Annotated in this window: 282 protein-coding genes, 8 tRNA genes, 2 pseudogenes and 1 riboswitch; of the genes and pseudogenes, 210 read left to right on the top strand and 82 right to left on the bottom strand. The window is 71.3% G+C overall.

The genetic code is table 11. The annotated features are described in order from the left end of the window. The first annotated feature begins 1,460 nt into the window (after window positions 1–1,460). The 13 genes from AC4F3Q_RS07870 to AC4F3Q_RS07810 all read left to right on the top strand — a co-directional run bounded on the left by AC4F3Q_RS07870 (window position 1,461) and on the right by AC4F3Q_RS07810 (window position 15,496). A complete protein-coding gene (locus tag AC4F3Q_RS07870; RefSeq protein ID WP_491039474.1) occupies window positions 1,461–2,369 on the top strand; it encodes a hypothetical protein in 909 nt (302 codons plus the stop codon). Beyond that, window positions 2,366–3,403, top strand: a complete 1,038-nt coding sequence (locus AC4F3Q_RS07865; RefSeq protein WP_491039473.1) for an HAD-IIA family hydrolase — start codon at window positions 2,366–2,368, stop codon at window positions 3,401–3,403. The genes AC4F3Q_RS07870 and AC4F3Q_RS07865 overlap by 4 nt, the downstream gene beginning before the upstream one ends. A 138-nt stretch (window positions 3,404–3,541) precedes the next feature. After that, window positions 3,542–3,694 carry a hypothetical protein gene (locus AC4F3Q_RS07860; protein WP_168447552.1) on the top strand — a complete coding sequence of 51 codons (153 nt, stop codon included), beginning with the start codon at window positions 3,542–3,544 and terminating at the stop codon, window positions 3,692–3,694. Window position 3,695: 1 nt separating this feature from the next. Further along, window positions 3,696–4,580: a TlyA family RNA methyltransferase gene (locus AC4F3Q_RS07855; RefSeq protein ID WP_491039472.1), complete on the top strand. Its 885-nt coding sequence runs from the start codon at window positions 3,696–3,698 to the stop codon at window positions 4,578–4,580. Beyond that, window positions 4,577–5,503, top strand: coding sequence for an NAD kinase (locus tag AC4F3Q_RS07850; RefSeq protein WP_491039471.1), 927 nt, complete (start codon window positions 4,577–4,579; stop codon window positions 5,501–5,503). The genes AC4F3Q_RS07855 and AC4F3Q_RS07850 overlap by 4 nt, the downstream gene beginning before the upstream one ends. 2 nt (window positions 5,504–5,505) lie before the next feature. After that, on the top strand, window positions 5,506–7,224 hold the full coding sequence (gene recN / locus AC4F3Q_RS07845) for a DNA repair protein RecN (RefSeq protein ID WP_491039470.1): 1,719 nt from the start codon (window positions 5,506–5,508) through the stop codon (window positions 7,222–7,224). 8 nt (window positions 7,225–7,232) lie between these two features. Then, window positions 7,233–8,417, top strand: a complete 1,185-nt coding sequence (gene steA / locus AC4F3Q_RS07840; RefSeq protein ID WP_491039469.1) for a putative cytokinetic ring protein SteA — start codon at window positions 7,233–7,235, stop codon at window positions 8,415–8,417. 52 nt (window positions 8,418–8,469) lie between these two features. After that, on the top strand, window positions 8,470–9,510 hold the full coding sequence (locus AC4F3Q_RS07835) for a copper transporter (protein ID WP_491039468.1): 1,041 nt from the start codon (window positions 8,470–8,472) through the stop codon (window positions 9,508–9,510). Beyond that, a complete protein-coding gene (locus AC4F3Q_RS07830) occupies window positions 9,507–10,364 on the top strand; it encodes a hypothetical protein (RefSeq protein WP_491039467.1) in 858 nt (285 codons plus the stop codon). Before AC4F3Q_RS07835 ends, AC4F3Q_RS07830 begins: the two co-directional genes overlap by 4 nt. Further along, window positions 10,346–12,019: a murein biosynthesis integral membrane protein MurJ gene (murJ, locus tag AC4F3Q_RS07825; protein WP_491039466.1), complete on the top strand. Its 1,674-nt coding sequence runs from the start codon at window positions 10,346–10,348 to the stop codon at window positions 12,017–12,019. The genes AC4F3Q_RS07830 and murJ overlap by 19 nt, the downstream gene beginning before the upstream one ends. Before the next feature lies 1 nt (window position 12,020). Continuing rightward, window positions 12,021–13,085 (top strand): glycosyltransferase, encoded by a 1,065-nt coding sequence (locus tag AC4F3Q_RS07820; RefSeq protein ID WP_491039465.1) that lies wholly within the window; start codon window positions 12,021–12,023, stop codon window positions 13,083–13,085. A gap of 90 nt (window positions 13,086–13,175) precedes the next feature. Continuing rightward, window positions 13,176–14,840, top strand: a complete 1,665-nt coding sequence (gene pyrG, locus AC4F3Q_RS07815; RefSeq protein WP_491039464.1) for a CTP synthase — start codon at window positions 13,176–13,178, stop codon at window positions 14,838–14,840. Next, the gene (locus tag AC4F3Q_RS07810; RefSeq protein WP_491039463.1) at window positions 14,837–15,496 is read left to right on the top strand and encodes an NUDIX domain-containing protein; all 660 of its coding nucleotides are present in this window, start codon (window positions 14,837–14,839) and stop codon (window positions 15,494–15,496) included. Before pyrG ends, AC4F3Q_RS07810 begins: the two co-directional genes overlap by 4 nt. A gap of 104 nt (window positions 15,497–15,600) precedes the next feature. On the opposite strand, the gene AC4F3Q_RS07805 is transcribed toward AC4F3Q_RS07810, so the two are convergent. The 3 genes from AC4F3Q_RS07805 to AC4F3Q_RS07795 form a co-directional block, all read right to left on the bottom strand. Beyond that, window positions 15,601–16,578 (bottom strand): COX15/CtaA family protein, encoded by a 978-nt coding sequence (locus AC4F3Q_RS07805; RefSeq protein ID WP_491039462.1) that lies wholly within the window; start codon window positions 16,576–16,578, stop codon window positions 15,601–15,603. Window positions 16,579–16,640: 62 nt separating this feature from the next. Further along, a complete protein-coding gene (locus AC4F3Q_RS07800; protein ID WP_491039461.1) occupies window positions 16,641–17,423 on the bottom strand; it encodes an ABC transporter permease in 783 nt (260 codons plus the stop codon). After that, a complete protein-coding gene (locus AC4F3Q_RS07795) occupies window positions 17,420–18,358 on the bottom strand; it encodes an ABC transporter ATP-binding protein (protein WP_491039460.1) in 939 nt (312 codons plus the stop codon). The genes AC4F3Q_RS07800 and AC4F3Q_RS07795 overlap by 4 nt, the downstream gene beginning before the upstream one ends. Window positions 18,359–18,470: 112 nt before the next feature. Between AC4F3Q_RS07795 and AC4F3Q_RS07790 the strand changes: the two genes are divergently transcribed. The 10 genes from AC4F3Q_RS07790 (at window position 18,471) to AC4F3Q_RS07745 (ending at window position 29,168) form a co-directional block, all read left to right on the top strand. Then, window positions 18,471–20,231 carry a CDP-glycerol glycerophosphotransferase family protein gene (locus tag AC4F3Q_RS07790; RefSeq protein ID WP_491039459.1) on the top strand — a complete coding sequence of 587 codons (1,761 nt, stop codon included), beginning with the start codon at window positions 18,471–18,473 and terminating at the stop codon, window positions 20,229–20,231. Between the two features lie 54 nt (window positions 20,232–20,285). Beyond that, window positions 20,286–22,049: a fibronectin type III domain-containing protein gene (locus tag AC4F3Q_RS07785; RefSeq protein ID WP_491039458.1), complete on the top strand. Its 1,764-nt coding sequence runs from the start codon at window positions 20,286–20,288 to the stop codon at window positions 22,047–22,049. 284 nt (window positions 22,050–22,333) lie between these two features. Then, the gene (locus tag AC4F3Q_RS07780; RefSeq protein WP_491039457.1) at window positions 22,334–23,092 is read left to right on the top strand and encodes a helix-turn-helix transcriptional regulator; all 759 of its coding nucleotides are present in this window, start codon (window positions 22,334–22,336) and stop codon (window positions 23,090–23,092) included. Beyond that, window positions 23,089–24,531: a Fe-S cluster assembly protein SufB gene (sufB, locus tag AC4F3Q_RS07775; RefSeq protein ID WP_168447538.1), complete on the top strand. Its 1,443-nt coding sequence runs from the start codon at window positions 23,089–23,091 to the stop codon at window positions 24,529–24,531. Before AC4F3Q_RS07780 ends, sufB begins: the two co-directional genes overlap by 4 nt. Next, entirely contained in the window at window positions 24,531–25,763 is a 1,233-nt protein-coding gene (gene sufD / locus AC4F3Q_RS07770; RefSeq protein WP_491039456.1) for a Fe-S cluster assembly protein SufD, read from the top strand. Before sufB ends, sufD begins: the two co-directional genes overlap by 1 nt. After that, window positions 25,760–26,095, top strand: coding sequence for a non-heme iron oxygenase ferredoxin subunit (locus AC4F3Q_RS07765; protein ID WP_168447536.1), 336 nt, complete (start codon window positions 25,760–25,762; stop codon window positions 26,093–26,095). The genes sufD and AC4F3Q_RS07765 overlap by 4 nt, the downstream gene beginning before the upstream one ends. A 20-nt stretch (window positions 26,096–26,115) precedes the next feature. Next, window positions 26,116–26,871 (top strand): Fe-S cluster assembly ATPase SufC, encoded by a 756-nt coding sequence (sufC, locus tag AC4F3Q_RS07760; protein ID WP_168447535.1) that lies wholly within the window; start codon window positions 26,116–26,118, stop codon window positions 26,869–26,871. A gap of 121 nt (window positions 26,872–26,992) precedes the next feature. Continuing rightward, a complete protein-coding gene (locus AC4F3Q_RS07755) occupies window positions 26,993–28,264 on the top strand; it encodes a SufS family cysteine desulfurase (protein WP_491039455.1) in 1,272 nt (423 codons plus the stop codon). An 11-nt stretch (window positions 28,265–28,275) separates the two neighbouring features. Next, window positions 28,276–28,848 carry a Fe-S cluster assembly sulfur transfer protein SufU gene (gene sufU, locus AC4F3Q_RS07750; RefSeq protein WP_434060850.1) on the top strand — a complete coding sequence of 191 codons (573 nt, stop codon included), beginning with the start codon at window positions 28,276–28,278 and terminating at the stop codon, window positions 28,846–28,848. Next, window positions 28,845–29,168 (top strand): metal-sulfur cluster assembly factor, encoded by a 324-nt coding sequence (locus AC4F3Q_RS07745; protein WP_168447533.1) that lies wholly within the window; start codon window positions 28,845–28,847, stop codon window positions 29,166–29,168. Before sufU ends, AC4F3Q_RS07745 begins: the two co-directional genes overlap by 4 nt. Window positions 29,169–29,234: 66 nt before the next feature. On the opposite strand, the gene AC4F3Q_RS07740 is transcribed toward AC4F3Q_RS07745, so the two are convergent. The 6 genes from AC4F3Q_RS07740 to AC4F3Q_RS07715 are packed head-to-tail and all read right to left on the bottom strand — an operon-like array spanning window position 29,235 to window position 36,796. Beyond that, window positions 29,235–31,346 carry a GmrSD restriction endonuclease domain-containing protein gene (locus AC4F3Q_RS07740; protein ID WP_491039454.1) on the bottom strand — a complete coding sequence of 704 codons (2,112 nt, stop codon included), beginning with the start codon at window positions 31,344–31,346 and terminating at the stop codon, window positions 29,235–29,237. 23 nt (window positions 31,347–31,369) lie between these two features. Beyond that, the gene (locus AC4F3Q_RS07735; RefSeq protein ID WP_491039453.1) at window positions 31,370–33,766 is read right to left on the bottom strand and encodes a DEAD/DEAH box helicase; all 2,397 of its coding nucleotides are present in this window, start codon (window positions 33,764–33,766) and stop codon (window positions 31,370–31,372) included. A gap of 10 nt (window positions 33,767–33,776) precedes the next feature. Continuing rightward, window positions 33,777–34,649, bottom strand: a complete 873-nt coding sequence (gene ypfJ, locus AC4F3Q_RS07730) for a KPN_02809 family neutral zinc metallopeptidase (RefSeq protein WP_491039452.1) — start codon at window positions 34,647–34,649, stop codon at window positions 33,777–33,779. Window positions 34,650–34,668: 19 nt separating this feature from the next. After that, a complete protein-coding gene (locus tag AC4F3Q_RS07725) occupies window positions 34,669–35,358 on the bottom strand; it encodes an energy-coupling factor transporter transmembrane component T family protein (protein ID WP_491039451.1) in 690 nt (229 codons plus the stop codon). Further along, window positions 35,355–36,131 (bottom strand): energy-coupling factor ABC transporter ATP-binding protein, encoded by a 777-nt coding sequence (locus AC4F3Q_RS07720; protein ID WP_491039450.1) that lies wholly within the window; start codon window positions 36,129–36,131, stop codon window positions 35,355–35,357. Before AC4F3Q_RS07720 ends, AC4F3Q_RS07725 begins: the two co-directional genes overlap by 4 nt. Next, window positions 36,128–36,796: a biotin transporter BioY gene (locus tag AC4F3Q_RS07715; RefSeq protein ID WP_491039449.1), complete on the bottom strand. Its 669-nt coding sequence runs from the start codon at window positions 36,794–36,796 to the stop codon at window positions 36,128–36,130. Before AC4F3Q_RS07715 ends, AC4F3Q_RS07720 begins: the two co-directional genes overlap by 4 nt. A 117-nt stretch (window positions 36,797–36,913) precedes the next feature. Here AC4F3Q_RS07715 and AC4F3Q_RS07710 point away from each other — a divergent pair, with 117 nt between their 5' ends. After that, complete coding sequence (locus tag AC4F3Q_RS07710; protein WP_168447527.1) at window positions 36,914–38,512, top strand: ABC-F family ATP-binding cassette domain-containing protein; 1,599 nt, start codon at window positions 36,914–36,916, stop codon at window positions 38,510–38,512. On the opposite strand, the gene AC4F3Q_RS07705 is transcribed toward AC4F3Q_RS07710, so the two are convergent. From AC4F3Q_RS07705 to AC4F3Q_RS07695, 3 genes are read right to left on the bottom strand one after another with little or no spacing between them, the layout of a single operon-like run. Further along, window positions 38,485–39,447, bottom strand: coding sequence for an SURF1 family cytochrome oxidase biogenesis protein (locus AC4F3Q_RS07705; protein WP_491039448.1), 963 nt, complete (start codon window positions 39,445–39,447; stop codon window positions 38,485–38,487). The two genes, AC4F3Q_RS07710 and AC4F3Q_RS07705, sit on opposite strands and share 28 nt — an antisense overlap. Beyond that, on the bottom strand, window positions 39,444–39,671 hold the full coding sequence (locus tag AC4F3Q_RS07700) for a hypothetical protein (protein ID WP_491039447.1): 228 nt from the start codon (window positions 39,669–39,671) through the stop codon (window positions 39,444–39,446). Before AC4F3Q_RS07700 ends, AC4F3Q_RS07705 begins: the two co-directional genes overlap by 4 nt. Next, window positions 39,668–40,066, bottom strand: coding sequence for a DUF3099 domain-containing protein (locus tag AC4F3Q_RS07695; RefSeq protein ID WP_491039446.1), 399 nt, complete (start codon window positions 40,064–40,066; stop codon window positions 39,668–39,670). The genes AC4F3Q_RS07700 and AC4F3Q_RS07695 overlap by 4 nt, the downstream gene beginning before the upstream one ends. 212 nt (window positions 40,067–40,278) lie before the next feature. On the opposite strand from AC4F3Q_RS07695, the gene fabG reads away from it, so the two are divergent. The 3 genes from fabG to AC4F3Q_RS07680 all read left to right on the top strand — a co-directional run bounded on the left by fabG (window position 40,279) and on the right by AC4F3Q_RS07680 (window position 42,337). Continuing rightward, window positions 40,279–40,965 carry a 3-oxoacyl-ACP reductase FabG gene (gene fabG, locus AC4F3Q_RS07690; RefSeq protein ID WP_491039445.1) on the top strand — a complete coding sequence of 229 codons (687 nt, stop codon included), beginning with the start codon at window positions 40,279–40,281 and terminating at the stop codon, window positions 40,963–40,965. Between the two features lie 70 nt (window positions 40,966–41,035). Next, a complete protein-coding gene (gene fabI, locus AC4F3Q_RS07685; RefSeq protein ID WP_168447523.1) occupies window positions 41,036–41,803 on the top strand; it encodes an enoyl-ACP reductase FabI in 768 nt (255 codons plus the stop codon). 12 nt (window positions 41,804–41,815) lie between these two features. After that, the gene (locus AC4F3Q_RS07680; protein ID WP_491039444.1) at window positions 41,816–42,337 is read left to right on the top strand and encodes a SixA phosphatase family protein; all 522 of its coding nucleotides are present in this window, start codon (window positions 41,816–41,818) and stop codon (window positions 42,335–42,337) included. A gap of 73 nt (window positions 42,338–42,410) precedes the next feature. Here AC4F3Q_RS07680 and serB read toward each other — a convergent pair whose 3' ends face one another. Together serB and AC4F3Q_RS07670 are read right to left on the bottom strand one after the other, a co-directional pair. Next, window positions 42,411–43,082 (bottom strand): phosphoserine phosphatase SerB, encoded by a 672-nt coding sequence (serB, locus tag AC4F3Q_RS07675; RefSeq protein ID WP_491039443.1) that lies wholly within the window; start codon window positions 43,080–43,082, stop codon window positions 42,411–42,413. A 58-nt stretch (window positions 43,083–43,140) separates the two neighbouring features. Next, a pseudogene (locus AC4F3Q_RS07670) lies at window positions 43,141–44,347 on the bottom strand (glucose-1-phosphate adenylyltransferase). Window positions 44,348–44,463: 116 nt separating this feature from the next. On the opposite strand from AC4F3Q_RS07670, the gene glgA reads away from it, so the two are divergent. Next, the gene (gene glgA / locus AC4F3Q_RS07665; RefSeq protein WP_491039442.1) at window positions 44,464–45,678 is read left to right on the top strand and encodes a glycogen synthase; all 1,215 of its coding nucleotides are present in this window, start codon (window positions 44,464–44,466) and stop codon (window positions 45,676–45,678) included. Window positions 45,679–45,715: 37 nt separating this feature from the next. On the opposite strand, the gene AC4F3Q_RS07660 is transcribed toward glgA, so the two are convergent. The 3 genes from AC4F3Q_RS07660 to AC4F3Q_RS07650 all read right to left on the bottom strand — a co-directional run bounded on the left by AC4F3Q_RS07660 (window position 45,716) and on the right by AC4F3Q_RS07650 (window position 48,726). After that, complete coding sequence (locus AC4F3Q_RS07660; RefSeq protein ID WP_491039441.1) at window positions 45,716–46,375, bottom strand: LuxR C-terminal-related transcriptional regulator; 660 nt, start codon at window positions 46,373–46,375, stop codon at window positions 45,716–45,718. Between the two features lie 28 nt (window positions 46,376–46,403). Beyond that, complete coding sequence (locus AC4F3Q_RS07655) at window positions 46,404–47,738, bottom strand: sensor histidine kinase (protein WP_491039440.1); 1,335 nt, start codon at window positions 47,736–47,738, stop codon at window positions 46,404–46,406. Window positions 47,739–47,871: 133 nt separating this feature from the next. After that, window positions 47,872–48,726 carry an Rv1486c family protein gene (locus AC4F3Q_RS07650; RefSeq protein WP_491039439.1) on the bottom strand — a complete coding sequence of 285 codons (855 nt, stop codon included), beginning with the start codon at window positions 48,724–48,726 and terminating at the stop codon, window positions 47,872–47,874. A gap of 49 nt (window positions 48,727–48,775) precedes the next feature. Between AC4F3Q_RS07650 and AC4F3Q_RS07645 the strand changes: the two genes are divergently transcribed. The 5 genes from AC4F3Q_RS07645 to AC4F3Q_RS07625 all read left to right on the top strand — a co-directional run bounded on the left by AC4F3Q_RS07645 (window position 48,776) and on the right by AC4F3Q_RS07625 (window position 53,642). Beyond that, window positions 48,776–49,561: an ABC transporter ATP-binding protein gene (locus tag AC4F3Q_RS07645; RefSeq protein ID WP_491039438.1), complete on the top strand. Its 786-nt coding sequence runs from the start codon at window positions 48,776–48,778 to the stop codon at window positions 49,559–49,561. Between the two features lie 133 nt (window positions 49,562–49,694). After that, window positions 49,695–50,138: an NfeD family protein gene (locus tag AC4F3Q_RS07640; RefSeq protein WP_491039437.1), complete on the top strand. Its 444-nt coding sequence runs from the start codon at window positions 49,695–49,697 to the stop codon at window positions 50,136–50,138. 44 nt (window positions 50,139–50,182) lie between these two features. Next, window positions 50,183–51,379 carry an SPFH domain-containing protein gene (locus AC4F3Q_RS07635; RefSeq protein ID WP_491039436.1) on the top strand — a complete coding sequence of 399 codons (1,197 nt, stop codon included), beginning with the start codon at window positions 50,183–50,185 and terminating at the stop codon, window positions 51,377–51,379. 115 nt (window positions 51,380–51,494) lie between these two features. After that, on the top strand, window positions 51,495–52,706 hold the full coding sequence (locus tag AC4F3Q_RS07630) for an MFS transporter (protein WP_491039435.1): 1,212 nt from the start codon (window positions 51,495–51,497) through the stop codon (window positions 52,704–52,706). A 39-nt stretch (window positions 52,707–52,745) separates the two neighbouring features. Further along, entirely contained in the window at window positions 52,746–53,642 is an 897-nt protein-coding gene (locus AC4F3Q_RS07625) for a TrmH family RNA methyltransferase (RefSeq protein ID WP_491039434.1), read from the top strand. Between the two features lie 3 nt (window positions 53,643–53,645). On the opposite strand, the gene yczR is transcribed toward AC4F3Q_RS07625, so the two are convergent. After that, window positions 53,646–55,079, bottom strand: coding sequence for a MocR-like transcription factor YczR (gene yczR / locus AC4F3Q_RS07620; RefSeq protein WP_491039433.1), 1,434 nt, complete (start codon window positions 55,077–55,079; stop codon window positions 53,646–53,648). Window positions 55,080–55,140: 61 nt separating this feature from the next. Between yczR and yczE the strand changes: the two genes are divergently transcribed. Together yczE and AC4F3Q_RS07610 are read left to right on the top strand one after the other, a co-directional pair. Further along, the gene (gene yczE / locus AC4F3Q_RS07615; protein ID WP_491039432.1) at window positions 55,141–55,830 is read left to right on the top strand and encodes a membrane protein YczE; all 690 of its coding nucleotides are present in this window, start codon (window positions 55,141–55,143) and stop codon (window positions 55,828–55,830) included. A 10-nt stretch (window positions 55,831–55,840) separates the two neighbouring features. Further along, window positions 55,841–56,956 (top strand): carboxylate-amine ligase, encoded by a 1,116-nt coding sequence (locus AC4F3Q_RS07610; protein ID WP_491039431.1) that lies wholly within the window; start codon window positions 55,841–55,843, stop codon window positions 56,954–56,956. A 49-nt stretch (window positions 56,957–57,005) separates the two neighbouring features. On the opposite strand, the gene AC4F3Q_RS07605 is transcribed toward AC4F3Q_RS07610, so the two are convergent. Next, on the bottom strand, window positions 57,006–57,593 hold the full coding sequence (locus AC4F3Q_RS07605) for a GNAT family N-acetyltransferase (RefSeq protein ID WP_491039430.1): 588 nt from the start codon (window positions 57,591–57,593) through the stop codon (window positions 57,006–57,008). Next, the gene (locus AC4F3Q_RS07600; RefSeq protein ID WP_491039429.1) at window positions 57,590–58,117 is read right to left on the bottom strand and encodes a YbhB/YbcL family Raf kinase inhibitor-like protein; all 528 of its coding nucleotides are present in this window, start codon (window positions 58,115–58,117) and stop codon (window positions 57,590–57,592) included. The genes AC4F3Q_RS07605 and AC4F3Q_RS07600 overlap by 4 nt, the downstream gene beginning before the upstream one ends. Window positions 58,118–58,248: 131 nt before the next feature. Between AC4F3Q_RS07600 and imuA' the strand changes: the two genes are divergently transcribed. From imuA' to AC4F3Q_RS07575, 5 genes are all read left to right on the top strand, one after another. Beyond that, entirely contained in the window at window positions 58,249–59,067 is an 819-nt protein-coding gene (gene imuA', locus AC4F3Q_RS07595; RefSeq protein ID WP_491039428.1) for a DnaE2-dependent mutagenesis accessory factor ImuA', read from the top strand. Beyond that, window positions 59,064–60,665, top strand: a complete 1,602-nt coding sequence (locus tag AC4F3Q_RS07590; protein ID WP_168447508.1) for a DNA polymerase Y family protein — start codon at window positions 59,064–59,066, stop codon at window positions 60,663–60,665. The genes imuA' and AC4F3Q_RS07590 overlap by 4 nt, the downstream gene beginning before the upstream one ends. Continuing rightward, entirely contained in the window at window positions 60,658–64,074 is a 3,417-nt protein-coding gene (locus AC4F3Q_RS07585; RefSeq protein ID WP_491039427.1) for an error-prone DNA polymerase, read from the top strand. Before AC4F3Q_RS07590 ends, AC4F3Q_RS07585 begins: the two co-directional genes overlap by 8 nt. Before the next feature lie 202 nt (window positions 64,075–64,276). After that, window positions 64,277–64,684 carry a spore germination protein GerW family protein gene (locus AC4F3Q_RS07580; protein WP_491039426.1) on the top strand — a complete coding sequence of 136 codons (408 nt, stop codon included), beginning with the start codon at window positions 64,277–64,279 and terminating at the stop codon, window positions 64,682–64,684. A 39-nt stretch (window positions 64,685–64,723) separates the two neighbouring features. After that, complete coding sequence (locus AC4F3Q_RS07575) at window positions 64,724–65,971, top strand: ADP-ribosylglycohydrolase family protein (protein ID WP_491039425.1); 1,248 nt, start codon at window positions 64,724–64,726, stop codon at window positions 65,969–65,971. 87 nt (window positions 65,972–66,058) lie between these two features. On the opposite strand, the gene AC4F3Q_RS07570 is transcribed toward AC4F3Q_RS07575, so the two are convergent. After that, window positions 66,059–66,146 (bottom strand) — tRNA-Leu (locus AC4F3Q_RS07570). A 241-nt stretch (window positions 66,147–66,387) separates the two neighbouring features. Here AC4F3Q_RS07570 and AC4F3Q_RS07565 point away from each other — a divergent pair. The 3 genes from AC4F3Q_RS07565 to AC4F3Q_RS07555 are packed head-to-tail and all read left to right on the top strand — an operon-like array spanning window position 66,388 to window position 71,647. Next, a complete protein-coding gene (locus AC4F3Q_RS07565; protein WP_491039424.1) occupies window positions 66,388–68,139 on the top strand; it encodes a SpoIIE family protein phosphatase in 1,752 nt (583 codons plus the stop codon). A 36-nt stretch (window positions 68,140–68,175) separates the two neighbouring features. Further along, window positions 68,176–70,260, top strand: a complete 2,085-nt coding sequence (locus AC4F3Q_RS07560) for a M3 family metallopeptidase (RefSeq protein WP_491039423.1) — start codon at window positions 68,176–68,178, stop codon at window positions 70,258–70,260. Between the two features lie 43 nt (window positions 70,261–70,303). Beyond that, a complete protein-coding gene (locus AC4F3Q_RS07555; RefSeq protein WP_491039422.1) occupies window positions 70,304–71,647 on the top strand; it encodes a M20/M25/M40 family metallo-hydrolase in 1,344 nt (447 codons plus the stop codon). A gap of 36 nt (window positions 71,648–71,683) precedes the next feature. Here AC4F3Q_RS07555 and AC4F3Q_RS07550 read toward each other — a convergent pair whose 3' ends face one another. Continuing rightward, window positions 71,684–71,920, bottom strand: a complete 237-nt coding sequence (locus AC4F3Q_RS07550; RefSeq protein WP_491039421.1) for a DUF5703 family protein — start codon at window positions 71,918–71,920, stop codon at window positions 71,684–71,686. 92 nt (window positions 71,921–72,012) lie between these two features. Here AC4F3Q_RS07550 and AC4F3Q_RS07545 point away from each other — a divergent pair, with 92 nt between their 5' ends. Beyond that, a complete protein-coding gene (locus tag AC4F3Q_RS07545) occupies window positions 72,013–72,357 on the top strand; it encodes a primosomal protein (RefSeq protein ID WP_491039420.1) in 345 nt (114 codons plus the stop codon). Window position 72,358: 1 nt separating this feature from the next. Here the strand turns inward: AC4F3Q_RS07545 and AC4F3Q_RS07540 are convergent, their stop codons facing one another. Further along, window positions 72,359–73,321 carry an aldo/keto reductase gene (locus tag AC4F3Q_RS07540; protein WP_491039419.1) on the bottom strand — a complete coding sequence of 321 codons (963 nt, stop codon included), beginning with the start codon at window positions 73,319–73,321 and terminating at the stop codon, window positions 72,359–72,361. Window positions 73,322–73,458: 137 nt separating this feature from the next. On the opposite strand from AC4F3Q_RS07540, the gene AC4F3Q_RS07535 reads away from it, so the two are divergent. Together AC4F3Q_RS07535 and mshC are read left to right on the top strand one after the other, a co-directional pair. Next, on the top strand, window positions 73,459–74,325 hold the full coding sequence (locus AC4F3Q_RS07535) for an undecaprenyl-diphosphate phosphatase (RefSeq protein WP_491039418.1): 867 nt from the start codon (window positions 73,459–73,461) through the stop codon (window positions 74,323–74,325). Window positions 74,326–74,376: 51 nt separating this feature from the next. Continuing rightward, on the top strand, window positions 74,377–75,657 hold the full coding sequence (mshC, locus tag AC4F3Q_RS07530) for a cysteine--1-D-myo-inosityl 2-amino-2-deoxy-alpha-D-glucopyranoside ligase (protein ID WP_491039417.1): 1,281 nt from the start codon (window positions 74,377–74,379) through the stop codon (window positions 75,655–75,657). A 45-nt stretch (window positions 75,658–75,702) separates the two neighbouring features. On the opposite strand, the gene AC4F3Q_RS07525 is transcribed toward mshC, so the two are convergent. Together AC4F3Q_RS07525 and AC4F3Q_RS07520 are read right to left on the bottom strand one after the other, a co-directional pair. After that, on the bottom strand, window positions 75,703–76,650 hold the full coding sequence (locus AC4F3Q_RS07525; protein ID WP_491039416.1) for an LLM class F420-dependent oxidoreductase: 948 nt from the start codon (window positions 76,648–76,650) through the stop codon (window positions 75,703–75,705). A 43-nt stretch (window positions 76,651–76,693) separates the two neighbouring features. Next, window positions 76,694–77,641: a PAC2 family protein gene (locus AC4F3Q_RS07520; RefSeq protein WP_491039479.1), complete on the bottom strand. Its 948-nt coding sequence runs from the start codon at window positions 77,639–77,641 to the stop codon at window positions 76,694–76,696. Between the two features lie 168 nt (window positions 77,642–77,809). On the opposite strand from AC4F3Q_RS07520, the gene AC4F3Q_RS07515 reads away from it, so the two are divergent. Then, window positions 77,810–78,544, top strand: coding sequence for an HAD family hydrolase (locus tag AC4F3Q_RS07515; protein ID WP_491039415.1), 735 nt, complete (start codon window positions 77,810–77,812; stop codon window positions 78,542–78,544). Window positions 78,545–78,554: 10 nt separating this feature from the next. Here AC4F3Q_RS07515 and AC4F3Q_RS07510 read toward each other — a convergent pair whose 3' ends face one another. Continuing rightward, the gene (locus AC4F3Q_RS07510) at window positions 78,555–79,457 is read right to left on the bottom strand and encodes a RecB family exonuclease (protein ID WP_491039414.1); all 903 of its coding nucleotides are present in this window, start codon (window positions 79,455–79,457) and stop codon (window positions 78,555–78,557) included. Window positions 79,458–79,509: 52 nt separating this feature from the next. On the opposite strand from AC4F3Q_RS07510, the gene AC4F3Q_RS07505 reads away from it, so the two are divergent. From AC4F3Q_RS07505 to hisF, 10 genes are all read left to right on the top strand, one after another. Then, window positions 79,510–80,724: a site-2 protease family protein gene (locus tag AC4F3Q_RS07505; protein ID WP_491039413.1), complete on the top strand. Its 1,215-nt coding sequence runs from the start codon at window positions 79,510–79,512 to the stop codon at window positions 80,722–80,724. Window positions 80,725–80,761: 37 nt separating this feature from the next. Next, window positions 80,762–81,880 carry a tRNA (adenine-N1)-methyltransferase gene (locus tag AC4F3Q_RS07500; protein WP_491039412.1) on the top strand — a complete coding sequence of 373 codons (1,119 nt, stop codon included), beginning with the start codon at window positions 80,762–80,764 and terminating at the stop codon, window positions 81,878–81,880. Between the two features lie 67 nt (window positions 81,881–81,947). Next, the gene (arc, locus tag AC4F3Q_RS07495) at window positions 81,948–83,606 is read left to right on the top strand and encodes a proteasome ATPase (protein WP_491039411.1); all 1,659 of its coding nucleotides are present in this window, start codon (window positions 81,948–81,950) and stop codon (window positions 83,604–83,606) included. Between the two features lie 39 nt (window positions 83,607–83,645). Next, window positions 83,646–85,256, top strand: a complete 1,611-nt coding sequence (gene dop / locus AC4F3Q_RS07490) for a depupylase/deamidase Dop (protein WP_491039478.1) — start codon at window positions 83,646–83,648, stop codon at window positions 85,254–85,256. 77 nt (window positions 85,257–85,333) lie between these two features. Then, window positions 85,334–85,525: a ubiquitin-like protein Pup gene (locus AC4F3Q_RS07485; protein ID WP_098457008.1), complete on the top strand. Its 192-nt coding sequence runs from the start codon at window positions 85,334–85,336 to the stop codon at window positions 85,523–85,525. Window positions 85,526–85,532: 7 nt separating this feature from the next. After that, window positions 85,533–86,360 carry a proteasome subunit beta gene (gene prcB / locus AC4F3Q_RS07480; RefSeq protein WP_491039410.1) on the top strand — a complete coding sequence of 276 codons (828 nt, stop codon included), beginning with the start codon at window positions 85,533–85,535 and terminating at the stop codon, window positions 86,358–86,360. Continuing rightward, window positions 86,357–87,049, top strand: coding sequence for a proteasome subunit alpha (gene prcA, locus AC4F3Q_RS07475; protein WP_491039409.1), 693 nt, complete (start codon window positions 86,357–86,359; stop codon window positions 87,047–87,049). The genes prcB and prcA overlap by 4 nt, the downstream gene beginning before the upstream one ends. Beyond that, the gene (pafA, locus tag AC4F3Q_RS07470) at window positions 87,046–88,422 is read left to right on the top strand and encodes a Pup--protein ligase (RefSeq protein ID WP_491039408.1); all 1,377 of its coding nucleotides are present in this window, start codon (window positions 87,046–87,048) and stop codon (window positions 88,420–88,422) included. Before prcA ends, pafA begins: the two co-directional genes overlap by 4 nt. Window positions 88,423–88,430: 8 nt before the next feature. Next, window positions 88,431–89,381: an FKBP-type peptidyl-prolyl cis-trans isomerase gene (locus AC4F3Q_RS07465; protein WP_491039407.1), complete on the top strand. Its 951-nt coding sequence runs from the start codon at window positions 88,431–88,433 to the stop codon at window positions 89,379–89,381. A gap of 13 nt (window positions 89,382–89,394) precedes the next feature. After that, window positions 89,395–90,165 carry an imidazole glycerol phosphate synthase subunit HisF gene (gene hisF / locus AC4F3Q_RS07460; RefSeq protein ID WP_491039406.1) on the top strand — a complete coding sequence of 257 codons (771 nt, stop codon included), beginning with the start codon at window positions 89,395–89,397 and terminating at the stop codon, window positions 90,163–90,165. A gap of 6 nt (window positions 90,166–90,171) precedes the next feature. On the opposite strand, the gene AC4F3Q_RS07455 is transcribed toward hisF, so the two are convergent. Continuing rightward, window positions 90,172–90,870, bottom strand: a complete 699-nt coding sequence (locus AC4F3Q_RS07455) for a TIGR03085 family metal-binding protein (RefSeq protein WP_491039405.1) — start codon at window positions 90,868–90,870, stop codon at window positions 90,172–90,174. Window positions 90,871–90,937: 67 nt separating this feature from the next. On the opposite strand from AC4F3Q_RS07455, the gene AC4F3Q_RS07450 reads away from it, so the two are divergent. From AC4F3Q_RS07450 to pyk, 15 genes are all read left to right on the top strand, one after another. Continuing rightward, window positions 90,938–92,782, top strand: a complete 1,845-nt coding sequence (locus AC4F3Q_RS07450) for an ABC transporter ATP-binding protein (protein ID WP_491039404.1) — start codon at window positions 90,938–90,940, stop codon at window positions 92,780–92,782. After that, on the top strand, window positions 92,779–94,632 hold the full coding sequence (locus AC4F3Q_RS07445) for an ABC transporter ATP-binding protein (protein ID WP_491039403.1): 1,854 nt from the start codon (window positions 92,779–92,781) through the stop codon (window positions 94,630–94,632). The genes AC4F3Q_RS07450 and AC4F3Q_RS07445 overlap by 4 nt, the downstream gene beginning before the upstream one ends. Window positions 94,633–94,657: 25 nt before the next feature. Further along, window positions 94,658–95,080: a phosphoribosyl-AMP cyclohydrolase gene (gene hisI, locus AC4F3Q_RS07440; protein ID WP_491039402.1), complete on the top strand. Its 423-nt coding sequence runs from the start codon at window positions 94,658–94,660 to the stop codon at window positions 95,078–95,080. Next, window positions 95,077–96,663: an anthranilate synthase component I gene (locus AC4F3Q_RS07435; RefSeq protein ID WP_491039401.1), complete on the top strand. Its 1,587-nt coding sequence runs from the start codon at window positions 95,077–95,079 to the stop codon at window positions 96,661–96,663. Before hisI ends, AC4F3Q_RS07435 begins: the two co-directional genes overlap by 4 nt. Beyond that, window positions 96,660–97,241: a Trp biosynthesis-associated membrane protein gene (locus AC4F3Q_RS07430; protein ID WP_491039400.1), complete on the top strand. Its 582-nt coding sequence runs from the start codon at window positions 96,660–96,662 to the stop codon at window positions 97,239–97,241. Before AC4F3Q_RS07435 ends, AC4F3Q_RS07430 begins: the two co-directional genes overlap by 4 nt. A 123-nt stretch (window positions 97,242–97,364) precedes the next feature. Next, window positions 97,365–97,622, top strand: a complete 258-nt coding sequence (locus AC4F3Q_RS07425; RefSeq protein ID WP_168447481.1) for an HGxxPAAW family protein — start codon at window positions 97,365–97,367, stop codon at window positions 97,620–97,622. A 1-nt stretch (window position 97,623) separates the two neighbouring features. After that, the gene (locus tag AC4F3Q_RS07420; RefSeq protein WP_491039399.1) at window positions 97,624–98,253 is read left to right on the top strand and encodes a DUF4190 domain-containing protein; all 630 of its coding nucleotides are present in this window, start codon (window positions 97,624–97,626) and stop codon (window positions 98,251–98,253) included. Next, entirely contained in the window at window positions 98,243–98,710 is a 468-nt protein-coding gene (locus AC4F3Q_RS07415; protein WP_491039398.1) for a DUF2752 domain-containing protein, read from the top strand. The genes AC4F3Q_RS07420 and AC4F3Q_RS07415 overlap by 11 nt, the downstream gene beginning before the upstream one ends. Before the next feature lie 130 nt (window positions 98,711–98,840). After that, window positions 98,841–99,668, top strand: a complete 828-nt coding sequence (gene trpC, locus AC4F3Q_RS07410) for an indole-3-glycerol phosphate synthase TrpC (protein ID WP_491039397.1) — start codon at window positions 98,841–98,843, stop codon at window positions 99,666–99,668. An 88-nt stretch (window positions 99,669–99,756) separates the two neighbouring features. After that, complete coding sequence (trpB, locus tag AC4F3Q_RS07405; RefSeq protein ID WP_491039396.1) at window positions 99,757–101,004, top strand: tryptophan synthase subunit beta; 1,248 nt, start codon at window positions 99,757–99,759, stop codon at window positions 101,002–101,004. Further along, complete coding sequence (gene trpA, locus AC4F3Q_RS07400) at window positions 101,001–101,843, top strand: tryptophan synthase subunit alpha (RefSeq protein WP_491039395.1); 843 nt, start codon at window positions 101,001–101,003, stop codon at window positions 101,841–101,843. The genes trpB and trpA overlap by 4 nt, the downstream gene beginning before the upstream one ends. After that, window positions 101,840–102,979, top strand: a complete 1,140-nt coding sequence (gene lgt, locus AC4F3Q_RS07395; protein WP_491039394.1) for a prolipoprotein diacylglyceryl transferase — start codon at window positions 101,840–101,842, stop codon at window positions 102,977–102,979. The genes trpA and lgt overlap by 4 nt, the downstream gene beginning before the upstream one ends. A 183-nt stretch (window positions 102,980–103,162) precedes the next feature. After that, window positions 103,163–107,737 (top strand): glutamate synthase large subunit, encoded by a 4,575-nt coding sequence (gltB, locus tag AC4F3Q_RS07390; RefSeq protein WP_491039393.1) that lies wholly within the window; start codon window positions 103,163–103,165, stop codon window positions 107,735–107,737. Beyond that, window positions 107,730–109,205, top strand: coding sequence for a glutamate synthase subunit beta (locus AC4F3Q_RS07385; RefSeq protein ID WP_491039392.1), 1,476 nt, complete (start codon window positions 107,730–107,732; stop codon window positions 109,203–109,205). Before gltB ends, AC4F3Q_RS07385 begins: the two co-directional genes overlap by 8 nt. A gap of 72 nt (window positions 109,206–109,277) precedes the next feature. Beyond that, window positions 109,278–110,711, top strand: a complete 1,434-nt coding sequence (pyk, locus tag AC4F3Q_RS07380; protein WP_168447472.1) for a pyruvate kinase — start codon at window positions 109,278–109,280, stop codon at window positions 110,709–110,711. A gap of 58 nt (window positions 110,712–110,769) precedes the next feature. Here the strand turns inward: pyk and AC4F3Q_RS07375 are convergent. Continuing rightward, window positions 110,770–110,843: transfer RNA gene (locus AC4F3Q_RS07375), tRNA-Leu, on the bottom strand. Window positions 110,844–110,982: 139 nt separating this feature from the next. On the opposite strand from AC4F3Q_RS07375, the gene AC4F3Q_RS07370 reads away from it, so the two are divergent. Together AC4F3Q_RS07370 and AC4F3Q_RS07365 are read left to right on the top strand one after the other, a co-directional pair. Further along, a complete protein-coding gene (locus AC4F3Q_RS07370; protein ID WP_098456990.1) occupies window positions 110,983–111,657 on the top strand; it encodes an ANTAR domain-containing response regulator in 675 nt (224 codons plus the stop codon). 117 nt (window positions 111,658–111,774) lie between these two features. After that, the gene (locus AC4F3Q_RS07365) at window positions 111,775–112,461 is read left to right on the top strand and encodes a GNAT family N-acetyltransferase (RefSeq protein ID WP_491039391.1); all 687 of its coding nucleotides are present in this window, start codon (window positions 111,775–111,777) and stop codon (window positions 112,459–112,461) included. Between the two features lie 110 nt (window positions 112,462–112,571). Here the strand turns inward: AC4F3Q_RS07365 and AC4F3Q_RS07360 are convergent, their stop codons facing one another. Beyond that, a complete protein-coding gene (locus tag AC4F3Q_RS07360; protein WP_491039390.1) occupies window positions 112,572–113,021 on the bottom strand; it encodes a PaaI family thioesterase in 450 nt (149 codons plus the stop codon). Here AC4F3Q_RS07360 and polA point away from each other — a divergent pair. Beyond that, window positions 113,020–115,728: a DNA polymerase I gene (gene polA / locus AC4F3Q_RS07355; RefSeq protein WP_491039389.1), complete on the top strand. Its 2,709-nt coding sequence runs from the start codon at window positions 113,020–113,022 to the stop codon at window positions 115,726–115,728. The two genes, AC4F3Q_RS07360 and polA, sit on opposite strands and share 2 nt — an antisense overlap. An 18-nt stretch (window positions 115,729–115,746) precedes the next feature. Here polA and AC4F3Q_RS07350 read toward each other — a convergent pair whose 3' ends face one another. Beyond that, the gene (locus AC4F3Q_RS07350; protein WP_491039388.1) at window positions 115,747–116,535 is read right to left on the bottom strand and encodes a class I SAM-dependent methyltransferase; all 789 of its coding nucleotides are present in this window, start codon (window positions 116,533–116,535) and stop codon (window positions 115,747–115,749) included. A gap of 186 nt (window positions 116,536–116,721) precedes the next feature. Here AC4F3Q_RS07350 and AC4F3Q_RS07345 point away from each other — a divergent pair, with 186 nt between their 5' ends. Both AC4F3Q_RS07345 and rpsA read left to right on the top strand, forming a co-directional pair. After that, window positions 116,722–117,747 (top strand): 6-phosphofructokinase, encoded by a 1,026-nt coding sequence (locus AC4F3Q_RS07345; RefSeq protein ID WP_168447466.1) that lies wholly within the window; start codon window positions 116,722–116,724, stop codon window positions 117,745–117,747. A 226-nt stretch (window positions 117,748–117,973) separates the two neighbouring features. Next, on the top strand, window positions 117,974–119,446 hold the full coding sequence (rpsA, locus tag AC4F3Q_RS07340; RefSeq protein ID WP_168447465.1) for a 30S ribosomal protein S1: 1,473 nt from the start codon (window positions 117,974–117,976) through the stop codon (window positions 119,444–119,446). Between the two features lie 215 nt (window positions 119,447–119,661). Here the strand turns inward: rpsA and AC4F3Q_RS07335 are convergent, their stop codons facing one another. Continuing rightward, window positions 119,662–121,563: an ABC transporter ATP-binding protein gene (locus tag AC4F3Q_RS07335; protein ID WP_491039387.1), complete on the bottom strand. Its 1,902-nt coding sequence runs from the start codon at window positions 121,561–121,563 to the stop codon at window positions 119,662–119,664. Between the two features lie 123 nt (window positions 121,564–121,686). On the opposite strand from AC4F3Q_RS07335, the gene coaE reads away from it, so the two are divergent. The 3 genes from coaE (at window position 121,687) to AC4F3Q_RS07320 (ending at window position 125,647) form a co-directional block, all read left to right on the top strand. Then, a complete protein-coding gene (gene coaE, locus AC4F3Q_RS07330; RefSeq protein WP_168447464.1) occupies window positions 121,687–122,304 on the top strand; it encodes a dephospho-CoA kinase in 618 nt (205 codons plus the stop codon). Between the two features lie 49 nt (window positions 122,305–122,353). Beyond that, window positions 122,354–124,447 carry an excinuclease ABC subunit UvrB gene (gene uvrB / locus AC4F3Q_RS07325; RefSeq protein ID WP_491039386.1) on the top strand — a complete coding sequence of 698 codons (2,094 nt, stop codon included), beginning with the start codon at window positions 122,354–122,356 and terminating at the stop codon, window positions 124,445–124,447. Between the two features lie 180 nt (window positions 124,448–124,627). Next, the gene (locus AC4F3Q_RS07320; protein WP_350308817.1) at window positions 124,628–125,647 is read left to right on the top strand and encodes a TerC family protein; all 1,020 of its coding nucleotides are present in this window, start codon (window positions 124,628–124,630) and stop codon (window positions 125,645–125,647) included. Between the two features lie 58 nt (window positions 125,648–125,705). On the opposite strand, the gene AC4F3Q_RS07315 is transcribed toward AC4F3Q_RS07320, so the two are convergent. From AC4F3Q_RS07315 to AC4F3Q_RS07305, 3 genes are all read right to left on the bottom strand, one after another. Next, complete coding sequence (locus tag AC4F3Q_RS07315) at window positions 125,706–125,984, bottom strand: YciI family protein (RefSeq protein ID WP_491039385.1); 279 nt, start codon at window positions 125,982–125,984, stop codon at window positions 125,706–125,708. Window positions 125,985–126,055: 71 nt separating this feature from the next. Then, entirely contained in the window at window positions 126,056–126,751 is a 696-nt protein-coding gene (locus AC4F3Q_RS07310) for an MBL fold metallo-hydrolase (protein WP_491039384.1), read from the bottom strand. 5 nt (window positions 126,752–126,756) lie between these two features. Continuing rightward, window positions 126,757–128,562, bottom strand: a complete 1,806-nt coding sequence (locus tag AC4F3Q_RS07305; protein WP_491039383.1) for a glycoside hydrolase family 15 protein — start codon at window positions 128,560–128,562, stop codon at window positions 126,757–126,759. 89 nt (window positions 128,563–128,651) lie between these two features. Here AC4F3Q_RS07305 and uvrA point away from each other — a divergent pair, with 89 nt between their 5' ends. The 10 genes from uvrA (at window position 128,652) to AC4F3Q_RS07255 (ending at window position 140,831) form a co-directional block, all read left to right on the top strand. Further along, window positions 128,652–131,603 (top strand): excinuclease ABC subunit UvrA, encoded by a 2,952-nt coding sequence (gene uvrA, locus AC4F3Q_RS07300; protein WP_491039382.1) that lies wholly within the window; start codon window positions 128,652–128,654, stop codon window positions 131,601–131,603. A gap of 110 nt (window positions 131,604–131,713) precedes the next feature. Further along, on the top strand, window positions 131,714–133,723 hold the full coding sequence (gene uvrC / locus AC4F3Q_RS07295; protein ID WP_491039381.1) for an excinuclease ABC subunit UvrC: 2,010 nt from the start codon (window positions 131,714–131,716) through the stop codon (window positions 133,721–133,723). Window positions 133,724–133,758: 35 nt separating this feature from the next. Then, window positions 133,759–134,697 carry an RNase adapter RapZ gene (gene rapZ, locus AC4F3Q_RS07290; RefSeq protein WP_168447457.1) on the top strand — a complete coding sequence of 313 codons (939 nt, stop codon included), beginning with the start codon at window positions 133,759–133,761 and terminating at the stop codon, window positions 134,695–134,697. Further along, a complete protein-coding gene (locus AC4F3Q_RS07285; protein ID WP_491039380.1) occupies window positions 134,678–135,670 on the top strand; it encodes a gluconeogenesis factor YvcK family protein in 993 nt (330 codons plus the stop codon). Before rapZ ends, AC4F3Q_RS07285 begins: the two co-directional genes overlap by 20 nt. Window positions 135,671–135,688: 18 nt before the next feature. Then, on the top strand, window positions 135,689–136,669 hold the full coding sequence (gene whiA / locus AC4F3Q_RS07280) for a DNA-binding protein WhiA (protein ID WP_491039379.1): 981 nt from the start codon (window positions 135,689–135,691) through the stop codon (window positions 136,667–136,669). A gap of 198 nt (window positions 136,670–136,867) precedes the next feature. Further along, complete coding sequence (gap, locus tag AC4F3Q_RS07275; RefSeq protein ID WP_168447455.1) at window positions 136,868–137,872, top strand: type I glyceraldehyde-3-phosphate dehydrogenase; 1,005 nt, start codon at window positions 136,868–136,870, stop codon at window positions 137,870–137,872. Between the two features lie 136 nt (window positions 137,873–138,008). Then, complete coding sequence (locus AC4F3Q_RS07270) at window positions 138,009–139,208, top strand: phosphoglycerate kinase (protein ID WP_168447454.1); 1,200 nt, start codon at window positions 138,009–138,011, stop codon at window positions 139,206–139,208. A 27-nt stretch (window positions 139,209–139,235) separates the two neighbouring features. Further along, window positions 139,236–140,015, top strand: a complete 780-nt coding sequence (gene tpiA / locus AC4F3Q_RS07265) for a triose-phosphate isomerase (RefSeq protein ID WP_168447453.1) — start codon at window positions 139,236–139,238, stop codon at window positions 140,013–140,015. Between the two features lie 186 nt (window positions 140,016–140,201). Beyond that, the gene (gene secG, locus AC4F3Q_RS07260; RefSeq protein ID WP_168447452.1) at window positions 140,202–140,444 is read left to right on the top strand and encodes a preprotein translocase subunit SecG; all 243 of its coding nucleotides are present in this window, start codon (window positions 140,202–140,204) and stop codon (window positions 140,442–140,444) included. A 39-nt stretch (window positions 140,445–140,483) separates the two neighbouring features. Next, a complete protein-coding gene (locus tag AC4F3Q_RS07255; RefSeq protein ID WP_168447451.1) occupies window positions 140,484–140,831 on the top strand; it encodes an RNA polymerase-binding protein RbpA in 348 nt (115 codons plus the stop codon). Between the two features lie 85 nt (window positions 140,832–140,916). Here the strand turns inward: AC4F3Q_RS07255 and pgl are convergent, their stop codons facing one another. The 5 genes from pgl to tkt all read right to left on the bottom strand — a co-directional run bounded on the left by pgl (window position 140,917) and on the right by tkt (window position 147,665). Beyond that, a complete protein-coding gene (pgl, locus tag AC4F3Q_RS07250; protein WP_491039378.1) occupies window positions 140,917–141,687 on the bottom strand; it encodes a 6-phosphogluconolactonase in 771 nt (256 codons plus the stop codon). Next, the gene (opcA, locus tag AC4F3Q_RS07245) at window positions 141,684–142,601 is read right to left on the bottom strand and encodes a glucose-6-phosphate dehydrogenase assembly protein OpcA (protein ID WP_491039377.1); all 918 of its coding nucleotides are present in this window, start codon (window positions 142,599–142,601) and stop codon (window positions 141,684–141,686) included. The genes pgl and opcA overlap by 4 nt, the downstream gene beginning before the upstream one ends. Before the next feature lie 58 nt (window positions 142,602–142,659). After that, a complete protein-coding gene (gene zwf / locus AC4F3Q_RS07240; protein ID WP_168447448.1) occupies window positions 142,660–144,216 on the bottom strand; it encodes a glucose-6-phosphate dehydrogenase in 1,557 nt (518 codons plus the stop codon). Beyond that, a complete protein-coding gene (tal, locus tag AC4F3Q_RS07235; RefSeq protein WP_491039376.1) occupies window positions 144,213–145,355 on the bottom strand; it encodes a transaldolase in 1,143 nt (380 codons plus the stop codon). Before tal ends, zwf begins: the two co-directional genes overlap by 4 nt. A gap of 153 nt (window positions 145,356–145,508) precedes the next feature. Continuing rightward, a complete protein-coding gene (gene tkt / locus AC4F3Q_RS07230; protein ID WP_491039375.1) occupies window positions 145,509–147,665 on the bottom strand; it encodes a transketolase in 2,157 nt (718 codons plus the stop codon). Window positions 147,666–148,075: 410 nt separating this feature from the next. Here tkt and AC4F3Q_RS07225 point away from each other — a divergent pair, with 410 nt between their 5' ends. The 10 genes from AC4F3Q_RS07225 (at window position 148,076) to AC4F3Q_RS07180 (ending at window position 157,668) form a co-directional block, all read left to right on the top strand. Further along, window positions 148,076–149,017 carry a heme o synthase gene (locus tag AC4F3Q_RS07225; RefSeq protein WP_491039374.1) on the top strand — a complete coding sequence of 314 codons (942 nt, stop codon included), beginning with the start codon at window positions 148,076–148,078 and terminating at the stop codon, window positions 149,015–149,017. A 54-nt stretch (window positions 149,018–149,071) separates the two neighbouring features. Next, window positions 149,072–150,064 carry a site-specific tyrosine recombinase XerD gene (locus tag AC4F3Q_RS07220; RefSeq protein WP_491039373.1) on the top strand — a complete coding sequence of 331 codons (993 nt, stop codon included), beginning with the start codon at window positions 149,072–149,074 and terminating at the stop codon, window positions 150,062–150,064. Window positions 150,065–150,100: 36 nt separating this feature from the next. Continuing rightward, a complete protein-coding gene (locus AC4F3Q_RS07215; protein WP_098456962.1) occupies window positions 150,101–150,976 on the top strand; it encodes a ParA family protein in 876 nt (291 codons plus the stop codon). Further along, on the top strand, window positions 150,945–151,856 hold the full coding sequence (locus AC4F3Q_RS07210) for a segregation and condensation protein A (RefSeq protein ID WP_491039372.1): 912 nt from the start codon (window positions 150,945–150,947) through the stop codon (window positions 151,854–151,856). Before AC4F3Q_RS07215 ends, AC4F3Q_RS07210 begins: the two co-directional genes overlap by 32 nt. Further along, a complete protein-coding gene (gene scpB / locus AC4F3Q_RS07205) occupies window positions 151,853–152,545 on the top strand; it encodes an SMC-Scp complex subunit ScpB (RefSeq protein WP_491039371.1) in 693 nt (230 codons plus the stop codon). Before AC4F3Q_RS07210 ends, scpB begins: the two co-directional genes overlap by 4 nt. Then, window positions 152,542–153,510 carry a pseudouridine synthase gene (locus AC4F3Q_RS07200; RefSeq protein ID WP_491039370.1) on the top strand — a complete coding sequence of 323 codons (969 nt, stop codon included), beginning with the start codon at window positions 152,542–152,544 and terminating at the stop codon, window positions 153,508–153,510. Before scpB ends, AC4F3Q_RS07200 begins: the two co-directional genes overlap by 4 nt. A gap of 25 nt (window positions 153,511–153,535) precedes the next feature. Further along, the gene (gene cmk / locus AC4F3Q_RS07195; protein ID WP_491039369.1) at window positions 153,536–154,303 is read left to right on the top strand and encodes a (d)CMP kinase; all 768 of its coding nucleotides are present in this window, start codon (window positions 153,536–153,538) and stop codon (window positions 154,301–154,303) included. After that, window positions 154,300–155,004 carry a lysophospholipid acyltransferase family protein gene (locus AC4F3Q_RS07190; RefSeq protein WP_491039368.1) on the top strand — a complete coding sequence of 235 codons (705 nt, stop codon included), beginning with the start codon at window positions 154,300–154,302 and terminating at the stop codon, window positions 155,002–155,004. The genes cmk and AC4F3Q_RS07190 overlap by 4 nt, the downstream gene beginning before the upstream one ends. A gap of 89 nt (window positions 155,005–155,093) precedes the next feature. Next, window positions 155,094–156,635 (top strand): ribosome biogenesis GTPase Der, encoded by a 1,542-nt coding sequence (gene der / locus AC4F3Q_RS07185; RefSeq protein WP_098456958.1) that lies wholly within the window; start codon window positions 155,094–155,096, stop codon window positions 156,633–156,635. A gap of 97 nt (window positions 156,636–156,732) precedes the next feature. Beyond that, the gene (locus AC4F3Q_RS07180; protein WP_491039367.1) at window positions 156,733–157,668 is read left to right on the top strand and encodes a cation diffusion facilitator family transporter; all 936 of its coding nucleotides are present in this window, start codon (window positions 156,733–156,735) and stop codon (window positions 157,666–157,668) included. Between the two features lie 19 nt (window positions 157,669–157,687). Here the strand turns inward: AC4F3Q_RS07180 and AC4F3Q_RS07175 are convergent, their stop codons facing one another. Together AC4F3Q_RS07175 and AC4F3Q_RS07170 are read right to left on the bottom strand one after the other, a co-directional pair. Then, window positions 157,688–158,512 carry a hypothetical protein gene (locus AC4F3Q_RS07175; protein ID WP_491039366.1) on the bottom strand — a complete coding sequence of 275 codons (825 nt, stop codon included), beginning with the start codon at window positions 158,510–158,512 and terminating at the stop codon, window positions 157,688–157,690. Next, entirely contained in the window at window positions 158,509–159,120 is a 612-nt protein-coding gene (locus tag AC4F3Q_RS07170) for an RNA polymerase sigma factor (RefSeq protein ID WP_491039365.1), read from the bottom strand. Before AC4F3Q_RS07170 ends, AC4F3Q_RS07175 begins: the two co-directional genes overlap by 4 nt. Window positions 159,121–159,200: 80 nt before the next feature. On the opposite strand from AC4F3Q_RS07170, the gene hrpB reads away from it, so the two are divergent. From hrpB to AC4F3Q_RS07125, 9 genes are all read left to right on the top strand, one after another. Next, on the top strand, window positions 159,201–161,771 hold the full coding sequence (hrpB, locus tag AC4F3Q_RS07165) for an ATP-dependent helicase HrpB (RefSeq protein ID WP_491039364.1): 2,571 nt from the start codon (window positions 159,201–159,203) through the stop codon (window positions 161,769–161,771). Window positions 161,772–161,875: 104 nt separating this feature from the next. Continuing rightward, window positions 161,876–163,891 (top strand): threonine--tRNA ligase, encoded by a 2,016-nt coding sequence (thrS, locus tag AC4F3Q_RS07160; protein ID WP_491039363.1) that lies wholly within the window; start codon window positions 161,876–161,878, stop codon window positions 163,889–163,891. A 13-nt stretch (window positions 163,892–163,904) separates the two neighbouring features. Next, the gene (locus tag AC4F3Q_RS07155) at window positions 163,905–164,483 is read left to right on the top strand and encodes an HIT family protein (protein WP_491039362.1); all 579 of its coding nucleotides are present in this window, start codon (window positions 163,905–163,907) and stop codon (window positions 164,481–164,483) included. Between the two features lie 78 nt (window positions 164,484–164,561). Next, on the top strand, window positions 164,562–165,212 hold the full coding sequence (pgsA, locus tag AC4F3Q_RS07150; protein ID WP_491039361.1) for a phosphatidylinositol phosphate synthase: 651 nt from the start codon (window positions 164,562–164,564) through the stop codon (window positions 165,210–165,212). Continuing rightward, window positions 165,209–166,201: a phosphatidylinositol mannoside acyltransferase gene (locus AC4F3Q_RS07145; RefSeq protein WP_491039360.1), complete on the top strand. Its 993-nt coding sequence runs from the start codon at window positions 165,209–165,211 to the stop codon at window positions 166,199–166,201. The genes pgsA and AC4F3Q_RS07145 overlap by 4 nt, the downstream gene beginning before the upstream one ends. Continuing rightward, window positions 166,198–167,424 (top strand): glycosyltransferase family 4 protein, encoded by a 1,227-nt coding sequence (locus tag AC4F3Q_RS07140; RefSeq protein WP_491039359.1) that lies wholly within the window; start codon window positions 166,198–166,200, stop codon window positions 167,422–167,424. Before AC4F3Q_RS07145 ends, AC4F3Q_RS07140 begins: the two co-directional genes overlap by 4 nt. Next, window positions 167,421–168,134 (top strand): hypothetical protein, encoded by a 714-nt coding sequence (locus tag AC4F3Q_RS07135; protein ID WP_491039358.1) that lies wholly within the window; start codon window positions 167,421–167,423, stop codon window positions 168,132–168,134. Before AC4F3Q_RS07140 ends, AC4F3Q_RS07135 begins: the two co-directional genes overlap by 4 nt. Before the next feature lie 68 nt (window positions 168,135–168,202). After that, window positions 168,203–169,108, top strand: coding sequence for a pyridoxal 5'-phosphate synthase lyase subunit PdxS (pdxS, locus tag AC4F3Q_RS07130; RefSeq protein WP_168447610.1), 906 nt, complete (start codon window positions 168,203–168,205; stop codon window positions 169,106–169,108). 20 nt (window positions 169,109–169,128) lie between these two features. After that, complete coding sequence (locus AC4F3Q_RS07125) at window positions 169,129–169,704, top strand: NUDIX hydrolase (RefSeq protein ID WP_491039357.1); 576 nt, start codon at window positions 169,129–169,131, stop codon at window positions 169,702–169,704. Window positions 169,705–169,722: 18 nt separating this feature from the next. On the opposite strand, the gene AC4F3Q_RS07120 is transcribed toward AC4F3Q_RS07125, so the two are convergent. Together AC4F3Q_RS07120 and AC4F3Q_RS07115 are read right to left on the bottom strand one after the other, a co-directional pair. Further along, window positions 169,723–171,138 (bottom strand): amino acid permease, encoded by a 1,416-nt coding sequence (locus tag AC4F3Q_RS07120; RefSeq protein ID WP_491039356.1) that lies wholly within the window; start codon window positions 171,136–171,138, stop codon window positions 169,723–169,725. A gap of 17 nt (window positions 171,139–171,155) precedes the next feature. Continuing rightward, entirely contained in the window at window positions 171,156–171,839 is a 684-nt protein-coding gene (locus AC4F3Q_RS07115; protein WP_491039355.1) for a hypothetical protein, read from the bottom strand. 72 nt (window positions 171,840–171,911) lie between these two features. Here AC4F3Q_RS07115 and pdxT point away from each other — a divergent pair, with 72 nt between their 5' ends. The 10 genes from pdxT (at window position 171,912) to AC4F3Q_RS07065 (ending at window position 182,353) form a co-directional block, all read left to right on the top strand. Continuing rightward, on the top strand, window positions 171,912–172,508 hold the full coding sequence (gene pdxT / locus AC4F3Q_RS07110) for a pyridoxal 5'-phosphate synthase glutaminase subunit PdxT (RefSeq protein ID WP_491039354.1): 597 nt from the start codon (window positions 171,912–171,914) through the stop codon (window positions 172,506–172,508). Between the two features lie 3 nt (window positions 172,509–172,511). Beyond that, window positions 172,512–173,267: a YebC/PmpR family DNA-binding transcriptional regulator gene (locus AC4F3Q_RS07105; protein ID WP_168447429.1), complete on the top strand. Its 756-nt coding sequence runs from the start codon at window positions 172,512–172,514 to the stop codon at window positions 173,265–173,267. A gap of 76 nt (window positions 173,268–173,343) precedes the next feature. After that, window positions 173,344–173,913, top strand: a complete 570-nt coding sequence (ruvC, locus tag AC4F3Q_RS07100; protein WP_491039353.1) for a crossover junction endodeoxyribonuclease RuvC — start codon at window positions 173,344–173,346, stop codon at window positions 173,911–173,913. Between the two features lie 85 nt (window positions 173,914–173,998). Beyond that, on the top strand, window positions 173,999–174,640 hold the full coding sequence (gene ruvA / locus AC4F3Q_RS07095) for a Holliday junction branch migration protein RuvA (RefSeq protein ID WP_491039352.1): 642 nt from the start codon (window positions 173,999–174,001) through the stop codon (window positions 174,638–174,640). Between the two features lie 58 nt (window positions 174,641–174,698). After that, window positions 174,699–175,706: a Holliday junction branch migration DNA helicase RuvB gene (gene ruvB, locus AC4F3Q_RS07090; protein ID WP_491039477.1), complete on the top strand. Its 1,008-nt coding sequence runs from the start codon at window positions 174,699–174,701 to the stop codon at window positions 175,704–175,706. 112 nt (window positions 175,707–175,818) lie between these two features. After that, window positions 175,819–176,199 (top strand): preprotein translocase subunit YajC, encoded by a 381-nt coding sequence (gene yajC, locus AC4F3Q_RS07085; protein WP_491039351.1) that lies wholly within the window; start codon window positions 175,819–175,821, stop codon window positions 176,197–176,199. A 194-nt stretch (window positions 176,200–176,393) separates the two neighbouring features. Next, the gene (secD, locus tag AC4F3Q_RS07080; protein WP_491039476.1) at window positions 176,394–178,268 is read left to right on the top strand and encodes a protein translocase subunit SecD; all 1,875 of its coding nucleotides are present in this window, start codon (window positions 176,394–176,396) and stop codon (window positions 178,266–178,268) included. Next, entirely contained in the window at window positions 178,268–179,353 is a 1,086-nt protein-coding gene (secF, locus tag AC4F3Q_RS07075; RefSeq protein WP_491039350.1) for a protein translocase subunit SecF, read from the top strand. The genes secD and secF overlap by 1 nt, the downstream gene beginning before the upstream one ends. Beyond that, window positions 179,350–179,895, top strand: coding sequence for an adenine phosphoribosyltransferase (locus AC4F3Q_RS07070; RefSeq protein WP_168447423.1), 546 nt, complete (start codon window positions 179,350–179,352; stop codon window positions 179,893–179,895). The genes secF and AC4F3Q_RS07070 overlap by 4 nt, the downstream gene beginning before the upstream one ends. A 133-nt stretch (window positions 179,896–180,028) precedes the next feature. Further along, on the top strand, window positions 180,029–182,353 hold the full coding sequence (locus AC4F3Q_RS07065; protein ID WP_491039349.1) for a RelA/SpoT family protein: 2,325 nt from the start codon (window positions 180,029–180,031) through the stop codon (window positions 182,351–182,353). A gap of 6 nt (window positions 182,354–182,359) precedes the next feature. Here the strand turns inward: AC4F3Q_RS07065 and AC4F3Q_RS07060 are convergent, their stop codons facing one another. Beyond that, a complete protein-coding gene (locus AC4F3Q_RS07060) occupies window positions 182,360–182,926 on the bottom strand; it encodes a hypothetical protein (RefSeq protein WP_491039348.1) in 567 nt (188 codons plus the stop codon). 65 nt (window positions 182,927–182,991) lie between these two features. Then, window positions 182,992–184,590, bottom strand: coding sequence for a DUF349 domain-containing protein (locus AC4F3Q_RS07055; RefSeq protein ID WP_491039347.1), 1,599 nt, complete (start codon window positions 184,588–184,590; stop codon window positions 182,992–182,994). 182 nt (window positions 184,591–184,772) lie between these two features. Between AC4F3Q_RS07055 and AC4F3Q_RS07050 the strand changes: the two genes are divergently transcribed. The 3 genes from AC4F3Q_RS07050 to aspS all read left to right on the top strand — a co-directional run bounded on the left by AC4F3Q_RS07050 (window position 184,773) and on the right by aspS (window position 188,875). Further along, entirely contained in the window at window positions 184,773–185,525 is a 753-nt protein-coding gene (locus tag AC4F3Q_RS07050) for an MBL fold metallo-hydrolase (RefSeq protein ID WP_491039346.1), read from the top strand. Between the two features lie 10 nt (window positions 185,526–185,535). Beyond that, entirely contained in the window at window positions 185,536–186,939 is a 1,404-nt protein-coding gene (hisS, locus tag AC4F3Q_RS07045; RefSeq protein WP_491039345.1) for a histidine--tRNA ligase, read from the top strand. Between the two features lie 157 nt (window positions 186,940–187,096). Continuing rightward, on the top strand, window positions 187,097–188,875 hold the full coding sequence (gene aspS, locus AC4F3Q_RS07040; RefSeq protein WP_491039344.1) for an aspartate--tRNA ligase: 1,779 nt from the start codon (window positions 187,097–187,099) through the stop codon (window positions 188,873–188,875). 61 nt (window positions 188,876–188,936) lie between these two features. Here the strand turns inward: aspS and AC4F3Q_RS07035 are convergent, their stop codons facing one another. Beyond that, complete coding sequence (locus AC4F3Q_RS07035) at window positions 188,937–189,377, bottom strand: hypothetical protein (protein WP_491039343.1); 441 nt, start codon at window positions 189,375–189,377, stop codon at window positions 188,937–188,939. A gap of 12 nt (window positions 189,378–189,389) precedes the next feature. After that, window positions 189,390–191,624 carry an MMPL family transporter gene (locus AC4F3Q_RS07030; protein WP_491039342.1) on the bottom strand — a complete coding sequence of 745 codons (2,235 nt, stop codon included), beginning with the start codon at window positions 191,622–191,624 and terminating at the stop codon, window positions 189,390–189,392. Between the two features lie 93 nt (window positions 191,625–191,717). Between AC4F3Q_RS07030 and AC4F3Q_RS07025 the strand changes: the two genes are divergently transcribed. The 21 genes from AC4F3Q_RS07025 (at window position 191,718) to aroC (ending at window position 215,033) form a co-directional block, all read left to right on the top strand. Beyond that, on the top strand, window positions 191,718–193,094 hold the full coding sequence (locus tag AC4F3Q_RS07025; RefSeq protein ID WP_491039341.1) for a replication-associated recombination protein A: 1,377 nt from the start codon (window positions 191,718–191,720) through the stop codon (window positions 193,092–193,094). A 154-nt stretch (window positions 193,095–193,248) separates the two neighbouring features. After that, the gene (gene rpsD / locus AC4F3Q_RS07020) at window positions 193,249–193,875 is read left to right on the top strand and encodes a 30S ribosomal protein S4 (RefSeq protein WP_168447414.1); all 627 of its coding nucleotides are present in this window, start codon (window positions 193,249–193,251) and stop codon (window positions 193,873–193,875) included. A gap of 154 nt (window positions 193,876–194,029) precedes the next feature. After that, window positions 194,030–194,467, top strand: coding sequence for a DUF948 domain-containing protein (locus tag AC4F3Q_RS07015; protein WP_168447413.1), 438 nt, complete (start codon window positions 194,030–194,032; stop codon window positions 194,465–194,467). Continuing rightward, complete coding sequence (locus AC4F3Q_RS07010) at window positions 194,464–194,874, top strand: hypothetical protein (RefSeq protein ID WP_491039340.1); 411 nt, start codon at window positions 194,464–194,466, stop codon at window positions 194,872–194,874. The genes AC4F3Q_RS07015 and AC4F3Q_RS07010 overlap by 4 nt, the downstream gene beginning before the upstream one ends. Window positions 194,875–194,943: 69 nt before the next feature. Next, the gene (alaS, locus tag AC4F3Q_RS07005) at window positions 194,944–197,634 is read left to right on the top strand and encodes an alanine--tRNA ligase (RefSeq protein ID WP_491039339.1); all 2,691 of its coding nucleotides are present in this window, start codon (window positions 194,944–194,946) and stop codon (window positions 197,632–197,634) included. A gap of 6 nt (window positions 197,635–197,640) precedes the next feature. Beyond that, window positions 197,641–198,135 carry a Holliday junction resolvase RuvX gene (gene ruvX / locus AC4F3Q_RS07000; protein WP_168447410.1) on the top strand — a complete coding sequence of 165 codons (495 nt, stop codon included), beginning with the start codon at window positions 197,641–197,643 and terminating at the stop codon, window positions 198,133–198,135. A gap of 43 nt (window positions 198,136–198,178) precedes the next feature. After that, on the top strand, window positions 198,179–199,378 hold the full coding sequence (gene mltG, locus AC4F3Q_RS06995; RefSeq protein ID WP_491039338.1) for an endolytic transglycosylase MltG: 1,200 nt from the start codon (window positions 198,179–198,181) through the stop codon (window positions 199,376–199,378). After that, window positions 199,375–200,235: a shikimate dehydrogenase gene (locus tag AC4F3Q_RS06990; protein ID WP_491039337.1), complete on the top strand. Its 861-nt coding sequence runs from the start codon at window positions 199,375–199,377 to the stop codon at window positions 200,233–200,235. Before mltG ends, AC4F3Q_RS06990 begins: the two co-directional genes overlap by 4 nt. A gap of 96 nt (window positions 200,236–200,331) precedes the next feature. After that, window positions 200,332–202,008, top strand: coding sequence for a GspE/PulE family protein (locus AC4F3Q_RS06985; RefSeq protein ID WP_491039336.1), 1,677 nt, complete (start codon window positions 200,332–200,334; stop codon window positions 202,006–202,008). A 106-nt stretch (window positions 202,009–202,114) separates the two neighbouring features. Further along, window positions 202,115–203,839 carry a type IV pilus twitching motility protein PilT gene (locus AC4F3Q_RS06980; RefSeq protein WP_491039335.1) on the top strand — a complete coding sequence of 575 codons (1,725 nt, stop codon included), beginning with the start codon at window positions 202,115–202,117 and terminating at the stop codon, window positions 203,837–203,839. Continuing rightward, window positions 203,839–205,065 (top strand): type II secretion system F family protein, encoded by a 1,227-nt coding sequence (locus AC4F3Q_RS06975; protein ID WP_491039334.1) that lies wholly within the window; start codon window positions 203,839–203,841, stop codon window positions 205,063–205,065. Before AC4F3Q_RS06980 ends, AC4F3Q_RS06975 begins: the two co-directional genes overlap by 1 nt. Beyond that, window positions 205,062–205,460 carry a type IV pilin protein gene (locus AC4F3Q_RS06970; RefSeq protein ID WP_491039333.1) on the top strand — a complete coding sequence of 133 codons (399 nt, stop codon included), beginning with the start codon at window positions 205,062–205,064 and terminating at the stop codon, window positions 205,458–205,460. Before AC4F3Q_RS06975 ends, AC4F3Q_RS06970 begins: the two co-directional genes overlap by 4 nt. Window positions 205,461–205,581: 121 nt before the next feature. Continuing rightward, window positions 205,582–206,004: a prepilin-type N-terminal cleavage/methylation domain-containing protein gene (locus tag AC4F3Q_RS06965; protein WP_491039332.1), complete on the top strand. Its 423-nt coding sequence runs from the start codon at window positions 205,582–205,584 to the stop codon at window positions 206,002–206,004. 108 nt (window positions 206,005–206,112) lie between these two features. Beyond that, window positions 206,113–207,981 carry an Ig-like domain-containing protein gene (locus tag AC4F3Q_RS06960; protein ID WP_491039331.1) on the top strand — a complete coding sequence of 623 codons (1,869 nt, stop codon included), beginning with the start codon at window positions 206,113–206,115 and terminating at the stop codon, window positions 207,979–207,981. After that, a complete protein-coding gene (locus AC4F3Q_RS06955) occupies window positions 207,981–208,637 on the top strand; it encodes a PulJ/GspJ family protein (protein WP_491039330.1) in 657 nt (218 codons plus the stop codon). Before AC4F3Q_RS06960 ends, AC4F3Q_RS06955 begins: the two co-directional genes overlap by 1 nt. 2 nt (window positions 208,638–208,639) lie before the next feature. Further along, window positions 208,640–210,166 (top strand): hypothetical protein, encoded by a 1,527-nt coding sequence (locus tag AC4F3Q_RS06950; protein ID WP_491039329.1) that lies wholly within the window; start codon window positions 208,640–208,642, stop codon window positions 210,164–210,166. Between the two features lie 11 nt (window positions 210,167–210,177). After that, a complete protein-coding gene (locus tag AC4F3Q_RS06945; protein ID WP_491039328.1) occupies window positions 210,178–210,978 on the top strand; it encodes a prepilin peptidase in 801 nt (266 codons plus the stop codon). A 163-nt stretch (window positions 210,979–211,141) separates the two neighbouring features. Continuing rightward, window positions 211,142–212,194, top strand: a complete 1,053-nt coding sequence (pilM, locus tag AC4F3Q_RS06940; protein ID WP_491039327.1) for a type IV pilus assembly protein PilM — start codon at window positions 211,142–211,144, stop codon at window positions 212,192–212,194. Next, complete coding sequence (locus AC4F3Q_RS06935) at window positions 212,191–212,925, top strand: PilN domain-containing protein (protein WP_491039326.1); 735 nt, start codon at window positions 212,191–212,193, stop codon at window positions 212,923–212,925. Before pilM ends, AC4F3Q_RS06935 begins: the two co-directional genes overlap by 4 nt. Then, on the top strand, window positions 212,925–213,695 hold the full coding sequence (locus tag AC4F3Q_RS06930) for a hypothetical protein (protein ID WP_491039325.1): 771 nt from the start codon (window positions 212,925–212,927) through the stop codon (window positions 213,693–213,695). Before AC4F3Q_RS06935 ends, AC4F3Q_RS06930 begins: the two co-directional genes overlap by 1 nt. A 120-nt stretch (window positions 213,696–213,815) precedes the next feature. Then, window positions 213,816–215,033 (top strand): chorismate synthase, encoded by a 1,218-nt coding sequence (gene aroC / locus AC4F3Q_RS06925; protein ID WP_491039324.1) that lies wholly within the window; start codon window positions 213,816–213,818, stop codon window positions 215,031–215,033. A 75-nt stretch (window positions 215,034–215,108) separates the two neighbouring features. On the opposite strand, the gene AC4F3Q_RS06920 is transcribed toward aroC, so the two are convergent. Then, window positions 215,109–218,645 carry a fibronectin type III domain-containing protein gene (locus AC4F3Q_RS06920; RefSeq protein ID WP_491039323.1) on the bottom strand — a complete coding sequence of 1,179 codons (3,537 nt, stop codon included), beginning with the start codon at window positions 218,643–218,645 and terminating at the stop codon, window positions 215,109–215,111. A gap of 176 nt (window positions 218,646–218,821) precedes the next feature. On the opposite strand from AC4F3Q_RS06920, the gene AC4F3Q_RS06915 reads away from it, so the two are divergent. From AC4F3Q_RS06915 to AC4F3Q_RS06890, 6 genes are all read left to right on the top strand, one after another. Further along, entirely contained in the window at window positions 218,822–219,373 is a 552-nt protein-coding gene (locus AC4F3Q_RS06915; RefSeq protein WP_491039322.1) for a shikimate kinase, read from the top strand. Beyond that, on the top strand, window positions 219,370–220,497 hold the full coding sequence (aroB, locus tag AC4F3Q_RS06910) for a 3-dehydroquinate synthase (RefSeq protein ID WP_491039321.1): 1,128 nt from the start codon (window positions 219,370–219,372) through the stop codon (window positions 220,495–220,497). The genes AC4F3Q_RS06915 and aroB overlap by 4 nt, the downstream gene beginning before the upstream one ends. A 19-nt stretch (window positions 220,498–220,516) precedes the next feature. Next, window positions 220,517–220,951 (top strand): type II 3-dehydroquinate dehydratase, encoded by a 435-nt coding sequence (locus AC4F3Q_RS06905; protein ID WP_168447394.1) that lies wholly within the window; start codon window positions 220,517–220,519, stop codon window positions 220,949–220,951. A gap of 147 nt (window positions 220,952–221,098) precedes the next feature. Next, entirely contained in the window at window positions 221,099–221,662 is a 564-nt protein-coding gene (gene efp / locus AC4F3Q_RS06900; protein WP_168447393.1) for an elongation factor P, read from the top strand. 1 nt (window position 221,663) lies between these two features. Then, the gene (gene nusB, locus AC4F3Q_RS06895; protein ID WP_491039320.1) at window positions 221,664–222,080 is read left to right on the top strand and encodes a transcription antitermination factor NusB; all 417 of its coding nucleotides are present in this window, start codon (window positions 221,664–221,666) and stop codon (window positions 222,078–222,080) included. Between the two features lie 138 nt (window positions 222,081–222,218). Then, window positions 222,219–223,976 (top strand): AMP-binding protein, encoded by a 1,758-nt coding sequence (locus tag AC4F3Q_RS06890; protein WP_491039319.1) that lies wholly within the window; start codon window positions 222,219–222,221, stop codon window positions 223,974–223,976. Between the two features lie 45 nt (window positions 223,977–224,021). Here the strand turns inward: AC4F3Q_RS06890 and nrdI are convergent, their stop codons facing one another. Then, entirely contained in the window at window positions 224,022–224,438 is a 417-nt protein-coding gene (gene nrdI, locus AC4F3Q_RS06885) for a class Ib ribonucleoside-diphosphate reductase assembly flavoprotein NrdI (protein ID WP_491039318.1), read from the bottom strand. 189 nt (window positions 224,439–224,627) lie between these two features. Here nrdI and pyrR point away from each other — a divergent pair, with 189 nt between their 5' ends. The 25 genes from pyrR (at window position 224,628) to AC4F3Q_RS06760 (ending at window position 252,963) form a co-directional block, all read left to right on the top strand. Beyond that, window positions 224,628–225,215, top strand: a complete 588-nt coding sequence (gene pyrR / locus AC4F3Q_RS06880; protein ID WP_286189414.1) for a bifunctional pyr operon transcriptional regulator/uracil phosphoribosyltransferase PyrR — start codon at window positions 224,628–224,630, stop codon at window positions 225,213–225,215. Further along, window positions 225,212–226,201, top strand: coding sequence for an aspartate carbamoyltransferase catalytic subunit (locus tag AC4F3Q_RS06875; RefSeq protein ID WP_491039317.1), 990 nt, complete (start codon window positions 225,212–225,214; stop codon window positions 226,199–226,201). Before pyrR ends, AC4F3Q_RS06875 begins: the two co-directional genes overlap by 4 nt. Continuing rightward, complete coding sequence (locus AC4F3Q_RS06870; RefSeq protein WP_491039316.1) at window positions 226,201–227,565, top strand: dihydroorotase; 1,365 nt, start codon at window positions 226,201–226,203, stop codon at window positions 227,563–227,565. The genes AC4F3Q_RS06875 and AC4F3Q_RS06870 overlap by 1 nt, the downstream gene beginning before the upstream one ends. Beyond that, a complete protein-coding gene (locus AC4F3Q_RS06865) occupies window positions 227,562–228,110 on the top strand; it encodes a PH-like domain-containing protein (protein ID WP_491039315.1) in 549 nt (182 codons plus the stop codon). The genes AC4F3Q_RS06870 and AC4F3Q_RS06865 overlap by 4 nt, the downstream gene beginning before the upstream one ends. Continuing rightward, window positions 228,107–229,360 carry a glutamine-hydrolyzing carbamoyl-phosphate synthase small subunit gene (gene carA / locus AC4F3Q_RS06860; RefSeq protein WP_491039314.1) on the top strand — a complete coding sequence of 418 codons (1,254 nt, stop codon included), beginning with the start codon at window positions 228,107–228,109 and terminating at the stop codon, window positions 229,358–229,360. Before AC4F3Q_RS06865 ends, carA begins: the two co-directional genes overlap by 4 nt. Window positions 229,361–229,363: 3 nt before the next feature. Then, window positions 229,364–232,708 carry a carbamoyl-phosphate synthase large subunit gene (gene carB / locus AC4F3Q_RS06855; protein WP_168447386.1) on the top strand — a complete coding sequence of 1,115 codons (3,345 nt, stop codon included), beginning with the start codon at window positions 229,364–229,366 and terminating at the stop codon, window positions 232,706–232,708. Further along, complete coding sequence (pyrF, locus tag AC4F3Q_RS06850; RefSeq protein WP_491039313.1) at window positions 232,705–233,580, top strand: orotidine-5'-phosphate decarboxylase; 876 nt, start codon at window positions 232,705–232,707, stop codon at window positions 233,578–233,580. Before carB ends, pyrF begins: the two co-directional genes overlap by 4 nt. Window positions 233,581–233,693: 113 nt before the next feature. Then, window positions 233,694–234,005 carry an integration host factor, actinobacterial type gene (gene mihF / locus AC4F3Q_RS06845; RefSeq protein WP_098456901.1) on the top strand — a complete coding sequence of 104 codons (312 nt, stop codon included), beginning with the start codon at window positions 233,694–233,696 and terminating at the stop codon, window positions 234,003–234,005. 10 nt (window positions 234,006–234,015) lie between these two features. Next, complete coding sequence (gene gmk, locus AC4F3Q_RS06840) at window positions 234,016–234,609, top strand: guanylate kinase (RefSeq protein WP_491039312.1); 594 nt, start codon at window positions 234,016–234,018, stop codon at window positions 234,607–234,609. A 120-nt stretch (window positions 234,610–234,729) separates the two neighbouring features. Continuing rightward, complete coding sequence (gene rpoZ / locus AC4F3Q_RS06835; protein ID WP_098456900.1) at window positions 234,730–235,002, top strand: DNA-directed RNA polymerase subunit omega; 273 nt, start codon at window positions 234,730–234,732, stop codon at window positions 235,000–235,002. 30 nt (window positions 235,003–235,032) lie between these two features. Continuing rightward, entirely contained in the window at window positions 235,033–236,253 is a 1,221-nt protein-coding gene (gene coaBC, locus AC4F3Q_RS06830; RefSeq protein ID WP_491039311.1) for a bifunctional phosphopantothenoylcysteine decarboxylase/phosphopantothenate--cysteine ligase CoaBC, read from the top strand. 55 nt (window positions 236,254–236,308) lie between these two features. Next, a complete protein-coding gene (gene metK, locus AC4F3Q_RS06825; RefSeq protein WP_491039310.1) occupies window positions 236,309–237,508 on the top strand; it encodes a methionine adenosyltransferase in 1,200 nt (399 codons plus the stop codon). An 8-nt stretch (window positions 237,509–237,516) separates the two neighbouring features. Then, window positions 237,517–239,724, top strand: a complete 2,208-nt coding sequence (locus AC4F3Q_RS06820) for a primosomal protein N' (RefSeq protein ID WP_491039309.1) — start codon at window positions 237,517–237,519, stop codon at window positions 239,722–239,724. A gap of 93 nt (window positions 239,725–239,817) precedes the next feature. Further along, entirely contained in the window at window positions 239,818–241,839 is a 2,022-nt protein-coding gene (locus AC4F3Q_RS06815) for an acyltransferase family protein (protein WP_491039308.1), read from the top strand. 496 nt (window positions 241,840–242,335) lie between these two features. After that, entirely contained in the window at window positions 242,336–244,111 is a 1,776-nt protein-coding gene (locus tag AC4F3Q_RS06810) for a hypothetical protein (RefSeq protein ID WP_491039307.1), read from the top strand. 179 nt (window positions 244,112–244,290) lie between these two features. Next, entirely contained in the window at window positions 244,291–245,223 is a 933-nt protein-coding gene (gene fmt, locus AC4F3Q_RS06805; protein WP_491039475.1) for a methionyl-tRNA formyltransferase, read from the top strand. Further along, entirely contained in the window at window positions 245,220–246,743 is a 1,524-nt protein-coding gene (locus AC4F3Q_RS06800; protein WP_491039306.1) for an RsmB/NOP family class I SAM-dependent RNA methyltransferase, read from the top strand. Before fmt ends, AC4F3Q_RS06800 begins: the two co-directional genes overlap by 4 nt. 43 nt (window positions 246,744–246,786) lie before the next feature. Then, entirely contained in the window at window positions 246,787–247,449 is a 663-nt protein-coding gene (gene rpe / locus AC4F3Q_RS06795) for a ribulose-phosphate 3-epimerase (protein ID WP_491039305.1), read from the top strand. A gap of 95 nt (window positions 247,450–247,544) precedes the next feature. Then, window positions 247,545–247,687, top strand: a riboswitch (FMN riboswitch). A gap of 89 nt (window positions 247,688–247,776) precedes the next feature. Further along, entirely contained in the window at window positions 247,777–248,904 is a 1,128-nt protein-coding gene (gene ribD / locus AC4F3Q_RS06790) for a bifunctional diaminohydroxyphosphoribosylaminopyrimidine deaminase/5-amino-6-(5-phosphoribosylamino)uracil reductase RibD (RefSeq protein ID WP_491039304.1), read from the top strand. Then, on the top strand, window positions 248,904–249,503 hold the full coding sequence (locus AC4F3Q_RS06785) for a riboflavin synthase (protein WP_491039303.1): 600 nt from the start codon (window positions 248,904–248,906) through the stop codon (window positions 249,501–249,503). Before ribD ends, AC4F3Q_RS06785 begins: the two co-directional genes overlap by 1 nt. Further along, window positions 249,500–250,810: a 3,4-dihydroxy-2-butanone-4-phosphate synthase gene (gene ribB / locus AC4F3Q_RS06780; protein ID WP_491039302.1), complete on the top strand. Its 1,311-nt coding sequence runs from the start codon at window positions 249,500–249,502 to the stop codon at window positions 250,808–250,810. Before AC4F3Q_RS06785 ends, ribB begins: the two co-directional genes overlap by 4 nt. Continuing rightward, complete coding sequence (gene ribH / locus AC4F3Q_RS06775; RefSeq protein ID WP_168447375.1) at window positions 250,807–251,274, top strand: 6,7-dimethyl-8-ribityllumazine synthase; 468 nt, start codon at window positions 250,807–250,809, stop codon at window positions 251,272–251,274. Before ribB ends, ribH begins: the two co-directional genes overlap by 4 nt. A gap of 55 nt (window positions 251,275–251,329) precedes the next feature. Further along, entirely contained in the window at window positions 251,330–251,593 is a 264-nt protein-coding gene (locus tag AC4F3Q_RS06770; RefSeq protein WP_491039301.1) for a phosphoribosyl-ATP diphosphatase, read from the top strand. Between the two features lie 66 nt (window positions 251,594–251,659). Further along, complete coding sequence (gene hisG, locus AC4F3Q_RS06765; RefSeq protein ID WP_168447373.1) at window positions 251,660–252,505, top strand: ATP phosphoribosyltransferase; 846 nt, start codon at window positions 251,660–251,662, stop codon at window positions 252,503–252,505. After that, a complete protein-coding gene (locus AC4F3Q_RS06760) occupies window positions 252,502–252,963 on the top strand; it encodes a PH domain-containing protein (RefSeq protein WP_491039300.1) in 462 nt (153 codons plus the stop codon). The genes hisG and AC4F3Q_RS06760 overlap by 4 nt, the downstream gene beginning before the upstream one ends. A 117-nt stretch (window positions 252,964–253,080) precedes the next feature. On the opposite strand, the gene AC4F3Q_RS06755 is transcribed toward AC4F3Q_RS06760, so the two are convergent. After that, window positions 253,081–255,066: a DEAD/DEAH box helicase gene (locus AC4F3Q_RS06755; protein ID WP_491039299.1), complete on the bottom strand. Its 1,986-nt coding sequence runs from the start codon at window positions 255,064–255,066 to the stop codon at window positions 253,081–253,083. Window positions 255,067–255,288: 222 nt separating this feature from the next. After that, window positions 255,289–255,897: a DUF4126 domain-containing protein gene (locus tag AC4F3Q_RS06750; RefSeq protein ID WP_491039298.1), complete on the bottom strand. Its 609-nt coding sequence runs from the start codon at window positions 255,895–255,897 to the stop codon at window positions 255,289–255,291. Between the two features lie 131 nt (window positions 255,898–256,028). Here AC4F3Q_RS06750 and AC4F3Q_RS06745 point away from each other — a divergent pair, with 131 nt between their 5' ends. The 7 genes from AC4F3Q_RS06745 (at window position 256,029) to AC4F3Q_RS06715 (ending at window position 260,541) form a co-directional block, all read left to right on the top strand. After that, on the top strand, window positions 256,029–256,940 hold the full coding sequence (locus AC4F3Q_RS06745) for a DUF881 domain-containing protein (protein ID WP_491039297.1): 912 nt from the start codon (window positions 256,029–256,031) through the stop codon (window positions 256,938–256,940). Window positions 256,941–256,962: 22 nt separating this feature from the next. Beyond that, window positions 256,963–257,295 carry a small basic family protein gene (locus AC4F3Q_RS06740; RefSeq protein ID WP_168447369.1) on the top strand — a complete coding sequence of 111 codons (333 nt, stop codon included), beginning with the start codon at window positions 256,963–256,965 and terminating at the stop codon, window positions 257,293–257,295. Beyond that, entirely contained in the window at window positions 257,292–258,173 is an 882-nt protein-coding gene (locus AC4F3Q_RS06735; RefSeq protein ID WP_491039296.1) for a DUF881 domain-containing protein, read from the top strand. The genes AC4F3Q_RS06740 and AC4F3Q_RS06735 overlap by 4 nt, the downstream gene beginning before the upstream one ends. A gap of 125 nt (window positions 258,174–258,298) precedes the next feature. Then, window positions 258,299–258,790, top strand: coding sequence for an FHA domain-containing protein (locus tag AC4F3Q_RS06730; RefSeq protein WP_491039295.1), 492 nt, complete (start codon window positions 258,299–258,301; stop codon window positions 258,788–258,790). Continuing rightward, window positions 258,787–259,560 carry a transcriptional regulator FtsR gene (ftsR, locus tag AC4F3Q_RS06725; protein ID WP_350308802.1) on the top strand — a complete coding sequence of 258 codons (774 nt, stop codon included), beginning with the start codon at window positions 258,787–258,789 and terminating at the stop codon, window positions 259,558–259,560. The genes AC4F3Q_RS06730 and ftsR overlap by 4 nt, the downstream gene beginning before the upstream one ends. Window positions 259,561–259,720: 160 nt before the next feature. Further along, the gene (locus AC4F3Q_RS06720) at window positions 259,721–260,332 is read left to right on the top strand and encodes a MerR family transcriptional regulator (RefSeq protein ID WP_434060852.1); all 612 of its coding nucleotides are present in this window, start codon (window positions 259,721–259,723) and stop codon (window positions 260,330–260,332) included. A 17-nt stretch (window positions 260,333–260,349) separates the two neighbouring features. Then, the gene (locus AC4F3Q_RS06715; protein WP_491039294.1) at window positions 260,350–260,541 is read left to right on the top strand and encodes a hypothetical protein; all 192 of its coding nucleotides are present in this window, start codon (window positions 260,350–260,352) and stop codon (window positions 260,539–260,541) included. An 89-nt stretch (window positions 260,542–260,630) separates the two neighbouring features. On the opposite strand, the gene AC4F3Q_RS06710 is transcribed toward AC4F3Q_RS06715, so the two are convergent. Continuing rightward, window positions 260,631–261,869, bottom strand: coding sequence for a phospholipase D-like domain-containing protein (locus tag AC4F3Q_RS06710; RefSeq protein ID WP_491039293.1), 1,239 nt, complete (start codon window positions 261,867–261,869; stop codon window positions 260,631–260,633). A gap of 198 nt (window positions 261,870–262,067) precedes the next feature. On the opposite strand from AC4F3Q_RS06710, the gene bsh reads away from it, so the two are divergent. Then, window positions 262,068–263,015: a choloylglycine hydrolase gene (bsh, locus tag AC4F3Q_RS06705; RefSeq protein ID WP_491039292.1), complete on the top strand. Its 948-nt coding sequence runs from the start codon at window positions 262,068–262,070 to the stop codon at window positions 263,013–263,015. Window positions 263,016–263,119: 104 nt separating this feature from the next. Next, window positions 263,120–263,596, top strand: coding sequence for a GNAT family N-acetyltransferase (locus AC4F3Q_RS06700; protein ID WP_491039291.1), 477 nt, complete (start codon window positions 263,120–263,122; stop codon window positions 263,594–263,596). 85 nt (window positions 263,597–263,681) lie between these two features. Here AC4F3Q_RS06700 and AC4F3Q_RS06695 read toward each other — a convergent pair whose 3' ends face one another. Further along, window positions 263,682–266,075, bottom strand: a complete 2,394-nt coding sequence (locus AC4F3Q_RS06695; protein WP_491039290.1) for an ATP-binding cassette domain-containing protein — start codon at window positions 266,073–266,075, stop codon at window positions 263,682–263,684. Between the two features lie 326 nt (window positions 266,076–266,401). On the opposite strand from AC4F3Q_RS06695, the gene AC4F3Q_RS06690 reads away from it, so the two are divergent. Next, the gene (locus tag AC4F3Q_RS06690; protein WP_168447363.1) at window positions 266,402–266,746 is read left to right on the top strand and encodes an RNA polymerase-binding protein RbpA; all 345 of its coding nucleotides are present in this window, start codon (window positions 266,402–266,404) and stop codon (window positions 266,744–266,746) included. 92 nt (window positions 266,747–266,838) lie between these two features. On the opposite strand, the gene AC4F3Q_RS06685 is transcribed toward AC4F3Q_RS06690, so the two are convergent. The 10 genes from AC4F3Q_RS06685 to AC4F3Q_RS06640 form a co-directional block, all read right to left on the bottom strand. After that, window positions 266,839–267,612 carry a polyprenol monophosphomannose synthase gene (locus AC4F3Q_RS06685; protein ID WP_491039289.1) on the bottom strand — a complete coding sequence of 258 codons (774 nt, stop codon included), beginning with the start codon at window positions 267,610–267,612 and terminating at the stop codon, window positions 266,839–266,841. Beyond that, a complete protein-coding gene (gene lnt, locus AC4F3Q_RS06680; protein WP_491039288.1) occupies window positions 267,609–269,162 on the bottom strand; it encodes an apolipoprotein N-acyltransferase in 1,554 nt (517 codons plus the stop codon). Before lnt ends, AC4F3Q_RS06685 begins: the two co-directional genes overlap by 4 nt. Window positions 269,163–269,239: 77 nt before the next feature. Beyond that, the gene (locus AC4F3Q_RS06675; protein ID WP_491039287.1) at window positions 269,240–270,901 is read right to left on the bottom strand and encodes an amidohydrolase; all 1,662 of its coding nucleotides are present in this window, start codon (window positions 270,899–270,901) and stop codon (window positions 269,240–269,242) included. Window positions 270,902–271,008: 107 nt separating this feature from the next. After that, complete coding sequence (locus AC4F3Q_RS06670) at window positions 271,009–273,891, bottom strand: DEAD/DEAH box helicase (protein WP_491039286.1); 2,883 nt, start codon at window positions 273,889–273,891, stop codon at window positions 271,009–271,011. Window positions 273,892–273,930: 39 nt separating this feature from the next. Beyond that, on the bottom strand, window positions 273,931–274,845 hold the full coding sequence (locus tag AC4F3Q_RS06665) for a diacylglycerol/lipid kinase family protein (protein WP_491039285.1): 915 nt from the start codon (window positions 274,843–274,845) through the stop codon (window positions 273,931–273,933). Continuing rightward, on the bottom strand, window positions 274,842–275,627 hold the full coding sequence (gene tatC, locus AC4F3Q_RS06660; RefSeq protein WP_491039284.1) for a twin-arginine translocase subunit TatC: 786 nt from the start codon (window positions 275,625–275,627) through the stop codon (window positions 274,842–274,844). The genes AC4F3Q_RS06665 and tatC overlap by 4 nt, the downstream gene beginning before the upstream one ends. Before the next feature lie 3 nt (window positions 275,628–275,630). Further along, on the bottom strand, window positions 275,631–275,990 hold the full coding sequence (locus AC4F3Q_RS06655; RefSeq protein WP_491039283.1) for a twin-arginine translocase TatA/TatE family subunit: 360 nt from the start codon (window positions 275,988–275,990) through the stop codon (window positions 275,631–275,633). A gap of 72 nt (window positions 275,991–276,062) precedes the next feature. Beyond that, a complete protein-coding gene (locus tag AC4F3Q_RS06650; protein ID WP_491039282.1) occupies window positions 276,063–276,389 on the bottom strand; it encodes a hypothetical protein in 327 nt (108 codons plus the stop codon). Window positions 276,390–276,425: 36 nt separating this feature from the next. Next, complete coding sequence (locus AC4F3Q_RS06645; protein ID WP_491039281.1) at window positions 276,426–277,391, bottom strand: helix-turn-helix transcriptional regulator; 966 nt, start codon at window positions 277,389–277,391, stop codon at window positions 276,426–276,428. Continuing rightward, a complete protein-coding gene (locus AC4F3Q_RS06640) occupies window positions 277,384–278,421 on the bottom strand; it encodes a helix-turn-helix transcriptional regulator (protein WP_491039280.1) in 1,038 nt (345 codons plus the stop codon). Before AC4F3Q_RS06640 ends, AC4F3Q_RS06645 begins: the two co-directional genes overlap by 8 nt. 33 nt (window positions 278,422–278,454) lie before the next feature. Between AC4F3Q_RS06640 and AC4F3Q_RS06635 the strand changes: the two genes are divergently transcribed. After that, window positions 278,455–279,570 (top strand): DUF3866 family protein, encoded by a 1,116-nt coding sequence (locus tag AC4F3Q_RS06635; protein WP_491039279.1) that lies wholly within the window; start codon window positions 278,455–278,457, stop codon window positions 279,568–279,570. A 102-nt stretch (window positions 279,571–279,672) separates the two neighbouring features. Next, complete coding sequence (locus tag AC4F3Q_RS06630) at window positions 279,673–280,293, top strand: Dps family protein (RefSeq protein ID WP_491039278.1); 621 nt, start codon at window positions 279,673–279,675, stop codon at window positions 280,291–280,293. 9 nt (window positions 280,294–280,302) lie between these two features. Here the strand turns inward: AC4F3Q_RS06630 and AC4F3Q_RS06625 are convergent, their stop codons facing one another. Further along, complete coding sequence (locus AC4F3Q_RS06625; RefSeq protein ID WP_491039277.1) at window positions 280,303–280,752, bottom strand: hypothetical protein; 450 nt, start codon at window positions 280,750–280,752, stop codon at window positions 280,303–280,305. Window positions 280,753–281,052: 300 nt separating this feature from the next. On the opposite strand from AC4F3Q_RS06625, the gene AC4F3Q_RS06620 reads away from it, so the two are divergent. The 5 genes from AC4F3Q_RS06620 (at window position 281,053) to AC4F3Q_RS06600 (ending at window position 286,304) form a co-directional block, all read left to right on the top strand. Further along, complete coding sequence (locus AC4F3Q_RS06620; RefSeq protein WP_491039276.1) at window positions 281,053–283,524, top strand: glycogen/starch/alpha-glucan phosphorylase; 2,472 nt, start codon at window positions 281,053–281,055, stop codon at window positions 283,522–283,524. Between the two features lie 239 nt (window positions 283,525–283,763). Beyond that, window positions 283,764–284,909 carry an LLM class flavin-dependent oxidoreductase gene (locus tag AC4F3Q_RS06615; protein ID WP_491039275.1) on the top strand — a complete coding sequence of 382 codons (1,146 nt, stop codon included), beginning with the start codon at window positions 283,764–283,766 and terminating at the stop codon, window positions 284,907–284,909. Continuing rightward, on the top strand, window positions 284,906–285,412 hold the full coding sequence (locus tag AC4F3Q_RS06610; protein ID WP_491039274.1) for a MarR family winged helix-turn-helix transcriptional regulator: 507 nt from the start codon (window positions 284,906–284,908) through the stop codon (window positions 285,410–285,412). Before AC4F3Q_RS06615 ends, AC4F3Q_RS06610 begins: the two co-directional genes overlap by 4 nt. Beyond that, the gene (locus AC4F3Q_RS06605; protein WP_491039273.1) at window positions 285,409–286,026 is read left to right on the top strand and encodes an FMN reductase; all 618 of its coding nucleotides are present in this window, start codon (window positions 285,409–285,411) and stop codon (window positions 286,024–286,026) included. Before AC4F3Q_RS06610 ends, AC4F3Q_RS06605 begins: the two co-directional genes overlap by 4 nt. Window positions 286,027–286,088: 62 nt before the next feature. After that, window positions 286,089–286,304: a hypothetical protein gene (locus tag AC4F3Q_RS06600; RefSeq protein WP_491039272.1), complete on the top strand. Its 216-nt coding sequence runs from the start codon at window positions 286,089–286,091 to the stop codon at window positions 286,302–286,304. A gap of 162 nt (window positions 286,305–286,466) precedes the next feature. Here AC4F3Q_RS06600 and AC4F3Q_RS06595 read toward each other — a convergent pair whose 3' ends face one another. Then, window positions 286,467–286,976: a gluconokinase gene (locus tag AC4F3Q_RS06595; protein WP_491039271.1), complete on the bottom strand. Its 510-nt coding sequence runs from the start codon at window positions 286,974–286,976 to the stop codon at window positions 286,467–286,469. Between the two features lie 107 nt (window positions 286,977–287,083). Next, window positions 287,084–289,792 (bottom strand): pyruvate, phosphate dikinase, encoded by a 2,709-nt coding sequence (gene ppdK / locus AC4F3Q_RS06590; RefSeq protein ID WP_491039270.1) that lies wholly within the window; start codon window positions 289,790–289,792, stop codon window positions 287,084–287,086. 246 nt (window positions 289,793–290,038) lie between these two features. On the opposite strand from ppdK, the pseudogene AC4F3Q_RS06585 reads away from it, so the two are divergent. Next, window positions 290,039–291,838: pseudogene (locus AC4F3Q_RS06585) on the top strand (heavy metal translocating P-type ATPase); the annotation flags it as partial. 37 nt (window positions 291,839–291,875) lie between these two features. Here AC4F3Q_RS06585 and AC4F3Q_RS06580 read toward each other — a convergent pair. Further along, window positions 291,876–293,234, bottom strand: coding sequence for an APC family permease (locus AC4F3Q_RS06580; RefSeq protein WP_491039269.1), 1,359 nt, complete (start codon window positions 293,232–293,234; stop codon window positions 291,876–291,878). A gap of 116 nt (window positions 293,235–293,350) precedes the next feature. Here AC4F3Q_RS06580 and AC4F3Q_RS06575 point away from each other — a divergent pair, with 116 nt between their 5' ends. The 3 genes from AC4F3Q_RS06575 to AC4F3Q_RS06565 all read left to right on the top strand — a co-directional run bounded on the left by AC4F3Q_RS06575 (window position 293,351) and on the right by AC4F3Q_RS06565 (window position 294,971). Continuing rightward, window positions 293,351–293,941 carry a DUF2238 domain-containing protein gene (locus tag AC4F3Q_RS06575; RefSeq protein ID WP_491039268.1) on the top strand — a complete coding sequence of 197 codons (591 nt, stop codon included), beginning with the start codon at window positions 293,351–293,353 and terminating at the stop codon, window positions 293,939–293,941. Continuing rightward, window positions 293,938–294,672: a glycosyltransferase family 2 protein gene (locus AC4F3Q_RS06570; RefSeq protein WP_491039267.1), complete on the top strand. Its 735-nt coding sequence runs from the start codon at window positions 293,938–293,940 to the stop codon at window positions 294,670–294,672. Before AC4F3Q_RS06575 ends, AC4F3Q_RS06570 begins: the two co-directional genes overlap by 4 nt. Before the next feature lie 113 nt (window positions 294,673–294,785). Next, a complete protein-coding gene (locus AC4F3Q_RS06565) occupies window positions 294,786–294,971 on the top strand; it encodes a hypothetical protein (protein WP_491039266.1) in 186 nt (61 codons plus the stop codon). A 61-nt stretch (window positions 294,972–295,032) separates the two neighbouring features. On the opposite strand, the gene AC4F3Q_RS06560 is transcribed toward AC4F3Q_RS06565, so the two are convergent. Next, a complete protein-coding gene (locus AC4F3Q_RS06560; RefSeq protein WP_491039265.1) occupies window positions 295,033–295,836 on the bottom strand; it encodes a TspO/MBR family protein in 804 nt (267 codons plus the stop codon). Window positions 295,837–295,964: 128 nt separating this feature from the next. Here AC4F3Q_RS06560 and AC4F3Q_RS06555 point away from each other — a divergent pair, with 128 nt between their 5' ends. Together AC4F3Q_RS06555 and AC4F3Q_RS06550 are read left to right on the top strand one after the other, a co-directional pair. Beyond that, window positions 295,965–296,549: a M15 family metallopeptidase gene (locus AC4F3Q_RS06555; RefSeq protein WP_491039264.1), complete on the top strand. Its 585-nt coding sequence runs from the start codon at window positions 295,965–295,967 to the stop codon at window positions 296,547–296,549. Window positions 296,550–296,621: 72 nt separating this feature from the next. Then, entirely contained in the window at window positions 296,622–297,029 is a 408-nt protein-coding gene (locus tag AC4F3Q_RS06550) for an HNH endonuclease (RefSeq protein WP_491039263.1), read from the top strand. A gap of 106 nt (window positions 297,030–297,135) precedes the next feature. Here AC4F3Q_RS06550 and AC4F3Q_RS06545 read toward each other — a convergent pair. Continuing rightward, window positions 297,136–297,209: transfer RNA gene (locus AC4F3Q_RS06545), tRNA-Pro, on the bottom strand. 430 nt (window positions 297,210–297,639) lie between these two features. Between AC4F3Q_RS06545 and AC4F3Q_RS06540 the strand changes: the two genes are divergently transcribed. The 7 genes from AC4F3Q_RS06540 to AC4F3Q_RS06510 all read left to right on the top strand — a co-directional run bounded on the left by AC4F3Q_RS06540 (window position 297,640) and on the right by AC4F3Q_RS06510 (window position 305,805). Continuing rightward, window positions 297,640–297,942: a WhiB family transcriptional regulator gene (locus AC4F3Q_RS06540; protein ID WP_491039262.1), complete on the top strand. Its 303-nt coding sequence runs from the start codon at window positions 297,640–297,642 to the stop codon at window positions 297,940–297,942. 113 nt (window positions 297,943–298,055) lie between these two features. Then, the gene (locus AC4F3Q_RS06535; RefSeq protein ID WP_491039261.1) at window positions 298,056–298,835 is read left to right on the top strand and encodes a DeoR/GlpR family DNA-binding transcription regulator; all 780 of its coding nucleotides are present in this window, start codon (window positions 298,056–298,058) and stop codon (window positions 298,833–298,835) included. Between the two features lie 25 nt (window positions 298,836–298,860). Continuing rightward, complete coding sequence (galT, locus tag AC4F3Q_RS06530; RefSeq protein WP_491039260.1) at window positions 298,861–300,072, top strand: galactose-1-phosphate uridylyltransferase; 1,212 nt, start codon at window positions 298,861–298,863, stop codon at window positions 300,070–300,072. Next, entirely contained in the window at window positions 300,069–301,265 is a 1,197-nt protein-coding gene (gene galK / locus AC4F3Q_RS06525; RefSeq protein ID WP_491039259.1) for a galactokinase, read from the top strand. The genes galT and galK overlap by 4 nt, the downstream gene beginning before the upstream one ends. Before the next feature lie 113 nt (window positions 301,266–301,378). Continuing rightward, a complete protein-coding gene (locus AC4F3Q_RS06520; protein WP_491039258.1) occupies window positions 301,379–303,562 on the top strand; it encodes an MMPL family transporter in 2,184 nt (727 codons plus the stop codon). Continuing rightward, window positions 303,559–304,059 carry a MarR family winged helix-turn-helix transcriptional regulator gene (locus AC4F3Q_RS06515; RefSeq protein WP_491039257.1) on the top strand — a complete coding sequence of 167 codons (501 nt, stop codon included), beginning with the start codon at window positions 303,559–303,561 and terminating at the stop codon, window positions 304,057–304,059. The genes AC4F3Q_RS06520 and AC4F3Q_RS06515 overlap by 4 nt, the downstream gene beginning before the upstream one ends. A 57-nt stretch (window positions 304,060–304,116) precedes the next feature. Then, the gene (locus AC4F3Q_RS06510) at window positions 304,117–305,805 is read left to right on the top strand and encodes a long-chain-fatty-acid--CoA ligase (protein ID WP_491039256.1); all 1,689 of its coding nucleotides are present in this window, start codon (window positions 304,117–304,119) and stop codon (window positions 305,803–305,805) included. Between the two features lie 74 nt (window positions 305,806–305,879). Here AC4F3Q_RS06510 and AC4F3Q_RS06505 read toward each other — a convergent pair whose 3' ends face one another. The 7 genes from AC4F3Q_RS06505 to AC4F3Q_RS06475 all read right to left on the bottom strand — a co-directional run bounded on the left by AC4F3Q_RS06505 (window position 305,880) and on the right by AC4F3Q_RS06475 (window position 316,490). After that, window positions 305,880–307,526: an ABC transporter ATP-binding protein gene (locus AC4F3Q_RS06505; RefSeq protein WP_491039255.1), complete on the bottom strand. Its 1,647-nt coding sequence runs from the start codon at window positions 307,524–307,526 to the stop codon at window positions 305,880–305,882. Beyond that, window positions 307,526–308,512 carry an ABC transporter permease gene (locus AC4F3Q_RS06500; protein ID WP_491039254.1) on the bottom strand — a complete coding sequence of 329 codons (987 nt, stop codon included), beginning with the start codon at window positions 308,510–308,512 and terminating at the stop codon, window positions 307,526–307,528. The genes AC4F3Q_RS06505 and AC4F3Q_RS06500 overlap by 1 nt, the downstream gene beginning before the upstream one ends. Before the next feature lies 1 nt (window position 308,513). Continuing rightward, window positions 308,514–309,599, bottom strand: a complete 1,086-nt coding sequence (locus AC4F3Q_RS06495; protein WP_350308794.1) for an ABC transporter permease — start codon at window positions 309,597–309,599, stop codon at window positions 308,514–308,516. A 64-nt stretch (window positions 309,600–309,663) separates the two neighbouring features. Next, window positions 309,664–311,307: an ABC transporter substrate-binding protein gene (locus AC4F3Q_RS06490; protein ID WP_491039253.1), complete on the bottom strand. Its 1,644-nt coding sequence runs from the start codon at window positions 311,305–311,307 to the stop codon at window positions 309,664–309,666. 199 nt (window positions 311,308–311,506) lie between these two features. Next, window positions 311,507–313,018 carry a leucyl aminopeptidase gene (locus tag AC4F3Q_RS06485; protein ID WP_491039252.1) on the bottom strand — a complete coding sequence of 504 codons (1,512 nt, stop codon included), beginning with the start codon at window positions 313,016–313,018 and terminating at the stop codon, window positions 311,507–311,509. Between the two features lie 13 nt (window positions 313,019–313,031). Further along, a complete protein-coding gene (locus AC4F3Q_RS06480) occupies window positions 313,032–314,831 on the bottom strand; it encodes an SLC13 family permease (protein ID WP_491039251.1) in 1,800 nt (599 codons plus the stop codon). Window positions 314,832–314,852: 21 nt separating this feature from the next. Then, window positions 314,853–316,490, bottom strand: a complete 1,638-nt coding sequence (locus AC4F3Q_RS06475; protein ID WP_491039250.1) for an AbgT family transporter — start codon at window positions 316,488–316,490, stop codon at window positions 314,853–314,855. 310 nt (window positions 316,491–316,800) lie between these two features. Here AC4F3Q_RS06475 and AC4F3Q_RS06470 point away from each other — a divergent pair, with 310 nt between their 5' ends. Together AC4F3Q_RS06470 and AC4F3Q_RS06465 are read left to right on the top strand one after the other, a co-directional pair. After that, window positions 316,801–318,069: a nucleotide sugar dehydrogenase gene (locus AC4F3Q_RS06470; RefSeq protein ID WP_491039249.1), complete on the top strand. Its 1,269-nt coding sequence runs from the start codon at window positions 316,801–316,803 to the stop codon at window positions 318,067–318,069. Window positions 318,070–318,145: 76 nt separating this feature from the next. Further along, the gene (locus AC4F3Q_RS06465) at window positions 318,146–318,709 is read left to right on the top strand and encodes a GNAT family N-acetyltransferase (RefSeq protein WP_491039248.1); all 564 of its coding nucleotides are present in this window, start codon (window positions 318,146–318,148) and stop codon (window positions 318,707–318,709) included. Here AC4F3Q_RS06465 and AC4F3Q_RS06460 read toward each other — a convergent pair. The 5 genes from AC4F3Q_RS06460 to AC4F3Q_RS06440 form a co-directional block, all read right to left on the bottom strand. Further along, window positions 318,706–319,128, bottom strand: a complete 423-nt coding sequence (locus AC4F3Q_RS06460; RefSeq protein ID WP_491039247.1) for a CoA-binding protein — start codon at window positions 319,126–319,128, stop codon at window positions 318,706–318,708. The genes AC4F3Q_RS06465 and AC4F3Q_RS06460 overlap by 4 nt on opposite strands. Before the next feature lie 43 nt (window positions 319,129–319,171). Next, window positions 319,172–319,600 carry a VOC family protein gene (locus tag AC4F3Q_RS06455; protein WP_491039246.1) on the bottom strand — a complete coding sequence of 143 codons (429 nt, stop codon included), beginning with the start codon at window positions 319,598–319,600 and terminating at the stop codon, window positions 319,172–319,174. Between the two features lie 135 nt (window positions 319,601–319,735). After that, window positions 319,736–319,807 (bottom strand) — tRNA-Val (locus AC4F3Q_RS06450). An 86-nt stretch (window positions 319,808–319,893) separates the two neighbouring features. After that, on the bottom strand, window positions 319,894–320,736 hold the full coding sequence (locus tag AC4F3Q_RS06445; protein WP_491039245.1) for an aminotransferase class IV: 843 nt from the start codon (window positions 320,734–320,736) through the stop codon (window positions 319,894–319,896). Window positions 320,737–320,791: 55 nt separating this feature from the next. Then, window positions 320,792–321,901 (bottom strand): chorismate-binding protein, encoded by a 1,110-nt coding sequence (locus AC4F3Q_RS06440; protein WP_491039244.1) that lies wholly within the window; start codon window positions 321,899–321,901, stop codon window positions 320,792–320,794. Between the two features lie 164 nt (window positions 321,902–322,065). Here AC4F3Q_RS06440 and AC4F3Q_RS06435 point away from each other — a divergent pair. From AC4F3Q_RS06435 to AC4F3Q_RS06425, 3 genes are all read left to right on the top strand, one after another. Beyond that, window positions 322,066–322,137, top strand: a tRNA-Gly gene (locus AC4F3Q_RS06435). A gap of 40 nt (window positions 322,138–322,177) precedes the next feature. Continuing rightward, window positions 322,178–322,248, top strand: a tRNA-Cys gene (locus tag AC4F3Q_RS06430). A 13-nt stretch (window positions 322,249–322,261) separates the two neighbouring features. After that, window positions 322,262–322,336 (top strand) — tRNA-Val (locus tag AC4F3Q_RS06425). 58 nt (window positions 322,337–322,394) lie between these two features. Here AC4F3Q_RS06425 and AC4F3Q_RS06420 read toward each other — a convergent pair. Then, window positions 322,395–323,450 (bottom strand): 2,3-butanediol dehydrogenase, encoded by a 1,056-nt coding sequence (locus AC4F3Q_RS06420; RefSeq protein WP_491039243.1) that lies wholly within the window; start codon window positions 323,448–323,450, stop codon window positions 322,395–322,397. 163 nt (window positions 323,451–323,613) lie between these two features. Between AC4F3Q_RS06420 and AC4F3Q_RS06415 the strand changes: the two genes are divergently transcribed. Continuing rightward, a tRNA-Gly gene (locus tag AC4F3Q_RS06415) sits at window positions 323,614–323,685 on the top strand. Window positions 323,686–323,689: the final 4 nt, after the last annotated feature.

The raw sequence follows: 323,689 nt of genomic DNA, 5'->3' as shown, positions 1-323,689 counted from the left end.
GGAGACGGGGTGGGAGAGTAGGACGCCGCCGGACAACCATTCACCAAAGGCCCACCCCGATCGGGGTGGGCCTTTGGTGTACCCGCAGTGGTCGTCGTCGCGACAGACGCCCCGCCGGAGCCGCCGTGGCCTGTGGGTATGGCCCAAGGCAGCTCGTCATGGCTTCGCAGGCGCCTCGCCGCACAGCACCAGGCGCTTCCGGCTGGTCGTTCGACGTTCGTCACACCTCGCTCCTCAGTGTTCTCTGCGACAATGGAGCGCAACTCAATCGTGGAAGGAACCGCATCAGCGTGAACGAGAACCCAGACAGGAATCGCCGCGACGACGGCGAGCAGCCCAGGCGGTCCTCGTCTGCACCTCGAGGCGGCCGCGACGACCGCGCCCGTGGCGGTGCCCGTGGAGGCGGCGAGTACGGACGTCGCGACTCGGGGACCCGCTACGGCGACGCACGACGTAGCGACGCCCAGTCCAGCGGCTCGCGGGCTGGTCGTGACGGTGTCCGCAGCGACCGTGATTCGCGTCCGTCATACGGTTCTCGTCCTTCGTTCGGCTCCGACCGTCGAGACGACCGCGGGCCGGCGCGCGACGACCGCGGACTTCGTGGTGGTGAGCATCGCCGGGACGGTGAGCGTCCGCAGCGTCAGGAGCGTGGCGCTTACGGTTCCCGCCCGTCCTTCGGCGGTTCCCGCGATGCTGACCGTCCGCAGCGCGACGAGCGCGGCTCCTACGGTTCCCGCCCGTCCTTCGGCGGCTCGCGCGACGGTGCGAGAGACTCTCGCCCCTCCCGCGGAGGCTACCGTGATTCGCGTTCGTCCTACGGGGCAGCGCGTGGCGACCGGGATGTGCGTCCCTCGTCCGGCGCGCCGCGCAGTGGCGACCGTGATTCGCGTCCGTCATACGATTCTCGTCCGTCTTTCGGCTCCGATCGCCGAGACGACCGCGGGCCGGCCCGCGACGACCGCGGATTCCGTGGTGGTCAGCCTCGCCGGGACGGTGAGCGTCAGGAGCGTGGCTCTTACGGCTCCCGCCCGTCCTTCGGCGGTTCCCGCGACGCTGACCGCCCGCAGCGCGACGAGCGCGGCTCCTACGGTTCGCGTCCCTCCTTCGGCGCAGACCGCCGGGACGATCGGCCCCAGGGCAACGAACGGCCCCGGCGCAACGAGCGTCCCCGTGGGGCGAGCGACGCGTCACGGCGTGACGAGCGGCCCGCCAGCGGCGAGCGTCGCCCCTCCAGCTACGACCGTCGCCCTGCCCACCGCGAAGGGCGCCCGCCAGCCGGTGACTACCGGCCGCGCGCGTCCGACCGCGCAGAGTCCCGCGGCTACGAGGGCGCCGGTACGCGTCGTCGCGAGGACCGCCCGGACACTCGTCAGCGGCCCGAGCGTCACGATCACGCAAACCGTCCGCCGCGCGATGACCGGCCGCGTGATGCAGCCGGCGACGCTCCCCGTCACGGCCCCGTGCTGCCCGACGACGTCTCGTTCAGCGAGCTCGACCGGGACGCCCGCGGTCGCCTGCGCACCCTGAGCAAGGACAACGCCGAGGACGTCGGTCGGCACCTTGTCATGGTCGCCCGCCTGATCGACGTGGACCCGGAGCTTGCCTACGAGCACGCCCAGGAGGCCGTCCGCCGTGGTGGACGTGTCGACATCGTCCGCGAGGCCGCAGGCCTCGCCGCCTACCGCACCGGCCGCTACGCCGAGGCGCTCCGCGAGCTGCGCACCGTGCGGCGGCTCAACGGCTCGTCCGAGCACCTGCCGGTCATGGCCGACTGCGAACGCGGGTTGGAGCGCCCTGAGCGCGCCATCGCCCTCGCGGCCTCGCCCGAGGCCGAGACGCTCGACGCGTCGGCCAAGGTTGAGCTCGCGATCGTCGTCAGCGGCGCGCGGGGAGACCTGGGCGAGCTGGACGCGGCCCTCGCGGTGCTCGACCAGATCGAGATTCCGCGCGGCGAGCGCCTCCTCGAGGCGCGCGTCGCCGTGGCACGGTCCCTCGTGCACGAGGCCGCAGGCCGCGAGAGCGATGCTGCAGCTGCTCTCGTCGGCTTCACCGACGACGAGATCCGCGCCGCGAGCGGCGAGGTCGACGAAGAGGACGACGTCGTCGTCTACGACCTCAGCGAGGAGCTCATCCCCGAGCCTCAGGCCGTTGAGCACCCGGTCGCGGAAGCAGATGCCGCGACCGAGACGGCCGCCGCCGACACGTCGGACGAGCCCGAGGGCTCCGGCGGCGACGCCGGCTCGGCTCCCGAGGGCACGGCGTCGCACGACGCCGAGACCGCCGGGCCGGCTGACGCCGCGACGGCCGAGGAGCAGGACGACGCGTCGGCGACTGACGCTGCTGCCGACCGCGCGGAGGGTGAGAAGTGACCGCAGCAGGCCTCATTGGGACCGACCTGCCGCTCGCCGAGGCCTACGACCTCGCGCTCGTCGACCTCGACGGCGTCGCCTACCGTGGCCCGCTGCCGATCGACCATGCCGCAGACGGACTCACGTCGGCGCGGGAACGCGGGCTCCGGCTCGTCTACGTGACGAACAACGCGTCGCGCGAGCCCGAGTCGGTCGCTGACCAGCTCACCACGCTCGGGATCCCGACCCAGCCCGACGAGGTCATGACTGCGGCCCAGGCCGCGGCCAAGGTGCTCGAGACGCGACTCGCCCCCGGGGCGAAGGTGCTCGTCATCGGTGGCGCCGGCCTGCGCACAGCCGTGACCACCTCGGGCTTCACGATCGTCGGCTCTGCCGACGACGAGCCTGACGCGGTCGTCCAGGGCTTCGCGCCCGAGCTCGGCTGGGCCGACCTCGCCGAGGCGGCCTACGCCGTCGGCCGCGGGTCCTGGTACGTCGCGAGCAACCTCGACCTCTCCCTGCCGACCGCCCGTGGCTACGCCCCGGGCAACGGCTCGCTCGTGGGGGCCGTCGTCAACGCGACCGGAGTGACGCCCGACAGCGCTGGCAAGCCTTCCCCGCGGATGTACGAGCTCGCGGTCGAGCGGGCAGGCGCCGAGCGCGTGCTCGTCGTCGGGGACCGTCTCGACACGGACCTCGCCGGCGCGCGGGCCGGGGGATATCCCGGCCTGCACGTCCTGACAGGCGTCAACACCGCTCGCGACGACGTGCTCGCCGAGCCGCACCTGCGCCCGCACCTCATCGGTGAGGACCTTCGTGCGCTGCTCGTGGCGCACCCCGAACCCCGCCTCGAGGCTGGCTGGTGGGTCAGCCGCGGCGCGGCAGCCCGCGTCAACGACGGACGGCTCGAGCTCGACGAGACGCAGCTCTCGACCGACGCAGACGCCGTCGACATCGTGCGCGCCGCGTGCGCCGCGGCGTGGGACAGCGCGGACTCGGGAGCCGGCCCCGTCGACCCCCGGTCCGTCCCGGAGTTCGCGGTCGGGGACCACTGAGCCGCCCGTCCCCAACCATCGACGCCGCAGCCCCGGACCCACACGTCCGGGGCTGCGGCGTCGTCATGCCAGGCAGCCGGGCTAACCTGGGTGAGGCCTTCTCGTGGGCCACCGCGCCGACGACCCGACAGGAGGACCATGCAGGACAGCCGCACCGGTGACGCCGAGGTCGACCGCATGCTCGAGCGCCTCGACGGTCTGACCGCACGACCCGTCGTCGAGCACGTCCAGGTCGTCGAGCAGGTGCACCGCGAGCTCGAGGCCCACCTCACCGGGCAGGACGAGGGCTGAGATGACCTCAGGCGCCCACCGCGTCGACGTCGCCCTCGTCGCGCGCGGGCTCGTCCGATCACGCACGCTGGCCGCGCACGCGGTGCGCGACGGCCGCGTCCTCGCTGACGGCGTCGCCGTCACCCGGGCCTCGCACCCCGTTGACGACAGCACGTCTCTCGTCCTGCTCCCCGGCGACGTCGACCGGTACGTCTCGCGCGCCGGTCACAAGCTCGCCGGAGCACTCGACGCGATCGACGCGCTCGCCGACCACGTCCTCCCGTGCCCGCGTCCCGTGATCGACGGAGCGGTCTGCCTCGACCTCGGCGCGTCGACCGGGGGGTTCACCCAGGTGCTGCTCGAGCGCGGTGCACGCCAGGTCGTCGCACTCGACGTCGGCCACGACCAGCTCGACCCGACCCTGCGGGCCGACCCGCGCGTCGTCGAGCGCGAGGGCGCGAACGCACGTGAGCTCACGCCGGACGAGCTTCCCGACGACGTGCAGGTCGTCGTCGGCGACCTGTCCTTCATCTCGCTGACGCTCATCCTCCCGGCACTCCGTGCCTCCGCGCCCGCAGCCGACCTGCTGCTCATGGTCAAACCGCAGTTCGAGGTGGGTCGCGAGAGGCTGGGTCGCGGCGGCGTCGTCCGCGACCCCGAGCTGCACGTCACCGCTGTGCTCGACGTCGTCGGGTGCGCGACCGGGCTCGGCGCGCCACCCGTCGCCGTCGCAGCGAGCTCGCTACCCGGGCCGAGCGGCAACCGCGAGTTCTTCTGCTGGTTGAGCCCGCACCGCAGCGCCGTCGACCCGGCGTGGACCGCCGCCGCCGTGCGTGCTGCGGTGGCAGACTCTGAGGGGCGCCACGCCTTCGTGGTCGGCGCGACGACCGACGGAGGTGACCAGTGACCAGGACCGCGATCGTGGTGACTCACGGGGGCCGGCCCGAAGCGCTCGTCGCCCTGCGGGAGGCGATGCACGAGCTCACGGCGGCAGGCTTCACGGTCGTCCTGCACGACCAGGACCTGCCGACCCCGCACGGCGACCTCGTCGGCGCTCGACGCCCCGAGACGGCCGACGCCGAGATCGTCGTCGTGCTCGGGGGAGACGGGACGATCCTGCGCGCCGCCGAGCTCACGCGCGGGACGTCGGCACCCATCCTCGGCGTCAACCTCGGCCACGTGGGATTCCTCGCCGAGAGCGAGCGTGACGATCTGCGGGACGCCGTCCAGCGCGTCGCCGCCCGGGACTACCAGGTCGAGGAACGCGGGGTCGTCGAGGTCGAGGTGCGCGCACCCGGCCACGAGCGTCCCGTCATCGGCTGGGCGCTCAACGAGGCGACCGTCGAGAAGGCCGACCGGCAGCGCATGCTCGAGGTCGCGATCGAGGTCGACGGGAGGCCGCTGTCCTCGTTCGGTTGTGACGGTGTCGTCATCTCGACCGCCACCGGATCGACTGCGCACGCGTTCTCCGCCGGAGGGCCCGTCGTGTGGCCCGACGTCGACGCGATGCTCCTCGTGCCGCTCGCCGCGCACGCCCTGTTCGCCCGCCCGCTCGTGGTCGGTCCGCGATCGACCTTCGCAGTCGAGATCGTGACCCGCTCCCAGTCAGGCGGCGTGCTCACCCTCGACGGACGCCGCCGGATCGACGTCGCGCCCGGTGCACGCATCGAGGTGCGGCGCGGCTCCGACCCCGTGCGTCTCGCGCGGCTGAGCCACGCGCCGTTCACCGACAGGCTCGTGCGCAAGTTCTCCCTGCCTGTCGTCGGCTGGCGGGGCGGCGCGCCGCGCACCGGCTCCCAGCCCGTCATCCCGCACCACCCGAAGGACTGACAGTGCTCGAAGAGATCGTGATCGAGAACCTCGGAGTGATCAGCCGGGCCCACATCCCGCTCGCCCCGGGGCTCACGGCGATCACCGGCGAGACGGGCGCCGGCAAGACCATGCTCCTGACCGGGCTCGACCTCCTGCTCGGTGGCAAGGCCGACTCCGAACGCGTGCGCACCGGTGCCGACCGGGCTCTCGCCGAGGGGCGCTTCGTCCTCGCCCCCGGCTCCGCCGTCGCTGAACGCGTCGAGGACGCTGGCGGCGCGCTCGACGACGACGGCTCCCTCGTCGTCCTGCGCACCATCACCTCGGGGCGGTCGCGCGCGCACCTCGGAGGCCGCAGCGTGCCGCAGAGCGTCCTCGCCGACCTCGCGGAAGAGCTGGTCACGGTGCACGGCCAGAGCGACCAGCTGCGCCTGCGGTCCCCGCGACGCCAGCGCGACGCGCTCGACACCTTCGCCGGGGCGGCTCACGCCCGCGCGCTCGACGACTACCACGCACTGTGGACCGAGCGGGGCGCCGTCGCCGAGGAGATCGACCGGCTCACCTCCCAGCGCGACGACCGTGCACGCGAAGCCGAGCTGCTCCGCCTCGGCCTCGCCGAGGTCGAGCGGGTCGACCCGCAGCCGCACGAGGACACCGAGCTCGATGCCGAGATCGCCCGGATGAGCAACGTCGAGGACCTCCGGGCACGGACGGCGGTCGCGCACGATGCCGTCACGGGCGACGAGTTCGCGTCCGGCGACGCGCCCTCCGCCGTCGCACTCGTCGAGCGTGCACGCCGAGAGCTCGAGGCCGCCGCCGCGCACGACCCGTCGCTCGCACGCCTCGCCGAACGCGCCGCCGAGATCGGCTTTCAGCTCGCCGAGCTCGCCGCGGACCTGTCCGGATACCTGCAGGACCTCGCCGTCGACCCTGGCCGGCTCGAAGAGGCCAACACCCGCCGCGCCCAGCTCGGCCAGCTCACCCGCAGCTACGGCAGCGACGTCGACGCCGTCCTCGAGTGGGCGTCCGCTGCAGGCCTGCGCCTGCTCGACCTCGAGGGTGGCGACGAGCGGCTCGCCGACCTCGCTGCCCGCCGGGACGAGATCGACGCGGCGCTCACCGAGCGGGCCGCGACGATCAGTGCGACCCGACGCGAGGTCGGGGCGCGGCTCGCCGATCTCGTCTCTGCCGAGCTCGACGGACTCGCCATGGCGGGTGCCCGGCTCGAGGTCGAGGTCCGCCCCGACGAGCCCGGACCGTGGGGCGCGGACGCCGTCGTCATGAGCCTGCGTCCGCACCCCGGCGCACCCGCGAGCCCGCTCGGCAAGGGCGTCTCCGGCGGCGAGCTGTCCCGCGTCATGCTCGCGATCGAGGTCGTGCTCGCCCAGGCCGCGCGCGAGGAACGCGGCGGGGGCGTCCCGACCTTCGTGTTCGACGAGGTGGACGCAGGGATCGGCGGCCGTGCCGCCCTCGAGGTGGGCCGCAGGCTCGCCGCGCTCGCCCGCTCCGCCCAGGTCGTCGTCGTCACGCACCTCGCCCAGGTCGCCGCGTACGCCGACCAGCACCTCGTCGTCACCAAGTCCACCGGCTCGGGCGGTGACGTCGTCACGCAGTCCGACGTCACCGTCGTCACGTCCGACGACCGTGTGACGGAGCTGGCCCGCATGCTCTCCGGGCAGGAAGAGTCCGACGCCGCGCGCACGCACGCCGCGGAGCTTCTCGCCGCCGCCGACATGGGATGATCTTCACGATGAAACTCACCTCCCGCAGACGACGGACCGACGTCGCGACCCCTGGGCTCCTCGCGCCCGTCCGCGTCGACCCTCGCACCAAGAACCTGACGAAGCGACTCCGCGCAGGCGAGATCGCGGTCATCGACCACCTCGACATCGACCGCGTCGCGGCCGAGGCGCTCGTCGCCGCGCAGCCCGCCGCGATCCTCAACGCCTCGAAGTCCATCTCGGGCCGCTACCCGAACCTCGGACCCGAGATCATCGTCGAGGCAGGCATCACGCTGATCGACGACCTCGGACCCGACATCATGGCGCTCACCGAGGGGCAGCGGGTCCAGGTCGACGGCGCCCAGGTCCTCCACGGCGGTCACCTCGTCGCCGAGGGCGAGCTGCAGACGGCCGACACCATCGAGGTGAGCCTCGCCGAGGCGCGCGAGGGGCTGTCCGCCCAGCTCGAGGCGTTCGCTGCGAACACGATGGACTACCTGCGCCGCGAGCGAGAGCTCCTCCTCGACGGCGTCGGGGTCCCGGAGATCTCCACCAAGCTCGAAGGGCGGCAGGCGCTCATCGTCGTCCGCGGCTACCACTACCGCGAGGATCTCGCGACGCTCCGTCCGTACATCCGCGAGTACCGCCCGGTCCTCATCGGTGTCGACGGCGGTGCCGACGCGATCCTCGACGAGGGCTGGCGCCCGGACATCATCGTCGGCGACATGGACTCCGTCTCGGACAAGGCCCTCACGAGCGGCGCGGAGATCGTCGTGCACGCGTACCGGGACGGCAAGGCGCCCGGACTCGAGCGCGTCGAGCGCCTCGGGGCGAAGCACGTCGTGTTCCCCGCGACCGGCACGAGCGAGGACATCGCGATGCTCCTCGCCGACGACAAGGGCGCCGACGTGATCGTGGCCGTCGGTACGCACGTCACCCTCGTCGAGTTCCTCGACAAGGGCCGTTCCGGCATGGCGTCGACCTTCCTCACCCGACTGCGCGTCGGCGGCAAGCTCGTCGACGCCAAGGGCGTCTCCCGCCTCTACCGCCAGCGGATCTCGAACGCGCAGCTGGCGATGCTCGTCGTCTCCGGCCTCGTCGCTCTCGTCGTCGCGCTCATGTCGACCGCCGCCGGGCAGACTCTCTTCGGGCTCACGGGAGCCTGGATGGACGACGTCTGGAGCTGGATCCTGGGGCTGTTCGCCTCACCCTGACCAGCCCGGCCCCACCCGCAACTCCGCTACCGACCGAGGATGAACCCCCGCCGTGATCGACTTCCGCTACCACCTCGTCTCCCTCATCTCGGTGTTCCTGGCGCTCGCCGTGGGCATCGTGCTGGGCGCAGGCCCGCTCAAGGAGGCGATCGGCGACCAGCTCACCGGCCAGGTCGAGTCCCTGCGTGCCGACAAGGAGAAGCTGCGCGCTGACCTCGACGAGGCAGCCGCCGACCTCTCGCAGCGCGACGCGTTCCTCGACGCGACCGCACCGAGCCTCGTCGCCGGGTCGATCGCCGGCCGTCGCGTCGCGATCGTCGAGCTCGACTCCGCGAGCGACGAGACCGTCGCCGCGCTCTCCGAGCGTGTCGCCGCCGGCGGCGGGAAGGTGACCGCGCGGGTGCAGCTCGCGGACACGTGGACGAGCGAGGGCCAGGCCAAGTTCCGCCAGTCGCTCGCCGCCAACCTCGCCCAGTACCTCCCTGAGTCCCCAGACGGCTCGGTCGACGCGGACCTTGCGACCGCGCTCGTGCTCTCGCTCGTCCAGATCGACTCGAGCAAGCCCGACGCGTACTCCCCGGACGCGAGCGTGCTCCAGGGACTCCTCGCCGCTGGCGACCTGGTCACCTACGCACAGCCGGACGCGGCCCCCGCGGACATGATCGTCCTGCTCACGAGCGCGGACGAGCCGAAGAGCGACGAGACGCCGAGCAGCGGCACCCAGGCCGAGACCACGCGCCTCATCCACCAGGAGCTCGCGGCCGCAGCGGTCTCCGGGTCCGAGGCCGCTGTCGTCGTCGCGACCGGCACGAGCACGGCGCTCCTCGACGCGATCGCCGAGGGCGAGACGCCGATCAGCACGGTCGCCGACGCCGCCACCACGACGGGCCAGATCACGACAGTCCTCACGCTCGCAGCCCAGGCCTCCGGGACGGTCGGGCACTACGGTCCGCAGTCCGGCGCGACCGCGGTCGCGCCCCCGGTCGTGCGGCTCGCCGAGGTCGACCGCACCGCACGCACCGCCGTCGCGCAGGAGGCCGACGGCGGAGCCGAGACCCAGGACGGCGACGCGGACACGGGCGACGGCGCATGACGCGCCTGCGCGGCTCTGTCGCGGGCGCGCTCTCAGGTGTCACGGCACGCAACCTCGTCCGCGCGGCACTCGACGAGCAGATGCCCGGCGGGACCGCGACGTGGCTGCGCACCAACTTCCGCGGCACGCGCGTCAGCCTCATGGGCGGCCCTGCCCTTGCGTCCGGCCTCGCGGCAGGTGCGCTGACGACCGGTGTGGTCTCGCGACGCGCCCGGGTGGGAACGGCAGGCGCTGTCGCTGCGCTCGCCGGGGGAGCCGCTGGGCTCAACGACGACCTGCACGAGGACACCGAGCAGCGGGACAAGGGCCTGCGCGGTCACCTCGGTGCGCTGCGTGAGGGCCGCGTCACGACAGGAGCGATGAAGATCGGCGTGATCGGCGCAGGCGCGCTCGCCGCCGCCGCGCTCGTCGGCCGGGACCGCCGCGGAGCGCAGGCGTCGTCGTCCGTCACCGCGCTCGGAGACCTCGTCCTCGACTCGATCCTCGTGGCAGGTTCAGCGAACCTCGTCAACCTCTTCGACCTCCGGCCCGGGCGCGCGCTCAAGGTGGGGCTGATCGGCGCGGCGACGGTTGCCCTGGCTGGCGCCCCGGCACAGGCGGCAGCCGTCGTCGCGCCCGTCGCGGCATCTCTCCCAGCCGACCTCGCCGAGCTCGACATGCTCGGTGACAGCGGTGCGAACGCGCTCGGAGGCGTCGTCGGTGTCGGGCTGACACAAGCGTCACGGCCCGCGCGGCTGGTCGCTGCCGCGACAGTCGTGGGTCTCACCCTCGCGTCCGAGAAGGTCAGCTTCTCCCGTGTCATCGAGCGCACCCCCGTGCTCTCCGCCCTCGACTCGTGGGGCAGACGGCCGTGAACCTGAGGTCGCGCTCGGGCCGGATCGCCACGGGCCTGGTCGGCGCGGCCGCGATGATCACGGCGATCACGCTCCTCTCGCGGATCCTTGGCTTCACCCGCTGGATGGTGCAGGCGGGCACCGTCGGCTACGGCGCCACGGGGACCGCGTACGCATCCGCGAACGCGCTGCCCAACGTCCTGTTCGAGGTCGCCGCCGGCGGCGCCCTCGCGGGCGCCGTCGTGCCGCTGCTCGCCGCGCCTCTCGCGCGAGGCGCACGCGCCGAGGTCGATCGCATCGCGTCGGCGGCGCTCACGTGGACTGCGACGATCCTCGTCCCGCTCGCGGTCTTCGTCGCGGTCCTCGCCGAGCCCCTCGTCACCGTCTTCCTCGGCGCCGGAGCACCGAGCGCGCAACTCGAGCTCACTGCGCACTTCCTGCGGGTGTTCGCGTGGCAGGTCCCGCTCTACGGCCTCGGCGTCGTGCTGACCGGGGTGCTCCAGGCGCAGAAGAGGTTCTTCTGGCCGGCGTTCGTCCCGGTCCTGTCGACGCTCGTCGTCATCGGCGCCTACATCGTGTTCGGCGCCACCGCCGACGGTGCCCAGGACGACCTCGCCGCGCTCCCGGCCCGAGCCGTCGCCTGGCTCGCATGGGGCACGACCGCTGGCGTCGTCGCCCTCTCCGTCCCGCTGCTCCTGCCCACCGCGCGCGGCGGTGTCAGGCTGCGCCCCACGTGGCGCTTCCCCGAGGGCGTCGCGAGGCGCGCGCGGAAGCTCGCCGCCGCCGGGGTCGTCGCAGTCCTCGCGCAGCAGCTCTCGCTCGTCGCCACGATCTGGCTCGCGAACAACCGGGGCGGCGACGGCACCTTCGCCGTCTACCAGTACACGCAGGCCGTGTACGTCCTGCCCCACGCCGTGCTCGTCGTCCCGCTCGTCACGAGCGCCTTCCCGCGCATCGCCGACGTCGTCCACCAGCCTGAGCGCCTCGGCCGCCTCGTGTCACTGACCACTCGCGCGGTCCTCGTGCTCGGCGCGGTGGGCGCGAGCGCCCTCGTCGCCGCAGCCCCGCAGGTCGCCATGGTGTTCTCGACCGTAGGGCACGGTGACGACCAGGTGATCGCCGCCATGGCGCCCGCCCTGAGCTGGATGGCACCAGGGCTCGTCGGGCTCGGCGTCATGCTGCACCTGACCCGCGTGCTCTATGCGCTCGAGAGGTCACGCGCCGCGGTCCTCGCGTCGTCGGTCGGCTGGGCCGTCGGCATCGTCACCTCGGCCGTCCTGGCGGTCTCCGCCACGTGGGGCGGGCGAGACGCCACGGCGACCCTCGTCGCCCTCGGCATCGGCGGGTCGGTCGGTATGGTCGTCGGTGCGATCGCCGCGATCGTCGTGCTGCGCCGCACCGCGGGAGCGGACGCATCGCGAGGAGTCGCGCGGACAGCGGGAGTCGTCGCGTGCGTGGGAGCCGCGGGTGCGGCCGCCGGGCGCGTCGTCGCCGACCTCGTCGTGGAGGCGTGGCCGGGCACCACCGGGACCGTCGTGGCAGGTGGCGTCGGCGGCCTGCTCGCCGTCGTCGTCGTCCTCGCCGGTGCGTGGGTCGTCGACCGCGGGTCGGTGCGCGAGATGCTCGGACGTCCGCACGCCGCGCGGGTCGCCGCCGCAGCGACGGAAGGGGAGTGACATGCGGATCTTGCAGGTGCTCGGGACGAGCGCGGGCGGGGTGATCCGGCACGTCTCCGCCGTCTCGGTCGCACTCGCGGCGCACGGGCACGACGTGCGCGTCGCAGGCCCCGCGTCCTCCCGCGGGCTGCTCCACGAGCGGCTCCCGCTCGCTGCCGTCGAGATCGGCCCACGGCCCGGGCCGGGCGACCTCGCTGCGGTCCGTGCGCTGCGCGAGACCATGGCGGGAGCGGACGTCGTCCACGCGCACGGGCTGCGCGCCGGTGCCTTCGCCGTGATGGCTGCGCGGACGAGACGCTCGCGACCGCGCGTCGTCGTCACCCTCCACAACCTGCCGGTCGGCGGTCGCGCGGTGCGGGCCGTCTCTGCGGTCCTCGAGCGGGTCGTCGCGCGCGGCGCCGATGTCGTCCTCGGTGTGAGCGGCGACCTCGTCGCCCGTGCCGGGACGCTGGGCGCGCGTGGCGCCGAACGGGCGCTCGTGCCCGCTCCTGCTGTGCGCCCGGTCAGCGACGACGACGTCGCTGCGGTGCGAGCGGAGCTCGACGTACCCGGCCGGCTCGTGCTCACCGTCGCGCGCCTCGCCCCTCAGAAGGGCCTCGACACGCTGCTCGACGCCGCCGAGCGTCTCGCGCGCGACGTCCCCGACGCCACGTGGTGCGTGGCCGGAGACGGACCGTTGCTCGGCGAGACCGAGGACGAGATCCGACGCCGGTCGTTGCCGGTGCGCATGCTCGGCGCCCGCTCGGACGTCGCGGCGCTCCTGCGCGCCGCCGACGTCGTCGTGAGCACCGCCGTGTGGGAGGGCCAGCCGATCGCTGTCCAGGAGGCGCTCGGTGCAGGTGCTGCGCTCGTCGTGACCGACGCAGGCGGCACGCGTGAGGTCACGGGGGAGCGGGGCGCAGTCGTCGTGCCCGTCGGCGACCCGACCGCGCTCGCGCGCGAGACGGCCGCCCTGCTCGTCGACGACACCAGACGTGCAGGTCAGGGCGACGATGCGGCCCGACGGTCCCGGGAGCTCCCCACGAGCGACGACGTCGTCGCACAGCTCCTGCGGGTCTACCGATAGCTCCGCACGGCGGAGAGTCCGGCAACTGTGATGCTGCCGACGCGGCGGGTCCGGGGGCGGGCGGCCAACTCACTGATAGAGTGGAATCCCGTGGTAGAGCATGCGAATCGACTCTCCGGGCGGTCGGAATCCACGACCCGGCACATCTTCGTGACCGGAGGCGTCGCCTCCTCACTCGGCAAGGGACTGACGGCCTCGAGCCTCGGTCGCCTTCTCCGTTCTCGCGGCCTCCGCGTGACGATGCAGAAGCTCGACCCCTATCTGAACGTCGACCCGGGAACGATGAACCCGTTCCAGCACGGCGAGGTCTTCGTCACCGAGGACGGTGCCGAGACGGACCTCGACATCGGCCACTACGAGCGCTTCCTCGACGTGCCGCTCTCGGCGAGCGCGAACGTGACGACCGGCCAGGTCTACTCGCACGTCATCGCCAAGGAGCGTCGCGGCGAGTACCTCGGCGACACCGTCCAGGTCATCCCGCACATCACCGACGAGATCAAGACGCGGATGCGCGCCCAGGCGAGCCCCGACGTCGACGTGATCATCACCGAGATCGGTGGCACCGTCGGCGACATCGAGTCCCAGCCCTTCCTCGAGGCGGCCCGCCAGGTCCGCCACGAGCTCGGCCGCGACGACTGCTTCTTCCTGCACGTCTCCCTCGTCCCGTACATCGGCCCGTCGGGTGAGCTCAAGACGAAGCCGACGCAGCACTCTGTCGCCGCACTGCGCAGCATCGGCATCCAGCCGGACGCGATCGTCCTGCGCGCCGACCGCGACATGCCCGAGTCGATCAAGCGCAAGATCGCCCTCATGTGCGACGTCGACAACGAGGCTGTCGTCACGTGCAAGGACGCGCCGAGCATCTACGACATCCCCAAGGTGCTGCACGCAGAAGGCCTCGACGCATACGTCGTGCGTCGCCTCGGCCTGCCGTTCCACGACGTCGACTGGGACGGCTGGAGCCAGCTCCTCGAGCGCGTGCACAACCCTGAGCGTCACGTCGAGGTCGCGCTCGTCGGCAAGTACATCGACCTGCCGGACGCCTACCTCTCCGTGACGGAGGCGCTGCGTGCCGGCGGCTTCGCCAACAACGCGAAGGTCGCGATCCGCTGGGTCGCTTCCGACGAGTGCCAGACGCCCGAGGGTGCCGACCAGGCGCTCGGCGGTGCGGACGCGATCCTCGTGCCCGGTGGCTTCGGCGTCCGCGGCATCGAGGGCAAGCTCGGTGCGCTGCGCTGGGCGCGAGAGAACCGGGTGCCGACGCTCGGCATCTGCCTCGGCCTGCAGTCGATGGTCATGGAGTATGCCCGGAACGTCGTCGGCCTCGAGGGCGCCTCGTCCTCGGAGTTCTCGGACGACACCGCGCACCCCGTCGTCGCGACGATGGAGGAGCAGCAGGCGTTCGTCGACGGCGCTGGCGACCTCGGTGGGACGATGCGCCTCGGCGCGTACGACGCCGTCCTGGCGCCCGGCTCGGTCATCGCGGGGGTCTACGGGAGCACGCACGTCTCGGAGCGTCACCGCCACCGCTACGAGGTCAACAACGCGTACCGGGCTCAGCTCGAGGAGGCTGGCCTGGTCTTCTCGGGAACGTCGCCCGACGGAACGCTCGTCGAGTTCGTCGAGCTTCCCGCGGACGTGCACCCGTACTACGTCTCGACGCAGGCCCACCCCGAGTTCAAGTCGCGCCCGACCAAGGCTCACCCGCTGTTCGCCGGCCTGATCGCCGCGGCCGTGGCCCAGCAGGACTCATGACAGACCCCATCTTCGACCGCGTCGCCCCACGCCCCGTCGTCGACCGCAGCGCGGTCCACGACGGGGTCGTGTGGGACGTCGTGAGCGAAGACGTCGACCTCGGCGAGGCCGGGGTCGTCACTCGCGAGTGGGTCGACCACCCTGGGGCCGTCGCGACGATCGCGATGGACGACGAGGGTCGCGTCCTGCTGCTGCGCCAGTACCGCCACCCGGTACGACGCGAGCTCTGGGAGCCGCCCGCCGGCCTCCTCGACATCACCGCAGAGGACGCGTGCGTCGCCGCGCAGCGTGAGCTCGCGGAGGAGGCGGACCTGCGTGCCACGACCTGGCACGTGCTGGCCGACTACTTCACGACGCCGGGCGGCAACAACGAGGCGCTGCGCGTCTTCCTCGCCCGGGACCTGAGCCCCGTGCCCGAGTCCGAGCGCCACGTCCGCGAGGACGAGGAGATGGACATGGTGCCGCACTGGCTGCCGTGGGAAGAGGCCGTCGAGTCGGTGCTCGCCGGTCGCCTGCACAACCCGTCGACCGTCGTCGGGGTCCTGGCTCTCGCCGCCGCGATGAACCAGGGTCTCGAGACGCTCAGGCCGGGCGACGCACCGTGGCCCGAGCGGCGCGACGGTGTCCCTCCTGGCCGGCGAGGCCGCGGAGCGTGACGACGCACGCATGAGGGTAGACGAGAGGGGCGGACCGATGGTCCGCCCCTCTCGTCGTACCTGGCGGGAGGTTCACCTCCCGGACGACGCCCTCGCCGTCCCGGTCACGAGCGGCGTTCGTCAGACCGGGTGCGGGTCGACAGGACGAGGTTCGCCGCAGCTGCTGTCGACAGGGCAGCACCCAGCATGTGCAGCAGCACGAGAGTGATCGGCAGGTCGGTGAGGTACTGCGTGTAGCCGATGACCGCCTGCAGCGCGATGACCGCGCCGACGAGGATCAGCGCGCGACGGGGGCGTTCCGTGTCGGCCGTGCTGCGGGACGCCCGCACGACGAGCGCGGCCAGCACGGCGACGGACGCGATGTAGACCCAGACGCTCACGCCGTGCAGCTTCGCGGCGTGTGCGGGGTCGAGCGCGAAGCGGTAACCGACCTCCTCGTCGCCCGAGTGCGGGCCTGCGCCCGTCGTGATGACGCCCAGGACGAGCATCGGGACGGCAAGGACGCCGGTGAGCGCGGCGACCGCGCGCGCCGGCGACGGGAGAACGGGGCGCGCGGGCCCGTCGCTCTCTCCGTGGCGCACGATCAGCCACGTCGACGCGGCGACGAGGCCGAGCGAGATGAACATGTGCGAGCCGACGACCGCGGGATGCAGGTCCACGAGGACGGTGATCCCGCCGACGACGGCCTGGACGACGACCCCGATGATCGGGACGAGGCCGAGCACCCGGTAGGAGAGGGCTCGATCGCGCTGGCGCCACACCGCGACTGCTGTCAGCCCCGCGACGACGCACAGCACGAACGTGAGCGTCCGGTTCCCGAACTCGATCGCCGAGTGGAACGCCGCCTCCGGGTGGTAGACCGGTGTGAAGCTCCCCGGCTCGCACTGCGGCCACGTCGAGCAGCCGAGACCGGAGCCGGTCAGACGGACGAGGCCACCGGTGACGATGATGCCGATCTGGGCCACGAGGTTCGCGACGAGGATCGCCCGGCGCCGGGTGTCGGTCCACCGCACGAACCTCTCGAGGGGACCGCGCGGCGGGGTCGTGGTCGTCTGGGCAGGGGCGGCGTCCGGGGTCGTCACGGTCCCTACGCTATTCCTCACGCGCTGGGCCGGACGAATCTGGCAGCGTGATGCTCGTCGCGTCAGCTCCAGCGGAACGTGCGGGAGGTCGCCCAGCCGAGCCCGAAGGTCCACACCACGAGCGCCGCGACGTCGCGCAGAGCGACTCCGCCGTCGAACGCACCGCGCATCGCCTCACCGAGCGCGCCGGAGGGCAAGAGACGGACGATGTCGCCGGCGACGCCCGGGAACGACGACGTCGGGACGAGCGCGCCGCCGACGAGCGTGAGGACCACGAGCAGGAGGTTGGCCAGCGCGAGCACAGCCTCGAACCGGAGCGTCCCCGCGATGAGCATCGCCAACGACGTGAACACCGCCGTCCCGAGAGCACCGACCAAGAGCGCCGCCAGGACGTCGGGCGCTCCGGGACGCCAGCCGAGCACGACGGCACCGCCGCCGACGACGAGTGCCTGGACGACCTGGAGCACGAGGACTGCGGCGACCTTGCCGCCGAGCAGCCCGAACCTCCCGAGCGGGGTCGTCGCCATGAGACGAAGCACGCCCCCACGCCGGTCGAACGACGTGGCGATCGCCTGCGACGTGAAGGCCGCAGCCATGACGGAGAGCGCGAGCACGCCCGGCGTGACCACGTCGATGCGCGCGCGCCCGCCCAGGTCGATGTCGACGACGTCCGTCCCGCCGAGGACCACGAGCGCGACGAGGGGGAGCAGCAGCGTCACCAGGACCTGCTCGCCGTTGCGGAAGATCGACGCGATCTCGAACGACGTCTGGGCGCGCAGCCGTGCGCGCGCGGGAGCAGCAGCGGGAGCGGGGGCCGGGACGGGCCCCGGGGTCGTCGCGCTCATCGCATGGTCCTTCCGGTGAGGTCGAGGAAGAAGTCCTCGAGCGTGCGGCGCCCGAGGTCGAACCTCGTGACGAGCAGGTTCTCGTCGGCGCACCAGGTGAGCACCGCAGCGAGAGCGCCGGGATCGAGCGGACCAGCGACGCGCAGGCGCGTCGCCTCGGTCGACTCGACCGTCCACGCGGCGTCACCACCCAGACGGTCGTGCAGGCGAGCGCTCGCGTCGTGGGGGAGCGGCGCGTCCGTCTCGAACGTCGCGACCTGGTCGCCCGAGCCCGTCGTCAGCTCGGCGGGCGTGCCCTGCGCGATGACCCGCCCGTGGTCGACGACGACGACGTCGTCCGCAAGCTCAGCCGCCTCGTCCATGAGGTGCGTCGTCAGGATGATCGACGTGCCGACGCCGCGCAGGGCGCGGACGAGGTCCCACACGGCGAGGCGGCTCTGCGGGTCCATGCCGGCGCTCGGCTCGTCCAGGAAGACGACTTCGGGACGCCCGACGAGCGCGCACGCGAGCGCGAGACGCTGCCGCTGGCCGCCAGAGAGACGACGCACGGTCGTCGTCGCGAAGGACCCCAGGCCGAGACGCTCCTCGAGGTCGGCGACGTCCCACGGGTTGCGGTGCATGCGGGCGACGTGGCGGAGGACCTCGCCCGAGCGCTTCTGCGCGGGCAGACCGGAGTCCTGGAGCATGACACCCACGCGAGGGCGCAGCTCCACCGCGTCCGCGCGGGGGTCGAGCCCGAGCACCCGGACGGTCCCGCCGTCCGGGACGCGCAGGCCCTCGCAGCACTCGATCGTCGTCGTCTTGCCGGCTCCGTTCGGGCCCAGGACGGCCGTGACGCTGCCTGCGGCCGCTGTGAGGCTCAACGAGTCGACGACGGTCACGCCGTCGTACTTCTTGACGAGGTCCGTGACCTGCACGGCCGGGGTGGTGGGCACGGTCACCGAGTCTAGGACGAACGTCGCGTGCCCCGCCGACCCGCGGCCCACGAGGGCGGCGCCGTCCCAGCCGGTGCCCGGCGCAGCGCGACGACATCGGTACGATCTGGGCATGACTTCGCAGCACACGGGCGGTCGCGCCCTCCTGGCGGCAGTGCGTCGACGCGCGGAGGCTCGAGACCTCCTGCGCGTCACGATCGCGGTCGTCGCCCTCGTCCTCGTGATGGTCGCCCCCGGCACGCCGTTCCGCGCAGTGGGAGCGGCGCTCGCGACGCTCGTGCTCGTGGAGATGCTCGCTCGGCCGTCCGGCCCGGCGCGACGGGCGCTCAACGCGAAGGGGGCCGATGTCCTGGCGCGCGACCTTCAGGCGCGCACGGTCGTCGTCGTCGCCCTCGCGGCAGCGGCTGCCCCGACCCCAGGCTCTGCCGCGGGGATCCTCGTCTGGACGTGGGCGGCCGTCCTCGTCGCTTCCGCCGCAGCCGAGCCGCCGCTCAAGGCGTTCGGCAGGATCGCGCCGCTGCGCGTCGCCAACATCCCCTCGATGGGACAGGCGCCGGCCCGCCTGCAGCCGGGTACGTGGGTGCTCGCCGTCGCGGCGAGCACCGTGGCGCTCGCGCTCGCCGCTGCCGCCGGGCTCGTGGACGCGCCGGTCGTCGCAGGTGCGCTCGCGGTGGCTGGCCTCGCCGGGCACGCGGTCCTCGCCGTGCTCACGCTCGCGCGGATCATCCCCGTCGCGCGGCAGCGCGCTGCGCTGCGCGCCTTCCTCGCGGACCTTGCCCCCAAGATCGCGATCATGCACACCGGCGGCGAGTCGAGCGCTTCCTACCAGATCCCGATGTGGGAGCCGCACGTCCGTGCTGCTGGGCTGCCCTACATCGTGGTCGCGCGCTCTGCGGCGACCGTCCGCAGCATCGCGAAGCTCACGCCTGCGCCCGTCATCTGCGCGAACGACTCGGACCGGGGACTGCTCGACGCCGTGATGGTGCGCAGCCTGACGCTCGGGGTGTTCCTGCGCAACGCGAAGGAGAACCGCCCCTACCTCGCCTACCGACACATGCGGCACGTCTTCCTCAACCACGGCGACTCGGACAAGCCCGCGAACTTCAACCCGATGCATCGCGAGTTCGACCGGGTCTTCGTCTGTGGCGAGAAGGGCGTCGAGAGGTACGCCGAGCACGGCGTCGAGATCCCGCGAGAGCGTTTCGTGCTGGTCGGACGGCCGCAGATCGCTGACATCGTCAGGACCGACCGCCACGTGTCCGAGGTGGCCGAGCAGCGGGTGCTGTACGCGCCGACCTGGTACGGCAAGCACACGTACGACCGCTACACGTCGCTCCCGGTCGGGACCGAGATCGTCGCCGCACTGCTGCGGCGCGGCGCGACGGTCACGTTCCGCCCGCACCCGGTGAGCGAGATCATCCCCTCCGACCGGGAGCAGTGCGAGGCGATCCGCGCGATGCTCGAGGCGGACTCGCGCGAGTCGGGCCGGGCCCACACGTTTGGTCGGGCTGCCGAGAAGGACCGGACCGTCGCGGACTGCATCAACGACGTCGACGCGCTCGTCTCCGACGTCTCGTCGGTCACCTCGGACTTCCTCCAGTCAGGAAAGCCGTTCGCGCTCGTCGCGATGACGTGCTCGGGCGCCGAGTTCGTCCGCGAGTTCTCGGTCGCCCGTGCCGCGTACGTCATCGAGCGAGACCTGAGCAACCTCGACACCGCGCTCGAGCAGCTGCTCGTCTCCGACCCGCTGCACGACGAGCGGGAACGTGTCCGCGTCCACACCCTGGGCGACTTCGACGGCAACGAGGCGCACGACGCGTTCGTCGCGGAGGTGAAGGCGCTGGTCGCGCTCGGGCCCCGTCCCCGGGCGTGAGTCGTCGGTCACGAAAGGCTTCATCCAGAGCCCCGCATGACCGATGGTGGGTGTGTGAAGAACACCTCGATCCTCTCCCGGTCCGCCCTGGCCGGTGCTGTCGCGCTCTCGGTCCTCGTCGGTGGAGCCGTCATCCCCGCAGCCTCCGCGACCACCGCGCAGTCCGCGCCTGTCGCGACCTCCGTCGTCGCGGCCAAGAAGGCCAAGACGCCCAAGCGCGTGACGGGTGTCAAGCTCGCCAAGGGCGGCAGCCGGAACCACAACGTGCGTGTCGGCTGGACCTGGCAGAAGGGCGTCAAGCGCTACGAGGTCCAGGTGGCGACCGACAAGGCCTTCAAGAAGGACAGGGTCAAGACGGTGCGCGCCAACACCAACAGCAAGCCTGCCGGTGGACGGCTCGAGGTGACGGTCGAGGGGCTCAAGAACGCGACGACCTACCGGGTCCGTGTGCGTGCCGTCGCCAAGAACGGCGCCAAGGGCGCGTGGTCCGCCCCGAAGAAGGTCAAGACCAAGGTGCACATCCCCGAGCGCGTCACGTCGCTCGTGGCGACGCCCGGCCCCAAGCCGGGCGAGGTCCGCCTCACGTGGAAGCACAAGACGACGTACACGACGCACTACCGTCTCGAGCTCGCCTCGACGGTGTTCAACGACCAGAAGTCGAACCTGCCGAAGAAGGGTCGCAAGCACGTGCGGCTCACGATCCCGGCGAAGGGCAAGTCGTACGTCATCCCCGCCTCCGTGACGGCGAAGCTCGGCCTGCACCCGGCGAGCGGCAACCACCTCTACTACCGCTTCCGTGCGCTCAACAAGGGCACGGCCGGCACCAAGATGCGGCTCTACCCGTCGCTCCACGCCGTGCAGCCCGCCCGCCAGGCGGGCACGACCGCCGGGATGGTCCCGCTCAAGGTCGGTTCGTACAACGTCGTGTCGGCGCGCGTCGGCGCCAACTCCCAGCCCAGCAAGCCCTGGTCGAAGCGCAAGGGCAAGGTCGCGTCCACGATCGTCGCGTCCGGCGCGAGCGTCGTCGGCCTTCAGGAGGTCTCGCCCAGCACCGAAGAGGTGAGCGCTGACGGCAAGACCCGGCAGACCGAGTCCCTCCTCGCGGCCGTCCGCAGCGCCGCGAAGACCGCCGGGAGCAGCGCGGACTACGCGATGGTCCGCGTGAGCCCTTACCTCGAGCCGGGCTCGACCTGGGGCAGCCAGGGCCAGCGGATCCTCTACGACAAGAAGCGCCTGACCCTCCTGAGCAACTGCCCGGAGAACACGGGAGCGCGCTTCTACTCGGGCAGCTGCACGGCGAACCTTGCGGCGAACGCGTCGGACTCGAACGAGGACAAGCGGAAGTTCGCCTATGCAAAGTTCCGTGACAACAAGTCGGGCGGCGAGTTCTGGTTCGTCTCGACGCACCTCGACCCGCGCCAGGGTGCCGAGTCCCTGCGTGGCCGTCAGGCGCAGTCGATCATCTCGACGATGAGCCGCCTCAACACCCAGAAGCTGCCCGTCCTGGTGACGGGTGACCTCAACTCGTACCAGAACAAGTCCGCGGGCAACGCCCCGCACGACGCGTTCGTCGGTGCCGGGTTCCGCGACTCGTTCACGGCGACGAAGAAGAAGAACGCGGAGTTCTCGACGCTCAACGACTGGTACACGACGGTCAAGAAGTACGACCAGGGCTTCGGGGTCCGTCTCGACTACATCCTCGGTCAGGGCGTCGGCGACTTCACGAACCACGTCAACGAGATGGCACGCACGGACAGTGCGCGAGGCTCGGACCACAACATGGTCCACGCGACGGCCTACCTGCCGGTCCGCTCCTGAGCTGACACGACGACGAAGGGCCCGAGGCATGCGCCTCGGGCCCTTCGTCGTCGTGTGGCGTGTCGCACACGCGGGCGAGCGTGGTGCGGCGGTCGTGCCCGTCGTGGCGCGACGCGGGGGACATGCCTGGGTGCGAGCAGGCAGTGACGTTGGTCCTACTGAGGTTCACCTTCCTTGCAGCGGCACATTTATGCAACGACAATGTTCGGTATATGCGCGCCGCTGGCGTGCTGGCGTCCCCGCTGCCGGAGGCGCCCCGACCGGACGCCCTCAGGAGGTGGCAGTTGACGCACGTCGATCCAGTCCACCCCGTCGCCGACCCGAGCACCCGGGACCGGGTGCTCGAGCTGATCATGTCCGACGGCCCCATCAGTGCGGCCGAGCTCGCCGAGCGCCTCGACCTCACGTCGGCAGCGATCCGCCGCCACCTGTCCGGGCTCGAGGGCGAGCAGCTCGTCGCCGTGCACGAGTCAGGTCACACCGGGCTGCGCGGCAGGCCCGCGCGCCGGTACGTCGCGACCGTCGCGGCGCAGGGTGCGCTCTCCGCCGGATACCCGGAGATCGCCCTCCAGGCGCTCGAGTACCTCGCCCGCGCGGTGGGGACGGACGGCGTCGAGGCCTTCGCTCAGGAGCGGCTCGACGAGACGGCCGCGCGCTACGCGCGGCACATGACCGCCGACGACGTCCAAGGTCGCGTCGACCAGCTCGCGGCAGCACTCCACGAGGACGGCTTCGCGCCCAGCGTGCGACCCGTCGCGGGAACCACGATGGTCCAGCTCTGCCAGGGCCACTGCCCCGTCGCGCACGTCGCAGCCCGGTTCCCGCAGCTGTGCGACGCCGAGACCCGCCTCTTCTCGCGGATGCTCGGCACGCACGTCCAGAGACTCGCGACGCTGGCCGGCGGCGGCCACGTCTGCACGACGAACATCCCGGTCGGGGCGTGGCAGCCTCACCCGCCACCGCCGTCGCCCGCCGAACAGCACGACCACCCGACCTCGACCCACCACCGGCCCCACAGCCGGTCTGCGGAAGGATCACCATGACCGCACCAACCGAGAACGTCGTCCAGGCGCCCTCGACCGACGACGAGATCATCGCCTCGATCGGCTCGTACGGCTACGGCTGGCACGACAGCGACGCTGCCGGCGCCACGGCGCGCCGCGGACTGGACGAGGACGTCGTGCGCAACATCTCGGCGCTCAAGAACGAGCCCGAGTGGATGCTCAAGACCCGCCTGAAGGCGCTGCGCCTGTTCGAGAAGAAGCCGATGCCGAACTGGGGCGCCGACCTGTCCGGCATCCACTTCGACGACATCAAGTACTTCGTCCGCTCGACCGAGAAGCAGGCCACCAGCTGGGAGGACCTGCCCGAGGACATCAAGAACACGTACGACCGCCTCGGCATCCCCGAGGCCGAGAAGCAGCGCCTCGTCGCCGGTGTCGCTGCCCAGTACGAGTCCGAGGTCGTGTACCACCAGATCCGCGAGGACCTCGAGGAGCAGGGCGTCATCTTCGTCGACACGGACACGGGCCTGCGCGAGTACCCCGAGATCTTCGAGCAGTACTTCGGGTCCGTCATCCCGTCGGGCGACAACAAGTTCGCGGCCCTCAACACCGCAGTGTGGTCGGGCGGCTCGTTCGTCTACGTCCCGCCGGGCGTCCACGTCGAGATCCCGCTGCAGGCCTACTTCCGCATCAACACGGAGAACATGGGCCAGTTCGAGCGGACGCTGATCATCGCCGACGAGGGCTCGTACGTGCACTACGTCGAGGGTTGCACCGCGCCGATCTACCAGTCGGACTCGCTGCACTCGGCCGTCGTCGAGATCATCGTCAAGAAGAACGCCCGCGTGCGGTACACGACGATCCAGAACTGGTCGAACAACGTGTACAACCTCGTCACGAAGCGCGCCACGGCCGCCGAGGGCGCGACGATGGAATGGGTCGACGGCAACATCGGCTCCAAGGTCACCATGAAGTACCCGGCGATCTACCTCATGGGCGAGCACGCCCGCGGCGAGACTCTCTCGATCGCGTTCGCCGGCGAGGGCCAGCACCAGGACGCGGGCGCCAAGATGGTGCACGCCGCGCCGCGCACGTCGTCGTCGATCGTGTCGAAGTCTGTCGCTCGCGGCGGCGGTCGCACCTCGTACCGCGGCCTCGTCCAGGTCCTCGAAGGGGCCGAGCACTCGGCGTCCAACGTCCTGTGCGACGCACTCCTCGTCGACCAGATCTCGCGCTCCGACACCTACCCGTACGTCGACGTCCGCGAGGACGACGTCTCGATGGGCCACGAGGCGACCGTCTCCCGCGTGAGCGAGGACCAGCTCTTCTACCTCATGTCCCGAGGCATGGCCGAGACCGAGGCCATGGCCATGATCGTGCGCGGGTTCGTCGAGCCCATCGCGCGTGAGCTGCCGATGGAGTACGCCCTCGAGCTCAACCGCCTCATCGAACTCCAGATGGAAGGGTCCGTCGGCTGATGACCACCGCAACTCCCGAGACGCTGAGCACCGACCACAGCCAGGCCGGCCTCGACGGCGCACACTCGCACGGCGCAGTCGTCCCGCAGGGCTCGCGCGCCGAGCGCGTCACCTCCTTCGACCTCGCGGCGATCCCCGTGCCCACGGGACGCGAGGAGGAGTGGCGGTTCTCGCCCGTCTCCCGCCTCGCGCCGCTCTTCGACCAGGAGATCGCCGGGCACGGCGTCCGCACGACCGTCGTCGCTCCTTCCGGCGTGTCCGTCGAGATCGTCGGGCGCGACGACGAGCGGCTCGGCCGTGCCGGCCGCCCGGGCGACCGCTCCGCCGTCGTCGCCTGGAATGCCGTCCAGGAAGCCACGGTCGTCACGATCCCCGCCGAGACGGTCACGACGGGCGCGACGTCCGTCCGCGTCGAGGGCATCGAGGGCAAGGGCGACGAGGCGACGGCGACGCACCTGCTCGTGCGCGCCGAGCACCACGCCGAGGCCGTCGTCGTCATCGACCACACGGGTGACGCACTGCTCACCGAGACCGTCGAGATCGAGGTCGGTGACGGCGCGCACCTCACCGTCGTCTCCGTCCAGGACTGGTCCGCCGGTGCCGTGCACGCGAGCTCTCACCGCGCGCGCCTCGGCCGCGACGCCAAGCTCAAGCACGTCGTCGTCACGTTCGGCGGCGACGTCGTCCGCATCACCCCCGACGCGGAGTTCGAGGCCGAGGGCGGCGAGGTCGAGATGCTCGGCCTCTACTTCGCGGACTCCGACCAGCACCAGGAGCACCGGCTCTTCGTCGACCACAGCGTGCCGAACTGCCGCTCCCGCGTGACCTACAAGGGCGCGCTCCAGGGTGAGGGCGCGCACGCGGTGTGGGTCGGCGACGTGCTGATCCAGGCGGCCGCGAGCGGCACCGACACGTACGAGCTCAACCGCAACCTCGTCCTGAGCGACGGCGCCCGCGCCGACTCCGTGCCGAACCTCGAGATCGAGACCGGCGAGATCGAGGGGGCTGGTCACGCGAGCGCGACCGGGCGCTTCGACGACGAGCAGCTGTTCTACCTGCAGGCCCGCGGCATCCCTGAGATCGACGCGCGCCGGCTCGTCGTGCGGGGCTTCTTCACCGAGCTCATCCAGGAGATCGGCGTGCCCGAGGTCGAGGAGCGTCTGGTGGCCTCGATCGAGGCCGAGCTCGAGAAGTCCATGTCCGTCCTGACCGGGGCGAGCGAGCAGGCATGACCGCTCAGGTCGCCTGCCTGGCCCAGGACGTCCCCGTCGAGGGGACGTTCCGGGTCGAGCTCGAGAACGACGAGGGGCGCCTCGTCGAGGTCGCCGTCGTCCGCGACTCCGACGGCGAGCTGCACGCCGTGTCCGACATCTGCTCGCACGGCGCCGTCTCGCTCTCCGAGGGCGAGGTCGAGGGCTGCCTCATCGAGTGCTGGCTCCACGGCTCCCGCTTCGACCTGCGGACCGGCCAGCCCGACTCGCCGCCCGCCGTGCGCCCCATCCCCGTGTACCCCCTGACCCTCGACGGTGACGACGTCCTCGTCGACGTCGACACCACCGTCTGAAACAGCTTCCGAGGAGAACTATGTCCACCCTGGAGATCCGCGACCTGCACGTCAGCGTCGAGACGAAGGAAGGCGCCAAGCAGATCCTGCGCGGCGTCGACCTGACGATCAACGCCGGTGAGGTCCACGCCATCATGGGCCCGAACGGCTCCGGCAAGTCCACCCTGGCGTACTCGCTCGCCGGGCACCCGAAGTACACGATCACGGGCGGCACCGTGACGCTCGACGGCGAGGACGTCCTCGCGATGAGCGTCGACGAGCGTGCCCGGGCGGGCATGTTCCTCGCCATGCAGTACCCGGTCGAGGTCCCCGGCGTCTCGGTGTCGAACTTCCTGCGCACCGCGAAGACGGCGATCGACGGTCAGGCTCCGGCGCTGCGCCACTGGGTCAAGGACATGAAGTCTGCGATGGCGAACCTGCGCATGGACGACTCGTTCGCCGAGCGGTCCGTCAACGAGGGCTTTTCCGGTGGCGAGAAGAAGCGCCACGAGATCCTTCAGATGGAGCTTCTCAAGCCGAAGGTCGCGATCCTCGACGAGACCGACTCGGGCCTCGACGTCGACGCCTTGCGTGTCGTGTCCGAGGGTGTCAACCGTGTCATCGCGAGCGGTGAGGTCGGCACGCTGCTGATCACGCACTACACGCGCATCCTGCGCTACATCAAGCCGGACTTCGTGCACGTCTTCGTCGACGGTCGCATCGCGGAGGAGGGTGGCCCCGAGCTCGCCGAGCGTCTCGAGAACGAGGGCTACGACCGCTTCCTGGCCAAGGCCTGACCGAAGCTGTACGCGTCGCCCGGCCCGGCCCGTCCGGACCGGCCCGGGCGACGCAGCACGACCCCACGCTGCACCGCCGTCCCGCACGGGACGGTGGACGACGACCAAGGCGGTGCCTGACATGCTGACCGAGACCGAGCTGGCGGCGGTGCGCGCGGACTTCCCGTTGCTCGCCCGGACGCTGCGCGACGGGCGACCGCTCGTGTACCTCGACTCGGGCGCCACGTCCCAGAAGCCCGACCCGGTGCTCGACGCCGAGCAGGACTTCTACCTGCAGCGCAACGCCGCCGTGCACCGCGGCGCGCACCAGCTCGCGGAGGAGGCCACCGAGGCGTTCGAGCAGGCACGCTCGAAGGTCGCCGCGCTGGTCGGCGCGGACGACGACGAGATCGTGTGGACCTCGGGCGCGACCGCCGCGATCAACCTCGTCGCGTACGCCTTCTCGAACGCGACCGCGGGCCGCGGGGGAGTCGAGGCGGCACGCTTCGTGCTCGCCCCGGGCGACGAGATCGTCGTGACCGAGGCGGAGCACCACGCGAACCTCGTGCCGTGGCAGGAGCTCGCCGCCCGCACGGGTGCGGTGCTGCGCTGGCTCGAGGTGGACGACGACGGTCGCGTCCGGGTGGACCAGGCCGACGACGTCATCGGGGATCGCACCCGCATCGTCGCGTTCACGCACGTGTCGAACGTGACGGGCGCGATCACGCCTGTGGCACCGCTCGTCGCGCGCGCACACGCCGTCGGCGCGGTCGTCGTCCTCGACGCGTGCCAGTCGGTCCCGTACATGCCGGTGGACCTGCATGCGCTCGGGGTCGACTTCGCCGCGTTCTCGGCGCACAAGATGCTCGGCCCGACCGGTGTCGGCGCGCTCTACGGTCGCCGCGAGCTGCTCGCCGCGATGCCGCCCGTCACGACGGGCGGGTCGATGGTCGAGGTCGTGACGATGACGGAGACGACGTACGCGCCGCCGCCGCAGCGCTTCGAGGCCGGCACGCAGCCGGTCGCCCAGGCGGTCGCGATGGGTGCCGCTGCCGACTACCTGCGCGAGCTCGGGATGGAGGGCGTGCTCGCCCACGAGCGCGCGCTCGCCGCAGAGCTGCTCGAGATCCGCCACATCCCCGGTGTGCGGGTGATCGGACCGACGGACGTGACCGACCGCCTCGCCGTCGTGTCGTTCGTCGTCGACGGCGTGCACGCGCACGACGTCGGCCAGGTGCTCGACGACGACGGCATCGCCGTGCGCGTCGGCCACCACTGCGCGCAGCCCCTGCACCGCCGCTTCGGTGTCGCCGCGACCGCGCGCGCGTCGGCGTCGGTCTACACGACCTCCGAGGAGGTCGCCGCCTTCCGGGAATCACTCGCGAGGGTCCGGACGTTCTTCGGACTGTCCTAGGAGGGTCAGACGTGTCAACGAACGCGATGGAACAGCTCTACCAGCAGGTCATCCTCGACCACGCGAAGACGCCCCACGGGCGCGGCCTCGTCGACGCCGCCCCGGGGCGCGCGTGCGGCGAGTCGCACCAGATCAACCCGACGTGCGGTGACGAGGTCACGCTCCGCGTGACCGTCGACGCTGCCGACGACGGCGCGCTCACGCTCGGCTCGGTCACCTGGGAGGGCCAGGGGTGCTCGATCTCCCAGGCGTCGCTCTCCGTGATGACCGAGCTCGTCGAGGGCGGCTCGGTCCAGCAGGCCGAGCAGCTCGGCGACCTCTTCCGCGACCTCATGGGGACGCGCGGCAAGGGGCTCGACGACGACACGGCGGAGGACCTCCTGGGTGATGCCTCGGCGTTCACGGGCGTCTCCCGCTACCCGGCGCGCATCAAGTGCGCCCTGCTCGGCTGGGCGGCGCTGCGCGACGCCCTCGTGCGCACCGACACGCTCGGCCGTGACGCCTCGGCGACGATCGCCGCGACGGCGTCGGCCCCGCACACCACCACCTCGAACCCTGCTCCCGACTCTCAGGAGATCTCATGACCACCCATCAGGCGCCGACCGCGGCGGACGTCGAGGAGGCGATGCGTGACGTCATCGACCCGGAGCTCGGCATCAACGTCGTCGACCTCGGGCTCGTGTACGGCATCACCGTCGACCAGAACAACACGGCCATCATCGACATGACGCTCACGTCTGCGGCTTGCCCGCTGACCGACGTCATCGAGGACCAGACCGGACAGGCCCTCGAGGGCATCACCGACGGCTACCGGGTCAACTGGATCTGGATGCCGCCGTGGGGCCCCGAGAAGATCACGGACGACGGCAAGGACCAGCTCCGCGCCCTGGGGTTCAACCTCTGATCTGGTTCAGACGTCCCGCTGTCGGCACCACCGGCAGCGGGACGTCTGCGTGTCAGCAGTGAGGAGCTACGAGACTTCGTCAGGCGGGACGGCATTCTGAAACTCCGACCGCACGTCGCGCAGGCGCCTGCCGTCGCCGACGGCCCAGAAGTACCAGCCGTTCGACGCCTTGCCGGCCAGGGAGAATGCTGCCGCCGACGGCGTGGCGAACAGACGTCCGTCCAGCTCGATGAGACCGTCGGGCGTCAGTCGCGCCTCGCGCCCCTTGTACGTGCGATGGGTCGCGACGAGCTTCTCACCCGCGTGGAGGAAGCCCGCGCGCAGCAGGTGCTTGAGCTCGATCCAGTCGCCCGCCTTGGTCTGTGGGTCCACGACCCTGCCGTGGTGACCCTCGGGGACCGGCCAGACCGTGAGCAGGACGTCGACGAGCTCCGCCGTCCTCGCGTCGATGAGGCTCTCGTCCCAGGGAAGGTCCGCTGTCCTGCTCACGACTCGCCCCGTGAGATTGATCGTGTTGTGCTCGAGGAGGGCTGCTCGTTTGCTCGTCCACGGCCCGTTCGAGACCTTAGAGTTCAGCGGTCCTGTCAGCAGGGTGAGGTTGCCCAGGCGGTGGACGTGGGCCTGCCGCTCGTCGGCCTCGTCGGGTGTCTCGACGGGCCAGGTCGTCCGCCACGACTGGGGGAGGAGATGCTCGATCGGGTAGTCCTTGCGCTCGACCTGCGGTTGGCCCGTGAGGCCTCGGTAGTAGTCCTCCGCGGCCTGGAGGAACATCCTGAGTCGTGCGCGAGGGTACCGACGATAGACGGCTTCGGCTGCCAAGGTCTGGCGTACCTCTTCGTCGCCCGGCCAGTAGGTGCTCGTGACGTTGAGCCGTGCCAGGTGCCGGGAGATGCGTGGCGCGAGCCCGCTGTCGCGGCCCGCAGCATTCGCGGCGATCAGGTCAGCGACGATCCGGCCAAGATCACTGCCCGAGAGGCGGAGGAGCTGACGTCGGTAGACCCAGCTCTCGGCATCACGGATGACGCTGTCGATGGTGGCCTGGTCCAGCCGCGCTTCAGGTTCGTGCAGCCAGACGAGGAGTGGCTTGAGCAGCTCGATCCCCGCCGTCCGCATCCGGTAGACGGCCATCTCTGTCGCGTTGAGGCTGCCGCCGGGGCGTGCGGCAGCCTCGGTCCACGACTCGTACATGGCGGCTTGCTGCTTGATAGCAGGCAGGATGCGGGACATCGGCTGGTGAGCCTCGAGCTCGACCCAGGACTTGAACCTGGTGAACGTCGACTGGGGGCTGATCTCCTCTCCGGTGCGCGAGGTCAGCCACTGGTTGAGGAACAGTGAGCTCCGCGAGACCAGGTTGCGGCCCACGCTGACTTCCCGCGTCCAGAACTTGGTCTCGAACGGCCAGTCTTCGTCGTAGGCCCGTTGCGTGTCGCTGCCCTCAGCCTCGAGTCTCTGGAAGACGAAGTTGCGGACGAGGTCCGCTGCCGTGAGCGGGGTGCCACGGGCATTGAGCGTCTCGAAGATCTCCTGCGAGTTCTCTGCTGCCCCGAGCTCGATGGAGATGAGCTGGAGACCGTCGAGCAGGACATCGGTGAGTTCGCGTGCCCTCGTCTCGAACTCGTCGTCCTCCGGAGCGCCGAGCCACTGCTCGACGACCGTAGTGAAGTACGCGTGGGCTGCGGCGATCTGTGAGTCGTGGTGCTTCAGCCCAGCGTGGTCCACCGGAGCCTCGGCGGTCATGACCTCGTCGAAGGCCGCCCGGTCGTTGTTGAGGTGCCGGAGCTTCAAGGGGATCTCGTCGTCCTCGACGAACTTTGACGCGTTGTGGGTCAGGTCTTCGAGCTGCTCCGCGAACCGGGTGAGTCCTCCCTCGGCGAGGAGCGCCGCGGTCGCGTCGGCCAGGAGCTGCACGGTGGTGAGCCGTTGCTGACCGTCGATGACGTTCCAGCTCGTGAGTCGTTTCGTCGTCGCGATGTGCGCCTGGAGCACCACGGCGCCCAAGAAATGGGTCACGGCAGCGTGAGGGTCTGCGAGTCGGATCTCTGTGACTCGCCGGACGTCTTTCCAGAGAGGTTCCCACTGCTCGCTCTCGCGCCACACGTACGGCCGTTGGAAGAGCGGGATGACGAAGTGCTGCGGAAGGTTGAAGAGCTGTAACGGCGTGCGCTTGAAGGTCTCCACGCGGCAATCGTGCCCTATCGCGGTCAGCCCGGTGCAGGGAGCTCGCCCGGCGGCGCGCTGTCGAGCTCGTCCCACCACGGGCCGTAGCCGAGCCGGGCCTGCTCGGCCGCGACGACCTCGCGGGCGAGGTCTCCGCGGGCGACGTCGACCGAGCCGACCGTCGACTGCGCGAGGGAGGATACGCGGACGTAGTCGTCGAAGATCTCGCGCTTGCGCTCGAGGATCTCGACGATGCGCTCGTCGACGCCGTCAGCGCCGAGCAGTCGGTGGACGCGCACGGGGCGCACCTGACCCATGCGGTGGGCGCGGGCGACCGCCTGGTCCTCGAGGCTCGGCGTGAGCTGCGGCTCGCACAGCACGACGACGCTCGCCACCTGGAGGTTGAGCCCCGCACCGCCGACGGAGATCTGCGCGACGAGCACGGCGGCGTCGTCGGCTGTGAACGCGTCGACGAGCTCGCCGCGGCGCGCGACCGGCACGTCCCCGGTGAGCGGCCCGTGGACGGTAGCACCACGCTCGGCGAGGGCTTGGGCGACGAGCTCGAGGGTCGCGCGGAAGTAGGAGAAGACGAGGACGGAGCGGCCTTCGTCGAGCGCCTCGTCGATGAGCTCGAGGAGGCGGTCGAGCTTGGCCGGGGGAGCGGCGGTGCCGTCCGGGGCGTGCCACGCCGCCTGGCGCATCGCCATGAGGTTGCCGCTCGCGACGGCTGCGCGGTAGTGCGTCTCCTCGGGTGCCCGGAGCTCGACCCAGTCGTCGGACGCGACCACGCCGGGGAGCTCGACGAGCACGTCCGACTGGTTGCGCCGCAGGTAGACGTGCGCGACCGCCCGGCGGAACGCCTCCGGTCCGACGAGCCCGAGGTGCTTCGGCACCGACTCGGAGAGGCCCGGATGGAGCAGGTCCACGAGCGCGAGGAAGTCCTCGAGGCGGTTGTCCATGGGCGTGCCCGACATGAGCAGGACGCGCGCGCACCGCTGCGCCCACGTGGCGACGAGCCTCGACCGCGCGGCCTTCGGGTTCTTCACCTGCTGCGCCTCGTCGACGACGAGCAGCCCGACGCGCCACGGGTCCGCGCCGGCCGCCGCGCCGTCGCCCGCCGTGCCGCCCGCTGTGCTGCCCGCCGCGCCGGCCGCTGTGCCGCCAGCCGCCGCGCCGTCGCTCGCGGAACCGGTGGTTGGTGCGTTGTCAGAGCGGGGAGCGACGCCGTCGAGCGGGACGTGCGTGAGCCCCTCGAACGTCGTGAGGCCGATACCACCGTCGCGTTCCCACGCCGCGAGCGCGGCGGCGCGACCCGACCCGTGGATGCGGTGCACGGCGAGAGCGGCACGTCCGCGCACCTCGTGCTCCCAGTTTGCGAGCAGCGACGCGGGGCACACGACGAGGAACCGCCGGTGCCCGTCGGCAGCGAGATGGGCGATCGCCGCGAGCGCCTGCACGGTCTTGCCGAGGCCCATCTCGTCGCCGAGCAGGACGCGCCCCTGCTCGAGCGTGAAGCGGGCCCCGAACTCCTGGTAGCCGCGCAACGAGACCTTCAGCAGCGTGGTGTCGAGCGGGTGCGCGTCGACGCGGGCGACGAGGTCGGCGGGCAGGAGGCCTCGCGTCGCCAGGGCGTCCGCGGCGTGCGGGACGATCCTCTGGAGTGTCGTGTGGTACTCCGCGGAGCGTCGGGCGTAGTCGTCTGCGAGCGCGATCCCTTGCGGGTCGCGGGCCGCGATCTCAGCCTCGGCGCGGGCGACGATGCCGGGGAGGTCGTGGGCGACGAGGAGCCGGTCCCAGTCGTGCAGCTGCGCGAGAGCGGCCTGGGTGCGGCGGCGGGTGCGGGGCAGCGTGAGGAGCATGCGCGCCGCGTGCCGCGCAGGTCCGGCGTCGCGCGTCGACTGCCCGGCGAATCGGAGGTAGTCGTCGAGCAGCTGTCGGTGGGGCGTGACGAGCGGGGACACCCGCTGGAACCTTCGGAGGAGTGCGAGGAGGTCGCGAGCCTCTCGGGGTTCGGGCAGGCCGGCCCGGTCGAGCGTGATGCGCAGGGGTCGCAGCGTGACGGCGGCCTTGGCGAGCTGGTCGACGGCGGCCACGACGCCCCGGGCGGTCGCCTCGCCGACGCCGGGGATCGCGTCGAGCGTCGCCGCGTCGACGCCGAGGAGGTCTGCCGCGGTCGTGTACCCCGCGGTCTGGACGGCCGTGAGCCGCAGGTTGCGGTCCGTCGTCTCGCCGAGTCGTCCCACGGGGACGTGGGAGAGCTCCTCGCGCGCCCGCCGCCGCTCGTCGGCGCTCACCCACGACGTGACCGCCACCGCGACACCGTCCAGGTGGTCGACGACGGCGCGCACCCGCGTGACGAGTGCCGTGTGGCGGTCGACCAGCGCGCGTGCCTCGGGTCCGGGACGGACAGGCGAGCGCAGGGCAGGAGCGGGAAGGGCCACGAAGGAAAGGCTAGAGCGCGTCCGCGGCGAACGTGTCGCACGCCGTCGTGCCACGCTCGTAGCCGTTCGTGAACCAGGTCCGGCGCTGCTCGGAGGAGCCGTGCGTCCACGTCTCGGGGCTCACCTGGCCGGCGCGCCCCTGGATGCGGTCGTCCCCGATCGCTGCGGCGGTGTCGAGGGCGTCGGCGATCTCGGCTGTCGTGGGGGCCTTGAGGAACGCGGTGCCGGAGTCGTCGCGCGTCTGGGATGCTCCGCCGACCCAGGCGCCCGCGTAGCAGTCGGCCTGGAGCTCGAGGCGCACGGAGTCGCTCGTGGGTCCGGTGCCGTCGCGGTCGATCGCGGACATGGTGCCGGTGAGGTTCGAGATGTGGTGGCCCCACTCGTGCGCGACGACGTACATCTGCGCGAGGTTGCCGCCCTGCGCGCCGAGGCTGCCGCGGAGCGCGTCGTAGAAGTCGGTGTCGAGGTAGATCAGCTGGTCTGCGGGGCAGTAGAACGGGCCGACGGCGGAGCTCGCCTGGCCGCAGGCCGTCTGGACCTGGCCCGAGAAGAGCGTGACGTTCGTCGGCTCGTAGCGGTTGTCTCCGACCGACGGGTACGCGCCCGTCCAGAACTCGTCGAGCGAGGTCGCGGCGCCGACGACGCGGCACTCGACGTCCTCGTTCGCGGACGCACCGGTCGCGCAGCGGGCGAGGTCGTCGTCGGTCGCGGTGCTCTGCGGCGTCGAGCTGCCGCCGAGGATGCCCGACAGGTCGATGCCGAACAGCTGACCGATGAGGAGGATCGCGACGACGCCGACACCTCCGCCGATCGCGATGCCCTTCGTGCCTCCCGCGCGGCGGACCCTGCTCGTGTCGAGACGCGCGTCGTCGTTGAACGTCATGATCTGACGGTAAGCGACCCTAGGCGTCGTCGCTCGTCCCACGGGCGGCGAGCGCCTCGCCCGTCCGGTGCGCCATCGCGACCGTGCGCACGACGGTCGGCACGAGGCGCGCCCGGGGGGAGCGCTCGAGGCCGCGCGCCATCGCGGCGTCGCGCGACTCCCGCTCGACCTGTGCGACGGCGGGGACAGCGCGGAGCATGAGCGCGACGGCGAGAGCGACGCTCTCGGGCCGGACGTGCCGCCCGACGACGGGGAGCCGGGCTGCGCGGTGTAGCGCTGCCGTGAGCATGTCGAGCAGCGCGTCCGCGCGGGTCGTCGCCGTGAGCAGGGCTGCGGCGAGGACGGTCGCGGCGAGGCCGAGCGACGTCGCGAGCGCGGGCGCGAGGCCTGCGCTCCACGCCTGCACCGCGGCGAGGACCACGAGCATGACCAGCACGGTGCGTGCCTGTCGGAGCAGGACGCTCACGCCGACGCGTGCGAGGCCCGTGACGAGGAGGACGGCCACGAGCGCGCCCGCGGACAGGGGAGCGGAGCGCACGACGGCGAGGACCGTCCCGAGGACCGCGAGCGCGGCGAGCTTCACGCCGGCGGGCGCGCGGTGGACGGCGGAGTTGCCCGGCACGTGCAGCCCGAGCACGCTCGCGCCAGCCGTGAGCCCGTGCGGGCGCGGGCGTGCCCCTCGTCGGCGGGTGCGGCGCGGCCAGCTCACTCGCGCCCCGGCGGGATCAGGCTGGACGCGAGCATGCGCTCGCGGTAGGCGGCGATCCCTGCCGCGGGGTCGCCGTCGTGGACCACGCGTCCGTCCTCGACGACGATCAGCCTGTCCGCCGTCGCTGCGGCCGCGAGGTCGTGCGTGACGTGCACGACCTGCTGCGGCAGGTCGGCGAGGAGCGCGTCGACGTGCGCCGTCCAGCGCAGGTCGAGGAGCGTCGTCGGCTCGTCGCACACGAGGATCTTCGGCTCGGTCGCGAGCACGCCCGCGAGCGCGAGGAGCTGCTTCTGGCCGCCGGAGAGGGCGTGCACGGAGACGTCGGCGCGGTCGGCGAGGCCGAAGCGCGCGAGCACGTCCCGTGCCCGCGCCGCACGCCGTACGGCGTCGCGCTCGTGGCGGCGGAGGGACAGCAGGACGTCCTCGAGGGGGGTCGGCATGACGAGCTGCGCGTCCGGGTCGCTGAACACGAAGCCGACGACGGACCGCACCCGGGCGCCGTCGCGCCGGGTGTCGAGGCCGTGCACGCGGACCGATCCGGCGGTCGGCAGCACGAGACCGTTGAGCAGGCGTGCGAGCGTCGACTTGCCGCTGCCGTTGGGCCCGACGACCGCGACGCGCCGTTCGGTCAGCCGCAGCGAGACCGGGTGCAGGATCGTGCGCACGCCGCCGGGGGACGACCGATCGACGACGCGGACCTCCGCCCCGTCGAGCTCGATGTCCTCGTCGGGTTCCACGGCCCCGTCGCGCTCGGTGAGGCCGCGACTGCTCATGCGGCCTCGTGCCCACGCCGCAGCGCCGGGAGCAGGTCGGGGAACGCGCGGTGCACCGCGGGGGCCGTGAGCGCGACGAGCGCGACCTTGGCGAGGTCGAACGGCACGAAGATGTTGTTGAACGCGACGGCCGCCTCGAACGACATGCCCGCCCGCCACGCCATCACCGGGACGCCGACGGCGTAGATCACGAGGGTGCCCACGATCCCGGCGAGGAGCGTCACCGCGACGAGCGCGACGCCCCGGCGGCGCATGGCCGCGACGATCGCGCCCGTGGCGAACGCCGCGAGGGGGAACGCGAGGAGGTAGCCGGCGGACGGACCGGCAAGGACGGCGAGCCCACCCTTCGCCCCTGCGAGCACGGGCAGCCCGACGAGCCCGACCACGAGGTGCAGGAGGACGGCAAGAGGTCCGAGCCGCGGACCGAGCACCGCCCCGGCGAGAAGCACCGCGAACGTCTGCAGTGTCACGGGGACGGGAACAGCGCCGAACGTCACTGCGAGCAGGGAGCAGACCGCCAAGAGCGCGGCGAACGTCGCGACGAGCGCGATCTCGGTCGGCGCCGACCGCGCCCGTGGTGCGAGCGGTGCGTCCGGGACCGGCGCGGCATCGCCGGGAGCGCTCGCCACGGTGGCGTCAGTGGGGTCGACGGTGCTGCCGGGCATGGGTGGGACCTCCGATGAGTCGGGTATCACGTCGTCGGGAAACGGTAGGCACCGGTAAACTCGGGGGCGTTTGTGCCGCCGACCAAGGCTGGCCACCACCGCATGGAGGAAACCTCAGTGATCACTGCCCAGGGCGTCGAGATCCGGGTCGGAGCCCGCCTCCTTCTCGAACCGACGACCTTCCGTGTGGCCGCAGGCGACAGGATCGGGCTCGTCGGTCGTAACGGTGCCGGCAAGACGACGCTGACGAAGACCCTCGCGGGCGAGACCCAGCCGACCGCCGGCACGATCTCCCGGTCGAGCGAGATCGGCTACCTCGCGCAGGACCCGCGGACGGCCGACCCGGAGCAGCTCGCGATGGACCGTGTGCTGTCCGCGCGCGGTCTCAGCGAGATCGTGCGCGGCATGCGTGAGGCCGAAGGGCAGATGGCCTCGGCGGTGCCGGAGACCGCTGCGGCGGCGATGGAGCGGTACCCGCGCCTCGAAGAGCGGTTCCTCGCGGCGGGCGGCTACGCCGCGGAGTCCGAGGCCGAGCGCATCACCGTGAATCTCGGCCTCGACGAGCGGGTGCTCTCGCAGCCGATCGGCACGCTCTCCGGCGGTCAGCGTCGCCGTGTCGAGCTCGCCCGGATCCTCTTCTCGGGCGTCGACACCCTCCTGCTCGACGAGCCTACGAACCACCTCGACCACGACTCGATCGTGTGGCTGCGCGAGTACCTGCGCACCTACTCGGGCGGTCTCGTCGTCATCTCCCACGACGTCGAGCTGCTGCGCGTCGTGTGCACGAAGGTCTTCTTCCTCGACGCGACCCGCTCGACGATCGACCAGTACAACCTCGGCTACGACGCCTACGTCAAGCAGCGTGAGACCGACGAGAAGCGTCGTCGTCGCGAGCGCGCCAACGCTGAGAAGAAGGCGGCGACGCTCACGGCGCAGGGCGAGAAGATGCGCGCCAAGGCGACGAAGGCTGTCGCGGCGCAGAACATGCTGCGTCGCGCCGAGAAGCTGCTCGAGGGACTCGAGGGCGAGCGCGTGAGCGACCGGGTCGCGAAGCTGCGCTTCCCGAAGCCCGCGCCGTGCGGCCGCACCCCGCTCACCGCGGAAGGCCTGACGAAGGCGTACGGGTCGCTCGAGGTGTTCACGGGTGTCGACCTGGCGATCGATCGTGGCTCACGCGTCGTCATCCTCGGTCTCAACGGCGCGGGCAAGACGACGATGCTGCGCATCCTCGCGGGGGTCGAGCAGCCGGACACGGGAGCCGTCGTCCCGGGGCACGGTCTGAAGATCGGCTACTACGCCCAGGAGCACGACACGCTCGACATGTCGATGACCGTCGTCGAGAACCTCCGCCACGCCGCGCCGGACCTCACAGACACCGAGGTGCGTTCGGTGCTCGGCTCGTTCCTCTTCTCGGGCGACGACGCCGACAAGCCGACGAAGGTGCTGTCCGGCGGGGAGAAGACGCGCCTCGCGCTCGCGACGCTCGTCGTGTCGTCGGCCAACGTCCTCCTCCTCGACGAGCCGACCAACAACCTCGACCCTGCGAGCCGCGAAGAGATCCTCGGCGCGCTCAGCACGTACGAGGGTGCGGTCGTCATGGTCACGCACGACGAAGGCGCGGTCGAGGCGCTCACGCCCGAGCGTGTCCTCCTGCTGCCCGACGGCGACGAGGACCTCTGGAACGACAGCTACGCCGAGCTCGTGTCGCTCGCCTGACGGTCGTGCGCGGCGTCGATCTCGGCGTCCTCGGCGTCCTCGTCGCTCACGCGACGAGGACGGCGCTCGGCCGCCCCGGAACGTCGCCCTGACACCCACGCGACGACCTCGGGCGCGGTGCCCTCGGGCAGCTCCGCCACGGTCGCGGAGAGGCCCGCCCGCTCGTCCGCCTCACGGCGCTCGCGGCGCAGCAGCACGAAGAACCCGCCGATCGCCCCGGCCGCGAACACGCACCACTGGAACGCGTACGACAGGTGCGACCCGAGCGACGTGTCGGGCGCCTGCAGCGGCCGCAGCGCCGTCTCGGGAGCAGGGGACTCGGAGACGAGGGCGAGGTAGCCGCCGACCGTCGCGACGTCGTCGGCAGAGAGCCCGCCCGCGGCGAGCACCTGCGCGTTGTCGATCGCCTGGACCTGGCCTGCGGGTGCGCCGCGCCCGCTCGGCGCCTCCTGGGCGCGCAGACGAGCCGTGAGCGTGACCGTCCCGGAGGGCGGGGCGGGCAGGGTGTCGGGCGCGGACGCGTCAGCGCCGATCGGGATGAAGCCGCGGTCGACGACGACCGTGACCGCCGGGTCCTGTGCCTGGAACGGGGTGAGCACGTGGAAGCCCGCCGTCGAGTCGACGGGACGGTTGCGCAGCAGGACCGTCGCGTCGTCGAGGTACGTCCCTGTGACGGTGACCGTGCGCCACACGAGCGGCGCGGCCACGGTCGCGCCCGGCTCGGGGAGGAGCTCGGCGAGCGGTACGGCGGGTGCGGTGTAGTTGGCCGTGACGATCGCGACGGCGTCCCGCTTCGACTCGTAGCGGTGCCACTGCCAGCGCCCGGCTGCGAGGCACAGGAGCGCCACGACGACGACGCCGACGAACAGGACCACCCACTCGCGCCGCGTCCGCGCGCGGGCGCGCTCAGGTGCAGCGGGCGCGGACGCTGTCACGGCTCGAGCTCCGCGACCGGGATCGTGCCCTTCCGAAAACCCCGCAGGTCGAGGAAGTTCTCGAGGTGGTCACGGTGGTCGTCGCACGCGAGCCACACCTTGCGCCGCTCGGGTGCGTGGATCTTCGGGTTGTTCCACAGCACGGCCCACACGGCGTCGGCGCGGCAGCCCTTGCCGCTGCACACGAGCTCGCGGTCGACGGGGTCGGGTTCGGGCGTGGTCAACGTGCGCTCCTGGGTCGGTGGCCGTCCGATGGGTCTTCCCCATCGTCCCAGGTCCGTCCCGCGCCCGGCGAACCAGGACCCCCAGGCTCAGGGGTGGGACGCGCCGGGAGCGCACGCGTGTCGATCAGCGTCGCCATGGTGCGGCGGTCGCGGCCTGCGTTGACGAAGAGGACGGCCGTGTACGGCAGGACGACGGCGCCCGCGACGAACACCCAGCGCAGCATCCCGGGCACGAAGATCGCGAGGAAGATGCACACGAGCCGGATCGCCATCTGGATCAGGTACGCGCGCATGCGCCGCCGCTGGTCCTCCTCGAGCGACAGGGGCGCGTCGGACACGCGCTGCACGGGGACGTCGTCGGAGCGTCGCCGCTGCCGTCCCGCGCCTCGAGTCATCACCTCAAGAGTCTAGGCGCGGCTCCGCGACGCTTCGGTTGCGCGCGATGTGATCTTTGTGGGAAGTCCACAAGAGGTGCGTGGCATCCGTGCGTGCGCCGTTCACAGGCCTCACGGCGTGCCCCGGGTAGCGTCGGGAGGACGCGGGCGCACCACGCCTGCCCCGAGCACGACGACCTGGAGGACATGTGACCGAGCCGCGCACCGTTCTGGTGACCGGAGCCAACCGCGGGATCGGCCGCGCGATCGCCGAGCGCTTCGTCGCGAACGGCGACCGCGTCGCGACGATCTACCGCAGCGGCGACCTGCCCGACGGCGTGCTCGGCGTGGTCGGCGACGTGACCGACACGGCGTCGGTCGACGCGGCGTTCGACAAGGTCGAGGCCGACCTCGGACCGGTCGAGGTCCTCGTCGCGAACGCGGGCGTCACGAAGGACCAGCTCCTCATGCGGATGACCGACGAGGAGTTCGAGACGGTCCTCGACGTCAACCTCACCGGCACGTTCCGCTGCGTGCGGCGCGCGTCGAAGGGCATGATCCGCATGCGCCGCGGGCGCATCGTCCTCATCTCCTCGGTCGTCGGCCTGTACGGCGGCCCGGGCCAGGTGAACTACTCGTCCTCGAAGGCCGCGCTCGTCGGCATGGCCCGTTCGATCACCCGCGAGCTCGGTGGGCGCGGCATCACCGCGAACGTCGTCGCCCCCGGCTTCATCGAGACCGCGATGACCGCCGAGCTCCCCGAGGAGCGGCAGAAGCAGTACCGCGCCACGATCCCCGCCGGGCGCTTCGCGTCGCCCGACGAGGTCGCTGGCGTCGTCCAGTTCCTCGCCTCGCCCGACGCCGCCTACGTCACCGGGGCTGTCATCCCCGTCGACGGCGGCCTCGGCATGGGCCACTGACACGCACGCACCAGCAACAGACCTCCCGCGGTCCGCGCACGCACGGACCGCGACGAAGAAAGGACCACGCATGGCTCTTCTCGACGGCAAGAAGCTCCTCGTCACCGGGGTGCTCACCGACCACTCGATCGCCTTCCACGTCGCCCGCCTGGCCCAGCAGGAGGGAGCCGAGGTCGTCCTGACGTCGTTCGGCCGCCAGCTGCGCCTCACGCAAGCGATCGCGAAGCGCCTGCCCGCCCCCGCGCCCGTCATCGAGCTCGACGTCACCGACGAGGGCGACCTCGAGGCGCTCGTCGGCCGCGTGTCCGAGCACGTCGACCGTCTCGACGGTGTCGTCCACTCGATCGGCTTCGCGCCGCAGTCCGTCATGGGCGGCAACTTCCTGTCGGGCCAGTGGGCCGACGTCGCGACCGCGCTCGAGGTGTCCGCGTTCTCGCTCAAGTCCCTCGCGGTCGCGGCGAAGCCGCTCATGTCGCAGGGCGGCTCGATCGTCGGCCTGACGTTCGACGCGAGCTTCGCGTGGCCCGTCTATGACTGGATGGGCGTCGCCAAGGCGGCGTTCGAGTCGACGTCGCGCTACCTCGCGCGGGACCTCGGACCGGAGGGCATCCGCGTCAACCTCGTCTCCGCGGGCCCGATCCGTACGACCGCGGCCAAGTCCATCCCGGGCTTCGAGAAGATGGAGGGCGGCTGGCCCGAGCGTGCCCCGCTCGGCTGGGACCAGACCGACCCCGAGCCCACGGCGCGTGCGGTCGCGGCGCTGCTGTCCGACTGGTTCCCTGCGACGACCGGCGAGATCGTGCACGTGGACGGGGGAGTCCACGCGATGGGCTTGTGAGACTCTAGGGCCATGCCCGGAACTGAACGCACCCTGGTCGTCCTGCGACACGCGAAGGCCGAGCCGGCCGACGGCGCCGCAGACGAGCTTCGTCCGTTGGCCCTCCAGGGCCGCAAGCAGGCGACCCGCCTCGGCAAGCACCTCGCCGAGGGAGGCCTCCTCCCCGAGGTCGTGCTCTGCTCGACAGCGTTGCGCACCCGCCAGACGTGGGAGCTCGCGAAGGCCGCTCTGAAGCAGGCCGAGCCGCAGGTCGAAATGCGTGACGAGCTCTATGCCGCGTCGCCGTCGGGCCTGCTCGCAGCAGTGCGAAGCATCGATGCGCGCGTGCGGACCGTGCTCCTCGTCGGGCACGAGCCGGCGGTGTCGGGGCTCGCGGGGGCGCTCGCAGCCCCCGGCTCCGACCAGGGCGCGCTCGCTCAGGTCCGGGCCGGCGTCCCGACTGCGGCGTTCAGCGTCCTGACGGCAGCCGTGCCGTGGGAGCAGTGGGGCAACGACGTCGCCCAGCTGACCGGAGTTTTCCGGCCCGAGGTCTGAGCACGACACACGACGCGGCCCACCCCTGACGGGGTGGGCCTCGTCGTGTCGGGGCGCGTCTGCGCCCCTCGCGTCAGCGAGCGGCGATCGCCGCGTCGATCACCGCGACCGCGGCGTCGAGCCGCGGCCCGGGGACGACGTACGGAGCGACCGCCTCGACGACGGGCTTCGCCTGGAAAGCGATCCCGATGCCCGCGGCGCCGATCATGTCGAGGTCGTTCGCGCCGTCACCGATCGCCACGGTGCGTGACATCGGGACGCCCTCCAGCTCGGCGAACTCGCGCAGCGTGCGCTCCTTGGCCGCGCGGTCGATCACGGGCCCGGTCGTCCGGCCGGTCAGCGCCCCCTCCCGCACCTCGAGGCGGTTCGCGCGGAAGCGTGTGATGCCGTGGCGAGCCGCGAGCGGCGCGACGACCTCCTCGAAGCCCCCCGACACGAGCCCCACGGCCCAGCCGCGGCTGCGCGCGACGTCGAGAAGCTCGACCGCGCCGGGCGTCAGACGGACCTCGGCGAGGACGTCGTCGAACACGGAGACGGGCAGGCCCGCGAGCGTGGCGACGCGGCGCTCGAGCGAGGCCGCAAAGTCCAGCTCGCCGCGCATGGCTGCCTCCGTGACAGCCGCGACCTCGTCCTTGCGGCCGGCGCGCTCGGCGAGCAGCTCGATCACCTCGGCGGTGATGAACGTCGAGTCGACGTCCATCACGAGGAGGTGGCGGTCGGTGCGGGCGGGCTCGGTCGCAGTCACAGGCTCACGATAGGGACCAGCCCGGCGCGCGCGCGTCGGTGCCCGCGACCCGGACGCTTCACGCGTCCCGGACGACCGTGCCCTTCGGGATGACCGTCAGCCCGCTCTCCGTGACCGTCAGGCCGCGAGCACGGTCCGCCTCGGGGTCGAAGCCGACGCGGACGTTCTCCGCGATCACACAGTTCTTGTCGATGATGCACCGGTTGATCTGCGCGTGCCGCTGCACCTCGACGTTGTCCATGAGGACCGAGTCCGCGACCGACGACCACGAGTGGAGGAACACGCCCGGGGAGAGCACCGAGCCGGCCGCCTCGCCGCCCGACACGATCACGCCCGGCGACACGAGCGAGTCGACCGCATGACCGACCCTCCCGCCGCTCGCGTGGACGAACTTCGCGGGCGGGAGGCCCACGTAACCCGTGTAGAGCGGCCACAGCGTGTTGTACAGGTTGAACACCGGCTGGACCGCCATGAGGTCCCGGTTCGCCTCGTAGTACGAGTCGAGCGTCCCGACGTCGCGCCAGTAGTCGCGGTCGCGGTCCGTCGATCCCGGCACGTCGTTGCGGATGAAGTCGTAGACGGCGGCAGTGCCCCGCTCGACGAACATCGCTCGCAGCGTCCTGCGTCACGGCCTCGACGAGCGCGTCCGCGTCGAAGACGTAGTTGCCCATCGAGGCGAGCACCTCGCCGGGGGAGTCGGGCAGGCCGACCGGGTCCGTCGGCTTCTCGAGGAAGGCGCGGATCTTCGTGGCGTCCGCGGGGTCGGTGTCGATGACCCCGAACTGGTCCGCGAGCGCGACCGGCTGCCGGATCCCCGCGACCGTCAGCTGGGCTCCGGACTCGATGTGCGCGTCGACCATCTGCTTGAAGTCCATGCGGTACACGTGGTCCGCACCGACGACGATCACGATGTCGGGCCGCTCGTCCGAGATGATGTTGAGGCACTGGTAGATCGCGTCGGCGCTGCCGAGGTACCAGTGCTTGCCGACCCGCTGCTGCGCGGGCACCGAGGCGACGAAGTTGCCCAAGAGGTGCGACATGCGCCAGGTCTTCGTGATGTGCCTGTCGAGCGAGTGCGACTTGTACTGCGTCAGCACGACGATCTGCAGGTAGTGGGAGTTCACGAGGTTCGACAGCGCGAAGTCGATCAGGCGGTAGATCCCGCCGAACGGGACTCCGGGCTTGGCCCGGTCTGCCGTCAGCGGCATCAGCCGCTTGCCTTCGCCACCTGCGAGGACGATTGCCAGGACCCGGGGAGCTGCCATGCCTCGACACTAGTGGCCGGTGTGGCCTTGCGCACAGGTGTGCGCGCCGTTTCTCGTGTCGTGTCGCAGCGAGCGGTCAGCGCGTCGGCGTGCGCGCACGCGCTACCGTGTCGCCTGTGAGAATCGACCTCCTGACCCGCGAGTTCCCTCCCTACGTCTACGGGGGAGCGGGGGTCCACGTCGCCGAGCTGTCCGGCGTCCTGCGCACGCACGCCGACGTGCGCGTGCGGTGCTTCGACGGCCCGCGCGACCAGACCGAGCACCCCGGCGTCACGGGGTACGTCGCACCTGACGAGCTCGCCGCCGCCAACCCCGCGCTGAGCACGTTCGGCGTCGACCTCGCGATGGCGGCCGACGTCGCCGGCGCCGACATCGTGCACTCGCACACCTGGTACGCGAACCTTGCCGGCCACCTCGCCGGCCTCCTGAACGGCATCCCGCACGTCGTGTCCGCGCACTCCCTCGAGCCGTTGCGCCCCTGGAAGGCCGAGCAGCTCGGCGGTGGCTACGCCCTGTCGAGCTGGGCCGAGCGCACCGCCTACGAAGGTGCGGCCGCGATCATCGCCGTGAGCGGCGGCATGCGCGAGGACATCCTGCGGGCGTACCCCGACGTCGACCCCGCGCGCGTCCACGTCGTGCACAACGGCATCGACCTCGCGCGGTGGAGGCGCCCTGAGGGTGCCGCGGCCCAGGTCGCGCAGGACGCCGTGCGGGGTCTCGGCATCGACCCGGGCCGTCCCGCGGTCGTGTTCGTCGGTCGGATCACCCGGCAGAAAGGCCTGCCGTACCTGCTCCGCGCGGTGGAGAGCCTCCCCGCTGACGTGCAGGTGATCCTCTGCGCGGGCTCGCCCGACACCCCGGAGATCGCGACCGAGGTCGGGGAGGCCGTGGCCCGCCTGTCAGCGAACCGCTCGGGTGTCGTGTGGATCGAGGAGATGCTGCCGCGCGACGTGCTGATCGCTGTCCTCGCGGCCTCGACCGTGTTCGTGTGTCCCTCGATCTACGAGCCCCTCGGGATCGTCAACCTCGAGGCGATGGCCGTGGGCCTGCCCGTCGTCGGCTCGGCGACGGGAGGCATCCCCGAGGTCATCGTCGACGGTGAGACCGGCCTCCTCGTCCCGATCGAGCAGGCGCAGGACGGGACGGGCGAGCCGGTCGACCCGGACCGGTTCGTCGCGGACCTCGCCGCCGCGCTCGCGGCCGTCGTCGCAGACCCTGAGCGGGCCGCTGCGATGGGCGCGGCGTCACGTCGTCGCGTCGAGGAGCACTTCGCGTGGGAGGCGATCGGCGAGCGGACGATGGACATCTACCGCTCGGTCCTCGCGGTCTGAGCGCTCACCGGTGGTCCCGCCACAGGGCGTGACGGCCTCACACCCCGAGGTACCGCAGCACCGCGAGCACCCGCCGGTTGTCGGCGGAGTCCTGCGGCAGGCCGAGCCGCTCGAAGATCGACGTCACGTTCTTCTCGACGGCACCCGCCGACAGGAAGAGCGACGAGGCGATCGCCGCGTTGGACCGGCCCTGCGCCATGAGGCCGAGGACCTCGCGCTCACGCGGGCTCAGCGCCGTCAGGCTCTGGTCGCGGCGCGACGCACCCATCAGCTGGCCGACGACCTCGGGGTCGAGAACCGTGCGGCCCTGCGCGACCTGCTCGAGCGCCGCCATGAACTCAGCCACGTCCGCCACCCGGTCCTTGAGCAGGTAGCCCACCCCTTGCGCGCCCGACGCGAGGAGGTCCGACGCGTAGCGCGTCTCCACGTGCTGCGAGAAGACGAGGACGCCGAGGCCCGGGTGCGCCGCACGCAGGGCGACGGCAGCGCGCAGTCCCTCGTCCGTGAACGTCGGCGGCATCCGCACGTCGGTGACGACGACGTCGGGCAGGTCGCCCGTGCGGGCCAGGTGGGCGACGTGCGCCTCGAGCGCTGCCGCGTCCCCGACGGCTTCGACGACGTCGTGCCCGCGACGGGCGAGGAGGGCGACGAGCCCGTCCCGCAGGATCGCAGAGTCCTCCGCGACGATCAGGCGCACGTGCCCTCCTTGCATGCAGGTCGATACGTCATCCGGCCTGGACAGGAACGGTGACGGTGACCACCGTAGGCCCTCCGTGCGGGCTGTCGATGGTCAGCGTGCCGTCGACGGAGCGGACACGCTCCGCGAGCCCCGCGAGCCCGGTGCCCGACCAGCCGGGTCCCGCAGCCGGCGGGACGACGACCGCGCCGCCGCGACCGTCGTCGCGCACCGTGACGTGCAGGGCCTCCGGGCGCTGCACGAGCTCGACGTCGACCCGCGTCGCGTCCGCGTGCTTGGTCGCGTTCGTGATGAGCTCCGCGACGCCGAAGTAGACGATCGTCTCCGCCGCAGGGGAGGCGTGCGTCGCGCCGTCGGCGCGGGTCGAGCGGAGCCGCACCGGGATCGCCGACCGTGCGGCGAGCGTCTCGAGAGCGACCTCCAGCCCCGCCTCGAGCGCGGGCGGCCGGATGGTCCGGGCGATCTCGCGCAGCTCCGCGAGCGTCTCCTTGGTCGACGCGTGCGCGGTCTCGAGCAGGTCCGACGCCTCGTCCGGCGCCGTGCCCAGGAGCTCCTTCGCCTCGCCGAGCTGCATCGCGACCGCGACGAGCCGCGCCTGGGTGCCGTCGTGCAGCTCGCGCTCGATGCGACGCAGGCGCGCGTCCGCGTCCTCGACCGTCCTGCTGCGCGACTCCTCGAGCGCCGCGACACGCAGCTCGGTCGCGGTCGGCGCGAGCATGGTCGCCGTGAGCCACCGCCACACGTCCGCGGCAGCCCGGTTGACCACGACCCAGACGAGCAGCGACACCACCCCGATCGCGACGAGGAGCAGCTGACGGCCCGGTGTGTCGAAGAACCAGCCGCCGTTGATCTGCGCCCCGCGGTGCATCTGCCCGTCCCACCCGACCTGGGTGGGCAACGACCATGACCAGGCCCAGTGGGTGACGCCGCCCACCCCGAGGGCCAGGAATGTCCAGGACACGGTGAAGCTCACGATCGCGACGGGCAGCGATACAGCGCCGAACAGCAGGGCGCGCCACCCGGGAGCGTCCGTGAGCATCGCCCACAGGCTGCCGCTCACGCTCGTGCGCCGCCGACGACGCGGCGGTGCCGCGACGTCCGACCCCAGCAACCCGCGTGCGAGGCTGCGGTACATCGCACCCCACCCGCGCCCGGCCACGACCATCGCCCCCGGGACGAACAAGCCCACGACGGTCACGAGCAGACCACCGATCAAGGACACGGTCGTCACGGTCCACGTGAAGGCGAACGGCGCGAGCAGCATCGCGACGTTGACGTACGCGAACTCGCGCCACGACTGCCGGTGCGCGAGAGCCCGCCACGCGGGAACGCGTTCGGGGCGGTTGACGGCGGGGGTGGTCATCGTGTCCTCCTGGCTCGGGTCCACCCATCGTCGTGCGCGTCCCACCTCGTCCGGCAGCCGGAGGACACCCGCTGTGGCGGGGGAAAACCCGACCGTCCGGCCAGTCGTGCGCGCGGCGCACGGCCACGCCGGGTCACAGGTGCGTGACGTCGACGTCGTCGGCCGGGAGGAACGTCGCCGCCGACAGCGCTCGGCGCGCCGCGCGCTCGACCTCGCGCAGCGCCGTCGTGCGCTGGTCCGCCTGCCACAGGTTCGTCGCCCCGCCGTCGTTCTGAGTCGCGAGGGCGACGATCGCGCGGAGGCGAGCCGCCATCGTGAGGACCGTGACGTTGCGCTGCGGCACGTCCTCGGGCAGGTCCCACGCAGGGACGAGCCCCGAGCGCAGGTGGTCGACCTCCCGCGCCGCATCCTCGCGCCAGCTGGCGACGTCGAGGTCGACGAGCGCGCCGGTCGCCTGGATGACCGCGTGCCTCATCGCGTTCTCGGCGTCTGCGAGCGTCCCCACCGCGTCGAAGAACCGGTGCGCCCACGGCCCCGTCTCCGTCACGTGCCACGTCACGCAGTGACCGCGCTCCCAGACCGACCCGAACTCGACGACGTCAGGCACTGCGACGGCGTGGTGCGTGCCGCACGTCAGCAGGACGCACTCGCCCGCCCCGACGGCCCGGTCGGGAACCATCGCGGGCAGGCCGTCCGTGTCGCCCGGGGGCGGCAGGAGCGCGACGGCGGCGCAGCCCTGCGCGATCCACCCCTCGACGGTCCTGCGGAAGGCTGAGCCGTCGGACGCGAGGAAGGCAGCTGGCCCCGACTCGGGCACGTCGTCCCCGGGGACGTAGAGGTCGTGCGGCTCGTCGTCGCCCCGCACGGCCGCAGCGACCCGTTCTGCGTGGTCGGAGGGGGCGCCCGGACCGCCGCGACGGGACGCCGCGGTGAGCCACAGCGCGAGCCGCACCGACCGTGGCAGCGCGACAGATGAGGTCCCGGTCACGTGTCAAACCTACCCCGGTCTGAAGCCTCAGCGGATAGGCTCGGTGACCATGACCGAGGTTCTCGCCCTGCACGACGTCACCGTCCGCCGCTCCACCACCACGATCCTCGACAAGGTCAGCTGGACCGTCCAGGACCAGGACCGATGGGTCGTCCTCGGTCGTAACGGAGCAGGCAAGACGACGCTGCTGTCGATCGCCGCCGGGCGCATGCACCCGACGTCCGGCACCGCGGACCTCCTCGGCGAGAGGCTCGGCCGCACCGACCTCCAGGAGCTGCGCCCGCGCATCGGCCTGTCGAGCGCCGCGCTCGCTGAGCACATCCTCGGTTCCGAGACGGTCCGCGACGTCGTCCTCACCGCGGCGTACGGCATGACGGGGCGGTGGCGCGAGCAGTACGAGGACTTCGACCTCGGCCGCGCCGACGACCTCCTGCGGCTCTTCGGGATGGGGGAGCTCGCCCACCGCACGTTCGGCACGCTGTCCGAGGGCGAGCGCAAGCGCGTCCAGATCGCCCGCGCCCTCATGACCGACCCTGAGCTGCTGCTCCTCGACGAGCCGGCCGCGGGCCTCGACCTGGGCGGCCGGGAAGAGCTCGTCGCCGCGCTCGCGGAGCTTGCGGGGGACCGACGGTCGCCCGTGATGGTGCTCGTCACGCACCACGTCGAGGAGATCCCGCCGAACTTCACGCACGCGCTGCTGCTGCGCGGCGGTCAGGCCTTCATGGCCGGCCCGCTCGCCCAGGTGCTCACGAGCGAGAACCTCTCGGAGGCGTTCGGCCTGCCGCTCGTCGTCGAGTCCCGCGAGGGCCGGTACACCGCCCGCGGCCTGCGCTGACGCACACCCCGCGCGGGCGTGCCACGCCCTCCCCAGCGGTGTCGCCCGAGGCGCCGTTACGGTAAAGTCTCAGTAAAGCACCGCTGTGCAGCCGCCGCGACGTCGCGGCGGTCCTGAGAGGGGGAGGGAGACCATGGACTGGTACTGGTGGCTCATCATCATGTTCGCGCTCGTCGCGATCGAGGCGCTGACGCTCGACCTCGTGCTGTTCATGTTCGCCGGCGGCACGCTCGCGGCGGGCATCGTGTCCGCCGCCGGGCTCGACCTGCCCTGGCAGGTCGTGGCGTTCGCGGTCGTCTCGACCGTCCTCCTCGTCGCGCTGCGCCCGTTCCTCCTGAAGAACCTCCGGGCCCGGGGAGAGCCGCTCGTCGAGACCAACGCGGCTGCCAACGTGGGCCGGGAGGCGGTCGTCGTCCAGGAGGTCACAGGAACCTCGGGTCTCGTCAAGCTCCGGGGCGAGGTCTGGAGCGCGCGCGTCGACGACGACGTCGTCATCCCCGTGGGTGCCGAGGTGCGCGTGAGCCGCATCGACGGTGCGACCGCCGTCGTGGAGCAGCAGCAGTCCGCAGGTGCCTGACCCTCCAACCTCTGCAAGCCCGGAACACCAGGAGCTGAACTTCTATGGGTGAAGACCTCTCATTCGTCTACGTCTTGCTGATCATCGTCGCGATCTTCGTGCTGATCGTCATCGGCAAGAGCGTGCGGATCGTGCCGCAGACGCAGGCGTGGCTCGTCGAGCGTCTCGGTCGCTACAACCGAACGTTCGAGGCAGGCCTGCACCTGCTCATCCCGTTCGTCGACCGCGTGCGCGCTCAGGTCGACCTGCGCGAGCAGGTCGTGTCGTTCCCCCCGCAGCCCGTGATCACGTCCGACAACCTGGTCGTGAGCATCGACACGGTCATCTACTTCCAGGTGACCGACCCCAAGTCGGCCGTCTACGAGATCGCCAACTACATCGTCGGTATCGAGCAGCTGACCGTCACGACGCTGCGCAACGTCATCGGTTCGATGGACCTCGAGCAGACGCTCACGAGCCGCGACCAGATCAACGGCCAGCTCCGCGGAGTCCTCGACGAGGCGACCGGTCGCTGGGGGATCCGCGTGAACCGCGTCGAGCTCAAGGCGATCGACCCGCCCGCGAGCGTCCAGGGCTCCATGGAGCAGCAGATGCGCGCCGAGCGTGACCGTCGTGCGGCGATCCTCCAGGCGGAGGGCATCAAGCAGTCGCAGATCCTCACGGCTGAGGGTGAGAAGCAGGCCGCGATCCTCCGCGCCGAAGGGTCGGCCCAGGCCAAGATCCTCGAGGCCGAGGGTGAGTCCCGCGCGATCCTCCAGGTCTTCGACGCGATCCACGAGGGCGACGCCGACCCGAAGCTGCTCGCATACCAGTACCTCCAGACGCTCCCGCAGATCGCGAACGGGTCGTCGAGCAAGATGTGGCTCGTCCCGACCGAGTTCACCTCTGCCCTCGGCGCTGTCGTCGCCGGGCTGGGCGGCGAGACGCCGAGGGCACCCGCCCCGGCTGCGAGCGAGCCGCGGCGCGCCCGCCCGCGCTTCCAGAGCGCCGGGCTGGTCGATCCGGCCGAGGCGCTCGCCGAGGCTCGCCGCCAGGTCCAGGAGGCCACCGCGGACGCGACGACCGCAGGCCAGCGGTCTGGTCGTCCGTTCGACCCGAGCACGGAGGCCGGGCAGCACCCCGGTGCGCCGGTGCCTCCGCCCGCCGCTCCGCCGGTCCAGCAGGCGCCGCCCGCACCGCCGGCTGCGCCGTACGCACCGCCCGCGACACCCACAGGTGAGCCTCCCGCTCCCCAGCAGTGAGCACCGACGCCACGAGGGCGCGCCGCTACCGTTGCGGCGCGCCCTCGTGGTGTCTGCACGTCGAGTCGTCGCGTCGCACGTACCGAATCGTTTCGATGCCTGTCATCATGGTGCGGTGAGCAGCCCCCAGACCATCGCCGCGCCGTTGCGCCGCGACCGGTACACGATCACCACGTACGGCACCTTCGCCGTCTGGGGGTGGTTCCTGTACTCCTTCAGCCCGTCTGTGCCGCTCCTCGCCGAGGACCTCGGCGTCTCGAAGGCCGCCGGCGGCCTGCACGGCACGGCGATGGCCCTCGGCGCGATCTCCGCCGCGCTCTTCACACCGCGCCTCGTCGCCGCGATCGGCCGGCGCAACGCCATCACGTCCGGGCTCCTCCTCGTCGCCGCCGGAGTCGCCGGGCTCGTCGCAGGCCCGGTGCTCGCCGCGACCCTCGGGAGCATGTTCGTCCTCGCCATCGGCGGCAACGTCGCCGTGTCCGCCTCGCAGGTCGGCATCTCCGACCACCACGGCCCCTCGGCCCCTGCCGCGATCACCGAGGCGAACGGCGTGGGGTCCGGCGTCGGGCTCTTCGCACCCCTCGCCGTCGGACTCGCGGTCGGGGTCGGCTGGGGATGGCGGGCCGCCGTCGTCACGACGGTCGTCCTCGCCGTCGCCGTCGCCTGGGCGACGTCGCGACTGCCCGACAGCGGCCGCCGCCCGACGGCCCCGACGCACGAGAAGGCGGACGCGGCCGAGATGCCCGTCGCGCCCACGCGCGCCCTCGGACCCGGTTCCGTCTGGTTCCTCGTGACCCTCGTCGCCGCGGTCGCCCTCGAGAACGCGACGACCTACTGGTCGACGTCTCTCGTCCTCGAGCGCACCGGCGCCGACGAGAGCATCGCGACCGCGACCACCGCAGGGCTCATCGCCGGCATGACCGCGATGCGCTTCGTCGTCGGCCCCCTCACGCGGCGCTGGCACAGCGCCCACCTCCTCGCCGTGAGCTTCGGGATCTCGGTGGTCGGCTGGGCCGTGCTGTGGACCGCGACGTCCCCGACCGTCGCGCTCGTCGGCCTTGCCGTCGCCGGCTTCGGGTACGGCGCGCAGTACCCGCTCTCGGTCGCGCTCGTGCTCGGCATCGCCCGCGAGGCTGCCGACCGGGCGCAGGCCGTCGCGACGTTCACCGGGGGAGCCGCAGTCGGCCTCGCACCGTTCATCCTCGGGGCCGCCGCCGACGCCGTCGGCATGCACACCGCGTTCCTCGCGGTGCCCGTCCTCGCGGTCCTCGGCGGCGCGGGCGCGATCCTCGGGTGGCGCCGCGCCCACGCCCACGCCCTCCTGTGACCCGACCGCCCCACGCGCACGCTCCTGAGAGAATGTCGTGTGCCCACGAACGTCGCCCCGCCTGACCTGTCCGACCTCAACCTCGTCGAGATCACCGATCCCACGGCGGACGAGCTCACCGACTACGTCAGGCTGACCGACGTCGTGCTGCGGTCCAAGCACGAGCCCGCCAAGGGGCTGTACATCGCCGAGAGCTCGACCGTGATCCGCCGCGCGATCGCCGCGGGGCACCGGCCCCGGTCGTTCTTCATGGAGCACAAGTGGCTCCCCGGGATGGCCGACGTCCTGCGACAGTTCCCCGACGTCCCCGTCCACGTCGCCGACGCAGCCGTGCTCGAGTCCGTCACCGGGTTCCACCTGCACCGCGGTGCCCTCGCAGCGATGCACCGGCCCCTGCTCGCGAGCGTCAGCGACCTGCTCGCGTCCGCGCGCGGCGGGCTCGGTGCGCGCCGCGTCGTCGTGCTCGAGGACATCGTGGACCACACGAACGTCGGCGCCGCGATGCGCGCGTGCGCGGCGATGGGCGTCGACGCGGTGATCATGACGCCGTCGTGCGCCGACCCGCTCTACCGGCGCGCCGTGCGCGTCTCGATGGGCACCGTCTTCCAGGTGCCGTGGACCCGCTTCGACGCGTGGCCGGCAGCGCCGCGCGGCGCGGAGACGGCGGACGGCGTCGACCTGCTGCGAGAGCTCGGGTTCACCGTGGCAGCGCTCGCCCTCGAGGACGACTCCGTCAGCCTCGACGCGCTCGAGTCGGACACCCCGCAGAGGCTCGCGCTCGTGTTCGGTACCGAGGGGGACGGGCTCAAGTCGCGCACGATCGCGGCGTGCGACGTGACCGTCAAGATCCCCATGGCGGGCGGCGTCGACTCGCTCAACGTCGCGTCCGCCGTCGCTGTCGCGACGTGGGCGACGAGGGTCCGCGCCGACGTCTGACGATCAGACCGGGACGCTCGCGTCGCGGAGCTCGGCACCGGGCCGCTCCGGCGCGGACGTGACCGCGTCCCACGCGCGCACGAGGATGTCGACCGCCTCGTCGAGCACCTCCGGCGCGGCGGTGATCGGGATGCGCAGGTGCCGCTCGAACTCGCCCCCGGTGCCGAAGCGCGGCCCGGCCGAGATCGCGAGGCCGCGAGCGCGGGCCGCAAGCGCGAGGCGCGAGCTGTAGGCCTCGCCGAGGCCGACCCACAGGGCGAGACCGCCGTGGACGTGCGGGACGTCCCAGGTGGGGAGCCGCTCCGCGAGCCGGGCGGTCAGGTGGTCGCGCGACGCGCGCAGCTGGGCGCGTCGCGTCTCCGCGACGTCGGCGAGGTACGGCAGAGCGTGCAGGAGGACGAGCTGCTCGAGGATCGGCGTGCCGAGGTCGTGGACGTGGCGTGCGGCGACGAGGCGCGTGATCGTGTCGGTGTCCGCGCGCACCCAGCCGAGCCTGAGCCCGCCCCAGAGCGTCTTGCCGACCGAGCCGATCGTCACGACCTGCGTGCCCGGGGTGGCGTGCCGTGCGAACGGCGTCCATGGTGTGGGGCGGTCGATGTCGAGCTCGGCGGTCGTCTCGTCGACGACGACGATCGTGCCGCTGCGTGCGGCGGCGTGGCAGACGGCGGTCCGCAGGTCGTGCGGCATGATCGCGCCGGTCGGGTTGTGGTGGTCGGGCATGAGGTGGGCCACCGCTGGCCCAGACGCGATCGCGCGCAGCAGTCCGTCGGCGTCCCAGCCTGTCCGCGCGTCGACCGGCACGGCCAGCGGCCGGGCGCCCGCGGCGACGAGAGCGTCGAGCGCGTGCGGGTAGGTGGGCATCTCGATGACGGCGCGGTCGCCAGGGCGTACGTGGGTGCGTGCGACGAGGCCGATCGCGTGCTGGGCGCCGAGCGTCACCATGACCTGCTCGGGCGTGGTCGGCAGGCCGAGCGCGGTGTACCGGTCGGCGAGGGCTGCGCGGAGCGCGGGGAGGCCGACGGGGTCGTAGTCGTGGCGCAGGAGGTGCCGGGGGAGGTCGGCGGCTGCGGCGGTCGCTGCGGCCGCGATCTGCGAGGCGGCGGGCATGGTCGCCTTGGTGAGGTCGAGCGCGGGGGCGTCCGGCCCGGGCGTGCCGGGCCGGGAACCGGGGGCGTGGAGGAGGGAGCCGGACCCGCGGCGGCTGGTGAGGAAGCCGTCGGTGCGCAGGGCGGCGTAGGCCTGGGAGACGGTGGTGCGGCTCACGTCGAGCGCCTGGGCGAGGTCGCGCTCGGACGGCAGGCGGGTGTCAGGCGGGATGCGGCCGTCGATCGAGAGGAGGCGGAGCCGGTCGGCGAGGGCGCGGTAGAGCGGGGCGTCGTCCGGCAGGCCCTGGAGGAGCGGGACGAGGGCGTGGGCGCTCAGGGTGCGGTCGCTCATGGAGCCACCGTACGCGAATTGGCTCCTTGTGGGGAGGCCACTTTCAGGGTGGGATCGACCCATGAAGATCGATCAGGCAGAGATCGCCGCCCCGGCCTCGCGCGAGTCGTCCACGGCGCCCCCCGGCCCGCTGGCTCCGCGCAGCGGTTACCTCGCCCCCCGCCTCGCCCAGCTCGTCGCCGGGCTCACGGCGTTCGGATTCTCGATCGCGATGGTCGTGCACGCAGGTCTCGGGGTCTCCCCGTGGGACGTCCTCTCCCAGGGCCTCGCCCTCGCAACGGGGTGGACCTTCGGGCTCGTCACCTGCGCCGTCGGCGCCGTCGTGCTGCTCACCTGGTGGCCCCTGCGCACCAGGCCGGGGATCGGGACCGTGCTCAACGTCATCATCGTGGGGCTCGCCGCGGACCTCGGTCTCGCCGTCCTCGCGCGGCTGCCCGAGCCGTTGCCGCTCGCAGCCCGCGTCGCGCTCCTGGGCGGCGGCGTCGTGCTGCTGGCTCTCGCGAGCGGCGCCTACCTCGCAGCCCGGCTCGGCCCGGGCCCCCGCGACGGCCTCATGACCGGGCTCCACGACCGGTTCGGCTGGCCGATCGCCGTCGCGCGCGCCGTCGTCGAGCTCTCCGTGCTCGGGCTCGGCTGGGCGCTCGGCGGCGACGTCGGGCTCGGCACGCTCGCGTTCGCGCTGCTCGTGGGGCCGCTGTGCGGCCTGACGATCCCGTGGTTCGCCGGTCGCGCACCGTGGCTGCGCGTGTGAAACTCACCAGATGCGAGACGATCTGCGGACAGTCGGTGTCGAGGAAGAGTTCCTCCTGGTGGGTGACGACGGGACCCCCGTCGCGGTCGCCACGGAGGCGCTCGAGAAGGCGCCCGCCGACGTCGTCACGCCGGCAGGCGACGTGCCCGGCGGAGGCCTCGAGCACGAGTTCATGCAGGAGCAGATCGAGACGGGGACCCGGCCGTGCCGCGACCTCGAGGACCTGGCCCGCGAGGTCCGTGCCGGCCGCGCCCGCGTCCAGCACGCGGCCGCCGCTGTCGGCGCGCACGCCGTCGCCCTCGCGACGAGCCCGGTCGACGTCGCGCCCACGACGGTCTCGAAGCTCCGGTACATGCGCGCCGCGAGCACGTTCGGCCTCACGGCGGCGGAGCAGCTGACCAGCGGTTGCCACGTGCACGTCTCCGTCGCGGACGACGACGAGGGGGTCGCGGTCCTCGACCGGATCGGCCCGTGGCTCTCGCCTCTCCTCGCGCTCAGCGCCAACTCGCCGTTCTGGCAGGGCAAGGCCAGCGGGTACGAGAGCTTCCGGTCGCAGGTGTGGTCGCGCTGGCCCACGGCTGGCCCGTCGCGCGAGTTCGGCAGCGCCCGGGCGTACCGCGACGCCGTCGCCTCGCTCGTCGCGACGGGGACGGTGCTCGACGACGCGATGATCTACTTCGACGCACGCCTCTCCCAGCGCTACCCGACCGTCGAGATCCGCGTCGCGGACGTCTGCCTCGACCCGCGGACGCCAGTGATCCTCGCGGCGCTCTCGCGCGCGCTCGTCGAGACCGCGGCGCGCGCCGCAGCCGCGGGAGAGCCCGCCCCGGGGGTGCCGACCGAGCTGTTGCGCACCGCGTCGTGGCGCGCGGGAAGGTCCGGGCTCACGGGCGACCTGCTCTCGCCGACGGACATGCGTCCACGCCCGGCGCACGACGTCGTCGGGCAGCTCGTCGCGCACGTGCGCGACGCTCTCGTCGACGCAGGCGACCTCGACCTCGTCACCGACCTGCTCGGCGAGCTGTGGTCGACGGGCAACGGCGCGCAGCGGCAGCGCGCGTGGCTCGCCGAGACGGGCGACCACGCCGAGGTCGTCGCCAGGGCGCGCGCCGTCACCCTCGAGTGAGACGGGCCACGGTCGCGTCCGTCAGTGGGTGGACGTCAGCGCGTGGACGTCAGGACACGACCGTGCGGCACATGACGAAGTCGTCGTGCGTCTGGGTGCCGACCACCATGTGCTTCGTGCCCACCACCGCGAAACCGTTCTTCGCGTAGAACCGCTGGGCGCGCTCGTTCTGCTGGTTGACCCCGAGCCACACCGAACGGACGCCGCGGGCCGCCGCCTCCGCGACGACGGCCTCGACGAGAGCCGCCGCCGCCCCCGTCCCGTGCGCGTCCGGGTGCGCGTAGCACTTGCTCAGCAGCACGGTCGGGGTCGCGACCGGGACGTCTGTCGGGGGAGGCGGCTCGGCCCACACGAGCAGCGCGTACGCGATGAGCGGCAGGCGTTCGGCGTCGTGCCGGCCGTCGAAGCCCTGCTCGGCGCCGGGCTCCGCGACGAGGAGCGTCGTCAGCGGGGACAGCAGGTGCTCGGCGAAGTGGTCCGCCGTCAGGTTGTTGCTGCAGAAGTCCTCGACGTCGCGCGGGTCGATCCCGGGCGGGCACGCGAGCGGGAACGTCAGCTGCGCGAGCTCCGCAAGAGCGTCGGCGTCCGCGAGCACCGCGCGCCGGACCCGGGCGACCGGGACCTGCAGGTCGGTCATCGTGCGAACGTCGGGGTGAGCACGGCGCGCGCGATCGTGTGGAACAGCGCCGTGAACGCGACCTTCGTCGGGCTGTCCTCAGGGTCGAGGCCCAACGTGTCCACGTCGAGCGCGTGCACCGCGAACGCGTACCGGTGCGGGCGGTCGCCGGCGGGCGGCGCAGCGCCCTCGTAGCCGAACGTGCCGCCGTCGGCGCGGACGTGGAAGGCGGCGCCCGAGAGCATCAGGTCGCTCTCGCCGTCGCCCTGCTCGAGCGAGGTCGTGGTCGCCGGGAGGTCGACGACGGTCCAGTGCCAGTAGCCCGCAGGGGTCGGGGCGTCCGGGTCGAAGCACGAGACGACGAACGACTGGGTCTGCGCCGGGAAGCCGCTCCACTCGAGGTGGGGCGACGTGTTCCCGCCGTCAGCGGTGTGCAGCAGGGGCAGCGTGCCGCTGTCGACCATGTCCTCGCTCGTCACGGAGAAGGACGGGACGGGCGGCAGCGAGGCGTACGGGTCGGGTGCAACGGGTCGCGTGAGGTCCATGCCCCCATCATGAGCCCTCGTCGGGCCCGGCGAGGTGCGACAGGCCTCGCCGGTTCAGCGGTGTCAGCCGTGCCGCGTATAATCGAACATGTGTTCGACAGTGTGGCGATGGTCCGGGAAGGTGGTGCGCGATGAGCGCGCAGGCGATGGCGGTACCGGACCTCGGGCGCGCGGAGCGGGCGCTCGCGGCGCTGCGCCAGGCAGAGCATCGCACAGGGGCGCGACGCGTCGAGATGCCGGACCGTGCGGCCGCCCTGCTCGGCGTCCGCACGCGTGAGCGTCCCGCGCTGCCCGTCCCGCACGAGCTCTCCGACCTGCTCCCGCACGGGCTGACCCGGGGCAGCGTCACCGAGGTCACCGGCTCGCTCGCGCTCGTCCTCGCGCTGCTCGCCGAGGCGTGCGGCCGCGTCGACGAGCTGGGTGAGGAGCCGTGGGCCGCCGTCGTCGGGCATCCCCGGGTGGGGCTGCTCGCGGCGGCGCACCTCGGCGTCCCCCTCGACAGGCTCGTCCTCGTCCCCGAGCCGGGCGACGGCGCCGCTGCGGCGGTGGCTGCGCTCGTCGACGGCATGGATGTCGTCGTGCTCGGCGACCTCCCGCTCCTCGACGCCGACCGGCGGCGCCTGACGGCGCGCGCTCGTGAGCGCGGCACCGTCCTGCTCAGCACCGCGCCGTGGCGCGGGGCGGGCGCGGTGCTCCGCGCGACCGGGGTCCGGTGGCGTGGGCTCGGTCAGGGGACAGGCCGGCTCGTCGCCCGCGAGCTCACGGTCGAGCGCGCGGACCGTGTCCGTGCACGTATCGACGTCGTGCTGCCGTTCGGGGAGCAGCCCGGCGTGACCCCTCGCGCCACGCCTCGCGACGCTGCGCCGCACGTCCCGGCGACTGCACCGCAGACCTCACCGGCCGCCGTCGCGGTCGCGGTCGCGCAGCCTGCGCTGAGGCTCGTCGGATGAGCACCCGCACCACGGCCGTGTGGGTGCCCGACTGGCCGGTCGTCGCCGCCGCGACCGCGGCGGACGTCCCCGCGCACCTGCCCGTCGCGGTGCAGGACGCCCGCGCGGTCGTCGCGGTGGGTGCTGTCGCCCGGCGCTCAGGCGTCCGCCGCGGAATGCGTCGGCGTCAGGCGCAGGAGGCATGCCCCGGGCTCGTCCTCCTGCCCGTCGACGAGCTGCGGGACGCCCGTTTCTTCGAGCCCGTCGCGGTCGCCGTCGAGCGTGTCGTCGCGGGCCTCGAGGTCGCACGCCCCGGGCTGCTCCTCATGCCCGCGAGCGGGGCGGCCCAGTTCCACGGTTCGGAGGAGGAGCTTGCCGCCGCGATCGTCACGCACGTCGCGGACGCGACCGGGCACGAGTGCCAGGTCGGCGTCGCCGACGGCATCCTCGCGGCGGTCCTCGCCGCACGCGAGAGCCGGGTCGTCCCGGCAGGGGAGAGCCGTGCCTACCTCGCTCCGCGGTCCTTGGGCGACGTCGTGCACGTCGCGATGAGCCGCGACCGCGTCACCCAGGTCCGCGACCTCGTCGACCTGTGGAACAGGCTCGGGCTGCGCCGCGCGAAGGACCTCACCGCGCTCGACCTCGCCGACGTCGCCTCCCGTTTCGGGGAACCCGGCGTGTGGGCGCACCGCCTCCTCGACGGGGACGACCTCCGCCCGCCCGCGCGCCGCAGGCCTGAGGACGACGTCGAGGCGTCGTGCGAGCTCGACCCGCCGGCGCACCGCGTCGACACCGCAGCCTTCGCCGCGCGCCGGCTCGCCGAGCAGCTGTACGCCGACCTGGTCGACCGCTCGGCGTCCTGCACCCGGCTGCGCATCTCCGCCCGGACCGAGGACGGGCGCGAGCACGTGCGGACGTGGCGGACCGACGCCGCCGCGCTCGGCGGCCTCACCGTCGGCCGTCTCACCGACCGCGTCCGCTGGCAGCTCGAGGGCTGGCTCGCCGAGGGGGGACGCACCGAGTCGGCTGACGGCGGACTCGTCCGGCTCGTGCTGACCGCCGAGGACCTCGTCGACGTGGGCACCCAGCAGGGCGGCCTGTGGGGTGGCGCCGAAGGCGCGCACCTGCGGGCAGCCCGAGCGCTCGAGCGCGTCCAAGGGCTCCTCGGCGCGCGGTCGGTGCTGTCCGTGCGTCTCCAGGGCGGACGCGGCCCGCGCGACCAGGTGCACCTGGTGCCCTGGGGCGAGGAGGACCCGGTCCGCCGCGACACCACCGCGCCCTGGCCGGGACGGCTACCGGACCCGCCCCCGAGCGAGGTGCTCCCCGAGAAGGCCCCGGTGCGGCTCCTCGGCCCCGCGCGGGAACCGGTGCTCGTCGACCGCCGGCTCATGATGAGCGCCGCCCCGACCATGCTCGCCCCGCCGCCGGGCGAGGACGGCACGGCGGCCGCCGTGCGCGCCTGGGCAGGCCCCTGGCCGCTCGCGCAGCGCTGGTGGCGCGAGGACGCAGAACGCAGCGTCTACCTGCAGGTCCTCGTCGAGGAGCCCGCCGGGACGAGCCGCGCCCTCCTCCTGTCCAGCTCGCGCGGGAGCTGGTACGTCGAGGCGAGCTATGACTGACCACGTCCCTTACGCCGAGCTGCACGCCCACTCGGCGTTCAGCTTCCTCGACGGCGCGAGCCAGCCCGAGGAGCTCGTCGCCGAGGCGGTCCGGCTCGGCCTCGACGCGCTCGCACTGACCGACCACGACGGGCTGTACGGCGTCGTCCGCTTCGCCGAGGCTGCTCGCCGCGCCGACCTGGCCACCGTGTTCGGTGCCGAGCTGCACCTGCCCACCCCCGAGGACCTCCTGCGCGGCAGCGACGAGCCCGAGGAACCGACCGGGACCCCGGACCCGCGCGCGACCCACCTGCTCGTGCTGGCCCGCGGCCCCCGCGGGTACCGCTCGCTGTCCGCCGCGATCGCCGACGCGCACCTCGCGGGCGGGCGCAAGGGCGTGCCCCGCTTCGACCTCGAGGACCTCGCCGCACGCGCCGACGGCGACTGGCTCGTGCTCACCGGCTGCCGCAAGGGATCGGTGCGCCAGGCGCTGCGCGGCGACGGGTGCCCCCGGCCGGCCCACTCGCCAGCCCGCCTCCCGGGCGGCAGGCGTCGCCCCGTCCCGTGCCCGGTGCACGGCACCGAGCCCTGCACCGCCGCCCGGACCCGGGACGCGCGCCGCGAGCTCGACCGGCTCGTCGACCTCTTCGGCCCGGGCAACGTGGCGGTCGAGATCACCGACGGCGGCGACCCGTACGACGGCGAGCGCAACACGGCCCTCGCAGATCTCGCCGCAGCCGCCGGTCTGCCGCTCGTCGCGACGGGCAACGTCCACCACGCCCGGCCGCAGGACGGCGAGCTCGCCGCAGCCCTCGCCGCGGTCCGGGCCCGCCGGTCGCTCGACGACATGGACGGGTGGCTCCCCGGGGCGGCGACCGCCCACCTCAGGTCAGGTGCCGAGATGCTCGTCCGGCACCGAGCGCACCCCGAGGCGGTCGCCACGGCTGCGCAGCTCGCCGCAGAGTGCGCGTTCGACCTGCACCTCGTCGCCCCCAGCCTGCCGCCGTATCCCGTGCCCGAGGGGCACGACGAAGCGTCCTGGCTGCGCGAGCTGGTGCAGGTCGGTGCACGTGAGCGGTACGGGCCGCCCGAGGACGAGAACGTCGCGGGGGCGTGGGCGCAGATCCACCACGAGCTCGACATCATCGAGACGCTCGGGTTCCCCGGCTACTTCCTCATCGTCTATGACATCGTCGAGTTCTGCCGTCGCCACGGCATCCTCGCGCAGGGCCGCGGGTCGGCCGCGAACTCGGCCGTCTGCTACGCCCTCGGTATCACCGCCGTCGACGCCGTGCGCCACGGCCTGCTCTTCGAGCGCTTCCTCGCACCGGAGCGTGACGGCCCGCCCGACATCGACGTCGACATCGAGTCCGCGCGCCGCGAGGAGGTCATCCAGCACGTCTACGAGAGGTTCGACCGCCGTCACGCCGCCCAGGTCGCCAACGTGATCTCCTACCGCCCCAAGTCCGCGGTGCGCGACGCTGCCCGCGCGCTGGGGTACGACGTCGGCCAGCAGGACGCCTGGAGCAAGGGGATCGAACGATGGGGCTCCCTGCGGGGCACCGAGCCGGACAGCCCGTGGTGGACCGTCTCCCGTGCGGGAGCGGTCGCCGCGCAGCCCGTCGCACAGCCCCGGCTGAGCGAGGACGGCCGCGACGTCGTGCCCGAGCACAGGCCGCCGTCCCTCCAGGAAGAGGGCAAGGTCCCCGAGCCCGTCATCGACCTCGCGGAGAAGATGCTGCGCCTGCCCCGGCACCTCGGCATCCACTCGGGCGGCATGGTCCTGTGCGACCGGCCCGTCGTCGAGGTGTGCCCGGTGGAGTGGGCCCGCATGCCCGGACGGACCGTGCTGCAGTGGGACAAGGACGACTGCGCCGACGCAGGCCTCGTGAAGTTCGACCTCCTCGGGCTCGGCATGCTCACCGCGCTGCGCATCGCGTTCGAGCACGTCCACGAGCACGAGGGTGTCGAGCTCACGCTGCACGGCCTGCCCCCCGAGGACCCAGGCGTGTACGAGCTGCTGTGCGCCGCCGACACGATCGGCGTGTTCCAGGTCGAGTCGCGCGCCCAGATGGCGACCCTGCCGCGCCTGCGGCCGCGCACCTTCTACGACATCGTGATCGAGGTCGCGCTCATCCGCCCCGGACCGATCCAGGGCCAGTCCGTGCACCCGTACATCGAGCGTGCCCGCGGCAGGCAGCCGGTCACCTACCTCCACCCGCGCCTCGAGAAGTCCCTCGCCAAGACGCTCGGCGTCCCGCTCTTCCAGGAGCAGCTCATGCAGATGGCGATCGACGTCGCGGACTTCACCCCCGCCGAGGCCGACCAGCTGCGGCGTGCGATGGGGTCCAAGCGCTCGACCGAGCGCATGGAGGCGCTCCACGCCCGCCTCATCGACGGGATGGCGGCGAACGGCGTCGAGAACGACGTCGCGGAGCAGATCTTCGACAAGCTCAAGGGCTTCGCGGACTTCGGCTTCCCCGAGTCGCACGCCTACTCGTTCGCCTACCTCGTGTACGCGAGCGCGTGGCTCAAGGTGCACCACCCCGCCGCCTTCTACGCGGGCCTGCTCGCTGCGCAGCCCATGGGCTTCTACTCGCCGCAGACGCTCGTCGCCGACGCCCGCCGCCACGGTGTGACGGTCCTGCGGCCCGACGTCCAGCTCTCCGGCGTGCAGCCCGTCCTCGAACCGCTGCCCGGAGGCGACGTTGCAGCCAGGCCGCGCCGCGACCTCGCGGTGCGGCTCGGGCTCGGGGGCATCCGCGGCGTCCGGGACACCGTGGCCGAGCGGATCCTCGCCGCACGTGCCGACGGTCCGTTCGTCAGCCTGCGCGACCTCGCCCGCCGTGTGGACCTGACCGTCGCCCACCTCGAGGCGCTCGCGACCGCAGGAGCCCTCGACTGCTTCACCGGCGCCCGGCGTCCCGCCCTGTGGGCCGCCGCCGCGCTCGCCCAGGAAGGCCCCGACACGCTCCCAGGCGTGAGCGTCGGCGTCGAGGCGCCCACCCTGCCCGGGATGGACGACGTCGAGACGTCCGTCGCGGACGTCTGGGCGACCGGCATCTCGCCCGAGTCCTACCCGACGCAGTTCGTGCGCGACGGCCTCGACGCGGCAGGGGTGCTCACCGTCGCGAAGGCGACCGTCCACGAGGCCGAACGGCGGGTCGCCGTCGCTGGTGTCGTCACCCACCGCCAACGCCCCGGAACCGCACGTGGCGTCACCTTCATCTCGCTCGAGGACGAGACCGGCCTCCTCAACGTGGTGTGCAGCCCCGGGCTGTGGTCACGTTTCCGGCAGGTCGCCCGGACGAGCGCCGCTCTCGTGGTGCGCGGCCGGCTCGAGCGTGCCGACGGCGCGACCAACCTCGTCGCCGAGCACCTCGCGCCGCTCTCCCTCCAGGTACCGACCAGGTCGCGCGACTTCCAGTGAACCGGCGTGCCGAGGCCCGCGTGCGGGGCGACGATGAGAGAGGTCCTGCACGGATCACGGAGCCGGGACGACCGAGGGGTCGTCCCGGCCTCGTGCTGTCCGTCCCCGCTCCTCTCTGCGCAGCGGGGACGGACGCTCGTCGACCTGCGGGCTCGGTTGCGTCAGGATGAAGGGGTCGACATACACCCTGGAGGGCGATCTCGTGAACATCACCGACCATGCGAGCCTCGCGGTCGAGGCCGCGCGCGACGCCCTCACCGTCCGCCGGGCGTTCGGAGAGCCCTACGAGGTGGACGGCGCGACGGTGATCCCGGTCGCGAGGGTGGTCGGCGGTGGGGGCCACGGCTTCGGCACGGGGTCGACACCCGACCTCGTGCGCGCGGCGCAGGTGTCGGACGACGGCGCCACGGCCAGCTCGAGCGTTGCGGAGGCGTCAGGGGGCGGCGGAGGGTTCGGCGTGCGCGTCCGCCCCGTCGGTGCGTACGTCGTCTCGGGTGGCACGGTCACCTGGCGACCCGCGCTCGACCTCAATCGCGTGATCCTCGGCGGTCAGCTGGTCGGTGTCGTCGTCGCGCTCGCGGCGATCAGCGCCCTGCGTCGCAGCCGGTGACGACCATGGGAGCGTCGCAGAAGTGAGCGCGGGAGCGGCGTGCTGAGGGAGCTGCGGCTCGGTCTCGTCTCTCGGCTGAGCCGTGGCCGGCGGCGCGACGAGGCAGCGGACCAGGACGTGCCTGCCACGTCGCAGGACGGCGCCCCGGTGGCCGGGGTCGACGACGGCCTCGTCGACCTCGCGCCGGGCGAGGCTGTCGACGACGACGGCCCGGTCGACCTCGCCCCACCGCCTCCCGTCCCGGCGCTGACGGGCGCGCAGGTGCGCCGCGCGGTGGGCGCGGTCGTCGCGGCGTCGGCCGGTGACGCGCTCGGGGCCGGATACGTCGGGCGGGGCCCTCTCGCGCCGACGGTCCCCGTCGTGATGCTCGCGGTGGCCGGTCAGGACCCGGGGGAGTGGACCGGGGCGACGGAGCTCGCGATCCCCGTGCTCGAGGTGCTCGCGCGCGGCGGTGACCTTCTCGACGCCCGGGAGCAGGACGCCGTCGTCCGGTCGTGGCTCGACGTGCTCCGCCGCGGCCAGCAGCTCGACCCCGCGACGACGGCGGTGCTGCGGCTCGTGTCCGACCAGCTCGACCGGTCGCCGGGGCTGCCTGCCGCGCAGTGCGCGCGCCGCAACGCCCGTCGGCGCCACGAGCGTGAGCGTGGTCCTGTGACGAGCAGCTGCTTGGTGGTGGCCGCCGTCGCGGCGCTCGGCTTCCTCGAGCCCGAGGGTGCGCCGCGTCTCACGCGGGCGGTCAAGGTGCTCGTCACGACTCTCCACGGGGGGCCTGAGGCGCTCGCGCCGGCGCTCCTGTGGGCCCACGCGACACGTGCGGCGATCCTCGACGGCCCGGGGTCGCTCGACGAGGGTCTCGCCTCGGTCCCCGGGCACCTGCGCCGCCGGTGGGAGGACCACGTGGCAGAGGCGGCAGCGGCTGCTCCGACGTTGTTCGAGAATGACGGGCTGGCTGTCGAGGCGGTCCAGGTGGCCTGGGCGGCGCTCGTGTCGACGGCGAACGGCCGGGGTGGCACGCATCTTGAGCGTGCGCTCGTCGCGGCGGTCCAGGCGGGTGGCGACACGGCGACGACGGGCTGGGTCACGGGTGTCATCGCTGGTGCTCACTACGGTGTGACGGCGGTCCCGGGCGCCTGGGTCGACCATCTGCACGGACGGCTCGGGCGGGACGGTGCTGATCTGGCGCGGCTCGCGGAGCGCGCCGTGCTGGCGACCTACGAGCGTGCGGTGTCGCGGCTCGCGGGCGTTGACTCGGATGGCGCGGGGGACGAGGCGGCCGGGCGACCGTGACGTAGGGCACGTGGCGAGGACGTCGGTCCGGCGGAGCAGTCGGCAGAGACGACGAAGGCCCAGGATCCGTGGATCCTGGGCCTTCTGTGGTGTCCGGAGGGGGACTTGAACCCCCACGCCCGATAAAGGGCACTAGCACCTCAAGCTAGCGCGTCTGCCATTCCGCCACCCGGACGAGTGGAACCTTCTGGGCTTTGGCCCGTCTGGCTGCGGGAAGAAACATAGCACGGCTCGAGCCTGAAGTTCACATCGGCGTGATCGCTGCCACGGCGACCGGCCAGGACGGGCTGCGCGCACCGGCGGAGGGACGGCTCTCGGGTCGCGAGGGATGCGCTCTCGGGACACGTCCAGCGATCGACCAGGTCCCGCGGCGAGGCATTGTCGAGGTGCGGCGGTGCATCGTGGAGAATAGGCAAATGATCACCGACCCGCGGAGCCACCGCGAGACGACCGGGCCGGCGGCCCCGAACGGCCTCGCGGACGAGGAGCTCGACCGGATCGCAGCGATCGCTGCGTCCGTGTCCGGCGCTGATGCGGGCGTCGTCGCGCTCGAGAGCCCGACCGGGTACGCGCTGCCCGGCGCGTACGGTCTGCGGGAGTCTCTCGACTTCGCGCGGGAGGTCGCGGACGAGGCGCCCTTGACGGACGCGATCGTGCGGAACGCCGCCCCCCAGGTCGTCAACGACGCGGAGGCCGACGAAGACCTCGCGCGGCGCGGCTGGGCACAGTTCTGGGGCTTCCGGTCGTACGCGGGCGTGCCGGTGCGTGACGTGCACGGCCACGTGGTCGGTGCGCTCAGCATCATGTCGCGCGAGCCGCGGGACTTCGACAACACGACGGTCGCGCGGCTCACGGAGCTCGCGGCGGTCTGCTCCGCGCGCGTCGTCGCCCGGGAGATCCTCGAGCGGCTCAGCACTGCGGAGCGCAGCGCGAGCACGGTCGACCGGATCAACCGCGTGCTCCTGACGTTCAGCGAGGGGCTCGGTGCGACGGCGACGACGCAGGACGTCGCCCGCGTCGTGACCGAGCTCGCGCACGCCCAGCTCGACGTCGCCTACAGCGCCGTGATCGTGCAGGTCGACGGCCGCTTCGACGCTGTCGAGGGCTCGCACCTTCCTGAGGACCTCCCGATGGAGTACTCCGAGCTGCAGGCGTCGGCGGACCATCCCGGGCCGCACTCGGTCGCGGACGGGCAGGCACGCTTCTATCCGACGCGGTCCGACGTCGTCGCGGAGTACCCGCACCTCTCCGGGCACACGTCCGCGTACGTCGACGGGGAGGTCTACCTGCCGTTCCGTGTCGAGCGTGCCGACGACGCGCCTCTCGACGGCTGGCTCTGGCTCGGCTGGTCGGACGAGCACGTCACGACGCCGCAGACGCAGCGGATGAAGCGGGCCGTGACGACCTACGTGGCGCGCGCGCTCGAGCGTGCCGAGCTGCTCGCGGCTCGCGCTGCGGTCGCGTACACGCTCCAGTCGGCGCTCCTGACGAAGCTCCCAGAGGTACCGGGGCTCGAGCTCGCGGCGCGCTACCTCCCTGCGAGCCGCGGGGAGCAGGTGGGTGGTGACTGGTACGACGCGATCCACGTCCACGGCGCGACGACGCTGATCATCGGCGACGTCGTCGGGCACAACATCGCCGCGGCCGCGCAGATGGGCAACCTTCGCTCGATGCTGCGCGGCTTCGTCGCCGACTCCCTCGAGGCGCCATCGCGACTGTTGAGCCGTCTCGACGACGCGAACCTGCGCCTGTCGACGCGCACGATGGCGACGGCCGCCGTCGCGCAGGTCATCCCGCCGTTCGTGGAGGGCGGGCCGGCGCGCGTGGTGTGGTCGAGCGCTGGGCACCTGTCGCCCGTCGTCGTCGACGTCGCGGGCGGCGTCAAGGTGCTGCGGGGACGTTCTGACCTCATGCTCGGCGTCGCACCGGGGGCGAACCGCGCGGACCATGAGCACGTCCTGGAGCACGGCGACACGATGCTCCTGTTCACGGACGGGCTCGTCGAGCGGCGCGGCAGGCCGATGGCGAGCTCGCTGACGCAGCTCGCAGAGATCCTCGCTGACCTGGCGCAAGCACCGCTCGAGCGCCTCGTCGCTGACATGGTCGAGCGGATGGGCGCGGCGAGCGAGCGAGACGACGTCGCGGTCCTGGCGGTGCGGCTCGTCTGAGCGCTTGCCGCACGCGCGCGGTGTCAGACTGTCCCGGTGACAGCGCCGACCCTCGACCCGCACAATCCTCTCGCGAGAGCCTCGGCACTGCCGTACGGCCTGCCGGACTTCGCGAGCATCCGCGTGGAGCACATCGGACCTGCGATCCGCGCCGGTATCGCGCAGGAGGTGGCTGAGGTCGAGGCGATCGCGTCGGACGCGTCGCCCGCGACGGTCGAGAACGTGCTCGACGCGCTCGAGCTCACCGGCGACCTTCTCGACCGGGCCCTGACCGTGATGTCGGCGCTGCTGGACGCAGACCCGACCCCGGAGCTCGAGGACCTTGAGGACGAGCTCACGGCGGAGCTGTCGGCGCACGACGACGCGATGGCCATGCACGCCGGCGTCCGCGCGCGCCTGGTCGAGCTGGCCGAGCGCCTACAGCGCGGGGAGGTCGCTTGCGACGAGCCGGGACGCCGCCTCCTCGACGACCGGCTGCGCGACGTCCGGCGGTCGGGTGCGGACCTGCCGTCGGAGCAGCGTGAGGAGCTGCTGCGCATCAACGTGCGGCTCGCCGAGCTCGAGTCCGCGTTCTCCCGGACGGTGGTCGCGGCGTCGACGGCGGCGGGTGTGCACGTCCGCGACGTCGGGCGACTCGTCGGCCTGACCGAGGACGAAATCGCGTCGGCGCGCGCCGCTGCCGAGGACGCCGACCAGGACGGGTGGCTACTCGCGCTCGGCTCACCGACCCAGCAGGAGGTCCAGGCGAGGCTCGCGGACCGCGGTCTGCGCGAGGAGGTGCACCGCGCCGCCACGACGCGAGGCGCGGCTGGGGAGCACGACTCGCGAGCGCTCGTCGTCGATATCGTGCGTCTGCGCGCGCAGCGGGCAGCGCTGCTCGGGTTCCGCGACCACGCGACGTACGTCACGCAGGTGACGACGGCGGGCACGCCGGACCGTGTCCGCGAGGTGCTCGCGCCGCTCGTCCCCGGCGCGGTCGCGAACGCTGCCGCCGAGCTCGCGGACATGCAGGCCGTCCTCGACGTCGAGCTCGGCGACGCGGCAGGCCCGCTCGAGCCGTGGGACGTGACGTGGGCGGGCGAGCGTCTGCGCCGCGAGCGTCACGCGATCGACGACGCCGCGCTGCGTCCCTACCTCGAGCTCGACCGGGTCCTCGAGCACGGGGTGTTCGCCGCAGCGACGGCGTCGTACGGGATCACGTTCCACGCACGCCCGGACCTGCACGGCTACCACCACGAGGTGCGCGTCTGGGAGGTGCGTGCGCAGGACGGGACCGGCCTCGGGCTCTTCCTGGGCGACTTCCTCGCACGTCCGGCGAAGCAGGGCGGCGCGTGGTCGACCGCGCTCGTCGACCAGTCGCACCTGACGGGGACGCGTCCGGTCGTCCTCAACGTGCTCAGCGTCGCACGGCCAGCGCCGGGGCAGCCGACCTTGATGACGTGGGACGACGTCGTCACGGCGTTCCACGAGACCGGTCACGCGCTGCACGTGCTGCTCTCCGACGTCCGCCGACCTTCGCAGTCAGGCACGGAGGTGCCGCAGGACGTCGTCGAGGTGCCCTCGCAGGTCAACGAGACGTGGGCGTGGGAGCCCGCGCTGCTGCGCAGGTACGCGGTGCACCACGCGACGGGCGAGCCGTTGCCCGACGAGACGATCGAGAGGCTGCGGGGCTCGCAGCGCCACGGTCAGGGCGTCGCGACGACCGAGATGCTCGCCGCGACGTTCCTCGACCTCGCGTGGCACTCGATGACCGAGAGCGAGCTGGCCGGAGCGCTCCCGGACGGGGCGGACGGTGTCGAGCGCTTCGAGCAGGCTGCGCTCGCGGCCGCGGGCCTCGACGTGCCGTGCGTGCCTCCCCGCTACCGTTCGACGTACTTCGCGCACGTGTTCGGGGGTGGCTACGACGCGGCCTACTACGCGTACCTCTGGTCGGAGGTCCTCGCCGCGGACCTCATCGAGTGGTTCCACGAGAGCGGCGGCCTGAGCCGGGAGGCGGGGGAGAGGTTCCGGCGCGAGCTGCTCGCCGTCGGCGGGTCCGTCGACCCGATGGTCGCGTTCGAGCGGCTCCGCGGACGACCAGCCTCGCCCGCGGCGCTGCTGGCACGGCGCGGGCTCGCGTGACACGGACGCTCGGGCGGTGCTCGCTCCCGGTAGCGTGTGACGCATGACCTCCGAGCACGTCGCCCCCGCCGCGCCCCCTGTCCCGCAGGCCGAGGACGAGGTCGTGACGATCTGCCGCGAGCTGCTGCGGATCGACACGTCCAACTACGGGGACGGCTCCGGCCCGGGTGAGCGCACGGCAGCCGAGTACGTCCAGGGCCTGCTCGAGGAGGTCGGGCTCGAGACGACGTTCTTCGAGTCCGCACCGCGCCGTGCGAGCGTCGTCGCGCGCCTCGAGGGGACCGACCCGAGCCTGCCGGCCCTCGTGCTGCACGGCCACACCGACGTCGTGCCGGCGCACGCTCCCGACTGGACGGTCGACCCGTTCTCGGGCGAGGAGATCGACGGCATGCTGTGGGGCCGCGGCGCGGTCGACATGAAGGACATGGACGCGATGATCCTCGCGGTCGTGCGGCAGATGGTGCGCGAGGGGCGCAAGCCCGCGCGCGACGTCGTGCTCGCGTTCTTCGCGGACGAGGAGGCGGGCGGACCGTTCGGCGCCGGCTGGGCGGTCGAGCACCGTCCCGAGTTGTTCGCCGGTGCGACCGAGGCGATCAGCGAGGTCGGCGGGTTCTCGGTCGAGCTCGGCGGACGACGCGCGTACCTGCTGCAGACCGCCGAGAAGGGGCTCGGCTGGCTCCGGCTCGTCGCGGACGGCCGCGCGGGTCACGGTTCTCAGGTCAACCCGGACAACGCCGTCGCGCACCTCGCGAGTGCGGTCTCCCGCATCGCGGCCCACCCGTGGCCGCTCACGCTCACGCCGACGGTCCAGGCGCTCCTGCGCGGCGTCGCGGACCTCACGGGCCTGCGCTACGACGCCGAGGACCCGCGTGCGGTCGACACGCTCGTCGAGGCGCTCGGGTCGGCAGGCCGTTTCGTCGGGGCCACCCTGCGCAACACGGCCACGCCGACCCAGCTCGACGCCGGCTACAAGGCCAACGTGGTGCCGGGCACGGCGACCGGCGTCCTCGACACGCGCTTCCTCCCGGCCGAGCGGGACTCGATGCGTGCCGTCCTCGATGAGCTCGCCGGACCGCACGTGCGCATCGAGACGATCCACGAGGACATCGGTCTGGAGGCGCCTCTCACCGGCGCGCTCGTCGACCGCATGGTCGACGCGGTCCTCGTGGAGGACCCGGGCGCGGTCGTGCTGCCCTACATGCTCTCTGGTGGCACGGACAACAAGTCGCTCGCGCGCCTCGGCATCACGGGTTACGGCTTCGCTCCGCTGCAGCTGCCGCCGGAGCTGGACTTCGCCGGCATGTTCCACGGCGTCGACGAGCGTGTGCCCGTCAGTGCGCTGCGCTTCGGCGTGCGCGTCCTCGACCGGCTCCTCACGCAGGGCTGACGCGCGGTCCCAGGTCCGGCTCTGCCCGTGCGGGCGTCAGTCGAACGCCCTCAGGGTGTTCCGGGCGCGGATGATCCGGCGGCGGAGCATGACGCGGCGTTCCCCGCCGACGTAGAGGCTCGACGTCGCGAGCTCCCAGCGGCCGTACTCGGCCTCTTCCGTGAGCATGCGTGCCGCGTCGTGGCGTGAGACGTCGCGGGCGATCGACACGGTGCGGTACTCGTACTCCCCGTGGCGGGGGACCGGGGTGCGGCGGTCGGAGCGAGCGGTCATGGGCGGTTCCTCCCGGTTGACGGATCGGTCGGACGGCGGCGGGACGACCCGCCGACTGCCATTGTGCACGCGAGAGGGTTACCGTTGCTGCCATGACCGTCGAACCGCGTGCCGCACTGGATCGTCTCGTCGCCGCCTTCGAGGCGCACCTGGGCGCGATCGTCGGCCGACGCGGAGAGGACGACCCCGCGGTCGACGAGGCGTACTACGTCCTCGCGGACGCTTTCGACGTGTATGACGAGGCCATCGCCTCGACGTACGGCGAGGCGCTCCCGTTCTACGTCGCGGAGGACGACGAGGACGACGACGAGGACGACCTGGACGACGACGACATCGACGAGGACGACCTGGACGACGCCGGGAGCGACCTCGACGACGACGAGCTCGAGGGCCTGAGCGAGGACGAGGTCGAGGAGCTCGCGAACCGCGACCGTTGAGTCAGCGCCGCTCGGGATAGCCGGTCGCGGGGGCGCTGACCTCGTCGAGAGCGGCGCTCACCTCAGGGGGCAGCTCGAGGTCGAGGGCGGCGAGCGACGTCCGCAGCTGGCCGGGCGTGCGTGCGCCGACGAGCGCGCTCGAGACGCTGGGGCGCCCGCGCAGCCACGTGAGCGACACCTCGAGGATCGAACGGCCGAGCCCGGCGGCGGCGATCGCCACGGCCTCGACGATCCCGCTCGACTCCTGGTCGAGGTACGGCTGCACGAACCCTGAGAGGTGCGTCGACGCGGCACGGGAGTCTGCCGGGATCGTGCGGCGGTACTTGCCGCTCAGCACGCCGCGGCCGAGCGGCGACCACGCCACGAGGCCGGACCCGAGCGCGAGCGCTGCGGGGACCACCTCACGCTCGACCCCGCGCTCGAGCAGCGAGTACTCCATCTCCACCGCGGCCAGCTCGAGGCCTGCCTGCTCGAGGAGCGTCGCAGCGCGCGCCTGCTGCCACGCGGGATGGTTGGACAGCCCGACGTACCGCGCGCGACCAGAGTCGACGGCGCGCTGCAGCGCGGAGAGGGTCTCGTCGAGCGGGGTGCGCGGGTCGGGGTTCTGGACGAGGAACAGGTCGACGTGATCGGTGCCGAGTCGCTGCAGCGACGCGTCGAGCGAGCCGAGCACGGCTCCGCGGGACGCGTCGAGGACGTTGCCGCGCGACGTCGACCGGACGCCAGCCTTCGTGCAGAGGACGACGTCCTCGCGGCGAACCTCGGCGAGGAGGCTGCCGACGACCTCCTCGCTCGTCCCGTCGGCGTACGACGCCGACGTGTCGATGAGCGTCCCGCCCGCGTCGAGGAAGTCACGGAACTGCTCCGCGGCGTCGATCTCGTCGGTGTCCCGTCCCCATGTCATCGTCCCGAGCCCGAGCTCGGAGACGCGCATCCCGGTCGTGCCCAGCTGCCGCAGCTCCATGCGGGCAGGTTACCGGTCGCGTCCCGTCCGGGCGGTGCAGGCGCGGCGGCGTCGGCACGCGGTCGTCACACGTTCCGCACGTGACGCCCTCGCGTCGCCGGGCCGCGCGCCAGCCGTGGCCCGTAGAGTGTCGGCTTGTGAATGTCTGGGAAGCGATCGTCCTCGGCCTCGTCCAGGGCCTCACCGAGTTCCTGCCCATCTCGTCGTCGGCGCACCTGCGCATCGTGGGCGAGCTGATCGGGTCCTCGGACCCGGGAGCCGCGTTCACCGCGATCACGCAGATCGGTACCGAGACCGCGGTGGTCCTGTACTTCCGCAAGGACATCGCGCGGATCTGCGCCGCGTGGTGGCGGGCGCTGACGGGCGCGCACGGCACGGGGTGGCGGGCCCGCCTCGGCGAGGGTGACGCGGACGCGCGGATGGCGTGGTGGATCGCGCTCGGCTCGGTGCCGATCGTCGTCGGCGGGCTCTTCCTCGAGGACGCGATCGACGCGACGTTCCGCAACCTCTACCTGACGGCCCTGACCCTCGCGGTCTTCGGCATCCTGCTCGGTGTTGCTGACCGCTTCGCGCGCCAGGAGCGGACGCTCGACACGATCGGCCCGCGGCACGCGATCCTGTTCGGTCTCGCGCAGGCGATGGCGCTCGTCCCGGGCGTGTCCCGGTCCGGCGGGACGATCACGATGGGGCGCCTGCTCGGCTACACGCGTGAGGCTGCGGCCCGCTACTCGTTCCTCCTGGCGATCCCGGCCGTGCTCGGGTCGGGTCTCTACAAGCTCGTCGGCTCGTTCGACGAGCTCGGGACGGCGGGCACGCCGGGCCTGCTGCCGATCCTGGTCGCGACCGTGATCGCGTTCGTCGTCGGCTACGGCGTCATCATCTGGTTCCTCAAGCTCGTCTCGACTCGCTCGTACCTGCCGTTCGTCATCTACCGGCTGGTGCTCGCCGTGGTCGTCGTGATCCTCCTCGGCGCGGGCGCCGTGACGGCGACGGGCGGCGTCTAGGCGCCTCCTGGCGGGTCCAGGGCTGCGGTGTCCTGCCGCTAGGCTGGGTCGGTGCACGCTTGGCCCAGACCGCAGATCCCTGTCCTTCCCGACGCTGACGGCGTGATGCCGTCGCTCGTCGACTCGTCGAGCGGCGAGCGCGTCCAGCCCGTCCCGGGCGACCGTGCCGGCCTCTATGTCTGCGGCATCACGCCGTACGACGCGACGCACATCGGCCACGCCGCGACCTACGTCTCGTTCGACCTGCTGGTGCGTGCGTGGCTCGACGCGGGCCGCACGGTGACGTACGTGTCGAACGTGACCGACGTCGACGACCCTCTCCTGGAGCGTGCGAACGCGACGGGGGTCGACTGGCGCGACCTCGCGCGCGAGCAGATCGCACTGTTCGCCGCCGACATGACGGCGCTCGGCGTCGTGCCCCCGGACGTGTACCTCGGCGCGGTCGAGACCATCCCGGAGGTCGCCGCCGCGGTCGAGAAGCTGGTCGCCGGGGGCGCGGCGTACCGGGTGCCGAACGAGCCGGGTGCGGGCGGCAGCCAGCCGGAGCTGGGAGACGTCTACGCCGACCTGAGCGTCGACCCGGGCTTCGGTGATGTCGCCCGGCTCGACCGCGACACCATGACCGCCCTCTTCCGCGAGCGCGGCGGTGATCCGGCGCGCGTCGGCAAGCGTGACCCGCTCGACCCGCTGCTGTGGCGGCGAGAGCGTCCGGGCGAGCCCGCGTGGGACGGTGCGAGCCTCGGCACGGGTCGTCCGGGCTGGCACGTCGAGTGCGCGGTCATCGCGCGCGAGGGCCTCGGCGGCGAGTTCCACGTGCAGGGTGGCGGCGCCGACCTGCTCTTCCCGCACCACGAGATGAGCACGTCGCACCTGCGGCTGCTCGCGGACGGCGAGCGTGCGACGTCGCACCTGCACGTCGGTCTCGTGTCCTACCAGGGCGAGAAGATGAGCAAGTCGCGCGGCAACCTCGTGCTCGTGTCGCGCCTGCTCGAGCAGGGCGTCGACCCGATGGCGATCCGGCTCGCGCTGCTCGACCACCACTACCGATCTGAGTGGGAGTGGTTCGACGCCGACCTCGCGCGCGCACAGGTGCGTCTCGCCCGGTGGCGGGAGGCCGTGTCGGGCAACGGCGGCCCCGAGGCCGCGACGACCCTCGCTGCGATGCGTGCGGCGCTGCGCGACGATCTCGACGCCCCGGCGGCCCTGCGGGCGGTCGACGCGTGGGCGGAGCGTGCGGTCACCGAGTCGAGCCGTGACGACGTCGCGGTCCACGAGGGCGCACCCGGCGTCATCGCTCGCGCGGTCAACGCGCTCCTCGGCGTCCGGATCTGACAGACGCGTGGGGCCGGGCGGGCCCGGCCCCACGCGTCTGTCGCCTCAGCCGACCTGCGGGATGATCTGCGAGGCCACGAGCTCGATGTGGTCGAGATCGTGCAGGTCGAGGACCTGGAGGTAGAGGCGCTCGACGCCCGACTCGCGCAGCGCGCCGATCGTCTCGACGGCCTCGCTCACGGTGCCGGCGACACCGTTCTGGCGCAGCTCGTCGGGCTCGCGGCCGATCGCTGCGGCACGCGCCCTGACCTGAGCGTCGTCGGTGCCGACACAGAGGACGAGTGCGGCGGAGCGGCACAGCGTCGACGCGTCACGGCCGGCGGCCTCGCATGCCGCGTTCACGACGTCGAACCGCTCACGGATCGTGTCCTTCGCAGGGAACGCCTGGTTGTACTCGGTCGCGAACCGCGCGGCGAGCGCCGGCGTCTTGGCCGGCCCACCGCCGCCGATGATGATCGGCACGCCTGCACGGTCGGCGTGCAGCGGGTCGCGCTGGACAGGCTTGGGCAGGGCGGGGGAGTCCTCGAGCGTGTAGACCTCACCCGAGTGCGAGTACGTCTCGTCGAGCGGAGTGCCCCACAGCCCGGTGAGGATCTCGAGCTGCTCGGTGAGCATCCCGAAGCGCTTGGCCGGGAACGGCAGGCCGTAGGCGGCGTGCTCGCGCGCGAACCAGCCTGCGCCGAGGCCGAGCTCGACACGACCGCCTGACATCTGGTCGACCTGCGCGACCTGGATCGCGAGGACGCCCGGGTGGCGGAACGTGGCGGACGTCACGAGCGTGCCGAGGCGGATCGTGCTCGTCTCGCGGGCGAGGCCTGCAAGCGTCGTCCATGAGTCGGTGGGGCCGGGAAGGCCAGAGCCGTCCCCCATCCGCAGGTAGTGGTCAGAGCGGAAGAAGGCGTCAAAGCCCAGGTCCTCGGCGGCGCGAGCCACCGCGAGCTGGTCGTCATAGGAGGCGCCCTGCTGGGGCTCGGTGAAGATGCGGAAATCCATGCCCCAAGCCTCGCACGAGCGGGAGAGGTCGGCTTCGGGCGTGTCAGTCGGTCGGCGGCGACGATTCCCCGGAGCTGGTCTCGGGCTCGTCGTCCTCGGAGGTTGCGGGGCCGGGGAGGGGGCCGCGGGCTGTGCCGGCGTGGCCGCCGCCGTCCTTCGCGCCAGGACGTGCGCGACGCGGGTCACCGGGCTGGTCGCCGCGCTCACGGCGCCGAAGGTACCGCTCGAACTCCCGCGCGATCGCCTCTCCGGTGGCCTCGGGCAGCTCGACGGTGTCCTTGGCCTGCTCGAGCTGCGCGACGTACTGGGCGATCTCCTCGTCCTCCTCGGCGAGCTCGTCGACGCCGTGCTCCCAGGCGCGTGCGTCGTCGAGCAGGTCACCGAGGGGGACATGCACGCCGAGAAGGTCCTCGAGCTTGACGACGAGCGCGAGCGTCGCCTTGGGTGACGGCGGGTGCGCGACGTAGTGCGGCACGGCTGCCCACAGGGACAGGGCCCGCAGGCCGCCCTCCTGGGCGGAGTGCTGGAGCACGCCCACGATCCCGGTGGGCCCTTCGTACGCGCTCTGCTCGACGTCCAGGAGCGCCTGGACCGCAGGATCCTCGGAGGTCGCCGAGACGGGGATCGGACGGGTGTGCGGCACGTCGGCGAGCAGGCCGCCGACGGTGATGACCGTGCGCACGCCCAGCGAGGTAGCGATGCCGAGCAGCTCCTTGCAGTACGTGCGCCAGCGCATCGACGGCTCGATGCCGTGCACGAGCACGAAGCGGCGCCCGTCGAGCTCGGCGACGCTGACCGTCGTCGTCGGCCAGGTCAGCACGCGGCGGCCGTCGTCGTCCGTCGCCACCACGGGCCGGTTGACCTGGAAGTCGTGGTACTCCTCGGGGTCGAGCTCGTCGACCTTCTGGGCGCCGAGGACCTCAGCGAGGTGCAGGACGGCGGAGGTCGCGGCGCTGCCCGCGTCGTTCCAGCCTTCGAACGCCGCGATCATCACGGCACCCTGGTCGGAGCCGGCCGCGTTGTCGCTGGCGGGCGAGCCCTCGATCTCGGGCAGCAGGCTTCCGAGGTCGTCGGGGAGTTCCGGGAGGATCGGTTCGTCCATCTCTCCAGCCTAGGGGTTGCGGGCGGTCAGGCTCGCGGGATGAGGCACGATGGAGGCATGCCTTCTTCTCTTCCGCAGCAGACGTCTGCCCTCGTCGACCCCGCGACGGGGCGAGCGCTGCCCGCCGCGGTCCTGTGGGACATGGACGGGACGCTGATCGACACCGAGCCGTACTGGATCGCCGCGGAGATGGCGCTCGTCGCGGAGTCCGGCGACACGTGGACCCACGAGGATGCGCTCTCGCTCGTCGGCTCCGACCTGCTGGTGGCGGCGGGTGTGCTCCAGGAACGCGGTGGTGTGCGGCTCGGGCGCGCGGAGATCGTCGAGCGTCTCGTCGGGTCGGTGAGCGACGCCATGGCCCGTGAGATGCCCTGGCGGCCAGGCGCGCGCAAGGTGCTCGAGCGGTTGCGCGTCGCGGGTGTGCCGTGCGCTCTCGTGACGATGTCCTACCAGGTGCTCGCCGCGCGGCTCGTCGCGGCGGTGCCGGAGGGGACGTTTGCCGCGGTCGTCACGGGGGACCAGGTGAGCCGCGGCAAGCCGGACCCCGAGCCGTACCGCGTCGCGGCGGAGCGGCTGGGCGTGGACGCCTCGTCGTGCGTCGCGTTCGAGGACTCGCCGCCCGGGCTCGCGTCTGCGGCCGCTTCGGGTGCCCGGGTCGTGGGCGTGCAGTCGGTCGTGCCCCTGCCGCAGCGTCCGGGGCTGAGCCGGGTGCCGACGCTCGAGCCGGTCGACCTGACGATGATCGCGGCTGTGGCGGCGGGGGACGTGCTGGACCTGCTCGCCGAGGCCTGACGAGGGGCGTTCAGGCGAGCCCGAGGTTGAGGCGGATCGCGCCCTCGGGGATCTCTGGCGCCTGGCCACCGAACGCCGGGCACAGGGAGCGGTGCGCGCACCAGTCGCACAGCCGCGACCTGCTCGGCGCGAAGTCCTCCGCCTCTGCGTCGCGCACGATCGACGACCAGACGGAGCGGATGCGCGTCTCGGCGCGCTCGAGGTCCTCGATCGACGGCACGGACCTGAGGACCTGGCCGTCGCCGAGGTACATGAGCTGGAGCATCGCCGGCACCGTCTGTCGTGTGCGCCACACGACGAGCCCGTAGAAGCGCATCTGGAACGCCGCAGACGCGCCGTACTGGGGTCGGGGCGCCTTGCCCGTCTTGTAGTCGACGATGCGCACCGCGCCGTCGGGAGCGACGTCGACCCGGTCGACGATGCCGCGCAGGCGCGGCCCGTCCTCGAGCTCGACCTCGACGAGGAGCTCACGGGCTCGCGGCTCGAGCCGGTTCGGGTCCTCGAGCGTGAAGTAGGTGTCGAGCAGGGGACCTGCCGTGCCGAGCCAGCGCTCAGCCTCGTCGGCGTCGGCGAACATCGTCGAGTACTCGGGTCGCTCGTGCAGGAGCTTCTCCCAGGCGCCGGGCACGAGCGCGTGCGCGGCCGCGGACGTCCGCTCGCCGGCGGGAGCGTCGAAGAGGTCCTCCAGGACCGCGTGCACGAGGGTTCCCCGCGCGGCGGCCTGGCTCGGCGGCTCGGGGAGCCGGTCGACCGTCCGGAACCGGAACAGGAGAGGGCACTGCACATAGTCGTTCGTACGCGACGGCGAGAGCGCCGGCGCCCGGCGGGTGCGTCCCGGCTCGTCGGCGGCCGCCGCGGCGCCCAGGCCGACGGCGGGATCGACAGGGGTGGCAGCCAGGATCTGTTCGGTCACCCGTCCAGGGTAGGCGGCGGGACCGACACGGCCGTCGCCCTAGGCTGTCCCTGTGGACCATGCTGACGCACGCACGCCCGCCCAGGGCCGGAGGTGGCGCGCGGGGCGCCGGCACCCTCAGGGGGTCGTCGTCGCGAACATCTCGGGAGCTCCGGTCGTCGTGGCCCCGAGCTGGGTCGTCGGTGCGGTCGTCGTCGCGTTCCTGTACGCGCCCACCGCGCGCAGGAGCCTCGCGCTCCTGCCGAGCCTCGCCTCGGACGCGGGGTCGCTCTCGAGGCTCGTGATCGTCGTCTGCGCGGCGATGGTCGTCGTCCTCTTCGGCTCGGTCCTGCTCCACGAGCTCGCCCACGCCTGGACCGCGCGACGCAGCGGGCACCGCGTCGACGCGGTGGTGCTTTCCGTGTGGGGAGGCCACACCACGTTCGAGGCGCGCGACTCGACGCCCCGCAGCCACCTCCTCGTCGCCGCCTCGGGGCCGGTGACGAACCTCGTCCTGGCCGGTGCGCTCTGGCTCGGGTACCTCGCGCTCGACGGGCCCGTCTCGGGTGTCCCGCACCTGGTGACGCTGCTCCTGCTGTACTCGGGCGCGTGGGCGAACCTCCTCGTCGGGGCGTTCAACCTGCTGCCCTCCCTGCCGCTCGACGGCGGCATGATCCTCGAGGCCGCCGTGTGGTGGGTGACCGGGCGCCGTCATGCAGGCACGCGCGTCGCCGCGTTCCTGGGGCGTGCGCTCGCGATCGGCGTGGTCCTCCAGCTCGTCGTGCGCCCGCTGCTCTCGGATCGCGACGGCCTCGACCCGATGCTCGCCATCCTCGCGGTCATCATCGCCATGACGCTGTGGCGTGGAGCCGACGCGGGTGTCGCGTCGGCCCGCCGTGCCGACCGGGTGACGCGTCTGCGTGCGTCCGACTTCGTGCGGTCTGCGGTCGCCACGTCCGTCTCGGCGACGGTCGCGTCCGCGATCGAGCTGCTCGAGCGGACGGACACCGACGGCGTCGTGCTCGTCGACCCAGCGGGGCGCGCGGTCGCGCACGCGACGGCGGAGGAGCTGCGCGCCGTGCCGGCGGGTCTCCGCGACCTCCAGGCGTCGTCCGCCGCGACGACGCTCGCACCTGCCCCGACGATCGACGTCACGCTCGAGGGCGCCGACCTGTTCGCCGCCGTGCGAGCCGCGAGCGTCGCTCCCGTCATGGTCGCGACGCGAGACCGCGTCGTCGTCGGCACCGTCCGCGTGCCCGACGTGGTCGCCGCGCTCGAGCGCCGCTGAGACCGGGCGGGCGAGCCGGGCCGCGCACGACCTAGACTTGCCCCTCGTGACCCAGAGCCAGCCCGCTGCGCCGAGCAGCCCCACGCCCGCCACCGACGCGTCGACCGACGCCGCCACGCGAGCCGACGCGCCGCCCGCCGTCGAGGCGCTCGTGCGACCGACGTCCGAGGGCGGCCGCCCCGAGGCGACAGGTGCCGCGGTGCGCCGCGGCCCGTTCCGCGCCGGCGAGCGCGTCCAGCTCACGGACCCCAAGGGCAAGCTGCACACGATCGCGCTCCAGGAGAACGCGACCTTCCACACGCACCGCGGCTACTTCCGCCACGACGACATCATCGGCCAGCCTGAGGGCTGCGTCGTGCGGACCACCTCGGGGATCGAGTACCTCGCGCTGCGCCCGCTGCTGAGCGACTACACGCTCTCCATGCCGCGCGGCGCCGCCGTCGTGTACCCGAAGGATGCGGGCCAGATCGTCGCGATGGCAGACATCTTCCCGGGGGCTCGCGTGATCGAGGCAGGCGTCGGCTCGGGTGCGCTCACGCTGTCCCTCCTGCGTGCTGTCGGTGACTCCGGCTCCGTCCACTCGATCGAGCGGCGCGAGGACTTCGCCGCGATCGCGCGCGGCAACGTCGAGGCGTTCTTCGGCCGCCCGCACCCGGCGTGGTCGCTGAGCCGTGGCGACCTCGCGGACGTGCTGCCGCTCGTGGCGGAGCCCGGCACGGTCGACCGCATCGTGCTCGACATGCTCGCGCCCTGGGAGAACCTCGACGTGACGGCGGCCGCGCTCGCGCCCGGCGGTGTCCTCGTCTGCTACGTCGCGACGACGACCCAGCTCTCGCGCCTCGCCGAGGACCTGCGGGACCACGGCGGCTTCGCCGAGCCTGAGGCGTGGGAGACGATGGTGCGCAGCTGGCACCTCGAAGGTCTCGCCGTCCGCCCGAACCACCGCATGGTCGGTCACACCGGCTTCCTCCTGACGGCGCGTCGCATGGCCGACGGCGTCGAGGCGCCTGTGCGGCGTCGTCGCCCGTCGAAGGGCAACTACCCGACGACGAGCGAGGAGTGGACGCCGGAGGACCTCGGCGAGCGCACCGTCTCGGACAAGAAGGTGCGTCGTGTCCGCCGGGATGTGGGACAGGCCGCGAACCCCGAGGCGTAGGCGCGTAGGGTCGAGGTGACGAAGGTCGAGCGCGGCCGTCCGGCCGCGCCGTGACGAGGAGGCGACCATGAGCCACGACACGAGCCACGGACCGTCGGACCCGCACGGCGCGAACGCCGACGACCCGCGTCTGACGATGCTCGCCGCGCGCAACGAGCGTCTCGTCGAGGCGCTCACGGCCGCACGCAACCAGATCGTCACGCTGCGTGACCAGCTCGACGACCTCGCGCGTCCGCCGGGCGGCTACGCGACGTTCCTGGCGGCGCGCGACGACTCGACGGTCGACGTCCTGTACTCGGGCCGCAAGATGCACCTCGCGGTCAGCCCGGCTGTCGCCGTGGCGACGCTGCGGCCCGGCCAGGAGCTGCGCCTCAACGAGGCGATGGTCGTGATCGAGGCGGGGGGCTACGAGCCTGTCGGGGAGACCGTCACGGTCAAGGAGCAGCTCGACGAGCAGCGCGTGCTCGTCGTCGGGCGCTCCGACGACGAGCGGGTCGTGCGGCTCGCTGGTTCGCTCGACGGAGCCCACGTGCGCGTCGGCGACCTGCTCGTCGCGGACTCGCGCAGCGGCTTCGTCTTCGAGGTCGTCCCGCGCAGCGAGGTGTCCGAGCTCGTGCTCGAGGAGGTCCCCGACATCGCGTACGAGGACATCGGTGGGCTCGGCCCGCAGATCGAGCAGATCCGTGACGCGATCGAGCTGCCGTTCGACCATGCGGACCTGTTCCGGGAGCACGGGCTGCGACCGCCGAAGGGCGTGCTGCTTTACGGCCCGCCCGGGTGCGGCAAGACGCTCATCGCGAAGGCGGTCGCGAGCTCGCTCGCCCGCATGGTCGCGGCCCGCGACGGCTCGAACAGGGAGATGCGCAGCTTCTTCCTCAACATCAAGGGCCCCGAGCTGCTCAACAAGTATGTCGGTGAGACCGAGCGGCACATCCGCTCGATCTTCGCGCGCGCCCGGGAGAAGGCGTCGGACGGGACGCCGGTCGTCGTGTTCTTCGACGAGATGGAGTCCCTGTTCCGCACGCGCGGCACGGGTCTGTCGTCCGACGTCGAGACGACGATCGTGCCGCAGCTCCTCGCGGAGATCGACGGCGTCGAGCGACTCGACAACGTCATCGTCATCGGCGCGTCGAACCGCGAGGACATGATCGACCCCGCGATCCTGCGGCCCGGCCGCCTCGACGTGAAGATCAAGATCGAGCGGCCCGACGCCGAGGGCGCGCGCGAGATCTTCGCGAAGTACCTGACGCCCGACCTACCTGTGCACGCCGACGACCTCGCCGAGCACGGCGGTGCCGCTGCCGCCGCTGTCGAGGCGATGATCCAGCGCACGGTCGAGCGCATGTACTCCGAGGACGACTCGAACCGCTTCCTCGAGGTCACGTACGCGAGCGGTGACAAGGAGGTGCTGTTCTTCAAGGACTTCGCCTCGGGCGCGATGATCCAGAACATCGTCGACCGTGCGAAGAAGCACGCGATCAAGGACCTGCTGTCCACGGGCGCGCGCGGCCTGCGCGTCGACCACCTGCTGCGGGCGTGCTCCGAGGAGTTCAAGGAGAACGAGGACCTGCCCAACACCACCAACCCGGACGACTGGGCGCGCATCTCCGGCAAGAAGGGCGAGCGCATCGTCTTCATCCGGACGATCGTCCAGGACGCCAAGCAGGGCGGCAGCGCGTCGAGCCGCACGATCGACACCGTCGGCTCGACGGGCCAGTACCTGTAGCGACGCGGCTAGGCTGGCGCCGTGACTGTGCGGCGTGTGATGGGCATCGAGACCGAGTACGGCGTCGTGACGCCGGGCAACCCGAGGGCGAACGCGATGCTCATGTCGTCGCAGGTCGTCAACGCCTACCGGGCGCTGTCGGCGCAGCGCAGGCCGGCCCGGTGGGACTACGGCGACGAGGACCCGCTCTCGGACGCGCGCGGCTACCGCCTCAACCGTGCCGCCGCGCACCCGTCCCTGCTCACGGACGACCCGTCGCGGCCGGCGCCGAGCGGCCCGTCGTACCCGGACGCGGACGCGGGTGACGCGGCCGTGCAGTCGGTCCAGCAGGTCGAGCGTCCGGTCGTCCCGGAGTACGACGACCCGAGCGCGGCGAACGTGATCCTCACGAACGGTGCTCGGCTCTACGTCGACCACGCGCACCCCGAGTACTCGTCGCCCGAGGTCATGTCGCCCCGTGACGCCGTCGTGTGGGACGTGGCCGGCGAGCGGGTCGTGCGCGCTGCGGCGCGCGAGCTCGCGCAGGTCGGCATCGACGTCGTGCTCTACAAGAACAACGTCGACGGCAAGGGCGCGAGCTACGGCACTCACGAGAACTACCTCGTCGACCGCGCCGTGCCGTTCTCGACGATCACGGACCTGCTCACGAGCTTCCTCGTGACGCGCCAGGTGTTCTGCGGCTCGGGCCGCGTCGGGCTCGGGCCGACGGGACAGGAGGCAGGCTTCCAGCTCTCCCAGCGCGCGGACTACATGGAGGCGGAGGTGGGGCTGGAGACGACCCTGCGTCGCCCGATCGTCAACACGCGTGACGAGCCGCACGCCGACCGCGCCCGCTGGCGCCGCCTGCACCTGATCATCGGTGACGCGAACCTGCTCGAGACGGCGACGTACCTCAAGCTCGGGACGACGAGCCTCGTGCTGTTCGTCCTGGAGAACCTCGACCGGGTGCCCGGCGCTGCGGCGCGGCTCGACGCGCTGCGGCTCGCCGACCCGGTGCCCGACGTCGCGACCGTGAGCAGGGACCTGACCCTCACCGTCCCGCTCCTGCTCGCCTCGGGCGAGCGTCGCACGGCACTCGAGATCCAGACGGAGCTGCTCGCGGTCGCCCGTGACGCGTGCGGCGCGCTCGGCTCGAGCGACGCCGAGACGCTCGACGTCCTCGACCGCTGGGAGGACGTGCTCGCGCGGCTGCGCCGCTCGACGTCGGAGTGCGCACGCGACGTCGAGTGGGTCGCGAAGCTGCGCCTCCTCGAGCGCATGCGCGAGCGTGAGGGCCTCGCGTGGGACCACCCGCGGCTCGCGGCTCTCGACCTGCAGTGGAGCGACGTGCGGCCCGAGCGTGGCGTCTATCAGCGCCTCCTCGCGGCGGGTGCGGTCGACCGGGTGGCCGACGACGCCTCGGTCGAGCGCGCGGTCGTGCACGCTCCGCTCGACACGCGTGCGTACTTCCGCGGGGGCGTCATGGAGCACTTCGCGGACGCGGTGAACGCGGCGAGCTGGGACGCGGTCGTCCTCGACGTGCCGGGAGCCGCAGCGCTCCAGCGCGTGTCGATGCTGGACCCGCACCGCGGCACCGCGGAGCACGTCGGTCCGCTGTTCGCCGCGCACGCCCACGACGTCGCAGGATTTCTCGCGGCGCTGACGTCCTGACCGCGGCGCGGGCACGCCTCACCGTCGCGTCCCCGATGGGGTTAGATGGAGTGAAGCACCTGCACGAAGGAGGAGTCATGGCCGGTCAGGAACGTGTCAACCAGTCCCACGACGACGCAGCCCCGGAGAACGAGCCGGCCCCGCCCGCAGCGCCCGCGGCGCAGTCGCGCGACGCGGAGGTCGACGCCCTCCTCGACGAGATCGACGACGTCCTCGAGACGAACGCCGAGTCCTTCGTCCGCGGCTTCGTCCAGAAGGGCGGCGAGTGATCTGCCGATGAGCGCTGACGCACCAGGAGGGCTGCCCGCGTCCTTCATGCGACCGGGTTCGTCGTCGTTCGTCGACTTCCTCGCCGACCACGCCCCGCACCTGCTTCCTGGCGCGCGCCCGGGCGGCGTCCCGCAGGACGTCGGCGTGCCGCACGCGACGACGATCGTCGCGCTGCGCTTCGACGGCGGGGTCGTCATGGCGGGGGACCGCCGTGCCACCGCGGGCTCGCACATCGCGAGCCGCGACATCGAGAAGGTCTTCCCCGCAGACGAGCTGTCTGCTGTCGGCATCGCCGGGACGGCAGGTCTCGCCGTCGAGCTCGTCCGGCTGTTCCAGCTCGAGCTCGAGCACTACGAGAAGATCGAGGGCACGCTCTTGTCGCTCGACGGCAAGGCGAACCGGCTCGCGACCATGATCCGCGGCAACCTGGGTCTCGCGATGCAGGGACTCGTCGTCGTCCCGCTCTTCGCGGGCTACGACGCTGACCGTGGGGTGGGCCGGATCTTCTCGTACGACGTGACGGGCGGGCGCTACGAGGAGCAGGACTTCCACGCCGTCGGCTCGGGCGCGATGTTCGCGCGCGGATCGCTCAAGAAGGAGTGGCGTCGCGGCCTCGGCCGCGACGCGGCCGTCCGCGCTGCCGTCGGGGCGCTCTTCGACGCGGCGGACGACGACTCGGCGACCGGCGGTCCTGACTCGCTGCGCGACATCTGGCCGGTCGTCGCGGTCGTCACCGCGGGCGGCTACGAGCGCGTCGTCGACACGGAGCTCGAGGCGGCGACCTCCGCGATCGTCGCGGACCGCCGCTCCCGACGGACGGAGGTGCAGCCATGACGATGCCGTTCTACGTGTCGCCCGAGCAGCTCATGAAGGACCGGGCGGACTTCGCGCGCAAGGGCATCGCTCGCGGCCGCAGCGTCGTCGTCCTCGGGTACGACGACGGGATCGCGTTCGCGACGGAGAACCCTTCGCGTGCGCTGCACAAGATCTCGGAGATCTACGACCGCATCGCGTTCGCCGCGGTCGGCAAGTACAACGAGTTCGAGAACCTGCGCGTCGCAGGCGTGCGCTACGCGGACCTGCGCGGCTACTCGTACGACCGTGGCGACGTGCAGGCGCGTGGGCTCGCGAACGCCTACGCGCAGACGCTCGGCACGGTCTTCACGACCGAGTCGAAGCCGCTCGAGGTCGAGATCGTCGTCGCCGAGGTGGGGGACTCGCCCGCGACCGACCAGATCTACCGGTTGTCCTACGACGGTTCGGTGACCGACGAGCACGACCACGTCGTCATGGGTGGTGACGCCGAGGAGCTCGCCGAGGCCGTCGCCGCGGCGTGGCGTCCAGCGATGACGCTCGCCGAGGTGACGCGTCTCGCCGCGTCCGTCCTCGCCAAGGGCGACGACCGCGACCAGGTCGCCGCGACGCAGCTCGAGGTCGCCGTGCTCGACCGGCGGCGACCGCGCCGCGCGTTCCGTCGCGTGCTGGCCGCCGAGCTCGCCGCGCTCATCGAGGGGGACGCATGACGACCGACGTCACCAGCACCCGCCGGATCTTCGGCCTCGAGACCGAGTACGGGGTCACGTGCGCGACGACGGGCGACGACCGGCTGACGGCCGACGAGGTCGCCCGGCACCTCTTCCGCAAGGTCGTGGCGTGGGGACGTTCGTCGAACGTGTTCCTGACGAACGGATCTCGCCTCTACCTCGACGTCGGGTCGCACCCCGAGTACGCGACCGCGGAGTGCGACGACCTGCGCCAGCTCGTGACGTACGACCGCGGCGGCGAGCGCATCCTCGAAGGGCTCGTGGAGGACGCCCAGCAGCGGCTGACCGAGGAGGGTGGCTCCGGGACGATCCATCTCTTCAAGAACAACACCGACTCGGCCGGCAACTCCTACGGGTGCCACGAGAACTACCTCGTGCGTCGCAAGGGCGACTTCGCGAAGCTCTCGGACCTGCTCGTGCCGTTCCTCATCACGCGGCAGGTGCTCACGGGTGCCGGGAAGATCCACCAGACCCCGCAGGGCGCGCGGTTCTGCTTGTCCCAGCGTGCCGAGCACATCTGGGAAGCGGTCTCGAGCGCGACGACCAGGTCGCGCCCGATCATCAACACGCGCGACGAGCCGCACGCCGACGCCGAGCTGTTCCGGCGGTTGCACGTGATCGTCGGTGACTCGTCGATGTCCGAGACGACGACGATGCTCAAGGTCGGTGCGACCGACCTCGTGCTGCGCCTGATCGAGTCGGGGGCCCGCCTGCGGGACCTCGCCCTGGACAACCCGATCCGGTCGATCCGCGAGATCAGCGCCGACGTGTCCGGCCGCGCCCCGGTCGAGCTGGCGAGCGGTCGCGTCGTCACGGCGATCGACCTGCAGGAGGAGTACCTCGAGAAGGTCGTCACGCACCTGGACACGCACGGGGCGTCCGAGACCGACAGGAAGGTCGTCGATCTGTGGAGCCGCGGCCTCGCCGCGCTGCAGGACGGCGATATGACGCCGGTCGAGCGTGAGCTCGACTGGGTCATCAAGCACAAGCTGATCGAGCGCTACCGGGCGAAGCACGGGCTGGGCCTCGGCGACCCGCGGGTCGCCCGGCTCGACCTCGCCTATCACGACATCTCTCGCTCCGAGGGGATCTACAACCTCCTCGCCGAGCGCGGCCTCGTCGAGCGCGTGACGACCGACGCCGAGATCCTCGAGTCGACGTCGATCCCGCCGCAGACGACGCGGGCCAAGCTGCGGGGCGACTTCGTCAAGGCCGCCCAGAGCGCGCGGCGCGATTACACCGTCGACTGGGTCCACCTCAAGCTCAACGACCAGGCGCAGCGGACCGTCCTGTGCAAGGACCCCTTCGCGAACGTCGACGAGCGCGTCGAGCGCCTCATCGAGGCGATGTGAGGAGATCTGTGACTGCTCCGCGGGCCCTGCGCCGCGTCTGCTCCGGTGTCGCCGTCGCGGCGCTCGCCGTCGCGTCCCTCGTCGCGTGCACGTCGCCCGACGAACCGGACCGGACGGTGACCGTCTCGGGGTCGTTCGGCGGTGTGCCGCAGCTCGAGTTCGCGAAGCCGCTCACCGTGACCGAGCCGTACATCGAGGTCGTCTGGGAGGGGGACGGACCGGAGGCGGTCGAGGGGTCGACGGTCCTGCTGAACCTCTTCGGCCAGGACGGCCGGGACGGCACGCAGATCGTCGACACGTACGACGAGCTGCCCCGGGTCCACGAGGTGACGGTCGACTCGCTCGGCGGCCGCCTGCACAGCGCGCTCCTGGGCCAGGAGGCCGGTGCTCGCGTGCTCGTCGTCGAGGAGGTCGACGACACCCCTGTCGTGCTGGTCGCAGACCTCATCGCGGGCCGTGCGGTCGGCGACGAGGTCGACGTACCCGAAGGTCTGCCGTCGGTCGCGCTCGACGACTCCGGAGCCCCGACCGTCACGCTCCCCGACTCGGGCCCGCCCGAGTCGCTGGTCGTGCAGCCGCTCGTGCGTGGCGTCGGCAACCAGGTCAAGGCAGGGCAGACCGTCATCGTGCAGTACACGGCGGTCGCGTGGTCGTCGGGCGAGGTCATCGACTCGTCGTGGCCGGCGGGAAGGGCTCCGTTCACGACGATCGTCGGCGACTCCCGGCCAGTCGCCGCGTGGGACGAGGGGCTCATCGAGCAGACCGTCGGCAGCCAGGTGCTCGTCGTCGCGCCGCCGGCGTGGGCATACGGCGGGACCGACTCGGCATGGGCCGAGGAGACGGTCGTGTTCGTCGTCGACATCCTCTACGCCGGTACGCTTGCGGCGCCCGAGGACACCGGGACGCAAGAGAGCGACGAGGGGACGGGCGGCGACGAGCCGCCCGCCGAGGACGAGTGAGGGAACAGCTTCGATGAGCGTGTCGATCAGGGTCATCCCGTGCCTGGACGTGGACCAGGGCCGCGTCGTGAAGGGCGTGAACTTCGAGAACCTGCGCGACGCGGGCGACCCTGTCGAGCTGGCCCGACGCTACGACGCCGAGGGCGCCGACGAGATCACGTTCCTCGACGTCTCCGCGTCGTCGGGGAACCGCGAGACGACGTACGACGTCGTGCGCCGCACGGCTGAGCAGGTGTTCGTCCCGCTCACCGTCGGCGGCGGTGTGCGCAGCACCGAGGATGTCGACAAGCTGCTCCGTGCAGGCGCCGACAAGGTCGGCGTCAACACCGCGGCGATCGCCCGCCCTGAGCTCATCAGCGAGATCGCGGCACGTTTCGGCTCCCAGGTCCTCGTGATCTCGGTCGACGCGCGCCGCTGCCAGGAGGGTACGCAGACCGCGTCGGGCTACGAGGTCACGACGCACGGTGGCCGCCGCGGCACGGGCATCGACGCGGTCGAGTGGGCCGCCCGCGCGGCGGAGCTCGGCGCGGGGGAGATCCTCCTGAACTCGATGGACGCCGACGGCACGACGGCTGGATTCGATCTGGACATGCTGCGCGACGTGCGCCGGACGGTCTCGGTGCCGCTCATCGCGAGCGGCGGCGCGGGGGAGCCCGCGCACTTCACCCAGGCCGCTCGGGCGGGTGCGGACGCGGTGCTCGCGGCGAGCGTCTTCCACTTCGGCACCCTGACGATCGGTCAGGTCAAGGACGACATGCGTGCGGCGGGGATCCCGGTCCGCTGACCGGGGTCAGGGGAGCGGGCAGCGTGCGGCGATCGCCGCGACGTCGTCCGCATCGCCCTCGACGGTGAGGCGGGTGCGCGCGCCCCGGCGGAACGCGTGCAGCACGAGGTCACCGAGGTCGCCGCGCACGACGACGGTGCCGTTCCCCTCGCGCGGGCGGTGCACGACGGCGCGAGGACCGTCGTCCCGGACGTAGACGAGGCCGACGGGTACGCGCAGGAGCATCATCGGCGCCGCACGGCGCAGCGCCTGCCAGATCGTGTCGGCCTCGTCGGGGGAGAGGCTGCGGGACGGCGGGAGCGGGCCTGGCGTCGGCGCGTCGGGCGCCGCGAGCGAACCGTCCTCGGCGAGCGCTCCCGCGCGCCGGACGTCCTCGCCGTGCACGAAGAACTCGAGCAGGTTGACCGAGTCGCCCGCGAAGCCCCACGGGCTCCACGCGGCCGGCGCCTGGGCGAACTCGTCGAGAGTCGCGGCGTACTCCTCGGGGTCGAGGCACCTTTCGACTGCCGCGTCGAACGCCTCGGAGCCGACCCGGCCGACAGGTCCGGGGACCGTCCTGAGGTGGCTGAGCGCCGCGGACTCGCGGTGCAGGAGGTGGACCGCGAGGTGGCGGGACCGCCACCCCTCGCACAGCGTGGGCGCGTCCGGGCCGACGGAGAGCAGGAGTGCGGCCAGGGTCTCGCGTTCGTGCTGGTGCCAGGTCATGCATTCATCGTGGCACGGCTCGTGACACGATGACGTGAGCCGGGTCGTCGTCGAGGGGAGTGTCTGCATGCGTCGTCCGCACGCCCTGCCGGGCTCCCGGGCACGGCAGTCGATCGTGCTCATGGCGCGCGGCATCCGCGACGAGTGGCGCACCTATGTCCTCGCGATCGGTGTCTCTGCGGTCGGCGGCGCGATGACGGTGGGCGTGTCGGTCGTGCTCGGTCGGGCGACCGACGAGGTCGTCGTCCCCGCCCTGTCCGGTGCGGACGTCACGTCGGGCGACGTGTGGCGCGCGGGCGGCGCGATCGCCGCCGCAGCGCTCGTCCTCGCGCTGACCGTCGCGGGGCGCCGCATCTTCGCAGGCATCGGTTTTGCGAAGCTCGGCGCGAACCATCGACGCGCCGTCACGCACCGCTTCCTCGAGCTCCCCGTGTCCTGGCACCGGTCGCAGCCGACCGGGCAGCTTCTCGCGCACGCGAGCTCGGACGCCGAGGCGGCGACGGGGGTGTTCAACCCGCTTCCGTTCGCGCTCGGCGTCGCGGTCATGCTCGTGGTCGCGACGGTCCAGCTCTTCGCCGTCGACGCCTGGCTCGCCGTGGCTGCCCTGAGCGTGCTGCCTCTCGTCCTCGCGGTCAACGTCGTGTTCCAACGACGCATGACGCCGGCGGTCACGGTGTCGCAGCAGCTGCGCGGCGAGATCTCTGACGCCGCGCACGAGAGCTTCGAGGCGGGGCTCCTCGTCAAGGCGCTCGGGACCGCGGGACGCGAGGAGCGCCGGTTCGACGCCGTCGCGCAGGAGCTGCGCGCCGCCAACGTGCGCGCCGGGCGGGTGCGTGCGTACTTCGACCCGGTGATCGAGCTGCTCCCGTCGCTCGGGACCCTGCTCGTCCTCGGCGTGGGGGCGTGGCGGGCGAGCGCGGGCGCGGTAGGCACGGGGGAGATCGTCGCGGCGGCGTACCTGCTGACGATGCTCGCGGTGCCCGTCCGGGCGTTCGGCTGGGTGCTCGGCGAGCTGCCGCGCGCGCTCGTCGCGTACGACCGCATCAGCCGCGTGATCGACGCCGACGGGGACCTCGTCCCCGGACGTGGCGACCTGCCGCCCCGCGACGGTCACGGCGTCGCCGTCGACGTGGACGACGTGGGCGTCGTCGTCGCTGCGAGCCACGGGCCGGTGCCGATCCTCGAGGAGGTGAGCCTCCACGTCGCGCCGGGCACGGTCGTCGCCGTCGTCGGGCCGACGGGCGCAGGGAAGACGACGCTCGTGTCGCTCCTCGCGCGGCTGTCCGACCCGACGTCGGGCGCGGTGCGCATCGACGGTGTCGACGTGCGGGACCTGAGCGTCGAGGAGCTGTCGTCCGCGGTGGCGCTCGTCGGGCAGTCCACGTTCGTCTTCGAGGACACCGTCCGCGGGAACGTCACGCTGCAGGACGACGGCGACCCGGACGCACCGTCGGACGACGCCGTCTGGGCGGCGCTCGACCAGGCGCACGTCGGCGACGTCGTCCGTGCGCTGCCCGGGGGCCTCGAGGCCCCGCTCGGCGAGCGTGGCGCGAGCCTGTCCGGTGGCCAGCGGCAGCGTCTCGCGATCGCCCGGGCGCTCGTGCGCAGGCCGCGCCTCCTCGTGCTCGACGACGCGACGTCGGCGGTCGACCCGCGTGTCGAGGGCGACATCCTCGGCTCGCTGCGTGACTCAGGCTCGCACGCCGACCGCCCGACGGTCGTCATGGTCGCCTACCGGATGTCGAGCGTCGCCCTCGCGGACTCGGTCGTGCACGTCGAGGGTGGCCGCGTCGTCGACACAGGCACGCACGCCGAGCTCATGCGTCGCGACGTCGGGTACGCAGCGCTCGCGACCGCGTACGAGGACGAGGCCGCGCGCCGCGCGGACGAGCGTGAGGAGGGGGACGCGTGAGGGCCGGGGTGCGCAGTGCGGAGCAGGGACCTACGACAGACGCGACCGGGCGCATCGCCGCCGCGAGCTCCCTCGGCGTCTGGGCGACGCTGCGTGCGGGTGTGCGCGTCTCGCCCGAGCTCGTCGACGGGATCGCTCTGACGCTCGTGCTCGCGGTGGTCGCGGCTGCGGGCCGTGTGGTCGTGCCGGTCGCGGTGCAGCAGGCGATCGACACGGGGTTCGGTGGTGCGGGCGGAGTCGACGTCGGGCGGGTCGTCGTCCTCGTGCTCCTCGCAGGGGGCCTCCTCGTGATCGCGGGCGCGTGCTCGACCGTCGTCAACGTCCGCCTGTTCCGCAGCACCGAGGCGGGTCTGGCGACGCTGCGCGTCCGCGCGTTCCGGCACGTCCACGACCTCTCGGTCCTCACGCAGAACACCGAGCGTCGCGGAGCACTCGTGTCGCGCGTGACGAGCGACGTCGACACGATCTCGACGTTCGTGCAGTGGGGTGGCGTCATGCTGCTCGTCTCGACCCTCCAGGTGACCGCGGCGACGGTCCTCATGGCCCTGTACTCGTGGCCGCTCGCGATCGTCGTGTGGCTCGCGTTCCTCCCGCTCGCGCTCGTGCTCGGGCCTGCGCAGCGGCGTGTCGGGGCCGCGTACGCGGTCGTGCGCGAGCGCATGGGAGCGATGCTGGGCGCCATCTCGGAGTCTGTGGTCGGTGCCGAGACGATCCGCGCGTACGGTGCGTCGGACCGCACCCGGCGCCGGGTCGACGCCGCGGTGGCGGGCCACCAGGAGGCTGCGGTCCGTGCGCAGGTGCGTGTCGCGACCGTGTTCGCGAGCGGGACGCTCGTGGCGAACCTCGTCCTGGCTGTCGTCGTGGTCGTGGGGACCTTCCTGGGGCTCGCCGGTGAGGTCACGATCGGCAAGCTCCTGGCGTTCCTCTTCCTCGTGCAGCTCTTCACGGGCCCGGTGCAGATGGCGACCGAGGTGCTCAACGAGATGCAGAACGCTGTCGCCGGCTGGCGCCGCGTGCTGGCCGTGCTGGAGACGCCGCTCGACGTCGTCGACCCGACCGACGGGGTCGAGAGCCCGCGCGGCCCGGCGAGCGTCGAGCTGCGCGGCGTGTCCTACTCGTACCCGAGCGGGCCGCCGGTCCTGCGTGACGTCGATCTCGTGGTGCCTGCGCGGACCCGCGTCGCGATCGTCGGGCGGACAGGCTCGGGCAAGACGACGCTCGCGCGGCTCGTGGTGCGTCTCATGGACCCGACCGAGGGTCAGGTCCTGCTCGACGGCGTCGACCTGCGTCGCCTCACGCTCGCGTCGCTGCGCGAGCGGGTCGTCATGGTCCCGCAGGAGGGCTTCCTGTTCGACGGCACGCTCGCCCAGAACATCGCGTACGGGCTGCGCTCCGGGAGCGCCGCGGAGGGTGACGAGCTCACGCCGCAGTCGCGCTCCGCCGTCGCGGCCGCGGTCGAGGAGCTCGGGCTCACCGAGTGGGTGCGGACGCGGCCACAAGGGCTCGACTCGCCCGTCGGGCAGCGCGGCGAGTCCTTGTCGGCGGGGGAGCGCCAGCTCGTCGCGCTCGCGCGGGCCCACCTGGCTGGTGCCGACCTGCTCGTCCTCGACGAGGCGACGTCGGCTGTCGACCCGGTCGCGGAGGTGCGTATCGCGCGGGCGCTCGAGTCGCTGACCGAGGGCCGCTCGACGATCACGATCGCGCACCGCCTGTCGACCGCGGAGTCGAGCGACCTGGTGGTCGTCGTCGACGACGGGCGTGTCGTCGAGGTCGGTCGGCACGACGAGCTCGTCGCTGCGGACGGCGTGTACGCGGGCATGCACGCCGCCTGGATCGCTCAGACGCGCTGACCGTCGACCGTGCGATGATCGGCCGGTGAACGACTCGACCCCTGCCCCCACGCCCGTCCTCGACCCGGCGGTCGCCGCGCGGCTCAAGCGCGACCAGGCCGGCCTCGTGGCCGCTGTCGTGCAGCAGCACGACACCCGCGAGGTGCTCATGCTGGGCTGGATGGACGACGAGGCGCTGCGCCGCACGCTGACCGAGGGGCGCGTGACGTTCTTCAGCCGCTCGCGCGACGAGTACTGGCGCAAGGGCGACACGTCGGGGCACGCGCAGTACGTGCGGTCCGTCGAGATCGACTGCGACGGTGACGCGCTGCTCGTCCAGGTGGAGCAGATCGGTGCGGCGTGCCACACGGGCGAGCGCACGTGCTTCGCCGCGGGCGGCGACCTGGGCGCGGTGGTCGGAGAGGTCCCCGGCGGTGCCGGGGGTTCGAGCGAGGAGGAGACGCGATGACGGCGGCTGACGAGCGCACGGTGACCGGACCGGGCGAGTCCCTGCCCTGGGGCACGACGTGGCCGTCCGCGGACGACTTCTCGTGGCTCGCGGCACAGCACCGTCGTGTCATCCCCGTCGTGCGCAGGCTCCTGGTCGACGACGTCACGCCGGTCGGGCTGTATCGCACGCTCGCGGGCGGTCGCCCGGGGACGTTCATCATGGAGTCCGCGCCGCTCGACGGCGGCTGGTCCCGCTGGTCGTTCGTCGGCGTGCGTTCGCGCGCGACCCTGTCGGTGCTCGACGGCGCGGCGCGCTGGTCCGGCGACGTGCCTGCGGGCGTGCCGACGGACGGTGACGTGCTCGACGTCCTCGCGCGGACGCTCGAGGTGCTCGCGACGCCGTCGTTCGACGGTCTGCCGCCGTTCACGGGCGGCCTCGCGGGTGCTCTCGGCTGGGACGTGGTGCGGCACTGGGAGCCGACGCTGCCGTCGACCGCGCCTGACGAGCTCGGCGTCCCTGAGGTCACGCTGTGCCTCGCGTCCGACATCGCGGCGGTCGACCACCTGACCGGCTCGGTGTGGCTCATCGCGAACGCGATCAACTTCGACGCGACGGACGAGCGGGTCGACGAGGCGTACGCGGACGCGGTCTCACGTCTCGATGCGATGCAGCGCACGCTCGTCGAAGGGCGGGGTGCGGACGTCGCGAGCGTCGCGGTCACGCTCGGAGACGCACCCGAGCCTGTGCTCGAGTTCCGCTCGGAGCGCGCCGACTACGAGGCCGCGATCGTCGCGGGCAAGGAGGCGATCCGCGACGGTGAGGTCTTCCAGGTGGTGCTCTCGCAGCGTCTCGACCTCGACTGCCCGGCGGCGCCGCTCGACGTCTACCGGGCGCTGCGCACGATCAACCCGAGCCCGTACATGTACTACTTCCAGCTGCAGGATGCCGCCGGGGGCGACTTCGCGGTCGTCGGGTCGAGCCCTGAGACCCTCGTCAAGGTCGAGGACCGACGCGTCGTGACGTTCCCGATCGCGGGCTCGCGCCCGCGAGGGGCGACGCCGGAGGAGGACGTGGCGCTCGCCGAGGACCTCCTCGGTGACCCGAAGGAGCGCGCGGAGCACCTCATGCTCGTCGACCTGTCTCGCAACGACCTGGTCAAGGTGTGCTCGCCCACGTCGGTCGAGGTCATCGAGTTCATGGCCGTGCGCAGGTTCAGCCACATCACGCACCTGTGCTCGACTGTCGTCGGGCAGCTGCGGCCCGGTGCGTCCGCGGTCGACACGCTCAGGGCGACCTTCCCGGCAGGCACGCTGTCCGGGGCCCCCAAGCCGCGGGCGATCGCGCTGATCGACGAGCTCGAGCCTGCGTCTCGCGGGATCTACGGAGGTTGCGTCGGGTACTTCGACTTCGCGGGCGACATGGACATGGCCATCGCGATCCGTACCGCGCTCCTGCGCGGTGGGCGAGCGAGCGTCCAGGCGGGCGCGGGGATCGTCGCCGACTCGGTCCCCGCGACGGAGTACGAGGAGTCGAGGTCGAAGGCGGCCGCGGCGGTGCGCGCGATCCAGCTCGCCGCGCGGCTGGCGGGCGCGGGCGCATGATCGTGCGGGGGCTGTCCCGCCGGGCGGCCGTGCTCGCGAGCGTCCTGCTCGGCGGCGCGCTGCTCGGCACGGGGCTCCTGGGCTGGGTGCGCGCGGAGGGCACGAGCGCGCTCGACGGCAGGGTGCCGATCGAGGTCGTCGGCTCCGGCGCCGCTCCGGCTGTGACGGCTGCGGGTCTCGCGGTGCTCGCGGCGGGAGTCGCGGCGCTGCTCGTCGGCACGGGTGGGAGGTTTGTCGTGGCGGCGGCGCTGGGCGCGGCGGCGGTCGTCGTCGTCGCGACGTCCCTCGGTGTCGTCAGCGACCCCGCGAGCGTCGCGTCCTCCGAGGCGGCACGCCTCACGGGGGTGCCTGTCCTGTCGGCCGAGGCGACGACGACGTCGGCTCCGTGGATCGCGGCGGCGCTCGGCGTCGCCGCGTTCCTCGTGGCGGTCGCCGTGCTGCCCGGAGGTCGAGGGTGGCAGCGACGTTCCGACCGGCACGAGCGCCCGTCGTCTCCCCGGCCTGGCGAGGGCCCTCCTGCGGACGACGACGTCGCTGCGCTGTGGGACGAGCAGTCGCGCGAGCGTGACGCCGGGTAGTGGGCGTGCCACCCTCCTGACTAGGACCTTCGGCTAGGCTCTGAGTGCTGGGCGCACCGTGAGGCGCGGCCGCGACCGTACGAGCGGCCCGTGGGGGCCGCGTCTGGCGAAAGGGCATGCACGATGGCTGAACCGATCGAACCGACGCGGGAGACGATGTACCTCCCGCCGGCCGCTCCCCATCACAACCACGGGCACACGACGGCAGCCTGGACCACGACGATCGTCGTCCTCCTCGGTGTCCTCGTCGCTGCCGGTGCTGTTGTCGCGTCGCTCCCGTGGCTCTTCTGGGTCGGGATCGGTATCGCGGCGCTCGGTGTCGTGAGCGGCAAGGTGCTCGCGGTCCTGGGCTACGGGCAGCCTGACCTGGCAGGGCGCTGACGTGTCCGACAACCGACCGTCCTCGGACGACCCTTACGCGACCCCGTCGAGCAGCTCGCCGTCGGGCGGCGCCCCGACTCCGGGGTCCGCACCGAGCAGCTCGAACGTCTCGCCCTACGGCGGGTACGTGCCACCTGCGGACCAGGGAGCCGCACCCGGCCAGCCGCCGTACGGCGCGCCGCAGCAGCCCTACGGGCAGCAGGCTCCTTACGGCAGCCAGCAGGCTCCCTACGGCGCGCAGCAGCCTCAGCACGGTGCACAGCAGCCCTACGGACAGCCGTACCCCGGCCAGCCGTACCCCGCCTACGGCGCCATGCCTGACCGCTCGGGCAACCAGCTCGGCGTCTGGTCGCTCGTGCTCGCGATCGCGACCTTCTTCACGGGGTGCTTCCCGGCGGCGATCGTCGGGATCGTGCTCGGGGCGAAGGGCCGCCGTGCAGCGAACGAAGGGCGCGCCGACAACGGAGGGCTCGCCACGACTGGCTGGATCCTCAACATCGTCCTCACCGTGCTGACGGTCCTCGGCATCGTCCTGTTCTTCGTGTTCGTCGCCGCGCTCGGCGGCTGGGACGCCTTCATGGATGGCTGGAACACCGGCTGGGAGACCGAGATCACGAGGAATGCTGTCTGACATCGCTGCTGCGCCGGGAGCATCCGCTCCCGGCGCGACCGCGCGTCCGCAGGCGGCGGGGCGGTTGCGCCGGGTCGCCACGCCCGTCGGCATCGCCGGCGCCGCGATCGTCGGCACGACGCTCCTGGCGACGCGGTCCCCGCACGTCCCCGGCTCCTACGGGATGTGTCCCCTCCTCGCGCTGACGGGGCTGCAGTGCGCGGCGTGCGGTGCGCTCCGAGCGACCCACGACCTCGCGCACGGCGATATCGCGGGCGCCTGGGCGCTCAACCCGTTATGGGTCGTGGCTGTCCCCCTGCTCGTCGCGCTCTGGGTCGCGTGGGCGCGCAGGGCGTGGCGCGGTGAGGTTGCGGGACGGGTCCTGGGATCGACACCCCTCCCGCTCGTGACCGGCGCCGTGCTGATCGTCTACTCGGTCCTGCGCAACCTCGTCCCCGCGCTCGCCGCAGCGTCGTGAGCTGCGGCGGGTCGCCGCACGTCGTGCGTGTGCTTCCCGCCTGTCGGACGGTGGTCAAGGGCCCTTCGGGACCCGCCTACGATGGGACGGTCATCACACGAGGGACAGACGTCGGGGAGGGGTGGACCAGATGCCCGCACAGGAGCGGACCGTGCTGGAGGACATCGTCGCGGGGGTCTGCGAGGACCTGGCGGTGCGGCAGTCGCTGACCAGCCTCGACGACCTGAAGGAGCGCGCCGCGCGCATGCCCGGCGCGATCGACTGCGTGCCGCGGCTCCGCCTCGAGGACGCCGTGTCCGTCATCAGCGAGGTCAAGCGGTCGAGCCCGTCCAAGGGTGAGCTCGCGTCGATCGCCGACCCTGCCGCGCTCGCGTCCGAGTACGAGGCTGGCGGCGCGTCGGCCATCTCGGTGCTCACGGAGCAGCGGCGCTTCAAGGGCTCGCTCGAGGACCTCGCCGCGGTCCGCGCGCGCGTCGACGTCCCGGTCCTGCGCAAGGACTTCGTCGTGACGCCGTACCAGGTGTGGGAGGCCAGGGCGTACGGCGCCGACATGGTGCTCCTGATCGTCGCGGCTCTCGAGCAGACGGTCCTGGAGTCGCTCGTCGAGCGTGTGCACTCGCTCGGGATGACCGCACTGGTCGAGGTCCACACGGTCGACGAGGTCGCCCGTGCAGTTGACGCCGGAGCCCGGGTGATCGGTGTCAACGCCCGCAACCTCAAGACGCTCGACGTCGACCGGACGACGTTCGCGCGGCTCGCACCCGCCGTCCCTGACGGGATCGTCCGCGTGGCGGAGTCCGGCGTCCGCGGACCGCACGACGTGATGGACTACGCGAGGTCCGGCGCGGACGCCGTCCTGGTGGGCGAGGCTCTCGTGACGGACGCGTCACCCCGGGCCTCGGTCGCGGCGCTCGTCGCGGCCGGTGCGCACCCGTCGCTGCGAGCGGTCCGGCACTAGCACCGGTCGCTGACTGCACCTGAACCACCCGCGACAGCGGGGTCGAACGCCCGGCGCGCGCCCGCGCCACGCACGTGAGGAGAACGCCGTGGAGAAGTCCCTGCAGAGCCTGCCTGGCCCCTATTTCGGGGAGTTCGGCGGCCGCTGGGTCCCCGAGGCGTTGATCGCTGCGCTCGACGAGCTCGACCTGGCGTACACGCAGGCGAAGGCGGACCCTGCGTTCGCCGCGGAGCTCACCGAGCTGCACCGCTCGTACTCCGGTCGCCCGAGCATCATCACCGAGGTGCCGCGCTTCGCGGAGCACGCAGGTGGGCAGCGCGTGATCCTCAAGCGCGAGGACCTCAACCACACGGGATCGCACAAGATCAACAACGTGCTCGGTCAGGCGCTCCTGACGAAGCGGATCGGCAAGAAGCGCGTGATCGCCGAGACCGGTGCAGGCCAGCACGGTGTCGCGACCGCGACGGCGGCGGCGCTGTTCGACCTCGAGTGCGTCGTCTACATGGGCGAGGAGGACACGCGGCGGCAGGCGCTCAACGTCGCCCGCATGCGTCTGCTCGGAGCCGAGGTCATCCCGGTCGCGAGCGGGTCGGCGACGCTCAAGGACGCGATCAACGAGGCGCTGCGCGACTGGGTGACCAACGTCGAGTCCACGAACTACATCTTCGGTACCGCTGCTGGACCGCACCCGTTCCCCGCGATGGTCCGCGACTTCCAGCGCATCATCTCGGTCGAGGCCCGCCAGCAGGTCCTCGACCTCGCCGGGCGCCTGCCCGACGTCGTGACCGCGTGCGTCGGCGGCGGGTCGAACGCGATCGGCATGTTCGACGCGTTCCTCGACGACGAGTCCGTGCGTCTCGTGGGCTTCGAGGCGGGGGGAGACGGCGTCGAGACCGGACGTCACGCGTCGTCCATCACGGGCGGCGCCCCGGGCGTGCTGCACGGCGCGCGATCGTTCTTGCTCCAGGACGAGGACGGTCAGACGCGGGAGAGCCACTCGATCTCCGCGGGCCTGGACTACCCGGGCGTCGGACCGGAGCACTCGTACCTCGCATCGATCGGCCGCGCGGAGTACCAGCCGGTCACGGACGCCGAGGCGATGGAGGCGCTGCGCCTCCTCTCGCGCACGGAGGGGATCATCCCGGCGATCGAGTCGGCGCACGCCCTCGCGGGCACGATGCGCATCGGCCGCGAGCTCGCGGCCGCGGGCACGACCGACGCCATCCTTCTCGTGAGCCTGTCCGGCCGCGGCGACAAGGATGTCGGTACCGCCGCGCGCTGGTTCGACCTGCTCGACGCTGACGCCGACCTGACTGCCGAGGGAGGGGACGCATGAGCGCCACCGCAGACCGCATCGACCAGGTCCGCGCCGAGGGGCGCGCGGCGCTCGTCGCTTATCTGCCCGTGGGCTTCCCCACGGTCGCCGAGTCGGTCCGCGCCGTGCACACCCTCGTGGACAACGGCGTCGACATCCTCGAGCTCGGGCTGCCCTACTCGGACCCCGTGATGGACGGCGAGACGATCCAGCACGCGGTCACGCAGGCCCTGCTGGCCGGCGCCCGCGTCCGGGACCTCTTCCCGGTCGTGGAGGCGGCGGCGTCTCGCGGCGTCCCGGTCTTGTCGATGACGTACTTCAACCCGGTCTTGCGCTACGGCGTCGACGCGTTCGCCCGCGATCTCGCCGCCGCGGGCGGGGCGGGGCTCATCACTCCCGACCTGATCCCCGACGAGGCCGGCGAGTGGATCGCCGCCGCGGACGCGCACGACCTCGACAAGGTGTTCCTCGTCGCGCCGAGCTCGACCGACGAGCGCCTCGCCCTCACGGCAGCCGCCTCGCGCGGTTTTGTGTACGCGGCGTCGACGATGGGCGTGACGGGCGAGCGCGCGACGCTCGGCTCGCACGCGGAAGAGCTCGTCGAGCGGACGCGCGCCGCAGGTGCAGAGCGCGTCTGCGTCGGCCTCGGCGTGTCGCGCCCCGACCAGGCGGCGCAGGTCGCCCGGTACGCTGATGGCGTGATCGTCGGTTCCGCTTTTGTGCGCCCGCTCCTCGGTGACGGCTCGTTCGACGAGCGTCTCGAGGCTATGGGTGCTGTCGCGCGCGGGCTGGCCGAGGGTGTCCGTACGGCCCGGTCCCTGGGTGCGGGCCACGGTGCGCCGCCCGGGAGCCAGGTGTGAGCATCGCCCTCGCGTCCGTCGTCGCGTCGATCCCGAGCCCGTCACAGTCGGTGTGGCACCTCGGGCCCTTCCCGCTGCGCGCGTACGCCCTGGCGATCATCGTCGGCATCTTCGTCGCCGTCGCCCTCACCAACAGGCGCTGGGTCGAGCGTGGCGGCCACCCCGACGAGGTCCTGACGATCGTCTACTGGGCGGTGCCGTTCGGCATCGTCGGTGGGCGGCTCTATCACGTCATCTCCTCCCCGGACGCGTACTTCGGTGCTGGGGGAGACCCGGTGTCGGCGCTGTACATCTGGCAGGGCGGGCTCGGCATCTGGGGCGCGATCGCACTCGGTGCGGTCGGCGCATGGATCGGCGCGCGCCGTGAGCGCGTCAGCTTCTCGTCGTTCGCGGACGCCGTCGCGCCCGGGCTCCTCGTCGCGCAAGCGATCGGTCGGCTGGGCAACTGGTTCAACCAAGAGCTCTTCGGGTCGCCGACGACGCTGCCGTGGGGGCTCGAGATCGACCCCGCGGTCGCCGCGCGCGTCGGTGACTTCCCGGCCGGCACCCTGTTCCACCCGACGTTCCTGTACGAGCTCCTGTGGAACCTCGCCGCTGCCGCGCTCCTGATCGTCGTGGACCGCCGCATGAAGCTCGGGCACGGCCGCGCGTTCTGGGGCTACGTGACGCTCTACACGCTCGGACGTGTGTGGATCGAGGCGCTCCGTATCGACGATGCGCAGCTCGTCCTCGGGCTGCGCCTGAACGTCTGGACCTCGATCGCGCTCTTCGTCGTGGCTCTCGCCGCGTTCGTCCTGCTCGGGCGTACCCGCCCGGGCCGCCCTGCGACCGTCTACCTCGATCCCGACGACCCTCGCCGCGACGGTGCGGCGCAGGCCTCGGTGGACGAAGACGGTTCAGACACCCCCACGGGCCCGGGGGCCCCCACGGATCTCACGGCCGACCTGGCCGTGCCCGGCGTCGAGAACGACGACGATGACGACGACGCCGCACGAGGCGTCGCACCCGGCGAGGCGGAGGACGTCATCCCGACCTCAGCCCCGACCGGACGCAGTGACGCCGACGCGGCGCACGACACGAGCGCGCGTCGAGCGCAGCGCGAGGACAATGCGGGGGCCGACACAGGTCTTCCGTGACCTGCGTCATCAGCGACGCCCTGCACCGACCCAGCGCCCAGCGCGCGGAGCCGGCGCTCTCGCACCGTCAAGGACGAGTAACATTGGCCCGCCAAGGGCCGAGGGCGTCCCATTCTTCCCCCGAATGAGACACGACCAGGTCACCCCCACCTCCTGACCTGGTCAACAGTGAGGACGGTGTACATGAACAGGTCGCTTACCCGAGGCCCGCAAGGCATCTGGGGCGCACCTCCCGCCGCCCAGGGGCTCTACGACCCGGCGGCGGAGCACGACGCGTGCGGTGTCGCCTTCGTGGCGACCCTGCGGGGCACGCCCGGACGGGACATCGTCGACGCAGGCCTGACGGCGCTGCTCAACCTCGACCACCGCGGTGCGGTCGGTGCGGAGGAGAACAGCGGCGACGGTGCGGGGATCCTCACGCAGATTCCCGACGCCTTCCTGCGCGACGTCATCCACGTCGAGCTTCCCGCGGCCGGGCGCTACGCCGTCGGCATCGCGTTCCTCCCGAAGGACGCTGCCGAGGCCGACGCGGCCGCCGCCGCGATCGAGAGCATCGCCGCCGAGGAGCGTCTGGACGTCCTCGCGTGGCGCGACGTGCCTGTCACAGCCGACCTCGTCGGGCCTACGGCGCGCGCTTCGATGCCGTCGTTCCGCCAGATCGTCGTCGCTGCTCCCGGCCGCGACGTCGCGGGGATCGACCTCGACCGCCTCACCTACCGGCTGCGCAAGCGCGCGGAGAACGAGCTCGGCGTCTTCTTCGCCTCGCTCTCGTCCCGCACGCTCACGTACAAGGGGATGCTGACGACGGCGCAGCTCGAGCCGTTCTTCCCGGACCTCTCCGACCCGCGCTACGCGAGCGAGCTCGCGCTCGTGCACTCGCGCTTCTCGACGAACACGTTCCCCTCGTGGCCGCTCGCGCAGCCGTTCCGTCTCGTGGCGCACAACGGCGAGATCAACACGGTCCGCGGTAACCGCAACTGGATGGCGGCGCGCCAGGGCACGCTCGAGAGCGACCTCCTGGGTGACCTTGCCCCGTTGATGCCGGTGTGCTCGCCCGGGTCGAGCGACTCGGCGAGCTTCGACGAGGTGCTCGAGCTCCTGCACCTCGGCGGTCGCTCGCTCCCGCACGCCGTGATGATGATGATCCCCGAGGCGTGGGAGAACAGCGAGGACATGGACCCGGATCGTCGGGCCTTCTACGACTATCACGCGAACCTCATCGAGGCGTGGGACGGTCCGGCGAACCTCAACTTCACGGACGGCACGCTCATCGGTGCGGTCCTCGACCGGAACGGCCTGCGCCCGGGCCGTTTCTGGGTGACCGAGGACGGGCTCGTCGTGCTCGCCTCCGAGGCGGGCGTGCTCGACATCGACCCGTCGACGGTGGTCCGCAAGGGTCGGCTCGAGCCGGGCAAGATGTTCCTCGTCGACACGGGGGCGGGCCGGATCATCGAGGACGAGGAGATCAAGGCCCAGCTTGCTGCTGCGCACCCGTACGCGCAGTGGGTCAAGGAGAACGAGGTCTACCTCGACCAGCTCCCGGACCGCGAGCACGTCGCCCACAGCCCGGCCTCCGTGCTGCGTCGCCAGCGCGCGTTCGGCTTCACGCAGGAAGAGGTCAGGGTCATCCTCGCCCCGATGGGCGAGAGCGGCGCCGAGCCCCTCGGCGCGATGGGCTCCGACACTCCCGTCGCCGTGCTGTCGAAGCGGCCGCGCCTCCTGTTCGACTACTTCACCCAGATGTTCGCGCAGGTGACGAACCCGCCGCTCGACGCGATCCGTGAGGAGCTCGTGACGTCGATCGCGGGTGCGATCGGCCCCGAGCCCAACCTGCTCGCGGAGATCCCGGAGCACGCGCGCAAGCTCATCCTGCCGTTCCCCGTGATCGACAACGACCAGCTCGCGAAGATCGTCCGCATCGACCGTGACCCGAAGCTCGCTGGCGTCTTCAAGGCGGAGCGTGTGCGCGGTCTCTACCGCGTCGACGGTGGCGGACCTGCTCTCGAGGAGCGCCTCGAGGAGATCTTCGACCAGATCGACGACGCGATCGCGGAGGGTGCGAACTTCATCGTGCTGTCCGACCGGGACGGCAACGCGCACATGGCGGCGATCCCGTCGCTGCTGCTGACGTCCGCGGTCCACCACCACCTGCTGCGACGCCGCACGCGTACGCAGGTCTCGCTCGTGGTCGAGGCCGGCGACGTCCGCGAGGTGCACCACGTCGCGCTCCTGATCGGTTTCGGTGCGGCAGCGGTCAACCCGTACCTCGCGATGGAGACGGTCGAGCGGCTCGCCGAGGACGGCTTCATCGACGTCACGCCGCAGAAGGCCGTCGCGAACGTCATCAAGGCGCTCGGCAAGGGTGTCCTGAAGGTCATGAGCAAGATGGGCATCTCGACCATCTCGTCCTACCGTGGCGCGCAGACGTTCGAGGCCGTGGGCCTCGCTCACGAGCTCGTCGACCGGTACTTCACCGGCACGACGTCGCGGCTCGGCGGCATCGGCATCGACACCGTCGCGGCCGAGGTCGCGCAGCGGCACCAGGACGCCTACCCGGCGTCGGGCAACCCGCTCGCGCACGAGAACCTCGCGACCGGTGGCGAGTACCAGTGGCGCCGCGACGGTGAGGAGCACCTCTTCGACCCGGAGACGGTCTTCCGCCTGCAGCACTCGACGCGCACGCGCCAGTTCGACGTCTTCCGCGAGTACACGCGTCGCGTCGACGACCAGGCGGAGCGTCTCATGACGCTGCGCGGCCTGCTGACCTTCGCGCCGGACCGCGAACCCGTCCCGCTGGACGAGGTCGAGCCGGTCAGCGAGATCGTCAAGCGGTTCAACACGGGCGCCATGTCCTACGGATCGATCTCGCAGGAGACGCACGAGACGCTCGCGATCGCGATGAACGCGCTCGGCGGCCGGTCCAACACGGGCGAGGGCGGCGAGGACCCGGAGCGTCTGCACGACCCGCGCCGACGCAGCAAGGTCAAGCAGATCGCGTCCGGACGTTTTGGCGTGACGTCGGAGTACCTGACGTTCGCCGACGACATCCAGATCAAGCTCGCCCAGGGCGCCAAGCCCGGCGAGGGCGGTCAGCTGCCCGGTCACAAGGTGTACCCGTGGGTCGCGAAGACGCGTCACTCGACGCCCGGCGTCGGGCTCATCTCGCCGCCTCCGCACCACGACATCTACTCGATCGAGGACCTTGCGCAGCTGATCCACGACGCGAAGAATGCCAACCCCTCGGCTCGCATCCACGTCAAGCTCGTGTCGGAGTTCGGCGTCGGCACCGTGGCGACGGGTGTCTCGAAGGCGCACGCCGACGTCGTGCTCATCTCGGGCCACGACGGAGGGACGGGCGCGAGCCCGCTGACGTCGCTCAAGCATGCGGGCACGCCGTGGGAGATCGGGCTCGCGGAGACGCAGCAGACTCTCGTGCTCAACAACCTGCGCGACAGGATCGTCGTCCAGGTCGACGGGCAGCTCAAGACGGGGCGCGACGTCGTCGTGGCGGCGCTCCTCGGCGCGGAGGAGTTCGGGTTCGCGACCGCCCCGATGGTCGTCTCTGGCTGCGTCATGATGCGGGTCTGCCACCTCGACACGTGTCCCGTGGGTGTCGCCACCCAGAACCCCGAGCTGCGCGCGCGGTTCACCGGGAAGCCTGAGTTCGTCATCAACTTCTTCGAGTTCATCGCGCAGGAGGTGCGCGAGCACCTTGCGGCGCTCGGCTTCCGCTCGATCGAGGAGGCTGTCGGGCAGGTCCAGGCCCTCGACACGCGCAAGGCAGTCAACCACTGGAAGGCAGCCGGTCTCGACCTCGGCCCCGTGCTCGAGGTGCCGAGGCCCGTCGAGGGGGCGTCCTTGCGCTGCACGACGACGCAGGACCACGGGCTCGACCGTGCGCTCGACAACGTCCTGATCGAGAAGGCGCGCGGCGCGCTCGAGGACGCGATCCCCGTCAAGATCGAGGTGTCGGTCCGCAACGTCAACCGCACGATCGGCACGATGCTCGGGCACGAGGTCACCAAGCGCTACAAGGGCGCCGGCCTGCCGGACGACACGATCGACGTCACGCTCACGGGCTCGGCCGGGCAGTCGCTCGGTGCGTTCATCCCGCGCGGCGTGACCTTGCGCCTGTTCGGCGACGCGAACGACTACGTGGGCAAGGGGCTCTCGGGCGGCCGCATCGTCGTCCGGCCCGACCGGACGGCCGTGCTCGGCGGCAGCGCGAACGTCATCGCGGGCAACGTGATCGGCTATGGCGCGACGTCGGGGGAGATCTTCCTGCGCGGGCTCGTCGGCGAGCGCTTCGGTGTGCGCAACTCGGGTGCGACCCTCGTCACCGAGGGTGTGGGCGACCACGCGTGCGAGTACATGACGGGCGGCACCGTGCTGGTCCTCGGGCCCACGGGACGCAACGTCGGCGCGGGCATGTCGGGCGGCACCGCCTACGTGCTCGACCTCCGGCGCAGCTCGATCAACCGTGCGGCGCTCGCCTCTGACGAGCTGCAGCTCTCTGCTCTCGACGACGAGGACGCCGCTCTCGTCGAGCAGCTCCTGCGCAAGCACCTCGACGAGACCGGCTCCCCGGTCGCCGCTGAGCTCCTCGCGGACCTCCCGGCCGCACGAGCGCGGTTCACGCGCATCCTTCCGACCGAGTTCGCCCGGGTGCGCAGCGCCCTGGCGCAGGCCGAGTCCGTCGGGCTCGACCCGGGCGCCCCTGGCGTCTGGGACCACATCCTGGAGGTGGCCCGTGGCTGACCCACGCGGATTCCTGAAGGTGCGGGAGCGTCAGCTCCCGGCCGACCGCGCTGTACCCGTCCGTCTGATGGACTGGCGCGAGGTGCACGAGTACCGGGCGATGAACCCGGAGGACCAGCAGATGCTCAAGAGGCAGGCGGGTCGCTGCATGGACTGCGGCATCCCGTTCTGCCACACGGGCTGTCCCCTCGGCAACCTGATCCCGGAGTGGAACGACCTCGTGCGTCGCGGCCAGTACCGCGACGCGGCCGAGCGTCTGCACGCCACGAACAACTTCCCGGAGTTCACCGGGCGCATCTGCCCGGCTCCGTGCGAGTCTGCGTGCGTCCTGGGCATCAACCAGCCCGCGGTGACGATCAAGAGCGTCGAGGTCTCGATCATCGACGAGGCGTTCGCGCGCGGTCTCGTGGAGCCCGTCGTGCCCCAGCGTCTGACCGGCCACACGGTCGCCGTCGTCGGCTCCGGGCCTGCTGGCCTCGCGGCTGCCCAGCAGCTCACGCGTGCTGGCCACACGGTCGTCGTGCTCGAGCGAGACGACGCGATCGGCGGCCTGCTGCGGTACGGAGTGCCCGACTTCAAGCTCGAGAAGCGGCACATCGACCGCCGCGTCGAGCAGATGCGCGCTGAGGGGACTCGTTTCCGCACGGGCGTCGAGGTCGGCGTCGACATGACGTGGGCCGAGCTGCGCACCCGGTACGACGCGGTGGTCGTCGCGACCGGCGCGACGGTCCCGCGCGAGCTGCCGATCCCCGGCCGCGAGCTCGAGGGTGTGCACTTCGCGATGGAGTACCTGGTCCAGGGCAACCGCCTCGCTGCCGGCGGGACGGTCGAGGACCCGATCAGCGCGAAGGACAAGCACGTCGTCATCATCGGTGGTGGCGACACGGGTTCGGACTGCCTCGGAACGGCCCTGCGTCAGCGTGCCGCGTCGGTCACGACCCTCGCGATCGGCAAGCAGCCGCCGACCGAGCGTCCGGCGAACCAGCCCTGGCCCACGACCCCGACGCTCTTCGAGGTGTCCAGCTCTCACGAGGAGGGCGGCGAGCGCACCTTCCTGGCGTCGACCGTCGAGTTCCGCGGTGACGACGAGGGGCGCGTGACGCACCTCGTGCTCGCGACGACCGAGTACCTCCCGGACGGCCGGCGCGTGCCGACCCCCGGGACCGAGCGGATCGTTCCTGCCGACCTCGTCCTGATCTCGATGGGCTTCACAGGGCCGGAGACGGCTGCGCTCACCGAGCAGACGGGGGCGGACCTGACCGGGCGCGGCGTGGTCGCTCGCGACGACTCCTACGCGACGTCGATCCCCGGTGTGTTCGTCGCCGGGGACGCGGGCCGCGGCCAGTCGCTCATCGTCTGGGCGATCGCCGAGGGCCGGTCCGTCGCTGCGTCGGTCGACGCCTTCCTGCAGGGCGCCACGGAGCTGCCTGCCCCGATCCCGGCGAGCGCCGTCGCGCTCAGGCCGTAGTGGCTTGCGGCGTCGCCGCGGCCTGACCATCGTCCTACCATTCGTCCTTCGCAAGTGAACTAGGCTGGAGCCATGCGCAGAGCAAAAATCGTTTGCACCATCGGACCCGCGACCGCCTCGGCCGAGCAGATTCAGAATCTGGTCGACGCAGGCATGGATGTCGCCCGGATCAACCGGAGCCACGGAGCTCCCGACGAGCACGAGCTCGTCTTCCACAACGTGCGTGCCGCCGCTGCTACGGCGAACCGGCCCGTCGCCATCCTGGTCGACCTCCAGGGCCCCAAGATCCGCCTCGGCAAGTTCGAGAAGGACGAGAAGTACTGGCTCGACGAGGGTGACATCTTCACCATCACGACCGACGACGTCGTGGGTACCAAGGAGCTGTGCGGCACGACCCACAAGGGTCTGCCGAACGACGCCCGCGTGGGCGACCCGATCCTGATCGACGACGGCCGTGTCCTCGTCCGCATCATCGAGGTCGACGGCCCGCGCGTCGTCACCCGTGTCGAGGTTGCTGGTCCCGTCTCCAACAACAAGGGCCTCAACCTCCCCGGCGTGGCCGTCTCGGTCCCCGCGATGTCCGACAAGGACGAGACCGACCTGCGCTGGGCGATCCGCCTGGGCGCCGACATCATCGCCCTCTCGTTCGTCCGTTCGGCCGCCGACTACAACGACGTCCGCCGGATCATGGAGGAGGAGGGCCGCATCCTCCCCGTCATCGCCAAGGTCGAGAAGCCCCAGGCTGTCGAGAACCTCGCCGAGATCGTGGACGCGTTCGACGGCATCATGGTGGCGCGTGGCGACCTGGGTGTCGAGCTCCCGCTCGAGCAGGTCCCGCTCGTCCAGAAGCGCGCGGTCGAGCTCGCTCGCCGCAACGCGAAGCCCGTCATCGTGGCGACGCAGGTTCTCGAGTCGATGATCTCGGCGCCGCGTCCGACGCGCGCCGAGGCCTCCGACTGCGCGAACGCCGTCCTCGACGGTGCCGACGCGGTCATGCTGTCGGGTGAGACGTCCGTCGGTGACTACCCGATCGAGGCCGTCCGCACCATGGCCCGCATCATCGAGAGCACCGAGGAGCTCGGTCGCGAGCGCATCGCGCCGCTCGGCTCCACGCCGGGCACCCGCGGTGGCGCCATCACGCGTGCCGCTGCCGAGATCGGCGAGACGCTCGGGGTCAAGTACCTCGCGACATTCACGCAGTCCGGTGACTCTGCTCGCCGCATGTCACGTCTGCGCTCGCCCATCCCGCTGGTCGCCTTCACGCCGGACCCCTCGGTCCGCAACGTGCTCGCGCTGAGCTGGGGCGTCCACGCTGAGCTCGTCGACTCCGTCAAGGACACCGACGGCATGGTCAACCTCGTCGACCAGACCCTGCGCAGCAAGGGCCTGGGCGAGGTCGGCGACTACGTCGTCGTCGTGGCAGGCGCGCCTGTCGGGGTCGTCGGCTCGACCAACTCGATCACCGTTCACAAGATCGGCGACGAGGCCAACGGCCGCATCGCCTGACCGGATGACGAGAGATGCCCCCCGACCGCTCGGTCGGGGGGCATCTCTCGTGCTGCGGTGCCCCGGGTGGGATTCGAACCCACACTGGATCGGGTTTGAGCCGAACGCCTCTGCCGGTTGGGCTACCGGGGCCGCGCCCACTATGGAACCACACGTGCGCGTCGAAGTCCGCATCACCGCAGCGCGACGGCTCGCACGCCGTACGAGCATGTCCTCACGATCACGCACCGGGATGCGTGGTCCTACCAGCACGAGCAACTAGGATGACCCTGTGACCGACAACGACGAGACCACCCGTGAACCCCTCCAGCTCGACCTGCCGCCCCTGACGGCCCCCGAGCAGGAGGCGCCTGCCGCTACCCCGTCCAAGGTGCGCCGCGCCGTGGTCGCCGAGGACGAGGCGCTGATCCGCATGGACGTCGTCGAGACGCTCCGCGAGGCCGGCTACGAGGTCGTCGGAGAGGCTGGTGATGGTGAGACTGCCGTCGCGCTCGCCATCGAGCACAAGCCCGATGTCGTGGTCATGGATGTGAAGATGCCAGAGCTGGACGGCATCTCCGCCGCCGAGCGGATCGGCAAGGCTCACGTCGCGCCCGTCGTGCTGCTGACGGCGTTCTCCCAGACCGAGCTGGTGGAGCGCGCTCGTGACGCTGGCGCGATGGCGTACGTCGTCAAGCCGTTCAGCCCCGCGGACCTGCTGCCCGCGGTGGAGATCGCGATCTCCCGCTACGCCCAGATCACCGCGCTGTCGGCCGAGGTCGCAGACCTCACGGAGCGCTTCGAGACGCGCAAGCGCGTCGACCGCGCCAAGGGCCTCCTGATGAGCAAGATGGGCCTGTCGGAGCCTGAGTCGTTCCGTTGGATCCAGAAGACCTCGATGGACCGTCGCCTCACGATGCGCGAGGTTGCGGACGCCGTCATCGACCAGGTGGGTGGCAAGGACTGAGGCCCGCCGGAGGGAGTTGTGACCTCTCCGTTATCTGGGTACCTTGGGTCTCGCTCCCAGCGCCTGAGGTGAGGGGAGCAGATCCTCATCTGCAGGGGCTGCTGAAGGAGGTGTTCCGTGGTGCGAGCCGTGATCGACGTACGCCACGCCGGTGCGACAGATCTCCTCGACGTCGCGCTGCTGTGCTCGGCGGCGCGCGAGGAGACAGCGACGCCGTCGCAGATCTGCAGCGCTGACGTCGAGAAGCTGCGCAAGCACCTCGGCGTGCTCCTGTCCGTCCCTGGCGGCCGCATCCTGCTGGCTACGCACGACTCGAACCCCGTGGGCTTCTTGCTCGCGCGTGTCATCGAGGCGAACGTGTACAACGACGCGCCGGTCCTCTACATCGAGGCCGTCTACGTCGACGGGACGTTCCGCAGGCGTGGCGTCGGTCACGCCCTGCTGAGCGCTGCTGCGGAGATCGCGGTCGCCGCTGGGGCCGAGGAGGTCTACTCGGTGCCGGTCCCGGGATCGCGTGGCGTGCAGCGTTTCTTGGCGCGCATGGGGTTCGCGCCTGCCGCGGCGCACCGTGTCGTCCAGACGTCGGCGCTCTTGCGCAAGCTGGGGCCCGAGGGCTCGCTGCGCCGGCCTCCGCGCGCGCTCGAGGACCTCATCGCGCGTCGGCGCAAAGCGCGCATCGAGACGCAGTCCGGCCCTGTCGACCTGCGAGAGCTGCGTGCCCGCCTCGTCGAGGAGTCGAGCCCTGCCCGGTCCGCGCGCGGTCGCCGCGTCGCAGGCACGGGGGGCATCCCGCACGCGGGCTGACCGCCCGCGGGTCATCGGCACGTGGGGTCAGCGGCACGCCTGGTCCCCACGGTGCGCCTGGCCGCGATGTCCCGGGCTGACAGACGCTCTGGCCTCGCCCGCACCGCGCCTCAGCGCTCGGCGATGACCATGCACGTCAGCCGAGCAGTGCACAGACGTCGTCCGTCGCCGTCGGTCACGACGATCTCGTAGGACGCGAGCGTACGCCCGAGGTGGAGCGCGGTCGCGACCGCGGTGACCGTGCCTTCCCTCGCGCTGCGGTGGTGCGAGACGCTCAGCTCGAGCCCGACCGCCGAGCGACCCTGGCCGGCATGTACGAGCGCCCCGTACGAGCCGACGGTCTCCGCGAGCGCCGCCGTCGCCCCGCCGTGGAGGAGGCCCGCCGGCTGCGTGTTTCCCTCGACAGGCATCGTCGCGACGACGCGCTCCGCGCTCAGCTCCGTGACCTCGATGCGCATCCTCTCGATGAGGGTGCCGGCCTCGAGGTCCTTGAGCGCGGCGAGAATCCCGGCAGGTGCGCTGGGGGAGGACGTGGCGTCGAGCGGCGGCGTGTCAGTCATGGAAGATAGGTTGTCAGGTGTGAGTGACGACGCGCGACCCCGCCTTCTCCTGATCGACGGCCACTCGATGGCCTTCCGGGCGTACTTCGCCCTTCCTGTCGACAAGTTCTCGACGTCGACCGGGCAGCACACGAACGCCGTGCACGGCTTCGTGTCGATGCTCGCGAACCTCATCAAGAACGAGCAGCCGACGCACGTCGCGGTCGCGTTCGACGCGGGCTCGACGACGTTTCGCACGGAGCGGTTCCCTGACTACAAGGGGGGCCGGGAGTCGACGCCGGAGCCGTTCAAGGGGCAGGTGCCGCTCATCCGCGAGGTGCTCGACGCGATGCGCATCACCCACTTCGAGCGCGACATGATCGAGGCCGACGACATCCTCGCGACCTGGTCGAGCCAGGCGGGCGCACAGGGCTGGCAGGTGCTCGTCTGCTCGGGCGACCGAGACTCGCTGCAGTTCGTGACGCAGGACGTCACCGTGCTGTACCCGGTCAAGGGCGTCTCCGAGCTCGCGCGCATGACCCCCGAGGCCGTCGAGGCCAAGTACGGGGTGACTCCCGAGCGCTACCCCGACCTCGCCGCGCTCGTCGGCGAGTCCGCCGACAACATCCCGGGTGTGCCCAAGGTCGGGCCCAAGACCGCAGCCAAGTGGATCGCACAGTACGGCGACCTCGACGGGGTGCTCGCGCACGCCGAGGAGATCAGCGGGGTCGCCGGCCAGAACCTCCGGGACCACCTCGACCAGGTCCGGCTGAACCGGGAGATCAACCACCTCCTCACCGACCTCGACCTCCCTTACGGCCCCGAGGACCTCATGGTCCGGCCGTGGGACCGAGAGGCTCTCCACCAGATCTTCGACACGCTCCAGTTCCGCACGCTGCGCGACCGCCTTCTCGCGATGATGCCAGCCGAGGACCGCGAGTCCGAGGCCGCAGACGCGTCGGTCGTCGAGATCGACGTCCTCGTGCCCGGGTCGTTCGGGAGCTGGATCGCGGCGCGCCGTGGTCAGCCGCTCGGCCTCGAGGTCCGCGGGCAGTTCGCCCCCGGCGCCGGCGACGCCGACATGGTGGCGCTCGGTGACGCGGAGGGCCACGCGATCGTGCTCGACCTCACGCAGCTCGACCCTGCCGACGACAAGGCCCTCGCCGCGTGGCTCGCCGACCCGGACGCTCCGATCGTCGTGCACGGTGGGAAGGCGCGCGCTCACGCGCTGCGCGGCCGCGGATACTCCCTGCAGGGCGTCACGATCGACACGGAGCTCGCCGCATACCTGTGTCACCCCGACCAGCGCAGCTACGACCTCGAGGACCTCGCTGTGCGCAGCCTGCACCGCGAGATCGGCACCGACGGGTCCGCCAGCGGTCAGGGCGCCCTGGAGCTCGACCTCGAGGGTGAGTCGGGCGCTGCCGCGGACCTCGCCGAACGCGCCGCCGTCCTGCCTCCGCTCGCAGCCGCGCTCGAGAGCGACCTCAAGGACCGGGGGGCGTACGAGCTGCTGACCAGCCTCGAGCTGCCGCTCGCCGGTGTCCTCGAGGGGATGGAAGCGCGCGGTGTCGCCGTCGACGTCGAGATGCTCCGTGAGCTCGAGCGCGAGTTCGGCCAGCAGGTCCAGGCGGCTGCGCAGGACGCGTACCAGGTCATCGGCCGCGAGGTGAACCTGGGCTCGCCGAAGCAGCTCCAGGAGGTCCTGTTCGATCAGCTGGACATGCCGCGCACCAAGAAGATCAAGACCGGCTACACGACCGACGCAGCGTCCCTCGCGGACCTGTTCGCCAAGACGCAGCACCCGTTCCTCGAGCACCTCCTCGTGCACCGTGACGTCACGAAGCTGCGCCAGACGGTCGACACGCTCCTGCGGTACGTCGCGAGTGACGGCCGGATCCACACGACCTTCCAGCAGACCGTCGCCGCGACCGGCCGGCTCAGCTCGGCGGACCCGAACCTCCAGAACATCCCGATCCGCACTGCGGCGGGGCGCCGGATCCGGCAGGCGTTCCGGGTCGGTCAGGGCTACGAGACGCTGCTGACGGCGGACTACAGCCAGATCGAGATGCGGATCATGGCGCACCTGTCGGGCGACGAAGGCCTGATCGACGCGTTCCGCTCGGGCGAGGACCTGCACAGCTACGTCGCGTCACGCGTGTTCGGTGTCGCGACGACCGACGTCACGGCGGCGCAGCGATCGAAGATCAAGGCGATGAGCTACGGCCTCGCGTACGGGCTCTCGGCGTTCGGCCTCTCGAAGCAGCTCAACATCGCGGTGGGCGAGGCCCAGGCGCTCATGGACGACTACTTCACGCGCTTCGGCGGTGTGCGGACGTACCTCCACGAGGTCGTCGAGGAGGCACGGGCGACGGGATTCACCGAGACGATCCGTGGCCGCCGTCGGTACCTCCCGGACCTCACGAGCGACAACAGGCAGCGTCGCGAGATCGCCGAGCGGGTCGCGCTCAACTCGCCGATCCAGGGCTCGGCGGCGGACATCATCAAGGATGCGATGCTCGGCGTGCAGCGCGAGCTCGACGCGCAGGGTCTCGGGTCGCGCATGCTCTTGCAGGTGCACGACGAGCTCGTGCTCGAGGTCGCTCCGGGCGAGCTCGCGAGGGTCGAGGAGCTGCTGCGCACCCAGATGGCAGGAGCAGCGGACCTGTCCGTCCCGCTCGAGGTGTCTGTCGGGCGAGGGCAGACCTGGCACGACGCCGGGCACTGAGCCCGGCGGGGGCCACGGTCAGCGGCGCTCGCACACGAAGATCGCCGTCCCGGGGATCAGGCGCCCTCGCAGCGCGCTCCACCCGCCCCACGTCCTGTCGTGACCCTCGGGCCACTCAGGCTCCACCACGTCGAGCAGGGTGAGCCCGGCGCCCACGACGTCGCGCACGTGGTCGCCGATCGTCCGGTGGAACTCCGCGTAGGCGAGGCGGCCCGCCTCGTCGCGCTCGGCGTAGGGCGTCCGGTCGAAGTAGGAACGGTCTGCCGTCAGGCCTCGCACGGACGGGTCGTCGGGGAACGCCCACCGGATCGGGTGCGTCACCGAGAACACCCACCGCCCCGACGGGCGCAGCACACGTGCGACCTCCCTGTGGACGCGCTCGGAGTCCGCGACGAACGGGATCGCGCCGTAGGCCGTGAAGACGGTGTCGAACGACGCGTCTGCGAAGGGGAGGTGGCGGGCGTCCGCCTGCGCCCGGTTCAGGCGTGCGGCGCTGCCGGACGAGCGCGCCGTCAGCATGCCCGCGCTGATGTCCGTCGCGACGACGTCCGCCCCCTGGTCGGCGAGCCACCGCGAGCACTGGGCCGCTCCCGCGCCGAGCTCGAGGACGCGGGCGCCCGAGACGTCCCCGAGGAGGTGGGCGTCGGCCTCGCGCAGACCCTCGGGACACCAGCAGAAGTCGTCGTCGCCCAAGAAGTCGCCGTGCTCTGCGAGGTACTCGGCGGCGTTCTCGTCCCACCACGAGCGGCCCGCGCGGTGGGGTGCGTCGTCAGGGATGGGGGCGTATCCGGCGCGTCGAAGGTCCACGGACCCATTGTGCCGGGCGGCGCGCCGTGCCTCGAGGTGCAGGACCGCCCGCCGGGCGGGACCAACGGCTGAGACCGGAGCGTGGACGGTCGGTAGGCTCGTCGAGGTTTGTCGGTCAGGATGCAGGCGGAGACGTCTGTCACACACCGGTGGACCGACGACAACTGACGACGAGGGAGTGTAGGCATGCGAATCGGTCTTCTCACCGGCGGTGGGGACTGCCCGGGGCTCAACGCGGCGATCCGTGCGGTCGTCAAGCAGGGCCTGGGGGAGTACGGCCATTCGATCATCGGCTTCCGCAACGGCTGGAAGGGCGTCGTCGACGGCGACGTCCTGCCCCTCGAGCGGCAGCACATCCGTAACGTCCTGCCTGTCGGCGGGACCCTTCTCGGCACCGCGCGGTTCCACCCGCGCGAGGAGGACGGCTCGATGGAGGCCGTGCTCGCGACGCTCGAGGCGGAGCGCATCGAGGCTCTCATCTGCATCGGTGGTGACGGCACGCTCCACGCTGCGAGCCGCGTCGCCGACGCGGGCGTCAAGATCGTCGCCATCCCGAAGACGATCGACAACGACGTCGCTGGCACGGACCTGTCGATCGGGTACAACACCGCGGTGACCATCGCGGCGGAGGCGATCGACCGCATCCACACGACGGCCGAGTCCCACAACCGCGTCATGGTCATCGAGGTCATGGGGCGTCACGCGGGCTGGATCGCGGTCAATGCCGGCATCGCCGGTGGTGCGGAGATCGTCCTCGCCCCTGAAGAGCCGTTCGACATGGACAAGATCATCAAGTTCCTCAAGCACCGCCACAAGGCGCACGCGAGCTTCTCGATCGTCGTCGTCGCGGAGGGCGCGCACGCGGTCCCCGGGAGCTCGATGGAGTACGAGGTCCAGCTCGGCAAGTACGGCGAGATCGTCGCCGGTGCCATCGGCGAGCGCGTCGCGGCCGAGATCCAGGCGCGCACGGGGTTCGACACACGCCTCACGGTCCTCGGGCACGTCCAGCGCGGCGGCAGCCCGACGACGACGGACCGCATCCTCGGCTCACGCTTCGGGGTGGCTGCGGTCGACGCGATCACCCGTGGCGAGTCGAACGTCATGACCGCGCTCCGCGGCGAGGAGATCGTCCTCGTGCCGCTGCCCGAGGTCGCCGGCAAGGTCAAGGCGGTCCCCGCTGACCTGCTGCGCACGGCTCGCGCGCTGGCCTGACGCGTCGCACGACCGTCCAGATCTCCCGGGCGGGACCCACGGTCCCGGCCGGGAGATCTTCTTTGCCCCCGCTCTGCGCATCGGATAGGGTGAACGCGGTGTGTCGTGGCGTCAGGACCGAACAGGTCGTGACCGATCGGCGCCCGGCGGTGCGGCCCAGCCCGCGTCCTGCCTGCAAGCCTTCCTGTTCGAACTACTTCCTGTCCGCATCGGAGCAACTGACTCAATGACCATCTCTACCCCCTCGAAGTCCACGCCGCAGGTCGCGATCAACGACATCGGCACCGAAGAGGACTTCCTCGCCGCCATCGACGCCACCATCAAGTACTTCAACGACGGTGACATCGTCGAGGGCACCATCGTCAAGGTCGACCGTGACGAGGTTCTTCTCGACATCGGCTACAAGACCGAGGGCGTCATCCCCTCCCGCGAGCTCTCCATCAAGCACGACGTCGACCCCGGTGAGGTCGTCAAGGTGGGCGACGCGGTCGAGGCCCTGGTTCTCCAGAAGGAGGACAAGGAAGGTCGCCTGATCCTGTCGAAGAAGCGCGCCCAGTACGAGCGCGCCTGGGGCACGATCGAGAAGGTCAAGGAGGAGGACGGCGTCGTCACCGGCACCGTCATCGAGGTCGTCAAGGGTGGCCTCATCCTCGACATCGGTCTGCGTGGCTTCCTGCCCGCGTCCCTCGTGGAGATGCGTCGCGTCCGCGACCTCCAGCCGTACGTCGGCAAGGAGATCGAGGCCAAGATCATCGAGCTCGACAAGAACCGCAACAACGTCGTCCTGTCGCGCCGTGCCTGGCTCGAGCAGACGCAGTCCGAGGTTCGTTCCACCTTCCTGCAGACCCTGCAGAAGGGCCAGGTCCGCCCCGGTGTCGTCTCCTCGATCGTCAACTTCGGTGCGTTCGTGGACCTCGGCGGTGTCGACGGTCTCGTCCACGTCTCCGAGCTGTCCTGGAAGCACATCGATCACCCGTCCGAGGTCGTCGAGGTCGGCCAGGAGGTCACCGTCGAGGTTCTCGACGTCGACTTCGACCGCGAGCGTGTCTCCCTGTCGCTGAAGGCGACGCAGGAGGACCCGTGGCAGGCCTTCGCCCGCACGCACGCCATCGGCCAGGTCGTGCCGGGCAAGGTCACGAAGCTCGTCCCGTTCGGCGCGTTCGTGCGCGTCGAGGACGGCATCGAGGGCCTCGTGCACATCTCCGAGCTCGCTGTCCGTCACGTCGACCTGCCTGAGCAGGTTGTCAACGTGGGCGACGACGTCTTCGTCAAGGTCATCGACATCGACCTCGAGCGTCGCCGTATCTCGCTGTCGCTGAAGCAGGCCAACGAGGGTGTGGACCCGGAGTCCGAGGACTTCGACCCCGCGCTCTACGGCATGGCTGCGGACTACGACGAGGCCGGGAACTACAAGTACCCGGACGGCTTCGACCCGGAGACGAACGAGTGGCTCGAGGGCTACGAGTCGCAGCGTGAGGAGTGGGAGGCGCAGTACGCCAAGGCCCACGCTCGCTGGGAGGCGCACCGCAAGCAGGTCGCCGAGGCTCTCAAGGCGGACTCCGACGCGGCTACCTCGGGCGAGTCCGGTGGCTCGGCTCCGTCCACCTACTCCTCGACCCCGGTCCAGGAGGAGGTCGCGGGCACGCTGGCGTCCGACGAGGCTCTCGCCGCTCTGCGCGAGAAGCTCACGGGCAACTGATCCCGGCGCCGTCAGGCGCAACGGTCCGAAGGCCGGTCACCGCACGCGGTGGCCGGCCTTCGGCGTACCTGAGCCCTGGCTCTGACCTGGGACGAGAGCCGCGGTCGCCCGCCCTCGGTCGGGGTGACGATCGCCGCGGCTGCACGTGCCGAGCGCGGGTGGTCGGGTCTCGGCAGCACGCACCTGGAAGGCGCGGCGGTTCCGGGCGGCTGCGGCTAGTCCTCGGAGAACTGGCGGCGGTAGAGCTCCGCGTAGAGCCCGCCCTCGGCGAGCAGCTCTTCGTGCGTGCCCTGCGCGACGACGCGCCCGGCTTCGAGGACGACGATCAGGTCGGCGTCCCGCACGGTCGACAGTCGGTGGGCGATGACGATGGACGTGCGGCCGACGAGCGCGGCGTCGAGGGCCGCCTGCACCGCAGCCTCCGACTCGGAGTCGAGGTGCGCCGTCGCCTCGTCGAGCACGACGACGGGCGGCGCCTTGAGCAGCAGGCGCGCGATCGCGAGCCGTTGACGCTCGCCGCCCGAGAGACGGTAGCCGCGGTCGCCCACGACGGTGTCGAGGCCGTCGGGCAGGCTCTCGACGAGGTCGAGGATCCGGGCTGCCCGCAGCGCCTCGACGATCTGCTCGTCGGTCGCGTCAGGCCGTCCGTAGCGTAGGTTGCCTGCGACCGTGTCGTGGAAGAGGTGCGCGTCCTGCGGGACGGACCCGACGACGTCGTGCACCGACTGCTGCGTGACTCCCCGCAGGTCCTGGCCCGCGATGCGCACGGCCCCGGACGTGGGGTCGTAGAAGCGCGCGAGAAGGTGCCCGATCGTCGTCTTGCCTGCACCCGACGGGCCGACGAGCGCGACCGTCGCCCCGGCGGGCACCGACAACGAGACGTCGACGAGCGTGTCCCCGGGCTCGCTGTCGTCGAGCGTCGCGACCGACTCGAGAGAGGCGAGAGACACCTCGCGCGCCGCGGGGTAGCTGAACGTCACGTGATCGAGCTCGACGCTCGCGCCGCGGCGCGCGACGTGCTCGGCGAGGTCTGTCGCGTCGTCGGCGTCGCGTACCGTCGGCTCGAGGTCGAGGACCTCGAAGACGCGCTCAAAGCTCACGAGCGCGGTCATGACGTCGACCTGGACGTTGGAGATCGCGGTGAGAGGGCCGTAGAGGCGGCCGAGGTAGGCGGTCAGCGCGACGACGACGCCGACGCTCAGCTCGCCCCGGATCGACGCGAGCCCGCCGAGGGCGTACACGACCGCGACCGCGACGGCCGCGACCGTCGTGAGCGTGACGCGGAAGACCGTCGCGTACATCGCTTGGCGCACCCCGATGTCCCGCACGCGAGCCGCAGCCGCCGCGTACGTGCGTGATTCCTCGTCGGGACGCCCGTAGGACTTGGCGAGCTGGGCACCCGCCACGTTGAAGCGCTCGTTCATGATCTGCGCGGTGTCCGCGTTGATCGCATAGCTCTCCCGGGTGATCCGGGCGAGGCGCGGTCCGATCCAGCGCGCGGGGAGGACGAACGCTGGCAGGAGCGTGAGTGCGACGAGGGTGAGCTGCCAGGACATCGAGAGCATCGCGGCGAGGACGAAGACGATCGTCAGAGCGTTCGAGAAGACGTTGGACAGCGTCGACGTGAACGCCTGCTGCGCGCCGAGCACGTCGCCGTTGAGCCGCTGGACGAGCGAGCCGGTCCTCGTGCGGGAGAAGAACGCGAGCGGCATCCGCTGCACGTGGTCGAAGACGGCAGAGCGCAGGTCGAGGATGAGACCCTCGCCGACGCGGGCCGAGCACCAGCGCTGGCCGAGCGCGAGCGCGCCCTGGGCGAGCGCGAGCACCGCGACGGCTCCCGCGAGGCCGAGAACGAGTCCTCGACGCCCTGAGGCGATCCCGTCGTCGATGATCGCGCGGAACAGCATGGGGACGGCGGCGCCGATCGCTGCGTCGACCGCGATGAGGAGGAGGAACACCGTCAGGGTGCGGCGGTACGGCGTCGCGAACGACAGGACGCGGCGGGTCGTGCCACGGCTGAGCCGGTGGCCCCGCACGCTTGGGTCCTGCCGGAAGGAGCGGAGCCCGGCAGGCCCGCCTCCGGCTCCGGCCATGCTCGCCATGCCTGACATCGTCATGCGTCCTCCTGGTCCGTGCACGGCGGGGCGCGTGCGCTCCGCACCCAGGGCACCGAGCCTAGACCGGCTGGTCGGCGACCGGTCCGATTGCCGCCGCCCCGGTACGGGGGCAGGATGAGGCACATGCTTCGCATCGGGCTCACGGGCGGGATCGCCGCAGGAAAGTCGACCGTCGCCGCGATGCTGCGCGAGCGCGGCGCGGTCGTCATCGACCACGACGAGATCGCACGCGAGGTGGTCGCGCCCGGGACGCTCGGGCTCGACCGTGTCGTGGAGCGTTTCGGCGAAGGGGTGCTCGCACCGGACGGGTCGCTCGACCGTGCAGCGCTGGGGCACATCGTCTTCAACGACCTGCAGGCCCGCGCCGACCTGGGGGCGCTGCTCCACCCGGAGATCGCCCGTGTCTCCGCGGAACGTGAGGCCATGGCGGTCGCGGCCGACGGCGACGCGCTCGTCGTGCACGACATCCCGCTGCTCGTGGAGACGGGGCAGGCGGAGGCTCATCACATCGTGGTGGTCGTGCACGCTCCGGCCGACCTGAGGATCCGCCGCCTCGTGGAGGAGCGAGGGAGCTCGCTGCCCGACGCGCGGCGTCGCATCGCCGCGCAGGCGACCGACGAGGAGCGTGCCGCGGCGGCCGACGTCCTGATCGACGGCGCTGGCTCGGTCGACGACCTGCGTGCGCAGGTCGACGAGCTGTGGGCCCGCCTGCAGGCCGAGCTGGCCGAGGAGCGGGGCTGACCCACGTCGCCGGTGCGCCCGTGTCAGAGGGGCGGCCTATCGTGGACGCATGCGTCCAGTCACCGATCTCCAGAGAACCGTCGCACCGTTCGAGGTCATCTCGGAGTACACGCCCTCCGGTGATCAGCCCGCCGCGATCGCGGACCTGACGGCGCGCCTGCGCGCGGGGGAGAAGGACATCGTCCTCCTCGGCGCGACCGGGACGGGGAAGAGCGCGACGACCGCCTGGCTCATCGAGCAGGTGCAGCGCCCGACCCTCGTCATGGCGCCGAACAAGACTCTCGCCGCCCAGCTCGCGACCGAGTTTCGCGAGCTCTTGCCCAACAACGCGGTCGAGTACTTCGTCTCGTACTACGACTACTACCAGCCCGAGGCGTACATCGCGCAGACGGACACCTTCATCGAGAAGGACTCGTCGATCAACGACGAGGTCGAGCGTCTGCGTCACTCGGCGACGAGCAGCCTGCTCACGCGCCGCGACGTCGTGGTCGTGTCGTCGGTCTCCTGCATCTACGGCCTCGGCACGCCGCAGGAGTACGTCGACCGCATGCAGCGGCTCGACGTCGGCCAGATGATCAACCGTGACGACCTGCTCCGGCAGTTCGTGGGGATGCAGTACACGCGCAACGACATGGCGTTCACGCGTGGCACGTTCCGGGTCCGCGGCGACACGGTCGAGATCATCCCGGTCTACGAGGAGCTCGCGATCCGCATCGAGTTCTTCGGTGACGAGATCGAGGCGATCCACACGCTGCACCCGCTCACGGGCGAGGTCGTGCGGTCAGAGCCGAGCATCCACATCTTCCCGGCGACGCACTACGTCGCCGGGCCCGAGCGCATGGAGCGTGCGATCGCCTCGATCGAGGCGGAGCTCGCGGAGCGGCTCGCCCAGCTCGAGGGGCAGAACAAGCTCCTCGAGGCCCAGCGGTTGCGCATGCGCACGACGTACGACATCGAGATGATGCGGCAGATCGGGTCGTGCTCAGGGATCGAGAACTACTCGCGGCACATCGACGGACGCGAGGCGGGGTCCGCGCCGAACACCCTCCTCGACTACTTCCCCGACGACTTCCTCCTCGTGATCGACGAGTCGCACGTGACCGTCCCGCAGATCGGCGCGATGTACGAGGGAGACATGTCGCGGAAGCGGAACCTCGTCGACTACGGCTTCCGGCTCCCGAGCGCGATGGACAACCGGCCGCTGCGGTGGGAGGAGTTCGTGGAGCGCATCGGGCAGACGGTCTACCTCTCGGCGACTCCGGGCGACTACGAGCTCGGCCTGTCCGACGGCGTCGTCGAGCAGATCATCCGCCCGACGGGCCTCATCGACCCGGAGGTGGTCGTCAAGCCGACCAAGGGCCAGATCGACGACCTGCTCGAAGAGATCCGGCAGCGCGTCGAGAAGGACGAACGCGTCCTCGTGACGACGCTGACCAAGAAGATGGCCGAGGACCTCACGGACTACTTCCTCGACAAGGGCGTACGCGTGAGGTACCTCCACTCCGACGTCGACACCCTCGCCCGGGTCGAGCTGCTCCGAGACCTCCGGCTCGGCGTGTACGACGTCCTCGTCGGCATCAACCTCCTCCGGGAGGGGCTCGACCTCCCTGAGGTGTCGCTCGTCGCGATCCTCGACGCCGACAAGGAGGGCTTCCTCCGGTCGGGCAAGTCCCTCATCCAGACGATCGGGCGCGCTGCGCGCAACGTGTCCGGCCAGGTCCACATGTACGCCGACAAGATCACCCCGGCGATGGCGCTCGCGATCGAGGAGACCGAGCGTCGGCGCGCGAAGCAGATCGCCTACAACACCGAGCACGGGATCGACCCGACCCCGCTGCGGAAGAAGATCGCGGACGTCACAGACATGCTCGCTCGGGAGGACCTCGACACGCAGGAGCTCCTCGCTGGCGGCTACCGCAAGCCCACGCGCGGCGGCAAGGCGCCGGTACCGACCGGCACGGCTGCGCCAGCCGACCGGCCCGCGGTGGCGGCCGCTTCTGACCTGGCAGGTCTCATCCAGGAGCTCACCGACCAGATGCACGCCGCTGCCGCCGAGCTGCAGTTCGAGCTTGCCGCGCGCCTGCGCGACGAGATCGGCGGACTGAAGAAGGAGCTGCGCCAGATGAGAAGCGCCACTGCCTGACCCGCACTCATGGACTACAGTGGGCGAGTTGTTGGAGGGGAGTATCCCTGACACGGTGGCGTCGTCACCACGGTGGGCTCGGTAGCCTGCCCGGTGCCATCGGTCCGAGCACGCCGCGCGAAGCGCGGTCCGGGCGGGAGAGACCTCCGGTACACCGCTACGCGTACCGGAGGATCATCGGTGCTTGATATCCACTTGTCTGTCTGGCTGATCTCGGCTGCGGCCATCCTCGGCCTCGTCATCTTCGACTTCTACGCCCACGTGCGGACGCCGCACGAGCCGACGTTCCGTGAGTCGGCGATCTGGTCGTCGGTCTACATCGCGCTCGCTGTCGCGTTCGGCATCGTCTTCCTCATCGTGATCGGGCCGGAGCACGGCGGCGAGTTCTTCGCCGGGTACATCACCGAGAAGAGCCTCTCGGTCGACAACCTGTTCGTCTTCCTGATGATCATGACGTCCTTCAGGGTGCCTCGCGCCTACCAGCAGAAGGTTCTTCTCGTCGGTGTCGTGATCGCGCTCGTGCTGCGCACCGTGTTCATCATCCTCGGCGCCGCAGCGCTCAACGCGTTCTCGTGGGTCTTCTACCTGTTCGGTGCGATCCTGCTGTGGACCGCCTGGAAGCAGGTCAAGCCGGAAGAAGAGTCGGAGCACTCCGTCCCCGGCGGCAAGGCCGTCGCACTCCTCAAGCGCTTCGTCCCGACCACGGACGACTACAACGAGGACCGCCTGACCGTGAAGATCGACGGCAAGCGGTTCATCACCCCCATGCTCGTCGTCATGGTCGCGATCGGCTTCACCGACATACTCTTCGCCCTCGACTCGATCCCGGCCATCTACGGGCTCACGCAGGAGCCGTACATCGTGTTCATGGCGAACGCGCTCGCGCTGCTCGGCCTGCGCCAGCTCTACTTCCTCATCGGCGGGCTGCTCGACAGGCTCGTCTACCTCGCCCAGGGTCTCGGCATCATCCTCGCGTTCATCGGCGTGAAGCTCGTGTTCCACGCGATGCACGTCAACGAGCTGCCGTTCATCAACGGCGGTGAGCACATCACGTGGGCGCCGGAGATCTCGACCACGACGTCGCTCACCGTGATCATCGGCACCCTCGTCGTCGTGACGTTCGCGAGCCTGTGGAAGTCCAAGCGTGACCGGAGGCTCGCCGAGGCTGCTGAGGCCGCCGAGGCTGCCGGTCAGGTCTGATCGGCGGCGGTGCCTGACGCGCGCCCGGCCACCCTCGCGGTGGCCGGGCGCGCGTGGTTCACGAGGCCCAGGGGCCGATGACCGGGTCCCACTCGCGCACGGCCGTCGACTCGATCACACCGGCCGCGGCGAACGGGTCGCCTGCGAGCAGCGCGTCGAGGGAGCCCAGGGACGAGGCCGAGAACAGCAGGAGCGCACCGCCCTCCGCGAACGGGCCTGACGCGAGCAGGTCCCCGGACTCGAGGCGTGAGCGCAGGTATGCGCGATGCTCCGGCCGGACGCGGTCCCTCGTCTCGGTGTCGTTGGTGTACGTGTACTCGACGGCGTAGACAGTCATGAGGCCATCCAAGCAGGAGCGTGCAGCGCACCGCACGGGACCACCGCCCCTGCGCGCGTCGGGGCTGCCCGTCACCAGCCGCGCGCCGCCCACTGCGCAAGGTGCGGACGCTCGTGCCCGAGGGTCGTGTCGTCCCCGTGCCCGGGGCGCACGACGGTGTCGTCGGCGAGCCGGTCGAACAGTCGCGACCGCACGTCACCGAGGAGCGAGCGGAAGTCCTCCGGGGACGTCGTCTTGCCGATCCCGCCGGGGAACAGCGAGTCGCCGGTGAACACCTGCACCGGGAGGCCAGGGGCAGCGAGCACGAACGCCGTCGACCCCGGCGTGTGGCCCCGCAGCTCGACGGCCTCGAGCGTGAGCGCACCGACCGCGATCGTGTCGAGGTGTCGTAGCCGCCGCGCGACCGCGACGTCGCAAGCGCGAGCCACCTCGTCAGCGTCTGCGTCGCCCACGGCGACAGGAGCTCCCGTGACGGCGTGCATGTCCCACAGCGCCCCGACGTGGTCGTGGTGCCGGTGCGTCACGAGGATCGCGTCGAGACGCGCGGACGCGCTTCCCGCTCGGACGAGGGCGAGAAGGGCGTCCGAGTCGGCCGCGGGATCGATCAGCGCCTGCGCGCCGGTCGTCGTGCAGGTGATCAGGTAGGCGTTGTTGTCCATCGGGCCGACGGCGAGCTTGCGCACGGCGCCGCCGAGGAACGTGCGGACGTGGGCGGCCCCTCCGACGACGACGTGCGCGCGGTCGGGTGGCGTGTCGGCCTGGCTCATGTCGCTCAGCATGCGCGTCCTTCGTGAGCCGCGTCCAGGGCTTGGGCCGCGCCGACGAGCGCAAGGTGGGAGAGGGCCTGCGGAGTGTTGCCGAGCTGCGCGCGGGCGACGGGGTCGTACTCCTCGGCGAGGAGCCCGACGTCGTTGCACGCCTCGAGCGCGCGCTGGAAGAGCGCCTCGGCCTCGTCGGTCTCACCGATCGCGCACAGGGCTTCGACGAGCCAGAAGGTGCACGCGACGAAGGTCGCCTCGCTGCCGGAGAGGCCGTCGTCGGTCCGTTCCGTCGCATAGCGGCGCACGAACCCGGATGCTGTGGAGAGGTCGCGCTGGACCCGTCGGACCGTGCCCACGGCACGGGGATCGTCCGGGGGAAGGAACCCGACACGCAGGATCGACAGCAGGCTCGCATCGACGTGGTCGGCGCCGTAGTGCTGGACGAACGACCCGAGGTCGTCAGACCAGCCGTGGGTGAGCACCTCGGTCCGGACCTCGGCGCGGCAGCGGCGCCACAGCGCGACGTCGTCCTCGTGCCCTGTCATGTCCTGCCCGTGCTCCTCGACGGCGCGCACGGCACGGTCGAACGCGGCCCACGTCATCACCTTCGACTGCACGAAGTGCTGGACGGGGCCGCGCACCTCCCAGATGCCGTGGTCAGGCTGGCGCCAGCGGTGGACCAGGTCGTTGACGAGCGCGCGCTCGACGGCCCACGACGTCGCGCTGCGCGGGAGGCCGGCGTGCGCTGCGACGTCGAGGGCGCAGAGGACCTCGCCCAGTGCGTCGTGCTGAACCTGCCCGACGGCGCCGTTGCCGGTGCGGACCGGGCTGGACGCCTCCCACCCGGGCAGGTGGTCGCGGGTCCGCTCGAGCAGCTTGTCGCTGCGTGACCCGTCGAGCGCATACATGATCTGCAGGTCCGCCGGGCGGCCCGCGAGCGCGCGGACGAGCCAGTCGCGCCAGGTGCTCGCTTCGTCGACCGCGCCGGCGCGCGCGAGCGCGGTCACGGCGAGCGCGGCGTCGCGGAGCCAGCAGAACCGGTAGTCCCAGTTGCGCTCGCCCCCAGGGAGCTCTGGGAGAGACGTGGTCGCGGCCGCCGCGATCCCGCCGGTGAGCGAGTGGGTCAGCAGGCGAAGGACGAGGAGGGACCGCATGACCGGCCCGCGGTGGCGGTCTGCGACGACGAGCCGCGACGACCATCGCTCCCAGTCGACGCACGTCGCTTCCGCGCTGCGTCCGGGCAGCGCAGCCGGGACGGGCTCCCACGACGGGGTCCAGGTGCAGGTGGCGCTGAACGTCTCCCCGGCGCGCAGCGTGAAGACGTCGGCGTGGCGGTGGCCGGGGGCGTGGGGCTGGTGCGGGAGGCGGTCGGCGCGGAGGGTGAGGGAGTCGGGGCCCGCGACGATGCGCAGCACCGACCCGTCAGACGTGACCCAGGGCTCGACCGCGCCGTAGTCGAACCGGACGACGAGCTCGTGCACGACGGTCACCTCTCCCTCGAGCACCTCGATTCTGCGGGAGAGGTCGGCGTGGCCGTCTCGCGTGGGCATCCAGTCCAGGGCGCGCGCACGCCCGGTGGGGGTCCGGTACTCCGTCTCGAGAACGAACGAGTCACCGACGTAGCGCCGTGAGACCTGGGTCGCCCCGCGGACGCCGAGAGCCCACCGCCCGTTCTCGAGGGTCCCGAGGAGGGCGGCGAAGCACGCTGGTGAGTCGAGGTCCGGCAGGCAGAGCCAGTCGACGGAACCTTCGCGGCTCACGAGTGCGACGGTCCGGCCGTCGCCGAGGGCTGCGTAGTCCGCGATAGGTGTCGACACGGGCTCATGGTCTCGCTTCTCCAGGCGCCGCGCATCTGAGGCGTCGAACACATGTGCGAAGTGTGCCGTCTTGCCCCTAGGATGGACCGGTGAACGAACGACTTGTGGTGCAAGGTGCCCGGGAGCACAACCTGCGCAGCGTCGACCTCGATCTGCCGAGGGACAAGCTCATCGTCTTCACCGGCCTCTCGGGGTCGGGAAAGTCCTCGCTCGCTTTCGACACGATCTTCGCCGAGGGGCAGCGGCGCTACGTCGAGTCGCTGTCGGCCTACGCGCGGCAGTTCCTGGGGCAGATGGACAAGCCCGACGTCGACTTCATCGAGGGCCTGTCGCCGGCGGTCTCCATCGATCAGAAGTCGACCAACCGCAACCCGCGGTCGACCGTCGGCACGATCACCGAGGTCTACGACTACCTTCGTCTCCTGTTCGCGCGTGCTGGCACGCAGCACTGTCCCGTGTGCGGCGAGCGGGTCGCGTCGCAGACGCCGCAGCAGATCGTCGACCGCCTGCTCGCACTGCCCGAGGGGACGCGCTACCAGGTCCTCGCCCCCGTCGTCCGCGGCCGCAAGGGCGAGTACGCCGAGCTCTTCGCCGAGCTTCAGGGCAAGGGGTTTGCCCGTGCGCGCGTCGACGGTGAGATCGTGCAGCTGTCGTCGCCGCCCACGCTCGAGAAGAAGCTCAAGCACACGATCGAGGTGGTCGTCGACCGCCTGGTCGCTCGCGAGGGCGTGCGACAGCGCCTGACGGACTCCGTCGAGACCGCGCTCGGGCTCGCCGGTGGGCTGCTCGTCGTCGACATGGTGGACCTCGACGTGGACGACCCGGATCGTGAGCGGCGCTTCTCCGAGCATCGCGCGTGCCCGAACGACCACGTCCTCACGCTCGAGGAGGTCGAGCCACGGACGTTCTCCTTCAACGCGCCGTACGGTGCGTGCCCCGAGTGCACGGGTATCGGCGTCCGGCTCGAGGTGGATCCGGACCTCATCGTGCCCGACGACGAGAAGTCCCTCCGCGAGGGCGCGGTCGCGCCGTGGTCGCAGACGTCGTCGGAGTACTACGAGCGTGTGCTCACGGCGCTCGCCTCCGACATGGGGTTCTCGATGGACGCCCCGTGGAGGGCCCTGCCGGAGCGAGCGCGCGATGCGGTGCTTCACGGGCAGAACCACGAGGTGCACGTGAAGTACCGCAACCGCTGGGGGCGCGAGCGGCAGTACTCGACCGGCTTCGAGGGTGTGATCGCCTTCATCGAGCGGCGCCACTCCGAGACCGAGTCGGACTGGTCCAAGGAGAAGTACGAGTCCTACATGCGTGAGGTGCCGTGCCCCGAGTGCCACGGCACTCGCCTCAAGCCCGAGGTGCTCGCGGTCAAGGTCGGGGGTCGGTCGATCGCCGAGGTCTGCGAGATGCCGCTGCGTGAGGCGCGCGGCTTCCTGGAGGCCCTCGAGCTGGGGGTCCGCGAGCGTCAGATCGCGGTCCAGGTGCTCAAGGAGATCGACGCGCGCCTCGGGTTCCTGCTCGATGTCGGCCTCGACTACCTCACCCTGTCGCGCGCCGCCGGGACGCTCTCAGGTGGGGAGGCGCAGCGCATCCGCCTCGCGACGCAGATCGGGTCGGGGCTCGTGGGGGTGCTGTACGTCCTCGACGAGCCGAGCATCGGCCTGCACCAGCGGGACAACCGCCGCCTCATCGAGACGCTCACGCGCCTGCGCGACCTCGGCAACACGCTCATCGTCGTCGAGCACGACGAAGACACGATCCGTGCAGCCGACTGGATCGTCGACATCGGCCCGGGAGCGGGGGAGCATGGTGGGCGGGTCGTCCACACGGGGGACTATGCCGGCCTGCTCGAGGCGCCCGAGTCGGTCACGGGCGCATACCTCGCCGGTCGTCGGGTGATCCCGATGCCGCACCACCGGCGCCGTGTGGACAAGTCCCGGCAGATCAAGGTCATCGGCGCGCGGGAGAACAACCTCCAGGACGTGGACGTGTCCTTCCCGCTCGGGGTGTTCACGGCGGTCACCGGCGTGTCGGGCTCCGGCAAGTCGACGCTCGTCAACTCGATCCTCTACACGGTCCTCGCGAACGAGCTCAACAACGCTCGGCAGGTGCCGGGTCACCACAGGCGTGTCGAGGGTCTCGAGGAGCTCGACAAGGTCGTGCACGTCGACCAGGGGCCGATCGGCCGCACACCGCGGTCCAACCCCGCGACGTACACGGGCGTGTGGGACCACGTCCGCAAGCTCTTCGCCCAGACGACCGAGGCGAAGGTTCGCGGCTACACGCCCGGCCGCTTCTCGTTCAACGTCAAGGGTGGACGCTGCGAGGCGTGCTCCGGCGACGGCACGATCAAGATCGAGATGAACTTCCTGCCGGACGTGTACGTGCCGTGCGAGGTGTGCCAGGGTGCGCGGTACAACCGCGAGACCCTCGAGGTGCATTACAAGGGCAAGACGGTGGCCGACGTCCTCAACATGCCGATCGAGGAGGCCGCGGACTTCTTCGCGGCCGTCCCTGCCATCGCTCGGCACCTGCGGACCCTCGTCGACGTCGGTCTCGGGTACGTGCGGCTCGGCCAGCCTGCCCCGACGCTCTCCGGAGGGGAGGCGCAGCGTGTCAAGCTCGCGAGCGAGCTGCAGAAGCGGTCGTCGGGCCGCACGGTCTACGTGCTCGACGAGCCGACGACGGGCCTCCACTTCGAGGACATCCGCCGGCTTCTCGCGGTCCTTCAGTCGCTCGTCGACAAGGGCAACACGGTCCTCGTGATCGAGCACAACCTCGACGTCATCAAGAACGCGGACTGGGTCATCGACATGGGCCCTGAGGGCGGGTCCGGCGGCGGGACGGTCGTCGCGCAGGGAGCGCCCGAGACGGTCGCGAAGGTCGAGGCGAGCCACACGGGCCGCTTCCTCGCCGAGGTGCTCGGCGAGGGCGTGCCGCTCGCCCCTGCACCGAAGAAGGCGGCGGCTGCCGCGACCACGAGCACAGGCAGGGCGGCGACGAAGTCCTCGACGACCGCGCGGAAGCGTGCCGGTGCTCGTTGACGTGGCGGTCCGTCGCGCGGGCGGTGCCTCCGGCACGGCGGCCCGGGGGTGCGCTGGGGTGACCGGCGCCCCCACCCGCGGTGTCCGGGGGCGCGGTTACCCTCGTCATCATGGCTGACCCGAGGACGTACCGACCCAAGCCGGGCGAGGTCCCGACGGACCCGGGGGTCTATCGGTTCCGCGACGAGCACGGTCGCGTCATCTACGTCGGCAAGGCGCGCAACCTGCGGTCGCGACTCGCGAACTACTTCCAGGACCTCAGCGCGTTGCACCCGCGCACGGCGACGATGGTCACGACGGCCGCGAGCGTGCAGTGGACGGTGGTGCGCACCGAGGTCGAGGCGCTCGCGCTCGAGTACTCCTGGATCAAGGAGTTCGACCCGCGGTTCAACGTCAAGTACCGCGACGACAAGTCCTACCCGTACCTCGCGGTCACGATGGGTGAGGACGTCCCCAGGGCGCTCGTCATGCGCGGTGCCAAGCGTCCGGGTACCCGATACTTCGGACCGTTCGGGCACGCGTGGGCCATCCGTGAGACGCTCGACCTCCTCCTGCGGGTCTTTCCCGTGCGGACCTGCTCGGCCGGGGTCTACCGGCGTGCGGCCCAGTCGGGCCGACCGTGCCTGCTCGGGTACATCGACAAGTGCTCCGCACCGTGCGTCGGGCGGATCGACGTCGACGAGCATCGTGCTCTCGCGGAAGATCTCTGCACGTTCATGAGCGGGGACGCGTCGCGGTTCATCCGTGCGCTCACCGCGCAGATGAACGAGGCAGCACAGGACATGCAGTACGAGCAGGCCGCGCGCTACCGCGACGCGATCCAGGCGCTCGAGCGGGCGCTCGAGAAGAACGCGGTCGTTCTCGCCGACGGCACGGACGCTGACATCTTCGGGCTCGTCGGTGACGAGCTCGAGGCGGCCGTCCAGGTCTTCCACGTCCGCGGCGGACGTATCCGCGGTCAGCGCGGCTGGGTCGTCGAGCGGGTCGAGGACGTGACCGACGCCGGGCTCGTCACGCACCTTCTCCAGCAGGTCTACGGTGACGTCGACACCACGGACGCGGACGCCCGTCGCAGCGTGCCCCGAGAGGTGCTCGTCCCTGAGCTCCCGGAGGACCTCGACCAGGTGCGGGCCTGGCTCTCGGGGATCCGCGGTGCTGCGGTCGACATCCGCGTACCGCAGCGCGGCGAGAAGCGCGAGCTTGCCGACACCGTGCGGAAGAACGCGGAGCAGGCCCTCGCGCTGCACCGCTCGCGCCGGTCGGGTGACCTCACGACGCGCAGCCGCGCGCTCCAGGAGATCCAGGAGGCTCTCGACCTGCAGTCGGCTCCGCTGCGCATCGAGTGCTACGACATCTCGAACACCCAGGGCACGTTCCAGACGGCGTCGATGGTCGTCTTCGAGGACGGCCTCGCTCGCAAGCCGGAGTATCGCCGGTTCACGATCCGCGGGCCCGAGGGCAAGGGAGCAGCAGACGACACCGCCGCGATGTACGAGGTGATCACGCGGCGTTTCAAGCGGTACCTCACCGACCGTTCGGAGTCCTCCGACCTCGAGCTCGACCTCACCGACGACGACCGCAGGGAGCTCGCCGACCACGGGTCCGGGGAGGTGGGCGCGCTCGTCGACGAGCAGACCGGGCGCCCGAAGCGGTTCGCCTACCCGCCCAACCTCGTCGTCGTCGACGGCGGGCAGCCGCAGGTCGCCGCGGCGGCCCGAGCACTCGCCGACCTCGGCATCGACGACGTCGCGCTGTGCGGTCTCGCGAAGCGCCTCGAGGAGGTGTGGCTCCCGGGCGAGGACTACCCGGTCATCCTCGAGCGCAGCTCGGAAGGCCTCTACCTGCTGCAGCGCGTGCGGGACGAGGCGCACCGCTTCGCGCTCGCGCACCACCGCAAGCGTCGCGGGGCTGCGATGACGGCCTCCGAGCTGGACGGCGTGCCCGGCCTCGGTCCGGCGCGCAAGGCCAAGCTGCTCAAGCACTTCGGCTCGCTCAAGCGGCTGCGTGCCGCGTCGGTCGAGGAGATCGCCTCGGTCCCCGGCATGGGGGAGAAGCTCGCGCGCGGTGTGCTCGAGGCTCTCGCACCGCCGTCCGCGTCCGCACCCGCGGACGGCGCCTGACCGGAGCGGCCGCCGCGGACTGGCATGCTGGGACCATGAGCGAGGACAAGAACCCACTCACCGTCCCCCAGGGGATCCCTGCGCTCGAGGCCGCTGCCTCGGCGCCCGAGCCCGAGCGGTCCCAGGTGGTGATCATCACCGGGATGTCAGGCGCGGGGCGCTCCCGCGCCGCCGCGGAGCTCGAGGACCTGGGCTGGTTCGTCATCGACAACTTGCCGCCTCAGATGCTCACCCCGCTCATCGAGATGTCGGTGCACTCGGGGCAGACCCTCACGCGGTTCGCGGCAGTCGTCGACGTCCGCGGCAGGCAGTTCTTCGACCAGCTCCAGGACGTCATGGAGCAGATGAAGCAGCGTGAGGTCGACTACCGCGTCATGTTCCTCGACGCCGCCGACGACGTGCTGGTCCGGCGCTACGAGTCCGTGCGCCGCCCGCACCCGCTCCAGGGCGACGGGCGCCTGCTCGACGGCATCGTGTCCGAGCGCGCGCTCCTGCGCACCATCCGTGCGCAGGCCGACGTCGTCATCGACACGAGCGACCTCAACGTGCACGACCTCGGGCGTGAGGTGCGGGCTGCGATCGCGAGCGAGGACGAGCACCCGCTGCGCATCCACGTCGTCTCGTTCGGCTTCAAGTACGGGTTGCCCATGGACGCTGACCTTGTCGTCGACATGCGTTTCCTCCCCAACCCGTACTGGGTGACCGAGCTGCGGCACCTGTCGGGTCGGGACGAGCCCGTGCGTGACTACGTCCTGGCCCTGCCGGGTGCCCAGCAGTTCATCGACCGTTACGTCGAGGCGCTCGAGCCGGTGCTCAAGGGCTACCTCGAGGAGGAGAAGCGGTTCGTCACCCTCGCCGTCGGCTGCACGGGAGGGAAGCACCGGTCGGTCGCCGTGTCGGAGGAGATCGGCAGGCGCCTGCGGCAGGCGGGCCACCGTGTCGTGGTGACTGCGCGTGACCTCGGCAAGGAGTGAGCGGGGGCGCGCTTCCGACGCGCGCTCCGGGCCCGAGGTCGTCGCGCTGGGCGGCGGGCACGGGCTCTCCGCGAGCCTCTCGGCGCTCCGTCTGATGACCGAACGCCTCACGGCGGTCGTGACGGTCGCGGACGACGGCGGTTCGTCGGGACGGCTGAGGACCGAGCTCGGTGTGCTGCCCCCAGGCGACCTCCGCATGGCGCTCTCAGCGCTGTGCGACGAGTCCGCGTGGGGCCTGACCTGGCGCGACCTGCTGCAGCACCGGTTCAGCAGCGACGGCGACCTCGACAACCACGCGGTGGGGAACCTGCTCATCGTCGCTCTCTGGGAGATCCTCGGGGACACCGTCGACGGCCTCGACTGGGTCGGCCGGCTCCTGGGCGCGCACGGTCGTGTGCTGCCGATGGCTGCCGTGCCTCTCGAGATCGAGGCAGACGTGACGGTCGGGGGAGAGCAGCGCACCATCCGTGGGCAGAGCACGGTGGCGACGTGCGCCGCGCACATCGATCGCGTACGGCTCGTGCCGGAGCGCCCCCCTGCGTGCGAGGAGGCTGTCGCGGCCGTCCGTGCCGCTGACTGGATCATCCTCGGGCCGGGGTCCTGGTACACCTCGGTCATGCCGCACCTGCTCGTGCCCGAGCTCGCGCGGGCGCTCCAGGAGACGGCCGCGCGCCGCTGCGTCACGCTCAACCTCGACCCCGAGGGCGAGACGTCGGGGCTCTCGGCGACCGACCATCTCGCGGCGCTCCACGAGCACCACCCAGAGCTGCGCGTGGACGCGGTCCTCGCCGACCCGAGTGCGGTGGACGACGTCGAGGGTCTCACCCGTGCCGCATCAGCGATGGGAGCGCGCACGATGATGCGCCAGGTCAGACGGGGTGACGGGACGGCTCGGCACGACCGCCTCCGGCTCGCGGCCGCGTACCGCGACGTGTTCGACGACTTCCTCGGCGACGTCGGGACCCGCGCGTGAAGATGGCAGGATGACCCCATGGCACTGACGGCAGAGGTGAAGGACGAGCTCGCGCGGCTCAAGGTGGACAAGATCAGCTGCCGCAAGGCGGAGGTCTCTGCGCTGCTGCGGTTCGCGGGCGGTCTGCACATCGTGTCGGGTCGCATCGTCATCGAGGCCGAGGTGGACACCGGCGTCGTCGCGCGGCGGCTGAAGCAGGCGATCACCGAGGTGTACGGCCACTCGAGCGACGTCATGGTGATCCAGCCAGGCGGCCTGCGCCGCGGTAGCCGGTACGTCGTGCGTGTGGCACGCGAGGGCGAGTCGCTCGCCCGTCAGACGGGCCTCCTCGACAGTCGTGGTCGGCCTGTGCGCGGTCTGCCGCCGCAGATCGTGTCCGGCGGCGTCGACGAGTCGGCGGCGGCGTGGCGCGGTGCCTTCCTCGCGCACGGATCGCTCACGGAGCCAGGCCGGTCGTCGGCCCTCGAGATCACGTGTCCCGGCCCCGAGGCGGCGCTCGCGCTCGTCGGTGCGGCGCGGCGGCTCGGTGTGCCGACGAAGGCGCGTGAGGTCCGTGGCGTGGACCGCGTGGTGGTGCGCGACGGCGAGGCCATCTCGACGATGCTCACGACCCTCGGCGCGGTCGAGACCGCGAAGGTGTGGGACGAGCGCCGGGCGCGCCGCGAGGTGCGCGGCACGGCAAACCGTCTCGCGAACTTCGACGACGCGAACCTGCGCCGGTCGGCTCGCGCGGCGGTGGCCGCGGGGGCTCGCGTCGAGCGCGCGTTCGAGATCCTCGGTGAGGACCTGCCGGAGCACCTGCGGGAGGCGGGGGAGCTGAGGCTCGCGCACAAGCAGGCGTCGCTCGAGGAGCTCGGGCAGCTCGCAGACCCGCCCCTGACCAAGGACGCGGTCGCGGGTCGTATCCGACGGCTGCTCGCGACGGCGGACAAGCGCGCGCAGGAGCTGGGCATCCCCGATACCGAGGCCGGGCTCGCGTCCGACCTCCTGGACCTGTGAGCGCGCACCAGCGCGCGTTCGCTCGGACGTTCGTCCCATCGGCCCACCGCCGGACGGTATAGGCTAGGGACGTTCGGTGATGCGGGCCACAACCCCTTCGGGCTGTGACTCGTGTCTCATCCGCGTACATCGACGTACGTACAGTTCGTCAACAACCGTGTGCGTCGGTGCTAGCCGACGCGCCCCGAGGAGGGCATAGTGACCATCCGCGTCGGAATCAACGGCTTCGGCCGCATCGGACGTAACTTCTTCCGCGCCATCATCGCGTCGGGAGCTGACATCGAGATCGTCGGTGTCAACGACCTGACGGACAACAAGACCCTGGCGCACCTGCTCAAGTACGACACGGTTCTCGGCCGTTTCCCGCTGAGCGTCGCGTACGACGACGACAACATCATCGTCGACGGCAAGAACATCCGCGCCCTTGCTGAGCGCGACCCCGCGAACCTCCCCTGGGGCGAGCTGGGTGCTGACATCGTCATCGAGTCGACCGGCTTCTTCACCGACGCGACCAAGGCCCAGGCCCACATCGCGGCCGGCGCCAAGAAGGTCATCATCTCCGCCCCCGCCTCGAACGAGGACGCGACCTTCGTCGTGGGTGTCAACCACACGCAGTACGACCCGGCGAAGCACAACGTCATCTCCAACGCGTCGTGCACCACGAACTGCCTCGCGCCCGTCGCCAAGGCTCTCAACGACTCGGTCGGCATCGTCCGTGGCCTCATGACCACGATCCACGCCTACACGGGTGACCAGAACCTCCAGGACGGCCCGCACAAGGACCTGCGTCGTGCCCGCGCGGCCGCGCAGAACATCGTCCCGACCTCGACCGGTGCTGCGAAGGCTGTCGCCCTCGTCCTGCCCGAGCTCAAGGGCAAGCTCGACGGCTTCGCCATGCGCGTGCCGACGATCACGGGCTCCGCGACCGACCTCACGTTCGAGGCTTCGCGCGACGTCACCATCGAGGAGGTCAACGCTGCGGTCAAGGCCGCCGCTGAGGGCCCGCTCAAGGGTGTTCTCGAGTACGTCGAGGACGACATCGTCTCCTCCGACATCGTGACGAACCCGCACCAGAGCATCTTCGACTCGAAGCTCACCAAGGTGATCGGCAACCAGGTCAAGATCGTGGCCTGGTACGACAACGAGTGGGGCTACTCCAACTCGCTCGTCGCCCTCACGAGCTACGTGGGCGAGCGTCTCTGACGCAGCCCTGCTGACTCGCTGATCGCATGACGTCCGCGTGCGCGCCCACGGCTCGTCCGGGGTGCGCACGCGGACGTCTTTGCGTCGCGGCACGCTGAACCTCCCACCCGAACCTCACGCACTACGGAGTGCCCCTGTGAAGACCATCGCTGACCTGGGCGACCTGCGCGGCAAGCGCGTCCTCGTTCGTTCCGACTTCAACGTCCCGCTCGACGGCACGACCATCACGGATGACGGGCGCATCCGCGCCGCGCTCCCGACGCTCAAGCGTCTGGTCGACGCCGGCGCCAAGGTCGTCGTGACCGCCCACCTCGGCCGCCCGAAGGGCGCGCCTGAGGCCAAGTACTCGCTCGCCCCCGTCGCGGCCCGCCTGGGCGAGCTGCTCGGCGCCCCGGTGACCCTCGCCGAGGACACCGTCGGCGACAGCGCGAAGGCGACCGTCGCGGCCCTCGGCGAGGGCGAGGTCGCCCTCCTCGAGAACATCCGCTTCGACGCCCGCGAGACCTCGAAGGTCGACGAGGAGCGCGCGTCGCTCGCCGCCGACCTCGCTGAGCTCGCCGACGCGTACGTGTCCGACGGCTTCGGCGTCGTCCACCGCAAGCAGGCGTCGGTCTACGACATCGCCAAGGTCCTCCCGGCCGCCGTCGGCGAGCTCGTCCTCAAGGAGGTCGACTCCCTGAAGAAGGCGACCGAGGACCCGGCCCGCCCGTACGTGGTCGTGCTCGGTGGATCCAAGGTCTCCGACAAGCTCGGCGTCATCGCCAACCTCCTCGAGAAGGCGGACCGCCTGCTCATCGGTGGCGGCATGGTGTTCACGTTCCTCGCGGCCCAGGGTCACCAGGTCGGCAAGTCCCTCCTCGAGGAGGACCAGATCGAGACGGTGAAGGGCTACCTCGCCAAGGCGGCCGAGCGCGGCGTCGAGATCGTCCTGCCGACGGACATCGTCGCGGCTGACGGCTTCGCCGCCGACGCGCCGCACGACGTCGTGGCCGCCGACGCCATCCCGGCCGAGCGCATGGGCCTGGACATCGGTCCGGAGTCGCAGAAGCTGTTCGCCTCGAAGCTGGCCGACGCGAAGACGATCGTCTGGAACGGCCCCATGGGCGTGTTCGAGTTCGCCGCGTTCGCCGGTGGCACCCGCGCCGTCGCGCAGGGCATGATCGACGCGACGGCCGACGGCGCGTTCTCGATCGTCGGTGGTGGCGACTCGGCCGCTGCCGTGCGCATCCTCGGCTTCGACGAGGCGGGCTTCAGCCACATCTCGACCGGTGGTGGCGCCAGCCTCGAGTTCCTCGAGGGCAAGACGCTCCCCGGCATCGCCGTCCTCGACGCCTGACCTACCTGACGAACGGAAGACACTGACGTGGCAAACCGCACCCCGCTGATCGCGGGCAACTGGAAGATGAACAAGGACCACCTCGAGGCGGTCCACCTGGTGCAGAAGCTCGACTGGGCGCTCAAGGACGCCAAGCACGACTTCTCCGCCGTCGAGGTCACCGTGCTCGTGCCCTTCACGGACCTGCGGTCCGTGCAGACGCTCGTCGACGCTGACGGCTCGCAGCTCTCGTACGGTGCCCAGGACCTCTCGGCACAGGTGTCGGGGGCGTACACCGGTGAGATCTCGCCCGTGTTCCTCGAGAAGCTCGGCGTCAAGTACGTGGCCGTCGGCCACTCCGAGCGTCGCCAGTACCACGGCGAGGACGACGCGCTCGTCAACGCCAAGACGAAGAACGCTCTCGCGCACGGTCTCGTGCCGATCGTCTGCGTCGGTGAGGGCCTCGACATCCGCAAGGCTGGCGAGCAGGTCTCGTACACGCTCGCGCAGGTCGACGGCGCGTTCGAGGGCATCTCTGCCGAGGACGCCGCCAAGGTCGTCGTCGCCTACGAGCCCGTGTGGGCCATCGGCACGGGCGAGGTTGCGACCCCGGCCGACGCTCAGGAGGTCAACGGCGCGATCCGTGCCCGTCTCGCGGAGCTGTACTCGGCCGAGGTGGCGGACGCCGTTCGCGTCCTCTACGGCGGTTCGGTGAAGTCCTCGTCGATCGCCGAGCTCATGGCTGAGCCCGACGTCGACGGTGCCCTGGTCGGCGGCGCGAGCCTCGACCCGGAGGAGTTCGCGAAGATCGCCCGGTTCCAGGCGTAGTCCGCCTGACCGGAACAGGTCGACGTCTGTCCTGGGCCGACGTCCCGCTCCGGCGGGGCGTTGGCCCAGGGCGGTCGGCGTGACCTATCCTTGACCCGGCGGCCACGGTGCCGTGCGCGGATCCAGGGGAACCGCAGAGCCCGGACACCAGTCCAGGCCGAACAGCGACGAAGAGGGACACGTCTAGTGGACGCGATCGGAATCATCCTGCAGGTCATCCTTGTCATCACGAGCCTGGTGATGGTCCTTCTCGTGCTTCTGCACAAGGGCAAGGGCGGCGGCATGTCCGACATGTTCGGTGGCGGTGTCGCCAGCTCGGTCGGCTCGTCCGGCGTCGCAGAGAAGAACTTGAACCGCCTGACGGTGTCGTTCGTCATCGTCTGGGTGCTGACGATCGTGCTGCTGGGCCTCCTCGCCAAGGTCGGCTGACCGGAGCCCTCCGGCGAGCACTGAGACAGGGGAGAGACAGTGGCTGGAGCAAGTGCCATCAGGGGATCGCGCGTCGGCGCGGGACCCATGGGGGAGTCTGAGCGCGGCGACGTGGCCGCGCGCGTCTACGTGTCGTACTGGTGCGCCAACGGCCACGAGACTCGTCCCAGCTTTTCCGACGAGACGGCCATCGAGGTCCCGACCGAGTGGGACTGCCCGCGCTGCGGGTTCCCGGCAGGCCAGGATCGGCTGAACCCGCCGTCGCCGTCGCGGAACGAGCCGTACAAGACGCACCTCGCCTACGTGAAGGAGCGTCGGTCCGACGAAGACGGTGAGGCGCTCCTCGACGAGGCCCTCGCAGCGCTGCGCAAACGACGCGGCAGCTGAGCAGGGACCGCGACGCGCACGACGAACGGCTGAGGCCGCCACCCCCACGGGGTGGCGGCCTCAGCCGTCTCTGCTGCCTGAGCTGTCAGCCGTGGTCGCCGGCGCCCGCCTCGGCCGCTGCGGCGGCGTCCACGAGCCAGAGCGTGAGGTCCTGGCCTGTCGCACCCGCGACGGGGGAGTCGGTGACGGATGCGCCGCTGAGCCCGGCGTGCACGCCCGCGGCCTTCTCTGCGCCGGCGGCGACGATCCACACCTCACGTGCGCTCCGGATCGCGTCGAACGTCAGCGAGACCCGCAGCGGCGGGGGCTTGGGCGAGTCGACGATCCCGGTCGTCGCGACGCCGACGACCTCGAGCTCCGGCCGCCCGGGGAAGAGCGACGCCACGTGGTGGTCGGGCCCCATGCCGAGCATGAGCACGTCGAACCGCGGGGTCGATTCGCCCGGGGTGGCGAAGCGGGCGAGCTCGCTCGCGTACTCTCGCGCCGCGTCGTCCTGCGTGAAGCCGGGGTCGTCGGGACGAGCCGCGGGGATCGCGTGGACGTTCTCGTGCGGGAGGGTCGGGAGGTGGTCGAGCAAAGCCTCGCGTGCCTGCTGGACGTTGCGATCCGGGTGCCCCGCAGGGACGAACCGGTCGTCGCCCCACCAGAGGTGCACCGTGCCCCAGTCGACGGCGTCCCGCACGGGGTGCGCGGCGATGTCGGCAAGGACCTTGATGCCGACGGTGCCGCCTGTCAGGACGACGTGGACGGGGGCGTGCACGGACTGCAGGTCGAGGAGGCGCGTCAGCAGTCGCGACGCCGTCGCCTGCGCGAGGACGTCCGCGTCCGGGTGGACGACGACGCGGCGGGCGCTCATGCGCCGATCCTCGTGAGCCCGCGCGTGAGGACCTCGCCGTACATCTCGTCCGGGTCGAGGCGACGCAGCTCCTCCGCGATGCACTCGTGCAGCTGGCGGACCGGCAGCGCGATGCGGTGGTCCGGCTGGCCGGACTGCGCGAGGGTCGCGACCTTGCCGCTCGGGCGCGACAGCGAGATCTGGCCGGAAGCGCGCTCGAGCGTGATGCGCGTGACGGCCTGTGCGCCGGGTGTCCGGCGGATCTCGACCTCGGTGTCGAGCGCATGGCCGAGCCAGGCCCCGAGCAGGTCGACCGACGAGTGGTCCGGCACACCCTCGACGACGACCTTCTCGACCGGCTCGAACGGCGGCTGGTCGAGCGTCGCGGCGATGAGCCCGCGCCAGATCGTCGTTCGTGTCCACGCGAGATCGGTGTCGCCAGGCGTGTACGCCGCGGCAAGGCGGCGCAGGGTGCCGCACGGGTCGGAGCTCGAGTACGAGTCGGTGATCCTGCGGCTCGCCATCGACCCGACGATGTCCTTCGCCGGGTGCGCAGGTGCCTCGTGCGGCCACCAGGCGACGATCGGGGCGTCCGGAAGCAGGAGCGGCATGATGAGCGTGTCGGCGTGCTCCATGGTCGACGCGGGGCCCTTGAGCACCACGACCTCGCTCGCGCCCGCGTCACCGCCGAGGCGGATCTGCGCGTCGAGAGAGTTGTCCGACGCGTTCGTCGTCGAGGCGAGCACGATGATGCGGCACGGATGCTCCCGTGACGCGTCGTTCGCGGCGTCGATCGCCTCGTCGGCGTCCTGCTCGTCCGTGATGATCAGGAGCGTGAGCACGCGGCCGAGAGCGACCGCGCCACCCTCCTGGCGCAGCTTGATGAGCTTCTTCGCGACCGTGCTCGTGGTCGTCTGGGGAAGGTCGATGATCACTGGTGCTCCTGGGTCGTGACGTGCGGTGCGAGCGCGCGGGTCGGTGGCAGGACGCTGCTCACGGTCGCCGCCAGGAGCGGCCGTCGCGTGCGAGCATCTCGTCGGCGCTCGCCGGGCCCCACGTGCCGGACCGGTAGGCGTCGGGCTTCCCGGCCGCCGCCCACGCGTCGAGGATCGGGTCGAGGATCTTCCACGAGAGCTCGACCTCCTCGTGGCGGGGGAACAGGGGAGGCTCGCCGAGCAGGACAGAGAGGATCAGACGCTCGTACGCCTCCGGGGAGGACTGCGTGAAGGCGTGCCCGTAGCCGAAGTCCATCGTGACGTCGCGGACCTCCATCGCCGTCCCGGGGACCTTGGCGCCGAACCGGATCGTCACACCCTCGTCCGGCTGCACGCGGATGACGATGGCGTTCTTGCCGAGCTCGGAGGTCTCGGTCGAGTCGAACGGCAGGTGCGGGGCGGACTTGAAGACGACGGCGATCTCTGTGACGCGGCGTCCGAGACGCTTTCCGGCGCGCAGGTAGAACGGGACACCCGCCCAGCGGCGGTTGTCGATGTCGACGCGGATCGCCGCGAACGTCTCCGTCGTCGACTCGGGATCGGTGCCGTCCTCGTCGAGGTAGCCCTTGACCTCGGCGCCGGCCTGCCAGCCGGCGGTGTACTGGCCGCGTGCCGTGTGCCGCTCGAGGTCCTCGGGGAGGGTGACCGCGTTGAGGACCTTGATCTTCTCGGCGATGAGGTCCTCGGCGGCGAACGACGCAGGCTCCTCCATGGCCGTGAGGGCGAGGAGCTGCAGGAGGTGGTTCTGGATGACGTCGCGCGCCGCGCCGATGCCGTCGTAGTACCCGGCTCGGCCGCCGATGCCGATGTCCTCGGCCATCGTGATCTGGACGTGGTCGACGTAGTGGTTGTTCCAGATCGGCTCGTACATCTGGTTCGCGAACCGCAGCGCGAGCAGGTTGAGGACCGTCTCCTTGCCGAGGTAGTGGTCGATGCGGAAGACCGACTCCGGCTCGAACACCTCGGACACGACGTCGTTGAGCTCGCGAGCCGTCTCGAGGTTGTGACCGAACGGCTTCTCGACGACGACGCGACGCCACGGCGTCTCGGCCCCGTCGCCCTCCTCCGTGCGGGACAGTCCTGAGCGGGAGAGCTGGCGGCACACGACGGGGAACGCGCTCGGTGGCACGGACAGGTAGAAGGCGTGGTTGCCGCGGGTGCCCCGCTCGATGTCGAGCTCGTGGACGGTCTGGGCGAGGCGCTCGAACGCCTCGTCGTCGTCGAACGAGCCCTGGACGAACCGGATGCCCTCCGCGAGCTGGGCCCACGTCTCCTCGCGGAACGGGGTGCGAGCATGCTCCTTGACGGCGTCGTGCACGACCTTGGCGAAGTCCTGGTCGTCCCAGTCGCGGCGTGCGAAACCGGTCAGGGCGAAGCCCGGCGGCAGGAGGCCGCGGTTGGACAGGTCGTAGACCGCCGGCATGAGCTTCTTGCGGGCGAGGTCGCCCGTGACCCCGAAGATGACGAGGCTGCACGGCCCCGCGATGCGCGGCAGGCGCAGGTCCCGGGCGTCACGCAGCGGGTTGGTCTCGGCGTTCACCACGGCAGGGCTCACTGGCCGTCCTCCTGGGATTCGGTCCTGGCGGTCGTCAGAGCCTGCTCGACCGAGGTCAGCAGGTCTGTCCAGCTCGCCAGGAACGTGTCGACGCCCTCGCGCTCGAGTCGCTCGGTGACCTCGTCCAGATCGATACCGATCCGTGCGAGCGTCGCGACGCGCTCCGCCGCGCGGGGCAGGGCTGACGTGATGGTATCCACGCCGTCGGTCGTGGTGCGACCGCGTTCCACGACGGCGTCAAGGGTCTTCCGGGGCATCGTGTTGATCGTGTCCGGGGCGACCAGCTCGTCGACGTAGAGGGTGTCCGGGTAGGCGGGATTCTTGACGCCGGTCGAGGCCCACAGGGGCCGCTGGACGTGCGCGCCGTGCGCGGCGAGGGTGCGCCAGCGCGAGGTCGACACCGTCTCGAGGTGCTGCTGGTAGGCGAGCTGCGCGTTCGCGACGGCGATCGTCCCGAGCAGGCCGGCCGCCTCCGCGTGCTCGGACTGTGCGAGGAGGCGGTCGACAGCAGTGTCGACGCGGGACACGAAGAACGAGGCGACCGAGCGGATCGTCCCCAGGTCGGTGCCGTCGTCCCAAGCGCGTTCGAGACCGGTCAGGTATGCGTCGATCACCTCGCGGTAGCGCGAGAGGGAGAAGATCAGCGTCACGTTGACGCTGATGCCGGCGGCGATCGTCGTCTCGATCGCGGGCAGGCCGGCGGGCGTCGCGGGGATCTTGACGAGGATGTTGGGCCGGTCGACGGCCGCCCAGAGCGCTGCGGCCTGCTCGACGGTCGCGTCCGTGTCGTGGGCGAGGCGAGGGTCGACCTCGATCGAGACGCGTCCGTCCCGACCGCCGGTGGCGTCGAACACGGGGCGGAGCACGTCGGCCGCCTCGCGCACGTCCTCGGTCGTCAGCGCGTGGACGGTCCTCGCGGCGTCGTCACCTGCAGCCGCGTGCGCGCGCAGCGCGTCCTCGTACCCGACGCCGGCGCTGATCGCCGCGGCGAAGATGCTCGGGTTCGTCGTGACGCCGACGACGCCGGTCTCGGTGACGAGGCGAGCGAGCCCGCCCGCGCGCACGAGAGGTCGGGAGAGGTCGTCGAGCCAGACGGCGACCCCGGAGCGGGAGAGGTAGGTGAGGGGGGAGACGGTCATCGTGAGCTCCTTGCGGTACGGCACGTACCCGGTGCCGTGGGACGGCCGAGCCAGCGACCGCGCTGGTGGCGCCGCGGACGGCGCGCGCCTCCGATGACCGGAGACGGCTGTGGGCGCCGCAGAACGCGGCGCCCACAGCGTCGTCGGCTCAGGTCAGGCGTGGGCAGCCTGGACCGACGCGAGAGACTCCTTCGCGTGCTTGACCACGTTCTCGGCGGTGAAGCCGAACTCCTCGAAGAGCTTCTCCGCGGCGGCCGATGCGCCGTAGTGCTCGAGGCTGACCGCACGGCCGTGCTCGCCGAGGTAGCGGTACCAGGAGAGCGCGATGCCCGCCTCGACCGAGACGCGGGCGCGCACGGACGACGGGATGACCGACTCGCGGTACGCCGCGTCCTGCTCCTCGAACCACTCGAGGCAGGGGAGGGACACGACGCGCGTCGGGACGCCCTCGGCCTCGAGAGCCTCGCGGGCCGCGACAGCGATCTGGACCTCGGAGCCCGTGGCGAGGAGCAGCACCTCAGGGGCGCCGTTCGAGGCGTCCAGGAGCGTGTAGGCGCCGCGCGCGACGCCCTCGGCCGAGGCGTAGCCCTGCTCCCCGCGCGGGAAGGTGGGGACGTTCTGGCGCGTGAGGATGAGGCCGACGGGGCCCCGGTCGCGCTCGAGTATCGCCCTCCAGGCCTGGGCGGTCTCGTTGGCGTCCGCGGGACGGACGATCGAGAGGCCCGGGATGGCACGCGTCGCGGCGAGGTGCTCGACCGGCTGGTGGGTCGGACCGTCCTCGCCGAGGCCGATCGAGTCGTGGGTCCACACGTAGGTCGCGGGGGTCTCCATGAGCGCCGCGAGGCGCACCGCGCCGCGCATGTAGTCGCTGAACTGGAAGAACGTGCCACCGTAGGGGCGCGTGAGCCCGTGCAGCGCGATGCCCGAGAGGATCGCCCCCATGCCGTGCTCGCGGATGCCGAAGTGCAGCGTGCGGCCGTACTGGTCGCCAGCGAACTCGTGGCTCGAGCGGTGCGCGGGGATGAACGACGGCTGCCCGTTCATCGTCGTGTTGTTCGAGCCGGCGAGGTCGGCGGAGCCGCCCCAGAGCTCGGGCAGCGTGTCAGCGAGAGCCGTGAGGATCTTGCCGGACGCGGCGCGCGTCGCGACGGACGAGCCGGTCTCGAAGACGGGGAGCGCGGACTCCCAGCTTGCGGGCAGCTCCCGGGCTACGAGGCGGTCGAGCAGCGCTGCGCGCTCCGGGTTGGCGGCGCGCCACTCGGCGACCTTCGCGTCCCACTCGGCGTGCAGCGCCTTGCCACGCTCCTGCAGCTCGCGCGTGTGCGCGATGACGGCGGGCTCGACGTCGAACGACGTGTCCGTCGGGAAGCCCAGGAGCTCCTTGAGCGCGGCGATCTCCGTGCCGCCGAGCTTCGAGCCGTGGGACGCGTGGTCGTTCTGCTTCGTGGGGGACGGCCACGCGATGATCGTGCGGAGGCGGATGAACGACGGCTTCGTCGTCTCGGCGACGGCGGCGGCGATCGCAGCGTCGAGCGCCTCGATGTCCTCCGTGTAACCGTTCTCGCCCTTGATCCAGTCGACGGTCTGGACGTGCCAGCCGTACGCCTCGTAGCGGGCCGCGACGTCCTCGGTGAAGGCGATAGACGTGTCGCCCTCGATCGAGATGCGGTTGTCGTCCCAGATCACCACGAGGTTGCCGAGCTCCTGGGTGCCGGCGACCGAGCTGGCCTCGGAGGTCACACCCTCCTGGAGGTCGCCGTCGGACGCGAGCACGAAGACGCGGTGGTCGAACGGGCTCTCCCCGGGGGCCGCGTCGGGGTCGAGGAGGCCGCGCTCACGGCGCTGCGCCATGGCCATGCCGACGGCGGACGCGAGGCCCTGGCCGAGCGGGCCGGTCGTGATCTCGACGCCCTTGGTGTGGTGCACCTCGGGGTGACCGGGGGTGAGGCTGCCCCACGTGCGCAGAGCCTCGATGTCCTCGATCTCGAGGCCGAACCCGCCGAGGTAGAGCTGGACGTACTGGGTGAGGCTGCTGTGGCCGCAGGACAGCACGAACCGGTCGCGGCCGACCCAGGTGGTGTCCGTCGGGTCGTGGCGGAGCCAGTTCTGGTACAGCAGATAAGCCACCGGTGCGAGGGAGATAGCAGTCCCGGGGTGCCCGTTGCCGACCTTCTCAACCGCGTCGGCGGCGAGGACGCGTGCCGTGTCGACGGCGCGGCGGTCGAGGTCGTTCCAAGGCAGGGGACGTGCGGGGGTGAACGTGTTCACCGAACCTCTTTTCCGCCCCGGTGACTCGTCGTGCCGGGGCATCGTGGGATGCGACAGAACTCAGGTGTCGGCGTCGAGGTCTCTCCGGTCCGCTGCGTCGCGCGCGGAGACGGGGTCCTGGAGGCGCGCATCGCGCCCAGGGAGTGAATGTGAACGCTCACTCTCGGGCGGCAGGACGCAGGCCCCGCTCCGGACCGACGTGACAAGCCTAACGTTCGGGCCGTCGGTGGGGGTGCATGACCACCACGTGAACCTCGGCGTGGACGCGTCCTGCCTCGCCGGACGTGTGGCACAGGCAACTGGTGGGGCACCTGCCGCGCCGTCGACGAAGCACTAGCATGGGGTGACCTGCGCCGTGCGGGACCTAAGACCGGGCCTCACCGGGCCAGGCGACGCACGCGCCCGCTCCGGCTGGCGTCAGCGCACCGACGAGGAACGGATACCTGACGAGCGTGCACCACTCGACGGCTTCACGGCCCAGCGACCTCGCTGGTCGCGCGCAGAGCGCCGGCTGGCGCGCCACCGTCGGCGCGTACGTCTCCCTGACGAAGCCCCGCATCATCGAGCTGCTCCTCGTGACCACGGTGCCGACGATGTTCCTCGCGCAGGGCGGTCTCCCGCCGCTGATGCTCATCGTCCACACGCTGTGCGGAGGTGCTCTCGCAGCCGCGAGCGCCAACGTCTTCAACTGCTACATCGATCGCGACATCGACGAGCTCATGGTCCGCACGCGCAAGCGGCCGATGGTGACGGGTGCGATCTCCGGGCCTGCAGCGCTCGTGTTCGGGTCCGCGCTCGGCGTCGCGGCACTCGTGTGGCTCGGCCTCGGCGCGAACTGGCTCTCGAGCCTGCTCGCGGGCGCCGCGATCCTGCTCTACGTGGTCTTCTACACGCTGATCCTCAAGCGCCGCACGTCGCAGAACATCGTCTGGGGCGGCGTCGCGGGCTGCATGCCGGTCCTCATCGGCTGGTCCGCCGTCGCCGGCCGCCTCGACTGGGCGCCGCTCGCACTGTTCGGCGTCGTGTTCTTCTGGACGCCGCCGCACTACTGGCCGCTGTCGATGAAGTTCCGCAAGGACTACGCGAACGCCGGGGTCCCGATGCTCCCGGTCGTCGCGTCCGACCGCCGCGTCGCAGGCGAGATGATCGCCTACACCGTCGCGATGATCGCGTGCTCCCTCGTGCTGGTCCCGCTCAGCACGCTCGGCTGGGTCTACGCGCTCAGCGCGGCCGCCCTCGGCGCCTGGTTCCTCGCCGACTGCATCACCCTGCTGCGGCGCACGGTCGACCCGTCGCGAGGCAAGCCCAAGGCGATGCGCGTCTTCCACGCGTCGATCACGTACCTGACGCTGCTGAGCCTCGCCGTCGTCGTCGACGTGCTGCTCCCGTTCTGACGCGCCGCGGCGCGTACCTGCGCGTCAGGTCGGGATCGGCGTAGCCTGGCGCGCATGACCGACGCCGACGCCCCCGTGACCGGCGGCGACGCACCCGTCGAGGTGCCGTCAGGTCTCGACCGGACCGTGCGCCAGTACCTTGCGCACCTGCGCGTCGAGCGGGGCCTGTCCCCGAACACGCTCGACGCCTACCGGCGCGACCTCGAACGCCACGTCGCCTTCCTCGCCTCCCGCGGAGTCCAGACGCCCGACAGCGTGACCCCCGAGGACCTCGAGGCGTACGTGGCCGCGGTGCGCACCGGGGACGACGGCGGCACGACGCTCTCGGCGTCGTCGACCGCCCGCTCGATCGCGGCCGTGCGAGGCTGGCTGCGGTTCTGCGAGCTCGAGGGGACGGTGCGCGTCAACCCGGCCACCGCGCTGCGCCCACCCGCGCAGCCGCGACGCCTGCCGAAGGCGATCAGCGTCGAGGACGTCACGCGCATCATCGAGGCGGCCGGCACCGGCGACGGGCCCGTGCCGCTCCGCGACCGCGCTCTCCTCGAGCTCGTCTACTCGACCGGTGCGCGCATCTCGGAGGCGGTCGGTCTCACCGTCGACGACCTCGACCTGACGCGGGGAGCAGCGAGCGTCCGCCTGTTCGGCAAGGGCCGCAAGGAGCGCATCGTCCCGCTCGGCTCGTACGCGTGCGACGCGATCGAGGCCTACCTCGTGCGAGCGCGGCCAGCGCTCGCCAGCGCGGGCAGGGGAGTCCCCACAGTGTTCCTCAACACGCGCGGCAACCCGCTCTCCCGGCAGAGCGCGTGGGCGGTGCTGCGCAGCGCGTCCGAGCGTTCAGGCATCGAGTCGCCCGAACGGGTGTCGCCCCACACGCTGCGGCACTCGTTCGCGACGCACCTGCTCCAGGGCGGTGCGGACGTGCGAGTCGTCCAGGAGCTCCTGGGGCACGCCTCGGTGACGACCACGCAGATCTACACGCTCGTGACGCCGGACGCCCTGCGTGAGATGTATGTCGCGGCACACCCGCGCGCGCTCGGGCGCAGATGAGCGGGCCGCCGGGGTGCGCTGCGATACCGTAGGCACGTGAACAGCCAGGCCCAGAACCCCGTCCTCTCGGCAACCCTGGACGCCGTGGGTCGGCCTCTGCCCGTCTTCCGGGCGCCCGCCCCGCTCGCGAGCCACGGCCCGGCGCGCATCATCGCGATGTGCAACCAGAAGGGCGGCGTCGGCAAGACGACGACGACGATCAACCTCGCGGCCGCTCTCGCCGAGTACGGCCGCCGCGTGCTCATAGTCGACTTCGACCCGCAGGGCGCCGCGTCCGTGGGCCTGGGCATCAACGCGCACGAGCTCGACCAGACGATCTACAACCTGCTCATGGAGCGCGGGGCGGACATCCGGTCGATCATCCGGCAGACCGCTGTCGAGAACCTCGACCTGCTGCCCGCGAACATCGACCTGTCCGCCGCGGAGGTCCAGCTCGTCGGCGAGGTCGCCCGTGAGAACGTCCTCGCGCGTGTGCTGCGTCCGGTCCTCGACGACTACGACGTCGTGCTGATCGACTGCCAGCCGTCGCTCGGCCTGCTCACCGTCAACGCCCTGACCGCCGCGCACGGCGTCGTCATCCCGCTCGAGTGCGAGTTCTTCGCGCTGCGCGGCGTCGCGCTGCTCATCGAGACGATCGACAAGGTGCGCGACCGACTCAACCCGCGCCTCGAGGTCGACGGCATCGTCGCGACGATGTACGACCCGCGCACGCTGCACTCCCGCGAGGTCGTCCAGCGCGTCCACGAGGCGTTCGGCGACCGGCTCATGCACACGGTCATCGGCCGCACGGTGAAGTTCCCGGACGCGTCGGTCGCGGCAGAGCCGATCACGACGTACGCGCCTCACCACTCGGGTGCGGCGGCGTACCGCCAGCTCGCGCGTGAGCTCGTCGCCCGTGGCGACGCCGCCTGACGCGACCGGAGCGGCCGCGTCCCAGCCCGCACCGGCCGGCACCTTCGAGGTGCACCTCGAGAACTTCTCGGGGCCGTTCGACCTGCTGCTGTCGCTCATCGCGAAGCACCGGCTCGACATCACCGAGGTGGCGCTCGCGCGCGTGACGGACGAGTTCATCGCCTACATCCGCGCAGCCGAGAGCGCGTCGCACGACGGCGTGACGAGCTCGTGGGACCTGAGCACCGCGTCGGAGTTCCTCGTCGTCGCGGCGACGCTGCTCGATCTCAAGGCCGCCCGGCTGCTGCCCACCGGGGACGTCGAGGACGAGGAGGACCTCGAGCTGCTCGAGGCTCGCGACCTGCTCTTCGCGCGACTCTTGCAGTACCGGGCGTACAAGGACGTGTCGCGGACGATCGCGGAGCGTCTCGCCGACGAGGGCCGCCGGTTCCCGCGGTCCGTCTCGCTCGAGCCGCAGCACGCGAGCCTGCTGCCCGAGCTCGTGTGGACGCTCGGACCTGAGGGGCTCGCGGCGGTCGCTGCGAAGGCGCTGCGCCCGCAGGCGCCGCCGCCCGGCGTCGATCTGTCGCACCTGCACGCGCCGGCGGTCAGCGTGCGCGAGCAGGCAGCGATCGTCGTCGCGCACCTCAGGCGCCGCGGTACGACGTCGTTCCGCGCCCTCGTCGCGGACGCAGCCGACACCCTGGTCGTCGTCGTGCGGTTCCTCGCGCTGCTCGAGCTGTTCCGCGACGGGAGCATCGCGTTCGACCAGGCGAGCCCGCTCGGCGACCTGACGGTCCGCTGGGTCGCGGGGGACCGGGCGGCAGACGTGTCGTCGATCGACGAGTTCGAGGGGGCGCCCGTGCCGGTCGTCGCCGGAGCACAGGAGGACGGGTCATGAGCGAGACCGACGTCGGAGGGGCAGAGGTGCTGGAGGGGGAGGTGCCACGCGTGCCCGGCACGGACGGTCAGGTCGACGTGCGCGACCTCCCGGGTGGCCTGCGGGGCGCGCTCGAGGCGGTGCTGATGATCGTCGACGAGCCTGTCTCCGTCGAGCGGCTCGCCCAGGTGACGGGTGTCCCGGTCGTCGAGGTCGCCGTGACGCTCGACACGATGGTCGCGTCCTACCGCGACGAGCAGCGCGGCTTCGAGCTGCGTCAGGTCGGCGGAGGGTGGCGCATCTACTCTGCGCCGGCGTTCGCTGACGTCGTGGCGCAGGTCGTCCTCGAGGGGCAGACCGCCCGCCTCACGCAGGCGGCGCTCGAGACGCTCGCCGTCGTCGCCTACCGTCAGCCGGTCACGCGGGGACAGGTCTCGGCGGTGCGCGGTGTGAACGTCGACGGCGTCATGCGTACCCTGGTAGCACGAGGCCTGGTCGCGGAGGTCGGGACAGAGCCCAGCGGGGCCCATCTCTACGGCACGACCGCCTCGTTCCTCGAGCGCATGGGATTCACCTCGCTCGACCAGCTTCCGCCGCTCGCGCCCTACCTGCCGGACATCGACGGTCTTGACGACCTCGGCCCGCAGACCCGCGTGACGACGGTCCCCGGTGAGCCCAGCTCGCCGACCAGCATGAAGGAGCAGCAGTGAGCAGCAGCGGGAACGGCCGTGGCGGTCGTCAGAACGGTGCAGGACGGTCTCGCGGCCAGGGCGGTGGCCAGGGCGGCGGCCAGCCTTCGCGAGGCGGCACGGGTGGCCGACCGCAGGCCGGTCGCGGCGCAGCCCGCGGCCCCGCACGTGGTGCGCGCAACGAGCCTCCTCGCGGAGCGCGCCCCGAGGCCGCCCGCCGGGAGCCGCGCGAGGCGAAGCCCGACGTCGACGTGCACACCGCGGACGGCGTCCGCCTGCAGAAGGTGCTCGCCCAGGCGGGCCTCGGCTCGCGCCGCGCGTGCGAGCAGCTGATCGAGCAGGGCCGCGTCGAGGTCGATGGTCAGATCGTCCTCGAGCTCGGCGTGCGCATCGACCCGAACGTGCAGTCCGTGCACGTCGACGGCCTGCGCATCCAGCTCGACGACTCGAAGATCACGATCATCTTCAACAAGCCGCTCGGTGTCGTCTCCTCGATGGACGACCCGGAGGGGCGCCCCTGCCTCGCGGACTTCTTCAAGAACCGCTCCGAGCGTCTCTTCCACGTCGGTCGTCTCGACCAGGACAGCGAGGGCCTGCTGATCCTCACGAACGACGGCGAGCTCGCCAACCGTCTGACGCACCCCAAGTACGGGATCGCGAAGACGTACCTCGTCGAGGTCGAGGGTCGCGTCACGCCGCGTGTCGGTGACGCGCTCATCCACGGTGTCGACCTCGACGACGGCCTCGCTCGCCTCGACCGCTACCGGGTCGTCGACTCGACGCCGCAGGCGAGCCTCGTCGAGGTGATCCTGCACGAGGGGCGCAACCGCATCGTGCGCCGCATGTTCGACGCGGTGGGCCACAAGGTCACGCGCCTCGTGCGCGTCCAGATGGGCCCGATCCGTCTGAACGACCTGCCGCCCGGTCGGCACCGCGTGCTCGGCAAGACCGAGCTCGGCACGCTGATGTCAGCCGTCGGCCTCTGACGCGCACGTCCCCGGACCACCACTGATGGAGAGCACGAGCATGCAGCACGAGGAGCGCCACCCCGTCGTCATCGCGGTCGACGGACCGTCCGGGTCAGGCAAGTCGAGCGTGTCGAAGGCGGTCGCCCGCCGTCTCGGCCTCGCGTACCTCGACACGGGCGCGACGTACCGGGCGGCGACCTGGTGGTGCCTGCACCTCGGTCTCGACCTCGCTGACCGCGACGCGGTCGCCGAGGCCGTCCGCACGATGCCGCTCGAGATGGGCGTCGACCCGTCGGTCGAGTCGGTGCTCATCGACGGGCACGACGTCCGTGAGGACATCCGCACGACCCGCATCTCGGAGAAGGTCAGTGCGGTCGCGACGAACCTCGAGGTCCGCGCCGAGCTCGGCCGCCTGCAGCGTGCGCTGATCGACGCGCAGAAGGCGCTCGGCGGGTTCTCGAGCGGCCGCGGCGTCGTCGCGGAGGGCCGTGACATCACGACCGTCGTCGCGCCCGACGCCGACGCGCGCGTCCTGCTCACCGCGAGCGAGGAGGCGCGCCTCGCGCGCCGCGCGCTCGAGCTGCACGGTGATGCTGGCACGGAGGCCGTCGAGGCGACCAAGGACCAGGTGCTGCGGCGCGACCGTGACGACTCGACCGTCGTCGAGTTCCAGGTCGCGGCTGACGGCGTGGTGACGGTCGACTCGTCCGACCTCGACTTCGAGCAGACGATCCAGGCGGTGCTCGACGTCGTCGCGCAGGTCGCGGGGGTCCGCGAGGCCGCGCCGGCAGACACGTCGACCGTCCTGTGAGCACGGCGGCCTCCCTGCCTGCGGCGCGCCGGGCCACGCCGGTCGGCTGGCTGTTGTCGCGGGTCGTGTGGCGTACCCGTGTCGTGGGCGCCGAGAACATGCCGGCCGAGGGTCCGGTGATCGTCGCGGCCAACCACACGGGTGTCATCGACGGTCCCATCGTGTTCGGCGTGAGCCCGCGGCCCGTGCACATGATGATCAAGGAGTCGATGTTCCGAGGGCCGATCGGTTCGTTCCTGCGGTGGTCGGGTCAGATCCCGGTCGACCGGGAGAACGGTCGCCCCGCCCTCGCTGCAGCGCTGTCGGTGCTCAAGCGTGGTGACGTCGTCGGGATCTTCCCGGAGGGGCGCCGCGGGCGCGGCGACCTGTCGGAGGTGCGCGGGGGCGTGGCGTGGCTCGCGCTCGCGTCCGGGGCTCCCGTCGTTCCCGCTGCCGTCCTCGGGACGCGGCGGACGGGCGAGGGGGCAGGTCGGCTGCCCGGCTTCCGGCGTCGTCTGTTCGTCCTGATCGGTGAGCCCGTCACGATGGAGCGTGCGCCGGGCACGACCGGGAAGCAGGCACAGGAGCAGTATGCGCAGCTCGTCGCGAACGCGCTGAAGGCCACGGTCGAGGCCGCGGTCGAGCTCTCGGGCATCGCGCTCCCGCTGGACGACCCGGGTGCTGTCGCACCCGGACGCGGGACGGCCGTCCAGGCGGACTGACGTCCTGCGTGAGCGTCACCCGGGGTGGTGTGACCGAGCAGGTCGCGGCGATGGTCGCCCCGGGCGCGCAAGCCTGGGATGATAGGGCCATGACTTCGCCCGACGAGACCCGGCCCGACGCTGCCCTCACGCACCAGGACACCGACGAGACCGCGGCTGTCGCCGACCAGGTGCCCGCGTACTCCGAGGATGCCGAGGCCGACGCCGCGCGCGAGGAGATGCTCCGCAGCGGCCTCGCCGACTACGAGCTCGGTGAGGACGACCTGGCTCTCCTCGACCTCGACGAGGACGACCTGGACGACCTCCACGGGCCCGCTGCGCTTCCCGTCCTCGCGGTCGTCGGTCGCCCGAACGTCGGCAAGTCGACCCTGGTCAACCGCATCATCGGCCGGCGCGAGGCCGTCGTCGAGGACAAGCCGGGCGTGACCCGCGACCGCGTGTCGTACCAGGCCGAGTGGTCGGGCCGGCAGTTCACGCTCGTCGACACTGGCGGCTGGGAGACCGACGTCATGGGCATCGACGCCTCGGTCGCCAAGCAGGCCGAGATCGCGATCGACCTCGCCGACGCCGTGCTCTTCGTCGTCGACGCGACCGTCGGCCCGACGGCGACCGACGAGCACGTCGTGCGTCTCCTGCGCCGAGCGAAGAAGCCCGTCGTGCTGTGCGCCAACAAGGTCGACGGCCCGCGCTCCGAGGCGGACGCGACCGAGCTGTGGAGCCTCGGCCTCGGCGAGCCGCACCCCGTGTCCGCGCTGCACGGCCGTGGCACGGGCGACCTGCTCGACGCCGCGATGAAGGCGCTGCCGACCGAGACGGCTCATGGCGTCGCCCGTGCGGACGGCCCCCGACGGGTCGCGCTCGTCGGTCGCCCGAACGTCGGCAAGTCCTCCCTGCTGAACAAGGTCGCGGGCTCGAACCGGGTCGTCGTCGACGAGCTCGCGGGAACGACGCGCGACCCGGTCGACGAGCTCATCGAGCTCAAGGGCGTGCCGTGGTGGTTCGTCGACACCGCCGGTATCCGGCGCCGCGTGCACCAGACGTCCGGTGCCGACTTCTACGCGTCGCTGCGTACCCAGGCCGCGATCGAGAAGGCTGAGGTCGCCGTCGTGCTCGTCGACGCCTCCGTGCCGATGACCGAGCAGGACACGCGCGTCATCCAGCAGGTCGTCGACGCGGGCCGCGCCCTCGTCATCGCGTACAACAAGTGGGACCTCATGGACGAGGACCGCCGCAAGTACCTCGAGCGTGAGATCGAGAAGGACCTCGTCCAGATCCAGTGGGCGCCGCGCGTGAACCTCTCGGCGAAGACCGGCTGGCACGCGGAGAAGCTCGTGCCGGCGCTCGAGCACTCCCTCGAGAACTGGGAGCGGCGCATCCCGACCGGCCGTCTCAACGCGTTCCTCGGCGAGCTCGTGGCCGCGCACCCGCACCCGCTGCGCGGCGGCAAGCAGCCGCGCATCCTGTTCGCGACCCAGGTCTCGACGCGCCCGCCGCGCTTCGTGATCTTCGCGTCCGGCTTCATCGAGGCGGGCTACCGTCGCTTCGTCGAGCGACGCCTGCGCGAGACCTTCGACTTCGAGGGCACGCCGATCGAGATCTCGGTGCGCGTGCGCGAGAAGCGCAAGCGCTGACCCGACGAACTGCCGCCACGAATGTGCGCGATCTGCTGCTCTGGGCAGCAGATCGCGCACATTCTCGCTTCCGGGGGCGGGTGGCTAGGATCGCTGGATGAGCAGGGGCGGGCACACGGGGCACGATCACGGGGCAGGGCTCGATCCCGCTGACCAGCGGGGCCGCCTGACCGTCGCGTTCGCCGTCACGGCGGTGATCCTGCTCGCGCAGGCCGTCGGCGCGGTGCTCACGGGGAGCCTCGCGCTCCTCGTCGACACGGCGCACATGCTCACCGACACCGCCGGGCTCGGCATGGCCCTCGGCGCCGCCGCACTCTCGGCCAGGCCCGCGACGTCTCGCCGGACGTGGGGCTGGCGCCGGATCGAGGTCGTCGCTGCCGCCGCGCAGGCGACGCTCCTGCTCGTCGTCGGCGTGTACGTGCTCGTCGAGGGCGTGCAGCGGTTCTTCGACCCGCCCGAGGTGCCGTCGACCGAGCTGCTCGTCTTCGGCGTCATCGGCTTGGTCGGCAACCTGGTGTCGATCGCGGTGCTCGCCGGTGGGCGACGGTCGAGCTTCAACATGCGGGCCGCGTTCCTCGAGGTGCTCAACGACGCCCTCGGGTCCGTCGCGGTGATCGTTGCTGCGATCCTCATCCGGACCACGGGATGGCTGCAGGCCGACGCGGTCGCCGGCCTCGTCATCGGCGCGCTCATCCTGCCGCGCGCGCTGCGGCTCCTGCGGGAGACGGGCGACGTGCTCCTCGAGTCCGCGCCGCCCGGCCTGGACCTCGATGACGTCCGCGCGCACATGCTCGAGGTCGAGCACGTGCTCGACGTGCACGACCTGCACGCCTCCCTCGTCGCGACCGGCCTGCCGGTGATCTCCGCGCACGTGGTGGTGGAGGACTCGTGCTTCGCGGACGGGCACGCGCCGCGCATCCTCGATGCGCTCCAGGAGTGCGTCGCGTCCCACTTCGACGTCGCCGTCGACCACTCGACGTTCCAGCTTGAGCCAGCGGGCCACGTGGACCACGAGCACCACCCGTACTGCTGACCGTCGCCGACGGGAGGTCTCACCGCTGGTTGTCGAGCGAGCCCCCGACGGTCCCGTCCTGGAGGTACCAGGTCAGGGAGTAACGGACGTGCTGCGAGTCCTGCGGCCACCAGGCCCCGAACCAGCCGCCCGCGACGCTCGCGACCACCGTGCGCGGCTCGCGGCCCGGCCGGTCCACCGAGAGCACCACGCGAGCGACCTCGTCCCCGGCATACCCGCCGGCCGACGCCCACGTCGGGTCCCAGCTGCTGAAGACCGGTGTCACCTCGTCGGCAGCAGGTCGCCCCCAGGTGCCCTCCACCCCGGCGGTTCCTCCCTCGACCGCAAGCCCGGCGTCGCCCGTGCGGCGGACGAGGCACGCAGACATGACCGACTCGGTTCCGGAGCCGCTGGCGAACATGGCGTAGACCCAGTCGCCACGCCGCTCGAGGAGCACGGGGTCAGCAAGCGCACCCTGGTCCTGGGCGCGGGCGGCGCAGTAGGCGATCTCGGCGGCCACCGATGCCGGGTCGACGGGCTCCGCCGACGACGTCCAGGTCGCGAAGGCGGGCGAGTCCCCGCCGCGCGGCAGGCCGAGGACCATGGCGACGCCGAGGACGACGCAGGCCGCAGCGAGGAACGTGATGCGTGCACGGCGTCGCTGACGCGCGCGGTCGAGCGGCAGGGTGCGCGCTTCCTGCTCCTTCCGCGCGTCATGCTCGTGCGGCGCGACGGGGGCAGGGTTGTGGTCGCCTGCGATCGCTGCGAGCACGGCCGCGTGCGCGGCATCGAGACGGCGTGGGTCGAGGGGCGCGGGCCCGGGCGCGAGCGCCGAGAGACGCGAGTCGACGGACGGGGTGCTCATGAGGACCTCCTGGTGCTGCTCGGGCCCGCGGGTCCGCCGCGCACCTCAGGGACGCGGGGACGGGAGCCGGGGGCTGGCGACGACGCGGCCGACGGCGCGGGGCCATCCACGAGCGCCTCGAGCCGCCGTCGGGCCCGGTGCAGCCGGACGTGGAACGTCGCCGTCGACACGCCGAGCACAGCGGCCGCCTGACCGGCGGAGAGCCCGTCCCATGCGACGAGGAGCAGCGCCTCGCGCTGCTCCTCGCTCAGGGCTGCGAGCCCGCGCAGCATCGTGTCCCGGTCGAGGGCGACGTCGTCGGCGCCCGACGTCGTCGTCCGTGCGACGGCTGCGAGCCGCGCGAGCTCGACGTCGAGCGCGCGCACGCGACGCTCGGACCTCCGCGCGTTCGCGATCGTGTTGCGCGCGACGACGATCAGCCACGGCATCGGCTCGCCGGGCACGTGCTCCAGGCGCCGCCACGCGACGAGGAACGTCTCGGAGACCACCTCCTGGGCCGTGTCAGGGTCGACGTGCCGCATCGCGTACGCCTGGACCCGGGGCGCGCACGTAGCCCACAGGTGGGCGAAGCGTTCGCCCGGCGTCGGCCCGGTCGGGGGAGTGCTCATACCGAGAAGTGTCCGGCTTCGCGCAGTCCTTACCGAGGACCTCGTCGGAAGGTCGCGCGTGATCCGGCGAGAATAGGCGGATGGAGCCTGCACCCGACGCGATCGCGCGCCTTCTGGCGGACCCGGGCGGCCTGCCAGCGGCCGCGGTGCTGCCCGCGCTCCGCGAGGCGCTGCGCGCACGCGGGGTCGCCGTGGTCCAGGCGCCGCCGGGTACGGGCAAGACGACGCTCGTCCCGCCCGCGGTCGCGTACGAGGTCGGCGGCCGGGTGGTCGTGACGCAGCCGCGTCGGGTCGCAGCACGTGCGGCCGCCCGTCGGCTCGCGTGGCTCCTCGGGGAAGAGGTGGGGCAGACTGTCGGCTACTCCGTCCGTGGTGACTCCCGGACGTCGAGGGCGACGCGCGTCGAGGTCGTGACGACCGGGGTGATGCTGCGGCGCCTGCAGCGCGACCCCGAGCTGGCGGGCGTGTCCGCCGTCGTGCTCGACGAGGTCCACGAGCGCCACCTGGACTCTGACCTGGTCCTTGCGATGCTCGTGGACGTGCGCGCCGCGCTGCGCCCGGACCTTGCCGTCGTCGCGATGTCCGCGACCGTCGAGGCAGGCCGCACAGCCGCGCTGCTCGGGGACGACGCCGCACCCGCAGCGGTCGTGTCGGCGCAGGCCGCGCTGCACCCGGTCGACGTCGTGTGGCGTCCGCTCCCGGCCCGCGCGAGGAGGATGGACGACCGCGGGGTGACGCCCGCGTTCCTCGACCACGTCGCCGTGACCGTCGTCCAGGCCGCGGCGGAGCGCGAAGGTGACGTGCTCGTGTTCGTGCCGGGCGTGCGCGAGATCGACCAGGTCGTGCGACGCCTCGCGAGCGCGGGGCTCGACGCCGCCGTCCTGCCGCTGCACGGCCGCCTGCTGGCCGAGCGGCAGGACGCCGCGCTCATGCCGGGCGGCCGCCGCCGCGTGGTCGTGTCGACCGCTGTCGCCGAGTCGTCGCTGACCGTCCCGGGCGTGCGTGTCGTCGTCGACGCGGGGCTCTCGCGCGAGCCGCGCACCGACCTGCGGCGCGGGCTCGCCGGGCTCGTCACCGTCTCGGTGAGCCGCTCCTCCGCCGAGCAGCGCGCGGGCCGCGCCGGCCGCGAGGCGCACGGCGCGGTGTACCGCTGCTGGTCGCACGAGGACCATGCCCGTCTGCCGGAGCACCCGACGCCTGAGATCCTCACGGCGGACCTCACGTCGTTCCTCCTCGAGACGGCGTGCTGGGGGAGCGAGCTCACGTCGCTCGCGCTGCTCGACCCGCCACCCGAGGCGGCCGCAGCCGTGGCCCGCGAGACGTTGATGATGCTCGGCGCGCTCGACGACGCCGGGCGCGTCACCGAGCGTGGGCGGCGCGTCGCGTCGGTCCCGACGGACCCGCGGCTCGCGCGCGCCCTGCTCGACGCGAGCGACGTCGTCGGGTCCAGGCGTGCGGCCGAGGTGGTCGCGCTGCTCGACCAGGACGTCCGCCGTGGCGACGCCGACCTGGTCGCCGCGCTGCGCGACGTCCGCCGAGGCGGACCTGGCGCGCACGAGTGGCGCGCTTCTGTGCGGCGGCTCGAGGAGCACGGCCGGGCAGCGCGGGGGAGAGGTGAGGGCAGCGGGTCCGAGCGCCTGACCGACGACCTCGCGACCGGCCTCGTCGTCGCGCTCGCGCACCCCGAGCGCGTCGCCCGGCGTCGCCGGACCGGCGGGACGTACCTCATGGTCGGCGGCACGGGCGCGGCGCTGCCCGACGGCGCGGGTCTCGCCGCGTACGAGTGGCTCGCCGTCGCAGACGCGGACCGCGCCCCCGGGCGCCGCGACGCGTACGTGCGCGGTGCCGCACCGCTCGACGAGGACCTCGCGCTCGCCGCAGCCGGGGCCGCACTCGCGGAAGACGCGTCCGTCGTGTGGAAGGACGGGCGCGTCGTCGCGCGCCGCACGACGTCCCTCGGCGCGATCGAGCTGACGAGCGAGGCCTGGACGCCGTCCCCCGAGCAGGTCGCCGGCGTCGTGCGGGATGCGATCGCACAAGACGGCCTCGACGTCCTGCCGTGGAGCGTCGCCGCGCGCTCGCTGCGTGCGCGGCTCGCGGTGCTGCACGGCGCTCTCGGCGCGCCGTGGCCCGACGTCGCCGACGCGGCGCTCCTCGACTCGCTCGACGCGTGGCTCGGACCGTCGCTCGCACGTGTCCGCACGGCCGGCGACCTGCAGCGCGTCGACGTGCTCGGCGGGCTGCGCACCCTCCTGCCGTGGCCGCAGGCCGGACGGCTCGACGAGCTCGCGCCTGAGCGGATCGAGCTGCCCTCGGGTTCGACGGCGAGCGTCGACTACTCCGTGGTCGACGTCGCGAGCGGCGACGCCGCGTCGCAGCAGCCCGTTCTTGCCGTCAAGGTCCAGGAGGTCTTCGGCTGGAGCGAGACGCCGCGCCTCGCCGACGGCCGGGTCCCGCTCCTGCTGCACCTGCTCTCGCCGGCGCGTCGGCCCGTCGCCGTCACCGCGGACCTGCGGTCCTTCTGGGACGGCCCCTACCGCGGGGTGCGTGCCGACATGCGCGGCCGCTACCCGAAGCACGACTGGCCCGAGGACCCGTGGACCGCCGTGCCGTCGACCGGCGTGCGCCGCACCCGACCTTCAGGTCGGTAGCATCTAGGGGTGCGCGTCTCGCGACGCACGCACGCACACCGGTGAGCGATCACCGCCGATCCAGCACCGCGCCCCGCAGCGCGCCCGCACCCGAGGAGAACCCTGTGTCCGAGTCACCGCTCGAGAACGTCACCCTGACCGTCGACGGCGTCGAGACCACGGTGACCACGGGCACGACGGGCGCGGACCTGTTCGCCGACCGCCGCGAGGTCGTCGTCGTCCGCGTCGACGGTGAGCTCAAGGACCTCGACACGGTCCTCGTGGGCGGCACGGCCGTCGAGGCCGTGACGATCGACTCCGAGGACGGCCTCGCCGTGCTGCGGCACTCCGCCGCCCACGTCATGGCCCAGGCCGTCCAGCAGGTCAACCCGGACGCGAAGCTCGGCATCGGCCCGCCCATCAAGGACGGCTTCTACTACGACTTCGACGTCACCGAGCCGTTCACCCCCGACGACCTCAAGGCCCTCGAGAAGGCCATGATGCGGATCGTCAAGGAAGGCCAGACCTTCCGGCGCGTCGAGGTCACGGACGCCGAGGCGCTCGAGCAGTGCGCCTCCGAGCCGTACAAGATCGAGCTCATCGGGCTGAAGTCCTCGAGCGCCGACGCCGCCGAGGGGGCCTCGGTCGAGGTCGGCGAGGGCGGCCTGTCCATCTACCAGAACCTCCGCCGGGGCGGCGAGGTCGCCTGGCAGGACCTGTGCCGCGGCCCGCACCTGCCGTCGACCAAGCTCATCGGCAACGGCTTCAAGCTCATGCGCTCGGCCGCCGCCTACTGGCGCGGCTCGGAGAAGAACCCCCAGCTGCAGCGCATCTACGGCACCGCGTGGCCGTCGAAGGACGAGCTCACCGCCTACCTCGACCGCCTCGCCGAGGCCGAGCGTCGCGACCACCGCCGCCTCGGCGCGGAGATGGACCTGTTCTCGTTCCCCGACGCGATCGGCTCCGGCCTGCCGGTGTTCCACCCCAAGGGCGGCATCATCCGCACCGAGATGGAGAACTACTCGCGCCGCCGCCACATCGAGGCGGGGTACTCGTTCGTCAACACGCCCCACATCACCAAGGGGCACCTGTACGAGATCTCGGGTCACCTCGACTGGTATCGCGACGGCATGTTCCCCGCGATGCACGTCGACGAGGAGGTCGACGACGACGGCGCCGTGACGAAGCCGGGCCAGGACTACTACCTCAAGCCCATGAACTGCCCGATGCACAACCTGATCTTCGACGCGCGCGGACGCTCCTACCGCGAGCTGCCCCTGCGACTGTTCGAGTTCGGGACGGTGTACCGCTACGAAAAGTCCGGGGTCGTGCACGGTCTGACGCGCGTGCGCGGCCTCACGCAGGACGACGCCCACATCTACTGCACCAAGGAGCAGATGAAGGACGAGCTGGCGAGCACGCTCACGTTCGTGCTCGACCTGCTCGCGGACTACGGCCTCGACGACTTCTACCTCGAGCTGTCGACCAAGAACCCCGAGAAGTTCGTCGGCGACGACGCGATCTGGGAGGAGGCGACCCGCACGCTCGAGGAGGTCGCGACCGAGTCAGGTCTCGAGCTCGTTCCCGACCCGGGCGGCGCGGCGTTCTACGGCCCGAAGATCTCCGTCCAGGCGCGCGACGCGATCGGTCGCACGTGGCAGATGTCGACGATCCAGCTCGACTTCAACCTGCCCGAGCGCTTCGACCTCGAGTACGCGGCCGCGGACGGCACGCGCCAGCGGCCCGTCATGATCCACCGTGCGCTGTTCGGCTCGATCGAGCGCTTCTTCGGCGTGCTCCTCGAGCACTACGCGGGCGCCTTCCCGGCGTGGCTCGCGCCCGTCCAGGTGCTCGCCGTCCCCGTCGCCGAGCCGTTCAACGAATACCTCGCGGAGGTCGTCGCCCAGCTGCGCGCGCAGGGCATCCGCGCAGAGATCGACGACTCGAGCGACCGCTTCGCCAAGAAGATCCGCACCGCATCCACCCAGAAGATCCCGTTCGTGCTCATCGCCGGCGGCGAGGACGTCGAGGCGGGCGCTGTGTCGTTCCGCTTCCGCGACGGGAGCCAGGAGAACGGCATCCCGGTCGCCGACGCGATCGAGCGCATCGTCGCCGCGGTGCGCGACCGGGCGCAGGTCTGAGCACGTCGTGGACATGACGGACGCGACGGCGGCGTCGGGCGCTCAGGCGTCCGACGCCGCGAGCGACCTCCCCGGCGCTCCCGACGGCTTCGGCCGGCTGTGGACGCCGCACCGGATGGTGTACATCCAGGGCGAGGGCAAGCCTGCCGACTCGACGTCGGGCAGCTGCCCGTTCTGCCTCGCCCCGGGGCGTTCGGACGAGGACGGGCTGATCGTCGCGCGCGGCGAGTCCGCGTTCGTCGTCATGAACCTCTTCCCGTACAACGGTGGCCACCTCCTCGTGTGCCCCTACCGTCACGTCAGCGACTACACGGAGCTCGACGACGCCGAGACGGCCGAGGTCGCGGCCCTCACGAAGAGGGCCATGACCGTGCTCCGGCAGGCCTCTGGCGCCCAAGGATTCAACCTGGGCATGAACCAGGGCGAGGTCGCCGGCGCGGGCATCGCCGCGCACCTGCACCAGCACGTCGTGCCGCGCTGGTCGGGCGACATGAACTTCCTGCCGGTCGTCGGCAGGACCAAGGCCCTGCCCGAGCTGCTCGCCGACACGCGCGCGCGCCTCGCCGCGCAGTGGGCGCGCGAGGCAGACTGACCCACGGCGACGCCGCGCGTCGCCGCGTCCCGGACGGGACGACACCAGGGGCGTGTAGCCCCGAGAGGAAGGACCACCGTGCTCGACCACCTGCGATCCGGAGTGACCAAGGTGCTGGGACCGCTCGCGCGGTTGCTCCTGCGGATCGGCGTGACGCCGGACATGGTGACGATCGCGGGCACGCTCGGCGTCGTCGTCGCCGCGCTGTGGCTCTTCCCGACGGGCCACCTCGTCGCCGGGACGTGGACGATCGCCGTCATCGTCTTCACCGATGCTCTCGACGGGATCATGGCCCGTGAGTCCGGGCGGGCCGGCCCCTGGGGTGCGTTCCTCGACTCGACGCTCGACCGGATCGCTGACGCGGCGATCTTCGCAGGGCTCCTCCTGTTCTTCCTCGGCCAGGACGACCGTGCCGGTGTCGTCGTCGCCCTCGCGTGCCTCGCGCTCGGTGCGGTCGTGCCGTACGCCCGCGCGCGCGCCGAGGGCCTCGGCATGACGGCCGCGGTCGGCATCGCCGAACGTGCCGACCGCATCGCGCTCGCGCTCGTCGCAACCCTCGTCGTCGGATACGGCGCGCCGCGCGTCGTCCTCGTCGTCGCGCTCGCGGCGCTCGCCGTCGCCGCAGCCGTGACGATCGTGCAGCGCATGGCGCACGTCCACGGTCAGGTGCGTGCAGGCGCGGGCAGTCTCCCCGGCGCTCCCACGAGCGGCTCCGAGGCGGGCCGGTGAAGGTCTTCGACGCAGGTCGGGCGTTCCAGCTCGCATGGGACGTCCTCGGTCACCTGCCAGGGGCTCTCGTGCGTGGCGCGTTCGACGTCGCGGGCGTCGTGGTCTGGGCGCTGCGCGGGTCAGGTGTGCGCCGGCTGGAGGCCAACTATGCGCGCGTGCGCCCGGAGGCGTCCCCCCGAGAGGTACGACGCCTCGCTAGGGCCGGCATGCGCGCCTACATGCGCTACTACGCCGAGGTGTTCACCCTCCGGTCCATGACGCCTGAGCAGCTCGTGGCCCGCGTGCGGCTCGTCGGCGAGGAGCACGTGTTCACCCCGCGCGCGGAGGGGCGCTCTGTCGTCGCGGCGCTCACGCACATGGGCAACTGGGACCTCGCGGGCGCGTACTCGGGATCGCACATCATGCCCGTCGTCACCGTCGCGGAGCGCCTCGAGCCGCCTCGTCTCTACGAGGAGTTCCTCGAGTTCCGCGAGAGCCTCGGCATGACGATCCACACGCTCGGCGACGACGGCGTGTTCACCCGCCTGCTGCGCGCGACGAAGGCCGGCGGGTCGCTCGTGCCGCTGCTCGCCGACCGCGACCTGACGGCCCGCGGCCTCGAGGTGGACATGTTCGGCCGGCGCGCGCGCGTCGCCGCGGGACCTGCCGCCCTCGCGGTCGCGACGGGTGCGCCGCTCCTGCCGATCTCGATGTGGCACGAGCGGCTCACGGGGGAGCGGCGTCGCCGCGCGGGCACCCCGTGGGGCCTGGTGATCCGGTTCCACCCTGCCGTCGAGGTGGCCCCGGACCTGCCGCGTCGCGACCAGACGCTCGCGATGACCCAGGGCTGGGTCGACGCCGTCTCGGAGGCGATCGCCGAACGACCCGAGCAGTGGCACATGCTGCAGCGCGTCTTCGTCGAGGACCTGGACCCCGAGCGCTACGCGCGCACGACCGCGGCGGCTGCCGCCATCGACGGCACACCCGCTGACACGCAGGAGGAACGATGATCGAGAGTCCCGTGGCAGACGTGCCTGGCCGCAAGCTGCGGATCGGGATCGTGTGCCCGTACTCGTTCGAAGCGCCGGGCGGTGTGCAGTTCCACATCCGCGACCTCGCCGAGGCGCTCATCGCCCAGGGGCACGAGGTGGGCGTCCTGGTCGCTGCCGACGAGGACACGCCGCTCGCGCCCTACATGACGTCGGCCGGAGGTGCGATCCCGCTGCGCTACAACGGCTCCGTCGCCCGCATGACCTTCGGGCCCGTCGCAGCCGCGAAGGTGCGCCGCTGGTTGGTCCAGGGTGACTTTGACATCCTGCACCTCCACGAGCCGGTGACCCCCTCGCTCAGCATGCTCGCCCTGTGGATCGCGACCGGGCCCATCGTCGCGACGTTCCACACGTCGATGCCCCGCTCACGTGCCCTTCAGGTCGCCTACCCGTTCGTGCGGCCGGGACTCGAGAAGATCGACGCCCGCATCGCCGTCTCGGAGGACGCCCGCCGGACGTCGACCGAGCACCTCGGCGGTGACGCCGTCGTCATCCCTAACGGCGTGTACGTCGAGCCGTTCGCGAACGCCCAGCCGGACCCGCGCTGGACCGGGACGCCCGAACGCCCGACGATCGCCTTCCTCGGCCGCCTCGACGAGCCCCGCAAGGGTCTGCCCGTCCTCACGTCCGCGATCCCTGCTGTTCTCGAGCAGATCCCCGGCGCGCGGTTCCTCGTCGCCGGGCGTGGCGACCAGGGCAAGGCCGACGCGATCGCCGCGCTCGGCGAGCACGCGAGCGCGGTCGAGTTCCTCGGCGGGATCTCCGACGAGGAGAAGGCCGCCCTGCTCTCCTCCGTCGACGCCTACGTGGCGCCGCAGACCGGCGGCGAGAGCTTCGGCATCGTCCTCGTCGAGGCGATGAGCGCAGGCACGTGCGTCGTCGCGAGCGACCTCGGCGCCTTCCGCCGCGTCCTCGAGGAGGGCGAGGCGGGCATCCTGTTCCGCAACGGTGACGGCGACCATCTCGCGACGGTGCTCGTCGACGTCCTGCGCGACCCTGCGCGCCGCAGAGAGGTCGTCGCGGTCGCGTCCGAGGCGGTCCGACGCTACGACTGGTCCGTCGTCACCCGCGAGGTGCTCACGGTCTACGAGATGGTGCTCGCCGCGTCCGAGGCGACCGTCCGCGTCACCGAGGACCCGCGTTCACGCCGGGCCGCACGCCTCACGAAGGAGGTCACCTCATGACCTGGTCCGAGGTCGTCGTCATCCTCGTCGCCGTGCTCGCGGTGGGCGTCGTCGTCGCCTGGCAGGCCGCGACGCGGCTCGACCGGCTGCACCGCAAGGTCGTCGCGTCACGCATCGCGCTCGACGCGCAGCTTGTGCGCCGTGCCGGTGCCGCGCACGCTCTCGCGACGTCGGGCGCGATCGATCCTGTGAGCGCGCTCGTCCTCACGGACGCAGTCATCGCGACGGATGCCGCACAGGGGGAGCGCGAGCTCCTCGTCGCTGTCCCCGACCTCGCCTCGCTCGTCGACGAGAACCCTTCCAGCGGGCTCGGCAACCAGGCGGAGCTCGTGCACGGCGCCGCACCACCCCGCGTGATCGGCCAGGCCCTCGCGGAGGGCCTCGGCGAGGTGCGGACGCACGCTGAGTCGAACCTTTCGGCTGCGCTGCGCGCCGTCCTGGCGGACGCCGAGGAGGTCGCTGAGCTTCGCTCGACGGTCGACGGCGGCGAGATCCTCGCCGACCTCGCAGCCGCCTGGTACCGCGTCCAGCTCGCGAGACGGTTCCACAACGAGGCGGTCGCCCAGGCGCAGCGCATGCGAGCGAAGCGGGGCGTCCGCGTGCTGCACCTCGCAGGACGCGCGCCGATGCCGCAGATGGTCGAGTTCGACGACGTCTGGCCGGCGGAGCTCCCGCGGCCGGGCCGCGGTGTGGTCGCGGCCGGACGGTAGTATGACGCGCTGGCCCACCCGGGCCGGATTCAGGTCGATATGTGATGAGGTGTGCTGTGCCCAGCGAAATGGTTGCTGACTCGGGTGCTTCGCCGTCGGTCGGTTCTGCGCGCGTCAAGCGCGGCATGGCCGAGATGCTCAAGGGCGGCGTCATCATGGACGTGGTCACGGCGGAGCAGGCGAAGATCGCCGAGGACGCCGGCGCGGTCGCCGTCATGGCCCTCGAGCGCGTCCCCGCGGACATCCGCGCGCAGGGTGGCGTGTCCCGCATGAGCGACCCCGACATGATCGACTCGATCATCTCGTCGGTGTCGATCCCCGTCATGGCGAAGGCGCGCATCGGGCACTTCGTCGAGGCTCAGGTGCTGCAGTCCCTCGGCGTCGACTACATCGACGAGTCTGAGGTGCTCACCCCCGCCGACTACGCGAACCACATCGACAAGTGGCAGTTCACGGCGCCGTTCGTGTGTGGGGCGACCAACCTGGGCGAGGCGCTCCGGCGCATCACCGAGGGCGCCGCGATGATCCGCTCGAAGGGCGAGGCAGGCACGGGCGACGTCTCCAACGCGACGACGCACATGCGGACCATCCGCGCAGAGATCAAGCGTCTGTCGAGCCTTCCCGAGGACGAGCTGTTCGTCGCGGCGAAGGAGCTCGCTGCCCCGTACGAGCTCGTCAAGGAGGTCGCGGAGGCAGGCGCGCTGCCCGTCGTCCTGTTCACCGCGGGCGGCATCGCGACCCCGGCCGACGCCGCGATGATGATGCAGCTCGGCGCCCAGGGCGTCTTCGTCGGCTCGGGCATCTTCAAGTCCGGCAACCCGGCGCAGCGCGCGGCGGCCATCGTCAAGGCCACGACGTTCTACGACGACCCGGACGTCATCGCGCAGGTCTCGCGTGGTCTCGGTGAGGCCATGGTCGGGATCAACGTCGACGACATCCCCGTCCCGCACCGCCTCGCCGAGCGCGGCTGGTGACCTCGGAACCTGATGTCACCGTGGCCGCCGTCGACAACGACGGCGGCCACGACGACGGCGCGACGTCGCTCGGGGCCGACTGGACCGTCGGCCCCGACGGCGTGCGCTCCCGGTCTGCCGCGCGCGTCCTCGTGATCGACGACGAAGGGCGCGCGCTCCTCGTCCGCGGCCACGACCTCGACCAGCCCGAGAGGTCCTGGTGGTTCACGGTCGGCGGCGGTATCGACGAGGGCGAGACGCCCCGCGAAGCAGCTGCGCGTGAGCTCTGGGAAGAGACCGGCATGCAGGTCGCCCCCGGCGACCTCGTCGGACCGGTGATCGAGCGCGACGCGCTCTTCCACTTCCTGCGCGAGAGCTGCCGGCAGCAGGAGGTCTTCTTCCTCGTGCGGGTGCCAGGCCGGGGTGTCGACCCGTCGGACGCGGGCTGGACCGACACCGAGCGTGAGCTGCTCGACGAGCTGCGCTGGATCACGACCGCAGAGCTGCGGGCTCAGGAGGTCGAGGTGTTCCCCGAGTCCCTCGCCGACCTGGTCGACGAGCTCGCCGCAGGTTGGGACGGCGTCGTGCGGAGCCTCGGGATCCAGAGCGAAGGCTGACACCCCGCCTCTCAGCGCTCAATCGGTGAGCGTGACGCCCTCTCCTCGCCGGCGGCTCTTCAGCTGGAACGCGACGAGGAGCAGCGCGACCCACACGGGCCCGACGACGACCGCGGTGCGGTAGTCGGGGGACAGTGCCATGAGCACGACCACCCCGGCGAGGAACGCGAGGACGCCCCACGTCGTGACCGCCCCGCCGGGCAGCGGGAACGCGAGCCGCGCGGACGCGTCTGCACCGATGCGGCGCCGGAACTTGCGCTGCGTGATCACGATCATCGACCAGTTGATGACGCCCGCGATCGTCGCGATCGCCATGAGGTAGCGGAACGCGAAGTCGGGCCAGATCGTCACGACGACCACCGCCACACCCGTCACTGCCGACGAGACGAGCACGCCGTACACCGGGACCCCGTTGCGGCCCACCCGTCCGAGGAACCCGGGAGCGCTGCCCTGGTGCGCGAGCGTGTGCAGCATCCGGCCGTTCGAGTAGAGGGCCGAGCTGTAGACCGACATCACGGCCGTCAGCACGACCAGGTTGAGGACGTGCGCTGCGCCCTTGACGCCGACGCTGTCGAAGATCTGGACGAACGGGCTCGTCGTGCCATCGATCGTGGCCCACGGCACGACGGCCATGATCACTGCGAGGGCGAGCACGTAGAAGAGCAGGATCCGCCAGATCACCTGGTTGATCGCGCGCGGGATCGTCCGCCCCGGGTCGGACGCCTCGCCCGCGGTGATACCGACGAGCTCGGCGCCGCCGAACGAGAACATGACGACGACGAGCGCCATCACGGTCCCGGTGACGCCGTGGGGGAAGAACCCGCCGTCGTCGACCAGGTGGCGGAGGCTCGGGTCGGGCAGGGCCGGGTTGTCATTGATCGCGAGGACGACCACGACGACGCCGAGGACGATCATCCCGATCACCGCGACGACCTTGATCAGCGCGAACCAGAACTCGAACTCACCGAACGCCCGGACGCCGACGAGGTTGATCGCGGTGATCGTCACGAGGAAGAACGCGGCGGAGACGCCGTTCGGCACGTCGGGCAGCCAGTACGCGACGAACTTGCCGACCACAGCGAGCTCGACCATCGCGACAGCGACGTAGTTGAACCAGTAGTTCCAGCCGGAGACGAACCCGGCACGGGGGCTCCAGTGCTTGTACGCGTAGTACGAGAACGCGCCGGTGCGCGGCTCGTCGACGGACATCTCGCCGAGCGCCCGCACCACGGCGAAGATGACGAGCCCGCCGACGGCGTAGGCCAGCAGGATCGATGGCCCGGCGAGCGAGATCGACTCAGCCGAGCCGTAGAACAGTCCGGTGCCGATCGCCCCGCCCAGGGCGATCATCTGGATGTGCCGGTTCTTGAGCTCGCGCCGGAAGGTGTGCTGGTCGACGTCCTCGCGCGCGGACGGGTCCTGCGTCGCGCTCACGCCGTCGTCCGAGCCCTTCACAGGCCCGGAGCCGGTGCAGACGGCCCGTGCGGTGGGGCGTCGCGACGCCGGTCGTCGTTCGCGGTGACGGCCCACCAGACCGCGCCGCCGACGCCGAGCGCGATGCCGACGACGCCCAGGGCGATGCCGACGAAGATGAGCCCGATCCCCGTGAGGAGGCGCGTGACGAAGGTGGGCACGGGGACTGCCTCGGTCACGAGCAGGTGGCCGATCGAGGCCGACGTCTCCGCGGCCTCGAGCGAGATGACGTAGGTGCCCGCCACGGTCGGCGTGAAGTCCGCGACCGAGACTGCACGGACTCCTCCCCGCTGGGTCGTCGCGGTCACGCCCGTGGTCGTCCGCTGGGGCGTCCCTTCGGCGGACCGGACCTCGACCTTCCAGCTCGGGCCTTGGCCCCGGTCGACGCTCGTCGCCCAGATCGTCACGGGCTCGTCTGGGGCGAGCGTGATCGAGAGCTCGCCGGGAGCCTCCGCCGAGGCGATCACGTCACGGCCCGGCTCGCCCCGGCCGTCGAGGATCCCCATCGGCAGCGTGCGGGCGAACGAGACGATCCCGAGGACGAGGGCGACGACCCCGAGCGCGGCGAGCACGATGCCGACGGCGACGAGGGTGCGTGGTCCGCGACGTCGGCGTGCGGGGTGCCCGACGCCCGGGACGGCCGAGGGAGCTGCGGGGGTCATCCAGCGAACCTAGCAGCGCCAGGCGCGGTCGCGTGCAGGACCGTCAGGGCAGCGGCCGTATCATCGGTCGTCGTGACGACAGTCGGCGTCCTGGCGCTCCAGGGAGATGTCCGTGAGCACCGCGACGCGCTCGAGGCGGTCGGGGTCACGACCGTCGGGGTGCGCCGCCTGCGCGAGCTCGAGGCGCTCGACGGCCTCGTGATCCCGGGCGGCGAGTCGACCACGATCGACAAGCTGCTCGGCATCTTCGAGCTCCGTGAGCCGCTGCGCGCCCTGCTGCGCGACGGTCTGCCGGCCTACGGCTCGTGCGCCGGCATGATCCTCCTGGCGGACCGGGTGCTCGGCGGTACCGCGGACCAGCGGACGCTCGGCGGGATCGACATGACCGTGCGGCGCAACGCGTTTGGACGCCAGGTCGACTCGTTCGACACGGAGCTCGAGCTCGCAGGGATCGACGGCCTGGTCCCCGCCTCGTTCATCCGCGCGCCGTGGGTCGAGGAGGTCGGGTCCGACGCGCAGGTGCTCGCCACCGTCACGAGCGGGCCGGGCGCCGGTAGGATTGTCGCGGTACGCCAGGGCGCGCTGCTCGCGACGTCTTTCCACCCGGAGATCACCGGGGACACGCGTGTCCATGAATATTTCGTCTCGATCGTTCGCAAGGAGCGTTAAGGCATGTCCGGTCACTCCAAATGGGCAACCACCAAGCACAAGAAGGCTGCCATCGACGCGAAGCGCGGCAAGCTCTTCGCGAAGCTGATCAAGAACATCGAGGTGGCCGCCCGCACGGGCGGCGGTGACATCAACGGCAACCCGACGCTCTTCGACGCCGTCCAGAAGGCCAAGAAGTCGTCCGTACCGAACGACAACATCGAGCGCGCTCTCAAGCGCGGCTCGGGAGCCGAGGCCGGCGGCGCCGACTACCAGACGATCATGTACGAGGGCTACGCTCCCGGCGGGATCGCGGTCCTGGTCGAGTGCCTCACCGACAACCGGAACCGCGCTGCCGCCGAGGTCCGCATCGCGTTCACGCGCAACGGCGGACAGATGGCCGACCCGGGATCCGTCTCGTACCTCTTCAACCGCAAGGGCGTCGTCATGGTCCCGAAGGCGGGCACCGACGAGGACTCGGTCATGGAGGCCGTCCTGGAGGCAGGCGGCGAAGAGGTCAACGACTTCGGTGACTCGTTCGAGGTGCTCTGCGAGGCCACGGACCTGGTCCCGGTCCGCACCGCGCTCCAGGACGCCGGCATCGAGTACGACTCGGCCGACGCCGTGTTCTACCCGTCGATGCAGATCGAGGTCGACGCCGACCGCGCCCGTCAGGTGCTGCGTCTCATCGACGCCCTCGAGGACTCGGACGATGTCCAGAACGTCTACTCGAACTTCGACGCGTCCGACGAGGTCCTCGCGGAGCTCGAGCAGGACTGACCCAGGTGCTGCCGCGCCCTGAGTGGTGCGGCAGCGCTGGCGCTCGGTGCGCCAGACAGCAGGAGAGGCGGCGGGCGTGCGAGTTCTCGGCGTCGACCCTGGCTTGACCCGCTGCGGGATCGGTGTGGTCGACTCCCTCCCGGGCCGGCGCGCGGCCCTGGTCGCGGTCGGTGTCGTGCGCTCCGACCCGGCTGCCACGGTCGACCTGCGGCTGCGCTCGATCGCCGACCAGATCGACGAGTGGCTCGACGCGCACGTCCCGGACGTCCTCGCGGTCGAGCGGGTCTTCGCGCAGCACAACGTCTCGACCGTCATGGGCACCGCGCAGGCTGCGGGTCTCGCGATGGTCGCCGCCGCGCGACGCGGCATCCCCGTCGCGATGCACACGCCGTCCGAGGTGAAGGCTGCGGTGACGGGCAGCGGTCGCGCCGACAAGGCGCAGGTCCAGCACATGGTCGCGCGGATCCTGAGCCTCGCCGAGATTCCGCGACCTGCCGACGCGGCGGACGCGCTCGCCCTGGCGATCTGCCACCTCTGGCGCCCCTCGGGCGCGCTGCAGGGCGGTGAGACGCTCGCCCACACGCCCGCGCAGCGTGCGTGGGCCGCCGCGGAGACTGCGGCGCGGCGTGGCCGCCCGCCCCGCTAGGGCTTGCTAGCCTCTCCTTCGTACAAGTGTTTGATCGACGGTCCCGGGGCTCCGGTGCGGACCGGATCGCGAAGGGACGTTGCCCATGATCGCTTCGGTGCGTGGACCGGTGCTCGAGATTCGTCTCGAGCACGTCGTCGTCGAGGTTGGTGGGGTCGGGCTCGCGGTGCAGGTCACACCGAGCACCGCCGGTCAGCTGCGCGTGGGGGAGGAGGCCCGGCTCGCGACCACGTTCGTCGTCCGTGAGGAGTCGCTGACGCTGTACGGCTTCCTCGACGCGGACGAGCGCGGCGTCTTCGAGACGATCCAGACCGTGAGCGGCATCGGGCCTCGTACCGCGCTCGCCATGCTCGCCGTGCTGTCTCCGGACGAGCTGCGCACCGCCGTCGCACGCGAAGACCTCAAGGCGCTCATGACCGTTCCGGGCATCGGGCGCAAGGGGGCGCAGCGGATCGTCCTCGAGCTCGCCGACCGGCTCGGGGCGCCGCACGGGGGCGTCGCCTCGCTGCCGACGGCCCGCCCCGCGGGGATCGTCGACCAGCGCGCACAGGTCGTCGAGGCGCTCGAAGGGCTCGGCTGGACCGGGCGGGCCGCGGAAGAGGCCGTCGAGGCCGTCGTCGCTGCTCGGGTGGCCGAGCGGGGAGATGACGCGACCGTCGTCGCTGCAGCCGACGTGAGCGACGTGCTGAGGGCTGCGCTCCGCGAGCTGGGCGGTCGACGTGCCTGAGGCCTTGGCGTGGGACGAGCAGTACGGCGCGCCGCCCGAGACGCTTGGGGAGCGGCTCGTGAGCGGTGGGTCCGACGCTGTCGAGCGCGCCGCTGAGGCAGCGCTCCGCCCGCGCAGGCTCGACGAGTTCGTCGGCCAGCAGGTCGTGCGCAACCAGCTCTCGCTCGTCCTCGACGCGGCGCTCGCGCGAGGCACGAGCCCCGACCACGTCCTTCTCTCGGGGCCGCCCGGACTCGGCAAGACGACGCTCGCGATGATCATCGCTGCCGAGCTGGGGACGTCGCTTCGCGTTACGTCAGGGCCCGCGATCGCCCACGCGGGAGACCTCGCCGCCGTGCTGTCCTCGCTCGAGGAGGGCGAGGTGCTCTTCATCGACGAGATCCACCGGCTCGCCCGCCCCGCCGAAGAGCTCCTGTACGTGGCGATGGAGGACTTTCGCGTCGACGTCGTCGTCGGCAAGGGCGCCGGAGCGAGCGCGATCCCGCTGAGCCTGCCGCCGTTCGTGACCGTCGGCGCGACGACGCGCGCCGGGCTCCTGCCAGCCCCGCTGCGCGACCGCTTCGGCTTCACGGGTCACCTCGACTTCTACTCGGACGACGAGCTCGAACGCGTGCTCCTGCGCAGCGCAGGCCTCCTGGACGTCCCGCTCACCGGTGAGGCCGCCGCCGAGATCGCGTCCCGGTCGCGTGGCACGCCACGCATCGCCAACCGCCTCTTGCGCCGGGTGCGCGACTGGGCGCAGGTCCGCGGCGACGGCAGGCTCGACCTCGCGGCCGCGCAGGCGGCGCTCGAGGTGTACGAGGTCGACCCGGTCGGCCTCGACCGGCTCGACAGGTCCGTGCTGACCGCGCTGTGCACACGCTTCGGTGGAGGCCCGGTCGGGCTCACGACGCTCGCCGTCGCCGTCGGAGAGGAGCCCGAGACGGTCGAGACCGTCGCCGAGCCCTTCCTCGTGCGCGAGGGCTACATGGGGCGCACGCCCCGGGGGCGCGTCGCGACCCGCGCCGCCTGGGAGCACCTCGGGCTCACTCCGCCTGACGGCGCGACCGGCACTCTCTGGAGCTGAGCGGCCACGTCGCGCGCTGCGGGGAACTCTGCTGCCAGCCCGCGCGTTGGGAGAGGGGCACCCTCTCGGCCTAGACTCCCGAGGGCCAAACGACGAACGGAGACCCACGACCATGGGTGAGGGAAACTACTCGACGTACATCCTCCTCGGAGGGCTCGTCCTGCTGATGTTCTGGATGACGTCGCGGACGAAGAAGCGTCAGCGTGCCGCGGAGGAGTTCCGCGACAACCTGAGCGTCGGTCAGGAGGTCATGACGGGCTCGGGTCTGTTCGGGACGATCGTGGCCGTCGACGACGAGCGCGTGACGCTGCGCAGCGGTAACGGTGCCGACGCGTCGACGAGCGAGTGGCTGCGCCAGGCGATCGCCAAGGTTGTCGAGCCCGTCCAGACCTTCGACGAGGACGGCCGCGCCGATGCGTCCGACGAGCCCGTCGGTGACACAGACGGGCCCACGGAGAGGGACATCCGCGGCACGGCCGCTTCCGACGAGTAGGCTGCACGACGCGCGCGCAGCGCGACGACGCTCCGGGTGCGGCCGACGGCCGTCCCCGCACACGAGAAGAGACGAACCTGGTGGCGAGTACGAAATCCCAGCGCCCAGTGCGGACGCTGACGACCCTGGCGGTCTTGATCATCCTCGCGATCGGCGGCCTCGCCGCCGGCGTGCGCTGGTCCGACGCGGCCTGGATGCCGAAGCTGGCCCTCGACCTCGAGGGTGGCACGCAGATCATCCTGACGCCGAAGACGACCGACGGTTCGGAGATCTCCGACCAGGACATCTCCGAGGCGATCAACATCATCCGCCAGCGCGTGGACGCGAGCGGCGTCGCCGAGGCGGAGATCACGAGCCAGGGTGGTCAGAACATCGTCGTGGCGCTGCCGGGCACGCCTGACCAGTCGACGCTCGACCTCGTGCGGCGCTCGGCGCAGATGAACTTCCGTCCCGTCCTCGCCTACGACTCCGCGTTGTCGGGTCTTGTCCAGGACGAGCCCACCACGGGCACCGACGGCGCGACCGACGCGCCGACCGACGGCGCGACCGACCAGCCGACCAACGACGCCACCGAGGCTCCGAGCGGCGAGACCACCGAGCAGCCGGCAGAGGGTGAGGGCAGCACTGAGGGCGAGAGCAGGGTCCGCGCCGAGACCGCGACCCCGTCCGCCGAGGCGACTCCCACGGGCGACGCCACGCCGACCGGAGACGCGACCACCGAGCCTGAGGCGCCGGTCGCCGACCCGAACAACCCGAGCGACCTCGCTCAGGTCACGGACGCCGTCATGAAGCAGTTCGAGGAGCTCGACTGCGTCGACCCCGCGAACCGCGCGGGCGGCAGCTCGGGTGCGGAGAACGAGGTCCTCGTGACGTGCGCCTCCGACGGCCTGTTCAAGTACATCCTCGGCCCCGTCGAGATCCCGGGCCGCATGATCGACTCGGCATCCTCGGGACTGCGTCAGCTGGCCAACGGCGCCGTGTCGAACGAGTGGGCCGTGAACATGGAGTTCACGAAGGAGGGCGCGGACCGCTTCCGCGCCACGACCGCCCGGCTCGCGCAGCAGTACCAGGCGAGCATGCTCGGCCAGGAGGTCGCCCCGAACCTGTTCGCGATGGTCCTCGACGGGCTCGTCATCTCCGCGCCCAGCGTCGAGAGCGAGATTCCTGACGGCCGCGCCGAGGTCACCGGCAGCTTCACGCAGAAGTCGGCCGCCGACCTGGCCAACCAGCTCAACTTCGGTGCTCTGCCCCTCGACTTCGTCGTGCAGAGCGAGTCGGAGATCTCCGCGACGCTCGGCTCCGAACAGCTCGAGAAGGGCCTCATCGCCGGCCTCATCGGTCTTCTCCTGGTCGTCGCGTACTCGCTCGTCCAGTACCGGACGCTCGGGCTCGTGACGGTCGCCTCGCTCGTCCTCGCGACGATCCTTACCTACGTCGTCATCGCGCTGCTGTCGTGGACGCAGGGCTATCGCCTGTCCCTGCCTGGTGTCACGGGTCTCGTGGTGGCGATCGGCATCACCGCCGACTCGTTCATCGTGTACTTCGAGCGGATCCGCGACGAGCTCCGCGACGGGCGGGCGCTCACGGGTGCGGTAGACAAGGGCTGGTCGCGCGCGAAGCGCACCATCCTGGCGTCCGACGCCGTGAACTTCCTCGCGGCCATCGTCCTGTACTTCCTCGCCGTTGGCGGTGTCCGCGGCTTCGCGTTCACGCTCGGTCTGACGACCGTCATCGACCTGATCGTGGTGTTCTTCTTCACGCACCCGCTCATGACGCTCCTGGCCAGGACCAAGTTCTTCGCGTCCGGCCACCCCGCGTCGGGTCTCGACCCGCGCCAGCTGGGCGTGGACCGCCCGCGCTACGCGGGCCGCGGGCGCGTCACCGGTCTTTCCGGGGGCGCGACCAAGGAGAGCGAGCCTGCCCTCGTCGGCGCTGCCGCGAGCGACGAGGACGGCCGCCGCCTGACCCTCGCCGAGCGCAAGGCGGCTGCGGCTCGTGCTGCAGCCGACGCCGAGGCCCCGACCGCAACGACCGACGCCGACGCTGGCGACGACGAGGAGACCCGCTGATGGCTACCGGATTTTCCCAGTGGGGCAACGACCTGCACACGGGCCGCCGCTCGTACGACATCGTCGGCAAGCGTCGTCGGTGGTACGTCGCGTCGAGCATCCTCATCCTGCTGAGCATCGTCGCGATGCTCGTGCGCCCCTTCAACCTGGGCATCGAGTTCAAGGGTGGTGCGGAGTTCGTCGTGGCGAACATCGCGGAGCTCGACCAGAGCCGTGCGCTCGACGTCGTCGCAGACGCGGGCATCACCGAGGCCGCTCGTATCTCGACCGTCGGTACGAGCTCGATGCGCGTGCAGACCGTCCCGATCGAGGACGAGGTCACGCTCGCGGCGCTCAAGGACGGTCTCGCGCAGGCTTACGACGTCACGGCTGCCGACGTCACGGTCTCTCAGGTCGGTCCGACCTGGGGCCAGGACGTCCTGCGGAAGGCTCTCCAGGGTCTCGGCGTGTTCCTCGTGCTCGTCGCGATCGTCATGACGATCTACTTCCGCAACTGGCGCATGGCCGCCGCGGCGCTCGTCGCCCTCCTCCACGACCTCGTCGTGACGGTCGGCGTGTACGCCGCGATCGGCTGGGAGGTCACTCCGGCGACGATGATCGGCTTCCTGACGATCCTCGGCTACTCGATCTACGACACGGTCGTGGTCTTCGACAAGGTCCGCGAGAACACGGACGGTATCCTCTCCCAGCGCCGCGCGACGTACGCAGAGCGCGCCAACCTCGCGGTCAACCAGACCCTCGTGCGCTCGATCAACACGTCGGTCGTCGCGCTCCTGCCCGTGTCGTCGATCCTCTTCATCGGGGCGTTCGTCCTCGGCGCGGGGACGCTCCGCGACATCGCCCTCGCGCTCTTCGTGGGCATGGCCGTCGGCGCGTACTCGTCGATCTACCTCGCGACGCCGCTCGAGGTCACGTTCCGTGAGCGTGAGGACGCGATCAAGAAGCACAGCGCCGCAGTCCTCGCTGGCCGTGCGGCAGACGGCGAGAAGGGTGAGGCCGGCTCGTCCTACGCGCACACCGGGCAGCTCGCGGCAGGCCACCACCTCGGCAACGCCGCCCTCCCGAAGAAGCGGAAGCGCAAGTGACCGACAGCTCGAACCTCGCTTCGGACCGGGAGCTCGTCCGTTCCCTGATCCGCGACGTGCCCGACTTCCCGAGCCCCGGTGTCGTCTTCCGCGACGTCGCCGGGGTGCTCGGGGACGGTGCCGGCTTCCAGGCTGCGATCCGCGGCCTCGCGACGGTCGCGTCGCAGCTCGGGGAGTTCGATCTCGTCGCCGGCATGGAAGCCCGCGGCTTCATGTTCGGCGCTCCGCTCGCCACGCTCCTCGGTGTCGGGTTCGTCCCGGTGCGTAAGGCTGGCAAGCTGCCGCCTCCCGTCCTCGGGGCGACGTACGAGCTCGAGTACGGCTCGGCCACGCTCGAGGTGCGCGACGGGACCATCCCCGACGGCGCCAAGGTGCTCGTCCTCGACGACATCCTCGCGACGGGAGGTACCGCCGCCGCGGGCGTGGACCTGCTCCACCGCGCGGGCGCAGACGTCGTGGGGCTCGTGTTCCTGCTCGAGATCGAGGCGCTCGCCGGACGTGACCGGCTCGTCGGCCACGAGGTCCATGCGCTCCTGACCTGACCCTGGTCCGGTGCCGGCCTGGCAGGTGCGCGAACCACCGACCTGCGGACGTAGACTGGTGGACCAGCGACAACACGGCGTGCGACCTGACCAGGGCGGACGAGCGTAGCCGAGGGCGTGAAGGAGGACCACGATGAGCGAGGACACCAGGACACCGCTCCCGCCCTCCGCGCCCACGAACGGGTCAGGCGGGTCGGGTTCTGCTCCGCCAGGGCGCCGCCGGCTCGTGCTCTTCGGGTCGCGCCCAGGCACGTCGCCCGCGCTCGAGCCTGTGCTCCAAGCGGTTCGTGCGAACCACCCGCGCGCCGACCTCAGCCTGATCGAGCGCGCCTACGTCACGGCAGAGCGGGCCCACCGCGGCCAGAAGCGCCGTTCGGGCGACCCGTACATCACGCACCCGGTCGCCGTCGCGACGATCCTCGCGGAGCTCGGCATGACCGAGTCGACGATCGCAGCGGCGCTGCTCCACGACACGGTCGAGGACACGGACTACTCGCTCCAGCAGCTGACCGAGGACTACGGCGACGAGATCGCCATGATGGTCGACGGCGTCACGAAGCTCGACAAGGTCAAGTTCGGCGACGCGGCTCAGGCGGAGACCGTCCGCAAGATGGTCGTCGCGATGTCCCGTGACATCCGCGTGCTCGTCATCAAGCTCGCCGACCGCCTGCACAACGCACGCACGTGGCGATTCGTACCCGCGGCGTCCGCCGCCCGCAAGGCCCGCGAGACGCTCGAGATCTACGCCCCGCTCGCGCACCGGCTCGGCATGAACACGATCAAGTGGGAGCTCGAGGACCTGTCCTTCCAGGCCCTGTACCCCAAGGTGTACGACGAGATCGTGCACCTCGTGGCGGAACGCGCCCCAGCGCGCGAGGAGTACCTGGCGATCGTCCGCGACCAGATCATCTCCGACCTCCGGGCCGCAAAGATCAAGTGCACGGTCACCGGTCGTCCGAAGCACTACTACTCGGTGTACCAGAAGATGATCGTCCGCGGCCACGACTTCGCGGACATCTACGACCTGGTCGGCACCCGTGTGCTCGTGGACTCGGTACGTGACTGCTACGCGGCGCTCGGTGCTCTGCACGCGCGATGGAACCCGGTCCCGGGCCGGTTCAAGGACTACATCGCGATGCCGAAGTTCAACATGTACCAGTCCCTGCACACGACCGTGATCGGCCCCGGGGGCAAGCCCGTCGAGATCCAGATCCGTACCCACGAGATGCACAGGCGTGCGGAGTACGGCGTCGCGGCGCACTGGAAGTACAAGGAAGCATCCAAGGGAAGCCCCGTCGTGGCGGGGGACAAGACCGCGAACGAGATGCAGTGGCTGCGCCAGCTCGTCGACTGGCAGCGTGAGACGGCGGACCCGTCGGAGTTCCTCGACTCGCTGCGCTTCGAGATGAGCGGCAAGGAGGTGTACGTCTTCACCCCTAAGGGTGAGGTGATCGCCTTGCCAGCAGGCTCCACCCCGGTCGACTTCGCCTACGCGGTCCATACCGAGGTCGGGCACCGCACCATGGGCGCCCGCGTCAACGGACGGCTCGTGTCGCTCGACTCCGAGCTGGAGAACGGCGACGTCGTCGACGTCCTGACGTCGAAGTCTGAGAACGCCGGCCCGAGCCGCGACTGGATGGCCTTCGTCAAGAGCCCCCGGGCGAAGAACAAGATCCGCCAGTGGTTCTCGAAGGAGCGCCGCGAGGAAGCTGTCGAGCACGGCAAGGACGCGATCGCGAAGGCCATGCGCAAGCAGGGCCTGCCGATCCAGCGGCTCCTCTCGCACGAAGGGCTCGTCGCGCTCGCCCACGAGATGCGCTACGCGGACGTGTCCGCGCTGTACGCCGCTGTCGGTGAGGGCCAGGTGTCTGCGAACACGGTCGTGCACCGGCTGGTCCAGTCGATGGGCGGCGAGGGTGGCACGACGGAGGACCTCGCCGAGGTCGCCCGACCGGGGGTGGGGACGTCGCGCCGCCCGCGCACGGGAGACCCGGGCATCGTCGTCAAGGGTGTCGAGGACGTGTGGGTCAAGCTCGCGAAGTGCTGCACGCCGGTGCCGGGTGACGCGATCATCGGCTTCATCACGCGCGGCCAGGGCGTCTCCGTCCACCGCACGGACTGTGCCAACGTGGCGGCGCTCCAGTCGCAGCCCGAGCGCTTCGTCGACGTCTCGTGGACGGCTGGGTCGAACACGCTGTTCCTCGTGCAGATCCAGGTCGAGGCGCTCGACCGGTCGCGGCTGCTCTCTGACGTGACGCGCGTGCTGTCGGACAACCACGTGAACATCCTGTCGGCGACCGTATCGACGTCGTCCGACCGTGTCGCGGTCTCGCGTTTTGTGTTCGAGATGGCGGAGCCTGCGCACCTCGCGACCGTCCTCAAGGCGGTGCGCAAGGTCGACGGCGTCTTCGACGTCTACCGCATCACCGGCACCAAGAACGACTCGCTCCCCGTCTGATCCCGGTCAGGGGAGCGCCCTGACGACGTCGAGCGCTCGCCCGTAAGCGGTGTCGCCTGTCCTGCGGTTCAGCGCGTCGAGGACAGCACGGGCGGTCGTGACGCCTCCCGCGACGAGCTCGTGGATCAGCCGCACCGCTTGGTCGGGGGGCGCGAAGAGGGCAAGATCGGCAGCCGTGCGCGCTGGTGTGGTGGTCGCCGCAGCCCCGAGCCGGACGATCTCGTCCTCCCCGAGCACGGCCTGGTGGCTCGCGGTTCGCGGTCCCGGCAACGGCCGGTGGCAGTTCGGCGGATAGAGGACGGTCACGCGCTCGGGTGGTGAGCCCCCGAGGTAGACCCAGGCGGCGCTCGACCGACCGACGACGGTGCGCGGGGGCACGACCGGGGCGAGGGCCAGGACCCGCACCCGCGGGGTGACGGTCACGCCCCGGGCGACCGCGCGACGGCCGTGCACCCGTTCGAGCAGCCCTTCCTGGACCAGCGTGTCGAACGGGACCCTGCCACCGACGTCAGCCGGTGTCACGATCGGGCCGAGGTCGGTCTGAGGCGAGGCGAAGTATGGGGCGGACAGCACCCCGCCAGCATGACTCGGGCGCCCCGGTGAAGACCACCGGGGCGCCCGACCTGTGGATCGTCGCGTCAGCCGCGTGCGTCGTTCGCGGCGCGCTCGACCTGCTCGAGCCACGTGCGCTTCGCGGCGATCTCCTCGGTCAACGAGGCCACCGCGCGTGCGTCACCCTTCGCCTGGGCGGCAGCGAGACGCTCCTCGGCCTGGGTGATGGCCTGTGCGAGCTGTGCGGCCGCCCCCTCGGCGCGGGCGCGAGTCTCGGGGTTCGTGCGCTTCCACTGCTGCTCGTCAGCCTCGCGGACGGCCGTCTCGACCGCGCGCATGCGCGCCTCGACACGCTGGACGTCACCGCGGGGGACACGACCGGCCGCCTCCCAACGCTCCTGGATGTCACGCAGAGCCGCCTTCGTCTTCCCGAGGTTCGTCACGGGGAGGAGCGCCTCGGCCTCGGCGAGGAGCGCCTCCTTCACCTCGAGGTTCGCCCCGTACTCGGCATCGATCGCCGCGTTGTCGGCGTCACGGGCAGCGAAGAAGCGGTCCTGCGCCCCGCGGAACCGGGCCCACAGCGCGTCGTCGTCCTTACGGTTGGCCCGTCCTGCAGCCTTCCAGCGCGCCATCAGGTCGCGGTACGCCGCGGCGGTCGCGCCCCAGTCGGTGCTCGTGGCGAGCGCCTCGGCCTCGGCGACAAGCCGCTCCTTCTCGTCCTTCGCCGCGCTGTTGCGCGTCTCGAGCTCGGCGAAGAAGTGGCGTCGTTCGCGGTCGAAAGCGGTGCGCGCATGGCTGAACCGCTTCCACAACGACTCCTCGGTCGGGCGGTCGATGCGCGGTCCGGAACGCTGCGCCTCCTTCCACTGGTCGAGGAGGGTGCGCAGCTTGTCACCGGCAGGGCGCCACTGGATCCGGGCGGGGTCGGTCGACGCGATGGCCTCGGCAGCCTCGACGATCGCGGTGCGTGCGGCGACGGCCGCCGCCTTGGCGGCGGCCCGCTCGGCCTCGAGCGCGGTGCGCCGCTCGGCGGCGGCGCCACGGACGGCCTCGACACGGGCTCTCAGCCCGTCCAGGTCGCCGACGGCGGACGGCTCGGTCATCTCCTCGTCGAGCTTCGCCAGCGTCTGGTCGATCTCCTTGACAGCGAGCTCGGCGCTGCCGAGGCGCGCCTCGAAGATCGTGACCTTGGCCTGGAGATCGAGGAAGCGGCGGACGTAGAGGGCGAGGGCCTCGTCCTTCGTCGCGCCCGGGAACTGGCCCACGAGCCGCTCGCCGCTGGCTTCGCGGACGTAGACGTTGCCCTCGTCGTCGACTCGGCCGAAGGTCGCAGCCTCGGCTGCCGCTGCCGCGTCAGCAGGCGCAGGCGCGAGCGCGACGGCAGGGCGCGCGACGGGGGCAGGACGGTTCTGCGCGAGCGCGGCGGGGGACGGGACGGGGCGCGGCGTCGGGCGAGCAGGCACGGGGGTGGCGGGGGGCGCGGGGGCGGTCTCAGGAGTCGCGCCCTGCGCGTCCCCTTCCGCATCCGTGACGGTCGCAGGCGCCGCGTCCTCGGTGGCGACGGCCGCTGCGTCCTCAGGTGCTGCGACCTCCGCTGCGGCCTGGGTGGGGGTGGTGACCTCAGGGGAGGTGCCGGGCGTCTCCGCGGTGTTGTCGCCGTCGACGGCGGGGGTGGACTCGGACACAGGGCATCACTCCTCGTGTGGTGACCCGCCCTCGCGGACGGAATCAGCGACTGTCCCCGCGGGCGGGGACGTGACGTGCCGGCGCGCAGTCGCGTGCTGGTCCTCCACAGTCTAGGGATCTCAGCGCGCCGCGTCGCCCCTGTTCTCGTGGAGCGGCGCGCCGTGAGGCCTAGCATGGCCTGATGCACGTCGAGACGATCGTCGCTCCCGTCTTCGGGACCAACAGCTATCTCGTGTCCGCGACCGGCTCCGGGCCGTGCGTGATCGTCGACGCGGGCGGCGGGGTCGTGCCCGCCCTCACGGAGCGCGTGCGGCGCGCAGGCCTCGAGCCGGTCGCGCTCCTCGCGACGCACGGGCACGTCGACCACACCTGGTCAGCGGCCGAGCTGTGCGAGCGCTACGACGTCCCGATGCTCATCCATGCCGACGACGCGTTCCGCCTGGCCGACCCGTTCGGCACGATCGAGGACCGCGGGCCCGGCTCGGCGAGCGGCCCGCTCGCCCAGGCGCTGGCGGCCGGTGGCTGCGACCCGGCCTCGTACCGCGCCCCCGCACGGGTGCAGCCGTACATCGGCCCACGCACGGAGCTCGATCTCCCTGACGTGCCCGCACTGACCGCCTGGCACGCACCTGGGCACACGCAGGGGGCGACGGTGTACGTCGCCGTCGAGACCCCGGACGCCGCATCGCTGCTCCCCGACCGCGGCGACGTCTACGTCGAGGGTGCGGACGCGACAGCGTTCACCGGAGACGTTCTCTTCGCCGGAACGATCGGCCGGACCGACCTGCCCGGGGGAGACATGGCGACGATGCGCCGGTCGCTCGCCGGACTGCTCGACGGGCTCCCGCCGCGGGCGCTGCTCCTCCCGGGTCACGGGCCCGCGAGCAGGCTCGACGCCGAGACCGTTCGTAACCCGTACCTCTCGCGCCGGTAGGATCCGGAGCATGGCACGCCCCACACCCCTGTCCGGATTCCCCGAGTGGCGCCCTGCTGGGCGCATCGTCGAGAGCTACGTCCTCGACGTCCTGCGCAGGACGTTCGAGCTCCACGGTTTCGCGGGGATCGAGACGCGCGCGGTCGAGCCGCTCGACCAGCTGCTGCGCAAGGGTGAGACCTCCAAGGAGGTCTACGTGCTGCGTCGGCTCCAGGAGGAGGGCCCGGACGAGCGTCGTGGTGACGAGAAGCAGCTCGGTCTGCACTTCGACCTGACGGTGCCGTTCGCGAGGTACGTCCTCGAGAACGCGGGCCACCTGAGCTTCCCGTTCAAGCGCTACCAGATCCAGAAGGTGTGGCGCGGAGAGCGCCCCCAGGACGGCCGCTTCCGTGAGTTCGTCCAGGCGGACATCGATGTCGTCGGTGCGGGGTCGCTCCCGTACCACTACGAGGTCGAGCTGCCGCTCGTCATGGCGGAGGCGCTCGGTGCGCTCCGCGAGATCGGCGTGCCGCCCGTGCGGATCCTGGTGAACAACCGCAAGGTCGCCGAGGGGTTCTACCGGGGACTCGGGCTGAACGACGTCGAGGGTGTGCTCCGGTCGATCGACAAGCTCGACAAGATCGGTCCGGACGCGGTCGCGGACCTCCTCGTCGCCGAGACCGGCGCGACGCCCGAGCAGGCGCGTGCGTGCCTGGCACTCGCGGCGATCAACGGCCCTGACGCGTCGGTCGTCGACGAGGTCCGCGCTCTCGCGTCGAGCCACGGCGTCGTCAGCGAGCTTCTCGACGAGGGCCTCGTCGAGCTCGGTGCCCTCGTCTCGGCCGCGGCCGAGCGGGCGCCCGGCGTCGTCGTCGCAGACCTCAAGATCGCGCGCGGCCTCGACTACTACACGGGCTCCGTGTACGAGACGGTGCTCGTCGGCCACGAGCAGCTCGGTTCGATCTGCTCGGGCGGTCGCTACGACACCCTCGCGTCGGACGGCGCGACCACATACCCGGGCGTCGGCCTGTCGATCGGCGTCTCGCGTCTCCTGTCGCGCCTCCTGGGCGCAGGTCTCGTCGAGTCCTCACGGTCCGTCCCGACGGCGGTCGTCGTCGCGGTCAACCACGAGGAGGAGCGCGCGGCGTCGGACGCGATCGCGTCCGCGCTGCGCTCACGCGGCATCCCGTGCGAGGTCGCGCCCACGGCGGCGAAGTACGGCAAGCAGATCAAGTACGCCGATCGCCGTGGTGTCCCGTTCGTGTGGTTCCCGGCGACGCCGGAGCACACGCGCGCGGACGGCACGGTCGTGCCGGCGCAGGGCGACCAGGTCAAGGACATCCGCTCGGGCGAGCAGGTCGACGCTGCTCCCGCTACCTGGACACCGCCCGCCGAGGACCTGTGGCCGGTCGTCCGGGCCGCCGCGCAGGCCTGACGCCGGTTCGGCCGGGTCCCGGCTGCAACCGCCTAGACTTGTCGACGGCGCCTCCGGTGCCGTCCGCACGCCGCCGAGCGGCGTGCACGCATGCATCGGCATGCACGGTCCGCCCCGTCTCGGCGGCCCGTCCCAACGCAGTTCGGAAGGACACCCCGTGCTCCGCACACACAACGCCGGCTCCCTGAGGGCCGAGCACTCCGGTCAGACCGTCACTCTCACGGGTTGGGTCGACCGCCGCCGCGACCACGGCGGCGTCGCCTTCATCGACCTGCGCGACGCCTCGGGCATCGCTCAGGTCGTCATCCGTGACGAGGCCGTCGCGCACCCCCTGCGCTCGGAGTTCGTCCTCCAGGTGACCGGCACGGTCTCCCTGCGTCCTGACGGCAACGAGAACGCCAACCTCGCGACCGGTGCGATCGAGGTCCTGGCAGACGACGTCGTCGTCCTCAACGAGTCGGCCCCGCTGCCGTTCCAGGTCTCGACGGCGCTCGACGGAACCGAGACGATCGGGGAGGAGGCGCGTCTCAAGCACCGCTACCTCGACCTGCGTCGTCCCGCGCCGGCGCACGCCCTGCGGCTGCGCGCCAAGGCGAACGCTGCCGCGCGGCGTGCCCTCGATGCACAGGACTTCGTCGAGATCGAGACGCCGACCCTGACGCGCTCGACGCCGGAGGGTGCGCGCGACTTCCTCGTGCCGGCGCGTCTCGCGCCCGGCTCCTGGTACGCCCTGCCGCAGTCCCCGCAGCTGTTCAAGCAGCTGCTCATGGTCGCGGGCATGGAGCGGTACTACCAGATCGCGCGCTGCTACCGCGACGAAGACTTCCGTGCGGACCGTCAGCCGGAGTTCACGCAGCTCGACGTCGAGATGAGCTTCGTCGAGCAGGACGACGTGATCGCCGTCGGCGAGCAGATCCTCGCAGAGCTCTGGAAGCTCATCGACTACGAGATCCCGATGCCGATCCCGCGCATGACGTTCAAGGACGCCATGGAGCGCTACGGGTCGGACAAGCCCGACCTGCGCTTCGGCCTCGAGCTGGTGGACCTCACGGACTACTTCGCCGACACTCCGTTCCGGGTGTTCCAGGCGCCGTACGTGGGTGCCGTCGTGTTCCCGGGCGGTGGCGCGACGCCGCGTCGCGGTTTCGACGCGTGGCAGGAGTGGGCGAAGCAGCGCGGCGCGAAGGGTCTCGCGTACGTGACCTTCGCGGAGGACGGCACCCTGGGCGGTCCTGTCGCGAAGAACCTCTCCGACGCGGAGCGTGACGGTCTCGCGGCGGCGACGGGCGCCTCGGCGGGGGACGCGGTGTTCTTCGCCGCAGGCCGGGCGACCGACGCTCGCGCTCTCCTGGGGGCGGCACGCCTCGAGGTCGGCAAGAAGGCCGGGCTGATCGACGAGTCGCAGTGGTCGTTCCTGTGGGTCGTCGACGCGCCGCTGTTCAAGCCCACGGGTGAGGACGACGACGTCGCGGTCGGCGACGGCGCCTGGACGGCCGTGCACCACGCGTTCACGTCCCCGACGCCGGAGTGGATCGACACGTTCGAGGAGAACCCGGGCGAGGCGCTCGCGTACGCCTACGACATCGTCTGCAACGGCAACGAGATCGGTGGTGGCTCGATCCGTATCCACCGTCGTGACGTGCAGGAGCGCGTGTTCAAGGTCATGGGCATCGGCGAGGAGGAAGCCCGCGAGAAGTTCGGCTTCCTGCTCGATGCCTTCGCGTTCGGCGCGCCGCCGCACGGTGGCATCGCGTTCGGCTGGGACCGCATCCTCACGCTGCTCACGGGCTCGGAGTCGATCCGTGACGTCATCGCGTTCCCCAAGTCGGGAGGCGGCTTCGACCCGCTGACGCAGGCGCCTGCGCCCATCACGGCGCAGCAGCGCAAGGAGGCTGGCGTGGACGCGAAGCCGAAGGCCGAGGCCGCGGCCGAGTGACCTAGGGCTGTGCGCGACGACGCCCTCCGCAGGGATCTGCGGAGGGCGTCGTCGTCTGCCGTCACCAGCGCTGCGGTGCCTCGTAGCCGGGCCTGAGAGTCCGAGGCTGTCGTTCCACGTCGTCGATCGGCACCTGGCGGTAGGGCGGGACCGGCCGCCGGCGCGAGTGCCGGACGAGGAGCGCGACGAGGGCTGCCGCGAGCACGACCGAGACGATGAAGGCCAAGAAGGAACCGGCTGCCCACGGTCGCAGGTCTGCTTCGACGGTCGCGAGGATGTGGGCGCGCTTCTTGAGGCGCAGGACCCACAGGGCGACCTGGGACGCGACGAAGAGCACGACGACGAGCAGGTAGCCGCGCGAGAGGCTGCGGTGGGCAGCGAGCTCGCGCGCATATCGGGCAGCGTCGATCCTGGCGCGCTCGGCCTGTGCCCGACGTGTCTCACGGAGGGCGTGCTCGGCGTCGGTGATCGGCGGGACGCCGTCCGGGTGCGGCTGGGACATCGTCGTCTCAGCTCAGTGGATGATGCCGAAGCGCTCGTGGACGCGTCGTAGCGCAGGCGGGCACCACCAGTTGTGCCGTCCCAGGAGCGTCATCGTCGCGGGGACGAGGAGCATGCGGACGAGCGTCGCGTCCAGGGCGACGGCGAACGCGAGAGCGAAGCCCACCTGCTTGATGACGAGCAGGTCTCCGAACACGAACCCGGCGAACACGACGACGATGATCGCGGCGGCGGACGTGATGATGCGGCCCGACCGTTGCAGGCCGACACGGACTGCCTCGTCCCCGTCCATCCCGGAGTCGACGAGCTCCTTGATGCGTGCGATGAGGAACACCTCGTAGTCCATCGCGAGGCCGAACGCGAAGGCGATGACGATCGCGAAGACGTAGGTCTCGATGCCACCGGTGCTCGCGAACCCCAGCAGCGACTCCAGGTGCCCGTCCTGGAACACCCACACGAGGACGCCGAGCGCGGCGGCGAGCGACAGGGCGTTGGTCAGGAGCGCCTTGAGCGGGACGACGACGGACCCGGTCATGAGGAAGAGCAGGACGAACGTCGCGAGGACGACGACAGCCCCCGCAGCCCAGGCGCGGGCGCTGAGCGCCGAGACGAAGTCGACCTGCTGGGCGGCGGGGCCTGTGACCCAGACCGTCAGGTCGGTGTCGAGGGCGCGGATCTCGCCGACCGCGGTGGTCGCCTCGCGTCCCGACGAGTCGTCACCGACGATGTCGACCGCGATGACGGAGTAGGGGCCGAGCCCGGTCGGCTCTGAAGCTCTGGTGACCGAGTCGACCGCGCCGATCAGCGGCACGAGGCTGGCCGCGGCTTCGGTCGTCGCGTCGACCACCACGACGAGGTCGGTCCCGGTGGATGCGGGGTACTCCTCCTGGAGGACGGTGACGAACTCCCGCTGCGGGTTCGACGTCGGTAGGAGCTCGATGTCAGAGCTGCGCAGCTGCAGGTGCGCGAGCGGCAGCGCGAGGAGGACGAGGACGCCGAGGCTCGCGACAAGGGTCCACCAGGGGCGTCGCTGGACGCGTGCCGCGAGGCGGTAGAACGTACCTTCGTCCGACTCGACGTCTGCCGTGCGAGCCAGGACCCGCGCCATTCCGGGGATCCGAGCCAGGTTGCCGGCGCGCTCCATCCGGCGGCCCGCGAGGACGAGCACCGCCGGGACGAGCGTCAGGGCTGTGGCGACGGCGATGAGCACGATCGCGAGCCCGGCGGCGCCGATCGCACGGAGCACGTCAGGGCGGAAGACCATGAGGCCCGCGATCGAGACGGCGACCGTCACCGCGGAGAACGCGACCGTGCGGCCGGCGGTCGTCATGGTGCGGGTCAGGGCGACCGCGACGACGCCGTCGCCGCGGCGGCGGCGCATCGCGCCCGACTCGCCGGCCGACGCGGCGCGCGCGAGCTCCTCGCGGAAGCGTGAGACGACGAGCAGGCCGTAGTCGATCGAGAGGCCGATGCTCAGGAGGCTGATCACGTTGACGACGGCGGCGTCGACGTCGAGGAGGAACGTGAGCAGGTGGAGCACACCGAGCCCCGCGCCGATCGACGCGATCGCGCCGACCATCGGCATGGCGGCCGCGAGGAAGCCGCCGAACACGAGCACCATGATGACGAGCGCGACCGGGAGCGCGACGAGCTCTCCCGTCTTCAGGTCCTCCTGGACCTGGTCGGTCACGGCGTCGAGGATCAGGCGGTTCGCCCCGACGAGCGTGCGCACGTCCGGGCCTGCGGTCGCGAGCGTTGCCCGGGCGTCGTCGAACGCTGCGGCCACGGCGCCGGCCGCGGCGGCCTGCTCGTCCTCGTCGAGGTCGGTCGCGAGCTCGGCGACGACGATGAACCCGTCTCCGGCGGAGCTGAGGAGGGGAGCGGCGGCAGGCGACGTGACGCCTCCCGGGAGCTGGAATGGATCGATGACGGACGCGACGCCGTCGATCGCGGAGGCCTCGGCGACGATCGTCGCCATGATGCCCGGGAGCGCCTCAGAGGTCGGGTCGACGCCGGACACGATCATCGTGACCGTCTCGCCGGCCGTGCCGTGCTCGGCGAGGATCTCGGCGCCGCGCTCGCTCTCCGATCCGGGGACGGCGGGGTTTCCCGACGCGAGACGGTCGAAGAGGGACGCGCCACCGACCCCGGTGAGGGCGACGAGGAGGCCCACGACGGTGACCACCGCCCAGACGACGATGGTTCGACGGGGGTGGCGGCTCACGCGGCGGGCAAGGGTCTCGAACACTGCCCCAATATCCCACCCGGACGTGCGTGGACGCCATGCGGCGGCCGGGCGCCGAGTCCTCGGTGGTCTTCCTGGGTGCGTAGGCTCGTGGGCATGGATCTGTTCGACACGGCGGGGGCGACTGCCGACGGTGTCCCGGCGGCCGGGCCGGGTGCTCCGCTCGCGGTGCGGATGCGGCCTCGGGCGCTCGACGAGGTGGCGGGGCAGTCGCACCTCCTCGTGCCTGGCTCGCCGCTCCGGCGACTGGTCGCTCCTGGAGGCGAGTCGTCGCGTCGCGCCGGTCCGGCGTCGGTCATCTTGTGGGGGCCACCCGGCACGGGGAAGACGACGCTCGCGTACCTGATCGCCGGCGCGTCTGGCCGCCGGTTCGTCGAGCTCTCGGCTGTGACGGCGGGCGTCAAGGACGTGCGTGCGGTGGTCGAGGACTCACGGCGTCGTCTCGTGACGGGCGGTGAGGAGACCGTCCTGTTCATCGACGAGGTGCACCGGTTCTCCAAGACGCAGCAGGACGCTCTGCTACCGAGCGTCGAGAACCGTTGGGTGACGCTCGTCGCGGCGACGACGGAGAACCCGAGCTTCTCGGTCAACTCTCCGCTGCTGTCGCGGTCGCTCCTCCTGACGCTGAAGCCGCTCGCGACCGAGGACGTCGCCGCCCTCGTGGACCGGGCTGTCGCGGACCCGCGCGGCCTCGACGGCACGGTAGGGCTCGCAGACGAGGCGCGCGAGCACCTGCTGCGGCTCGCAGGGGGTGACGCTCGCAAGGCGCTCACGATCCTCGAGGCTGCTGCGGGAGCGGCGCTCGACGACGCGGCGGGCTCGGTCCCCGCGGAGGTGGACCTCGCCACGGTCGAGCGGGCGATCGACGTGGCCGCCGTGCGGTACGACCGCGCGGGCGACCAGCACTACGACGTCGTCTCTGCGTTCATCAAGTCCGTGCGAGGCTCGGACGTCGATGCGGCGCTGCACTACCTCGCGCGGATGATCGCCGCGGGGGAGGACCCGCGCTTCATCGCCCGCCGGATCATCATCTCGGCGTCCGAGGACGTCGGGATGGCAGACCCGAGCGCACTGCAGACAGCGGTCGCCGCGGCCCAGGCCGTCCAGATGATCGGGATGCCCGAGGGAGCGCTCGTCCTCGCCGAGGCCGTCGTGCACCTCGCCACGGCGCCCAAGTCGAACGCCGCGTACACCGCGATCGGCGCGGCCCTCGCGGACGTGCGGGCTGGCAAGGCCGGGCCGGTGCCGGCCCACCTCCGGGACGCGCACTACCGCGGCGCGGAAGGCCTCGGTCATGGCGTCGGCTACGTCTACTCGCACGACGAGCCGCACGCGGTCGCGGCGCAGCGCTACCTGCCCGAGTCGCTCGAGGGCAGGCGGTACTACGAGCCCTCCGACCGCGGGTACGAGCGGCAGGTCAGCGACCGGCTCGAGAAGATCCGCACGATCCTCGCGCAGGATCGGGTACGATAGACAGGTTGCCCGCTGTGGCACACCTGGGACCTCGGCCCCGTTCGCTCGCCCACCGCCCTCCACGGGCGGTCGCAGCGCTCCGGCTGGTCCCACGCCCGCACCTCCTCGAGGAGCGGGTGTGACGTCAGAAGATCGAACGACAGGATGGAAAACCGTGTCCTCTGTGACCCGCTCGCGCCGCCAGGTGCGACTGAGCCGTGCCCTCGGCATCGCGCTCACCCCGAAGGCCGTCAAGCACTTCGAGAAGCGTCCCTACCCGCCCGGCGAGCACGGCCGCGCCCGTCGCCGCACCGAGTCGGACTACGCGGTCCGTCTTCGCGAGAAGCAGCGTCTGCGCGCCCAGTACGGCCTCCGCGAGAAGCAGATGGCCCGTGCGTTCGAGGAGGCCCGCAAGGACGCCGGTCTGACCGGTGAGGCTCTTGTCGAGATCCTCGAGACCCGTCTCGACGCGCTCGTGCTCCGTGCCGGCTTCGCCCGCACGATCCTGCAGTCCCGCCAGGCTGTCGTGCACCGCCACATCCTCGTCGACGGCAAGATCGTCGACCGCCCCTCGTTCAAGGTGAAGCCGGGCCAGACGGTCCAGGTCAAGCCGAAGAGCCAGGCCACCACGCCGTTCCAGGTCGCCGCTGCCGGCGCCCACCGCGACGTGCTCCCCGCCGTCCCGGGTTACCTGGACGTCCAGCTCGAGAAGCTCTCGTTCACGCTCGTGCGTCGCCCCAAGCGCGTCGAGGTCCCCGTGACGTGCGAGGTCCAGCTCGTCGTCGAGCACTACTCGCGCTGATCGCTGCGCTCCTGGAACGCCCTGTCCGCTGCTCGCAGCGGGCGGGGCGTTCCGTCTCTCCGGAGCGTTCCTGCGTGCGGCAGCGCTGCACGCTTTCCCCGGGCCGCGCAGGTAGAGTTCTTCACGGCCACCGTCACCCAACCGAGGAGCAGCCATGATCGGAGACATCGCCGGTCTCATCGCAGCCGTGGCGTTCGTCGCGCTGGTCGGGCTGCTCGCCGTCCCGCTGCTCAAGCTCGGGCGAGTCTTCGACGAGGCGCGCGAGTCGATCAAGGACCTCACCGAGCACTCGGTGCCGATCCTGGACGAGGCCGTCGAGACGGTCGCGGGGACGAACGCGCAGCTCGCGAAGGTCGACACGATCACGACGTCGGCCGCGCAGGTCTCCGAGAACGTGTCGGCGCTCGCCGCGCTCTACTCCTCCGTGCTGGGCGGGCCGCTCATCAAGGTCGCCTCGGCCGCGTACGGGCTTCAGAAGGCCTCGAGCCGAGCCTGGTCGCGCATGCGCGGCGTCGACCCGGACGACACGCCCGCACCCGAGCCGACCCTGCGCCCCGAAGGTGGAACCACCCGACGCAAGGGCGCCCGATGAGGCGCCTCGTCTGGGTGGCCGTCGGCATCGGTGGCACGCTCTATGCGGTGCGCAAGGCCCAGCAGCTCCGTGCCCGCTACAGCCCTCCTGCCGTCGTCGGCCGTGCCGTCGACGACCTGGGGGAGCGCACCAGCACGTTCGTCGAGCGAGCGCGCGTGAGCGTCGCGTCGTTCGGTGACGACCTGCGCGCGGCAGCCGCGGAGCGCGAGCGCCAGCTCGGCGCGGCCCTCCTCTCGTCCGGCCAGGACGCACCCCAGCGCGGCGCAGGACGCAGCCGGCACGACCGGGACCAGGCCCGGACCGCTGCACGCTGGGGCGCGGAGCCCGCACCCGGGCGCCCGGTCCCCGGCCAGGACCCGCGGGTCGACGACGACGACGTCGACGGCGACCTGCCCTACTCGTTCTAGATCCTTCCCCCGCCCGGCGAGCGACCTTGGTCGCCGGGCCCGCACCACCACACGAATCCAGAGGTCAAGATGCGTACCGCCGAGATCCGCCAGCGTTGGCTCGACTACTTCTCCGAGCGCGGCCACCACGTGGCACCGAGCACCTCGCTGATCTCGCCCGACCCCTCGCTCCTCTTCACGGTCGCGGGCATGGTCCCGTTCATCCCGTACATCATCGGCACGGAGCAGTCGCCGCACCCGCGCATAGCGAGCGTCCAGAAGTGCATCCGCACGAACGACATCGAGAACGTCGGCAAGACGACGCGCCACGGCACCTTCTTCCAGATGAACGGCAACTTCTCGTTCGGCGACTACTTCAAGGAAGGCGCGATCGACTTCGCCTGGGAGCTCCTCACCGGCGCCCAGACGGACGGCGGCTACGGCTTCGACGGTGACAAGCTCTGGGTGACCCTGTGGGACCAGGACACCGAGTCGTTGGACGTGCTGACCCGCAAGATCGGCATGGACCCGGCACACATCGTGCGTCTCCCGCGCGAGGAGAACTTCTGGGACACGGGCCAGCCCGGCCCGGCCGGTCCGTGCGCCGAGTTCCACGTCGACCGCGGCCCCCAGTACGGTCCTGACGCTGTCGGTGGGAACGTCGACCCGGGCGGCGACCGTTACCTCGAGGTCTGGAACCTCGTCTTCGACCAGTACCTGCGCGGCGAGGGCAAGGGCAAGGACTACCCGCTCATCCGCGAGCTCGACCAGAAGGCGATCGACACGGGTGCCGGCCTCGAGCGCCTCGCGTTCCTCATGCAGGGCAAGCAGAACCTCTACGAGATCGACGAGGTGTACCCGGTCATTGCGGCAACCGAGTCGATCACCGGCAAGCGTTACGGTGCCGACGACGCCGACGACGTTCGCATGCGCGTGATCGCGGACCATGTCCGCTCGTCGCTCATGCTCATCTCGGACGGTGTGCGCCCCTCCAACGAGGGCCGCGGGTACGTCCTGCGCCGCGTCGTGCGGCGCGCGGTCCGCTCGCTGCGCCTGCTCGGCGTCCAGGAGACGGCTCTGCCGGAGCTGCTCCCGGTGTCGATGGAGGCGATGAAGGCTTCCTACCCGACGCTCGAGACCGAGTTCGACCGCATCAGCCAGGTCGCGTACGGCGAGGAGGATGCGTTCCTGCGGACCCTCGCGTCGGGCACGACGATCCTCGACACGGCTGTCGCCCGTGCGAAGTCGTCCGCCGGGGGAGGCGCTCCAGTCCTCGGCGGTGAGCAGGCGTTCGCGCTGCACGACACGTACGGCTTCCCGATCGACCTGACGCTCGAGATGGCGTCCGAGCAAGGAGTCCAGGTCGACGAGTCCGCGTTCCGCTCGCTCATGGCCGAGCAGAAGGCTCGGGCGCGCGCCGACGCGGTCGCGAAGAAGACCGGTCACACGGACACCGCGGCCTACGAGTCGGTGCGCACCTCGCTCGACGCGCCCGTCGAGTTCCTCGGCTACACGGACCTCGCGTCGCGCTCGACGGTCGTCGGCCTGCTGGTCGACGGCGTCCCGACGCCGAGCGTGACGGCCCCGGCCGACGTCGAGATCATCCTCGACCGCACCCCGTTCTACGCCGAGGCGGGCGGCCAGCTCGCCGACCACGGCGAGATCATGCTCGACGGCGGAGCCCGCATCGAGGTCGACGACGTCCAGGCGCCGATCAAGGGGCTGAACGTGCACCGTGGTCGCCTCGTCGACGGCTCCGTGACGCTCGGCGAGTCCGGACAGGCGACGATCGACGCCGCGCGCCGCACGGCGATCACGCGCGCGCACTCCGGGACGCACCTCATCCACAAGGCGCTCCAGGAGACCCTCGGCAAGGACGCGACGCAGGCAGGTTCCGAGAACGCGCCGAGCCGCATCCGCTTCGACTTCCGTCGCGGCCAGGCGGTCCCTGCGAGCGCGCTCGCCGAGATCGAGGAGCGGGTCAACACGCGCCTCCAGGACAACCTCGAGGTGACCGAGCAGATCATGTCGCTCGACGAGGCTCGCGCGCTCGGTGCGATGGCCCTGTTCGGCGAGAAGTACGGCGACCGGGTCCGTGTCGTCTCGATCGGTGACGACTGGTCGCGCGAGCTGTGCGCGGGCACGCACGTCAGGCAGTCGGGCGAGCTCGGTCTCGTGACGCTTCTGGGTGAGTCCTCGATCGGCTCGGGTGTGCGCCGTGTCGACGCGCTCGTCGGGGCGGGCGCCTACGGCTTCCAGGCCAAGGAGCGCGCGATCGTCGGGCAGATCTCCGGGATGCTCAATGCGCGCGGTGACGAGCTGCCCGAGCGGATCTCCTCCCTCATGTCGCGCCTCAAGGAGGCTGAGAAGGAAGTCGGTGCGCTGCGTCAGAGCCAGCTCCTCGCCCGCGCGGCTGCGCTCGTCGACACGGCGGTGGACGCCGCTGGCGTGCGCGTCGTGACGGCGGACGCCGGCGAGGTCGCGGGCGCTGACGACCTGCGCGTGCTCGCGCTCGACGTGCGCTCGCGCCTCGGCGACTCGTCCCCGGCGACGGTCGCCGTCCTCGGCGTCGCGAACGGTCGTCCGCTCGTCGTCGTCGCGACGAACGCGGGCGCACGTGACGCTGGCGTGCGCGCCGGCGCCCTCGTCAAGGTCGCTACCGCCGTCCTCGGCGGCGGCGGCGGCGGCAAGGACGACGTCGCGCAGGGTGGCGGCACGAAGGTCGAGGCGGGCGCCGAGGCGCTCTCCGCGATCGTCTCCGCCGTCGGGTCGCGCGGCTGATCGTCGGTGGCCGGTCTCGTCCGGGGCGCCCGGATCGGCGTCGACGTCGGCTCCGTCCGGGTCGGTCTCGCCTCGAGCGACCCGGACGGTCTCATCGCGACCCCCGTCGAGACGGTTCCTCGCGCTGCGGTTCCGAAGGAGCCGGGAGCGATCTCGGCAGATGTCGCGCAGATCGCGCGTGAGGTCGCTGAACGCGGTGCACAGGTGGTGTACGTTGGCTTGCCACGGCACCTCAAGGGTACGGAGGGTGCAGCCTCGGAAGCGGCCCGCGACTATGCCGCGACGCTGGCCCGCACCGTCGCTCCTGTCGAGGTCCGGCTGGTGGACGAGCGCATGACCTCGGTCACGGCTCACCAGGCGCTGCACGCGTCCGGTCGCGCGGGACGCAAGCATCGTGCGGTCGTCGACCAGGTGGCCGCTGTGATCATCCTGCAGTCAGCGCTCGACGCCGAGCGTGCGTCGGGGCAGCGCACGGGAGAGCTCGTGGAGCGCGACGGATGACAGACTCGAGACGAACGACGACGACAAAGGAGGCGCACACGCTGTGAGCGACCTGTTCTCCAGCCCGGAGCAGCCGAACGTCCAGCGACGCGCGGCGGCCCCTGCCGCCGCTCCCTCGACGCGTGCCCAGAGCCGGAACAACCCCGTGACGCGGCGTCGCCGTCGTGCGCGGCGCATCCGCACCGCGATCATCGTCGTCGTGACGCTCGCCCTCGTGGGCGGCGCAGGGTTCTTCGTCGTCAAGACCGTCCCGGGATTCTTCGCGAAGGAGTCCGTCTCGGAGGACTACGCCGGCCCGGGCGACGGTCAGGTGCAGGTCCAGATCGCGAAGGGCGCCTCGGGTGCGGCGATCGGTGCGGCACTCGCGGAGGCCGGTGTCATCAAGACTCAGGCTGCGTTCACCCAGGCGATCAAGGACTACACCGCCGCGAACGGCTCCGAGCCCAACCTGCAGTACGGGACGTACAACCTCATGAAGGAGATGAACGCCGCTGGCGCTCTCTCCGCGATGCTCGACAAGAGCAACCTCGTGCAGGACGGCGTGACCGTGCGCGAAGGGCTCACGATCGCTGCGACCATCGAGCGGCTCGCGAGCGTGACCGCGATCCCCGCAGCCGACTTCGAGAAGGCGCTCGAGAACCCCGAGGCGCTCGGCCTGCCCGCCGAGGCTGACGGCAACGTCGAGGGGTGGCTCGCTCCGGCGCGGTACCCGTTCACCAACGACTCGACGGCCGAGCAGATCCTGTCGACGATGATCGCCAAGCAGGTCTCCGACCTCAACGAGCTGGGCGTCTCGCTCAAGGAAGCCAACACGGTGCTGACGAAGGCGTCGCTCGTCGAGGCCGAGGCGCCGGCCGACGGTCGGGGCAAGGTCGCGCGTGTGATCGAGAACCGCCTGGACACCGACGAGGCGCTGCGGTTCGACTCCACGATCCACTACATCGCGGGGGAGCGGACGTCGAACGCGACGACGACAGCGGAACAGCGTCAGATCGACAGCCCGTACAACACGTACATGTACACCGGACTCCCGCCGGCTCCGATCAACAGCCCGGGACGTGCGTCGATCGAGGCCGTGCTCAACCCTGAGGAAGGGCCCTGGCTCTTCTTCGTCACGACCAACCCGACGACTCACGAGACCTGCTACTCGATCACGTTCGCCGAGCACACGAAGTGCGTCGCGCAGTACCAGGAGTGGCTGCGGGACAACCCGGCGACGACGGACCCCGAGGGCGAGGAGTGAGCCGGGCAGCAGTGCTCGGCCACCCCGTCGGGCACTCGCTGTCACCCGTGCTGCACCGCGCCGCGTACTTGGCGCTCGGGCTCGCGTGGACCTACGACGCGATCGACGTCGACGAGCACGAGCTCGAGGGGTTCGTCGCGTCCTGCGGCCCTGAGTGGGCCGGGCTGAGCCTCACGATGCCCCTGAAGCAGACGGTGCTCAGCCTGCTCGACCACGTCGAGCCTCTCGCCGAGGTCGTGGGGGCGGTCAACACCGTCCTGTTCCAGCCGGGAGGTTCGCGCGCGACCCTGGTCGGCGCGAACACGGACGTCTACGGGATCGTCGCGGCGCTGCGCGAGGCCGGGTTCGTCCCCGGCAGCGGAGCAGTCCGCGGGGTGGTGCTCGGCGCGGGGGCGACCGCGTCGTCCGCGCTCGCCGCGCTCGGCGAGCTCGGCATCACCACACCTGCGGTGTTCGCCCGTTCGCTCTCGCGCACCGGCGGCCTGCGGCGAGCAGCGCACAGGATGGGCGTCGAGCCGACGTTCCACCAGATCGATGCGGTGCTGCCCGCACTCCTGGCCGCCGACGTCGTCGTCTCGACGCTCCCTGCGCACGCTGCCGACCCTGTCGCCGCCCAGCTGGACCAGGCTGCGCCGTCACGGCTCGGCGTGCTTCTCGACGTCGTGTACGACCCGCGACCGAGCGCGCTCAGGGCGGCGTGGGCGCCCGTGGGAGGAGACGCCGGTGGCGAGCGGATGCTCCTCCACCAGGCTGCTGAGCAGGTCCGCCTCATGACCGGTCGCGCCGCCCCGCTCGACGCGATGGCCGCCGCGCTCGACGCAGCCCTCGATGCTCCGCGCCCCGTCAACACTGTGTGAGAAGTGTGCATGTGCGCCTGAGGGCTCAGGTCCCGGCTCCAGAACGCCGATAGTGCTTCGACAGGATGTGCACGAGGTCGTGAGCGAGGCAACAACATGAAGCAGCTCGGAGAGGTCCTTCTCGAGGAAGGCCTGGTCAACGAGACACAGCTGATGACGGCGCTCGACGAGCAGATCGTCCGAGGATCCTCTCTCGGCCGTGTCCTGGTCGAGCTCGGGTACCTCAGCGAGGACCAGCTCGTCCGTGCGCTCGCCGCCCAGGTGGGCATGGAGTTCGTCGACCTCGACGACCACGCCGTGGACCGTTCCGCCGTCGCGCTCCTGCCGACCGCGATGTGCCGGCGGTACACGATCTTGCCCGTGGAGATCCGCGACGGTCGGCTCGTCCTCGCGATGGCCGACCCGGGCAACGTCATGGCGCTCGACGACGCGCAGTCGGTCGCACGCATGCCCGTCATCCCCGCTGTGGCGGCGCACGACAACCTCGTGCGTGGTATCGATCGCTACTGCCGCGCCGACGGTGAGATCAACGAGCTCGCGGACGCGATGGAGGAGGCGACCTCGAACGAGGTCGAGATGGACCTCTCGAACCTCGGCTCGGCCACCGAGGACGACGCGCCGATCGTCAAGTACGTCAACCTGCTGGTGACGCAGGCGATCACCGACCGCGCGTCCGACATCCACATCGAGCCGACCGAGGCTGACCTTCGAGTCCGCTACCGGATCGACGGTGTGCTTCACGAGATGCAGCGGTCGCCCAAGCAGATCCAGAACGGTGTCATCTCGCGCGTCAAGATCCTGTCGGACATCGACATCGCAGAGCGGCGCAAGCCTCAGGACGGCCGCATGTCCGTCCAGCACAACGGCCGCAAGATCGACCTCCGTGTCGCGACCCTGCCGACCGTGTGGGGCGAGAAGATCGTCATGCGAATCCTCGACAACTCGACGGCGAGCCTCGACCTGCGCGACCTGTCGTTCGGCGAGGAGAACTACGAGGTCTACTCCGAGGCGTACCGCAAGCCGTACGGCATGATCCTCGTGACGGGGCCGACCGGCTCGGGCAAGTCGACGACGCTGTATGCGACCCTCAACGCGGTGTCACGTCCGGAGATCAACGTCATCACGGTCGAGGACCCGGTCGAGTACCGCCTCCCGGGCATCAACCAGGTCCAGGTCAACCCCAAGGCGGGACTGACCTTCGCGGGCGCGCTCCGCTCGATCCTCCGCTCCGACCCCGACGTGGTGCTCCTCGGTGAGATCCGTGACCACGAGACCGCACAGATCGCGATCGAGGCGGCTCTCACGGGTCACCTGGTGCTGTCGACCTTGCACACGAACGACGCGCCGTCGGCGATCACCCGCCTCGTGGAGATGGGCATCGAGCCGTTCCTCGTCGGATCGGCTCTCGACTGCGTCGTCGCGCAGCGACTTGCACGGCGGCTGTGCAAGAAGTGCAAGGAGCCGTACGAGCCGAGCGACGAGGAGCTGCTCGCGGCACGCTTCCCGTGGGTCCCGGGCGAGCCGAAGCCGATCCTGCAGCGTCCCGTCGGCTGCTCGACGTGCTCTCGCACCGGTTACCGCGGACGTCTCGCGCTGCACGAGGTCATGCGGGTGACGGAGGCCATCGAGCGGCACGCCGTCGCCGGTTCCTCGGCTGCGGACATCGGCCGCACCGCGACGGACGAGGGGATGGCCACGTTGCGCATGGACGGGTGGCGCAAGGTCATCGCTGGTGACACCACGATCGAGGAGCTGCTGCGCATCGTCGCGTGAGCCGTCGGCGCAGCGGTGCGCCGAGAGCCGCTCAAGGTCGGCCCGGTGCGCGCCGATAAGAGAAAGTCGCACTACTTGCGTGCGGACGACGGCGAAAGGCTGAGAAGTGACCGAGGGCACCACGAACCACTACGGGATCCCGAACCCGGGCGACGACTTCCCCGCGGACTCGATCTCGTCGGTGAACGCGTTCCGCCGTGAGAGTGCAGCCCATGCGCTCCCTGCGGCGGGTCTCGCAGCCGCGCCGACGTACCCGCCCGCTCCCGGATCCGGCGCGCCCGCTGCTCGGGTCGGCGAGCCGGCCGCTGGCGGCAGCTTCTCGCCTCAGCCCGGCACCTTCGTGCCCGGAGGGGCGCAGGCAACCCTGGGTGGGCCCCGCGACGCGTATCTTGCCGGTGCGGCCTACCCGCCGGCGCCGTCCGCGCCTGCGAGCCAGCCTCTCGCCCCGGCGCAGTCGGTCGCGACGCGCGTCCCGAGCTATGTGGCTCCTGCGGTTCCGGCTCAGGCGACGGCCGTGCAGGCGCCCGTCTCCCCGGCGCCGACGTCCTCCGCGCCGGCCAGCGCCCCCGCGGCTCGCCCGGTGTCGCCGACCCGCCCGAGCGCGGAGGCCGGCTCACGTCGCGCGGGGGCCGAGGGCTACGTCGGGTCGACCGCCGGACGACTGGGCATGGACCGCGCTCACGAGAACGACGTGCAGATCGAGCCGCTCCTGCGCACGATGCACGCCGCTGGCGCTTCTGATCTGCACCTGACGGCTGGCGCGTACCCGATGATGCGCCGCCACGGCGCCCTCCAGCCGATGGAGGAGTTCGGTCTCCTCGACGGCGCGATGCTCCAGCGCGTCCTGTACTCGGTGCTGAACATGCGTCAGCGCGAACGGTTCGAGGCCGAGCTCGAGCTCGACTTCTCGTACCAGGTGCCCGACCTTGCGCGCTTCCGCGTGAACTTCTACCGGCAGCGCGAACAGATGGGAGCGGCGTTCCGCACGATCCCGTTCGAGATCAAGCCGCTCGAGGCGCTCGGCGTCCCTGCCGTCGTCGCGAACTTCGCTGGACTGCCCCGAGGCCTCGTCCTCGTCACGGGTCCGACCGGCTCGGGCAAGTCGACGACGCTGGCCTCGATCATCGACCTCGCGAACCGGACGCGGCCTGACCACATCATGACGGTCGAGGACCCGATCGAGTTCCTGCACACCCACAAGCGCGCGATCATCAACCAGCGTGAGGTCGGTGCCGACACGCAGAGCTTCGCGAACGCGCTCAAGCACGTCCTGCGCCAGGACCCTGACATCATCCTCGTCGGGGAGATGCGTGACCTCGAGACGATCTCGGTGGCGCTCACCGCAGCCGAGACGGGGCACCTCGTGTTCGCGACCCTGCACACGCAGGACGCGGCGCAGACGATCGACCGCATCATCGACGTGTTCCCCCCCGAGCAGCAGGGGCAGGTGCGCACCCAGCTCGCCGGCGCGCTCCAGGGCGTCGTGTCCCAGACTCTGTGTCGGCGCTCGGACGGTCCGGGGCGTGTCGTCGCGACCGAGGTCATGCTCGCCACCCCCGCGATCCGCAACCTCATCCGCGAGGGCAAGACGCACCAGATCTACTCCTCGATGCAGGCGGGCTCGCAGCAGGGGATGCACACGATGGACCAGCACCTCGCCGAGCTCACACGCAGCGGCCGCATCTCGTACGAGACCGGCCTCGAGAAGTGTCACAACCTCGAGGACTACAACAAGCTGACCGGGCGCGCTTCCGCGTCCGGTGCGGGTGCCGGCCTCGCGAACGCCAACATGGGCGGCGCCGACTTCCAGAGCAAGAACAGGACCGTGTGATGGCTGAGGCCAAGACTTACGACTATGTGATCCGCGACCGCCAGGGCAAGCTGGTCAAGGGTCGGATCGAGGCGGCCAGCGAGAACGCGGTCGCGACCAAGCTCAAGTCGATGGGTGTCGCGCCGCTCTCGATCAACGAGGTGCGCAACACCGGTCTCCAGCGGGAGATCTCGATCCCCGGGTTCGGTGACGGCGTCAAGCTCAAGGACCTGGCGATCATGGCGCGCCAGCTCGCGACCATGATCAACGCCGGCCTGTCGCTGCTGCGCTCGGTGTCGATCCTCGCGGAGCAGACGGAGAACAAGAACCTCGCACGCGTGCTCGCGGAGGTGCGCAGCGACATCGAGACGGGCGTGTCCTTCTCCGCGTCCCTCGGCAAGCACCCGATGATCTTCCCGCCGCTCATGCTCAACATGGTGCGCGCGGGAGAGGTCGGCGGCTTCCTCGACCAGGTGTTGCTCTCGGTCGCGAAGAACTTCGAGGACGAGGTCAAGCTGCGCAGCAAGATCAAGTCCGCGATGACGTACCCCGTCGTCGTGTTCGTGATCGCCATCCTCGCCACGGCGGGGATGCTCCTGTTCATCGTGCCGATCTTCGCCGACATGTTCTCGTCGATGGGCGGGGACCTGCCGCTGCCGACCAAGATCCTCATGGCGATGTCGAACGGGCTGAAGGTCGGTCTGCTGCCGGGGCTCCTCGCGATCGGGGTGGGCGTCTGGTGGTGGGGTCGGCACAAGAACGACCGGTCCGTGCGTGAGGCGCTCGATCCGTGGAAGCTCAAGATCCCGGTCTTCGGGACTCTCTTCCAGAAGATCGCCGTCGCTCGCTTCACCCGGAACCTCGGTGCGATGCTGCACGCGGGTGTTCCCATCCTCCAGGCGCTCGAGATCGTGGGGGAGACGTCGGGCAACGTCGTCGTGGAGCACGCGGTGAGCTCGATCCAGGAGTCCGTGCGGCAGGGCCAGTCGTTGACCGGGCCGCTCTCGGAGCACACGGTGTTCCCACCCATGGTGGTGCAGATGATGGCGGTCGGTGAGGACACCGGTGCGCTCGACACGATGCTCGAGAAGATCGCAGAGTTCTACGACCAGGAGGTCGAGGCCACGACCGAGGCGCTCACGAGCCTCATCGAGCCGCTCATGATCGTCGTGCTCGGCTCGATCATCGGTGGCATGGTCATCGCGATGTACATGCCGATCTTCGGCGTGTTCGACCTGATCCAGTGATCCGGCCGGCCCGGGACGAGGGGTTCAGCCTCGTCGAGCTGCTCGTGGTCATCATGATCATCGGTGTGCTGTCGGCGATCGGGATCGGTCTGTTCCTGGGGCAGCGCGCCAGGGCGGTCGACGCGAGCATCAAGAGCGACCTGCGGACCGTCGCGACGGTGGTGACGGGCCTGCTCACCAGCGGGGCGCCCGTCGAGGCCGGGTCGTTCGGCCCTGACGTCCGGGTCACGCCCGGCAACGGGGTCGCGGTGCACCTCGACGGCAACAGCTTCTGCCTGGTGGGAAGGTCCCTGTCGGGCACGCCGGCGACGCAGGACTGGGTGTTCGACGGCGCGGGTCTGCGGGACTCCGACGTCCAGTCGTGCCCGGGGCCCATGCTCGTCGAGATCACGTGAGCGTTATGCATTTGTGACCTAGATCGCTCAAGCGGGGGTCCGGGTGTACCGATACCAGTTCTGCACATCGCGTGAGCGGTGGCGCAACTCACTTTCACTTGAACACGAAAAGAGGCCGGGCATGATCGCTCGCGTGCAGAAGTCCATGCAGGAGAAGGACAAGGGTTTCACCCTGATCGAGCTCCTCGTCGTCATCATCATCATCGGCATCCTCTCGGCGATCGCCATCCCGGTCTTCCTGAACCAGCGCAAGAAGGCCGTCGACGCGGGCATCAAGTCCGACATCCGCACGATCGCCAACGAGATGGAGACGTTCTACGTCGACAACCAGACGTACGTGGGCGCGGTCACCGTTGCTGGCGACACCGTCACGCTCAACGGTGTGACCGGCGCGGGCAACACGATCACCCTGTCTGACGCCGACACGGTGATCACCGTGGCGCCCGAGGCCGAGCGCTTCGAGATCACTGGTGTGAACGCCGACAAGGGCACCAACACCACGTTCGAGTACATCAGCGACCAGGGCGGTCTGCAGACCCCGTGATCCACCTCGCCGCCCAGCCCGAGCGCTGAGCGGCACCCGCCTGGGGACCAAGCCTTCCGGTTTGGTCCCCAGTGCGGCGTCTCGACCGAACGACGACGGAGAGAAGCGATGCGGCGTAACCCGAGGACGACCACGGATGAGGGCTTCTCCCTCATCGAGGTGATCGTCGCGCTCTTCATCGTCGGCATGGTCGCGTCAGCGGTGCTGATGTTCTTCATGCGCGGCTCGAGCACCGCCTCGCACCTCCAGCGCACCCAGGCCGCCGCCTCCGTCGCGACCCAGGCCATGGAGAAGGTCCGGTCCGTCTACCCGCGCCCCGGCGCGGCCGCGGACCCGACCCCGCTCGTGATCGGCCGGACGCAGGCTGAGGTCAACGCGGCGTTCTCGACGGTCGCCGCGCTCGACCCGGACCTCGTCGCCGAGACGAACCAGCTGTGGGACCCCGCCGCGTCCGCGAGCCCGACCGTCACCCTTCCCGTCACGCGCCAGGTCCGCGTCTCGGAGATGACGTACGACGTCACCACCCTCATCGGCAGCTGCTACCGCGCCAAGAGCGCCTCGGCATCTGACACGACCTGCGTGCGGGTCAACCCTGGCGCCGGATCGACACTCGTGTACCGCGCGATCGTCGTCGCCACCTGGGACCCGGGTGTCGCCAAGTGCGGCGGCGACGGATGCCTCTACACGATGACCTCGCTGATCGACCCCACGAGCGACGCAGTGTGGAACGTGTCGACCGCCCCCGTCGCGAACGACGACTCGATCGACGCCGTGGCCGGTGGCCCAGGCCTCCCGGTCGAGATCCTCAAGAACGACGTCATCGTGTCGAAGCGGTCCAACCCGACGACCATCACCGTGGCGCCCACCCAGGGGACCGCGTCGGTGATCACGTCGGGTACGAACATGGGTGCGATCACCTACACGCCACCTGCCAACTACTCAGGCGTCGTCAAGTTCAAGTACAAGCTGCGTGACGCGCAGGGGCGCAACTCGAACGAGGCGACCGTGACGGTCCTGGTCTACCCGGTCGCGTTCGACGACTCCGGCGCCCGGGTCGCCGCCGGTTCTACCGCCTCGATCGCTGTTCTCGGCAACGACCGTGGTACTGCGTCGCGGACAGAGGTCGTCACGCAGTCTCCCCACGGCGTCGCGACGGTCAACCCGGACGGCACGATCCGGTTCGCCGCATCGGCCTCCGCTCCGCTGGGTGACACGACGTTCACGTATCGCATCGTGACGACCGTGCCGCTCGACGACGGGGCCCTGGACCTCGCGAGCGACAACCCGGCACTGGTTCCCGGACGTACGGGCACGGTGACCGTCCGCATCGGTAGCGCCGTCGCCGCGAGCGACGCCGAGCTCACGATCGACGGCCAGGGCTCGACGACGACGGCTGTGACGCTCGACGTCCAGACCGCCGCTGGCGGGTCCGCGAGCAACAAGGTGAGGATCCTCTCGGGCCCCACCCGCGTCGATGCGACCGGTACGGGAACCCCGACGCTCACCGGCGACGGCACGACGACGATCCGCTTCCGCCCGGTTGCCAACACCGTCGGCCTCTACACCTTCACGTTCCAGCTCGAGAACGGGGCGGGCGACCGCTCCGAGACCCAGACGGCGACGGTTCGCGTCCTGCCTGTGGCGAAGGACTACTCGCACTCCGGCACGGTCCGTGGCGTGACGACCGCCAACGTCTCACCGTTGTCCGGGAACATCCCGAACGCGGCGAGCTCGCGGGTGACCTACGCGCTCGCGTCGCAGCCCACCTGCACGCGCACCTCGGGCAGTGGCAGCGCCGCGGCCAGCGTCTCGCTCTCGCACGCCACGAACGGGACCTTCGCGTTCCGGACGACGTCGATCTCCAGCACCTGGCGGGGCACCTGCCGCTTCACCTACACGGTGACGTATTCAGGGGGTGGCCTCACGTGGACGAGCGATCCGGCTACCGTGACCCTGAGCGACGTGAGGGGCAGCTGATGGACGAGCAGACAGAACGGCGGGGCCCGCTCTCCGGCGAAGGTGGAGTGACGTTGACCGAGCTCATCGTCGCGCTCGGTGTCTTCACCGCGGTGATCGCCGTGTTCATGGCCGGCGTCGTGACGATGACGAAGAACACCGCGCGCGCGGTCTCGGTCAGCGACACCGGGTCCGTGGTGCGAACCGTCTTCCAGCGGATGGACAAAGAGGTGCGCTACGCGTCGGCGATCAACCGGCCAGGCAAGGGGCCTTCTGGCGCCTACTACGTCGAGTACCTCATCCAGGTCGTCGAGGGCGGGCAGCCTGAACGGTGCATCCAGTGGCGGGTCTCGGCGGACGGTGAGCTCCAGCGCCGTGAGGCGCCGGGGCCAAGCGGTGGAGGTGCGCGGGCCTGGTACACGTTCAGCGACGACGTCCACAACGACCTGAACATCCCGGCGCAGCTGCCCTTCCGGTTCTCACCCGCCGACAACGTCTACGCGAACCAGCGGCTCAAGGTCAGCCTCGACGTGCGCCCCAGCGCGGCGCAGGCGGGGTCCGGGCTCGAGACCGAGTTCGTCGCACGAAACACGTCGAGCGCCTCGACGACCAACGCCGACCTCGACAACGACGGTCGCAGCGACATCATGATCTGCACCGGGATGGGACGAGAGTGACCATGACTCTGCTGAGAGCGCGCAAGGCGCAGGACGACGGCTACGCGATGCCGACTGCGATCCTCCTGATCATGGTGTGCACCGCGGTCAGCGTCCTGATGCTCGGTGTCATCACCGCGCAGATCAAGCCGACGCTGTTCGCCGCCAAGAACAGCCGAACGATCTCCGCCGCTGAGGCTGGCGTCGACGCGAGCCTCACGGTGCTGCGGTCCGCGCGCATGATCGACCCGATCTCGGGCGCTGAGCTCGGCGACCCGCGCAAGCTCCCGTGCACCGTGACCGGTCCGGTCGACGGCAGCACGAACTACACCTACCGCGCCACCATCAGGTACTACGACCTCGACCCGTCCGGCCAGACATCCGCGTGGCGTGCGACGAACGCGAAGGCCTGCACGCCTGGCAACGGCCTGGCGGCCGCTCCGATGTTCGCCGTCATCTCGTCCGAGGGTCTCGGCGACGGCATCCCAGGGCTCGCGACCGCGGCCGGGGACCGGACCCTCGAGACGATCTACACCTTCCAGCTGACGAACGACAACGTCGAGGGTGGCGCGATCTACGCGTACGGGCTCGGGTTCTGCCTCGAGGCGAGCGGGACGACCGCGGGATCGACCGTCAGGTACGTCCCGGCCGAGGAGTGCCGCTCCGACGACCCGCTGCGCATGTGGTCGTGGCGCAACGACTACTCGATCCACCTGTCGATCACGGACACGAGCGGATACGTGCCCCTGTGCATCCAGGGACGGCCGTCGTCCGGCTCGGTGGCGGCCACGCTCGAGCGGTGCAACGGTGACACGCGCCAGCTCTTCTCCTGGGAGGGTGGCGCCGTCTGGAAGGTCCAGAACTCGACGAAGACGGGCAACTCGAACTTCTGCCTGGGAACCGGTGCCAACACGACTGCCGTCGCAGACGGCGTCGCTCTCCGGGTCGGCTCGTGCGGCTCGAACACCGCGTGGTCGTCGTTCGACCCCGACTCCCGTGTGGGAGCCGGCGCCGCGTCGAAGGCGACGAACCAGATCGTCAACTACCTCGAGTTCGGTCGGTGCACCGACGTCACCGACGAGAGCACCGGCCGGGAGTTCATGATCGTCTACCCGTGCAAGCAGGACCCCTCGGGTCGCGGCCTCCTCTACTGGAACCACGAGTGGTACTACAACGAGCCCGCGGACCTGCGTGGTTCGACGGGGGCACAGCAGGTCCGCGTCTACCAGAACAAGAACCGTGGTGCCTCGACCACGTACTGCATGAAGACGCCGTCCCCCTCGGCCAGCCCTGCCTACGTCACGCTCGTGCTGTGCAGCTCTGGCGGCGCGGACCTGAACTGGTCCCGCACGGCCGACGCAGGCACCTGGAAGGATAGCTGGACGTTCAAGGACCGCTACGGGCGGTGCCTCGGGCTCGGTGACAAGTACAACCTGGCATGGTCCAAGATGATCGTCGCGCCCTGCAACGGTGAGTCCGAGCAGAAGTGGAACGCCCCGCCGCTCGAGCAGTCCGCGACCCTCGGGGACTACCGGGAGATCCACGGGTGAGCTTGGTCTCCTTGGACCTGTCTGACGGGTACCTCGCCGGGCTGGCACTGACCATCTCGGCCGTCCTCGGCCTCGCGATCGGCTCGTTCCTCAACGTCGTCGTCTGGCGCGTGCCGCGTGACGAGTCCGTGCTGCACCCGCCGAGCGCCTGTCCTGCATGCCACGGTCGGATCCGTCGGCGCGACAACGTCCCGGTCGTGTCCTGGCTCTTGCTGCGGGGACGCTGCCGCGACTGTGGCACGGCGATCTCGCGCCGGTACCCGCTCGTCGAGGCCGGGACGGCCGTGGTGTTCGTGGCGGTCACCCTGCATCTCGGCGTCAGCTGGGCATTGCCCGCGTATCTCTACGTCGGTGCGATCTCGGTCGCCTTGACGCTCATCGACCTCGATGTGCACCGCCTGCCCGACAAGATCGTGCTGCCGTCGTACGGCGTCGTGGTCGCGCTCCTCGTCCTAGCGTCGTGGGGCGAGCAGGACTGGTCGGCGCTGTGGCGGGCGCTCGTGTGCGGTGCCATCCTCTTCGTCTTCTACTTCTTGGTCATCATCGTGTACCCCGCGGGGATGGGAGCTGGCGACGTCAAGCTCTCTGGTGTGCTAGGGCTGGCGCTCGGCTGGCTCGGGTGGGGACCGTTTGTCGTAGGGTCGTTCGGCGCGTTCCTGCTCGGCGGCGTGTACGCGATCTTGCTCATCGTGACGCGCCGAGCCGGGCGAAAGTCCGGGATCCCGTTCGGTCCCTGGATGATCGGCGGCGCGGCACTCGGCGTCGTGGCCGGCGCACAGGTCTGGGACGCCTACCTCGGACTGATGCTCTAGCTGTGGGCTCGTGACCTCGAGCCGCCGACACGCCTCGGTGATCGCGCTCAAGATCCGAGCCCGGACTGCCGATTCACGTAGAGGTGCGATCCCTGGCGCGTTCATGGCGAACCAGGCGCCCTCAGACGCAACAACATCAATACCCTCGCCCTTGGGAGGACGTGTGGCTAAGAAGCGAGCGATCGGGCTCGACATCGGCACGAGCGCAGTACGCGCAGCCGAGATCGAGTTCGGGTCGGGTCGGTCCGGAGCGACTCTCGTCAAGTATGACGAGATGCCGCTGCCGGTCAACGTCATCCGCGACGGTGAGGTCGCCGACCAGCAGATCGTCGCCTCGGCGCTCAAGGAGCTCTGGGCGAAGGGCAAGTTCGGCTCGAAGGACGTGATCGTCGGGGTCGGGAACCAGCGCGTTGCCGTTCGTGAGCTGTCGCTGCCGTGGCTGCCCATGACCCAGCTCCGCCAGTCGCTGCCCTACCAGGTGCAGGACATGCTCCCCATGGCGACGGACGACGCACTTCTCGACTTCTATCCGACAGACGAGGTCGACAGCACGAACGGGCGCACGCTCGACGGGCTCCTCGTGGCGGCGGCGAAGGACACCGTCGCCGCGAACCTGCTGGCCGTCGAGGCAGCCGGCCTTCGCCCCGTGATGGTCGACCTGAACGCGTTCGCGCTCCTGCGCGGCATGACCCGCGGGCGGCTCGGCTCGCAGACGGTCGCGCTCGTCGACATCGGCGCTCGTATCACGAACGTCGTCGTCGTCGAGGACGGTGTTCCCCGCTTCGTCCGCGCGCTGCCCTCGGGAGGCCAGGACGTGACCGACGCCGTCGCGCGGACCCTCGGGGCCTCGAACCAGGACGCCGAGATGCTCAAGCGCGACATCGGTGTCGGGATCGCTGTGCCCCCCGAGTACCGCGAGACCGCTGAGTCGGTGCTCCACATCACCCACAACCTGCTCGAGTCGGTACGTGGTTCCTTCTCCTACTTCACGTCCCAGCGCAACCGTCACATCGACGTCATCGCGCTGACCGGTGGAGGCGCAAAGCTCCCTGGCCTCGGGCAGCTTCTTGCGAGCTCCACGCGGCTCAACGTCCAGCTCGGCGATCCTCTCGAGGCGCTCGAGGTGTCGAAGGCGATCGGCGGCCGCGAGCGTTTCGTCGGGCACGAGTCGATGATGGCGCTGTCGCTCGGCCTCGCGATGGGGGTGGCCGCATGAGTGTCTTCGAGAAGGGCAAGATGAAGTCTGCTCAGCCGAGCCAGTCCTCGGGCAAGGTCAAGACCGGCAAGGGCGCGCTCGGAGCACCGCTTCTCCCGCAGGTGGACCTCCTGCCCGCAGAGATCCGTGCTGGTCGTGGTTTCGCCAGGGTCAAGCGCGTGCTCGCGGGCGTGGTCGTGCTTGCCATGCTCGGTGCGGGTGGCATGTACCTGTTCGTCCAGGACCGCAACACTCGCGCGGACGACCATCTCGCGAGCGCGCAGGACACGGCGACGAGTCTCGCTCGCGAGAAGGCCGAGTACGCCGAGGTGACGGCGGTGCTCGCCGCGATCGACCAGGCGCGGACGGCGCGCGCGCTCGGTATGGCGACCGAGGTCTCCTGGAAGCCGTACCTGGACGCGATCGGGGCCGTGCTGCCTGACGACGTCACGATCACGATGTTCGAGGTGGTCAACGGTTCCCCGCTGAGTCCGGTCGTGAGCGGCGCTGATCCGCTCAACGCACAGGGTGTGGGGTCGGTGGTCTTCGTGGCGCACTCGCCGAGCCTGCCGAAAGCGTCCGAGTGGCTTGACGGTCTCGAGTCGATCCCTGGCTTCTCCGACGCGACGCTCCAGGAGTCGCGGGTCGCCGCGGTCGATGCAGAGCCGTACTACGAGGTCACGTCCACCGTCCAGGTGGGGATCGGGGCGCTTGCCGGCAGAACGTTCGGCGTCGAGGGAGGAAGCAACTGATGGGCACAGTGAAGCAGAGCAGCTGGATCGTCGGCACGATCCTGCTGAGCGCCGTCATCCTCCTCGGCACCTGGTTCCTGCTCGCCAAGCCCGTCTATGACACGGGTACGGAGACCGAGGCTCAGGCCGTCGTGCAGGACGAGAAGAACGACATCGAGCGCAAGAAGATCGCGCTGCTGAAGAAGCAGTTCGAAGAGATCGACGTCTATCGTGCAGAGCTGGCCGGTCTACGGGCGCAGATCCCCGCGAGCCTCGAGCACGCTCAGCTCCAGCGGGAGCTTGCGGACATCGCGGACGAGCATGACGTGGTCATCGCCTCGCTCAGCATCTCAGCATCCACCGAGGTGCCGCTCGGAGGCGGCTCCGATGCCGCGGCCGACCCGGGCACCGACGAGCCAGGGGCGGGCGGTTCTGCGGCTACGGCCGCTACGGCCGCACCGGTACCGGGTGTGACCGGCTTGTATGCGGTGCCGGTGACTCTGGAGCTGCAGGGCACGTACGCGGATGTCATGGCGTTCGTCGCAGAGGTCCAGGCCACCGACCAGCGCCTCCTGCTCGTCCTCGGTCTCACGGGGAACGCGATGGAGAAGACCGAAGAGGCCGGCGGCCTGCCCGCCCGCAAGGCAGGCGACCTCTCGCTCGTGGTCTCGGGTCAGGCGTACGTCCTGCAGGACAAGTACGGCACTCTCGAGTTTGCGGCACCCGAGGACGTCCCGACCGAGCTCCCGAAGCCGCAGTCGGGGACGAACCCGTTGACGGTGATCAAGTAGTCGTACGGACGTCCGAGGGCGTCGCCGCAGTGACCCTGCGGCGGCGCCCTCTGCCGTCGGCGCCGGTCCGCACTGCGGTCAGGGCCCCTCGTGCGGACGGCGACGTGGAAGGATCGGCACATGCTTCGTTGGTTGACGTCCGGAGAGTCGCACGGCCCCGCCCTGGTGGGGATGATCGAGGGCCTGCCCGCAGGCGTGGAGGTGCGTACCGCGGACATCCAGGACGCGCTCGCCCGTCGACGCCTCGGCTACGGTCGGGGTGCTCGCATGAAGTTCGAGCAGGACGAGGTCCGCGTGCTCGCCGGTCTGCGTCACGGAGTGACACAGGGTGGCCCGCTGACCATCGAGATCGGCAACACCGAGTGGCCCAAGTGGGTCGACGTCATGGCCGCAGACCCGGTGGACGCTGGTGCGCTGCAGGTCGACGCGGGGACCGGTGACGCGCGGGAGATCGCACGCAACCGTCCGTTGACGCGGCCGCGGCCCGGGCACGCGGACCTCGTCGGCATGCGCAAGTACGGCTTCGACGACGCTCGGCCCGTGCTCGAGCGGGCGTCCGCGCGGGAGACTGCGGCGCGGGTCGCGCTCGGGGTGGTCGCAGCGCGCTTCCTCGAGCAGACCGTGGGCGTCAGGCTCGTCTCCCACGTGACGGCGATCGGCCCGGTCGCGGTGCCCGACGACGCAGCGCTCCCGTCGCCGCAGGATGTCGCTGCCCTGGACGCCGACCCGGTGCGCTGCTTCCACGAAGCGACGAGCGCCGCGATGGTCGCGGAGATCGACGCGTGCCACAAGGACGGGGACACCCTCGGTGGCGTCGTGGAGGTGCTCGGCTACGGTGTCCCGTCAGGGTTGGGCACGTACGTCCACTCGGACCGCCGCCTCGACTCGCGGCTCGCTGCGGCCGTCATGGGCATCCAGGCGTTCAAGGGCGTCGAGATCGGAGACGGTTTTCGTTCGGCTGCGCGGCGCGGCTCTCAGGCGCACGACGAGATCGTCGTCGGCTCCGGCGGCCGGCTCGAGCGCCTGTCGAACCGCGCCGGGGGAGTCGAGGGCGGGATGTCCAACGGCGAGGTCTTGCGCGTCCGAGGCGCGATGAAGCCGATCTCGACGGTCCCGCGTGCGTTGCGGACGGTCGACGTCGCGACCGGCGAGGAGGCCAGGGCGCAGCACCAGCGCTCGGACGTCTGCGCGGTACCTCCGGCCGCCGTGGTCGCCGAGGCGATGGTCGCGCTCGTGCTTGCGGAGGTCGTGGTGGAGAAGTTCGGCGGCGACTCGGTCACCGAGACCCGGCGCAACGCCCAGGGCTACCTCGACGCGATCCCTGAACAGCTGCGCTGAGACCCAAGGGTCGCACGAGACCTGACGGCGAAGGGGCGGGACCGCGTGCGCGGTCCCGCCCCTTCGTGTCTGGGTCTACTTGACGACGACCCGTGCTGAGCTGCTCTTCGCGCCCGAGCCGAGCGCGTTCTTCGCGTACACGCGGAAGTGGTAGGTCTTCTTGGACTTTGCCTTCTTCCAGGTGTAGCTCTTTGCGGTCGTCGACTTCAGCGTCTTCCAGCTCTTGCCGTTGGTCGAGTACTGGACGACGTAGCCGGTGACCTTCGAGCCGTTGGCGGAGGCCGCCTTCCACGTGATCTTGACGGTCTTCTTCTTGGTCGACGACGCCTTGACGCCCGACGGGGCGAGCGGCTTGCCTGCTGGCGTGACGATGGCCGACGCGGACGCCGGGCTGTTGCCGGCCCGCGACGTCGCGAGGACTCGCACCTCGGTCTTGAGGCTGTTCGTGAGGTTCGAGACCGTGACCGACCTTGCGGCCGCCGCCGCCCGGGTGGAGCGCCAGGCGGACCAGGCACCCGAGGAGTACGTCCGCGTCTGCACGAGGTAGCCCGTGATACCGCTCGTGCCGGCGGACGTGGGAGCGGTCCACACGACCTTCGCGGACCGGTCGCCGCGCGTGGCCTTGACCAGACGTGGGGCAGACGGTCCCGAGTCGGCCGTCTTCGCGGTCACGGAGCGGCTCCATGCGCTCTGGCCCTGTGCGTTGGCGGCAGCGACCTGGGCGACGTATGTCGTGCCGGGCCGCAGACCTGAGAGCTTCTTCGACGTGCCCGACCCGACGACGACGGTCGTCCATGCGGGATCGAGACCGTCAGCGCGGGCCACGCCGTAGCGCAGCACGTAACCCGGCGCGAGCGAGCTGCCGCGCGCGACGCCCGCAAGGGCGGTCCAGGATGCAGTGACCGACGCCGGACCGCTCGCGAGACGCAGGCCTGACGGTGTGCCGGGAGCAGTCGTCACCGTCAACGTGGCGTCAGGGGAGACCGCGACGACGGGACGAGTGGTGCTCGACACCGTGAAGTACTTCTCCGGCACGGCACGAACATCCCATGAGTAGGCCTTGCCGTACGCCAACGACTTGGTCGGTGTCCACGAGGTCGCCGCAGTCTCGGCGACCTCCACGGTCGAGCTCGAACCAGCCTCGCGCAGCCTCACGAGGTAGCGGGACGCCCCCGTTACCGGGGTCCATGTCAGGCGCACCGTCGATGCCGGGGAGCTGGTGGCTCCACTGGTCGTCACCTTGCCGACCGGTGCGACATACGTTCGGAGGCTCGACGCCTCGGAGCGGTTCTTGTCCTTGTCGAGCGACGTGACCGACCAGCTGTAGGTGACGCCCGGGGTCTGATCCGTCACGACGATCGACGTCTGCTCGGTCGGGATCTTCTTCGCGGTGCCGCCCTGCGGCGTGACCGAGACCTCGTAGGAGGCGGCGCTGACAGTGGGTTCCCAGGTGAGGACGGTTCCGGTCGCCCCGGGAAGGACGGTCTCCGACATTGCCGTCACCGTCTGGTAGCCGATCGTGAATCCCGTCCGGGCCGAGTACGGGCCCGGCTGGCCGGCGCCGTCGAGGATGGCGTAGCGGAACTCGTACGCACCGGCAGGGAGGGAGGTGAGTCCGACGTTGGATGCCGAGTAGGCGATCTGCTTGGCTGCGAGCGTCGAGGGCTGGTCGACGTTGAGCGTCGCGAACGTGTCCGAGCTGCCCTTCTGGTGGATGAGGACCCGATAGCCCCGACTGGCGCCCCCGAGCGCGGACTTCGGCGTTGGGGTCATCCGCAAGAGCTTCTGCCCGCCGACGTCAGCGACCGTTCCGGCGGCTGGGGACTCGCCGGTGCGCTTCCACGAGACGGAACCCGTGGCAGGGCCGACGAGCCGCGCCCACGCGCTCCGGTCGACCAGTCCGCTGGTCATGGGCGTGATCACGGCGAAGTAGGCGTCGCTCGACGCCGTCGTCGTGTTCCGGGCGAAGATGCCGTTGGGCGTGAAGACGGGGGTCGGTGTCCAGTAGGTGCCGATCTGCGACGACTTCGTGCTGTCCGTGTACAGCTCGACCATGTAGCCGGCCCGGGACGGTCCGGCCCCGCCGTCGGGCGTATAGGTGAGCGGGGACCAGGACAAGGTCGGGCTGACTGCATCGGTCGAGACGAGACCGATCTGATCCGGCACGACATCGTTCAAGGTCGGTCGTCCACCCTCGCTCACGACGAAGAAGTGCTCGTCAGACTTGGCCGAGGGGACGACCGCGGCGTTGTCCGCATCCGTCGTCTGGTATGCCGCGGCGCTGTCTGCCGCGACGTTGACGGCGGTCACCGTCACCGAGTAGAGCTTGCCCGGCATGATGGCGCGCCTGGCGTCTGTGCTCCAGAGGCACGGTCCGCCGGAGTAGTGAGCGGCAGTCTGGTTACCGGTCGACACGTAGTCGGCGAGGATCGTGGCAGTCGTGCTCGCGGTCTTGCAGGTGACTGGATCGCCACCGCCGAGCTGGGTCACGACCACCTCGTAGAACGACGCGCGCGGCACCGGCTCCCAGGTGATCGCGAACGTGTCGTGGGGGATCGACACGGGCGCGGCCAGGTCGGTGCTGCCGACGGTCAGCACGGGCCTGGTCGTCTCGCTCCCTGGGGCCGGCACGGAATCAGCGCTGGCGCCCATGATCTTGCGGAGCTGGCGGGTCGCCGAGTGCTTGCTGGCAGCGTTGCCCTGCGCATCGAAGGCGCGTACCCGCCAGAAGTATGTGGTGCTGGGGAGGGGGCGCGTGAGGGAGAAGGCGGTCCCTGACACCTCGCTCGTCAGGCTGACCTTCGTGAACTCGTCATCCAAGGAGAGCTCGAGCAGGTACTTCGACGCGCCGGGGACCTGGGACCAGGCAAGCTCGACGTCGTTGAGCACCGCACCGTCGGCCGGCTTGATGAGGGTCGGTGTGGAAGCGGCGTCCGTCCACCGGGTGGTGAAGGTCCTCGTCGTCGACGTGGGCCCCGCAAACGTCGCCAGGGACGCGCCAGACGACCTGAAGCTCGCCCTGACGTTCCACTGCCACGTGCCCGCGCCCAGGGGCTCGGCCGGCGCGTGAGACGTGGTCGTCAGGCCTCTGACCTCGATCGGTGAGCCGTTGCTGGTCCAGTAGGTGAGCGTGTAGTCCTGTGCACCGGGAACTGGCTGCCACGTGAACGTGACTGGTGCCGGATAGTCGACGATCGCGTCGGCGGCCGGGGCGGTCTGCACGGGGTTGGGCGCAGCTGCACGGCTGAAGCGGTGGACCTGGGCGTCCGAGCCCGAAGCGCCCACGCCGTTCGGCACGACCCGCCAGAAGAGCTCGCGTTCGTCGGTCGAGCCCCACAGGCCGGTCGTCGGAACCCATCTGAGCGCGGACGTCGTCGCGAAGTCGACGATGTTCGCGCTGCTGAACGAGCTGTCGTCCGCGATCTCGACCTTGTAGGACGTGGCGCCAGGAATCGCCTTCCACGCGAGCACGACGTCGCCGGTGCTGTTTGTGGCTGTCGCGGCGGTGTCGATCGTGACGGAAGGTGTCGAGGCGGCGCTCGGTGCTGCGACGAGCAGCCCGAGCACGAGAAAGGCGGTCGTCGCCCCGGCGACGATCCGTGGTGCACGCATGGGTTCCCCTAGGGTCAAAGTGACGGTACGCACGTGTCGCAAGGTCATCGGCGCGATTTCTCTCATCCTTGAGCCGTGGGCGCCGATGGATACCGCGCAAGGGTGCGAGGAGCGCCAGACCGGATCACTCTGTGGTCACGAGTCCGGGCATGCAGAGCCGTAGCTATCCTTGGGGCGTGCATGAACGCATCCGCCCTCGCGTCGTCCTCGCCGGTCCGCCCGGCTCCGGCAAGTCCACCGTCGCTGCGGAGATCGGTGCCGTGACGGGCTGGAGCGTCCGCGACACGGATGCCGATGTCGAGGTGCTGGCGGGCAAGTCGGTGAGCGACATCTTCGTCGAGGACGGTGAGGACACGTTCCGCGCTCTCGAGCGTCGCGCGGTCGCGACTGCGCTCGCCGAGCACGAGGGTGTCCTCGCGCTCGGGGGAGGCGCGGTCCTCGCCGAGGACACGCAGGCGTTGCTCGCGCAGTACGTGGCCGACGGCGGGACGGTCGTCTTCCTCGACGTGTCGCTCGCTCACGCCGCGCCGCGCGTCGGCTTCAACACCGCCCGTCCGCTGCTCGTCGGCAACCCGCGTGCGCAGTGGCAGGCGCTCATGTCCGCGCGCCGCCCGGTGTACGAGAAGGTCGGGTCGCTGCACGTGCTGACCGACGACCTCGCGCCGGCGGACGTCGCGGCGCAGATCCTCGCCGCGCTCGACGCGGCCCAGCCCGGAGGTACCCGATGAGTGCAGCGCCCGTCCGCGTGACCGTGCACGGGGAGTCCCCGTACGACGTCGTGATCGGCCGGCACCTCCTCGGTGAGCTGCCGGCCATGCTGGGGGACTCCGTCCGCAAGGTGCTCGTGCTGCACCCGGCAGCTCTCGCGACGACGGCTGACGCGATCCGCGAGGACCTCGTCGAGCAGGGCTACGAGGCGATCCAGGCCGAGGTGCCGGACGCCGAGGAGTCGAAGACCGCCCAGGTGGCGGCGTTCTGCTGGCAGGTGCTCGGCCAGGCCGACTTCACCCGTTCGGACGCGATCGTCGCGGTCGGCGGGGGTGCGACGACCGACCTGGGCGGCTTCGTCGCGGCGACCTGGCTGCGCGGGATCAAGGTCGTGCACGTCCCGACGACGATCCTCGCGATGGTCGACGCCGCCGTCGGCGGCAAGACGGGCATCAACACCGCTGAGGGCAAGAACCTCGTCGGCGCGTTCTACCCGCCCGCAGGCGTCCTGTGCGACATCGACGCGCTCGAGACGCTTCCCCGCTGGGACTTCGTCGCGGGCCTCGGGGAGATCGTCAAGTGCGGTCTCGTCGCGGACGCGCGCGTGCTCGAGCTGATCGAGTCGAACGCGGCACCTCTGTCTCAGGGCGCGACGTCGGTCGACGAGCCGGTCCTCGTCGAGCTGATCCAGCGCGCGGTGCAGTGGAAGGCCGACGTCGTGGGGGAGGACCTCAAGGAGTCCGGCCTGCGGGAGATCCTCAACTACGGCCACACGTTCGGCCACGCGATCGAGCACGTCGAGCGTTACCAGTGGCGCCACGGCGCGGCTGTGTCGGTCGGCATGGTCTTCGCCGCCGAGCTCGCGCGGCTCGCCGGGAAGCTCTCCGACGACGACGTCGCACGGCACCGCAGCGTGCTTTCGTCGCTCGGCCTGCCGCTCACGTACCGCGGCGACCGCTGGGACGCGCTGCTCGGCGCGATGCGCCGCGACAAGAAGTCCCGCGGCGACCTGCTGCGCTTCGTCGTCCTGGACTCGCTCGGCCACCCCACCCGCCTCGAGGGTCCGGACCCCACGCTCCTCGCGGCGGCGTACGCCGAGGTCAGCGAGGACGCCCCCGCGGGTGGCCGGCCGGTGTCGTTGTGATGTGCGCTAGGTTCGCGTCATGACGCGCGTGCTCCTGCTCAATGGTCCCAACCTCGGTCGTCTCGGCGTGCGTGAGCCTGAGGTGTACGGGCACCTCACGCTCGGTGACCTCGTGGAGGCGGGGGAGCGCTGGGGTGCTGAGCTCGGGCTCGACGTCGAGGTGAGGCAGACGGACGACGAGTCCGAGATGGTCGGCTGGCTCCACGAGGCGGTCGACACCCGCAGCGACGTCGTCCTCAACCCGGCGGCGTTCACGCACTACTCGTACGCGCTGCGGGACGCTGCCGCGCAGGTGACCGACGTCGGGCTGCGTCTCGTCGAGGTGCACATCTCCAACCCGTACGCGCGCGAGGCGTTCCGGCACCTGAGCGTCGTCGGTCCCGTCGCGACGGGGACGATCGCCGGCTTCGGGTTCGAGAGCTACCACCTCGCGCTCCAGGCGCTCGCCGGCTGACCCGGGGCGTCCCGGCGCCACCGCTATACTTGAGCGGCTGCTCGCGAAGTCTCGCGCAGCCGCTGTCCGCCGTGAGCCCCGGTGCACGCGGTCAGGACCGGCCTTCTCCAGGCCCTGATCCTTGTCAACGCAACAGGAAGATGAACCGTGGCGACCACGAACGACATCAAGAACGGCACCGTGCTCCGCATCGATGGCCAGCTGTGGACCATCATCGAGTTCCAGCACGTCAAGCCCGGCAAGGGTGGCGCCTTCGTCCGCACCAAGATGAAGAACGTCGTCTCCGGCAAGACCGTCGACAAGACGTTCAACGCGGGCCTGAAGATCGAGACCGCCAACGTCGACAAGCGCGACATGCAGTACCTGTACAAGGACGGCGACGACTTCATCTTCATGGACACGTCCTCGTACGACCAGATTCCGGTCTCGGCCGCGGTCGTCGGCGACGCTGTCGACTTCATGCTCGAGAACCAGAACGTGCTCGTCGCGTCCAACGACGGCACCCCCCTCTACATCGAGCTCCCGGCCTCGGTCGTCCTCGAGATCACGTACACCGAGCCGGGCCTGCAGGGCGACCGCTCCACGGGCGGCACCAAGCCGGCCACGCTCGAGACCGGCGCGGAGATCCAGGTCCCGCTGTTCCTCGAGACCGGGACGCGCGTGAAGGTCGACACCCGTGACCGCTCGTACCTGGGTCGAGTGACCGACTGACGTGGGAGCCCGTACCAAGGCGCGCAAGCGCGCGCTCGACGTCATCTTCGAGGCGGAGCAGCGAGACCTCGACCTGCTCGACATGCTCGCGGAGCGTGTCGCACACCCCGGGGTCGAGTCCGCGCTGCCGCAGTACGCGGTCGAGCTCGTCGAGGGGTACGACGCGCACGCGCGTCACATCGACGAGATCCTCGAGACGTACTCGAACGGCTGGACGCTCGAGCGCATGCCCTCGGTCGACCGGGCGGTCCTCCGCCTCGCGACCTGGGAGCTGCTGTTCAACGACGACGTGCCTGACGCGGTTGCGATCGACGAGGCCGTCGAGCTTGTCTCGGGCCTGTCGACCGACGAGTCGCCGTCTTTCGTGAACGGCCTGCTCGCACGCATCCTCGAGCTCAAGCCGACGATCCTCGGCTGACCTGCTCATCAAGAGCCCGTACCCCGTCTCCGGGGTGCGGGCTCTTGCACGTCTCGGGGTCGGCACGCTGCGAGGATCTCCCCGAACCATCCACCTTCGGCCGAGTAACCTACGCTTCCGTAAGTTAGACTGAGACCCATGACACGGCCTTCGGAGGAGCGTCCCTGGACGCGGTCCTACTCTCCCGGCGTCAGCGCCGACATCACGGTTGCCGACGAGCCTCTCACCGCAGCTCTCGAGCGCGGCGCACGCACCTATCCCGACCGTGTCGCCCTCGACTTCATGGGCCGTCAGACGACGTACCGCGAGCTCGGCGAGCAGGTCGCCCACGCTGCGGGCGTCCTGACGAAGCTCGGCGTACGCCCGGGGGACCGGGTCGCGATCGGCCTGCCCAACTGTGCGACCCACGTGGTCGTGTTCTACGCCGTGCTGCGCATCGGCGGCGTCGTCGTCGAGTGCAACCCGACCTACAGCGCCGAGGAACTCGCGCACCAGGTCGCCGACGCAGGCGCGACCGTCGCCGTGTGCTGGGAGCCCACCGCGGCTCGCCTCGCGGAGCGCCAGGGCGAGACAGACGTCCACACGATCGTCGGCGTCGACCTCTCACGCGACCTGCCCGGCGCCAAGCGCCTCGCACTCAGCCTCCCGATCGCGAAGGCCCGAGCCCTGCGCGAGGCGCTGCGCGCCCCCATCCCCGCGAGCGTCGTGCGCTGGGAGCGCCTGCTCAAGAAGGCGACGCGCCTTCCCGCGAGCTACCCGGCCCCGGGCTCGGGCGACCTCGCGCTCCTGCAGTACACGGGCGGCACGACCGGCACGCCCAAGGCCGCGATGCTCACCCACGCCAACCTCGTCGCGAACGCGACGCAGGGTCAGGAGTGGACCCAGATGGGCTTCGCCGACGGCCCGCAGAGCGGTGTGAGCGACGACGTCGTGTACGGCGTGCTGCCGTTCTTCCACGCGTTCGGCCTCACCCTGTGCCTGTCGTTCACGATCCGTATCGGCGCGACGCTCGTCCTCTTCCCGAAGTTCGACGTCGCCTCCGTCCTCGCGACGCAGAAGCGCATCCCGGGAACCTTCATCCCCGCCGTCCCACCCATGCTCGACCGCCTCGCGAAGGCGGCGGTCGAGCAGGGTGTCGACCTCGGCACGTTCCGCTATGCCATCTGCGGCGCGATGCCCCTGCCCGGCGAGGTCGCCAAGGCGTGGGAAGACGTGACCGGAGGGTACGCGATCGAGGGCTACGGCATGACCGAGACGTCGCCCGTCGCGCTCGGCAGCCCGTGCTCCGAGAACCGCCAGCCCGGGACTCTCGGGCTGCCGTTCCCTTCTACCGACATCCGCATCGCCGACCAGGAGGACCCGTTCCGCCTCGTCGAGCCGGGGGAGCGCGGGGAGCTGCTCATCGCCGGCCCCCAGGTCTTCGGCGGCTACTGGAACCGCCCGGACGAGAGTGCGGACACGCTCGTCGAGATCGGCGGGAAGCGCTGGATCCGCACGGGTGACGTCGTCGTCATGCAGGAGGACGGGTTCGTCCGCCTCGTCGACCGCATCAAGGAGATGATCATCACCGGCGGCTTCAAGGTGTATCCCTCGCAGGTCGAGGAGCACCTCCGCGCGATGCCCGGCGTCGAGGACGTCGCGATCATCGGCATGCCCGGCGGAGACCTCGGTGAGCGCGTCGTCGCGGCCATCGTGCTCGCCAAGGACGCCGCGACCCACGCGCAGGTCGACCTCGAGTCCGTGCGCGCCTGGTGCGAGGCAAGGCTCGCGCGCTACGCGCTGCCCAAGCAGCTCGAGCTGGTCAAGGAGCTGCCCCGGTCGCAGATCGGCAAGGTGTTGCGTCGTGTCGTGCGCGAGGATCTCTTGCACCGCGGGGGCGACAGCCAGAACCGCTGATCACCGGAGGGGTGGCGCGCTCGTGCCAGCCGCAGCCGGATGGCGTCAGGCGTGCCCCGCCGCGATCGCTGCGTCGAGGTCCGCGAGGATGCGCTGTGCGTCCTCGACGTCCCACTGCGTTCCCTGCAGCTCGAACTCGAAGAGGACGGGCCGCCCCGACAGTCGCGCGATCTGGCGGCACGCCGCCTGATAGTGCTCTCCGAAGTTGCGGTTCCCCGACCCCATCACCCCGACGAGGCGGCGTCGAGTCTCCGGGTGGGCGAGGAATCGCCGGACAGGCTCCGGGATCGTGTCGTTGTCGATGTTCCCGGTCTTGTACGACGGCGTGAGCAGCACCCACGGTCCCGTCGGCACGCTCGTGCGCACCTCTCGCCGGGACAAGTCGTGGACCGGCCGTCCGAGACGCTCGGCGAACAGCCGCACCATGCCGGACGAGCTCGAGTAGTAGTACACGTCGATCACCTCTCGATCCTCCCTCGCCCCGTCCGCCGCGCGAGGACCTAGGTCCCGGCTCGGCACACTTCGATCCCTCTCGACTCGCGACCGAACGGTGGACACGTCCGCCTGTCCGCCCGGAACCCGGCGTACAGTTCAGGACTGTCAGACATTCCTTTAAGAGCCGTCCTGTGAGGCGGAGAAGGAGGTCGCCAGATGTCCTCTGGCATGCCTATGCCCGGCGGCGGGACCACGGTCCTCGGCGCCCCAGAGATCGCCCGCGCGCTGACGCGCATCGCCCACGAGATCCTCGAACGGAACAAGGGCGGCGACGATCTCGTCCTCCTGGGGATCCCCACCCGCGGACTTCCGCTCGCCCGTCGGCTCGCCCAGCGCCTCGCCGACGTCGAGCCGACGCTCGACGTCGACACGCTCGTCGGTGAGCTCGACATCACGATGTACCGCGACGACCTGCATCGGCACCCCACGCGCACGATCGGCTCGACGACCCTGCCGAGCGGCGGGATCGACGACAAGATCGTCGTGCTCGTCGACGACGTCCTCTTCTCGGGCCGGACCATCCGCGCTGCGCTCGACGCGATCAAAGACCTCGGACGACCCCGAGCCGTCCAGCTCGCAGCCCTCGTCGACCGCGGCCACCGCGAGCTGCCGATCCGACCCGACTACGTCGGCAAGAACCTCCCGACGTCAACCACCGAGCGCGTCCAGGTCCGTCTCGCCGAGGTCGACGGGGACGACGCGGTGACGATCTCCCAGGCAGGCTCGCCGGAGGTGGCGCTGTGAAGCACCTCCTGTCTGCCGCCGACCTCGACCGCGCCGCCGCGGTGCACGTCCTCGACACCGCCGCAGAGATGGCCGCGACCCAGGCCCGGGAGATCAAGAAGCTCCCGACGCTGCGCGGGCGGACCGTCGTCAACCTGTTCTTCGAGGACTCGACCCGCACGCGCATCTCCTTCGAGACCGCAGCGAAGCGGCTGTCGGCCGACGTCATCAACTTCTCGGCCAAGGGTTCGAGCGTCTCCAAGGGCGAGTCCCTCAAGGACACCGCGCTCACGCTCCAGGCGATGGGTGCGGACGGCATCGTCGTGCGCCACCACGCCTCAGGTGCACCGCACCTGCTCGCCACCGCCGGCTGGGTCGACGCGAGCGTCGTCAACGCGGGCGACGGAACGCACCAGCACCCGACCCAGGCGCTCCTCGACGCGTTCACGATCCGCCGCCACCTCGCCGGGCGCGGCGCGGCAGGTGCGGGCGCCTCGCTCGACGCACGGTCCGGCGTCGGGCTCGACCTGACGGGACTGCACGTCGCAGTCGTCGGGGACGTCCTGCACTCGCGTGTCGCACGGTCCAACGTCCAGCTCCTCACGACCCTCGGAGCCCGCGTGACCCTCGTCGCACCCCCGACCCTCGTCCCCGTCGGCGTCGAGACCTGGCCGTGCGCGGTGTCGTACGACCTCGACGCGACGCTCGCCGACAGCCCCGACGCCGTCATGATGCTCCGCGTCCAGCGCGAGCGCATGAGCGCCGCAGGCGGGGGGTTCTTCCCGAGCCCTCTCGAGTACTCGCGCCTGTTCGGGCTCGACGCCCGCAGGCTCGCGACGCTCTCCGACCACGCGATCGTCATGCACCCCGGCCCCATGAACCGAGGCCTCGAGATCTCCGCGGAGGCCGCCGACTCGGCGCGCTCCGTCATCGTCGAGCAGGTCGCGAACGGCGTCGCGGTCCGCATGGCCGTCCTCTACCTCACGCTCGCCACGAAGGAGTCCTGATGACCGCCCCCCACCCCGAGACGTCCGTCCACGTCGTCGGTGCCCAGGTCCTCGGCGGCGAGCCCCGCGACGTCCTCGTCCTCGACGGGACGATCACCGAGGTCGCCGCGGCCGGCTCACTGACCGCACCTGACGGTGTCCGCACCGTCGACGCGCAGGGCCTCGTCCTCCTGCCCGGCCTCGTCGACCTGCACACGCACCTGCGCGAGCCCGGGCGAGAGGACGCCGAGACCGTCCTCACCGGCACGCGCGCCGCCGCTCTCGGCGGCTTCACCGCCGTCCACGCGATGGCGAACACGACCCCGGTCGCCGACACGGCGGGCGTCGTCGAGCAGGTGTGGCGGCTCGGCCGCGACGCCGGCTGGGTGGATGTCCACCCTGTCGGCGCGGTGTCGGTCGGTCTCGCAGGCGAGCAGCTCGCCGAGCTCGGCGCGATGGCCTCCTCCGCAGCGCAGGTCCGCGTCTTCTCCGACGACGGCAAGTGCGTCCACGACCCCGTCCTCATGCGTCGAGCGCTCGAGTACGTCAAGGCGTTCGACGGCGTCGTCGCGCAGCACGCGCAGGAGCCCCGGCTCACCGAGGGCGCCCAGATGCACGAGGGGGTCGTCTCCGCCGAGATCGGGCTCCGCGGCTGGCCCGCTGTCGCCGAGGAAGCGATCATCGCGCGCGACATCCTGCTCGCCGAGCACGTCGGCTCCCGCCTGCACGTGTGCCACCTGTCGACCGCCGGCTCCGTCGAGCTCGTGCGCTGGGCGAAGGCGCGCGGCCTGCGCGTGACCGCCGAGGTCACGCCGCACCACCTGATGCTCACGGACGAGCGCGCCCGCGGCTACGACCCCCTGTTCAAGGTGAACCCGCCGCTGCGCACCGAGGCTGACGTCGAGGCCGTCCGCGAGGGCCTCGCGGACGGGACGATCGACATCGTCGCGACCGACCACGCCCCGCACGCCCGCGAGGACAAGGACTGCGAGTGGGACGCCGCAGCGTTCGGCATGACCGGCCTCGAGACGGCGCTCAGCGTCGTGCAGGCCACGATGGTCGACACCGGCCGCATGACGTGGTCCGACGTCGCCCGCGTCATGTCCACGAATCCCGCCCACATCGGACGCATCGACGACGGTGACCTGCCGCAAGGACGGCCGATCGCCGTGGGGGAGCCCGGCAACCTCGTGGTCGTCGACCCCGCCGCACGCACGGTCGTCGACCCGCGCCAGCAGGGCACGACGAGCGACAACAGCCCCTTCCGCGGGGCCGAGCTCCCCGGCCGTGTCGTCGCGACGTTCCTCCGCGGCCGGGCGACCGTGCTCGACGGTCAGGCAGTCGCTCCGGCCGGTTCTCCCGCACCGCGGGAGGTCACCCGATGAGGATCCCCGTCCCCGTCTCCGTCGCAGCGCTCGCCGCGCTCACGGTTCTCGTGCTGTGGCTCATGGCCCGCAGCTGGCGACGCCGCGGTGACCGCACGGCCGCCGTCGTCCCTGCCCTTCCCGCCGTGCCCACGACGGTGGGCGACGAGATCCTCGCGCCCGTCGACATCCTCTACGTCGCGACGACCGTCGCGCGCAGCTGGCTCGAGCGGATCGGCGCGCACGGCCTCGGCGTGCGCAGCCGGGGGACCGCGCAGGTCGGCTCCGAGGGCCTCCTCGTGCTGCGCGACGGCGCGACCGACCTCTTCGTCCCCGCCTCGCGGGTACGGGGAACCGTCCGATCCTCGGGCATGGTCGGCAAGTTCGTCGGTGACCAGTCCATCGTGGTGGTCACGTGGCAGCCCGGCGACGCCCCCGACGTCCTCGTCGACACCGGTCTCCGCCCCGTGCACGAGCTCGACCGTGACCGCCTCCAGGCTGCGATCAGCTCGCTGAGTAGCACCCCCACCGCAGACTCGACCATCGAGCCGAAGGAGCAGAAGTGACCCAGGTCCTCGACGCCGCCCCCCTCGCCGCCGACGCAGCCGTGCTCGTCCTCGAGGACGGTCGAACGTTCGTCGGCCGCGCCTACGGCGCGGTCGGGACGGCCCTCGGCGAGATCGTCTTCAACACCGGCATGACCGGTTACCAGGAGACGCTCACCGACCCCTCCTACCACCGGCAGATCGTCGTCATGACGGCGCCCCACATCGGCAACACGGGCGTCAACACCGAAGACCCCGAGTCGACGCGCATCTGGGTCGCCGGCTTCGTCGTGCGCGACGCCGCCCGCAGGTCGTCCAACTGGCGCGCGGAGAACGACCTCGCCGACGAGCTCGCCCAGCAGGGCATCGTCTCGATCAGCGACATCGACACGCGGGCGCTGACGCGACACCTGCGCGAGCGCGGCGTCATGCGCGGCGGCATCTTCTCCGGTGCCGCGCTGCTCGACGGCCGGCACCCACGTCGCGTCGAGGACCTCGTCGCCGAGGTCCAGGCCGCGCCGTCGATGCAGGGTGCAGACCTCGCCGCCGAGGTCTCGACAGACGTCGCGTACGTCGTCGAGCCGTCGGGGGCGTTCGCAGGCCGTGAGCCTCTCAAGACCGTCGTCGCCCTCGACCTCGGCATCAAGTCGATGACGCCGCAGCGCCTCGCCGAGCGTGGCATGCGCGTCCACGTCATCCCCGCAGCGTCGACGATCGACGACGTCCTCGCACTCGATCCGGACGGCGTGTTCTTCTCCAACGGCCCTGGCGACCCGTCGGCGGCCGAGCACCCCGTCGCGCTCCTGCGCGAGGTCCTCGACCGCGGCCTGCCATACTTCGGCATCTGCTTCGGCAACCAGCTCCTCGGCCGCGCGCTCGGCTTCGGCACGTACAAGCTCCGTTACGGCCACCGCGGCATCAACCAGCCGGTCATGGACCTGAGCACGCGCAAGGTGGAGATCACCTCGCAGAACCACGGGTTCGCCGTGGACGCGCCGCTCCACGAGGTCGCCACGGCCCCGCACGACGACGGGCGTTACGGCCGGGTCGTCGTCTCCCACGTCGGGCTGAACGACGACGTCGTCGAGGGGCTCGAGTGCCTCGACATCCCGGCGTTCTCCGTCCAGTACCACCCTGAGGCTGCCGCAGGCCCCCACGACGCCGCGTACCTCTTCGACCGCTTCCTCGACCTGATGACCTCCGGCGCCCGGAGTGCGAGCGGCCTCTCGGCCGCGACCGCCGGCAAGACCGCCGCTGACAAGGAGAACTGAGACGTGCCTCGCAGAACCGACATCAACTCCGTCCTCGTCATCGGGTCGGGCCCCATCGTCATCGGCCAGGCGTGCGAGTTCGACTACTCGGGCACGCAGGCCTGCCGTGTGCTCAAGGAGGAGGGCCTGCGGGTCATCCTCGTGAACTCGAACCCGGCGACGATCATGACCGACCCCGAGTTCGCAGACGCGACGTACGTCGAGCCCATCACGACCGAGGTCCTCACGACGATCATCGCGAAGGAGCGTCCCGACGCGGTGCTCGCGACGCTCGGCGGCCAGACGGCTCTCAACGCCGCGATCGAGCTCGACAAGGCAGGCGTTCTCGACAAGTACGACGTCGAGCTCATCGGTGCGAACATCGCCGCGATCGAGAAGGGCGAGGACCGCCAGCAGTTCAAGGAGGTCGTCGAGAAGTGCGGTGGCGAGAGCGCCCGCTCGGAGATCATCCACACGATCGACGAGGCGATCGCCGCCGCGGAGTCCCTCGGGTACCCGATGGTCGTGCGTCCCTCCTTCACGATGGGCGGCCTCGGCTCCGGGATCGCGTACGACGAGGCGGACCTCCGCCGCATCGTCGGCCAGGGTCTGCACTACTCGCCGACGACCGAGGTTCTCCTCGAGGAGTCGATCCTCGGCTGGAAGGAGTACGAGCTCGAGCTCATGCGCGACAAGGCCGACAACGTCGTCGTCATCTGCTCGATCGAGAACGTCGACCCGGTCGGCGTGCACACGGGCGACTCGATCACCGTCGCGCCCGCCCTGACCCTCACCGACCGCGAGTTCCAGAAGCTCCGGGACATCGGCATCGCGGTCATCCGCGAGGTCGGCGTCGACACGGGCGGCTGCAACATCCAGTACGCCGTGCACCCGGACACGGGCCGCGTCGTCGTCATCGAGATGAACCCGCGCGTGTCGCGCTCGTCGGCTCTCGCGTCGAAGGCGACCGGCTTCCCGATCGCGAAGATCGCCGCGAAGCTCGCCGTCGGCTACACGCTCGACGAGATCACGAACGACATCACGGGCTCGACGCCCGCGTCGTTCGAGCCGACGCTCGACTACGTGGTCGTCAAGGTGCCGCGCTTCGCGTTCGAGAAGTTCCCGGCTGCTGACGACACGCTCACGACGACCATGAAGTCCGTCGGCGAGGCCATGGCGCTCGGCCGCAACTTCACCGAGGCGCTCGGCAAGGCGCTGCGGTCGATCGACAAGGCCGGCACGGTCTTCCACTGGGACGGCGAGCCTGCCTCGGGCGCCGCGCTCGACGAGCTCCTCGTGACGATCCAGCGGCCCACCGAGCAGCGCCTCGTCCAGGTGCAGCAGGCCCTGCGCGCCGGCGCGACGATCGAGCAGGTGTTCGACGCGACGAAGATCGACCCCTGGTACCTCGACCAGATCCAGCTCGTCAACGAGATCGCCGCCGAGGTCGCCGCCGCGCCCGCGCTCACGCACGACGTGCTCGCGCGCGCCAAGCGTCACGGCCTGTCCGACCTCCAGGTCGCGAAGCTCCGCGGCATCGGCGGCAGCGCGGGGGAGGCTGTCGTCCGCGAGGTGCGCCGCGCCCTCGGCGTCCGGCCCGTCTTCAAGACCGTCGACACCTGCGCCGCCGAGTTCGCGGCGTCGACGCCGTACCACTACTCGTCGTACGACGTGGAGTCCGAGGTCGCCCCGCGTGAGCGCGAGGCCGTCATCATCCTCGGCTCCGGTCCGAACCGCATCGGTCAGGGCATCGAGTTCGACTACTCGTGCGTCCACGCGACGCTCGCGCTCGCCGACCGCTACGAGACGGTCATGGTCAACTGCAACCCGGAGACGGTCTCGACCGACTACGACACGTCCGACCGCCTCTACTTCGAGCCCCTCACGTTCGAGGACGTCCTCGAGGTCTACGAGGCCGAGCTCGCAGCAGGTCCGGTCAAGGGCATCATCGTTCAGCTCGGCGGGCAGACCCCGCTGAGCCTCGCGCAGCGTCTCGCCGACGCAGGCCTGCCGATCCTCGGCACGTCTCCCGAGGCGATCGACGCCGCCGAGGACCGCTCGGTCTTCGGCCGCGTGCTCGAGGAGGCCGGCCTGCCCGCCCCCGCGTTCGGCACCGCCACGAGCCTCGTCCAGGCGAAGGAGATCGCCGCGAGCATCGGCTACCCGGTCCTCGTCCGACCGTCGTACGTGCTCGGTGGGCGTGGCATGGAGATCGTCTACTCCGACGAGCACCTCACCGGCTACGTCGAGCGTGCGCTCGGCGAGGCGGCGCTCGCCGGCGGCCGGCTCGCCCCGATCCTCATCGACCGGTTCCTCGACGACGCGATGGAGATCGACGTCGACGCTCTCTACGACGGCACCGAGCTGTACCTCGGCGGTGTCATGGAGCACATCGAAGAGGCCGGGATCCACTCGGGCGACTCGGCGTGCGTGCTGCCGCCCGTGTCGCTCAGCCAGTCGGAGCTCGACCGCATCCGCCGCTCGACCGAGGCGATCGCCAAGGGCGTCGGCGTGCGCGGGCTGCTCAACGTCCAGTACGCGCTCGTCTCCGACGTGCTCTACGTCCTCGAGGCGAACCCGCGCGCGTCGCGCACCGTGCCGTTCGTGTCCAAGGCGACCGGCGTCTCGCTCGCGAAGGCCGCCGCACGCCTGATGGTCGGCGAGTCGATCGCCGACCTGCGCGCCGCAGGCGTGCTGCCCGCCGAGGGCGACGCGGCGGTCATCGACCTCGACCAGCCGATCGCGGTCAAGGAAGCCGTCCTGCCGTTCAAGCGCTTCCGCACCGCCGACGGCGCGGTCGTCGACACCGTGCTCGGCCCCGAGATGCGGTCGACCGGCGAGGTGATGGGCCTGTCCGCCCAGTTCCCGACCGCCTTCGCCAAGTCGCAGGCAGCGGCCTTCGGCGGGCTGCCCACCTCGGGCAACGTGTTCGTCTCGGTCGCCGACCGCGACAAGCGTGACCTCGTGTTCCCGATCAAGCGGCTCGTCGAGTCGGGCTTCACGATCCTCGCGACGGCGGGCACCGCGGCGGTGCTCAGCCGCAACGGTGTGCCGTCCACGGTCGTGCGCAAGCACTCGGAGGGCGCAGGCCCTGCGGGAGAGCCCACGATCGTCGATCTCATCACGCGCGGCGAGGTCGACATGGTGATCAACACCCCGTCGGGCCAGGGGGCCCGTGCTGACGGCTACGAGATCCGTGCTGCGACGACGGCTGCGGACAAGGCGATCGTCACGACGATCCAGCAGCTCTCCGCTGCCGTCCAGGCGATCGAGGCGGTCCTGTCCGGGCCGTTCGAGGTGCAGTCGCTCCAGGAGCACATGACGGCCCTCGCCCAGTCGAGCCTGCCGACGCCCGGGGCGATCGCGTGACGGCCGTCTCCCTCGTGTCGCCGGAGGCGCCCTTCGGGGCGCGTCTGGCGGCCGCGATGGACGAGCACGGCCCGCTGTGCGTGGGCGTGGACCCGCACGCGAGCCTCCTGAAGCAGTGGGGCCTGCCCGACGACGTCACCGGGCTGCGTGAGTTCTCGCTCCGCGTGCTCGAGGCGGTCGCGGGCAGCGCCGCCGCGCTCAAGCCTCAGGCGGCGTTCTTCGAGAGGCACGGCTCCCGGGGCGTCGCCGTGCTCGAGGAGCTTGTCGCATCGGCGCGCGACGCGGGGATCCTCACGATCGTCGACGCCAAGCGCGGTGACATCGGCTCGACGATGGCGGCGTACGCCGAGACCTTCCTGCGCGACGGATCGCCGCTCGCGGGCGACGCCCTGACGGTGTCTCCGTTCCTCGGGTTCGGTTCGCTCGCGCCCGCGGTCGACCTCGCTGCGAGCACGGGCCGCGGGCTGTTCGTCCTGTGCCTCACGTCGAACCCTGAAGGAGCGTCCGTCCAGCACGCGACGGCGCCCGACGGGACGACGGTCGCCGCGTCGGTCGCGGCGGCCGCAGCCGAGCTCAACGCGGGTGCCGTCCCGCTCGGCTCGGTCGGTCTCGTCGTCGGCGCGACGGTGGGGGAGGCCGTCACCACGACGTCGACCGACCTCGCGGCGGTCAACGGGCCGCTGCTCGCGCCCGGGGTCGGAGCGCAGGGCGCAGGGGCGGCCGAGCTGAGGCACGTCTTCGGCGACGCACGAGGTGCCGTCCTCGCCTCGTCGTCCCGCGGCGTCCTTGCCGCCGGCCCCGACATCCCGCGCTTGCGGGCGGCTGCCGTGGCGGCGTCGGAGCAGGCCAGGGAGGCGCTCCGCGGCGCCTGATGCGCTCGTGCGCAGGTGAAGGCACCTCCCGGCGCGTTGCGACATCCGCCTACCGAAGTTAGGTTCGTCACAAGGTTGTGCAGGTCTTGCCCCAGTTCAGGAAGGTGATACCCGTGGCGCTCCCACCGTTGACCCCCGAGCAGCGCGCAGCTGCACTTGAGAAGGCCGCCGAGGCCCGCAAGGCGCGTGCCGAGATCAAGAACCGCCTGAAGTATTCTCAAGGCTCGCTCTCCTCCGTGATCGAGGCAGGGAAGACCGACGACGTCATCGGCAAGATGAAGGTCGTCGCCCTGCTCGAGTCGCTCCCGGGGGTGGGCAAGGTCAAGGCGCAGGCGATCATGACCGAGGTCGGGATCGCGCAGTCGCGTCGTATCCGCGGACTCGGGCCTCACCAGGCCGAGGCGCTCATCGAGAGGTTCGGCTGACATTTCCACCGTGGACGCACAACTGCATGCAGCACCCGCCCGGCTCACCGTCCTCGCGGGCCCGACCGCGGTAGGGAAGGGCACCGTCTCCGCAGACCTGCGCGAGCGGTACCCCGAGGTGTGGCTCTCGGTGTCCGCGACGACGAGGTCGCCGCGCCCGGGCGAGGTCGACGGCGTCCACTATCACTTCCTCTCGACCGAGGAGTTCGACCGCCTCGACACCGAGGGAGAGCTCCTCGAGTCTGCGATCGTGCACGGCCAGAACCGCTACGGCACCCCTCGCGGTGCTGTCGAGGCGCGTCTCGCGGCGGGGGAGCCGGCACTGCTCGAGATCGACCTCCAGGGTGCCCGGCAGGTCCGCGAGAGCATGCCCGACGCGCGGTTCGTCTTCCTCGCGCCGCCCAGCTGGGAGGAGCTCGAGCGGCGTCTCGTCGGCCGTGGCACTGAGGGTCCCGAGGAGCGCGAGCGTCGCCTCGCGACCGCGCGCATCGAGCTCGCCGCCGAGTCCGAGTTCGACCACGTGATCATCAACGACGACGTGCATCGTGCTACCGACGAGCTCGTGAGCGTCATCGGCCTCACGCCACGACCCGTCGCTCACTAGGGTGGCGCTCGACCCCTGACCGGCAGCCGCCTGATAGCATGATTTGCTGGTCGTACCTGCCCTGCCCGGCCCAGCCGGCGGTGGTCCGCGACAACCTCGGAACGAAGCTCGGAGATCATCTTGTCTGGAACCGTTGCCCAGCCCACGGGCATCACCGACCCGCCCATCGACAACCTGCTCGAGCGCGCCAACTCGAAGTACGCCCTCGTGGTGTACTCGGCCAAGCGGGCCCGCCAGATCAACGCGTACTACTCGCAGCTGTCCGAGGGCCTGCTCGAGTTCGTCGGGCCGCTCGTCGAGACCCGCAACCAGGAGAAGCCGCTCTCGATCGCGATGCGCGAGATCAACGCCGGTCTCCTCACCGTCCGCGACACCGAGGAGACCGAGGGCTGAGCCCTCGGTGAACCTGCCCGGCGAGCCGTCGTGAGGATCCTGCTCGGCGTCAGCGCTGGCATCGCCGCGTACAAGTCTGTGCACCTGCTTCGCCTCCTCAAGGAGGCGGGGCACAGCGTCCGCGTGATCCCGACCGCGACGAGCCTCGAGTTCGTCGGTCGTGCGACGTGGGAGGCGTTGTCGGGGGAGCCCGTCACGGACCGCGTCTTCGAGGACGTGCCCGACGTCGCTCACGTGCGGATCGGTCAGGGTGCCGACCTCATGATCGTCGCGCCCGCGACGGCCGACGTCATGGCCCGGGCAGCAGCCGGTCGCGCTGACGACCTGCTCACCGCGACCCTCCTGACGGTCCGGTGCCCGGTGCTCTTCGCGCCCGCGATGCACACCGAGATGTGGCACCACCCGGCCACCCGCGCCAACGTCGCGACGTTGCGCGACCGTGGAGTCACCGTCCTCGACCCCGCGGTCGGCCGCCTCACAGGCGCCGACTCGGGGCCTGGGCGGCTGCCGGAGCCCGAGGAGATCGCGACAGCAGCACTCGCCCTCGTGAGCGACGCCTGCAGCGCAGGCGTCCCGCAGGACCTCGCAGGTAGACGTGTCGTGATCAGCGCAGGCGGGACACAGGAGCCCCTCGACCCCGTCAGGTTCCTCGGCAACCGGTCGAGCGGCCGGCAGGGTGTGGCACTCGCCGAGGCGGCGCGCGCCCGCGGCGCCGACGTGCACCTCGTCGCTGCCAACCTCCTCGTCCCCGCGCCCGACGACGTCACCGTGACCCACGTGGGCAGCGCGCTCGAGCTCCGCGACGCGGTGCGTACGGCTGCCGCCCAGGCCGACGTCGTCGTCATGGCGGCCGCGGTCGCCGACTTCCGTCCGCAGGATGTCCCGGACAGCAAGATCAAGAAGGTCACGGGCTCCGCCCCACCCACGATCACGCTCGTCGAGAACCCCGACATCCTCGCCGAGCTCGCGCACGACCGGCTCCGCGCGGACCAGGTCGTCGTCGGCTTCGCCGCGGAGACCGGGGACGCTGAGAACACCGTCCTCGCGCTCGGCCAGGCCAAGGCCCGCCGCAAGGGAGCCGACCTGCTCGTCGTCAATGACGTGTCGGGCGGCAAGACGTTCGGTGCGTCCGACAGCGCTGTCCACGTCCTCGACGCGGGCGGCGAGGTGCTCGCCGAGGCGACCGGCACGAAGCGCGCCGTCGCCGACGTCATCCTCGACGCCGTCGTACCGCTCCTCGTGCGCCGCTGACCTCTCATCGTGGACGCGTCCCTGTGATGTCTGCCCCGGCGTCTAGGCTGATCCCATGACCGATCAGCTACGCCTCTTCACCTCGGAGTCCGTCACCGAGGGACACCCGGACAAGGTCTGCGACCAGATCTCCGACGCCATCCTCGACGCGATCATCGAGCAGGACCCGCAGGCGCGGGTCGCTGTCGAGACGATGGTGACGACCGGGCTCGTGCACGTCGCTGGCGAGGTGTCGACCTCGGCCTACGTCGAGATCCCCCAGATCGTGCGATCGGTCGTCAAGCACATCGGCTACACGTCGTCGTCGATCGGCTTCGACGGCGACTCGTGCGGTGTCTCGGTGTCGATCGGGCAGCAGTCGCCGGACATCGCCCAAGGCGTCGACAAGGCGCTCGAGATGCGCTCGGACGCGGGCGACCACGACCCCCTCGACCAGCAGGGCGCTGGTGACCAGGGCCTGATGTTCGGTTATGCCTCCTCCGACACGCCGCAGCTGATGCCGGTCCCGATCTGGCTCGCGCACCGCCTGGCGGAGCGCCTCGCTGCGGTCCGGCGCTCCGGCGAGATCGCCGGGCTGCGCCCTGACGGCAAGACGCAGGTGACGATCGGCTACGACGGCGACCGCGCAGTGCGCCTCGACACGGTCGTCCTCTCGACGCAGCATGCGCCCGAGGTCCGCCAGGACGAGCTCCGCGAGGCGGTCGACCTCCAGATCGTGCGCCCGGTCCTCGAGAGCGCGAGCCTCGACCTCGACGTCGCGGGCTACGACCTGCTCGTCAACCCCACGGGCGTCTTCGAGATCGGCGGCCCGCAGGGCGACGCCGGCCTCACCGGCCGCAAGATCATCGTCGACACGTACGGCGGCATGGCACGCCACGGCGGCGGGGCGTTCTCCGGCAAGGACCCGTCGAAGGTCGACCGCTCGGCTGCGTACGCGACGCGCTGGGTTGCGAAGAATGTCGTCGCGGCGGGTCTCGCCGCACGCTGCGAGGTCCAGGTCGCCTACGCGATCGGTCGCGCGCACCCCGTGGGCGTCTACGTCGAGACCTTCGGCACGGAGACCGTGCCGCTGGACCGCCTGAGCCGTGCCATCAAGGAGGTCTTCGACCTGCGCCCGGGCGCGATCGTCCGCGATCTCGACCTGCTGCACCCGATCTACCGCACGACCGCGGCGTACGGACACTTCGGGCGAGAGCTCCCCGAGTTCACGTGGGAGCGTACGGATCGCGTCGCGGACCTGCAGTCCGCCGTCTGACGGTCGCAGTGCCCACCGAGCGTCCCAGCACCGGTGAGGATGAGGTCCCAGGTGCCGGTGGGCCCGAGCAGCTGACCCTCCCCGGCCTCGCGCCGCCCCGCAAGCGTGCCCGGAGGGCCGGGATCGGCGGCGACGCCCTCGTGCCGGCCGAGAACCTCCCGGTCGCCCAGGTCGTCGTCGATGTGCCCGCTGCCCACCTCGACCGCACCTTCGACTACCTGGTGCCAGCAACCATGGATGCTGGCGCCCAGCCGGGAGTCCGCGTGAAGGTCAGATTCGGCGCGCAAGACCTGGACGGGTTCGTCGTCAGCCGCAGCGACACGAGCGGGCACGACGGCCGGCTGACCCCGCTCCGGCGCGTCGTGTCGACCGAGCAGGTGCTCTCGCCCGAGGTCCTCGCCCTGTGCCGGGCCGTGGCCAACCACTACGCGGGGTCGCTCGCCGACGTCCTCCGGCTGGCCGTGCCTCCCAGGCACGCGCGCACCGAGGCGGAGCCACACCTCGCCACGGACGTCTCACTCCCTCCGGCGCGTGACCTCTCGGCGACCGCGCGCACGCCGTGGGCGGCCTACGCAGGCGGCGAGGCGTTCCTCCGTCACCTCGCCGAGGGGGGTGCCCCGCGTGCCGTCTGGACGGCTCTGCCAGGACGATGGTCCGCGGACGGTGCCGACCCGTCGGTGGCGCGCGAAGGGTGGGAGGAGCTGCTCGTCGAGGCCGTCCTGGTCGCACGGCACGCAGGTCGGGGGGCGCTCGTCGTCCTGCCGGACAAGCGGGACGTGGACCGGTTGTCACGCGCGCTCGACGCTGCGGGCCTCGTCCAGGACGCCCCAGGGCATGCACGAGGGCAATACGTGCGCCTGCTCGCAGACGACGGTGCCGCGCAGCGTTACCGCTCGTTCCTCGCCCTCAGCCGGGGCGAGGTGTCGGTCGCGATCGGCACCCGAGCGGCCGCGTTCGCGCCCGTGCGCGACCTCGGTCTCGCGGTCTGCTGGGACGACCTCGACCAGAGCCACGCCGAGGCGAGGGCCCCGTACCCGCACACGCGCGAGGTCCTCGCGCTGCGCAGCGAGCTCACGGGGTGCGCGCTCCTCGTCGGCTCGACGAGCCGGTCGGTCGAGGCACAAGCGCTCCTCAGCTCGGGCTGGGCGCGTGAGATCGCCGCGCCGCGCGAGGTCGTGCGGTCGAGAGCGCCCAGGGTCCGGGCCATGACGAGCGCCGAGCTCGCAGCCGAAGGGCCAGGAGCAGCGGCTCGCATCCCGTCCGCAGCATGGCGCTTCGTCCGTGACGGGCTCGCGCGCGGGCCGGTGCTCGTCCAGGTCCCGCGCCGCGGCTACATCCCGGTCGTCGCGTGCCAGCAGTGCCGGGAACCCGCCCGGTGCGCACAGTGCCACGGTCCGCTCGGGCTGCCCGCTGACGGGGGCGCCCCTCAGTGCACCTGGTGTGGACGTCTCGCAGCGGCGTGGCGGTGCAGCGAGTGCGACGGGATCGCGCTGCGCTCGGTCCAGGTCGGTTCGCAGCGCACGGCCGAGGAGCTCGGGCGTGCGTTCCCCGGAGTGACGGTCAAGGTCTCAGGAGCGGGCACCGCGTCAGGCGTGATCGACCTCGTGACGTCCGCGCCTGCGCTCGTCGTGTCGACACCCGGCGCCGAGCCCGTCGCTGCGGGCGGCTACGCTGCCTGCCTGCTGCTCGATGCCGCAGTCCTCACGTTCGGCACGGGGCTGCGCGTGCGCCAGGACGCGCTGCACCGGTGGATCTCCGCAGCGAGCCTCACGCGTGAACCCGCCGCTGGCGGACGGGTCATGAGCGTGGGCGACGGCGATCCCGTCGTCAGCGGCGCTCTCGTGCGGTGGGACCCCGCAGGCCTCGCATCGCGAGACCTCGACGAGCGCACCGACCTCGGCCTGCCACCCGCGCTGCGGGTCGGGGCACTGACCGGCACCCGTCCCGCGGTCGAGGCGATGCTCGCCCGACTCAGCCTGCCCGACGGCGGCGGCGTGCTCGGGCCCATGACGGTCTCTGGCGCCGGCGGTCAAGGCACGTCCACGTCGCCAGCGCTCCTCGGCGACGACGGCGAGCTCGTCCGAGCGATCGTCCGCGTACCGCGAGGTCAGGGCCGGGCCCTCGCTCTCGCCCTCAAGGAAGCGGTCGCGGTGCGCGGCGCCCGCCGCGAGACAGGGCACGTGCACGTCCAGATGGACGTCGCCGAACTGGTGTGACCGAACGCCGTGCGGCGGTCACCGGTTCGACGCCGTGACCGTGCGAGACTGGAGGGCGCACGCAGGGGCAAGCTCGGAGGCACGACCAACGCTGTGACGACACCACGCACCATGGAGATCGAGGCGACCGCCGAAACGGAGGTCGCAGCGGTACGCGACGCGAGAATCCCGGAGCCCCACCGGCGCTGGATCCCGGGTCTCGACGGGCTCCGCGCGATCGCGATCCTCCTCGTGCTGGCGTTCCACCTGGCCCCCGCTGCTGTGCCGGGCGGGTTCGTCGGCGTCGACGTCTTCTTCGTGATCTCAGGCTTCCTCATCACCACGGGCATCCTCCGCGAGCACGCCAGCACCGGCCGCCTCGCGCTCGGCACGTTCTGGGCGAAGCGGGCGCGGCGGCTCCTCCCTGCGTTGGCGCTGGTCCTCGTCGTCTGCGCGTCGATCGCCCTCGCCGTCGGCGGGGACGTCCGTGTCGATCTCGACCGGCAGGCGTTCGGCGCCATGACCTTCTCGAGCAACTGGGTCTCGATCGCCGGAGAGGACACGTACTTCGCGGCGCTCAGCCCGCAGCTGTTCGCAAACCTCTGGTCGCTCGCGGTCGAGGAGCAGTTCTACCTGCTGTGGCCCTTCGTCGCGCTTCTCGTGCTCCGGTTCCGCCGGAGGTCGCGTCGCGTCGGGGTTCTCCTGGGGCTGGGTGCGGCGAGCGCGTCGGCCGCGGCGATGGCGGTGCTCTGGTCGCCCGACACGGACCCGACGCGGGTCTACTACGGCACGGACACCCACCTGTTCGGGCTCATGCTCGGCGTGGCTCTCGCGTTCTGGTTCGCACGGCCGTCGACCGAGCGCCGCGGGTGGCCGGGACGTCTGCCACGGTCCACCGTGATGGCGGCGGTCGGGCTTGCTGTCATCGCCCTGCTCACGGTCGCACTGCCGTGGGAGTCGGTGTGGACCTACCGCGGGGGGCTGCTGCTCGCGTCGCTCGGCTCGGCGGCCGTCATCGCGGCGCTCCTGCGTGGCGGTACCGTGCACCGCTGGCTCGAGGCGCCGGTCCTCGTGTGGGTCGGTCGGCGCAGCTACGGCCTCTATCTGTGGCACTGGCCGGTCTTCGTCCTGCTCACGCAGATCTTCGCGAAGCAGTACGTGGAGGGGACGGGTGTCTACCTCGTCTGGGTGCTGACGATCGTCGTGACGTTCGTCGCCGCCGGGCTCTCGTACCGGTGGGTCGAGGTCCCGGTGCAGCGGCTCGGCTTCGCCGGCGCGGCGTCGGCGCTCGCCACCTGGGCGACGACGCCGGTGCGCGACATCCCCACAGGCGGGACCGGTGGTGTCGCGTCAGGGTCTCGACTGCGCGTGCGCGGAGCCGTGGCGGCGGTCCTCACGAGCGTGGCTGTCGTCGGCGCGGGTGTCGCGATCGCGACGGCCCCCGCAGTCTCGGCGATCGAGGAGCAGATCGAGAAGGGCATCGGTGTCGCGTCCGACTCCGGGCTGGCGGTCGTCCCGCCGCCTCCGGCCAGCGTCCCTGGTGAGCCCGCCACGCCCTCGCCGACGGACGTCCCTGGGACGGGTGCAGCCGCTGACCCGACGAGCAGCCCGAGCGCTCCGACGGCGCCGTCGGTCGAGCCGACGGCGCCCGCGCCGCTCACGGGCGCCGATGTGACGATCATCGGCGACTCTGTGACGCTCGCCAGCGCCGAGTCGATCTCGACGCTCTTGCCGGACGCTGCGATCGACGCGGAGGTCTCGCGATCGATGCTCGCCGCACCCGGCATCTTGGCGAACCTGGAGAAGAAGGGCCGTCTGCGCGACGTCGTCGTCCTGTCGCTCGCGACGAACACGACCCTCAAGAAGGACCAGGTCGCTGACGTCATGGCGGCGGTGGGTCCGCAGCGCCAGGTGATCTTCGTCAACGCGTACGGCGCGCGCTCGTGGATCAAGGGGACGAACAAGGAGCTCGCGCGTGCTGAACGCGACTACCCGAACGTCGTCGTCGCGGACTGGAGCGCCGCGATATCCCGGCACGGCGAGGGGCTTGCCGCGGACGGCGTGCACCCGAACCGGGACGGGGCGAAGATCTACGCCCGTGTCGTGATGGACACGTACACGCACCTTCCGCGCTGAACCCCTGACCAAGGTCCCATCTCGGCCGGAGCCGTGCCTGCGGGCGTCGTCGAGGCGGGATCGGGGAGCCGAGCAGCGTCGGGGTGGTCGAGCCGCTGTGCAGGTCAGAGCCTTGTGGCGCGAGCTGGCGGGGTGAGCGCGCCACGCCGTCGGTGTGATTCAGTTCACAGAACGACGGGTTCTTGGTAGGCTCTTTGCAGAGGTACCTAGTACTTCAAGTATCACTTAACCTCCGGCCCGGCTGATCTGGCCAGGGGGGGGAGACCTGCCGACCCGCGGTGACCACCGCCCGACCCACGGACGTTCAACGACGAACGCGCCGAAGCCACTCCACCCAGCGCTGCGCGACCCAGCCACGGCGAAGCCCCAGCGCGCCCTCAAGAGACCCGTGTCAGCCTCCGGCTGCTGAGAAACGCGCGCCAACGACGGCCGCGGACAGGAACGCCCCATGACATCGCCCCGCTCAGCCGCACCCAGATCGTCCTTGGCGACCACGATGCACGTGATCGGTCACGTGCTTCTCGCACTCACCGCGATCGCACTGATCACCTTCCTGCTCGTCTTCCACGGGAAGGTCCGCGACGGCTCTATCAAGCTCTCCGACGGCTCCGGCCAGGTCGACGAAGGAGCGGCCACCCTCGCGGCCGGCGCCAGCACCGCCGCCGAGGGCGCCACGACGCTCGCGACCGGCGCCTCCGACCTCAAGACCGGCGCCGGGACCCTGGACGAGGGCGCCACCCGCCTCGCCGAGGGAGCAGGCTCGCTCGCCGAGGGCACCGGCAAGCTCGTCGACGGATCGACGACGCTCGCCGAAGGCCTCGGCACCGCCGACGCCGGCGCTGCCCAGCTCGCGCAGGGCGCGACGAAGGCCTCGTCGGGGGCGGCCAGCCTCGCCGCGGGGTCCGCCGACCTCAACGCCGGCGCCGCCAAGCTGCACGCCGGCACCGGGACGCTCTCCCAGGGATCCAAGACGCTCTCGAACGGGGCCGCCGCAGCCGCCGACGGCGCCGCAGCTGTCAACAAGGGTGCGCGGAGCCTCAAGGCCGGTGCGGAGAAGCTCGCCGACGGCAGCGACAAGCTCAACAGCTCGGCCGGTACCCTCGCCGACGGCATCAAGTCGGCCGACGGCGGCGCGGGCAAGGTCTCGGACGGCGCGGTCGCGCTGCGCGACGGCGCGCAGGGTGCGCTCGCTGCGTTCGCGGGCGACGAAGGCCTCGTCGCGGGTGCTTCGCAGCTCGCGACCGGGCTCGCGGCGGCCCCCTCGGGGGCGCGTGGACTCGCGGCCGGTGCTGCCGAGCTCGACTCGGGCCTGGCAGGGTCAGGTCCGGCCTTCGCGGCGATCGAGGGCATCCTCGCCGACGGCGAGGTCACCCCCGCCGAGTTCGGTACGCTCGACGCGATGGTCGCGGCGCTCGAGGGCGGCGTCGGCGACGCTCGGGCCGGAGCCCAGCAGATCAGCGCTCAGGCGACCGGTTTCGCCACGAAACTCGACGGCGCCCTCGCTGGCGCCAAGCGCCTCGAGGGCGGCACCGTAAAGTTCCGGGACGAGGCGCTCAAGCCGCTCGTCGGCGGCAGCAAGGAGCTGGCGGCCGGTGCCGCAGAGCTCAAGGCCGGGACGGCGAAGCTCGCCGCGGCGACCGGTCCGCTCACGAACGGTACCGGCCAGATCGCCGACGGGAGCAGCGCCCTGGCGAAGGGCGCCAAGGACCTGCTCGCGGGCACCGACGCGCTCGCAGCGGGCACGGGCAAGCTGAAGACCGGCGCATCGAGCCTGCTCTCTGGCGCACGCGACCTCCGCAGCGGTGCGGGCACCCTCGCGGCCGGCACGGGCACCCTCAAGGACGGCGCGTCGACGCTCGCGGCCGGCAACCAGGCGCTCGCGACCGGCGCGACCTCCCTGCAGTCGGGCACCGCGCGCCTCGCCACGGGCGCCGTCACCCTGCGTGACGGCCTCGTCGCGGCGGACGCCGGGGCTGGCGACCTGGCCGAGGGGAGCGACAAGCTCGCCGAGGGCGCCGATCGCCTCGCCGAGGGCAGCACCACGCTGGCCGACGGCGCCGCCCAGCTCTCCGAGGGCAGTGCGACGCTCTCCGCCGGCGCTGCTGACCTCAGCTCCGGCACGACCCAGGTCGCTGACGGCAACGCGAAGCTGCGTGCCGACGTCGAGGAGAGCCCGACGACGTCGCTCGCCCTCGGCGGTGGCGTGCTGACCGCGCTCGCGATCGGCGCCGCAGCGACCGGGCTCGCCCGTCGCAACCGCCTGGAGGACTGACCGACGACCGGGCTCGCCCGTCGCAACCGCCTGGAGGACTGACCGACGACCGGACGTGGGGGGGGGGGGGGGGGGGGGGGGGCCGGGGCCCCCCCCCCCCCCCCCCCCCCCCCCCCCCCCCCCCCCCCCCCGCGCCCGGGCCCGGTCTCAGGCGCGCCCGACGCCTAGGATGGGTGACCATGCGCCTCCTGTTCGCCGGCACGCCTGACGTCGCCGTCCCCACGCTCGACGCCCTCGTGGCCTCGCCGCACGACGTCGTCGCGGTCCTCACCCGGGCGGACGCCCCTGCGGGGCGTGGCCGGAAGCTCGTGCCGAGCCCGGTCCGGGTGCGCGCCGAGGAGCTCGGCATCGAGGTCATCACCGGCCGTCCGCGCGACCCCGAGGTGCTGGCGCGGCTGCGTGAGCTCGACCTGGACTGCGCCGCGGTCGTCGCGTACGGCGAGCTGCTCCGGCCCGAGGCGCTCCAGATCCCGCGCATCGGTTGGGTGAACCTGCACTTCTCGATCCTTCCGGCGTGGCGTGGCGCAGCCCCCGTGCAGCGTGCGCTCATGGCTGGCGACGAGGTGACGGGCGCGACGACCTTCCTCATCGACGAGGGGCTCGACACCGGTCCGGTGCTCGGCACGCTGACCGAGACGATCCGACCTCGCGACACGTCGGGAGAGCTCCTCGAGCGTCTCGCGACCGCGGGCGCGCCGCTGATGGTCGCGACGATGGACGGCCTCGCCGGCAACCAGCTCGGCCCGGTCGCGCAGCCGGTCGACGGCGTCTCTCACGCCGCCAAGCTCACTACTGCCGACGCTCAGGTCGACTGGACGGTGCCTGCGCTCGCCGTCGACCGTCGCATCCGTGCGTGCACACCCGCGCCGGGAGCATGGACGACCCTCCCGGGCGGCGAGCGCCTCGGGCTCGGTCCGGTCCGACCGGTCGCCGACACGACGGACCTCGCCCCGGGCGAGGTCCAGGTCTCGAAGCGCGACGTGCTCGTCGGCACTGCGACGGCTGCCGTCCGCCTGGGCGACGTGGTCCCGGTCGGCAAGAAGAAGATGGCTGCGGCGGACTGGGCGCGCGGCGCCCGGCTCGAGGCCGGCACCGTCCTGGGGGCACTGTGAGCTCCACCGAGCGTGCCGACGGCAGCGGACGCAGGCGCAACTCCCGAGGCCACGAGCGCGGCGCCGTCCGCCGTCCCGACCAGAAGGGCGCGCTCGCGCCGTCGCAACGCCGCCGGGGCTCCGACCCGGCTCGTGAGGTCGCCTACGAGGTGATCCGAGAGGTCGCCGAGCAGGACGCGTACGCCAACCTGGTGCTGCCCCCTGCCTTGCGGCGCGCGCGCCTCAAGGGCCGTGACGCGGCATTCGCGACCGAGCTCACGTACGGCACGCTGCGCCTGCGCGGGCGCTACGACGCCGTCCTCGCCAGGTGCCTCACGAGGCCCCTCGACCAGGTCGACCCGCCGGTGCTCGACGTGCTGCGCCTCGGCGTGCACCAGGTGCTCGGCATGCGCGTGCCCGCGCACGCGGCCGTCTCGGAGACCGTGGGGCTCGCACGTGCCCACGTCGGTGCGGGAAGCGCCCAGCTCGTCAACGCCGTCCTGCGCAAGGTCGCCGCCACCCCCGCTGAGGAGTGGTGGCAGACCCTCGCGGCGGGGGAGACCGACGACGTGGCGCGCGCCGCCCTCCTCGGCTCCCACCCCGTCTGGGTCGCGCGCGCCCTGCGCGACTCCCTCGCAGGCAACGGCCGCGACCCGGCGGAGCTCGTGGAACTGCTCGACGCCGACAACGACTCTCCGCGCGTGACGCTCGTCGCCCGCCCGGGCCTGCTCGACGTCGCGGAGCTGCGCGCCGAGGCGGTCGAGGCGCTCGGCGAGCACGACGGCGCGCTCGTCTACGGCAGCTTCGCGGCGACCGCGGCGGTCCTCCCGGGCGCCGACCCGTCGAGCATCCCGGCGGTCCGCGCCGGCGCGGCGGGGGTGCAGGACGAGGGTTCCCAGCTGGTCACGCTCGCGTTCGCCGCAGTGCCCGTCGACGGCTCGGACGAGCGCTGGCTCGACATGTGCGCGGGGCCGGGCGGCAAGGCTGCGCTCCTGGCTGCGCTCGCCGGGGAGCAGGGCGCGCGTCTCGTCGCGAACGAGGTCGCGCCGCACCGCGCACGTCTCGTCGAGAACGCTCTCGCCGCGGTCCCGGCGGACGCCGTCGAGGACGTCGTCGTCGGCGACGGTCGGCGCTTCGGCGAGGAGCAGCCCGGCGCGTTCGACCGCGTGCTGCTGGACGCGCCGTGCACCGGGCTCGGGGCGCTGCGCCGCCGGCCCGAGGCGCGGTGGCGGCGAGAGCCTTCGGACGTGCCCGCCCTCGCGGCGCTGCAGCGTGAGCTCCTCCGGTCGGCGCTCGACACGGTCCGCGTCGGGGGAGTGGTCGGGTACGTGACCTGCTCGCCGCACCTCGCGGAGACGCGCGTCGTCGTCGACGACGTCCTGCGGGAGCGCGACGACGTCGAGCGGCTCGACGCCGCGGCTGCGGTGCGGGAGGTGAGCGTCTCGCTGATCGACGTCGGTGACCGGGAGGACGTGCAGCTGTGGCCGCACGTGCACGGCACCGACGCGATGCACCTCACCCTGCTGCGACGCACCCGCTGAGAGCGTGCCCGGGCTGCGACCTGCACGCGGATAGGCTGACGCCATGGGCATCGCGATCAACCCGAGCATCCTCTCCGCCGACTTCACGAACCTGGAGCGTGACCTCCAGGCGATCGCGACGGCGGACGCCGCGCACGTCGACGTCATGGACAACCACTTCGTGCCGAACCTGACGATCGGGCTGCCCGTCGTCGAGCGCATCGTGCAGGTCAGCCCGGTGCCTGTCGACGTGCACCTCATGATCGAGGACCCGGACCGCTGGGCGCCCGGTTTCGCCGAGGCAGGCGCCGCCTCGGTCACGTTCCACGCGGAGGCCGCGACCGCGCCTGTCAGGCTCGCTCGCGAGCTGCGGCGCCTCGGTTCGCGCGCTGCTCTCGCGCTGCGACCTGCGACCCCCATCGAGCCGTACCTCGACCTTCTGCCGGAGTTCGACATGGTGCTGGTCATGACGGTCGAGCCCGGCTTCGGTGGCCAGTCCTTAATCGAGGGCACGCTCCCGAAGATCCGCCGCCTCCGTGAGGCGATCCGCTCGTCCGAGCTGTCGCTGCAGCTGCAGATCGACGGCGGCGTGTCGCGCACGACGATCGAGCGCGCCGCCGAGGCCGGCGCGGACGTGTTCGTCGCAGGATCAGCCGTGTACGGCGCCGACGACATCCCTGGCGAGATCGAGACGCTGCGTCGGATGGCCGCCGCGCACCAGCACTGACCGTCGGGCGCACCGCGGATACCCGGGGTCCGCGCACCGAGACGTGCGCCACGATCCTGCTCAGGACGCGCCGGATGTGGGATGGTGGGGTCGAGCACGTGCTCCGGGGTCGGTGAAAATCCGAGCCGGCGGTGATAGTCCGCGAACCTGATCGTCCGCTCCACCCGGTGCGGAGGTGACGGCCGACCTGGTGGAACTCCAGGACCGACGGTCAAAGTCCGGATGAGAGGCGTACGTGTCGCAGGTCTCGGCGACCCTCGTGGTCGTGCGCGCCTGCGCGGATCGTCGTCGCCGATCCTCGCCCCGGAGCTGACCTTCGGGAGCAGCATGAGCACCCTGGAACCCGGCGCGGTGACGGTTCCGTCCGTGGCGACGCTCGACGACGCCGTGGCGCTCTCCCTGAGCCTTGCGACGCTCGGTCCCGCGCACGGCCCCAACCCTCGCGTGGGATGCGTCCTGCTCGCTCCTCCCCAGGCTGGCGCTCCCGCGCGCGCTCCGCGGCGTGTCCTTGGCACGGGCTACCACCGCGGCGCCGGGACGGCGCACGCCGAGGTCGACGCGATCGACGCCGCACGACGCCGCGGGAACGACGTCCGCGGTGCGACCGCCGTCGTCACGCTCGAGCCGTGCAACCACACCGGCCGCACCGGACCGTGCGCCGAGGCGCTGCTCGCCGCCGGCGTCGCCGAGGTCCGCCACCTCGTCCCGGACCCCAACCCCTCCGCTGCCGGGGGGGCGGAGCGCCTCCGGTCGGCTGGCGTCCACGTCCCGGGACCGCTCGAGGACGGCGCTGGACCGGGTCATGACCTGCTCCGCGTCTGGCTCCACGCGGTGACGACCGGCCGACCGTTCGTCACCCTCAAGACCGCGACCAGCCTCGACGGCCGCGTCGCTGCGATCGACGGGACGAGCCGATGGATCACCTCCGCGGAGAGCCGCGCGCACGCCCACCGCGTCCGCCGCACCGTAGACGCGATCGCCGTCGGCACGGCGACCGTCCTTGCGGACGACCCGACGCTCACGGCGCGCACCCCGGGCGACGGGACGCCGGGCGACGCCGACCACCAGCCGGTGCGTGTCGTCGTCGGGCGGCGCGACGTGCCGCCGCACGCGCGGTTGCGCACCGTGCCGGGCGGGCAGCTCGTGCACGTGCGGACCCACGACGTGCGCGAGGTCCTCACGGAGCTCGCGTGCCGCGACGTCCGGCACCTGCTCGTCGAGGGCGGGCCCACGCTCGCCGCGGCCTTCCTGCGCGCGGGACTCGTCGACGAGGTGCACGCCTACGTCGCTCCCGTCCTCCTCGGCGCCGGGCCGCCCGCGCTCGCCGGCCTCGGTGTCACGACGATCGACGAGGCCCTGCGCCTCGAGACCCTCAGCACCACAGCCCTCGGGCCCGACGTCCTCGTCGTGGCCCGCCCTCAGCCAGTCCGTACCACGCACCACCAGGAGGCCTGATGTTCACCGGAATCGTCGAGGAGGTCGGCGAGGTCGTCGCCGTCGAGGACCTCGGCACCGACTCGCGGCTCGTCCTGCGCGGGCCCGTCGTGGTCCCCGGGACCGTCCACGGCGCGTCGATCGCGGTCGACGGCGTGTGCCTGACCGTGACCGCGGCCGACGAGGCAGCAGGGACGTTCGCCGCGGACGTCATGCCGGAGACCTTGCGCCTGACGACGCTCGGCGACATGCGGCCCGGCTCCCGCGTCAACCTCGAGCGCGCCGCGCGCGCGGACAGCCGCCTCGACGGTCACATCGTCCAGGGGCACGTCGACGGCGTCGGGCACCTCGTGTCGCGCACGCCCGGGCCGCGCTGGGACGACCTTGTCTTCGCGGCACCTGCCGAGCTGCTGCGGTATGTCGCGACGAAGGGCTCGATCGCCGTCAACGGGACGTCGCTCACCGTCACCCACGTCTCAGACGAGGGCTTCGGCGTCTCGCTGATCCCCACGACGCTCGAGGCGACCAACCTCGGGCGGCTCGAGCCGGGTGACCGCGTCAATCTCGAGGTCGACGTGATCGCCAAGTACGTCGAGCGTCTGCTGGGGGCGCGGTCATGAGGCTCGCCACCGTGGAGGAGGCGCTCGCCGAGCTCGCGGCGGGACGTCCCGTGCTCGTCGCCGACTCGCCCGAGCGTGAGAACGAGGCGGACGTCGTGCTCGCGGCGTCGACCGCGACGGCCGAGTGGGTCGCGTGGACCATCCGGCACTCGTCTGGCTACCTGTGCGCGCCCATGCCTGCCGGCCGCGCCGACGCGCTCGACCTGCCGCTCATGGTTCCCCACAGCCAGGACCCGCGGCGCACGGCGTACACGGTCACGGTCGACGCCGCGACGGGCGTGACGACCGGCATCTCGGCCGCCGACAGGACGCGCACGCTGCGCGTCCTCGCGGCGCCCGGCTCGGGTGCCGAGGACCTCATCCGGCCGGGTCACGTGCTCCCGCTGCGCGCGGTCCCGGGTGGTGTCCTGCATCGCGCGGGACACACCGAGGCTGCCGTCGACCTCGTCCGCCTCGCGGGGCTCGGCGAGGTCGGGGCGATCGCGGAGCTCGTCAACGACGACGGCACGATGATGCGCCTGCCCGACGCCGCGGCCCTCGCCGAGCGGGACGGCCTCGTGCTGATCACGATCGCCGACCTCATCGCGTGGCGCTCCGTGAACGACCCGGTGGAGGCCGTCGCCGAGACGGACGCGCCGAGCAGCCCGCGCGTCGCACAGACGGCCGTGGCCGCGCTGCCGACCGCGCACGGGGAGTTCCGGGTTCTCGGCTTCCGCGACCTGCGTACGGGGGCGGAGCACGTCGCGCTGGTCCCGGCCGCCGCTCCGAGCGCTCCCGGGGACCGACCGGTCGTGCGCGTGCACTCCGAGTGCCTCACGGGCGACGCGTTCGGCTCGTTGCGCTGCGACTGCGGGCCGCAGCTCCACGCCGCGATGCGCACGGTCGCCGAACGCGGGGGAGCGGTCGTCTACCTGCGGGGTCACGAAGGGAGGGGGATCGGCCTGCTCGCGAAGATCGGCGCGTACGAGCTCCAGGACGCCGGGCTCGACACGGTCCAGGCGAACCTCGAGCTCGGGTGGCCCGCGGACCGCCGCGAGTACGGTGCCGCGGCAGCGATCCTCGCCGAGCTCGGGCTCACGGAGATCGACCTGCTCACGAACAACCCGGCCAAGGTCGTCGGGCTGCGCTCGGACGGGATCACCGTGACCAGCACGATCCGGCTCGAGGTGGGCCACGGCCCGCACAACCACGACTACCTGGTCACCAAGAAGGTCCACATGGGCCACGTGCTCGACACCGTCCAGGTGCCGACCACGACCACGACAGCGGCGCCGGGCGCCGCCGACCACGAGGAGGACGCTCGATGAGCGGAGCAGGAGCACCCACGGTCCGGACCGACGGCGCAGGCCTGCGCGCGGCGCTCGTCGCCGCCAGCTGGCACACCCAGGTCATGGACGGTCTCATCGCGGGCGCACGCCGCGCCTTCGCGGAGTGCAACGTGACCGACGTCGTCGAGGTGCGCGTCCCAGGCTCCATGGAGCTTCCGGTCGCCGCCGCGACCGCCGCCTACCAGGGCTACGACGTCGTCGTCGCGCTCGGCGTCGTCATCCGCGGCGGCACGCCGCACTTCGACTACGTGTGCCAGGGCGTCACCCAGGGACTGACCGACGTCTCGGTGCGCAGCCGGGTACCCGTGGGCTTCGGTGTCCTCACGACCGACGACGAGGCGCAGGCCCTCGACCGTGCTGGCCTTCCCGGATCGAGCGAGGACAAGGGCGCCGAAGCGGTCGAGGCTGCCGTCGCGACAGCCGTCGCGCTGCGCGCGCTGTGACCGGCTGGCGGGACGCGCCACGAGGCGCGTCCCGCCTTCGATAGGCTTGACCCTCGTGAAGACCTTTGAGGACCTGTACGCAGAGCTGACCCGCAAGGCGATCGAGCGACCCGAGGGCTCGGGCACGGTCGCAGAGCTGGACGCCGGGGTCCATGCGATCGGCAAGAAGATCGTCGAGGAGGCCGCAGAGGTCTGGATGGCGGCCGAGTACCAGAGCAAGGCTGAGCTCGCCGAGGAGATCTCGCAGCTGATGTACCACGCCCAGGTGCTGATGGTGGCCAAGGGGCTCACGCTCGAGGACGTGTACTCCTACCTCTAGGCGGCCCCGCGTCCCCGCCTCGTTCACGCGCCCGCGCTGCGGGCTCCACCCGAAGGAACTGCCCCCGTGCTCCGTATCGCCGTCCCCAACAAGGGATCCCTGTCCGAGCCCGCCACCGACATGCTCCGCGAGGCGGGCTACCGCCAGCGGCGCGACTCCCGCGAGCTCGTGCTCGCCGACCCCGAGAACGACGTCGAGTTCTTCTTCCTGCGCCCGCGCGACGTCGCGGTCTACGTGGGTTCCGGGACCGTCGACGTCGGCATCACGGGCCGTGACCTCCTGCTCGACTCGGGCGCTCAGGCCGACGAGCACCTCGCTCTCGGTTTCGCGGGCTCGACGTTCCGCTTCGCCGCGCCCGCGGGCACCGCGTCCTCCCTGGAGGACATCGCGGGCAAGCGCATCGCGACGTCGTACAACGTCCTCGTCGCGAGCTACCTCGCGGAGAAGGGCATCGAGCCTGCGGGCATCGTGCACCTCGACGGCGCGGTCGAGAGCTCGGTCAAGCTCGGCGTCGCCGACCTGATCGCCGACGTCGTCGAGACGGGCACGACGTTGCGCGCAGCCGGCCTCGAGGTCTTCGGAGAGCCGATCCTGCGCTCCGAGGCGGTGCTCATCAAGCGTCACGGCGTGGATGCCGCCGGTGTCGACACGCTCACCCGCCGCCTCCAGGGTGTCCTGACCGCGCGCGAGTACGTCCTCATGGACTACGACATCCCGCTCACGCTCGTCGACGCCGCGGTCGCGATCACGCCAGGCCTCGAGTCGCCGACCGTCTCCCCGCTGCACGACCGCGAGTGGGCGGCCGTCCGTGCGATGGTCCCGCGCAAGCAGACGAACCGTGTCATGGACGACCTCTACGACACGGGTGCGCGCGCGATCATCGTCACGTCGATCCACGCGTCGCGCCTGTGACGAGCGAGCCCGCGGCGACGTCGCCCTACGCCCCCTTCCGGCCGCGCCTGACGCGGCTCTTCGGGAGGGTGACCGCCGTGGTGCTCGTGATCGGTGGCGTCGTGCTCCTGTACACGTCGCCGGGCGCCGAGGGCCCCTGGTACGACCCCTTGAACACGATGGCGATGGCGCTGCTGGTCGTGCTGTGCGTGCTCCTCGTCCTGCGGCACTCGACGGTGTTCGCGCTCGTGGACCCGCAGGGGATCCGCGTGCGCAACCTCGTACGGTCGACGACCCTGCGGTGGGACCAGATCGAGGGTGTGCGGTTCGGCTCGGGCGAGCCGTGGGTCACGCTCGACCTGGTCGACGGCCACACGCTCGCCGTCATGGCGATCCAGTCGGCGGACGGCGCGTTCGCCCACCACGAGTCCCAGCGTCTTGCGTCGCTCGTGATCGCCGGAGGCGGGGGAGCCCGCTGATCGCTGCGGCGGTCGCGTCCGTCGCTGCACCCTGATCACGCCGTACGGGCAGACGACAGAGGCCGGGGGCCAGGCACACCGTGCCTGGCCCCCGGCCTCTGTGCAGTGCTGGCGGGGTCAGCCGCGCGTGCGCGGCTTGCGCGGCCCGTCGAAGCTACGGTCGTCGCGACGCGCCGAGTCGCGGTAGCCACCCTCGCGGCGACCGGCCGGGGCTGCGTCGCGACGGTTGCTCCAGCCCGAGTCGCGACCGGAGTCGCGGCGGGCGCTCGGCGCACCGTCGTGGCTGCGCTCGTGCGAACGCTCGGGCCGCGGGCCACGAGCGCTCGGACCCTGGTCGATCGTGATGCGCAGCATGCGACCACCGACGCGGGCCCGCGAGATGCGGTCGATCGCGCCGGCATCGAGGGGGGCGATGATGTCGACGAGGGAGAAGGTCGGGAAGATGTCGATCTTGCCGAGGTCCTTGCCCTCGAGGCCACCCTCGTTCGTCAGCGCGCCGACGATGCCACCGGGCTGGACGCCGTGGTTGAAGCCGACGGCGAGGCGGTAGCGCGTGCCCTGCGCGTCGCGGGGGCCGTTCTCGCGGCGCGGGCGACGGTCGCCGTCGCGCTGGTCGCGGCGGCCGCCTTCGTCGTCGAAACGACCCGGGCGACGGGCGCCGCGCTCGGCGAGACGCTTCGCCTCGGCGCGCTCCTCCTCGGCTGCGACCTGCTCCGCGTGGGCACGGGGGCCGTCGTCGCCGACGTGGAGGGCGAGCATGACGGCAGCGAGCTCGGCGCCGTCGACGTCACCCTCGTTGTTCGCCAGGAACTCGTCGACGAGACCGCGGTAGAGCTCGAGACGACCAGACTCGCGGCGCTCCGCGATCTGGCCGAGGAGCGTGCGGGCGCCGTGGGCGGAGACGTCGGCGGGCGTCGGCACCTCGGTCAGCGTGAGCTGCGTGCGGATGGTGCGCTCGATGAACTTCAGGCGGTTGCGCTCGGCGGGCGTCACGAAGCTGATCGCCTTGCCGGTGCGGCCGGCGCGACCCGTGCGCCCGATGCGGTGCACGTACGCCTCGGGCTCGCCCGGGAGGTCGAAGTTGACGACGAGGCCGATGCGGTCGACGTCGAGGCCGCGGGCGGCGACGTCCGTCGCGACGAGCACGTCGAGCGCGCCCGAGCGGAGGCGCTCGACGATCTTCTCGCGCTCCTTCTGCGCGACGTCGCCCGAGATGGTCGCGGCCGAGATGCCACGCTCGACGAGGGCTGAGCCGACCTCCTCGGCAGCACCGCGGGTGCGGCAGAAGACGATCGCGGCGTCGGCGTCGGACGTGGCAAGGATGCGCGTGAGGGCGCCCGTCTTGTGGCGGAAGGGCACGACGGCGTAGGTCTGCTCGACGGAGGTGACCGTCGAGGACTGGCGCGCGACCGTGATCTCGACGGGCGACGTGAGGTGCTCGGTCGCGACGCGGCGGATCTGCGGGGGCATCGTCGCGGAGAAGAGCGCGACCTGACGCTGCTCAGGGGCCTGGGCGAAGACCTTGTCGACGTCCTCCGCGAAGCCCATCCGCAGCATCTCGTCGGCCTCGTCGAGGACGAGGAAGCGGACGTCGGCCATCTTGAGCGCGCCCCGCTCCATGTGGTCGATCACGCGGCCGGGCGTGCCGACGACGATCTGGGCGCCACGCTCGAGCGAGCGCTGCTGCGGGATGTAGGGGGCGCCGCCGTACACCGAGACGACCTCGATGTGCGGGAGGTGCGACGCGAACGAGCGGATGGCGTCGGCGACCTGCATCGCGAGCTCGCGCGTCGGAGCGAGGACGAGGGCCTGCGTGGCGCGCAGCGTCGGGTCAATGCTCGCGAGCATCGGGATGCCGAACGCGGCGGTCTTGCCGGTTCCGGTCTGGGCGACACCGGTGATGTCGCGGCCCGCGAGGAGGGCGGGGATCGCCTGCACCTGGATCGCGGAGGGGGTCGTGAAGCCCAGGTCGCGGACGGCGGCCATGAGCGGCTCGGGAAGGCCGAGCTCGTCGAAGCGGGGGGTGTCGGTGACAGCCGTCTCGAGGGCGGCGTCGGAGGTGCTGAGGGCGCGCGAGGGCGCGCTGATGTCAGAAGACGTCATGCGTGGGGAGACCCAGTTTCTTGAGGTTGTTCGGAGCCGGTGCACGGGACTTCTTGACCCGTACGGTCGCAATCCCGAAAACCCCAGCCCGACGGGCCACAAGAATCGATCTCTGTCTCGAGATCACACGCGGGACGCGCGACACACTCCAAGGTGACTGGTCGAGCATACCGTCCGGAGGCGCGCTTGTCCGGGACGAGCCCCGGTGAGGTGCACCACGTGCTAGGCGGGCGCTGCTGCCGAGCGCCTCCGCGTGCGCTCGTCCCTCCGGCGCCGGAGCCTGCGCACGAGGAGCACGACGACGGTGACGGCACCGACAGCGGCGAGCACCGGGACGACGACGGCCGCGATGGTGAGCGCGAACGAGCCCGCGTCCTCGGCGACCGACAGGACAGGCGCGGCAAGGCCGCCGGTGACCGTGTTCGCGACGGGCCGCACCGACGCCTTGAGCAGGTGCACGACGAGCGCGACGCCGACCCCGACGAGGACCGGTACCCACGTGTTGTCGGCGAAGAACGCCGACGGGTCGTCGATACGTACGGTCTGCGACGTCGTGCCCGCCGCGAAGACCATGCCTCCCGAGGCGGGCCGGACCACGGTCTGCAGGACGTCGTTGATCGAGTCGACGACCGGCACCTTGTCGGCGACGGTCTCGACCACGAGGAGCACTGCCACGACGGCGAGCAGGCGCTCGTCCGTGAGCCAGGCCCACGCCTCCGGGAGCGTCACGAGACCGGTGAACCGGGCGAGCAGCCCGACGCCGAGCAACGGCAGGTAGGCGTTGAGCCCTGCGGCGGCTGCGAGGCTCGTGCCGGTGAGGACCTCGATCATGCGCGAACCTCCCTGTCGGGCGTGTGCGTGACGTCGCCACGCCCCCATAGGATGGCAGGCGTCGCGGCGCGTGACGAGCGCTGCGCCGCCCGGCGCGGACGGAGCCCCGGGGCGACGACGGGGGAGGGTGCGTGTCCACGAGCACGAACGTCTCCCGGCCGCGCCCTGACGCGTCGATGGTGCTCCTCGACGAGGTGATGCGGCGCCCCCTCGACCCTGGGTACGCCGAGGCCGCCGCGCGCCGCGCCGCCGGGACCGCGCCCCACCGCGGGCCCGTCCGGCTGACCCTCCTGCTCGCCGCGGCCGTCCTCCTCGGCGGCGGCACGGCCGCCGCTGCCGAGACGCTGCGCGCGCCCGTCGACGGCGTGCTCTCGTCGACGGCGATCCTCGAGGACCAGATCGTCGAGCGTCGTGCGGCGGTCGACGACCTCGTCGCGACCATCCAGGAGACCACCGACGAGATCGAGTCCTTGCAGAGCGACGCGCTCGGCGACCAGTACCCGCTCCTCCTCGACGCCGCCCAGCGCGACGGTGCGGCAGCCGGGACGACGGCAGTCACGGGGCCGGGCCTCGTGATCAAGCTCAACGATGCCGTCCCGCTCCTCGGCGAGACCGACGAGGCCGCTCGCGTCCAGGACTACGACGTCAAGGTCGTCGTCAACGCGCTGTGGGCCTCAGGGGCGGAGGCGGTCGCCGTGAACGGCCAGCGGCTGACGAGCACGAGCGCGATCCGCAGCGCGGGGGAGGCGATCCTCGTCGACCTCGTCGGGCTCTCCCACCCGTACACGATCGAGGCCATCGGGGACCCGGACACGCTTCCCGCCTACTTCGCGCGCTCCCTCGGCCAGGAGCACATGATCGCGCTGGGCTCGCGGTATGGAATCACGTCGTCCGTGTCGCAGGACTCATCGATCATCCTGCGCGCGGGTCGCGCGCCCGACCTCCTCAGCGCGAGCCGAGGAACCTCCGCCGGAGGCGAGGGCGAAGACACGCGCACCGACGAGACACGCACCACCACGAGCATCGGGGGAGTACCCCGGTGAGCCCGACGAAGGAGCCCAACCCGTGATCGCTGTCATCGGCCTGCTGATCGGTGCCCTGCTGGGAGTGTTCTTCCAGCCTGACGTACCGGTCGCGCTGCAGCCGTATCTCCCGATCGCCGTCGTCGCAGCGCTCGACGCCATCTTCGGCGGTCTGCGCGCGCTGCTCGACGGCATCTTCGACGACAAGGTCTTCGTGGTCTCCTTCCTGTCGAACGTCGTCGTCGCTGCGCTCATCGTGTTCCTCGGCGACCAGCTCGGGGTCGGTACGCAGCTGTCGACGGGCGTCGTCGTCGTGCTCGGCATCCGGATCTTCTCGAACGCGGCCGCGATCCGCCGCCACCTGTTCAAGGCATGACGGCGTCCGAGCACCCCGGCGAGGGGCCCGCACCCGAGGAGACGGCCGTCCCGGCTCAGCCGAAGGCTCCGGACGTGGCGGCGGCCGCGCCTGCTCCAGCAGGCACCGGGCAGCCCGTCCCCGGGCACGGCCGCCACGAGGCCGCTCCTGCGCCGCCACCGTCCGCCTGGCGGACCCTCGGCAAGGCGCTGCGTCCACGCCTCACCATGTCGCAGCTGGTCGCCGCCCTCCTGTGCGGGCTCCTCGGCTTCGCGCTCGCTGTCCAGCTGACGGCCGACGAGCGGAGCTCGCTCGCCGGGCTGCGACAGAACGAGCTGGTGCGCATCCTCGACGAGGTCACACGTCGAGGGGAGGACCTCGAGCAGCAGGCGCAGACGCTCCGCGGGCAGCTCGCCGAGCTGCGCAGCAGCACGGACGACCGCGCGGCCGCGGTCGATCTGGCCCTCGCCCGGGCCGAGGTCCAGGGCATCCTGTCGGGACGGCTTCCCGCCGAAGGACCGGGCGTCGTCGTGCGCATCGATGAGGGCGACACGGCGCTCCCGGGGACCACGATGCTCTCCGTGCTCCAGGAGCTGCGGAACGCCGGCGCGGAAGTGATCGAGCTCAATGACGTCCGGATCGTCGCGTCGTCTGCGTTCACCGACACCCCTCAGGGCCTCCTGCTCGACGGGACGCTGCTCTCGACGCCGTACGTGTGGCACGTGATCGGTTCCGCCGACACGCTGACGCCAGCGCTCGAGATCCCGGGCGGTGCGATGGCCTCCGTCCGGAATGCGGGCGGCAAGGGAACCGTCACAGCGCAGAAGGAGATACGGATCGACGCGGTTCGCGAGCCCTCCGCACAACGGTTCGCGACGCCCGTGGCTCCCGCTCAGTGAGGATCCCCGCGCAGGTCGCGACAACATCGCTATGGCTCTGCGGCGGATCATGCATAAAGTGGAGGTGCAGGTCGACCGATGTGTGAGTGGTCGCGCAGGTGCGCGACCAAGGCCGAGGAGGGTGCATGACTGACGGTACGCACGAACAGGTTCCCGGCGGCTCGGTCGAGCCCCCGTCGGGGATCGAGGCGACCGTCGTCTTCGGCGCCGTCCCTCGAGACACGGCCCCGTCGACGCCACCGGCCGACGCGACCGCCACGCTCGGCACCGAGGACCAGGCCGCGATCGCCGCCCTCCCGGCCGACTGCGCGCTCCTGATCGTCCAGCGCGGGCCCGGGGCGGGAGCCAGGTTCCTCCTCGACTCGGACCGTATCCTGGTCGGCCGCTCCGAGCGCTCGGACATCTTCCTCGACGACGTCACGGTCTCGCGCAAGCACGCGAACTTCGTGCGGGCGGGAGGCGAGTTCTCGGTGCGCGACTCGGGCTCGCTGAACGGCACGTACGTCAACCGTGAGCGGGTGGACGCCGCAGTCCTCCGGTCGGGTGACGAGGTGCAGGTCGGCAAGTTCCGCATGGTCTTCTTCCCGAGCCGCCGCGCTGCGGGAAGCGGCCAGTGAGCCCGGCGTCCCCGCAGGCCTCGTCCGCGGAGGAAGGCGCTGGCGCGCGCCTCCCGCAGCTCGTCGAGACGTGGCCCGCTGGTGTGTCGACGCGGGCGTCGATGCGCATCTCCGACGTCCTCGCGGCGCTGCGGCCGGAGTTCCCGGCTCTGACGAGCTCCAAGCTCCGTTTCCTCGAGGACCAGGGGCTCGTCGAGCCTGTACGCACCCCGGCCGGATACCGGCAGTACTCGCCTGCGCACGTCGAGCGGCTGCGCTTCGTCCTCGGGCAGCAGCGGGACCACTATCTGCCGCTCAAGGTGATCAAGGATCGTCTCGCGGAGATGGATGCCGGGCTCTACGAGCCTGCGCCCGTGGTTCCGCACCTGGCGACGGCCGACGGTGAGCGCGCAGACCTGCGTCCTGCTGACAGGCTGACGGCTGCGACGCTCGCGGCCGAGGCGGGCGTCGAGGTGCGGGTCGTCGAGGAGCTGCTGGAGGCGGGGATCATCCGAGCCGACGCTCGCGGCCGGTTCGACTCGTGGGCGCAGCAGATCGTCGTTCACGCCGCGGCGCTGCACCAGCACGGGATCGGGGCCCGCCACCTGCGTGCGCTCCGATCGTCCGCGGACCGGCAGCTCGCGCTCGCTGAGCAGGTGGTCGCTCCTGTGCGGTCGCAGGGCACGCCTGCGGCGCGCGCGAGGGCGGACGCGACGGCGGTCGAGCTGGGGGAGTCATTCATCCAGCTCCACGCGGCTCTCGTGCGGCAGGCGCTGTCCCACCAGGACTAGCCATCTCGAGCGGGGACCTGCACCGCTGACGGCAAACTCTCAACCTCAACTTGAACGTGAGACACGTCTCGCGACACGCCGAAACGACTGGACGGCACGGTCGTTGACGCTGTCAGGGGTGGCCCGTAGCGTAGCCATCAGAGACAGGGCCATGACGGCCGTGCAGGTCAAACAGGAGGCTGGCGTGAGCACCACGAGCGAGACCGGCGAGCAGCCGGCGGCGCGGGCGGCAGCCGCCTCACAGGGACTGCTGTTCGGCGATGATCTCACGGAGCAGGACTCGGCGACCGGTTACCGCGGGCCTACGGCGTGCCGCGCCGCGGGGATCACGTACCGGCAGCTCGACTACTGGGCGCGGACTGGGCTGGTCGAGCCGACCGTTCGCCCCGCGAACGGCTCCGGGACGCACCGTCTCTACAGCTTCCGCGACATCCTCGTGCTCAAGGTGGTCAAGCGGCTCCTGGACACGGGGGTCTCGCTCCAGCAGATCCGCACTGCGGTCTCGCACCTGCGTGAGCGTGGTGTCGACGACCTCGCCCAGATCACGCTCATGAGCGACGGGGCGAGCGTGTACGAGTGCACGAGCGCTGACGAGGTGATCGACCTGGTCCAGGGTGGCCAGGGAGTGTTCGGCATCGCTGTCGGCCGTGTGTGGCGCGAGGTCGAGGGGTCTCTCGCCGAGCTGCCGACCGAACGTCTGGGCGACGAGGAGTCGGCTAGCACCCCGACGGACGAGCTCGCTGCTCGCCGTCGTGCCCGCACCGCTGGATGATCTAGCCGGAGGCCATCATGGCCGAGAACACCGATCCTGCTGACGTCGCTGCAGCCGAGCTGGCTGCGCACCCGGAGTTCGCCGAGGTGCCGGTGATCGAGGCCGACGAGACCGTCCCGCCGCGGCCCGAGGAGGAGATCGCAGACGTGGTGCGGTCTGTTCCCGATCACCGCGAGGCGTTCAAGCACCGCGGGGCGCACGGCGACTGAACGCTCCGAGCCAAGACCTTCCTCTTCGCACGTCTAGTTTCGAGCGGCGGCGGTCCGGGCGAGTGGGGCCGACCCGGGCGGCACCCGTGTCACATGAGGGGACGCAGGGGAGCGAGCACTCTCTCGCTGATGCGCGCGATGCGCCCGCGGTTCTCCCATTCCTCGGCCGTGAGCTCGCGGCAGTTGCTGAGGTCGGTCTCGAAGACCTGTTCCATCTGCTTGGCGAGCCCTTCGTCGTAGATCTCCATGTTGATCTCGTAGTTGCCCGAGAGGCTCAGACGGTCGATGTTCGCTGTGCCGATCGTGGTCCACACGCCATCGATCGTCGCGGTCTTCGCGTGCACCATCGCATCCTGGAAGAGCCAGATCGTCACTCCGCCGGCGAGAAGGCTCGAGTACAGGCCTCGCGACAGCCAGTCCGTCACGACATGGTTCGAGTTGTCCGGGACGATCACCCGGACGTCGACACCGCGCCGGGCCGCTGCGAGCAGGGCGTCGAGAATCTCGTGGTCGGGGATGAAGTAGGCCTGCGTGATGTAGATGTGGCTCTGCGCCCGGTCGATCGCCTGCAGGTAGATCCCGCGGATCGGGAACAGGAGGTGACCTGGCGCGTTGCGAGCCGGCCGGATGTGCGGCTCCCAGTGGTCAGAGCCCGGGTCGGGCAGGACCGGGAGGTGGGGGCGGCGTGTGCTGTTCCAGAAGTCGACGAAGGCGTTGCGCAGGTCCCACACCGCGGGTCCTTCGAGGCCGAGGTGCGTGTCGCGCCAGTCGGTCGCGTACAGCGAGCCGATGTTGTACCCGCCGACGAAGCCGATCTCGTCGTCGACCACGAGGATCTTGCGGTGGTCGCGACCGGAGTGGCGCACGTTGAGCGTCAAGAGACCCGGCCGGAACGCGGGGTAGCGAAGGACGTGGATGCGCTCGGGGAACCGGAGGAACTCACGCGGGACGACGAGGTTCGCGAAGCCGTCGAAGATCACGTAGACGCTGACGCCGCGGTCCGCGGCCTCGATGAGCGCCTCCTTGAACTCAGCGCCGATCGCGTCGCCCTTCCAGATGTAGGACTCGAGCATGATCGTGTGCTGGGCGCCGCGGATCGCAGCGAGCATCGACGCGTAGAGATCCTCGCCGTACGTGAAGAGGCGCGTACGCGTCCCGGCAACCTCGCCGTCGAGCGGCGGTAGGTGCGGGAAGCTCACCTCAGCCGCGTCGCGGCGGTACTTCTTGATCGCGTCGGTCACGATGAGCGACGCAGCGACGGCGAACGGCGCAGCGACGGTCAGCGCGCCAGCGCGAACCACAGCGCGGGGGAGTCGGGGTCTCGGCACGCTGCCAACCTATATCCGCATCACTGCGGCAGCGAACCAGATCCGGGTGCCCGGGGCGGCGATACGTGCCACCGCGCCCGGGGTGCGCGGCGCGGATGGCAGCGGGACTCTGGAGCTGGGGCAAAGGGCGCAGTTCCACATGCGCAGCACCCTGCCGAAGCCCGGTACCGTCCGGGCCCGACCGAAGGAGCGGCCAGCATGTGCACCAGCATCAGGTTCTCGGACAGCGATGGGCACGCGTATCTCGCGCGCAACCTCGACTGGACGAACGGATATGGGGAGGGCGTCGTCATCACGCCCACCGGGTTTGTCCCTCGCTCACCGTTCGGTGCCATCCACGACGTCGAGCACGCGGTCATCGGCATGGCGATAGTTGAGGAGGATGTCCCGCTGTACTACGACTGCGGCAACGACGCGGGGCTTGCCGTCGCGGGCCTGAACTTCCCCGGCTACGCGCAGTACGCACCTGTCCCGAAGGAGGGCGCGACGAACGTCGCAGCATTCGAGTTCCCGCTCTGGTTGACATCGCGGTTCACGACCGTCGACGAGGTCCAGGCGGCGCTGAGGAGCGTCGTCATCGTCGACCGTCCCATCAATGAGAGATTCCCGAGCGCGATGCTGCACTGGATCGTCGCGGACGACGACCGCTCGATCGTCGTGGAGCAGACGACGCACGGGATGCAGGTGTTCGACGACGACGTCGACGTGCTCACCAACCAACCAGGGTTCGCCTGGCACCACGAGAATCTCCGCAACTATCTGAACGTGACCCCTGGCTTCCCGGCCGAGCAAGCGCTCGGGGGAGCGCGCCTGTCACCCTTCGGGTCAGGCTCCCAGATGCGCGGACTGCCCGGTGACTACTACTCGCCCTCACGCTTCGTGCGTGCTGCCTACGTCAACGCGCACTACCCGCAGAAGACCACGGAGGAGGAGAACGTCAGCCGCGCCTTCCACACGCTCCAGCAGGTCGCCATGGTCGAGGGAGCTGCAGCGATGGAGTCGGGTGAGTTCGAGAAGACGATCTACACGGGCCTGTTCTCGTCCCGCACGTCGACGTATTACTGGAACACGTACGACGATCCTGCGATCCGAAGCGCATCGCTCGGGGACCATGCGTCGACGGGGACCGATCTGGTGATGCTCTGAAGAGGAGGGGGGCCGCCGCACAACCCGGGCGGGTGAGGGTGAAGTGACATAATGTACCTTATCGGCAAGCGGGGAAGTGGGAGGCCGGGACGAGGATCCCGCCCATGCGCAGCATCGAGGTCGTCGAACCTGGTTCTCCTATCGCCGCCCAGATCGTGCGCTCCTACATGCATGACGTCGCATCTCGTTACTACGGGCGCCCGGCAACGCTCGCCGAGGTCGACCAGGCGCTCCTGGACGAGCCTCACGACGACCTGACCGGCCCGACCGGAGTCTTCCTCCTGGCGTTCCAGGACGACGCGCCCGTCGCGTGCGCCGGCGCGCGGTTCATCGGCGACATTGCCGAGTTGACGAAGGTCTTCACGACCCCGGCTGCACGCGGTTCAGGCCTGGCGCGCCAGCCGATCGCGAGACTCGAACAGATGTTCGCAGGGCGCGGCATCGTCACTGTCCGCCTGGACACGCACAGCCGTCTCGTCGAAGCTTGCGCGATGTACGAGAGGCTCGGGTACCGCCGGGTCGAGCCGTTCAACGACGAGCCCTACTCGGACCGCTGGTACGCCAAGCCCGTCCCTCGCTGAGCGCCCGTCGCACGCACGCCGGGCCGGCGCGGCCCAGGCATCCCGGTGTCGCCAGAGCGTCAGGACCAGCGCCGCTCGACGAGACTCACACCCGGACATACTCCGCGAGATGCTGACCGGTGAGCGTCGACCGGTCCGCGACGAGCTCTGCTGGCGTTCCCTCGAACACGACCCGTCCACCTTCGTGTCCTGCACCTGGCCCCAGATCGATGATCCAGTCCGCGTGCGCCATGACCGCCTGGTGGTGCTCGATGACGATGACGGACTTCCCCGCGTCGACGAGCCGGTCGAGAAGTCCGAGAAGATGCTCGACGTCGGCGAGGTGCAGACCGGTCGTCGGCTCGTCGAGGACGTAGATGCCGGCCGCCTCCCCCATGTGCGTCGCGAGCTTGAGCCGCTGGCGCTCACCACCGGACAGCGTCGTGAGCGGTTGCCCCAGGCTGACATAACCGAGGCCCACGTCGACGAGTCGCTCAAGGATCTTGTGCGCCGCCGGGACGCGTGCCTCACCCTCGGCGAAGAACGCCACCGCCTTCTCGACGGGCAGCGCGAGCACCTCCGAGATGTCGAGCCCGCCGAGTCGGTACTCGAGCACCGCCGGCTGGAACCTCTTGCCCTCGCACGCGTCGCACGTGCTCGAGACGCCCGCCATCATGCCGAGGTCCGTGTAGATCACGCCCGCACCGTTGCAGGCCGGGCAGGCACCCTCGGAGTTGGCGCTGAACAGTGCAGGCTTGACGCCGTTCGCCTTGGCGAACGCCTTACGGATCGGCTCGAGCAGCCCGGTGTAGGTCGCGGGGTTGCTGCGGCGCGAGCCCTTGATCGCGCCCTGGTCCACCGTCACGACTCCCGCGTCCCGTGGCATCGAGCCGTGCACGAGCGAGCTCTTCCCCGACCCGGCCACACCGGTGACGACCGTGAGCACCCCGAGCGGGACGTCGACGTCGACGTCCGCCAGGTTGTTGGCCGTGGCACCGCGGATCGCGAGGTGGTCCCTCGGGGTCCGTACGGTGTCCTTCAGGCGCGCCCGGTCGTCGAGGTGCTGCCCGGTGAGGGTGCCGCTCCCCCGCAGTCCTTCGACCGTGCCCTCGAAGCAGATCTTCCCGCCCGCGGTGCCCGCGCCTGGACCGAGATCGACGACGTGGTCCGCGATCACGATGACCTCGGGCTTGTGCTCGACGACCAGCACCGTGTTCCCCTTGTCCCGCAGCCGCATCAGGAGGCGGTTCATCCGCGCGATGTCATGCGGGTGCAGACCGATGCTCGGCTCGTCGAACACGTAGGTGACATCCGTCAGCGCGGAGCCGAGGTGCCGGATGAGCTTGGTCCGCTGAGCCTCGCCGCCCGACAACGACCCGGACGGCCGGTCGAGCGACAGGTACCCGAGGCCGATCTCGACGAAGTGCTCGAGCGTGCTGTGCAGCGCCACGAGCAGCGGCCGGGCGGCAGGCTCGTCGAGCGCCGCGACCCACTGGGCGAGGTCGCTGATCTGCATCGCACAGAGGTCGGCGATGTTCTTGCCGGAGATCCGGGACGACCGTGCCTCCGCGCTGACGCGCGTCCCCTCGCACTCGGGGCACACGGTGAACGTCACCGCACGGTCCACGAAGGCACGGACGTGCGGCTGCATCGCCTCACGGTCCTTGGAGAGGAACGACTTCTGGATCTTCGGGACAAGCCCCTCGAAGGTGACGTTGATCCCGTCGACCTTGATCTTGGTCGGTTCCTTGTAGAGCAGGTCGTGCAGCTCGCGCTTCGTGAAGTCACGGATCGGCTTGTCCGGGTCGAAGAACCCGGAACCCCGGTAGATGCGCCCGTACCAGCCGTCCATCGTGTAGCCCGGGATCGTGAGGGCGCCGTCGCTGAGCGAGAGGTTCTCGTCGTACAGGGCCGTCAGGTCGAAGTCGTTGACCTTCCCCATGCCCTCGCACCGCGGGCACATGCCGCCGAGCTGGTTGAACGTCGCCTTCTCGGCCATCGTGCGGCCGCCTCGCTCGACGGTGATCGCGCCGCTCGCGTGCACCGACGGCACGTTGAACGAGTAAGCGTTCGGCGGGCCGATGTGCGGGTCCCCCAGACGGCTGAAGAGGATGCGCAGCAGCGCGTTGACGTCCGTGACCGTGCCGACGGTCGAGCGCGGGTTGGCCCCCAGCCGTTCCTGGTCGACGATGATCGCGGTCGTGAGGCCCTCGAGGACGTCGACCTCCGGCCGGCCCACGGTGGGCATGAACCCTTGCAGGAACGCGCTGTAGGTCTCGTTGATCATGCGCTGCGACTCCGCAGCGATCGTCGAGAAGACGAGCGAGCTCTTCCCGGACCCGGACACACCGGTGAAGACCGTCAGGCGCCGCTTCGGGATCTCGAGACTGACGTCCTTGAGGTTGTTCTCCCGTGCGCCGCGCACGCGGATCACGTCGTGCGCGTCGGCGGCGTGAGCGACCGCTGCACCCGGCTGAGACTTGTTCACCGTGTCTCCCATGTTCGATCGGTCCGCGCGACGACGAGGCCGCACCAATCCCATCATGCCTGGCGCGTCCGACACCTGTGTGGTCAGGCCCACGCGCCGCGGGAGCCCGGGACGCGTGCAGGACCACCTCTCCCCCGTGTAACCTTCCGGGTGGCGCCATGCCATTTGCACGGCAGGATGGTTCTCAAACAGGCCGCTCGCACCGCGAGCCGGCAGGTGCAGTTCACCAGACCTTCACCGCCGACCTCCCGATCGACGGAACAAAGCAGCGCCCGACGAACGTTCTACCTGCAGACCCTGCACACGCAACGGCTGCACACAGCCCTCTGGAGGACACCATGGCCGACCGGTCACTGCGCGGAATGAGCATCGGCTCCAAGAGCATGGAGACTGACGAGGGAGTCGACTTCGCGCCTCGGTTCCAGGCGCACTACGACTGCCCCAACGGGCACACGATCATCCTCCCCTTCTCGACCGAGGCCGAGGTCCCGGTGGAGTGGGAGTGCCGGTGCGGCGAGCTCGCCCTGCTGCGCGACGCCGACCGCCCCGAGCCCAAGGCGACCAAGCCCGTCCGCACGCACTGGGACATGCTGCTCGAGCGCCGCACGATCAAGGAGCTCGAGGAGCTTCTCGACGAGCGTCTCGACCTCCTGCGGGCAGGAAAGCTGCGCCGCAGCGCCTGACGGACACACACGACGAGGGTCGGTTCCCACAAGGAACCGACCCTCGTCGCCATCTCTGCACCCGTCACGCGCACCCGTCGAGGTCGTGCTGATCAGCGCCGGGAGAATGCCCGTGCCACCTGACGCCCGCGGCGCTGCAGACCCCACAGAGTCACCTTGCCGAGCGCCTCGACGATGATCGCCCGGCTCATCTTCGACACGCCCGCCTCACGCTCGACGAAGGTGATCGGGACCTCGCCCACCGCTCCCCCGGCGTCGATCACGCGCATGGTCATGTCCACCTGGAAGCAGTACCCGTGCGACGCGACCGAGCCCAGCTCGAGCCGGCCCAGCATGGGGGCGCGGAACGCCCGGAAGCCGCCCGTCGCGTCACCGACGCCGAGGCCGAGCATCACCCGCGTGTACACGTTGGCGCCGCGCGAGAGGATCTCGCGGTGCAAGGGCCAGTTGACGACCTTCCCGCCTGGCACCCAGCGAGCCCCGATCACCAGGTCGACGCGCGGCTCACCCTCGAGCCGCGCGAGCAGCGCCGGCAGCTCCTCCGGCCGGTGGGAGCCGTCCGCATCCATCTCGCACACGACGTCGTAACCACGCTCGAGCGCCCAGCGGAACCCGGCGATGTACGCGGAGCCGAGTCCCTGCTTTCCGGAGCGGTGCATGACGTGGACGGCCGGGTCCTGCGCGGCGATCCGCTCCGCGAGGTCACCGGTCCCGTCCGGGCTGCCGTCGTCGACCACGAGGACGTCCGCGTCGGGGACGGCGCGACGCAACCGCTCGAGCGTCCCGGGAAGAGTGAGCGACTCGTCGTAGGTCGGCACCACGACCACCGTGCCCCGACCCGCGGCCCCCTGACCACCGTCCGTCATGACTTCCTCCTGCCCTTGCGCGCGCTCACCGCGACGATCATCCCCGCCACCGTAGTGGCTGAGGCCACGGCGACGACGATCCACGCGGGCACGGCACCCGCGCGTGTCGCGGGTGTCAGCGTGCTGCGCAGCGGCACAGACGCGACGAGCTGAGCAGGCTCGAACAACCCCGTGCGCTGGTGCACGCGCCCGGTCGCGTCGATCACGCCGCTCACGCCGACCGTCGAGATCTGGATCGTCGACCGCCCGGACTCGATCGCGCGCATCCGCGACATCGCGAGCTGCTGCGTGGACTCGGCGCTGTAGCCGAAGTTCGAGTTGTTCGTCTGGACGAGGAGCACCTCCGCGCCGCCCGCGACGGCGTCACGGACGACGTCGTCGTACGCGACCTCGAAGCAGATCACGGAGCCGAGGACGACCGTCCGCCCGAGGCGCGGCGACTCGAGCGGCAACGTGCCGATCTCCTTGCCCGGGAGCATGTCCGTCGTGACGAGGTCCGTCATGTCCGAGAACCGGCTGAAGAAGGAGCGCATCGGGATGTACTCGCCGAACGGGGCGGGGCGCTGCTTGGCGTAGAGGTCGACGATGCCCACGCCCGGCTGCCACAGCAGGCTCTGGTTGTAGCGGCCGTTCTCGACGTACTGCTGCGACCCCACGAGCAGCGGTGCCGCGACGTCACGGGCGGCCTGGTCGATGACGTCCCACGCCTGCTGGTCCTTGCGGGGGTCGACGTCGGACGCGTTCTCCGGCCAGACGACGAGGTCGAGCTCTCCGGGCTCGACCGAGTCGAGCAGCGCACGGGTGCCGTCCGCGTGGAAGCCGAGCACCTGGTAGCGCGTCGCGAACGCGCGCAGCCCGGGCTCCGCCACGTTGCCCTGGACTGCGCCCACGGAGAGGCGCCCGCCCTCCGGCTGCGTCGTGAGAGGCACGAACAGCCCGCCCGCGACGAGCACGAACGCGACGATGACGGCACCGCCCGCACGCCCGAGGCGCAGCCGCACCAGGCTCAGGACGGCGAGAGCGACGAGGGCTCCGACGAGAGCGACGAGGAACGACACGAGGACGGTCCCGCCGAGCCAGGCGTACCGTCCGAGCGGCGAGTCGGCCTGGGAGAACGCGAGGCGGCCCCACGGGAAGCCGCCGAACGGCCACGAGCTGCGCAGCACCTCGCCTGCGGTCAGCGCGAACGCGAAGGCGAACGCGCTGAGGGCCCCACGTCTCGCGATCACGGGGATCCGTGCCGCCCAGGCGAAGGCGGCGCACGAGACGCCGACGAGCAGGCCCTCGGCGGTCGCGAGCGCGAACCAGGGCAGGTCGCCTGCCGCGAAGCCTGCCCACGACAGGTGCGGGACGAAGAACGCGACGCCCCACACGCTCCCGATCACGAACGCCGCGCGCGCCCGGTGGCCGCGCAGCGCGATGAACAGCAGGCCGACGGCGACGTACGCAAGCGGCCAGACGCCGCGGTCCGGGAAGGCCACGTCGAGGCCTAACCCTCCGACGACCGCCAGCGGGAGGGCGAGCAGCAGCGGCGTCGGGCGAGGTAGCACGAGCGAAGCCTACGCGATCAGCCTGTGCCGACCGCGCTGCTCAGCGCCGTGCCCGTGGATGCGGGAGCGGCTCCGGGTCAGCCGAGCGTGTCGTAGATGACGACGCCGTCGCGCAGCGTCTGCAGGCATGTCGGAGCAGGCTCGTCAGGACCCAGCGACGGCAGGAGCGGCGTCCCCGAGCGGGCGTCGGTGCTCCACGCCGCGATCGTCGTGTGCGGCCCCTGGACGCCGAGGTGCTCGGCACGCCACAGCGCGAGGTGGGCGGGAGCCCCGACCCGGATCTCACCTGCCCCCGTGTGGTCGAGCCCTGCGAGCCGCCAACCGCCACGCGTGTGCGCACGGAACGCTGCACGGGCCGAGATCCGCTGGTCGGCGGCGTTGAGGAAGAGTGACGCGGAGACGGCGCCCCACGGGTCGAAGGGTGTCACGGGCGTGTCCGAGCCGAGTGCGAGCGGCACCCCTGCACCCGCAAGGTCGGCGAGCGGGTTCATCGCCTCGGCGCGCAGCTTCCCGAGCCGCTTCTCGTAGAGGCCGCCCGGGCCGCCCCAGACGGCGTCGAACGCCGGCTGGACGGAGAGGCGGACACCCATGAGGACGATCGCCGCGAGGGCGCTCGCATCGATCATCTCGGCGTGCTCGAGCCGGTGACCGGCGCCGCGGATCGCCGCGAGCCCCTCGAGGTCCGCGGCAGCCTGGAACCCGAGCACGACCTCGCTCATGGCGCGGTTGCCGATGACGTGGAAGCCCGCCTGGACCCCGGCGCGTGTCGCGGCGAGGACGTGGTTGCACACCTGCTCAGCCGTGAGCTCGAGCACGCCCGTGCGCAGCGGGTCGGCGGGGTCCTTGAGGTCGACGTACGGGCTCGTGAGCGCCGCCGTGTGCGAGCCGACCGAACCGTCGACGGGCATGTCGCCGCCCACCCCGGTCAGCCCGGGAACGGCGGTGAGGAGCTCGTGCACGTCGTCGGTCGTCTCGCACAGCTCGCCGCGGTAGCCGACGACGAGCGGCAGCCCGGAGTCTGCCGTGCGCGTGCGTGCGATGAGGTCGGCGAGGCCTGCGCGCGTGTCCGTCGACGGGAGCGAGTGCTCATGGACGGACACGATGCCGCGGCTCGCGGCCAGCTGGAGCGCACGATCGGTCAGCTCGCGGTGGCGGGCGTCGGCGTCGGCGCGCAGCTCGGCCATGACGGACTCGTGGGCGTCGCCCGTGAGCCAGCCCTCGTCGTCCCACCCTGCGCGGCGGTCGAGACCGAGGCGCTCGCACACTGCCGTCGACGCGAGGCTCGAGTGCAGGTCGGGACGCACGAGCACGACAGGCGCACCCTCCGCTGCGCCGTCGAGGGCGCTGCGCGTCGCGCGGACCGCGTCAGGCCACGCCGAGGTGTCGCACCCCCACCCGACGAGCGGCCCACGCGACTGCGCCTCCCCGCGACGCAGGTCGCGCACCCGGTTCGCGACGGCGGCGAAAGCCGACGTGGCGGTCGTGACGTCCGCCTCGAGCGACAGATCGAGCCCTTCGAGGGCCATGCCGGTCGAGAGCAGATGAACGTGCGCGTCGACGAACGCCGGCGTCACGAGGGCGCCGTCGAGGTCGACGACCGCCTCGGCGCGCGACACGAACGAGCTCGCGGAGTCCTCGGCGCCGAGCCATGCCACGACACCGTCCTCGACGAGGAGGGCTTCGGCGAACGGGTCCGCGGGCGAGTGGATCACGCCGTTGCGGTAGAGGATGGAGGCCACGAACGTTCACGATAAGCCACGGCAGACGTCCACGGAGCGGTCTCGCCCGCCCCGTGACGCGCCTCACCCGCCGTGTCTGCCCCTACGGCCCTGCCGGCAGGCTCGTGTCACACGGACGTGTACGCGACGACGCCGCGCCGCAGCAGCCCGACCGCCTCGTGCGCGGCGAGCGCCGTCTCCTGGTCGGGGGCGGCGACCGAGATCTGGTCGAGGACGTCGATCACCTGCTTGCACCAGCGGACGAAGTCGCCGGCAGCAAGCTCTGTGCCCCGCAGGACGGACTCGAGCGAGCGTCCCTGAGCCCAGCGGTAGACCGGCGCGACGAGGGTCGTGTCGACGACCGGCGTGGGCTCGACCCGGTGCGCGACCTCGACGTCCTCGAGCCGAGACCACTCGCGCACCGTGCCCTCGACGGCCCGCCCCAGGCGGCCCTCCGGACCGCCCGGGAGGTGCGGCTCCTCACCGCCGTCGTCCCGGCGCGCCTCGTACACGACCGTCGAGACGACCGCCGCGAGCCCTGCTGCGTCGAGCCCCGACCACACGCCCGACCGCAGGCACTGCGCGAGGAGGAGGTCGTTCTCCGCGTACAGGCGCTTGAGCGCCTTGCCGTGGCCCGTGACCGTCGTGCGCATGCGCGCCTCGGCGTCGTCGTGGTCGACGTCGTCGGTGTCGCGCGCAGGCCGCACCCGCAGGTATCCCAGGTCGACGAGCACGTCGCAGACCCGGTCGAACTCGCGTGCGATCGTGCCCGTGCGCCCTTCGATCCGGCGCAGGAGCGCGCGGTGCTCCTTGTCGAGCCGCGTCCACCGCTCCGCCCAGCGCGCGTGCCCCTCCCTGTCCGGGCACGCGTGGCACGGGTGCTGGCGCAGCTCACGGCGCAGGTGCTCGAGCTCGCGGTCGTCGGCCGCGCTGGCCCGGCCCTTCCCGCGAGGCCGCGACGGCACGTCCTCAGCCTCGGCGAGGGCGGCGCGCATGCGTGCGACGACGTCGCGACGCTCCCGCGGGACGCGCGTGTTGAGCTGCTTCGGCAGCCGCACGCGCGTGACCTGCTCGACGGCCTCCGTGAGCTCCGTGACGCTCAGGCGAGACACCTTGCCGTCCTCGGTGAGAACCGTGGGCCGGGGCCCTTCGAAGGCCTCGGTCGTCCCGGCGTCGAGCACGACGGCGTAGCCCGCACGCCGCCCCGACGGCACCGTGACGACATCGCCCCGGCGCAGAGCGCCGAGGGACGCCGCGACCAGAGCACGGCGTCGTCCCTGGTCACGCTTGCGCAGCTCACCCTCGCGGCTGGCGATCGCCGATCGCAGCCGCGAGTACTCGCGGAAGTCGCCGAGGTCGCACGTCATCGCCTCCGCATACCCTGCGAGGGCCTCCGCGTGCGATCGCGCCTGCTTCGCCAGGCCGACGACCCCGCGGTCCGCCTGGAACTGCGCGAAGCTCGTCTCGAGGATCTCGCGTGCGCGCTCGCGGCCCACGCGGTCGACGAGGTTGACGGCCATGTTGTACGTCGGGCGGAAGCTCGACCGCAGCGGGTAGAGCCGCCGTGACGCGAGTCCGGCGAGCGCGACCGGGTCGAGCTGCGGGTGGTCGACGACGACCGCGTGCCCCTCGACGTCGATCCCGCGCCGCCCGGCGCGTCCGGTGAGCTGGGTGTACTCCCCCGGCGTCAGGTCGGCATGGGCGCGCCCGTCCCACTTGACGAGCTTCTCGAGGACGACCGACCGTGCGGGCATGTTGATGCCGAGCGCGAGCGTCTCGGTCGCGAACACGACCTTGACGAGCCCGCGGGAGAACAGGTGCTCGACCGTCTCCTTGAAGATCGGGAGCATCCCGGCGTGGTGCGCCGCGAGCCCGCGCGCGAGCCCCTCGACCCACGTGACGTAGCCGAGGACAGCGAGGTCGGAGGGCGCGAGCGTGGCGCACCGCTCCTCGGCGATCTGCCGGATGCGCGCTTCTTCCTCGGGGGACGTGAGCGAGATGCCCGAGGCGAGGCACTGCGCGAGCGCCCCCTCGCAACCGGCTCGGGAGAAGATGAAGTAGATCGCCGGGAGCAGGCGCTTCTCGTGCAGGGCGTCGACGACGGAGAAGCGCGAGAGCGGGCGTCGCGACGGACCCCGCTCGAAGCGCCCTCCCCTGTCTCGCGCGTCGCGGGGGCCGCGCGCACCGCGGTTGCGGCCGTGCCGCGCGAACGGCTCCTGGCCGCGCCGCAGCGCGATGCTCAGGTCGGGGTTGATCGGCGGGTTCACACCGGGGTCGGTGGGGTCGACGTGGCCGGCGTACAGGTCGAGGAGCTGGGCGCTGCGCTCGTCGGCGCGGGTCGCGACGTGCTGCCACAGCGGCACGGGCCTGCGTTCCTCGACGACGACGGCGGTATCGCCCCGCACCATCTCGAGCCAGTCGCCGAACTCCTCGGCGTTCGACACGGTCGCGCTGAGCGACACGAGCTGGACCGGCTCGGGCAGGTGGATGATCACCTCTTCCCACACGGGCCCACGGAAGCGGTCGGCGAGGTAGTGGACCTCGTCCATGACGACGAACCCGAGGTCGTCGATCGCAGAGGACCCGGCGTACAGCATGTTGCGCAGCACCTCGGTCGTCATGACGACGACGTCCGCCCCGCCGTTGACGGACGTGTCACCCGTGAGGAGACCGACGCGATCGGCGCCGTGGCGCGCGACGAGGTCGTGGTACTTCTGGTTGCTCAGCGCCTTGATCGGCGTCGTGTAGAAGGTCTTGAGCCCGCGCGCGAGGCCCAGGTGGACGGCGAACTCGCCGACGACGGTCTTGCCCGCACCGGTGGGCGCGGCGACGAGGACGCCCCGCCCCTTCTCGAGCTCGCGGCAGGCGTGCACCTGGAACTCGTCGAGGTCGAACTCGAAGGACTCGCGGAAGCGGGCGAGCTCGGTGCGCTCGTCGACCTGACGCTGACGGGCCGCGGCGTAGCGTTCCGCGGGAGACATGGGCTGGTCCACCCCGGAGGCTGTGCTCATGGCGTCCACGGTAGTCGAGCGAGCGGCGCCCCCGCCGTCTCAGACGAGCAGCCGCACCGCCCGGGCGTGCACCTCGACGTGCAGCGGCAGCGGACCGATCGACTCGCCGTCGGCCATCGCGACGGGCGGGGCGAGACCTGCGTCGGTGGGCTCGACGAGGACCGACGTCGCCCGCACGACGTCGACGCTCGGGTGGCTGAGGTGGGTCCCGGGGTACAGGCGCGGCAGGATGCGCATCGCGCCCCACCGGGTGAACGGCCCAGCGAGCACGACGTCGAGCTGGCCGTCGTCGATCTCCGCGTCCGGCGCGATCCGCAGGCCGCCGCCGAAAGCTGGACCGTTGGCGACCGAGACGAGCGTGCCGGCCGACTCCCAGACCCGTTCCCCCATGGTCACGCGGTACCCGAACGGCTTGAAGGCGCCGAGCTCGCCGACGAGCGCACGCAGGTACTTCAGGTGCCCGCGCGGGAACGACAGGCGGTTGGCGCGGTCGTTCACCGCCGCGTCGAGCCCTGCGGACAGGACGCCGGCGAACCAGCGCCCGTCGAGATGCCCGGGAACGTTGACGTGGGCCGCGTCGACGGCGCGGTACCGGGAGCGCCCGAGCGCGTCCAGCAGGACGTCGACCGACGCGTCGACCTTGTGCCGCGGGAGGCCGGTCGCCCGCGCGAAGTCGTTGCCCGAGCCGACCGCGACGATGCCGAGCGGCACTGTCGTCGCCGCGACGGCGTTGAAGCCGAGGTGGACCATCCCGTCGCCGCCGACCACGACTAGCGCGTCGAGACCGTCGATCACGCCCTGCCGGGCGTGGTGCATCGCGTCGAGCAGCGACGCCCCGGACAGGTCCACGACCGAGTGCCCCGCTGCGGTCAGCCGCTCGCGCGTGCGCGCACCCGCGGTGGCTCCGCGACCCTTGCCCGACGTGGGGTTGACGACGAGCCCGATCCGGCTCACAGGCCGTCCTCCTGCTCCTGCGCGGCACGGCGGCGGTCACGCCGCCGGTCGTTGAGGGCAGACACGCCGACCGCCGCGAAGTACAGCACGATGATCGGCAGCGTCATCGCGAGCATCGTCACGACGTCGGGCGTGGGCGTCATGACAGCCGAGAACACGCACGCGAGGACGATCGCCCACCGCCACCCGCGCAGGTACGTGCGCGCGCGCACGATCCCGACCATGTTGAACGCGACCATGAACACCGGCAGGAGGAACACGAGCCCGAACGCGAGGATGATCTGCGCGACGAAGGACAGGTACGCCTGCGCGTCCTGGATGTTGAGGGCCTGGTCGGGGACGAACTCGACGAGGAGCACGACAGCACGCGGCAGGACCCACCAGGCGAGGCACGCGCCCGCGAGGAAGAGCGGGACGGCCGAGCCGAGGAACCCGAGCGTGTAGAGCTTCTCGCGGCGGGTGAGCCCGGGGACGACGAACGCCCACACCTGGTAGAGCCACCACGGGCTCGACACGATCAGGCCGAGCCAGACGGCGATCTTGACCTGCATGTCGATCGCGCTCGCGACGCCGGCGAAGTTGAGCGCGACCGTGCGGCCCTTCTCGGCGGCGACGTCGAGGATCGGCTGCTGGAGCAGCTCGAAGACAGGTTCGTAGAGGAACCAGCCGACGACGGTCCCGACGAGGATCCCCAGCCCTGCGAGGAAGAGGCGGTTGCGCGCCTCGACCAGGTGCTCGCGCAGCGACATCCGTCCGTCACGAGCACGCTGCTGCGTGCGCACGGCTCAGTCCTTCGCGGGGGTGTCCCCGGAGTCTGGGTCGGCCGTCGGCACGGGAGCCGCGGGCTGCTGCGGTGCCGCCGGGGCGGCTTCAGCCGCTGGCACCGCAGGGGCCGCAGGGGCCGCGGGAGCAGCCTGTGGAGCGGCGGATGCCGGGGCGACGGGCGCCGGTGCCGTCGGCGCCGGGGCCGAGGCCGAGGCCGGGGACGGGGCGTCCTCCTCCCGGAGCTCCTTGACCTCCTTCTTGACGATCTTCAGAGCGCGCCCCATGTTGCGGGCGAGGTCCGGGAGCTTCGAGGAGCCGAACAGCATCACGATGATGAGGATGAGGACCGGGATGACCCAGGGGTGCGAGCGAAGGCCCATGACGGCGTTCTCCAGACTGTTCGACGGACGGGGCAATCCTAGACCGCGCGCGCGGCGCGGACGTGCGCGGTCTCAGCGCCAGACGCTGCGCCAGCGCTCCCACACCTCGGGACGCGGCCGCCTGCGCCACGCCTTGCGGGCGAGCCGCTCCTGGCGCAGCCGGTCGACCCGCGTGCGCAGCTCGGCGCGCGGCGCGGTCACCGTCGGCGAGGTCGACGGAGACTGCGCGAGGCGCTCCTCGGTGCGCTCTGCGGCACGCTCCCAGACCTGGCCGAGCCGCCCGGCCGACGCGCTCACCTCGGTGGCGGCGCGCCGGAAGCGGCGCCACGCATCACGCCACACGAAGAACGCGGCGAGAGCGGCACCGAGCACGAGGGCCGTCCAGATCCAGAACCACACGGGAGCCACGCTACCTCTCAGCAGCCTGGCGCCAGGTCACGTGTAGCAGGCGAGGGCGTCGCGCGCTGCGGCCGCGACGTCGTCGGCGACCCAGGCGGGCTCGATCGAGCGCACATGGCGGGCGTTCTGCAGGAGGAGCTGTCGCAGCCACGCAGGCTCGGCGACGACGAGGTCGACGGCGAAGTCGCCGTCGACCAGGTCGGTGACCGCCTCGACGGGGATCTGCTCGGCGATCCAGCGCGCCGGGCTCGCGAGCACGAGCCGGACGTGGTGGGTCGGCCCTGCGACGTCCGCGGGCCGGAACGTCGCGTCCTTGATGCCCACGTGCTGCTCGGCGGGCTCGTCGAGGACGGTCGCCTCGAGGATGCGATCGGTGCGGAAGGACCGTTCGTCGTCCGCCCGCGTGCACCACGCGACGAGGTACGAGTGCTCGTCCTCGACCTGCAGGCGGATCGGGTCGACGACGCGCTCGGTGACGACGTCGGCGACGCTCGCGTACCGGATCAGGAGGCGGCGGCCCGACGTGAGGGCTGCGCCGAGCGCGGCCGTCACGGCGGGCGAGCCGCGCTCGGCGAGGCGGACGTCGAGAGCCGCCGCAGCCTCGCCCGTCGCTGCGGTGAGCACGGCGAGCGTCCCCTCGACCTCCTCCCCCAGGCGTGGGTCGATCGTGTCGTCGAGCGTCTCCTTCATCGCGCGCAGCGCGGCGATGAGCGCGACAGCCTCGCGCGTGCCGAGGCGCAGCGGGGTCGTCATCCCCTGCGGCTGCACGAGCGCGACGGTCCCGGCCTCGTAGTCGAGGTCGAAGTCGATCAGGTCGTCCGTCCAGTGCCCCGGCGTCCCGGACACCCACAGCAGGTCGAGGTCCTTGACGACCTGCTCGACCGTGACGCCGAAGTGTGCGGCGAGGTCGGCGATCGCGACGCGCGGCCGCTCCCCGCCCGCGTCGAGGTAGGTGATGATCCCGAGGAGGCGGACGAGCCGCTCGCTCGTGCGCTCAGCCATGGTGGTCCTCCGTCGCGTGCCGGGCCTTGTCGGGGAGGTCTGCTGCGGCGTCGAGCATCGCGACGACGGCCGCACGCACCTGCGGGGGCGCGAGGACGACGACGGCGTCGCCGTAGCCGACGATCTCACCGGCGAGGGCGTCCGGGTCGTCCGCGTCGACGGCGAGGATCTCACGACCGACGAGACGGTCGGGAAGCTCGGCGGGAGCGCCGAGCTCGACTGCCTCGGCCGGGGTCACGACGCGGGCGTGGGCCCGCAGCGCGGCGGCGCGCTCGGGCACGACCGCGACGACCGCCGGCACGGCCGCGCGGCTCGTCCCGAGCAGGTCGTCGACGTCGAGGTCCGCGGGGACGGGGAACGCGTCCTCCGGCCCGACGGCGCGCACGCGGCCCGCGATCCGGCTGAGGCGGAACGCGCGCGCTGCGTCGCGGCTGCGGTCGCGGCCGATCACGTACCAGCCGCCTCCGCGCGCGACCACGCGCCACGGCTCGACCGTGCGCCGGGTCAGCTCTCCCGTGCTCGCCGCCCGGTAGTCGAAGGTGACCGCCCGGCGTGACGTCGTCGCGTCGAGAAGAGGGCCGTAGGCGTCGCCGGCCTCGCGGACGCGGGGCGCGAGAGCCGCGACCGCGGCACCCTCCGCGTCCGGTGCCGGTCCCCCGGCGGCGCGCAGCTTCGTGAGCGCGCGCGCCGTGTCGTCGCGGAGCATGCGGTCCTGCCAGAGCTCGGCGGCGACACCGAGGACGGCGAGCTGCGCGGGTGACAGCTCGAGCGGCTCGAGCGCGTAGGCGTCCATGTCGATCCGGTAGCCCGTCTCGGTCGCGTGGGCGCCCTCGACGGTGACGATCGGGACGCCGAGCTCTCGGAGCAGGTCCTTGTCACGCTCGAAGGTCCGCTCGAACGCGGCGTCCGACGTGCCGGCGTAGCCGACGACCGAGGCTCGGATCTGCTCGCGGGTCATCCGGCGGCCGGCGTTCACCAGGGCGATCACCAGGTTCAGCAGCCGCTCGGCGGCAGGGGTCGTCTCGCTCACCGGCACCACGCTAGCGGGCGGTACCGTGTCTGCGTGATCAACTGGCGCGATGGGGTCGTGGTGTCGCTCGGCCGCGAGTGGGCCGGTGCGCTCGAGACGACCGTGCGCACGTCCGACGGCGCGGAGGTGCGTGCGCTCGCGTACCCCGGACTCGTCGGTCGCCCGGCCGAGGGCGACCGGGTCCTCCTCAACACGACGGCGCTCGAGCGCGGCCTCGGGACCGGCGGCTACGCCCTCGTGGCTGCGCTCCCTGACGCTCTCCCTGTCGCGGAGCCGCCCGGGCCGGGCCACCTCGTCAAGGCGCGCTACACCCCGCTCCAGACCATGGTGCTCGGTGTGGACGAGCAGGAGTCCGACCATCACGAGACGTTCCGCGAGGCCGACTCGCTCGACGGCATGCCCGTCGTCGTCGCCGACCTGCACTCGGCGCTGCCCGCGATCGTCGCGGGCATCCGCGAGGAGGCGCCCGACGCGCGGGTCGCGTACGTCATGACCGACGGCGGAGCGCTCCCTGCGTGGTTCTCCCGGACCGTCGCGCAGATGCGTGACGAGGGCCTGATCGTCTCGTGCCTGACCGTCGGCCAGGCGTTCGGGGGCGACCTCGAGGCCGTCACCGTCCACTCTGGCCTCCTGGCGGCGCGTCACGTCGTCGGTGCCGACGTGACGGTCGTCGCGCAAGGTCCCGGCAACCTCGGGACGGGCACCCGCTGGGGGTTCTCCGGCGTCGCGGCAGGCGAAGCCGTCAACGCTGCTGCGACGCTCGGCGGGCGGCCTGTCGGCTCGCTGCGCGTGTCGGCGAGCGACGCGCGGCCGCGCCACGTCGGCGTCTCGCACCACTCGACCACGGCCTACGGCCGCGTCGCGCTCGCCGCGGCTGACGTCGTCGTGCCCGTGCTCGACGAGGGCATCGACGTGCCGGTCTCCCTCGGCGGGCCGACGGGGCTCAACGCCCTCGTCGAGGAGCAGGTCGCGGAGCTCGCGCCGCGGCACCGGCTCGTGCGCCGCGCGGCGGGCGCGCCGCTCCTCTCGGCGCTGCGCCGCTCCCCCGTCCGGATGTCCTCCATGGGCCGCGACCTCGCGACGGACCCGACTCCGTTCCTCGCCGCCGCTGCTGCGGGTGAGCACGCGGCTGCGCTCCTGCGGGACTGAGGCTCGCGTCCTGCCAGCGTGCGGGAGCCGTCGAGCCGTCGGATGCTGGAACGGCAAGGCCGTCCGTGCGGAGGGCGGCCACGACGACGAAGGAGCATCACGGTGGCATCCTCGAAGGGCAGCGCGAAGAAGAGCACGAAGAGCACCGAGGCGAACGCAGGCCTCCCCGCCTACACGGTCCCGTCGCTCACCCTCGACGAAGGGGCGCAGACCGCCCAGATCCTCCAGGCGCGGCTGCACGCGCTGATCGACCTCGCGCTCACGCTCAAGCACATCCACTGGAACGTCATCGGCCCGCACTTCATCGCGGTCCACGAGATGATCGACCCGCAGGTCGACGCGGTGCAGGCGATGGTCGACGAGACCGCGGAGCGCATCGCGACTCTCGGTAGCGTGCCGGTCGGCACGCCGGGTGCGATCGTCGCGAGCCGCACGTGGGACGACTACTCGATCGGGCGGGCGAGCACGATCGCCCACCTCGGGGCTCTCGACGAGGTGTATCGCGGTTTCATCACGGACCACCGCGAGGCGGCGACCGCGACGGAGGAGCTCGACGACGTGACGAACGACATGCTGATCGGGCAGCTAGGGTCGCTCGAGCAGTTCCACTGGTTCGTCAGGGCGCACCTGGAGTCGACGTCGGGCGAGCTGTCGACCTCGGACGCGCGCACCGAGAAGGGTGCGGCGCGCAGCGCGGAGGCCGACGCCAAGGGTCGCGCCTGACCCCTGCGATCACCAGCTCCAGCCCCGGGCGCCCAGCTCCAGCTCACGCCGGAACCGGGCGTCCGGGTCGCCGAGCGTCTGCGTGCTAATCGCCGAGATCTCGTCCGGCAGGTCTTGCGCGGACAGCGCGCGCTGGAGCGTCGACACCTCGACGGCGGCGCCCGCGTCGCGGGAGCTCTCGGCCCCCGCCAGCTGGCAGGCCTCCCGCAAGAGTGCGTCGTAGGCCCAGAGGGCGGCGCGCAGGTGGTGCGCCCGGGCGAACATCGTGGGGTCCGCGTCGACCCGGCGGATCCGCTCGGCCGCGACGGCGAGCTGGTGCTCGAGTTCGAGGACCAGGAACGGGTCGACCTGGGCGAGCTTCTCCTCCTCGTGGGAGACCGAGGCTGTCCTGACGGCCCACAGGACGCAGCCGACAACGAGCATGGCGAGCACGCACCAGACCAGGAGCACGGCGACCACCGCCTCAGATCCGCACCGTCGGGGACGTCTCCAGCGTAGGCACCAGGCGACTCAGACGGAAGGGCGCGACCCTGACGAGGACCTCTGCAACGATCCTGCAACTTTCAGCACACGTTACAACGGAAGACGGTGGGACGCGGCCCCGGCCTGCACGTCGGGTACTCCCATGTTGTCGCAGGTCAGCGGGGTCAAGGTGGTCCTGAGGGGCAGCATTCCGGATCGCTTGCAGGAGATGTACGCGTACATGTCCTGAGCCGAAGGTCATGGCAAAAGGGGGCTCTCACCGGTAGCGTGCTGCAGGTGACTGAAACCACCGAGAGGTCCACCTCTACCCCCGCAACCGTTGATTCGTTCAAGGACGAGTTCCTCCGGCAGTTGCGCTACGAGCAGGGCGTCGAACTGGGCACCGCCAGCCGTGACGACCTGTTCCAGGCACTCGCCAAGACCGTCCGCAACTACATGGTCGACAACTGGCTGACCACGGTCGAGACGCAGAAGGCCGCTGGCTCCAAGGTCGTCGCCTACCTGTCCGCCGAGTACCTCATGGGCCCGCAGCTGGACAACGCGCTCCTGTCGACCGGCCTGACCGACGTCGCGGACGCTGCCCTCGACTCCCTCGGCCTCTCCCTGGACGACGTCCGCGCGACCGAGGTCGAGCCTGGTCTCGGCAACGGTGGCCTGGGCCGCCTCGCCGCATGCTTCATCGACTCGCTCGCGACGAAGAACATCCCGACCATCGGCTACGGCATCCGCTACGAGTACGGCATCTTCCGCCAGACGTTCGTCGACGGCCGCCAGGTCGAGCAGCCCGACTCGTGGCTCACGAACGGCACCCCCTGGGAGATCCCCCACACCGAGCAGGCCGTCGAGGTCCGCTTCGGTGGCCACACCGAGCAGGCCATCGACCAGACCGGTCGCTCCGTGACCCGCTGGATCCCGGGCGAGACCGTCCTCGCGGTCCCCTACAACTACATGGTGCCGGGCTACGGCACGGCCAACGTCAACACGCTGCGCCTCTGGAGCGCGAAGGCGACGAACGCGTTCGACCTGCACATCTTCAACTCGGGCGACTACGAGGCTGCCGTCCGTGCGCAGACCGTCGCGGAGAACATCTCGAAGGTGCTCTACCCCGAGGACTCCACGCCTCAGGGCAAGGAGCTGCGCCTCAAGCAGCAGTACTTCTTCGTCGCGGCGTCGATCGCCGACTTCCTGCGGACGCTGCCCGAGGGCTTCGACCTCAAGAAGCTTCCCGAGCGCATCGTGTTCCAGCTCAACGACACGCACCCCGTCATCGGCGTGCCCGAGCTCATGCGCATCCTCGTCGACGAGCGGGGCCTGTCGTGGGAGGACGCGTGGGACATCACCCGCCGCTCCTTCAACTACACGTGCCACACGCTGCTGCCCGAGGCTCTCGAGGTGTGGTCCGTCGACCTCCTCGGCCGACTGCTGCCGCGCCACCTCGAGATCATCTACCGGATCAACGAGCAGTTCCTCGCCGGCATCCGCGCCACCTACCCGGGCGACGAGCTCCGGGTGCGCCGCATGTCGATCATCCAGGAGCGGCCGGAGCGCGCCGTGCGCATGGCCTTCCTCGCGACGGTCGGCTCGACCAAGGTCAACGGTGTGGCTTCGCTGCACTCCGACCTGCTGCGCGACAAGGTCCTCGACGACTTCTCGGCGTACTGGCCCGAGAAGTTCACGAACGTCACGAACGGCATCACGCCGCGTCGCTTCGTCCAGCTCTCGAACCCGACCCTCGCGACCCTGATCGACGAGACCATCGGCACTGGCTGGCTGAACGACCTCGAGCGCCTCAAGGAGCTCGAGCCGTACGCCGAGGACGCCTCGTTCCGCAAGGCCTTCCGTGAGGTCAAGCAGGGCAACAAGGACCGTTTCGTGTCGCTGCTCGCGCAGCGTGACGGCATCGAGCTCGCGTCTGACGCCCTGTTCGACGTCATGGTCAAGCGTCTGCACGAGTACAAGCGCCAGATGCTCAAGCTCCTGCACGTCGTCACGATCTACGACCGCGTGCTCAAGGGCGAGATCAAGGCTGCTGACCTGACGCCGCGCGTCGTGGTCTTCGGCGCCAAGGCCGCTCCCGGGTACAAGATGGCGAAGGAGATCATCTTCCTCATCAACTCGGTCGCGAACGTCGTCAACAACGCTCCGGAGCTCGAGGGCCGTCTCCGTGTCGCGTTCCCCGCGAACTACAACGTCACGCTCGCCGAGAAGCTGATCCCTGCTGCTGACCTGTCCGAGCAGATCTCGCTCGCAGGCAAGGAGGCGTCGGGCACGGGCAACATGAAGTTCGCCCTGAACGGCGCGCTCACGATCGGTACTCTCGACGGCGCGAACGTCGAGATCCACGACCTGGTCGGCGGGGAGAACTTCTTCCTCTTCGGCATGACCGAGCCCGAGGTGCAGAGCCTGTCGGACGCCGGGTACCACCCGACGTCGTTCTACGAGGGCAACGCCTCCCTGCGGGGCGCGATCGACCTGATCTCGTCGGGCATCTTCTCGGGCGGCGACCGTACCGCGTTCGAGTTCGTCATCTCCGACCTGCTCTACAAGGACCGCTTCATGGTGCTCGCGGACTACCAGACGTACATCGAGGCGCAGGACCGCGTCGAGGCCGCGTACGCCGACCAGGAGTCCTGGTCGCGCATGGCGATCCTCAACGTGGCCCGCACCGGGTTCTTCTCGTCCGACCGGTCGATCCAGGACTACCTCGACCGCATCTGGCACGCGCCTGCGGTGCCGATCCGCAAGTGATCTGACCTCGACCTGCTGGAGCGCCGCCTGTGCGGCGTGAGGCGTGCAGCGCCGGACCCCATCCCGGCACTGCTCATGCGACCCCGTCCCCGGTTCTCCGGGGGCGGGGTCGCGCTGTACGCGACGTGTCGCGGATCACGGAGCCTCGTCGGGAATTTTCATGCGTCTGCATTGATTGAAGGGTAAAGTAGATGCCAGACGGTTCCCGCGGCGACGCGGCCACACGACAGGAGCGCACGATGCAGTTCGGAATCTTCACGGTCGGCGACGTCACGACAGACCCCACGACCGGCCGCACCCCCACCGAGAACGAGCGCATCAAGGCCACGGTCGCGATCGCCAAGAAGGCCGAGGAGGTAGGACTCGACGTCTTCGCGACGGGCGAGCACCACAACCCGCCCTTCGTCGCCCCGCCGAACCCGACGGTGCTCCTCGCGCACATCGCCGCACAGACCGAGCGCATCGTCCTGTCGACCTCGACGACGCTCATCACGACGAACGACCCGGTGCGCCTCGCCGAGGACTACGCATACCTCCAGCACCTCGCGGACGGCCGCATCGACCTCATGATGGGACGCGGCAACACCGGCCCCGTCTACCCGTGGTTCGGCAAGGACATCCGCCAGGGCGTCGAGCTCGCAGTCGAGAACTATGCGCTGCTCCACAAGCTGTGGCGCGAGGACGTCGTCGACTGGCAGGGCCGCTTCCGCACACCGCTGCAGGGCTTCACCTCTGTGCCGCGACCGCTCGACGGCGTCCCCCCGTTCGTCTGGCACGGCTCGATCCGCACCCCGGAGATCGCCGAGCAGGCCGCCTACTACGGCGACGGTTTCTTCCACAACAACATCTTCTGGCCCATCACCCACACGAAGCAGATGGTCGCGCTGTACCGGCGCCGGTTCGAGCACTACGGCCACGGCTCCGCCGACCAGGCCATCGTGGGTCTCGGCGGCCAGGTCTTCATGCGCAAGAACTCCCAGGACGCGAAGCGTGAGTTCCGGCCCTACTTCGACAACGCGCCCGTCTACGGGCACGGACCGTCGATGGAGGACTTCACCGAGCAGACACCCCTCACGGTCGGCAGCCCGCAGGAGGTCATCGACCGCTACGCGACGATGCGCGACCACGTGGGCGACTACCAGCGCCAGCTCTTCCTCATCGACCACGCCGGCCTGCCGCTCAAGACCGTCCTCGAGCAGATCGACATGCTCGGCGAGGAGGTCGTGCCGGTGCTGCGCAAGGAGCTCGACTCGAAGCGCCCGGCGCACGTCCCGGACGCACCCACGCACGCCGCACGGGTCGCTGCAGCCGGCGGCTCGCACGACTCGACCGTCTACGCACCCGCTGACGACGTCACGGGCGCCTCCCCCGCGGCCGCCCGATGAGCACCCCGACCCACCTCGCCGGCTCCGCCGCCGCGAACGCCTGGGAGGCTCTCTTCCGCGCCCAGGTCGCCGTGCTGCGCGAGCTCAGCGCCGACAACATCTGGCGTGAGGTGTCGATCAAGGAGTACGACGTGCTCTTCACGCTCTCGCGCGCCGAGGGACGCGGCATGCGCCTCAAGGACCTCAACACCGAGGTCCTCATGCCCCAGCCGTCCCTCTCGAGGCTCGTCGAGCGCCTCGAGGCTCGTGGCCTCGTGACCCGCAGGACCGTGCCGGACGACCTGCGCGGCACCTGGGTCGAGCTGACCGACGCCGGCGCCGACGCCCAGCGCTCGACCGGCCGCCGTCACGTCGAGTCGATCGAGCGCCTCGTCGGCTCGGCCCTGAGCCCGGACGAGCTCGACGCTCTCGAGATGCTGTGCACGCGCCTGCGTGCGCATGCTGTGTCGAGCAGCGCGGACTCCCCCATCACCACCGCGTCCCACCTGGAGGATCGCTCATGAACACCCGCAGGATCGTCGCCGTGTCGGCCGGCCTCTCTCAGCCGTCGTCGACCCGCATGCTCGCCGACAGGCTGTCCGCCGCGACCGCCGACGCGCTGCGCGAGCACGGACAGGACGCCACCGTCGAGGTCGTCGAGCTGCGCGACCTGGCTCACGACATCACCGACATGATGCTCACCGGGTTCCCGAGCGTCCGGCTGTCGACCGTGATCGACGCCGTCAAGGGCGCCGACGCGCTCGTCGCCGTGACTCCCGTGTTCACCGCGTCGTACTCGGGGTTGTTCAAGTCGTTCTTCGACGTCCTCGACTCGAAGTCGCTCGTCGGCAAGCCGACGCTGCTCGGCGCGACCGCCGGCACCCCGCGGCACTCCCTCGTGCTCGAGCACGCGCTGCGGCCGATGTTCGCCTACCTGCGCGCCGACGTCGTGCCGACCGCGGTCTTCGCGGCGACGGACGACTGGGGCGACAGCGACGCCGAGGGGGCCGCGCTCCCCGGCCGGGTCCGCCGCGCTGCGGGTGAGCTTGCCACGCGCGTCGCCGGATACTCCCCGGGGCCTGACCTGACCGACCCGTTCGCGACCCTCGTGCCGTTCGACCAGCACCTCTCGCGATAGTCTCGGACGAGGCGCGCCGCGCGAGACGCGCAGCGTGCAGAGCACTGCGGAGGGGAATCCTGATGGACCAGCACGACCACGACGCGACCGACCGAGCCGACGCTCCGGTCCCGACCGCGTTCAGCGCACTGTTCTTCCTCGTGACGATGGCGATCTTCGTCGCCGGGTTCTGGGGCATGGCCGAGGGCTACAGCCAGGAGAGCGCGCTGTTCTTCAGCGCGGGTCTGCTCGCGTCCTGCCTCGCTGTCGCGATCGCGGTCCACGCGAAGCAGGACTGACGCACAGGTCGTCGGCGCAGAAGCCGACGGTCGACGACGCACCCGGCACCGACAGGGGCCGTACCGCCACGCGGTACGGCCCCTGTCGCGTCTGCTGGGTGGGTGGGCGCCGGGCCAGGCCGTGCACCTTCGCGCGATGACCCGCCGCACGGACCGGACGAGTCAGAGAGAGCCGAGGCGTGCGCGGACCTCGTCGAGGATCTCGGGTACCGCCTGGTCGACGTCGACCACGAACCCTCGCTCGTCGTCCTCGAGCAGCTCGAGCGTCGCGAGCTGGGAGTCGAGCAGGGTCGCGGGCATGAAGTGATCGCTGCGGCCCTCGAGGCGCGCGCCCAGGACGTCACGGGTGCCGTGCAGGTGCACCATGACGGCGCCGGGCGCCTGCGCGACGATCGCGTCGCGGTAGGCGCGCCGCAGCGCCGAGCACGCGACGACGACGCCCCCCTCGCTCGTCGCCAGCACACGCCCGACCTCGGCGAGCCACGGCCAGCGGTCCTCGTCCGTGAGTGCCGTCCCGCCCGCCATCTTCTCGATGTTCTCGACCGGGTGCAGCGAGTCCCCGTCGACGAACGGGACCCCCAGCTCGTGCGCGACGAGCGCCCCGATCGTCGACTTGCCCGACCCGCTGACGCCCATGACGACGACGGCGGGAGCATTCGTGGACGAGGTCATGGTGCTCCTTCGCGTGGGTGCGGGCGGGCGTCTGACGACGCGAGGGCGCCCTGCACTGCAAGTGTCGGTGCAGGGCGCCCTCCTCGGCAAACGGTTGCCGCGCCTTGTCAGGCCGTCGCGTCACCTCCGGCCTCGACCGCGGCCCGCCCGGCCTCGAGCCGGGCGATCGGCACGCGGAAGGGCGAGCAGGACACGTAGTCCAGCCCGACCTGCTGGAAGAAGTGGATCGACTCCGGGTCGCCACCGTGCTCGCCGCACACACCGACGTGCAACGACGGTCGCGTCGCCCGACCACCCTCGACACCGACCCGCACGAGCGCCCCGACACCCGCGGCGTCGAGCGTCTCGAACGGCGAGATCGTCAGGACGCCGTTGTCGAGGTAGTCCGTGAAGAACGCCCCCTCCACGTCGTCCCGCGAGAAGCCCCACGTCGTCTGCGTCAGGTCGTTCGTACCGAACGAGAAGAAGTCGGCCTCCTCGGCGATGCGGTGCGCCGTCAGCGCTGCGCGCGGCAGCTCGATCATGCAGCCGATCGGCAGGTCGAGCCGGACGCCGGCCACTTCGCCGACCTCGCGGAGGATCCCCTCCGCCTCCTCCCGCACGATCTGCAGCTCACGCACGGACCCGACGAGCGGGACCATGATCTCCGGCCGTGGATCGAGCCCACGACCGCGCAGCTCGACGGTCGCCTCCGCGATCGCGCGGATCTGCAGGCCGAAGAGCCCAGGCACCTTGAGGCCGAGCCGCACGCCGCGCAGGCCGAGCATAGGGTTCTGCTCGTGCATGCGCCGGACCGCGGCGAGCAGCTTCACCTGGTGCTCGTCGACCTTGCCGTCCCGCTCGGCGAGAGCGACCGCGACGGACAGCTCCGTGAGGTCCGGGAGGAACTCGTGGAGCGGCGGGTCGATCAGCCGGATCGTCGTCGGCAGCCCGTCCATCGCCTCGAGCAGCCCGACGAAGTCCTCGCGCTGCAGCGGCAGGAGCTCGGCGAGCGCGGCCTCGCGCTGGGCGTCGTCCTCCGCGAGGACCACGTGCTCGATGTACGTACGCCGATCACCCAGGAACTGGTGCTCGGTGCGGCACAGGCCGATGCCTTGCGCCCCACGCGCTCGCGCACGGGTCGCGTCGAGCGCCGTGTCGGCGTTCGCCCGCACCTCCATCGTCCTGGTCGCGTCGGCGTGCTCGAGGACACGGTGGACAGCGAGCACGAGCTCCTTGGTCGGCTCGTCCGGCGCTGCGGAGAGCCCCGCCTCGAGACCGTCGGAGATGTACCGCATGACGGGCGAGTCCGTGACGGGGACCTCGCCGAGGAACACCTCACCCGTGGACCCGTCGATCGCGATGACGTCGCCGGGCCGCAACGTGTGCCCAGCGACCCGGACCTCCTGCGCCGCGACGTCGACATCGAGCTCCTCGGCCCCGACGACCGCGCACTTGCCCATGCCGCGCGCCACGACAGCCGCGTGCGACGTCTTGCCGCCGCGGGCCGTGAGGACACCGTCGGCTGCGATCATGCCCTCGAGGTCGTCCGGGTTGGTCTCCCGCCGCACGAGGATCACGTGCGCACCGGAGGCCGCCCGCGTGATCGCCTGCTCGTTGTCCATCACGATCTCGCCGACCGCCGCGCCCGGCGACGCTGCCATGGCCTTCGTCAGGAGCGTCGTGTCACCGCTGCGGTCGAACTGCGGGAACATCAGCTGCGAGAGCTGCTCGCCGCTCGTCCGTGCGATCGCCTCGTCCATCGTGATGAGGTGCTCGTCGACGAGCTGGGTCGCGATCCGGAACGCCGCCGCCGCGGTGCGCTTGCCGACCCGCGTCTGCAGGAGCCACAGCTTGCCGCGCTCGATCGTGAACTCGATGTCGCACAGGTCTCGGTAGTGCGTCTCCAGCCGGCGCATCGCCTGAAGCAGCTCGCGATAGCTGTCGGCGTCGATCTCCTCGAGCGCCGCGAGCGGGAGCGTGTTGCGGATGCCCGCCACGACGTCCTCGCCCTGCGCGTTCGACAGGTAGTCGCCGTACACACCGGCCTGGCCCGTGGAGGGGTCACGCGTGAAGCACACGCCCGTGCCCGAGTGGCTGCCGAGGTTGCCGAACACCATCGTCACGACGTTGACCGCGGTGCCGAGGTCGTCAGCGATGCGCTCACGGCGGCGGTACAGACGCGCCCGCTCGGTGTTCCACGACCCGAAGACGGCCTCGATCGCGAGGTCGAGCTGCTCGCGCGGGTGCTGCGGGAACTCCTTGCCCGTCTGCTCGAGCACGATGTGCTTGAACGTCGTGACGAGGTCGCGCAGGTCCTCAGCGCTCAGGTCGACGTCGGTCGCGGCGCCGACCTCGGCCTTCTTCGCGTCGAGCGCGGCGGCGAAGAGCTCCCCGTCGAGGTCGAGGACGGTCTTGCCGAACATCTGGATGAGGCGGCGGTACGAGTCCCAGGCGAAGCGCTCGTCACCGGTGAACTCCGCGAGGCCCTTCACCGACGCGTCGTTGAGACCGACGTTGAGGACCGTCTCCATCATGCCGGGCATCGAGAACTTCGCGCCCGAGCGGACCGAGACCAGCAGGGGCTCGTGGAAGTCGCCGAGCTGGCGGCCGAGCGTGTCCTCGATCTCACGGATCGCCATGGTCACCTCGACGCGCAGCTCAGGAGGGACGACGCCTTCCCTCATGAACTCTCGGCACGCCTGCGTGGTGATCGTGAACCCGGGCGGGACGGGAAGGCCGATCTTGACCATCTCGGCGAGGTTTGCCCCCTTGCCGCCCAAGAGGTCCTTCTGGTCCTTGTCCCCCTCGCTGAACCTGTACACGTACTTGGCCATGTAGGACCTCCTCGGTACGGGAACGCTCCATCGCGCTCCTTGAAGGGCACCGCTCGCGGCGCATCGTCGGTGACGCGTCTGCGGTGTCGTTCCTCTCCATCATTGCTTACCGGCGCCGCCTTGCGCCGTCCTGGTACCAAGGTCCCGGAGGCCCGGAATCATGCGCCAATCGACGGCGCGCCACGAGCGCGTAGGACAGGCTCACCATGCTGGCGGAGAGCCCTTCCGAGGGCATATGAGTGGAGCATGGCTTTCATCGTGCGCGCCGGACGCAGGTATCCGTGGGTCGTCGCGACCCTCGTCGTGGGGGTGCTCGGCGGTGTCCTGTCGATGCTCTCGCACGGGCGAGCGACCACGCTCCTCCTCGGGGGGTTCGCGATCCTCGTCGCCGCCCGCTCGGCGTGGTCCATGGTGCGTGAGCTCCGCGAGGGGACCTTCGGCGTCGACATCCTCGCCGTGACCGCCATCGGTGCGTCGGTCGCGGTCGGCGAGCTGTGGGCTGCGCTCGTCATCGTCCTGATGCTCACCGGCGGTGAGGCGCTCGAGGACTACGCCGCGTTCCGAGCGCGCGCAGACCTCTCGGCACTCCTCGAGCGCGCGCCCCAGGTCGCGCACCGGACCCGCGAGGACGGCACGCTCGAAGACGTGCCCGTCGACGAGATCGCCGAGGGCGAGCAGGTGGTCGTCCGCCCCGGAGAGGTCGTCCCTGTCGACGGGACGCTCGAGTCCGCCGCTGGCGAGCTCGACGAGTCGTCCCTCACCGGCGAGAGCCTCCCGGTCGAGCGCGTCGCAGGAGACGTCGTCCTGTCGGGTGGTGTCAACGGCTCCGTCCCGCTCACGCTGCGCGTGCTCCGCCCGGCACGGGAGAGCCAGTACCAGCAGATCGTCGCGCTCGTCGCCGAGGCGTCCGCGAGCAGGGCCCCGATGGTGCGCCTCGCCGACCGCTACGCGATCCCGTTCACAGCGCTGTCCCTCGCCATCGCGGGCGTGGCCTGGTGGTGGTCGGGAGACGCGGTGCGCTTCGCGGAGGTCCTCGTCGTCGCGACGCCGTGCCCCCTGATCATCGCCGCTCCAGTGGCCTTCATGGCCGGGATGAGCAGGGCCGCCCGCAAGGGCGTGATCGTCAAGAGCAGCGCGACGCTCGAACAGCTGTACCGGGCCAAGGCGGTCGCGTTCGACAAGACCGGCACGCTCACGCGCGGCGCACCACGGCTGAGCGACGTCCGCGCGGCGGAGGGCACCGGCGCCGACGAGATGCTGCGCCTGGCGGCGTCCGCCGAGCAGCTCTCGTCGCACGTCCTCGCCTCGGCGATGATCGACGGCGCTGTCGAGCGCGGGCTCGCGCTGTCGAGCGCGAGCGCGGGCCACGAGGCGACAGCCAACGGCGTGACGGCGACGGTCGACGGACGCGAGGTCGTCGTCGGCAAGCGGACCTTCGTCGCGGCAGCGACGGGCCACGACGTCCCCGCCCCCGAGCTGGGGGCTGGCGAGCTCGCGGTCCACGTCGGGATCGACGGCGTGTACGCCGGCGCTCTCGTCCTGAGCGACGAGATCCGCCCGACGTCACGGGACACGGTCGCCGCGCTGCGCCGCGCGGGCGTCAACCACGTCGTCATGCTCACGGGTGACGGCGCGCAGACCGCCGCTCACGTCGCCGCCGAGATCGGCATCGACGACGTCCGATCCGACTGCCTGCCTGCCGACAAGGTCGACGCGGTGGTCGGGCTCACCGACCGGCCCGTCGTCATGGTCGGTGACGGCGTCAACGACGCCCCGGTGCTCGCCGCCGCCGATGTCGGCATCGCGATGGGCGCGCGCGGCTCGACGGCAGCGAGCGAGTCCGCGGACGTCGTGATCCTCCAGGACGAGGTCGCGCTCGTCGCGACCGCGCTCACGGTCGGTCGTGACACCGTGCGCGTCGCGCTCCAGAGCATCGGCGTCGGCATCGCGCTGAGCGTGGCCCTCATGGTCGTCGCGGCGTTCGGAGCGCTCCCGGCGGTCGTCGGAGCATGGTTCCAGGAGGGTGTGGACGCCGTCGCGATCCTCTGGGCGTTGCGGGCCGCCGGCGGTGCGCGCGATCGCGCTACGCGGCCTCGACCGCAACCTCGGGGCGCGGCTTCCGGCTCGCCCGACGCGTCGCCAGGTGCAGAGCTGCTCCGATCGCGAGAAGGATCCCCGCTCGAAGCCACGTCCCCGCACTCTGCTGGGTGAGCAGCAGCACGCAGCTGAGCGCGCCCAGCACGGGCACGATCGTCGCGACCCGGAAGTGGTCCTTGTCGACGTGGTCCTTGCGAAGGACGAGCACGGCGACGTTCGTCGAGATGAACACGATGAGCAGCAGCAGCACGACAGTCTCGGCGAGGGTCTGCAGCCCGCCAGTGAAGACGAGCGCGATCGCGACGAGCGTCGTCACGACGATCGCGACCGCTGGAGTCTTGCGGCCCGGCAGCACACGAGCGAGGACCGGCGGCAGGAGCTGCTGCGACGCCATCCCGTAGGTGAGGCGGCTCGACATGATCATGGTCAGCAAGGCGCCGTTGGCCACGGCGACCAGCGCGATGAGCGAGAAGACCGTGTCGGGGACGACGTCGGCAACGTGCACCACCTCGAGCAACGGGCCGGTCGACCCGGCGAGCGCGTCCGGGGACACGGCCGCGACCGCGGCGACACCGACCGCGACGTACACGACGCCTGCGGTGAGCAGCGACGCGAAGAGCGCTCGCGGGTAGACCCGGCGGACGTCCTTGACCTCCTCGGCCATGTTGGCCGACGTCTCGAAGCCGACGAACGAGTAGAACGCGAGCAGGGACGCTCCGAGCACGGCGAGCGCCGGGTTGACCCCCTCCTTGAAGTCCATGACGCGACCGATCTCGCCGTCACCTCGGCCGAGGACGACGACCGCGAGCACGACGACGAGCACCAGACCGGACAGCTCCACGACGGTCATGACGACGTTCGCGCGCAACGACTCCTTGATGCCGCGCACGTTGAGCAGCGCAACAAGGACGAGGAACACGACCGCGACGAGGTTGGTCGGCAGGTCCACGAACGTCGTGAAGTACTCCCCCGCGAAGGCGATCGAGAGCCCGGCGGCGCTCGTGACGCCAGCGGCGAGCATGCTGAAGCCGACGAGGAAGGACACTGCGGGCCGCTTGAACGCGCGCTCGGCAAAGACGGCAGCGCCGCCAGCGCGGGGGTACTTCGTGACGAGCTCGGCGTAGGAGCCCGCGGTGAGCAGCGCGAGCCCGAGCGCGACGAGGAGCGGGAGCCACACGGCGCCGCCGACCTCCCCGGCCATGATGCCGACGAGCGCGTACACGCCCGCCCCGAGCACGTCACCGAGGATGAAGACGTAGAGCAGCTTCCCGCTGACGGTCCGGGAGAGCGCGGTGGCGCCTTGGTGGGGTGCGGGCCCCTGGCCTGCGTCGGGGTGCTTGGTCATCTCGTCACCTTGACAGGCGTCGCGGAGTCTCGCAGATCGAGGAAGCGTGCCGGCGCTCGCGCTGCGAGCCGTGCCGGTCCGGGTGAGACTGCGGAGACCGCCAACCCGGAGGTCTCGTGCCCGTACCCACGCTCCGCAGCCACCTCGTGGCGGATCTCGTCCCTGGCGACCTGCTCCGCGCCGTCGCTGCACTGTCCTTGATCACGCTCGCCCTGCTCGGCGAGCCGATCAGCGCGGCCCTGTTCCTGCTCGTCCTGGGCGGGACAGTCGTCCCCCGTGCCGTGGGCGCGTCCCCGGTGCTCGACGTCGTCACCGGGACGTCGCTCGTCGTCGCCGGCTGGGCGTCGCACCTCGACTGGTACTCGGCGGTGCCCTGGCTGGACCTGGCACTGCACGCCGTGTGTACCGGCATGCTCGCCGCTGTCGCGGAGCTCGTCCTCCGGCGCTGGGTCCGCGGCCGCAGCGCTTCGCGCGACGACGACGCCACTGACGGCCTTGCCCGGGCGCGCACCCGTGTCGAGACACTGCTGCTCGTGGGTGGGATGGGCTCCGTCCTCGCGATCCTCTGGGAGGTCGGCGAATGGGCCGGGCACACGTTCCTCGACGAGAGCATCGGCGTCGGCTACACCGACACGGTCTCGGACCTAGTCGCAGGCCTCGCGGGCTCTCTCGCCGCTGGCGTCCTCGTCTCGCGGAGCGCTCGATGATGCCGCGCCCGCAGGTCTCCGTCGTCATCCCGGTGCGCGACGACGAGCTCGAGCTCGACCGTTGCCTTGCCCTCCTCGCGCAGCAGACGGTTGCACCCGCCGAAGTGGTCGTGGTCGACAACGGGTCGAGCGACAGGTCAGCCGAGGTGGCTCACCGCTGGGGTGCCGTCGTCGTGCACGAGCCGCGCGTCGGGATCCCGGCGGCCGCTGCAGCAGGCTATGACGCCGCGAGAGGCGACGTGATCGCGCGCCTCGACGCCGACTCGCGACCAGGGCCGCGCTGGGTCGAGACGGTCGTGTCGCACATGGCGGAAGATCCTGCGCTCGCCTCGCTCACCGGAGCGGGAACGTTCCACGACCTCCCGCGAGGCGCGGGCGGGGTCGCCTCGCTCGGGTACCTCGGTGCGTACTACGTGCTCGGGCACCTTGCGCTCGGGCACCCGCCCCTGTGGGGCTCGTGCATGGCCCTGCGCGCGACGGCGTGGCGCGAGGTGCGTGACGACGTCGAACGGGTGGATCCCGAGGTGCACGACGACCTTGACCTCGCCTTCCGCCTTGGTCCGGGCCGGGCGACGCGGTTCGACCGGTCCTGGCAGGTCGGGGTCAGCGCGCGGTCGCTGCGCGGGAGCGCGCAACGACGTCGGCGCATGGTGCGCGCGATCCGGACGCTCCGGGTCAACTGGACCGTGCAGCCCCCGTGGAGCCGGTGGGCTGAACGCCTGGCCCGGTGACCGGGCTCGTGCACCGGCGCTGGTCGACGGTCACCCGGTAGCCCAGCCGGGCCCCGCCTTATGAGCGCACCTCCGTCCGTGACAGGGCACGGCGTCCGAGGGACCATGGAGGCATGACGACCCAGGACCTCGCGCCCCTGGCGCCCGACGACCCGCGGGAGATCATCACGGTGGGCGTGCTCATGGCGAACGGTCGCCTGGCGCCCCGCTCGTTCGCGTCCCGCGCAGATGCCGAGGCGTGGGCGCACCCCGACGAGCAGGTCGTCGAGTACAACCTCCTGTGCGAGTGCGACCGCTGAGGGTCGATCGCCCAGGACTGACCGCGCGGGCTTGATCTGACATGACGGCCGCGCCGACGCTTCAGACGGCCCGGCCGCGAGCCTCGGTCTTGCGGGCCCGTGCCGCGACGGTCGCGGCGACGACGAGCACGGCGGCGGCAGCTGCCGCGACCGCGGTCACGGTCGACTCCGGCTCGGTCGCGGCGCGGCCGACGGCGATCCACCCGAGGCCCCATGCCATCGCGGCGGCGACCCCGAGGCGTCCGCCGAGCCGGTACGCGAGGAACGCCCCGATGGCGGTGGCAGCCGCCAGCACGACGACAGCGAGCAGCTCGGCAGTCCCCGGCGCGGGCTCCATGCCCGAGTCTGCGAGCGTCGCGGCGATGTTGGCGACCGTCGCTACCGTCACCCAGCCGAGGTACAGCCCGAACGTCCCGTCGACGACGACCCGCTCGACCGTCCCGCCCTCAGGGCGGAGCGCGGTGAGCCGCTCCATGATGAGGCCGAGCGTCAGCGCGAGGACGACGATGACGAGGACGCTCCCCCACAGCCAGCCGGCCTGGGTCACGAGCAGCCAGCCGCCGTTGAGCAGCATCGACACCGCTGCGAGCCAGCCGATCGACCGGCCGCGCGCCGACGCGGCGTTGCGCGGGACCCACTGCCAGACGACGTAGGCGGCGAGGCCGAGATAGATCACCGACCAGATCGAGAACGCGGTGCTCGCTGGAGCCAGGAGGGTCGCGGTCGCCGACAGGCTGCCGCCGGAGGACTCCGCGACCCGCTCCCCGAGCACACCGATACCGAACAAGGTGCCGACGAGCATGGCTGCGGCACTGAGCGTCGTGGCGACCTGCCGGACGCGGTCGTTCGTCGTGACCTGGGACATCGTCTCTCCTCCGTGTCGGGTGCGTCCTACTCTGCCAACGCTCGTGCCCGTCCGCCGGGCGAGAGCCTCACATCGTGCGCGTGCCAGCCGATGGGACACAGCGACCACAGGAGAAGGGCGGGCGGCACATGGACGGGATCACAGCGATCTCCCACCGGATGATCGAGATCCAGTCGATGCTCGGCACGCTCAACCCGCCTCAGGCGTCCACGGTGGCCGCCCAGGGCTCTGCGGCGTCGTTCGACGCCGCGCTCGGCAAGGCTGTGAACGACGTCGCGACGCCTCAGGCGTCTTCTGCTCCGGAGGGGTCCTGGGCCAGCGCAGGGGTCCCGGCTGACCTGGCGCAGTACGGCAACGGCAAGGTCCCGGCTGAGGCGCTCACGCAGATCTCCGGCAGCAACCACCGCCTCTGGGCGCCTGCGGCAGGTGCGTTCGAGCAGCTTCGCGCTGCGGCTGCGAAGGACGGTGTGACCATCGGCATCACCGACTCGTACCGGTCGTACGAGGCTCAGGTCGACGTCGCGCAGCGCAAGGGCCTGTACAAGAACGGCGGCCTCGCCGCGGACCCCGGGACGAGCCCGCACGGGTGGGGTGTCGCTCTCGACCTCAAGCTCGACTCGCAGGCGCAGGCGTGGATGCGCACCAACGCGAGCCAGTTCGGGTTCGTCGAGGACACGCCTCGCGAGCCGTGGCACTGGGTGTTCAAGAAGTAGCAGGACCCACCGCACCCAGACCGGCGTCGTGGCGCGTCTCCGAGGGCGCCTGACGCTCCGTAGACTCACCTCATGCCCGTGAGCCAGACGCGCCGTGCGCGCGCCGCACGCCGTCGCTCACGTCGGGTGGCAGCCGCCGACAACGACCTCACCCCCGCGCAGTGGGAGACGCTCGTCGATACGTGGGCTGCGTGTGCCTACTGCGGTGACACCGCGGGGCCGTTCCAGAAGGACTGCGTCCTTCCCATCTCTCGCGGGGGCCGCTACACGGTCGAGAACGTCGTGCCCGCATGCCGTTCGTGCAACGCGAGCAAGTGCAACAGCGAGGTCACCGGTTGGCTGCGGCGGAAGCGGCTGGACGAGCGGGCGTTCCTGCTCCGACACGTCGCCATGCTCGCTGCACTCCGCGAGAGCGTCGAGGTGGCAGAGACCGGGGGCGATCCGGAACATGGCCTGGGAGAGCGGGCCTCTACCGGCTGACGGTGCCCTCGCGAGCCGTGCGGATACGCGAGAGGGGCGGTTCTCGGAGTAACCGAGAACCGCCCCTCTCCGGCAGTTCTCCCGCGGAGCTCCGCGGGATCTTCTGTCGGGATGACAGGATTTGAACCTGCGACCCCTTGACCCCCAGTCAAGTGCGCTACCAAGCTGCGCCACATCCCGTCGGACGCCGAGGCGTCCTGACCAGCCCCGAAGGGCCGACAGAAATACTACCCCACGTTCGGCGGCGCCCCTGCCACGCGGAGGGCCGCCACGTACCCGGGCGCGCCTGGTCGCGGACACCCAGTGCCGGACTCGGGACAAACCTGACAACACAGACGGCGCGCCCCTCTTCGAATCTGCTCACCTTGTCGTCACGCCGAGCCGGCTCCGAATCGCGCCAGGGGGTTGACAGCCGCTCGCGAGGCCCAGACCTGCGCAAACGCAAGAATGGCGCCACGCTGAAACGATTTGACGAGGTGCTTGCACAACTTCTGAAGCGGTTGTACTGTAATGACACGAGCACAAGGGACCTTCGACCTGGAGGGTGTCGCTCGCAACGGCAACAGGGTCGGCCTCGGGGATCGGGGCCGTGACGAGAAGGGGATTCACCATGGCTGAGCTGTCTCGCCTCCCGGGGCCTGTGATGGACCTCTGGGAATGGCAGTTCGAGGGCGCGTGCCGCGACCTGGACGACACGATGTTCTTCCACCCCGAGGGTGAGCGCGGCGCGGCACGACGGCGTCGCATCGAGGCAGCCAAGGCTGTCTGCAACTCGTGCCCCGTGATGATGCAGTGCCGCGAGCAGGCGCTCGCGATCCGTGAGCCCTACGGCGTGTGGGGCGGCCTCAGCGAGGAGGAGCGCGAGGCGATCATCGCCCAGCGCCGCACGGCTCGCCTCACCGTCGCAGGCTGATCCGTTCCAGGACCGCCGTCGACCGCTCAGCGGTCGGCGGCGGTCCTGTCGTGCGTGCCCCGAGCACACCCCAGGGTGTTGGTTTCTGATAGGTCATGTGCGAACATGTTCATATGCTCGTCGACCAGCGACACTCCCTCATCCTCGACCGCATCGCCGCGAACGGGGCGGTCCGCGTCGCTGACCTGAGCGCGGAGCTCGGTGTCTCCGACATGACCGTGCGCCGCGACATTGCCGACCTGGCAGCACGTGGCCTCGTCCGCAAGGTCCACGGGGGCGCCGTCGACACACGCCCGTCAGCGCACGAGCCGGGCTTCGCCTCCAAGCAGTCGCTCGCCACCACACAGAAGCTCGCGATCGCCGACGCCGCGATGGACCTCGTCCCCGCAGGCGCCTCGATCGCCCTGTCCGCCGGCACCACCACGTGGGCGCTCGCCACGCGCCTCGCGCAGCGCGCCGACCTGCGACCGCTCGCCGTCGTCACCAACTCCCTGCCCGTCGCTGACGCGCTGCATGCCGCGGATGACGTCGGCGACGTCGTGCTCACGGGCGGCAGCCGCACCCCGTCCGACGCGCTCGTCGGACCGCTCACCGTCGCAGCGCTCGAGACGCTCCACGTCGACCTGCTCTTCCTCGGCACCCACGGCATCGACGCCGACGCAGGACTGACCACCCCGAACCTGCTCGAAGCCGAGACCAACCGCGCCCTGGCCCGCAGCGCACGCCGCACCGTCGTCGTCGCCGACTCGAGCAAGTGGGGCACCCTCGGCATGGCGCGCTTCCTCACCCTCGCCGACGTCGACGTCCTCGTCACCGACGAAGGCCTGCCCGACGACGCACGCACACTCCTCGCGGACGCCGGCGTCCGCGTGATCCTCGCCCCCGCCACCTGACCCACCCCGTCCACCGGAGGAACCGATGACCACCGTCCGACGCACGTCGACCCACCTCGCCGACGGCCGCGAGCTCATCTACTACGACGACTCGGAACCGTACGTGTCAGGCGGCGCGACCCGCCGCCTCGACGACCCACGGCCCCTGACGCCCCGGTTCGTCCCCGACATGGTCGGCCCCGAGATGCGCCGCGACCCCCTCACCGGCGAGTGGATCCCCATGGCGACGCACCGCCAGAACCGCACGTTCCTGCCGCCGGCCGACGCCAACCCGCTCGCCCCCGCCAAGCCGGGCGCGGCCTACTCCGACGGCGAGATCCCCGACACGGACTACGACGTCGTCGTCTTCGAGAACCGCTTCCCGTCGCTCGTCCGCGTCCCCGACCAGCCTGACGACGTCACGCACGTCGACGGCGAGGAGATCTGGCAGGTCCGTCCGGCCGCAGGGCGCTGCGAGGTCATCTGCTTCTCCCCCGACCCGACCCAGTCCCTGCGGGACGTCACGGTGCGGCGCATGCGGACGATCATCGAAGCGTGGGCCGACCGCACGGCCGCGCTCTCGTCGCTCCCGGGCGTCGAGCAGGTCTTCTGCTTCGAGAACCGCGGCGAGGCGATCGGCGTGACGCTGCACCACCCGCACGGCCAGATCTACGCCTACCCCTACCTGACCCCGCGCACCGCGACCATGGTCGAGCGTGCACGCGAGCACCGCGCCGTGACGGGCCGCAACCTGCTCGCCGACGTCCTGGAGGCCGAGAAGCGCTCGGGGCGGCGGATCGTCGCGGAGACCGAGCACTGGCTCGCGTACGTCCCGGCGGCCGCACGCTGGCCCGTCGAGGTGCACGTCGCGCCGAAGGACACGAGCCGGCCGATCCCCGACCTGGCTGCGCTCACCGACGCGGAGCGGGACGACCTCGCGCCGCTCTACCTCGAGATCCTCGCGCGGTGCGACCGCTTCTTCCCCGCACCGGACGGCTCGCCAGCCAAGCTCCCGTACATCGCCGGCTGGCACCAGGCGCCCGTCGGCGAGGGGCGTGACGACCTTCGGCTGCACCTCGAGCTCGTCTCGATCCAGCGCGGACCGGGCCGCCTGAAGTTCCTCGCAGGCTCGGAGTCCGGCATGGGCGCATGGATCTCGGACACCGTCCCCGAGAAGATCGCCGACCGATTCCGCGAGGTCGCCTCGCCGACGTGGACGGACACGACCGGTGCGGGCGCGACGGGTGGTGACCGGTGACCGGGATCGTCTGGAACCGCGCCTGGGACCGTGAGGAGGGCGAGTCGCGGGTGCGGTCGCTCTTCGCCCGCACGTTCGGTGCGGGTCAGCTGCCCGACGGCGTGTGGTCCGCGCCGGGACGCATCAACCTCATCGGCGAGCACACCGACTACAACGGGGGCTCCTGCCTGCCGTTCGCACTTCCCCACCGGACGTACGTGGCCCTGCGCCGCCGTGAGGACGATCTCGTCCAGCTCTCGTCGGGTCAGGAGGACGGGCTCTGGACGGCGCGCCTGTCCGAGGTCGGCCCGGTAGGCACGTCCGGGGAGGTCTCCGGGTGGGGCGCGTACGTCGTCGGCGTGGCGTGGGCGCTGCGCGAGGCTGGGCACGACGTGCCCGGTTTCGACGCGGTCGTCGACTCGTGCGTGCCGTACGGCGCGGGCCTGTCGAGCTCCGCAGCGCTCGAGGCGGCGTTCGCCGTCGCGCTCGGTGACGCGTCCGACGACGCGGCGCGTGCAGCGCTCACCGCAGCGTGCGTGCGTGCGGAGAACGAGGTCGCGGGAGCGCCCACGGGCGGGATGGACCAGTCCGCGGCGCTCCGCAGCACCGCGGGGCACGCGCTCCTGCTCGACTGCACGACGTGGGCGGCGCGGCAGGTACCGTTCGCGCCAGGGGCGCACGAGCCGGCCGGCGAGGTGCTCGTCATCGACACGAGGGCGCCGCACCAGCTCGTCGACGGACAGTACGCTGCCCGGCGCGCGGCATGCGAGGAGGCGGCACGCACGCTCGGTGTGGCGACGCTCTCCGAGGTCACGAGCCTGCCGGACGCGCTCGCGCAGCTGTCTGACGACACGGCGCGCCGCCGGGTGCGGCACGTCGTCACGGAGATCGCCCGCGTGGACGAGGTCGTGGGCCTGCTGTCCTCGGGTGGGGACCTGCCTGCGGTCGGTCGCGTCCTCGTGGCGGGCCACGAGTCCCTCCGTCATGACTACGAGGTCACGGTCCCCGAGCTCGACGTCGCGGTCGAGGCTGCCGTCGACGCGGGAGCGTTCGGTGCGCGGATGGTGGGCGGCGGCTTCGGGGGTTCCGTGATCGCGCTCGTGCCGGCGGGTTCTGCGTCCGACGTCGCGGCGAACGTCGCTGCGGTGTTCGCGGCGCGCGGCTTCGCTGCTCCGGCGTTCCTGCTGGCAGAGCCGTCCGACGCCGCTTCCTGACGACCAGGCACGCCCGGCCCGTTCTTCGGGCCGGGCGTGCCTGGCGTTTCTGGCTCCGGGTGCTAATATTGCTAGCCTATCTAGCAATCTGGTCCCCGACCCCGGAGCGCCTCGTGCCCAAGTCGTCCCCCGCACCCCACGCCGGCCGCACCTCCAGCGGCACCCGGCGCTGGCTGCGCACCTTCCTCCCCGCCGTCCTCGTCCTCGTCTGGCTCGGGCTCGCCGCCGTCGGCGGACCGCTGTTCGGCCGGGTCGACGAGGTCTCGTCGAACGACGCGACAGCGTTCCTCCCCACGAGCGCAGACGCCACCCAGGTGCAGAAGGTGCTCGGGGACTTCCAGGGCACCGACGCGATCCCAGCGATCGTCGTCCTCGCCTCCGAGCAGCCGCTCACCGAGCAGCAGCTCGGCGAGATCGGCACCCTCGTCGGGACCCTCGCGTCTCTGCCCGAGGTCACGACCGAACCGAGCCCCCCGATCCCCTCCGAGGACGGCAAGGCCGTCCAGGTGTTCGTCCCGCTCGACGCCGAGGGCGAGATCGCCGAGAACGTCGAGACGCTGCGCACCGCGCTCGTCGACGGCGCACCCGAAGGCGTCACCGCGCAGGTCACCGGACCCGCAGGGTTCACCGCCGACCTCACCGAGGCGTTCGCCGGCATCGACGGCATCCTGCTGCTCGCGGCGCTCGGCACGGTCCTGGTCATCCTGATCGTCGTCTACCGGTCACCGATCCTGCCCTTTGTCGTCCTCTTCACCTCGCTGTTCGCCCTCTGCGCGGCCCTCATGACCGTCTGGTTCCTCGCGAGAGAAGGCATCGTCCTGCTCAGCGGACAGACGCAGGGCATCCTCTTCATCCTCGTCATCGGCGCCGCGACCGACTACGGCCTGCTCTACGTCGCCCGGTTCCGCGAGGAGCTGCGCAACTACCCGAGCACGTGGGACGCGACGAAGGCCGCGGTCAAGGGCTCGGCAGAACCGATCCTCGCCTCGGGCGGCACCGTCATCACGGGCCTCCTCTGCCTCCTGCTCTCCGACCTGCAGTCCAACCGTTCGCTCGGCCCGATCGCATCGATCGGCATCGTGTTCGCGCTGCTCGCGGCATTCACCCTCCTGCCCGCGATGCTCCAGCTCATCGGCCGCGCCGCATTCTGGCCGCGCCGGCCGGTACTGCTCCCCGAAGGGGCGAGCGCCGACGAGGACGCGCACCTGCCCACCCGCGGCGTCTGGCGCGCGATCCCCCGCGCCGTCTCGCGTCGCCCCCGCACGCTGTGGGTCGCCACGACCCTCGTCCTCGTCCTCGCGTGCACAGCGCTCCCCCAGCTCAAGGCATCCGGCGTCCCGTCGAGCGACCTCGTCCTCGGCTCGTCCCAGGCCCGCGACGGTCAGAAGACCCTCGGAGAACACTTCCCCGGCGGCTCCGGCACCCCCGCCTACGTGCTGACCCCCGAAGCGGACCTGCAGCAGGTCGCCGACACGCTCCTCGCGACCGACGGCGTGGCCTCCGTCGCCGTCACGGCTGCAGACTCCCCGAGCGGGTCCGCACCCGTCACCGCGGAAGGGATCACCGCGTTCGGCCCGCCGGGCACGCCCGCGCCGGCCCCGACCGTCTCCGACGGCAGGGTCCTGCTCCAGGCGACCCTCACCGACGCGTCCGACTCCGACGCCGCAGCCGAGACGGTCCGCGCGCTGCGCGATGCCGTCGGACCCGACGTCCTCATCGGCGGCGTCACCGCCACCTCCGTCGACTCCAACGACGCGTCCGTCCACGACCGCAACCTGATCATCCCGGTCATCCTCGTGGTGATCCTGCTGATCCTCATGCTGCTGCTGCGCTCGATCCTCGCGCCCGTGCTGCTCATCGCGACCGTCGTGCTCTCGTTCGGGTCCGCCCTCGGCATCTCCGCGCTCGTCTTCAACCACGTGCTCGACCTGCCCGGCGCCGACCCGGCCGTCCCGCTGTTCGCGTTCGTGTTCCTCGTCGCGCTCGGCATCGACTACAACATCTTCCTCATGACCCGCGTCCGCGAGGAGACCATCAAGCACGGCACGCACGCCGGCATCACCCGAGGCCTCGCGATCACGGGCGGCGTCATCACGTCCGCAGGCCTCGTCCTCGCGGCGACCTTCGCGGCGCTCGCGGTCATCCCGATCCTGTTCCTTCTCCAGCTCGCGTTCATCGTCGCGTTCGGCGTCCTGCTCGACACGATCGTCGTCCGCACGATCCTCGTGCCGGCGCTCGCGCACGACATCGGCCGCACGATCTGGTGGCCCTCGAAGCTCGCCAAGGCAGCCCGGTGACCGACGAGCCCACGTCTGCCTACTGGTTCGCCGAGGCCGGCATCCGCGAGCTGCTCGAGGCGGTGCGCCGGTTCCGGCGAGCCGACCAGCAGATGCGGCGCCGCGCCTCGGCTGCCATGGGCATGAACGTCACGGACATGCAGGCGCTCCAGGAAGTCATCTCGGCCGAACGGCGCGGAGTGCTCGTGACCGCCAACCTGCTCGCGACGAACCTGGGGATCTCGACGGCGTCGACCACCAAGCTCCTCGACCGGCTCACCGCATCCGGACACCTCGAACGTCGGCCTCACCCCCACGACCGCCGCGCGGTCGTCGTCGTCGCGACCGAGCACGCACACTGCGAGGTTCGGGAACGTCTGACCAACATGCACGACGTCATGGCGCAGATCGCCGCAGCCGTCCCGCCCGAGTCCCGCGGCGACGTCGCGGAGTTCCTCACCGCGCTCGCCGCGCACCTCGACGACGTCGAAGGGCCGACGCCGCTGCGCCCCGTCTAGGCGAGGCGCGGCACCACGTTTTCCCCGGACCAGCACCGCGGGTGGACAATAGGCACCATGTCGAACGTCGAAGAGATGCCCTGGGTGAAGAACTACCAGCCGGGCGTGCCCGCGCAGATCCAGCTCCCGACCGAGTCGCTCGTCTCGATGTTCGAGCACTCCGTCGCCGAGGCCGGCAAGCACCCCGCGACCGAGTTCTTCGGCCGGCGCACGACGTACGCAGAGCTCGGGGACCAGGTCGCCCGCGCCGCCGAAGGCCTGCGGAAGCTCGGCGTGCGCAAGGGCGACCGGGTCGCGCTCATCCTCCCGAACTGCCCCCAGCACGTCGTCGCGTTCTACGCGGTGCTGCGCCTCGGCGCTGTCGTCGTCGAGCACAACCCGCTCTACACGTCCCGCGAGCTGCGTCACCAGTTCGAGAGCCACCAGGCGCGCGTCGTGATCGCCTGGGACAAGGCCGTCGCAGCGCTCCGCGAGTTCCCGAGCGACATCACGATCGACCACATCGTCTCCGTCAACCTCCTCGAGGCGTTCCCCGCGGTCAAGCGCGCAGCGCTGCGCGTGCCGCTCACGAAGCTGCGCGCGACACGCGCCTCGCTCACCGCGCCAGCGCCGGGCACCGTCCCGTGGAGCCGGCTGCTCCAGAACGACCGCATCGCGACGTCGCACCCACGCCCCGGCGTCGACGACCTCGCGGCGATCCAGTACACGTCAGGCACGACCGGGCAGCCCAAGGGTGCGATGCTCACCCACTACAACCTCTACTCCAACGCCCTCCAGGGCGAGGCGTGGATGCACGGCGCCGAGTACCGCAAGGAGATCTTCTACGCGATCCTGCCGATGTTCCACGCGTTCGGCATGACGCTCTACCTGACGTACGGCGTGCGCAAGCAGGCGCTCCTCGTGCTGTTCCCCAAGTTCGACCCGGACATGATCCTCGACGCGATGAAGAAGTCGCCCGCGACCGTCTACTGCGCCGTCCCGCCGATCTACGAGCGCACCGCCCTCGCGGCGAAGGAGCGCGGGATCTCGCTCAAGTCGTGTAAGTACTGCATCTCCGGTGCGATGAACCTCCCCGACCACGTCGTCGAGCTGTGGGAGTCCATGTCCGGCGGCTTGCTCGTCGAGGGCTACGGCATGACGGAGTCCTCCCCCGTCGCCCTCGGCAACCCGTTCCACCCCACGCGTCGCCCCGGCACGATCGGCGTGCCGTTCCCGTCCACGCTCATGAAGGTCGTCGATCAGGACGACCCGACCCGCGAGGTGCCGCAGGGCGAGCCAGGTGAGCTGCTCCTCAAGGGCCCCCAGGTCTTCCAGGGCTACTGGAACAACCCGGACGAGACCGCGAAGACGCTCACCGAGGACGGCTGGCTCCGTTCCGGCGACATCGTCACGGTCGACGCCGACGGCTTCACGACGATCGTCGACCGCGCCAAGGAGCTCATCATCACGGGCGGCTTCAACGTCTCCCCGAGCGAGGTCGAGGCCGTCCTGCGGCTCCACCCCGACGTCTCCGACGCCGCGGTGATCGGCAAGCCGCTCGAGCGCGGTGGCGAGATGGTCATCGCCGCGGTCGAGCTCGAGCCGGGCAGCACGCTCGACGAGGAGGCGCTGCGTCAGCACTGCCGCGCCCACCTCGCGGCGTACAAGGTGCCGCGCCGCGTCGTAGCGATCGAGGACACGCCGCGTTCCCTGCTCGGCAAGGTCCTGCGCAAGCAGGTGCGCGACCAGGTGCTCCCGCTCGTCTGAGAGCGCCCGGTCCTCCGACGACGCGAGGGGCGGTGCAGCAACGCTGCACCGCCCCTCCTCGCTTCCCCGGCACGTCAGCCCGTGAGCCTCGCCAGGGCGATGCGCCGCTTCGCCTGCTCGTCCGGGTCCGGGACCGGGACGGACGTCAGCAGCCGCTGCGTGTACGGGTGCTGCGGCGACGCGAGGACGTCGACGCTCGGTCCCTCCTCGACGAGCTCGCCGCGGTAGAGCACGCCGACCCGGTCCGCGACCATCCCGACGACGGCGAGGTCGTGGCTGATGAAGAGCGTCGCGAACCCGAGACGTTCCTGCAGCTCGAGGAAGACCTCGAGCACGCGCGCCTGCACGGACACGTCGAGCGCCGACGTCGGCTCGTCCGCGATCAGCAGGTCCGGGTCGAGCGCGAGCGCACGTGCGAGGCTCGCGCGCTGCCGCTGACCTCCCGAGAGCTCGTGCGGGAAGCGCTTCGCGAACTCCTGGGGCAGGTGCACGGCGTCGAGCAGCTCCGCGACCCGCGGACGCGCGGCACGCCAGTCCCGGGCCTTGCCGTGGATCACGAGCGGCTCAGCGAGCCCCTCGGCGATGGTCATCTTCGGGTTGAAGCTCGTCGCCGGGTCCTGGAACACGAAGCCGATGCGCTGTCGCAGCGGCCGGAACTCGCGCTCCTTGTAGCCCACCATCTCGTGCCCGAGGACCGAGAGAGAGCCTCCCGACGCGTGCGTCAGTCCGGCGATCGCCCGGCCGATCGTCGTCTTGCCCGAGCCGGACTCCCCGACGAGGCCGAGCACCTCCCCAGGCCGGATCTCGAAGTCGACGCCCTTGACCGCGCGGAACGCCGGGCGCCCGAGCCGCCCGGGGTACGCGATCTCGAGAGCCTTCGCCTGGACGACCGGCGCAGCAGACAGGTCCACGGGAGTCGAGCGGTCGCGGGTCTGCGTGCCGAGGACGGGCACGGCCGCGAGGAGCGACCGCGTGTACTCGTGCTGCGGGTTCGCGAAGATCGACCGCACGTCCGCCTGCTCGACGATCTTGCCCTGGTTCATGACCGCGACGCGGTCGGCGAGGTCGGCGACGACGCCCATGTTGTGGGTGATGAGGACGATCGCCCGGCCGAACTCGTCACGCACGCGGCGCAGGAGGTCGAGGATCTCCGCCTGGACCGTGACGTCGAGCGCGGTCGTGGGCTCGTCCGCGACGATCACCTTGGGCTCGAGCGCGAGGGCCATCGCGATGACGATGCGCTGCTTCTGCCCGCCCGAGAACTGGTGCGGGTAGTGGTCGACCCGCTCCTCGGGGTCGGGGATGCCGACCTTGCCGAGGATCTCGATCGCTCGCGCGCGAGCCTCCTGCTTGGAGACCTCGCCGTGCGCGCGCAGCCCCTCGGCGATCTGCCAGCCGACTGTGAAGACAGGGTTCAGCGCGGTCGACGGCTCCTGGAACACCATGGCGACGTCGCGGCCACGAGCGGCGCGCATCTGCGCCGGAGACAGGGTCACGACGTCCTGGCCTGCGAGGACGACAGCCCCTGACACGGTCGTGTTCTCGGGCAGGAGGCGCAGGATCGTCTTCGCCGAGACGCTCTTGCCGGACCCGGACTCACCGACGATCGCGAGCACCTCGCCCGCGTTCACCTGGAAGCTCACGCCGTCGACGGCGCGCACCTCGCCCGCGTCCGTGGTGAAGTCGACGCGCAGGTCCTTGATGTCGACGACGGTCTCCATCACTCGACTCCCTTCGTCTCGGGCGCCGTCGCCGCGGCCGCGCGGCGCGGTGCCCTGCGGATGCGCAGGCGGGGGTCGGCGAGGTCGTTGAGGCTCTCACCGACGAGCGTGACGCCCATGACCAGCAGGACGATCGCGACGCCCGGGAACACCCCGGTCCACCAGATGCCGCTCGCGACGTCGGCAACAGCACGGTTGAGGTCGTAGCCCCACTCGGCCGCCTTGGTCGGGTTGATGCCGAAGCCCAGGAAGCCGAGACCTGCGAGGGTGAGGATCGCCTCGGACGCGTTGAGCGTGACGATGAGCGGGAGCGACCGCGTCGCGTTGCGCAGGACGTGCTTGCCGAGGATCCGCGACGTCGGTGCGCCCAGGACCCGCGCGGACTCGACGAACGGCTCGGCCTTGAGGCGGACCGTCTCGGCGCGCACCACGCGGAAGTACTGCGGCACGAACACGACGGTGATCGAGATCGCCGCAGCGATGATGCCGCCCCAGAAGCTCGACTGCCCGCCGGAGATGATGATCGACACGACGATCGCCAGGAGCAGGGACGGGAACGCGTAGACGGCGTCGGCGACCATGACGAGGACCCGGTCGAGCCACCCGCCGAGGTATCCGGACACGAGGCCGAGCGCGACACCGAGGAAGATCGACGCGATCACCGCGAGGACGACGGTCAGGAGCGCGGTCTGGGTGCCCCACACGACGCGCGAGAAGACGTCGTACCCGCCGACGGTCGTGCCCCAGACGAACTCGTCCGACGGCGCGGCCTGACGCGGGAACGAACCGTCGGCGTCCGAGAGCTGGCTGAAGCCGTACGGGGCGATCTGCGGCGCGAGCAGGGCCACGATCACGAAAGCCGCGGAGATCAGGAGACCTGCGACGAGCATCCCGCGCTGCAGGCCGGTGCTGTGGAACAGGTGCCAGACGATCGGCAGCCGCCGCCAGCGGGGCTCGTGGGTCACGCCCACAGGCTGCGTAGCCATGTCAGTACCTCACTCTCGGGTCGATGAGCGCGGCGACGACGTCGACGACGAAGTTGGTCACCGCGACGATCACCGCGAGCAGCGCGACGATCCCCTGGACCGCGACGTAGTCGCGGGCGGCCAGGTACTGCGCGAGCTGGAAGCCCAGGCCACGCCACTCGAACGTGGTCTCCGTGAGGATCGCGCCACCGAGCATGAGCGCGATCTGCATGCCCATCACGGTGATGATCGGGATGAGGGCAGGCTTGTACGCGTGCTTGCGCAGGAGCCGGCCCTCGGACACGCCGCGCGAGCGTGCCGCGTCGACGTAGTCCATCGAGAGCGTCCCGATGAGGTTCGTGCGGACGAGCCGCAGGAACACGCCCGCGGTGAGGAGGCCGAGCGCGACGGCAGGAAGGACGGCGTGCGAGAGGACGTCGGAGATGAGGTCCCACCGGCCGGTGCGCAGGGCGTCGATGATGTTGATGCCGGTCGACCCGTCGATTCGGTCGAGGATCAGCTGGGTCTGCGGCGTCGACCGGCGGCCGAGCGGCAGCCACCCGAGCTGGACCGAGAACACGAGCTTGAGCAGGATGCCCGCGAAGAAGACGGGTGTCGCGTACGCGAGGATCGCCAGCACCCGCAGCGTCGCGTCCGACCATCGGTCGCGGCGGTAGGCAGCGATGCGGCCGAGCGGGATGCCGATGACGAGCGCGATCACGAGCGCGAACGTCACGAGCTCGAACGTCGCGGCGCCGTACGTCAGCAGGATCTCGCTGATCTCCCGGTTGTCCGTGACGGTGCGACCGAAGTCCCCCGTGAAGATCTCCTTGAGGTACTCGACGTACTGCACGAGCACGGGACGGTCGTAGCCTGCGGCGGCGAGCCGCTCGGCAAGCTGCGCCTCGGTGAGGCGGCCGCCGACGGACGCCGTGATGGGGTCCCCGACGACCCGCATCAGGAAGAACACGAGGCTGACGAGGATGAGCACGGTCGGGAAGATCAGCAGGAAGCGGACCAGGATGTAGCGTCCCAGCCCTCCGCCCGGTGCTGCTGAAGTGGGTTTGGCCGCAGCGGCGGCTGCGGGCTCGTCCGTGAGCGCGGTCACGTTCTCTCCTTGGTACGCGGACGGGACGCCGCGTGCGGCGTCCCGTCCGGTGTGGTGCGGGTGGTCAGCGACCGAGCGGCGCGTAGCGGAACTTGAAGGACGCGTCGAGCGTCACGCCCGTGACGTCCTTGCCCGCGACGGCCACCTGCGAGCCCTGGAGGAACGGCAGGGTCGAGAGGTCCTCCGCGACGATGCGCTGCGCCTCCTCGATGAGCGCGACGCGCTTGGCCTCGTCAGGCTCGCTCGCCTGGCCGAGGATCGCCTTCGTGGCGTCGTCGTTCTCGTAGTGGTTGCCGAGGAAGTTCTCCGGGAGGAAGAACGGCGACAGGTAGTTGTCGGCGTCCGAGTAGTCCGGGAACCAGCCGAGCTGGTAGGCCGGGTAGACGTCCTCACGACGCTCGGTCGAGTAGACGTCCCAGAGCGTCGACTGGAGCGTGATGTCGAACAGGCCCGTCGCCTCGAGCTGCGCCTCGACCATCGCGTACTCCTCGTCGGAGGAGTTGCCGTAGTGGTCCGGGCTGTACTGGAGGTTGAGCTTGACCGGGGTCGCGACGCCCGCGTCGGAGAGCGCCTTGGCGGCCTTGTCCGCGTCCGGGCCGCCGTTGCCGTCGCCGTACAGCTCCTTGAGCGGCTCGGCAGCGCCGGTCAGGCCCTCGGGGACGTACGAGAAGAGCGGCGCGAAGGAGCCCTGGTAGATCTCCTCGCTCAGCTTGTCGCGGTCGAGCAGGTGCGCGACCGCCTGGCGGACGGCGAGCGCCTTCGCCGGGTCGGCGTCGGCCGTGTCGGTGCCGAACGGCTGGGTCGCGAAGTTGAAGACGATGTAGCGGATCTCGCCGCCCGGGCCCTCGTGGACCTTGACCTTGTCGTCCTTCGCGAGGTCGGCGAGGTCCGTCGGGGACAGGCTGCGGAACGCGACGTCGACGTCACCCTGCTGCACCGCGAGCTTGAGCGAGGTCTCCTCGGTGAAGTACTGCGCCGTGACGACCTTGGTGACGGCCGGCTCGAGCAGGCCCTTGTAGCCGTCGAACGCCTCGTAGCGGATGAGCTCGTTCTCGGTGTAGTCCGTGATGAGGTACTGCCCGGCGAAGGCCTTCTCGGAGACGATCTTGTCCGCCGGGGTGATCTCGGTCGCGGAGAAGACCTCCTCGTCGACGATCGGGCCGACGGGCGAGGACAGGATCTGGGGGAACGTCTGGTCGTTCTCGCTCTTGAGCTTGAAGACGACGGTGAGGTCGTCCGGGGCCTCGAGGGAGTCGAGGTTGTACAGGAGCGACGACGGGCCGTTCGGGTCCGCTATCGCGAGCTGGCGGTCGAAGCTGAACTTGACGTCCGACGCCGTCAGGGCGTGGCCGTTCGCGAACGTCAGGCCCTCCTTGAGCTTGACGGTGTACTCGCTCGGGGCGGTGAACTCGGCGCTCTGCGCGATGTCGGGGGCGACGTCGGGGCTGCCGTACGGCGAGTTCAGCAAGAACGGGAACACCTGGTTCTGCACGGCGAACGAGCCGTTGTCGTACGAGCCGGCGGGGTCGAGCGACGTGATCACGTCGGTGGTGCCGACCGAGATCGCCTCGGCGCCGCCGTCGGTGCCTCCCGTGCCCGTCGTCGGGCCGTCTGACTCGCTCGTGTCCGCGCACGCGGTCAGCACGAGACCGAGCGCGGCGATCGCGCCCACAGCGCGTACGGCGTGGCGTCCAGTTCCTGCAGCCATTGCTCACATCCTCACTGCATCGCGCCGGAGCGGGGGGCACCGACGCTTGGTTGACGGGTCATGGACCAAACCCTGACGCTGTTCTTACCACGGGACGTATGACCTATGCCGGGCATGACCGCTTGCGATACGCATTCGAAACAAAACGTGACCAGGCGGAAACAGTCTGCTGACGACCGTCCGCCGTCGGAACGACCCGTCACGCGGGCGGACGGAACGCAGACGCAACCTCCGCGAGCAAGCGCGCCCCGTAGCCCGTCGCGCCCTTGACGCGCCACGCCGAGTCCGCGTCGACGCGCATCGGCCCCGCGATGTCGAGGTGCGCCCACGGCGTGTCCTCGACCCACTCAGCGAGGAACAGCGCGGCGACGATCGCGCCGGCCGACTCCCCGCCGAGGTTCTTGATGTCGGCGATCTCAGAGTCCAGCCACGGTCGATAGGCGCGCTCGAGCGGTAGCTCCCACACCTGCTCGTCCGTACGGGCGGCCGCCGCACGCACCTGGGCGACCAGGTCCGGCGACGTACCGATGAGCCCGGCCGTCCGCGGCCCGAGGGCTGCGAGGCACGCGCCCGTGAGCGTCGCGATGTCCACGATCGCGTCGACACCGTCCTCGTTCGCCAGGGTGAGGGCGTCCGCCATGACGAGCCTGCCCTCAGCATCGGTGTTGACCACCTCGATCGTCCGTCCGGACCGCGTCGTCAGCACGTCCCCGAGCTTCGTCGCCGAGCCGGAGGGCATGTTGTCCGTGCACGCGAGGTATGCGCTCACCGCGACCTGGGTGCCCAGCTCACGGAGCACCGACATGGCCGCCAGCACCGCGCCTGCGCCGGTCATGTCCATCTTCATCGCCGCGTGCATCGCGTTCGAGGGCTTGAGGCTGATACCACCAGAGTCGTACGTGATGCCCTTGCCGACGAGCCCGAGGTGCGGGACGTCCTCTCCGGGACCCTCAGGCCGGTAGCGCAGCACGATCATCCGCGGCTCCGACACCGATCCGGCGTTCACGCCGAGCAGTCCGCCACAGCGCATCTCCACGAGCGCTGCACGGTCGTGCACCACGATCTCGAGCCCGGACCCCGCAGCGACCTGACGCGCGACGTGCGCGAGGGCCGACGCGTCGAGATGCCCTCCAGGCGCGTTCGCGAGATCGCGCGAGAGCGCACCCGCGCGGGCGAGGACGAGGCCTCGCGCCGCGCCACGCTCCACCTCCGCCGTGGCGTCGCCGCCGGCTGCGCCGACGACGAGCACGATCTCGACGAGGGCCGTCGCGGCAGACGACCTCAGCTCGTCGAACGAGTACCGGCCGAGGACGACACCTTCGACGAGCGCGGCACCGAGATCGTGAGCGTCAGCCCGCACGGCGTCGGGCAGCGTCGACACGTCCAGCACGACGACAGGGTCCGCACGCACTGCACGGGCAGCCTCTCCGGCCGCGTCACGCACGGCCGCGACGTCGACCGCGGCAGGCTCGCCGAGCCCCACGAGCACGACGTCGGGGCCCTGCGCCACCGGGAGGTTGACGACGGTCGACGCCTTCCCGGTGAAGCCGAGCCGCTCGACCTGCTCGCGCGTGAACGGCGTGCGGGTCGGCGGGGCGCCGTCCGTCGCCAGGAACGCGACGACCGCGGTCGCGTCAGGCGGTGGTTCCGCGACGACGGTCAGCGCCACCGCGCGCACAGCGTCGGGAGAAGGGGTCAGGTTGACGGACATGGGGACTCCTCGGCTAGAGCGGCCAGAACACGGGGACGAGAAGGAGGGTGATCGCGAGCCACGCGAGCATCGTGACGAGGCCGAGGCGCCAGTAGTCGCCGAACCTGTAGCCGGCCGGTTCCATCACCATCATGTTGGCGGGCGTGGCGATCGGGGTGAGGAACGACGCCGCCCCGGCGACGGCCATGAGCATCAGCACGGGCTGTGCCGGCACGTTCGCCGTCTGCGCGGCGACGAGCGCGATCGGCACCATGATGAGCGTCGTCGCGGTGTTCGACACAACCTGACCGAGCGCCGCGGTCACGAGGAAGAGGACCACGAGCAGCACGTACGGCTGCCGTCCGCCCGCCGCCACGATCACGTCCGCGACGATGTCGGCGGCCCCGCTCGCGCGGATCGCCTCGGACATCGGGATGAGCGCACCGATCAGCACGACCGTCTGCCACGAGACCGCCCGGTAGGCCTGGTCCGACGTCAGGACCCGCAGCCCCACCATCGCGGCCGCACCGGCGAGCCCCGCGACGGCGGGCGCGACGACGCCGCTCGCGAGGAGCGCGACCGTCGCCGCGAGCACGGCGAGCGCCCTCCCGGCCCGGGAGCCCAGCGGGACGACCTGACGCCGCACCGCGTCCGGCTGGTCGACGAGCAACAGCTCCCGGTCGTGGCTGAGCGCCTCGACCGCGGGCCACCCGCCGTGGACGAGCAGGGCGTCTCCCTGCTCGAGCGCCGTCTGGCGAAGCCCGCGGTCCTGACCGAGACGGCGCACGGCGAGGATCGTGAGCCCGCTCGCGCGCCGCATGCCGGGGAACACGGAGAGCCCCCGCAGGGGCGACCGGGGCGGCACGACGACCTCGGCGACGCCCTGGTCGCGCGAGAGCAGCGGGCCGCCGTCGGGCGCCGAGAGGGCCACCATCTCGAGGTCCAGGGCGCTCGTCGCCGCGAACCGTTCAGCGTCCGTGCGTGCCCCGGCGACGACGATCGAGTCCCCCACCTGGAGCGCCTGGCGCTCGGTGACGCCGAGACCTGCGACGTCGTGCGCCCCGACGAGCTCGAGGCCGTCCGGCGTCACGACGCCCGCGAACGCGCTCCCGACGACGCTCGATCCTGGCCGCACGCCGAGCCGGAACACCCCGCCGCTGAGCCCGTAGTGCTGCGTGACGGTCGACCGGTAGGTCGAGAAGTCTGGCGGGAGCAGGGCGGACGTGCGCTCGGGGAGCAGGCGAGGGCCGAGCCACACCCCGATCGCCGCCGTCACGGCGACGAGCGGCACGCCGACGAGCGCGAACTCGAAGTAGCCGAAGCCTGGCCCTCCCGCACCGCGTGACGCGTCCGAGACGATCACGTTGACGACCGAGCCCGAGAGCGTGAGCATCGCTCCCGCGTTCGCGGCGAAGGCAAGCGGGAGGAGCAGGCGGGACGGCAGCACGTCGACGCGCCGCGCGACCACGACGGCGACCGGGAGCATCGCGGCGGTCGCACCGTTCGGTGTGATGACCGCCGCGAGGGCAGCGCACACCCCCAGGAGCGCGAGGACGATGCGCGCCCGACCGACGCCGTCGGCGCGTGTGAGCCTCTCGCCGGCCCACGCCGTGACGCCGGTCTCCTCGAGGCCGGCGCTGATGACGAAGAGGGTCGCGAGGAACACGACGACCGGGTCGCCGAAGCCCGCGACCACGCGCTCCGGATCGACCTGACCGGTCACGAGGAGCGCGAAGGCGGTGAGCACCGCGACGAGGCCGACAGGCCATCGGTTCCAGACGAACAGCACGATCGAGCCCGCCAGCACGAGCAGGGTGATCGTCGCGTCCGTCACGTCAGCCCTCGCCTGCGTCTCTCAGAGGTAGATCGAGCCGCCGGGGCCGAGCGGGATCCCGAGCAGGTACCAGGCCACGAGGAGCACGGTCCACACGAGGAGCAGGATCACGGAGTACGGCAGCATGAGGGAGATGATCGAGCCCACGCCGACCTTGCGCCGATAGCGCTCGGCGAAGATCACGATGAGGGCGAAGTACGGCATCAGGGGTGTGACGACGTTGATCGGCGAGTCCCCGACCCGGTAGGCGGCGACCGCGAGGTCGGGTGAGATGCCGAGCTGGACGAACAGCGGGACGAAGATCGGCGCGAAGATCGCCCACTTCGGCACGACGCCGCCGATGAAGATGTCGATCACCGCTGTCATCGCCACGAGGCCGACGATGAGCCAGACGGTCGGCAGGTTCGCCTCCTCGAGCGCGTCCGCCATGTTGACCGCTGCGATGGTGCCGAGCTGCGAGTACGTGAAGTAGGCGATGAACTGGCTGATCACGAGGAGCAGGAAGAAGAGGCCGGCGAGCCCCGCGACGGTCTTGGTCATGGGGTTGATGACGTCCATCGAGCCTCTGATGGTCCCCGCCCCGATGCCGTAGCAGAGCCCCATCACGAAGAAGTACAGCAGGATCAGGAAGATGATCGATCCCATGAGGGGCGAGCTCTCGACGAGGCTGCCCGTCTCGGGGTTGCGCAGCGGCCCCCAGGCCGGAAGCGCGAGCAGCAGCACGAGAGCGGTCACGCCGAGCAGGCCGAAGCCCGCGAACCGCAGGCCACGCTGCTCGACGGCGGTGAGGTCGCCGTCCGCGGGCGCAGCAGCGCCTGCTGCGTCGTCGTCCTCAGGCGCCTCCGACTCGTCATAGCGGCCGAGCCGGGGCTCGACGACGAGCTCGGTCAGGGCGGTCACGACGACGGCGATGACGATCGTCGACACGATGCCGAAGAAGAGGTTCCCCGTGATGGAGACATGCTGCGCCGGGTCGGCGATCGACTCGTTCGTGATCTCGGCGAGCATGCCGTCGACGGGGGTGATGAGCACGTTCACCCCGAACCCGCCGCCGACACCGGCGAAGGCTGCAGCGAGGCCTGCGAGGGGGTGCCGCCCGAGCGAGCGGAACACCGCCGCGGAGAGGGGGATCAGGACGAGGTAGCCCGCGTCGGTCGCGATCGAGGAGATCACGCCGAGCAGCACGATGATGAAGGTGACGAACCGCTTCGGCGTCACCTTGACGAGGCGCTTGATGAACGCGCTGATGAGGCCGGCCTCCTCGGCCAGTCCCACGCCGAGCATCGCGACCATGATCACGCCGACGACGCCGAAGCTGTTGAAGTTGTCGACGGGCGACGTGAAGATGAACCGGATCCCCTCGGCCGTCAGGAGGCTGCGCGCCTCGACCGTCACCTCCTCGACCTGCGCCTCACCCTCGGGAGCCTCGACCTCGTTCTCACCGACGAGCTGCTCCGCGCTCGGGTCGACCTGCTCGGTGACGTATGCCTGCTCGAACGTCACGGACGTCCCGGTCGCATAGAACACGTGAGACATGACGACGAGCAGCACGATCAGCCCGAGGAAGATCACGACGGGGTGCGGCACCTTGTTGCCGACGCGCTCGATGGCATCGAGGGCCCGCTCGAGCGGGCTGCGCCGCGCGACGTCCTGAGTCATGTGGTGCCTTCCGCCTCGCGGCACAGCCGCTCGTGGCACGTGCGGGGTCCGGCGAGCCGGACGTGGCGCCGCGGGGCCGGACCCACACGGTGCGGACGACGGACATTCAGGACATGGCGCCCAGGTCCCACCCTGGCACCGTGTCGCACGAGCGTCAACGGCGCTCGGAGCTCACCCGCGACCGCCCCAGGCTCACCCACACGTCTCGCACCACGTTCACCCCCGACCACCCGTCGCCCGCGTCACGGACGGCAGTAGCGTCGATAACGGCCGACCGCGGGAGTCGGACCGAGCCTGAGGGGGAAGCACAGTGGACGCCAGCAACCAGAAGATCGTGATCATCGGGCAGGGCTACGTCGGCCTCCCGGTCGCCATGCGTGCGGTCGAGGTGGGCTACGACGTCGTCGGTCTGGATCTCGACGAGCCACGCGTCAAGCGCCTCGCGGAAGGCAGCTCCTACGTCGGCGACATCGCCGACGAGATGCTCCGGACGGCGCTCGACAGCGGCCGCTTCCTCCCCACGAGCGACTACGCCGCGGCTGAGGGCTTCGACGTCGCCGTCATCACTGTCCCGACGCCCCTCAAGGAGACGCTCCCCGACCTCAGCTTCATCGAGCAGTCGGGTCAGAGCCTCGCCCCGTACGTCACTCCCGGCTCCGTCGTCGTGCTCGAGTCGACGACATACCCCGGCACGACCGAGGAGATGCTCGTGCCGATCCTCGAGGCCGGCAGCGGGCTGCGCGCGGGGACCGACTTCCACGTCGGCTACTCCCCCGAGCGCATCGACCCGGGCAACAAGAAGTACGGCTTCGTCGAGACGCCCAAGGTCGTCTCGGGGATCGACCCTGTGTCGCTCGCCCGCGTCGACGCGTTCTACTCCTCGCTCATCGAGCGCACCGTGCCGGTCTCCGGCACGAAGGAGGCGGAGCTGACGAAGCTCCTGGAGAACACGTTCCGCCACGTCAACATCGCGCTCGTCAACGAGCTCGCCGTCTTCGCGCACCAGCTCGACATCAACATCTGGGAGTCGATCGACGCCGCGTCCTCCAAGCCCTTCGGGTTCATGGCCTTCACGCCGGGCCCTGGCGTCGGCGGTCACTGCCTCCCGGTCGACCCGAGCTACCTGTCGTGGCAGGTCCGCCGCACCCTCGGGCAGAACTTCCGCTTCATCGAGCTCGCGAACGACGTGAACGAGCACATGCCGAACCACGTCGTCACGCGGCTCGCGACGCTCCTCAACGACGAGCGCAAGGCCGTCCGCGGTTCGAAGGTGCTGCTGCTCGGACTCGCGTACAAGCGGGACACCAACGACATCCGCGAGTCGCCCTCGCTCAAGATCGTCGAGCTGCTCACGGCGCTCGGTGCCGACATCCTCGCGGTCGACGACCTCATCGACGACTCGCGCTGGCCCGCAGGCGTGACACGGGTGGCGCTGACCGACGAGACCCTCGCCGGCGTCGACGCCGCACTCGTCGTCACCGCGCACTCGGACCAGCCGTACCACCTGCTCGTCGACAACGACATCCCGACGCTCGACACGCAGCGCGTCCTGCGCGGGCCGAAGGTCTCGGTGCTCTGAGCGTCTGCGCGCCGACACAGCACGCACCTGGCTGAATCACGTGGACCGCAGCGAGAAGCGGTGAGACCGTCGTCGAGTGACGATCACACCAGCCCTCGACGTGGACGCGCCCGTCTGGCACTCCCCGGACCTCTCCCCTGCGGTGTCGCTGCACCGGCTCGACCTCGCGACGATCGACGCGCTCGCGCGCGGCGACCTCACAGCGGCACGCGGCTCGTCCGGGTTGGCCCTCGACCCGCACCTGGCGGCACCAGGGTCCCGAGGTGTCTGGCAGATCCGCAGCGCCCAGCTGGACGAGCACCCCGAGCACGGCCCCTGGATCACGCGCGTCCTCAGTCTGGGTGACGAGGTCGTCGGCAAGGCCGGCTTCCACGGCCCGCCTGAGCCGGGCACCGGCATGGTCGAGATCGGCTACTCGGTCGCACCGGAGCGTCGTCGGCAGGGCCTCGCCCGTGCGGCGTTCCGGCTCATGCGCGCCGTCGCCGCGCACACCGCGGACGCCCACGTCCTCCGGGCGACGGTCTCGCCCGACAACGCCGCCTCGCGCACCCTCGTGCTCTCCGAGGGCCTCATCGAGGTCGGCGAGCAGTGGGACGAGGAGGACGGCCTCGAGATCGTGTACGAGGCCCGGCTCGACTAGCCCGCGTCCAGCCCCAGCCGAGGCCCCTCGATCGCCGGGCACGTGTCCATGACGACGTCGAGCCCGGCCGCGCGCGCCCGCGCGGCGGCAGCCTCGTCGATCACGTCGAGCTGCAGCCAGACGGCTCGCGCGCCGATCGCGATCGCCTCGTCTACGACCGCTCCGGCGAGCTCGGACCGCACGAAGACGTCGACGACGTCGACCTTCCCGGGCACGTCGGCGAGCGACGCGTAACCGGTCTCGCCGTGCACCACGGAAGCCTGGGGGTGCACCGGGACGATCGCCATACCGATGCCCTGCAGGTACCGGGCAACCCCGTACGCGGCGCGCTCGCGGTTCTCGGACAGGCCGACGACGGCCCAGCGGCCCTCGCTCGTGAGCAGCCGCCGGATGACCTCAGGATCGTTGGCTCGAGTCATAGGACTACCGAACCACACGTGCGCGGCCGCGCGGGACGACCGGTCAGGACGGCTCCGTCTGCTGCGGGCCCTGCTCAGCCGCGACCGGGTCCATCCAGAACACCGAGAACAGGTTCCCGTCGGGGTCCTCGAAGTCGCGCCCGTACATGAAGCCCATCTCTTGCGGGCCCCTGTGCGCGGCCCCGCCGGCCGCGACCGCAGTCGCGATCATCTCGTCGACGGCCTCCCGGGAGTCCATGCTCAGGGCGATCTCCGCCTGGACCGCCGTCGCGGGATCGACGATCGGCTTGTCGGTGAAGGTCGCGAAGAAGTCGCGGGTGAGCACCATGAGGTAGATCGCGTCGTCGATCCGCACGCACGCCGCGTTCTCGTCGGTGAAGTTTGGTTCGATGCGCCAGCCGATGCCTTCGAAGAAGGCCTTCGACCGGTCGAGGTCGCTCGTCGGGATGTTGACGAAGATGTTCGTGGCCATGCGTGCTCCTCAGGGTGGCGATGGCTGACCGGAAGTGTCGGATATCACGATCGTCCCCCCGTACCGTCTCGTCGGCACCTCGACGCCACCAACGACGAAGGCCCCCGAGCGTGAGCTCGGGGGCCTTCGTGCGGGTGGGCGATACTGGGTTCGAACCAGTGACCTCTTCGGTGTGAACGAAGCGCGCTACCACTGCGCCAATCGCCCGTGCGTGGTGCGGGGACCACACTAGCGCGTGATGGTCAGAGACGAAAATCGGTCCCGGCCTGCCCACCCGCACGCGCGGGCTGCGCTCACGGGTCGAGGTCCTCCGTCTGCTTACGGGCGAACAACTCCTGCGCGGCGAGGCAGAGCTCGCCCGCTGCGACGTCCTGACCGTCGAGCGCGGTGAGCGGCGAGACGTTGCGCGTCGAGGACGTGAGCGCGGCGTGCGCCCGCCCCTGCACGACGTCGTCGAGCACCTCGAACGGGAGGGTCGCCTCCCGCATCGGAAGCCCCGCGGCATCGCCCCACTCGAGCAGGAGCTCGCGCGTGATGCCAGCGAGGCAGCCGGAGTCGAGCGGGGGTGTGAGCAGCTCGCCGTCCCGCTCGACGACGATGTTCGACCCGGTCCCCTCGCACAGCTCTCCGCGCGTGTTCGCGAGCAGCGCCTCGTCGGCGCCGTACTCGGTCGCGGCGGCGAGCGCGACGACGTTCTCCGCGTACGACGTCGTCTTGAGGCCTGCGACGGCGGAGCGCTCGTTGCGCACCCAGCTGACGCGAGCGGCGCGCGACGCACGGGCGACCGTCGCCGGACCGGCAGCGACGAGGACGGTCTGGGCGAGGCCGTCGCGCCCGGAACCGAGCGGCCCGGGACCGCCTGTCACGGTGACCCGAAGACGTCCCGTCTCGGGGGGCGCGACCGCGAGGACTGCGCTCACACCGTCGCGGATCTTGTCCTCGTCGGGCGGGAGGAGGCCGAGGCCGGTCGCGCTGCGCGCGAGCCGCGCCAGGTGCCGGGTGAGGGCGAACGCCCTGCCGTCGAGGACGAGCATCGTCTCGAAGACACCGTCGCCGACGGTGATGCCGTGGTCGAGCGCTCCGACGAGCGGCTCCTCGGCGTCGCGCAGCCGTCCCTCGAACCAGACGATCGTCATCGGTCTCCCCCTCGGGTCTCGTGCCTGCGTCGGCGCAGGCGGTCTGTCGATCTTGTCAGGACGAGGCGAGCGCGACCAGCCTGCGCGCCTTGAGCTGCGTCTCGTCCCACTCTCCGTCGGGATCGCTCCCCCACGTGATGCCGGCTCCCGTGCCGAAGCGCAGGACGCCGTCGCGCCACCAGAAGGTGCGGATCCCGACGGCGAGCTCTGCGGTGCCACGGTCGGCGTCGACCCAGCCGATCGCGCCGCAGTAGGGGCCGCGCGGCTCGTCCTCGAGCGTGTCGATGATCCGCAGCGCGGAGGACTTGGGCGCGCCTGACACGGACGCGGGCGGGAAGGTCGCGTCGAGGACCTGCGCCCAGCCGACGTCGTCGCGCAGCTCGCCCGTCACGGTCGAGACGAGATGGACGAGGCCCGGGTGCTGCTCGACGGCGAGGAGCGACTCGACGCTCACCGTCCCCGGCTGGCAGACGTGCTGCAGGTCGTTGCGCACGAGGTCCGTGATCATGATGTTCTCGGCCTCGTCCTTGGGGAGCAGCCCACCCACGTCGGCGGCTGTCCCCTTGATCGGCGCGGACGTCAGGGTCGTGCCGTCGCGGCGCAGGAACAGCTCGGGCGAGGCGGACACGACCCACACGGGCTCGACGCCGGACCCTGCGGGCACGTGGACGTAGCCACCGAACGGTGCCGGGTTGCCTGTCGCGAACCTCGTCGCCAGCGCGGCGGCGTCGGGCTCCTGTCCGCCTGCGGTGGGCAGCGGTGCAGAGAGCACCCGGCAGAGGTTGACCTGGTAGACGTCCCCCTCCCGCACGTGCTCGCGCACACGGGCGACGTCGTCGCGGTAGCGCTCGGCGCCCACCGAGCTTCGCCAGGTGTCCGCGGCAGGCCCGCGCCACGCGGTGCCCACGGGCGCCGGGTCCGAGGCGGCACGGTAGTCCGCAGCGCGGTCGCCGGTGCGCTCGGCGAACCGCCACGCGCGGCCGCGCCCGTCGAACTCGAGGACGACGAACCACAGGCCCTCGTCGTCGAGCCGGGCGCGCCCTTCGACCGTCGCGAGGTCGATGCAGTCGATCACGCCGTGCGCGCTCGTTCCGCCGAGCGACGCGCTGCCGCGGACGACGAGCCGCTCTGGCTCGTCGGGAGGGGCGGGACGGGCTGCGTTCACGGGGTCAACCTACCTGGGTGGCGTGCGACGCCGCGCGAGCTCCGGGACGCCTCAGGCGACGGAGGACGGAAGATCACACGGGTGTCAGTTGGACGTTTCAGGGAACGTTCGACTAGTGTTTGTCAGGCGCCGCGGGCCGGGAGATCCGACCTACTGGTGTGCATGCGGACGTGGCTCAGTGGTAGAGCATCACCTTGCCAAGGTGAGGGTCGCGGGTTCGAATCCCGTCGTCCGCTCGGAGACGCGGCACCGGTCTACCGGTCGCCCGACTCGAACGGTGGAGTGGCCGAGAGGCGAGGCAGCGGCCTGCAAAGCCGTACACACGGGTTCGAATCCCGTCTCCACCTCGCAGCACAGCACGGGCGATTGGCGCAGCGGTAGCGCGCTTCCCTGACACGGAAGAGGTCACTGGTTCGATCCCAGTATCGCCCACCACACGAAGGCCGCCCCACGGGGCGGCCTTCGGCGTCTCCGCGACGCACCGGTCAGCGGGTCACGGATGGACGAGGATCTTCACCGCCGTGTCGTTGCGGTTGATGAGCGTGTCGAGCCCCTCGTCCACGAGGTCCGCGAGGTCGATCCTGGCGGTGATGAAGGGGGCGAGGTCGATCTTGCCCTCCTGGACGAGCCTGATGACCTCCGTGTGATCGTTGACGTAGGCGATCGTGCCTCGCAGGTCGATCTCCTTGAGCACGATCTTCATCATGTCGATCGTGGCCGGCTTGCCCCAGATCGAGACGTTGACGACGACTCCCCCAGGCTTGACGGCATCGACGAGCGCGTCGAGGACCGCGTTGACCGACGAGCACTCGAAAGCGACGTCGACCCCGCGCCCGTCGGTCAGCTCGAGGACGCGGGCCTGAAGGTCCTCAGCGGTCGGGTCGATGACGTGGTCCGCCACGCCCGTGTCGATCGCCTTGGCCTTGCGCGCCTCGCTCAGCTCCGACATCAGGACGGTCACACCCTGCGCCTTGAGCACGGCCGCCGTCAGCAGACCGATCGGTCCGGCACCGCCGATGAGCGCGACGTCACCCGCCTTCGCGCCTGACCGGACGTACGCGTGGTGCCCCACGGACAGCGGCTCGATGAGGGCCGCCTGGTCGAGCGGCACGTCCCCCACGGGGTGCACCCAGCGCCGGTCGACGACGACCTTCTCGCTGAGCCCGCCGCCCCCTCCGGACAGCCCGATGAAGCCCATCGAGCGGCAGAGGTGGTACTTGTCGGCGCGACACATGTCGCACTCGCCGCACGTGAAGTACGGCTCGACGACGACGCACTCCCCGACGGTCAGGTCTGCGACGCCCTCACCGAGCGCCGAGACCGTCCCGGAGAACTCGTGCCCCATCGCCACCGGCAGCTCTTCGCCCGACAAGGGGTGGGGATGGCCGGGTGGCGGGATGAAGATCGGACCCTCGAGGTACTCGTGGAGGTCGCTGCCGCAGATGCCGCACCAAGCGACCTCGATCTCGACTGCCCCTGGCCTCAGGACCGGCTCCGGGATCTCGTCGATCGTGATGTTCTTCCGACCGTGAAAACGTGCTGCCCTCATCGTTGATCGCCTCCACACGAACGTGAGACACGCCTACTTTGAACACTACGCCGACCCCCGGGGCGCGCAAGGGCGGGAAGCGCGCCGGTTTGGGCAATCGTCGGATCGTCGTCTAGTGTGTACACGCACCGATCACCTCCGGCCCGCCGGACGAGATCGCGTTGCGGACGTGGCTCAGTGGTAGAGCATCACCTTGCCAAGGTGAGGGTCGCGGGTTCGAATCCCGTCGTCCGCTCGGA

It is taken from the genome of Flavimobilis sp. BM9 (assembly GCF_058313055.1).
This window is presented reverse-complemented; position numbering and strand designations above follow the sequence as displayed.

What these genes read in the sequence shown, in the direction of transcription:
- AC4F3Q_RS06690 (WP_168447363.1), top strand. Translation starts at nt 266,402, where the DNA reads ATGGCCGACCGGTCACTGCGCGGAATGAGCATCGGCTCCAAGAGCATG.
- rpsA (WP_168447465.1), top strand. Translation starts at nt 117,974, where the DNA reads ATGACCATCTCTACCCCCTCGAAGTCCACGCCGCAGGTCGCGATCAAC.
- AC4F3Q_RS07605 (WP_491039430.1), bottom strand. Translation starts at nt 57,593, where the DNA reads ATGACCGACCTGCAGGTCCCGGTCGCCCGGGTCCGGCGCGCGGTGCTC.
- trpA (WP_491039395.1), top strand. Translation starts at nt 101,001, where the DNA reads ATGAGCGCCACCGCAGACCGCATCGACCAGGTCCGCGCCGAGGGGCGC.
- pyrR (WP_286189414.1), top strand. Translation starts at nt 224,628, where the DNA reads ATGTCCTCTGGCATGCCTATGCCCGGCGGCGGGACCACGGTCCTCGGC.
- AC4F3Q_RS07755 (WP_491039455.1), top strand. Translation starts at nt 26,993, where the DNA reads ATGCTGACCGAGACCGAGCTGGCGGCGGTGCGCGCGGACTTCCCGTTG.
- AC4F3Q_RS07695 (WP_491039446.1), bottom strand. Translation starts at nt 40,066, where the DNA reads ATGACTCGAGGCGCGGGACGGCAGCGGCGACGCTCCGACGACGTCCCC.
- AC4F3Q_RS07140 (WP_491039359.1), top strand. Translation starts at nt 166,198, where the DNA reads ATGATCGAGAGTCCCGTGGCAGACGTGCCTGGCCGCAAGCTGCGGATC.
- AC4F3Q_RS07035 (WP_491039343.1), bottom strand. Translation starts at nt 189,377, where the DNA reads ATGTCCCAGCCGCACCCGGACGGCGTCCCGCCGATCACCGACGCCGAG.
- dop (WP_491039478.1), top strand. Translation starts at nt 83,646, where the DNA reads ATGGGCATCGAGACCGAGTACGGCGTCGTGACGCCGGGCAACCCGAGG.
- AC4F3Q_RS06485 (WP_491039252.1), bottom strand. Translation starts at nt 313,018, where the DNA reads ATGTCCGTCAACCTGACCCCTTCTCCCGACGCTGTGCGCGCGGTGGCG.
- cmk (WP_491039369.1), top strand. Translation starts at nt 153,536, where the DNA reads ATGGAGAGCACGAGCATGCAGCACGAGGAGCGCCACCCCGTCGTCATC.
- AC4F3Q_RS07050 (WP_491039346.1), top strand. Translation starts at nt 184,773, where the DNA reads ATGCACGTCGAGACGATCGTCGCTCCCGTCTTCGGGACCAACAGCTAT.
- AC4F3Q_RS07545 (WP_491039420.1), top strand. Translation starts at nt 72,013, where the DNA reads ATGACCGTCGAACCGCGTGCCGCACTGGATCGTCTCGTCGCCGCCTTC.
- AC4F3Q_RS06670 (WP_491039286.1), bottom strand. Translation starts at nt 273,891, where the DNA reads ATGAGCACAGCCTCCGGGGTGGACCAGCCCATGTCTCCCGCGGAACGC.
- AC4F3Q_RS07810 (WP_491039463.1), top strand. Translation starts at nt 14,837, where the DNA reads ATGACAGACCCCATCTTCGACCGCGTCGCCCCACGCCCCGTCGTCGAC.
- fabI (WP_168447523.1), top strand. Translation starts at nt 41,036, where the DNA reads ATGGCTCTTCTCGACGGCAAGAAGCTCCTCGTCACCGGGGTGCTCACC.
- secF (WP_491039350.1), top strand. Translation starts at nt 178,268, where the DNA reads ATGGCTACCGGATTTTCCCAGTGGGGCAACGACCTGCACACGGGCCGC.
- AC4F3Q_RS07860 (WP_168447552.1), top strand. Translation starts at nt 3,542, where the DNA reads ATGCAGGACAGCCGCACCGGTGACGCCGAGGTCGACCGCATGCTCGAG.
- AC4F3Q_RS06960 (WP_491039331.1), top strand. Translation starts at nt 206,113, where the DNA reads ATGCGGCGTAACCCGAGGACGACCACGGATGAGGGCTTCTCCCTCATC.
- ypfJ (WP_491039452.1), bottom strand. Translation starts at nt 34,649, where the DNA reads ATGACGTTCAACGACGACGCGCGTCTCGACACGAGCAGGGTCCGCCGC.
- AC4F3Q_RS07540 (WP_491039419.1), bottom strand. Translation starts at nt 73,321, where the DNA reads ATGGAGCTGCGGCAGCTGGGCACGACCGGGATGCGCGTCTCCGAGCTC.
- yajC (WP_491039351.1), top strand. Translation starts at nt 175,819, where the DNA reads ATGGGTGAGGGAAACTACTCGACGTACATCCTCCTCGGAGGGCTCGTC.
- AC4F3Q_RS06540 (WP_491039262.1), top strand. Translation starts at nt 297,640, where the DNA reads ATGGCTGAGCTGTCTCGCCTCCCGGGGCCTGTGATGGACCTCTGGGAA.
- pdxS (WP_168447610.1), top strand. Translation starts at nt 168,203, where the DNA reads ATGGTTGCTGACTCGGGTGCTTCGCCGTCGGTCGGTTCTGCGCGCGTC.
- AC4F3Q_RS06985 (WP_491039336.1), top strand. Translation starts at nt 200,332, where the DNA reads ATGAAGCAGCTCGGAGAGGTCCTTCTCGAGGAAGGCCTGGTCAACGAG.
- AC4F3Q_RS07635 (WP_491039436.1), top strand. Translation starts at nt 50,183, where the DNA reads ATGGGTGAAGACCTCTCATTCGTCTACGTCTTGCTGATCATCGTCGCG.
- AC4F3Q_RS07415 (WP_491039398.1), top strand. Translation starts at nt 98,243, where the DNA reads ATGCTGTCTGACATCGCTGCTGCGCCGGGAGCATCCGCTCCCGGCGCG.
- prcA (WP_491039409.1), top strand. Translation starts at nt 86,357, where the DNA reads ATGACGATGCCGTTCTACGTGTCGCCCGAGCAGCTCATGAAGGACCGG.
- AC4F3Q_RS06905 (WP_168447394.1), top strand. Translation starts at nt 220,517, where the DNA reads ATGACGCGCGTGCTCCTGCTCAATGGTCCCAACCTCGGTCGTCTCGGC.
- AC4F3Q_RS07790 (WP_491039459.1), top strand. Translation starts at nt 18,471, where the DNA reads ATGACTTCGCAGCACACGGGCGGTCGCGCCCTCCTGGCGGCAGTGCGT.
- AC4F3Q_RS06730 (WP_491039295.1), top strand. Translation starts at nt 258,299, where the DNA reads ATGACTGACGGTACGCACGAACAGGTTCCCGGCGGCTCGGTCGAGCCC.
- AC4F3Q_RS07335 (WP_491039387.1), bottom strand. Translation starts at nt 121,563, where the DNA reads ATGACGATGTCAGGCATGGCGAGCATGGCCGGAGCCGGAGGCGGGCCT.
- hrpB (WP_491039364.1), top strand. Translation starts at nt 159,201, where the DNA reads ATGGAGCCTGCACCCGACGCGATCGCGCGCCTTCTGGCGGACCCGGGC.
- galT (WP_491039260.1), top strand. Translation starts at nt 298,861, where the DNA reads ATGACCACCGTCCGACGCACGTCGACCCACCTCGCCGACGGCCGCGAG.
- AC4F3Q_RS07590 (WP_168447508.1), top strand. Translation starts at nt 59,064, where the DNA reads ATGAGCACCCGCACCACGGCCGTGTGGGTGCCCGACTGGCCGGTCGTC.
- AC4F3Q_RS06715 (WP_491039294.1), top strand. Translation starts at nt 260,350, where the DNA reads ATGGCCGAGAACACCGATCCTGCTGACGTCGCTGCAGCCGAGCTGGCT.
- pgl (WP_491039378.1), bottom strand. Translation starts at nt 141,687, where the DNA reads ATGAGCGCCCGCCGCGTCGTCGTCCACCCGGACGCGGACGTCCTCGCG.
- aroC (WP_491039324.1), top strand. Translation starts at nt 213,816, where the DNA reads ATGCTTCGTTGGTTGACGTCCGGAGAGTCGCACGGCCCCGCCCTGGTG.
- ruvA (WP_491039352.1), top strand. Translation starts at nt 173,999, where the DNA reads ATGATCGCTTCGGTGCGTGGACCGGTGCTCGAGATTCGTCTCGAGCAC.
- AC4F3Q_RS07585 (WP_491039427.1), top strand. Translation starts at nt 60,658, where the DNA reads ATGACTGACCACGTCCCTTACGCCGAGCTGCACGCCCACTCGGCGTTC.
- AC4F3Q_RS06975 (WP_491039334.1), top strand. Translation starts at nt 203,839, where the DNA reads ATGGCTGAGGCCAAGACTTACGACTATGTGATCCGCGACCGCCAGGGC.
- AC4F3Q_RS07715 (WP_491039449.1), bottom strand. Translation starts at nt 36,796, where the DNA reads ATGCCCGGCAGCACCGTCGACCCCACTGACGCCACCGTGGCGAGCGCT.
- scpB (WP_491039371.1), top strand. Translation starts at nt 151,853, where the DNA reads ATGAGCGAGACCGACGTCGGAGGGGCAGAGGTGCTGGAGGGGGAGGTG.
- steA (WP_491039469.1), top strand. Translation starts at nt 7,233, where the DNA reads ATGAAACTCACCTCCCGCAGACGACGGACCGACGTCGCGACCCCTGGG.
- trpC (WP_491039397.1), top strand. Translation starts at nt 98,841, where the DNA reads ATGCCCGCACAGGAGCGGACCGTGCTGGAGGACATCGTCGCGGGGGTC.
- pyk (WP_168447472.1), top strand. Translation starts at nt 109,278, where the DNA reads ATGCGCAGAGCAAAAATCGTTTGCACCATCGGACCCGCGACCGCCTCG.
- AC4F3Q_RS07800 (WP_491039461.1), bottom strand. Translation starts at nt 17,423, where the DNA reads ATGAGCGCGACGACCCCGGGGCCCGTCCCGGCCCCCGCTCCCGCTGCT.
- AC4F3Q_RS07425 (WP_168447481.1), top strand. Translation starts at nt 97,365, where the DNA reads ATGGCTGAACCGATCGAACCGACGCGGGAGACGATGTACCTCCCGCCG.
- AC4F3Q_RS06810 (WP_491039307.1), top strand. Translation starts at nt 242,336, where the DNA reads ATGCACGTGATCGGTCACGTGCTTCTCGCACTCACCGCGATCGCACTG.
- der (WP_098456958.1), top strand. Translation starts at nt 155,094, where the DNA reads ATGACTTCGCCCGACGAGACCCGGCCCGACGCTGCCCTCACGCACCAG.
- AC4F3Q_RS07450 (WP_491039404.1), top strand. Translation starts at nt 90,938, where the DNA reads ATGCGTCGTCCGCACGCCCTGCCGGGCTCCCGGGCACGGCAGTCGATC.
- yczE (WP_491039432.1), top strand. Translation starts at nt 55,141, where the DNA reads ATGAAGATCGATCAGGCAGAGATCGCCGCCCCGGCCTCGCGCGAGTCG.
- AC4F3Q_RS07430 (WP_491039400.1), top strand. Translation starts at nt 96,660, where the DNA reads ATGATCGTGCGGGGGCTGTCCCGCCGGGCGGCCGTGCTCGCGAGCGTC.
- bsh (WP_491039292.1), top strand. Translation starts at nt 262,068, where the DNA reads ATGTGCACCAGCATCAGGTTCTCGGACAGCGATGGGCACGCGTATCTC.
- AC4F3Q_RS07015 (WP_168447413.1), top strand. Translation starts at nt 194,030, where the DNA reads ATGATCGGAGACATCGCCGGTCTCATCGCAGCCGTGGCGTTCGTCGCG.
- AC4F3Q_RS06595 (WP_491039271.1), bottom strand. Translation starts at nt 286,976, where the DNA reads ATGACCTCGTCCACGAATGCTCCCGCCGTCGTCGTCATGGGCGTCAGC.
- AC4F3Q_RS07180 (WP_491039367.1), top strand. Translation starts at nt 156,733, where the DNA reads ATGAGCAGGGGCGGGCACACGGGGCACGATCACGGGGCAGGGCTCGAT.
- sufD (WP_491039456.1), top strand. Translation starts at nt 24,531, where the DNA reads ATGACCACCGCAACTCCCGAGACGCTGAGCACCGACCACAGCCAGGCC.
- AC4F3Q_RS06750 (WP_491039298.1), bottom strand. Translation starts at nt 255,897, where the DNA reads ATGATCGAGGTCCTCACCGGCACGAGCCTCGCAGCCGCCGCAGGGCTC.
- AC4F3Q_RS07360 (WP_491039390.1), bottom strand. Translation starts at nt 113,021, where the DNA reads ATGACTGACACGCCGCCGCTCGACGCCACGTCCTCCCCCAGCGCACCT.
- aroB (WP_491039321.1), top strand. Translation starts at nt 219,370, where the DNA reads ATGAGTGCAGCGCCCGTCCGCGTGACCGTGCACGGGGAGTCCCCGTAC.
- AC4F3Q_RS06655 (WP_491039283.1), bottom strand. Translation starts at nt 275,990, where the DNA reads ATGGGCCTTCGCTCGCACCCCTGGGTCATCCCGGTCCTCATCCTCATC.
- AC4F3Q_RS06700 (WP_491039291.1), top strand. Translation starts at nt 263,120, where the DNA reads ATGCGCAGCATCGAGGTCGTCGAACCTGGTTCTCCTATCGCCGCCCAG.
- ribD (WP_491039304.1), top strand. Translation starts at nt 247,777, where the DNA reads ATGAGCACCCTGGAACCCGGCGCGGTGACGGTTCCGTCCGTGGCGACG.
- alaS (WP_491039339.1), top strand. Translation starts at nt 194,944, where the DNA reads ATGCGTACCGCCGAGATCCGCCAGCGTTGGCTCGACTACTTCTCCGAG.
- AC4F3Q_RS07520 (WP_491039479.1), bottom strand. Translation starts at nt 77,641, where the DNA reads ATGATCGCGGCGTTCGAAGGCTGGAACGACGCGGGCAGCGCCGCGACC.
- AC4F3Q_RS07115 (WP_491039355.1), bottom strand. Translation starts at nt 171,839, where the DNA reads ATGACCCCCGCAGCTCCCTCGGCCGTCCCGGGCGTCGGGCACCCCGCA.
- AC4F3Q_RS06500 (WP_491039254.1), bottom strand. Translation starts at nt 308,512, where the DNA reads ATGGCTACGCAGCCTGTGGGCGTGACCCACGAGCCCCGCTGGCGGCGG.
- AC4F3Q_RS07600 (WP_491039429.1), bottom strand. Translation starts at nt 58,117, where the DNA reads ATGGACCTCACGCGACCCGTTGCACCCGACCCGTACGCCTCGCTGCCG.
- AC4F3Q_RS06685 (WP_491039289.1), bottom strand. Translation starts at nt 267,612, where the DNA reads ATGACGGACGGTGGTCAGGGGGCCGCGGGTCGGGGCACGGTGGTCGTG.
- AC4F3Q_RS06605 (WP_491039273.1), top strand. Translation starts at nt 285,409, where the DNA reads ATGAACACCCGCAGGATCGTCGCCGTGTCGGCCGGCCTCTCTCAGCCG.
- secD (WP_491039476.1), top strand. Translation starts at nt 176,394, where the DNA reads ATGCCGAAGCTGGCCCTCGACCTCGAGGGTGGCACGCAGATCATCCTG.
- pafA (WP_491039408.1), top strand. Translation starts at nt 87,046, where the DNA reads ATGACGACCGACGTCACCAGCACCCGCCGGATCTTCGGCCTCGAGACC.
- hisS (WP_491039345.1), top strand. Translation starts at nt 185,536, where the DNA reads ATGGCACGCCCCACACCCCTGTCCGGATTCCCCGAGTGGCGCCCTGCT.
- ribH (WP_168447375.1), top strand. Translation starts at nt 250,807, where the DNA reads ATGAGCGGAGCAGGAGCACCCACGGTCCGGACCGACGGCGCAGGCCTG.
- arc (WP_491039411.1), top strand. Translation starts at nt 81,948, where the DNA reads ATGAGCCACGACACGAGCCACGGACCGTCGGACCCGCACGGCGCGAAC.
- AC4F3Q_RS07155 (WP_491039362.1), top strand. Translation starts at nt 163,905, where the DNA reads ATGACGGACGCGACGGCGGCGTCGGGCGCTCAGGCGTCCGACGCCGCG.
- AC4F3Q_RS06890 (WP_491039319.1), top strand. Translation starts at nt 222,219, where the DNA reads ATGACACGGCCTTCGGAGGAGCGTCCCTGGACGCGGTCCTACTCTCCC.
- AC4F3Q_RS06510 (WP_491039256.1), top strand. Translation starts at nt 304,117, where the DNA reads ATGTCGAACGTCGAAGAGATGCCCTGGGTGAAGAACTACCAGCCGGGC.
- rapZ (WP_168447457.1), top strand. Translation starts at nt 133,759, where the DNA reads ATGAGCGAGGACAAGAACCCACTCACCGTCCCCCAGGGGATCCCTGCG.
- AC4F3Q_RS07555 (WP_491039422.1), top strand. Translation starts at nt 70,304, where the DNA reads ATGACCTCCGAGCACGTCGCCCCCGCCGCGCCCCCTGTCCCGCAGGCC.
- AC4F3Q_RS06695 (WP_491039290.1), bottom strand. Translation starts at nt 266,075, where the DNA reads ATGGGAGACACGGTGAACAAGTCTCAGCCGGGTGCAGCGGTCGCTCAC.
- AC4F3Q_RS06475 (WP_491039250.1), bottom strand. Translation starts at nt 316,490, where the DNA reads ATGACTCAGGACGTCGCGCGGCGCAGCCCGCTCGAGCGGGCCCTCGAT.
- AC4F3Q_RS07855 (WP_491039472.1), top strand. Translation starts at nt 3,696, where the DNA reads ATGACCTCAGGCGCCCACCGCGTCGACGTCGCCCTCGTCGCGCGCGGG.
- AC4F3Q_RS07025 (WP_491039341.1), top strand. Translation starts at nt 191,718, where the DNA reads ATGGATCTGTTCGACACGGCGGGGGCGACTGCCGACGGTGTCCCGGCG.
- uvrC (WP_491039381.1), top strand. Translation starts at nt 131,714, where the DNA reads ATGGCTGACCCGAGGACGTACCGACCCAAGCCGGGCGAGGTCCCGACG.
- metK (WP_491039310.1), top strand. Translation starts at nt 236,309, where the DNA reads ATGACCGATCAGCTACGCCTCTTCACCTCGGAGTCCGTCACCGAGGGA.
- AC4F3Q_RS07565 (WP_491039424.1), top strand. Translation starts at nt 66,388, where the DNA reads ATGATCACCGACCCGCGGAGCCACCGCGAGACGACCGGGCCGGCGGCC.
- AC4F3Q_RS07065 (WP_491039349.1), top strand. Translation starts at nt 180,029, where the DNA reads ATGAGCGAGGACACCAGGACACCGCTCCCGCCCTCCGCGCCCACGAAC.
- tkt (WP_491039375.1), bottom strand. Translation starts at nt 147,665, where the DNA reads ATGCCCCGGCACGACGAGTCACCGGGGCGGAAAAGAGGTTCGGTGAAC.
- AC4F3Q_RS07515 (WP_491039415.1), top strand. Translation starts at nt 77,810, where the DNA reads ATGCCTTCTTCTCTTCCGCAGCAGACGTCTGCCCTCGTCGACCCCGCG.
- coaE (WP_168447464.1), top strand. Translation starts at nt 121,687, where the DNA reads ATGCTTCGCATCGGGCTCACGGGCGGGATCGCCGCAGGAAAGTCGACC.
- ribB (WP_491039302.1), top strand. Translation starts at nt 249,500, where the DNA reads ATGAGGCTCGCCACCGTGGAGGAGGCGCTCGCCGAGCTCGCGGCGGGA.
- AC4F3Q_RS06955 (WP_491039330.1), top strand. Translation starts at nt 207,981, where the DNA reads ATGGACGAGCAGACAGAACGGCGGGGCCCGCTCTCCGGCGAAGGTGGA.
- sufB (WP_168447538.1), top strand. Translation starts at nt 23,089, where the DNA reads ATGACCGCACCAACCGAGAACGTCGTCCAGGCGCCCTCGACCGACGAC.
- gltB (WP_491039393.1), top strand. Translation starts at nt 103,163, where the DNA reads ATGAACAGGTCGCTTACCCGAGGCCCGCAAGGCATCTGGGGCGCACCT.
- AC4F3Q_RS07610 (WP_491039431.1), top strand. Translation starts at nt 55,841, where the DNA reads ATGCGAGACGATCTGCGGACAGTCGGTGTCGAGGAAGAGTTCCTCCTG.
- AC4F3Q_RS07220 (WP_491039373.1), top strand. Translation starts at nt 149,072, where the DNA reads ATGACCGACGCCGACGCCCCCGTGACCGGCGGCGACGCACCCGTCGAG.
- AC4F3Q_RS06555 (WP_491039264.1), top strand. Translation starts at nt 295,965, where the DNA reads ATGGACGGGATCACAGCGATCTCCCACCGGATGATCGAGATCCAGTCG.
- AC4F3Q_RS07315 (WP_491039385.1), bottom strand. Translation starts at nt 125,984, where the DNA reads ATGACTGTCTACGCCGTCGAGTACACGTACACCAACGACACCGAGACG.
- AC4F3Q_RS06565 (WP_491039266.1), top strand. Translation starts at nt 294,786, where the DNA reads ATGACGACCCAGGACCTCGCGCCCCTGGCGCCCGACGACCCGCGGGAG.
- AC4F3Q_RS07455 (WP_491039405.1), bottom strand. Translation starts at nt 90,870, where the DNA reads ATGACCTGGCACCAGCACGAACGCGAGACCCTGGCCGCACTCCTGCTC.
- AC4F3Q_RS07170 (WP_491039365.1), bottom strand. Translation starts at nt 159,120, where the DNA reads ATGAGCACTCCCCCGACCGGGCCGACGCCGGGCGAACGCTTCGCCCAC.
- AC4F3Q_RS07525 (WP_491039416.1), bottom strand. Translation starts at nt 76,650, where the DNA reads ATGGATTTCCGCATCTTCACCGAGCCCCAGCAGGGCGCCTCCTATGAC.
- AC4F3Q_RS06785 (WP_491039303.1), top strand. Translation starts at nt 248,904, where the DNA reads ATGTTCACCGGAATCGTCGAGGAGGTCGGCGAGGTCGTCGCCGTCGAG.
- AC4F3Q_RS07680 (WP_491039444.1), top strand. Translation starts at nt 41,816, where the DNA reads ATGCCCGGAACTGAACGCACCCTGGTCGTCCTGCGACACGCGAAGGCC.
- AC4F3Q_RS07485 (WP_098457008.1), top strand. Translation starts at nt 85,334, where the DNA reads ATGGCCGGTCAGGAACGTGTCAACCAGTCCCACGACGACGCAGCCCCG.
- AC4F3Q_RS06920 (WP_491039323.1), bottom strand. Translation starts at nt 218,645, where the DNA reads ATGCGTGCACCACGGATCGTCGCCGGGGCGACGACCGCCTTTCTCGTG.
- AC4F3Q_RS07175 (WP_491039366.1), bottom strand. Translation starts at nt 158,512, where the DNA reads ATGAGCACCCCGTCCGTCGACTCGCGTCTCTCGGCGCTCGCGCCCGGG.
- AC4F3Q_RS06735 (WP_491039296.1), top strand. Translation starts at nt 257,292, where the DNA reads ATGACGGCGTCCGAGCACCCCGGCGAGGGGCCCGCACCCGAGGAGACG.
- AC4F3Q_RS06950 (WP_491039329.1), top strand. Translation starts at nt 208,640, where the DNA reads ATGACTCTGCTGAGAGCGCGCAAGGCGCAGGACGACGGCTACGCGATG.
- uvrB (WP_491039386.1), top strand. Translation starts at nt 122,354, where the DNA reads ATGCGTCCAGTCACCGATCTCCAGAGAACCGTCGCACCGTTCGAGGTC.
- AC4F3Q_RS07645 (WP_491039438.1), top strand. Translation starts at nt 48,776, where the DNA reads ATGACCGAGGTTCTCGCCCTGCACGACGTCACCGTCCGCCGCTCCACC.
- AC4F3Q_RS06930 (WP_491039325.1), top strand. Translation starts at nt 212,925, where the DNA reads ATGGGCACAGTGAAGCAGAGCAGCTGGATCGTCGGCACGATCCTGCTG.
- AC4F3Q_RS06570 (WP_491039267.1), top strand. Translation starts at nt 293,938, where the DNA reads ATGATGCCGCGCCCGCAGGTCTCCGTCGTCATCCCGGTGCGCGACGAC.
- AC4F3Q_RS06615 (WP_491039275.1), top strand. Translation starts at nt 283,764, where the DNA reads ATGCAGTTCGGAATCTTCACGGTCGGCGACGTCACGACAGACCCCACG.
- AC4F3Q_RS06460 (WP_491039247.1), bottom strand. Translation starts at nt 319,128, where the DNA reads ATGACTCGAGCCAACGATCCTGAGGTCATCCGGCGGCTGCTCACGAGC.
- AC4F3Q_RS07105 (WP_168447429.1), top strand. Translation starts at nt 172,512, where the DNA reads ATGTCCGGTCACTCCAAATGGGCAACCACCAAGCACAAGAAGGCTGCC.
- polA (WP_491039389.1), top strand. Translation starts at nt 113,020, where the DNA reads ATGGAAGATAGGTTGTCAGGTGTGAGTGACGACGCGCGACCCCGCCTT.
- AC4F3Q_RS06420 (WP_491039243.1), bottom strand. Translation starts at nt 323,450, where the DNA reads ATGAGGGCAGCACGTTTTCACGGTCGGAAGAACATCACGATCGACGAG.
- AC4F3Q_RS07830 (WP_491039467.1), top strand. Translation starts at nt 9,507, where the DNA reads ATGACGCGCCTGCGCGGCTCTGTCGCGGGCGCGCTCTCAGGTGTCACG.
- AC4F3Q_RS07435 (WP_491039401.1), top strand. Translation starts at nt 95,077, where the DNA reads ATGACGGCGGCTGACGAGCGCACGGTGACCGGACCGGGCGAGTCCCTG.
- AC4F3Q_RS06600 (WP_491039272.1), top strand. Translation starts at nt 286,089, where the DNA reads ATGGACCAGCACGACCACGACGCGACCGACCGAGCCGACGCTCCGGTC.
- AC4F3Q_RS06755 (WP_491039299.1), bottom strand. Translation starts at nt 255,066, where the DNA reads ATGACGTCTTCTGACATCAGCGCGCCCTCGCGCGCCCTCAGCACCTCC.
- AC4F3Q_RS06490 (WP_491039253.1), bottom strand. Translation starts at nt 311,307, where the DNA reads ATGGCTGCAGGAACTGGACGCCACGCCGTACGCGCTGTGGGCGCGATC.
- fmt (WP_491039475.1), top strand. Translation starts at nt 244,291, where the DNA reads ATGCGCCTCCTGTTCGCCGGCACGCCTGACGTCGCCGTCCCCACGCTC.
- AC4F3Q_RS06535 (WP_491039261.1), top strand. Translation starts at nt 298,056, where the DNA reads ATGCTCGTCGACCAGCGACACTCCCTCATCCTCGACCGCATCGCCGCG.
- prcB (WP_491039410.1), top strand. Translation starts at nt 85,533, where the DNA reads ATGAGCGCTGACGCACCAGGAGGGCTGCCCGCGTCCTTCATGCGACCG.
- AC4F3Q_RS07745 (WP_168447533.1), top strand. Translation starts at nt 28,845, where the DNA reads ATGACCACCCATCAGGCGCCGACCGCGGCGGACGTCGAGGAGGCGATG.
- AC4F3Q_RS07655 (WP_491039440.1), bottom strand. Translation starts at nt 47,738, where the DNA reads ATGACCACCCCCGCCGTCAACCGCCCCGAACGCGTTCCCGCGTGGCGG.
- tal (WP_491039376.1), bottom strand. Translation starts at nt 145,355, where the DNA reads ATGACCGTCTCCCCCCTCACCTACCTCTCCCGCTCCGGGGTCGCCGTC.
- AC4F3Q_RS06455 (WP_491039246.1), bottom strand. Translation starts at nt 319,600, where the DNA reads ATGGCCACGAACATCTTCGTCAACATCCCGACGAGCGACCTCGACCGG.
- yczR (WP_491039433.1), bottom strand. Translation starts at nt 55,079, where the DNA reads ATGAGCGACCGCACCCTGAGCGCCCACGCCCTCGTCCCGCTCCTCCAG.
- AC4F3Q_RS06580 (WP_491039269.1), bottom strand. Translation starts at nt 293,234, where the DNA reads ATGACCAAGCACCCCGACGCAGGCCAGGGGCCCGCACCCCACCAAGGC.
- AC4F3Q_RS07820 (WP_491039465.1), top strand. Translation starts at nt 12,021, where the DNA reads ATGCGGATCTTGCAGGTGCTCGGGACGAGCGCGGGCGGGGTGATCCGG.
- ppdK (WP_491039270.1), bottom strand. Translation starts at nt 289,792, where the DNA reads ATGGCCAAGTACGTGTACAGGTTCAGCGAGGGGGACAAGGACCAGAAG.
- AC4F3Q_RS07765 (WP_168447536.1), top strand. Translation starts at nt 25,760, where the DNA reads ATGACCGCTCAGGTCGCCTGCCTGGCCCAGGACGTCCCCGTCGAGGGG.
- AC4F3Q_RS07310 (WP_491039384.1), bottom strand. Translation starts at nt 126,751, where the DNA reads ATGAGCCAGGCCGACACGCCACCCGACCGCGCGCACGTCGTCGTCGGA.
- AC4F3Q_RS06445 (WP_491039245.1), bottom strand. Translation starts at nt 320,736, where the DNA reads ATGACGATCGTCTGGTTCGAGGGACGGCTGCGCGACGCCGAGGAGCCG.
- imuA' (WP_491039428.1), top strand. Translation starts at nt 58,249, where the DNA reads ATGAGCGCGCAGGCGATGGCGGTACCGGACCTCGGGCGCGCGGAGCGG.
- hisF (WP_491039406.1), top strand. Translation starts at nt 89,395, where the DNA reads ATGAGCGTGTCGATCAGGGTCATCCCGTGCCTGGACGTGGACCAGGGC.
- AC4F3Q_RS07010 (WP_491039340.1), top strand. Translation starts at nt 194,464, where the DNA reads ATGAGGCGCCTCGTCTGGGTGGCCGTCGGCATCGGTGGCACGCTCTAT.
- AC4F3Q_RS07720 (WP_491039450.1), bottom strand. Translation starts at nt 36,131, where the DNA reads ATGAGCAGTCGCGGCCTCACCGAGCGCGACGGGGCCGTGGAACCCGAC.
- AC4F3Q_RS06965 (WP_491039332.1), top strand. Translation starts at nt 205,582, where the DNA reads ATGATCGCTCGCGTGCAGAAGTCCATGCAGGAGAAGGACAAGGGTTTC.
- AC4F3Q_RS07640 (WP_491039437.1), top strand. Translation starts at nt 49,695, where the DNA reads ATGGACTGGTACTGGTGGCTCATCATCATGTTCGCGCTCGTCGCGATC.
- AC4F3Q_RS06870 (WP_491039316.1), top strand. Translation starts at nt 226,201, where the DNA reads ATGACCGCCCCCCACCCCGAGACGTCCGTCCACGTCGTCGGTGCCCAG.
- sufC (WP_168447535.1), top strand. Translation starts at nt 26,116, where the DNA reads ATGTCCACCCTGGAGATCCGCGACCTGCACGTCAGCGTCGAGACGAAG.
- rpe (WP_491039305.1), top strand. Translation starts at nt 246,787, where the DNA reads ATGGGCATCGCGATCAACCCGAGCATCCTCTCCGCCGACTTCACGAAC.
- AC4F3Q_RS07345 (WP_168447466.1), top strand. Translation starts at nt 116,722, where the DNA reads ATGCGAATCGGTCTTCTCACCGGCGGTGGGGACTGCCCGGGGCTCAAC.
- AC4F3Q_RS07550 (WP_491039421.1), bottom strand. Translation starts at nt 71,920, where the DNA reads ATGACCGCTCGCTCCGACCGCCGCACCCCGGTCCCCCGCCACGGGGAG.
- AC4F3Q_RS06935 (WP_491039326.1), top strand. Translation starts at nt 212,191, where the DNA reads ATGAGTGTCTTCGAGAAGGGCAAGATGAAGTCTGCTCAGCCGAGCCAG.
- AC4F3Q_RS06560 (WP_491039265.1), bottom strand. Translation starts at nt 295,836, where the DNA reads ATGTCCCAGGTCACGACGAACGACCGCGTCCGGCAGGTCGCCACGACG.
- AC4F3Q_RS07135 (WP_491039358.1), top strand. Translation starts at nt 167,421, where the DNA reads ATGACCTGGTCCGAGGTCGTCGTCATCCTCGTCGCCGTGCTCGCGGTG.
- AC4F3Q_RS06505 (WP_491039255.1), bottom strand. Translation starts at nt 307,526, where the DNA reads ATGGAGACCGTCGTCGACATCAAGGACCTGCGCGTCGACTTCACCACG.
- AC4F3Q_RS06550 (WP_491039263.1), top strand. Translation starts at nt 296,622, where the DNA reads ATGCCCGTGAGCCAGACGCGCCGTGCGCGCGCCGCACGCCGTCGCTCA.
- AC4F3Q_RS06865 (WP_491039315.1), top strand. Translation starts at nt 227,562, where the DNA reads ATGAGGATCCCCGTCCCCGTCTCCGTCGCAGCGCTCGCCGCGCTCACG.
- AC4F3Q_RS06610 (WP_491039274.1), top strand. Translation starts at nt 284,906, where the DNA reads ATGAGCACCCCGACCCACCTCGCCGGCTCCGCCGCCGCGAACGCCTGG.
- whiA (WP_491039379.1), top strand. Translation starts at nt 135,689, where the DNA reads ATGGCACTGACGGCAGAGGTGAAGGACGAGCTCGCGCGGCTCAAGGTG.
- AC4F3Q_RS06645 (WP_491039281.1), bottom strand. Translation starts at nt 277,391, where the DNA reads ATGGCTGAGCGCACGAGCGAGCGGCTCGTCCGCCTCCTCGGGATCATC.